440 protein-coding genes, 10 tRNA genes, 2 other RNA genes, 8 pseudogenes and 1 riboswitch (2 of these 461 only partly in view) are annotated in these 451995 nt (G+C 59.1%); of the genes and pseudogenes, 280 read left to right on the top strand and 180 right to left on the bottom strand.

Translation table 11 applies throughout. The annotated features are described in order from the left end of the window. From sucC to LB453_RS16260, 16 genes are all read left to right on the top strand, one after another. Nucleotides 1–1009, top strand: partial view of an ADP-forming succinate--CoA ligase subunit beta gene (gene sucC / locus LB453_RS16335; protein ID WP_103794952.1) — the 3' portion only. 158 nt of this gene lie to the left of the window's left edge; 1009 of the gene's 1167 nt are visible here — the last part of the coding sequence; the start codon falls outside the window, past its left edge; the stop codon is at nt 1007–1009. After that, entirely contained in the window at nt 1009–1884 is an 876-nt protein-coding gene (sucD, locus tag LB453_RS16330) for a succinate--CoA ligase subunit alpha (protein WP_013025067.1), read from the top strand. Before sucC ends, sucD begins: the two co-directional genes overlap by 1 nt. 595 nt (nt 1885–2479) lie before the next feature. Then, complete coding sequence (gene cydA / locus LB453_RS16325) at nt 2480–4051, top strand: cytochrome ubiquinol oxidase subunit I (protein WP_103794951.1); 1572 nt, start codon at nt 2480–2482, stop codon at nt 4049–4051. An 11-nt stretch (nt 4052–4062) separates the two neighbouring features. Continuing rightward, entirely contained in the window at nt 4063–5202 is a 1140-nt protein-coding gene (gene cydB, locus LB453_RS16320; protein WP_103794950.1) for a cytochrome d ubiquinol oxidase subunit II, read from the top strand. Nucleotides 5203–5217: 15 nt separating this feature from the next. Then, a complete protein-coding gene (cydX, locus tag LB453_RS16315) occupies nt 5218–5331 on the top strand; it encodes a cytochrome bd-I oxidase subunit CydX (protein ID WP_065426323.1) in 114 nt (37 codons plus the stop codon). Beyond that, nucleotides 5331–5624 carry a cyd operon protein YbgE gene (gene ybgE / locus LB453_RS16310; RefSeq protein ID WP_103794949.1) on the top strand — a complete coding sequence of 98 codons (294 nt, stop codon included), beginning with the start codon at nt 5331–5333 and terminating at the stop codon, nt 5622–5624. Before cydX ends, ybgE begins: the two co-directional genes overlap by 1 nt. Before the next feature lie 177 nt (nt 5625–5801). Further along, nucleotides 5802–6206: a tol-pal system-associated acyl-CoA thioesterase gene (gene ybgC / locus LB453_RS16305; protein ID WP_103794948.1), complete on the top strand. Its 405-nt coding sequence runs from the start codon at nt 5802–5804 to the stop codon at nt 6204–6206. Continuing rightward, the gene (gene tolQ, locus LB453_RS16300) at nt 6203–6889 is read left to right on the top strand and encodes a Tol-Pal system protein TolQ (RefSeq protein ID WP_033751685.1); all 687 of its coding nucleotides are present in this window, start codon (nt 6203–6205) and stop codon (nt 6887–6889) included. The genes ybgC and tolQ overlap by 4 nt, the downstream gene beginning before the upstream one ends. A gap of 13 nt (nt 6890–6902) precedes the next feature. Continuing rightward, nucleotides 6903–7331 carry a colicin uptake protein TolR gene (gene tolR / locus LB453_RS16295; protein ID WP_033751683.1) on the top strand — a complete coding sequence of 143 codons (429 nt, stop codon included), beginning with the start codon at nt 6903–6905 and terminating at the stop codon, nt 7329–7331. A 27-nt stretch (nt 7332–7358) separates the two neighbouring features. Beyond that, nucleotides 7359–8708: a cell envelope integrity protein TolA gene (tolA, locus tag LB453_RS16290; RefSeq protein WP_103794947.1), complete on the top strand. Its 1350-nt coding sequence runs from the start codon at nt 7359–7361 to the stop codon at nt 8706–8708. A gap of 115 nt (nt 8709–8823) precedes the next feature. Further along, nucleotides 8824–10119: a Tol-Pal system beta propeller repeat protein TolB gene (gene tolB / locus LB453_RS16285; RefSeq protein WP_103794946.1), complete on the top strand. Its 1296-nt coding sequence runs from the start codon at nt 8824–8826 to the stop codon at nt 10117–10119. Nucleotides 10120–10182: 63 nt separating this feature from the next. Continuing rightward, on the top strand, nt 10183–10713 hold the full coding sequence (gene pal, locus LB453_RS16280; RefSeq protein ID WP_033751676.1) for a peptidoglycan-associated lipoprotein Pal: 531 nt from the start codon (nt 10183–10185) through the stop codon (nt 10711–10713). A 9-nt stretch (nt 10714–10722) separates the two neighbouring features. Then, entirely contained in the window at nt 10723–11526 is an 804-nt protein-coding gene (gene cpoB / locus LB453_RS16275; RefSeq protein WP_103794945.1) for a cell division protein CpoB, read from the top strand. Nucleotides 11527–11692: 166 nt separating this feature from the next. Next, nucleotides 11693–11768 (top strand) — tRNA-Lys (locus tag LB453_RS16270). A gap of 68 nt (nt 11769–11836) precedes the next feature. Continuing rightward, nucleotides 11837–11912: transfer RNA gene (locus LB453_RS16265), tRNA-Lys, on the top strand. 42 nt (nt 11913–11954) lie between these two features. Further along, a tRNA-Lys gene (locus LB453_RS16260) sits at nt 11955–12030 on the top strand. A gap of 259 nt (nt 12031–12289) precedes the next feature. Here the strand turns inward: LB453_RS16260 and LB453_RS16255 are convergent. After that, nucleotides 12290–13762, bottom strand: coding sequence for an AlkA N-terminal domain-containing protein (locus tag LB453_RS16255; protein WP_103794944.1), 1473 nt, complete (start codon nt 13760–13762; stop codon nt 12290–12292). 157 nt (nt 13763–13919) lie between these two features. Between LB453_RS16255 and LB453_RS16250 the strand changes: the two genes are divergently transcribed. The 3 genes from LB453_RS16250 (at nt 13920) to pnuC (ending at nt 16371) form a co-directional block, all read left to right on the top strand. Continuing rightward, complete coding sequence (locus tag LB453_RS16250) at nt 13920–14450, top strand: methylated-DNA--[protein]-cysteine S-methyltransferase (protein WP_103794943.1); 531 nt, start codon at nt 13920–13922, stop codon at nt 14448–14450. 126 nt (nt 14451–14576) lie between these two features. Beyond that, nucleotides 14577–15638 (top strand): quinolinate synthase NadA, encoded by a 1062-nt coding sequence (nadA, locus tag LB453_RS16245; RefSeq protein ID WP_224481521.1) that lies wholly within the window; start codon nt 14577–14579, stop codon nt 15636–15638. 10 nt (nt 15639–15648) lie between these two features. Next, nucleotides 15649–16371, top strand: a complete 723-nt coding sequence (gene pnuC / locus LB453_RS16240; protein WP_103794941.1) for a nicotinamide riboside transporter PnuC — start codon at nt 15649–15651, stop codon at nt 16369–16371. Here pnuC and zitB read toward each other — a convergent pair. The 4 genes from zitB to LB453_RS16220 form a co-directional block, all read right to left on the bottom strand. Beyond that, nucleotides 16365–17327, bottom strand: a complete 963-nt coding sequence (gene zitB / locus LB453_RS16235; RefSeq protein WP_103794940.1) for a CDF family zinc transporter ZitB — start codon at nt 17325–17327, stop codon at nt 16365–16367. The genes pnuC and zitB overlap by 7 nt on opposite strands. Then, a complete protein-coding gene (locus tag LB453_RS16230) occupies nt 17317–20376 on the bottom strand; it encodes an ATP-binding protein (RefSeq protein WP_103794939.1) in 3060 nt (1019 codons plus the stop codon). The genes zitB and LB453_RS16230 overlap by 11 nt, the downstream gene beginning before the upstream one ends. Beyond that, nucleotides 20358–20939, bottom strand: a complete 582-nt coding sequence (locus LB453_RS16225; RefSeq protein WP_103794938.1) for a response regulator transcription factor — start codon at nt 20937–20939, stop codon at nt 20358–20360. Before LB453_RS16225 ends, LB453_RS16230 begins: the two co-directional genes overlap by 19 nt. An 88-nt stretch (nt 20940–21027) precedes the next feature. Continuing rightward, nucleotides 21028–21384: a YbgS-like family protein gene (locus LB453_RS16220; RefSeq protein WP_103794937.1), complete on the bottom strand. Its 357-nt coding sequence runs from the start codon at nt 21382–21384 to the stop codon at nt 21028–21030. Nucleotides 21385–21672: 288 nt separating this feature from the next. Here LB453_RS16220 and aroG point away from each other — a divergent pair, with 288 nt between their 5' ends. Beyond that, on the top strand, nt 21673–22725 hold the full coding sequence (gene aroG, locus LB453_RS16215) for a 3-deoxy-7-phosphoheptulonate synthase AroG (protein WP_103794936.1): 1053 nt from the start codon (nt 21673–21675) through the stop codon (nt 22723–22725). Nucleotides 22726–22956: 231 nt separating this feature from the next. On the opposite strand, the gene gpmA is transcribed toward aroG, so the two are convergent. The 6 genes from gpmA to modE all read right to left on the bottom strand — a co-directional run bounded on the left by gpmA (nt 22957) and on the right by modE (nt 29653). Next, complete coding sequence (gpmA, locus tag LB453_RS16210; protein ID WP_103794935.1) at nt 22957–23709, bottom strand: 2,3-diphosphoglycerate-dependent phosphoglycerate mutase; 753 nt, start codon at nt 23707–23709, stop codon at nt 22957–22959. 163 nt (nt 23710–23872) lie between these two features. After that, entirely contained in the window at nt 23873–24907 is a 1035-nt protein-coding gene (gene galM / locus LB453_RS16205; RefSeq protein ID WP_103794934.1) for a galactose-1-epimerase, read from the bottom strand. Beyond that, nucleotides 24901–26049: a galactokinase gene (galK, locus tag LB453_RS16200; RefSeq protein WP_103794933.1), complete on the bottom strand. Its 1149-nt coding sequence runs from the start codon at nt 26047–26049 to the stop codon at nt 24901–24903. The genes galM and galK overlap by 7 nt, the downstream gene beginning before the upstream one ends. Then, on the bottom strand, nt 26046–27089 hold the full coding sequence (gene galT / locus LB453_RS16195; protein WP_103794932.1) for a galactose-1-phosphate uridylyltransferase: 1044 nt from the start codon (nt 27087–27089) through the stop codon (nt 26046–26048). Before galT ends, galK begins: the two co-directional genes overlap by 4 nt. 232 nt (nt 27090–27321) lie before the next feature. Further along, the gene (gene modF, locus LB453_RS16190; protein WP_103794931.1) at nt 27322–28794 is read right to left on the bottom strand and encodes a molybdate ABC transporter ATP-binding protein ModF; all 1473 of its coding nucleotides are present in this window, start codon (nt 28792–28794) and stop codon (nt 27322–27324) included. 76 nt (nt 28795–28870) lie between these two features. Further along, nucleotides 28871–29653: a molybdenum-dependent transcriptional regulator gene (gene modE / locus LB453_RS16185; RefSeq protein WP_103794930.1), complete on the bottom strand. Its 783-nt coding sequence runs from the start codon at nt 29651–29653 to the stop codon at nt 28871–28873. Nucleotides 29654–29787: 134 nt separating this feature from the next. On the opposite strand from modE, the gene LB453_RS16180 reads away from it, so the two are divergent. From LB453_RS16180 to modC, 4 genes are all read left to right on the top strand, one after another. Further along, a complete protein-coding gene (locus LB453_RS16180; protein WP_103794929.1) occupies nt 29788–29940 on the top strand; it encodes an AcrZ family multidrug efflux pump-associated protein in 153 nt (50 codons plus the stop codon). A gap of 134 nt (nt 29941–30074) precedes the next feature. Beyond that, entirely contained in the window at nt 30075–30848 is a 774-nt protein-coding gene (modA, locus tag LB453_RS16175) for a molybdate ABC transporter substrate-binding protein (RefSeq protein WP_103794928.1), read from the top strand. Next, the gene (gene modB / locus LB453_RS16170; RefSeq protein ID WP_103794927.1) at nt 30845–31534 is read left to right on the top strand and encodes a molybdate ABC transporter permease subunit; all 690 of its coding nucleotides are present in this window, start codon (nt 30845–30847) and stop codon (nt 31532–31534) included. Before modA ends, modB begins: the two co-directional genes overlap by 4 nt. Beyond that, nucleotides 31534–32592 (top strand): molybdenum ABC transporter ATP-binding protein ModC, encoded by a 1059-nt coding sequence (gene modC, locus LB453_RS16165; protein ID WP_103794926.1) that lies wholly within the window; start codon nt 31534–31536, stop codon nt 32590–32592. The genes modB and modC overlap by 1 nt, the downstream gene beginning before the upstream one ends. Here the strand turns inward: modC and LB453_RS16160 are convergent, their stop codons facing one another. After that, complete coding sequence (locus LB453_RS16160; protein ID WP_103794925.1) at nt 32593–33411, bottom strand: pyridoxal phosphatase; 819 nt, start codon at nt 33409–33411, stop codon at nt 32593–32595. 157 nt (nt 33412–33568) lie between these two features. Between LB453_RS16160 and pgl the strand changes: the two genes are divergently transcribed. Together pgl and LB453_RS16150 are read left to right on the top strand one after the other, a co-directional pair. Beyond that, nucleotides 33569–34567 (top strand): 6-phosphogluconolactonase, encoded by a 999-nt coding sequence (gene pgl / locus LB453_RS16155; protein ID WP_103794924.1) that lies wholly within the window; start codon nt 33569–33571, stop codon nt 34565–34567. Between the two features lie 135 nt (nt 34568–34702). Then, complete coding sequence (locus tag LB453_RS16150; protein WP_103794923.1) at nt 34703–35623, top strand: Rpn family recombination-promoting nuclease/putative transposase; 921 nt, start codon at nt 34703–34705, stop codon at nt 35621–35623. A gap of 46 nt (nt 35624–35669) precedes the next feature. Here the strand turns inward: LB453_RS16150 and LB453_RS16145 are convergent, their stop codons facing one another. After that, nucleotides 35670–36146 carry a kinase inhibitor gene (locus tag LB453_RS16145; RefSeq protein ID WP_103794922.1) on the bottom strand — a complete coding sequence of 159 codons (477 nt, stop codon included), beginning with the start codon at nt 36144–36146 and terminating at the stop codon, nt 35670–35672. 86 nt (nt 36147–36232) lie between these two features. Next, nucleotides 36233–37525: an adenosylmethionine--8-amino-7-oxononanoate transaminase gene (bioA, locus tag LB453_RS16140; protein WP_103794921.1), complete on the bottom strand. Its 1293-nt coding sequence runs from the start codon at nt 37523–37525 to the stop codon at nt 36233–36235. 87 nt (nt 37526–37612) lie between these two features. On the opposite strand from bioA, the gene bioB reads away from it, so the two are divergent. From bioB to bioD, 4 genes are read left to right on the top strand one after another with little or no spacing between them, the layout of a single operon-like run. Then, on the top strand, nt 37613–38644 hold the full coding sequence (gene bioB, locus LB453_RS16135; RefSeq protein ID WP_103794920.1) for a biotin synthase BioB: 1032 nt from the start codon (nt 37613–37615) through the stop codon (nt 38642–38644). Continuing rightward, complete coding sequence (locus tag LB453_RS16130) at nt 38644–39786, top strand: 8-amino-7-oxononanoate synthase (RefSeq protein WP_103794919.1); 1143 nt, start codon at nt 38644–38646, stop codon at nt 39784–39786. The genes bioB and LB453_RS16130 overlap by 1 nt, the downstream gene beginning before the upstream one ends. Continuing rightward, nucleotides 39767–40522: a malonyl-ACP O-methyltransferase BioC gene (bioC, locus tag LB453_RS16125; RefSeq protein ID WP_103794918.1), complete on the top strand. Its 756-nt coding sequence runs from the start codon at nt 39767–39769 to the stop codon at nt 40520–40522. Before LB453_RS16130 ends, bioC begins: the two co-directional genes overlap by 20 nt. After that, a complete protein-coding gene (gene bioD, locus LB453_RS16120; RefSeq protein ID WP_103794917.1) occupies nt 40519–41187 on the top strand; it encodes a dethiobiotin synthase in 669 nt (222 codons plus the stop codon). Before bioC ends, bioD begins: the two co-directional genes overlap by 4 nt. A 3-nt stretch (nt 41188–41190) precedes the next feature. Here the strand turns inward: bioD and LB453_RS16115 are convergent, their stop codons facing one another. Next, the gene (locus tag LB453_RS16115) at nt 41191–41913 is read right to left on the bottom strand and encodes an ABC transporter ATP-binding protein (protein ID WP_103794916.1); all 723 of its coding nucleotides are present in this window, start codon (nt 41911–41913) and stop codon (nt 41191–41193) included. A gap of 889 nt (nt 41914–42802) precedes the next feature. Here LB453_RS16115 and uvrB point away from each other — a divergent pair. Continuing rightward, nucleotides 42803–44824 (top strand): excinuclease ABC subunit UvrB, encoded by a 2022-nt coding sequence (gene uvrB, locus LB453_RS16110; RefSeq protein ID WP_224481520.1) that lies wholly within the window; start codon nt 42803–42805, stop codon nt 44822–44824. 4 nt (nt 44825–44828) lie between these two features. Here uvrB and LB453_RS16105 read toward each other — a convergent pair whose 3' ends face one another. Then, entirely contained in the window at nt 44829–45734 is a 906-nt protein-coding gene (locus LB453_RS16105) for a uridine diphosphate-N-acetylglucosamine-binding protein YvcK (RefSeq protein WP_103794914.1), read from the bottom strand. A gap of 179 nt (nt 45735–45913) precedes the next feature. Next, nucleotides 45914–46048: riboswitch (molybdenum cofactor riboswitch) on the top strand. Between LB453_RS16105 and moaA the strand changes: the two genes are divergently transcribed. From moaA to moaE, 5 genes are all read left to right on the top strand, one after another. Beyond that, complete coding sequence (moaA, locus tag LB453_RS16100) at nt 46038–47024, top strand: GTP 3',8-cyclase MoaA (protein WP_224481519.1); 987 nt, start codon at nt 46038–46040, stop codon at nt 47022–47024. Its footprint overlaps the riboswitch before it by 11 nt. 16 nt (nt 47025–47040) lie before the next feature. Then, nucleotides 47041–47556: a molybdenum cofactor biosynthesis protein B gene (gene moaB / locus LB453_RS16095; RefSeq protein ID WP_103794912.1), complete on the top strand. Its 516-nt coding sequence runs from the start codon at nt 47041–47043 to the stop codon at nt 47554–47556. 3 nt (nt 47557–47559) lie between these two features. Further along, nucleotides 47560–48042 (top strand): cyclic pyranopterin monophosphate synthase MoaC, encoded by a 483-nt coding sequence (gene moaC, locus LB453_RS16090; protein ID WP_103794911.1) that lies wholly within the window; start codon nt 47560–47562, stop codon nt 48040–48042. Then, on the top strand, nt 48035–48280 hold the full coding sequence (gene moaD, locus LB453_RS16085) for a molybdopterin synthase sulfur carrier subunit (protein ID WP_103794910.1): 246 nt from the start codon (nt 48035–48037) through the stop codon (nt 48278–48280). Before moaC ends, moaD begins: the two co-directional genes overlap by 8 nt. Nucleotide 48281: 1 nt before the next feature. Further along, nucleotides 48282–48734, top strand: coding sequence for a molybdopterin synthase catalytic subunit MoaE (moaE, locus tag LB453_RS16080; protein WP_103794909.1), 453 nt, complete (start codon nt 48282–48284; stop codon nt 48732–48734). On the opposite strand, the gene LB453_RS16075 is transcribed toward moaE, so the two are convergent. After that, the gene (locus tag LB453_RS16075; RefSeq protein WP_103794908.1) at nt 48731–49516 is read right to left on the bottom strand and encodes an OBAP family protein; all 786 of its coding nucleotides are present in this window, start codon (nt 49514–49516) and stop codon (nt 48731–48733) included. The genes moaE and LB453_RS16075 overlap by 4 nt on opposite strands. A gap of 149 nt (nt 49517–49665) precedes the next feature. Here LB453_RS16075 and LB453_RS16070 point away from each other — a divergent pair, with 149 nt between their 5' ends. After that, entirely contained in the window at nt 49666–50760 is a 1095-nt protein-coding gene (locus LB453_RS16070; RefSeq protein WP_103794907.1) for a DUF1615 domain-containing protein, read from the top strand. Nucleotides 50761–50852: 92 nt separating this feature from the next. Then, nucleotides 50853–51560: a Bax inhibitor-1 family protein gene (locus tag LB453_RS16065; protein WP_103794906.1), complete on the top strand. Its 708-nt coding sequence runs from the start codon at nt 50853–50855 to the stop codon at nt 51558–51560. 51 nt (nt 51561–51611) lie between these two features. Here the strand turns inward: LB453_RS16065 and LB453_RS16060 are convergent, their stop codons facing one another. Genes LB453_RS16060 through LB453_RS16050 form a run of 3 tightly spaced genes read right to left on the bottom strand, consistent with a single transcriptional unit; the run spans nt 51612 to nt 54582 of the window. Next, entirely contained in the window at nt 51612–52580 is a 969-nt protein-coding gene (locus LB453_RS16060; RefSeq protein ID WP_103794905.1) for a lysylphosphatidylglycerol synthase domain-containing protein, read from the bottom strand. After that, a complete protein-coding gene (gene clsB, locus LB453_RS16055; RefSeq protein WP_103794904.1) occupies nt 52580–53824 on the bottom strand; it encodes a cardiolipin synthase ClsB in 1245 nt (414 codons plus the stop codon). The genes LB453_RS16060 and clsB overlap by 1 nt, the downstream gene beginning before the upstream one ends. Continuing rightward, a complete protein-coding gene (locus LB453_RS16050; protein WP_103794903.1) occupies nt 53821–54582 on the bottom strand; it encodes an endonuclease/exonuclease/phosphatase family protein in 762 nt (253 codons plus the stop codon). Before LB453_RS16050 ends, clsB begins: the two co-directional genes overlap by 4 nt. A gap of 179 nt (nt 54583–54761) precedes the next feature. Between LB453_RS16050 and LB453_RS16045 the strand changes: the two genes are divergently transcribed. The 4 genes from LB453_RS16045 (at nt 54762) to LB453_RS16030 (ending at nt 58927) form a co-directional block, all read left to right on the top strand. Next, nucleotides 54762–55154 (top strand): YbhQ family protein, encoded by a 393-nt coding sequence (locus LB453_RS16045; protein WP_103794902.1) that lies wholly within the window; start codon nt 54762–54764, stop codon nt 55152–55154. A gap of 208 nt (nt 55155–55362) precedes the next feature. Then, a complete protein-coding gene (gene rhlE, locus LB453_RS16040) occupies nt 55363–56712 on the top strand; it encodes an ATP-dependent RNA helicase RhlE (protein ID WP_103794901.1) in 1350 nt (449 codons plus the stop codon). Nucleotides 56713–56716: 4 nt separating this feature from the next. Next, nucleotides 56717–57667 carry a tRNA dihydrouridine(16) synthase DusC gene (dusC, locus tag LB453_RS16035; protein WP_103794900.1) on the top strand — a complete coding sequence of 317 codons (951 nt, stop codon included), beginning with the start codon at nt 56717–56719 and terminating at the stop codon, nt 57665–57667. A gap of 72 nt (nt 57668–57739) precedes the next feature. Then, nucleotides 57740–58927, top strand: a complete 1188-nt coding sequence (locus LB453_RS16030; protein WP_103794899.1) for an MFS transporter — start codon at nt 57740–57742, stop codon at nt 58925–58927. A 17-nt stretch (nt 58928–58944) separates the two neighbouring features. On the opposite strand, the gene LB453_RS16025 is transcribed toward LB453_RS16030, so the two are convergent. Next, on the bottom strand, nt 58945–60549 hold the full coding sequence (locus tag LB453_RS16025) for an inorganic phosphate transporter (RefSeq protein WP_103794898.1): 1605 nt from the start codon (nt 60547–60549) through the stop codon (nt 58945–58947). A gap of 165 nt (nt 60550–60714) precedes the next feature. On the opposite strand from LB453_RS16025, the gene LB453_RS16020 reads away from it, so the two are divergent. The 4 genes from LB453_RS16020 to arsC all read left to right on the top strand — a co-directional run bounded on the left by LB453_RS16020 (nt 60715) and on the right by arsC (nt 64077). Beyond that, nucleotides 60715–61740, top strand: a complete 1026-nt coding sequence (locus tag LB453_RS16020; protein ID WP_103794897.1) for a transporter — start codon at nt 60715–60717, stop codon at nt 61738–61740. A gap of 133 nt (nt 61741–61873) precedes the next feature. Then, nucleotides 61874–62227, top strand: coding sequence for a metalloregulator ArsR/SmtB family transcription factor (locus LB453_RS16015; RefSeq protein ID WP_103794896.1), 354 nt, complete (start codon nt 61874–61876; stop codon nt 62225–62227). Nucleotides 62228–62316: 89 nt separating this feature from the next. Continuing rightward, on the top strand, nt 62317–63600 hold the full coding sequence (locus LB453_RS16010) for an arsenic transporter (protein ID WP_103794895.1): 1284 nt from the start codon (nt 62317–62319) through the stop codon (nt 63598–63600). A 48-nt stretch (nt 63601–63648) separates the two neighbouring features. Further along, a complete protein-coding gene (gene arsC / locus LB453_RS16005; protein WP_103794894.1) occupies nt 63649–64077 on the top strand; it encodes a glutaredoxin-dependent arsenate reductase in 429 nt (142 codons plus the stop codon). A 125-nt stretch (nt 64078–64202) separates the two neighbouring features. On the opposite strand, the gene LB453_RS16000 is transcribed toward arsC, so the two are convergent. The 3 genes from LB453_RS16000 to LB453_RS15990 all read right to left on the bottom strand — a co-directional run bounded on the left by LB453_RS16000 (nt 64203) and on the right by LB453_RS15990 (nt 67841). Next, nucleotides 64203–64679, bottom strand: a complete 477-nt coding sequence (locus tag LB453_RS16000; RefSeq protein WP_103794893.1) for a glutathione peroxidase — start codon at nt 64677–64679, stop codon at nt 64203–64205. Between the two features lie 67 nt (nt 64680–64746). After that, nucleotides 64747–65841, bottom strand: a complete 1095-nt coding sequence (locus tag LB453_RS15995) for a L,D-transpeptidase family protein (RefSeq protein WP_103794892.1) — start codon at nt 65839–65841, stop codon at nt 64747–64749. 185 nt (nt 65842–66026) lie between these two features. After that, nucleotides 66027–67841 (bottom strand): glycoside hydrolase family 15 protein, encoded by a 1815-nt coding sequence (locus tag LB453_RS15990; protein WP_224481518.1) that lies wholly within the window; start codon nt 67839–67841, stop codon nt 66027–66029. A 118-nt stretch (nt 67842–67959) separates the two neighbouring features. Between LB453_RS15990 and LB453_RS15985 the strand changes: the two genes are divergently transcribed. Continuing rightward, the gene (locus LB453_RS15985; RefSeq protein ID WP_103794890.1) at nt 67960–68742 is read left to right on the top strand and encodes an SDR family oxidoreductase; all 783 of its coding nucleotides are present in this window, start codon (nt 67960–67962) and stop codon (nt 68740–68742) included. On the opposite strand, the gene LB453_RS15980 is transcribed toward LB453_RS15985, so the two are convergent. Next, a complete protein-coding gene (locus LB453_RS15980) occupies nt 68739–69314 on the bottom strand; it encodes a DedA family protein (RefSeq protein ID WP_103794889.1) in 576 nt (191 codons plus the stop codon). The two genes, LB453_RS15985 and LB453_RS15980, sit on opposite strands and share 4 nt — an antisense overlap. A 209-nt stretch (nt 69315–69523) precedes the next feature. Between LB453_RS15980 and LB453_RS15975 the strand changes: the two genes are divergently transcribed. From LB453_RS15975 to LB453_RS15965, 3 genes are all read left to right on the top strand, one after another. Then, on the top strand, nt 69524–70111 hold the full coding sequence (locus LB453_RS15975; RefSeq protein WP_033789155.1) for a Yip1 family protein: 588 nt from the start codon (nt 69524–69526) through the stop codon (nt 70109–70111). Between the two features lie 222 nt (nt 70112–70333). Continuing rightward, nucleotides 70334–71281 (top strand): D-alanyl-D-alanine endopeptidase, encoded by a 948-nt coding sequence (gene pbpG, locus LB453_RS15970; RefSeq protein WP_103794888.1) that lies wholly within the window; start codon nt 70334–70336, stop codon nt 71279–71281. A 144-nt stretch (nt 71282–71425) separates the two neighbouring features. Then, nucleotides 71426–73864 carry a DUF3772 domain-containing protein gene (locus tag LB453_RS15965; RefSeq protein WP_103794887.1) on the top strand — a complete coding sequence of 813 codons (2439 nt, stop codon included), beginning with the start codon at nt 71426–71428 and terminating at the stop codon, nt 73862–73864. Between the two features lie 101 nt (nt 73865–73965). On the opposite strand, the gene dld is transcribed toward LB453_RS15965, so the two are convergent. After that, nucleotides 73966–75678 carry a D-lactate dehydrogenase gene (gene dld, locus LB453_RS15960; RefSeq protein WP_103794886.1) on the bottom strand — a complete coding sequence of 571 codons (1713 nt, stop codon included), beginning with the start codon at nt 75676–75678 and terminating at the stop codon, nt 73966–73968. A gap of 157 nt (nt 75679–75835) precedes the next feature. On the opposite strand from dld, the gene bglX reads away from it, so the two are divergent. Both bglX and LB453_RS15950 read left to right on the top strand, forming a co-directional pair. Beyond that, nucleotides 75836–78133 carry a beta-glucosidase BglX gene (gene bglX / locus LB453_RS15955; protein WP_103794885.1) on the top strand — a complete coding sequence of 766 codons (2298 nt, stop codon included), beginning with the start codon at nt 75836–75838 and terminating at the stop codon, nt 78131–78133. Nucleotides 78134–78202: 69 nt separating this feature from the next. After that, complete coding sequence (locus LB453_RS15950; RefSeq protein WP_103794884.1) at nt 78203–79075, top strand: oxygenase MpaB family protein; 873 nt, start codon at nt 78203–78205, stop codon at nt 79073–79075. 84 nt (nt 79076–79159) lie between these two features. Here LB453_RS15950 and LB453_RS15945 read toward each other — a convergent pair whose 3' ends face one another. Next, nucleotides 79160–79453, bottom strand: a complete 294-nt coding sequence (locus LB453_RS15945; protein ID WP_146053805.1) for a hypothetical protein — start codon at nt 79451–79453, stop codon at nt 79160–79162. 262 nt (nt 79454–79715) lie between these two features. Here LB453_RS15945 and LB453_RS15940 point away from each other — a divergent pair, with 262 nt between their 5' ends. From LB453_RS15940 to idi, 3 genes are all read left to right on the top strand, one after another. Then, a complete protein-coding gene (locus LB453_RS15940) occupies nt 79716–80825 on the top strand; it encodes a suppressor of fused domain protein (protein WP_103794882.1) in 1110 nt (369 codons plus the stop codon). Between the two features lie 164 nt (nt 80826–80989). Then, nucleotides 80990–82885, top strand: coding sequence for a methyl-accepting chemotaxis protein (locus LB453_RS15935; protein WP_103794881.1), 1896 nt, complete (start codon nt 80990–80992; stop codon nt 82883–82885). A gap of 223 nt (nt 82886–83108) precedes the next feature. Beyond that, nucleotides 83109–83642 (top strand): isopentenyl-diphosphate Delta-isomerase, encoded by a 534-nt coding sequence (gene idi / locus LB453_RS15930; RefSeq protein ID WP_103794880.1) that lies wholly within the window; start codon nt 83109–83111, stop codon nt 83640–83642. A 100-nt stretch (nt 83643–83742) separates the two neighbouring features. Here idi and LB453_RS15925 read toward each other — a convergent pair whose 3' ends face one another. After that, nucleotides 83743–85218: an MFS transporter gene (locus tag LB453_RS15925; protein ID WP_103794879.1), complete on the bottom strand. Its 1476-nt coding sequence runs from the start codon at nt 85216–85218 to the stop codon at nt 83743–83745. Nucleotides 85219–85426: 208 nt separating this feature from the next. On the opposite strand from LB453_RS15925, the gene LB453_RS15920 reads away from it, so the two are divergent. From LB453_RS15920 to LB453_RS15905, 4 genes are read left to right on the top strand one after another with little or no spacing between them, the layout of a single operon-like run. Continuing rightward, nucleotides 85427–86341 (top strand): ABC transporter substrate-binding protein, encoded by a 915-nt coding sequence (locus LB453_RS15920; protein WP_103794878.1) that lies wholly within the window; start codon nt 85427–85429, stop codon nt 86339–86341. A gap of 3 nt (nt 86342–86344) precedes the next feature. Continuing rightward, nucleotides 86345–87526 (top strand): ABC transporter permease, encoded by a 1182-nt coding sequence (locus LB453_RS15915; protein ID WP_103794877.1) that lies wholly within the window; start codon nt 86345–86347, stop codon nt 87524–87526. After that, a complete protein-coding gene (locus LB453_RS15910; RefSeq protein ID WP_103794876.1) occupies nt 87513–88448 on the top strand; it encodes an ABC transporter ATP-binding protein in 936 nt (311 codons plus the stop codon). The genes LB453_RS15915 and LB453_RS15910 overlap by 14 nt, the downstream gene beginning before the upstream one ends. Beyond that, on the top strand, nt 88448–89179 hold the full coding sequence (locus LB453_RS15905) for an ABC transporter permease (protein ID WP_103794875.1): 732 nt from the start codon (nt 88448–88450) through the stop codon (nt 89177–89179). The genes LB453_RS15910 and LB453_RS15905 overlap by 1 nt, the downstream gene beginning before the upstream one ends. A gap of 165 nt (nt 89180–89344) precedes the next feature. Here the strand turns inward: LB453_RS15905 and LB453_RS15900 are convergent, their stop codons facing one another. After that, a complete protein-coding gene (locus LB453_RS15900) occupies nt 89345–90085 on the bottom strand; it encodes a MerR family transcriptional regulator (RefSeq protein WP_103794874.1) in 741 nt (246 codons plus the stop codon). A gap of 152 nt (nt 90086–90237) precedes the next feature. Between LB453_RS15900 and LB453_RS15895 the strand changes: the two genes are divergently transcribed. From LB453_RS15895 to LB453_RS15885, 3 genes are read left to right on the top strand one after another with little or no spacing between them, the layout of a single operon-like run. After that, the gene (locus LB453_RS15895; protein WP_103794873.1) at nt 90238–90801 is read left to right on the top strand and encodes a helix-turn-helix domain-containing protein; all 564 of its coding nucleotides are present in this window, start codon (nt 90238–90240) and stop codon (nt 90799–90801) included. Next, nucleotides 90798–91325: a GNAT family N-acetyltransferase gene (locus tag LB453_RS15890; RefSeq protein ID WP_103794872.1), complete on the top strand. Its 528-nt coding sequence runs from the start codon at nt 90798–90800 to the stop codon at nt 91323–91325. The genes LB453_RS15895 and LB453_RS15890 overlap by 4 nt, the downstream gene beginning before the upstream one ends. Next, a complete protein-coding gene (locus tag LB453_RS15885) occupies nt 91322–91789 on the top strand; it encodes a GNAT family N-acetyltransferase (protein WP_224481517.1) in 468 nt (155 codons plus the stop codon). The genes LB453_RS15890 and LB453_RS15885 overlap by 4 nt, the downstream gene beginning before the upstream one ends. Here the strand turns inward: LB453_RS15885 and LB453_RS15880 are convergent. Beyond that, nucleotides 91774–93033 carry a histidine-type phosphatase gene (locus tag LB453_RS15880; RefSeq protein WP_224481516.1) on the bottom strand — a complete coding sequence of 420 codons (1260 nt, stop codon included), beginning with the start codon at nt 93031–93033 and terminating at the stop codon, nt 91774–91776. The genes LB453_RS15885 and LB453_RS15880 overlap by 16 nt on opposite strands. Before the next feature lie 184 nt (nt 93034–93217). Between LB453_RS15880 and dinG the strand changes: the two genes are divergently transcribed. Further along, a complete protein-coding gene (dinG, locus tag LB453_RS15875; protein WP_103794870.1) occupies nt 93218–95395 on the top strand; it encodes an ATP-dependent DNA helicase DinG in 2178 nt (725 codons plus the stop codon). Nucleotides 95396–95449: 54 nt separating this feature from the next. After that, nucleotides 95450–96418 carry a DNA-binding protein YbiB gene (gene ybiB, locus LB453_RS15870; protein ID WP_103794869.1) on the top strand — a complete coding sequence of 323 codons (969 nt, stop codon included), beginning with the start codon at nt 95450–95452 and terminating at the stop codon, nt 96416–96418. A 1-nt stretch (nt 96419) separates the two neighbouring features. Here ybiB and LB453_RS15865 read toward each other — a convergent pair whose 3' ends face one another. The 3 genes from LB453_RS15865 to hutH form a co-directional block, all read right to left on the bottom strand. Further along, nucleotides 96420–97577 carry a M20 aminoacylase family protein gene (locus tag LB453_RS15865; RefSeq protein ID WP_103794868.1) on the bottom strand — a complete coding sequence of 386 codons (1158 nt, stop codon included), beginning with the start codon at nt 97575–97577 and terminating at the stop codon, nt 96420–96422. 1313 nt (nt 97578–98890) lie between these two features. Beyond that, the gene (hutU, locus tag LB453_RS15860; RefSeq protein ID WP_103795280.1) at nt 98891–100576 is read right to left on the bottom strand and encodes a urocanate hydratase; all 1686 of its coding nucleotides are present in this window, start codon (nt 100574–100576) and stop codon (nt 98891–98893) included. 10 nt (nt 100577–100586) lie between these two features. Then, entirely contained in the window at nt 100587–102146 is a 1560-nt protein-coding gene (gene hutH, locus LB453_RS15855; RefSeq protein WP_103795281.1) for a histidine ammonia-lyase, read from the bottom strand. 263 nt (nt 102147–102409) lie between these two features. Between hutH and hutC the strand changes: the two genes are divergently transcribed. Further along, nucleotides 102410–103165, top strand: coding sequence for a histidine utilization repressor (gene hutC, locus LB453_RS15850; RefSeq protein ID WP_103795282.1), 756 nt, complete (start codon nt 102410–102412; stop codon nt 103163–103165). Here hutC and LB453_RS15845 read toward each other — a convergent pair. Further along, complete coding sequence (locus LB453_RS15845) at nt 103149–103688, bottom strand: HutD family protein (protein ID WP_103795283.1); 540 nt, start codon at nt 103686–103688, stop codon at nt 103149–103151. The two genes, hutC and LB453_RS15845, sit on opposite strands and share 17 nt — an antisense overlap. Then, nucleotides 103685–105040: a formimidoylglutamate deiminase gene (locus LB453_RS15840; RefSeq protein WP_103795284.1), complete on the bottom strand. Its 1356-nt coding sequence runs from the start codon at nt 105038–105040 to the stop codon at nt 103685–103687. The genes LB453_RS15845 and LB453_RS15840 overlap by 4 nt, the downstream gene beginning before the upstream one ends. A gap of 84 nt (nt 105041–105124) precedes the next feature. Between LB453_RS15840 and hutI the strand changes: the two genes are divergently transcribed. Together hutI and hutG are read left to right on the top strand one after the other, a co-directional pair. Then, nucleotides 105125–106342 (top strand): imidazolonepropionase, encoded by a 1218-nt coding sequence (gene hutI / locus LB453_RS15835; RefSeq protein ID WP_103795285.1) that lies wholly within the window; start codon nt 105125–105127, stop codon nt 106340–106342. Beyond that, nucleotides 106339–107130, top strand: coding sequence for an N-formylglutamate deformylase (gene hutG, locus LB453_RS15830; protein WP_103795286.1), 792 nt, complete (start codon nt 106339–106341; stop codon nt 107128–107130). Before hutI ends, hutG begins: the two co-directional genes overlap by 4 nt. Nucleotides 107131–107147: 17 nt before the next feature. Here the strand turns inward: hutG and LB453_RS15825 are convergent, their stop codons facing one another. Then, nucleotides 107148–107780 carry a flavin reductase family protein gene (locus LB453_RS15825; protein WP_103795287.1) on the bottom strand — a complete coding sequence of 211 codons (633 nt, stop codon included), beginning with the start codon at nt 107778–107780 and terminating at the stop codon, nt 107148–107150. Between the two features lie 141 nt (nt 107781–107921). On the opposite strand from LB453_RS15825, the gene rlmF reads away from it, so the two are divergent. Beyond that, nucleotides 107922–108842 carry a 23S rRNA (adenine(1618)-N(6))-methyltransferase RlmF gene (gene rlmF, locus LB453_RS15820; protein WP_103795569.1) on the top strand — a complete coding sequence of 307 codons (921 nt, stop codon included), beginning with the start codon at nt 107922–107924 and terminating at the stop codon, nt 108840–108842. Nucleotides 108843–108844: 2 nt separating this feature from the next. Here rlmF and ybiO read toward each other — a convergent pair whose 3' ends face one another. From ybiO to rhtA, 6 genes are all read right to left on the bottom strand, one after another. Continuing rightward, nucleotides 108845–111115: a mechanosensitive channel protein gene (gene ybiO / locus LB453_RS15815; protein ID WP_103795288.1), complete on the bottom strand. Its 2271-nt coding sequence runs from the start codon at nt 111113–111115 to the stop codon at nt 108845–108847. 142 nt (nt 111116–111257) lie between these two features. Further along, nucleotides 111258–111980, bottom strand: coding sequence for a glutamine ABC transporter ATP-binding protein GlnQ (gene glnQ, locus LB453_RS15810; protein ID WP_103795289.1), 723 nt, complete (start codon nt 111978–111980; stop codon nt 111258–111260). After that, complete coding sequence (gene glnP / locus LB453_RS15805; RefSeq protein WP_033789185.1) at nt 111977–112636, bottom strand: glutamine ABC transporter permease GlnP; 660 nt, start codon at nt 112634–112636, stop codon at nt 111977–111979. The genes glnQ and glnP overlap by 4 nt, the downstream gene beginning before the upstream one ends. Nucleotides 112637–112710: 74 nt before the next feature. After that, nucleotides 112711–113457 (bottom strand): glutamine ABC transporter substrate-binding protein GlnH, encoded by a 747-nt coding sequence (gene glnH / locus LB453_RS15800; protein ID WP_103795290.1) that lies wholly within the window; start codon nt 113455–113457, stop codon nt 112711–112713. 322 nt (nt 113458–113779) lie between these two features. After that, nucleotides 113780–114283 (bottom strand): DNA starvation/stationary phase protection protein Dps, encoded by a 504-nt coding sequence (gene dps / locus LB453_RS15795; RefSeq protein ID WP_103795291.1) that lies wholly within the window; start codon nt 114281–114283, stop codon nt 113780–113782. A gap of 329 nt (nt 114284–114612) precedes the next feature. Beyond that, nucleotides 114613–115524, bottom strand: coding sequence for a threonine/homoserine exporter RhtA (gene rhtA / locus LB453_RS15790; protein ID WP_103795292.1), 912 nt, complete (start codon nt 115522–115524; stop codon nt 114613–114615). A 375-nt stretch (nt 115525–115899) separates the two neighbouring features. Between rhtA and ompX the strand changes: the two genes are divergently transcribed. Further along, the gene (ompX, locus tag LB453_RS15785; protein WP_103795293.1) at nt 115900–116412 is read left to right on the top strand and encodes an outer membrane protein OmpX; all 513 of its coding nucleotides are present in this window, start codon (nt 115900–115902) and stop codon (nt 116410–116412) included. Between the two features lie 187 nt (nt 116413–116599). Here ompX and LB453_RS15780 read toward each other — a convergent pair whose 3' ends face one another. After that, a complete protein-coding gene (locus LB453_RS15780; RefSeq protein ID WP_103795294.1) occupies nt 116600–116794 on the bottom strand; it encodes a hypothetical protein in 195 nt (64 codons plus the stop codon). Between the two features lie 266 nt (nt 116795–117060). On the opposite strand from LB453_RS15780, the gene mntR reads away from it, so the two are divergent. The 8 genes from mntR to LB453_RS15740 all read left to right on the top strand — a co-directional run bounded on the left by mntR (nt 117061) and on the right by LB453_RS15740 (nt 127384). Then, the gene (gene mntR / locus LB453_RS15775) at nt 117061–117522 is read left to right on the top strand and encodes a manganese-binding transcriptional regulator MntR (RefSeq protein ID WP_103795295.1); all 462 of its coding nucleotides are present in this window, start codon (nt 117061–117063) and stop codon (nt 117520–117522) included. 17 nt (nt 117523–117539) lie between these two features. After that, entirely contained in the window at nt 117540–118649 is a 1110-nt protein-coding gene (locus LB453_RS15770) for an SLC13 family permease (RefSeq protein ID WP_103795296.1), read from the top strand. 146 nt (nt 118650–118795) lie between these two features. Further along, the gene (locus tag LB453_RS15765; protein ID WP_103795297.1) at nt 118796–119935 is read left to right on the top strand and encodes an HlyD family secretion protein; all 1140 of its coding nucleotides are present in this window, start codon (nt 118796–118798) and stop codon (nt 119933–119935) included. Then, on the top strand, nt 119932–121500 hold the full coding sequence (locus LB453_RS15760) for a DHA2 family efflux MFS transporter permease subunit (protein ID WP_103795298.1): 1569 nt from the start codon (nt 119932–119934) through the stop codon (nt 121498–121500). The genes LB453_RS15765 and LB453_RS15760 overlap by 4 nt, the downstream gene beginning before the upstream one ends. A 1-nt stretch (nt 121501) precedes the next feature. Further along, a complete protein-coding gene (locus tag LB453_RS15755; protein WP_103795299.1) occupies nt 121502–123037 on the top strand; it encodes an efflux transporter outer membrane subunit in 1536 nt (511 codons plus the stop codon). 287 nt (nt 123038–123324) lie between these two features. Next, entirely contained in the window at nt 123325–124809 is a 1485-nt protein-coding gene (locus tag LB453_RS15750; RefSeq protein WP_103795300.1) for a sugar porter family MFS transporter, read from the top strand. A 405-nt stretch (nt 124810–125214) separates the two neighbouring features. Beyond that, nucleotides 125215–125616 (top strand): H-NS family nucleoid-associated regulatory protein, encoded by a 402-nt coding sequence (locus LB453_RS15745; RefSeq protein WP_033751426.1) that lies wholly within the window; start codon nt 125215–125217, stop codon nt 125614–125616. Nucleotides 125617–125791: 175 nt separating this feature from the next. Beyond that, nucleotides 125792–127384 carry an ABC-F family ATPase gene (locus LB453_RS15740; RefSeq protein WP_103795301.1) on the top strand — a complete coding sequence of 531 codons (1593 nt, stop codon included), beginning with the start codon at nt 125792–125794 and terminating at the stop codon, nt 127382–127384. A 121-nt stretch (nt 127385–127505) separates the two neighbouring features. Here the strand turns inward: LB453_RS15740 and moeB are convergent, their stop codons facing one another. Both moeB and moeA read right to left on the bottom strand, forming a co-directional pair. Beyond that, entirely contained in the window at nt 127506–128258 is a 753-nt protein-coding gene (gene moeB, locus LB453_RS15735; RefSeq protein WP_103795302.1) for a molybdopterin-synthase adenylyltransferase MoeB, read from the bottom strand. Then, nucleotides 128258–129493, bottom strand: coding sequence for a molybdopterin molybdotransferase MoeA (gene moeA, locus LB453_RS15730; RefSeq protein WP_103795303.1), 1236 nt, complete (start codon nt 129491–129493; stop codon nt 128258–128260). Before moeA ends, moeB begins: the two co-directional genes overlap by 1 nt. Nucleotides 129494–129718: 225 nt before the next feature. Here moeA and LB453_RS15725 point away from each other — a divergent pair, with 225 nt between their 5' ends. From LB453_RS15725 to LB453_RS15685, 9 genes and pseudogenes are all read left to right on the top strand, one after another. Continuing rightward, complete coding sequence (locus tag LB453_RS15725; protein ID WP_103795304.1) at nt 129719–130678, top strand: isoaspartyl peptidase/L-asparaginase family protein; 960 nt, start codon at nt 129719–129721, stop codon at nt 130676–130678. A 9-nt stretch (nt 130679–130687) separates the two neighbouring features. After that, a complete protein-coding gene (gsiA, locus tag LB453_RS15720; RefSeq protein ID WP_103795305.1) occupies nt 130688–132535 on the top strand; it encodes a glutathione ABC transporter ATP-binding protein GsiA in 1848 nt (615 codons plus the stop codon). A gap of 38 nt (nt 132536–132573) precedes the next feature. After that, nucleotides 132574–134107: pseudogene (gene gsiB, locus LB453_RS15715) on the top strand (glutathione ABC transporter substrate-binding protein GsiB). Between the two features lie 49 nt (nt 134108–134156). Then, nucleotides 134157–135077 (top strand): glutathione ABC transporter permease GsiC, encoded by a 921-nt coding sequence (gene gsiC / locus LB453_RS15710; protein WP_103795307.1) that lies wholly within the window; start codon nt 134157–134159, stop codon nt 135075–135077. 9 nt (nt 135078–135086) lie between these two features. After that, a complete protein-coding gene (gene gsiD / locus LB453_RS15705) occupies nt 135087–135992 on the top strand; it encodes a glutathione ABC transporter permease GsiD (protein WP_103795308.1) in 906 nt (301 codons plus the stop codon). Next, nucleotides 135989–136438 carry a DUF4385 domain-containing protein gene (locus tag LB453_RS15700; protein ID WP_103795309.1) on the top strand — a complete coding sequence of 150 codons (450 nt, stop codon included), beginning with the start codon at nt 135989–135991 and terminating at the stop codon, nt 136436–136438. Before gsiD ends, LB453_RS15700 begins: the two co-directional genes overlap by 4 nt. Nucleotides 136439–136885: 447 nt before the next feature. Beyond that, nucleotides 136886–137521 (top strand): carbonic anhydrase, encoded by a 636-nt coding sequence (locus LB453_RS15695; RefSeq protein WP_103795570.1) that lies wholly within the window; start codon nt 136886–136888, stop codon nt 137519–137521. Between the two features lie 109 nt (nt 137522–137630). Further along, on the top strand, nt 137631–138287 hold the full coding sequence (locus LB453_RS15690) for a DUF3313 domain-containing protein (RefSeq protein WP_103795310.1): 657 nt from the start codon (nt 137631–137633) through the stop codon (nt 138285–138287). A gap of 108 nt (nt 138288–138395) precedes the next feature. Then, a pseudogene (locus tag LB453_RS15685) lies at nt 138396–139380 on the top strand (PQQ-dependent sugar dehydrogenase). Here the strand turns inward: LB453_RS15685 and LB453_RS15680 are convergent. After that, entirely contained in the window at nt 139381–140037 is a 657-nt protein-coding gene (locus tag LB453_RS15680) for an HAD family hydrolase (protein WP_103795312.1), read from the bottom strand. A gap of 267 nt (nt 140038–140304) precedes the next feature. On the opposite strand from LB453_RS15680, the gene LB453_RS15675 reads away from it, so the two are divergent. Further along, the gene (locus tag LB453_RS15675) at nt 140305–141507 is read left to right on the top strand and encodes a serine hydrolase (protein ID WP_103795313.1); all 1203 of its coding nucleotides are present in this window, start codon (nt 140305–140307) and stop codon (nt 141505–141507) included. A 185-nt stretch (nt 141508–141692) separates the two neighbouring features. On the opposite strand, the gene ybjG is transcribed toward LB453_RS15675, so the two are convergent. Together ybjG and LB453_RS15665 are read right to left on the bottom strand one after the other, a co-directional pair. Further along, a complete protein-coding gene (ybjG, locus tag LB453_RS15670) occupies nt 141693–142298 on the bottom strand; it encodes an undecaprenyl-diphosphate phosphatase (RefSeq protein ID WP_103795314.1) in 606 nt (201 codons plus the stop codon). Between the two features lie 328 nt (nt 142299–142626). Further along, nucleotides 142627–144315, bottom strand: coding sequence for an aspartate:alanine antiporter (locus LB453_RS15665; RefSeq protein WP_103795315.1), 1689 nt, complete (start codon nt 144313–144315; stop codon nt 142627–142629). A 251-nt stretch (nt 144316–144566) separates the two neighbouring features. Here LB453_RS15665 and ybjM point away from each other — a divergent pair, with 251 nt between their 5' ends. Continuing rightward, complete coding sequence (gene ybjM, locus LB453_RS15660) at nt 144567–144923, top strand: inner membrane protein YbjM (protein WP_103795316.1); 357 nt, start codon at nt 144567–144569, stop codon at nt 144921–144923. A gap of 51 nt (nt 144924–144974) precedes the next feature. Here the strand turns inward: ybjM and LB453_RS15655 are convergent, their stop codons facing one another. Continuing rightward, on the bottom strand, nt 144975–145232 hold the full coding sequence (locus LB453_RS15655) for a GrxA family glutaredoxin (RefSeq protein WP_103795317.1): 258 nt from the start codon (nt 145230–145232) through the stop codon (nt 144975–144977). A 196-nt stretch (nt 145233–145428) separates the two neighbouring features. On the opposite strand from LB453_RS15655, the gene LB453_RS15650 reads away from it, so the two are divergent. The 10 genes from LB453_RS15650 (at nt 145429) to rlmC (ending at nt 154203) form a co-directional block, all read left to right on the top strand. After that, a complete protein-coding gene (locus LB453_RS15650) occupies nt 145429–145698 on the top strand; it encodes a DUF1418 family protein (RefSeq protein WP_103795318.1) in 270 nt (89 codons plus the stop codon). After that, on the top strand, nt 145698–146420 hold the full coding sequence (nfsA, locus tag LB453_RS15645) for an oxygen-insensitive NADPH nitroreductase (RefSeq protein WP_103795319.1): 723 nt from the start codon (nt 145698–145700) through the stop codon (nt 146418–146420). The genes LB453_RS15650 and nfsA overlap by 1 nt, the downstream gene beginning before the upstream one ends. Before the next feature lie 18 nt (nt 146421–146438). After that, nucleotides 146439–147341: a 30S ribosomal protein S6--L-glutamate ligase gene (gene rimK / locus LB453_RS15640; protein ID WP_103795320.1), complete on the top strand. Its 903-nt coding sequence runs from the start codon at nt 146439–146441 to the stop codon at nt 147339–147341. An 87-nt stretch (nt 147342–147428) separates the two neighbouring features. Continuing rightward, nucleotides 147429–147908, top strand: a complete 480-nt coding sequence (locus tag LB453_RS15635; RefSeq protein ID WP_033789230.1) for a YbjN domain-containing protein — start codon at nt 147429–147431, stop codon at nt 147906–147908. Between the two features lie 381 nt (nt 147909–148289). Further along, nucleotides 148290–149396 (top strand): spermidine/putrescine ABC transporter substrate-binding protein PotF, encoded by a 1107-nt coding sequence (potF, locus tag LB453_RS15630; RefSeq protein ID WP_103795321.1) that lies wholly within the window; start codon nt 148290–148292, stop codon nt 149394–149396. Nucleotides 149397–149508: 112 nt separating this feature from the next. Continuing rightward, complete coding sequence (gene potG, locus LB453_RS15625) at nt 149509–150642, top strand: putrescine ABC transporter ATP-binding subunit PotG (protein ID WP_158253390.1); 1134 nt, start codon at nt 149509–149511, stop codon at nt 150640–150642. Nucleotides 150643–150651: 9 nt separating this feature from the next. Next, nucleotides 150652–151617 (top strand): putrescine ABC transporter permease PotH, encoded by a 966-nt coding sequence (potH, locus tag LB453_RS15620; RefSeq protein WP_103795323.1) that lies wholly within the window; start codon nt 150652–150654, stop codon nt 151615–151617. After that, the gene (gene potI / locus LB453_RS15615) at nt 151614–152459 is read left to right on the top strand and encodes a putrescine ABC transporter permease PotI (protein WP_103795324.1); all 846 of its coding nucleotides are present in this window, start codon (nt 151614–151616) and stop codon (nt 152457–152459) included. Before potH ends, potI begins: the two co-directional genes overlap by 4 nt. Before the next feature lie 73 nt (nt 152460–152532). After that, nucleotides 152533–153000, top strand: a complete 468-nt coding sequence (locus LB453_RS15610; RefSeq protein WP_103795325.1) for a YbjO family protein — start codon at nt 152533–152535, stop codon at nt 152998–153000. 48 nt (nt 153001–153048) lie between these two features. Continuing rightward, nucleotides 153049–154203, top strand: a complete 1155-nt coding sequence (gene rlmC / locus LB453_RS15605) for a 23S rRNA (uracil(747)-C(5))-methyltransferase RlmC (RefSeq protein WP_103795326.1) — start codon at nt 153049–153051, stop codon at nt 154201–154203. Nucleotides 154204–154266: 63 nt separating this feature from the next. Here the strand turns inward: rlmC and LB453_RS15600 are convergent, their stop codons facing one another. The 6 genes from LB453_RS15600 to LB453_RS15575 all read right to left on the bottom strand — a co-directional run bounded on the left by LB453_RS15600 (nt 154267) and on the right by LB453_RS15575 (nt 158734). Beyond that, complete coding sequence (locus tag LB453_RS15600) at nt 154267–154998, bottom strand: arginine ABC transporter substrate-binding protein (protein ID WP_103795327.1); 732 nt, start codon at nt 154996–154998, stop codon at nt 154267–154269. A 118-nt stretch (nt 154999–155116) separates the two neighbouring features. After that, nucleotides 155117–155785, bottom strand: a complete 669-nt coding sequence (artM, locus tag LB453_RS15595) for an arginine ABC transporter permease ArtM (RefSeq protein ID WP_103795328.1) — start codon at nt 155783–155785, stop codon at nt 155117–155119. After that, the gene (artQ, locus tag LB453_RS15590; RefSeq protein WP_103795329.1) at nt 155785–156501 is read right to left on the bottom strand and encodes an arginine ABC transporter permease ArtQ; all 717 of its coding nucleotides are present in this window, start codon (nt 156499–156501) and stop codon (nt 155785–155787) included. Before artQ ends, artM begins: the two co-directional genes overlap by 1 nt. A gap of 6 nt (nt 156502–156507) precedes the next feature. After that, nucleotides 156508–157239: an arginine ABC transporter substrate-binding protein gene (artJ, locus tag LB453_RS15585; RefSeq protein WP_103795330.1), complete on the bottom strand. Its 732-nt coding sequence runs from the start codon at nt 157237–157239 to the stop codon at nt 156508–156510. A gap of 15 nt (nt 157240–157254) precedes the next feature. Continuing rightward, entirely contained in the window at nt 157255–157983 is a 729-nt protein-coding gene (gene artP / locus LB453_RS15580) for an arginine ABC transporter ATP-binding protein ArtP (RefSeq protein WP_103795331.1), read from the bottom strand. A 205-nt stretch (nt 157984–158188) separates the two neighbouring features. Further along, nucleotides 158189–158734, bottom strand: coding sequence for a lipoprotein (locus LB453_RS15575; protein ID WP_103795332.1), 546 nt, complete (start codon nt 158732–158734; stop codon nt 158189–158191). A 107-nt stretch (nt 158735–158841) separates the two neighbouring features. Between LB453_RS15575 and LB453_RS15570 the strand changes: the two genes are divergently transcribed. Together LB453_RS15570 and LB453_RS15565 are read left to right on the top strand one after the other, a co-directional pair. Next, a complete protein-coding gene (locus LB453_RS15570) occupies nt 158842–159162 on the top strand; it encodes a heavy metal-binding domain-containing protein (RefSeq protein WP_033751347.1) in 321 nt (106 codons plus the stop codon). Beyond that, a complete protein-coding gene (locus tag LB453_RS15565; RefSeq protein ID WP_103795333.1) occupies nt 159159–159974 on the top strand; it encodes an N-acetylmuramoyl-L-alanine amidase in 816 nt (271 codons plus the stop codon). The genes LB453_RS15570 and LB453_RS15565 overlap by 4 nt, the downstream gene beginning before the upstream one ends. Here LB453_RS15565 and ltaE read toward each other — a convergent pair. From ltaE to LB453_RS15550, 3 genes are all read right to left on the bottom strand, one after another. Further along, the gene (ltaE, locus tag LB453_RS15560; protein ID WP_103795334.1) at nt 159971–160972 is read right to left on the bottom strand and encodes a low-specificity L-threonine aldolase; all 1002 of its coding nucleotides are present in this window, start codon (nt 160970–160972) and stop codon (nt 159971–159973) included. The genes LB453_RS15565 and ltaE overlap by 4 nt on opposite strands. A gap of 130 nt (nt 160973–161102) precedes the next feature. Continuing rightward, nucleotides 161103–162824, bottom strand: coding sequence for a ubiquinone-dependent pyruvate dehydrogenase (gene poxB, locus LB453_RS15555; RefSeq protein WP_103795335.1), 1722 nt, complete (start codon nt 162822–162824; stop codon nt 161103–161105). Nucleotides 162825–162924: 100 nt separating this feature from the next. Further along, nucleotides 162925–163824 (bottom strand): lysine exporter LysO family protein, encoded by a 900-nt coding sequence (locus LB453_RS15550; RefSeq protein ID WP_103795336.1) that lies wholly within the window; start codon nt 163822–163824, stop codon nt 162925–162927. A gap of 103 nt (nt 163825–163927) precedes the next feature. Here LB453_RS15550 and LB453_RS15545 point away from each other — a divergent pair, with 103 nt between their 5' ends. Then, nucleotides 163928–165574, top strand: coding sequence for an ATP-dependent nuclease (locus LB453_RS15545; protein WP_103795337.1), 1647 nt, complete (start codon nt 163928–163930; stop codon nt 165572–165574). A gap of 81 nt (nt 165575–165655) precedes the next feature. On the opposite strand, the gene cspD is transcribed toward LB453_RS15545, so the two are convergent. Next, entirely contained in the window at nt 165656–165877 is a 222-nt protein-coding gene (cspD, locus tag LB453_RS15540; protein ID WP_224481515.1) for a cold shock-like protein CspD, read from the bottom strand. Between the two features lie 321 nt (nt 165878–166198). Here cspD and clpS point away from each other — a divergent pair, with 321 nt between their 5' ends. Further along, nucleotides 166199–166519 carry an ATP-dependent Clp protease adapter ClpS gene (gene clpS, locus LB453_RS15535; RefSeq protein WP_033751321.1) on the top strand — a complete coding sequence of 107 codons (321 nt, stop codon included), beginning with the start codon at nt 166199–166201 and terminating at the stop codon, nt 166517–166519. A 57-nt stretch (nt 166520–166576) separates the two neighbouring features. Then, nucleotides 166577–168853, top strand: a complete 2277-nt coding sequence (gene clpA / locus LB453_RS15530) for an ATP-dependent Clp protease ATP-binding subunit ClpA (protein ID WP_103795339.1) — start codon at nt 166577–166579, stop codon at nt 168851–168853. Nucleotides 168854–168942: 89 nt separating this feature from the next. On the opposite strand, the gene infA is transcribed toward clpA, so the two are convergent. The 5 genes from infA to trxB form a co-directional block, all read right to left on the bottom strand. Next, the gene (gene infA / locus LB453_RS15525) at nt 168943–169161 is read right to left on the bottom strand and encodes a translation initiation factor IF-1 (protein ID WP_002211347.1); all 219 of its coding nucleotides are present in this window, start codon (nt 169159–169161) and stop codon (nt 168943–168945) included. Nucleotides 169162–169508: 347 nt separating this feature from the next. After that, on the bottom strand, nt 169509–170201 hold the full coding sequence (aat, locus tag LB453_RS15520) for a leucyl/phenylalanyl-tRNA--protein transferase (protein ID WP_103795340.1): 693 nt from the start codon (nt 170199–170201) through the stop codon (nt 169509–169511). 31 nt (nt 170202–170232) lie between these two features. Next, complete coding sequence (gene cydC, locus LB453_RS15515; protein WP_103795341.1) at nt 170233–171951, bottom strand: heme ABC transporter ATP-binding protein/permease CydC; 1719 nt, start codon at nt 171949–171951, stop codon at nt 170233–170235. Continuing rightward, on the bottom strand, nt 171951–173723 hold the full coding sequence (cydD, locus tag LB453_RS15510; RefSeq protein ID WP_103795342.1) for a heme ABC transporter permease/ATP-binding protein CydD: 1773 nt from the start codon (nt 173721–173723) through the stop codon (nt 171951–171953). The genes cydC and cydD overlap by 1 nt, the downstream gene beginning before the upstream one ends. Before the next feature lie 137 nt (nt 173724–173860). Further along, nucleotides 173861–174829: a thioredoxin-disulfide reductase gene (gene trxB / locus LB453_RS15505; RefSeq protein ID WP_103795343.1), complete on the bottom strand. Its 969-nt coding sequence runs from the start codon at nt 174827–174829 to the stop codon at nt 173861–173863. 527 nt (nt 174830–175356) lie between these two features. On the opposite strand from trxB, the gene lrp reads away from it, so the two are divergent. The 6 genes from lrp (at nt 175357) to LB453_RS15475 (ending at nt 184608) form a co-directional block, all read left to right on the top strand. After that, nucleotides 175357–175851 carry a leucine-responsive transcriptional regulator Lrp gene (gene lrp / locus LB453_RS15500; RefSeq protein WP_006118610.1) on the top strand — a complete coding sequence of 165 codons (495 nt, stop codon included), beginning with the start codon at nt 175357–175359 and terminating at the stop codon, nt 175849–175851. 119 nt (nt 175852–175970) lie between these two features. Further along, nucleotides 175971–179630: a DNA translocase FtsK 4TM domain-containing protein gene (locus LB453_RS15495; protein ID WP_103795344.1), complete on the top strand. Its 3660-nt coding sequence runs from the start codon at nt 175971–175973 to the stop codon at nt 179628–179630. A 177-nt stretch (nt 179631–179807) separates the two neighbouring features. Continuing rightward, nucleotides 179808–180419, top strand: coding sequence for an outer membrane lipoprotein chaperone LolA (gene lolA / locus LB453_RS15490; protein ID WP_103795345.1), 612 nt, complete (start codon nt 179808–179810; stop codon nt 180417–180419). 7 nt (nt 180420–180426) lie between these two features. Then, a complete protein-coding gene (locus LB453_RS15485; protein WP_103795571.1) occupies nt 180427–181770 on the top strand; it encodes a replication-associated recombination protein A in 1344 nt (447 codons plus the stop codon). A gap of 90 nt (nt 181771–181860) precedes the next feature. Then, nucleotides 181861–183153: a serine--tRNA ligase gene (gene serS / locus LB453_RS15480; protein ID WP_103795346.1), complete on the top strand. Its 1293-nt coding sequence runs from the start codon at nt 181861–181863 to the stop codon at nt 183151–183153. A 303-nt stretch (nt 183154–183456) separates the two neighbouring features. Further along, nucleotides 183457–184608, top strand: a complete 1152-nt coding sequence (locus LB453_RS15475) for an MFS transporter (RefSeq protein ID WP_103795572.1) — start codon at nt 183457–183459, stop codon at nt 184606–184608. A gap of 60 nt (nt 184609–184668) precedes the next feature. Here LB453_RS15475 and pflA read toward each other — a convergent pair whose 3' ends face one another. From pflA to ycaO, 4 genes are all read right to left on the bottom strand, one after another. Continuing rightward, entirely contained in the window at nt 184669–185409 is a 741-nt protein-coding gene (pflA, locus tag LB453_RS15470; RefSeq protein ID WP_103795347.1) for a pyruvate formate lyase 1-activating protein, read from the bottom strand. A 160-nt stretch (nt 185410–185569) separates the two neighbouring features. Next, complete coding sequence (gene pflB, locus LB453_RS15465) at nt 185570–187852, bottom strand: formate C-acetyltransferase (RefSeq protein ID WP_103795348.1); 2283 nt, start codon at nt 187850–187852, stop codon at nt 185570–185572. Between the two features lie 68 nt (nt 187853–187920). Beyond that, a complete protein-coding gene (gene focA / locus LB453_RS15460) occupies nt 187921–188781 on the bottom strand; it encodes a formate transporter FocA (protein WP_103795349.1) in 861 nt (286 codons plus the stop codon). A 360-nt stretch (nt 188782–189141) separates the two neighbouring features. After that, nucleotides 189142–190902, bottom strand: coding sequence for a 30S ribosomal protein S12 methylthiotransferase accessory factor YcaO (gene ycaO, locus LB453_RS15455; RefSeq protein WP_103795350.1), 1761 nt, complete (start codon nt 190900–190902; stop codon nt 189142–189144). A gap of 311 nt (nt 190903–191213) precedes the next feature. Here ycaO and serC point away from each other — a divergent pair, with 311 nt between their 5' ends. The 12 genes from serC (at nt 191214) to LB453_RS15395 (ending at nt 205234) form a co-directional block, all read left to right on the top strand. After that, entirely contained in the window at nt 191214–192299 is a 1086-nt protein-coding gene (serC, locus tag LB453_RS15450; protein WP_103795351.1) for a 3-phosphoserine/phosphohydroxythreonine transaminase, read from the top strand. Between the two features lie 86 nt (nt 192300–192385). After that, nucleotides 192386–193672, top strand: a complete 1287-nt coding sequence (aroA, locus tag LB453_RS15445) for a 3-phosphoshikimate 1-carboxyvinyltransferase (protein ID WP_103795352.1) — start codon at nt 192386–192388, stop codon at nt 193670–193672. Nucleotides 193673–193872: 200 nt separating this feature from the next. Next, a complete protein-coding gene (cmk, locus tag LB453_RS15440) occupies nt 193873–194553 on the top strand; it encodes a (d)CMP kinase (protein WP_103795353.1) in 681 nt (226 codons plus the stop codon). 124 nt (nt 194554–194677) lie between these two features. After that, the gene (rpsA, locus tag LB453_RS15435; RefSeq protein WP_103795573.1) at nt 194678–196351 is read left to right on the top strand and encodes a 30S ribosomal protein S1; all 1674 of its coding nucleotides are present in this window, start codon (nt 194678–194680) and stop codon (nt 196349–196351) included. Nucleotides 196352–196438: 87 nt separating this feature from the next. Continuing rightward, complete coding sequence (gene ihfB / locus LB453_RS15430) at nt 196439–196723, top strand: integration host factor subunit beta (protein WP_033751281.1); 285 nt, start codon at nt 196439–196441, stop codon at nt 196721–196723. Between the two features lie 205 nt (nt 196724–196928). Next, complete coding sequence (locus LB453_RS15425; protein WP_103795354.1) at nt 196929–199172, top strand: DNA internalization-related competence protein ComEC/Rec2; 2244 nt, start codon at nt 196929–196931, stop codon at nt 199170–199172. A 43-nt stretch (nt 199173–199215) separates the two neighbouring features. Next, nucleotides 199216–200964: a lipid A ABC transporter ATP-binding protein/permease MsbA gene (msbA, locus tag LB453_RS15420; RefSeq protein ID WP_103795355.1), complete on the top strand. Its 1749-nt coding sequence runs from the start codon at nt 199216–199218 to the stop codon at nt 200962–200964. Continuing rightward, complete coding sequence (gene lpxK / locus LB453_RS15415; protein ID WP_103795356.1) at nt 200961–201962, top strand: tetraacyldisaccharide 4'-kinase; 1002 nt, start codon at nt 200961–200963, stop codon at nt 201960–201962. Before msbA ends, lpxK begins: the two co-directional genes overlap by 4 nt. Before the next feature lie 24 nt (nt 201963–201986). After that, a complete protein-coding gene (locus LB453_RS15410; RefSeq protein ID WP_103795357.1) occupies nt 201987–203204 on the top strand; it encodes a winged helix-turn-helix domain-containing protein in 1218 nt (405 codons plus the stop codon). A gap of 106 nt (nt 203205–203310) precedes the next feature. Then, on the top strand, nt 203311–203493 hold the full coding sequence (locus tag LB453_RS15405; RefSeq protein ID WP_033751266.1) for a Trm112 family protein: 183 nt from the start codon (nt 203311–203313) through the stop codon (nt 203491–203493). Continuing rightward, nucleotides 203490–204239, top strand: a complete 750-nt coding sequence (gene kdsB / locus LB453_RS15400; RefSeq protein ID WP_103795358.1) for a 3-deoxy-manno-octulosonate cytidylyltransferase — start codon at nt 203490–203492, stop codon at nt 204237–204239. Before LB453_RS15405 ends, kdsB begins: the two co-directional genes overlap by 4 nt. A gap of 101 nt (nt 204240–204340) precedes the next feature. Continuing rightward, nucleotides 204341–205234 carry a fructosamine kinase family protein gene (locus tag LB453_RS15395; RefSeq protein WP_103795359.1) on the top strand — a complete coding sequence of 298 codons (894 nt, stop codon included), beginning with the start codon at nt 204341–204343 and terminating at the stop codon, nt 205232–205234. Here the strand turns inward: LB453_RS15395 and elyC are convergent. Beyond that, the gene (gene elyC / locus LB453_RS15390; protein ID WP_103795360.1) at nt 205214–205999 is read right to left on the bottom strand and encodes an envelope biogenesis factor ElyC; all 786 of its coding nucleotides are present in this window, start codon (nt 205997–205999) and stop codon (nt 205214–205216) included. The genes LB453_RS15395 and elyC overlap by 21 nt on opposite strands. Nucleotides 206000–206124: 125 nt before the next feature. On the opposite strand from elyC, the gene cmoM reads away from it, so the two are divergent. The 7 genes from cmoM to LB453_RS15355 all read left to right on the top strand — a co-directional run bounded on the left by cmoM (nt 206125) and on the right by LB453_RS15355 (nt 216766). Then, the gene (gene cmoM, locus LB453_RS15385; protein ID WP_103795361.1) at nt 206125–206910 is read left to right on the top strand and encodes a tRNA uridine 5-oxyacetic acid(34) methyltransferase CmoM; all 786 of its coding nucleotides are present in this window, start codon (nt 206125–206127) and stop codon (nt 206908–206910) included. Continuing rightward, on the top strand, nt 206907–208229 hold the full coding sequence (mukF, locus tag LB453_RS15380; RefSeq protein WP_103795362.1) for a chromosome partition protein MukF: 1323 nt from the start codon (nt 206907–206909) through the stop codon (nt 208227–208229). Before cmoM ends, mukF begins: the two co-directional genes overlap by 4 nt. Beyond that, complete coding sequence (gene mukE / locus LB453_RS15375) at nt 208210–208926, top strand: chromosome partition protein MukE (RefSeq protein WP_033789292.1); 717 nt, start codon at nt 208210–208212, stop codon at nt 208924–208926. The genes mukF and mukE overlap by 20 nt, the downstream gene beginning before the upstream one ends. After that, on the top strand, nt 208923–213398 hold the full coding sequence (gene mukB, locus LB453_RS15370) for a chromosome partition protein MukB (protein ID WP_103795363.1): 4476 nt from the start codon (nt 208923–208925) through the stop codon (nt 213396–213398). The genes mukE and mukB overlap by 4 nt, the downstream gene beginning before the upstream one ends. Before the next feature lie 153 nt (nt 213399–213551). Further along, on the top strand, nt 213552–215360 hold the full coding sequence (gene ldtD, locus LB453_RS15365; protein WP_103795364.1) for a L,D-transpeptidase: 1809 nt from the start codon (nt 213552–213554) through the stop codon (nt 215358–215360). Nucleotides 215361–215548: 188 nt separating this feature from the next. After that, on the top strand, nt 215549–216097 hold the full coding sequence (locus tag LB453_RS15360; protein ID WP_103795365.1) for a YcbK family protein: 549 nt from the start codon (nt 215549–215551) through the stop codon (nt 216095–216097). A gap of 39 nt (nt 216098–216136) precedes the next feature. After that, the gene (locus LB453_RS15355) at nt 216137–216766 is read left to right on the top strand and encodes an MBL fold metallo-hydrolase (RefSeq protein WP_103795366.1); all 630 of its coding nucleotides are present in this window, start codon (nt 216137–216139) and stop codon (nt 216764–216766) included. A gap of 87 nt (nt 216767–216853) precedes the next feature. Here LB453_RS15355 and LB453_RS15350 read toward each other — a convergent pair whose 3' ends face one another. The 4 genes from LB453_RS15350 to pncB all read right to left on the bottom strand — a co-directional run bounded on the left by LB453_RS15350 (nt 216854) and on the right by pncB (nt 222480). Then, nucleotides 216854–218044 (bottom strand): amino acid aminotransferase, encoded by a 1191-nt coding sequence (locus LB453_RS15350; protein WP_103795367.1) that lies wholly within the window; start codon nt 218042–218044, stop codon nt 216854–216856. Nucleotides 218045–218252: 208 nt separating this feature from the next. Then, on the bottom strand, nt 218253–219413 hold the full coding sequence (gene ompF / locus LB453_RS15345; protein ID WP_103795368.1) for a porin OmpF: 1161 nt from the start codon (nt 219411–219413) through the stop codon (nt 218253–218255). Nucleotides 219414–219714: 301 nt separating this feature from the next. Further along, nucleotides 219715–221115, bottom strand: coding sequence for an asparagine--tRNA ligase (gene asnS / locus LB453_RS15340; RefSeq protein WP_103795370.1), 1401 nt, complete (start codon nt 221113–221115; stop codon nt 219715–219717). Nucleotides 221116–221274: 159 nt separating this feature from the next. Further along, nucleotides 221275–222480, bottom strand: a complete 1206-nt coding sequence (gene pncB / locus LB453_RS15335; protein ID WP_103795574.1) for a nicotinate phosphoribosyltransferase — start codon at nt 222478–222480, stop codon at nt 221275–221277. Nucleotides 222481–222721: 241 nt separating this feature from the next. Between pncB and pepN the strand changes: the two genes are divergently transcribed. Further along, nucleotides 222722–225337, top strand: coding sequence for an aminopeptidase N (pepN, locus tag LB453_RS15330; RefSeq protein ID WP_103795371.1), 2616 nt, complete (start codon nt 222722–222724; stop codon nt 225335–225337). A gap of 182 nt (nt 225338–225519) precedes the next feature. On the opposite strand, the gene ssuB is transcribed toward pepN, so the two are convergent. Genes ssuB through ssuE form a run of 5 tightly spaced genes read right to left on the bottom strand, consistent with a single transcriptional unit; the run spans nt 225520 to nt 229776 of the window. After that, on the bottom strand, nt 225520–226308 hold the full coding sequence (gene ssuB, locus LB453_RS15325; protein ID WP_103795372.1) for an aliphatic sulfonates ABC transporter ATP-binding protein: 789 nt from the start codon (nt 226306–226308) through the stop codon (nt 225520–225522). Next, nucleotides 226305–227096, bottom strand: a complete 792-nt coding sequence (gene ssuC / locus LB453_RS15320) for an aliphatic sulfonate ABC transporter permease SsuC (protein WP_103795373.1) — start codon at nt 227094–227096, stop codon at nt 226305–226307. The genes ssuB and ssuC overlap by 4 nt, the downstream gene beginning before the upstream one ends. 10 nt (nt 227097–227106) lie before the next feature. Next, the gene (gene ssuD / locus LB453_RS15315) at nt 227107–228252 is read right to left on the bottom strand and encodes an FMNH2-dependent alkanesulfonate monooxygenase (protein WP_103795374.1); all 1146 of its coding nucleotides are present in this window, start codon (nt 228250–228252) and stop codon (nt 227107–227109) included. Between the two features lie 10 nt (nt 228253–228262). Continuing rightward, a complete protein-coding gene (locus LB453_RS15310) occupies nt 228263–229210 on the bottom strand; it encodes a sulfonate ABC transporter substrate-binding protein (RefSeq protein WP_103795375.1) in 948 nt (315 codons plus the stop codon). Between the two features lie 14 nt (nt 229211–229224). Further along, nucleotides 229225–229776: an NADPH-dependent FMN reductase gene (gene ssuE / locus LB453_RS15305; protein WP_103795376.1), complete on the bottom strand. Its 552-nt coding sequence runs from the start codon at nt 229774–229776 to the stop codon at nt 229225–229227. 776 nt (nt 229777–230552) lie between these two features. Between ssuE and LB453_RS15300 the strand changes: the two genes are divergently transcribed. From LB453_RS15300 to LB453_RS15280, 5 genes are all read left to right on the top strand, one after another. After that, entirely contained in the window at nt 230553–231533 is a 981-nt protein-coding gene (locus LB453_RS15300; protein WP_224481514.1) for a glycosyltransferase family 2 protein, read from the top strand. 209 nt (nt 231534–231742) lie between these two features. Continuing rightward, nucleotides 231743–233269: a lipopolysaccharide biosynthesis protein gene (locus LB453_RS15295; RefSeq protein WP_103795378.1), complete on the top strand. Its 1527-nt coding sequence runs from the start codon at nt 231743–231745 to the stop codon at nt 233267–233269. Beyond that, a complete protein-coding gene (locus LB453_RS15290) occupies nt 233266–234273 on the top strand; it encodes a glycosyltransferase family 2 protein (protein ID WP_103795379.1) in 1008 nt (335 codons plus the stop codon). Before LB453_RS15295 ends, LB453_RS15290 begins: the two co-directional genes overlap by 4 nt. Before the next feature lie 120 nt (nt 234274–234393). Next, nucleotides 234394–235404, top strand: coding sequence for a quinone-dependent dihydroorotate dehydrogenase (gene pyrD / locus LB453_RS15285; RefSeq protein ID WP_103795380.1), 1011 nt, complete (start codon nt 234394–234396; stop codon nt 235402–235404). A gap of 153 nt (nt 235405–235557) precedes the next feature. Further along, complete coding sequence (locus LB453_RS15280; RefSeq protein ID WP_103795381.1) at nt 235558–236100, top strand: cell division protein ZapC; 543 nt, start codon at nt 235558–235560, stop codon at nt 236098–236100. A 3-nt stretch (nt 236101–236103) separates the two neighbouring features. Here the strand turns inward: LB453_RS15280 and LB453_RS15275 are convergent, their stop codons facing one another. Continuing rightward, nucleotides 236104–237213 (bottom strand): YcbX family protein, encoded by a 1110-nt coding sequence (locus LB453_RS15275; RefSeq protein WP_103795382.1) that lies wholly within the window; start codon nt 237211–237213, stop codon nt 236104–236106. A gap of 176 nt (nt 237214–237389) precedes the next feature. Between LB453_RS15275 and rlmKL the strand changes: the two genes are divergently transcribed. From rlmKL to rmf, 6 genes are all read left to right on the top strand, one after another. Further along, nucleotides 237390–239504 carry a bifunctional 23S rRNA (guanine(2069)-N(7))-methyltransferase RlmK/23S rRNA (guanine(2445)-N(2))-methyltransferase RlmL gene (gene rlmKL, locus LB453_RS15270; RefSeq protein WP_103795383.1) on the top strand — a complete coding sequence of 705 codons (2115 nt, stop codon included), beginning with the start codon at nt 237390–237392 and terminating at the stop codon, nt 239502–239504. Nucleotides 239505–239510: 6 nt separating this feature from the next. After that, nucleotides 239511–241427 (top strand): ABC transporter ATP-binding protein, encoded by a 1917-nt coding sequence (locus LB453_RS15265; RefSeq protein WP_103795384.1) that lies wholly within the window; start codon nt 239511–239513, stop codon nt 241425–241427. Nucleotides 241428–241443: 16 nt separating this feature from the next. Beyond that, nucleotides 241444–242712, top strand: a complete 1269-nt coding sequence (gene pqiA / locus LB453_RS15260; RefSeq protein ID WP_103795385.1) for a membrane integrity-associated transporter subunit PqiA — start codon at nt 241444–241446, stop codon at nt 242710–242712. Beyond that, a complete protein-coding gene (pqiB, locus tag LB453_RS15255) occupies nt 242699–244342 on the top strand; it encodes an intermembrane transport protein PqiB (RefSeq protein ID WP_103795386.1) in 1644 nt (547 codons plus the stop codon). Before pqiA ends, pqiB begins: the two co-directional genes overlap by 14 nt. Then, nucleotides 244339–244905 carry a membrane integrity-associated transporter subunit PqiC gene (gene pqiC / locus LB453_RS15250; protein ID WP_103795387.1) on the top strand — a complete coding sequence of 189 codons (567 nt, stop codon included), beginning with the start codon at nt 244339–244341 and terminating at the stop codon, nt 244903–244905. Before pqiB ends, pqiC begins: the two co-directional genes overlap by 4 nt. Nucleotides 244906–245184: 279 nt before the next feature. Then, a complete protein-coding gene (gene rmf / locus LB453_RS15245) occupies nt 245185–245352 on the top strand; it encodes a ribosome modulation factor (protein ID WP_103795388.1) in 168 nt (55 codons plus the stop codon). A gap of 57 nt (nt 245353–245409) precedes the next feature. Here rmf and fabA read toward each other — a convergent pair whose 3' ends face one another. Both fabA and LB453_RS15235 read right to left on the bottom strand, forming a co-directional pair. Continuing rightward, nucleotides 245410–245928 (bottom strand): bifunctional 3-hydroxydecanoyl-ACP dehydratase/trans-2-decenoyl-ACP isomerase, encoded by a 519-nt coding sequence (fabA, locus tag LB453_RS15240; RefSeq protein WP_033751185.1) that lies wholly within the window; start codon nt 245926–245928, stop codon nt 245410–245412. A gap of 67 nt (nt 245929–245995) precedes the next feature. Next, the gene (locus LB453_RS15235) at nt 245996–247753 is read right to left on the bottom strand and encodes a Lon protease family protein (protein WP_224481777.1); all 1758 of its coding nucleotides are present in this window, start codon (nt 247751–247753) and stop codon (nt 245996–245998) included. Between the two features lie 162 nt (nt 247754–247915). Between LB453_RS15235 and matP the strand changes: the two genes are divergently transcribed. After that, nucleotides 247916–248383, top strand: coding sequence for a macrodomain Ter protein MatP (gene matP, locus LB453_RS15230; RefSeq protein WP_146053810.1), 468 nt, complete (start codon nt 247916–247918; stop codon nt 248381–248383). 70 nt (nt 248384–248453) lie between these two features. Here the strand turns inward: matP and ompA are convergent, their stop codons facing one another. Further along, a complete protein-coding gene (ompA, locus tag LB453_RS15225; protein ID WP_103795391.1) occupies nt 248454–249521 on the bottom strand; it encodes a porin OmpA in 1068 nt (355 codons plus the stop codon). A 353-nt stretch (nt 249522–249874) separates the two neighbouring features. After that, a complete protein-coding gene (gene sulA / locus LB453_RS15220; RefSeq protein WP_103795392.1) occupies nt 249875–250366 on the bottom strand; it encodes an SOS-induced cell division inhibitor SulA in 492 nt (163 codons plus the stop codon). A 211-nt stretch (nt 250367–250577) separates the two neighbouring features. Between sulA and LB453_RS15215 the strand changes: the two genes are divergently transcribed. Further along, entirely contained in the window at nt 250578–251189 is a 612-nt protein-coding gene (locus LB453_RS15215) for a TfoX/Sxy family DNA transformation protein (protein ID WP_103795393.1), read from the top strand. On the opposite strand, the gene yccS is transcribed toward LB453_RS15215, so the two are convergent. Continuing rightward, nucleotides 251159–253324 carry a YccS family putative transporter gene (yccS, locus tag LB453_RS15210; RefSeq protein ID WP_103795394.1) on the bottom strand — a complete coding sequence of 722 codons (2166 nt, stop codon included), beginning with the start codon at nt 253322–253324 and terminating at the stop codon, nt 251159–251161. The genes LB453_RS15215 and yccS overlap by 31 nt on opposite strands. 9 nt (nt 253325–253333) lie before the next feature. After that, nucleotides 253334–253777: a YccF domain-containing protein gene (locus LB453_RS15205; protein WP_103795395.1), complete on the bottom strand. Its 444-nt coding sequence runs from the start codon at nt 253775–253777 to the stop codon at nt 253334–253336. A gap of 124 nt (nt 253778–253901) precedes the next feature. Here LB453_RS15205 and helD point away from each other — a divergent pair, with 124 nt between their 5' ends. Next, a complete protein-coding gene (gene helD / locus LB453_RS15200) occupies nt 253902–255956 on the top strand; it encodes a DNA helicase IV (RefSeq protein WP_103795575.1) in 2055 nt (684 codons plus the stop codon). On the opposite strand, the gene mgsA is transcribed toward helD, so the two are convergent. After that, a complete protein-coding gene (gene mgsA, locus LB453_RS15195) occupies nt 255957–256415 on the bottom strand; it encodes a methylglyoxal synthase (protein ID WP_103795396.1) in 459 nt (152 codons plus the stop codon). A 67-nt stretch (nt 256416–256482) separates the two neighbouring features. Continuing rightward, nucleotides 256483–257124, bottom strand: coding sequence for a DUF2057 family protein (locus LB453_RS15190; protein WP_103795397.1), 642 nt, complete (start codon nt 257122–257124; stop codon nt 256483–256485). A 173-nt stretch (nt 257125–257297) separates the two neighbouring features. Here LB453_RS15190 and LB453_RS15185 point away from each other — a divergent pair, with 173 nt between their 5' ends. Continuing rightward, nucleotides 257298–257720, top strand: coding sequence for a CoA-binding protein (locus tag LB453_RS15185; RefSeq protein ID WP_103795398.1), 423 nt, complete (start codon nt 257298–257300; stop codon nt 257718–257720). 32 nt (nt 257721–257752) lie between these two features. Here LB453_RS15185 and hspQ read toward each other — a convergent pair whose 3' ends face one another. Both hspQ and rlmI read right to left on the bottom strand, forming a co-directional pair. Beyond that, nucleotides 257753–258070 (bottom strand): heat shock protein HspQ, encoded by a 318-nt coding sequence (gene hspQ / locus LB453_RS15180; RefSeq protein ID WP_033751160.1) that lies wholly within the window; start codon nt 258068–258070, stop codon nt 257753–257755. A gap of 59 nt (nt 258071–258129) precedes the next feature. After that, nucleotides 258130–259320, bottom strand: a complete 1191-nt coding sequence (gene rlmI / locus LB453_RS15175) for a 23S rRNA (cytosine(1962)-C(5))-methyltransferase RlmI (RefSeq protein ID WP_103795399.1) — start codon at nt 259318–259320, stop codon at nt 258130–258132. Nucleotides 259321–259405: 85 nt separating this feature from the next. On the opposite strand from rlmI, the gene yccX reads away from it, so the two are divergent. Then, nucleotides 259406–259684: an acylphosphatase gene (gene yccX, locus LB453_RS15170; RefSeq protein ID WP_103795400.1), complete on the top strand. Its 279-nt coding sequence runs from the start codon at nt 259406–259408 to the stop codon at nt 259682–259684. On the opposite strand, the gene tusE is transcribed toward yccX, so the two are convergent. Both tusE and yccA read right to left on the bottom strand, forming a co-directional pair. Then, a complete protein-coding gene (gene tusE, locus LB453_RS15165; protein WP_103795401.1) occupies nt 259685–260011 on the bottom strand; it encodes a sulfurtransferase TusE in 327 nt (108 codons plus the stop codon). Between the two features lie 155 nt (nt 260012–260166). After that, entirely contained in the window at nt 260167–260823 is a 657-nt protein-coding gene (yccA, locus tag LB453_RS15160) for an FtsH protease modulator YccA (protein WP_103795402.1), read from the bottom strand. A gap of 219 nt (nt 260824–261042) precedes the next feature. On the opposite strand from yccA, the gene LB453_RS15155 reads away from it, so the two are divergent. The 3 genes from LB453_RS15155 (at nt 261043) to agp (ending at nt 263157) form a co-directional block, all read left to right on the top strand. Further along, a tRNA-Ser gene (locus LB453_RS15155) sits at nt 261043–261130 on the top strand. A gap of 67 nt (nt 261131–261197) precedes the next feature. Then, nucleotides 261198–261285 (top strand) — tRNA-Ser (locus LB453_RS15150). A 237-nt stretch (nt 261286–261522) separates the two neighbouring features. Then, nucleotides 261523–263157, top strand: coding sequence for a bifunctional glucose-1-phosphatase/inositol phosphatase (gene agp / locus LB453_RS15145; RefSeq protein ID WP_103795403.1), 1635 nt, complete (start codon nt 261523–261525; stop codon nt 263155–263157). A gap of 55 nt (nt 263158–263212) precedes the next feature. Here agp and LB453_RS15140 read toward each other — a convergent pair whose 3' ends face one another. Genes LB453_RS15140 through wrbA form a run of 3 tightly spaced genes read right to left on the bottom strand, consistent with a single transcriptional unit; the run spans nt 263213 to nt 265488 of the window. After that, nucleotides 263213–264586: an NAD-dependent succinate-semialdehyde dehydrogenase gene (locus tag LB453_RS15140; protein WP_103795404.1), complete on the bottom strand. Its 1374-nt coding sequence runs from the start codon at nt 264584–264586 to the stop codon at nt 263213–263215. 51 nt (nt 264587–264637) lie between these two features. Beyond that, nucleotides 264638–264868, bottom strand: a complete 231-nt coding sequence (locus tag LB453_RS15135) for a YccJ family protein (protein ID WP_033751138.1) — start codon at nt 264866–264868, stop codon at nt 264638–264640. Between the two features lie 20 nt (nt 264869–264888). Then, nucleotides 264889–265488, bottom strand: a complete 600-nt coding sequence (gene wrbA / locus LB453_RS15130) for an NAD(P)H:quinone oxidoreductase (RefSeq protein WP_103795405.1) — start codon at nt 265486–265488, stop codon at nt 264889–264891. Nucleotides 265489–265641: 153 nt separating this feature from the next. Between wrbA and LB453_RS15125 the strand changes: the two genes are divergently transcribed. Next, entirely contained in the window at nt 265642–266550 is a 909-nt protein-coding gene (locus LB453_RS15125) for a DMT family transporter (protein ID WP_103795406.1), read from the top strand. Here the strand turns inward: LB453_RS15125 and rutG are convergent, their stop codons facing one another. Genes rutG through rutA form a run of 6 tightly spaced genes read right to left on the bottom strand, consistent with a single transcriptional unit; the run spans nt 266551 to nt 271464 of the window. After that, entirely contained in the window at nt 266551–267876 is a 1326-nt protein-coding gene (gene rutG / locus LB453_RS15120; protein WP_103795407.1) for a pyrimidine utilization transport protein G, read from the bottom strand. Between the two features lie 42 nt (nt 267877–267918). After that, nucleotides 267919–268443 (bottom strand): NADH-dependent FMN reductase RutF, encoded by a 525-nt coding sequence (gene rutF / locus LB453_RS15115; RefSeq protein WP_103795408.1) that lies wholly within the window; start codon nt 268441–268443, stop codon nt 267919–267921. A 10-nt stretch (nt 268444–268453) separates the two neighbouring features. After that, nucleotides 268454–269257, bottom strand: coding sequence for a pyrimidine utilization protein D (gene rutD / locus LB453_RS15110; RefSeq protein WP_103795409.1), 804 nt, complete (start codon nt 269255–269257; stop codon nt 268454–268456). After that, the gene (rutC, locus tag LB453_RS15105) at nt 269257–269652 is read right to left on the bottom strand and encodes a pyrimidine utilization protein C (RefSeq protein ID WP_103795410.1); all 396 of its coding nucleotides are present in this window, start codon (nt 269650–269652) and stop codon (nt 269257–269259) included. Before rutC ends, rutD begins: the two co-directional genes overlap by 1 nt. Before the next feature lie 4 nt (nt 269653–269656). Next, nucleotides 269657–270376 (bottom strand): pyrimidine utilization protein B, encoded by a 720-nt coding sequence (gene rutB / locus LB453_RS15100; protein ID WP_103795411.1) that lies wholly within the window; start codon nt 270374–270376, stop codon nt 269657–269659. Then, a complete protein-coding gene (gene rutA / locus LB453_RS15095) occupies nt 270376–271464 on the bottom strand; it encodes a pyrimidine utilization protein A (RefSeq protein ID WP_103795576.1) in 1089 nt (362 codons plus the stop codon). Before rutA ends, rutB begins: the two co-directional genes overlap by 1 nt. Before the next feature lie 305 nt (nt 271465–271769). Between rutA and rutR the strand changes: the two genes are divergently transcribed. Beyond that, complete coding sequence (rutR, locus tag LB453_RS15090; protein WP_048782218.1) at nt 271770–272405, top strand: HTH-type transcriptional regulator RutR; 636 nt, start codon at nt 271770–271772, stop codon at nt 272403–272405. Nucleotides 272406–272447: 42 nt separating this feature from the next. After that, complete coding sequence (locus tag LB453_RS15085) at nt 272448–273422, top strand: metal-dependent hydrolase (RefSeq protein WP_103795412.1); 975 nt, start codon at nt 272448–272450, stop codon at nt 273420–273422. Between the two features lie 177 nt (nt 273423–273599). Here LB453_RS15085 and cycA read toward each other — a convergent pair whose 3' ends face one another. Continuing rightward, nucleotides 273600–274994 carry a D-serine/D-alanine/glycine transporter gene (cycA, locus tag LB453_RS15080; protein ID WP_103795413.1) on the bottom strand — a complete coding sequence of 465 codons (1395 nt, stop codon included), beginning with the start codon at nt 274992–274994 and terminating at the stop codon, nt 273600–273602. Nucleotides 274995–275276: 282 nt separating this feature from the next. On the opposite strand from cycA, the gene LB453_RS15075 reads away from it, so the two are divergent. Further along, nucleotides 275277–275975, top strand: coding sequence for an extensin family protein (locus LB453_RS15075; protein ID WP_103795414.1), 699 nt, complete (start codon nt 275277–275279; stop codon nt 275973–275975). 1 nt (nt 275976) lies between these two features. Here LB453_RS15075 and LB453_RS15070 read toward each other — a convergent pair whose 3' ends face one another. After that, nucleotides 275977–276741: a DUF4396 domain-containing protein gene (locus LB453_RS15070; RefSeq protein ID WP_224481513.1), complete on the bottom strand. Its 765-nt coding sequence runs from the start codon at nt 276739–276741 to the stop codon at nt 275977–275979. Nucleotides 276742–276944: 203 nt separating this feature from the next. Then, nucleotides 276945–277100: a hypothetical protein gene (locus LB453_RS15065; protein ID WP_224481512.1), complete on the bottom strand. Its 156-nt coding sequence runs from the start codon at nt 277098–277100 to the stop codon at nt 276945–276947. A gap of 105 nt (nt 277101–277205) precedes the next feature. Here LB453_RS15065 and sdiA point away from each other — a divergent pair, with 105 nt between their 5' ends. Both sdiA and LB453_RS15055 read left to right on the top strand, forming a co-directional pair. Continuing rightward, nucleotides 277206–277928, top strand: coding sequence for a transcriptional regulator SdiA (sdiA, locus tag LB453_RS15060; protein ID WP_103795416.1), 723 nt, complete (start codon nt 277206–277208; stop codon nt 277926–277928). Between the two features lie 121 nt (nt 277929–278049). Then, nucleotides 278050–278661, top strand: coding sequence for an acyl-homoserine-lactone synthase (locus tag LB453_RS15055; RefSeq protein WP_103795417.1), 612 nt, complete (start codon nt 278050–278052; stop codon nt 278659–278661). A gap of 34 nt (nt 278662–278695) precedes the next feature. Here LB453_RS15055 and LB453_RS15050 read toward each other — a convergent pair whose 3' ends face one another. Beyond that, a complete protein-coding gene (locus LB453_RS15050) occupies nt 278696–278920 on the bottom strand; it encodes a DUF2594 family protein (protein WP_033751095.1) in 225 nt (74 codons plus the stop codon). Between the two features lie 421 nt (nt 278921–279341). On the opposite strand from LB453_RS15050, the gene uvrY reads away from it, so the two are divergent. The 6 genes from uvrY to LB453_RS15020 all read left to right on the top strand — a co-directional run bounded on the left by uvrY (nt 279342) and on the right by LB453_RS15020 (nt 282883). Further along, on the top strand, nt 279342–280001 hold the full coding sequence (gene uvrY / locus LB453_RS15045; protein ID WP_103795418.1) for a UvrY/SirA/GacA family response regulator transcription factor: 660 nt from the start codon (nt 279342–279344) through the stop codon (nt 279999–280001). After that, nucleotides 279994–281826 (top strand): excinuclease ABC subunit UvrC, encoded by a 1833-nt coding sequence (gene uvrC / locus LB453_RS15040; RefSeq protein ID WP_103795419.1) that lies wholly within the window; start codon nt 279994–279996, stop codon nt 281824–281826. The genes uvrY and uvrC overlap by 8 nt, the downstream gene beginning before the upstream one ends. Nucleotides 281827–281894: 68 nt before the next feature. Beyond that, nucleotides 281895–282443 (top strand): CDP-diacylglycerol--glycerol-3-phosphate 3-phosphatidyltransferase, encoded by a 549-nt coding sequence (gene pgsA, locus LB453_RS15035; protein ID WP_103795420.1) that lies wholly within the window; start codon nt 281895–281897, stop codon nt 282441–282443. Nucleotides 282444–282595: 152 nt separating this feature from the next. Then, nucleotides 282596–282671: transfer RNA gene (locus tag LB453_RS15030), tRNA-Gly, on the top strand. Nucleotides 282672–282712: 41 nt separating this feature from the next. Beyond that, nucleotides 282713–282786, top strand: a tRNA-Cys gene (locus LB453_RS15025). 11 nt (nt 282787–282797) lie between these two features. Then, a tRNA-Leu gene (locus LB453_RS15020) sits at nt 282798–282883 on the top strand. A gap of 296 nt (nt 282884–283179) precedes the next feature. Here the strand turns inward: LB453_RS15020 and LB453_RS15015 are convergent. Further along, the gene (locus LB453_RS15015) at nt 283180–283350 is read right to left on the bottom strand and encodes a hypothetical protein (RefSeq protein ID WP_033751084.1); all 171 of its coding nucleotides are present in this window, start codon (nt 283348–283350) and stop codon (nt 283180–283182) included. 230 nt (nt 283351–283580) lie between these two features. Between LB453_RS15015 and LB453_RS15010 the strand changes: the two genes are divergently transcribed. Beyond that, a complete protein-coding gene (locus LB453_RS15010; protein ID WP_103795421.1) occupies nt 283581–283784 on the top strand; it encodes a DUF6404 family protein in 204 nt (67 codons plus the stop codon). 44 nt (nt 283785–283828) lie between these two features. Here the strand turns inward: LB453_RS15010 and LB453_RS15005 are convergent, their stop codons facing one another. The 4 genes from LB453_RS15005 to LB453_RS14990 all read right to left on the bottom strand — a co-directional run bounded on the left by LB453_RS15005 (nt 283829) and on the right by LB453_RS14990 (nt 287404). Continuing rightward, nucleotides 283829–285328: a SulP family inorganic anion transporter gene (locus LB453_RS15005; RefSeq protein ID WP_103795422.1), complete on the bottom strand. Its 1500-nt coding sequence runs from the start codon at nt 285326–285328 to the stop codon at nt 283829–283831. A 145-nt stretch (nt 285329–285473) separates the two neighbouring features. Further along, on the bottom strand, nt 285474–285701 hold the full coding sequence (locus LB453_RS15000; protein WP_224481511.1) for a biofilm/acid-resistance regulator YmgB/AriR: 228 nt from the start codon (nt 285699–285701) through the stop codon (nt 285474–285476). Nucleotides 285702–286109: 408 nt separating this feature from the next. Beyond that, nucleotides 286110–286517 carry a DUF2000 domain-containing protein gene (locus tag LB453_RS14995; protein WP_103795424.1) on the bottom strand — a complete coding sequence of 136 codons (408 nt, stop codon included), beginning with the start codon at nt 286515–286517 and terminating at the stop codon, nt 286110–286112. Nucleotides 286518–286558: 41 nt separating this feature from the next. Next, on the bottom strand, nt 286559–287404 hold the full coding sequence (locus tag LB453_RS14990; RefSeq protein WP_103795425.1) for an AraC family transcriptional regulator: 846 nt from the start codon (nt 287402–287404) through the stop codon (nt 286559–286561). Nucleotides 287405–287564: 160 nt separating this feature from the next. On the opposite strand from LB453_RS14990, the gene LB453_RS14985 reads away from it, so the two are divergent. From LB453_RS14985 to LB453_RS14960, 6 genes are all read left to right on the top strand, one after another. After that, nucleotides 287565–287996 carry a MarR family winged helix-turn-helix transcriptional regulator gene (locus tag LB453_RS14985; RefSeq protein ID WP_103795426.1) on the top strand — a complete coding sequence of 144 codons (432 nt, stop codon included), beginning with the start codon at nt 287565–287567 and terminating at the stop codon, nt 287994–287996. A gap of 2 nt (nt 287997–287998) precedes the next feature. Next, the gene (locus LB453_RS14980; protein ID WP_103795427.1) at nt 287999–289684 is read left to right on the top strand and encodes an MFS transporter; all 1686 of its coding nucleotides are present in this window, start codon (nt 287999–288001) and stop codon (nt 289682–289684) included. After that, complete coding sequence (locus tag LB453_RS14975) at nt 289681–290775, top strand: HlyD family secretion protein (protein ID WP_103795428.1); 1095 nt, start codon at nt 289681–289683, stop codon at nt 290773–290775. Before LB453_RS14980 ends, LB453_RS14975 begins: the two co-directional genes overlap by 4 nt. Then, nucleotides 290775–292148, top strand: coding sequence for an efflux transporter outer membrane subunit (locus LB453_RS14970; RefSeq protein ID WP_224481510.1), 1374 nt, complete (start codon nt 290775–290777; stop codon nt 292146–292148). Before LB453_RS14975 ends, LB453_RS14970 begins: the two co-directional genes overlap by 1 nt. Nucleotides 292149–292351: 203 nt before the next feature. Continuing rightward, nucleotides 292352–294583, top strand: coding sequence for a TonB-dependent receptor (locus LB453_RS14965; protein WP_103795429.1), 2232 nt, complete (start codon nt 292352–292354; stop codon nt 294581–294583). A gap of 316 nt (nt 294584–294899) precedes the next feature. After that, nucleotides 294900–295073, top strand: a complete 174-nt coding sequence (locus LB453_RS14960; RefSeq protein WP_199187308.1) for a hypothetical protein — start codon at nt 294900–294902, stop codon at nt 295071–295073. On the opposite strand, the gene LB453_RS14955 is transcribed toward LB453_RS14960, so the two are convergent. Beyond that, nucleotides 295061–296215 (bottom strand): beta-glucosidase, encoded by a 1155-nt coding sequence (locus LB453_RS14955; RefSeq protein WP_103795430.1) that lies wholly within the window; start codon nt 296213–296215, stop codon nt 295061–295063. The genes LB453_RS14960 and LB453_RS14955 overlap by 13 nt on opposite strands. A gap of 148 nt (nt 296216–296363) precedes the next feature. Here LB453_RS14955 and LB453_RS14950 point away from each other — a divergent pair, with 148 nt between their 5' ends. Further along, on the top strand, nt 296364–297824 hold the full coding sequence (locus LB453_RS14950) for a phospholipase D-like domain-containing protein (protein WP_103795431.1): 1461 nt from the start codon (nt 296364–296366) through the stop codon (nt 297822–297824). Between the two features lie 66 nt (nt 297825–297890). Here the strand turns inward: LB453_RS14950 and mdoC are convergent, their stop codons facing one another. Then, nucleotides 297891–299015: a glucans biosynthesis protein MdoC gene (mdoC, locus tag LB453_RS14945; RefSeq protein ID WP_103795432.1), complete on the bottom strand. Its 1125-nt coding sequence runs from the start codon at nt 299013–299015 to the stop codon at nt 297891–297893. A 269-nt stretch (nt 299016–299284) separates the two neighbouring features. On the opposite strand from mdoC, the gene LB453_RS14940 reads away from it, so the two are divergent. The 3 genes from LB453_RS14940 (at nt 299285) to LB453_RS14930 (ending at nt 303754) form a co-directional block, all read left to right on the top strand. After that, entirely contained in the window at nt 299285–300823 is a 1539-nt protein-coding gene (locus tag LB453_RS14940; protein WP_103795577.1) for a glucan biosynthesis protein G, read from the top strand. Continuing rightward, a complete protein-coding gene (gene mdoH, locus LB453_RS14935; protein ID WP_103795433.1) occupies nt 300816–303371 on the top strand; it encodes a glucans biosynthesis glucosyltransferase MdoH in 2556 nt (851 codons plus the stop codon). The genes LB453_RS14940 and mdoH overlap by 8 nt, the downstream gene beginning before the upstream one ends. 161 nt (nt 303372–303532) lie before the next feature. Then, entirely contained in the window at nt 303533–303754 is a 222-nt protein-coding gene (locus LB453_RS14930) for a YceK/YidQ family lipoprotein (RefSeq protein ID WP_103795578.1), read from the top strand. On the opposite strand, the gene LB453_RS14925 is transcribed toward LB453_RS14930, so the two are convergent. The 3 genes from LB453_RS14925 to LB453_RS14915 all read right to left on the bottom strand — a co-directional run bounded on the left by LB453_RS14925 (nt 303755) and on the right by LB453_RS14915 (nt 306015). Then, entirely contained in the window at nt 303755–304153 is a 399-nt protein-coding gene (locus LB453_RS14925; RefSeq protein WP_103795434.1) for a MysB family protein, read from the bottom strand. Between the two features lie 111 nt (nt 304154–304264). Next, on the bottom strand, nt 304265–304531 hold the full coding sequence (locus LB453_RS14920) for a hypothetical protein (RefSeq protein ID WP_033751035.1): 267 nt from the start codon (nt 304529–304531) through the stop codon (nt 304265–304267). A 560-nt stretch (nt 304532–305091) separates the two neighbouring features. Then, a complete protein-coding gene (locus tag LB453_RS14915; protein WP_103795435.1) occupies nt 305092–306015 on the bottom strand; it encodes a Kdo(2)-lipid IV(A) acyltransferase in 924 nt (307 codons plus the stop codon). Between the two features lie 240 nt (nt 306016–306255). Here LB453_RS14915 and LB453_RS14910 point away from each other — a divergent pair, with 240 nt between their 5' ends. Then, nucleotides 306256–307305 (top strand): rhodanese-related sulfurtransferase, encoded by a 1050-nt coding sequence (locus tag LB453_RS14910; RefSeq protein ID WP_103795436.1) that lies wholly within the window; start codon nt 306256–306258, stop codon nt 307303–307305. 42 nt (nt 307306–307347) lie between these two features. On the opposite strand, the gene solA is transcribed toward LB453_RS14910, so the two are convergent. From solA to grxB, 7 genes are all read right to left on the bottom strand, one after another. After that, complete coding sequence (gene solA / locus LB453_RS14905; protein WP_103795437.1) at nt 307348–308466, bottom strand: N-methyl-L-tryptophan oxidase; 1119 nt, start codon at nt 308464–308466, stop codon at nt 307348–307350. A gap of 97 nt (nt 308467–308563) precedes the next feature. Further along, the gene (gene bssS, locus LB453_RS14900; protein WP_033751022.1) at nt 308564–308821 is read right to left on the bottom strand and encodes a biofilm formation regulator BssS; all 258 of its coding nucleotides are present in this window, start codon (nt 308819–308821) and stop codon (nt 308564–308566) included. Between the two features lie 220 nt (nt 308822–309041). Beyond that, complete coding sequence (locus tag LB453_RS14895; protein ID WP_103795438.1) at nt 309042–309311, bottom strand: hypothetical protein; 270 nt, start codon at nt 309309–309311, stop codon at nt 309042–309044. A 145-nt stretch (nt 309312–309456) separates the two neighbouring features. Further along, nucleotides 309457–309702: a DNA damage-inducible protein I gene (gene dinI / locus LB453_RS14890; protein ID WP_033751014.1), complete on the bottom strand. Its 246-nt coding sequence runs from the start codon at nt 309700–309702 to the stop codon at nt 309457–309459. Nucleotides 309703–309771: 69 nt separating this feature from the next. Continuing rightward, nucleotides 309772–310818 (bottom strand): dihydroorotase, encoded by a 1047-nt coding sequence (gene pyrC / locus LB453_RS14885; RefSeq protein ID WP_103795439.1) that lies wholly within the window; start codon nt 310816–310818, stop codon nt 309772–309774. A 277-nt stretch (nt 310819–311095) separates the two neighbouring features. Next, on the bottom strand, nt 311096–311659 hold the full coding sequence (locus LB453_RS14880; RefSeq protein ID WP_103795579.1) for a lipoprotein: 564 nt from the start codon (nt 311657–311659) through the stop codon (nt 311096–311098). 110 nt (nt 311660–311769) lie between these two features. Next, complete coding sequence (gene grxB / locus LB453_RS14875; protein ID WP_103795440.1) at nt 311770–312417, bottom strand: glutaredoxin 2; 648 nt, start codon at nt 312415–312417, stop codon at nt 311770–311772. Between the two features lie 242 nt (nt 312418–312659). On the opposite strand from grxB, the gene rimJ reads away from it, so the two are divergent. The 4 genes from rimJ to murJ all read left to right on the top strand — a co-directional run bounded on the left by rimJ (nt 312660) and on the right by murJ (nt 316474). Beyond that, nucleotides 312660–313250 carry a ribosomal protein S5-alanine N-acetyltransferase gene (rimJ, locus tag LB453_RS14870; RefSeq protein WP_033751007.1) on the top strand — a complete coding sequence of 197 codons (591 nt, stop codon included), beginning with the start codon at nt 312660–312662 and terminating at the stop codon, nt 313248–313250. A 13-nt stretch (nt 313251–313263) separates the two neighbouring features. After that, a complete protein-coding gene (locus tag LB453_RS14865) occupies nt 313264–313893 on the top strand; it encodes a YceH family protein (protein WP_103795441.1) in 630 nt (209 codons plus the stop codon). A 1-nt stretch (nt 313894) separates the two neighbouring features. After that, entirely contained in the window at nt 313895–314815 is a 921-nt protein-coding gene (locus LB453_RS14860; RefSeq protein WP_103795442.1) for a Gfo/Idh/MocA family protein, read from the top strand. A gap of 120 nt (nt 314816–314935) precedes the next feature. Further along, nucleotides 314936–316474 carry a murein biosynthesis integral membrane protein MurJ gene (murJ, locus tag LB453_RS14855; protein WP_103795443.1) on the top strand — a complete coding sequence of 513 codons (1539 nt, stop codon included), beginning with the start codon at nt 314936–314938 and terminating at the stop codon, nt 316472–316474. A 711-nt stretch (nt 316475–317185) separates the two neighbouring features. Here the strand turns inward: murJ and flgN are convergent. From flgN to flgA, 3 genes are all read right to left on the bottom strand, one after another. Beyond that, entirely contained in the window at nt 317186–317617 is a 432-nt protein-coding gene (gene flgN / locus LB453_RS14850) for a flagellar export chaperone FlgN (protein WP_103795445.1), read from the bottom strand. Between the two features lie 5 nt (nt 317618–317622). Further along, nucleotides 317623–317925: a flagellar biosynthesis anti-sigma factor FlgM gene (gene flgM / locus LB453_RS14845; RefSeq protein ID WP_103795446.1), complete on the bottom strand. Its 303-nt coding sequence runs from the start codon at nt 317923–317925 to the stop codon at nt 317623–317625. A 103-nt stretch (nt 317926–318028) separates the two neighbouring features. After that, on the bottom strand, nt 318029–318688 hold the full coding sequence (flgA, locus tag LB453_RS14840) for a flagellar basal body P-ring formation chaperone FlgA (RefSeq protein ID WP_103795447.1): 660 nt from the start codon (nt 318686–318688) through the stop codon (nt 318029–318031). Nucleotides 318689–318842: 154 nt separating this feature from the next. Between flgA and flgB the strand changes: the two genes are divergently transcribed. The 11 genes from flgB (at nt 318843) to flgL (ending at nt 328742) form a co-directional block, all read left to right on the top strand. After that, complete coding sequence (gene flgB, locus LB453_RS14835) at nt 318843–319256, top strand: flagellar basal body rod protein FlgB (RefSeq protein ID WP_103795448.1); 414 nt, start codon at nt 318843–318845, stop codon at nt 319254–319256. 2 nt (nt 319257–319258) lie between these two features. Next, nucleotides 319259–319663 (top strand): flagellar basal body rod protein FlgC, encoded by a 405-nt coding sequence (gene flgC, locus LB453_RS14830; protein ID WP_048784492.1) that lies wholly within the window; start codon nt 319259–319261, stop codon nt 319661–319663. A 12-nt stretch (nt 319664–319675) separates the two neighbouring features. Then, nucleotides 319676–320347 carry a flagellar hook assembly protein FlgD gene (flgD, locus tag LB453_RS14825; protein WP_103795449.1) on the top strand — a complete coding sequence of 224 codons (672 nt, stop codon included), beginning with the start codon at nt 319676–319678 and terminating at the stop codon, nt 320345–320347. A gap of 26 nt (nt 320348–320373) precedes the next feature. Continuing rightward, complete coding sequence (gene flgE, locus LB453_RS14820; RefSeq protein WP_103795450.1) at nt 320374–321591, top strand: flagellar hook protein FlgE; 1218 nt, start codon at nt 320374–320376, stop codon at nt 321589–321591. A gap of 20 nt (nt 321592–321611) precedes the next feature. After that, complete coding sequence (locus tag LB453_RS14815; protein WP_103795451.1) at nt 321612–322370, top strand: flagellar basal body rod protein FlgF; 759 nt, start codon at nt 321612–321614, stop codon at nt 322368–322370. 15 nt (nt 322371–322385) lie between these two features. Next, a complete protein-coding gene (gene flgG, locus LB453_RS14810) occupies nt 322386–323168 on the top strand; it encodes a flagellar basal-body rod protein FlgG (protein WP_103795452.1) in 783 nt (260 codons plus the stop codon). A 111-nt stretch (nt 323169–323279) separates the two neighbouring features. Continuing rightward, nucleotides 323280–323942 carry a flagellar basal body L-ring protein FlgH gene (locus tag LB453_RS14805; protein ID WP_253296959.1) on the top strand — a complete coding sequence of 221 codons (663 nt, stop codon included), beginning with the start codon at nt 323280–323282 and terminating at the stop codon, nt 323940–323942. A 19-nt stretch (nt 323943–323961) separates the two neighbouring features. Next, on the top strand, nt 323962–325062 hold the full coding sequence (locus LB453_RS14800; RefSeq protein WP_374044218.1) for a flagellar basal body P-ring protein FlgI: 1101 nt from the start codon (nt 323962–323964) through the stop codon (nt 325060–325062). A gap of 2 nt (nt 325063–325064) precedes the next feature. Next, nucleotides 325065–326003, top strand: coding sequence for a flagellar assembly peptidoglycan hydrolase FlgJ (gene flgJ, locus LB453_RS14795; RefSeq protein WP_103795455.1), 939 nt, complete (start codon nt 325065–325067; stop codon nt 326001–326003). 121 nt (nt 326004–326124) lie between these two features. After that, entirely contained in the window at nt 326125–327765 is a 1641-nt protein-coding gene (flgK, locus tag LB453_RS14790; RefSeq protein ID WP_103795456.1) for a flagellar hook-associated protein FlgK, read from the top strand. Nucleotides 327766–327776: 11 nt separating this feature from the next. Beyond that, nucleotides 327777–328742, top strand: a complete 966-nt coding sequence (gene flgL, locus LB453_RS14785) for a flagellar hook-associated protein FlgL (RefSeq protein ID WP_103795457.1) — start codon at nt 327777–327779, stop codon at nt 328740–328742. Between the two features lie 139 nt (nt 328743–328881). Here the strand turns inward: flgL and rne are convergent, their stop codons facing one another. Further along, the gene (gene rne, locus LB453_RS14780; RefSeq protein ID WP_103795458.1) at nt 328882–332379 is read right to left on the bottom strand and encodes a ribonuclease E; all 3498 of its coding nucleotides are present in this window, start codon (nt 332377–332379) and stop codon (nt 328882–328884) included. Between the two features lie 570 nt (nt 332380–332949). Between rne and rluC the strand changes: the two genes are divergently transcribed. Then, nucleotides 332950–333906: a 23S rRNA pseudouridine(955/2504/2580) synthase RluC gene (rluC, locus tag LB453_RS14775; protein ID WP_103795459.1), complete on the top strand. Its 957-nt coding sequence runs from the start codon at nt 332950–332952 to the stop codon at nt 333904–333906. A gap of 13 nt (nt 333907–333919) precedes the next feature. Here the strand turns inward: rluC and LB453_RS14770 are convergent, their stop codons facing one another. After that, on the bottom strand, nt 333920–334504 hold the full coding sequence (locus LB453_RS14770; protein WP_103795460.1) for a Maf family protein: 585 nt from the start codon (nt 334502–334504) through the stop codon (nt 333920–333922). Between the two features lie 140 nt (nt 334505–334644). On the opposite strand from LB453_RS14770, the gene yceD reads away from it, so the two are divergent. The 14 genes from yceD (at nt 334645) to ptsG (ending at nt 346868) form a co-directional block, all read left to right on the top strand. Next, nucleotides 334645–335166: a 23S rRNA accumulation protein YceD gene (gene yceD, locus LB453_RS14765; protein ID WP_103795461.1), complete on the top strand. Its 522-nt coding sequence runs from the start codon at nt 334645–334647 to the stop codon at nt 335164–335166. A 14-nt stretch (nt 335167–335180) separates the two neighbouring features. Beyond that, nucleotides 335181–335351, top strand: coding sequence for a 50S ribosomal protein L32 (rpmF, locus tag LB453_RS14760; protein ID WP_017348070.1), 171 nt, complete (start codon nt 335181–335183; stop codon nt 335349–335351). Between the two features lie 25 nt (nt 335352–335376). Then, nucleotides 335377–336417 (top strand): phosphate acyltransferase PlsX, encoded by a 1041-nt coding sequence (gene plsX / locus LB453_RS14755; protein ID WP_103795462.1) that lies wholly within the window; start codon nt 335377–335379, stop codon nt 336415–336417. Continuing rightward, entirely contained in the window at nt 336418–337371 is a 954-nt protein-coding gene (locus tag LB453_RS14750; RefSeq protein ID WP_103795463.1) for a beta-ketoacyl-ACP synthase III, read from the top strand. It abuts the gene before it with no gap. Nucleotides 337372–337387: 16 nt separating this feature from the next. Beyond that, complete coding sequence (gene fabD / locus LB453_RS14745) at nt 337388–338320, top strand: ACP S-malonyltransferase (RefSeq protein WP_103795464.1); 933 nt, start codon at nt 337388–337390, stop codon at nt 338318–338320. 10 nt (nt 338321–338330) lie between these two features. After that, a complete protein-coding gene (gene fabG, locus LB453_RS14740) occupies nt 338331–339065 on the top strand; it encodes a 3-oxoacyl-ACP reductase FabG (RefSeq protein ID WP_103795465.1) in 735 nt (244 codons plus the stop codon). 153 nt (nt 339066–339218) lie between these two features. After that, nucleotides 339219–339455, top strand: coding sequence for an acyl carrier protein (gene acpP / locus LB453_RS14735; RefSeq protein ID WP_025901771.1), 237 nt, complete (start codon nt 339219–339221; stop codon nt 339453–339455). Nucleotides 339456–339539: 84 nt separating this feature from the next. After that, nucleotides 339540–340781, top strand: coding sequence for a beta-ketoacyl-ACP synthase II (gene fabF, locus LB453_RS14730; protein ID WP_103795466.1), 1242 nt, complete (start codon nt 339540–339542; stop codon nt 340779–340781). A gap of 120 nt (nt 340782–340901) precedes the next feature. Beyond that, nucleotides 340902–341714 (top strand): aminodeoxychorismate lyase, encoded by an 813-nt coding sequence (pabC, locus tag LB453_RS14725; RefSeq protein WP_103795467.1) that lies wholly within the window; start codon nt 340902–340904, stop codon nt 341712–341714. Further along, a complete protein-coding gene (gene mltG, locus LB453_RS14720; RefSeq protein ID WP_103795468.1) occupies nt 341711–342730 on the top strand; it encodes an endolytic transglycosylase MltG in 1020 nt (339 codons plus the stop codon). The genes pabC and mltG overlap by 4 nt, the downstream gene beginning before the upstream one ends. After that, a complete protein-coding gene (gene tmk / locus LB453_RS14715; protein WP_103795469.1) occupies nt 342720–343352 on the top strand; it encodes a dTMP kinase in 633 nt (210 codons plus the stop codon). Before mltG ends, tmk begins: the two co-directional genes overlap by 11 nt. Continuing rightward, the gene (gene holB, locus LB453_RS14710; protein WP_103795470.1) at nt 343349–344338 is read left to right on the top strand and encodes a DNA polymerase III subunit delta'; all 990 of its coding nucleotides are present in this window, start codon (nt 343349–343351) and stop codon (nt 344336–344338) included. Before tmk ends, holB begins: the two co-directional genes overlap by 4 nt. Before the next feature lie 19 nt (nt 344339–344357). Beyond that, nucleotides 344358–345149: a metal-dependent hydrolase gene (locus tag LB453_RS14705; protein ID WP_103795471.1), complete on the top strand. Its 792-nt coding sequence runs from the start codon at nt 344358–344360 to the stop codon at nt 345147–345149. Between the two features lie 285 nt (nt 345150–345434). Further along, nucleotides 345435–346868 carry a PTS glucose transporter subunit IIBC gene (gene ptsG / locus LB453_RS14700; RefSeq protein ID WP_103795472.1) on the top strand — a complete coding sequence of 478 codons (1434 nt, stop codon included), beginning with the start codon at nt 345435–345437 and terminating at the stop codon, nt 346866–346868. A gap of 62 nt (nt 346869–346930) precedes the next feature. Here ptsG and LB453_RS14695 read toward each other — a convergent pair whose 3' ends face one another. Next, the gene (locus tag LB453_RS14695; RefSeq protein ID WP_103795473.1) at nt 346931–348070 is read right to left on the bottom strand and encodes a glycoside hydrolase family 105 protein; all 1140 of its coding nucleotides are present in this window, start codon (nt 348068–348070) and stop codon (nt 346931–346933) included. 9 nt (nt 348071–348079) lie between these two features. After that, nucleotides 348080–349672 (bottom strand): MFS transporter, encoded by a 1593-nt coding sequence (locus tag LB453_RS14690; RefSeq protein WP_103795474.1) that lies wholly within the window; start codon nt 349670–349672, stop codon nt 348080–348082. A gap of 354 nt (nt 349673–350026) precedes the next feature. Here LB453_RS14690 and hinT point away from each other — a divergent pair, with 354 nt between their 5' ends. From hinT to LB453_RS14650, 8 genes are all read left to right on the top strand, one after another. After that, entirely contained in the window at nt 350027–350377 is a 351-nt protein-coding gene (gene hinT, locus LB453_RS14685; protein ID WP_103795475.1) for a purine nucleoside phosphoramidase, read from the top strand. Between the two features lie 21 nt (nt 350378–350398). After that, nucleotides 350399–350767 carry a YcfL family protein gene (locus LB453_RS14680; RefSeq protein WP_103795476.1) on the top strand — a complete coding sequence of 123 codons (369 nt, stop codon included), beginning with the start codon at nt 350399–350401 and terminating at the stop codon, nt 350765–350767. 10 nt (nt 350768–350777) lie between these two features. Next, nucleotides 350778–351383 carry a penicillin-binding protein activator LpoB gene (lpoB, locus tag LB453_RS14675; protein WP_103795477.1) on the top strand — a complete coding sequence of 202 codons (606 nt, stop codon included), beginning with the start codon at nt 350778–350780 and terminating at the stop codon, nt 351381–351383. Further along, entirely contained in the window at nt 351367–352182 is an 816-nt protein-coding gene (gene thiK, locus LB453_RS14670) for a thiamine kinase (RefSeq protein WP_103795478.1), read from the top strand. Before lpoB ends, thiK begins: the two co-directional genes overlap by 17 nt. A gap of 35 nt (nt 352183–352217) precedes the next feature. Further along, nucleotides 352218–353261 carry a beta-N-acetylhexosaminidase gene (nagZ, locus tag LB453_RS14665; RefSeq protein WP_103795479.1) on the top strand — a complete coding sequence of 348 codons (1044 nt, stop codon included), beginning with the start codon at nt 352218–352220 and terminating at the stop codon, nt 353259–353261. Nucleotides 353262–353297: 36 nt separating this feature from the next. Continuing rightward, complete coding sequence (gene ycfP, locus LB453_RS14660) at nt 353298–353843, top strand: alpha/beta hydrolase YcfP (protein WP_103795480.1); 546 nt, start codon at nt 353298–353300, stop codon at nt 353841–353843. A 210-nt stretch (nt 353844–354053) separates the two neighbouring features. Further along, a complete protein-coding gene (locus tag LB453_RS14655; protein WP_224481509.1) occupies nt 354054–355358 on the top strand; it encodes an NAD(P)/FAD-dependent oxidoreductase in 1305 nt (434 codons plus the stop codon). A gap of 294 nt (nt 355359–355652) precedes the next feature. After that, nucleotides 355653–356195, top strand: coding sequence for a glycine zipper 2TM domain-containing protein (locus tag LB453_RS14650; RefSeq protein ID WP_103795482.1), 543 nt, complete (start codon nt 355653–355655; stop codon nt 356193–356195). Nucleotides 356196–356448: 253 nt separating this feature from the next. Here the strand turns inward: LB453_RS14650 and putA are convergent, their stop codons facing one another. Continuing rightward, nucleotides 356449–360399, bottom strand: a complete 3951-nt coding sequence (gene putA / locus LB453_RS14645; RefSeq protein ID WP_224481508.1) for a trifunctional transcriptional regulator/proline dehydrogenase/L-glutamate gamma-semialdehyde dehydrogenase — start codon at nt 360397–360399, stop codon at nt 356449–356451. A gap of 450 nt (nt 360400–360849) precedes the next feature. Between putA and putP the strand changes: the two genes are divergently transcribed. The 5 genes from putP (at nt 360850) to phoH (ending at nt 367026) form a co-directional block, all read left to right on the top strand. Beyond that, entirely contained in the window at nt 360850–362334 is a 1485-nt protein-coding gene (gene putP, locus LB453_RS14640) for a sodium/proline symporter PutP (protein ID WP_103795484.1), read from the top strand. Between the two features lie 180 nt (nt 362335–362514). After that, nucleotides 362515–363348 carry an iron uptake transporter permease EfeU gene (gene efeU, locus LB453_RS14635; RefSeq protein WP_103795485.1) on the top strand — a complete coding sequence of 278 codons (834 nt, stop codon included), beginning with the start codon at nt 362515–362517 and terminating at the stop codon, nt 363346–363348. Nucleotides 363349–363352: 4 nt separating this feature from the next. Next, on the top strand, nt 363353–364474 hold the full coding sequence (gene efeO / locus LB453_RS14630) for an iron uptake system protein EfeO (protein ID WP_103795486.1): 1122 nt from the start codon (nt 363353–363355) through the stop codon (nt 364472–364474). 1 nt (nt 364475) lies between these two features. After that, complete coding sequence (gene efeB, locus LB453_RS14625; protein ID WP_103795487.1) at nt 364476–365750, top strand: iron uptake transporter deferrochelatase/peroxidase subunit; 1275 nt, start codon at nt 364476–364478, stop codon at nt 365748–365750. Between the two features lie 487 nt (nt 365751–366237). Beyond that, nucleotides 366238–367026 (top strand): phosphate starvation-inducible protein PhoH, encoded by a 789-nt coding sequence (gene phoH / locus LB453_RS14620; RefSeq protein ID WP_103795488.1) that lies wholly within the window; start codon nt 366238–366240, stop codon nt 367024–367026. Between the two features lie 323 nt (nt 367027–367349). Here the strand turns inward: phoH and LB453_RS14615 are convergent, their stop codons facing one another. The 22 genes from LB453_RS14615 to LB453_RS14510 all read right to left on the bottom strand — a co-directional run bounded on the left by LB453_RS14615 (nt 367350) and on the right by LB453_RS14510 (nt 380122). Then, nucleotides 367350–367838, bottom strand: a complete 489-nt coding sequence (locus tag LB453_RS14615) for a hypothetical protein (RefSeq protein ID WP_103795489.1) — start codon at nt 367836–367838, stop codon at nt 367350–367352. 469 nt (nt 367839–368307) lie between these two features. Next, nucleotides 368308–368436: non-coding RNA, RtT sRNA (locus tag LB453_RS14610), on the bottom strand. A gap of 46 nt (nt 368437–368482) precedes the next feature. After that, nucleotides 368483–368611: non-coding RNA, RtT sRNA (locus LB453_RS14605), on the bottom strand. Nucleotides 368612–368779: 168 nt separating this feature from the next. Continuing rightward, nucleotides 368780–369958, bottom strand: a complete 1179-nt coding sequence (locus LB453_RS14600; protein WP_224481507.1) for an Arm DNA-binding domain-containing protein — start codon at nt 369956–369958, stop codon at nt 368780–368782. Then, on the bottom strand, nt 369916–370122 hold the full coding sequence (locus LB453_RS14595) for an excisionase (RefSeq protein ID WP_072010431.1): 207 nt from the start codon (nt 370120–370122) through the stop codon (nt 369916–369918). The genes LB453_RS14600 and LB453_RS14595 overlap by 43 nt, the downstream gene beginning before the upstream one ends. 99 nt (nt 370123–370221) lie before the next feature. After that, nucleotides 370222–372147 (bottom strand): phage N-6-adenine-methyltransferase, encoded by a 1926-nt coding sequence (locus LB453_RS14590; protein ID WP_224481506.1) that lies wholly within the window; start codon nt 372145–372147, stop codon nt 370222–370224. After that, nucleotides 372144–372368: a hypothetical protein gene (locus tag LB453_RS14585; RefSeq protein WP_224481505.1), complete on the bottom strand. Its 225-nt coding sequence runs from the start codon at nt 372366–372368 to the stop codon at nt 372144–372146. The genes LB453_RS14590 and LB453_RS14585 overlap by 4 nt, the downstream gene beginning before the upstream one ends. Further along, nucleotides 372365–372598, bottom strand: a complete 234-nt coding sequence (locus tag LB453_RS14580; protein WP_224481504.1) for a DUF4060 family protein — start codon at nt 372596–372598, stop codon at nt 372365–372367. Before LB453_RS14580 ends, LB453_RS14585 begins: the two co-directional genes overlap by 4 nt. A 44-nt stretch (nt 372599–372642) precedes the next feature. Then, nucleotides 372643–373149 carry a hypothetical protein gene (locus LB453_RS14575; RefSeq protein WP_224481503.1) on the bottom strand — a complete coding sequence of 169 codons (507 nt, stop codon included), beginning with the start codon at nt 373147–373149 and terminating at the stop codon, nt 372643–372645. Then, nucleotides 373146–373388 (bottom strand): DNA polymerase III subunit theta, encoded by a 243-nt coding sequence (locus LB453_RS14570; protein WP_224481775.1) that lies wholly within the window; start codon nt 373386–373388, stop codon nt 373146–373148. The genes LB453_RS14575 and LB453_RS14570 overlap by 4 nt, the downstream gene beginning before the upstream one ends. Continuing rightward, nucleotides 373384–373683 (bottom strand): hypothetical protein, encoded by a 300-nt coding sequence (locus LB453_RS14565; protein ID WP_224481502.1) that lies wholly within the window; start codon nt 373681–373683, stop codon nt 373384–373386. Before LB453_RS14565 ends, LB453_RS14570 begins: the two co-directional genes overlap by 5 nt. Nucleotides 373684–373686: 3 nt before the next feature. Then, nucleotides 373687–374007, bottom strand: a complete 321-nt coding sequence (locus LB453_RS14560) for a hypothetical protein (protein WP_224481501.1) — start codon at nt 374005–374007, stop codon at nt 373687–373689. Nucleotides 374008–374327: 320 nt separating this feature from the next. Beyond that, nucleotides 374328–375227, bottom strand: a complete 900-nt coding sequence (locus LB453_RS14555; RefSeq protein ID WP_224481500.1) for a RecT family recombinase — start codon at nt 375225–375227, stop codon at nt 374328–374330. After that, complete coding sequence (locus LB453_RS14550; RefSeq protein ID WP_224481499.1) at nt 375224–376042, bottom strand: PD-(D/E)XK nuclease-like domain-containing protein; 819 nt, start codon at nt 376040–376042, stop codon at nt 375224–375226. Before LB453_RS14550 ends, LB453_RS14555 begins: the two co-directional genes overlap by 4 nt. Beyond that, nucleotides 376042–376353 (bottom strand): hypothetical protein, encoded by a 312-nt coding sequence (locus LB453_RS14545; RefSeq protein ID WP_224481498.1) that lies wholly within the window; start codon nt 376351–376353, stop codon nt 376042–376044. Before LB453_RS14545 ends, LB453_RS14550 begins: the two co-directional genes overlap by 1 nt. A 109-nt stretch (nt 376354–376462) precedes the next feature. Beyond that, complete coding sequence (locus LB453_RS14540) at nt 376463–376600, bottom strand: protease FtsH-inhibitory lysogeny factor CIII (RefSeq protein WP_224481497.1); 138 nt, start codon at nt 376598–376600, stop codon at nt 376463–376465. 159 nt (nt 376601–376759) lie between these two features. Beyond that, a complete protein-coding gene (locus tag LB453_RS14535; RefSeq protein ID WP_224481496.1) occupies nt 376760–377059 on the bottom strand; it encodes a hypothetical protein in 300 nt (99 codons plus the stop codon). Nucleotides 377060–377095: 36 nt separating this feature from the next. Then, nucleotides 377096–377266: a hypothetical protein gene (locus tag LB453_RS14530; protein ID WP_224481495.1), complete on the bottom strand. Its 171-nt coding sequence runs from the start codon at nt 377264–377266 to the stop codon at nt 377096–377098. 6 nt (nt 377267–377272) lie between these two features. Next, a complete protein-coding gene (locus LB453_RS14525) occupies nt 377273–377521 on the bottom strand; it encodes a hypothetical protein (protein WP_224481494.1) in 249 nt (82 codons plus the stop codon). A gap of 1073 nt (nt 377522–378594) precedes the next feature. After that, nucleotides 378595–379023, bottom strand: coding sequence for a hypothetical protein (locus tag LB453_RS14520; protein WP_224481493.1), 429 nt, complete (start codon nt 379021–379023; stop codon nt 378595–378597). 8 nt (nt 379024–379031) lie between these two features. Further along, the gene (locus LB453_RS14515; protein ID WP_224481492.1) at nt 379032–379460 is read right to left on the bottom strand and encodes a hypothetical protein; all 429 of its coding nucleotides are present in this window, start codon (nt 379458–379460) and stop codon (nt 379032–379034) included. 14 nt (nt 379461–379474) lie between these two features. Then, nucleotides 379475–380122, bottom strand: a complete 648-nt coding sequence (locus tag LB453_RS14510; protein WP_081138934.1) for a LexA family protein — start codon at nt 380120–380122, stop codon at nt 379475–379477. A gap of 108 nt (nt 380123–380230) precedes the next feature. On the opposite strand from LB453_RS14510, the gene LB453_RS14505 reads away from it, so the two are divergent. The 18 genes from LB453_RS14505 to LB453_RS23335 all read left to right on the top strand — a co-directional run bounded on the left by LB453_RS14505 (nt 380231) and on the right by LB453_RS23335 (nt 388760). Then, nucleotides 380231–380449 (top strand): helix-turn-helix transcriptional regulator, encoded by a 219-nt coding sequence (locus LB453_RS14505; RefSeq protein WP_081138937.1) that lies wholly within the window; start codon nt 380231–380233, stop codon nt 380447–380449. Between the two features lie 112 nt (nt 380450–380561). Next, nucleotides 380562–380861, top strand: a complete 300-nt coding sequence (locus LB453_RS14500; RefSeq protein ID WP_224481491.1) for a CII family transcriptional regulator — start codon at nt 380562–380564, stop codon at nt 380859–380861. Between the two features lie 34 nt (nt 380862–380895). Next, nucleotides 380896–381735: a ParB/RepB/Spo0J family partition protein gene (locus LB453_RS14495; RefSeq protein ID WP_224481490.1), complete on the top strand. Its 840-nt coding sequence runs from the start codon at nt 380896–380898 to the stop codon at nt 381733–381735. Next, nucleotides 381719–382639, top strand: coding sequence for a replication protein (locus tag LB453_RS14490; RefSeq protein ID WP_318011371.1), 921 nt, complete (start codon nt 381719–381721; stop codon nt 382637–382639). The genes LB453_RS14495 and LB453_RS14490 overlap by 17 nt, the downstream gene beginning before the upstream one ends. Then, on the top strand, nt 382636–383328 hold the full coding sequence (locus tag LB453_RS14485; protein ID WP_224481489.1) for a replication protein P: 693 nt from the start codon (nt 382636–382638) through the stop codon (nt 383326–383328). The genes LB453_RS14490 and LB453_RS14485 overlap by 4 nt, the downstream gene beginning before the upstream one ends. A 2-nt stretch (nt 383329–383330) precedes the next feature. Continuing rightward, the gene (locus tag LB453_RS14480; protein WP_224481488.1) at nt 383331–383486 is read left to right on the top strand and encodes a hypothetical protein; all 156 of its coding nucleotides are present in this window, start codon (nt 383331–383333) and stop codon (nt 383484–383486) included. Continuing rightward, nucleotides 383483–383725 carry a hypothetical protein gene (locus LB453_RS14475; protein ID WP_224481487.1) on the top strand — a complete coding sequence of 81 codons (243 nt, stop codon included), beginning with the start codon at nt 383483–383485 and terminating at the stop codon, nt 383723–383725. Before LB453_RS14480 ends, LB453_RS14475 begins: the two co-directional genes overlap by 4 nt. Further along, nucleotides 383691–384146 (top strand): YbcN family protein, encoded by a 456-nt coding sequence (locus LB453_RS14470; protein ID WP_224481486.1) that lies wholly within the window; start codon nt 383691–383693, stop codon nt 384144–384146. The genes LB453_RS14475 and LB453_RS14470 overlap by 35 nt, the downstream gene beginning before the upstream one ends. Beyond that, nucleotides 384139–384369: a phage NinH family protein gene (locus LB453_RS14465; RefSeq protein WP_224481485.1), complete on the top strand. Its 231-nt coding sequence runs from the start codon at nt 384139–384141 to the stop codon at nt 384367–384369. Before LB453_RS14470 ends, LB453_RS14465 begins: the two co-directional genes overlap by 8 nt. After that, nucleotides 384344–384544 carry a hypothetical protein gene (locus tag LB453_RS14460; protein WP_224481484.1) on the top strand — a complete coding sequence of 67 codons (201 nt, stop codon included), beginning with the start codon at nt 384344–384346 and terminating at the stop codon, nt 384542–384544. Before LB453_RS14465 ends, LB453_RS14460 begins: the two co-directional genes overlap by 26 nt. Next, complete coding sequence (locus tag LB453_RS23445; RefSeq protein WP_411970174.1) at nt 384532–384834, top strand: protein NinF; 303 nt, start codon at nt 384532–384534, stop codon at nt 384832–384834. The genes LB453_RS14460 and LB453_RS23445 overlap by 13 nt, the downstream gene beginning before the upstream one ends. Continuing rightward, the gene (locus LB453_RS14450) at nt 384800–385408 is read left to right on the top strand and encodes a recombination protein NinG (protein ID WP_224481482.1); all 609 of its coding nucleotides are present in this window, start codon (nt 384800–384802) and stop codon (nt 385406–385408) included. Before LB453_RS23445 ends, LB453_RS14450 begins: the two co-directional genes overlap by 35 nt. Then, entirely contained in the window at nt 385405–386172 is a 768-nt protein-coding gene (locus tag LB453_RS14445) for an antitermination protein (protein ID WP_224481481.1), read from the top strand. Before LB453_RS14450 ends, LB453_RS14445 begins: the two co-directional genes overlap by 4 nt. A 185-nt stretch (nt 386173–386357) precedes the next feature. After that, a tRNA-Asn gene (locus tag LB453_RS14440) sits at nt 386358–386432 on the top strand. Between the two features lie 374 nt (nt 386433–386806). Further along, a complete protein-coding gene (locus tag LB453_RS14435; RefSeq protein ID WP_224481480.1) occupies nt 386807–387367 on the top strand; it encodes an HNH endonuclease in 561 nt (186 codons plus the stop codon). 210 nt (nt 387368–387577) lie between these two features. Further along, a complete protein-coding gene (locus tag LB453_RS14430; RefSeq protein ID WP_033756035.1) occupies nt 387578–387820 on the top strand; it encodes a phage holin in 243 nt (80 codons plus the stop codon). 3 nt (nt 387821–387823) lie between these two features. Then, nucleotides 387824–388327 carry a lysozyme gene (locus tag LB453_RS14425; RefSeq protein ID WP_312158100.1) on the top strand — a complete coding sequence of 168 codons (504 nt, stop codon included), beginning with the start codon at nt 387824–387826 and terminating at the stop codon, nt 388325–388327. After that, entirely contained in the window at nt 388317–388760 is a 444-nt protein-coding gene (locus LB453_RS23335; protein ID WP_263489676.1) for a lysis protein, read from the top strand. Before LB453_RS14425 ends, LB453_RS23335 begins: the two co-directional genes overlap by 11 nt. A 56-nt stretch (nt 388761–388816) precedes the next feature. On the opposite strand, the gene LB453_RS14415 is transcribed toward LB453_RS23335, so the two are convergent. Further along, a complete protein-coding gene (locus tag LB453_RS14415) occupies nt 388817–389365 on the bottom strand; it encodes a hypothetical protein (RefSeq protein ID WP_224481479.1) in 549 nt (182 codons plus the stop codon). 27 nt (nt 389366–389392) lie between these two features. On the opposite strand from LB453_RS14415, the gene LB453_RS14410 reads away from it, so the two are divergent. The 27 genes and pseudogenes from LB453_RS14410 (at nt 389393) to LB453_RS14280 (ending at nt 408877) form a co-directional block, all read left to right on the top strand. Further along, nucleotides 389393–389938: a terminase small subunit gene (locus LB453_RS14410; protein WP_224481478.1), complete on the top strand. Its 546-nt coding sequence runs from the start codon at nt 389393–389395 to the stop codon at nt 389936–389938. Further along, complete coding sequence (locus LB453_RS14405) at nt 389913–391130, top strand: PBSX family phage terminase large subunit (RefSeq protein ID WP_224481477.1); 1218 nt, start codon at nt 389913–389915, stop codon at nt 391128–391130. Before LB453_RS14410 ends, LB453_RS14405 begins: the two co-directional genes overlap by 26 nt. A gap of 2 nt (nt 391131–391132) precedes the next feature. Next, complete coding sequence (locus LB453_RS14400) at nt 391133–392608, top strand: DUF1073 domain-containing protein (protein WP_224481476.1); 1476 nt, start codon at nt 391133–391135, stop codon at nt 392606–392608. A gap of 13 nt (nt 392609–392621) precedes the next feature. Further along, the gene (locus LB453_RS14395; protein ID WP_318011370.1) at nt 392622–393302 is read left to right on the top strand and encodes a phage minor head protein; all 681 of its coding nucleotides are present in this window, start codon (nt 392622–392624) and stop codon (nt 393300–393302) included. A gap of 2 nt (nt 393303–393304) precedes the next feature. After that, on the top strand, nt 393305–394543 hold the full coding sequence (locus LB453_RS14390; protein WP_224481474.1) for a DUF2213 domain-containing protein: 1239 nt from the start codon (nt 393305–393307) through the stop codon (nt 394541–394543). A gap of 10 nt (nt 394544–394553) precedes the next feature. Continuing rightward, nucleotides 394554–395048 carry a hypothetical protein gene (locus tag LB453_RS14385; RefSeq protein ID WP_103796596.1) on the top strand — a complete coding sequence of 165 codons (495 nt, stop codon included), beginning with the start codon at nt 394554–394556 and terminating at the stop codon, nt 395046–395048. Between the two features lie 14 nt (nt 395049–395062). Next, entirely contained in the window at nt 395063–396001 is a 939-nt protein-coding gene (locus tag LB453_RS14380) for a DUF2184 domain-containing protein (protein WP_224481473.1), read from the top strand. A gap of 37 nt (nt 396002–396038) precedes the next feature. Then, on the top strand, nt 396039–396419 hold the full coding sequence (locus tag LB453_RS14375) for an STY1053 family phage-associated protein (protein WP_224481472.1): 381 nt from the start codon (nt 396039–396041) through the stop codon (nt 396417–396419). Next, on the top strand, nt 396385–396789 hold the full coding sequence (locus LB453_RS14370) for a DUF4054 domain-containing protein (RefSeq protein WP_224481471.1): 405 nt from the start codon (nt 396385–396387) through the stop codon (nt 396787–396789). The genes LB453_RS14375 and LB453_RS14370 overlap by 35 nt, the downstream gene beginning before the upstream one ends. Beyond that, on the top strand, nt 396786–397280 hold the full coding sequence (locus tag LB453_RS14365) for a hypothetical protein (protein WP_081139020.1): 495 nt from the start codon (nt 396786–396788) through the stop codon (nt 397278–397280). The genes LB453_RS14370 and LB453_RS14365 overlap by 4 nt, the downstream gene beginning before the upstream one ends. Then, on the top strand, nt 397267–397650 hold the full coding sequence (locus LB453_RS14360; protein ID WP_224481470.1) for a head-tail adaptor: 384 nt from the start codon (nt 397267–397269) through the stop codon (nt 397648–397650). The genes LB453_RS14365 and LB453_RS14360 overlap by 14 nt, the downstream gene beginning before the upstream one ends. After that, nucleotides 397631–398188 carry a hypothetical protein gene (locus LB453_RS14355; RefSeq protein ID WP_224481469.1) on the top strand — a complete coding sequence of 186 codons (558 nt, stop codon included), beginning with the start codon at nt 397631–397633 and terminating at the stop codon, nt 398186–398188. The genes LB453_RS14360 and LB453_RS14355 overlap by 20 nt, the downstream gene beginning before the upstream one ends. Nucleotides 398189–398191: 3 nt before the next feature. Then, the gene (locus tag LB453_RS14350; protein ID WP_224481468.1) at nt 398192–399334 is read left to right on the top strand and encodes a DUF3383 family protein; all 1143 of its coding nucleotides are present in this window, start codon (nt 398192–398194) and stop codon (nt 399332–399334) included. A 10-nt stretch (nt 399335–399344) separates the two neighbouring features. Beyond that, nucleotides 399345–399785, top strand: a complete 441-nt coding sequence (locus tag LB453_RS14345; RefSeq protein ID WP_224481467.1) for a DUF3277 family protein — start codon at nt 399345–399347, stop codon at nt 399783–399785. A 3-nt stretch (nt 399786–399788) separates the two neighbouring features. Next, nucleotides 399789–400205, top strand: a complete 417-nt coding sequence (locus tag LB453_RS14340; RefSeq protein WP_224481466.1) for a phage tail assembly chaperone — start codon at nt 399789–399791, stop codon at nt 400203–400205. A 44-nt stretch (nt 400206–400249) separates the two neighbouring features. After that, nucleotides 400250–400444, top strand: coding sequence for a DUF6889 family protein (locus LB453_RS14335; protein WP_224481465.1), 195 nt, complete (start codon nt 400250–400252; stop codon nt 400442–400444). After that, nucleotides 400392–402440, top strand: a complete 2049-nt coding sequence (locus tag LB453_RS14330) for a transglycosylase SLT domain-containing protein (protein WP_224481464.1) — start codon at nt 400392–400394, stop codon at nt 402438–402440. The genes LB453_RS14335 and LB453_RS14330 overlap by 53 nt, the downstream gene beginning before the upstream one ends. Then, nucleotides 402440–403009, top strand: a complete 570-nt coding sequence (locus LB453_RS14325) for a phage baseplate protein (protein WP_224481463.1) — start codon at nt 402440–402442, stop codon at nt 403007–403009. Before LB453_RS14330 ends, LB453_RS14325 begins: the two co-directional genes overlap by 1 nt. Before the next feature lie 9 nt (nt 403010–403018). Beyond that, complete coding sequence (locus tag LB453_RS14320) at nt 403019–403324, top strand: phage baseplate plug protein (protein ID WP_224481462.1); 306 nt, start codon at nt 403019–403021, stop codon at nt 403322–403324. A gap of 2 nt (nt 403325–403326) precedes the next feature. Next, on the top strand, nt 403327–404391 hold the full coding sequence (locus LB453_RS14315; RefSeq protein WP_224481461.1) for a hypothetical protein: 1065 nt from the start codon (nt 403327–403329) through the stop codon (nt 404389–404391). Continuing rightward, entirely contained in the window at nt 404388–404735 is a 348-nt protein-coding gene (locus LB453_RS14310) for a hypothetical protein (protein ID WP_224481460.1), read from the top strand. The genes LB453_RS14315 and LB453_RS14310 overlap by 4 nt, the downstream gene beginning before the upstream one ends. A gap of 43 nt (nt 404736–404778) precedes the next feature. Further along, nucleotides 404779–405531 (top strand): Gp138 family membrane-puncturing spike protein, encoded by a 753-nt coding sequence (locus LB453_RS14305; RefSeq protein ID WP_224481459.1) that lies wholly within the window; start codon nt 404779–404781, stop codon nt 405529–405531. Beyond that, a complete protein-coding gene (locus tag LB453_RS14300) occupies nt 405531–405884 on the top strand; it encodes a hypothetical protein (protein ID WP_224481458.1) in 354 nt (117 codons plus the stop codon). Before LB453_RS14305 ends, LB453_RS14300 begins: the two co-directional genes overlap by 1 nt. Next, nucleotides 405884–407083 (top strand): annotated as a pseudogene (locus LB453_RS14295) (baseplate J/gp47 family protein). The gene LB453_RS14300 and the pseudogene LB453_RS14295 overlap by 1 nt, the downstream one beginning before the upstream one ends. After that, nucleotides 407080–407760, top strand: a complete 681-nt coding sequence (locus tag LB453_RS14290; RefSeq protein WP_224481457.1) for a DUF2612 domain-containing protein — start codon at nt 407080–407082, stop codon at nt 407758–407760. Before LB453_RS14295 ends, LB453_RS14290 begins: the two are co-directional and overlap by 4 nt. Beyond that, nucleotides 407760–408641, top strand: coding sequence for a hypothetical protein (locus LB453_RS14285; protein ID WP_224481456.1), 882 nt, complete (start codon nt 407760–407762; stop codon nt 408639–408641). Before LB453_RS14290 ends, LB453_RS14285 begins: the two co-directional genes overlap by 1 nt. Next, nucleotides 408641–408877, top strand: coding sequence for a hypothetical protein (locus LB453_RS14280; protein WP_224481455.1), 237 nt, complete (start codon nt 408641–408643; stop codon nt 408875–408877). The genes LB453_RS14285 and LB453_RS14280 overlap by 1 nt, the downstream gene beginning before the upstream one ends. Nucleotides 408878–408885: 8 nt before the next feature. Here the strand turns inward: LB453_RS14280 and LB453_RS14275 are convergent, their stop codons facing one another. Continuing rightward, the gene (locus tag LB453_RS14275) at nt 408886–409917 is read right to left on the bottom strand and encodes an acyltransferase family protein (protein ID WP_224481454.1); all 1032 of its coding nucleotides are present in this window, start codon (nt 409915–409917) and stop codon (nt 408886–408888) included. A 293-nt stretch (nt 409918–410210) separates the two neighbouring features. On the opposite strand from LB453_RS14275, the gene LB453_RS14270 reads away from it, so the two are divergent. Both LB453_RS14270 and LB453_RS14265 read left to right on the top strand, forming a co-directional pair. After that, a complete protein-coding gene (locus tag LB453_RS14270; RefSeq protein WP_224481453.1) occupies nt 410211–410450 on the top strand; it encodes a hypothetical protein in 240 nt (79 codons plus the stop codon). Nucleotides 410451–410485: 35 nt separating this feature from the next. Next, nucleotides 410486–410737 carry a phage repressor protein gene (locus LB453_RS14265; RefSeq protein ID WP_224481452.1) on the top strand — a complete coding sequence of 84 codons (252 nt, stop codon included), beginning with the start codon at nt 410486–410488 and terminating at the stop codon, nt 410735–410737. Nucleotides 410738–410984: 247 nt separating this feature from the next. On the opposite strand, the gene LB453_RS14260 is transcribed toward LB453_RS14265, so the two are convergent. Next, nucleotides 410985–411072 (bottom strand) — tRNA-Ser (locus tag LB453_RS14260). 244 nt (nt 411073–411316) lie between these two features. Between LB453_RS14260 and phoA the strand changes: the two genes are divergently transcribed. Next, entirely contained in the window at nt 411317–412741 is a 1425-nt protein-coding gene (gene phoA, locus LB453_RS14255) for an alkaline phosphatase (RefSeq protein WP_103795490.1), read from the top strand. Between the two features lie 42 nt (nt 412742–412783). Here phoA and mfd read toward each other — a convergent pair whose 3' ends face one another. Together mfd and LB453_RS14245 are read right to left on the bottom strand one after the other, a co-directional pair. Next, on the bottom strand, nt 412784–416227 hold the full coding sequence (gene mfd / locus LB453_RS14250; RefSeq protein WP_224481451.1) for a transcription-repair coupling factor: 3444 nt from the start codon (nt 416225–416227) through the stop codon (nt 412784–412786). Between the two features lie 101 nt (nt 416228–416328). After that, nucleotides 416329–416538 carry a hypothetical protein gene (locus tag LB453_RS14245; RefSeq protein ID WP_103795492.1) on the bottom strand — a complete coding sequence of 70 codons (210 nt, stop codon included), beginning with the start codon at nt 416536–416538 and terminating at the stop codon, nt 416329–416331. 222 nt (nt 416539–416760) lie between these two features. Here LB453_RS14245 and lolC point away from each other — a divergent pair, with 222 nt between their 5' ends. The 4 genes from lolC to cobB all read left to right on the top strand — a co-directional run bounded on the left by lolC (nt 416761) and on the right by cobB (nt 420827). Continuing rightward, nucleotides 416761–417960 (top strand): lipoprotein-releasing ABC transporter permease subunit LolC, encoded by a 1200-nt coding sequence (gene lolC, locus LB453_RS14240; protein WP_103795493.1) that lies wholly within the window; start codon nt 416761–416763, stop codon nt 417958–417960. Beyond that, the gene (gene lolD / locus LB453_RS14235) at nt 417953–418657 is read left to right on the top strand and encodes a lipoprotein-releasing ABC transporter ATP-binding protein LolD (protein ID WP_103795494.1); all 705 of its coding nucleotides are present in this window, start codon (nt 417953–417955) and stop codon (nt 418655–418657) included. Before lolC ends, lolD begins: the two co-directional genes overlap by 8 nt. Then, nucleotides 418657–419901: a lipoprotein-releasing ABC transporter permease subunit LolE gene (gene lolE, locus LB453_RS14230; RefSeq protein ID WP_103795495.1), complete on the top strand. Its 1245-nt coding sequence runs from the start codon at nt 418657–418659 to the stop codon at nt 419899–419901. The genes lolD and lolE overlap by 1 nt, the downstream gene beginning before the upstream one ends. A 92-nt stretch (nt 419902–419993) precedes the next feature. Next, nucleotides 419994–420827, top strand: a complete 834-nt coding sequence (gene cobB / locus LB453_RS14225) for a Sir2 family NAD+-dependent deacetylase (RefSeq protein ID WP_103795496.1) — start codon at nt 419994–419996, stop codon at nt 420825–420827. Between the two features lie 219 nt (nt 420828–421046). Here cobB and LB453_RS14220 read toward each other — a convergent pair. The 6 genes and pseudogenes from LB453_RS14220 to LB453_RS14195 form a co-directional block, all read right to left on the bottom strand. Then, nucleotides 421047–421293: pseudogene (locus LB453_RS14220) on the bottom strand (maturation control protein); the annotation flags it as partial. A gap of 207 nt (nt 421294–421500) precedes the next feature. Then, complete coding sequence (locus tag LB453_RS14215; protein WP_103795497.1) at nt 421501–421920, bottom strand: type II toxin-antitoxin system HigA family antitoxin; 420 nt, start codon at nt 421918–421920, stop codon at nt 421501–421503. Beyond that, nucleotides 421917–422228 (bottom strand): type II toxin-antitoxin system HigB family toxin, encoded by a 312-nt coding sequence (locus tag LB453_RS14210; RefSeq protein ID WP_103795498.1) that lies wholly within the window; start codon nt 422226–422228, stop codon nt 421917–421919. Before LB453_RS14210 ends, LB453_RS14215 begins: the two co-directional genes overlap by 4 nt. A 585-nt stretch (nt 422229–422813) precedes the next feature. Further along, complete coding sequence (gene potD / locus LB453_RS14205; RefSeq protein WP_103795500.1) at nt 422814–423857, bottom strand: spermidine/putrescine ABC transporter substrate-binding protein PotD; 1044 nt, start codon at nt 423855–423857, stop codon at nt 422814–422816. Nucleotides 423858–423867: 10 nt separating this feature from the next. Continuing rightward, nucleotides 423868–424641, bottom strand: a complete 774-nt coding sequence (gene potC / locus LB453_RS14200) for a spermidine/putrescine ABC transporter permease PotC (protein ID WP_103795501.1) — start codon at nt 424639–424641, stop codon at nt 423868–423870. Between the two features lie 188 nt (nt 424642–424829). Beyond that, nucleotides 424830–425216, bottom strand: a pseudogene (locus LB453_RS14195) (tyrosine-type recombinase/integrase); the annotation flags it as partial. Between the two features lie 49 nt (nt 425217–425265). Between LB453_RS14195 and LB453_RS14190 the strand changes: the two are divergent. Both LB453_RS14190 and LB453_RS14185 read left to right on the top strand, forming a co-directional pair. Then, nucleotides 425266–425792, top strand: a pseudogene (locus LB453_RS14190) (phage tail protein); the annotation flags it as partial. Next, nucleotides 425792–426408: pseudogene (locus LB453_RS14185) on the top strand (tail fiber assembly protein). The pseudogenes LB453_RS14190 and LB453_RS14185, both read left to right, overlap by 1 nt. Before the next feature lie 13 nt (nt 426409–426421). Here LB453_RS14185 and LB453_RS14180 read toward each other — a convergent pair. From LB453_RS14180 to potA, 5 genes and pseudogenes are all read right to left on the bottom strand, one after another. Next, nucleotides 426422–427177, bottom strand: coding sequence for a glycosyltransferase family 25 protein (locus tag LB453_RS14180; protein WP_224481450.1), 756 nt, complete (start codon nt 427175–427177; stop codon nt 426422–426424). Nucleotides 427178–427210: 33 nt separating this feature from the next. Continuing rightward, nucleotides 427211–427621 carry a type II toxin-antitoxin system HicB family antitoxin gene (locus LB453_RS14175; protein WP_103795503.1) on the bottom strand — a complete coding sequence of 137 codons (411 nt, stop codon included), beginning with the start codon at nt 427619–427621 and terminating at the stop codon, nt 427211–427213. A 23-nt stretch (nt 427622–427644) separates the two neighbouring features. Then, nucleotides 427645–427799: pseudogene (locus tag LB453_RS14170) on the bottom strand (type II toxin-antitoxin system HicA family toxin). 239 nt (nt 427800–428038) lie between these two features. Beyond that, nucleotides 428039–428905 (bottom strand): spermidine/putrescine ABC transporter permease PotB, encoded by an 867-nt coding sequence (potB, locus tag LB453_RS14165; RefSeq protein ID WP_199187309.1) that lies wholly within the window; start codon nt 428903–428905, stop codon nt 428039–428041. Then, the gene (gene potA, locus LB453_RS14160) at nt 428889–430004 is read right to left on the bottom strand and encodes a spermidine/putrescine ABC transporter ATP-binding protein PotA (protein ID WP_103795504.1); all 1116 of its coding nucleotides are present in this window, start codon (nt 430002–430004) and stop codon (nt 428889–428891) included. Before potA ends, potB begins: the two co-directional genes overlap by 17 nt. A gap of 293 nt (nt 430005–430297) precedes the next feature. On the opposite strand from potA, the gene pepT reads away from it, so the two are divergent. Then, nucleotides 430298–431527 carry a peptidase T gene (pepT, locus tag LB453_RS14155; RefSeq protein ID WP_103795505.1) on the top strand — a complete coding sequence of 410 codons (1230 nt, stop codon included), beginning with the start codon at nt 430298–430300 and terminating at the stop codon, nt 431525–431527. Nucleotides 431528–431767: 240 nt separating this feature from the next. Here the strand turns inward: pepT and LB453_RS14150 are convergent, their stop codons facing one another. The 8 genes from LB453_RS14150 to rluE all read right to left on the bottom strand — a co-directional run bounded on the left by LB453_RS14150 (nt 431768) and on the right by rluE (nt 439621). After that, nucleotides 431768–432895 carry a cupin domain-containing protein gene (locus LB453_RS14150; RefSeq protein WP_103795506.1) on the bottom strand — a complete coding sequence of 376 codons (1128 nt, stop codon included), beginning with the start codon at nt 432893–432895 and terminating at the stop codon, nt 431768–431770. A gap of 57 nt (nt 432896–432952) precedes the next feature. Further along, on the bottom strand, nt 432953–434413 hold the full coding sequence (gene phoQ, locus LB453_RS14145; protein WP_103795507.1) for a two-component system sensor histidine kinase PhoQ: 1461 nt from the start codon (nt 434411–434413) through the stop codon (nt 432953–432955). After that, nucleotides 434413–435081 carry a two-component system response regulator PhoP gene (phoP, locus tag LB453_RS14140; protein WP_103795508.1) on the bottom strand — a complete coding sequence of 223 codons (669 nt, stop codon included), beginning with the start codon at nt 435079–435081 and terminating at the stop codon, nt 434413–434415. Before phoP ends, phoQ begins: the two co-directional genes overlap by 1 nt. Before the next feature lie 103 nt (nt 435082–435184). Further along, a complete protein-coding gene (purB, locus tag LB453_RS14135) occupies nt 435185–436555 on the bottom strand; it encodes an adenylosuccinate lyase (RefSeq protein WP_103795509.1) in 1371 nt (456 codons plus the stop codon). Between the two features lie 43 nt (nt 436556–436598). Beyond that, nucleotides 436599–437240, bottom strand: coding sequence for a high frequency lysogenization protein HflD (gene hflD / locus LB453_RS14130; RefSeq protein WP_103795510.1), 642 nt, complete (start codon nt 437238–437240; stop codon nt 436599–436601). A gap of 33 nt (nt 437241–437273) precedes the next feature. Continuing rightward, nucleotides 437274–438386, bottom strand: coding sequence for a tRNA 2-thiouridine(34) synthase MnmA (gene mnmA, locus LB453_RS14125; protein WP_103795511.1), 1113 nt, complete (start codon nt 438384–438386; stop codon nt 437274–437276). 43 nt (nt 438387–438429) lie between these two features. Beyond that, the gene (locus LB453_RS14120; RefSeq protein ID WP_103795512.1) at nt 438430–438903 is read right to left on the bottom strand and encodes an NUDIX domain-containing protein; all 474 of its coding nucleotides are present in this window, start codon (nt 438901–438903) and stop codon (nt 438430–438432) included. A 49-nt stretch (nt 438904–438952) separates the two neighbouring features. After that, a complete protein-coding gene (gene rluE / locus LB453_RS14115) occupies nt 438953–439621 on the bottom strand; it encodes a 23S rRNA pseudouridine(2457) synthase RluE (protein ID WP_103795513.1) in 669 nt (222 codons plus the stop codon). 96 nt (nt 439622–439717) lie between these two features. Here rluE and icd point away from each other — a divergent pair, with 96 nt between their 5' ends. The 8 genes from icd (at nt 439718) to umuC (ending at nt 447661) form a co-directional block, all read left to right on the top strand. After that, the gene (icd, locus tag LB453_RS14110) at nt 439718–440968 is read left to right on the top strand and encodes an NADP-dependent isocitrate dehydrogenase (protein WP_096072959.1); all 1251 of its coding nucleotides are present in this window, start codon (nt 439718–439720) and stop codon (nt 440966–440968) included. 295 nt (nt 440969–441263) lie between these two features. Beyond that, a complete protein-coding gene (locus LB453_RS14105; RefSeq protein ID WP_103795514.1) occupies nt 441264–441683 on the top strand; it encodes a DUF1090 family protein in 420 nt (139 codons plus the stop codon). Nucleotides 441684–442048: 365 nt separating this feature from the next. Further along, nucleotides 442049–442402 carry a hypothetical protein gene (locus tag LB453_RS23365; protein ID WP_318011369.1) on the top strand — a complete coding sequence of 118 codons (354 nt, stop codon included), beginning with the start codon at nt 442049–442051 and terminating at the stop codon, nt 442400–442402. A gap of 71 nt (nt 442403–442473) precedes the next feature. After that, entirely contained in the window at nt 442474–443169 is a 696-nt protein-coding gene (gene aqpZ, locus LB453_RS14095) for an aquaporin Z (RefSeq protein ID WP_103795515.1), read from the top strand. A 672-nt stretch (nt 443170–443841) separates the two neighbouring features. Beyond that, nucleotides 443842–444210: a hypothetical protein gene (locus LB453_RS14090; RefSeq protein WP_146053812.1), complete on the top strand. Its 369-nt coding sequence runs from the start codon at nt 443842–443844 to the stop codon at nt 444208–444210. Between the two features lie 306 nt (nt 444211–444516). Continuing rightward, entirely contained in the window at nt 444517–444729 is a 213-nt protein-coding gene (locus LB453_RS14085; RefSeq protein ID WP_103795517.1) for a cold-shock protein, read from the top strand. Nucleotides 444730–445977: 1248 nt separating this feature from the next. Continuing rightward, nucleotides 445978–446397 carry a translesion error-prone DNA polymerase V autoproteolytic subunit gene (gene umuD, locus LB453_RS14080; protein WP_103795518.1) on the top strand — a complete coding sequence of 140 codons (420 nt, stop codon included), beginning with the start codon at nt 445978–445980 and terminating at the stop codon, nt 446395–446397. A 1-nt stretch (nt 446398) separates the two neighbouring features. Continuing rightward, nucleotides 446399–447661, top strand: coding sequence for a translesion error-prone DNA polymerase V subunit UmuC (umuC, locus tag LB453_RS14075; RefSeq protein ID WP_103795519.1), 1263 nt, complete (start codon nt 446399–446401; stop codon nt 447659–447661). A gap of 17 nt (nt 447662–447678) precedes the next feature. Here umuC and LB453_RS14070 read toward each other — a convergent pair whose 3' ends face one another. The 4 genes from LB453_RS14070 to LB453_RS14055 all read right to left on the bottom strand — a co-directional run bounded on the left by LB453_RS14070 (nt 447679) and on the right by LB453_RS14055 (nt 449498). Further along, nucleotides 447679–447945, bottom strand: coding sequence for a hypothetical protein (locus tag LB453_RS14070; RefSeq protein ID WP_224481449.1), 267 nt, complete (start codon nt 447943–447945; stop codon nt 447679–447681). Between the two features lie 170 nt (nt 447946–448115). Continuing rightward, nucleotides 448116–448358, bottom strand: coding sequence for a regulatory protein YcgZ (gene ycgZ, locus LB453_RS14065; RefSeq protein ID WP_103795521.1), 243 nt, complete (start codon nt 448356–448358; stop codon nt 448116–448118). A 175-nt stretch (nt 448359–448533) separates the two neighbouring features. After that, nucleotides 448534–448737 (bottom strand): hypothetical protein, encoded by a 204-nt coding sequence (locus tag LB453_RS14060; RefSeq protein ID WP_103795522.1) that lies wholly within the window; start codon nt 448735–448737, stop codon nt 448534–448536. A gap of 143 nt (nt 448738–448880) precedes the next feature. Further along, nucleotides 448881–449498, bottom strand: a complete 618-nt coding sequence (locus LB453_RS14055) for a TetR/AcrR family transcriptional regulator (protein WP_103795523.1) — start codon at nt 449496–449498, stop codon at nt 448881–448883. A gap of 274 nt (nt 449499–449772) precedes the next feature. Here LB453_RS14055 and uraH point away from each other — a divergent pair, with 274 nt between their 5' ends. Together uraH and LB453_RS14045 are read left to right on the top strand one after the other, a co-directional pair. Next, complete coding sequence (uraH, locus tag LB453_RS14050; protein ID WP_103795524.1) at nt 449773–450195, top strand: hydroxyisourate hydrolase; 423 nt, start codon at nt 449773–449775, stop codon at nt 450193–450195. 271 nt (nt 450196–450466) lie between these two features. Then, complete coding sequence (locus tag LB453_RS14045; protein ID WP_103795525.1) at nt 450467–451792, top strand: hypothetical protein; 1326 nt, start codon at nt 450467–450469, stop codon at nt 451790–451792. Nucleotides 451793–451907: 115 nt separating this feature from the next. Here LB453_RS14045 and LB453_RS14040 read toward each other — a convergent pair whose 3' ends face one another. Further along, nucleotides 451908–451995 carry the 3' portion of a general stress protein gene (locus LB453_RS14040; protein ID WP_103795526.1) on the bottom strand. Its footprint extends 98 nt past the window's final position, so only the last 88 of its 186 coding nucleotides appear in the window; its start codon lies beyond the right edge, outside the window — the gene reads right to left on this strand; it ends in the stop codon at nt 451908–451910.

The following is a 451995-nucleotide window of genomic DNA, read 5'->3' as shown; positions in this document are numbered from 1 at the left end:
ACGCGGTAAAGCGGGCGGCGTGAAAGTGGTTAACAGCAAGGAAGATATTCGTGCTTTCGCTGAACACTGGCTGGGCAAACGCCTGGTGACCTATCAAACTGACGCCGAAGGGCAGCCGGTAAACCAGGTCCTGGTTGAAGCGGCGACCGACATCGATCAGGAACTCTACCTGGGCGCGGTGGTTGACCGTGCTACCCGTCGCGTGGTCTTTATGGCTTCTACCGAAGGCGGCGTTGAGATTGAGAAAGTGGCGGAAGAGACCCCGCACCTGATCCACAAAATGGCGCTCGATCCGCTGGCGGGCCCGCAGCCTTATCAGGGCCGCGAGCTGGCGTTCAAACTCGGCCTGACCGGTAAGCAGGTCAGCCAGTTCACCAAAATCTTTATGGGCCTGGCGACCATGTTCCTCGAGCGCGACCTGGCGCTGGTAGAGATCAACCCGCTGGTGATCACTAAGCAGGGCGACCTGGTCTGCCTCGACGGCAAACTGGGCGTGGACGGCAATGCGCTGTTCCGCCAGCCGGAGCTGCGTGAAATGCGCGATCCGAGCCAGGAAGACCCGCGTGAAGCACACGCTACGCAGTGGGAACTGAACTACGTGGCGCTGGAAGGCAACATCGGCTGTATGGTTAACGGCGCAGGCCTGGCGATGGGCACCATGGACATCGTTAAGCACCACGGCGGCCAGCCGGCTAACTTCCTCGACGTAGGCGGCGGCGCTACCAAAGAGCGCGTTACCGAAGCCTTTAAAATCATCCTCTCCGACGACGCGGTAAAAGCGGTATTCGTCAACATCTTCGGCGGCATCGTACGCTGCGACCTGATTGCTGACGGCATCATCGGCGCGGTAGCCGAAGTGGGCGTTAACGTACCGGTTGTGGTACGTCTGGAAGGAAACAACGCTGAGCTGGGCGCACAGAAACTGGCGGACAGCGGCCTGAACATCATTGCAGCAACCAGCCTGACAGACGCGGCACAGCGCGTTGTTGCGGCTGCGGAGGGGAAATAATGTCTATTCTGATCGACAAAAACACTAAAGTGATTTGCCAGGGTTTCACTGGCGGTCAGGGTACGTTCCACTCTGAACAGGCGCTGGCCTACGGCACGCAGCTGGTTGGCGGCGTGACGCCAGGTAAAGGCGGCACCACCCATCTCGGCCTGCCAGTGTTCAACACCGTGCGCGAAGCGGTAGAAGCCACTGGCGCGACCGCAACCGTAATCTACGTTCCGGCACCGTTCTGCAAAGACGGTATCCTGGAAGCGATTGATGCCGGTATCAAACTGATCATCACCATCACCGAAGGTATCCCGACGCTGGATATGCTGACGGTGAAAATGAAGCTGGACGAAGCGGGCGTGCGTATGATCGGCCCGAACTGTCCGGGCGTGATCACCCCAGGCGAATGCAAAATCGGCATCATGCCGGGCCACATTCACCAGCCGGGCCGCGTCGGCATCGTGTCGCGTTCAGGCACCCTGACCTATGAAGCGGTGAAGCAGACCACGGACATCGGCTACGGCCAGTCGACCTGCGTCGGCATCGGCGGCGACCCGATCCCAGGCTCTAACTTCATCGACATCCTGAAAATGTTCCAGGATGACCCGCAGACCGAAGCGATCGTGATGATCGGTGAGATCGGCGGCAGCGCGGAAGAAGAGGCGGCGGCGTTCATTAAAGAGCACGTTACCAAGCCGGTTGTTGGCTATATCGCCGGCGTGACCGCGCCGAAAGGCAAGCGTATGGGCCATGCGGGCGCAATCATCGCCGGTGGTAAAGGCACGGCGGACGAGAAGTTCGCGGCGCTGGAAGCGGCGGGCGTGAAAACCGTGCGCAGCCTCGCAGATATCGGCGACGCGGTAAAAGCGGTGCTGCCGGCGAAATAAGCGCGGATGCATCAGCTATCAGGCCACCCTTCGGGGTGGCTTTTTTTTTGCCTGCGGCGAGAGCAGGGCGGTGCGATCCGTTATTCTGGCGGGGAGAAGCCAAAAAGTTTCTTTTAAGAAGGAAAGTTAAAAAGTGAGATGAAAGGTAATGCTTTTCTTAATTACGCTATTTATCAGTGACAACTAATTAACAATATTCTTATTGCTACATATCGCGATATTAAAAGCTTTAATCCAGATCAACAAACCCCGCTATTTAACAAACTTTACCGCTGGCAAAGCGTAAGCCAACCGGTTTTAATTGCGCTGCATCAATTCAGTCGCTTCCAAATACACTCAGGAGATTGCGCTAATTAGCGGTAAATCAATGCCGGCCGCTTTTCTCTCGCCAGCCTGAAATTGAACTGAATGGTGTTTTTCGGGGAAGTTTCACCACTGTTACTCGCTCACCTCGGGCCGCGAATGAGTGAGATCTATCAGTAATAAAAAACTGGAATTAATAAACAGTCGTTCCTGATCTTATTCACTGCGTTAATGCCAGCTGTTCGTCGTTGTTATTCGCAAAGTAAGGTCATGCGAGGAGCAAGGAGTCATTATGCTAGATATCGTCGAGCTGTCGCGTTTACAGTTTGCCTTAACGGCGATGTACCATTTCCTGTTTGTCCCGCTTACGCTGGGTATGGCGTTTTTGCTGGCCATTATGGAAACGGTTTACGTCCTGAGCGGCAAACAAATCTATAAAGATATGACTAAATTCTGGGGCAAGTTATTCGGCATTAACTTTGCGCTGGGGGTAGCTACCGGCCTGACCATGGAGTTTCAGTTCGGGACTAACTGGTCTTATTACTCTCACTACGTCGGCGACATCTTCGGTGCGCCGCTCGCCATTGAAGGGCTGATGGCGTTCTTCCTGGAATCCACCTTTGTCGGCCTGTTTTTCTTCGGCTGGGATCGCCTGAGCAAAACGCAGCATCTGGCGGTCACCTGGCTGGTGGCGCTCGGTTCTAACCTGTCGGCGCTCTGGATCCTGGTGGCGAACGGCTGGATGCAGAATCCCATCGCCTCGGCGTTTAACTACGAAACCATGCGTATGGAGATGCTGAGCTTCTCTGAGCTGGTGCTTAACCCGGTAGCGCAGGTGAAGTTTGTGCATACCGTGGCGGCGGGCTACACCACCGGCGCGATGTTTATCCTCGGCATCAGCGCCTGGTATCTGCTGAAGGGCCGCGACGTTGCCTTTGCGAAGCGTTCGTTCGCCATTGCGGCCAGCTTCGGCATGGCGGCCGTGCTGTCGGTTATCGTGCTGGGCGATGAGTCGGGCTACGAAATGGGCGACGTGCAGAAAACCAAGCTCGCCGCCATCGAAGCCGAATGGGAAACCCAGCCTGCGCCGGCAGCCTTTACGCTGTTTGGCCTGCCGAATCAGGAGAAACAGGAAAACGCCGCGGCGGTGCAGATCCCTGGCCTGCTTGGCCTGATCGCCACGCGATCTATCGATACGCCGGTCACCGGCCTGAAAGATCTGATGGCGCAGCATGAGGTGCGCATCCGCAACGGCATGAAAGCCTACGCGCTGCTGAACCAGCTGCGCGGCGGCAGCGAGGATCCGGCGGTGCGCGCGGCCTTCGACCAGAGCAAAGAGGATCTGGGCTATGGGCTGCTGCTGAAACGCTATACCCCGAACGTGGCGGATGCCACCGAGGCGCAAATCAAACAGGCGGTGAAAGACTCTATTCCGCGCGTGGCGCCGCTCTATTTCGCCTTCCGTATCATGGTGCTGGCGGGAGTGCTGCTGCTGGGCATTATTACCTTCTCCTTCTGGAGCGTGATCCGCAACCGCGTCGGCAAGTCTCGCTGGCTGCTGAAGGCGGCGCTCTACGGCATGCCGCTGCCGTGGATTGCGGTCGAGGCGGGCTGGTTCGTCGCCGAATATGGCCGTCAGCCGTGGGCGATTGGCGAAGTGCTGCCGACCTCGGTGGCCAACTCCTCGCTGACCGTAGGCGATCTGCTCTTTTCCATGCTGCTGATCTGCGGTCTCTACACGCTCTTCCTCGTGGCGGAGATGTACCTGATGTTTAAATTCGCGCGCCTCGGGCCGAGCAGCCTGAAAACCGGACGCTATCACCATGAGCAGGTCGCAACGGCGGCTGAGCCGGCACGCGGTTAAGGAGAGCAACCATGTTTGATTATGAAGTTCTGCGCTTTGTCTGGTGGCTGCTGATCGGCATCTTGCTGGTGGGCTTCGCCGTGGCGGACGGCTTTGATATGGGCGTCGGCATGCTGACGCGTCTGATGGGGCGCAACGACACCGAACGCCGCATTATGATCAACAGCATCGCGCCGCACTGGGACGGCAACCAGGTCTGGCTGATCACCGCCGGCGGCGCGCTGTTTGCCGCCTGGCCGATGGTCTATGCCGCCGCCTTCTCCGGCTTCTATGTGGCGATGATTCTGGTACTGGCGTCACTCTTTTTTCGTCCAGTGGGTTTCGATTATCGTTCTAAAATTGAAGATATGCGCTGGCGCGGCATGTGGGACTGGGGCGTTTTCATCGGCAGCTTTGTGCCGCCGCTGGTTATTGGCGTGGCGTTCGGCAATCTGCTGCAGGGCGTGCCGTTCCATGCGGATGAATTTTTGCGCCTCGACTACACCGGCAACTTCTTCCAGCTGCTCAATCCGTTCGGGCTGCTGGCGGGCGTGGTCAGCGTGGCGATGATCCTGACCCAGGGCGCGACCTATTTGCAGATGCGTACCGAGGGCGAGCTGCACCTGCGGTCGCGCGCGGTGGCGCAGGTGGCGGCGCTGGTGATGCTGGTCTGCTTCGCGCTGGCGGGCGTCTGGGTGAAATATGGCATCGACGGTTACGTGATTACCAGCGCCATCGATCACCACGCGGCGTCGAACCCGCTGGGTAAAACCGTGGTGCGCGAGGCGGGCGCCTGGCTGGCGAACTTTAACCATATGCCGGTGCTGTGGCTCTTCCCGCTGCTCGGCGTGCTGCTGCCGCTGCTGACGGTGATCTTCTCGCGCTGCGAGAAGGGGGGCTGGGCGTTCATCAGCTCGTCGCTGACGCTGGCGTGCGTGATTATGACCGCCGGCATCGCGCTGTTTCCCTTTATCATGCCGTCGAGCATTGAACCCGGCATGAGCCTGACAATGTGGGACTCCACCTCGAGCCAGCGCACCCTGACGGTGATGACCTTTGCCGCCATTATCTTCGTCCCGATTATTCTGGCCTACACCAGCTGGTGCTACTACAAGATGTACGGGCGTATTACTAAAGAACATATTGAGCGCAATACGCACTCTCTCTACTGATTAAGGAGACGACGCATGTGGTACTTTGCCTGGATTCTCGGCACCTTGCTGGCCTGCGCTTTCGGCATCATCACCGCGCTGGCGCTGGAGCACGTTGAAGATAGCGCCGCGCAGGACGAGCGCGCCTGATGCGCAAACTGATTCGGACGTCATACCGTCTGATGAACAAAGGGCCCTTGCGGGCCCTTTCGCTCATCCTGGCGCTGATTGTTGCGGGCTGCTTATTCTGGGATCCCTCGCGCTACGCCGCGCACACCAGCACGCTGTCGGTCTGGCAGGGCATTCTGGTTATCTGGGCGGTCTGCGCTGGCGTGATCCACGGCACAGGCTTTCATCCGCGTCGCACGCGCTGGCAGGCGCTCTTCTCGCCGCTGGTGGCCCTGATCGTTCTGCTGTTTGCGCTCTACTGGTTCTGGCGCTGACGAGCAATTTCCGCCGCTGGTCGTGGGGTATTGTCAGCGGCAGGTCAAGAAATCTACTGAAAATCCTTCTGATTGTTACCTTCCGATAATTATTTTCTCCTGGCTCTGGCATCCCATTCCCAACCCCAAATCTCTTGCGTATAGTAGCAACGTTTAAAAACGAGACCGGGATGTAGAGTGAGTACAACGCTGTTTCGCTGGCCGGTTCGGGTCTATTACGAAGACACCGATGCTGGTGGCGTGGTTTACCATGCCAGCTATATCGCTTTTTATGAACGAGCACGTACCGAAATGCTGCGTCAGCGCCATTTCAATCAGCAAAGGCTGCTGGAACAGCAGGTGGCTTTTGTGGTGCGGCGCATGACGGTGGACTATGTTGCGGCGGCGCGTCTTGACGACCTTCTGGAGATCCAGAGCGAAGTGACCGCGATGACGCGCGCAACCATGACATTTTCCCAGCGTATCGTGAATGCAGAAGGCAGAGTCCTGAATGAAGCAGAAGTCCTGATTGCCTGCATTAACCCACATCTTATGAAGCCGATTGCGCTTCCCAAGTCTATTGTCGCGGAGTTCAAGCAGTGACTGACATGAACGTTCTTGATTTGTTCCTGAAGGCGAGCCTTCTGGTCAAACTTATCATGTTGATTTTGATCGGCTTTTCCATTGCCTCATGGGCCATCATTATTCAGCGCACCCGAATTTTGAACGCGGCGGGACGCGAGGCGGAAGCCTTTGAAGATAAATTCTGGTCCGGCATCGAGCTGTCGCGTCTCTATCAGGAGAGTCAGGGGCGCCGCGAAGAGCTGAGCGGTTCAGAGCAGATCTTCTACGCCGGTTTTAAAGAGTTCGCCCGTCTGCACCGCGCCAACAGCCACGCGCCTGAAGCGGTGGTGGAGGGGGCCAGCCGCGCAATGCGCATCTCGATGAACCGCGAGCTGGAAACGCTGGAAAACCATATTCCTTTCCTCGGCACCGTCGGCTCTATCAGTCCCTATATCGGCCTGTTCGGCACCGTATGGGGCATTATGCACGCCTTTATCGCGCTGGGCGCGGTGAAACAGGCGACGTTGCAGATGGTTGCACCCGGCATCGCTGAAGCCCTGATCGCCACCGCGATCGGCCTCTTTGCGGCAATTCCGGCGGTAATGGCCTACAACCGACTGAACCAGCGCGTTAACAAGCTGGAGCAGGGCTACGACAACTTTATGGAAGAGTTTACGGCCATCCTGCACCGTCAGGCCTTCTCCAGCGACAGCGCGAAGTAAGCGGAGGTAACCCATGGCCAGAGTACGTGGTCGCGGCCGCCGCGACCTGAAATCGGAAATCAATATCGTTCCGCTGCTCGACGTCCTGCTGGTGCTGCTGCTGATCTTTATGGCGACAGCGCCGATCATTACCCAGAGCGTAGAAGTGGATCTGCCGGACGCCACCGATTCGAAAACGGTCTCCAGCGACGATAATCCGCCGGTCATCGTTGAGGTCTCGGGCGTTGGCCAGTACAGCCTGGTGGTGGATCACGATCGTATGGAGCAGCTGCCGCCGGAGCAGGTGGTAAGCGAGGCGCAGCGTCGCATCGAGGCGAATCCGAAAACCGTCTTTTTAATCGGCGGCGCGAAGGATGTGCCCTATGACGAAATTATTAAAGCGCTCAACCTGCTGCACCAGGCAGGCGTTAAATCTGTCGGTTTGATGACGCAGCCGATTTAAAGTCGAACCGTTTTTTGGGAACCGAGTGTGTCGAAGGCAACCGAGCAAAACGAGAAGTTAAAGCGCGCGATAATTATATCGGTGGCTCTGCACGTGGTGCTGATCGCCCTGCTGATCTGGAGCTCGTTCAACGAGAAGATTGAGGCGAGCGGCGGCGGCGGCGGCAGCGACATCGACGCGGTAATGGTCGATCCCGGCGCCGTGGTCGAGCAGTACAATCGTCAGCAGAACCAGAAAAGCGACAGTCAGCGCGCCGAGAAGCAGCGTGAGAAACAGGCGCAGCAGCAGGCTGAAGAGCTGCAGCAGAAGCAGGCCGCGGAACAGCAGCGTCTGAAAGCGCTGGAAAAAGAGCGCCTGCAGGCGCAGGAAGCGGCGAAAGCGCAGGCTGAGCAGCAGAAACAGGCGGAAGCCGCAGCCAAAGCAGCGCAGGAGCAGCAGAAAGCGGCTGAGGCGGCCGCGGCGCAGGCGAAAGCTGATGCGAAAGCGGAAGCGCAGGCGCAGGCCAAAGCGGCTGCCGAGGCGGCGCAGAAGGCGGAAGAGCAGGCGAAACAGGCTGCTGCCGACGCGAAGAAAAAAGCGGAAGAGCAGGCGAAAGCCGCCGCCGCATCCGCCGCCAAAGAGAAAGCGGTAGCCGAGGCAAAAGCAGCAGCCGATGCGAAGGCGAAAGCCGCAGCGGAGGCGAAAGCCAAAGCGGCGCAGGAGGCGAAGGCCAAAGCGGCCGAGGAAGCGAAAGAGAAAGCTGAAGCGGCCAAAGAGAAGGCGGCGCAGGAAGCGAAAGAGAAAGCTGAAGTGGCCAAAGAGAAGGCGGCGCAGGAAGCAAAAGAGAAAGCTGAAGCAGCCAAAGAGAAGGCGGCGCAGGAAGCAAAAGAAAAAGCGGAAGCCGCTAAAGAGAAAGCGGCGGCCGAGGCGAAAGCCAAAGCCGATGCGGCCGCGAAAGCGAAGGCTGCCGCCGACGCGAAGAAAAAAGCGGCGGCGGAAGCGGCGAAAAACAGCAGTGACGTCGACGATCTGCTTGGCGGCCTGACCTCTGGTAAGAATGCGCCGAAAAGTGGCACCGCTGGCGGCGGCGCGGCAGGGCAGGGCAATCAGAAGAAAGCCGGCGCGTCAGGCGCAGAGATCAACTCTTATCTGGGGCAGGTTGTAGGCGCGATTCAGAGCCGCTTCTACGATGCTGATACTTATAAGGGGAAAGAGTGTAACCTGCGTATCAAGCTGGCGCCCGATGGTTTGCTGATTGACGTTAAATCTGAAGGTGGCGACCCGGCATTATGCCAGGCGGCGATTGCTGCTGCGAAGCAGGCTCGTATTCCTAAGCCGCCATCGCAAGCAGTCTATGAAGTGTTTAAAAACGCGCCGATGCGTTTCAAACCGGAATAATGCAGTAACCCACGGCAGGTTGGACTAAGGTTAGCTTGCCGTACTTAATGAATACTCGTGTTTTTCAGGAACTGTGCGAATTATCGTGAACTCAGGTTCAGGTAAGGGAGAAAAGATGAAGCAGGCACTTCGTGTAACCTTAGGTTTTTTTGTTCTGCTGTGGGCGGCAATGCTCCACGCAGAAGTACGCATTGAAATTACGCAGGGCGTAAACACCGCGCGTCCAATTGGTGTGGTGCCGTTTAAATGGGCTGGCTCAGGCGCCGCGCCTGAGGATGTTGGCGGCATCGTCTCTGCTGACTTACGCAACAGCGGTAAATTCAATCCCATCGATCGTTCACGTCTGCCGCAGCAGCCGACCAGCGCGCAGGAAGTTCAGCCTGCCGCCTGGAGCGCGCTGGGTATCGATGCGGTGGTCGTTGGTCAGGTCACGCCGAATCCAGATGGCAGCTATCAGGTTGCCTATCAGCTGGTGGACACCGGCGGCGCGCCGGGAACCGTTCTGGCGCAGAACTCTTACAAAGTTACTAAACAGTGGCTGCGCTATGCTGCGCACACCGCCAGCGACGAAGTGTTCGAAAAGCTGACCGGCGTTAAGGGCGCGTTCCGTACCCGTATCGCCTACGTGGTGCAGACCAACGGCGGCCAGTTCCCGTATGAGCTGCGCGTCTCTGACTACGATGGCTTTAACCAGTTTGTGGTGCACCGCTCGCCTCAGCCGCTGATGTCTCCGGCCTGGTCGCCAGACGGCAGCAAAGTGGCCTACGTGACCTTTGAAAGCGGTAAATCGGCGCTGGTGGTGCAGACGCTGTCAAACGGTGCTATTCGCCAGGTTGCCTCATTCCCGCGTCATAACGGCGCGCCGGCCTTCTCGCCGGATGGGACGAAACTCGCTTTCGCGCTGTCAAAAACAGGCAGCCTGAACCTCTATGTGATGGACCTGGCTTCCGGCCAGACGCGTCAAATCACCGACGGTCGCTACAACAGCACAGAACCGAGCTGGTTCCCGGATAGCCAGACGCTGGCGTACACCTCGGATCAGGCTGGAGCGCCTCAAATTTATAAAATTGGTATCAACGGCGGTGCGCCACAACGTATTACCTGGGAAGGTTCACAAAACCAGGATGCGGATGTCTCTGCCGATGGTAAAACCATGGTGATGATCAGCAGCGCCGGTGGCGCTCAGCATGTCGCCAAACAGGATCTGGTAACGGGAGCCGTTCAAACGTTAACGAGCACGTTCCTGGATGAATCGCCAAGTCTGGCTCCAAACGGCACGATGGTAATCTATAGCTCTACTCAGGGGATGGGTTCCGTGTTGCAGTTGGTATCAACAGATGGGCGTTTCAAAGCGCGTCTTCCGGCAACTGATGGACAGGTAAAATCACCTGCCTGGTCGCCGTATCTGTAATGCATAGGTCCCCTGCGCAGCAGGGGGTTAAATGTATGATAAACAATATAACAGGATAAAAAAATGCAACTGAACAAAGTGCTGAAAGGGTTGATGCTGGCTCTGCCGGTTCTGGCTGTAGCCGCTTGTAGCTCACACAAAAACAACAACAATGACCAGACTGGCATGGGCGCTGACGGCGCTTACGGCAACGGTGCTGGCATGAACGGCAGCGGCAACGGCAACATGTCTTCTGACGAGCAGGCGCGTCTGCAGATGCAGCAGCTGCAGCAGAACAACATCGTCTACTTCGGTCTGGACAAGTATGACGTGCAGTCTGACTACGCTCAGATGCTGGACCAGCACGCAGCCTTCCTGCGCAGCAACCCGTCATACAAAGTGACCATCGAAGGTCACGCGGATGAGCGCGGTACGCCGGAATACAACATCGCACTGGGCGAGCGTCGTGCTAACGCCGTGAAGATGTACCTGCAGGGCAAAGGCGTGTCGGCTGACCAGATGTCTATCGTCTCTTACGGTAAAGAGAAACCGGCTGTTCTGGGTCATGACGAAGCGGCTTACTCTAAAAACCGTCGTGCCGTTCTGGTCTACTAAGAGAATCACATGATTAGTAACTTCAGACTTCACCTGTTGGGTCTGTCGTTACTGGTTGGCGTAGCGGCCCCCTGGGCCGCTAATGCCCAGGCATCAATCAGTAACGTCGGCTCTGGCTCGGTCGAAGACCGCGTCACCACTCTTGAACGCATTTCCAACGCCCAGGCTCAGCTTCTGCAGCAACTGCAGCAGCAGATGAGTGACAACCAAAGCGATATCGATTCGCTGCGCGGGCAAATCCAGCAAAACAGCTACCAGCTTAATCAGGTTATCGAGCGGCAGAAGCAGCTCTATCAGCAGATCGACAGCCTGAGCAGCAGCGGCGCAAACAGCGCGGCGCAAAGCGGCACGGATGCGCCAGCGGCGAGCGCCGATACCGGCGCAGCGGCAGACGCAGGCGGCGCGGCAGCAGCCTCATCAGGCGCGCCGGTGCAGAGCGGCGACGCCAACAGCGACTATAACGCCGCGGTGGCGCTGATTCTGGAAAAAAAACAGTATGACCAGGCGATTACCGCGCTGCAGGCGTGGGTCAAGCGCTATCCTGACTCAACCTACCAGCCGAACGCCAATTACTGGCTGGGTCAGTTGAACTACAACAAGGGTAAAAAAGACGACGCGGCGTACTATTACGCCACCGTGGTTAAAAATTACCCGAAGTCGCCGAAGGCGGCTGAAGCGTTGTTAAAGGTTGGCGTTATCATGCAGGAGAAAAAGGACACGGCGAAAGCTAAGGCCGTTTTCCAGCAGGTGATAAAACTTTACCCCAATACCGATTCGGCAAAGCAGGCGCAAAAACGTCTCGACGGGCTGTAATTTGTGCAGCCAGCACCGGAATTTGCCTGATTTCTGGTCTGGCAGCATGAAAGGTAAGCAGTTGACGCTGCTGGTGGAAAATAAGGGTTGCGCTACCTCGGTAAATCAGTAATATATGCCGCCGTTGCCGGGACAGATTGCAAATGTGTCTGGCAAGCCTGAAGATGGGTCGTTAGCTCAGTTGGTAGAGCAGTTGACTTTTAATCAATTGGTCGCAGGTTCGAATCCTGCACGACCCACCATCTTCTCAGCGAACAGGTTTTCTTCTCTGTTGCTGCGAAACTTCAGCATTGCTTCACAACCTAAAGATGGGTCGTTAGCTCAGTTGGTAGAGCAGTTGACTTTTAATCAATTGGTCGCAGGTTCGAATCCTGCACGACCCACCATCTTTACGCAGGCTTCAGGTTTGCGGGTTGTAAGCCCCGAGCGGGTCGTTAGCTCAGTTGGTAGAGCAGTTGACTTTTAATCAATTGGTCGCAGGTTCGAATCCTGCACGACCCACCAATTCAGAAAGAAGCGCCCACTGGGCGCTTTTTTCGTTTCTGTGCGCACGCAGGCTAGCGTGCAGGATGAGAAGCTGCGCAGGTTCGACTGAATCGCCGAGGCGATTCAGGCTGATGCGCAGCATCACCCGCAGGGCGAGGTCCTGGACGGGCCGAGGCAAATCCTGCACGACCCACAGGGATGTGGGATTCCTTTGCGATCGCGCTCGCTACCTCTGCGCCGCGCACTATACCTGCAGCTATGGCTATCCTGCGCCTCGTTAAGATTCTTTCTTCGCCTTTGCTGCGGTGAGATTCTCCCAGATATGCATCACCGCATAGCTGCGCCACGGACGCCACTGCTGCGAACGCGCCTCCGCCTCGGCGGGCTTCAGGCCGCCCAGATTATTACGAATAGCGATATCCTCCTTGGGAAACGCGTCCGGCCAGCGCAGGGCGCGCATCGCAATATAGTGCGCCGTCCAGGGGCCGATGCCCGGCAGTGCCACCAGCTGCTTCATCACCGCCTCCGGCGACTGCGTGGCGTTAAAGCGCAGCGATCCCCCGGCGCACGCCTGCGCAAAGGCGATAATGGCGCGTGAACGCGCGCTGACGATACCGAGCGGCGCGACGTCGTCCACCGTCAGGCTGGCGACGCGCTCCGGCAGCGCGGCGTAGCGCGTCAAATCGGCAAAGGGGGTCACGCAGGGCTCGCCAAAGGCGGCGGCAAAACGGCTGCTCACGGTGGTCGCGGCCTTCACCGTCACCTGCTGACCAATAATGGCGCGCACGCCAAGCTCAAAGGCGTCGAATGCGCCCGGCACGCGCAGGCCGGGTTGGCGCGCCAGGCCTGGTGCCAGCAGCGCATCCTGCGCCAGCCGGGCAGCAATCAGCTGCGGCTGCGCGTTAAGATCGAACAGATCGCGCAGGCGGCGCAGCAGCAGCGGCAGCACCGGCGTCAGCGAGGTAGAAAACGTCAGCTGGAGCGCGCTCTTCTGCGGCAGATGCGACACGCTGATCCAGCCGCGGCAGCGGCCCAGCGCCACGGTGCGGCGGTACGCGTCCTCCTGCACCGCCTCGACCTCTTTCATCACATGGGTCTGCAAAAAGGCCAGCATCGCCTGCCAGTCGTAGGGCGGCCGGTAGACCATCAGCAGGGTGGTGCTGTCGCCCGGCTGCGCGCGCGTCGAGGCGCTGACGCCTTTGCGCAGCGCGCTCGGCGTCAGGCGATAGCGCGCCCGAAACACATCGTTAAAGCGGCGCAGGCTGCTAAAGCCGCTGGCATAGGCAACCTCCGTCACCGGCAGCTGCGTCTCCGTCAGCAGCTGCTTCGCCAGCAGCATGCGCCGCGTCTGCTTCAGCTCCAGCGGCGACACGCCCAGCTCCTGCTGCACGATGCGGCGCAGCTGGCGCAGGCTGACGCCAAACTCGGCGGCGATCGCCTCCAGCCCTTCGCTCTCCTCCAGCATGCCCTCTTCGATGCGCTGAATCAGCCTGTCCGCCACGCGGTGAGGCTGATCGACCGGCGCATTGCCCGGCGCAAGCTCGGGGCGGCAGCGCAGGCAGGGGCGGAAATGGGCCTTCTCCGCCGCTTCGGCGCTGGCGAAAAACAGGCAGTTCTTCTGCTGCGGCGCTTTAACCGGGCAGATGGGGCGGCAGTAGATGCCGGTCGAGGTAACGCCGACGAAAAAGACGCCGTCGAAACGGGTATCGCGCGAGGTAAGCGCCTGATAAGCAATCTCAGGATCGAACATAGTGACTCCTGCAAATAAACAGAGCCTATACCCGCTTTCTGATGCAGACTCGCTGTTTTCGGACAGCAAAGCAGTTTAGTCTGGTGGCCGAAAACGGCCAGCGCAGTATGGCTAAAATGCGACAATAGCGGATGTCTTAAACAGGGAGAACAGCATTATGTATCACTACAAACTTGTCTCCACGCCGGTGGGCGAGCTGAAGCTGGTGGCGAGCGAACGCGGGCTTGCCGGCATCCTCTGGAAAAATGACGACCCGCACGGCGCGCGCTTTCTGCCGCAAACGCGCGACGAGGCGCATCCGATTCTGATGGAGGCGGAACGCCAGCTGCGGGAGTACTTTGCCGGCGAGCGCCGCGCCTTCACGCTGCCGCTCGATTTTGTCGGCACCGAGTTTCAGAAAAAAGTGTGGAGCGCGCTGGTGGCGATCCCCTTTGGCGAAACGCGCAGCTACAGCGAAATCGCCCGCCAGATCGGCCATCCGCAGGCGGTGCGCGCGGTCGGCGCGGCCAACGGCAGAAACCCGATCTCGATCGTGGCGCCTTGCCATCGCGTCATCGGCGCCAACGGCAAGCTGACCGGTTTTGCCGGCGGCCTGGAGGTAAAAGCCTTTCTGCTGGATCTGGAAATGCCGCAAAAGGCGGCGGTGCTGCCGCTGTTTGCCGAGGAGCCTTCACCGCCGCGCGTATAAAAAGAGCACGACACCGCTGCGCGTTTCCGCTATCTTGTTTAGCATATAAAACATGATGGCGGGCTGAACGCAGGTTTTCGCCATTTTCAGCGATTTTCGTTCATTTGATAAAACGAGAGCGGTGTGATGAGTGCTTTATTCGATACAGAAAACGCAGCCTGGCCCTTTCCAGCAAAACCCGCGCGCCTCAGCGGCGACGAAAAAGAATTTTACCTGAGCAAAATCAAACGCCTGCTTAAAGAGCGCGACGCGGTGATGGTGGCTCACTACTACACCGACCCGGAAATTCAGGCGCTGGCGGAAGCGACCGGCGGCTGCGTGGCGGACTCGCTGGAGATGGCGCGCTTCGGTAGCGCGCATCCGGCGTCGACGCTGCTGGTGGCGGGGGTGCGTTTTATGGGCGAAACCGCCAAAATCCTCAGCCCGGAAAAAACCGTGCTGATGCCAACGCTGCAGGCGGAGTGTTCGCTCGATCTGGGCTGTCCCATCGACGAGTTTACCGCCTTCTGCGACGCCCATCCCGACCGCACCGTGGTGGTCTACGCCAACACCTCGGCGGCGGTCAAGGCGCGCGCCGACTGGGTGGTCACCTCCAGCATCGCGGTTGAACTGATCGACCATCTCGACAGCCTGGGCGAAAAAATCATCTGGGCGCCGGATCGCCACCTCGGCCGCTACGTCACGCAGAAAACCGGCGCGGACGTGCTCTGCTGGCAGGGCGCCTGCATTGTGCATGACGAGTTCAAAACCCAGGCGCTGCTGCGTATGAAGGTGCTCTATCCCGACGCGGCGGTGCTGGTGCATCCGGAATCGCCGCAGGCGGTGGTCGATCTCGCCGACGCGGTGGGATCGACCAGCCAGCTGATTCAGGCGGCGCAGCGGCTGCCGCATCCGCAAATGATCGTGGCGACCGATCGCGGTATCTTCTACAAAATGCAGCAGGCGGTGCCGGAAAAAACCCTGCTGGAAGCGCCGACCGCGGGCGAAGGGGCGACCTGCCGCAGCTGCGCCCACTGCCCGTGGATGGCGATGAACGGCCTGAAAGCGATCGCCGACGGGCTGGAGCAGGGCGGCGCGCAGCATGAAATAGAGGTTGATGCCGCGCTGCGCGAGGCGGCATTATTGCCGCTCAACCGCATGCTCTCTTTTGCTGCGGCACTTAAACTGAAGGTAAAAGGGAACGCCTGAGGAACGCATGATGGATTTTTTCAGCACAAGCAATATCCTGGTCCATATCCCGCTTGGCGCGGGCGGCTACGATCTCTCCTGGATTGAAGCCATCGGCACGCTGGCGGGTCTGCTCTGCATCTGGCTCGCCAGCCTGGAGAAAGTGATCAACTATCCGTTCGGCCTGATTAACGTCACGCTGTTTGCCGCCATCTTCTTTCAGATCCAGCTCTACGCCAGCCTGCTGCTGCAGCTTTTCTTTTTCGTCGCCAACGTCTATGGGTGGTACGCCTGGAGCCGGCAGACCGACGATCGCCAGGCGGCGCTGAAAATCCGCTGGCTGCCGCTGCCGAAGGCGCTAGGGTGGGGCGCGGTCTGCGTTATCGCCATTGCGCTGATGACGCGCTATATCGATCCGGTTTTCGCCTTTCTGACGCAGATCGCCGTGTCGCTGATGAACGCGCTCGGCCTGCAGGTGGCGATGCCGACGCTGCAGCCCGACGCCTTCCCGTTCTGGGACGCCTGCATGATGGTGCTCTCAATCGTGGCGATGATCCTGATGACGCGCAAATATGTCGAAAACTGGCTGCTCTGGGTGGTGATCAACGTTATCAGCGTGATGATCTTTGCGCGCCAGGGGGTATACGCCATGTCGCTGGAGTACGCCATCCTGACGCTGATCGCCCTGAACGGATCGCGGATGTGGATAGCGAGCGCACGCCAGCATGGTTCGCGCGCGCTGGCGCGTCAGTGATGATGCGCCTGTTCGCCGTGATGATGATGGTGGTGCGCCGCGTCTGAGCCGTCGTCGTCAAAGCCCAGCTCGCAGTCGGGCGTGGCGCACGGCTGATACTCCATCTGCACCGTGGCGTGTCCAATCTGATACTTCTGGTGCAGATAGCGGTGGATGCGCTGCAGCAGCGCATCGTGATCGTAAGGCGGGATCACATGCACATGCAGCGTCACCACCGGCTTCTCGCCGACCTGCCAGACGTGCACATGGTGCACGTTGCGCACTTCCGGAATATTCAGCGTCAGGTCGCGCGCCAGCTTCTCAACGTTAATCACCTCTGGCGCACCTTCCAGCAGCTCATGCAGGCTCTCGCGCAGCAGCGCCCAGGCGCTGCGCAGCACCAGCAGTGACACCAGCAGCGACAGAATCGGGTCGATGGGCGTCCAGCCGGTATAGAGGATAATCAGCGCTGCGACAATTGCCCCAACCGAGCCGAGCAGGTCGCCCATAACGTGCAGCGCGGCGGCGCGCACGTTCAGGTTTTTCTCTTCGCTGCCGTGATGCAGCAGCCAGAATGAGAGCAGGTTGGCCAGCAGGCCCGCGACCGCGATGCCGAGCATCAGCCCGCCGGTCACCGGCTGAGGCTGGTAAAAGCGGCGCAGCGCCTCCCAGACGATCAGGGCGGTGATTACCAGCAGGGCGATAGCGTTGACGAAGGCGGCCAGCGTGGTGAGACGCAGCAGCCCAAAGGTATGACGCGCGTTGGGCTTGCGCTGGGCGAACTGCACCGCCAGCAGCGCCATCAGCAGCGCGGCGGCGTCGGTAAGCATATGCCCGGCGTCGGCCAGCAGCGCCAGCGAGCCGGAGATCCAGCCGCCGACTGCCTCCGCCAGCATAAAAATTGCCGTGACGGCGAAAGCGGCCGCGAGGCGTTTGCGATTGCCCGCCGGCGCGCTGTGAGTGTGGTTATGAGCCATAAGAGTCCAGTTTTATCAGTAACCTGTTGGTGAGTAATAGTAGCAAATCCCATTCATCCGGCGCGTCCTGCTGCTCTCTGGCGCGATCTGCCAGCCGCTGGCTGAGTTCAGCACCTTGCTCCAGACCGATAAGCAGCCAGCTCCCCTTCATGCGGTGCGCCGCCTCCGCCAGCTGCGGCCAGTCGCCCGCCGCGCGCGCCGCCGTGATGCGCGCTACGTCGTTGTTCAGCGCGTCGCGCAGCGTCTGGCTGAGCCGGGCCAGAAATTTTTCGCTCTGCTGCGCCAGCTGGCGCAGATTGTCATCCAGCGCCGCCAGCGGATCCTGGTCGAAATGCGCCAGCAGCGCGGCGAGATCGCTGAGCTGCACCGGCTTAATCAGTACGCGCTCGTTTGCCTGCAGCGGCAGGCTCAGCAGCTGCGCGTCGGCGGAGCAGAGCACCCGCAGCGCGGTGCGCTGGCGCTGACGATCGCGGCGGCGCAGCAGCCTCAACAGCAGCTGGCCATCCGGCCGCGGCATCATCTGATCGATAAACAGCAGATCGTAGGGGCGCTCGGCATCGGCGCGCAGCAGGGCGCGCCCGTCGGCAAAGCAGTCCGCCTCCACGGCGAAGCGCGCCAGCTGCTGCTGCAGCACCATCAGATTGGCGGGGTGATCGTCAACGATGGCGCAGCGCAGCGCGGCGTAGCGGGGCAGCGCGGCGCTCTCCTGCGGCGCGGCCTCGCAGCGCGCCAGCGGCAGCGTCACCGTGACGTCGGTACCCTGGCCTGGCTGTGAGCGCAGCGTGATATCGCCGCCCATGCGCTGCACGATCTCGCGGCAGATAAACAGGCCCAGACCGCTGCCCTGCACCGACACCTTTTTGCCCGACGGCGCCTGATACCAGGGATCGAACAGCTTCGGCTGCTCTTCCGGCGGAATGCCGCTGCCGCTGTCGCGCAGGTTAAATATCAGCTGCTCGCCGGCGGCGAGCGTCAGGCGAATTTCGCCGTGGGCGGTAAATTTCAGCGCGTTGGTCATCAGGTTATTGATCACCTGCTGCAGCCGATCCGCATCGATCAGCACGCATTCCGGCAGCGGCGTCAGCGCCTCGACGATCAGCGTCGGGCCGCCCACGCGCATCAGCGGGTGATAAAAACGCTGCTGCTGTGCCAGCCACGCCCTAAGCGCCAGCGGACGCGGCGCAAGGGTAAAGCTGTTGCTCTCAATGCGCGCGTGATCCTGCAGATCGTTCAGCAGCGTCAGCAGCGAGCGGGCGCTGCTGTAGACCAGCGAGAGGTTGGTAGAGCGCGTTTTTTCCAGCTCCAGCAAACCGAGGATCGCCTGCATCGGCGTGCGCAGCTCATGGCTGACGGTGGCGAGAAACTGGCTTTTCATCGCGTTGGCGCGCTCGGCCTGCTGGCGCTGAAGACGTTCGCGCCGCTGCTGCCAGTAACGGCGCGCCAGCAGCAGCAGCAGCACGACGATGGCCACGCCCGCCGCGGCCAGCACCAGCTGGGGTAGCGCACGCATCGTCATCGCATTGGTCGGCTGCGGCGGCGTCAGCCAGCCGTCGCGCATCTGCCGCTGCGTATCGACGGGAATTTGCTGCAGCGCGCGGTTGATCAGCGGACGCAGCAGCGGCTGGTCGGCGGCAACGCCCAGCGCCACTGGCCAGGCGATATCGCTGGCGGCAAAGGCGAGACGCAGCCGATCGCCGTAGCGCGCGGCGATGCGCCAGCGCGCTGACAGCACATTATCAGCCAGCGCGTCGATCTGCCCGTTTGCCAGCGCCTCATACAGGCTGGCGCGATCGGCAAACACCTGCGGCGTCACCTCCGGCGGCAGCAGCCGCGTCGCAACATCGTCACGCAGGATACCGACCCGCTTGCCCGCCAGATCGTGCCAGCGGCTGAAGCTGGCGTCGCGGCGGCTGTAGATGCCCCACAGGGCGCGCCAGACCGGCAGCGTGGCGTTTTGCGAGGCGTCGCCGTTGAGCGGCTGCGTCAGCCGCAGCATCACCTGACGCTGCGCCAGCAGTTCGTCAGCCTGCTGCGGACCGGCGACCCAACGCGGCGCGAAGCGCACGCCGCTGCTCTGCGCGATGGCGTTGAGCAGATCGACGCTGTAGCCGCGCGCCGCGCCGTTGCCGTCACGGTAGCTCCAGGGGGCGTTGTCGCTCTCCGCCGCGTAATAGATCACCGGATGGGCGCTGAGCCATGCGCGCTCCGCCGCGCTCAGCATCAGAGTCTGCGTATCCTGATAGCGCGGCAGCGGCGCGCCCCAGCGCGACTGCAGGGTGGTCGCCAGCTCGGCGGGCAGCTGGCGCAGGCTCTGATTCAGCCAGTCGATAAGCGCTGCATCGCGCGCAAACGCGCGCAGCGTCAGCTGGCCAACATCCAGCTGCGAAGCGATCTGATAGATTTCGCCCTGCTGCAGCTGGCTGAGCAGAAAGCTGGCGCTGATCTCATCCGCCACCACATAGTCGTTCTGCTGGTTAAGCAGCGTCGAGATCGCCTGCAGGTCATTACTGTAGGTGCGCCAGCGGTGCTTCTGCGCCACCGCCGCGGGCAGCTGCGCCAGCGTGACTTCGCTGATGGCAAGCTGCGCATTCTCGCTGTTAAACATCACGGCGCGGGCGTTGCGCTGGCTGCGATAGATGCGCAGCGGGCTGCTGAACCAGCTTTCGCTGTGCAACACGCCCGGCGGAAGCGGGTTCACCAGCGCGCCCAGCGCAAAATCGATCTGGCCGCTCTGCAGCGCCGCCATCAGCTGCGTGCGATCGGCGAACAGCCTGAGCGTAAACCGGGCGCCGGTGAGCTGATGCAGCGCGGCCAGCGCATCGGCGTCCAGGCCATAAAGCTCGTCACCGACGCGCATCGTCCAGGGGGCGTTGCTCTCCTCCAGCAGGCCGACCTGCAGGGTTTTTCCCTGCATCGCGTCGGCGCCGCTGACCGGCATCATCATCGGCAGATCCAGGCTGCTAACCGGCCGCAGCTCGGCCCAGGCCAGCGTAGTCGTCAGAGCAAGCAACAGCAGCAGCAGAAATCGTTTCACTGCTGCGCTTTCCACAGGTCGGCCAGCTCCACTACGGAGCGCGCGCCGGTTTTTTCCAGAATGTTCTTTTTATGGGTGCTGACGGTTTTATTGCTGATGTGCAGCTGCTCGGCGATCTGCAGATTTGAGAGGCCGCTTGCCAGCAGCGCCAGCACCTGCTGCTCTTTGCTGGTAAGCGGCAGGGCAGGGGCGGTTACCTCGGGGGGAAAGGCGAGCTGTCCCCCCAGCACGGCGATAATTGCGCTCAGCAGCTGCTCCATCCGCTGGCTTTTGACCACGTAGCCCGCCGCTCCCAGCGCCTGCGCGCTGCGCACATAGTGGCTGCTCTGCTGCGCCGAATAGATCAGCACCGGGATCTGCGGGAAGTGAATTTTGAGGCGACGCAGGATCTCCAGCCCGTCACCGTCCGGCAGGCCGATATCCAGCACGATAATGTCGGTGGGCTGCGTCAGCAGCTGGCGCGCCTGCTGTTCGCTGGCGGCGGAGCGTAAATGGATGGGAAAGGGTGCCCGGTCGAGCGCGGCTTCCAGCGCTACTTCGACCAGCGGGTGATCGTCTATTAACAACAGCGAGGCCATGAACATTTCCTGACAGAATTCATTGCCCCAGCATAGCGGAAGTTAACGCAGAGAAAAATAATGGAGAGCCGAAGCTCTCCAGAAGATATTACTGCGAGGTGCCGTCAGTTTTGCGGTCGACCGTGCCGCCGCCCTCTTTGGTTTGCACCTTGCTGTTAATATCCGGGCACTTGCCATCTTTACACTGGCTATTCTGATCCATTTCACTGGCGGACATGTTGCTACCGCTGGTGGTGCCGCCGTTGGCCGCTGGATTGGTATTGGTGCCGGTATTATTAATTTTGCTGTTGTCGACGTTATTCGGCGGAAGATTCTGTTTCGCGCCGCCCGCTGCTGCGCCTGCTTCAGCCGCCTGGTTAGCCGTACCGTTATTGTCGGCCATTGCCACGCCGCTGCCTAAAGTCATTGCTGCCGTCAGAAAGATAATTGCAAACTTATTCATCATTATGCTCCTGTAATCAATGATAGCTGCTGTTTTGAACCCGATGGTGCAGTTTGACGCAAAGAGATTCCGGCGAAATTTAATTTCACCCAAAGGTCGTCCGGAAGGGATAAATAATGTAAGCGAAGCATTCCTCAGTGCTTACATGTAAAAGCCTAGCTGAGAACCCTATAAATGCAAATTTCACGCGTGCATTTAAGATGCGCCCTGAATTTACACTCCGGGCGCGACGGGATAAATTGGACGGGTTGTGCCCGACGCGCGTTGGGCCAGAAATAAATGGAATGATTTATGAATTACCAGAATGATGATTTACGTATTCGCGATATTAAAGAGCTGTTGCCTCCCGTTGCGCTGCTGGAAAAGTTTCCCGCAACCGATAATGCCGCACGCACCGTTGCCCGCGCGCGCGAGTCGATCCACCAGATTTTGCAGGGCGAAGACGATCGTCTGCTGGTGGTCATTGGCCCCTGTTCCATTCACGATCCGCAGGCGGCAAAAGAGTACGCCTCGCGCCTGCTGAAGCTGCGCGACGAACTGAAGGGTGAGCTGGAAGTGGTTATGCGCGTCTATTTTGAAAAGCCGCGCACCACCGTTGGCTGGAAAGGGCTGATTAACGATCCCTATATGGACGGCAGCTTCCAGCTGAACGACGGTCTGCGCCTGGCGCGTCAGCTGCTGCTGGAGATCAATGACAGCGGCCTGCCGGCGGCGGGCGAGTTTCTCGATATGATTACCCCGCAGTATGTGGCGGATCTGATGAGCTGGGGCGCTATCGGCGCGCGCACCACCGAATCGCAGGTGCATCGCGAGCTGGCGTCAGGGCTCTCCTGTCCGGTTGGCTTTAAAAACGGCACCGACGGCACCATCAAGGTGGCGATCGACGCCATCAACGCCGCTGGTTCGCCGCACTGTTTCCTCTCAGTGACCAAATATGGCCACTCGGCGATTGTCGAAACCAGCGGCAACGCCGACTGCCATATTATTCTGCGCGGCGGCAAAGAGCCGAACTACAGCGCGCAGCACGTCAGCGCGGTGAAAACCGGGCTGGAGAAAGCGGGGCTGCCGCAGCAGGTGATGATCGACTTTAGCCACGCCAACAGCAGCAAGCAGTATCAGAAGCAGATGGAAGTGGCGGATGATGTGTCAGCGCAGATTTCGGGCGGTGAGCGCGGCATTATCGGCGTAATGATTGAGAGTCATCTGGTTGAGGGCAACCAGAGCCTGGAGAGCGGCGAGCCGCTGGTCTACGGCAAGAGCATAACCGACGCCTGCATCGGCTGGAGTGACACCGATAAGGTGCTGCGCCAGCTGGCCGCAGCAGTGAAGCAGCGCCGCGGCTGATTAAAAGCGAAGGACAGCAAGGTGCTGACGTGGCAAACATGGACCGATCGTAAAGTCGCTCAAGGCATCCATGCTCGCTCGGCCCGCGCCATCCCTGGCGCGGGACGCTTTGCTCTTCGGTCCATGCTTACCGCGTTTTGAATGCCGTGCGCCTTTATAGTTTTCAACATTCAATTCGCAGCCATAAAAAAGGCCAGACATTGTCTGGCCTTTTTACATTTCAGCTAATGCTTACTTTGCTTTACCCTGGTTAGCGACGGCAGCAGCTTTAGCTGCGATCTCGTCGGCATCGCCCAGATAGTAGTGTTTGATCGGTTTGAAATTCTCGTCGAACTCATACACCAGCGGCACGCCGGTCGGGATGTTCAGCTCAAGGATCTCATCTTCGCTCATGTTGTCGAGGTATTTCACCAGCGCGCGCAGGGAGTTGCCGTGCGCCGCGATGATCACTTTCTCACCGCTCTTGATGCGCGGCAGAATGCTCTCATTCCAGTAAGGGATAACGCGATCGATAGTCAGCGCCAGGCTCTCGGTGGTCGGCAGCTGCTCAGCGCTCAGCTTCGCATAGCGCGGGTCGTGGCCAGGGAAACGCTCATCGCTGCGATCCAGCTCCGGCGGCGTTACCGCAAAGCCGCGACGCCACTGTTTCACCTGATCGTCGCCATATTTGGCTGCGGTTTCCGCTTTATCCAGGCCCTGCAGCGCACCGTAGTGACGCTCGTTCAGACGCCAGGATTTTTCAACCGGCAGCCAGGCCTGATCCAGCTCATCGAGAACATTCCACAGGGTGTGAATGGCGCGTTTCAGCACGGAGGTGTAAGCGAAATCAAAGACGAAACCTTCTTTTTTCAGCAGCTGACCGGCTGCTTTGGCTTCGGTGCGACCTTTATCAGAAAGATCCACGTCATACCATCCGGTAAAGCGGTTTTCCTGGTTCCACTGACTTTCGCCGTGGCGGACCAGAACCAGCTTAGTTACGGCCATAGTTAACTCCTTAACTCTTTAATGTTTCTTTGATAATGGAAACTTTGCTGCAACCAACCCGGCGCGCGCGCCCGGCGGCACATGGATAGCGCCATACCATAGCGGAAAACGGCGCAGGGTGTAAGCCTGTCGGCGACGCACTGCGCGTTTTTCAGCCGGCGGCTCAGCGCGGCGTGAAGCGATAGCGCGTTACCGACTCCCAGCGCTCGCCCGGCTGCAGCCAGCATGACGGCTGGGGCCATTCAGGATGGTTCGGCGAATCGGGTAAAAATTCGCTCTCCAGCGCAATGCCCTGAAAAGCAGTATAGCTTTCCTGTTCGCGCGCGCGCGTTCCCGCCAGGTAGTTGCCGGTATAGAACTGCAGCGCGGGCGCGGCGGTGGTCACGGTCAGCTGCAGTTCGCCATCGGCGGACCAGAGATGCGCGGCAGGCTGGCTGGCGTCGCCGGCGCTGTTAAGCAGAAAGGCGTGATCGTACCCCTTCACGGCCTGCTGATCGGCATCGGCGAGAAAATCCTGCGCCACGCTCTTGCCCGCGCGAAAATCGAAGCTGGTGCCCGCCACCGCTTTCAGCGGCGCATTGGGAATACCGTCGCTGTCCACAGGCAGATACTGTTCGGCCAGCAGTTGTAAGCGATGCTGGCGCGCGTCGCCATGATGCGCATCAAGATTAAAGTAGGCGTGGTTGGTCAGGTTGACCGGGCAGGCGCGATCGACCTCTGCCTGATAGCTGATCGACAGGCAGTTGTCATCGTCCAGCGTATAGCTTACCTGCGCCAGCAGGTTGCCGGGATAGCCCTGGTCACCGTCCGGCGAGTCCAGACGGTAAACCACGCTGTTCTCGCTCTGGCTGACGATCTGCCAGCGGCGCTTGTCAAAGCCCTGCGGTCCGCCGTGCAGCTGGTGCTCGCCCTGGTTCGCCGTCAGCTGAATCCCCTGCTGCACCAGCGTCGCCTTCCTGATGCGGTTGGCGTAGCGCCCAATAGTGGCGCCGAGATAGGCATCCTGATGCAGATAGTCGGACGGCGTGGCGCAGCCGAGCAGCGCTTCGCGCACGCTGCCGTCACGCATCGGCACGCGCGCCGACAGCCAGGTGGCACCCCAGTCCATAAAGGTTGCGACCATGCCGCTGGCGTTGCGCAGCACGGTAATGCGCCACGGCTGACCGTCTGGCGCGTGTGAATTGACGTCGCTTAGCATTGGCCGGCTCCTTCTGAAGCGGTGCAGACGTAAAAAGTCTCTTTGATGCCGGTTTTCGCCTCGTACTGTTCCGCTACGGCCGCCTTCACGCTATCGACCAGATCGAACGGCATCAGCGCCACCACGCAGCCGCCGAAGCCGCCGCCGGTCATACGCACGCCGCCGCGCTCGCCAATCTCCGCCTTAACAATCTCAACCAGGGTGTCGATAGGCGGAACGGTAATTTCGAAGTCGTCGCGCATCGAGGCGTGTGATTCCGCCATCAGCTCGCCCATGCGTTTCAGATCGCCTCTGCTCAGCGCGTCGGCGGCTTCCAGCGTACGGGCGTTCTCTGTCAGCACGTGACGCACCCGCTTCGCGACCTGCGGATCCAGCTCATGCTCCACCGCTTTGAACTGATTGATATCCACGTCGCGCAGCGCCGGCTGGGCGAAGAAGCGCGCGCCGGTTTCGCACTGCTCGCGGCGCGTGTTGTACTCGCTGCCTACCAGATTGCGACGGAAGTTAGAGTTGATGATCACCACCGCGATATCTTTCGGCATTGAGACCGGACGAGTGCCGAGGGTGCGGCAGTCGAGCAGCATGGCGTGATCTTTCTTGCCCAGCGCGGAGATCAGCTGGTCCATAATGCCGCAGTTGCAGCCGACGAACTGGTTCTCCGCCTCCTGACCGTTAACGGCGATAGCCGCGCCGTCAAGCTTCAGGTGATAGAGCTGCTGGAATACGGTGCCGACCGCCACTTCCAGCGACGCCGACGAGCTGAGGCCTGCGCCCTGAGGTACGTTGCCAGCGATCACCATATCAACGCCGCCAAAGCTGGCGTCGCGCTTCTGCAGGTGTTTCACCACGCCGCGCACGTAGTTGGCCCACATCGGCTCTTTTACGCTGAGGATCGGCGCGTCGAGCGAGAAGCTGTCCTGCTGATTATCGTAATCCACCGCCACGACGCGCACCTGACGATCGTCGCGCTTCGCGCAGGCGATAACGGTCTGATAGTCGATGGCGCACGGCAGCACAAAGCCGTCGTTGTAGTCAGTATGTTCGCCAATCAGGTTTACGCGGCCCGGTGCCTGAATGGTGTGGGTCGGCGCATAGCCGAAGGTATCGGTGAAAATCTGCTGCGTGGTGGTTTTCAACATTATTGTGCCTCGCGGAAATGAATATCGCTTACGGCGCGCAGGCGTTCCGCCGCCTGTTCCGCCGTTAAATCGCGTTGGGTTTCAGCCAGCATTTCGTAGCCGACCATAAATTTGCGAACCGTCGCCGAGCGCAGCAGCGGCGGGTAGAAGTGCGCGTGCAGCTGCCAGTGATCGTTCTCTTCGCCGTTGAACGGCGCGCCGTGCCAGCCCATGGAGTAGGGGAAAGAGCACTGGAAAAGGTTGTCGTAGCGGCTGGTGAGCTGCTTGAGCGCCTTCGCCAGATCCGCGCTCTGTTCCGGCGAGAGGTCGTTGAGGCGTTTGATATGGGCTTTCGGCAGCAGCAGCGTTTCGAATGGCCAGGCCGCCCACCAGGGCACCACCGCCAGCCAGTGTTCGGTCTCAACCACGGTACGGCTGCCGTCGGCTTGTTCGCGCGCGGCGTAGTCCACCAGCATCGGCGAACGGTGCGCGGCGTAGTAGGCACGCTGATGCGTATCTTCGCGCTGCGCTTCGTTAGGCAGGAAGCTGTTGGCCCATATCTGGCCGTGCGGATGGGGGTTAGAGCAGCCCATCGCCGCGCCTTTGTTTTCAAAAACCTGTACCCAGGGATAGTGCTGGCCGAGATCGGCGGTCTGCGCCTGCCAGGTTTTTACCACCTCTTCCAGCGCGGGCAGCGACATCTCCGGCAGGGTTTTGCTGTGGTCGGGCGAGAAGCAGATAACCCGGCTGGTGCCGCGCGCGCTCTCGCAGCGCATCAGCAGGTCGCTGCTCTCCGGCGCTTCCGGCGTATCGGTCATCAGCGCGGCAAAATCGTTGGTGAAAACGTAAGTGCCTTTATAGTCAGGGTTTTTATCGCCGGTGACGCGCGTATTGCCCGCGCAGAGAAAGCAGTCGGGATCGTGCGCCGGCAGCTTCTCTTGCGAAGGAGTTTCCTGCGCGCCCTGCCAGGGACGTTTGGCACGATGGGGCGAAACGAGGATCCACTGATCGATCAGCGGATTGTAACGGCGATGCGGATGATCGACCGGGTTAAATTTTTCCATGTTGAGTCCTGGTTAACGTCAAAAAGCCAGACAGGCAGGGTTAAAAAGTAGCACATCAGCGCCCGGTAAAGCGTGATCAAGTCTGGATAAATGGAATCGTTTACACAAGCTGAAAATTCTTATTCAAAGCGTTTTGCTGGTGGATAAACAGGAGAAAAGCGCGGAGCAATGGTAGCGGTTACATCACTCGCGCGGGGGAACAGGCAAACGCCGCTAGGCGGCGTCGCGGGGGTTAAGCCAGACGCTCCTGCTGACAGGTGTAGCCTTCGGCGGCAGGCACAAAGCTGAGTCGATGGGTAATGCAGCGCGGCGCGTCTTCGGCGTGGTGCGAAACGAACAGCAGCTGGGTGCGGCCCTCGCCGATAAGAATATCGACGAAGCGGCGCACCAGCTGGCGATTAATGGGATCCAGCCCCTGCAGCGGTTCGTCGAGGATCAGCAGCGCCGGATGCTTCACCAGCGCGCGGGCGATCAGCACCAGCCGCTGCTGGCCCCAGGAGAGGCTATGGAACGGCGCGTCCGCCAGCGCGTTATTCATACCGAGCAGCGCCAGCCACTGCCGCGCCAGCGCCTTCTGCCGCTCCGACGCGGCCTGATAGAGGCCGATGGAGTCGAAGAAGCCGGAAAGGATCACGGTGCGTACGTTGACGCTGACGCGATACTCCAGGTGCAGGCTGCTGCTGACGTAGCCGATATGCTGTTTAATATCCCAGATGGTTTCGCCGCTGCCGCGTTTGATGCCGAACAGCCAGAGATCGTTGCTGTAGCCCTGCGGGTGATCGCCGGTCACCAGGCTCAGCAGCGTCGATTTTCCGGCGCCGTTCGGTCCGACAATCTGCCAGTGTTCACCGGCGTTGACCTGCCAGCTCAGCCCGTTAATGATCGCCTTATCGTTGTAGCGAACCACGCCGTTGCGCAGGATAACGCGCGGCGTATCCTCTGCCAGCGGCGGTAGCCGATCGAGATGATCCGGCTCCGGCAGGGCCATGCCCTCCAGCCGTTCGCTGTGCGCCAGCTGCGCCACCAGCGCTTCTGCGAGGATCGCCTCGCGCGCGCCGACGTGGGTCAGGGTACACTCCGCCAGCACGCCGACCTGCTGAACAAAACCGGGAATGTCGTCAAAGCGATTGAGCACCAGCACCAGCGCGACATCGGGCTGCTGCAGGTTCGCCAGCGTCTCCGTCAGGCTGGCGCGCGAGGCGACGTCCAGGCCGTCGAAGGGCTCATCGAGGATCAGCAGATCGGGCTGTTTCATCAGCGCCTGGCAGAGCAGCACCTTGCGCGTCTCGCCGGTTGAGAGATATTTAAAGCGCCGGTCGAGCAGGTAGCCAATGGCGAACCGCTCCGCCAGCGCCTGCGCGCGCGCCTCGTCCTGCACGTCATCCTGAATAATCTCCAGCGCGGTGCGGCCGGTATCGGTTTCGCCTTCGCTCAGCAGATCGGTGTTGTTGCGTTCCCATTCGTCGGCGACCAGCTTTTGCAGCTGTTCCAGCGACAGGCGCGTTGGGCGTGCGAACTGGCTGGTGAAGTCGCCTTTTTCCGGCGTCAGCTCGCCCGCCAGCGCGCGCGCCAGCGATGACTTGCCGCTGCCGTTGGCGCCGACGAAGGCCCAGCTCTGTCCGCCCGCCAGGCGGAGATCGTTCAGGTTAAGTAATCGGGTGTCGCTAAGACGAAACGTGCCTTGCGAAATTTGCAATAATGCCATGTTGTGTCCCATTTTATGCACTGTAATACCGGGTTGTACCCAGTGCCGCCAGGGAAGTCAAATCATGGCGCGCAGGTCAGAGCAGCGTAGCGATAATCGCGTGTTCGGCATTAAAACTCGCCGTGACGCGCGCGCCCGGCTGCAGATCCTGCTGCTGCACCTGTTGGTTCGTGAGCGTGGCGCAGAGCGTTTCGCCGCTCGGCAGGGTCATCAGCACTTCGCTCATCTGCTCGCCGGGTTCAATCTGGCTTACCTGCGCGCTCAGCTGATTATCCCCCTGAGAGGCTTCACGGCTGACCTGAATCCACGGCGCTTTGATCAGCACCAGCACCTCTTTGCCCGCCTCAAGCTGCAGGCGCGCCACGCTGCGCTCGGTCAGCGCCACCTTTAGCTGGGTGGCGCCGTCGGCCAGCTGCACCTGAAGATGCTGCACCACATGCTGCTGGTCATGGGCCACGACCGTGCCGAACAGCTGGTTGCGCGCGCTGGTCTGTAGAGAGAAACGTGCGATGGTCGCCAGCAGGCTGTCGAGCGGCACCGCGTCGTTTTGCAGCGCGTCAAACGCCTTTTGCTGAATCTGTTCCAGCAGCTGAAACAGCTGGATAAGCCGTTCGCCGTAGCGCGTCAGCCGCGCGCCGCCGCCGCCTTTGCCGCCGGTGGCGCGCTCCACCAGCACGTCGTCAGCCAGCTGGTTCATCTCGTTGATCGCATCCCAGGCGCTTTTGTAGCTAATGCCCGCCAGCTTTGCGCCCTGGCTGATAGAGCCGGTTTCGCGGATGCGCTTGAGTAACATCATACGGCGCGGATCGGCGAACAGCTTCTGCTGCAGCCGGATGGACAGGGATAGTTCAGCCTGCATAGTGGCGTCTCCAGAACGGGTAAATGCAACGATCATAGCGGGGAGCGGCGCAAAAAGTAAAAGCACGAAAAGGGCAGTGCGTTTTTTTCCTCAGACGTTACAATCACTTTTTTGCTTTGCTGAGTGAGACTTCCATGCTGGAACTGTTAAAAAGCCTTGCTGTGGCGGTGATTATGGTGCCGGTGGTGATGGCAATTATGCTGGGCCTGATTTATGGTCTGGGCGAGGTGTTCAACGTCATCTCGAAATTTGGCCGCCGCGAACACGCTTCACGCTCTGCCCGTTAATTCCCCGACGCCCGCCTGAGCGGGCGTTTTTTATTGTGCCTGCTCAACCTTCTTCTTTTCCTGCCGATAATTTTTTCACGCTGTTCTGGCGCGCGTTGTATCATCACTTACACAACGCATAACTGGAGAACACCATGTCATTCCGATCCTGTTGCTGGGGCCTTACCGCCGCGCTGAGCGTCACGCTGGCCGGTCAGGCGGTTGCCGCTGAAAAAATTACCGTCTTCGCCGCCGCGTCGCTGACTAACGCGCTGCAGGAGATTGCGACGCAGTATAAAAAGAAAACCGGCGTTGAGGTGGTCTCGTCGTTCGCCTCCTCTTCTACCCTGGCGCGCCAGATTGAGCAGGGCGCACCCGCCGATCTCTTTATCTCAGCGGACCAGCAGTGGATGGATGACGCCGTGGCGAAAAAGAGCATGGAGGAGACCACGCGCGTGACCCTGCTCGGCAACGAGCTGGTGCTGGTGGCGCCGCGCAGCGCTGGCGCGCAGTCGGTGACGCTGAATCAGCAGACCGACTGGCAAAGCCTGCTGAAAGGCGAGCGGCTGGCGGTCGGCGATCCAGACCATGTGCCTGCCGGCATCTACGCGCAGGAAGCGCTGCAGAAGCTGGGCGCCTGGGAGCAGCTCTCGCCGTCGCTGGCGCGCGCCAATAATGTGCGCGCCGCGCTGGCGCTGGTTGAGCGCAATGAGACGCCCTACGGCATCGTCTATGGTTCGGACGCGGTGGCCAGCGAGAAAGTTCAGGTGGTCGGCACGTTCCCGGCTGACAGCCATAAGCCGGTGGAATACCCGATGGCAATGGTAAAAGGGCATAGCAACGCCGCGGTAAAGGCGTTTTATGACTATCTGAAAGGGCCGCAGGCGGCCGCGGTATTCAAACAGTACGGATTCTCCCCAAAAGCATGATACTCAGCGATCCCGAATGGCAGGCAGTGGTGCTTAGCCTGAAAGTCTCCAGCATCGCGGTGCTGTTCAGCCTGCCGTTTGGCATCCTTACGGCCTGGATTCTGGTGCGCTGCCAGTTTCCAGGCAAATCGCTGCTCGACAGCATTATTCATCTGCCGCTGGTCTTGCCGCCGGTGGTGGTGGGCTATCTGCTGCTGATAGGCCTGGGCCGGCGCGGCGTGATTGGCCAGTATCTCTATGACTGGTTCGGCTTTAGCTTCGCCTTTAGCTGGCGCGGCGCGGCGCTCGCCTCGGCGGTGATCGCCTTTCCGCTGATGGTGCGCGCCATCCGGCTGGCGCTGGAGGCGGTGGATCTGCGGCTGGAGCAGGCGGCGCGTACCCTCGGTGCCGGGCGCTGGCGCGTGTTCTTCACCATCACGCTGCCGCTGACCCTGCCCGGCATTATCGTTGGCACCGTGCTGGCCTTTGCCCGCTCGCTGGGTGAGTTCGGCGCTACCATTACCTTTGTCTCTAATATTCCACAGGAGACGCGCACGCTGCCGCTGGCGATGTTTACCCTGATTGAGACCCCTGGCGCTGAGGGGGCGGCGGCGCGGCTCTGCGTTATCGCCATCGCGCTGGCGCTGCTGTCGCTGCTGATTTCAGAATGGCTGGCGCGCTGGGGCCGTAAAAGGATGGGTGCCTGATGCTGACGCTGAATTTTTCACAGCGGCTGGGTGATCACCAGCTCGATATTGACGCGCAGATCCCGGCGAAGGGGATTACTGCGCTATTTGGCGTCTCCGGCGCCGGCAAGACCTCATTGATTAACGCCATCAGCGGTCTGACGCAGCCGCAGCGCGGCACGATTGCGCTGAACGGCCGCGTGCTGCTCGACGTAGAAAAGGGCGTAATGCTGCCGCCGGAAAAACGCCGCGTCGGTTATGTATTTCAGGATGCACGGCTCTTTCCACACTATCGCGTGCGCGGCAATCTGCACTACGGCATGTCGCCCGCGATGAAAGGGCAGTTCGACGCGCTGGTGGCGCTGCTGGGGCTGGAAACGCTGCTGGATCGCTTTCCGCTGTCGCTGTCGGGCGGTGAAAAGCAGCGCGTCGCCATTGGCCGCGCGCTGCTGAGCGCGCCCGATATTCTGCTGATGGACGAGCCGCTCGCCTCGCTCGATCTGCCGCGCAAGCGCGAGCTGATGCCCTATCTGCAGAAGCTGGCGAAGCAGGTCGATATTCCGGTGCTCTACGTTACCCACAGTCTGGATGAAATTTTACAGCTGGCGGAGAACGTGCTGGTGCTGGATCGCGGCGGCGTTAAGGCTTTCGGCCCGCTGGAGAAGGTCTGGAGCAGCAGCGCGATGCGGCCCTGGCTGCCGGTAAGCGAGCTGACCAGCGTGCTGCGCGTGCAGGTGCTGGAGCATCATCCCGACTATCCCATGAGCGCGCTGTCGCTTGGCGACCAGCATATCTGGGTAAGCCGGGTTAACTATCCGGTAAAAACGGTGCTGCGCATCCGCATCGCCTCGGCGGACGTCTCGCTGGCGCTGCAGCAGCCGCAGCACAGTTCAATACGCAATATACTGCCGGCGCAGGTGGTGGAGCTGCTTGAGGTGGGCGATCAGGTCGAGGTTCGCTTGCGCATCGGCGTCAGCGAACTCTGGGCGCGCATTTCGCCCTGGGCGCGAGATGAGCTGGGCATTCGGCCGGATCAGTGGCTCTATGCCCAGATAAAAAGCGTGTCGGTCGCCGCCTGACTAGAGCAGCTGCTGCTCGATCACCGCGGCGATGCCCGGCTCAAGGTTGGTGCCGATCACCTGCTTCGCGCGCGCCTTGATCGCCTCGTCGGCATTGCCCATCGCCACGCCGAGCCCGACCGCTTCCAGCATGCTGAGATCGTTGTAGTTGTCGCCGAAGGCGATAACGTCCTGCATGGTCAGGCCCAGTGAGGCGACCCACTCCGCCAGCCGCTTGCCTTTGCTGTTGCCGCGCTGTGCAATATCCACCTGATCGTGCCACGACCATTCGCACGCCAGTCCCAGCTCCGCTTCCACGTGCGTCGCGAACTGCTGCAGTTCGGCGGTGTTTTCATGGGAAAGCGCGAACTTCCAGATCGCCTGTGCGTCGCGCGCCGCCTGCGCCAGGTTCGGCACCTGAACAAACAGCGGACGCTGATGCGGCGGCAGTGATTCAGCCCATTTCAGGGTGCGCGTTACGTGGCCGGTTGGCGTCTGATAGAGCATCGCATCGTCGACGTAGAGCAGGCCGTGAATCTGGTGCGCATCCAGCATCTCAATGACGCGCAGCGCCTGATCCTTATCCAGCGGATCGGCAGTCAGCACCTTTTTTGCCTGATAATCATACAAATAGGTGCCGTTGCAGCAGATTGCGGGTGTATCAAGCTCCAGCGCCTGATAAAAAGGGTGGATGGCGCAGTGGTGACGGCCGGTCACGATAGCCACTTTTACGCCAGCCTGGCGAGCGCGCTTCAGCGCCTCGATTGACTGGGGCAGGATGGTTTTTGCGGGCGTCAGCAGTGTGCCGTCAAGATCGAGGGCGATTACGCGATAGCTCATGGCTTATTCCGTCTGAAGGATTAAAGAGGCATCGAGTCTACACCCGGGCGCGGGCCTGAGACAAAAAGCAGGGCACAAATGATTCCGGCGCACCGTGGCAAAACAGGCTACAGTGAGCCACAGACATAAACTGACAGGCTGCGAACAAGGAGAATGCATGAAACAAGTCGTTTATACCGCCAGTCCCGAGAGCCAGCAGATCCACGCGTGGCGGTTAGATGAAGAGGGCGCGCTTTCGCTGTTGCAGGTAACTGACGTCTCCGGCCAGGTTCAGCCGATGGTGGTCAGCCCGAAAAAAGATTTTCTCTACGTCGGCGTGCGCCCGAACTTCCGCGTGCTGGCGTTCCGCATTGCCGCTGACGGCACCCTGAGCGAAGCGGGCGAAGCGCCGCTGCCGGGCAGCCCGACCCATATTTCCACCGATCGCACCGGCAGCTACCTGTTTTGCGGCTCCTATAACGACGCCTGCGTCAGCGTCAGCCCGATTGGCGCAGATGGCCTGCCGCAGGCGCCGACGCAGGTGATCCGCGAGCTGGACGGCTGCCACTCCGCCAATATCGACAACGTCAATCAGACGCTGTTCGTCCCGGCGCTGAAGCAGGATCGCATCTGCCTCTATTCGCTGAGCGCTGACGGCACGCTGGCGCCGCGCACGCAGGCGCAGGTCACCACGGTAGAGGGCGCGGGCCCGCGCCATATGGCGTTTCATCCCAACGGCAACTACGCCTACTGCGTCAACGAGCTCGACAGCACCGTCGACGTCTGGGCGCTGAGCAACGCGCGCGGGGAAGTTGAGCGCGTACAGTCGCTGGACATGATGCCGCCTGGCTTTAACGAAACGCGCTGGGCGGCGGATATCCATCTGACGCCCAATGGCCGCTTCCTTTACGCCTGCGATCGCACCAGCAGCACCATTACGGTGTTCAGCGTCAGCGAAGATGGCGGCTTGCTTTCTATCGAGGGCTACCAGCCGACCGAAACCCAGCCGCGCGGCTTTAATATCGATAACAGCGGGCGCTATCTGGTGGCGGCAGGCCAGAAATCGCACCATATCGAAGTGTACCGCATCAGCGAGCCACAAGGGTTGCTGACTCCGCTGGCGCGCTACGCGGTAGGCCAGGGCCCGATGTGGGTGGTGATCCACCAGCTCGACTAAGCAGATAACTCAGGTGCAGCGGGGTCGCGGCCCCGCGCGCCTTTAGCTAAATGGCAGGAGGCCGCGGCAGGATCAATATCGACCCCTTCAGGCTGTGACAGGATAGGCGGATTGTTTTTTTCGGAGTCAGGAACGATGAAGAAGAAAAACCGCACGCCCACCCCGCACGACGCTGCGTTCCGGCAGTTTCTCGCCCAGCCGGAAATCGCCCGCGATTTTATGTTAATCCACCTTCCGCCTGAACTGCGCGCCGTCTGCGATCTCAGCACGCTAAAGCTGGAGTCCGGCTCATTTATTGAGGACGATCTGCGACACTATATCAGCGACGTGCTCTATAGCCTGAAAACCACCGCCGGCGATGACAGCTATGTTTATGTGCTGATTGAGCACCAGTCCACGCCGGATAAACATATGGCATTCAGGCTGCTGCGCTATGCGGTAGCCGCTATGCAGCGCCATCTCGATGCCGGTCATAAAAAATTGCCGCTGGTGATACCGGTGCTGTTCTACGTGGGCAAGCGCCGCCCCTATCCCTGGTCAACCTGCTGGCTGGATGAGTTCAGCGATCCGGCGCTGGCGGCGGGGCTCTACGGCAGCGCTTTTCCGCTGGTAGACGTCACCGTGATACCTGATGAAGAGATTGCCGGTCATCGCACGATGGCCGCGCTGACGCTGCTGCAAAAGCATATTCATCAACGCGATTTAATCGAGATTCTGGACAAGCTGGCGTCCATCCTTCTGGCCGGTTATCTCTCTTCATCGCAGTTAATATCGCTGATACACTACATTCTTCAGGCTGGCGAAACCTCAGACGCCAAAGCTTTTGTTCGCGAGCTGGCACAGCGGATGCCGCAGCAGGAGGAGGAATTGATGACTATTGCAGAACAGCTTGAACAGAAAGGGATGGAAAAAGGCATCCAGCTTGGCCGTCAGGCGGGCCGCAACGAGGGCAAGCTTGAAGTCGCGCGACGCCTGCTGGAGATGGGCATGGCCAGCGAGTCGGTCCAGCAAGCGACCGGCCTGAGCGAGGCGGAGCTGGCGCAAATCCGTCACTAATCGCTGGCGTAGCGGCGCCGCTTATCGCGCGCCGCCTTCAAATCCGTTACGAATAGTTCACCGTAATGCTGGCGCTCGCCAGCGCATGGAAGTGCACGTTAAAGCCGACCATGGCACCGCTTGCCTCGGCGTCTACCTCAATCGTCTCTACATCCAGCGCATGCACGGTAAAAATATAGCGATGGCTTTCGCCCTGCGGCGGCGCTGCGCCGCCGTAGCCCGCTTTGCCGAAATCGGTGCGCGTCTGCAGCGCCCCCTGCGGCAGCATCGCCTGGCCGGAACCGGCGCCTTGCTCCAGCAGCTGGGTGCTGGCGGGAATATTTACCACCACCCAGTGCCACCAGCCGGAACCGGTCGGCGCATCGGGATCGAAACAGGTCACAACGAAACTTTTGGTGCCTTCCGGCGCATCGTCCCACGCCAGGTGCGGAGAGATGTTATCCCCCTGGTAGCCCATGCCGTTAAACACCTGGCGCTCCGGCATTTTGTCGCCGTCGTTAAAGTCATTGCTGAAAACGCGCATCTTCTCTCCTCGGTTGTCATGAACCTTCAGTATGAACGCTTTCCATCTTAGCGAAAAACAGAGGCGGTTCCAGCAGTTAGCGACGTTTACGCGCTGAAATGCGCCTCCTGCGTCAGCGCCTCGGCAATCGCCTGGGTGAGCTGGCGCAGCGCCTGCGGCGTGATGATATAGGGCGGCATCAGATAGATCAGGCGGCCAAAGGGACGGATCCAGACGCCGCGCTCGACGAAAAAGCGCTGCAGCGCGGCCATATTCACCGGACGACGCGTCTCAACAACGCCAGTCGCCCCCAGCACGCGCACATCCGCCACCTGCGGCGCAGCGCGCAGCGGCATCAGCTCGTCGCGCAGCTGCTGCTCAATGCGCGCCACCTGCTGCGGCCAGTGGCCTTCGTTAAGCAGCGCGAGGCTCTCTGCGGCGACGGCGCACGCCAGCGGATTGCCCATAAAGGTCGGCCCGTGCATAAAACAGCCCGCCGGGCTGTCGCTGATAGCCTCGGCGACGCGGCGCGTGGTCAGGGTCGCTGCCAGCGTCATCATGCCGCCGGTCAGCGCCTTGCCGACGCAGAGAATATCGGGCGTCACCTCTGCATGTTCGCAGGCGAAAAGTTTGCCGCTGCGGCCGAAGCCGGTGGCGATTTCGTCGGCGATCAGCAGCACATCATAGCGATCGCAGCAGGCGCGCACCCGCTGCAGATAGCGCGGATGATAGAAGCGCATTCCCCCCGCGCCCTGCACGATGGGCTCAAGGATCACCGCGGCAAGCTGCGCATGGTGCTGCTCAATCAGGCGGACAAAGTCATCCGCGTCGCGCTCGTCCCAGGGATCGTCAAAGCGGCACTGCGGCGCGGCGGCGAAGTGGTGCATCGGCAGATAGCCGCGCCACAGGCTGTGCATCGAGTTATCGGGATCGCACACCGACATCGCCGCAAAGGTGTCGCCGTGGTAGCCGCGCTGCAGCGTAAGAAACTGCTGGCGCGTTTCGCCGCGGCCCAGCCAGTACTGCATCGCCATCTTCATCGCCACTTCCACCGCGACCGAACCAGAATCGGCGAGAAATACGCACTCCAGCGCGGCGGGCGTCATCGCCACCAGCTGGCGGCAGAGTTTCACCGCCGCAGGATGCGTAATGCCGCCGAACATCACATGCGACATCTGCGCCATCTGATCCTGCATCGCCTTGTTCAGGCGCGGGTGGTTATAGCCGTGGATCGCCGCCCACCAGGAGGACATGCCGTCCACCAGCTCGCGGCCGTCAGCCAGCTGCAGTTGCGTGCCCTGCGCTGCGACCACCGGATAGCAGGGCAAGGGATCGCGCATTGAGGTATAGGGATGCCAGATGTGCTGGCGGTCAAATTCGGCGTCCTGAGAGGTGAACATGGTAGTTGTAAACAAAAATAAAAAGATTTAGTTTACAAGTATAACCACGTTAACTGTCGGGATGACACCCTTTTTTTGGAGTAGGCAATGGCACAACACTGGACTCTGGCGCAGGCGCAGGCGCTGTTTGATAAACCTTTTCTTGAGCTGATGTTTGAGGCGCAGCAGGTGCACCGCCAGCATTTCGACCCGCGCCAGGTTCAGGTCAGCACGCTGCTGTCGATTAAAACCGGCGCCTGCCCGGAAGACTGCAAATATTGTCCGCAGAGCGCCCGCTATAAAACCGGCCTTGAGTCCGAGCGGCTGATGGAGGTGCAGGAGGTGCTGGCGTCGGCGCGCAAAGCAAAAGCGGCGGGATCGAGCCGCTTCTGCATGGGCGCGGCGTGGAAAAACCCTAACGACCGCGACATGCCCTATCTGGAGCAGATGGTGCAGGGCGTAAAAGCGCTGGGAATGGAAACCTGCATGACGCTTGGCACGCTAAGCGACAGTCAGGCGCAGCGGCTGGCGGGCGCCGGGCTCGATTTTTATAACCACAATCTCGACACCTCGCCGGAATTTTACGGCAGCATCATCACCACGCGCAGCTATCAGGAGCGGCTGGATACGCTCGGCAAAGTGCGCGACGCCGGGATCAAAGTCTGCTCGGGCGGCATCGTCGGGCTGGGTGAGACCGTAAGCGACCGCGCCGGACTGCTGGTGCAGCTGGCGAACCTGCCGACGCCGCCGGAGAGCGTGCCCATTAATATGCTGGTAAAGGTCAAAGGCACGCCGCTGGCGGACAATGACGACGTCGAGCCGTTCGACTTTATTCGCACCATCGCCGTGGCGCGCATCATGATGCCGACCTCGCACGTACGCCTCTCAGCGGGCCGTGAGCAGATGAACGAGCAGACCCAGGCGATGTGCTTTATGGCGGGTGCCAACTCTATTTTCTACGGCTGCAAGCTGCTCACCACGCCGAACCCGGAAGAGGATAAAGACCTGCTGCTGTTCCGCAAGCTGGGCCTTAACCCGGAACATACCCACACCGCACACGGCGATAACGAACAGCAGCAGCAGCTGAGCGAGCAGCTGTTCCACGCCGACACAGAACAGTTCTATAACGCGGCGCTGTAATGAGCTTCTCCACGCGTATGGCGCAGGCGCTGGCGATGCGCCGCGCCGCTGATGGCTGGCGGCAGCGCCGTCTGGTAGCGCGCAACGATACCCGCACGCTGCAGATTGAGGGCAACCTGTACCGCCACTTTTCCAGCAACGACTATCTCGGCCTGAGCCAGCATCCGGCAGTGATCGCCGGCTGGCGTCAGGGGGCGCCGGGGGCTGGCGCGTCGAGCCACGTCACCGGCTACAGCGAACGCCACGGCGAACTGGAGGCGCAGCTCGCCGACTGGCTCGGCTATTCGCGCGCGCTGCTGTTTATCTCCGGCTTCGCCGCCAATCAGGCGATTGTGCATCTGCTGGCGCAGAAACAGGACCGCATTATCGCCGACAGGCTGGCGCACGCCTCGCTGCTTGATGCGGCGGGCCATACGCCTGCGACGCTGCGCCGCTTTCACCATAACGATGTCGCAAGCCTGACGCAGCGGCTGGCGTCGCCGTGCGACGGCGAAACCCTGGTGATTACCGAGGGGATCTTTAGCATGGACGGCGACAGCGCGCCGCTGGCGGAGATCGCCGCCGCTGCCCGCCGCGCCGACGGCTGGCTGCTGGTGGATGACGCCCACGGCGTCGGCGTGGTGGGCGAGCAGGGGCGCGGCAGCTGCTGGCGGCAGGGTGTTAAGCCGGAGCTGCTGGTGGTCACCTTTGGCAAGGCCTTCGGCGTCAGCGGCGCGGCGCTGTTGTGCGATGACGCCACCGCCGACTATTTTCTGCAGTTCTCCCGTCACCTTATCTACTCCACGGCGATGCCGCCCGCTCAGGCGAGCGCGCTGCTGGCGGCGCTGGGCGAGGTGCAGCGCGGCGACGCCCTGCGTCAGCGGCTCAGCGACAATATTCAGCGCTTTCGCCGCGGCGCGGCGGGCTTGCCCTGGTCGCTGATGCCGTCCGACAGCGCGATACAGCCGCTGATCGTCGGCGACAACGGTGCCGCGCTGGCGCTGTCGCAGCGGCTGGCGCAGGCGGGCTGCTGGGTCAGCGCCATTCGCCCCCCGACCGTGCCGCCCGGCACCGCGCGGCTGCGCATTACCCTGACCGCTGCCCATCGGGCAGAGGATATCGACGCACTGCTGGAGGCGCTGCATGACGCTGCGGGTGAATAAAGAGGCGGTAGCGCGCGCGTTTGGCCGCGCGGCGGGCCATTACGAACAGCACGCCGAGCTGCAGCGCCGCTGCGGCGACGCCCTGCTGGCGCTGGCACCGCCCCTGGTCGAGGGCGATCTGCTCGATGCGGGCTGCGGCACCGGCTGGTACAGCCGCCTGTGGCAACAGCGCGGGCAGCGCGTCGTGGCGCTCGATCTCTCGCCGCAGATGCTGCGGCAGGCGCGCAGCCTCGACGCGGCGAGCAGCTATCTGGCGGGCGATATCGACGCCTTGCCGCTGGCGAGCCAGAGCGTCGATTGCGTCTGGAGTAATCTGGCGGTGCAGTGGAGCAGCGATTTGCGCACCGCGCTGCAGCAGTTCGCTCGCGTGCTGCGTCCCGACGGCGTCATGCTCTTCTCAACGCTGCTGGCCGGTTCGCTGCAGGAGGTGCACGACGCCTGGCGCCCGCTGGGCGTCGGCGAGCACGCCAATCGCTTTTTAACTGAAGATCGGGTGCGCGCGGCAGGCGCCGGTCTCAATCTCTGCTTTATCCGTCAGACGCAGGTGATGCATTTTCCCAGCGCGCTGAGCGCGATGCGATCGCTGAAGGGCATCGGCGCCACGCATCTGCACCAGGGCCGGGACGGCGCGCCGCTGACGCGGCAGCGGCTGGCGCGGCTCGAAGCGCTGTGGCCGCGCGATGCGCAGGGCTACCGTCTGACCTATCAACTGATTTTTGGAGTCACGCAACGATGAAATGGTTTATTACCGGTACCGACACCGAGGTCGGCAAAACCGTTGCCAGCGGCGCGCTGCTGCAGGCGGCGAGCGCGGCGGGCTACCGCACCGCCGGCTATAAGCCGGTAGCGTCCGGCTGCGACGTCACGCCGGAGGGCGCGCGCAACAGCGACGCGCTGGCACTGCAGCGCTACAGCAGCCTGGCACTGCGCTATGAGCAGGTCAATCCGCTGGCATTTATTGAGCCGACAGCGCCCCATATCGTCAGCGCGGAAGAGGGCAGGCCTATCGCCTTTGACACGCTCTCAAGCGGGCTGCGCGCACTGGAGGCGCAGGCGGAGTGGGTGCTGGTCGAGGGGGCAGGCGGCTGGTATACGCCGCTGTCAGAGACGCAAACCTACGCCGACTGGGTTGCGCAGGAGCAGCTGCCGGTCATTCTGGTCGTCGGGGTCAAACTGGGCTGCATCAATCACGCCATGCTCACCGCCGATGCGGTGCAGGCGCGCGGCCTGCGGCTGGCGGGCTGGATCGCCAACGATATCGAACCGCCGGGCAAGCGGCATCAGGCCTATATGGCGACGCTGAAACAGCGTATTCCCGCCCCGTTTCTCGGCGAAATCCCCTGGCTGCCCGACGCGGCGGCGCAGGCGGACTGCGGCCGCTTCGTAACGCTGCCCCGCTAGCGTTCAGCTCACCGTCAGCCACTTGTTGACGGTGAGATCATCCAGCTGCGCCACGCGCCCCTGCGCGACGTTGCGGCCGCGGTGCAGCAGCAGAAAGTAGTCGGCGACGCGGCGGATCAGCGAGACGCGTTGCTCCAGCAGCAGCACGGTCAGGCCGTAATCCAGATTCAGGCGGCGGATCAGATTGCCCATCTCCTCTTCCAGCCAGGGCGACATGCCATCGGTGGGCTCGTCAAGAATCAGCAGTCTGGGACGCAGCACCAGCGCACGCGCCAGCGCCAGCTGCTGCTGCTGGTCAACCGGCAATTCGCCGCTGCGCTGCTGTCGCAGCGAATAGAGCGCCGGAAACAGGTCGAACACCATCTCGGGGATCACGTGCGGTTTTTCGCTCTGACCGCTGCCCGCCAGCAGGGCGATCAGCAGATTATCCTCCACGCTCATCTGCGAGAAGATATGGCGTCCCTGCGGCACATAGCCGATGCCCATGCGCGCGCGCTGCTCGGCCGGCTGTAGCAGCAGATCGCGCGGCGGAAAGCCATCCTCCTGCCAGGTCATCGAGCCGCTGTTAACTGGCAGGCGACCCATAATGCAGTTTACCAGCGTGGTTTTTCCCATGCCCGAACGCCCCAGCACGCCGGTGCAGGTGCCGGGCGGCAGGTCGAGATCCACATCCCACAGAATATGGTTCTGCCCATAAAACTGATTCACCGAACGTAAACTCAGCATCTGACTCTCCTCTTGCAGATTTTGCCTGAATGCTTCCGCTCTTTGACGTCTGGCAAACAAGTCTTCAACGGTGGCGCTATCGCGAATGTCGCCTTGCCTTACTTCCCTCAACTCTCCCGATAAACATTGCAATTACCGGGCCAGAATCGTCCTGAGGCAGTTAAAGCTTCAGCGGGGCACAATTAGCCGGGAAAAGATGAAAAATGCTTAACAATTGCTTCAGGTAATCAGGGTGCTGCACTTTCACGGTGCTGATGCGTTAACGTTTCTGGTGCAACAGGGCTGTGACAAGGCAGCCTGTTGAATTTAGCTGGTCTTAAAGTGGGTCGCGGCTGATTGAAAATTCAGCGCCAGGCTGAAAAAGCATAGCTAACCGCCACGTTTTCGGCGGGAATTTAAGCGGAAAAAATTTTTTTTCACGCGGGCGGCTTAACAACAAAAAATTATGCACAGCCGATGGCGAAAGGGCTGCCTTTAGTTATCCACCATTCCTGTGGATAACCTTGTGCATTAGACAGTGAAAACAGAGCGCAAGCGAGGAAATACGCGGCCTGGTTACATAATGCTGAGAAACTGGGCTTTTGGATTATTTATATATAAAACAGATAGTTAATAAAAAACAAGCCTGAGAATTCTCCGCTGCTTATTACGGCTGAAATTTAATGACGGTCTCTTGACAAATGTTATAAATCCGCTCCGGCTGGGGATAACCTTGCGCAACGGCAAAAATGTTGTCGCACTGTTACAGCGAGAGAGGCGCAGCGCGGCGCCAGCCTGCTAATGTGCCGCGTTACTGGTGATTTATCCAGTATTATTTTCTGGCAAAATCGCCACGGCAGAGTAAAATGACTCGGCTAGCCGCCGCATTCTTCAGCAGGAACCGCATCTCATGAGTAAAGTCTTTAAACTAAATTCCGCCTTTCAGCCCTCCGGCGACCAGCCAGAGGCGATTCGTCGCCTCAAAGAGGGGCTGGAGGATGGTCTTGCCCATCAGACGCTGCTCGGCGTAACCGGCTCCGGCAAGACCTTTACCGTCGCCAACGTTATTGCCGATCTCAACCGGCCGGCGATGGTGCTGGCACCCAACAAAACCCTGGCGGCGCAGCTCTATGGTGAGATGAAAGAGTTCTTCCCCGATAACGCGGTGGAGTTCTTCGTCTCCTACTACGACTACTACCAGCCTGAAGCCTATGTGCCGAGCTCCGACACCTTTATCGAAAAAGACGCCTCGGTAAACGAACATATTGAGCAGATGCGTCTGTCGGCGACTAAGGCGCTGCTGGAGCGTCGCGACGTGATCGTGGTGGCGTCAGTTTCCGCTATTTACGGCCTCGGCGATCCCGATCTCTATCTGAAAATGATGCTGCACCTGACGCGCGGCATGATTATCGATCAGCGCAGCATTCTGCGCCGTCTGGCGGAGCTGCAGTATGCGCGCAACGACCAGGCGTTTCAGCGCGGCACCTTCCGCGTGCGCGGCGAAGTGATCGATATCTTCCCGGCGGAGTCGGAAGATACCGCGCTGCGCGTCGAGCTGTTCGATGAAGAGGTCGAGCGGCTGTCGCTGTTCGATCCGCTTACCGGACAGATTCTCTCCACCGTGCCGCGCTTTACGATCTATCCCAAAACGCACTACGTTACGCCGCGCGAACGTATCCTGCAGGCGATGGAAGATATCAAAGTTGAACTGGCGGATCGCCGTCGGGTGCTGCTGGAGAACAATAAGCTGCTGGAAGAGCAGCGCCTGACGCAGCGCACCCAGTTCGATCTGGAGATGATGAACGAGCTTGGCTACTGCTCGGGCATCGAAAACTACTCGCGCTACCTCTCCGGGCGCGGGCCGGGCCAGCCGCCGCCGACCCTGTTCGACTATCTGCCCGCCGACGGGCTGCTGATCGTCGATGAATCGCACGTTACCATTCCGCAAATCGGCGGCATGTATAAAGGCGACCGCGCGCGTAAAGAGACGTTGGTGGAGTATGGCTTCCGCCTGCCTTCCGCGCTCGATAACCGCCCAATGAAGTTCGAAGAGTTTGAGGCGCTGGCGCCGCAGACTATCTACGTCTCGGCGACGCCGGGCAACTATGAGCTGGAGAAGTCGGGTGGCGAGGTGATCGATCAGGTGGTGCGTCCTACCGGCCTGCTCGATCCGCTGCTGGAGGTGCGTCCGGTGGCGACCCAGGTGGACGATCTGCTGTCGGAGATCCGCAAGCGCGTTACCCTCAACGAGCGCGTGCTGGTGACGACGCTGACCAAGCGTATGGCGGAAGATCTTACCGAATACCTTGAAGAGCACGGCGAGAAGGTGCGCTATCTGCACTCAGATATCGATACCGTCGAGCGTATGGAGATCATCCGCGATCTGCGTCTCGGCGAGTTCGACGTGCTGGTGGGGATCAACCTGCTGCGCGAAGGGCTGGATATGCCGGAAGTGTCGCTGGTGGCGATCCTCGATGCGGACAAAGAGGGCTTCCTGCGTTCAGAACGCTCGCTGATCCAGACCATCGGACGCGCCGCGCGTAACGTTAACGGCAAGGCGATCCTCTACGCCGACAAGATCACCAACTCCATGGCGCGCGCCATTGAAGAGACTGAACGCCGTCGCGAGAAGCAGCAGAAGTACAACGAGGAAAGAGGCATTGTGCCGCAGGGGCTCAACAAGAAGATCACCGATATCCTTGAGCTGGGTCAGAACGTCATCAAGACGCGCGGCAAAGCCAAAGCCAGCAGCCGCGGTGCCGCCGAGGCGGATGCCAGCTATCTGGCGCTGACGCCCCAGGCGCTGCAGAAGAAGATCCACGAGCTGGAGACGCAGATGCAGCAGCATGCGCAAAACCTGGAGTTCGAAGAGGCGGCGAACGTGCGCGACAAGCTGCATCAGCTGCGCGAACTCTTTATCGCCGCCTCGTAGCGGCTTAGCTAAATCGCTGGATGGCGTGTTCCAGCGCCACGCGCAGCAGCTGGCGGTCGTGACGATAGGGGATATCGGCGGCCTCCAGCGGCTCGCGGACGATCAGGCGATCTTCCACGCCGGCGGTATCGGCGGCCGGGCTGACCACCACCGCGTCAATGACCCGCTTGCCGATATATTTCTCCATCATTGCCAGCTTATCCGCCACCGTCAGGCTGGCGGCGGCAGGACTCAGCTCGCGCCCCAGGTTGCCGATAAACACCATGGTGGCGGGCGTACGGCGCAGCGCGCGCGCCATCTCCTCCATCAGCAGGCTCGGCATCAGGCTGGTATAAAAGCTGCCCGGTCCGATCAGAATCAGATCCGCTTCGGCGATCGCCTCCAGCGCTTCGCGCGTCGGCGTGACGTTCGGGTGCAGCATAAGCTCCTGCGGCGGCTGTTGCATGGCGTCAATGTCGGTTTCGCCGTAAACCATATTGCCTTCGCTGTCTAACGCCACCAGGTCGACCGGCTGCTCCGACATCGGGATAAGAAAGGCGTCAACCTTGAGCAGGTTGCGAATAATATTGATCGCCTCCAGCGGCCTGACGCTAAGGTGGTCCAGCGCTTTCAGCATCAGGTTGCCCAGGTTATGCCCGGACAGCTCGCCGTTGCCGGTAAAGCGATACTCAAACATCGCCGAGGCGACGCTCGGCTCGGTGATGAGCTGATTGATGCAGTTGCGCATGTCGCCCCAGGCGATACCGCCTTCTGAACGGCGAATGCGCCCGGTAGAGCCGCCGTTATCGGTGGTGGTGACAATGCCGGTCAGGCGCGAGCCCAGCGGCGACAGGGCGGACATCACGCGTCCCAGCCCGTGTCCGCCGCCCAGCGCCACCACGCGATCGAGGTCTGACAAAGTTCGGTTCATATTTCCTCTTTACACCCGCTGCCGACTAACCGTAACGGCATCTTTTTTAGCGGGCCATATTAACGCTACTGCCGCGAAAATGCGGCGAAAAAACGTTGTATATCAATATATACAGCGAAATTAGTGGATGGCAGAGCAGCCAAATTCGCGCTACCATTTGCCAACCATGTCGTCCATGTGGGCGACATACACTCAAAGCCTGTACGCCTAAGTCAAATGATAGGGGGTGCAGGCCGCAGCCGACGCGCTGCCAGGGTGCAGAAAGAAATGCCTGCATCTCCCGTATTTGGAAAAGGTGTTCTGGTGTCACAATTTACTGATGCATTTGCACGTCGGTTTTATTACCTGCGTCTCTCGGTGACGGATGTCTGTAACTTCCGCTGCACCTACTGCCTGCCCGACGGCTACAAGCCGCAGGGCGTGCGCAACAAAAGCTTTCTTTCACTCGATGAAATTCGACGCGTTACGCGCGCTTTCGCCGCGGCCGGCACCGAAAAGGTGCGTCTGACCGGCGGCGAGCCGTCGTTGCGTCGCGATTTTACCGATATTATCGCCGCCGTGCGGGAAAACCGCGCCATTCGTCAGATCGCCGTTACCACCAACGGCTATCGGCTGGCGCGTGACGTCGCCGCCTGGCGCGATGCCGGGCTGACGGCGCTGAACGTCAGCGTAGACAGTCTCGACGCGCGCCAGTTCCACGCCATTACCGGACAGGATAAGTTCCATCAGGTGATGGCGGGCATCGACGCCGCCTTCGACGCGGGTTTCCAGCAGGTCAAAGTCAACAGCGTGCTGATGCGCGACCTCAACAGCCGCAGTCTGCAAACCTTTCTCGACTGGATCCGCACGCGCCCGATTCAGCTGCGGTTTATCGAGCTGATGGAGACAGGCGAGGGCGGCGCGCTGTTCCGCCAGCAGCACGTCTCTGGCGCGGTGATCCGCGACCAGCTGGTGGCGCAGGGCTGGCAGCGCCGCGAACGCGGCCGCAGCGACGGTCCGGCTCAGGTCTTTTATCACCCTGACTACGTTGGCGAGATCGGCCTGATTATGCCCTATTCGCGTGATTTCTGCGCCAGCTGCAACCGTCTGCGCGTCTCGGCGCACGGCAATCTGCACCTTTGCCTGTTTGGCGACAGCGGCGTGCCGCTGCGCGATCTGCTGGTTTCTGACGCGCAGCAGGGGGAGCTGCAGGCGCGTATCGCGCACAGCCTGGGCGCGAAGAAGCAGACGCACTTCCTGCATCAGGGGAATACCGGCATCACGCAGAACCTTTCCTTTATCGGCGGTTAATCTCAGGAGCGAGCCAATGGGCAAATCTACGGGTGAATTTATTCCGGTCAACCTGGCGGTGCTGACCGTTTCCGATCGACGCGACGCCAGCAGCGACACCTCCGGCGATTATCTGCGCGCTGCCGCGCACGAAGCGGGTCACGTGGTGGTCGATCACGCCATCGTCGCTGAAGATCGCTACCGCATTCGCGCCATCGTGTCGCGCTGGATCGCCAGCCTGGATGTGCAGGTGGTGGTGATCAACGGCGGCACGGGATTTAACGCGAAGAACAATACGCCAGAGGCGATTGAGCCGCTGTTCGATCGCAAAATTGAGGGTTTCGGCGAGCTGTTTCGCATGTTCTCCTGGGAGGATATCGGCGGCTCGACGCTGCAGTCGCGCGCCGTCGCCGGTATGGCTAACGGCACGCTGATTTTCGCCGTGCCGGGCTCCACCAGCGCCTGCGAGAGCGCCTGGGAGCGCATTATCGCCGACCAGATCGACGCCCGCACCGGCCCCTGTAATTTCGTTTCACACCTAAAGAAGCTGTAAGCCATGCAACTGACACATATTAATGCCGCGGGCGAAGCCCATATGGTCGACGTCTCCGCCAAGGCGGAAACGGTGCGCGAGGCGCGCGCGGAGGCGCTGGTGCTGATGGCCGCCGAGACGCTGCAGATGATCGTCGACGGCAGCCACCATAAAGGCGATGTCTTCGCCACGGCGCGCATCGCCGGCATTCAGGCCGCCAAGCGCACCTGGGAGCTGATCCCGCTCTGTCATCCGCTGATGCTGAGCAAAGTTGAAGTTAACCTGGTCGCCGAGCCGGAACATCAGCGCGTGCGCATTACCTCTCTCTGCCGCCTGAGCGGCAAAACCGGCGTCGAAATGGAAGCGCTCACCGCCGCGTCGGTGGCGGCGCTGACCATTTACGACATGTGTAAAGCGGTGCAGAAAGATATCGTTATTGATCAGCTGCGCCTGCTGAGCAAAAGCGGCGGCAAGTCCGGCGATTTCCAGGCGGTGGCCCATGATTAAGGTGCTGTTTTTTGCCCAGGTGCGCGAGCTGGCAGGCACCAGCGCGCTGGAGATGCCCGCCGACTTTCCCGACGTGGCGACGCTGCGCGCTGCGCTGGCGCAAAAAGGCGATCGCTGGGCGCTGGCGCTGGAGCCGGGCAAACTGCTGGCCGCCGTAAATCAGACCCTGGTGCCGATGTCACATCCGCTGAAGGCCGGTGACGAAGTGGCGTTTTTCCCGCCGGTCACGGGAGGTTAGGATGGCAACGCAAATTCGCGTCGGCGCGGCGCCTTTCAGCATGGCTGACGAGTACGCCTGGCTTTCAACCTCCAGTGAAGATGGGGCGGTGGTGACCTTTACCGGCAAGGTGCGCAACCACAATCTGGGCGACAGCGTCGCCGCGCTTACCCTTGAGCACTATCCGGGGATGACGGAAAAAGCGCTGCACGAAATTGTCGAGGAGGCGCGCAGCCGCTGGCCGCTCCAGCGCGTCAGCGTTATCCACCGCATCGGCGAGCTGTTCCCTGGCGATGAGATTGTGTTTGTCGGCGTCACCAGCGCGCACCGCGGCAGCGCCTTCGCCGCCGCGGAATTTATTATGGACTACCTGAAAACCCGCGCCCCTTTCTGGAAGCGTGAAGCCACCGCCCAGGGCGATCGCTGGGTCGACGCCCGCGACAGCGACCATCAGGCCGCGCAGCGCTGGGATTAAGGCTTGCTGAGCTGCTCCGCCGGACCGAAATGGGTCTTGCCGTGAGCGTGTTCGCCGCCGCCGGAGACGCGTTTTAGCTGGATAACCTCGCCGCGCTGCCACGCGTTGGCGCCCGGCACTACCGGCTGGGTGACAATATCGGCGCGCGACGCCCGCAGCTTGCGGCTGTCGATAGCAAAACGTTTGTCGCGATCCGCCAGCAGGCGGTTATCGAGCTGGCCGTCGGCGGTAAAGCCCATCATCAGCGCCGGTATGCCGATCGGCAGGGTTTTATCGCGATCGGTATGCCAGGTGTGCCAGGTTTTACCGTAGGTGTTGGCGATGCGCGCCATCAGCGCGTGGTCCGCCGCCTGCGGCAGGCCCGGCGCAATCAGCGTGCCCGATTTCACCTCATATTCATGGCTGTGCCACAGCTTTTTCTCTTCCGGCGGCAGGCTCTGATAGAGCCGCGCGCTGATAATGTATTCCACCCCCATCAGCCGCGCGTCTTTGGTGTTGCCGTCGTAGATTACCGCCTGCATCACGTCGTCGTTCAGCACCGTCACGTAGTGGTGCGCCTCCATCTGGCCATTCTGGTCGCCGTTATAGAAGTGAAAGCCGTCGAGATAGGTGTTGATCGCCTCAATGGGCGGACGCGACTGCAGCAGGTCTGCGCCGGTGGCGAGCGCTTTCATTTTTGCCGAGGTGGGCGCACCGGGCGAGGCGACCTGAGCGGGCGTATTATTTGCGCCACAGCCGCTGAGCAGCAGGGCAATGGCGGCACCGAGCCAGAGTTTTTGCATAACTATTTCCTTTTACGCGAGAAAACCTCAGCCTGGCTGAGAAACGGCGATACGCAAGCGCGACGGCAGCATGGGAATTTACGCCCTGTCTGATGGTTTGTCCGCGCTTCGGTGCTAAGGTAAGGGTTTGTTTTCCTGCAAGGACAGCTATGTCAGTTTCCGCATCCCTCAAACGTTTCTCACTGCTCGCCGCGCTGGTGCTGGTGGGCTGTAGCAGCAAAAAAACGCCCGAGGCGCCGGTGCGTCAGCCGGCCGACGTCAAGGCGCAAATTCAGCGCCTGCTGCCCGCCCACGTCAGCGATAAGCCCGGCTGGGCTACAGATATCTACACCGCGTTCCGCACCCAGCAGATCGACCCCAGCGTCAGCAATCTGTGCGCCGCCATCGCCGTGTCCGATCAGGAGTCGAACTTCAGCGCCGAGGCGGCGGTGCCCGGCCTGTCGAAAATCGCCTGGGGTGAAATTGAGCGCCGCGCGGCGAAAGTGCATGTGCCGGCCTTCCTGGTGCGCACCGCGCTGCTGATCAAATCCTCTAACGGCGAGAGCTATGCGGCGCGGCTCGACAAAGTGCGCAGCGAAAAAGAGCTGAGCGCCATCTTCGACGACTTTATTGATATGGTGCCGATGGGGCAGACGCTGTTCGGTAACCTGAACCCGATCCACACCGGCGGCCCGATGCAGGTGAGTATCAGCTTTGCTGAAGCCCATGCCAAAGGCTATCCGTGGCCGGTAGACGGGTCGATTCGTCGCGAGGTCTTTACCCGCCACGGCGGCATGTACTTTGGCATTATGCATCTGCTTGGCTATCCGGCGGACTACAGCAAGCCGCTCTACCGCTTCGCCGACTTTAACGCCGGCTGGTACGCCAGCCGCAACGCGGCCTTCCAGGCGGCGGTGGCGCGCGCCACCGGAATGAAGCTGGCGCTGGATGGCGATCTGATCCTTTACGGTTCGGACAAGGCGGGCGCGACGGAGCTGGCGGTGCGCACCCTGGCGAAGCAGATTGATATGAGCGACAGCGCCATTCGCCGCGACCTGGAGAAAGGGGAGCAGGCGAGCTTCAGCGACAGCACGCTCTGGAAGCAGGTTTTCGCGCTGGCGGACAAGATGGCCGGTCGCCCGCTGCCGCGTGAGATGCTGCCGGGCATCAGGCTGGAGAGCCCGAAAATCACCCGCAATCTCACCACGGCCTGGTTCGCGCAGCGCGTCGACAGCCGTTACCAACAGTGTTTATCGCGCCGCTGAAGCGCGCGTTGTGGGTCAGTTAAGCTATGCTGTGCCACAATTAGGCATATCCGTCGGCTTGCCGGCGCCTTTTCACTTACATGAGGTGCATCATGGATCGATATCCACGCAATGATTCTCTGGTGCAGCCCGCGACCAGCGGCCTGCAAACCTATATGGCGCAGGTCTACGGCTGGATGACCTGCGGGTTACTGCTCACCGCCTTTGTCGCCTGGTATGCGGCAGGCAACGAACGCATTATGTTCTTTATCTTTTCCAGCCGTATGACCTTCTTCGGTTTGATTATCGCCCAGCTGGCGGTGGTCTTTGTGCTCTCCGGCATGGTGAATCGCCTGAGCGGCGCGGTTGCTACCGGGCTGTTTATGCTCTATTCCGCCCTGACCGGGCTGACAATGGCCAGCATCTTTATCGCCTATACCTATACCTCTATCGCCAGCACCTTCTTTATCACGGCGGGGATGTTTGGCGCGATGAGCTTTTACGGCTATACCACGAAACGCGATCTCAGCCGCTTCGGCAGCCTGCTGTTTATGGGGCTGATTGGTATTCTGCTGGCGTCGCTGGTGAACTACTGGCTGAAAAGCCCGGCGCTGATGTGGGCAATTACCTATATCGGCGTGGTGCTGTTTGTGGGACTGACCGCCTGGGATACCCAGCAGCTGCGCCAGATTGGCGAGCAGATCGACGTGCGCGACCGCGAGTCGCTGCGCCGCTATTCAATTATGGGCGCGCTGAGGCTCTATCTCGACTTTATCAACCTGTTCCTGATGCTGCTGCGTATCTTCGGCAACCGTCGTTAACCGGTAAAGTGCTCCATCCCGGCCGGGCTGGCGGGATGGAGCAGTGCCGCACTAGGCACTCTTCTGCAGTTTCTGTTCATTCTTCGCGCGCAGATGCTTCGCGCGACTCTCCAGCATCAGATAGAGCACCAGCGCCAGCAGCAGCGGCAGGATGAAATAGAGCACACGATAGGCGAGCAGCGCGGCGATAATGGTGCCGTGCGACGCATGCTGTCCGCTCAGCAGCGCCAGGAACACCGCCTCCAGTACGCCAATCCCGGCCGGAATATGAATAATCACCCCGGCGATACTGCTGATCAGCAGCACGCCGAGCACAACAGGGTAATCCACCTGACGCGCCAGCAGCAGCCAGATAATCGCGCCCATCACCAGCCAGTTAGCGGAAGAGACAGCGAACTGAAACAGCGCCATGCGCAGCGACGGCAGCTGCAGCGTCTGACGCCGGATAGTCCACTTGCGGCGCTTAGAAAAGGCGCAGGCCCAGAGAAAGATCGCCACCACCGCCAGCAGTACGACGCCGATAATGCGCAGCGTCGTCTCGCCGATAAACCAGCCGCCGGGGATCGGCACCATGCCGGCGCTGAACACCACCCCCGCCAGCAGGATATAGCCGAGCCAGTTGGTGGCGATGCTGAGCGAGAAGATGCGCGTGATGGTGGCGCTGTCCAGCCCCAGCCGCGAATAGAGCCGGTAGCGCATCGCCACGCCGCCAACCCAGGTGCTTAGCGTCAGGTTAAAGGCGTAGCAGATAAAGGAGACCAGCATCACCTGCCGCTTCGCCAGCTTGTGGCCGCAGTAGGCGCGGCCGATCAGATCATAACAGCCGTAGGTCAGGTAGCTGACGATCACCAGCGCGACAGCGCTCAGCACCGCGAGGCGGTTATAGTTGACGATGACGTTATAGACATCTTCCCAGTTCACTTTGCGCGCGTAGACCACCAGCAGCACAATCACCGCAATGAAAAAGAGCCAGGTCAGCACCTTCTTCGCCAGCTTCCACTTTGGATGTTTTTCCGCCATCAGGATTTAGCCCCTTCATTGTCTGTTTCGACACGGTCTTGCGTCTCCATCTCCGGCTGAACCGGCGGGTCGACCTGCGCAATCAGCGGCGTGTGCGCGGGAAGCCAGCCTGCGATGGCCGGGAAATGGCGTAAGAAGTGAAACACCACCACGCTTTTGGTCAGCTGCCACCAGTTGCGCGGCGGCAGCCGATCTTCCTGCACGCGCTGGCAATCTTTCGCCAGCAGCTGCTCCAGGTTATCGCGCAGCGTCTGGTTGAAGTCGCGATCGTAGACGATCAGATTGGCTTCAAGGTTAAGCGACAGGCTCAGCGGATCGAGGTTGCTGGAGCCGACGGTCGACCACTGGCGATCCTGCACCGCCACCTTGCCGTGCAGCGGGCGGCGAATATATTCATAGACTTCAACGCCCGCATCGACCAGGTAGTTATAGAGCAGCTCCGCGCCGACTTTAACAATCGGCATATCGGGTTCGCCCTGCACGATTAGCCTGACCCGCACGCCGCGCTGCGCCGCGTTGCGCATCTCGCGCAGCAGACGATAGCCGGGGAAAAAGTAGGCGTTGGCGATAATCACATCCTCTTTCGCGGTGCGCAGCATATCGAGGTAGTGCTTTTCAATATCGTCGCGGTGGTCGTCGTTGTCGCGATAGACGAACAGCACCTGGGCGTTGCCGGGGGTGGCGTTAACCGCCGGACGATGGGAGCGGCCGCCCCACCAGCGGCGCGTTACCGCTTCGCTGCCCATCGCCTCACGCACGTAGCGGGTGATATCGTCAACGATGGGGCCTTTGACCTCGACGGCGTAGTCCTGCTTCGCCTCCGGGCCGTAGCTGGTGTTGTGCTCGGCGGAGAAGTTAATGCCGCCAACAAAGGCAATAACCTCATCCACCACCACGATTTTCCGGTGCAGGCGGCGGAAGACGTTGGTGCGCATCCCCATCACCAGCGGACGCGGATCGTAATAGATAAAGCGCACGCCCTCAGCCGTCAGGCTGTTAACAAATTTGTCGGAGAGATCCGGCGAGCCGTAGCCGTCCACCATCACCTCTATCTTTACGCCGCGCTGCGCGGCAGTCAGCAGCTCGCGGTGCAGCGCGTTGCCGACCTCATCCTCAAACAGGATAAAGGTCTCCAGCATCACGCTGCGCTCGGCGCGCTGAATCGCGCCGAATACGCGCGGGAAAAATTCTTCGCCGTTTTCCAGCAGGCGCAGACTGTTGCCTTCTCGCCATTCAAAATTCATAGGTGGATCTCCACGGCGAGCGGGGCGTGATCGGACAGGTGCGACCAGGGCTTACGCGGCAGCGCCCAGGGTTGGCTGACGGTGGCGTTGCGTACGTAAATACGATCGAGCCGCAGCAGCGGAAAGCGCGCAGGGAAGGTGCGCGCCGGGCGACCGTGTTTCATGCTGAAAACCTCTTTTAATCCTGCGCCATGCTTCAGAATGTGATTGGCGCGCAGCTGCCAGTCGTTGAAATCACCCGCCACTACCAGCGGCGCGTCGTGCGGCAGCGAGGCCACCATGTCGCACATCATCTTCATCTGGGCGTGGCGGTGCGCCTCTTTCAGGCCCAGATGCACGCAAATAACGTGTAGCGTGCCGTGCGGCTCCGGCAGGCTGATTTTGCAGTGCAACATGCCGCGGTTTTCACTTCCTGCAACAGAAATATCGCGATTTTCATACTCCTGAATGGGAAACCGTGACAAAATCGCGTTCCCGTGGTGCCCTTCTGGATAGACGGCGTTGCGGCCATAGGCGAAATCGTTCCACATGGTGTCAGCCAGAAACTCGTAGTGCGGCGTCCCCGGCCAGTTCTCGTGATGCAGAGGGTGGACGGCATGGGTGCCCATCACCTCCTGCAAAAAGACGATATCTGCTGAGGTGGCGCGTACCGCTTCGCGCAGTTCCGGCAGGATGAAGCGACGGTTAAAGGTGGTAAATCCTTTGTGGGTATTGATCGTCAGGACTTTAAAGGAAAATCCTTGCTTAGTTTGTGGCATACTCTCGACGCACTCCTTTTCATCAGCAACAAAAGTAAAGTGTAGTCTTTGTCACAAACGGGTGCGGATAAGGATGGAAATTTAGGGCGTTATCCGAAAATTGCTTTACATTGAGGAAACCGTTACCGGCCTGTGCCGGTTGCACTTGGGCGATCTGTTGGGTCTGCCAGGAGAAAAGAATGAAATGGTCTAATCGTGTTCAAATCATCACCGGACAAACCTGCGTGCATATTGCTATGCATGCGCTGGTGATCGCCGCGCTGATCTGGGGCTGGAAACACAAAGCTCTGATCGAAGTGTGCAGCACGCTGGTAGCCGCCTATGCCGTGGTGTTTATCGCCATGCTGGTCCTGCAGCGTAGTGTTCGTTTGCGTAGCATCGGTGATTATCTTGAAGAAGCGACCACCACCTACTATTTTGGCGCGGCGATGATGACGCTGTTTATCGTCTCGCGCTACATACACAACGCCCTGCTGATTGGCATGCTGGGCGTGGTGATGCTGGTAGGGCCGGCGCTGGTCTCGCTGCTGGCGAAGGAGCCGGCAGGGCGCATCCAGAAGAAGCGTAGCTAACCTTCTGGGTTCGCTATCCGGGGGCTGCCGCAAGGCGGCCCCTGTTATTTTCGCCTTTCTCGCACCCCGCGACGAAAGCTGCTACACTGCCTGGCTTACGCATCGTAGTTTGTGCCCTTTTCACACGTTAGCCCTCGGCTGGCGTCACTTTCCCCCCTGAAAACTACACCGTGAATCGCGGTCAGGGCGGACCGGAGTAAAACACTTAATGTCTTTTGACTCTCTCGGCCTGAGCGCCGATATTTTGCGTGCGGTCGCTGAACAGGGCTACCGTGAACCTACGCCTATCCAGCGCCAGGCGATCCCTGTGGTGCTGTCCGGGCGCGATCTGCTGGCCAGCGCGCAGACCGGTACCGGCAAAACCGCCGGCTTTACGCTGCCGCTGCTGCAAAAACTCTCAACGACGGCTGCATCGGGCCGCGGCCGCCGTCCGGTACGCGCCCTGATCCTGACGCCGACGCGCGAGCTGGCCGCCCAGATCGGCGAAAACGTGCGCGACTACAGCAAATATCTTGAACTGCGTTCGCTGGTGGTATTCGGCGGCGTCAGCATTAACCCGCAGATGATGAAACTGCGCGGCGGCGTCGACATTCTGGTCGCCACGCCGGGCCGCCTGCTCGACCTGGAGCACCAGAACGCGGTCGATCTGTCGCAGATCGAAGTGCTGGTGCTGGACGAAGCGGATCGCATGCTGGACATGGGCTTTATCCACGATATCCGTCGCGTGCTGGCCAAACTGCCGGCGAAGCGTCAGAACCTGCTCTTCTCCGCAACCTTCTCCGACGACATCAAAACGCTGGCGGAAAAACTGCTGCATAACCCGGAGCAGGTCGAAGTGGCGCGCCGCAATACCGCCTCTGAGCAGGTATCGCAGCTGGTGCATTTCGTCGACAAAAAGCGCAAGCGGGAGCTGCTCTCGCAGCTGATCGGCGAAGGTAACTGGCAGCAGGTGCTGGTCTTTACCCGCACCAAGCACGGCGCCAACCACCTGGCAGAACAGCTGAATAAAGACGGCATCACCGCCGCGGCGATCCACGGCAATAAAAGCCAGGGCGCCCGTACCCGCGCGCTGGCCGACTTTAAAACCGGTGCCATCCGCGTGCTGGTGGCGACCGATATCGCCGCGCGCGGTCTCGATATCGAAGAGCTGCCGCACGTGGTGAACTATGAGCTGCCGAACGTGGCGGAAGATTATGTACACCGCATCGGCCGTACCGGCCGCGCCGCCGCAACCGGCGCCGCGCTCTCGTTAGTCTGCGTGGATGAGCACAAGCTGCTGCGCGATATCGAGCGACTGCTGAAGCGCGAGATCCCGCGCATGGCGGTACCGGGCTACGAGCCGGATCCGAGCATCAAGGCGGAGCCGATTCAGAACGGTCGCGGCCAGCAACAGCAGCCGCGCGGTCGCGGTCGTGGACAGGGCGGCGCGCCGTCATCTTCACGTCCGCAGGGCGACAAACGTGCGCCGCAGCCGCGCCGTCAGAGCCAGTCGGAGCAGGGCGCTAAGCCTGCGCGTCCGTCGCGTCGTCCGGCTGCGAAGAAAACCGGAACCGCGTAACGCCATGCGGGTGTTGCTTGCCCCGATGGAGGGCGTACTGGATTCGCTGGTGCGCGAGCTGCTGAGCGAGGTCAACGATTATGACCTCTGCGTCACCGAGTTTTTGCGCGTGGTGGATCAGCTGCTGCCGGTAAAATCGTTTTACCGGCTCTGTCCCGAGCTGCGCAACAGCAGCCGCACGCCTTCGGGCACGCGGGTGCGTTTGCAGCTGCTCGGTCAGCATCCTGAGTGGCTGGCGGAAAACGCGGCGCGCGCCGCCGAGCTGGGATCCTGGGGCGTCGATCTCAACTGCGGCTGCCCCTCGAAGCTGGTAAACGGCAGCGGCGGCGGCGCCACGCTGCTGAAAGATCCCGAGCTGATCTATCGCGGCGCGAAAGCGATGCGCGAGGCGGTGCCGTCGCATCTGCCGGTCACGGTAAAAGTGCGGCTCGGCTGGGATTCCGGCGAGCGGCGCTTTGAAATCGCCGACGCGGTGCAGCAGGCGGGCGCCAGCGAACTGGTGGTACATGGCCGCACCAAAGAGGATGGCTACCGCGCTGAGGCGATCAACTGGCAGGCGATTGGCGAGATCCGCCAGCGGCTGCGCATCCCGGTAGTGGCGAACGGCGAGATCTGGGACTGGCAGAGCGCGCAGGCGTGTCTGAAAGCGACCGGCTGCGATGCGGTAATGATCGGTCGCGGCGCGCTCAACGTGCCGAACCTCAGTCGTGTCGTGAAGTACAACGAGGCGCCGATGGCCTGGCCAGAGGTGGTGGCGCTGCTGCAGAAGTACACGCGGCTGGAGAAGCAGGGCGATACCGGCCTCTACCACGTCGCGCGCATTAAGCAGTGGCTCGGCTACCTGCGCAAAGCCTATCCGCAGGCCGACGGTCTGTTTACCGATATTCGCGCGCTGAAACACTCCTCCGCTATCGCCGAGGCGATCGACCAGCAGGCCGTTGCTCTGGCCCTGTGACAAAAATTCAGGCGACCCATTAGCAGGCTAAGCGTATAGTGAAAGCCATTTTTCACAACAAGCCAGCCTGCTATGTCTGATGTCGCGGTACTGACTAACGGTCAACTCAACAAACGCATTCTCTCTGTTCTGATCTTCACCTTCTTCTGCTATCTCTCTGTCGGGCTGCCGCTGGCGGTGCTGCCGGGATTCGTGCATAACCAGCTCGGCTTCAGCTCGTTTATGGCGGGGCTGATCATCAGCCTGCAATATTTCGCCACGCTGCTGAGCCGTCCGCAGTCGGGCCGGCTGGCGGATCGCCTGGGGCCAAAGCGGGTAGTTATGCTCGGCACGCTGCTCTGCGGTATGAGCGGCGTGATGACCATTATCGCCGCGCTGTGCCGCGACTGGCCGTCGATCAGCCTGCTGCTGCTGGCCGTCGGACGCCTGTTCCTCGGCGTCGGCGAAAGCTTCAGCAGCACCGGCTCCACGCTGTGGGGCATGAACATCGTTGGGCCGCTGCAGACCGCACGCGTCATCTCCTGGAACGGCGTCGCCACCTACCTGGCGATGGCGATTGGCGCGCCGCTCGGGGTGATGCTGAACCAGGGGCTGGGCATCAGCGGCTTTGCGGGTCTGGTGGCGCTGATGGGCGTCGTGGGTTACCTGCTGGCGAGCCGCAAACCGGCGGTCGAGGTGAGCCAGGGGCAGCGCATTCCGTTTCATCGCGTCTTTTCGCGCGTCTGGCTGTTTGGCCTGGCGCTCGGCTTCGGCACCATCGGCTTCGGCGTTATCTCGACCTTTATTACCCTCTATTTCGCCAGCCGCGACTGGAGCGGCGCCGCCTTCGCGCTGTCGCTGTTTAGCCTCGGCTTTGTGCTGTTTCGCCTGCTCTTCAGCCGTGCCATTACGCGTTTCGGCGGGCTGCGCGTCGCTATCGTCTCCTTGCTGCTGGAGTGCGCCGGGCTGCTGATTATCTGGCAGGCAGAGAGCAGCCTGCTGGTGGATTTCGGCGCGCTGCTGACCGGCTGCGGCTTTTCGCTGATTTTCCCCGCGCTGGGCGTGGAGGCGGTAAAGCAGGTAGAGCGGCAGGATCAGGGCTCGGCGCTCGGGGTCTACTCGGCGTTTCTCGATCTGGGACTCGGCCTGACCGGCCCGGTGGCGGGATTGCTGATTGGCTACTGGGGCATGCAGTCGGTCTATCTGGCGGCGGCGATAATGGTGCTGGGCGCCTTCGCCATTACGCTGCGCCTGATGCAGCGCTATAGCGGCGCGGCGTAACGCCGCGCCGTCAGCCATCAGAACTGCGAGAAAAGGGCGTAGAGCCCGGCAGCCAGCAGAACAGAGACCGGCAGCGTCAGGATCCACGCCATCGCCAGATTGCGCAGCGTGGCGAGCTGCAGGCCGGAGCGGTTGGCCGCCATGCTGCCCGCCACGCCGGACGAGAGCACATGGGTGGTGGAAACCGGCAGGCCAAAACTGTCCGCCGCGCCGATGGTCGCCATCGCCACCAGCTCAGCGCTGGCACCCTGCGCGTAGTTGAGATGGGTTTTGCCGATGCGCTCACCCACGGTAACCACGATGCGACGCCAGCCCACCATGGTGCCGAGGCCCAGCGCAATCGCCACCACCACCTTCACCCACATCGGAATAAAGCGCGTGGCGCTGTCCAGCTCCTGCTTAATCGCCGTCAGATTGCGCTGCGTCTCTTCCGGCATCGCGACTTTACTGGCCTGAATATGCTTGATCGACTCCGAGGTCAGGTACATCTGGTTACGGGTGTTTGACACCGCCTGCGCCGGAATATTCTCCATTGAGCCGTAGCGGCGGATCTGCTCGCTGATATCGCCCAGTGTCAGCGCCAGCGCGGGCAGCACGTTGGGGTTCATCTGACCGGTGCGCACGTAGTCGGTAAGCACGTCGCGCGAGACCGGCGGACGGGCGCTGGCGGGCTGTAGCTGCAGCAGCTGGTTTTCCGTTACCTGCGCCAGCGCCGCCACGCGCGGGATCTGATCCGGCGGCAGCGAGCGGTTCAGCGCATAGGCGATCGGCATGGTGCCCACCAGAATCAGCATAATCAGCCCCATGCCTTTCTGGCCGTCGTTGGAGCCGTGCGCGAAGGAGACGCCGGTACAGGTCAGGATCAGCAGGCCGCGGATCCAGGCTGGCGGCGGCTCGTTGCTCTGCGGCGCTTCATACAGCTCGCGGTTGCGGATAAAGGCCTTCATCGCCAGCAGCAGCAGCGCGGCGCAGATAAAGCCCACCAGCGGCGAGAGGATCAGCGAATAACCGATCTTAATCGCCTGATCCCAGTCCACGCCGCTCATGCCGCTGCGGCCGTGCAGCAGCGCATTGGCGACGCCGACGCCGATAATCGAACCGATCAGCGTATGGGAAGAGGAGGAGGGCAGGCCGAGATACCAGGTGCCCAGGTTCCAGATAATGGCGGAGAAGAGCAGCGCATAGACCATGGCGAAGCCGCCGCCGCTGCTCGCCTGTAAAATCAGCTCTACCGGCAGCAGCGAGATAATACCGAACGCCACCACGCCGCTGGAGAGCAGTACGCCGAGAAAGTTGCACAGGCCTGACCAGACCACCGCGACGCCGGGCGTCAGCGAGTGGGTATAGATCACCGTCGCCACTGCGTTAGCGGTGTCGTGGAAGCCGTTGACAAACTCAAACCCCAGCGCGATCACCAGCGCCAGGCCCAGCAAAAAGAAGGGAACGTAGCTGGTGATCGGCGTGTCGGTCTCCTGCACGTCGCTAAAGAGATTAAACCCGGCAAAGGAGAGTCCGGCGACCAGCAGAATCACAAACAGCGGTTTTGAAAAGCGGTTGCGCTTGCCAGTGAGATTAGGACGTCCGGCAACCGATGGGGATGACGACAGGCTGTTTTCGCTCATAAACACCTCGGTGGAGAGTGGCGGGTGCGCCCTGATCGCACCCATTACTGGCAGGGATACGCGCTTTATATGACAGAACAATGATGTTGCCGGGCCGCTGTCATTATTCTGTCATCATTCTGCATCAGGCTGTGGATCTGGTCCGCCCTGACATCTACTCCATCCATGGTTGCTGAGCTACTGCTTGCCCCTGATAAATCCAGTTTCGACGACGAGGTCGCCGGCTTAATTTACGGCTACCTGATCTCCCCAGACGCGCCGCCGCGCCGCCTCAACGCGCGCGAGGCGGTGCAGGCAGGCGAGCGGCCGCGCCGCGACGGCGAGTTTCTCTGGCTGCATATCAATCTCAATCACGCCCGCGCCCAGCACTGGGTTCAGAGCCATTTTCAGGTTGATGAAGATTTCTTTGAAGAGATCCACTCCGCCTCGTCGCGCACCCGGCTGGCGGAGCAGGGGGAAGCGCTGATGGCGATCCTTAATGACGTCACCTTTAGCCAGGAAGAGCACAGCGCGCAGAACGCCACGCTCTGGATCTGGTGTCGGCGCCAGCTGCTGGTCAGCGCGCGCTATCGTCAGGTGGCGATGATTGAACGTATGCATCAGCGCCTGCAGTCGTGCGCCTTTCGCAACGCCGAAGAGATGCTGCTCAGCCTGCTGGGCGAGCAGGAGCGCCAGCTGGAGCAGGTGGTGCGGCGCAGCAGCCTTGCGGTGGACGCGATTGAGGAGCGGCTGCTTAGCCCGGCCATCAAGGCGAACCGCAGCGAGCTGGGGCAGCTGCGCCGCATGCTGCTGCGCATTCAGCGTCTGCTGGCGCCGGAGCCGGCCGCGCTGTTTCGCCTGCTGAATCGTCCGCCTGCGTGGCTGAATCGCGATACGCTGCGCGAACTGCGCGCCTTTACCGAGGAGTTCAGCGTGGTGCTTAACGACCTCGCCAGCCTGATGGAGCGCATCCGGCTGCTGCAGGAGGAGATCGCCGCGCGCCTGATGGAGCAGAGCAACCGCACGCTGTTTCTGTTAACCGTCATTACCGTGCTGGCGCTGCCGATCAATATCGTGGCTGGCTTCTTCGGCATGAACGTCGGCGGCATCCCGCTGGCGGGTAATCCGCACGGCTTTTTGATTCTGGTGCTGGTGGTGCTGGCGTTTACCTTTGTCGCGGGCTGGCTGGCGCTGAGAAGGCCGGGGAAGTGAGGGGAGGCGAAGGGCAAAGCCGGCCTGGAAAAGAGAAAATCCTGGCTGGTCAAATATATGTTTTTTCGAATGTGTAGTTGATCGTCAATCCGCACGCAGCGATACTACTCCTGTTTCAGCGACAGGAGTCGTCATGCTTCAGCTTAATCCTCTTCAGCTCTTCAAAACGTTATCTGACGAAACCCGACTCAGCGTGGTGCTGCTGCTGCGCGAAAAAGGGGAGCTTTGCGTCTGTGAGCTTACCTCTATTCTCAAGGCAGCTCAGCCAAAAATTTCCCGCCACCTGGCGCTGCTCAGAGAGAGCGGTCTGCTTATCGACAGGCGCGATGGCAAATGGATCTATTACCGGCTGTCGCCGCATATGCCTGCCTGGGCGGCAGCGGTCATTGAACAGGCTTACCTGTGCCAGCGGGATCGCATTCTGCATCTCAGCCAGCAGGCTGAGCGGGAAAACGCGACCACTAACGGCAAGCCTGTCTGCATTTAAAAATTTAACTATACATATCTGTTTTTTCGTATCTATACGCGCTGAGGGCATTTAATGGTCCAGGCGGGCGGTTTATTAAAGGAGAACGTATGTTTCTGGCGGGCACGATATTCGTTTTGACGCTGGTACTGGTTATCTGGCAACCAAAGGGACTCAGTATTGGATGGAGTGCGGTTATCGGGGCCACTCTGGCGCTGCTGACCGGCGTGGTGCATATCGGGGATATTCCGGCCGTGTGGCAAATTGTCTGGAACGCCACGGCCACGTTTATTGCGGTTATCATCATCAGCCTGCTGCTTGATGAGTCCGGCTTTTTTGAGTGGGCTGCACTGCACGTCTCACGCTGGGGAGGCGGCAGAGGCAGGCTGCTTTTTACCTGGATTGTTCTGCTGGGCGCAACGGTAGCGGCACTGTTCGCCAATGATGGGGCGGCGCTTATCCTGACGCCAATCGTTATTGCTATGCTGCTGGCGCTGGGCTTTAGCCCCGGCGCCACGCTGGCGTTTGTGATGGCAGCAGGCTTTATCGCCGACACGTCAAGCCTGCCGCTTATCGTATCCAACCTGGTCAATATCGTTACGGCGGACTTTTTTAAGCTGGGGTTTGGCGCATATGCAGCCGTCATGGTGCCGGTCAATATCGCCTCCGTCACGGCTACGCTGGTTATGCTTCACCTCTTTTTCCGTAAAGAGATCCCGGTCACCTATGACCTGGCAAAGCTGAAGGCGCCACGGGATGCCATTCGTGACAAGCAAACCTTTATCGCCGGATGGCTGGTGCTGTTTCTGCTGCTGGCCGGGTTTTTTGCCCTGGAGCCGCTCGGCGTCCCGGTCAGTCTGGTAGCCGCGGTGGCAGCATCTATTCTCTGGCTGGTGGCCCGGCAAGGGGGCGCGATCGATACCCGTAAGGTGCTGAAAGGTGCGCCCTGGCAGATAGTCATCTTCTCGCTGGGCATGTACCTCGTTGTGTATGGCCTGCGCAACGCCGGCCTGACGGATTATCTCTCTGCCGCCCTGAACCGCTTTGCGGAGCACGGCGTATGGGGCGCCACGCTGGGCACCGGCTTTCTGACGGCCTTTCTCTCTTCGGTGATGAACAACATGCCCACCGTGCTGGTTGGTGCGCTCTCCATTGATGGCAGTAGCGCTCAGGGCGTGGTGAAGGAGGCGATGATTTACGCCAACATTATCGGCTGCGATCTTGGTCCGAAAATTACCCCTGTCGGCAGCCTGGCAACCCTGCTATGGCTGCACGTACTGGCACAGAAAAATATCACCGTCAGCTGGGGCTATTACTTTCGCGTGGGCATCGTAATGACCCTGCCTGTGCTTTTTGTGACGCTGGCCGCGCTGGCCCTGCGCCTGACTGTTTAACCTTAATCGGGTGCTGCGTGCGGGCAGCGCCTTAACGGAGCACCGCTTATGTCTGACATTACCATTTACCACAACCCGGCCTGCGGGACGTCGCGTAATACCCTGGCGCTTATCCGCAACAGCGGCACGGAACCCGTGGTAATTTTGTATCTGGAAACGCCGCCAGCGCGCGACGAGCTGCAAAAGCTGATTGCGGATATGGGGATCAGCGTGCGCGCGCTGCTGCGTAAGAATACGGAGCCGTATGAGCAGCTCGGACTGGCAGAGGAGAGATTCAGCGATGACGAACTGCTGGATGCCATGCTGACATATCCCATCCTCATCAACCGTCCGGTGGTTGTGACCCCTCTCGGCACAAAGCTTTGTCGGCCGTCTGAGGGGGTTCTGGATATTCTGCCAAACCCGCAGCAGGCCCCTTTTACCAAAGAGGATGGCGAACAGGTCATTGATCAAGATGGGAACCGCGTCGGTCGCTGATTTTCCAGCCTGCTGTCAGTAACAGGATTAACGTAAAAATATAAGCCGGCAGATGCCGGCTTTTTTAGATGCTGCGCTGGCCGATCCGCTCTGAGAGCTGCGCGGCACCTGCGAGCCGCCAGGCTTTAAAGCGCCGCAAGAATTGCCGCTTCCATTTTCTCTGGTGTCGTCATCGGCGCAAAACGCTTCAAGGGCTTGCCGTCGCGTCCAATCAGGAACTTGGTAAAGTTCCATTTAATGCGCCCGCCCAGCACGCCGGGCAGCGCCTCTTTCAGATAACCAAACACCGGGTGCGTTAAGGCGCCATTGACCGCCACTTTCTCAAACATCGGAAAGCTCACGCCATAGTTGACGTGGCAGGTCTGCGCGATCTCGTCGGCCCCGCCGGGCTCCTGCTTACCGAACTGGTTACAGGGAAAACCCAGCACCACCAGCCCCTGGTCGGCGTACTTCTTGTAAAGCCTTTCAAGACCTGCGTACTGCGGCGTAAAGCCACAATGGCTGGCAGTATTGACCACGAGAACCAGCTTGCCAGCGTAGTCAGCCATCGGAATAAGCTCGCCACGCAGGCTGGTGGCGGTAAGTTGATGAAAAGCGGTCATGGCGCGATCCTCAGAATAAAAAAGCCCGCAGAAGCGGGCTTTGATAACAGCGATAAACCAGCAACCCTTAAGAAGGGTTATTAACCGGAGCCGGCGCTGGCGCAGCAGGCTGTGCCTGCGGTGCAGCATTCGGATCGACAACGTTCGCGCCCTGCGGCGTAACCGGCGTCATCGGCTCTTCTTTTGGCTGTGCGTCTGGCGCTTCCGGTACTTCGGTCGGCGCGGTCGGCACGCTGTCGGCAACGCCGTTGACTTTGGTCGGGATACCGGTGCGGTTCTGAATCGCCGCGTTGACCTGATCCTGGCTGACGCTGGCGTCGGTGATCACTTTCGTGACCGCAGAGGTCAGGGTAATCGGCACCACTTCGCGCGAGTTAAACTGCTCTTCGGTCGTTGAGAGCGGGTTATGCACCTCTACGTAGCGCGAACCGTCCGGCTCCACCGTTGCTTTAACCGGCTGGTCGATAAACTGCACGCGCGTGCCGACCGGCACATTCTCAAACAGCCATTTGATATCGTCGGCGCGCAGACGCACGCAGCCGTGGCTGACGCGCAGGCCGATACCGAAGTTGGCGTTGGTGCCGTGGATGGCGTACAGGCGACCGATATAGAGCGCGTAGAGGCCCATCGGGTTGTCTGGGCCGGCCGGGAAGACTTCCGGCAGGTTCTCACCGCGCGCAGCGTACTCTGCGTGCATCGCTTTGGTCGGCGTCCAGGTCGGACCCGCTTTCTTGCGCTGTACGCTAGTCGTCCAGTTAATCGGCGTATCTTTGCCTAACTCACCAATACCGATCGGCAGAACCACAACGGTTTTGGTGCCTTTCGGATAGTAGTAAAGGCGCATCTCCGCGCTGTTGATCACGATGCCTTCGCGCGGGGCGTCAGGCAGAATCAACTGCTGCGGAATGATCATTTTTTTGCCCGCCTGCGGCAGGTAGACGTCCATGCCCGGGTTGGCTTCCAGCATATTGCTGAGGCCCATCTGGTACTGCGCCGCAAAGGCTTCCAGCGGCAGTTTGTTGTCCTGAGGGACGGTAATCTCAATATTTTGCCCAACCAGACGGCTGTTGGCGGCTGGTAAGGGGTAAACCACAGCGAAGGCGGACTGACTGAATGCAGCCAGCGCCAGAGCCATTGAAGCAAAAGCGCGAATCATTTTCATATTTTACAAGTCGTTATGGCCTGTTAGCAGGCTTGTCAGTTTATCGAACCCGTACCGGTCAGCGTGGCCGGCTGCACATTATATGGGCATTGTTTCGATGTTGTGAATCAGGATTTTAGCAGCCATCGCAGACTTTAGGTAACCGACTGTGTTATCGGGCCTCCCTGCCGCAATAACGAAGCCGCTCAGGGCTGCCATAAGGTCACTTCGCCGCTCAGCTTGCGGTTGAGAAAAAAGGCGGCGCTGATCAGGGCCAGATGGGTCAGCGCCTGCGGCATATTGCCCAGCGCACGGCCGTGATTGTCGAACTCCTCGGCGTACAGCCCCAGCGGATTGGCGTAGCTCAGCAGCTTCTCAAACTCAAAGTGCGCCTCGTGGATGCGCCCGGCGCGCGCCAGACACTCCACGTACCAGAACGAACAGGCGCCAAAAGAGCCTTCCGAGCCGCTCAGGCCGTCGGCGGGCGTCTCGTCGATGTTATAGCGGCGCACCATGCCGTCGCTCACCAGCTCGCGCTTGATGGCGTCAAGCGTCGACAGCCACTCGGGGTCGGTTGCGCCGACGAAGCGCACCAGCGGCATCAGCAGCATCGAGGCGTCAAGATGATCGCCGTGGCGGGTCGAGACGAAATGGCCGCGCTCGGTGTTCCAGAAGTTTTGCCAGATATCGGCGCGGATCTCGCTGCGCGCGCTGTCCCAGCGGGCGTAGGGCATCGGCAGCGACCGCTTCATACCGAGGCGCAGCGCGCGATCCAGCGCCACCCAGCACATCAGGCGCGAATGAAGAAAGTGCTCGGGCTCGCCGCGCATCTCCCAGATACCGGCATCGGGCTGGTTCCAGCTTTCGCATACCATATCGATCATCTGCGCCACGTGTTGCCAGCCGCGTTCGGAGATCGCCTCGCCATACTTGTTCGACAGATAGACCGCGTCCATCAGCTCGCCGTAGATATCGAGCTGCGTCTGCTGCCAGGCGTCATTACCGATGCGCACCGGGCGCGAGTTGGCGTAGCCAGAGAGATTAAGCAGCTCTATCTCATGCAGCTCAACGCCGCTGTCGAGGCGATACATCACCTGCAGGCGCATCTCGTCGTGGTGGCTGTTCTCGACGCAGCGGCCGACCCAGCGGGTAAAGTGTTTCGCTTCGTCGACGTAGCCGAGGCGCATCAGCGCATACATGCTGAATGAGGCGTCCCGTATCCAGGAGGCACGATAGTCCCAGTTGCGCTCGCCGCCCAGCTCTTCCGGCAGGCCAAAGGTGGCGGCGGCAGCGATAGAGCCGTGCTGGCTGGAGGTCAGCAGCTTCAGCGCCAGCGCCGAGCGCTGCACCATCTCCTGCCAGCGTCCGCTGTAGGTGCTTTTTCTGCTCCAGCGTCGCCAGTAGTTAATGGTCTCCTCGAAGCAGGTTTCCGTGGCGACGGCGCCGATGCGCGCGTCCTCCTGATTGCCAAATTCAAACTCGACGTGCTCCCCTGACTTCAGTTCAAAATGCGCGGTGGCGGCGTCCGCTTCGCAGGTCAGCGGCACGGTGGCGGCGAGCCGCAGCGTCGGCTGGTTCTCCGCGTAAAAATCGATGCAGTCGCCGGCGGCCTGCGCGCGGGTTTCGGCGCGCGCGTAGTCGTGACGCGGCGCGCAGCGCATCCTGAACCAGGCGCTGCCGCGCACCATTTTGATCCGGCGCACCAGGCGCGGCTGCTTTTTTTCGTCGTCGCAGATCGGCATATAGTCGGTGATCTCCGCGACCCCCTCTGCACCCAGCCAGCGCGTCTGCAGAATATTGGTATCCGGCAGGTAGAGCTGCTGGCGACGCACGTTTTCCCACTCCGGCGCCAGCGAAAAAAGCCCGGCGTCGTCGCTGTCGAGCAGGGCAGCGAACACCGAGGGGCTGTCGAGCGCCGGCCAGCAGAGATAGTCAATGGTGCCGTCGTTGGCCACCAGCGCGCAGGTGCGCAGATCGCCAATAATGCCGTGATCTTCGATCGGGCGTTTTATCGTGCTCATCCTTATCTCCATAGCGGGCAATCTGTTAACTATAGCCAAACCGGCAAAAGCGGCCGCCGCTGGACATACCGGGATTGCTTCTATACTTCAGCTTACCCGATATCCTGAGGAGGCAATCATGACCACACCACAGAACAAAGTCGCCGTCGTTACCGCATCTGATTCCGGCATCGGCCGCGCCAGCGCGCTGATGCTGGCGGAGCAGGGCTACGATCTCGGCATCACCTGGCGTTCCGATGAAGAGGGCGCGCAGGAGACGGCGCGGCTGGTGCGCGACAAAGGCCGCCGCGCGGAAATCATTCATCTCGATCTCGCCGATCCCCAGGAGGGCGGCCGCTCGCTCTCGGCGCTGATCGACAAGCTGGGCCGCATCGACGCGCTGGTCAACAACGCGGGCGCCAACGCTAAGTCGCCATTCCTCGACACGCCGTTTGAGGAGTGGCGTAAGGTCTTTAGCGTCGACGTTGATGGCGCCTTTGTCTGCGGGCAGATCGCCGCGCGCAAAATGGTGGAGCAGGGCGATGGCGGACGGATTATCAACATCACCTCGGTGCATGAGCATACGCCGCTGCCCGACGCCGTCGCCTATACGGCGGCGAAGCACGCCATGGGCGGCCTGACCAAGTCGATGGCCATCAGCCTGATCAACCATAATATTCTGGTGAACTCGGTGGCACCCGGCGCGATCGCCACGCCGATGAACAATATGGGCGACGGCGACGCGCAGAAGATTAAGACGCCGGAGATTCCCATTGGACGGCCGGGCGACGTGCGGGAGATTGCCAGCCTGGTGGCCTGGCTCTGCTCAGAGTGGGCCAGCTACACCACCGGACAATCCTTTGTCGTCGATGGCGGTTTTATGCTGGCCAATCCGCAGTTCTACGGCGGGAAAGATATCTAACCGGCGCGGCGGGTGTTCCAGCGACGGATCACCCAGCGCAGCGCGAAGGCGAAGAGCACCGCGGCGACCAGCCAGAGAATATGCTTCAGGTGCTGGTCGAGTTTGTGCAGCCAGGGGGCGATAATACCGCCGGCGAAGTACCCCAGGGCGACAAAAATTGTCGCCCAGATTGCCGCGCCGATAATATTCAGCAGCAGGAACTTCAGCGGCTTCAGGTGGCTGGCGCCGATAATAATCGGGCCGATAATGCGAAAGCCGTACATAAAGCGCACGCCGATCACAAACAGGCTGGGATGACGCTGGATTAGCCGATTAGCCTTGCCCACCTTATCCTGATGTTTCTTCAGCTTGCGCAGAATTTTCGTGCCGTAGCGACGGCCGATCCAGTAGAGCAACTCATCGCCGATCACGCCGCCGGCCATCGCCGCCAGCACCACGCCAGCAAAGTTCAGCAGTCCTTCATGGGCCGCCACGCCGCCCAGCAGCGTAAAGGTTTCTCCTTCGGCGATACAGCCGATCAGCAGCGCCAGATAGCCATATTGCGTGATTAATCCGTTGATATCGAAATGCAAAAGTAAACTCCCTGTTCAGTCAGCCATCTCTACATTCTATACCGCTTCGGCAAATCCTTCAGGCAGGCGGCTCTGCCGGTAACTATTTTTTACCGATTGCCGCCGCGCTGGCTACAAAAGCAGCAACGCCGTTTATACTTGAGGTGATGCTGCCTGAGGGATCGGCGACGTGGATTCGGGGCGGCCTGTCGCATCTGCGAGGTGATGATATGAATCATGTCTGGGGTCTTATGGCGCATCCCGATCGGGAAATGCGCGATATCAAGCAAGAGAATGAAAGCGTTTCGCACCATTACACCCACCACGTTCTGCTGATGGCGGCGATCCCGGTGATCTGCGCCTTTATCGGCACGACGCAGCTGGGGTGGAATCTGGGCGACGGTCAGTTTGTCCAGCTCAATCTGTTAACCGGCATTGCGCTCGGCGTGCTCTTTTATCTGATTATCTTAGGCGGCGTGGCGGTGATGGGCCGCGTCATTCACTGGATGGCGCGCGACTACCCGCAGCGGCCCAGCGTCCAGCGCTGTACGGTGTTCGCCGGCTATGTCGCCACGCCGCTGTTTCTGAGCGGCATTGTGGCGCTCTATCCGCTGGTCTGGCTCTGCGTGCTGGCGGGCGCGCTGGCGCTGGTCTATACCGGCTACCTGCTCTATATCGGCATTCCGCTGTTCCTGAATATCGACCGTGACGAGAGCCTGCGCTTTTCCGGCTCGACGCTGGCGATAGGCGTGCTGGTGTTCGAAGTGCTGCTGGCGCTGACCGTGGTGCTGTGGGGCTACGGGCCGCGGCTGTTCTGACCCGCTGGCCAGCCGTACCGACGGCGGATAAGGTGCGCCGCCGTGCAAAGCGTCCTGTGACAGCGATGTCCAGGACGTTTTTTTTAACGCCCGGAAACATTCTCGCCAGGAAATTTCTTACGCTTCCGCGTATTATGCTGCTGCCAGCCTCCGCGTAGTCGGCTCTGCGGCGGGCGGCCTGTGTAAAACACGGCGTACTATCCTAATCGGTCTTTTTATAAGATGCCTGTAACCATTCGCTATTCACTGCTTTCGCTGGCGCTGCTGTTCGGCGGCCAGGCGGCTATCGCGCCCGCGCAGGCGGCTACCTCACTTTCTCAGCTTGCCCCGGTCGGCGAACCGCAAATCGCCTCGGGCAGCGCGATGATCGTCGATCTCAACACCGGGAAAGTGCTCTTCTCCAGCCATCCTAATCGCGTACGTCCTATCGCCTCTATCACCAAGCTGATGACGGTGATGGTGGCGCTGGATGCGAAGCAGCCCCTTGATGAGCGAATTTCGGTGGATATCAGCCACACGCCGGAGATGCGCGGCGTCTTTTCCCGCGTCAAGCTCAACAGCGAAATCAGCCGCCGCAATATGATGCTGCTGGCGCTGATGTCATCGGAGAACCGCGCCGCGGCCAGCCTGGCGCATCACTATCCCGGCGGCTACGACGCCTTTATCCGCGCCATGAACGCCAAAGCGCGCGCGCTGGGCATGACCCATACGCGCTACGTTGAGCCGACCGGCCTGTCGACTCAAAACGTCTCCAGCGCGGAAGATCTGGTTAAACTGCTGCGCGCGACGCGCAACTATCCGCTGCTGGGCGAGCTGAGCACCACGAAAGAACAGACCGCGGTCTTCACCCATCCGAGCTACGCGCTGCCGTTTCGCAACACCAACCATCTGGTCTACAAAAACGACTGGCGCATTCAGCTCACCAAAACCGGCTATACCGACGAAGCGGGCCACTGCCTGGCGATGCGCACCATGATCAATAACCGGCCGGTGGCGCTGGTGGTGCTGGATGCCTTCGGCAAATATACCCACTTCGCTGACGCCAACCGTCTGCGCGACTGGCTGGAAACCGGCAAGGCGGCGCCGGTCCCGGCGGCGGCACTGGCCTATAAAAAGCAGAAGGCGGGGCTGGTGGTGAACAACGTTCACGGCGCGGCGGTAGTGGAATAACCCTTTACCGGCGTCCGCCCGCGCGGACGCCGCAACCTGTTCGACGAGAACGGCCAGCATTCCTATAGTTTCCCGATGCGCCTGGCCCTAAACTACGCGCCAATGCGATGGTCGTTCGCCTGAATTTGTGCTGGAACCTCTATAATGTTTACGTTACGCCTCTTTTTACCGCTTTTGATGCTGCTGACGGCGGCGCTGTTCCCCGCCTGGAGCATGGCAGACGACGATGTGGCCGATGCCGCACAGCAAACCGACGCCGCGCCCAAAGTGAACGCGGCGGTTGAACTGCCGAAAATGCAGAAGGTCCTCGACAAGATTAAAGGTCAGGTGTCGGGACAGACCAATGAAAACCAGCTGACGCAGCTTAACGAGCTGGCGCTGGAGCTGTCGGGCAATGCCGATACGCTCGCGCAGGCGCTGCAGCCGCAGCGTCAGCAGCTTGACGCCCAGCTGGCGGTGCTCGGCCCCGCGCCCAAAGCGGACAGCGGCGTCAAAGAGACGCCGGAAGTGACCCGCAAGCGCAGCTCGCTGGAGTCGCAAAAGAGCAAGCTGGACGATCAGATCAAGCAGGCGGACGGGATTAAAAACAGCGCCCTGATGCTCTCGTCGCAGATCACCAACCTGCGCCGCGATCTGATGAAAACCCAGCTGGCGCTCAACTCCGGCAGTATTCTCGGCCCGCGCTTCTGGGCGCCGCTGTTTGTGAAGCAGGATCTGGACAACGAGAAGATCGACGGCTTCCTGCAGGATTTACAGGATACCGCCGCGCTGTCGTGGGAGCCAGGCTACCGCTTCGGCACCATCGCCTGGCTGCTGGCGGCAATACTGGTAATGACGCTGGGACGTCGCTACAGCGAAGAGTTTCTCGCCTGGATCAGCATTCACAAAATGCCGGAAGGGCGGCTGCGCCGCAGCTTTCTCGCCGCGGCGATTGCCCTGACCACGCTGGCGGCGGTGGTGCTGACCTTTAACTTCACCGCGCTGGCGTTCGCGCGCCGCGATGAGGTCTCCGGCGACGTGCAGGACTTCGTTGTCAGTCTGGTGAAGCTCAGCGTCTTCTGCGGCCTGATCGCCGGCTTGGGACGCGCCTTTCTCTCTACGCGTCGGCCGAGCTGGCGTCTGCCCGCTATCTCTAACGACGTGGCGATGGCGCTGAAGCCGTTCCCGCCGATTACCGCCGCGCTGGTGTTTATTTTCCAGACGGTAGAGAACTTTAACTACACCGTTGGCACCAGCCTCAACACCACCATTTTTGCCAACGGCCTGACGGCGCTGCTGATCGGCAGCACCGCGCTGGCGATCAGCATGCGCACCAACCGCGTGCGCCGCCGCATGGTGCAAGAGGGTAATGCGCCGGAAGTGCGCTCGACGCTGGTGGGGCTGATTCAGATGGCGCTGACGCTGACGGCGGTCGCCATTCTGCTGTCGCTGATTATCGGCTACGTCACCCTGGCGCGCTTCCTGAGTTACGAGGTGGTGTGGTGCGGCATTCTGTTCGGCTCCTTCTACTTCCTTAGCCACCTGGTTAACGACGGCTGCGAAAGCCTCTTTTCCGTCAACAGCCTTACCGGCCGACGACTGCAAACCTCGCTGAATATCGACGAACGCCATCTGCAGCAGGCGGCAACGCTGCTGGCCGCGCTGGGCAAAACCCTGCTGATTGGCTTTGTCGCGCTGGCGCTGCTTAACGGCACCTTCGCGTCCTCAACGCCGATCGAGCTGCTGCAAAAGGCGATTGAGTTCTGGGGCGGCAAAGGACTGGAGTCGCTGAACATCGTGCCGGCGCACATGGTCAACGCCATTATCTGTCTGGTGGTGGGCATCTATGTGCTGCGCAGCGTGCGCCGCTGGCTCGACAGCGATTTCCTGCCGAAGACCACCATGGACGCCGGCATGCGCGTGTCGCTGATCACGCTGTTCAGCAATATTGGCTACGTGCTGGTGATCCTGCTGACGCTGTCGATTATGGGTCTGCAGTGGAACAAGCTGGCGTGGATCGTCAGCGCGCTGTCGGTCGGTATCGGTTTTGGCTTGCAGGAGATTGTGAAGAACTTTATCTCCGGCCTGATCCTGCTGACCGAGCGACCGGTTAAGGTTGGCGATCTGGTGACCATCAGCGGCATCGAGGGCGATATCCGCCGCATCAACGTGCGCGCCACCGAGATCCAGCTGGGCGACAAGTCGACGGTAATCGTGCCGAACTCGCAGTTTATCTCGCAGAACGTGCGCAACGCCACCATGGGCAACGCGCAGGGCGTCGTGACCATTACGCTGACCTTCCCGCTCAATATCGATCCGGTGCGGGTGCGCGAGCTGTTGCTGGAGGTCTATAACGAGAACGAACGTATTCTCGAGGCGCCGGAGCCGTCGGTCTCGTTTAAAGATCTGACGGCGCAGGGCATCGTGCTGAGCGTTACCGGCAACGTCGCCAGCCAGCGCCAGATTGCGGGCGCGAAAAGCGACCTGCTGTTCGATATTCTGACGCGCCTGCGCAAAGAGGGCATTGTGCTGTCGACGCCGCAGACCATGATTATCGAGCGCCGCCAGCAGATGGCGGAGCAGGCGGCCGATCCGCAGCCTTAAGCCAGCAAGGGGCACCTGCGCGGGTGACAGATTCGATGGTCACCCGCGTTTCCCACCCTGAGCCGTCAGCAAACCTCCCCCTGTCAGAGAACGCCCCGTTTTCAGGGCTGCTTCACCGCCCAGCCTTTCTGCTTGCTGGTTTTGCCAATTCCCGGATTAAAGGTGTTGGTGGGATCGAGCTGACGATAGAAATCGGCCAGCTGCGGCTTTGCCCGATAGAGGTGGCCGACATTATGCTCCGCCGGATACTCCGCGCCGCGCGCCTCCAGCAGCGCCAGCATCTGCTCCTTCAGCGCATGCGCATCCACCCCTTTTTTCACGATGTAATCCTGATGAAACACGTGGCAGAAGAAGTGACCGTAATAGAGGCGATGGCTCAGGGACTGAGTAATTTCCGGTGGCAGGGTTTCAAACCAGTCGCGATCGTTGCGGCGCAGCGCGATATCGAGCGCAAGAATATCTTCCACCTCGTCGGCGTGTACCGCGTGATAGCGCACCGCCGCGCCCGCCGCGGCATAACGATGCAGAAAGGCGTGTGCCCCCTCTTTGCCTTCGCATTCGAAAAACGCGCCGCCGCCTTCGCGGAAAAACGCGTTCAGATAGTCGCGCGCCTCCTCGATGCCCGCGCCGGACATCTTCAGTAGCAGGTGATGCGCATATTTATCGCGATACTGCTTCATACGCTTTGGCAGATGCGCCGGGAACAGGGCGCTGATGCGCTGCAGCAGGCGATCGGTAAAGTGGGGCTTCACGAAGCTCAGCTTCGCCAGCCAGGCGTCGACGCGCCCCTTCAGCGTGAAAAACAGCGGCATCTTGTCGGTGCCCAGCTTGTCGATCATCAGAAAGGTATCTTTGCCGTAGACTTCGGCAATGTCGTAAATATCGCGATGCATATATTCGCCCGCCACCGGCAGATGGGTGAAGTGGGCGAGAATATGGCGGCGAATATCGCTTAGCACCGCCGGATCGTTGGTGCCGATATAGAACACCTGCTGCTGCGGCTCGCAGGGGAAGGTATCCAGCCGCACCGCGAACACCGCCAGCTTGCCCGCACAGCCGGAGGCCTCAAACAGCCGACGCGCATCGGCGTTGAAGCGGGCCGGGGTATCGGCGTCAACGTGCCGCACGCGGTCGGCATAGTCGGGATCGGAGGCGTGGCGTCCGTCGTGCTGCACATCCGCTGGTCGCCAGCGTTCGTCGTCCAGCCGTCCCAGTATCTCTTCCGGCGTCGCGCCGAGATCGATGCCGAGATGGTTTACCAGCTTCAGCTTGCCCTGCTCATCCACCTGGGCAAACAGCGCCATTTCGCTGTAGGCCGGGCCGCGTTTAATCAGCGAGCCGCCGGAGTTATTGCAGACGCCGCCCAGCACCGAGGCGCCGATGCAGGAGGAGCCGATCACCGAATGGGGCTCGCGGTTCAGCGGCTTCAGGGTTTTCTCCAGCTGATAAAGGGTACTGCCAGGAAACGCCAGCACCTGCTTACCTTCGTCAATCAGCTGCAGCTTATCGAGCCGCCGCGTGCTGATAATCACCACCGGCCGGTCGTAGTCGCTGCCGTTGGGGGTAGAGCCCTCTGTCAGGCCGGTATTGGCCGCCTGCATCAGGATAATGGCGTCGGCGGCAACCAGCGTTTGCAGCACGCGCCACAGCTCCAGCAGGGTGCCGGGGAAGACTACCGCCAGCGCCTCGCCTTCGCCGGAGCGAAAGCCTTTGCGGTAGCGTGCGGTCTGCTCCGGGTCGGTCAGCAGGTGGGAAGCGCCAACCTGGCGGCGCAGATCGGCGAGTAAAGCGGAATGAGACGCTGGATGGTTCATGTGCAACTCCCTTGTCATGACATGGCGCACTTACTGTAGCACGTCAGCGAAAAGCGCGAGGCAGTGTGACGCTGACGGCTACCTGCTATCCTCAACTTGTGGCACACTGCCGCCTGTTTATTCGATATTGCGCAGTTACTTAAGAGAACCCGACCTGATGAAATGGATTTACTCTGTTAGTCTCGCTGTCTCACTCGCTCTGCAACCCGCGCTGGCCGAAGAGCTGACGGGGCCGCACCCCATGAACGCGCAGGCGCGCGACGCTTTTGTTAATCAACTCCTGACCAAAATGACGCTGGACGAGAAGATCGGCCAGCTCAGGCTCATCAGCGTGGGACCAGACAACCCGAAAGAGATGATCCGCGACATGATCCATAAAGGGCAGGTCGGCGCGATTTTCAATACCGTGACGCGTCAGGATATTCGCGCTATGCAGGATCAGGTGATGCAGCTCAGCCGCCTGAAAATTCCGCTCTTTTTCGCCTATGACGTGGTACATGGCCAGCGCACTATTTTCCCGATTCCGCTTGGGCTGGCCGCCAGCTGGGATCTCGACGCCGTCAGTCAGGTCGGGCGCGTCTCAGCCTATGAAGCGGCCGACGACGGTCTGAATATGACCTGGGCGCCGATGGTGGACGTCAGCCGCGAACCGCGCTGGGGCCGCATCTCCGAAGGGTTCGGCGAAGATACCTGGCTCTCCTCGCAAATGGGCAGCACCATGGTGAAGGCGATGCAGGGCAAAAGCGCCGCCGATCGCTACGCGGTTATGACCAGCGTTAAGCACTTCGCCGCCTATGGCGGCATCGAAGGCGGCCGCGACTACAACACGGTGGATATGAGCTCGCAGCGCCTGTTCCAGGACTATCTGCCGCCCTATAAAGCCTCCCTCGACGCCGGCAGCGGCGGCGTGATGGTGGCGCTTAACTCCCTTAACGGCGTGCCCGCCACCGCCGACGGCTGGCTGCTGAAAACGGTGCTGCGCGACCAGTGGAAATTCAAAGGCATCACCATCAGCGACCACGGCGCGATCAAAGAGCTGCTCAAGCACGGCGTAGCGACCGATCCCGAGGATGCGGTGCGCGTTGCCCTGAAGTCGGGCATCGACATGAGCATGAGTGACGAGTACTACAGCAAATATCTGCCGGGCCTGGTGAAAAGCGGCGCGGTGAGCATGGCGGAGATTGACGACGCGGCGCGCCACGTACTTAACGTGAAATATGATATGGGGCTGTTTAACGATCCCTACAGCCATCTCGGCCCTAAAGAGAGCGATCCGCAGGACACCAACGCCGAAAGCCGCCTGCACCGCGCCGAAGCGCGCGACGTGGCGCGGAAAAGCATGGTGCTGCTGAAAAACCGGCTCAATACGCTGCCGCTGAAGCGCGCCGGCACCATTGCGCTGATTGGGCCGCTGGCGGACAGCCAGCGCGATATTATGGGCAGCTGGTCGGCGGCGGGCGTGGCGAAGCAGTCGGTGAGTTTGCTGCAGGGGATGCGCAACGCCACCGCGGGTAAAGCGACGCTGCTCTATGCGAAAGGCGCCAACATCAGCGACAACAAGGGCGTTCAGGACTTCCTTAACCTCTACGAGCAGGCGGTGTCGGTCGACGCGCGCTCGCCGCAGGCGCTGATTGACGAAGCGGTCGAGAAGGCGAAGCAGGCGGACGTGGTGGTCGCGGCGGTCGGCGAAGCGCAGGGCATGGCGCATGAGGCCTCCAGCCGCAGCGAACTCTCTATTCCCGCCAGCCAGCAGAAGCTGCTGGCGGCGCTGAAGGCCACCGGCAAACCGCTGGTCATCGTGCTGATGAACGGCCGACCGCTGACGCTGGTCAACGAAGATCGCATGGCGGACGCGCTGCTGGAAACCTGGTTTAGCGGCACCGAAGGCGGCAATGCCATCGCTGACGTGCTGTTTGGCGACTACAACCCGTCCGGCAAGCTGCCGATCACCTTCCCGCGCTCGGTGGGGCAGATCCCGCTCTACTACAACCATCTGCCGACCGGTCGTCCCTATAACTTCGCTAAACCGAACAAATACACCTCGCACTACTATGATTCGGTGAACGGCCCGCTCTATCCGTTTGGCTACGGGCTGAGCTACACCCGCTTCAGCGTGTCGCCGGTGAAAATGTCGGCGACCACCATGCCGCGTAACGGCACCGTCGAGGCGAGCGTCACGGTAACCAACACCGGCGATCGCGACGGCGCGACGGTGGTGCAGATGTACCTGAACGACCCGGTCGCCTCGATCAGCCGTCCGGTGCGCGAGCTGCGCGGCTTTAAGCGGATTATGCTGAAAGCGGGCGAATCGCAGCAGGTCAGCTTTAAGATCGACGTCGACGCGCTGAAGTTCTGGAACCAGCAGATGCAGCAGGTGGCGGAGCCAGGCAAGTTCAACGTGATGATTGGACTCGACTCGGTGCGCACCCGGAACGCGCAGTTCGACTATCTGTAAACAGGCACCACAGGCTTCTCCCGGCTTTGCCGCCGGGAGAAGAGGGCCCACTTATCCAGCCACGCCGCTATGAACAGCATCCGCAACCGCATCCAGAATCAGGTCTTTCGCGTTAACGGCCTGGCGCTTAACGAGTTTGATATCTCGCAGCCGCCCGGCGATCCCGGCCTGTTCGGCCCCGACAGCGTAATCTGGCGCGTACACGGCGACTTTCCCGCCATGCTGTGCGGCGGCATCAGCGCCTTGCTGTTACAGATGCTGCATCCTTCCGCGCTGGCGGGCGTCTGGGATCACTCTAACTTTCGCCAGGATATGCTGGGGCGGCTGCGGCGCACCAGTCAGTTTATCGCCGTTACCACCTTCGGCAACCGCCACGACGCCAGCCTGCTGATTGAGCGGGTGAAAAATATCCACCTGCGCGTCAGCGGCGTCGATAACTACGGCCAGCCCTACGCCGCCAGCGATCCGCGCCTGCTCACCTGGGTACACGTCGCGGAAACCAGCGCCTTTCTCGCCGCGCATCTGCGCTTTAAAAATCCGCAGCTCAGCCTGGGGGATCAGGATCGCTACTATCAGGAAGCGGCGCTGATCGCCGAAGCGCTGGGCGCCGCCGACGTGCCGAAAAGCGTCGAGGCGGTGGAGCGCTACCTGCAGGCGATGCGCGGCGAGCTGCGCTACGATGAGCGCACCGCTGAGGTGACGCGGCTGCTGCGCGAGGCGCCTGCGCCAGGGTGGCAGGCGAAGCCGGCGATGAACGTGATGCTGAGATCGGGCATGGCGCTGCTGCCCGACTGGGCGCAGCAGCTCTCGGGCTATCGCTTCAGCCCGCTGTCGCGCGCGCTGCTCGACGCCGAAATGCGGCTGCTGGCGAAAACCCTGCGCTGGTCAATTACGCGCGGCGCATACCATCGCGCCATGCTGCGCATGGGGCGCCAGCCTTAACGCCTTCTTAACCTTTTCTGAGCATTATCCTGCCGGAACAGCGCTGCCGCTTAACAGCGCCGCGTCGGGAAAGGTCATCGCCGGTTAAGTATGGAATTCATCGTGCGGCCGGGTATAGCTGCGCGGCGCGCGCGTCTGGCGCTGGCGCGCAGCCCGCTGCTGCTGCAGCTGGTGCGCCAGCAGGCCCACCCCAGCGCCGATAGCGGCGAGCGAACCCAGGCTAAAGGTCAACTCGACCGGCAGCACGATAAGCGCCGCGATGCCGATCGCCATCAGCGTCACCGACAGCGTCAGCCAGGTGTAGCGATAAAGAAGCCAGAGAAAAAGCGCGAGAACCGCCAGCTCGCGCCATGCAAAATCGGTAACGGGCTGCATCATGCGCCTCCGATAACAAAGGTAGATCGACCATAGCATGCGGCCGCGCCCGAGAAACGCGAATAGCGTTTCACTCTCCGGGCCGCCAACTCTTTAGCGGCGTTGCGCCTTTATGCGCCTCGTAGCGTTCCTCGCTTTACCTTTGCTTACCCTTGCGCTGGCGTATGGCGCCGACTTTGAGAGTTTTACCCTTGTCTAACGTGGCGGCAGCCGGGATCCTGCTCTAATCTCGGGGAAATGGATCCCTAAGCTTTGTCGAGGCGCTATGACATACCAACCTCTGATTGCTGAGGTCCACAATCAGCAACATACACTGACGGCGATTGTCGAACAGGATGAGCGCACCGCTTACTTCTATATCTGGCCGACAGATCTGTTCCGCAGCCAGTATGCGGTGCGCGGCTGCTGGCTGCGCAATCTGCTGCCTGCGCCGGCGCAGGAAGATCGCGCGGCGATGGAGCAGGGCATTGCGCCGCTGCTCAGCGCGGAGTATTGCCGCACGCTGGAGGCGGAGCCGCCGCTCGATCCGGCGGGCCTGCAGGTGCTGTGGGAGCCGAGCGATGACGGCGCGGCGTTATGGTACTACGGCCAGCTGCTGGCGGTGATCCCCGGCTGGAGCCTCTACCAGGATAAGCAGGTCAGCTTCTCCGCTGGCTGCATCAAAAAAAACCGGCTCACCGCGCCGCTGGGATCGGCCTCCACCAACGATTACTACGCGCGTGCGGAACATCAGCGCCAGTTCTGGCGCGACTGGCACGACGGCAACGAGTGGGATCGGGTGCAGCAGGCGCTGATGCAGCGCTATCAGACGCAGTTCGGCGAGTCGGTGAAATATTACGCCATCGACCAGGGCAGCTGGCCGCCGATGGCCATCTCTCAGCACTGGCATCAGGGCGTATGGTATTTCCTTACGCTCGGCATGAGCATTCGTCCGATGCCGCAGGTCGACTATCTGTTTGACGAGCTGGCGCCGCAGTATCGCCGCGTTGAGCTGGCGATGGCGGTGGATGGCGAGGTGATGACCGAAGGCAACGCGGTGCAGATGGCGAGCGCGCTGGCGGAGTTCGCCCATCTGCCCTGGGCGCGCCTTACCTGGCTGGGCGAGGGCCATACGCTGGCGTCGGAAGTGGCGCCGGTCGGCTTTGAAAGTTTTCTGCTCGCCAACGCGCTGGCGGACGACAGCGCGCAGTTCTCCCTGCCCAAGCGCGACGGCGATCGGCCTAATCTGCTGTGGGCGACCCCCATTACCGAAGCGGAGCGCCAGTTCGCGCAGGCGGATGAGCTGGGCGGCCAGCAGCTGGTAGAGCGGCTAATGGCGACGGGCAATAACCATATCTTCCGCCCGCGCCAGCAGGTGGTGGACAGCGAAATCTAACGTCAGCGCGCTGTTTCCCCGGCGCGCTGTCAGGTCGTTACTGTCTAAATAATCACCTTTATCAACGAATTGTTAAATTTGTGATCTCGCGCATCTCAAGTTAGCTACTGCTGCGCCGTTAACCCTGATCAGGCAATCGCGCCGTTTCTGCCAGGGGAAAGCAGATGCTAAAAACAACTCAGTCCCGCATCACTGCGGTTCTTGTACTCTTTTTTCTCGTTCTGATGCTTATCACGGTGGTGGTGATTAAGCAGTTTATCGCGCCACAGCTGACCGCTAACCAGAGCCAGCTGGTGCGCTACCAGGTTGACGCGCTGGCGACCGGGATTGTGGAACAGATGAACCGCGTACAGGCGCAGCAGCGCGCTATCACCGAAGCCGCAGGCGTGATGGAGAGTGCCGCCATCGATCAGATGCTGCCTGCGCTGGTGAACCAGTATCAGGACAGCAACGTCTTCGGCGGCGGCATCTGGCCGCTGCCAAACCGCCGCGATCCGGCGAAAGAGAAAGACAGCAGTTTCTTTGCGCGCAACGCCAGCAACCAGCTGCAGGTCAATACCTACTGGAACTCCGACGCCGCCGACAAATACTGGGAGCAACCCTGGTACAAAGATGGCATGGCCGCGCCGAAAGGGCAGTGCGCCTGGGCGAAAGCCTACCAGGATGCCGCCAGTCCGCAGCCGCGTACCAACTGCGCCATGGCAATCTATCGTGACGGCACCGTCTGGGGCGTCGCCACCATCGACGTTACCCTCGGCTTTTTCAACCATCTGGCAAAAGAGATGGGCGACGCCATCCAGGGGCGCGTGCTGATCGTTGAGGCCGACGGCAAAGTTGTGGGCAACGCCGCGCTGGTGGACGGCACGCCGAAGCTGGAGAACCTGAGCGATCTGCAGCTGCCGATGGCGGCGGCGCTGAAAGGGCTGCTGAGCGGCGCGGGCACGCAGCCGACAGAGGCGACCTTTGACGGCGAGGATGGCGAACATACGCTGTTTCTGCAGGCTATTCCTGGCAGCCCGTGGTATCTGGCCAGCGATGTGCCGACCAGCCTGCTGACCGTGCAGACGCACAGCATGCTGACGCGTCTCGGCCTGGTGCAGATCCCGCTGGCGATCGTGCTGCTGCTGGTGCTGCTGGGCTTTATCCGCGCGATGATGCAGCGTCTTAACCTGCTGCATCGCAACATCGACGCGCTGGCGCAGGGCGGAGCCGATCTGACCCAGCGCTTGCCGACCAGCAATAGCCCGGAGTTCAACGCCGTGGCGCAGAGCTTTAACAACTTTATCAGCTATCTGCAGGGGCTGATGCGGCAGGTAGGCGACAGCGCGCTGGCGATCACCGCCGCGTCGCGTGAAATCGCCAGCGGCAACGCCAATCTCTCGTCACGCACCGAAGATCAGGCCAGCTCAATCGTCGAAACCGCCGCCTCGATGGAGCAGCTGACCGGCACCGTACGTCAGAACGCCGACAACGCCACCCACGCTAACCAGCTGGCGGGCAACGCCTCGCAGGTGGCGGCGCGCGGCACGGAAGTGGTGCGTCAGGTGGTAAGCACCATGGGCGAGATCCATCACTCGTCGCGCAAGGTGGTCGATATTATCAGCGTTATCGACAGCATCGCTTTCCAGACCAATATCCTGGCGCTTAACGCCGCGGTGGAAGCGGCGCGAGCAGGGGAGCAGGGCCGCGGCTTCGCGGTGGTTGCCTCTGAAGTACGCAACCTGGCGCAGCGTTCCGCCAACTCGGCGCGCGAAATCAAAAAGCTGATCGAAGAGTCGGTGGCCAATATCGACGCCGGCAGCCAGCTGGTGGAGCAGGCGGGCGAGACCATGGACGAGCTGATGCAGGGCGTCAGCAGCGTCACCACGCTGATGAGCGAAATCATGTCCGCCAGCCGCGAGCAGAGCATGGGCATCGAGCAGGTCAACGTGGCGATCACCCAGCTCGACGGTACCACGCAGCAGAACGCCGCGCTGGTGGAGCAGGTCTCCGCCGCCGCGCAGGCGATGGAAGAGCAGAGCGTTCAGCTGGAGCAGGTGGTGCAAAGCTTCCGCCTGTAGGCGTGATTCACCGGCTCGTCGGCAAAGGCAAAATGCGGCTGCCAGAAACCGCCCGTTTTGCCTGCCAGCGATCGCAGCCTGTGGCTCACCTCACCATCATGTCTTTTATCCACGGGTTCGCGCAGGCGAGCCCGTGCTTGTTTTGCAGCGAACCGCACGAATTCACGCGCCATGAAGCGGCAGGGATATGCCAGAATAGTAGGAGTTATCTTAAGGAATCCTCATGTCTGCTATCGAAGTTATTCTCGTCGACCATCTCGATCGTCCTACCGGTAAAATGGAAAAGCTGGAAGTGCATGAGAAGGGATTGCTGCACCGCGCGGTAACGGTTTACGTATTTAATTCGTCCGGGGAGCTGCTGCTGCAGCGCCGCGCCAGCGGCAAATATCACTGCGGCGGCCTCTGGAGTAATACCACCTGCGGCCACCCCTATCCGGCGGAGCCGACGCAGCAGGCAGCGGAGCGCCGCCTGCTGGAAGAGATGGGGCTGGAGCTGTCGCTGACGCCGGTATTTGAGCTGAGCTACAACCTGCCGTTGAGCAACGGCCTGATTGAGCATGAGTATGGCCATGTCTACTTTGCCGTCAGCGACGATCTGCCGACGCCCAATCCTCAGGAGGCGGACGACTGGTGCTACCGCTCCGTCGGCGACATTCAGCGCGCCATGCTTGATGAGCCGCAGCAGTTCACGCCCTGGTTTCTCTACACCTTTCCGCGCATACCCGCCTACTTAAATGCGTTGAGTATGCCGGCGTAAAGCGGCACCCGCTGTGGACTGCCTGCAAGCAGGAGAGAGGGGCCGGGCTGGTTTTGCATCTTTGCGATCGGCCCTCTCTTCAGCGTTAGCACGCAACCCGTTAACGCTCGACAAAATCTTCCGCGTCCACATCGTAGCCCGACGGCTCCCAGCGGATTGCCAGCAGCGCCAGCAGACCCGCCAGCGGCGCAAGGAAAATCACCCAGAAAACGCCGGTGCCCAGCGCGGCGACCAGCACCGGAAACAGAAACAGCGAAAGGGTCGAGCTGCCGCGCATCAGCGTCTGGTTAAAACCGACCCCGACACCGCGCAGCGAAGTCGGATAGCTGAGCGAAGCGAAGGTCATGGTATGCGAACCGGGCCCAAAGCCCTGGCCAAACAGAAACAGCGCCAGCATCGCAATGGCGATAGCCGCTTCCTGACCGCCTTCAGGACGCCCGACTAGCGCCAGCCCCAGCAGTGCCACGCACTGACAGGCGTAGCCCGCCACCGACATCTTCCACGCGCCCAGGCGCGGCACCAGCCGCACCGCCAGCACGCCGCCGACAAAGGCGAACAGCAGATTAAGCGCCAGCGACACCAGAATGGTGGTCAGCATCGACTGGGCGAAAAAGCTGCTGATAATGACCGGCAGGCCAAACGCCACCGCGTTATAGGCAAAGGAGGAGGCGATCGACGTGATGGTCGCCAGCAGGGTGCGCCGCAGGTAGACGCCGCGCAGCAGCGCGCCGTAGTTGCGCCAGCTGGCCCGGCGCGCAGGCTGGACGGGCGTCGCGGACGCCTCTTCCGCCACCTGCGCGTTGATATTCCAGCCGCTGCGCAAAATGGCGGCCGCGCCTTGCAGATCGCCCTGACTGGCCGCCCAGACCGGCGACTCGCTCATATAGCGGCTGCGAATCGCGATAATGATCAGCGCCGGCACCGCGCCGAAGCCGAGGATCAGGCGCCACAGCCAGCCGGTATGGCTCTCCGGCAGCACCCCATAGAGCAGCAGCACCAGCAGATAAGAGATGCTGATCGCCGCATACCAGGTAGGACACCACATCGCCACGCTGGCGGCCTTATTGCCCTTGCCGCGCAGGCGAGAAAACTCGGCAAGGAAAGCCATCGCCACCGGCAGATCGATGCCGACCCCCAGCCCCATCACAAAGCGCGCGCCGCCCAGTACATACTCATTGGGGGCGAAGGCGCAGGCGAGCGCCGCCACCACGAAAAAGAACATATCCGCCATAAAAACGCGATAGCGGCCAATCTTATCGGTGAGGTAGCCGCCGATCAGCGCGCCGACAATGGCACCGAAGGTAATGGCGGAGGCGACCATGCCGGTGCCGGTCGGCGTCAGGTTGAACTCGCGCGCCACATCCTTAATGCCAAACGCCAGCGCGCCGAGATCGTAAGCGTCGAGAAACACGCCGCCCAGCGCGATCGCCACCACGATGCGCGCGTTGCTGCGCGCCCCGTCGCCGCTGTTAATCAGGCGCGATACGTCCGCTGCGCTGCGGATCCACTGGGTTTCGCCTTCGGGTCGGTTCCCTGTTAGCGCCACGTGGGCAGAAGAAGAAGTCAGGTCGGTCATGATGTTATCTGTGGTTAAGGTGAAGTGACGGACAGCTTAGCGTCCAGACGTCTGGACGTAAATTCATTTCAGTTATAACCGCACCGATAACGATATGAAAAAGTTGAGGCGCGACGCTTCACGCTTCAGGCAATGTGTTACGCGATGCATGACGAAACGACTATTCTCTATAAGCACCTCACATATAACCAAATTAAAGGAACACCTTATGGCAAGGTCTGGTTTTCTGGCATTGACGGCAGCCGCGCTGCTGCTGGCGACAGGGGCGGCGCAGGCTGCCGATCCCGTGCGTGTGGGTTCGAAAATCGATACGGAAGGTTCGCTGCTGGGCAATGTGATCCTGCAGGTACTGGAGAAGCACGGCGTCAAAACGGTGAATAAAATCCAGCTCGGCACCACGCAGGTGGTGCGCGGCGCTATCACCGCCGGTGAACTGGACATCTATCCCGAATATACCGGCAACGGCGCGTTCTTCTTCAATGACGAAAAAGATCCCGCCTGGAAAAACGCGCGCCAGGGCTATGAGAAGGTGAAAAAGCTCGACGCCGATAAAAATCAGCTGGTGTGGCTGACGCCTGCGCCAGCGAACAATACCTGGACCATCGCGGTGCGCCAGGATGTCGCCCAGCAGAACAAACTCAGCTCGCTTGAGGATCTCAGCGGCTACCTGAAAAAAGGCGGCACCTTCAAGCTGGCGGCTTCGGCGGAATTTATCGAGCGCGGCGACGCCCTGCCGGCCTTTGAAAAAGCCTATGACTTTAAGCTGACGCAGAGCCAGCTGCTCTCGCTGGCGGGCGGCGATACGGCAGTGACCATCAAGGCGGCGGCGCAGCAGACCTCCGGCGTCAACGCGGCGATGGCCTACGGCACCGACGGCCCGGTGGCGGCGCTGGGTCTGCAAACCCTGAGCGATCCTAAAGGGGTGCAGCCAATCTATGCGCCAACGCCGGTCATCCGTGCCTCGGTGCTGAAAGCCTGGCCCGATATCGACAGCTGGCTGAAGCCGGTTTTCAGTCGGCTGGATGAGAAAACCCTGCAGCAGCTGAACGCGAAGATCGCCGTTGAGGGCCAGGACGCCAGCAGCGTGGCGCGTGAATGGCTGCAGCAGCAGAAGCTGCTGTAACCCATGGCGCTATCGCGGGATGCGATGCTGGCGGCGCGGCGCCAGCCGGTCGCGCTGCTGCTGTTGCTGCTGTTAAGCCTGGCGCTCTACTGGCTGCCGTTTCTCAGCTACGCGCCGAACCGGCTGGTCTCCGGCCAGCCGCTGATGCTGGGGCAGGTCAGCGATGCCGGATGGCTGGCGCTGCCGCTGGCGGCGCTCTGGCTGCTGCTGTGGGCGCGTCCGACGCGCGCGGCGCTGGCGCTGATGCTGCTCGCCTGCGACGCGCTGCTGACCGGTATGGTGTGGCTGAGCGGGCACGAGGCGGCGAGGCTGGCGGCGCAGGGTAGCGCGCTGGCGCGCACCAGCTTCGGCGGCGGCCTGTGGCTGGCGTGCGGCGTCACGCTGCTGCTGTGCGCGGAGCTGGCGCGCACCCTGACGCGCAACAGGTTCTGGCAGCTGCTGCTTAATCTGCAGATCTGGCTGCTGCCGCTGCTGATGCTGTTTAGCGGCGAGCTGAACGCGCTGTCGCTGCTGAAAGAGTACGCCAACCGTCACGCGGTGTTCGACGCGGCGCTGGCGCGGCACCTGACGCTGCTCAGCGGCACGCTGCTGCCTGCGCTGCTGATCGGCCTGCCGCTCGGCATTTTGCTGCACCGACGTCCGGCGTGGCAGAGCGGCGTCTTCAGCGTGCTAAACGTCATCCAGACCGTGCCCTCGGTGGCGCTGTTCGGTCTGCTGATCGCGCCGCTGGCCGGGCTGGCGACCGCCTTCCCCGGGCTGAAGAGCTGGGGCGTCAGCGGCATCGGCATGGCGCCGGCGCTGATCGCGCTAACGCTCTATGCGCTGCTGCCGCTGGTGCGCAGCGTGGTGGCCGGGCTGCAGCAGGTGCCGCGCGACGTGCGCGAAAGCGCGCGCGGCATGGGTATGGGCCAGCTGCAGCGCTTTTTCGCCGTTGACGTGCCGCTGGCGCTGCCGGTCTGGCTCGCCGGGCTGCGCGTGGTGGTGGTGCAAACGCTGGGCATGGCGGTGATCGCCGCGCTAATCGGCGCAGGCGGCTTCGGCGCCATTATTTTTCAGGGACTGCTCAGCAGCGCGCTCGATCTGGTGCTGCTCGGCGTTATCCCGGTGATTGCGCTGGCGGTGGCGATTGACGCGCTGTTCCGCCTGCTGATTTCCCTGCTGGAGAAAACCCATGATTCACTTTAACGGCGTCAGTAAGCACTTTGCCGGCAAAGCGGCGGTAAAAGATCTGACGCTGCAGATCGGCGAGGGAGAGTTCAGCGTGCTGCTCGGCACTTCGGGCTCCGGCAAATCGACCACCCTGAAAATGATTAACCGGCTGGTGGAGTTCGACGAGGGGGATATCCTGTTCGCCGGCGAGTCGATCCGCCAGCTCGACGCGCGCGACCTGCGCCGCCGCATGGGCTACGCCATTCAGTCGATCGGTCTGTTTCCTCACTGGACGGTGGAAAAAAATATCGCCACCGTGCCTGCGCTGCTCGGCTGGCCGAAAGCCCGCATCCGCGCGCGGGTAGAGGAGCTGCTGGCGCTGCTCAGCCTGGATGCGCACCTCGGGCGGCGTCTGCCGCATCAGCTCTCCGGCGGACAGCAGCAGCGCGTAGGCGTGGCGCGCGCGCTGGCGGCGGATCCGGAGGTATTGCTGATGGATGAACCCTTCGGCGCGCTCGATCCGGTTACGCGCGGCGCGCTGCAGCAGGAGATGCTGCGCATCCATCGCCTGTCGGGCCGCACCATTGTGCTGGTGACGCACGATATCGACGAGGCGCTGACGCTGGCGGATAACATCGTGCTGATGGATCAGGGGGAGATTGTGCAGCAGGGCAAGCCCGCCACGCTGCTGACGCAGCCGAAAAACGACTTTGTGCAGGACTTCTTCGGCAGAAGCGAGCTGGGGGTGCGTCTGCTGTCGCTGGGGCAGGTAGGCAACGCGGCGCGGCGCGGCGAGTGGCTGGAGGGGGAGCCGCTGGCGGCCGCGCAGTCGCTGCGCGAAGCGCTGTCGCAGTTTATCGCCCGGCGCGCCGATAAACTGCCGGTGGTGGATGAGCGGCAGCAGCCGCTGGGCGTGCTTTACTTCAGCGATCTGCTGACCCTGCGCGAGGGACAATAATGCGCTGGCTAAAAGACCCGCTGCTCTGGCTGATTGTTTTATTTATGGCGCTGCTGCTTGGCCTGCCCTACAGCGGACCGCTTTTCGCCTGGTGGTTCCCCGAGCAGGCGCGTCCGCTCTATCAGCAGGAGAGCTTTTTACAGCTGGCGCTGGCGCATCTTTTTCTGGTGGTGACCGCCAGCGCGCTGGCGCTGCTGGTGGGCGTCGGCGGCGGCGTACTGGTGACGCGACGCGCAGGACGCCGCTTCCGGCCGATGGTAGAGACTATCGTCGCGGCCGGACAGACGGTTCCGCCGGTCGCGGTGCTGGCGATCGCCGTGCCGGTAATGGGGTTTGGCGCCTGGCCGGCGGTGGTGGCGCTGCTGCTTTACGGCCTGCTGCCGATTTTACAGGGCACGCTGGCCGGACTCGATAGCGTGCCCGCCAGCAGTCGGGAGATCGCCGACGGCGTCGGCATGAGCGCATGGCAGCGTTTATGGCAGGTAGAGCTGGCGCTGGCTGCGCCGGTGATACTGGCGGGGGTGCGCACCTCGGTGATTGTCAATATCGGCACGGCGGCCATCGCCTCGACCGTCGGCGCGGAGAGTCTCGGTTCGCCGGTGATCATCGGCCTGAGCGGCTTCAACACCGCCTACGTTATTCAGGGCGCGCTGCTGGTGGCGCTGCTGGCAATTGTCAGTGACCGCCTGTTTGAGCGCCTGCAGCGCTGGCTTAGCGTGAGTGGAGAATAAGGGTGTAGCCGACCAGCATCAGCCCGCCGGTGCCGCCGACGGCCATAATGAAAAACAGCGTTGCGAAGAAGATTTTTTGCCAGTTCATGCGGAAACCTGATTAAAGCCGGAAAGGCGGGGATAATAACGCGGGCAGGGCGAGGCGAAAAGGGCCCTGCGTGCGTTTTACTGAAAGCGCGTTTCGTGAGCGCGAATGGTATATCCCTGCTCCTGCCAGTGCGTCAGCTGTTCCTGCTGGCGACGCGTAAGCTTTTTGCCGGTCCAGACAAAGATAGTCTGACCGGGAAAAAGCTCGGGTCGCGGCAGATCGAGCGGCTCTGCCAGCACGTCAAGCCGCCAGCCCTCCTGCGAGAGCCGCCAGGCCTCCAGCCAGATGCGGGTGCGGTCCTCGACCGCCCAGCCGAGGATCAGCGCGTCTTTACCTGCTTTTTTACGGCTGCCGGCCAGACAGAAGGCGACATAGTCAATCAGCGCGCCGTCCAGCAGGCTGCTCATAACGCGCGCGGTGTTCTGATCCAGACCAAGTTTCTGCCGGACCGGCATAATGACGTGATCGATAAGGGCATCCACCGGGTTTTCCCGCCCGAGCGTAGCGATTTTGGCGCGCAGCTTTGAGGGCTTGACGTGGCGCAGCACGCTCATCAACTCTTCCTGCAGATTGCCCCAGCCGTCGTGGACGTTGACGCTTTCGCCTTCGAGCAGCGCTTTGACTTTACCTACCGGCACGCCGCTTTCGATCCAGCGTTTAATTTCTTCGATGCGCTGCACATCCTCGTCATCAAACTGACGATGTCCACCCTCCGATCGCTGCGGCTTTAACAGCCCATAGCGTCGTTGCCACGCGCGCAGCGTGACTGGGTTTATTCCACAGCGTTCGGCGACGTCACCGATACTGTAAAAGGCCATAACTTCCCCAAACTTCCTGACTGCGATCCAATAACCTTAACCAACAGGATCAACTTGTACAAATGTTTTTTAAATGTACAAGTTGACCCTGGCGTCAGTTTCACGCTTAATCTCACATATGAGATTTTATTCCCAAATATGAGATAAGAATCATGCTGACTGAAGAGACTGAACAACGCCTTGCGGCTCGCCTGGCGGAACTCCGCGTTCAGCGCGGCTGGTCGCTGGATGAACTTGCCACCGCGACCGGCATCAGCCGGGCGTCATTGTCGCGTATTGAGCGCGGCGAAACCAGCCCAACGGCTGCCTTATTGAATCGCCTGTGCGTCGCCTATGGTCTTACCATGTCGCGGCTGCTAAGTGAAGTAGAAGAGCGCGTCAATCTGCTGCTGACGCCGGAACAGCAGCCGGTATGGCGCGACGACGCAAGCGGCTTCGTGCGCCGCAACGTCTCGCCGCCCGCCGCGCACTTCCGGGCTGAGCTGGTGGAAGGCCAGCTGCGGCCGGGCGCGCGTATCGATTACGATGCGCCCCCTGTTCAGGGGCTGGAGCAGCATATCTGGCTGCAGCAGGGCGGTCTGACCGTCACCATGGAGAGCCAGAGCTGGACCTTACAGAGCGGCGATTGCCTGCGTTTTCACCTGACCGGCCGCTCGGCGTTTGAGGCGCATCTCACCGACGGCGCGCGCTATCTGCTGGCGGTGTGCAAACCATGACGACTTATGAATGGATTAATGCAGAGCAGGCGCGCATTGAACAGGGTCACCTCAGCGATCTGCTGCAGGCGTGCGTGGCGGACGGTGCCAGCATCGGCTTTACCGATCCGCAGGACCGCACGGTGATGGCGCGTTTCTGGCAGCAGCGCGCAGCCAGCCTCGCCGAAGGCGAGAATGAACTTATCATCGCGCGCCAGCACCAGCGGGTGGTCGGCACGCTAACCCTGAGCGCGGCCGGGATGCCCAACGGCCGCCATCGCGCGGAGATAAGCAAGCTGCTGGTGCATCCCGCCGCCCGACGGCAGGGCATTGCGCGCCAGCTAATGCAGCTGGCCGAGCAGCGGGCGCAGGCGCTGGGGAAAACGCTGCTGGTGCTGGACACCCGCAGCGGCGATGTCGCCACGCAGCTCTATCTGTCGCTCGGCTGGCAGATCGCCGGCTCGATTCCAGACTACGCCGAATCGATCGCGGGCGAGCTGGAGGCGACAACGGTGATGTTTAAACCGCTGACGCGTCTGCCATGATTCTGGTAGCGCGTGAAGAGGTGGACCACCCCGACGCTCGCTGGCTGCTGGATCAGCTTTCTGACACCCTGACGCAGCTAACCGGCAGCAGCGGCCGCGCCCGTTTTAATGCGGCGGAGATGATGATGCCGGGACGCTGCTTCGCCGTGGCCCGCAATGGGCTGCGGCAGCCGATCGGTTGCGGCGCCTTTCGCCCGTTACAGCCCGGCGTGGCTGAGCTTAAACGCATGTTCGCGCTGCCCGGAAGCCGGGGCGCTGGCGCGGCGCTGCTGCACTTTCTTGAGCAACAGGCGCGGCGGGAGGGATATCGGCAGCTGTGGCTGGAAACGCGGCGCATCAACGCGCGCGCGCTGGCTTTTTACGCGCGCCACGGCTATCAGCCCATTGCCGCGTACGGACCTTATACCGCGATGCCGCAATCACAGTGCATGGGCAAGCGGCTGGATGATCAGGGCAGCGCATAGCTGACAGGCGTCACCGCCTGCTGGTCAATCTGCCGACTCAGGGTGCGCACGGCGCTCGCCAGCGGGCAGAGGGTTCCCTCCGCCGTCGCGCGGCACCCCGCCTGCTGCCACTCCTGGCGCAGCAGCGGATGCGCGGCGTCAATCGGCTGCAGATGGCGCAGATCATCCAGGCTTTGCGCCTGAAAATAGACGCGCAGGAAGCGCTGGTTGCTGGCGCTGTCGCGCCAGCGCTCAAAAACCAGGCTGCCGCCGGGCGGAATATTGCCGCGTGCGTAGCCGGGCAGCGTCCAGCTAAAGCCCATCAGGGTGCGCACCATAGCGATATTGGTGTCGTGAGCGACCAGCAGCAGCCAGCGCGCGTTTGGTTCTGCGTCATCCCGCGCAATATGGTTAAGCATGGTATCCAGCAGGATTGAGCCGCGCTTTCGCGCGCTGTAGAGCACGTCGTTGCTGAGATCATAGTTCGCCGTTAGCAGTGGCAGGATAGCGGTAATCTGCGCGGCGCGGGTGATATGACCCCAGGCGATCTGGCTGAGCGGCAGGTTCTCACTCCAGGCGAGGCGCAGCGTCTCCGCCATGCTCGCCATCACGCTCAGGCCGGCGATGTAGGCGTGGCCGCTTTTGCTCTGGCGGATCTGCCAGGGCTGATCGAACAGGGCGCAGCGGTCATCGGAGAGGCATACCGCCTGCTTCAGCGCCTGAATAGCGGGCTGCAGCGCCTGCTGACGCGCGGCCAGGTCGCCCGCCTTTGCCGTGACCGCCGCCAGCTGCTGCGCGGGATCGATCGCCGTCGCGGCGAAGGCGTCGGTCTGGAACAGCGGATCGGCTTCGCCCGCCACGCGATGCACCGGCACGCCGCAGCCGGGAAAGGCGCCGTCTGCCAGCGCCTCGGCGGTGGCGCGGGTGCGCTGCAGCGGGCTGGCGCGCAGGTAAATATCCTGCGGCTGCGGGCAGCCCGCGGGCAGCAGGCCGAGCTGGCGATAATGTTCGCCCTCCCAGCGCCCCTTATTCACCACCGCCGCATAGCCGTGGCCGGTCAGCTCGCCGTCGCGCGTACTCCATAGCGTCCAGGGACGCTGGGTGGCGGCCTCGATCTCTTTGCGATTGCCCGGCGTCGGCGGGCGCACGCCGTGGCGGCTCAGCTCCACCACCTTTTCCAGCTGATATGTTGGCTGCGCGGCGGCCTGCGCCGACCAGAGCAGCAGGGCGCAGACAGCCGTAACGGCGCGGCGGGAAACTCTCATCTCTTCTTCCTTATGAGAACGGTGGTGATGCGACACCATAGCGCTGAAGCCCGGCTGCTGGCTACGACAAGATTTTTCCGCTGCGTAATTCTTCGAGACGGCGCGAAAAAATGCGCCCCAAAGCTGACGCTGGCGGATTACTGTGTAAAAATACAGGCCATTTTCACCCGGCGGTAAAACGACTATGGCCCTGACAGCAGCAATTAAAAGCCAGATAGCGCAGTGGTATAAGGCGCTACAGCAGCAGGTGCCGGACTTTATTCCGCGCGCGCCGCAGCGCCAGATGATCGCCGAAGTGGCGAAGTGCCTGGCGGGCGACGACGCGCGCCATCTGGCGATTGAGGCGCCGACCGGCGTCGGCAAAACCCTCTCGTATCTGATCCCCGGCATTGCGGCAAGCCGCGCCGAAGAGAAGACGCTGATCGTCAGCACCGCCAACGTGGCGCTGCAGGATCAGATCTTTACTAAAGATCTGCCGTTGTTAAAAAAGATTATTCCCGATCTCACCTTTACCGCCGCCTTCGGGCGCGGGCGCTACGTTTGCCCTCGCAATCTGGCGGCGCTGGCCGCCAGCGACGATCAGCAGGGCGATCTGCTGCTCTATCTCGACGACGAGGCGGTGAGCGGCACTCAGGAAGAGCAGACGCAGTGCGGCAGGCTGGAGAAGTCGCTCGCCAGCTACGCCTGGGACGGACTGCGCGATCACAGCGAAGAGAACATCAGCGACAGCCTGTGGCAGCGTCTCTCTACCGACAAGGCGAGCTGTCTCGGCTCGCACTGCCGCTGGTATCGCGAATGTCCCTTCTTCGTCGCCCGCCGTGAAATCGAGCAGGCAGATGTGGTGGTGGCTAACCACGCGCTGGTAATGGCGGCGATGGAGAATGAGTCGGTGCTGCCGCCGCCGAAACACCTGATGCTGGTGCTGGATGAAGGTCACCATCTGCCGGAGGTAGCGCGCGACGCGCTGGAGATGAGCGCCGACGTCACGCCTGGCTGGAGCAGTTTGCAGCTCGATCTCTTCGTGCGGCTGGTCGAGGGTATTATGACGCAGATGCGCCCGAAATCGCCGCCGCCGCTCAGCAATCCAGAGCGCCTCAAGGCGCACTGCGAGGAACTGCGCGAGCTGCTGACCACGCTGAGCCAGGCGCTCAATCCGCTGCTGCCCGCCGACAATCAGCCGGGCGAGTTTCGCTTCGTGCTGGGCGAGCTGCCTGAAGAGCTGCTGGCGCTCTGCGCGCGCCTGTTTAAGCTAAGTGACGCGCTGCGCGGGCTGGCAGAAGGATTAATTAACGCCCTCAGCGAACAGACCGGCAGCGTCGATCTGATGCGCCTGCACCGCAATTTGCTGCAGCTTAACCGCCAGTTCGGCTGGTTCGAATCGGTCAGCAAGCTGTGGCGGCTGGCGGCAATGCCGAAAGCGTCGGGCGCGCCGGTGTCGAAGTGGATCACGCGTGAGCTGCGCGACGGGCAGCCGCATCTGCTGTTTCACTGCGCCGGTATTCGCGTCAGCGATCAGCTGGAGAAACTGCTGTGGCGCAAAATCCCCCATGTGGTGGTGACCTCCGCCACGCTGCGCTCGCTCAACAGCTTCGGCCGCCTGCAGGAGATGTCCGGCCTGAGCGAGAAAGCCGGTGACCGTTTCGTGGCGCTCGACTCGCCTTTTAACCATGTCGAGCAGGGCAAGCTGGTGATCCCGCAGATGCGCTATGAGCCGCTGCTGGCTAACGAGGCGGAACATATCGCCGAAATGGCGGCCTTTTTCCGCCAGCAGATGAAAAAAGAGACCCATAAAGGGGTGCTGGTGCTGTTCGCCAGCGGGCGCGCCATGCAGCAGTTCGTTGCGCAGCTGCCGGAGCTGCGCCTGACCATGCTGGTGCAGGGCGATCAGCCGCGCTCGCGCCTGGTGGAGCTGCACCGCAAACGGGTGGCGCAGGGCGAGACCAGCATTCTGGTCGGCCTGCAGTCGTTCGCCGAAGGGCTGGATTTAAAAGGCGAGCTGCTGAGCCAGGTACATATTCATAAAATCGCTTTTCCGCCGGTGGACAGTCCGGTAATTTTGACCGAGGGCGAATGGCTCAAGAGCCTGAATCGCTACCCCTTTGAGGTGCAAAGCCTGCCGAGCGCCTCCTTTACGCTAATACAGCAGGTAGGACGCCTGATCCGCAGTCATCAGTGCTACGGCGAAATCGTAATCTATGACCGTCGGCTGCTGAGCAAAGCCTACGGCAGCCGCCTGCTGGCCGCGCTGCCGGTGTTTCCTATTGAGCAGCCGGAGGCACCCGCCGCGCTGAAGGTGAAACGCGCGCCGGCGCTGACCGGTAATAAACGGCGTCCCACCCGGCGTCCGGCGGCGAAGCGTTAACCACTGACTAACTTTTGGCCGCCGCCTGGCGCGGCCCCTGACCGGAAGCGAAGAATGGAACTGAACAAAGTGATTAAAGAGATCGGGCGCGGCAAAAATCACGCGCGCGATCTCGACCTCGCCACCGCGCAGGCGCTTTATACGGCGATGCTGGCGGGCGAAGTGCCGGAGCTGGAGCTGGGCGGCATTTTGATCGCGCTGCGCATCAAGGGTGAAGGCGAAGAGGAGATGCGCGGTTTCTATCAGGCGATGCAGGCGCGCATGATGTCGCTGCAGGCGCCGGCGCAGCGTCCGCAGCCAGTTGTGATCCCCAGCTACAACGGCGCGCGTCGTCAGGGCAATCTGACGCCGCTGCTGGCGCTGTTGCTTAACCGTCTGGGCTTTCCGGTGCTGGTGCACGGCGTCAGCGACGATCCGACGCGCGTCACCAGCGAGGCGGTGTTCGCCGCCCTCGGCATCGCGGCGGTGACGACGCAGCAGCAGGCGCAGGCGGCGCTTGATCGGGGCGATCTCGCCTTTATCACCATTGACCATCTCTGCCCGCCAATGGCGCAGCAGCTCTCGCTGCGCTGGCGCATGGGAGTGCGCAGCAGCGCCCATACGCTGGTGAAGCTGGCGACGCCGTTCGGCGAACGCGAAGCGCTGCGTCTCTCCAGCGTATCGCATCCTGAATATGTGCCGCGCGTCGCGAAGTTCTTTAGCGATATCGACGCGCCCGCCATTCTGCTGAACGGCACGGAAGGAGAGGTCTACGCCAGCCCGCTGCGCTGTCCGGCAATCAGCTTTATTCCCGGTGCAGGAGGCGAAGCGGAAGTCTGGACAGAGCGCCAGCCGGAAGCGGCGCCGGAGCTGCCGGCGGATAAGTCGGCCGAGGCGACCGCGCGCTGGACGGAAAGGGTGCTGAAGGGAGAGTGTCCGGTGCCGCAGTCGCTGCGTCTGCAAATCGCCTGCTGCCTGCGCGCCAGCGGCGAGAGCGCGTCGCTGGAAGCGGGCCTGATGCGGCTGAGCGACGCCGGATTTTAGGTTAGCTTTGCGGCAGCGCCTGTTCGACCAGGCGCTGCCAGAACGTCACGCCCAGCGGGATCAGCGCGTCGTTAAAGTCATATTCGGCATTGTGCAGCGGCGCAGAAGGCGTTGCGCCATCGGCGCCCAGCCAGAAATAGGCGCCGGGACAGACATCCAGCATGCAGGCGAAATCTTCCGACGCCATTGAGGGATTCACCTGCCAGCGAACCTGCTCTTCGCCTAACATCTGCTGCGCCGCCCTGCGCACCTGCTCAGCCGGTTCGGCATGGTTGGCGGTCACCGGATAGCCAGGATACCAGTGAATAGCCCCGCTGACGCCGAACGGGCGCGGCAGGGTAGTGACAAACTCTTCGATCAGACCGCGTACCCTGTTGCGTACGTCGGTCTGCAAACATCGCACCGTACCGCGCAGCACCAGCGTTTCCGGAATAACGTTAATCGCTTCGCCGCCGTGGATCTGCGTGACGCTTACCACCGCCGAGGCGAGTGGCGAGAGGCGACGCGACGGAATGGTTTGCAGCGCCAGGATTAGTTCAGCGGCCACGACCATCGGATCGGCGCCGCTTTCCGGCATCGCCGCGTGGCAGCTCTTGCCGGTCAGAGTAATTTCAAACGAATCGAGCGACGCCATCATCGCGCCGGGATTGACCGCCAGCGACCCCACCGGCATGCCCGGCCAGTTATGCAGCGCATAGATCGCATCCATGGGAAAGCGTTGAAATAAACCCTCTTCCACCATTTTGCGCGCCCCCCCAAGATTCTCTTCGGCGGGCTGAAAGATAAAGTGTACCGTGCCGCGGAAGCGACGCGTGGCCGCCAGCTGTAGCGCCGCTGCCAGCAGTATCGAGGTATGGCCGTCGTGGCCGCAGGCGTGCATCACGCCCTGATTTGCTGAGCGCCATTGCGGGGCACCTTTTTCGGTAATGGGCAGGGCGTCCATATCGGCGCGCAGCCCGATAACCGGGCCATCGCCGTTGCGCAGCGTGCCGACCACGCCCGTACCTGCCAGCCCGCGATGCACCTGTAGCCCCGCCAGTTCCAGCTCCCGCGCGACCAGATCGCTGGTTTTATGCTCCTGATAACCGAGTTCCGGTTCGCGGTGCAGCTGATGACGCCAGTGTTGGGCTTTGTCGAGCAGGGCAGGGGATAAGGTCATGCGGAATCGCGCTCCTGTAGTGATGAATCTCCACTTTAGTGGCAAGGCGCAGGCGCGTCTATCTTCCCGGCTGGGAATTTGGCTATAGGTCAGAACCAAAGGGAATAAGGCGCGGCAGACCGGCTGGGGGCGGTATGGGGTGGCTTTCTTGCCTCTCTTTTGCGGGTAGCGCATGTGGGGCTGTTACGATGAGGGTGGCTGGCGCTAAGGCGGGCAGCAGGTTTTGTTTGCGTGGTAGCCTGCTGCGCAGGTGGCTTTGAGCGGGTTTCGTTTGTTGGGTGGGGTGCCTGCTGTGCAGGTGGCTCTGAGCGGGTTTCGTTTGTTGGGTGGGGTGCCTGCTGTGCAGGTGGCTCTGAGCGGGTTTCGTTTGTTGGGTGGGGTGTCTGCTGCGCAGGTGGCTCTGAGCGGGTTTCGTTTGTTGGGCGGTGTGCTTGCTGCGCAGGCGGCTCTGAGCGGGTTTCGTTTGTTGGGTGGGGTGTCTGCTGCGCAGGTGGCTCTGAGCAGGTTTCGTTCGCCCAGCAGCCGGGCAGTTTCATTTCGCCCTCTGCGGGCGACCGAGCAGGGCCGGTAGGCGCCGGCCCTGCACCCGCGCCCCGGGCCAGCTCACCCGCCCGCTGCGCGGGTCCCTTCGCTCTGTCAGGATTTCTGACGGACCGGCTGGATTCGCCATCCCTGGCTCATGCCAGCCTCTTCGCGGCATCCATGCCGCTCGTCCTGAAATCCTTCCTCCGCTCAGCGGCTGCGATGGCCCCCACACCCCCCGCTGCACGTCCTGATTTCTGAAGGCGCAACCTTATCGCTGTAAGCGTGAAGCATGTATTCAGACGACACCGCCGTTACTAAAAATCGGAACCTTGTCGCTGAAAGCGTGAACCTTGCATACAGACAACGCAGCCGTTAATAAAAAAACAAGGAAATTACAGGCGGGGCAGTATCAGAGGCATCCGACACGCTGAGGCGCGCACGGCGGCCAGGACGAGCCGACAGGACGTCGGCGAGAGGGAGGGCCAGGCCAGGACGGCCTGTCCCGACCGGTCCGTGCGGCCGACGTAAGCAACGAAGGGACCGCGCGGAGCGCGGCGTGGAGGCTGCCGGAAGCCGGGATTGTTAAGGGGCTGGCGAGCCCCTTAACACGCACGCCGGCAGCGGAGCTGCTGAAACTCCCTGCCGCCTGGCGGGCGGAACCCGCTCAGAGCCTCACCTGCCGCGCAGTCAAACCCCCAGCAGGCGGAACCCCGCTCAGCCCCGTTCGCACAGCGAACCTGAGCCCTCCCGCCTGGCGGGACAAAACCCGCCGCCCGCCCCGGCACCCCTTACTTCACCATCGGCAAATTAAGCCCATGCTCGGCCGCGCAGGCCTGCGCGCGCTCATACCCTGCGTCCGCATGGCGCATCACGCCGGTGGCGGGGTCGTTCCACAGCACGCGGCCCAGACGCCGATCGGCCTCCTCGCTGCCGTCGCAGACGATCACCACGCCCGCATGCTGCGAAAAGCCCATACCGACGCCGCCGCCGTGATGCAGGCTTACCCAGGTCGCACCGCCTGCGGTGTTCAGCAGAGCGTTAAGCAGCGGCCAGTCAGAGACCGCGTCGGAGCCATCCTTCATTGACTCGGTTTCGCGGTTCGGCGACGCGACAGAACCGCAGTCAAGATGATCGCGGCCAATCACAATCGGCGCTTTCAGCTCGCCGTTGCGCACCATCTCGTTGAACGCCAGCCCGGCCAGGTGACGCTCGCCCAGCCCCAGCCAGCAGATACGTGCCGGCAGCCCCTGGAAGGCGATACGCTCCTGCGCCATATCGAGCCAGCGATGCAGGCTTTTATGCTGCGGAAACAGCTCCTTGAGCTTCGCGTCCGTTTTGTAGATATCTTCCGGGTCGCCCGAAAGCGCCACCCAGCGGAACGGCCCTTTGCCCTCGCAGAACAGCGGGCGAATATAGGCCGGCACGAAGCCCGGGAAATCAAAGGCATTCTCAACGCCCTCATCCAGCGCCACCTGGCGAATATTATTGCCGTAGTCCACCGTCGGGATACCCATATGGCAGAAGTCGAGCATCGCCTGCACGTGCACCGCCATCGAGGCGCGCGCCGCTTTTTCTACCGTCTTCGGTGCGCTGGTACGCTCAGACTGCCAGCGCGCCACGTCCCAGCCGATCGGCAGATAGCCGTTCACCGGATCGTGCGCGGAGGTCTGATCGGTAACGATATCGGGCTTAAGGCCGCCTGTACGGGCGCGTTTTACCATCTCCGGCAGGATCTCGGCGGCGTTGCCCAGCAGGGCGACAGAGATCGCCTGTTTCGCCTGCGTCGCCTCGTCGATTAGCGTCAGCGCCTCGTCCAGCGTATAGGCTTTGTGATCGACATAGCGGGTGCGCAGACGAAAATCGATGCGCGACTCCTGACACTCGATAGCCAGCACGCAGGCGCCCGCCAGCACCCCCGCCAGCGGCTGCGCGCCGCCCATGCCGCCCAGACCGGCGGTCAGGATCCAGCGTCCGGCCAGATCGCCGTTATAGTGCTGACGACCCGCTTCAACGAAGGTTTCATAGGTGCCCTGCACAATGCCCTGCGCGCCGATATAGATCCAGGAGCCGGCGGTCATCTGGCCGTACATCATCAGCCCGGCCTTATCCAGCTCGTGAAAATGATCCCAGTTGGCCCAGTGCGGCACCAGGTTGGAGTTCGCCAGCAGCACGCGCGGCGCGTCGGCGTGGGTGCGGAAGACGCCGACGGGCTTGCCCGACTGGATCAGCAGGGTTTCATCAGGCTGCAACAGCTCCAGCGAGCGCAGGATCTGTTCAAAGCATTCCCAGTTGCGCGCCGCTTTACCAATGCCGCCGTAAACCACCAGATCTTCAGGCCGCTCGGCGACGTCGGGATCGAGGTTATTCTGGATCATGCGCCAGGCGGCTTCGATCAGCCAGTTGGCGCAGTGCAGCGTAGTGCCGTGCGGCGCACGTACTTCGCGCGCCACGGCCTGGGAGAGAGTTTCGCTCATAGCAGATTCCTTATTCACCAGAAGAGACGGTCTGCTGGCTGGGCAGCAGCGCCGTGAGAAAATCGGGCCAGTCGCAGCGGCTGGCCCACTGACGCATGGCGTCGATATCGGGTGCCAGCAGGCGGTCTTCCTCAAGGAAGGCGACCTGCTGACGAATACGACCTATCTCGCGCTCAAGCAGCGTGGAGCTTTGCAGCGGGCGGTGGAACTCAATGCCCTGTGCCGCCGCCATCGCTTCAATGCCGACCACCGCGGCGGTGTTAAAGCACATGCTGCCGAGGCGGCGCGCTGCATAGGTCGCCATCGAAACGTGATCTTCCTGATTGGCGGAGGTCGGCAGGCTGTCGACGCTGCCCGGATGCGCCAGCGACTTATTCTCTGAGGCCAGCGCGGCGGCGGTGACCTGGGCAATCATAAAGCCGGAGTTGACGCCGCCGTCGCGCACCAGAAAAGGAGGCAGACCAGAAAGGCCGGTGTCGAGCAGCAGCGCCATGCGGCGCTCGGAAATAGCACCAATCTCCGCCACCGCCAGCGCGATAATATCGGCGGCGAAGGCCACCGGCTCGGCGTGGAAATTGCCGCCGGAGATGACGTCGCCGCTGTCGCTGAACACCAGCGGGTTATCCGAGGCGGCGTTGGATTCGATCTGTAGCACGCGCGCGGCGTGGGTGAGGTTGTCGAGGCAGGCGCCCATCACCTGCGGCACGCAGCGCACCGAGTAGGGGTCCTGCACCCGGCCGCAGTTGACGTGCGAGCCGAGAATTTCACTGCCGTTAACCAGCTTCTCTACGGCGGCGGCAACCACGATTTGCCCGCGCTGGCCGCGTGCCTGGTGAATGCGCGCATCGAAGGGTTTCAGCGAGCCTTTGATCGCCTCCAGCGACAGCGCGCCCGCCACCAGCCCGGCGGCCATCAGGTTTTCCGCCTCGAACAGGCCGCGCAGCGCCAGCGCGGTCGACACCTGAGTGCCGTTAAGCAGCGCCAGACCCTCTTTCGGGCCGAGCACGAAAGGCTCCAGCCCGACGGCGGCGAGGCCTTCGCGTGCGGGGATCAGCGCGCCGTCGACGCGCACCTGGCCTTCGCCCAGCAGCATCAGCGAGAGATGGGCGAGGGGGGCCAGATCGCCGGAGGCACCGACCGAGCCTTTTTCGGGAATGCAGGGCATCACGCCTGCATTAAACAGCGCCAGCAGCGCGTCGATCAGTGCGATACGCACGCCGGAATGGCCGCGCGCCAGGCTGATAATTTTGGTCGCCATCACCAGGCGCGTCACGTTGTCGGGCAGCAGATCCCCCAGGCCGACGCTGTGCGACAGCACCAGATTACGCTGCAGCTCCGCGAGGCGGGCGGCGGGGATCTGCGTCTGGGCCAGCTTGCCGAAACCGGTATTGATGCCGTACACCACCTTGCCAGAGGCGACGATCTCATCCACGGTCTGCTGCGCGCGCAGAATAGCCTCATGGGCCTGCTCATCGAGCGCGAGCGTCACGCCGCCCTGATAAATCCTGCGCAGCGCGGCAAGATCCACTTCACCGGGAACCAGGCGAATCGCCTGAGCCGAACCTGACATAGTCTACTCCTGTCTATACAAGTAAGCGCGTTGAGCAAAAAACCAAACCGTTTTTTCTCTGCGCAGCGAATGAATTCGAGTGAAACACAAGTGTCTATTCTTGTCTATACAACTGGCAAGCTATAAGCATTTGCTATGCCAGCGCGATCACAAATTCACCTGCCCGCTAACGGGCTTAAGCAGGGCGGGCGCGGCGGAAGATGTATATACATTTACGCCGCGAGACAGTAAACTTCAGGCACTACCGTAATAAGGAAATGAATATGGTCGAGCATACGGCAATCGCACAGCTGGCAGCCGCGATGAGCGATGAGCCAGCCCCAATCTACCAGCGCGTCAAGCAGGCGATCGTCAGCCAGATCCGCGCGGGCAGCTGGAAGGCGAACCAGCGCGTGCCGTCCGAAAGCGAGCTGGTCAACGAACTGGGCGTCAGCCGCATGACCATTAACCGTGCGCTGCGCGAACTGACCAGCGAGGGTTTTCTGGTGCGGATGCAGGGCGTCGGCACCTTCGTCGCCGAGATGAAAGGCTACACCGCGATGCTTGAGGTGCATAACATCGCGGATGAGATCGCCCAGCGCGGCCATCAGCACCGCTGTCAGATTCTGGCGATCGGCCAGAATAAAGCCGATCCCGAGCAGGCGGCGGTGCTCGGCTTAAGCACCGGCCAGACCATTTTCCATTCGCTGATCGTGCACTACGAGGACGATCTGCCGGTGCAGCTGGAGGATCGCCTGGTCAACCCGCTGGTGGCTCCTGACTATCTGAGCCAGGATTACCATCGGCTTACCCCCTATACCTATCTGATGCAGGTGGCGCCGCTGACCGCGGGCGAGCATATCGTCGAGGCGGTGCTGCCGGATGCGCGCCAGCGTAAATACCTTTCGCTGGATGAGCATGAGCCCTGCCTGCTGATTCGACGCCAGACCTGGAGCGACACCAAAATCGTCACCTACGCGCGCCTGCTCTATCCGGGATCGCGCTATAAGCTGCTCGGCCGCTTTAAGGGACACGGCTAAGACGCGTCAGCAGCAGCTGCGCGTCCGGCGTAACCGGCGTCAGCTGCGTCTCCTCATCCAGCCACCAGACCCCTTGCGCGGCGCTTAACTGTTCGCCGCTCGCCAGCCGCCACTCGCCAGCGATCACCCAGGCGACGCCGTGCAGGCTGGCTTCCGCCTGCGCGGTTATGGCCACCTGCGCCGTCCAGCTGTCGCGCCGCGTCATGATATTAAAATCTTCGCTTTCACCCTGCAGCGCGGCATGAATCGCCCATTCACCGGGGAAGCGCCACGGCTGAAGTGGTTGAAGCTGGTGAGTAGCGTTGGGCGCGCTGAGCCGCACCTCGCCGCCGCGCAGCAGCGTAATCACCCGATCGATGCCGGGAAAGCGCGAAAAGTCGCCGTCACCGGCGAGGGTAGCGATACTGGCGCGCCAGGCAAAATCCGCGTCGCCCGGCGGATAGCTGACAATTTCGCGCGTCTCGCCGCCGCCGTTGCGCCAGCGGCTGACCGGAAGATCGGCGTAACAGAAGCGCGTTCTCATCGCAGCGCCGCCATCGCCTGGCGAAACGCCGCCGCGCAGCTTTCTTCTGCGGCGTGGCGTCCCGCCTCGATTACTATACGGCCCGCGACCCACACCTCGCGGATCTGTTCGCGGCGTCCGGCAAACAGCCAGCGGTTGAGCAGCGCCTGGTCGTCCACGCTGTCGAGCCATTCATCCTCCGCCAGCACCAGCCAGTCGGCGCGTTTGCCCGGCGAGAGTTCGCCGAGCGCGACACCGCACGCCTGCGCGCCGCCGCGCGCCGCGCCGTGCCACAGCAGATCGCCCACCGAAGGCTGCTCCGCCGTGGTGATGCGGTTGCGGCGGCGATCGCGCAGCCGCTGGCCATATTCGAGCCAGCGCAGCTCTTCCAGCGCGCTAAGGGAGACGTGGCTGTCGGAGCCGATGCCCCAGCGCCCGCGCTGGGCGATAAACTCCGCCGCCGGGAAGATCCCGTCGCCAAGATTGGCCTCGGTGGTGGGGCAGAGGCCGGCCACCGCGCGGCTGGCGGCGAGCTGCGTGATTTCGCGCTTGTCGAGATGCGTGGCGTGGATCAGGCACCAGCGCGCATCAACCTCAAAGCGGTTAAGCAGCCACTCTACCGGGCGCTCGCCGCTCCAGGCGAGGCAGTCGTTGACCTCTTTCTCCTGTTCGGCGATATGAATATGCACTGGCAGCCTGCTGTCGCTGGCTGCCAGCGCCTCGCGCATCTGCGCTTCGCTCACCGCGCGCAGCGAGTGAAAGCAGAGGCCGCGATTGAGCAGCGGCTTATCGCGCACGCTCGCCGCCAGCCGCTCCTGCTGCCGCAGCCAGGCGTCGGTCTGCTGAATAAAGCGTTTCTGGCCTGGCAGCGGCGGCTGCGCGCCGAAGCCGCTGTGGCTGTAGAGCACCGGCAGCAGCGTCTGGCCGATGCCGGCGGTTTCGGCGGCCAGCATCAGCTGCTGCAGCATCGCGTCCTGCGCATAGGGGGCACCGCTGGGGTCGTGATGGAGATAGTGAAACTCCGCTACCTGGGTATAGCCGCCTTTCAGCATGTCGATATAGAGGTATGCGGCGATAGCGCCAACCTGCTCCGGCGTCAGGCGCTGCACCATGCGATACATCAGGTCGCGCCAGGTCCAGAAGCTGTCCTGGGGATCGCCCGCGACCTCCGCCAGCCCGGCCATGGCGCGTTGAAAGGCGTGCGAGTGCAGGTTGGCGACAGAGGGAAGGGTCGCGCCGGGCAGGCGGATAGCGTCCTGCGCGTTACTGTCGGGCGTCACGCGCTCAATCACCCCGGCATCGTTAACGGTAATGCGCACCTGATGTCGCCAGCCGTCGGCCAGCAGCGCGCGTGGAGCAAAAAAGGTTGCCATAGTTGATCCTCACCGGCTGTAGTTGTATATACATATACATACTTTAAAAGGCGGAGTAAATCGTCCGCAATGGGAGAAAGCGCAATGGCGGAAAGCAAAGCGATCGACAGCCTGTGGCTGGGGGCCGATCTGGTCACCATGCGCGAAGGCAAATACCACATCATCGAAGATGGTGCGCTGGCGGTAGCAGGCGACAGGCTGGTGTGGGTAGGGCCGCGCGAGGAGATGCCCGATTTTACGCCGCGTCAGCAGCACCGCTTCGACGGCGGCATTCTGACGCCGGGGCTGATCGACTGCCATACCCATCTGGTGTTTGGCGGCGACCGCAGCGCGGAGTTTGAGCAGCGCCTTAACGGCGCCAGCTATGCCGAAATCGCCGCGCAGGGCGGCGGCATTCTTTCGACGGTGCGTGCCACGCGCGAAGCCAGCGAGGCGTCGCTGGTGGCATCGGCGCGCTGGCGGCTCGACCGTCTGCTGGCGGAAGGCGTCACCACGGTAGAGATTAAATCGGGCTACGGGCTGGATGAGGCGAGCGAGCTGCGCATGCTGAGCGCCATTCGCCAGCTGGGCGAAAGCGCGCCCGTTGACGTGCTGGCGACCTGCCTGGCGGCGCACGCCTTTCCGCCGGAGTTTAAACAGGATCCCGACGGCTGGGTCGATCAGATCTGCCAGCGCATCCTGCCGCAGGTAAAAGCCAACGGGCTGGCGGATGCGGTCGACGCCTTCTGCGAGCATCTCGCCTTTTCCCCGGCGCAGGTGGCGCGCGTGTTCGATAAGGCCGTCGAGCTTGGCCTGCCGGTGAAGCTGCACGCCGAGCAGCTCTCTTCGCTGGGCGGCGCGCGACTGGCGGCGGGCTACGGCGCGCTCTCCGCCGACCATCTGGAATATGCTACCGAAGAGGACGCCCGGGCGATGGGCGAGCGGGGAACGGTGGCGGTGCTGCTGCCCGGCGCCTTCTACTTGCTGCGCGAAACCCAGCGTCCGCCGGTGGCGCTGTTCCGCCAGCACGGCGTGCCCATGGCGCTGGCCAGCGACGCCAATCCCGGCACCTCGCCCGCGCTCTCGCTGCGTCTGATGCTCAATATGGGCTGTACGCTGTTCGGCATGACGCCGGAAGAGGCGTTGGCGGGGGTGACGCTCTGGGGCGCGAAGGCGCTGGGGCTGCAGCAGACGCACGGTTCGCTGGAGGCGGGCAAAGTGGCGAACTTCGTCCACTGGCCGCTGGCGCGTCCGGCGGAGCTGGTTTACTGGCTGGGCGGCGAGCTGCCCTGTACCGTTATCTATCGCGGAGAAGCGCAATGACACCTTTTGACTTTACGCCGGGCAGCCTGCCGCTGCTGGTCAGCATTCCTCACGCCGGCACGCTGCTCACGCCGGAGGTGGAAGCGGGACTGAGCGAGGCGGCGCGCGGCCTGCCCGACACCGACTGGCATATTCCGCTGCTGTTCGATTTTGTGCGCGATCTGGGGGCCAGCGTACTTATCGGCCGCTATTCACGCTTTGTCATCGACCTGAATCGCCCGCCGGATAACCAGCCGCTTTACGCCACGGCCACCACCGGTCTCTTTCCGGAAACCCTGTTTGACGGCTCGCCGACCTTTGCGCCGGGCCAGACCCCCTCTGCGGCGCAGCGCGAAGGCTATCTCCGCGATATCTGGCAGCCCTATCACCAGCAGATCCAGCAGGAGCTGGCGCGTCTGAAGGCGGAGCACGGCTACGCGCTGCTGTTTGACGCCCACTCAATCGCCAGCGTCATTCCGCGCCTGTTTGAGGGGCGTCTGCCGGATCTCAATATCGGCACCAACGACGGCAAAAGCTGCCGGCCTGCGATTGCGCAGGGTCTGGAAGCGGTCTGCGCGGCGCAGAGCGACTACAGCTGGGTGGTCAACGGACGCTTTAAGGGCGGCTATATTACGCGCGCCTATGGTCAGCCGGAAGAGCAGGTAGAGGCGGTGCAGCTGGAGCTGGCACAGCGCAACTATATGGATGAGACGCCGCCGTTCGCCTGGCGGCAGGAGCGGGCTTCAGCACTGCAAAAGGTGCTGAAGCCGCTGATGCAGCGCTTTATCGCGCGCGGCAACGTTCTGTAGCAGAGGCCGCGCCGCGCTTAGCTGCGGCGCGCGTCCGGACGCGTCAGGTCGAAGCGTTCGTTTTCGCTGATGCCGTAATAGGCGCTCGGCCCGCCGGCGCGCAGAATAGGCTGCGCGCGCGCCGTCTGGTAAATCCCCTCATCCAGCAGCGACTCGTCGATATGAATGGCGATCGCCTCGCCCAGCACCAGCCAGCTATCGAGCGGGTTGCCCTGCGCATCCTGCAGCTGGATCAGCTGCGTCAGGCGGCATTCGAAGTTCACCGGGCTTTCCGCCACCAGGCTCGCTTTCACCTGCGAGGCGGCCAGCGGCGTGACGCCCGCCAGCGCGAACTCATCCTGCTCCGGCGGCACCGACGCCGAGCTCTCGTTCATCGCTTCCGCCAGCGAGCGCGTCGCCAGGTTCCAGACGAACTCTTTGCTTTCGCTGATATTGCGCACGCTGTCTTTCCAGCCGCTGCTGGCGAAGCCGATAATGGGCGGATGGTAGTTGAAGCAGTTAAAGAAGCTGTAGGGCGCCAGGTTGCGCTGGCCCGCCGCGGAAATGGAGCTGATCCAGCCAATCGGGCGCGGCCCGATAATAGCGTTCAGCGGGTCGTGCGGCAGGCCGTGGCCAGCGCGCGGCTGGTAGGAGTAGCGTTTATGCGTCATCTTTTATCCCGTAGCGAAGTGTTAACAATATCTTAGCGCTACAGCATCGGCTGCATCGGGAAGAAATGTGTAAGCGGATTGTGCGGCTTTATTTTCCCGGCGCTGCGGCGTATTGTACGCGCCTGCAAAACGGGAGACGCCATGAACAAGCCAGCCACTCATTTATTCCACGCTCGCAACCGCCATCAGGGCGAATATGACTTTGCCGCCTTGACCGCTGCGCATCCGCCGCTGGCGGCTAAAGTGCGGCCCAACGGCTACGGCGCGCAGTCGATTGATTTTGCCGACGCGGAGGCGGTTATGCTGCTCAACCAGGCGTTGCTGAAGCTGTTTTACGGCATCGAGTGGCAGCTGGCGCCCGGCGCGCTCTGTCCGCCGGTGCCGGGCCGCGCCGATTATCTGCACTATCTGGCCGATCTGCTGGCGCTGGACAATCGCGGCGTGATCCCGCAGGCAGATATTCTCGATATCGGCTGCGGCGCGAACTGCATCTACCCGCTGATCGGCCAGGCGGAGTATGGCTGGCGCTTTACCGGCACGGATATCGACGAGGGGGCGCTCAAGGCGGCTAATGGTATCGTGGCGGCCAATCCCGGCTTACAGCGGGCGATTCGCCTGCGTCGGCAGAAAAATCCGCAGGCGGTACTGGCGGGGGTGGTGAATAAAAATGAATTTTTCCACGCCGTAATCTGCAATCCGCCGTTCCACGCCTCGGCGGCGGAAGCGGCGGCCATCTCGCAGCGTAAAGCGCGCAATCTCAGGCTGGAGAGCGCGACGCCGCTCAACTTCGGCGGGCAGCATAACGAGCTGTGGTGCGAAGGGGGCGAAAAAGCCTTTGTCGGCAAGATGATCGCCGAGAGCGTGGCTCTGGCGCGCCAGTGCATCTGGTTCACCTCTCTGGTGTCGCGCCGTGAGAACCTGCCGGCGCTGGAAAAACAGCTGCAGGCGCTCGATGCGGCGGAGGTGCGCGTGGTGAATATGGCGCAGGGTCAGAAGCAGAGCCGTTTCCTCGCCTGGAGCTTTATGCCAGCCGCGACGCGGGCGCAGCGGCTGGCAAAATAGCCTTACTCGGGCGCCGGCAGGGCGGGCAGGGCGGCCACGCTTGCCGCGCTGTTGCCGGTCTGCATCACCTCAACCGTCTGATGCGGCGCTTTTATCCCGGCCGCATCAAAATGCTTCTTCACCATGCTGTCCAGCGCAAAGCGCACCGTCCACTGCTTCAGCGGCTGCGTGGTAAAAGAGACGCGCACGGTAAAGGCCTGATTGGTTAAGCCCACCAGGCCGGCGAAGTTCGGCTCGCCAATCACCATGCCGCGAATATCTGGATTCTTCAGCAGCTCATCCACCGCCTCCTGCAGTACCTGGTTCACCCGGTCGCTCTCTTCGCCGCGCTCCACGTCATAGTTCGCCACAAAAGAGCCGATGCCGCGCACGAAGTTGGCGAAGGTGGTAATCGAAGACCAGGGAATGATGTGATAGGCGCCGGTGTCCTGGCGCACGCCCACCGAGCGAATCGACATACGTTCTACCGTGCCGGTGATGGCGCCGATGGTCACCAGATCGCCGGTATTCATGCCGTTCTCAAACTGAATGAAGATGCCGGTAATAATATCTTTCACCAGCGTTTGCGAACCGAATGAAACCGCCAGGCCGAGGGCGCCCGCGCCCGCCAGCAGAGGCGCGATATTGACGCCAATTTCCGACAATAAAATCATAATGGTGATGGTGCTAATCACCACCGCCAGCGCGTTGCGGAACAGGGTCAGCAGCGTGCGGGTACGGGCGCCTGGCATCGGGCGGCCGTGGGAATCGGAGGCGAGGCGGCTCTCAATCAGGCTCGCCAGCACCGTCCAGCCTATCGCCGACAGCAGCAGGATCATCACGATGCGGATCAGCACATCCACCATCTTCTCGCCGGGGCCGACCGTGAGCCAGTGCCAGAGATCGAACAGGTTCCAGGCGTTGAGCAGCAGCAGCAGCGTGGCGAACACCGTGACGATGCGCGCCAGCTTCAGCAGCGCCTTCACCCAGGCGTTGACGCGTTTTTGCAGCGCCGGATAGTTGCGGCGCAGGTCGGCTGAGAGGGTGATGGTTTTGCCTATCCAGCGCGTCAGGATGCCGGAGATAAAGGCGGCGATGCCGATAATCGCCAGCGTGCGCACCGTGGCCGACATCATAAATTTCAGGCTGTCGCCGGGATTGAAAATAGAAAGCAGAAACAGTGCGATAAAGTAGGCGCTCGCCAGCCAGTGCCACACCAGCGCGAAGGCGCGGATAAAGAAGGCGAAAAAGGCCATGCTGCGATCCGACAGCGCCTGCAGCGCGAAATGAATCGAGCGGCGGTTGGTAAAGATAAGAAACAGCGCCCAGCCGGTCATAATGCCCATAATCAATACGTTAACCACCGCCGCTACCTGTACGTTAACCTGGTTAGAGACAATCGGCACTATCACCAGCAGCCCATAGCCGATGAGGCCGGAGATCCAGCTCAGGCGCGTATTCCAGTAGCGGGCGCGTCCGTCGCTGAGGTGAAAGAAGCGCAGGTCGGCGAAGCCAGGGCAGAAGATCAGGCGCAGCACCGCTTTAAAAAACTCAATCAGCGCGAAGGCGTTGAGGAACAGCCCTTGCTGATAGGCGATGGTGCGGCTGTCGCCGTGATAGCTGTCGCTGAGGATCTGACCGACAAACAGCGTCAGCGCCAGCAGCATCAGGTCGATAATAAAGGCACCGGTAATCGCCGTCGGCAGCTGCAGCCAGTTATGCTGCTCGCGGTTTTTTGCGCGTCCCCAGCGCCCCATGCGGCGATAGAGCGGCGACACCGTGAGGCGCAGCAGCCTGTAAAAGGCGAATAGCGCCGCCGCCAGCACGACGAAGTGGCGCAGCGCATTGAAGAAAGTATCGGGGTTAAACGTCTTGTGTGGCGCATCGGCGATATTGTCACGCAGGCGGGCAAATTTTTGCGCCACGTCGCCGCCAAACTCGCGGGTGACGTCCGTGACGCCCTGCAGCACGGTTTTATCCTCTTCTTCGGTCGGCGGCGTCAGCGCGGGGGCCGTCTCTTTCGCCGTCGTGCTGGAGGCGCCGCGCAGCTGGTCGATTAGCGCTTTGCGCGATTGATCGTTTTCCAGAATATTCGCCAGTGCGGCGTAAGCGGCTTTTTTCTCATCGAGCGTTGGCTCGCTCTGCGCGCCGCTGGCGGCGCCGGACGACTGCTGCGCCGCTACCGCCGCCTGCGGCAGCGTTACCGCCTGCGCGGCGGGCAGCATACAACAGCAAAGTAGCAACAGCGCGATCCCTTGCCGCAACAGGCGACGACAGGTGTGGGCTGACAACATGGCTTTCTCCTTAGCAACCTCTGGCTCACAGGTGGAGAAGTATAGTCAGGCGCCGGGAGTGAAAGGTCGGAAAGGCATTAATCGTACGGTCGAGGAACGGCGGGGGAAAAGGCGACGGGCCGACGCATGTCGGCCCGGAAAATCAGGAAACGTGCTGCAGGAACTCGCGCAGGCGATCGCTCGGCGGCTGGGTGATCAGCGCATCGGGATCGCCATCTTCTGCGATGGTGCCTTTATCAATAAAGATCAGGCGCGACGCAACTTTCTGTGCGAAGCCCACCTCATGTGTGACGATCACCATCGTCATACCTTCCTCCGCCAGATCCTGCATCACCTTCAGCACCTCGTGGCGCAGTTCGGGATCCAGCGCAGAGGTCGGCTCGTCGAACAGCATCAGCTTCGGCTTCACCGCCAGCGCGCGGGCGATAGCGACGCGCTGCTGCTGGCCGCCAGAGAGTTCAGAAGGGAAGTGGTGCGCGCGCTCGGCCAGACCGACCTTCGCCAGCAGCTCGCGCGCCAGCTTATGCGCATCCTGCTTATTCGCGCCGCGCACGCGGATGGGGCCGAACGCCACGTTATCCAGCGCGCTCATCTGCGGGAACAGGTGAAACTGCTGGAACACCATGCCCGCTTCCTGACGGATCAGGCGCTCGTCAACGTTGGGATCGTTGACTTTCAGGCCGTCGACGACCAGCTCCCCGCTGGAGATCTCTTCCAGCTTGTTGATGCAGCGCAGCAGCGTCGATTTGCCCGAGCCGGACGGCCCGATAATCACCACCACTTCACCCTGGTTAATCTTCAGGTTGATATCGTGCAGCACCTGAGTTGTGCCAAAGCTCTTTGAAACGTTTTTAAATTCAATCACAGGATTTTCATCCTTTTCTCGATGCGGCGCAGCACAAAGCTCAACACCAGCGTAATCACAAGGTAGATAATCGCCACGGCGCTCCAGATCTCCAGCGCGCGGAAGTTACCGGCGATGATTTCCTGACCCTGACGCGTCAGTTCCGCCACGCCGATAACGATAAACAGCGAGGTGTCTTTAATACTGACGATCCACTGGTTGCCGAGCGGCGGCAGCATACGGCGCAGCGCCAGCGGCATAATAACGTAGCGCAGGGTTTCGCGACGCGACAGACCCAGCGCCAGGCCCGCTTCGCGAAAGCCTTTGTTTATCGACAGCACCGCGCCGCGCGTGATTTCGGCGATATAGGCGCCTGAGTTGATCATAATGGTCACCACCGCGGCGGTGAACGGATCGATGCGCAGATCGGGGAAAGCCATCGGCAGCGCAAAGTAGATAAACATCACCTGCACGACGATAGGGGTACCGCGAATGATCTCAATAAAGACCAGCGCGAGGTTGTTAGCGATCCAGCCGCCGTAGGCGCGGGCGAAGCCGGCGACCAGGCCGATAATCAGCCCGCCGACCAGGCCGAGCACCGAGATCAGCAGGGTCATTTTCGCGCCTTCAATCAGCGCCGGCATGGCGGGCCAGATGACGCTCCAGTCAAACTCCATGGTGTGACTCCAGTTGTGTTGCGGTGGAAAAAAGCAGGGCGCGCGGCCCTGCCTAAAATAAAAGCAAAAATTTATTATTTAGGTTCGCTGCCGAACCATTTTTTGTAGATCTGGTTATAGGTGCCGTTCTCTTTCAGGGTCTTCAGCGCGCCGTTTACTTTTTCACGCAGCTCGTCGCTGCCTTTCGGGAACGCGACGCCATACTGCTGCGCTTCGATAGAGTCGCCTACTGCTTTAAAGCGGCCCTTGCCTGCGGTGTTGATAAAGTAAAGGATGTTTGGCGTGTCGTGCAGCACCGCGTCGGCGCGGTTAGTGCCCAGCTCCATATAGGCGTTGTCGATATTCGGGAACTGACGCAGATCTTTGGTTTTAATATGCGCTTTCGCGTAATCCACGGAGCCGGTGCCGCTCTTCACCGCGACCACTTTGCCGTTCAGGTCGTCGATGCCTTTGATGTTGTTCTCGTTGTTGCGAACCATCACCAGCAGACCGCTTTTGTAGTAGCCGTCAGAGAATTCGATCGCTTTTTTACGCTCGTCAGTAATGGTGATACCCGCCAGCGCCAGGTCGATATTGCGCGTTTGCAGGGCAGGGATAATGCCGCTGAAGTCCATTGGCTTCAGGGTATAGTCCAGCTTCAGCTCTTTGGCGATGGCGGCCCACAGATCGACGTCAAAGCCAACATACTTGTCGCCCTGCTTGAACTCAAAAGGAACGAAAGCGGTGTCAGTGGCGACGATCAGTTTTTTTTCTGCTGCGGTGGAGGAGAGAGAGAAGGCCAGCGCCAGCGCGGCCACAGAGACTTTAAACAGTGACTTCATCATTTTTCCTTATTACTTCCCGACCCGAGAGCGGTGTTTACGGCTTACCATATGAAAAAATTATGCCAACTTTTCATTTTAATCACAATCAATGGCTTAAACCTGAAAGCTGACACGATTTTGCAAGGGCAAAAACTTTTGCACCAAAACTGAGCACCATAATGGTGCATAGGATTATTCTGGTGCAATGCACCTTTGCATGCGCCGTCAGGCGTGGGAAGGAGAGGCGTTCAGAAATGTAATGAAGGTCAAAAAATAGTGATCATGAGGTTAAGCAGGCATAAAAAAGGCGGGTTTCCCCGCCTGATAACTGCATTCACTTTTATTCGATGTTCGACTCGATAAACCACAGGAATTTATCCAGGTCGCGCGATGCCGCGGTAAAGATATCTGCGGTGTCTTCATCTTTCACTTCAGAAATCGCTTTACGGGTATCGTTGGCCACGATGGCGTAGCGGTCAGCCAGCGCTTTCAGGTGGTCCTGCACGCTGTGAATGTTCAGCGGATAGCTCTGCAGCGGGGTTCTGTCGTTTACGACCTGGGTAGTGCCCAGCGCCACGCCGCCTAACTGCACCACGCGTTCAGCAATGGTATCCTGGTGATCGGTAATAGTGGTGCGGAAACCGTCCAGCATTTCATGTACGCCGATAAAGTTAGCGCCGCGCATGTTCCAGTGCGCCTGCTTGGTGATCAGCGACAGATCGATAAATTCCACTACCAGACGATTGAGCACTTCAATGGTGGCTTTTTTTTCGTCGTCAGCCACATCGTTACGGGTGTAAAGCAGATCGGAAGCCTTCGTTTTAACCAGTTTTGCGGTACTCATCGTATGAATCCTCTCTTTGATGGGTTGTCCTAATCAAGCACGGGAATAAGTATAGCAGCGCTTTGCGTCTTTGCAGGATTGAGCTTATCGATGGCTGAAATAGCTGGCATTTACAGATAAAGAGCAAGCGGCAATAACCGCGCGTCTGTCTGCCAAAGATGACTCGCTCACAGCAAAACCATTAATTATCAAAAAGTTAATTTTTTATTTCCGCCGAGATTATACAGTATGTTTCAGAATGATAATAATAATGTTTATCATTGGTTAAAATAAAGCCGCCTGAAGCGGCTGAATATTATTTAGCCCGCGTTATACGCAGGCGGAATAACTTATTGCGTCGGCGGTGGGGTTATTTCAACTTCTTTTAGCTGGTTATTTCGGGGCTTAAGGGTCAGCGTTGCGCCGGCTGACGCCAGAATAATCGCCAGCAGGCCGAGGCTCTGCTTCAGCGACAGCGTTTCGCCCAGAAACAAAATGCCCGACAGCGCCGCTACCGCAGGCTCCAGGCTCATTAGCGTGCCGAAAATGCGTGCCGGCAGGCGCGTCAGCGCCACCATTTCCAGCGAGTAGGGGATAGCGCTTGAGAGCAGGGCAACCAGTAGCGCGACAGGGATCACGCTCCAGTGCCAGATGCCCGGCTCGGCGAACGTCAGCCCGAGCGGCACGAAGATAACGGAGGCGATAAGCGAGCCCATCGCCACGGTCGCCGGGCCGTGCTCCGCCCCGGCGCGCGGTCCCGCCAGAATATAGAGCGCCCAGCAGGCGCCCGCGCCCACCGCCAGCGCCGCGCCCAGCGGATCGATAGTTTTCATGCTGTCGCCGAACGGCAGCAGAAACCAGAGTCCGGCAACCGCCAGCACCACCCAGATGAAATCGAGCAGGCGGCGCGTGCCCAGCAGCGCCAGCGTCAGCGGGCCGGTAAACTCCAGCGCCACCGCGACGCCGAGCGGCACGGTGCGCAGCGACAGGTAAAAGAGAAAGTTCATGCAGCCCAGCGCCAGCCCGTACATCAGCAGCGGCAGGCGCTGCTCGCGCGTAAAGCGCAGCCGCCAGGGTTTGAAGATAACGCACAGCATCAGGGTGCCAAGCCCGAGACGCAGCGCGGTGATACCGGTAGCACCTACCGCAGGAAAAAGTGATTTAGCCAGAGACGCGCCGCCCTGTAGCGACAGCATCGCGATCAGTAGTACGGCGACCGACAAAGCCGGAGCAGAGGTTTTACCCGAAAGAGAAAGTGACATCCTGTGAACGCATCCTGATGGTCAGCAGAGAGGCAATAAGAGGCTCAGTTTAATCGAATGGCGGGTAAAAGCAGAGGGAACTATCAGGTAAATTCCTGGCCGATCGCGCGAATTTTAACCGCTTTCAGGGCCAGTAGCGTAAAGAAATGTCAGGTTTTTTTAGGATTTAACTTAAACGACAATTTTTCTTGCGAGAAATTCATTGCAGTTTAATGACGGAAAATATAAGGAAAATGAATAGCATAGGAAGCTTCATTAACTTTCTGTTACACCAAACATTCTGTTAGACAATAATTTGCGGGCAGAGTTTCTGGCTGAGTTTTGTTATATTTTTAGCGTTGTCAGGAGAGAAGTATTATCACATTTGAGGTGGTTATGAAAAAAATTGCATGTCTTTCAGCACTGGCTTGTGTTCTGGCAGTTTCTGCGGGTTCCGCAATGGCGCAGAGCACAGTCACCGGCGGTTACGCTCAGTCCGACTATCAGGGCGTGGCTAACAAAGCGAACGGTTTCAACCTGAAATACCGTTATGAAGACGGCTCTAACCCGCTGGGTTGGATCGGTTCTTTCACCTACACCGAAAAAGATCGCACTGAATCTGGCGTGTACAACAAAGGCCAGTACTACGGCTTCACCGCAGGTCCTGCTTACCGTCTGAACGACTGGGCGAGCATCTACGGCGTGGTTGGTATCGGCTACGGTAAATTCCAGCAGAACGACACCGTTGTTCGCGACAAAGGCGACTCCAGCGACGTAGGCTTCTCCTACGGTGCCGGTCTGCAGTTCAACCCGTACCAGCAGTTCGCTATCGACGTTGGTTACGAGCAGAGCCGCATCCGTAACGTCGACGTTGGCACCTGGATTGCTGGCGTAGGTTACAGCTTCTAAGTTTTGCTTAGACCAGTTGCAGAAAAAACGGCCCTTTGCGGCCGTTTTTTTTATCTCTTTTTTAAGCGCGTCCGCTGGAGTGAGCAAGGTTGCAGCGCAGCAGCGCGACGAGGTTAAGAAAGAGGGGAAAGGCGAATAGCGGAGCAGCCCAGGCAAAACGCTGAGGCTGCATGTAAGCGGGTGCGCGTCAGCCGCGCCAGATAAGATTCGGGCAGTGGCGAGCGTTCTGTTTTGTGCCCAGCAGTTTTTCAACCAGCATCAGGCGGAGCGAAAACGGGGAGCGGCTCAGCAGGCAAAGCCAGGATTTCAGCGCTGCGGATGAAGCCGGTTTCTCAGTCTGGAAGCATTTGCCGCAGTCAAGGCAGCATTTCAGGGTGCTCATATCGACCTCCCAATCAGTAACGTCGTAATAGCAGGCAAAGCCCGGCGATAAACAGGAGAAACAGCAGTAGTAACAGATAAGGATCCTGCACGATCGTCTCTCCATTGCCTGCGCGTTTGCCTACAATATCGACAAATATAGCACTGGCTATACCCTGTAGCCAATGCTATTTACGAAAAATTTGAGCTTCTTTGTGCCTGGTTTACAATGAGCGCAGCAAACCCGTCTCGCTGCGCGGGCGCGGAGAATAATAAAGAGGAAGCTGAATGAGTCGTCGTGCCAAAACTGGGGTCTCTGTCCCGCCTGGACCCCTGAAAGATATCGAAGAGCATGTCGAAGGATTTCGACAGGTTCGCGAAGCGCATCGTCGCGAACTGATCGATGACTACGTTGAGTTGATCTCAGATTTAATCGGTGAATTCGGCGAAGCGCGTCAGGTTGATATGGCGGCCCGTCTGGGCGTCTCCCAGCCCACCGTCGCCAAAATGTTGAAACGTCTCAGCAGCGCTGGCCTGGTGGAACAGGTTCCCTATCGTGGCGTCTTTCTCACCGGCGAGGGCGAGAAGCTGGCGGCGGAAAGCCGCGCCCGCCATCATATCGTGGAAACCTTCCTGCTCGCGCTGGGCATCAGCCCGGAAACCGCGCGTCGCGATTCCGAAGGTATCGAGCATCACGTCAGCGATGAAACCCTCGCTGTCTTCCAGAAGTTTTACGAAAGCCGTCACTAATCACCGGACTCGCTACCATGCTCACCGTGCTACGCCCTTTTTTGCATGATCGTATTCTGCATTTACTGTTAGCGCTCGGCGCGGTGTTGTTGCTGCTGGCGAATTTTCACTGGAGGGATCTGCCTGGCGCAGTCGACTGGCACACTATCGTCACGCTGACGGGGTTGCTGCTGCTAACCAAAGGGCTGGAAACCAGCGGCTATTTCGACGTGCTGGGGGCGCGGCTGATTGGCCGTTTTCGCCATGAACGCGCGCTGGCGCTGTTTATGGTGCTGGCCGCCGCGCTGCTCTCTACCTTTCTTACCAACGACGTGGCGCTGTTTATTCTGGTGCCGCTGACCCTGACGCTGCGCAAATATTCGCGCCTGCCTCTCTCCCGGCTGATTATCTTTGAAGCGCTGGCGGTCAATGCCGGATCGCTGCTGACGCCGGTAGGCAACCCGCAAAATATCCTGTTGTGGAGCCACGGCAAACTCAGCGTGGCGGGATTTATCTTACAAATGACGCCGCTGGCGGTCTTGCTGCTGGTGACGCTGCTGGCGCTGACGTGGTTCAGCTTTAAGCCGCGCGATATTCAAAAACAGGACAACGACGAGTCGCGCGCGTGGCAGAAGCCGCTGTTTGCCGTCAGCGTGCTGCTCTATCTGGTGTTCGTCGCCGCGCTCGAGTGGCAGATGACCGGCTGGGCGCTGTTGCTGATTATGGGCTGCTATCTGTTAATGGCGCGCAGGGTATTGCTCGCTATCGACTGGAGCCTGCTGGTGGTGTTTATCGCCATGTTTATCGACGTCTACCTGCTTACCCATCTGCCGGTGGTGCAGCGCCACTTCGACGCGGTGTCCCACTTCGGCGACGGCGCAATCTATCTGTTGGCCATCGGCCTGTCGCAGGTTATCAGCAACGTGCCCGCCACGATTCTGCTGCTGCAGAAGATCCCGCCTTCCGAGGTGCTCGCCTGGGCGGTAAATATCGGCGGCTTTGGCCTGCTGCCTGGCTCCCTTGCCAACCTGATCGCGCTGCGCATGGCGAAAGACCGCGCGGTCTGGTGGCAGTTTCATCTTTTTTCCATTCCGATGCTCGCCTGGTCGATGCTGAGCGGCTGGCTGCTGCTGCGCTTACTGCACTAACGTCCGCTGCGCTTACTAAAATGTTGCAGGTTGTGCCTCTTTTGTCTGGAAAGGTCAAGAAACGCTGGAAAATGTCAGTTTACCATCTACTGTTTATCTGACCTTTTATGCCCTGGAATTAGGGCGTTAGCTATGCGGAACTGACTATGAGCGAGAATGAAAAAGGCGAATCTCATCAGGATGATGCGAAGAAAAAGCAGGATCCATCCAGTGAGCAGTCTGACCAGAATAACGATGAGCCCGAACGCAAAAGACCCGGCAAAAAACCACTGATCATTCTAGGCATTGTGGTGGTGATCATGGTCATTGTCGGCTTTTGGTTCTGGTTTAGCACGCGCAACGAAGAGACCACCGACGACGCCTTTACCGAAGGCGATGCGGTTACCATCGCGCCTAAAGCGTCCGGCTACGTGGTAAAGCTGCTGGTAAAAGATAACCAGCGGGTGAAAAAAGGCGATTTGCTGGTAGAGATCGATCCGCGCGACACCCTGGCTCAGCGTGATCAGGCCAAAGCGCAGCTCGGTCTGGCGCAGGCGCAGCTGCATCAGGCGCAGGCGCAGCTGGCGCTTTCGAAGGTGCAGTATCCGGCGCAGCGCGACCAGGCGCTGGCCGATCAGGCAAAAGCGCAGGCTAACCTGCTGAACGCCGAGGCGGACTATCGCCGTCAGCGCGGCGTCGACCCGCGCGCCACCAGCCAGCGAAATATCGATACCGCCGCCGCACAGCTGCGTTCGGCCCAGGCGCAGCTGCAGAGCGCCAAAGCGCAGGTGGAAGTCGCCTCGCAGGTCGCGCTGCAGATCCGCCAGCAGGAAACCAACGTAGAGGCGCGACAGCAGCAGGTCGCGCAGGCGCAGGCGCAGTTGAATACCGCCGAGCTGAATCTCTCCTATACCCAGGTGCGCGCGCCCTATGACGGCTTCGTCACTAAGCGCAACGTACAGCTCGGCACGCTGGTCCAGGCGGGCAGCTCGCTGTTTTCGCTGGTGTCGCCCGATATCTGGATTACCGCTAACTTTAAAGAGTCGCAGCTGGCGCGCATGAATCCCGGCGATAAAGTGGCGATTAGCGTCGACGCCTGGCCCGATATGGAGCTGGAAGGGCACGTTGACAGCATTCAGATGGGTTCTGGTTCTCGCTTCTCAACCTTCCCGGCGGAGAACGCCACCGGCAACTATGTGAAGATCGTCCAGCGCGTACCGGTGAAAATCGTTATCGACAAAGGGCTGGATCCAAACCATCCGCTGCCGCTCGGTCTGTCGGTAGAGCCTAAGGTTACCGTGGAATGAGCCAGGCGCAGAGCTGGCAACCCTCCAGCAACCCCTGGCTGGTGGCGGTGACCGTCACGCTGGCGGTGTTTATGGAGATCCTGGACACCACCATCGTTAACGTGGCGCTGCCCCATATTGCCGGTTCGCTCTCCTCCAGCTATGACGAATCCACATGGGTGCTGACCTCTTATCTGGTGGCGAACGGTATCGTCCTGCCCATCTCCGCCTTTTTCAGCCGACTCTTCGGCCGTAAGCAGTTCTTCCTGATCTGCATCGTGATGTTCACCATCTGCTCGTTTCTGTGCGGCATCGCCACCGAGCTGTGGCAGATCATCCTGTTCCGCGTGCTGCAGGGATTTTTCGGCGGGGGCCTGCAGCCGGTGCAGCAGTCGGTGCTGCTCGACTACTTTAAGCCGGAAGATCGCGGCAAGGCGTTCGGCCTCTCTTCTATCGCCATTATCGTGGCGCCCGTTATCGGGCCGACGCTCGGCGGCTGGATCACCGATAACTACAGCTGGCGCTGGGTCTTCTTTATTAACATCCCGGTTGGCATCCTGACGGTGCTGGCGATCTATCAGCTGCTGGAAGATCCGCCCTGGGAGCGCAAGTGGGCGAAAGGGCGGCTGAAAATTGACTATATCGGCATCGGGCTGATCACCCTTGGGCTGGGCTGCCTGCAGGTGTTTCTCGACCGCGGCGAAGATGAAGACTGGTTCGCCTCGCACTTTATCGTGCTGTTCGCTACGCTGGCGCTGGTCGGCATCGTCGGCGCGGTTTACTGGCTGATGTATGCCCGCAAGCCGGTGGTAGATATTCTGGTGATGAAGGATCGCAACTTCTGGGTGTCGGGGCTGCTGATGGCGGGCATGGCGATGATCCTTTACGGCAGCTCCGTGGTGCTGCCGCAGCTGGCGCAGCAGGATCTCGGCTATACCGCGACCTGGTCGGGACTGGTGCTGTCGCCGGGCGCGATCCTGATCGTGCTCACCATTCCGCTGGTTATCGCTCTGATGCCGCGGGTGCAGACGCGCTATATCATCGCCTTTGGCTTCACCTGCCTGGCGCTGGCGTTTATGTACTCCTCGACCCTGACGCCGGATGTCGATTTTAAAACCCTGGTGCTGATGCGCAGCGCGCAGTCGATTGGGTTAGGGTTCCTGTTTGTGCCGCTGACCACCATCGCCTTTATTACCATTCCGCAGCGCCTCAACGCCGACGCCTCAGCGCTCTTTACCATGTTCCGCAACGTCGCGGGCTCGATCGGTATTTCGCTCTCCACCGCGGCGATCACCGAGCGCGAGCAGGTGCGATCGGCGCATATGGTGCATAACATGACGCCGCTCAACGAGCAGTTCAATATCACCGTGCAGCACTGGGCGCAGGCGATCCGCGACTTTACCTCGGCGGTAGGCGATCCCGCCACGCTGGCGGCCGGTCAGCTCTATCAGGAGATGGTGGCGCAGTCGCGCATTCTGGCCTACATCGACGTCTTTACGGGCCTGAGCATCGTCGCCCTGATCTTGATTCCATTTTGTTGGCTGCTGTCGCCGATTAAGAGCGAAGGCAGTGCAGGAGCACACTGACATGAAGGTTAACTCTACGCGCGCGCTGGCAAGACCGCTTAGCCTGCTGGCGCTGGCATTCTGGCTGGCGGGCTGCGCCGTCGGCCCCGATTATGAGGCGCCGAAGCCGCAGATGCCCGGCGGCTATCATCTGCTGGACGCGCAGCAGGCGTCGAAAACCGCGCCCGGCGCCGTTAATACGCGCTGGTGGCAAAGCTTTAACGATCCGCAGCTCAACAGCCTGATCGACCGGGCGGTCGAGGGCAACCTGACGCTGCAGCAGGCGGTGCTGCGCATCGCCGGCGCGCGACAGGAGCTGGCGCAGGCGCGCGGCGGCCTCTTTCCCAGCCTGAACGGCAGCGCGAAAGTTACGCGTCAGCAGCTGGGCCTGGAAGGGCTGCTGAAAGCCAACGGCGCCACCGACCAGCTGGATAGCGAGACTGCCAGCCAGCTCAGCAGCCTGGACCAGCCGGTAACGCTCTATCAGGGCAGCTTCGACGCCAGCTGGGAGCTGGATCTGTGGGGCAAAGTCCGCCGCCAGGTCGAGCTGGCGGATGCGCAAACCCAGGCGGCCATTGAGCAGCGCAACGACGCGCTGGTCTCGCTGGAGGCTGAAGTGGCGCGCGCCTACCTGCAGCTACGCGGCGCGCAGGCGACGGTCGCCACGCTGGAGCAGCAGATTGCGGTGGCGCAGCAGAGCTGGGAGCTGACGCAGAGCCAGCAGCGCAACGGACTGGCGCCCCTTACCGACGTGGAGAATGCGCGCGCGCAGCTCAGTTCGCTACAGGCGCAGCTGCCGCAGTATCAGTCGCAGGCGCGTCAGGCGATGAACGGGCTGGCGGTGCTGTTGGGCAAAACGCCCGGCGCGCTGGATAATGAGCTCTTTACGCCGAAAGCGATGCCTGCCTTGCCGCAGATTGTGCCGGTTGGCATTCCCGCCACGCTGGCGCGTCGCCGCCCCGATATTCGGCAGGCTGAGGCGACGCTGCATGCGCAGACGGCGAACATCGGTGTATCAGTGGCGCAGCTCTTCCCCAGCCTGTCGCTTACCGGCCAGCTCGGGGTACGCAATACCGACGTCAGCTATCTCGATAACTGGAGCAGCCACTTCTATTCCGTCGGCCCCTCGCTGTCGATCCCCCTGTTTCAGGGTGGTCGTCTGGTCTCCAGCGTGAAGCTGGCGCGCGCCCAGCAGGCGAGCGCGGCGCTCGACTATCGCCAGACGGTGCTTACCGCGCTGCAGGATGTGGAAAACGCGCTGGTGAGCTATCGCGCCGATCAGGCGCGCGTTACGGCACTGGATGAAACCACCGGTTCGCTGCAGCGCGCTTTCGATCTGGCCAGCGACAGCTATCGTCAGGGCATTTCGACCTTTATCGACGTGCTGGACGCGCAGCGACAGCTGGCGCAGGCGCAGGAGCAGGCGACCCAGGCGCGCATGCAGAGCGCGCTCGACCTGGTGGCGCTCTATAAGGCGCTGGGCGGCGGCTGGGAGACCTATCAAAAGGTCACGCTGCCGCAGTTCGACGTTTTCGGCCCGGCCGCCAGCGCCAGTTAGCTTTTTTCTCTGCTTTCGGCTGCGGCATCCGGCCGCAGCCGACCCTCACCAGGCGCGCTGCCGCGCCGCCAGCAATGAAATAAAAATTTCTTTTTAACCCTTCAGCGCTATTTATCCACGCCGCGATTCAGGCGATAAGGTAAAGCCTTACAGGGCATAAATGTGATCGGTCAGGCAAAAATAAGCGGTGCACATGATTCACCACGCAAAACCAATATTTCATATTTTCTATTTGCGATAGAAATAATCTATTTTCACTGGACACCTGCACAACATCGGGAGAAGACATGTCCAGAGAATCCTACCTTACGCTAAATAAAGCCTCAGGGCCGAACAGCAACGCCCGCACCGAACCCTTTGTCAAAGTTATCGCCGTGGTTGCTACGCTTGGCGGCCTGCTGTTTGGCTACGATACCGGCGTTATCTCGGGTGCGCTGCTGTTTATGGGCCCGGAACTCCATCTGACGCCGTTCACTACCGGTCTGGTGACCAGCAGCCTGCTATTCGGTGCGGCCTTCGGCGCGCTGCTCTCCGGCCATTTCGCGGCAGCGGCCGGACGGAAAAAAATTATTCTGGTATTAGCCGTTATCTTTGCTGTGGGCGCCCTGGGCACCTCCATGGCGCCGGATGTGGCCTGGATGATTTTCTTCCGTCTGGTGCTGGGGGTCGCCGTCGGCGGCGCGGCGGCCACCGTACCGGTTTATATTGCGGAGATCGCCCCGGCCAACCGACGTGGCCAGCTGGTGACGCTGCAGGAGCTGATGATCGTCTCCGGCCAGATGCTGGCCTATATCTCCAACGCCGGCTTCAATGCTGCCTGGGGTGGGGAAACGACCTGGCGCTGGATGCTGGCGGTGGCGACGCTGCCGGCGGTGCTGCTCTTCTTCGGTATGATGTTTATGCCGGACACGCCGCGCTGGTACGCGATGAAAGGGCGTCTGGCGGAGGCGCGCAGGGTACTGGAGCGAACCCGCGCCCGGCAGGATGTGGAATGGGAGCTGACGGAGATTGAAGAGACCCTGACGGAAGAGCAGCAGCAGCGCCCGCGCCTGAGTGAGCTGCGCAAACCCTGGCTGTTCAGGCTGTTTTTGATCGGCATGGGCATTGCGGTTATTCAGCAGCTGACGGGCGTCAATACCATTATGTATTACGCGCCGACCATGCTGAAAGCGGTCGGCATGGATGACAGCGCGGCACTCTTTGCCACCATCGCCAACGGTGCCATCTCGGTGGTCATGACCTTTGTCGGCATCTGGCTGCTGGGAAAAATGGGGCGCCGGACGCTGACGATGATCGGCCAGTTTGGCTGCACCGCCTGTCTGATTTTTATCGGCGCGGTAACGCTTTTTATGCCGGAAACCGTTAACGGCCAGCCTGATATGTGGCGCAGCTATATGGTGCTGCTGGGCATGCTGCTGTTTTTAAGCTTTCAACAGGGCGCGTTATCACCGGTCACCTGGCTGCTGCTGTCTGAAATATTCCCGACTCGCCTGCGCGGTATTTTTATGGGCGGCGCGGTATTCGCCATGTGGATCGCCAATTTCCTTATTTCGCTTATGTTTCCGGTGCTGCTGGCAAGCGTCGGTCTGGCGGGCGCTTTCTTTATCTTTGCGCTGGTAGGCATTGCAGGCGCGATATTTGTCATTAAGTGCGTACCGGAAACGCGTAATCGTAGCCTTGAGCAGATTGAACACTATCTGCATGAAACGCTCTCGCGCGATGATGAGTTTGTGCGCGAACCCCTGGGACGGCCCGCAAATAAAACATCATAATTAAAGGTTATCAATTCAGGCAGGAGCCGGCGCACGCGCCGGCTTTTTTTTTATCCATTTGTGCCAGCCTCTGGTTAAACTGGAGGTCGGCACCCTGTGACAGCTGGCCTGACACTATTTGTAAAATATTATTTTTGAAGCACCTTATATCGTTTTTTATCCCAGGCCGCGGCACTATTTAACCCATCAGCCTTGAATGAAAACGATTTCAGCCGCCTCTTTTATCCAGAGGTGTAGTGTTAATTCATCATTAATAACACTGTAAGAATTCGCTTAAGTTTCCGCTAACAAAATTCATCTTCACACTTCGGAATTTTCTGTTGTAGAAAATTAATTTATTTTTTTATTTGAATTGGGTAATCTTGTCGCTACAGTTTTATTAAACCCCTAGTCAAGGACATTGTAATGAGTGACGCATTTAAAGTTCTGAACAACATTCGCACATTACGTGCTCAGGCACGTGAACTGCCATTGAGCGATCTGGAAGAAATTCTGGAGAAATTAACCGTCGTCGTTACGGAACGTCGTGAAGAAGTGGAAGCTGAAGAAGCACAAAACCGCGAAAAAGAAGAAAAGCTGTCTAAATATCGTGAAATGCTGCTGGCTGACGGTATCGACCCGAACGAATTACTGGGTGCGCTGGAAACCGGTAAAAAACGCGCCAAGCGCGCGCCGCGTCCCGCCAAGTATTCATATACTGACGAGAACGGCGAAGTAAAATCCTGGACTGGCCAGGGCCGTACCCCAGCGGCAATTAAAAAGGCGCTGGATTCCGGCAAAAGCCTTGACGATTTCCTGATCGGCTAAATTTACCCAATCCTTGCAAGTGGGAGCCGGTGGCCTGAACAGCCACCGGCTTTTTATTTTTCCCCCACTGCCAGCGGCTTGCCTCAGGGCGCACGCCTGGCGCTGGCATGCGTAAGGCGATGTCTGGCATAATGGCCGCCGTTTTTCCCCTCACTCAGCCATAAAGGTCAATGCCGTGTTAGTAAGCAGCAATATCACCATGCAGTTTGGCAGCAAGCCACTGTTCGAAAATATCTCCGTAAAATTTGGCGGCGGTAATCGTTACGGTTTAATCGGTGCAAACGGCAGCGGTAAATCCACCTTTATGAAAATCCTCGGCGGCGACCTTGTGCCTACCGGCGGTAATGTCTCTTACGATCCCAATGAACGCATCGGTAAGTTAAGACAGGATCAGTTTGCGTTTGAGCAATATAGCGTGCTGGACACCGTCATCATGGGTCACCATGAATTGTGGGAAGTAAAGCAGGAGCGCGACCGCATTTACGCTTTGCCGGAAATGAGCGAAGAGGAAGGCTATAAAGTTGCGGACCTGGAAGCGCTTTATGGCGAGATGGATGGCTACAGCGCCGAATCGCGCGCTGGCGAGTTATTACTCGGTGTAGGCATTCCGGTCGAGCAGCATTATGGCCCAATGAGCGAAATTGCACCGGGCTGGAAATTACGCGTGCTGCTGGCGCAGGCGTTATTTTCAAATCCCGATATTTTGTTACTGGACGAACCAACCAACAACCTGGATATTGATACCATCCGCTGGCTGGAGCAGGTGCTGAACGAGCGTGAAAGCACCATGATCATCATTTCGCACGACCGTCATTTTCTGAATATGGTTTGTACTCATATGGCGGATCTCGATTACGGCGAATTACGCGTATATCCAGGCAATTATGACGAGTATATGACGGCGGCCACCCAGTCGCGCGAACGTTTATTAGCGGACAACGCCAAGAAAAAAGCGCAGATTGCCGAGCTGCAGTCTTTCGTTAGCCGCTTTAGCGCTAACGCCTCTAAATCGCGTCAGGCAACGTCGCGCGCGAAACAAATTGATAAAATCAAGCTGGATGAAGTTAAAGCGTCCAGCCGTCAGAACCCCTTTATTCGTTTTGAACAGGACAAGAAACTGTTCCGTAATGCGCTGGAAGTCGAAGCGCTTACCAAAGGTTTTGATAACGGCCCGCTGTTTAAAAATCTCAATCTGCTGCTTGAAGTTGGCGAGAAGCTGGCGGTTATCGGCGCCAACGGTATTGGTAAATCCACGCTGCTGAAAACGCTGGTGGGCGAACTTGCGCCAGACAGCGGCAGCGTTAAATGGTCGGAAAATGCGCGCATTGGCTATTATGCGCAGGATCACGCCACCGATTTCGCCGATGACCTTAGCGTCTTCGACTGGATGAGCCAGTGGAAGCAGGAAGGGGATGATGAGCAGGCGGTGCGCAGCATTCTGGGGCGTCTGCTCTTCAGCCATGACGACATCAAAAAACCGGCGAAGGTGCTGTCGGGCGGTGAAAAAGGGCGCATGCTGTTCGGCAAGCTGATGATGCAGAAACCCAATATCCTGATTATGGATGAACCGACCAACCACCTGGATATGGAGTCGATCGAATCGCTGAATATGGCGCTGGAGATGTATGAAGGCACGCTGATCTTCGTTTCGCACGACCGCGAATTCGTCAGCTCGCTGGCGACCCGCGTGCTGGAGATCAAAGAGGACCGCGTAGTGGACTTTACCGGCACCTACGAAGATTATCTGCGTAGCCAGGGTATTTACTGATTGCTGGCAGCAAGATAAGCAGGGCCGGGTCAGTTACCGCAGGCGAATAACAACGCCACTTGCGTTAGCGCAAAACAGGCAGACGGCTTTATAAAGGGGATAGCTCAGGCTATCCCCTTACTTATTTACCACACACTTCGCAGTGCGCATCCTGCGCCACCTTCATGCTGCGGAATTCCGCGCTCATCGCATCATACATCAGCAGCCGCGACGCAGCGGGGGTGCCAAAGGCGCTCAGCACTTTAATCGCCTCCATCGCCTGCATGGCACCAATCACGCCGACCAGCGGCGCCATCACGCCAGCCTCAACGCAGCTTAGCGTCTGTTCGCCGAACAGGCGGCTGATACAGCGATAGCAGGGGGTGCCTGGCTGCCAGGTAAAGACGCTAATCTGACCTTCCATACGGATGGCCGCCCCGGACACCAGCGGCACGCCGCGCGCCCGGCAAAGCCGGTTGAGCTGTTCGCGGATCTGCACGTTGTCGGTGCAGTCGAGCACCACCTGATGCCCGGCGATCAGCGCCTCAAGCGCCGCTTCCTCCAGTACGCCGTTAAGGGTATCGATATGCAGATGCGGGTTGATGGCGGCCAGACTCTCCGCCGCCGAGTCGACCTTGGCGCGGCCGATATCCGCGTCGTGATGCAGGATCTGACGCTGCAGATTCGACAGCGCGACGGTATCGAAGTCGAGCAGGGTCAGCGCGCCAACGCCCGCGGCAGCCAGATAAGGCGACGCCGCGCAGCCCAGCCCGCCGAGACCGACGATCAGCGCGCGGCTCGCCTTGAGTTTTTCCTGGCCGTCGAAGTCGAAGCCGCGCAGCACAATCTGGCGGTTATAGCGCAGCATCTCTTCATCGCTGAGTTCGGGTAGCATCACCCCTCCAGCAGCGCGTTAAAAGGTTCAACCTCAACCCATTCGCCCGGCTCGACCGCGCCGCGATCGCGCTCCAGCACGATAAAGCAGTTGGCGGCAGCAAACGAGCTAAAGACGTGCGAGCCCTGATGGCCGGTGCTGCGCACCTCCAGTTCGCCGTCCGCGCCGCGGCTCATAACGCCACGCTGGAAATCGAGACGGCCAGGGGATTTTTTCAGGCGTGAGGCGGCGCGCGCGCGCAGGCGCGGCGGCAGCGGCGATTCGCTCTGGCCGGTCAGGGCGGCGAGCAGCGGCTGCACCAGCTGATAAAAAGTTACGGCGGCCGACACCGGATTGCCCGGCAGTCCGCAGAACCAGCTGCTGGCGAGGCGGCCAAAGGCGAAAGGCTTACCCGGCTTGATGGCCAGCTTCCAGAAGGTGATAACGCCCAGCTCGTCCAGCATGGCTTTAGTGAAATCCGCTTCGCCCACCGACACGCCGCCGGTGCTGATCACCACATCCGCCTGGCGATCCGCCTCGGCAAAGGCGTGACGCAGCGCCTGCGGATCATCTTTGATGATGCCCAGGTCGATCACTTCGCAGCCGAGCTTGTGCAGCATCAGCGAGACGGTAAAGCGGTTGGTGTCGTAAATCTGGCCGGGAGCCAGCGGCTGGCCGACCGGCTGCAGCTCGTCGCCGGTGGAGAAAACCGCAACGCGCAGCTTGCGCAATACGCTGACCTCGGCAAGGCCGAGCGAGGCGAGGAGCGGCAGCTCCGCCGCGCCGAGGCGCACGCCCGCCGCCAGCACCGGCTGGTCGCGGCGGATATCTTCGCCGATCAGCCGGATATTTTGTCCCGCCCGCACCGGCGCGTTAATGACAATGCCCTCTTCAACCTCGCGCGTCTCTTCCTGCATCACCACCGCTTCGCAGCCCGGCGGCACCGGCGCGCCGGTCATAATGCGTACCACGCTTCCCGCCGGCCAGTCGCCGTTAAAAGGCGCGCCGGCAAAGGCTTTGCCAGCGATCTTCAGCGGTCGATCGGAGGCGATATCGGCCAGCCGTACGGCGTAGCCGTCCATTGCCGAGTTATCGAACGGCGGAACGTCAATCGGCGACGCCACCGGTACGGCGGTAATGCGGCCAACCGCGTCGGCCAGCGGCACGCTGACGCGATCGCGGAGAGGCTGAAGCTGCGCCAGCATTTTCGCCTGCGCCTCTTCCAGAGAAATTAATCCTGCGGTAAAGCTTTCCATCGTATTGGTAACCTGAGTAAAGACAGTTGCTGACTATTATGGTGCTAATTGCCAGCGGAGTCACATTTCCGCCGCGGCATAAGCCACAATAAAAGGTTATGGCCGACGCGCCAGTTTCCGCTTTACAAGCTCAGGCAGGCTTTCTATAGTCAAAAATCATTTAATTTGGCTGAAAACCATTTTAAATCAGTGTTTTCACGCCGGTAAAAGGACAGGGCAAGCGTTATGGTTAAAGCAGTCATCGCCATTCACGGTGGGGCAGGCGCCATTACGCGCTCGGCAATGAGCGCAGAAAAAGAGCAGGCGTACCGTCAGGCGCTGAGCGATATCCTCAGCGTGGGGCAGCAGATGCTGGCGCAGGGCGCCAGCGCGCTGGACGTCGTGACCGAGGCGGTGCGGCTGCTGGAAGAGTGCCCGCTGTTCAACGCCGGGAGGGGCGCGGTCTTTACCCATCAGGGCACGCACGAGCTGGATGCCTGCGTAATGGACGGCCGCACGCTGGCGGTGGGCGCAGTGGCGGGCGTGTCGCGCCTGCGCAACCCGGTGCTGGCGGCGCGCAAGGTGCTGGAGGCGAGCCCGCACGTACTCTTTATCGGCGCGGGCGCGGAGCAGTTTGCGCGGGAGCACGGGCTGGAGGAGGTCGACCCCACCTTTTTTTCGACGCCGGAACGCCGGGAGCAGCTGCAGCGCGCGCTGGCGAGCGACGAGATGGTGCTCGACCACGACGGCGCGGCGAAGTCTGACGACCCGCTCGATCCCGACCGTAAATTTGGCACCGTGGGCGCGGTAGCGATCGACGCGGAGGGCAATCTCGCCGCCGCCACGTCGACCGGGGGCATGACCAACAAGCAGGCGGGCCGCGTCGGCGACTCGCCGCTGCCGGGCGCGGGCTGCTACGCCAGCAACGATACGGTGGCGGTCTCCTGCACCGGCACGGGCGAGGTCTTTATCCGTACCCTGGCGGCCTATGATATCGCCGCGCAGATGCGCTACGGCGGCCACTCGCTGCAGCAGGCCTGCGTTAACGTGATCCACGACGCCATCCCCGAACTGGGCGGCAGCGGCGGGCTGATCGCTATCGACCGCTTTGGCAACGTGGCGCTGCCGTTTAACAGCGAAGGCATGTACCGCGGTGTGGCGCGCGTGGGCGAAGAGATTGAGGTCGGCATCTACCGCGAAGGCTAAGGAGCAGGCATGACGCAGCAAATGGCGCCGGAGCAGGTTCTGGCGGTACGCAATCTCAACGTGCGCTTCAGCCATGAAGGGCGCATCACGCACGCGGTGCGCGACCTTTCGCTGGAGGTGCAGCGCGGCGAAACCCTGGCGATCGTGGGCGAGTCTGGATCCGGCAAATCGGTCACCTCGCTGGCGCTGATGCGGCTGATTGAGCAGGCGGGCGGCGAGGTCAGCGGCGATATTCTGCTGCGCCGCCGCAGCGGCGAGCTGCTGGACGTGGCGCGCGCAACGCCGGGCGTGATGCGTCGCGTACGCGGCGCCGATATGGCGATGATCTTTCAGGAGCCGATGACCTCCCTTAACCCGGTTTTCACCGTTGGTGAGCAGATCGCCGAATCGATCCGTCTGCATCAGGGCAAAAGCCACCAGCAGGCGCTGGCGGAAGCGCGCCGCATGCTCGATCTGGTGCGCATTCCCGAAGCCCAGGGCGTGCTGTCGCGCTATCCGCATCAGCTCTCCGGCGGTATGCGTCAGCGCGTGGTGATCGCCATGGCGCTGTCGTGTCGTCCCGCGCTGCTGATCGCCGATGAGCCGACCACGGCGCTCGACGTGACGATTCAGGCGCAAATCCTGCAGCTGATCCGCGTGCTGCAAAAAGAGATGCAGATGGGGGTGATTTTTATCACCCACGATATGGGCGTCGTGGCGGAAATGGCGGATCGCGTGCAGGTGATGTACTGCGGCGACGTGGTGGAGCGCGCGCCGGTGCAGCAGCTGTTCGACGCGCCGCAGCAGCCCTATACCCAGGCGCTGCTCGCCGCGGTGCCAAAACTCGGCGCGATGAGCGGCCAGCCGCTGCCCGCGCGTTTTCCGCTGCTGCATCCGGGCGGACAGGCGGAGCCGGAGACGCCGCAGGATACGGCGCGGCGCGATCTCGATCCGATTTTGCAGGTGCGCGATCTGGTGACGCGCTTTGATATTCGCGGCGGCCTGTTTAACCGCGTTAAGCGCCGCGTTCACGCAGTAGAGAAGGTGAGTTTCGATCTCTACGCCGGCGAGACGCTGGCGCTGGTAGGCGAATCCGGCTGCGGCAAATCCACCACCGGGCGCTCGCTGCTGCGGCTGGTGGCGAGCCAGGGCGGCACCATCACCTTCAACGGCCAGCGCATCGACACCCTGAGCGGCCCGGCGCTGGCGCACCTGCGGCGCGATATCCAGTTTATCTTTCAGGATCCCTACGCCTCGCTCGATCCGCGTCTGACGGTGGGCTTCTCTGTTATGGAGCCGCTGCTGGTACACAAGGTGATGCCGCGCCGCGAGGCGGAACAGCGCGTCGCCTGGCTGCTGGAAAAAGTGGGGCTACTGCCAGAGCACGCGCAGCGCTATCCCCATGAGTTCTCGGGTGGCCAGCGCCAGCGCATCTGTATCGCGCGCGCGCTGGCGCTCAATCCCAAAGTGGTCATCGCCGACGAGTCGGTGTCGGCGCTTGACGTCTCAATCCAGGCGCAGATCGTCAATCTGATGCTCGACCTGCAGCGCGAGTTTGGCATCGCTTTCCTGTTTATTTCCCACGATATGGCCGTTGTCGAGCGCATCAGCCATCGCGTGGCGGTTATGTATCTGGGACAGATCGTTGAAATAGGGCCGCGCCAGGCGGTGTTTGAGCAGCCGCGCCACCCCTACACCCGCAAGCTGATGGCCGCCGTTCCGGTGGCGGATCCGGCGCATCGTCGGCGCGAACGCGCGCTGATGGTGGATGAAATACCCAGCGCCGTGCGCGCGCTGGGTGATGAGCCTGAAGTGGCGCCGCTGATGGAGGTGGCACCGGGCCATTTCGTTGCGCGCCACGCAATCAGCAGCACCTGACATCACAATCACACTAAGCAGGGATACAGGAGAACATGATGCACAACGCAATGCGTAAAGGGTTACTGGCTGCGGGCGTAATGAGCGCCATGGCGGCGCTGCCCGCCTGGGCGGCAAAAGACGCGGTTATCGCCGTCGGGTCCAACTTCACCACGCTCGATCCCTACGACGCTAACGACACGCTGTCGCAGGCGGTGGCGAAATCGTTCTATCAGGGACTGTTCGGCTTCGATAAAGAGATGAAGCTGACCAACGTGCTGGCGGAAAGCTATCAGGCCAGCCCGGACGGTCTCACCTACACCATTAAGCTGCGTCCGGGAATTAAATTCCAGGACGGCACTGACTTTAACGCCGAAGCGGTTAAGGTCAACCTGAAGCGCCAGCAATCCCGATAATCACCTTAAGCGCTACAACCTGTTTAAATATATCGCCACTACCGAGGCGGTCGATCCCACCACGGTAAAGATCACGCTGAAACAGCCTTTTTCCGCCTTTATCAACAACCTGGCGCATCCGGCCGCGGCGATGATTTCACCGACCGCGCTGAAAAAGTATGGCAAAGAGATCGGTTTTCACCCGGTCGGCACCGGCCCCTATGAGCTGGTGACCTGGAACCAGACCGACTACGTGAAGGTGAAAAAGTGGGACGGCTACTGGAAGAAGGGCTATCCAAAGCTCGACAGCATCACCTGGCGTCCGGTGGTGGACAACAACACCCGCGCGGCGATGCTGCAGACCGGCGAAGCGAACTTCGCCTTCCCGATCCCCTTTGAGCAGGCCAAACTGCTGGAGAAGAACGCGAAGCTGAAGGTAGTGACGTCGCCGTCGATCATGCAGCGCTATATCAGCCTGAACGTCACCCAGAAGCCGTTCGACAACCCGAAAGTACGCGAGGCGCTGGCGTACGCCATTAACCGCGAGGCGCTGACCAAAGTCGCCTTTGCCGGCTACGCGAAGCCAGCGACCGGCATCGTGCCGCCGTCGATCGACTTTGCGCAGACCTACCCGGCGATACAATATAACCCGGCCAAAGCGCGCGAGCTGCTGAAGGAAGCGGGCTACCCCAACGGTTTTGAAACCACGCTCTGGTCGTCGCACAACCACAGCACCGCGCAAAAAGTGCTGCAGTTTACCCAGCAGCAACTGGCGCAGGTGGGTGTGAAGGTCAAGGTAACGGCGATGGACGCGGGCCAGCGCGCCGCGGAGGTAGAGAGTAAAGGGCAGAAAGAGAGCGGCGTACGCATGTTCTATACCGGCTGGTCCGCCTCCACCGGCGAAGCCGACTGGGCGCTGACGCCGCTGTTCGCCACCACCTCCTGGCCGCCTGCCATCTTTAACACCGCTTTCTACAGCAATCCGCAGGTGGATAAAGATCTGGCCGACGCGCTGAAGACCACCGATCGCGAGCGCAAAGCCAGCCTCTATAAAGACGCGCAGGATAAAATCTGGAACGACCATCCGTGGATCCCACTGGTGGTGGAGCAGCTGGTTTCCGCCAATACGGCGTCGCTGACCGGGTTCTACGTGATGCCCGACACCTCATTTAGCTTTGACGAGGCCGACCTGAAGTAACCCGACCGGCCAGCCCGCGCGGGCTGGCCGCCGCTGCGCAGGATTTCGCATGCTTAACTATTTTATTAAACGTCTGCTCGGGCTTATCCCGACGCTGCTGATTGTCGCGGTGCTGGTGTTCCTGTTCGTTCACCTGCTGCCGGGCGATCCGGCGCGCCTTATTGCCGGTCAGGACGCCGACGCCACGGTAGTGGCGCTGGTTCGCCAGGAGCTGGGACTGGATCAGCCGCTGCCGCAGCAGTTCTGGCACTTTATTCTCAATGCGCTGCAGGGCGACTTTGGCCATTCGCTGGTCTCGAAGCGGCCGGTGGCGGAAGAGATCGCGACCCGCTTTATGCCGACGCTGTGGCTGACGCTGGCCAGCATGATCTGGGCGGTGATTTTTGGTATGGCGATCGGCATCGTCTCCGCCGTGTGGCGCAACCGCTGGCCCGATCGCCTCGGCATGACGCTGGCGGTCTCGGGCATCTCTTTTCCTGCTTTCGCGCTCGGCATGCTGCTGATGCAGATCTTCTCCGTCGAGCTGGGCTGGCTGCCGACCGTCGGTGCTGACAGCTGGCGCCACTATATTTTGCCATCCATCACGCTGGGCGCCGCGGTAGCGGCGGTGATGGCGCGCTTTACCCGCGCCTCCTTCGTGGAAGTCATGCAGGAAGACTATATGCGCACCGCGCGCGCTAAAGGGGTGCGCGAATCGCTGGTGGTGGTCAAGCACGGCCTGCGCAACGCCATGATCCCGGTGGTTACCATGATGGGCCTGCAGTTTGGCTTTCTGCTCGGCGGCTCAATCGTGGTGGAGGTGGTCTTTAACTGGCCCGGCCTTGGCCGCCTGCTGGTGGATTCAGTGGAGATGCGCGACTACCCGGTGATCCAGGCCGAAGTGCTGCTCTTCTCGCTGGAGTTCATCCTGATTAACCTGATTGTCGATCTGCTCTATGCGGCAATCAATCCCGCTATTCGCTACAGGTAAGGAGTCGCAATGAAAAACTGGCGACGCGAAGCGGTGCTGAAAAGCCTGCCGCTGACGACGGAAAATCGGGTTCGTACGCCCTGGAGCGAGTTCTGGCGGCGCTTCCGCCGCCAGCCGGTGGCGATGACCTCCGGGCTGTTCGTGCTGCTGCTGATCGTGCTGGCGTTTATCGCGCCGCTGATCGCGCCGTTCGACGCCGAAAACTATTTCGATTACGACCGGCTCAACCAGGGCCCTTCGCTGGTGCACTGGTTCGGCGTCGATTCGCTGGGCCGTGATATCTTCAGCCGCGTGCTGGTCGGCACGCGCATTTCGCTGATTGCCGGCTTCTTTTCGGTGGCGATCGGCGCGGCCATCGGCACCTTTTTCGGTCTGCTGGCGGGCTATTACGAGGGGGCCTGGGATCGTATCACCATGCGTATCTGCGACGTGCTGTTCGCTTTTCCCGGCATTCTGCTGGCGATTGCGGTGGTGGCGATTATGGGCAGCGGCATGAGCAACGTAATTATCGCAGTGGCGATTTTCAGCATTCCGGCATTCGCCCGTCTGGTGCGCGGCAATACGCTGGTGCTGAAACATCAGACCTATATTGAGTCGGCGCGCAGCATCGGCGCCTCGGACGCCACCATCCTGCTGCGCCATATTCTGCCCGGCACGGTGTCGTCTATCGTGGTCTACTTCACCATGCGCATCGGCACCTCGATCATTACCGCCGCCAGCCTGTCGTTTCTCGGGCTGGGAGCGCAGCCGCCGACGCCGGAGTGGGGGGCGATGCTCAACGAAGCGCGCGCCGACATGGTGCTGGCGCCGCACGTAGCGATTTTCCCCAGCCTCGCGATTTTTCTCACGGTTTTAGCATTTAATTTGCTTGGCGACGGGCTTCGCGACGCACTCGATCCTAAACTCAAGACATGAAAAAATTCGATTACGAGCAGGACTTTAAAACTATCGACTTCCGCAAGCACCCGGAGCGCTATCAGGTCGGGCGCGGCGAGCAGGGCGTGCTGATGGTCGAGCCGTATAAAAGCGAGATCTTGCCGCACTGGCGCTTCCGCACCGTGCCGATAGCTGAGGCCTCGGCGGCGAAGATTATGGCGCTGTTTGAGGAGTATCGCGCGCAGGATGATTTTGTCGGTATGGATATGGCGCGCAAGTTCATTCAGATGGGCTATACCCGCGCGCGCCGCTACAGCAATCATAAGGGCGGTCGCAAGTATGACGCGGAGGGCAATGAACCGCCGCGCGGCGTCGATGAAGAAAAGGCCGCTGCGGCGGCCGTTTTCAAAGCGTACTGGGATCGCCTGCGCGAAGATGAGGACTACCTGAGGCGTAAGCAGGCGCATCAACAGCTCTATGGCTAAATCCGCCTCGTCCGCTACCAGCAGAATGTCGTAACCCACCTCCACCTGACGCTGGCCCTATTCGGCACGTCGCCAGCGCTGGGCGCGCCATTTCGTCCTGTCCCATCTGAAATGCCGCGCTTTTTGTAGGGAGATTATGGCGTCTTTTCAGTAAGATACGCATCGATTTCGCCTGCTGAAAAGGTGGTCATTTACCGCTGACTTCGTAAATAAGTGCAAACGTCGCGTCCAGACCTTTAGCGGCTAACCTCTGGGAATTTCAGCTAAAATTCTTATCTGCCAGCGCCGCATCTTTTGTCAATAATCATAACAGGGTTGAGTTTAGCGCGACCTGGTGCTTAAATCCGAAATTCAAATTTACTGTGAATTCAATAATAAGCAGATAACAAGGCAGCTGCGGACACCTGTCGCCGCAGTCGACTATGTGGATAATGTGAGAGCGCAATGATGAAAGAGATCGTTAACGGATTTCTGAGTTTTCAACAGAATGTGTTTCCTGAAAGGAAGGATCTTTTCAAAAGCCTGGCGTCGAACCAAAATCCGAAAGCGCTGTTTATCTCCTGTTCTGACAGCCGTTTAGTACCGGAGCTGGTGACCCAACAGGAGCCGGGTCAGCTCTTCGTGATCCGCAACGCGGGCAATATCGTGCCGCCGTTCGGGCCGGAGCCAGGCGGCGTATCGGCTACCATCGAATATGCGGTTATGGTGCTGGGCGTAAGCGAAATTATCATCTGCGGCCACTCCAACTGCGGCGCGATGAACGCTATCGCTTCCTGTCAGTGCATGGACAACATGCCGGCAGTAGATCACTGGCTGCACTACGCCGATGCGGCGAAAACCGTGGTGGAAGAGCGCCAGTATGATACGCCGGAAGCGAAGCTGAACGAGATGGTGAAAGAGAACGTTATCGCCCAGTTGAACAACATCAAGACGCATCCGTCGGTGGCGCTGGCGCTGCGTAAAGGCAAAGTGCGTCTGCACGGCTGGGTTTACGATATCGAGTCAGGCAAAATCATCGCCCTGACCGAAGGCGGCAAGAGCTTTATTTCGCTCTCCGATAACCCGGAAACCTGTTTCGAGTAAGCCTTTCGCCCGCTGCCTGTGCAGCGGGCGTTTTCTTTCTGCTTCCCCCGGCGCGTTCTCAACGGATTATCTAAGCTATTAAGGTCCTGTTTCCATTTGAGAACTGACTATGCGCAAAATTTCCCTGTTGACCCTACTGGCGAGCGCCATGCTGCTGGCGGGATGCACCTCACACGTTACCAGTAAACAGCAATATTCCGGTTTTATCACTGATTACAGCCAGCTTAAACCCGCCACCTCAGCCAGCGATCGCCCCACGCTGCGCTGGATCTCGCCCGATTACCGCGACGGTGACTATACCTCGGTAGTCTATACGCCGGTGGTTTACTATCCGGCGGCTAAGCCGACGCCGCGCGTCAGCCAGCAGACGCTGGATCACATCCGCAGCTATGCCGACTCCCGCCTGAAAGCGGCGATAGGGGAACGTAAACAGCTGGTGACTAAGCCTGGCCCACATACGCTGATCGTTCGCAGCGCCATTACCGGCGTGACGGCGGAAAACGAGGGCGTGCAGTTCTATGAGGTGGTGCCGGTGGCGGCGGTGATCGCCAGCACTATGGCGGCGACCGGTCACCGCACCCAAAACAGCGCGCTGTTTCTGGAGATTGAGGCACGCGACGCCCAGACCGGCAAACCGCTGATTAAGGTGGTACGCAAGGCGTTCGGCAAGCCGCTTAACAACAGCAGCGCGCCCATTACCTACGGCGACGTAAAAAGCGCCATTGACGATACGGTCAGCGACGCCGTGCACTTCAGCGCGCCCTGAGTCCCGCACGTTGGGCAGGGACGCCTTCTTTAATCTTTTGTAAAGCCTGAACATTATCTGGTCGTGCTGGCTACCCTTAAGCTCATCCCCTGACGACTGGAGCACACTATGGCCCGACTCACTGCCGCGCTGCTACTCGGCGGCGCGCTGTTTAATCTTCCCGCGCTGGCGGAGGAGGTAGAGGTTCAGGTTTTACAGGACAGGCTTAATCATCCCTGGGCGGTGGCGTTTCTGCCGGATAACCAGACGCTGCTGATTACCGAACGGAGCGGAGAGCTGCGCAGCTGGCGACCCGACAGCGGCCTGTCGCCGCCCATCGACGGGGTGCCGAAAGCGGCGGTGCGCCGGCAGGCGGGGCTGCTCGACGTGGTGCTGGCGCCGGACTTTGCGCAGAGCCGTCGCGTATGGCTCAGCTATACCGAAGCGAGCGACAGCGGCGAGCTGGGGGCGGTGGTCGGCTACGGCCAGCTCAGCGCAGGATCTCGACAAGCTGACCGGCAAAATCCTGCGGCTAAACCAGGATGGCAGCGTGCCGAAGGATAACCCCTTCGTCGGCCGCAGCGGCGCGCGCCCGGAAATCTGGGCCTCGGGCCTGCGCAATCCGCAGGGGCTGGCCTTCAATCCCTGGACGCAGCAGATATGGGAAAGTGAGCACGGCCCGCGCGGCGGCGATGAGGTCAATATTCCGCAAAAAGGCAAAAACTACGGCTGGCCGCTGGCGACCTGGGGCATCGACTACAGCGGCAGCAAGGTGCCGGAGTCAAAAGGATCGCACGTTGAGGGCACCGAGCAGCCGGTGTTTTACTGGAAACAGTCGCCTGCGCTGAGCGGCATGGCGTTTTATAACAGCGCGCGCTTTCCGCAGTGGAAAAATTCATTGTTTATCGGCGCGCTCAAAGATAAGAGCCTGATACGGCTCAGCGTTAACGGCGAGAAGGTGGTGGAGACGCAGCGCCTGCTGAAGGATCGCGACGAGCGCATCCGCGACGTCCGGCAGGGGCCGGACGGCTATCTCTACGTGCTCACCGACAGCGACAACGGCAAGCTGCTGAAGGTGGGACTTGCGCAGCCGGCCGGTGCGCCTCGCGGCTAATCAGCGCGCCCAGCGGCAGACTTCCCAGCCGCGCTTCAGCGCTTCCTGATGCAGCAGCGCATCCGGGTTGATGACCAGCGCGTGATCGGCCTGCGCCAGCAGCGGCAGGTCGTTCATCGAGTCGCTGTAGGCCCAGGTGCGCGCGAACGCCTGCTCCTGCTGCAGGGCGCGCCAGTCGCTCAGCCGGGCGACCTTGCCCTCTTTATACGTCATGGTGCCGTAGGTCTGGCCGCTGTAGCGGTCATCCACCACCTCTACGCCAATCGCCAGCGCGCCGTGCGCACCCAGCCGTTCAGCGATCGGCGTCACCAGATGTTCGCCGCTGGCGGAGCAGATCACCACTTTGTCGCCGCGCTGCTGGTGCCAGCTGATGCGGTCGCGCGCTTCTGGATAGACGCGCGGCAGGATGTCGCGCTGGATCCAGCGGCGCACCCAGCCCGCGACGGTCGGCGCCGCCAGACCGGCCAGCGGCGAGAGCGTCAGCGCCATATAATCTTCCATCGCCAGCGTGCCGGCATAGTATTGCGCCATCAGCGCCTGCTCTTTCGCCAGCAGTTCTTCACGGGCAAAGCCCTGCGACACCAGCCAGCGCAGCCACAGGCCGGTACTGTCTGCGCAGATAACGGTTTCGTCGAGATCGAATACGGCTAAGTCCATGGTGGGTCTCCTCTGTAGACTCACAACAGCCTGGCAGAATTTTGTGACGGTCTTAACCCTTCTGCGAAAAATCGGAATTTCACCGGCTTTTCCGTGCGCTTCACCCGCGCGAAACTGGTAGGCGCGCCCGGCGCATGCCAGGGTTACTCTACTAAACTCTATAAAACTTTACGGTTGGGCGGTTTTTTTCATGCGCTGCAGAGGGTAGCGTTTCACTCTGTAGGTTTTTGCCTTAAAACCGCGATTTAACATGGAATTTCCTCGCACATGACAACTACTCGCTCCTCACGCCGCCTGCGGCACGCTGCTGCCGCCTCGTTACTGCTGTTTATCGCCCCCGTCGCTCTCGCCGTAGACGCGCCGGCGCCGCCTCAGGTCGAAGCCAAAGCCTGGATATTAATGGATTATGCCAGCGGTAAGGTGCTGGCAGAGGGCAACGCGGACGACAGGCTCGATCCCGCCAGCCTGACCAAGATGATGACCAGCTATGTGGTCGGCCAGGCGCTGAAGTCGGGCAAAATCAAGCGCGACGATATGGTCACTATCGGCCAGGACGCCTGGGCCACCGGCAATCCCAAACTCAAAGGCTCGTCGCTGATGTTCCTCAAGCCCGGCGATCGCATTCCTGTTTCGGAGCTGAATAAAGGCATTGTTATTCAGTCGGGCAACGACGCCTGCATTGCGCTGGCGGACTATGTTGCCGGCAGCCAGGACGCCTTTATCGGGCTGATGAATAACTATGTCAAAGCGTTCGGGCTGAAGAACACCCACTTTATGACGGTGCACGGGCTGGATGCGGAAGGGCAGTACAGCACCGCGCGCGATATGGCGCTGATTGGCCAGGCGCTGATCCGCGACGTGCCGGAAGAGTACGCGCTGAATAAAGAGAAAGAGTTTACCTTTAACCATATTCGCCAGATGAACCGCAACCGTCTGCTCTGGAGCACCAATCTCCAGGTGGACGGTATCAAAACCGGCCATACCTCGGGGGCGGGCAATAACCTGGTGGCCTCTGCCACCGAAAACGATATGCGGCTGATCTCGGTGGTGCTGGGCACCGCCAGCGACGCCGCGCGCTTTCGCGAGAGCGAGAAGCTCCTGACCTGGGGTTTCCGCTTTTTTGAGACCGTGACGCCAATTAAGGCGGATAAGCCTTTCGCCCAGCAGCGCGTCTGGTTCGGCGATCGTAAAGAGGTTAACCTCGGCGTTGAGAAAGATGCGGCGCTGACGCTGCCGAAAGGGCAGATGAAGAATCTGAAGGCGAGCTATACCCTGACCACGCCGCAGCTTGAGGCGCCATTAAAGAAAAATCAGGTGGTGGGTACGATCGATTTCCAGCTTGACGGCAAGACCATTGAGCAGCGGCCGCTGGTGGTGATGGAGGAGGTGCCAGAGGGCAATTTCTTCAGCCGCATCGTCGATTTCGTGCTGATGCAGTTCCACTCGCTGTTCGGCAAGTGGTTTAGCTAACACCGGCGCGCTGTAAGTGCTGAGCAGATGCGGAGGTCATAGGCCGATCGCAACGTTGCTCAAGGCATCTCTGCGCGCTCGGCCCGCGACATCCCTGTCGCGGGCCGCTTTGCTACTCTGCCCACGCCATCCGCTTCAGACGGTGAGGTTGCCTGTCAGGGCTATCCGCTTTCAGACCAGCTTTCTTAATCCTGAATCCAGCCCTTGCGTATCGGCAGGGCGAACAGCGCGCGGTAGAGGGCGTTAATGGCCGCCAGCATGCGCGCGCCATATCCCTGCCAGGCGAGATGCGACGCCAGACAGCCAAGTAGTCCCACCAGAAATCCGCCCAGCATATCCATCGGCCAGTGTACGCCGAGATAGACGCGCGACCAGGCGATGGCGCTGCCGAGCGCCATCAGCATCACGCCCGACCAGAGGCGGTGCCAGAAGATAAACGCCAGCGCGAAGGTGAAAATGGTCGTGCCGTGATCGCTCGGGTAGGAGTCGTCAGGCGCATGATGCAGAAACTGATAGCCCAGCCCGATAGCGAACGGACGTGGATGCGGAAAAAGCTGGCCGACGCACCAGGAGATAGAGAGCGCATAGATCAGCGCCAGGCCGGTTTTCAACACCAGCACGCGCTGCGATTTCAGCTGGTCGCGCGGGCCCCACAGCCAGAGCGCGACAATCAGCAGCGGCACGATGGCGATAAGATCTTTGGCGATAAAGGTCGCCAGCGCCAGCAGCCAGCCTGGCGAAGCGGGCGTCGCGTTAATAAATAAAAACAGAGAGTGGTTTAGCGCTTCCATAATGGTAAGAAATCCTCATCTTATAACTGCACCCGTTCGCCGCTGCGCACAAAATGCCAAAGAAAAGGCCTATTCTGGCGATGCGGCAGGGCGGGAGATATAGCGCCAGCTCCTAAATGACACGCAGGTTGCAGAACGGTTTAGGTTCGGTGACGGTGCGCGCATCCTTTGCCCGCTCTGCCTGTCGCGACGGGCTTCATCGCAGGCATAAAAAAACCCGTCAGCAAAAAGCTGGCGGGCTCCACAATTTGGGGATTTCAAAGAAAAGCAGTGGCACTTATTCAGACTCACCCTTAACAAAAAAGTTCTGGACGGAGTCAAAAAAATTTTATAAGGGCAAAATCGGCCAGATAATCACAATCAGCGTGCCGGCCAGCGTCAGCAGCACGTTGGCGATGGCGTAGGTACCGGCATAGCCCAGCGCCGGAATATTGCTGCGCGCCGTGTCGCAGATAATCTCCATCGCTGGCGCGCAGGTGCGCGCGCCCATAATCGCGCCGAACAGCAGCGCGCGGTTCATGCGCAGCACGTAGGCGCCAAACAGGTAGCAGATCACCACCGGCAGCAGGCTCACCAGCAGGCCGCACAGCAGCATCAGCGCGCCTTCGCTGCCGAGACCGTGATTAATACCGCTGCCGGCGCTCAGGCCCACGCCCGCCATAAACACCATCAGCCCGAACTCTTTCACCATAGTCAGCGCACCCTGCGGGATATAGCCGAAGGTGGGATGGTTGGCGCGCAGAAAGCCGAGCATAATGCCAGCGAACAGTAGCCCGGCGGCGTTGCCGATGCCGAAGCTAAAGTTGCTGAACTGAAAGGTGATCAGGCCGATCATCAGCCCGACGATAAAAAAGGCGCAGAACGCCAGCAGATCGGTCACCTGGCTGTGGATCGCGATAAAGCCGATGCGATCCGCCACGTTTTTCACGCGCTTCGCCTCGCCGCTGACCTGCAAAATATCGCCTTTGTGCAACATAATGCTGTCGTCGATCGGCATCTCGATCTGACTGCGAATAACGCGGTTGAGGAAGCAGCCGTGATCGGTGAGATTCAGTTTGCTGAGGCGTTTATTCACCGCATTATGGTTCTTCACCACAATCTCTTCCGTCACGATGCGCATATCGAGCAGATCGCGGTCGAACACCTCTTTGCCGTTGCGGAAGCTGGCGTCGAGGCGCGCGTGCGCGTCGGGATAGCCCACCAGCGATATTTCGTCGCCGAGCTGCAGCACCGCATCGCCGTCCGGGCTGGCCAGAATGCCGTTGCGGCGGATGCGCTCGATATAGCAGCCGGTCTGGCGATAGATCCCCAGCTCGCGCAGATTCTTGCCGTCGCTCCACGCCACCAGCTCCGGGCCGACGCGGTAGGCGCGAATAACCGGCAGAAAGACTTTGCGCTGGCTGTCGGCATCCAGGCCGCGCTCGCGTGCGATTTGCTGCGCGCAGGTAGGCAGATCCTGATGCTGCAGGCGCGGCAGATAGCGCGCGCCGAAAATCAGGCTCACCAGACCGATCAGATAGGTCAGGGCGTAGCCGAGAGAGAGGTGATCCTGCATCAGCGCCAGCTGGTCGCGGTTGCTGATGCTCTGCCGCAGCGTATCGCCCGCGCCGACCAGCACCGGCGTCGAGGTCATCGATCCCGCCAGCATCCCCGCCGTCAACCCGATATCCCAGCCAAAGAGTTTGCCGAAGCCGAGCGCCAGCAGCAGGGCGCTGAGCACCATCACGATCGCCAGCAGAAAATAGTTTTTACCGTCGCGGAAGAAAATAGAGAAAAAGTTAGGGCCTGCTTCAACGCCGACGCAAAAAATAAACAGCATAAAGCCGAGGCTCAATGCGGCGGTATTTATCGCAAAGTGTTGTTGCCCGAGTAATAAAGAAACGACTAATACGCCAATGGAATTTCCTAGCTGCACTGAGCCGAGGCGCAATTTACCCAGGCAAAGGCCGAGTGCTAAAACGACAAATAATAACAGAACGTCATTTCCGCTTAACAAATCTGCGACGTTTATGTTCACTGTTTAACTTCTTGTTTACTTGTAAGCTGTTGATGAGAGGCCTGTTTTTCGCTATCTTGTGCAGGCCGCGCAGTGAGCCTGCTGTTTGATTTAAACAGGTCACTCTTAGACGGCAGGTATTCTAATCATAAAAATCACCCTCAGCCATTAGCTTATAATTTCATACCGCTAACGGCCTGTTTCATTTTATTTCCACCAGAGAGCGCGGCAGGTTGTTGTCATTGTGATGATTTTCAATAAATGGGGGTGATATGCCACGGCGTTCCTTACGCTGGACCAGTGCGATGCCTGGCATTGTGCTCTACAGTCTGGTGTTTATTTATGCGCATCGTTACTGGCTGGTGGGCAATGTGCCGCTGGGCGGACAGCCAGAGCTGCTGCTTTTTCTGCTGCCGGGCGCGGTAATGGCGCTGCTGCATGCGGAGAGCCCGCTAAAAAGCACGCTGCTGATGGCGCTCTGGGGTACGCTGCTGGGCGTCGTGCTGCTGCATAATACGCTGCTGGCCCACACCAGCTGGCTTACCCTGCTGGTCTGGAGCCTGAGCGCGCTCTTCTGGGCAGGCAGCGGCGCGCTGCTGGTTCGCCTGGCGCGCATCGTCTGGCGCTGACGCCAGAACGAAAAAACGGGCCGAGTCGGCCCGTTGCGCTGGCAAAAAAACTTATGCGCTCAGGTTTTCTTTCGTCCAGGCCGCGAAGTCGGTGTAGCCGCCGATATGCTGCTCATCAACAAAAATCTGCGGTACGGTGCTGACCGGTTTGCCCGCGCTTTTCTCCAGATCCGCTTTGGTAATGCCTTCCGCCTGGATATCTACATACTGGTAGCTAAAGTCGTCGCGCTCGGCGCTGAGCTTGTCGGCCAGCTCTTTCGCACGTACGCAATAGGGGCAGCCAGGACGACCAAAAATCACAGTAACCATGAAAAGCTCCTTAATTCGGGCTATTTAATGTGACCCATGTCACATAAGCTCAGGATGGATGGTCATTATGATGCCCGCTCAAACCGCTTAAAGAAAGCAGGAAATGCCTGTTAGTCTGATGCGCGTCGTCTATGCAAGTTTTTGAACCTTGACCATAATTGACGGCCTAAGCCCGGTGCGACCCAGGAGAATGTTGATGACCAATGTGGCGCGTTTACCCAAAGCCTTGCTGATCATGGAAGCGCTCGGCGGCCTGCTGACGCTGTGCGCGCTGCTGCTGGCCAACCGCTGGCTGCCGCTGCCCGCGAATGCTGACGGCAAGACGCTGGCGACTGCGCTGCTGATTATCGGTATTCTGCTGATGCTGCCCGCCGCCTGGCTGATGATATGGCGCACCGCGCAAGCGATGGCGCCGCAGCTGTTTGGTCGCACCGTTAATAAAAATGAGACTCGCCGGAGACCTTAATGACACCGACTATCGATCTATTGTGCAGCCACCGTTCAATTCGCGCCTTTACCGACCAGGCGATCGGTGCAGAACAGCGTGAGGCGATTATCGCCGCGGCGCAATCGGCGTCCACCTCCAGCTTTCTGCAGTGCTCTTCGATTATTCGCATCACCGATCCTGCGCTGCGTCAGCAGCTGGTTACGCTGACTGGCGGTCAGCAGTGGGTGGCGGACGCCGCGGAGTTCTGGGTATTCTGCGCCGACTTTAACCGCCATCTGCAGATTTGTCCCGATGCGCAGCTGGGCCGCGCCGAGCAGCTGTTGCTCGGCTGCGTCGATACCGCGCTGATGGGGCAGAACGCCATGGTCGCCGCCGAATCTCTCGGCCTGGGCGGCGTCTTTATCGGCGGTATCCGCAACAATATCGCGCAGGTTACTGAGCTGCTCGGCCTGCCGAAATTCGTGCTGCCGCTGTTCGGCTTCTGCATCGGCTATCCCGCTGCCGTGCCCGACCTTAAGCCGCGCCTGCCCCACGCGATGCTGGTGCATGAAAACCGCTATCAGCCGATCGATCCGCAGGTGCTGGCCGATTACGACAGCCGCACAGAGATCTATTACGAGCAGCGCGACAGCAATCAGCGCAGCGAGACCTGGAGCGAACTGATTCAGCGTCTGATCGTAAAAGAGACGCGCCCCTTTATGCTCGACTACCTGCACCAGCAGGGCTGGGCGACGCGCTAACGCTGAAGAGGATCGATAATGAAAATCGCTATCCTGTCGCGCGACGGGCAACTTTACTCCTGCCGACGCTTGCGTGAGGTTGCCGAGCAGCGCGGGCATGAGATTCAAATTATCGATCCGCTCTCCTGCTACATGAATATCAACCCGGCGTCGCCGGCGGTGCACTACCGCGGCGAGGCGCTCGGCCATTTCGACGCGGTTATTCCGCGCATCGGCTCCGCCGCCACCTTTTACGGCACGGCGGTGCTGCGCCAGTTCGAGATGTGCGGCAGCTACCCGCTCAACGAGTCGCTGGCGATCGCCCGCGCGCGCGACAAGCTGCGCTCGCTGCAGCTGCTGGCGCGTCAGGGCATCGATATGCCAGTAACCGGCTTCGCCTCGTCGCCGGACGATACGCAGGATCTGATCGCCATGGTGGGAGGCGCGCCGCTGGTGGTGAAGCTGGTGGAAGGCACGCAGGGTATCGGCGTGGTGCTGGCGGAGACGCGGCAGGCGGCGGAGAGCGTTATCGACGCCTTCCGCGGCCTTAACGCGAATATTCTGGTGCAGGAGTTTATTCAGGAAGCGCAGGGACGGGACGTGCGCTGTCTGGTGATCGGCGACGAAGTGGTCGCGGCGATTGAACGCGAGGCGAAAGAGGGCGATTTTCGCTCTAACCTGCATCGCGGCGGCAAAGCGCATCCGGTAGAGATTACGCCGCAGGAGCGCGCCATCGCGGTTAAAGCGGCTGCGACGCTGGGACTGGACGTGGCGGGCGTCGATATTTTGCGCGCGCGGCGCGGGCCGCTGGTCATGGAGGTTAACGCCTCGCCTGGCCTGGAAGGGATCGAAACCCGTACCGGCATCGATATCGCCGGGCGGATGATCGACTGGATAGAGCGCAACGCTTTGCCCGGTTTCAGTCTTAAAACCGGCGGCTGACGCGCGCTTTTCAGCGGTTTTCGTAGCGTCATGCGCATTTTTTCCGTAAGCTTAGTCGCCTGTTTATTCACCCCTTGGGACACTACGATGGATTCTCTTGTCGTTCCGGATATCGACCTGTTGCGTCGCTGGCTGGATCAGCAAAATATCACCTGGTTCGAATGTGATGCCTGTCAGGCACTTCATCTGCCGCACATGCAAAATTTCGATGGGGTATTCGACGCCAAAATCGATCTGGTCGACAACGTTATTCTCTTCTCCGCGCTGGCGGAGGTAAAGCCAACAGCGCTGATCCCGCTGGTCGGCGATCTGTCGCAGATCAACGCCAGTTCGCTAACGGTAAAAGCCTTTGTCGACATTCAGGACGACAATCTGCCGAAGCTAATTGTCTGCCAGTCCCTTGCGACCAGCGCCGGGTTGACCTTTGGCCAGTTCGCCAGCTTTATGAAGCAGAGCGAAGAGCAGGTCTCCATGGTGATTATGGAAGCCTTCGCCAATAATCTGCTGATGATGGGCGAAGAAGAAGAGCGCGCGCCGGTGAGCTTCAGCCACTCGCTGCTGCACTAGAACAGCCCCTTTTCCGACCCGTTTTAACTGCCGCTTTATGCGGCAGTTTTCATTTCCGGCCCACCATTTTTTATTCTGCATTTTGCCCTTTACTGCCAGATATTTCTCGTGGTTTGTGCCGTTCCTGCCAGACCACATAGCACAAACATGCATAACCTGTCGCTAAAAGGCGTTTTTTACGCTGGGGTATGGTAGCGACAGGGTAGCGAGGCTATTCTTGCGGGGCTGCATAAGACGTGGATTCGCAGCGCAGGTATCAGTTTTTACTATTAAACTCTCAATGAATATTGATTCATTGTGTCTGTGAATTGACGCACAGCTCGCAGCGCTGGGTTCCGCTTTAGCCAGCCTGTAACGATCCGCTCAGGAGGAAATAAAAAGATGTTCAATCAAAAAAAATGGTTGTCAGCTGCGGTTACCGGCGTACTGATGGTCGCCTCTGCAGGATCGATGGCGGAAGATAAAACGCTGCATGTCTATAACTGGTCAGATTATATCTCGGCGGACACGGTGCCGAATTTTGAAAAGGCGTCTGGTATTAAGGTGGTCTACGACGTCTTCGACTCCAATGAAGTGCTGGAAGGCAAACTGATGGCGGGCAGCACCGGCTACGATGTGGTGGTGCCATCCTCCAGCTTCCTCGCGCGCCAGCTGCAGTCCGGCGTCTTCCAGCCGCTGGATAAGAGCAAGCTGCCGAACTACAAAAATCTCGATCCTGAGCTGATGAAAAAGGTTGCTCAGCACGATCCAGACAACAAATATGCGATTCCCTATCTGTGGGGCACCACCGGCATCGGCTATAACGTCGAGAAGGTGAAAGCTGCGCTGGGCGCCGACGCGCCGGTTAACAGCTGGGATCTGGTGCTGAAGCCGGAAAACCTTGAAAAGCTGAAGAGCTGCGGCGTTTCCTTCCTCGACGCGCCGGAAGAGATTTTTGCCACCGTGCTCAACTATCTGGGTAAAGATCCCAACAGCTCAGACGCCAAAGATTACTCTGGCGCGGCGACCGATCTGCTGCTGAAGCTGCGTCCCAGCATCCGCTACTTCCACTCCTCGCAGTACATCAACGACCTGGCGAACGGCAACACCTGCGTTGCTATTGGCTGGTCTGGCGATATTCTGCAGGCGAAAAACCGCGCTGAGCAGGCGAAAAACGGCGTGCATCTCGCCTATAGCGTGCCAAAAGAGGGCGCGCTCGCCTTCTTCGATATGATGGCGATCCCGAAAGATGCGAAAAACGTCGACGCCGCCTATCAATGGCTGAACTACATCATGGATCCGAAAGTGATTGCCGACGTTTCCAACAAGATGTCCTACGCTAACGGTAACAAGGCGTCGCTGCCGCTGATCAATGCCGATATCCGCAACAATCCGGGCATCTTCCCGACGCCGGAAGCGATGTCGAAGCTGTTCGTGCTGAAGGTGCAGGATCCGAAGCTGGATCGCGCGCGCACTCGCGCATGGACTCGAGTGAAAAGCGGAAAATAAGCGGCTCTTTATTTCGTAAGCTTACAACCTGGAACAGAGGCGCTGCGCTGGCCTCTGTTTTCCTTTTTTTGCGGCTGGCTTAGCCGTTCCGCGTAGACCGGAGTGACTGTTAGTGAACGACGCGATCCCTCGTCCCCAACCTAAAACCGCAAAGGCGTTAACGCCCTTGCTGGAGATCCGCAACCTGACCAAATCGTTCGACGGCCAGCACGCCGTGGACGATGTCAGCCTGACCATCTATAAAGGCGAAATTTTCGCGCTGCTCGGCGCCTCGGGCTGCGGCAAATCGACGCTGCTGCGCATGCTGGCGGGTTTTGAGCCGCCGACCAGCGGCCAGATCGTCCTGGACGGCCAGGATCTCTCCCACGTGCCGCCTTACCAGCGCCCGGTCAATATGATGTTTCAGTCCTACGCGCTCTTTCCCCATATGACGGTGGAGCAGAATATCGCCTTCGGCCTGAAGCAGGACAAACTGCCGAAGGGCGAAATCAACGCGCGCGTGCAGGAGATGCTGGCGCTGGTGCATATGCAGGAGTATGCGAAGCGCAAGCCGCATCAGCTTTCCGGCGGTCAGCGTCAGCGCGTGGCGCTGGCGCGCAGCCTGGCGAAACGCCCCAAGCTGCTGCTGCTCGACGAGCCGATGGGCGCGCTGGATAAAAAGCTGCGCGACCGCATGCAGCTTGAGGTGGTCGATATTCTGGAGCGCGTCGGCGCGACCTGCGTCATGGTGACGCACGATCAGGAAGAGGCGATGACCATGGCGGGCCGCATCGCCATTATGAACCGCGGCAAGTTTGTGCAGATCGGCGAGCCGGAAGAGATTTACGAGCATCCGACCACCGTTTACAGCGCCGAATTTATCGGCTCGGTGAATGTCTTTAGCGGCATGCTGCGCGAGCGTCAGGAAAATGGTCTGGTGATCGACAGCCCGGGGCTGGTGCATCCGCTGAAGGTCGATTCCGATGTGTCAGTGCCGGATAACGTGCCGGTTCACGTCGCGCTGCGCCCGGAAAAAGTGATGCTGTGCGAGGAGGTTCCGGCGGATGGCTACAACTTTGCCGTGGGGGAAGTGGTGCATATCGCCTACCTTGGCGATCTCTCTATCTACCACGTCCGGCTGAAAAGCGGACAGATGATCAGCGCCCAGCTGCAGAACGCCCACCGCTTCCGCAAAGGGCAGCCAACCTGGGGCGATGAAGTCCGCCTCTGCTGGGATGTTGACAGCTGTGTGGTTCTGACGGCCTAAGGAGACGCAATGAGTCAACTCTTTCACCCAAGCAAACCGCCGGGCGCACGGCTGGCGGGTACGCCGCTGCAGCGCTGGGCGACGCGCATGAAAATGCGCCACGGCCGCAAGCTGGCGATCGCGCTGCCTTACCTCTGGCTGGTGCTCTTTTTCCTGCTGCCGTTTTTAATCGTACTGAAAATCAGCTTTGCCGATATCGCGCGCGCCATCCCGCCCTATACCGAGCTGATCAGCTGGGCTGACGATCAGCTCAACCTGGTGCTTAATCTCGGCAACTACCTGACGCTGACCGACGATCCGCTCTACGTGGACGCCTACCTGCAGTCGCTAAAGGTGGCGGCGATCTCGACCCTGATCTGCCTGCTGGTCGGCTACCCGCTCGCCTGGGCGGTGGCGCACAGCAAGCCCTCAATGCGCACCATCCTGCTGCTGCTGGTGATCCTGCCCTCCTGGACCTCGTTTCTGGTGCGCGTCTACGCCTGGATGGGGCTGCTGAATAACAACGGCATCCTGAACCGCTTTCTGATGTGGCTGGGGGTTATCGACCATCCGCTGGTGATCCTCTATACCAACACGGCGGTCTATATCGGCATCGTTTACTGCTATCTGCCGTTTATGGTGCTGCCGATCTATACCGCGCTGACGCGCATCGACTATTCGCTGGTAGAGGCCTCGCTCGATCTCGGCGCGAAGCCGCTGAAAACCTTTTTCAGCGTTATCGTGCCGCTGACCAAAGGGGGCATTATCGCCGGCTCAATGCTGGTATTTATCCCGGCGGTGGGCGAGTACGTGATCCCGGAACTGCTCGGTGGACCGGACAGCATTATGATTGGCCGCATCCTGTGGCAGGAGTTTTTCAACAACCGCGACTGGCCGGTCGCCTCGGCGCTGGCGGTGATTATCCTGCTGATTTTGATCCTGCCGATCGTCTGGTTCCATAAGCATCAAAACCGTGAAATGGGAGAGAAGGAATGAATCAGCTGCCTGCGATTCGCTCGCCGTGGCGCACCGCCATTCTGCTTTGCGGCTTCCTGTTTCTCTATGCGCCGATGCTGCTGCTGGTGGTTTACTCCTTTAACAGCTCGCAGCTGGTAACGGTGTGGGAGAGCTTCTCATTCCACTGGTATCGCGTGCTGTTCCAGGATGAAGCGATGCTGGATGCGGTCGGGTTAAGTCTGACCATCGCCGCGCTGAGCGCTACCATGGCGGTGGTGCTCGGCACGATGGCCGCGGTGGTAGTGGTGCGCTTTGGCCGCTTCCGCGGGCACACCGGCTTCGCCTTTATGCTGACCGCGCCGCTGGTAATGCCCGACGTGATCACCGGCCTGTCGCTGCTGCTGCTGTTCGTCGCCATGGGTAACGCCTTTGGCTGGCCGAGCGATCGCGGCATGCTGACCATCTGGCTGGCGCACGTTACCTTCTGTACCGCCTATGTGGCGGTGGTGATCAACTCGCGCCTGCGCGAGCTGGATCGCTCGATTGAAGAGGCGGCGATGGATCTGGGCGCGACGCCGCTCAAGGTCTTCTTTGTGATTACCGTACCGATGATCGCTCCGGCGATCGTCACCGGCTGGCTGCTCGCCTTTACCCTGTCGCTGGACGATCTGGTGATCGCCAGCTTTGTCACCGGGCCGGGCGCGACCACCTTACCGATGGCGATCTTCGCCACCGTGCGGCGCGGCGTTAACCCGGAGATCAACGCGCTGGCGTCGCTGATCCTGTTCGTCGTCGGGCTGGTGGGCTTTATCGCCTGGCGCTGGATGGCGCATGAAGAAAAGCAGCGGATTCGCGATATTCAGAAGGCCAGACGTGGCTGAAATCACTGATCTTTGCCACTATAAAGGCGGGCGGATTTTTCCGCCCGTCTGCGTGCAGTGATGGAGCCTGGCCATGTCCGAAACCCTGAAAAAAGGCGATTTTCTCTCTCTTGCCCCCGTGCCGGTCACGGTAGCGGGCATCGCCATTATCGCCACGCGCTGTCTGAGCGTGCTGATGCTGGCGAACGAGCTGGGTGTTGAGGAGATCGTCAATTTTGTGCATCGCAGCGCGCAGGCCTGGGACTCTACCCTTATCTTTATCGCCAGCCAGCTGATCTTTTTCTATGAGCTGCGCTGCGCCTTTCTGCTGCTGCGCGGCAGCAACCGCGGCCGCTGGGGCTTCGCCATCACTCAGGCGGTAGTGCTGTTCTATATGCTGCTGGCGTCGACCGGCACTATCTATCCTGAGATCTTCAGCATCAGCGGCGCCAGCAATGCGCAGATCATTCACCATACCCTGATGCAAAAGCTGCCCGATCTGCTGGTGCTTGGGCTGCTGTTTGTGCCGACCGCCAGCCGCGCATTTTTCCGCAAGCGGTGATACAATCGCGCTCCGCCCGACCCCCTTGAATGACACAGGCCTTACCCCATGCAATGCGCGCTCTATGACGCCGACCGCTGCCGCTCATGCCAGTGGCTGGAAAAACCCTATTCACAGCAGCTCAGCGACAAGCAGTCGCGGCTGAAGGCGCTGCTGGCGCAGCAGCCGGTCGGGCAGTGGCTGCCGCCGGTCACCTCGGCGCAGCAGGCGTTTCGCAACAAGGCGAAGATGGTGGTCAGCGGCAGCGTCGAGCGGCCGGTGCTGGGCATGGTGCAGCGCGACGGCAGCGCGGTGGATCTCTGCGCCTGCCCGCTTTATCCCGCCAGCTTCGCGCCGGTTTTCGCCGCGCTAAAGCCCTTTATCGCCCGGGCGGCCCTTACCCCCTATAACGTGGCGCGCAGGCGCGGCGAGCTGAAGTTTCTGCTGCTCACCGAGAGCACGCAGGGCGGCATGATGCTGCGCTTTGTGCTGCGCTCCCGTGAAAAGCTGGAGCAGCTGCGCGCCGCGCTGCCCTGGCTGCAGCAGCAGCTGCCGCAGCTAAAGGTTATCTCGGCGAATATTCAGCCGGTGCATATGGCAATTCTGGAAGGGGATGAGGAAATAGCCCTGACGCCGTCACAGTCGCTGGCGGAGAATTTCAATCAGGTGCCGCTCTGGATCCGTCCGCAAAGCTTTTTCCAGACCAACCCGCAGGTCGCTGCTGCGCTTTACGCCACCGCGCGCGACTGGGTCAGCGAGCTGCGCATCAGCAGCATGTGGGATCTCTTTTGCGGCGTCGGCGGCTTCGGCCTGCACTGCGCCACACCGCAGATGCAGCTGACCGGCATTGAGATTAGCGCCGAGGCGATCGCCTGCGCGCAGCGTTCGGCAGAGATGCTGGGGCTGGAAAAGGTCAACTTCGCCGCGCTGGACTCGACCGCCTTCGCTACCGGGCGCGACGCGGTGCCCGACCTGGTGCTGGTTAATCCGCCGCGGCGCGGCATTGGCGCGGCGCTCTGCGACTATCTCAGCCGCATGGCGCCGGAGACCATTCTCTATTCAAGCTGTAATGCCGAGAGCATGGCGCAGGATATCGCCCGGCTGGCAGATTATCGCGTGACGCGCGTGCAGCTGTTCGACATGTTTCCACATACCGCGCACTTCGAAGTGCTGTGCCTGCTGACGCGCCGCCGCGCGGAAGAGGAGGGTGGGCCAGCGTCCTGAGCATCAGATCCAGGAACGATGCAGAACCGATCGGACGCCTGTCCGCTGGCCCATAGCTGCGGGTTACTCAGGGAACCACTTCTGATTCAGCTGCTGCAGGGTGCCGTTGCTCTTCAGCGCCGCCAGCGCGCCGTTCAGCCTGTCGCGCAGCGCGTCGTTGCCTTTGCGCACCGCGATGCCCAGGCCGGTGCCGAAGTAAGCCTTATCCGTCACGTGTTCGCCTACCGGCGCTAAATCAGCGTTGGTTTTCAGCCACTGGTTCACCACCGCCGTATCACCGAACACGCCGTCAAGACGGCCATTTTTCATATCGAGAATCGCGTTCTGATAGCTGTCATAGGCGACGGTGACGATCTCAGGATGCTTCTCCTGCAGATATTTCTGGTGCGTCGTGCCGTTCTCAACGCCGATACGCTTGCCCTTGAGCGAGGCAAAATCGCTAAACTTGCCTTTACGCGCGATAACGATAGCGGAGTTGGCGTAGTAGGGCTGGGTAAAATCGACCTGCTTGCTGCGATCCTCGGTGATATCCATACCGGAGATCACCGCGTCAAAGCGGCGGAACTTCAGCGAAGGGATCAGGCTGTCGAAGGCGTTGTTGGTAAAGGTACACTCCGTCTGCAGCTGCTGGCAGATCGCTTTGGCCAGATCGATATCGTATCCCACAATCTGATTGTCGCGATCCAGCGATTCAAACGGGGGATAGGTCGCGGAAGAGGCGAAACGGAGGGTATCCGCCGCGTGGGCGCTTAGAGTCAGCGTCGCCAGCGCGGCGGCAAGGATCCATTTTTTCACTGTATAACTCCTGAAAACCATACCAGAGGCGGAATGGTTGACACGATGCCAGTAAATGAATCTTTATGCAATATTTGTGAGTAAAAAATTAAAAAGGCGAGCATTGCTCGCCTGGATATTAACTTCTGCGCTCAAAAGCCAGCGCGCGTCGCTCTATCAGCCGCATCATCAGCGTCAGCAGGCCGTTCACCACCAGATAGACCAGTCCGGCGGCGGCGAACACCATCACGTCGTAGGTGCGGCCGTAAAGCAGCTGGCCATGACCCATCACCTCCATCAGCGTAATGGTGTAGGCGAGCGAGGTCCCTTTGAACACCAGCACCACCTCGTTGGAATAGGAGGAGAGGGCGCGCTTAAACGCATAGGGCAGCAGAATACGCAGCGTATCCTTGCGGTTCATCCCCAGCGCGGCGCAGGATTGCCACTGGCCTGACGGGATAGCGCGCATCGCGCCGTAAAAGAGCTGCGTGGTATAGGCGGCGCTGTTTAGCGACAGCGCCAGCATGGCGCACAGCCACGGCTGCGACAGCAGGTGCCAGAGCCAGGGAATGCTCTGCAGGCTGGGAAACTGGCCGGGACCGTAGTAAATCAGGAAGATCTGCACCAGCAGCGGCGTACCGGTAAACAGGGTGATATAGATTTTCACCAGCGGGTTAAGCAGCGGCGTTTTCAGCGACAGCACCACCGTAAACAGCAGCGCCAGCACCAGCGCCACCAGCAGCGACGCGACGGTCAGCGTCAGGCTGGTATGCAGCCCTTTCAGAATCTCAGGTAAGTAGCTCAGCATCAGCCGTTCCCCCGCTCAAACCGCGTCGTGCGCAGCTCAATACGGCGCAGCACCGCCTGGCTCAGCAGCGTAATCACCAGATAAATGGCTGCGGCAATCAAAAACCAGGTAAAGGGCTCCTGGGTACGGGTTGCGATACTTTTGGTCTGCAGCATCAAATCGTTAACGCTAATCAGCGACACCAGCGCGGTATCCTTTAACAGCACCAGCCACTGGTTGCCCAGTCCGGGCAGCGCGTGACGCCACATCTGCGGCATAATCAGACGCAGGAAGATGGCGGACTTTTTCATGCCCAGCGCCTGACCCGACTCCCACTGACCCTGCGGTACCGCCTTCAGCGCACCTCGCAGCGTTTGCGAGGCGTAGGCGGAGTAGAGGATCGCCAGCGCAATAACGCCGCACAGAAACGGGCTGACGTCGAAGTTCTCGATCTCAACCTGCACCGGCAGCTGAAACAGGCCGAAATTGAGGGTAAAGCCGTCGGAGAGCACCAGCAGCAGCTGCGAGGCGCCGAAATAGATAAACAGCACCACCAGAATTTCCGGCAGGCCGCGAATTAAGGTCACCAGCGCCGTGCCGATCCACGCCAGCAGCTTGATGCGCAGCGACTCCCAGCCGGCGAAAATCATCGCCAGCGCAAGGCCGGCGATCAGGGCGCAAACAGCGAGGCCGACGGTCATGCCGGCGGCGCTGGCGAGAGGATAGAACTCACTCATGGTTAATTACTGCTGGAACCATTTGCTGTAGATGGTTTTATAGGTGCCGTCGGCCTTCACCTTCTCCAGCGCGGCGTTGAACTTCGCCTGCAGATCGGTGTTGCCCTGACGCACGGCGATGCCGAGACCGGTGCCGAAGTAGGCTTTGTCGGTAACCTTATCGCCGACCGCCGCCAGGCTGGCGTTCTGCTTCAGCCATTCGTTAACCACCGCCGTGTCGCCGAACACCGCATCAATACGGCCGTTTTTCAGATCCAGCACCGCGTTCTGGTAGCTGTCGTAAGGCACGGTGGTGATATCGGCATGCTGGTCGTTCAGGTATTTCTGGTGCGTGGTGCCGTTCTGCACGCCGACGCGCTTGCCTTTCAGCGCGGCCACGTCGGCCACTTTGCCTTTCTGCGCAATAAACAGCGCGGAATTGTCATAGTAGGGCTTGCTGAACAGCACCTGTTTTTCACGCTCGGGGGTGATGTCCATACCGGCCATCACCGCGTCGAAACGGCGGAACTTCAGGCTCGGGATCAGGCTGTCAAACGCCTGGTTGGTAAAGGTGCAGGTGGCGTTCATCTCTTTGCAGAGCGCATTGGCGAGATCAACGTCGAAGCCCTGGATTTTGTTGCTGGCGTCGACGAACTCAAACGGCGGATAGGAGGCTTCGGTGGCGAAGCGAATAGTCTGGGCCGCCGACGCGCTCAGGCTCAGACCAGCAAGCAGTGCAGCAAGTACGATTTTTTTCATTGGGAGCTTCCTGACTTAATGCGAAAGATAATGTGCAAACGCCTCGGTTTGCGGCTGTGTAAATCGACTGGCATCGCCCTGTTCCACGATATGACCGTTCTCCATATAAACCACGCGGCTGGCGGTTTTACGGGCTACTTCCACTTCGTGCGTCACGATGACCTGAGTAATGTGCGTCTGGGCGAGTTCGCGAATAATGCTGACGATCTGCGCGGTGATTTCCGGATCGAGCGCGGCGGTCGGCTCGTCAAACAGCAGCACCTGCGGCTCCATCATCAGGGCGCGCGCAATGGCGACGCGCTGCTGCTGGCCGCCAGAAAGGTGCAGCGGGAAACGGTCGGCATAGGGCGTCAGGCGCAGGCGATCCAGCAGCTTATCGGCGCGCGCGCGCGCCTCTGCTTTGCTGAGGCCCAGCACGCGGCACGGCGCTTCGATCAGGTTCTGCACCACGGTGAGATGCGGCCAGAGATGATATTGCTGGAAAACCATGCCGACATTCTGACGCAGCTCGCGGATGGCAGCATCGGACGGCGTCTTGCTGAAGTCGAAATGATTACCGGCGATTTTCAGGCTGCCCGAGCGAGGCTGCTCCAGCAGGTTAAGCACGCGCAGGAGTGAGCTTTTCCCCGCGCCGCTTGGGCCGAGCAGCACCAGCGTTTCGCCTTGCGGGCAATCCAGATTGATGTCAAACAGCGCCTGATGGGCGCCGTAAAAGCAGTTAATCCCGTTTAGTTGAATACTCATGCGCAAATTTTGAATAGCCATTAGTGCCGCGAATCTTAACCGCACCAGAATAGTTATGCAAATGGAGTGGGTTAAAATTTATTAAACTGCAGCGAAGCAGGTAAAGCGTAGCACAAAATCGCGCCACTTAGCGGCAGGCTGCGTAACCGGGCGGCGCAGGCGCAAAAGAGACGCGCCGCAGGAGAGCGGCGCGCCGGGGAAGAGATTATTTTTTCGCCTGCTCCAGCGTCTGGCTCAGGGTGCCGCCACCCGGATGCGCCCAGTCGGCGACGTAGCGTACGTCATCCACCACCCAGCAGGTGCCTTCACGGATCATCAGCACCTCATCCTGCCAGCTTTTGCCGTCGCGGCTCAGCTCGACGCGCAGCGGAATATTGCGCGCGTCGCGGTTCGGGATGGTAGAGCTGTCCGCCACGCTGGCGGCGGTCGGCCCCTGCGCCAGACTGGAGAAGAGATCGCCGCTGCGCCACGGGGCAGTGGCGTTGCCGCTCTGCGCGTTCGCCTGCTGCAGCGCCTGATAGAGGCGCTCGCTCAGGTAGGGACGATATTTCGCCAGCCGATCGCTGCCCGGCAGGCCTGGCGTCGGCTGCTGAACGCGCAGATCGTAAAACTGCTGCGCGACGCTGTCGGGGCCGCCCTCAACGCAGGGCGCGGTGCGAGGGCCGTTGTCCTTAATCACCGGCTCTACCGTGCTACAGGCGGAGAGCAGCAGCGCGGCGGGAAGCAGCAGCGCAAAGGCTTTGTTTCTCATCTCGATTTCCTTATTGTTCTCTGGCAAAGCGCTATTTTTAGCATAGAGTATAGCCGTGCTTTTTAGTTGAAAGAGCCCTGGCCCCTATTTCATATCAGGAGAGAGCGATGAAATTTTCCACCACGCCCACGCTGGAAGGACACAGCATCAGTGACTACTGCGGCGTCGTCACCGGTGAAGCGATCCTCGGTGCTAACATTTTCCGCGACTTTTTCGCCGGTATTCGCGACGTGGTCGGCGGCCGCTCCGGCGCCTACGAGAAAGAGCTGCGCAAGGCGCGCGAAATCGCCTTTGAAGAGCTGGAAGCACAGGCGAAGGCGCTGGGCGCCAGCGCGGTGGTCGGCATCGATATCGATTATGAAACCGTTGGCAAAGATGGCAGCATGCTGATGGTCAGCGTCAGCGGTACGGCGGTGAAACTCCGTTGAGGCTGCTGCTGGCCGCGCTGGCGCTACTGCTGGCGGGCTGCCAGAGCGGGCTGGAATCGCGGCAGGGCTACTGGGTTGACACCCGGCATCCGGCCTACGGCGCCAGGCCGCGTATTAAAGCGATCGTTATTCACTATACCGCCGAAGATTTTCCCTCTTCGCTGGCGACCCTGACCGATCGCGATGTCAGCGCCCACTATCTTATTCCCCGTCAGCCGCCGCAGCGCGCCGGAAAGCAAGTGATCTGGCAGCTGGTGCCGGAGGCGCAGCTCGCCTGGCATGCCGGCCCCAGCTTCTGGCGCGGCGCGACGCGCCTTAACGACACCTCGATCGGTATTGAACTGGTGAACCGCGGCTACAGGCGCACCCTGACCGGGCGCGACTGGCAGCCCTTTACCGAGGCGCAGATCGCTGCCCTGACGCTGCTGCTAAAGGATATCGCGCGGCGCTACGCCATCGCGCCGCAGAATATCGTCGGCCACAGCGACGTCGCGCCGCAGCGCAAGCAGGATCCCGGCCCGCTGTTTCCGTGGCGGACGCTGGCGCAGCAGGGCATCGGCGCCTGGCCGGAGGCGTCGCGCGTGCAGCACTATTTAGCGGGCAGGGCGGCGGAGTCGCCGGTGGCGATGGAGAGGCTGCTGGCGGCGCTGTCGCGCTACGGCTATGAGGTCAGCGGTACCGCTACGCCGCATCAGCAGCAGCGGCTCATCGCGGCGTTCCAGATGCATTTTCGTCCGGCGGACTATCGCGGTTTGCCGGACGCGGAGACCCTGGCAATTGCCGAGGCGCTGCTGGAGAGATATGGCGATTAGCGCTGCAGGAACGCTTTCCACCAGGCGACCAGCTGCTCCAGCGCATGGCGGTCGACATCGAGATGGGTGACGATACGCGTTACCGGCCCGACGCTGAGCAGCACCTCGCGCTCGGCGAACCAGCTTTTCAGCGGCGCAATCTGCTCGGCGGGCACGCGCACGAATACCATATTGGTCTGCTGATCCACCACCTCGACGCCCGCCTGCTGCAGCTGCTGGCTCAGCCATGCGGCGTTATCGTGATCCTCCTGCAGGCGCGCCACGTTGTGCTGCAGCGCATAGAGGCCCGCCGCCGCCAGAATGCCGGCCTGGCGCATGCCGCCGCCCACCATTTTGCGCCAGCGGCGGGCGCGCTCGATATAGGCTTCATCGCCGCACAGCAGCGATCCCACCGGCGTGCCCAGCCCTTTTGACAGGCAGATCGTCAGCGTGTCGCAGTAGCGCGCGATCGCTTCCAGAGTCACTTTTTGTGCCACCACCGCGTTAAAGATGCGCGCGCCGTCGATATGCAGCGCCAGCTTGCGCTCGCGGCTAAACGCCCAGGCGCGGGCGAGATAGTCGAGCGGCAGCACCTTGCCATGGTGGGTGTTCTCCAGGCTGAGCAGGCGGGTGCGAGCAAAGTGGATATCGTCCGGCTTGATGGCCGCCGCCACGAGATCGAGGGGCAGCGTGCCATCTTCGGCGGCAAGGATCGGCTGCGGCTGGATGCTGCCCAGCACCGCGGCGCCGCCCGCTTCATACTTGTAGTTATGCGCCTGCTGGCCAACGATATATTCGTCGCCGCGCTCGCAGTGGCTCAGCAGCGCCACCAGATTGGCCTGGGTGCCGGTGGGGAAGAACAGCGCGGCCGCTTTGCCGCTGAGTCGGGCGGCCTCCGCCTCCAGCGCGTTGACGGTGGGATCGTCGCGATAGACGTCATCGCCGGTTTTGGCGGCCATCATCGCCTGCAACATTGCGGCGCTCGGCCGGGTTACGGTATCACTGCGTAAATCGATCACGTTGCTCTCCTGAGAAAAGAAAAGCGGGCGTAAACGCCCGTTAGGAATACCAGCAGGTGCCCATGCCACCCGTTATCCAGGCTTTGAGCACGCTGAAAGAGACATCAACGCTCAGCGTCTTCTCTCTCTTTTACCGCAGCCAGTTGGTTTTCGCCAGCTCCACCACCTCATCGCCGCGGCCGTTCAGGATCGCGCGCAGCATATAAAGGCTGAAGCCTTTCGCCTGCTCCATCTTGATCTGCGGCGGCATCGCCAGCTCCTCTTTAGCGGTGATAACGTCCACCAGCACCGGACCGGGGTGCGCGAACGCCTGCTCCAGCGCGCCGTTAAGCTCGGACGCCTTCTCTACGCGCAGCCCTTTGATGCGGCACGCCTCAGCAATGGCGGCGAAGTCGGGATTGTCCAGCTCGGTGCCGTCGGTAAGATAGCCGCCCGCCTTCATCTCCATTGCAACAAAGCCCAGCACGCTGTTATTGAAGATCACCAGCTTCACCGGCAGCTTAAGCTGCGCCAGGGTAATAAAGTCGCCCATTAGCATGCTAAAGCCGCCGTCGCCGCACAGCGCCACCACCTGACGATCGCGGTTCAGCGCCTGGGCACCGAGCGCCTGCGGCATGGCGTTCGCCATCGAACCGTGGTTGAAGGAGCCAAGCAGACGGCGACGGCCGTTCATCTTCAGATAGCGCGCGGCCCAGACGGTGGGCGTGCCGACGTCGCAGGTAAAAATCGCGTCATCGCTGGCGTAGTGGCTAATCTGCTGCGCCAGATACTGCGGATGGATCGCCTGCTTATCATTGGCGTTCGCCAGCTCGTCCAGGCCTTTGCGCGCGTCGGCGTAATGCTCCAGCGCGCTGTCGAGATGGTGGCGATCGGTTTTTTTCTCCAGCCGCGGCAGCAGCGCCTGCAGCGTCGGCTTCACCGCGCCGACGTAGGCCTGATCGAGATGGCAGTGCGCGCCAAGGCTGCCGGGGTTGATATCGAGCTGGATAATTCTGGCGTTTTCAGGATAGAAGGCGCGATAGGGGAATTTGGTGCCGAGCAGCAGCAGCGTGTCGGCGTTCATCATCGCGTGATAGCCCGATGAGAAGCCGATCAGCCCGGTCATGCCGACATCATAAGGGTTATCGTACTCAAGGTGCTCTTTGCCGCGCAGCGCATGGACGATCGGCGCCTTCAGCGTCTCCGCCAGCCGCACGACTTCGTCATGAGCGCCGGCGCAGCCGCTGCCGCACAGCAGCGTAATATTGCTGGCCTCGTTCAGCGTTTGCGCCAGCAGCGCCAGCTCGCTCTCCTGCGGCAGAACCTGCGGCAGCAGCGGCGGATACCAGGCGGGCGAGGCGCCTTCAGGCGCAGGCTTCAGCGCCACGTCACCCGGCAGCACCACCACCGATACGCCGCGGTTAAGGATCGCCTCGCGCATCGCAACGCCCAGCACCTGCGGCAGCTGCTCCGGGCTTGAGACCAGCTCGCAGTAGTGGCTGCATTCGCGGAACAGCTCCTGCGGATGCGTCTCCTGAAAATAGCCGCTGCCGATCTCGCTGGAGGGAATATGGGCGGCGATCGCCAGCACCGGCACGCGGTTGCGGTGGCAGTCGAACAGGCCGTTAATCAGATGCAGGTTGCCCGGCCCGCAGGAGCCGGCGCAGACCGCCAGCTCGCCGCTGACGTGCGCTTCCGCGCCCGCAGCGAAGGCGGCGACCTCTTCATGACGCGTCGGCATCCACTCAATGGTGCCCATGCGGTTCAGGCTGTCGCTCAGCCCGTTCAGGGAGTCTCCGGTCACCCCCCAGATACGTTTAACGCCGGCGTTTTCCAGCGTTTTTGCGATCAGCGCCGCAACGGTCTGTTTCATCGTACTCTCCTCTGGCTGCAAGCCATCTTCCCGATGGCGGACAAAAAGAGAAGACTAGACGAGGTTTCGCCAGCGCAGCCGTGAAAAAGTGCGCTGTACGTTACGCAGAGAAAAAAGCGATCAGCAGCGGTGCCAGCAGACTCATCACAAAGCCATGCACAATAGCGGCCGGCACAATTTCGTTACCGCCCGCGCGCTGCAGCACCGGCAGGGTAAAATCCATCGCCGTCGCGCCGCACAGCCCCAGCGCGCTGGAGCGGTGGCGGGCAATCAGCGCCGGGATCAGCATAATAGCGGTCAGCTCGCGCAGCAGATCGTTAAAAAAGGCGGCGCTGCCGATCACCGGCCCGAACGCCTCGGTCATCAGGATGCCGGAAAGGGAATACCAGCCGAAACCGCTGGCCAGCGCCAGGCCGGTTTTCAGCGGCAGACCCAGCAGCGCGGCGGCAATCGCGCCGCCCAGCAGCGCGCTCAGCAGCACCACAGCTGACACCAACATGCCGCGTTTATTCAGCAGAATCTGGCGCAGGGTCATGCCGCTGCCGCGCAGCTGCACCCCGACGAGGAACAGCAGCAGGATCAGCGCATATTCGCTGGCGGTCGAGGCGTGGCGCAGAAAGGCGAGCTGCGTCAGCCCGGTCAGAAAGCCCACCACCACCACGCCGCACAGCGTCAGCGAGTCGAGCGCCATACGCAGCCGCGACGGCAGCGCTTCCTGTCTATGCTTGTGCTGCCAGGGGCGCTTTTTTTCCAGCAGGCGCAGCGCCAGCAGGTTACACAGCAGGATCGCCAGCGCGCTCACCAGCGCGATATGAAAGACGCTAAGCAGATTGCGGCTGAGATTATCGAGAAAGGCGAGGCTGATGCCCATAAAAAAGAGAATGATATAAACCATCCAGCCCAGCAGACGATTCACAAGACGTAAAAATGCGGGCTGATGCAGCGGCAGCAGCCAGCCCGCCACCAGCGGCAGCAGAATAATAAGAAGCCCAGAGTACATAACGGATGCGTTTCCTTGCAGAGAGTGCGGACACGCTAGCGAAAAAGCCTGATAGAGTAAACCTTTGTATTACAGCGGCATGGCTGGACCTGAGGAGAGTTTCATGATTCTGGAACATATCGAGATTAGCGGCTTTCGCGGCATTAATCATTTATCGCTGCCGCTCACCCAGACTACCCTGCTGATTGGCGAAAATACCTGGGGGAAATCGAGTCTGCTGGACGCTCTCAGCCTGCTGCTTGCGCCCCAGGAGACGCCCTATCAGTTTTCCCGGCACGATTTTCACTTTACGCCCGGCAATCAAGAGAGCCCGGTGCGGCGGTTACAGATCCAGTTTCATTTTCGCGATGACGGCAGCGAGCAGGCGGCGGCTTTCTCGCCGTTCTGGCAGCGCGACGCCCAGGGCACGCGCTGGCTCTACTTCAGCACTCGCGCCCGGCTGCGCGAGAGAGAGGTTACCGCCTCGCGTCGCTTTCTGCGCGCCGACGGCGAGGTACTGCCGCTGACGGGCAGCGAGGAGGCGATACGCCAGCTGGCGCGGCTGCATCCGGTGCTGCGTCTGCGCGATGCGCGTTTTAGTCGGCGGTCACGCCATGACGCAGGGGATGCGCAGGCACAAAGCACCCAGGCCAGCGCACTGGCGGCGGATATCAGCAGCCTGACGCGGCAGCTTGCGTCGCAGCCCCATCAGATCAGCGATGAAACGCTGCGGCAGGGCGTCGCCACCCTGCAGCAGCTGATGGAGCACTATTTTCTGGTGCTGCAGCCCGCTGACGGCGGCGCGCGGCGCAGCGATCCGCAAACGCGCAACGGCGCACACGGCTGGCGCGCGCTCGATCGGCTTAATCAGCTGATCGGCGAAACCGATTCGCGCAGCCAGCAGATCGTGCTGCTGCGCATGTTTGTGCTGCTGGCGCAGGCGCGCGGCGCGGCGGCGATCTCGCCCGAGGCGCGTCCGCTGCTGCTGATTGAAGATCCGGAAACCCGGCTGCATCCCATTATGCTGTCGGTGGCCTGGAATCTGCTCGATCTTATCCCGCTACAGAAAATCGCCACCACCAACTCCGGCGAACTGCTGTCGCTGACGCCGGTGGAAAATGTCTGCCGGCTGGTGCGTGAGCCGACGCGCGTCGCCGCCTGGCGTATCGGCCCGCAGGGGCTGAGCGCCGAAGAGAGCCGCCGTATCGGCTTCCATATTCGCGTCAACCGGCCGTCGGCGCTCTTTGCCCGCTGCTGGCTGCTGGTGGAGGGCGAAACCGAGGTATGGATTATCAACGAGCTGGCGCGCCAGTGCGGCTTCCACTTTGCGGCGGAGGGCGTTAAGGTGATCGAGTTCGCGCAGGCGGGCCTGAAGCCGCTGCTGAAGTTCGCCGCGCGCATGGGCATCGCCTGGCACGTGCTGACCGACGGCGACGACGCCGGCAATAAATACGCCGCCACGGCGCGCAGCCAGATGAAGGCCCATGATGAGAGCGACCACCATCTTACGCAGCTGCCCGCCCTCGATATGGAGCATTTCTTGTTCAGCTCGGGCTTTAAAAATGTCTATCTGCAGATGGCGCATCTGCCGTTAAATGCGGCGCTAAGCCCAAGGCGTATTATTACCAAAGCGCTTCAGCACGCCTCCAAGCCGGAGCTGGCGATCGCCGTGGCAACGGCCGCCGCCGAGCGCGGAGAGCAGGCGATGCCGCCGCTGATGCGCCAGATGTTTTCCCGCGTGATGTGGCTGGCGCGCGGCAAGGCGGATTAACCGCACGTGCGCAATAAAATAAAATGCCAGCGACACGGCTGGCATTTTTTGGGAGAGCGTTCAGAATGGGGTGATAGCAGTTCAGGCGTGCTGTACAGCGTCCACCGGCACGATCAAACTGGTGTGATTGCCTTTCGGGCCCTGATGAACATCAAACTGAACTTGTTGGCCGGCTTTTAATGTTCTGTAGCCATCCATCTGAATCGTAGAGTAGTGCGCGAAGATATCTTCTCCGCCGCCGATCGGACAGATAAAGCCGAAGCCCTTGGCGTTGTTGAACCATTTAACAGTACCCGTCTCCATGCTTTTACTTCCCTCGCAAGACATTTTGATAACCAGGTGAGTAAATTAAAGCTGGGGTCGAGTTTGTTTAAAACTCAATCAGCTTGTGTCTGTAGAATGTAGAGAAAGGGCCCCTGGCGTCAAGCAAACCACCGGAGAGCGTAGGGACAAAATCATCAAAATTTGAGGCAGTTAACGCTATTGCGAATTTTGTGATACAGGTCGCGCGCAGGTTTTTTCGCAAAAAATCGATGCGGCAGAAGGGTGCTTGACAGGCGTGTTAAACTCTACGTATGGACAGTTAATCGTCCGTATCGATGCGCAGAATTTCAACGGAACATTATGGCAAATACTAACGACTGGCTTAACTTTGAACACCTGGCCGAAGACAAAGCGAAAGAGGGACTGCAGCCGCCCTCTATGTATAAAGTCATCCTGAATAATGACGATTATACACCTATGGAATTTGTTATTGACGTTCTGCAAAAGTTCTTTTCTTATGATGTTGAACGTGCAACGCAACTGATGCTGAAAGTTCACTACCATGGAAAGGCGATCTGCGGTGTTTTTACCGCCGAAGTGGCGGAGACCAAAGTCGCGATGGTGAACAAGTACGCACGGGAGAATCAGCATCCATTGCTGTGTACGCTGGAAAAAGCCTGAACTCGCCCTCATATAGTTAAGGTGAGGTTGTCAGAGCGATAATTGGGGGAGGTGCCTATGCTCAATCAAGAACTGGAACTCAGTTTAAACATGGCTTTCGCCAGAGCGCGTGAGCACCGTCATGAGTTTATGACCGTCGAGCATTTGTTGCTGGCTCTGCTCAGCAACCCGTCGGCCAGAGAGGCACTGGAAGCCTGTACCGTCGATATTGTCGCCCTGCGGCAAGAACTCGAAGCGTTCATCGAACAAACCACACCGGTGCTGCCCGCCAGTGAAGCGGAGCGCGATACCCAACCTACGCTCAGCTTCCAGCGCGTACTGCAGCGCGCGGTATTCCATGTCCAGTCATCAGGCCGCAGCGAAGTCGCTGGTGCCAATGTGCTGGTCGCCATCTTCAGCGAGCAGGAGTCGCAGGCGGCCTATCTGCTGCGTAAGCATGAAGTGAGCCGCCTTGACGTGGTGAACTTCATCTCTCACGGTACGCGTAAAGACGAACCTGGTCAGGCGCCGCACAGTGAGAATCCGGTTAACGAAGAGCAAGCAGGCGGGGAGGATCGTATGGAAAACTTCACCACCAATCTTAATCAGCTTGCTCGCGTCGGCGGAATCGATCCGCTGATTGGTCGCGACAAAGAGCTGGAGCGTACCATTCAGGTGCTGTGCCGCCGTCGTAAAAACAACCCGCTGCTGGTGGGTGAATCGGGCGTCGGTAAAACCGCCATCGCGGAAGGCCTGGCCTGGCGCATTGTGCAGGGCGACGTGCCGGAAGTGATGAAGGATTGCACCATCTACTCGCTCGATATCGGTTCGCTGCTGGCGGGCACAAAATATCGCGGCGACTTCGAGAAGCGCTTTAAAGCCTTGCTGAAGCAGCTGGAGCAGGACAACAGCAGCATCCTGTTTATCGATGAAATCCATACCATCATCGGTGCAGGCGCGGCGTCCGGCGGCCAGGTCGATGCGGCTAACCTGATCAAGCCGCTGCTCTCCAGCGGGAAAATCCGCGTGATGGGCTCTACCACCTATCAGGAGTTCAGCAATATCTTCGAAAAAGATCGCGCGCTGGCGCGTCGCTTCCAGAAGATCGATATCACGGAGCCGACGCTGGACGAAACCGTGCAGATCCTGAACGGTCTCAAGCCGAAGTATGAAGCGCATCACGACGTGCGTTACACCGCGAAAGCGGTACGCGCTGCGGTTGAGCTGGCGGTGAAATATATCAACGACCGTCATCTGCCGGACAAGGCGATCGACGTGATCGATGAGGCGGGCGCGCGTGCGCGTCTGATGCCGGCCAGCAAGCGTAAGAAGACCATTAACGTCTCTGATATTGAGACCGTGGTGGCGCGTATTGCGCGTATCCCTGAGAAGAGCGTTTCAGCTACCGACCGTGACACCCTGAAAAATCTCGGCGACCGCCTGAAGATGCTGGTGTTCGGCCAGGATAACGCCATTGAAGCCCTGACTGAAGCGATCAAAATGAGCCGCGCTGGACTGGGCCAGGATCGCAAACCTGTCGGCTCCTTCCTGTTTGCCGGTCCGACCGGCGTCGGGAAAACCGAGGTTACGGTTCAGCTGGCGAAGGCGCTCGGCATTGAGCTGCTGCGCTTCGATATGTCCGAGTATATGGAACGTCATACGGTGAGCCGCCTGATTGGTGCGCCTCCGGGCTATGTCGGCTTCGATCAGGGTGGTCTGCTGACCGATGCGGTGATCAAACATCCGCATGCGGTGGTGCTGCTCGACGAAATCGAGAAAGCGCATCCGGACGTCTTTAACCTGCTGCTGCAGGTGATGGATAACGGCATGCTGACGGATAACAACGGGCGTAAAGCGGACTTCCGCAACGTGGTGCTGGTGATGACCACAAACGCGGGCGTACGTGAAACCGAGCGTAAGTCGATTGGTCTGATCCATCAGGACAACAGCACCGACGCCATGGAAGAGATCAAAAAGATCTTTACGCCGGAGTTCCGCAACCGTCTCGACAACATTATCTGGTTCCGCCACCTGTCACCGGAAGTTATCCATCAGGTCGTGGACAAGTTTATTGTCGAACTGCAGGCGCAGCTGGATGCGAAGGGCGTTTCGCTGGAGGTCAGCGACGAAGCGCGAGACTGGCTGGCGGAGAAGGGCTACGACAAGGCGATGGGCGCGCGTCCGATGGCGCGTACGGTGCAGGAAAACCTTAAGAAACCGCTGGCCAACGAATTGCTGTTCGGCTCGCTGGTGGATGGCGGATCGGTCTCTGTGGCGCTCGACAAAGAGAAGAATCAGCTGACCTACCACTTCCTCAGCGCGGAAAAACGCAAAACGGAAGGCACGGTTCACTAAACGCCGTACGGTAGAAATAGAAAAGGCCAGATGCGAATCTGGCCTTTTTTTTCACCGCCGTTCAGGCGGCGAAAGCGAAACGAAGCCGCTTAGCGACTACGGAAGACAATGCGGCCTTTGCTCAGGTCGTACGGGGTCAGCTCAACAGTCACTTTGTCGCCCGTCAGGATGCGGATATAGTTTTTGCGCATTTTACCGGAGATATGAGCGGTAACCACGTGACCGTTTTCGAGTTCTACACGGAACATGGTGTTAGGTAACGTATCAAGTACGGTACCTTGCATTTCAATATTGTCTTCTTTGGCCATCGAATCCTCTGGGTGGACTAGCTTTCAGTGAACCGGCAAGATAATGCCGAATTCCACGATTTATGTAAAGAAACGTTGGCGGTAAGGCCAACGCTTCGCCGTGCTTCGCGCGAGGGCACGAGCATCTCGGTTAAATTCGGGTGTTTATGTGACGTCTGCGGGGGATTAACGGGCTAAGAATCTGCATCAGTAGGCGGTAACACGCGCTCATCTGAAACAGTTCCGGGAGTGCGTTGTGATTCCCAGCCTGGCAATTCCGGCTCGCCGTTGCGAAGCGCGGACGACATACCAAACGCGACTATTATACCACTTTTACGCCTGATTGTGTGCAAAACATCTGCGCGGGCTTAAAAAAGGGTTTGAGTACGCCAGCAACCGGCACTGACAGGCTGCCAGGCAAGGGTCTGAACATACTGCAAATAGTCGACACGCGGGATCTCGCGCGCGCCCAGCGAGGCGGTGTGTGGATTTAAAACCTGGCAATCCACCAGCCTGCCCTGATGTTTAATAAAATGCTGGCAAAATACCCAGAGAGCGGTTTTCGAGGCGTTCTCGGCGCGGCTGAACATCGATTCGCCGCAGAATATCTGCCCCAGCGCGAGGCCGTACATGCCCCCTACCAGCTGCTGATCCTGCCAGACTTCGACGGAGTGGGCATGGCCCAGCTCGTAGAGACGCTGCCAGGCACGCTTCACCTCGAAGGTGATCCAGGTGCCTTCCTGGCGGCCGGCGGCGCAGCCTTCTACCACCTCGAAAAAGGCCTGATTCATCGTTACGCGGAACGGTGAGCGGCGATGAAAGCGCGCCATGCTGCGGCTGAGGTGAAAAGATTCCGGCAGCAATACCGCGCGCGGATCGGGCGACCACCACAAAATCGGATCGCCCGGCGAAAACCAGGGGAAGATGCCGTGCTGGTAGGCGCTGAGCAGGCGGGCAGGGGAGAGATCGCCGCCCATCGCCAGCAGGCCGTTCGGCTCGCGCAGCGCCATCTCCGGCGGTGGAAAATGAAGGGATTCCCGTGACAGTTGCACCAGTCTCATCGCATCTCTACTCGTCGCTTTTTCGCTAAGACTATAGCGCAAAGCGCTGCTGGAAAAGCCAGTAGCGCCCCTCTTTTGAGATTAATTCGTTATGCGTGCCCTGTTCAACAATCAGGCCGTTTTCCATTACGCAGATGCGATCCATCGCTTCCAGCCCGGTCAGCCGGTGCGTCACCAGGATCAGGGTTTTGCCAGCGGTGACCTGCTGCAGCAGCGCCAGAATCTGATGTTCGGTAGCGGCGTCGAGTCCTTCCGTGGGCTCGTCCAGCAGCCAGAGATCGCCGTTGTGCAGCAGCGCACGGGCAATCGCCAGGCGACGCAGTTCGCCGCCTGACAGCGGACGGCCGCCTTCGCCAAGCCAGGCGTTAAGTCCCTCTTCGTTCTCCAGCAGCCGCGTCAGGCCGGTCTGGCGCAGCACGTCGCTGAGCTGCGCATCGCTGGCATCGGGACGCGCGACGCGCAGGTTCTCGCGCAGCGTCTGGTTAAACAGATGCACACGCTGGGTGACCACGCTGATGCGCTGACGAAGCGATTTTTCGTCCCAGCTGTGCAGCGCAATCCCCTGCAGCGCGATCGATCCCGCCTCTGTGTCCCAGGCGCGCGTCAGTAGCGACAGCAGGGTGGATTTGCCGCAGCCGGTGGGGCCGAGCAGCGCTACGCGTTCGCCCGCTCGCACCTGCAGCGAAAACCGATCCAGCACCGCTTCGGGGCGGTGCGGATAGCGGAAAGTAACGTTGTCGATCGCCACCGAGAGGCTGCCCGCTGCGCAGCGCGCGCTGGCCGGAAAGCGAATGGCGGGCGTCTGCTCGATAATGCCGGTGACGCGCTCTGCTGCGGCGATCACCTGTGCCAGCGGCAAAAAGGCGCCTGCGACCGGGCCCAGCGCTTCGAAGGCGGCCAGCGCGCAAAAGACCACCAGTGCGATAAGCGCGCCGGATGAGGGGCTACCCGCGCTCATCCACAGCAGCAGCGTCACGGTGGCACCGCTTATCAGCAGCAGCAGGCTTTGCGACAGCGCCTGCAGGCGCTGCTGCTGCTGCTGCGCTTTCTGCCAGCGCGCTTCGTCGCGGTCGAGCTGCTCACGCCAGCGATCGGAGAGCCCGTAAATCGCCAGTTCAGCCTGTCCGCTCAGCCAGTGCATCAGCCGCAGGCGCCACTGCGCGCGCTGCTGCGCAATGGCACGCCCGGCCGGCGCGCCCAGCTGATAAAACAGCGGCGGCAACAGCAGCAGCGTGGTCAGCATGACGCCGCCCAGCGTCAGCGCCAGCCGCACGTCCAGCAGGCTGATACCCAGCGTGACCACCACAATTACCACGAACGCGCCAGCAAGCGGCGCAATGACCCGCAGATAAAGGTGGTCGAGCGTGTCGACATCGCCAACAAAACGGTTCAGCAGATCGCCCTGGCGAAACGCCGCCAGCTGACCCGGCGCCAGCGCGATAAGCCGGCTGAAGGTAAAGACGCGCAGGTGTTGCAGCACGCGAAAAGTGGCGTCATGGCTGATCAGCCGTTCGAAATAGCGCGCGGCGGTGCGTGTGATCGCCGCGCCGCGAACGCCCGCAGCCGGCAGCATATAGTTAAAACTGTAGAGTCCGGCGAGGCCCGCCAGCGAGGAGGCGGCAAGGAACCAGCCCGACAGCGCCAGCAGGCCGATGCTGGCGAGCAGCGTTACGATAGCGAGCAGCACGCCCAGCGACAGCCGCCACGGATGACGCAAAAACAGGCGCAGGAAAGGACGCAGAGCGGACATCAGCAAATCTCCTTCTGACGATGCGAGACCATCTGGCGAAACGGGCCCGGCTCGGCGGCCAGCTCGCGCCAGCAGCCCTGCTGCACCAGCCTGCCATCCTGCATTACCCAGACCGCGTCCCACTGCTGCAGCGCATCGAGCTGGTGAGTAATCATCAGGGTCGTCTGGCGGCGCGACGCGCTGTCAAGCGCACGCATTACATGCTGCTCGCTGCGGCTGTCGAGGCTGGCGGCGGGCTCGTCCAGCAGCAGCAGACGCGCAGGCTTGTAGAGGGTGCGCGCCAGCGCGATGCGCTGCGCCTGGCCAACGGAAAGCCCCGCGCCGTCGTCGCCGACCGGCGTCTGTAAGCCTGCCGAGAGGCGCGGCAAGAATTCGCTGACGCCGCAGTCAGAGAGCAGGGCATGCAGATCGATCTCGTCTCGCCTGCTTCCCATCACAATATTCTCCTGCAGCGTCCCGGCGGGCAGCTGCGGGTTTTGCCCGAGCCAGGCGATCTGCCGCTGCCAGTAGGCGCGGCTCATCTCGCGCAGCTCGACGCCGTTGACGCGCAGCGATCCCTGATAGGGCAGGAAGCCGAGCAGCACATTCATCAGCACGGTTTTGCCTGCGCCGCTCTGGCCGACCAGCGCCACGCGCTCCCCGGCCGCAAGGGTAAAGTCGAACGGGCCGCACAGCTTTTTGCCCTCCGCGCTCAGGGGAATTAAATCCTGAGCGACAAGAGTCAGAGTCGCGTCGTCAGGCAACTCCGCTGCACCCTCGTCGGCCGCAGCAGGCTGCGGGCTCTCGCGCATAAAGCGCTCCAGGGCATCCGCACCGCCCACCGCCTGCGCTTTCGCATGATAAAACACGCCGAGATCGCGCAGCGGCTGAAAGAACTCCGGCGCGAGAATCAGGGCGACGAAACCGGCAAACAGCGTTACGCCGCTACCCCAGGTACCAAAATGAAGCTCGCCGAGATAGGAGAAGCCGAAGTAAACCGCGACCACCGCAATCGCCAGCGAGGCGAAAAACTCCAGCACGGCGGAGGAGAGGAAGGCGAGCCGCAGCACTTCCATGGTGCGCTGGCGAAAATCGCTGGTGGAGGCGGCGATGGCGGCGGTTTCCGCTTCGGCGCGATGGAACAGGCGCAGGGTTTCACGTCCGCGCAGGCGGTCGAGGAAATCGCCGCTAAGGCGCGCCAGCGCAACGAAGTTGCGGCGGTTGGCGTCAGCCGCGCCCATGCCGACCAGCGCCATAAACAGCGGGATCAGCGGTGCGGTCACCAGCAGGATCAGGCCAGCGGCCCAGTTGAGTGGGAAAACGGTCAGCAGAATGCATAAGGGAATTAGCGCCGCCAGCGTCATCTGCGGCAGATAGCGCGCGTAATACTCCTGCATCTCTTCAATCTGCTCCAGCAGCAGCGTCGCCCAGCTGCCTGCCGGTTTGCCGCGGATCCACGCTGGCCCGAGCGCGGAGAGGCGATCCAGCACCTGCTGGCGCAGCGCCTGGCGAATTGCCTGGCCGGCGCGAAAGCCTGCAGCCTCGCGCGCATAGTTAAGCAGCGCGCGCAGCGCAAAGCAGAGCAGCAAAAGCGCGAAGGGGAGCAGCAGATCGCCGCGCGGCCGCTGTTCGACAATCAGCGCCTGCAGCAAAAAGGCGAGCAGCCAGGCCTGGGCGATAATCGCCAGCGCGCTCGCCAGTCCAAACAGCGACGTCAGCCGCAGCCAGCGGCCGCCGTAAGCGCGTTGCTGGCGCAGCCAGCGGGTCAGTTCCTGTTGCCGGGTTTTGTTCATGCGAGACCGTAGCGTTGTCGATACCCAAAAAAGGATAAGAAGGTAGCTCTTCAGGCGCCTGAATCTAGCACGGAGGCATAAAAAAAGGCGACTGAAAAACAGTCGCCCCGCATAAGTTAGATCAGCTAATTAACAACTTACCGATCGTTTTTAACCAGACCGTCGAGATAACGCTCGGCGTCCAGCGCGGCCATACAGCCGGTACCGGCGGAGGTGATCGCCTGGCGATAGATATGGTCCATGACGTCGCCCGCGGCAAATACGCCGGGAATACTGGTCTGGGTAGCGTTGCCGTGCAGGCCCGACTGCACCTTGATGTAGCCGTTTTCCAGTGCCAGCTGACCTTCGAAAATGGCCGTGTTCGGGCTGTGCCCGATGGCGACGAACAGGCCCGCCACCTCAAGCGACTCGGTTTCCGCTTCGTTGAGCGTCGAGCGCAGCGTCAGGCCGGTCACGCCCATCTGGTCGCCGACTACCTCTTCCAGCGTGCGATGGGTATGCAGCACGATATTGCCGCTGTTCACTTTTTCCATCAGGCGATCGATCAAGATTTTTTCCGCGCGGAAGCTGTCGCGACGGTGGATCAGATGCACTTCCGCCGCGATGTTCGCCAGATAGAGCGCCTCTTCCACGGCGGTGTTACCGCCGCCGATTACCGCTACTTTCTGGTTGCGGTAAAAGAAGCCGTCGCAGGTGGCGCAGGCGGAAACGCCTTTGCCTTTAAACGCCTCTTCGGAAGGCAGGCCCAGATAGCGCGCCGATGCGCCGGTGGCGATAATCAGCGCGTCGGCAGTATATTCCGCGCTGTCGCCAGTAAGACGGAACGGACGGTTCTGCAGATCGACGGTGTGAATATGGTCGAAAATGATTTCGGTATTGAATTTCTCGGCATGCTCATGCATGCGCTCCATCAGCGAGGGACCAGTGAGATCGTGCGGGTCGCCGGGCCAGTTCTCTACCTCGGTCGTGGTGGTCAGCTGACCGCCTTTTTCGAGGCCGGTGATCAGCACCGGATTCAGGTTAGCGCGAGCAGCATAGACCGCTGCGGTATAACCCGCCGGGCCTGAGCCCAGAATGAGCAATTTACTGTGTTTGGCCGTACTCATATGATCCTCAGTTTCATTCGGCTGACAACATGACCTGGAATTGTAGGGAATTTACCGTGGCAAAAAAAGGGCTGGGGAATTTTGTTACCGATAGCTGCAAGCGGCGTAGACGATAACGGCGGGTTCTGCACGCCGGCTGCGCTAAAAAGGGGCAATAATCGGCTTTTACTGGTGCAAAAGTATAAAAATTCTCATTTAAAAACAGTTACCCAGCGGTCTGTCTGGCATCTTGTACTGAATTTGGTCTTTTTACTTTGACAATCGCCTGCGCTTTTGCGAAAACAATGGCAGAAGCGAAGAAGAAGGAGAGAGTCAAAACAGGATTTCGTTCCTCGTTTTGCCCTTTGTTCCCGATAAATTACAGCCTGACATGGGTAATGACGCATGATGTGGACAGACAACATGCGTCATGCGGATGGATGCGCGACAGCGCACAGGCTCTGATTCGTCGCTTCACTAATGCCTTGAACAGTGAACGTTTCCAGGGCGCGGCAGGTAAAGGGAAGGAATTAAGAGAGACAATAATAATGGTAGACAATAAGAAACGCCCCGGAAAAGATCTCGACAGAATCGACAGAAACATTCTGAATGAGCTTCAGAAAGATGGTCGTATTTCCAACGTAGAGCTTTCCAAACGCGTAGGATTATCGCCTACGCCATGTCTTGAGCGTGTGCGTCGTCTGGAACGTCAGGGTTTTATTCTTGGCTATACCGCGCAACTTAACCCGCACTATCTTGATGCATCACTGCTGGTTTTCGTTGAGATTACTCTGAATCGTGGTGCGCCGGATGTGTTTGAACAGTTTAACGCCGCTGTGCAAAAACTTGAGGAAACTCAAGAGTGTCACCTGGTTTCCGGCGACTTCGACTACCTGCTGAAAACGCGCGTGCCGGATATGTCCGCCTATCGTAAACTGCTTGGCGAAACCCTGCTGCGCCTGCCGGGGGTCAACGACACCCGCACTTACGTGGTGATGGAAGAGGTCAAACAGAGTAATCGGCTGGTGATTAAAACCCGATAACGCAGCGCAGGTGCAAAACCTGCGATATTTCGATACACTCCTGTGAATTCATACAGGACCAGCGTCGGGCTTGCCCGACGCTGTTGCCTTCATAATTTACAGGCACCTGGAGAGTTCTCTTGAGCCAGGAATACACAGAAGACAAAGAAGTTTCGTTAAAACCGCTGAGCAGCGGACGCCGTCTGCTGGAAGCGTTGCTTATTCTCGTCTCGCTTTTCGCCGTCTATCTGATGGTCTCGCTCGTCAGCTTCAATCCTTCCGATCCGAGCTGGTCGCAAACTGCCTGGCATGAGCCGATTCATAACCTCGGCGGCGGCGTGGGGGCCTGGCTGGCGGATACGCTGCTGTTTATCTTCGGCGTGATGGCCTACGCTATTCCGCCAGTGATTGTGGGTCTGTGCTGGATCGCCTTCCGCCAGCGCGATCAGCAGGATTACATCGACTATTTCGCTATCGGCCTGCGCCTGATCGGCGTTCTGGCGCTGGTGGTGACCACCTGCGGCCTGGCCGCGCTCAACGCCGACGATATCTGGTATTTCGCCTCCGGCGGCGTTATCGGCAGCCTGGTGAGCAACGCCATCGCGCCGTGGTTCACGCCGGCTACCGGTACGCTGGCGCTGCTGTGCGTCTGGGCGGCAGGCATTACGCTTTATACCGGCTGGTCATGGCTGACTATCGCCGAGCGCATCGGCGGCGTGGTGATGGGCGTGCTGACGTTCGCCAGCAACCGTTCGCGTCGCGACGAGCCGTGGCAGGACGAGGAGGATGATTTCGACGCTGACGTCGCGCCGCGCTTTGAGGCGACCGCGCAGGATGAAGAAGACGTGCTGCTCGCCGCGCCGCGCGCGCAGGCTGGCCACGCCGCCCCGCAGACGGCCGATCCGCTGCTGGCGAAAGCCGCTGCGGCGACGGACGCCGCGCTGACGTCAGCCGCCCAGGCTGCGGGCGTATCTGCTGTGGCGTCGCCCGTCTCGACTGCCGCTACAGCGACCGCCGGTGCGGCTTTGTCAGCTGAACCTGCGGCGGCGCAGGCTCCCGCTGCAACCACCATTCCCGCTGCTGCCGCAACCCCGGCTCCCGCAGCAGCCCTGACTTCCGCTGCTGCTGCAGCCCCGGCTACCGCAGCAACTCTGGCTTCTGCTACTGCCGCAACCGCGACTCCTGCGGCAGCACCGGCTTTCGGCGCTGCGATATCGACTCCAGGTAGCGTCATGCCTGCCGCCACGTCGGCCGCGGCCACATCTTCTGCGGCGGCCAGCCCGTTCACCGCACCTCAGCAGACCACCAGCGCCTTTACCCCGGCGCCGGCTCAGCCCGCCGAGCCGCCTCGCTATCAGTTCGATCTGCCTCAGGAGCCCGCTGCGCCCGCCTTTACCGGCTGGGAAGAGGATGATGGTCCGCAGATGGGCAACTGGCGCGATGCCGATATGACCGCCGCGGCAGGCACAACGGCCGCCGCCGCCGGCCAGGCCGCATCAGCGCCGCTGTTCGATGTTGTCCCTGAAGCTACTCACAATCCTCAGGTGAAGCAGGGCATTGGGCCGGCGCTGCCGCGTCCTAATCCGGTAAAACTGCCCACGCGCCGCGAGCTTGCCTCCTACGGCATCAAGCTGCCTTCTCAGCGTATGGCGGAAGAAAAAGCCAAAGCGCAGGAGCAGCAGCGCGCCGAGGCCGATCGGCCTGCAGAGGCGCATGCCGAATGGACTGAACAGCAGCAGCAGGCTGAAGAGCAGGCGCAGCTGCGTGACGCCTTTGCCAGCCAGCAGCAGCAGCGCTACGGTGAGAGCTGGCAGCAGGAAGAGGAGCCCGACGCAGAAGCGGCGATGGAGCAGGCTGCGCTGGCGCAGCAGTTCGCCGCTCAGCAGCAGCAGCGTTATGGCACTGAAGAGCAGGATGAGAAGACGCCTGCCTTTAGCCTGGATACCTCCGCCGCGTTCGACTTCTCGCCGATGAAAGATCTGGTGGATGAGGGGCCGAATGAACCGCTCTTCACTATCGCCAGCACGCCAGAGCCGGAAGCGCCTGCGGCGACCCATACGCCGTGGCAGCAGCCCGTGGAAGCGCCGGCTGCTCAGCCAGCGGTTTCCGTAGCCGCGCCGACGGTTTCCGCCGCGTTTGAACCTGCTGCCGCCTTTGAACCTGCGGCTGCTGCTTACGCGCCGGCCGCCGCAGAGCCTGTGCCTCAGACGCCTGCACCTGCCGCTGCACAGCCGTCGGCGTCGCAGCCCGGCTCGCTGGATAACAGCCTGATCCATCCTTTCCTGATGCGTCATAACCAGCCGCTGGAGAAACCCTCTACGCCGCTGCCGACGCTCGATCTGCTGACCTCGCCGCCAGCGGAAGAGGAGCCGGTCGATATGTTTGCGCTGGAGCAAACGGCGCGCCTGGTCGAAGCGCGCCTGGGCGACTATCGCGTGAAGGCTGAGGTGGTGGGTATTTCACCGGGTCCGGTGATTACCCGGTTTGAACTCGATCTGGCGCCGGGCGTTAAGGCCGCGCGCATCTCTAACCTGTCGCGCGATCTGGCGCGTTCGCTCTCGGCAGTTGCCGTGCGCGTGGTTGAGGTGATCCCAGGCAAGCCTTATGTTGGCCTGGAGCTGCCTAACAAACATCGCCAGACGGTCTATCTGCGCGAAGTACTCGACTGCGCCAAATTCCGTGATAACCCGTCGCCGCTCTCAGTAGTGCTGGGTAAAGATATTGCCGGTCAGCCGGTGGTTGCCGATCTGGCGAAAATGCCGCATCTGCTGGTCGCCGGTACCACCGGTTCCGGTAAGTCGGTGGGCGTTAACACCATGATCATCAGCATGCTCTACAAGGCGACGCCGGAAGAGGTGCGCTTTATCATGATCGACCCGAAAATGCTCGAGCTGTCGGTCTATGAAGGCATTCCGCATCTCCTGACCGAAGTTGTCACCGACATGAAAGACGCAGCTAACGCGCTGCGCTGGAGCGTCGGCGAGATGGAGCGGCGCTATAAGCTGATGTCGGCGCTCGGCGTGCGTAACCTCGCAGGTTACAACGAAAAAGTGGAACAGGCGGAAGCGATGGGCCGTCCGATTCCCGATCCGTTCTGGAAGCCGGGCGACAGCATGGATATGACGCCGCCGGTGCTGGAAAAACTGCCTTATATCGTGGTGCTGGTGGATGAGTTCGCTGACCTGATGATGGCGGTCGGTAAAAAGGTTGAAGAGCTGATCGCGCGTCTGGCGCAGAAAGCGCGTGCAGCGGGCATTCACCTGGTGCTGGCGACGCAGCGCCCGTCAGTGGACGTGATTACCGGTCTGATCAAGGCCAACATTCCGACGCGTATCGCTTTTACCGTTTCAAGCAAGATCGACTCCCGTACCATCCTCGACCAGGGCGGTGCCGAATCGCTGCTGGGCATGGGCGACATGCTCTATATGCCGCCTAACTCCTCCATGCCGGTGCGCGTGCACGGCGCATTCGTGCGCGATCAGGAAGTGCACGCCGTGGTGCAGGACTGGAAGGCGCGCGGACGTCCGCAATACATTGAAAGCATTACCGCGGGCGAAGAGAGCGAGGGCGGTGCTGGCGGCCTGGAAGGCGATGAGGAGCTGGATCCGCTGTTCGATCAGGCGGTGGCCTTTGTGGTCGACAAGCGTCGCGCCTCTATCTCTGGCGTACAGCGTCAGTTCCGTATCGGCTATAACCGCGCCGCGCGCATTATCGAACAGATGGAAGCGCAGGGCATCGTCTCGGAGCCAGGCCACAACGGCAACCGAGAGGTGCTCTCGCCGCCGCCGCACGACATGTAACGCGAAACGCTTTGCAACAAACAATCATGGGCCAGTTTTTACTGGCCCATTGTTCAGGCGACATTTACCCCTTATATCAGAGAAAGCTTTCGGGTTTTTCTCCTGGCCCAATGCCAAAACGGCGACCAGAATTAAAACGGTATTCACTGGATAGAGATAAATAAGGAATTGAAGCGGATGAAATTAAGCGTAATCGTGCCTGGCCTGTTGGCCGTTTTTGCCTCTGCCAGCGTAATGGCGGATGCTTCCAGCGATCTGCAGCAGCGTCTGAACAAAGTGAACAGCTTCCACGCCAGCTTCAGCCAAAAAGTGACCGACAGCAGCGGCGCCAGCGTGCAGGAAGGCGAGGGCGAGCTCTGGGTGAAGCGTCCCAGCCTGTTTAACTGGCACATGACCGCGCCGGACGAGAGCGTGATTATCTCTGACGGCAAAAATTTGTGGTTCTATAACCCGTTTGTTGAACAGGCCAGCGTCAGCCTGCTGAAAAATGCCACCAGCAATACGCCTTTTATGCTGATTGCGCGCAATCAGCCGAGCGACTGGCAGCAGTACAACATCAAGCAGCAGGGCGATACCTTCGAGCTGACGCCGAAAAACAGCGATGGCAATCTCAAGCAGTTTACCCTGTCGGTCACGCCGTCGGGCACCATCAATCAGTTCAGCGCCATTGAGCAGGACGGTCAGCGCAGCAGCTACCAGCTGAAAAGTCAGAAAAACGGCGCCATCAGTCCAGATAAATTTACCTTCACGCCGCCTAAAGGGGTGACGGTAGACGACCAGCGTCAGTGAGGTGAGCGTGGGTAATCTGTCTCTGGATTTTTCCTCTGAAGATTTTAAGCCGCTGGCGGCGCGTATGCGCCCCGAAACGCTTAAGCAGTATATCGGGCAGCAGCATCTGCTGGCGCCCGGCAAGCCCTTGCCCCGCGCAATCGAGGCTGGCCATCTGCACTCGATGATTCTTTGGGGGCCGCCGGGTACAGGTAAAACCACGCTGGCGGAGATTATCGCGCGCTACGGCAATGCCGACGTCGAGCGTATCTCCGCCGTGACCTCGGGCGTCAAGGAGATCCGTGAAGCGATCGAGCGGGCGCGCCACAGCCGTCAGGTTGGCCGCCGCACTATTCTGTTTGTCGATGAAGTGCATCGCTTCAACAAAAGCCAGCAGGATGCGTTTTTGCCGCATATTGAAGACGGCACCATCACCTTTATTGGCGCCACGACCGAAAATCCCTCGTTTGAGCTTAACTCCGCGCTGCTCTCGCGCGCGCGCGTTTATCTGCTGAAGTCGCTGACCACTGAGGATATAGAGCAGGTGCTCGATCAGGCGATGCAGGATAAAACCCGCGGCTATGGCGACAGCGATATTCTTCTGCCCGACAATACGCGACGTATGATCGCCGAGCTGGTGAACGGCGATGCACGCCGCGCCCTGAATACGCTGGAAATGATGGCAGATATGGCGGAAATCAACGCGCAGGGCAAACGCGAGCTGACGCCGCAGCTGCTGACCGAGGTCTCCGGCGAGCGCGCCGCGCGGTTCGACAACAAAGGCGACCGCTTTTACGACCTGATCTCCGCGCTGCATAAATCGGTGCGCGGCTCCGCGCCGGATGCGGCGCTCTACTGGTATGCGCGCATTATCACCGCCGGCGGCGATCCGCTCTATGTCGCGCGGCGGCTGCTGGCAATCGCCTCGGAAGATGTCGGCAACGCCGATCCGCGCGGAATGCAGGTGGCAATCGCCGCCTGGGACTGCTTTACCCGCGTTGGGCCTGCGGAAGGGGAACGCGCTATCGCACAGGCGATCGTCTACCTCGCCTGCGCCCCGAAAAGCAACGCCGTCTACAACGCCTTTAAGGCGGCGATGCGCGATGCGCGCGAGCACCCCGACTATGATGTGCCGGAGCATCTGCGTAATGCGCCAACCCGGCTGATGAAAGAGATGGGGCTGGGCAAAGAGTACCGCTACGCCCATGACGAAGCGCACGCCTATGCGGCTGGCGAGGTCTATTTTCCGCCGGAAATGGCACAGACGCGCTACTACCAGCCGACCCAGCGCGGGCTTGAAGGTAAAATTGGCGAAAAGCTCGCCTGGCTGGCCGAACAGGATCAAAATAGCCCGACAAAACGCTACCGCTAAAACAGACGTTACGGTAAGGTGGGCAAGGATTTCAATGCATTCCAGCGGGAGTGCGTCCCTTTATTCAACCTTTTATTACACAGGATAAGCATGCTCGATCCCAATCTGCTGCGTAATGAGCCAGACGCAGTCGCAGAAAAACTGGCACGCCGAGGATTTAAACTGGATGTGGAAACGCTGCGCTCCCTGGAAGAGCGTCGTAAAGTCTTGCAGGTCGAAACGGAAAATCTGCAGGCTGAGCGTAACTCCCGATCCAAATCCATCGGTCAGGCCAAAGCACGTGGGGAAGATATCGAGCCGCTGCGTCAGGAAGTGAACGCGCTGGGCGAACGCCTGGACGCGGCTAAAGCGGAACTGGACGCCCTGCAAAACGAAATTCGTGATTTCACGCTGGCGCTGCCAAACCTGCCGGCGGATGAAGTGCCGCTGGGCAAAGATGACAGCGAAAACCAGGAAGTCAGCCGCTGGGGCGAGCCGCGCCAGTTTGATTTCCCGGCCAAAGATCACGTCGAGCTGGGCGAGATGGCAAAAGGCCTCGACTTCGCCTCCGGGGTGAAGCTGACCGGCTCGCGCTTTGTGGTAATGCAGGGACAGATTGCCCGTCTGCATCGCGCGCTGAGCCAGTTTATGATCGATCTGCATACTGAGCAGCACGGCTATCTGGAAACCAGCGTGCCCTATCTGGTTAACCACGCGACTCTGTACGGCACCGGTCAGCTGCCGAAGTTTGGCGAAGATCTGTTCCATACCCGACCGCTGGAAGAGGAGTCAGAGAGCAGCAACTATGCGCTGATCCCGACGGCGGAAGTGCCGCTGACCAACCTGGTGCGCGACGAGATTGTGGAAGAGGAAAGCCTGCCGATCAAACTGACCGCGCATACGCCTTGCTTCCGCTCTGAGGCTGGCTCCTACGGTCGCGATACGCGCGGCTTGATCCGTATGCATCAGTTCGACAAGGTGGAGATGGTGCAGATCGTCACGCCTGAGACGTCAATGGATGCGCTGGAAGAGCTGGTCGGTCACGCAGAGAAAGTGCTGCAGCTGCTTAACCTGCCGTACCGCAAAGTGCTGCTCTGCACCGGCGATATGGGCTTTGGCTCCGCCAAGACCTACGATCTGGAGGTCTGGCTGCCGGCGCAGAATACCTATCGTGAGATCTCCTCCTGCTCCAATATGTGGGATTTCCAGGCGCGCCGCATGCAGGCACGCTGCCGCAGCAAAACCGACAAGAAACCGCGTCTGGTGCATACCCTTAACGGTTCCGGCCTTGCGGTCGGCCGTACACTGGTAGCGGTGCTGGAGAACTATCAGCAGGCTGACGGCCGTATTCAGGTGCCGGAAGTGTTACGCCCCTATATGAACGGCGTAGAGTTTATCGGCTGATACGCGCGTGATAAATAAGCCCGGACCCGTCCGGGTTTTTTTATATCCAGAGCCCGCCAGCGGCGAAAAGTTATCAGAAATAAACGTTATCGACATGTGCAGCAGCGTCGCGCTTAAAAAGCCTGTTTTTCATTGAGATAGCGTTAAATCCCGTCTGGTTTGACACTTCTATAACCTACTGAAGATTAATAAATTAAATTATCTTGCAGCAAAATGTGCTGCGCTATTTTTTTGTGCTTTTCCTTTAAATTAGCCAGTGGCAAACTGCGCGCAACTTCCTCTCTTTTCTTTGGTTTTATCCCTATGTCCACATGGTCACGTCCCGTGGTGCTGCTGCTTTGCGGCCTGCTTTTGCTGACGGTTGCAATTGCTGTGCTCAATACGCTGGTTCCGCTGTGGCTGACTCACGATGCGCTGGCGACCTGGCAGGTAGGCGTAGTGAGTTCCTCTTTCTATACCGGCAATCTGGCGGGCACGCTGGTGGCCGGCTGGCTGATCAAGCATTACGGCTTTAACCGCAGCTACTACCTGGCCACCACGCTGTTTGCCGCGGCGACCGCCGGTTTATTGATGATGGATGGCTTCTGGGCCTGGTCGCTTCTGCGTTTCGGCGCCGGCATCGGCTGCGCGCTGATTTGGGTGGTGGTCGAGAGCGCGCTGCTCTGCAGCGGCACGGTACGCAACCGGGGCCAGCTGCTGGCCGCCTATATGATTATCTACTATTTGGGCACCGTGGCAGGCCAGCTGCTGGTAAGTAAAGTTTCGACCGAGCTGTTTAGCGTGATTCCCTGGCTTACCGCGCTGATGATCTGCGCTATCCTGCCGCTGGTGTTCGTTAAAGTCACCGCCGCCGGCGAGGCGACCGAAGCCGCGCCGGGCAAGATCTGGCCGATGCTGCGTCGTCGTAGCTCACGGCTCGGGATCAACGGCTGTATTATTTCCGGCATCGTGCTGGGATCGCTCTACGGCCTGATGCCGCTCTATCTCTCGCATCAGGGCATGAGCGACGCCAACGTCGGCTACTGGATGGCGCTGCTGGTCAGCGCCGGTATCGTCGGACAGTGGCCGGTAGGCCGTCTGGCCGATCGCTTCGGCCGCCTGCTGGTGCTGCGCGTTCAGGTCTTTGTGGTGATTCTCGGCGCGATAGCGATGCTCACCAATGCCGCGATGGCACCGGCGCTCTTTGTGCTGGGGCTGGCGGGTTTTACCCTCTATCCGGTAGCAATGTCATGGGCCTGTGAAACCGTGGCGCATCATGAGCTGGTGGCGATGAACCAGGCGCTGCTGTTGAGCTACACCATCGGCAGCCTGGCGGGGCCCAGCATGACGGCGGTGCTGATGCAGAGCTATTCCGATCGTATTCTGTTTGTGATGATCGCCGGAGTGGCGCTGGTCTATTTGATGATGTTGCTGCGTAAGGCCGATCAGCAGGCAACGCCGGTGGCACACGCCTGATTTTGCCGCACAGCCGTCTGAAGCACGGCGAAGAAAAGGGAGCCCAGGGCTCCCTTTTTGTTAATACATCACATGATGGCCGTAGCTGGCGAGAATGTTTTTCACGCGCTCCATGGTCTCTTTCGTTGGCGGCTTCACGCCGTCGAGCTTGTACTCCTCGCCCATTGCAATCCATTTATGCTTGCCGAGCTCGTGGTAGGGCAGCAGCTCAATTTTCTCGACGTTATCCATATCCCGCGTGAATTCCCCAAGCCGGTGGGCCGAGTCGTCGTCGTCGGAGTAGCCTGGCACGACTACGTAGCGAATCCAGGTGCGCTTGCCTTTCTTCTGCAGGTAGCGGGCGAAATCGAGGGTGCGATGATTAGAGACGCCGACCAGAATCTGGTGAACGTCGTCGTTGATCTGTTTCAGATCGAGCATCACCAGATCGGTGACCTCCAGCAGCTCGTCTATCACCGGATCGTAGCGGCGCACAAAGCCGTTGGTGTCCAGACAGGTATGAATGCCCTCCGCTTTGCAGGCGCGGAACCAGTCGCGTACGAACTCAGCCTGTAAGATCGCCTCGCCGCCGGACGCGGTCACGCCGCCGCCGGACGCGTTCATAAAGTGGCGATAGGAAAGCACATCCTTCATCAGCTCTTCGACGGTAATCTCTTTTCCGCCGTGCGTATCCCAGGTATCGCGGTTATGGCAGTAGAGGCAGCGCATCAGGCAGCCCTGAAAGAAGGTGATAAAACGGATGCCGGGACCGTCAACCGTCCCGCAGGATTCGAATGAGTGGATACGACCTTTGCAAGACATTGCGATGTTTCTCCAGGTTAGCCTGTCAGCAGGCGCACAATCTCTGTTGTGCTTGATGATAAAGTCGGTTTTGACTGATTTCTGCCGTGAGATCGCAGACAAAACGGGCCTTGGAGAAAAGGCTCCCGAAGGAGCCTTTTTACAGCTTAACGCGTCAGGCTTACAGCGAGTTTGTGAAGGTACGGGTTATCACATCCTGCTGCTGCTCTTTTGTCAGCGAGTTGAAGCGGACGGCATAGCCGGACACGCGGATGGTCAGCTGCGGATAGTTTTCCGGGTGTTCCATCGCATCCAGCAGCATCTCGCGGTTCATCACGTTAACGTTAAGGTGCTGGCCACCTTCGATATTCGCTTCGTGATGGAAGTAACCATCCATCAGGCCGGCAAGGTTAGCTTTACGTACGTTGTCGTCTTTACCCAGCGCGTTCGGCACGATAGAGAAAGTATAGGAAATACCATCTTTCGCATAGGCGAAGGGAAGCTTAGCAACAGAGGTCAGCGAAGCGACTGCGCCTTTCTGATCGCGGCCGTGCATTGGGTTAGCACCTGGTCCGAACGGCGCGCCAGCGCGACGACCATCCGGGGTGTTACCTGTTTTCTTACCGTAAACCACGTTAGAGGTAATGGTCAGCACTGACTGCGTCGGTACGGCGTTGCGGTAGGTGGCGAGTTTCTGAATTTTCTTCATGAAACGTTCAACCAGGTCGCAGGCCAGGTCATCGACGCGCGGATCGTTATTACCAAACTGCGGATATTCGCCTTCGATTTCGAAGTCGATAGCCAGGCCATCTTCGTCGCGGACCGGTTTTACTTTGGCGTATTTAATCGCGGAAAGCGAGTCGGCAGCCACTGACAGACCGGCGATACCGCAGGCCATGGTGCGATAGACATCGCGATCGTGCAGCGCCATCAGCGAAGCTTCGTAGCTGTACTTATCATGCATGTAGTGAATGATGTTCAGCGCGGTTACATACTGTTTCGCCAGCCAGTCCATAAAGTGGTCCAGACGCGCCATAACGGTATCGAAATCGAGCACGTCGTCCATTACAGGTGCCTCTTTCGGGCCGACCTGCATTTTCATTTTTTCATCCATGCCGCCGTTGATTGCGTACAGCAGGGTTTTCGCCAGGTTGGCGCGCGCGCCGAAGAACTGCATCTGTTTACCGACAATCATCGGGCTGACGCAGCAGGCGATGGCGTAGTCGTCGTTGTTGAAGTCTGGACGCATCAGATCGTCATTCTCATACTGCAGCGATGACGTATCGATGGAGACCTTGGCGGCATATTTCTTGAAGTTCACCGGCAGTTTTTCTGACCACAGAATGGTCATGTTCGGCTCCGGCGATGGACCCATGGTGTAGAGGGTATTCAGGAAACGGAAGGTGTTTTTCGTCACCAGCGTACGGCCGTCGACGCCCATGCCCGCCAGCGATTCTGTTGCCCAGATAGGGTCGCCGGAGAAGAGTTCATCATATTCCGGCGTACGCAGGAAGCGCACCATACGCAGCTTCATTACCAGATGGTCAATCAGCTCCTGCGCCTGCTCTTCGGTAAGTTTGCCCGCCTTCATATCGCGTTCGATATAGATATCGAGGAAGGTAGAAACGCGGCCAAAGGACATAGCTGCACCGTTCTGCGATTTCACCGCGGCGAGGTAGCCGAAGTAGGTCCACTGTACCGCTTCCTGCGCGTTGGTTGCCGGACCGGAAATATCGCAGCCATATTTGGCCGCCATCTCTTTGATCTGGGCCAGCGCACGATGCTGTTCGGCGATCTCTTCACGCAGACGGATGGTCGCTTCCAGATTTACGCCGTTTTCCAGATCGTTCTGCAGTGAGTGGAACTGTGCCAGCTTGTCCTGCATCAGGAAGTCGATGCCGTAGAGGGCGACGCGGCGATAGTCACCGATGATGCGGCCGCGGCCGTAGGCGTCCGGCAGACCGGTCAGCACGCCCGATTTGCGGCAGCGCAGGATATCCTGGGTATAGACGTCGAACACGCCCTGGTTATGGGTTTTACGGTATTCGGTGAAGATTTTTTTCAGGTTAGGGTCCAGCTCGCGGCCGTAAACCTTACAGGAACCTTCCACCATTTTGATACCGCCAAACGGGATAATGGCGCGTTTCAGCGGGGCTTCAGTTTGCAGGCCGACGATTTTTTCCAGCGATTTATTAATATAGCCAGCGTCGTGCGCGGTAATGGTTGAGGCGAGATCGGTGTCGAAATCGACGGGCGCATGCGTGCGGTTCTCAATCTTAATGCCTTCCAGCACGTCGTTCCATAGCTTAGTGGTCGCTTCGGTGGCGCCAGCCAGGAAGGACTCATCGCCCTCATACGGCGTATAGTTCTTTTGAATAAAATCGCGAACGTTGACGCTGTTCTGCCATTCGCCCTGAGCGAATCCTTCCCAGGCCGCAGCCTGTTTTGTATTCAGATCGGTCATGATATACCTGCCTTATCTAAGAAGACGTTACGTTGGCGCCGCCAGCTACGCGGCGTCGGTCAGAATCATTAATGTGCGGTAGAACCGTTGCGTAAATAGATCACCCAGTAGGTCAACCCAACCAGCAGGCCGCCGCCGATGATGTTGCCGAGCGTGACCGGAATCAGGTTGTCGAGAATAAAGTTGACGGGCGTAAGCGCCTGGAACTGGTCGGCGCTGGTGCCGACGGCTTGCCAGAACGCCGGGCCGGAAAAGTCGCGAATGACGATAGCTAACGGGATAAGAAACATATTGGCGATGCTGTGTTCGAAGCCGCTGGCAACAAACATGGCGACTGGCAGAATCATCGCCAGCGTTTTATCCGTCAGGCTATGGCCGGAATAGCTCATCCAGACCGCCAGACAGACCATCAGGTTCGCCAGCGTGCCCAGGCAGACGGCTTCAATAAAGCTGTGGTGCATTTTGTGATCGGCGGTTTGCAATACATTGAGGCCCCATGCGCCGTTGGCCGTCATATGCTCGCCAGCGAACCAGATCAGCGCGACAAAAAACAGCGCGCCCACGAGGTTGCCGAAATAGACGTTAATCCAGTTGCGCGCCAGCTGTCCCCAGGTGATGCGACCGCTCGCTTTCGCGACGACAATCAGCACGGTAGAGGTAAAGAGATCGGCGCCGCACACCACCACCAGAATCAGCCCCAGCGAGAAGCAGATACCACCGATAAGCTTCGCCACGCCGTAGGGCATGCCTGCGGTGCCGGTGGTGGCAGTGATATAGAAAACAAAGGCGATGGAAATAAAAACGCCGGCGGTGATGGCAAGGAAAAACGTGGTCAGGGGATGTTTAGTGGCTTTATAAACTCCAGCATCTTCCGCCACTTTAGCCATTGCGGCCGGTAATAACAGATTAAAAGGGTTGTCAGCTTTCACACTAACGCTCTCCAAAAGATGTCTGGAAAAATACTAACAAAGGAGTATAGGACAGGATTTGATCTGGATCATATATGCCCAGAAGAGAGCGGCGCGGCGCAGGGCGGTAAGCGGAAAAAATAATGTAAGTAATTGAATGTATTATAATAAATATTTTTTAATTTTTATAAACTTATTTGAAATGTGGGCGGGCAGCCAGAGTATTGATTGTTAATAAATGTTATCAGACTAGTCTATAGTGTTAAAAAAATAAGCGGATAAGCGACCAGAAATAATAAAAGGATTTTATGACAAAAAAATGGCGCCAATAATATTGGCGCCATAACTGTTTAACTCAGCCTTGCACGGCTGAGTCCATTATTACTTTTTCCAGTAACGACGCTTTGCCGCCTGAAGTTTTTCATAGGCCTGCAGCAGCGCCTGGTGCGCCGGGAAGGCGTTGAGATCGTCGTCGACGGCCTGCAGCCCGTAGAAGGGCGCTTCGCCGCTGATGGCCGCTGATGCCGCTTCCAGCGCGTCCGCGCCATACATGCGCGTAAAGGCGTGGTGATACTGCAGCGGGTCGCGTTCATCCTCCATCGCCAGCAGCAACAGCGTCTGCAGGCAGCGGTAGTAGTTGGCGCGCTCCGGCGAAAAGATCGAACCGTTGAACTCCATCGTCCATTCGGTCCAGATCAGCGCCTGGTCGAGGTCACCGCCGGCCAGCGCCAGCATCGCCTTCAGCTCGCCGATACGCAGCGTGTACCAGCCGTTGTCCTTGCCGCTCGCCAGGCCCAGCAGTTCGCGCACGCGGGTGAAGTCGTCATGGCCTTCTTCATCCAGCTGGGCGATCAAGTCGAGATACTCTTCCGGATTCCAGTTGCTGGCGGGCAGCGCCAGCAGCGTTTCGCGCAGGCTCGCGCCCATATTGTTGTTCGCCAGCACCAGATCTTCTGCCGGATAGATATCGGACATGCCCGGCACGATAATGCGGCAGGCGTAGACGCCCAGATGATCGTAATCCGCGATATAGACTTCCTGTCCTTCCTGGCGGAAGATCGCCATCAGGGTAGCGAACTCCTCCTGCGTCGTGCCGCTGAACGACCAGTCGACGAACGGGTAATCCGCTTTCTCTTTAAACAGATCCCAGGAGATCAGGCCGCTGGAGTCGATAAAGTGCGTCTCAAGGTTGGCGTGCTCGGCGACTTCTTCATCGTCGAAGGTCGGCGGCGTAAAGACATCGAGATCTTTCAGGCTGCGGCCCTGCAGCAGCTCGGTAACGGTACGCTCAAGCGCGACGCCGAAGTCGGGATGTGCGCCAAACGAGGCGAAACAGGTGCCGTTTTGCGGGTTGAACAGCACCACGCAGATCACCGGATAGTGGCCGCCCAGCGAAGCGTCGTAGGCGAAGATCGGGAAGCCTTCCGCTTCAAGGCGCGCAATCGCCTCCACCACGCCAGGATAGCGCTGCATCACGCTCTCGGGGATGGTCGGCAGGCTGATCGCTTCGGCGATAATGCGGTTTTTGATATAGCGCTCAAACACCTCGGAAAGACCCTGCACGCGCGCTTCGTTGGCGGTATTGCCCGCCGACATGCCGTTAGAGACGTAGAGGTTACCGATGATATTCATCGGAATAAAGACGGTCTGCTGATCGGACTGGCGGGTAAAGGGCAGGGCGCAGATGCCGCGCTCGGCGTTGCCGGACTGCAGATCCACCAGCTCTGGCGCGGTCAGCGCATTGTCAGGATCGTAAAAGGCGCGCAGGCGAGCATCCAGGATGCCCTCCGGCAGCGATCCGTCAGCAGGCAGAGGGAACCATTTCTCGTCCGGGTAATGAACGAAGTCGCCGTTAGCGATCGACTTACCCAGCCAGAAATCGGCGAAGAAGTAGTTGGTCGAGAGACGCTCGAAATATTCGCCCAGCGCTGAGGCCAGCGCAGCTTTCTTACTGGCGCCTTTGCCGTTGGTGAAGCAGAGCGGACAATCGCGGTCGCGAATATGCACGGACCAGACGTGAGGAACCGGATTAAGCCAGGAGGCTTCTTCAATGTTAAAGCCAAGGTCGGCCAGCTTTTGCTGGAAGCGCGCGATGGAATCTTCCAGTGCTGCGTCTTTACCGGGAATGAACGTTTGCGTCATGGAGCCGCTCTCTCATATATAGTGGGCGTAAAGCGCGCAATGATACGGACTTTGCCGTCGTGGCGCTATGAAGACGAGATAAATTTCTGCCCGCTATTTTCCTGCAAGAGACGTCGCAGTAGCGCTCTTTTTTCTCCCCCTGACGAGTCGCCTCACAAAATTTCGCGCTGTATTACATTTGTAACATAAGCTGCGGCGCGGCAGATTCAGAAAATGTGATCCCTTCCCGATTTATCATTGCAGGCGTCATAAGGCAGTGATAAAACCGGTAAGCAATTCATAACCGTTTGGGATAACCGTGGTGAGGGGAAATGACGCAGATTTATAATTTTAGTTCCGGTCCAGCGATGCTGCCGGTTGAAGTGCTCCGTCGTGCAGAACAAGAACTGACAAACTGGCACGGTCTGGGGACCTCCGTTATGGAGATCAGCCATCGCAGCAAAGAGTTTCTCAAGGTAGCGGAAGAGGCGGAGCAGGACTTACGCGATCTTCTGAAAATCCCGGCTAACTACAAAGTTTTATTCTGCCACGGCGGCGCGCGCGCGCAGTTCGCTGCGGTGCCGGGCAATCTGCTGGGCGAGGCGACCACGGCGGATTACGTCGACGGCGGCTACTGGGCGCACAGCGCCATCAAAGAAGCGGAAAAGTATTGCACGCCGCGAACCCTGGATGTCAAAACCACCCGTGACGGCAAGCGCGCTATCCTGCCGATGAGCCAGTGGGCGCTCAGCAGCGACGCCGCATACGTACACTACTGCCCGAACGAGACCATCGACGGCATCGCGATCGACGAGCAGCCTGACTTCGGTGACAAAATCGTCGTCGCCGATCTCTCCTCCACCATTCTGTCGCGTCCGCTGGACATCAATCGTTATGGCGTGATCTATGCCGGCGCGCAAAAGAACATCGGCCCGGCCGGGTTGACCATCGTTATCGTACGCGACGATCTGCTGGGCAAAGCCCGCCAGTCGGTTCCTTCTATTCTCGACTATCAGGTACTGGCGGAGAACGACTCAATGTTCAATACCCCGCCGACCTTTGCCTGGTATCTCTCTGGCCTGGTGTTTAAATGGCTGAAAGAGAAGGGCGGCGTAGGCGAAATCGACAAGATCAATCAGGCGAAAGCCGACCTGCTTTACGGCCTGATCGACAGCAACCCGTTCTACCGCAACGACGTCGCGACGGAAAACCGTTCGCGTATGAACGTGCCTTTTCAGCTGGCGGACGCCGCGCTGGACAGCCTCTTTTTAGAGGAGTCGTTCAACGCGGGGCTTCACGCTCTGAAAGGCCACCGCGTAGTAGGCGGCATGCGCGCATCGATCTACAATGCGATGCCGCTGGAAGGCGTTAAAGCGCTGACCGATTTTATGGCGGACTTCGCGCGTCGCCACGGTTAAGCCTGAGCAGTAGCGTCGGCGCTTGCGCCGACTTCAGACCCCGCCTCGCGGCGGGGTTTTGTCCTTTTCTGGAGATTTGGTTTCACATGCAGGACTCCCTGACCTTACAACCGATTGCACGCGTTGACGGCACCGTTAACCTGCCGGGTTCAAAAAGCGTTTCTAACCGCGCGCTGCTGCTGGCGGCGCTGGCGCAAGGCACCACGCGTCTGACGAACCTGCTGGACAGCGATGACGTTAAACATATGCTGAACGCCCTGAAGGCGTTGGGCGTCGATTTTACCCTGTCCGCCGACCGCACCCGCTGCGAGGTGGTGGGGCAGGCAGGCGCGCTGCGCGCTTCTCAGCCGCTGGAGCTGTTTCTCGGCAACGCCGGCACGGCGATGCGACCGCTGGCGGCGGCGCTCTGTCTCGGCGAGCAGGATATCGTTCTGACCGGCGAGCCGCGGATGAAAGAGCGTCCAATCGGGCATCTGGTCGACGCGCTCCGTCAGGGCGGCGCGCAGATTGAGTATCTGGAGAACAGCGACTATCCGCCGCTGCGCCTGAAAGGCGGCTTCACCGGCGGCGACGTCAGCGTTGACGGCAGCGTCTCCAGCCAGTTTCTGACTGCGCTGCTGATGACCGCGCCGCTGGCGGCGCGCGATACGCAGATCGCGATCAAAGGCGAGCTGGTTTCCAAACCCTATATCGATATTACGCTGCATCTGATGCGCTGCTTCGGCGTCGAGGTCGAGAACCAACAGTACCAGCGCTTTATTATCAAGGGCCAACAGCAGTATCAGTCGCCAGGGGACTATCTGGTCGAGGGCGATGCCTCTTCCGCCTCCTATTTTCTGGCCGCCGCCGCCATTAAAGGTGGAACCGTGCGCGTTACCGGCATCGGCCGCGACAGCGTGCAGGGCGATATCCGCTTTGCTGACGTGCTGGAAAAAATGGGCGCGACCGTGGAGTGGGGCAGCGACTATATCGCCTGCACCGCCGGCGAACTGAACGGCATCGATATGGATATGAACCATATTCCCGACGCCGCGATGACCATCGCCACGACGGCTCTGTTCGCTAAAGGTCCGACGCAGCTGCGCAACATCTACAACTGGCGCGTGAAAGAGACCGATCGCCTGGCGGCGATGGCCACCGAGCTGCGTAAAGTCGGCGCGGAAGTGGAAGAGGGACATGATTTTATTCGCATTACGCCGCCGGAAAAACTGCGTCATGCGGAGATTGGTACCTATAACGACCACCGCATGGCGATGTGCTTCTCGCTGGTGGCGCTCTCCGATACGCCCGTGACCATCCTCGATCCCGGCTGTACCGCGAAAACCTTCCCCGACTATTTCGAGCAGCTGGCTAAGATCAGCCAGATCGCCTGATTTTCACCGTGCCGGAGAGCGACGCTTTCCGGCATTCTCACTGCCTCTGGCCTCATTGACCAAGATATGTTCTGAATCTGCTGCAATTTTTAGCGATGTCTCCGCTAAAAGGTAACGTCATTCCCCTTGTCCGCGTATAATGCATCCAGTTCTGAACAGCCTGAAGGCTGGACTATTTTGCGCAGCAACAGGAGAGAATAATGACGGCAACTGCCCCGGTTATAACTGTCGATGGACCTAGCGGTGCTGGCAAAGGCACGTTGTGCAAAGCGATGGCGGAAGCGATGCAGTGGCATCTGCTCGACTCTGGCGCCATCTATCGCGTTCTGGCGCTGGCTGCGCTGCATCATCAGGTAGATATTGAAGCCGAAGAGGCGCTGGTGCCGCTGGCGGCCCATCTGGACGTGCGTTTCGTCTCGCAGGAGGGCGAACTGCAGGTAATCCTTGAGGGCGAAGAGGTTACCGGTGAAATCCGCACCCAGGAAGTCAGCAACACTGCGTCGCGTATTGCCGCCTTTCCTCGCGTGCGCGAAGCGCTGCTGCGTCGTCAGCGCGCCTTTCGCGACGAGCCGGGTTTAATCGCCGACGGCCGCGATATGGGTACGGTCGTTTTCCCCGATGCGCCGGTAAAAATTTTCCTCGACGCCAGCCCGGAAGAGCGCGCCCAGCGCCGTATGCTACAGTTGCAGGAAAGCGGCTTTAGTGTTAACTTTGATCGCCTTTTAGCCGAGATAAAAGAACGTGATGACCGCGATCGCAACCGCGCCATTGCGCCTTTAGTCCCCGCCGCCGATGCGCTGGTTCTGGATTCTACGCAGTTATCCATCGAGCAAGTCATTGATCAGGCGCTGGAATATGCCCGCAAAAAGCTGGGCGTTTAATCTTTTCGGCCGAACAGAATTGCTGTAACCCTGTGCCACGGAAAGCGCGCAGGGCATGTGAAACAACCCCATCCGACAGTGACGTCAGGTGGACGTTAAATTGAAGAATCCTAAGATTATCAATATGACTGAATCTTTTGCTCAACTCTTTGAAGAGTCCCTGAAAGAAATCGAAACCCGCCCGGGTTCCATCGTTCGTGGCGTTGTTGTCTCTATCGACAAAGACGTCGTTCTGGTTGATGCGGGTCTGAAATCTGAGTCTGCCATTCCGGCAGAGCAGTTCAAGAACGCAGCCGGCGAACTGGAAATCCAGGTTGGTGACGAAGTTGACGTTGCCCTGGATGCAGTGGAAGACGGCTTCGGTGAAACCCTGCTGTCCCGTGAGAAAGCTAAACGTCATGAAGCCTGGATCACGCTGGAAAAAGCTTACGAAGACGCTGAAACTGTTACCGGTGTTATCAACGGCAAAGTTAAAGGTGGCTTCACAGTTGAGCTGAACGGTATTCGTGCGTTCCTGCCAGGTTCACTGGTTGACGTGCGTCCGGTACGCGACACCCTGCACCTGGAAGGCAAAGAGCTTGAATTCAAAGTAATCAAGCTTGATCAGAAACGTAACAACGTCGTGGTTTCACGCCGTGCAGTTATCGAATCTGAGAACAGCGCTGAGCGCGATCAGCTGCTGGAAAACCTGCAGGAAGGCATGGAAGTCAAAGGTATCGTTAAGAACCTCACTGACTACGGCGCATTCGTGGATCTGGGCGGCGTCGACGGCCTGCTGCACATCACCGATATGGCCTGGAAACGCGTTAAGCATCCGAGCGAAATCGTCAACGTGGGCGACGAAATCACTGTTAAAGTGCTGAAGTTCGACCGCGAGCGTACCCGTGTATCTCTGGGCCTGAAACAGCTGGGCGAAGATCCGTGGGTGGCTATCGCTAAGCGCTACCCGGAAGGCACCCGCCTGACCGGTCGTGTAACCAACCTGACTGATTACGGCTGCTTCGTAGAAATCGAAGAAGGCGTTGAAGGTCTGGTACACGTTTCTGAAATGGACTGGACCAACAAAAACATCCACCCGTCTAAAGTTGTTAACGTGGGCGACGTGGTTGAAGTTATGGTTCTGGACATCGACGAAGAGCGTCGTCGTATCTCCCTGGGTCTGAAGCAGTGCAAATCTAACCCATGGCAGCAGTTCGCTGAGACTCACAACAAGGGCGACCGCGTTGAAGGTAAAATCAAGTCAATCACTGACTTCGGTATCTTCATCGGCCTGGACGGCGGCATCGACGGCCTGGTTCACCTGTCTGACATCTCCTGGAACGCGACTGGCGAAGAAGCCGTTCGTGAGTACAAAAAAGGCGACGAAATCGCTGCCGTTGTACTGCAGGTTGACGCAGAGCGTGAGCGCATCTCTCTGGGCGTGAAACAGCTGGCTGAAGATCCGTTCAACAACTACATCACCCTGAACAAGAAAGGCGCCATCGTTACTGGTAAAGTAACTGCAGTTGACGCTAAAGGTGCTACAGTTGAACTGGCAGACGGCGTTGAAGGCTACCTGCGCGCTTCTGAAGCTTCACGTGACCGCGTTGAAGACGCAACCCTGGTTCTGAATGTTGGCGACGATGTTGAAGCTAAATTCACCGGCGTTGATCGTAAAAACCGCGTTGTTAGCCTGTCTGTCCGTGCGAAAGACGAAGCTGACGAGAAAGATGCCATCGCAACTGTGAACAACAAGCAGGAAGAAAGCAATTTCTCCAATGCTATGGCTGAAGCGTTCAAAGCAGCTAAAGGCGAGTAATCGACCTGAAGCAACCGGGCAGGGAAATCTGCCCGGTTACGGTAGCAAGCTGTCATACCTTTCCCACAAGGATTAACCGGAGGTTACATGACCAAGTCAGAACTGATTGAAAGACTTGCTGGCCAGCAGACTCATATTCCGGCGAAAGTCGTTGAGGATGCTGTAAAAGAGATGCTGGAGCACATGGCCACTACGCTGGCTCAGGGCGAACGCATTGAAATCCGGGGATTCGGCAGCTTTTCTTTGCATTACCGCGCACCGCGTACGGGGCGTAACCCGAAAACGGGCGACAAAGTGGAACTGGAAGGTAAATACGTTCCCCACTTTAAGCCGGGCAAAGAGCTGCGAGACCGTGCAAACATCTACGGTTAAGCCGTAACCGAACGCAGAAACGACATCCCAGGATGTCGTTTTTTTTTGCCTGCTGTTTCTGTGCGAGCCAGCGCGACATCCTCTGTATCCTCGCTGAAATTATCCTCTTTTATTGCGAAGCGGCGCTGAAGCGCGTCACACTCCGCCTGACCGCGCGCCCTGTTATCCGCATACTCTCAGCCTGTTAATCCGGGACGAGCGCATAATGACAGCGACGCTATTTGCCAGAACCGCTATTTTCGCCGCGCTGCCGCTGCTGTTTCTGCACCAGCTTCCGTCGGCAATCGTCATCGCGGCGATCGCCTGCGCGGGCAGCTTAATGCTGTGGAGGCAGGCGGCCTGGCTGCGTATCGCAGCGGTAGCGCTGCTGTTGTGCGCCTGGATGCTGTGCGCCGCGCGTTCAGCGGTTACCTCGATTGAAACTGCCAGCGCCGCCCCTGCGATCTACAGCGTGCGCATTGATGAAGTCCGGCAGGAGAGGCGTCAGGTTAAGGTACAGCTGATAGCGCGAGAAGGGCGCTACCTGTTTCCACCGCGTTTCGCCTGGCTGTCGTTCGCAGAGGGCCAGCAGAACTGGTGCCCGGGGCAGCGATGGACGATGCAGCTTAGCCTGCGACCCGTACACGCCAGGCTCAATGAAGGCGAGTTTGATGCACAGCGTTTTGCGCTGGCGAATCATATGGGGCTGCGAGGCCGTATTCAGCAGCAGCGGCCCGAATCCCTGAGCTGCAGCTGGCGCTGGCGGCTAATCCTGCGCGATCTGCCGATGATTAATGCGCTGGAGCAGCGCGCCGTTATCCTCGCGCTCGCTTTTGGCGAGCGGGCAGAAATGAGCGACGCGCTGCGACGGCTGCTGCGGGAAACGGGCACGGCGCATCTGATGGCGATTTCAGGCATGCATATCGCGCTGGCCGCCAGCAGCGGCTGGTTGCTGGCGCGTGCGGTTCAGCTGGCGCTGCCGGCGCGCCTTATCGGCTACCGGTTCCCCTTGCTGATGAACTGGCTGGCAGCGGCACTCTATACCTGGCTCTCCGGCAGCGATGCGCCCGCTCAGCGAACCCTGTTCGCCCTGACGCTGTGGGTCGCTTTCCGCATCAGGGGAGTGCAGCTCAGCGGCTGGCAGGTCTGGAGCCTGTGCGTCGGTGGACTGCTGCTGCTCGATCCTCTCAGCGTGCTCTCAGAAAGCTTCTGGCTATCGGCGCTGGCGGTCGCCATTTTACTGACCTGGTCTCACTGGTTTCCCTTACCGGCGCGCTGCCGCCGCGGCTGGCGCTGGCTGCCGGTTCAGCTGCTGCACCTGCAGCTCGGCATGATGCTGCTGATGGCGCCGCTTCAGGTCATGCTGTTCGAGGGCATCAGCCTTTCGGGGCTGGCGGCGAATATGCTGGCGATCCCGGTTATCACTTTTATCAGCGTGCCGCTTATCCTGCTGGCGATGCTGACGCCGGTCAGCGCCATCTGCGCCGCGCTCTGGCGGCTGGCCGATCTCTCTGTCGTCTGGCTAATGGCGGCGCTCAAGGCTTTACCTGATGGCTGGTGGGCGTTTCATGACGCCGCCACGCTGGCGCTGCTGCTGTGGGGCGGGCTGATTGTCTGGCGCTGCGCGCTGTTTTACGCCGCGCCGGTCAGCTGTGCGGCTGTGGTGCTGGCGCTGCTGGTCTGGCGCTGGCCGCGCGACGAACCGGGCTGGCGCATTGATATGCTGGATATCGGGCAGGGGCTAAGCGTGGTGATCCGTCAGGGGAGGGAGGCGATGCTTTATGATACCGGCCCCGCCTGGGAAAACGGCAACGCCGGTACGCGCCACGTTATTCCCTGGCTGGCGCGAAAGCGGCTGCGCCTTCAGACGATAGTGCTCAGCCATCGCCATCTCGATCACAGCGGCGGGCTCAGCGCGATAAAGCAACGCTGGCCCGCGGTGCCGGTACGCAGCGCCACGCTCGAGGCCGATCATCTGCCCTGCGTACGCGGCGTGCGCTGGCGCTGGAAGGCGTTAAATATTGAAGCGCTGTGGCCGCCAGCGCGCTCGGAAATCAGCAACAATAACGACTCCTGCGTGCTGAGCGTGGATGACGGCGTCACGCGCCTGCTGCTGATGGGCGATCTGGAGGCGTCGGCGGAGCGGCAGCTGGTGGCGCTGGAAAAAGGCCGGCTCAGGGCTGATATCATCCAGGTACCGCATCATGGCAGCCGCACCTCGTCGACGCCGCTGCTGCTGCGCACCGTCGCTGGACGTGTCGCCATCGCCTCCATGGCGCGCTACAACGCCTGGCGAATGCCGGTCAGCAGCGTGCTGGAAAACTATCGCCGCGCGGGCTTCGCCTGGTACGACACCGCCCGCTCGGGGCAGCTAACCCTTTCTATCGACGGGCGTAAAATAGCGGTTTCTGGGCTAAGAGAGCAAATTTTGCCCCGATGGTACCATCAGTGGTTTGGCGTCAAACGGTAATCCAGGTAGAATGAGCGGCTATTTCAAACAGCGTGAATAAATAATGCATCAAGATAAAGATCTCTCAACGTGGCAGACATTTCGTCGACTCTGGCCGATGATCGCGCCCCATAAAGCGGGTTTATGCGTGGCCGCTGTGGCCCTGATACTTAATGCCGCGGGCGACACGCTTATGCTCTCCCTGTTGAAGCCTTTACTGGATGATGGGTTCGGCAAAGCGGATAAATCGGTTCTGATCTGGATGCCGCTGGCCGTCATCGGCCTGATGCTGATCCGCGGCGTCACCAGCTATGTTTCCAGCTACTGCATCTCCTGGGTTTCCGGCAATGTCGTGATGAATATGCGTCGTCGCCTCTTCAGCCATATGATGGGCATGCCGGTCTCGTTCTTCGATCAGCAGTCAACAGGCACGCTGCTGTCGCGCATTACCTACGACTCTGAGCAGGTCGCCTCTTCCTCATCCAGCGCGCTGGTTACCGTCGTGCGTGAGGGCGCGTCGATTATCGGCCTGTTTATTATGATGTTCTACTACAGCTGGCAGCTGTCGCTGATCCTGATTGTTCTGGCGCCGATCGTCTCTCTGGCGATTCGCTCGGTCTCTAAGCGTTTTCGCAGCATCAGCAAAACCATGCAGAACACCATGGGGCAGGTCACTACCAGCGCCGAGCAGATGCTGAAAGGGCACAAAGAAGTGCTGATTTTCGGCGGTCAGGAAGTGGAGTCGGAGCGTTTCGCCCGCGTCAGCAACCGCATGCGTCAGCAGGGCATGAAGCTGGTATCGGCCTCATCTATCTCCGATCCGGTGATCCAGCTGATCGCCTCGCTGGCGCTGGCGTTCGTGCTCTATGCCGCCAGCTTCCCCAGCGTGATGGATACGCTGACCGCAGGCACCATCACCGTGGTCTTCTCGTCGATGATTGCGCTGATGCGCCCGCTGAAATCCCTGACCAACGTCAACGCGCAGTTCCAGCGCGGTATGGCAGCCTGTCAGACGCTCTTCTCTATTCTCGACAGCGAGCAGGAAGTTGACACCGGCACGCGCGAAATTGAGCGCGCCAAAGGCGACGTCGAATTCCGCAACGTTACCTTTAGCTATCCTGGCCGCGATATTCCGGCGCTGCGCGACATCAACCTGGCGCTGCCGGAAGGCAAAACCGTGGCGCTGGTTGGGCGCTCCGGATCCGGCAAGTCGACGCTGGCCAGCCTGCTGACGCGCTTTTACGATATCCAGCAGGGGGAGATTCTGCTGGATGGTCACGACCTGCGCGAATACACGCTGCGTTCGCTGCGTAATCAGGTCGCGCTGGTGTCGCAGAATGTTCATCTGTTCAACGACACCATCGCCAACAACATCGCCTATGCGCGCAGCGAGCAGTACAGCCGCGCCGAGATCGAGCGCGCCGCGACCATGGCGCACGCGATGGATTTCATCAACAAGATGGATAACGGGCTGGATACGGTAATCGGTGAAAACGGCGTGCTGCTCTCCGGTGGCCAGCGTCAGCGTATCGCCATTGCGCGCGCGCTGCTGCGCGACTGTCCGATTCTGATTCTGGACGAGGCGACCTCTGCGCTCGATACCGAGTCGGAGCGCGCGATCCAGTCGGCGCTGGACGAGCTGCAGAAAAACCGCACCTCGTTGGTTATCGCTCACCGCCTGTCGACCATCGAAAAAGCTGATGAGATCGTGGTGGTGGAAGATGGCCGTATCGTTGAGCGCGGCACCCATGCCGAGCTGCTTGCTCAGCGGGGCGCCTATGCTCAGCTGCATAAGATGCAGTTTGGGCAATGATCGAGCGCATCTGGAGTGGACGCTCGCCGCTGTGGCTGCTGCTGTGGCCGCTTAGCCTGATCTACGGCGCCATCTCCTCTCTGATCCGCCTCAGCTATCAGCGCGGCTGGCGTAAAAGCTGGCGTGCGCCGGTACCGGTAGTGGTGGTCGGCAATCTCACCGCCGGCGGCAATGGAAAGACCCCGGTCGCAATCTGGCTGGTGCAGGCATTACAGCGTCGCGGCCTCAGCGTAGGCGTGGTCTCGCGCGGCTACGGCGGCAAAGCGGAACGCTATCCGCTGCTGGTCGACGGCGACACGCCGACCGCCCAGGCGGGTGACGAGCCGGTGCTGATTGCCCAGCGCACCGGTGCGCCGGTTGCGGTCGCGCCGGTGCGCCGCGCCGCAGTGGAGGCGCTGCTCGCCAGTCAGCATATCGATCTCATCATTACCGACGATGGCCTGCAGCACTACGCGCTGCAGCGCGATCGCGAGATTGTCGTGGTCGACGGCGTTCGCCGCTTCGGCAACGGCTGGTGGCTGCCGGCCGGACCGATGCGCGAGCGCGCTTCGCGCCTGCGCCAGGTTGATGCCGTGATTATTAACGGCGGCCACGCCGAGGCGGACGAAATCGCGATGTCGCTGCGGCCCGGTGATGCGGTTAATCTGCATACCCACCAGCGCGCGCCGCTGTCCGCGCTGGACAATGTGGTGGCCATGGCGGGCATAGGGCATCCGCCGCGCTTTTTCACTACCCTTAAACAGCATGGCGTCACGCCGGTCGCTGAAATCGCCTTCGCCGACCACCACGCCTACAGCCAGCAGGAACTCGCCGCCCTGGTGGCCGAGGGCCAGATACTACTGATGACCGAAAAAGACGCGGTTAAGTGTCGCGGCTTCGCCCAGCCCAACTGGTGGTATCTGCCGGTGGAAGCCGAGCTAAGCGGCAGCGCCGTCGCGCCGCTGCTGGATGAGATCGAGCGCCTGGCGCGGCAGCGCGCAGGCAGGGCCGTCAGCTAACCTCACGCCGAACGCAGGAAGGGAATGAACACCACGCTTTCGCTTTCGCTTCAACAGGCAAGAAATCTTCATCTGGCGGCGCAGGGTCTGCTGCGCACGCCATTGAAACGCGCGCGCTACCCGGATCTGCTCGCCACGGTGCGGCGCATGTCGCTGCTGCAAATCGATACTATTCACGTCGTCGCCCGTAGCCCCTGGCTGGTGCTGTTCAGCCGCCTCGGCAGCTACCCGCCGCGCTGGCTGGAAGAGGCGCTGGCGCAGGGCGAACTGTTTGAGTACTGGGCGCACGAAGCCTGCTTTATCCCGCGCGAAGATTTCCGGCTGCTGCGCCACCGCATGCTCGAACCTGAGCGCCTCGGCTGGAAATATAACGCCCGGTGGATGCAGGAGCATCAGCAGGAGATCGACGAGCTGCTGCGGCATATTGCCGAGCGGGGGCCGGTTCGCGCCGCCGACTTCACCAGCGGCGCCAGTCACAAACCCGGCTGGTGGGCCTGGAAGCCGCACAAGCGTCATCTGGAAAATCTCTTCAGCGCCGGCGAGCTGATGGTCAGCGAGCGGCGCAATTTTCAGCGGGTCTACGATCTGCGTTCGCGCGTGCTGCCGGAGTGGCAGGATGCGCTGCACGCGCTCAGCGAAGCGGACGCGCAGTGGGAAATGCTGCGCAACAGCGCGCGCAGTCTCGGTATTTTCCGCGCCGCCTGGCTGCCCGATTACTACCGTCTCAAACGGGTGGCGCTGAAGCCTTACCTGGAGAGGGCGCGCCAGGGGGGCGAGATTATACCGGTCGAGGTAGCCGGACTGGGCGAAATGTGGCTGCACTGCGATCTGCTGCCGCTGCTCGACGCGCCGCTTAACGCCACGCACAGCGCCATTCTGTCGCCGTTCGATCCTGTGGTCTGGGATCGGCGGCGCGCGCGGGAGCTGTTCCAGTTCGACTACCGCATCGAATGCTATACGCCGGAGGCGAAGCGCAAGTACGGCTATTTCGTCCTGCCGGTGCTGCATCGCGGCGCGATCAAGGCCAGGCTGGACGCCCGCATGCAGCGTCAGGCGCGGCAGCTGGTGATTAAGAATTTCTGGCTGGAGCCGGAGGTGCGCGTTACCGCCGCATTCGTCAGGGATATCCGCCAGGCGATTGAGCGCTTTGCGGCCTGGCAGGAGGCGCAGAGTGTGCTGTTCGAACAGATGCCCGCCGCGCTGCGGCCGCACTGGCCTGCCGCCTGGGCGCTCGATTCCTGAGCTTTGCGGTCTGCGCCGCAGTTTCGCGGCTGCTTTCCGCGCACGCTGAGACACTGCGCTATGGTATCCTTAGCGCCTTATGCAATCGGTCCGCAATGGAGGACATATGGATCACCGTTTACTCGAAATTGTTGCCTGCCCGGTGTGCAACGGCAAGCTTTACTACAACAATGCCCAGCAGGAGCTGATCTGCAAACCTGACGCGCTGGCCTTTCCGGTACGCGACGGTATTCCAGTGCTGCTGGAAAACGAAGCGCGCACCCTCGCCGTGGAAGAGATCCACCCATGAGTTTCACGGCGATTATTCCCGCGCGCTACGCCTCAACGCGCCTGCCCGGCAAACCGCTGGTCGATATCGCCGGTAAGCCGATGATCGTTCATGTGATGGAGCGCGCGCGCGCCTCCGGCGCCAGCCGCGTGATTGTCGCCACCGACCATCCGGATGTGAAAACGGCGGTTGAAGCGGCGGGCGGTGAAGTCTGCATGACGCGCGCTGACCATCAGTCGGGCACCGAGCGGCTGGCTGAGGTGATCGAAACCTGCGGATTCGCCGACGATGAGATTATCGTCAACGTGCAGGGCGACGAGCCGCTGATCCCACCGGAAATCGTACGCCAGGTGGCGGCGAACCTGGCGGGCGCGCAGGCGGGCATGGCAACGCTGGCGGTGCCGATTCATGATGCGGAAGAGGCGTTTAACCCCAACGCAGTGAAGGTGGTGATGGACGCGCAGGGCTATGCACTCTATTTCTCACGCGCCACCATTCCCTGGGATCGCGAGCGCTACGCCGCCTCCCGCGAGGCGATCGGCGATACGCTGCTGCGCCACATCGGCATCTACGCCTATCGCGCCGGTTTTATTCGTCGCTACGTCGCCTGGGCACCTTGCCCGCTGGAGCGTATCGAACTGCTGGAGCAGCTTCGCGTGCTCTGGTATGGCGAAAAGATCCATGTTGCCGTTGCGGAAACCGTGCCGGGAACAGGCGTGGATACGCCAGAAGATCTGGCGCGCGTGCGCGCCGCGCTGCAGGGCTAACGGCGTCGGGGAGCCATCCCCGACGCTTTTATTGATCTGTTTCCATATTTTTGCCCGCTGAGGCCTCCAGGATGGTGTGATGTTTTCCTTGAGGAGGATGCATGGAAAGTCTCAAATCTGAACTGTCGCTGGTGTTAGGCGAGACGGTTGGCCGGCTCGAAACCATCAGCGAACAGCCGCCGACGCGGCTTTATGCGCTCTACGATCGCCAGGACAAACCGATGCCGCTGGTGGCGAAATATTTCCGTCATCAGGGACGCGCTGCGCTGGAGGCGAAAAAGCTGGCGCTGCTCGGCCATGAAGGGCTAATCGCCGTGCCGGCGGTCTATGGCCTGGTGCTGAGCCAGCAGCCGCCGGTGCATGAAATGCTGCTGATGGCGCGCCTCAACGGCGTCTCCGCCGAGGCGCCGACCCGCGACGCCGCTCGCTGGCAGCAGCTGTGCGAAGAGGTGGTGGAGGGGCTGCTCGCCTGGCATCGCATCAGCAGCCACGGCCTGGTGGGCACCGTTGACAGCACCCAGCAGAACAGCTGGCCTGCCTGGTTTCACCAGCGCGTGGAAGTGCTCTGGTCCACGCTCAGCTATCTGCAGCCACCCGCCTTCACTTTTGCCGACCGCCAGGTACTTTTCCGCAGCCGCGAGCAGCTGGCGCACCTCTTTCGCGACTTCGACGATCCCTGCGTCATGCTGCATGGCAATCTGCGCCTGACCAGCATCGTCAAAAATGCGCGTAGCGATCAGCTGCTGGCGATGACCCAGCCCGGCGCTATTTTATGGGGGCCGCGCGAATATGAGCTGAGGCAGCTGGGCGAAAGCCCGGCGGAACAGGCGCTGATGGCGCGCTATTTACAGTGCGCGCCGGTTTCTGAAGGCTTTCTCTGGCGGCGCTGGCTTTATCAGCTGTGGGACTGCATTGAGGGGCTGGTGCAGTATGGCGAGTTTGATCGCGCACGCTTTGATTACGCCCGGGCGCAGCTACTGCCCTGGCTGGGCTGAAGGCGCGCCGCCGCCTTTAAGCCACTGCCACGCCTGTCCCAGCGCCTCATAGACGACGCGCTCGCTGTGGCTCAGCCAGAGCGGGGAAGGCATCGCGCGCTCCCACCAGTTGAGCGGCGAGGTAATTGCCAGCTGATTAGCCGGCGCGACAAGCGGCGTTAAGCCGGCGGCGTGAAAGAAATTCAGGGCGCGTGCCATATGATTGGCGGAGGTGACCAGCAGAAAGGGCCGCTGGCTGACGACGCCGCGCACCGCGCGCGCCTCCTGTTCGGTATCTTTCGGCTGGTCCAGCACCAGAATATGATCCGGCGGCACGCCCAGGCTCAGCGCCACCGAGGCGGCGACCTGACCGTTGCTGACGGGATTCTGTCCGGCGGCGGCGCCGGTAAAGATCATCGTCGCCTGCGGGTTGCGTCGCCACTGGCGGACGCCTTCAGCGACGCGCGGCAGACTGTTGCCGATCAGGTTCGAACTCGGTGCCCAGTCGGGATTAAAGGTATAGCCGCCGCCCAGTACCACGATAAAATCGACCTTCTGGTCGCCGTTCCAGGTCGCGTAGCGCGACTCCAGCGGCAGCAGCAGGCGATCGGCGACGGGCTGCAGGCTCAGCAGTAGCAGCAGCGCCCAGCTCAGGGAGACTAAAATTTTGCCGCTTTTATGCCAGCGGCTAAACCAAAGCAGTAAAATACCCGCTGCCATCAACAGCAGCAGCATGGGTAAAGGCATCAACAGCCCACCCACCAGTTTTTTCAGTCCAAAAAACATCAAAAAAACTCCTTGTTGTCCGAAAAAACAGCAGCTGGAAAGGAAGAAGGGGATGAAAGGTTCATTCTTCATGAGCCTGTGACAAAATAGCACAAGTCTGAGCGCAGCATACCGGAGCCCACGCCATGCAGGATCGTAACTTCGACGATCTCGCGGAAAAATTTTCGCAAAATATTTACGGCACCACCAAGGGGATGGTGCGTCAGGCGATCCTCTGGGACGAGCTGGAGACGATTCTGCCGACGCTCGGCGCGGCGCCGCTGCGCGTGCTGGATGCTGGCGGCGGACTGGGGCAAATCTCCAGCGGGCTGGCGCAGCGCGGCCACCAGATCCTGCTCTGCGATCTCTCGGCGGAGATGCTGCGCCGGGCGCAGCAGCATGCCGAAGCGCAGGATGTGAGCCACAACATGCAATTCAGACAAATCGCCGTGCAGCAGGTGGGCGAGCATTTGGATACGCCGGTGGATCTGGTATTGTTTCACGCTGTGCTTGAGTGGGTCGCCGAGCCTGAAAAAGCGCTGCAGGCGCTGTTTGACGCGCTGCGTCCCGGCGGCGTGATGTCGCTGATGTTTTTTAACCGCCACAGTCTGGTGTTTCGCAATCTGACGCTGGGAAACTTCGGCTATCTGCGCGTCAATATGGCGAAGCAGAAGAAGCGTTCCCTGTCGCCCGACTACCCGCGCGATCCGGACGATGTCTACCGCTGGCTCACCGCCTGCGGCTTCGATATCGAACAGCGTACGGGGGTGCGCGTCTTCAGCGACTATATGAAAGCCCCGCCGGCGGACGGCGGAGGCGATGCGAGCATTCTTGAGATGGAGCGACGCTACTGTCGCCAGGAACCCTTTTTAAGCCTGGGACGTTATATCCACGTGACTGCGCGTAAACCAGGGCAGAAGGACGAACTATGAGTGAATTTTCCCAGACGGTACCCGAGCTGGTCAGCTGGGCGCGCAAGAACGACTTTTCCCTTGCGCTGCCGGTCGATCGTCTGGCCTTTTTGCTGGCCATCGCCACCCTGAACGGCGAGCGTATGGATGGCGAAATGAGTGAGGGAGAGCTGATCGACGCTTTCCAGCACGTCAGCAAAGCCTTTGAGCAAACCCATGAAACCGTGATGGTGCGCGCCAATAACGCCATCAACGATATGGTGCGGCAGCGCCTGATCAACCGCTTTACCAGCGAGATGACGGAAGGCCACGCCATTTATCGTCTGACGCCGCTGGCGATCGGCATCACTGACTACTATATCCGCCAGCGCGAGTTTTCGACGCTGCGCCTGTCGATGCAGTTGTCGATCGTGGCGGGCGAGCTGAAGCGCGCCGCCGATGCGGCGGAAGAGGATGGTGATGAATTCCACTGGCACCGCAACGTCTTCGCGCCGCTGAAATATTCCGTGGCGGAGATTTTCGACAGTATCGACATGACGCAGCGCCTGATGGATGAACAGCAGCAGGCGGTGAAGAACGATATCGCCGATCTGCTGAACAAAGACTGGCGCGCGGCGATCTCCAGCTGTGAAATGCTGCTGTCGGAAACCTCCGGCACGCTGCGCGAGCTGCAGGATACGCTGGAGGCGGCGGGCGACAAGCTGCAGGCCAATCTGCTGCGCATTCAGGACGCCACCCTCAGCAGCCCCGATCTCGGCTTCGTCGATAAGCTGGTATTTGACCTGCAAAACAAGCTGGATCGCATTATCAGCTGGGGCCAGCAGGCGATTGACCTGTGGATCGGCTATGACCGCCACGTCCATAAATTTATTCGAACCGCCATCGACATGGACAAGAACCGCGTATTCGCGCAGCGCTTGCGCCAGTCGGTGCAGAACTACTTCGACCAGCCGTGGGTGCTCACCTACGCCAGCGCCGATCGCCTGTTCGATATGCGCGACGAGGATCTGACGCTGCGCAACGACGAGGTAATGGGCGAACTGCCCGCCGAGCTGGAATATGAAGAGTTTAACGAAATCCGCGAACAGCTGGCGGCGATGATTGAAGAGGCGCTGCTGAGCTACAAATCTGAACAGAAACCGCTCAACCTCGCCACGGTGATGCGCGACTATCTTGCCCAGTATCCGCGCGCGCGCCACTTTGATCTGGCGCGTATCGTGGTCGATCAGGCGGTGCGTCTCGGCGTGGCGGAAGCCGATTTAGCCGGCCTGCCCGCGCAGTGGCAGGCCATTAATGATTACGGAGCCAAGGTGCAGGCACATGTCATCGACAAATATTGAACAAGTGATGCCGCTTAAGCTGGCGCAGGCACTGGCGAACCCGATTTTTCCCGCGCTCGACAGCCAGCTGCGCGCCGGTCGCCATATCGGCATTGAAGAGCTGGACCAGCACGCTTTTCTGATGGACTACCAGACCTTCCTGGAAGAGTTTTACGCCCGCTACAACGTCGAGCTTATTCGCGCGCCAGAGGGCTTTTTCTATCTGCGTCCGCGCTCTACCACCCTGATCCCGCGCTCGGTGCTCTCCGAGCTGGATATGATGGTGGGCAAGCTGCTCTGCTATCTCTACCTCAGCCCGGAGCGTCTGGCGAACGAGGGCATCTTTACCCAGCAGGAGCTCTATGACGAACTGCTGACGCTCGCCGACGAGAATAAGCTGCTCAAGCTGGTGAACCAGCGCTCGACCGGCTCCGATCTCGATCGGGCCAGGCTGCAGGAGAAAATGCGCGCCTCGCTGAGCCGACTGCGCCGACTCGGCATGGTGTGGTTTATGGGCAACGACAGCAGCAAATTCCGCATTACCGAATCGGTGTTCCGCTTTGGTGCCGACGTGCGCAGCGGCGACGATCCGCGCGAGGCGCAGCTGCGTCTGATCCGCGACGGCGAAGCCATGGCGCTCGACAGCGTGAGCGCGACCAGCGAGCAGGATGATATTGACAGCGACGCGAGTGATAGCGCGGAGGAAGAACAGGCATGATTGAACGCGGCAAATTTCGTTCGCTTACCCTGATCAACTGGAACGGCTTTTTTGCCCGCACCTTTGATCTCGACGAACTGGTCACCACCCTGTCGGGCGGTAACGGCGCAGGCAAATCCACCACCATGGCCGCCTTTGTAACGGCGCTCATCCCGGATCTGACGCTGCTGCACTTCCGTAACACCACGGAAGCGGGCGCGACCAGCGGCTCGCGCGATAAGGGCCTGCACGGCAAGCTGCGCGCTGGCGTCTGCTACGCGGTGCTCGACGTTATCAACTCGCGTCACCAGCGCGTCATCGCCGGCGTTCGTCTGCAGCAGGTAGCCGGGCGCGATAAAAAGGTCGACATCAAGCCGTTCAGCATTCACGGGCTGCCGATGGATAGTCAGCCGACCGATATGCTGACCGAGATTATGAACAGCCGTCAGGCGCGCGTGCTGCCGCTGAGCGAGGTCAAAGAGCGCGTTGAAGCGCAGGAAGAGGTGCAGTTCCGCCAGTTCAGCTCGGTCACCGACTATCACGCGATGATGTTCGAGCACGGTATCGTGCCGCGCCGCCTGCGCTCCGCCGGCGATCGCAGCAAATTCTACCGGCTAATTGAAGCCTCGCTCTACGGCGGTATCTCCAGCGCCATTACCCGCTCGCTGCGCGACTATTTGCTGCCGGAAAACAGCGGCGTGCGCAAAGCGTTTCAGGATATGGAAGCGGCGCTGCGCGAGAACCGCATGACGCTGGAGGCGATTCGCGTCACGCAGTCCGATCGCGACCTGTTTAAACATCTGATCTCCGAAGCCACCAGCTATGTTTCGGCGGACTATATGCGTCACGCCAACGAGCGGCGCATCCATCTCGATGGCGCGCTGCAGCTGCGCCGCGATCTCCTCTCCAGCCGCAAACAGCTGGCCTCGGAGCAGTATCGCCATATCGAGATGGCGCGCGAGCTGGCCGAGCACGGCGGGGCGGAGAACGATCTGGAAGCGGACTATCAGGCCGCCAGCGATCATCTGAATCTGGTGCAGACCGCTATGCGCCAGCAGGAAAAAATTGAGCGCTACGAGGCCGATCTCGACGAGCTGACTCATCGTCTTGAAGAGCAGAACGAAGTGGTGGCGGAAGCGCGTGAAGCGCAGGAAGAGAACGAGGCGCGCGTCGAAGCGGCGGAGCTGGAGGTGGACGAGCTGAAAAACCAGCTGGCCGATTTCCAGCAGGCGCTCGACGTGCAGCAGACGCGGGCGATTCAGTATCAGCAGGCGCTGCAGGCGCTGGAGCGCGCCAGGACGCTCTGCCAGCTGCCCGATCTCACCATCGACAACGCCAGCGAGTGGCAGCAGCGGTTCCAGGCGACCGAAGAGGAAGCGACCGATACCCTGCTGCGTCTGGAGCAGAAGCTGAGCGTGGCGGAAGCGGCGCACAGCCAGTTTGAACAGGCGCTGGCGCTGGTAACCAGCATCGCAGGCAACGTGCCGCGCCAGGAGGCCTGGCAAACCGGCCGCGAGCTGCTGCGCGACGCCGCCAATCAGCGTCACTACGCCGAGCAGCTCTCGTCGCTGCGCCTGCGCCTTAACGAGCTGGAGCAGCGCCTGCGCGAACAGCATGAGGCGGAGCGGCTGCTGGCGGAGTTCTGCAAGCGTCAGGGCGCGCACTATGACGCCGACGCGCTGGAAGGGCTGCATAGCGAGCTGGAAGCGCAGATCGAGCAGCTCAGCGCCAGCGTTTCCGACGCGGGCGAACGCCGCATGGTGATGCGTCAGGAGCTGGAGTCGCTGCGCGAACGTATCGCCACCCTGACCGCGCGCGCGCCACACTGGCTGGCGGCGCAGGAGATCCTGACGCAGCTCAGCGAGCAGACTGGTCAGGCGCTGGAAAACAGCCAGCAGATTACCGAATATATGCAGCAGCTGCTGGAGCGCGAGCGTGAAACCACGGTAGAGCGCGACGAAATCGCCGCGCGCAAACGCGACGTGGAGCGCCAGATCGAACGTCTGAGCCAGCCCGGCGGCGCAGAAGATGCGCGCCTGACGCAGCTGGCGGAACGCTTTGGCGGCGTGCTGCTCTCTGAAATCTACGACGACGTAACGCTGGACGACGCGCCTTACTTCTCGGCGCTCTATGGTCCGTCGCGCCACGCTATCGTGGTGCCGGATCTGTCGCTGGTGCGCGAGCAGCTCGAGGGGCTGGAGGAGTGCCCGGAAGATCTCTATCTGATCGAGGGCGATCCGCAGTCGTTTGACGACAGCGTTTTCGCCGTCGAAGAGCTGCAAAACGCCGTGGTCGTGAAAGTGGCGGAGCGCCAGTGGCGCTATTCGCGCTTCCCGAAAATCCCGCTGTTCGGCCGCGCCGCGCGTGAGAATCAGCTGGAGCTGCTGCACAACGAGCGCGATCGCCTCGCGGAGCGCTACGCCACGCTCTCGTTTGACGTGCAGAAAACGCAGCGTCTGCATCAGTCTTTCAGCCGTTTTATCGGCAGCCATCTGGCGGTCGCCTTTGAAGAAGATCCCGAAGCGCAGATTCGCCAGTACAACGCGCGCCGCAGCGAGCTGGAGCGCGCGCTGAATCAGCATGAAAGCGACAACCAGCAGCAGCGCCAGCAGTATGAGCAGGCGAAAGAGGGCGTGGCGCAGCTTAACCGCCTGCTGCCGCGCGTTAATCTGCTGCTGGACGAGACGCTGGCCGATCGCTGCGACGAGATCCGCGAGCAGGTCGAAGAGGCGCAGGAGGCGGCGCGCTTCCTGCATCAGCACGGCGCGAAGCTGGCGAAGCTTGAGTCGCTGATCGGCGTCTTGCAGAGCGATCCCGAGCAGCATGAGCAGCTGCAGGCGGACTATCAGCAGGCGCAGCAGCAGCAGCGCGTCGCGCGTCAGCAGGCGTTTGCCCTGACAGAAGTGGTGCAGCGCCGCGCCCACTTCAGCTACGGCGACTCTGCCGGCATGCTCAACGGCAACAACGATCTCAGCGATAAGCTGCGTCGCCAGCTGGAACAGGCTGAAGGCGAGCGCAGCCGCGCGCGCGAACGCCTGCGCGAGCAGCGAACCCAAATGGCGCAGTACAGCCAGGTGCTGGCCTCTCTGAAAAGCTCGCACGACACCAAACGCGACATGCTGAAAGAGCTGCTGCAGGAGATGCAGGATATCGGCGTACAGGCCGACGCCAGTGCGGAAGAGCGCGCGCGCATTCGCCGCGACGAGCTTTACGCCGCGCTGAGCCACAACCGCGCGCGTCGCAACCAGCTGGAAAAGCAGCTCACCTTCTGCGAAGCGGAGATGGAGAACCTGCAGAAACGGCTGCGCGTGCTGGAGCGCGACTATCACCGCATTCGCGAGCAGGTGGTCAGCGCCAAAGCGGGCTGGTGCAGCGTGCTGCGTCTGGTGAAAGAGAACGGCGTTGAGCGACGTCTGCACCGCCGCGAGCTGGCCTACCTGAGCGGCGATGAGCTGCGCTCAATGTCAGATAAGGCGCTGGGTGCGCTGCGCCTGGCGGTGGCGGATAACGAGCATCTGCGCGACGTGCTGCGCCTGTCGGAAGATCCGAAGCGGCCAGAGCGCAAGATCCAGTTCTTTATCGCCGTCTATCAGCATCTGCGCGAACGCATCCGTCAGGATATTATCCGCACCGACGATCCGGTCGAGGCGATCGAGCAGATGGAGATCGAACTGAACCGTCTGACCGAAGAGCTGACGGCGCGCGAGCAGACGCTGGCGATCAGCTCGCGCAGCGTGTCGAATATTATCCGCAAAACCATTCAGCGCGAGCAGAACCGCATTCGCCAGCTGAACCAGGGGCTGCAGATGGTGAGCTTCGGTCAGGTGCGCAGCGTGCGGCTTAACGTGAACGTGCGCGAGGCCCACGCCACGCTGCTCGATACCCTGTCGGAAGAGCACGAGCAGCATCAGGATCTCTTTAACAGCAGCCGCCTGACCTTCTCTGAAGCGCTGGCGAAGCTCTATCAGCGCCTTAATCCGCAGATTGATATGGGTCAGCGCACGCCGCAGACCATCGGCGAAGAGCTGCTGGACTACCGCAACTATCTGGAGATGGAAGTGGAAGTTAACCGCGGCTCCGACGGCTGGCTGCGCGCCGAGAGCGGGGCGCTGTCGACCGGCGAGGCGATCGGCACCGGCATGTCGATTCTGGTGATGGTGGTGCAGAGCTGGGAAGAGGAGTCGCGCCGCCTGCGCGGCAAGGATATCTCTCCCTGCCGCCTGCTGTTCCTCGACGAAGCGGCGCGTCTCGATGCGCGATCTATCGCCACGCTGTTTGAACTCTGCGAACGCCTGGAGATGCAGCTGGTGATTGCGGCACCGGAAAACATCAGCCCGGAAAAAGGCACCACCTATAAGCTGGTCCGTAAAGTGTTCAATAACACGGAGCATGTGCACGTGGTCGGCCTGCGCGGCTTCTCTGCCGACGCGCCAGCGACGCGCCGCGACAGCGAAGAGCAGGCGGGGCTGGAGGCTGAAAACTCGCAGGTTTAATCTGGTCAAAAATTACCGCTTTCAGTAATCTGTAAACGGCATTTGTCCTGTGAGGCAAATGCCGTTTTTTATTTGTATACTCAGCATATGAGTAGCAGCCCGATTGCAGCGGATCCAGGAAACGCTGCGTGGTAAACAAATGAGGGGGCAGGGATGTTGCTGACCAATAAAACCAACAATTATGTTTTTTCGCTTCTGGCACTAGCGCTGGCCTTTACGCCGCTGCATCTGACGCACGCGGCCGTTATTGCCGCGTTACCCGGCACTACGCACGCGTCCATTTCAGTTAGCGACAGCCAGCAGCGCCTGCGCCAGGCCTTTGCCGGCAAAGAGCCACCGTTTTATCTGGCCTCGCTGGCAACCCTCTACGCGGCGCACAATATGCAGCCGATGTGGCAAGATCGCGCGGCGGTGCAGCAGTTTCAGCAGCAGCTGGCGGAAGTGGCCATGTCAGGCGTGCAGCCGCAGTTTACGCGCTGGGTCGATCGTCTGACCGATCCCGGCATCACCGGCTTTGCGCGCGACGTGGTGCTGAGCGACGCCATGCTGGGCTATCTGCAGTTCGTCTCCAGCGTACCGACGCAGGGCGAAAGCTGGCTCTACAGCAATGTGCCTTACAAGCTGGCGCAGCCGTCGGTATCGGTAGTTAATCAGTGGCAAAATGCGGTGCTGGCCGGCGGATCCGCTGCCTTTGTCGCTTCGCTGGTGCCGCAGCATCCGCAATATGCGCCGATGCACGCCGCGCTGAAGCAGCTGCTGAGCGACTCGCGCCCCTGGCCCCAGCTGAAGAATCGTGAAACGCTGCGGCCGGGTCAGGTGAGCGATGACGTTCCGGCGCTGCGCGAAATCTTACGGCGCACCGGCATGCTCGCCGCGCAGCCGGTCGCGCCGGGCCCTGCGGACGATGCGGTGCCAACCGCGCCGGTTCCGGTGAGCCAGAGCGGTCAGCCTGTGGCGGTCAGCCCATCGGCCGCCAGCGTGGGCGATCTCGCTGCGCAGACGCCGCAGCAGGCGGGCAGCGTGCAGAACGGCACCGCTGATGCGGTCAGCGACAACGTCTATGACGCCGCGCTGGTAGAGGGCGTTAAACGCTTCCAGCAGTGGCAAGGGCTCGGCAGCGACGGCGCTATCGGGCCGCGCACCCGTGAATGGCTTAACGTGACGCCGCAGATGCGCGCCGCGCTGCTGGCGCTGAATATCCAGCGTTTGCGTCTGCTGCCGGACGATATGCACAACGGCATCATGGTCAATATCCCTAACTTCTCGCTGACCTACTACAACAACGGCAACAAGATCCTGTCGTCGCGCGTGATTGTCGGGCGTCCCGACCGTAAAACGCCGCTGATGCGCAGCGCGCTGAATAACGTGGTGCTTAACCCGCCGTGGAACGTGCCGACGACGCTGGTGCGTCAGGACATCATTCCCAGGGTGAAGCAGGATCCGAGCTATCTCTACAAGCACGGCTATACGCTGCTCTCCGGCTGGAGCGCGGACGCGGAGGTTATCGATCCCAGCATGATTGACTGGAGCATGGTCTCCGCCTCGTCGTTCCCCTATCGCCTGCGCCAGGCGCCGGGCAACACCAACTCGCTGGGCCGCTATAAGTTCAACATGCCGAGTTCGGACGCGATCTACCTGCACGACACGCCCAACCACGCCTTGTTCCAGCGCGATATCCGCGCGCTCAGCTCAGGCTGCGTGCGCGTCAATAAAGCGTCAGAGCTGGCGGGACTGCTGCTGCAGGATGCTGGCTGGAATGACTCTCGCATCTCCGATCAGCTAAAACAGGGGGATACGCGTTATGTTCCGATCCGCCATCGCATTCCGGTCAATTTGTACTATCTGACCGCCTGGGTTGCTGATGACGGCAAGCCGCAATTCCGCACAGATATTTACAATTATGATAATCCGGCGCGTTCGGGTAGCCAGGTGCTCACGCGCGCAGGGCAGCTACTGCTCTAATCCTTGATTTTTAACCGCTGTTGTTCTACCCACCTCTTTTTTGCTCTGTTTTACTCTGGCGACCCTGATGAGGGTCGCCGCACAAACCTGAGTAAGGTCGGTTGACGTGACCCGGCCAGCCGGTTATGGTTCGGCCTTGTGCGGTTTTTGCACATTTCGTTGGCTTCAATCTCAGGTAACCGTTTTTCATGTCCAGTTTTAACTTAACACGTCGCAAATTGCTTCTTGGCGGAACGGCTGTGGCCGGCATGGCGCTGCTGCCTGACGCCGCTATCGCCTCGCTTTCAACGTCGCGTCCTCGCGTGCTGACGCTGAGCAATCTTCACACCGGTGAAACCCTTAAAACTGAGTTTTTTAATGGGAAAAGTTACGATAAGAGCGAGCTGGCTCGCCTGAACCACTTTTTCCGCGATTATCGCGCCAATCTGACGAAAAGCATCGATCCCCATCTCTTTGATCAGATCTATCGACTGCAGACGCTGCTGGGAACCCGCAAGCCGATCCAGCTGGTCTCCGGCTATCGCTCGCTGGCGACCAACAATATGCTGCGCGAAAGCGGCCCGGGCGTAGCGAAGCACAGCTATCACACCAAAGGGCAGGCGATGGATTTTCATATCGAAGGCATTGCGCTGAATAACATCCGCAAAGCGGCCTTAACAATGCGCGCGGGTGGTGTAGGATATTATCCTCGCAGCAACTTCGTTCATATTGATACCGGGCCGGTACGGCACTGGTAATGACGCCGGCAACGCTGCGTGCGCCGGCCATGGAGCGTTATGAACTACCACATTATTCCCGTTACCGCCTTTGCGCAGAACTGTTCGGTTATCTGGTGTGAGGCGACGCGCGACGCCGCCCTGGTCGATCCCGGCGGCGATGCGGCGACCATTATCGCAACGCTCCAGCAGCTCGATCTTACCCCTCGCCAGATTTTACTGACGCACGGCCATCTGGATCACGTCGGCGCGGCGGCGGAGCTGGCGGCGCACTATCAGGTGCCAGTTGTTGGCCCGCACCGGCTGGATGCCTTCTGGCTGGACGCGCTGCCGACGCAGAGCCGCATGTTTGGTCTGGCTGAGTGTGCGCCCCTTACGCCAGATCGCTGGCTGGAGGAGGGCGACAGCGTGCAGGTCGGGGAGGTGGAGCTGGCGATCCTGCATACGCCGGGGCATACGCCCGGCCATATCGTCTTTTTCGACCGCGCAGGCCGTCTGCTGATTTCCGGCGATGTGATTTTCCACGGCGGCGTAGGGCGAACCGATTTCCCGCAGGGCAGCCATCAGGATTTGATCGCCTCAATTAAAGAGAAGCTGCTGCCGCTGGGTGACGATATTACCTTTGTTCCCGGCCACGGCAGCATCTCGACGCTGGGGCGTGAACGTATCAGCAATCCTTTTCTGCAATAAAAAATGGGCCGTAGCGGCCCATTCTCTCTCCTGACGCAGGCGTCTCAGCGCAAAGCATCCCGCGCGGGGGCGGGATGCGCGGCTGTTTTACAGCACTGCGACAATCGCCTCGCACAGCGCCGACATATTATCTGGCGTCATACCCGCCACGTTCACCCGGCCGGAATTGACCGCATAGACGGCAAACTCGTCACGCAGACGGATAACCTGATCTTTGGTCAGGCCGCTAAAAGAGAACATGCCGTTCTGCTGGATAATGAAGCTGAAATCGCGCGTTGCGCCTTTCTCCGCCAGGGTATTCACAAACAGCTGACGCATACGCTGGATGCGCTGACGCATATCGGTCAGCTCCTGCTCCCAGATGGTACGCAGCGCCTGATTGCTGAGTATGGTTGCCACTACCGCGGCGCCGTGCGCCGGCGGGTTGGAGTAGTTGGCGCGAATAGTGTACTTCACCTGGCTAAAGGCGGTGTCAGCGGTCGCTGCATCGGCCGCCACCAGGGTGATGGCGCCTACACGCTCATTGTATAAGCCGAAGTTTTTAGAGTAAGAGCTGGCGACAATCAGCTCCTGATGCGAGGCGGCGAAAATACGCAAGCCTTCCGCATCTTCATTCAGGCCGCGCGCAAAGCCCTGATAGGCGAAATCGAATAGCGGCAGCCAGCCTTTTGCCTGAGATAGCTGCGCCAGCTGGCTCCACTGCTCTGCCGTGGGATCGATGCCGGTCGGGTTATGGCAGCAGCCGTGGAACAGAACCACATCGCCTGCTTTGGCTTCCTGCAGCGCGGCCAGCATGCCGTCAAAGTCGAGCTGGTGGTTTTCCGCATCGTAGTAAGCGTATTCGCACACCTCCAGACCCGCTGCGTTAAACACATTTTTATGGTTCGGCCAGCTTGGATTGCTCACCCAGACGCGCTTAACCGTTGTCTGCGTGGCGAGAAAATCTGCCGCAACGCGCAGTGCGCCGGTGCCGCCGGGGGTCTGCGCGGTGCGCGCGCGGCCAGCGACAATCAGCGGGTTCTCTGCGCCAAACAGCAGCTCCTGAGTACAGCGCGCAAAATCGGCCAGGCCATCAATGCTGAGGTAATTTTTTGTGGTCTCGTTTTCCAGCAGATACTGCTCGGCTTTTTTTACGCTGGTGAGCACCGGCGTATTGCCGGTTTCATCTTTATAAACGCCGATGCCAAGGTTGATTTTGTGCGGGCGGTCATCAGCGCGAAACAGATCGGCCAGCCCAAGAATAGGATCGGCGGGTGCCGCAGAGATAGATTCAAACATGAGTCGTGTCCAGTAGCGTGAACTTTAACGAAATGAGCCTTCAGGTTAACGTCAGCGCTGCGCATTGCCAACCGTTTACGCAAAAAATCGTTGCCGGGCGTCGAAGATGACGCGGGCGCAGGAAAAACATAACAAGGGCGCCGCTAAGGGGCGAATAGCAGGCATAAAAAAAAAGAGCCGAAGCTCCGTTTTTTCTGCGACAGGTAACTTAGAACTGGTAAACCAGGCCTACTGCTACGGTGTCGTCGGTGTTCAGACCCAGGGGGTTGTTGTCATCCAGCTGGTTGATCTGATAGTCAACATAGGTCGACATGTTTTTGTTGAAGTAGTAGGTTGCGCCCACGTCGATGTATTTAACCAGGTCAGCATCGCCCACGCCTTCGATGTCTTTGCCTTTAGACTGCACGTAGGCGATAGACGGACGCAGACCGAAGTCGAACTGATACTGTGCAACCAGCTCGATGTTCTGTGCTTTGTTAGCGAAGCCAGTAGTCGTGAAGGTTGAACCGTTTGCCAGCGTGCCTGTTGCTGTAAACGGAGTTGAGTTACGGGTTTCACCGTACATCGCCGCGAGGTAGACATTATTCGCGTCATATTTGATCGCGGTAGCCCAGTTCTCAGCACGCTTGCCAGCGCCCTGGCCTGTGGTGGTGGTAACGCCATCACCGCCAACATCAGCAGGAGGAGTAACGGTAGTTTTCGCACCTGCAGCCTGGCTGTCAGTACGATCGCTGCTGCTGTATGCGCCTACGATACCCAGGCCGATCGGCGAGGTGTAAGAGGTTGACAGGCCCCAGCCGTCGCCGTTAGCACGACGATCGTTATCAGAACGCTCGTTTTTACCCTGATACTGTGCCGCGAAGTCCCAGCCATCTACCAGGCCGAAGAAGTTTTTGTTGCGGTAGGTCAGCAGGCCGGTGCTACGACCGTTCATAAAGTTGTCTGAATAGCCAGAGTGGCCGCCGAATTCTGGCAGCATATCGGTCCAGCCGATGGCGTCGTAGACAACGCCGTAGTTACGACCGTAGTCGATTGAACCAGCGTCGCCGAATTTCAGACCGGCAAAGCCCAGACGGGTGCGGTTGCCGTCCTGAGCGTCAGAACCTTCAGAGTTGTTAGCCTGAACGTTGTATTCCCACTGACCGTAACCGGTCAGCTGGTCGTTAATCTGAGTTTCACCCTTGAAGCCGAAGCGAACATAAGTTTTATCGCCATCGTTATCAGTATTATCAGAGAAATAGTGCAGACCAACAGCCTTGCCATACAGGTCCAGCTTGTTGCCGTCTTTATTATAAATTTCTGCTGCGTTTGCTGCACCTGCAGCTAACAGAGCAGGGATAACCACTGCAAGAATGTTGCGCTTCATCATTATTTATTACCCTCATTGGAGTTTATTCGGACACCTGCCACTGCCGTCAAGAAACCGTTACGGAACCCTGAAAGAAGTTTGGTGTCTTCCTGTGTCTGCACGCATCTTTCCATCCCGAAGCGGGATATGCCACACTGAAAATGCTACTAAACTCGTAATCTGGTTTCTAAAAGAAAATTTGTATTACAAAATGTAAATATCGGGGAACTTTGTGAGAGAACTCATAATTTACAAAAATAAAAAAAGGCCGGCAGTGCCGACCTCGTTATATATATGAATTTCTTATAATTAATAGATAATTTTAGAAATTTGCATTACGCGGGGTACGTGGGAAAGGGATAACGTCCCTTACATTTTGTACGCCGGTGACATAGGCGATTAAACGTTCAAAGCCTAAACCAAAGCCGGAATGGGGCACGGTACCGTAGCGACGCAGATCGCGATACCACCAGTAATCTTCTTTGTTCAGGCCCATCTCTTCCATACGCGCGTCCAGCACGTCGAGACGCTCTTCACGCTGCGAACCGCCAATAATTTCGCCGATGCCCGGCGCGAGCACGTCCATCGCCGCCACGGTTTTATTGTCTTCGTTAAGGCGCATATAGAACGCTTTGATATCTTTCGGGTAGTTTTTCACCACCACCGGCGCTTTAAAGTGCTGCTCGGCCAGATAGCGCTCATGCTCGGAAGAGAGATCGATGCCCCAGGAGACCGGGTTCTCAAAGGTCTGCCCGCAGTTTTCCAGAATGCTAATGGCGTCGGTGTAGTCCACCTGTGCGAAGTCGGTGGAGATAAAGCGCTGTAGACGCTCAACCGCCTCTTTATCCACGCGCTCGGCAAAGAACGCCATATCGTCAGCGCGCTCGTCCAGTACCGCTTTAAACACATATTTCAGCATCGCTTCGGCGAGCGCGGCGGCGTCATCCAGCGTGGCGAAGGCAATTTCCGGCTCCAGCATCCAGAACTCCGCCAGGTGGCGGCTGGTGTTGGAGTTTTCCGCGCGGAAGGTGGGGCCGAAGGTGTAGATTTTCGACAGGGCGCAGGCGTAGGTTTCACCGTTCAGCTGGCCGGAAACGGTCAGGAAGGCCTCTTTACCGAAGAAATCTTCGTTAAAGTCCACGGCGCCCTGCGGCGTGCGCGGCAGGTTTTCCAGATCCAGCGTTGAGACGCGGAACATCTCGCCAGCACCTTCGGTGTCTGAAGCGGTGATCAGCGGCGTCGACACCCAGAAGTAGCCGTTTTCGTGGAAGAAGCGATGCAGCGCCTGCGCCAGGGTATGGCGTACGCGCGCCACGGCGCCGATCAGGTTGGTGCGCGGACGCAGGTGCGCCACTTCACGCAGGTATTCGATGCTGTGACGCTTCGCCGCCATCGGATAGGTGTCGGGATCGTCCACCCAGCCGGTCACTTCCACGCGGGTCGCCTGAATCTCAAACGCCTGGCCCTGGCCCGGTGAGGCCACCACGGTGCCGGTCACGATCACGGAGCAGCCGGTGGTCAGGTGCAGAACCTCATCCTGATAATTATTCAGAGAATTATTCACAACGGCCTGAACGGGATTAAAGCAGGAACCGTCATAAACGGCGACGAAGGAAAGACCGGCTTTTGAATCTCTGCGGGTACGCACCCAACCACGTACGGTGACTTCACTGTCAACCGCGACGCGACCGTGCAGTACGTCCGCTACAGGCACTACGCTCATAAATATCTCTCTATATAGAAGAAGTGAGTTTAAACAATCTCCCCAGACCGGGGTGTTGCTATGTTACTTGCGAGTCGCAAGGAAACAAGCAAAATCCGGCGGGAGGGGAGATTTATTACAGCAGAAGCGGGGCGCGTCAACGCCCCGATAAAGCGAGGATTAGCTGGCTTTTTTCACCAGCGGCAAATCGAAGGCTTTGCGCAGGGCGCGAACGAAGGCCTGATCCTGACAGATGGTTTTGCCCGGACTGTCAGAGAGCTTCGCCACCGGCTTGCCGTTGCACTCCACCAGTTTAATCACGATATTGAGCGGCCTGACGCCGGGAATATCGCAGGTCAGGCGCGTGCCAATGCCAAACACTACGCCGGCGCGCTGGCCGAAATGGCGATAGAGCGCCAGCGCCTTATCCAGATCGAGATTGTCGGAAAAGACCAGGGTTTTGCTGTGCGGATCGATGCCCAGCTTCTCATAGTGGGCCAGCGCCTTTTCGCCCCATTCGACGGGATCGCCTGAATCGTGGCGCAGCCCCTGATAGCGGCTGGCGAAGTTCACGCCGAAGTCGCGCAGAAAAGCGTCCATCGCGATGCAGTCGGTCAGCGCGATGCCCAGCTCGCCGTCATACTCGTCAAGCCACGCCTGCAGCGCCGCGCGCTGGCTGTTGGCCAGCACCGGGCTGATTTGCTGAAAGGCCTGAAACCACTCGTGCGCCTGGGTGCCGACCGGCGTCAGCGCCAGGCGGCGCGCCAGATCGTAGTTGCTGGTGCCAATCAGCCAGGGGAACTCCTGCTTCAGGGTGGCGACGATGGCCTGCTGCACCTCCTGCGAAAAACGACGGCGGGTGCCGAAGTCCATCAGGCGAAAGCGCGACATATCGATGTCGGCAACCTCGCGCCGAAAAGCGCTCAGCTTCTGCTGCAGATGGTCAACCGCCTGCTGCGCGCCCACCAGCGGTGAACGGTGGCGATGCACTACCTCGCTGATCAGCGCCAGCAGCGGCACCTCCCAGAGAATGACCTCGCGCCAGGGTCCGGTGATGCGGATAGCGAGATGGCCGTCGCGATTGCGCACCTGCACCTGGTCGGGGTTATAACGAAAATCGCGCAGCCAGTTAAGGTAGTCGGCGTGGAAGAAGGGCAGGCTGGAGAGATACGTATATTCGTCATCGGTCAGCGCTAGCGTCTGCATGGCGTTAATGGCCTCGCGAATCTCGTTCGCATAGAGACCGAGCAGATCGTCGCCGCGGCAACGAAACTCAGCCGCCACCGTGACGTCGTGATAACGGTGGAAGACGGCTTGCTGCATATGAAGCTTGTAGGCGTCCGTATCCAGCAGGGAAGTTAGTATCGGGGAAGCATGTCCTGTCATGGTGCGTTTCAGCATCCTGTTCGGCGGCGCAGAGCCCGGTGTGTGAAAGTCATAAAGACGCAGGAGTATAAATCAGTAACTGCGACCGATCACAGCATATTTCACGCCTGTGGGTCGAGGGTAAAACGTGCCGTTGTTAATGAATTGTAGCTATTTATGCCGCGATGCGCATTGTGCATGGCAAGCTAAAGGCAACGCGCTTAGACTTTGGCGGTAAACCTATAACAATGCGAGACGGAATATGACGCAACAGCCCCAAATTAAATATCGCCACGACTATCGTGCGCCGGATTACACCATCACCGACATCGACCTGACCTTTGCGCTCGACGCCGCGACAACGCGCGTCACCGCCATCAGCCAGGTTAAACGTCTCGGCGATGCGCAGGCTGAGCTGCGTCTCGATGGCGAAGCGTTAACCCTGATCGCCATTGAAGTGGATGGCGCGCCCTGGAGCGCGTACCGTCAGGAAGAGGGCGCGCTGGTGCTGAGCCAGCTGCCGGAGCAGTTTCAGCTCAGGATCGTCAACGATATCCATCCCGATAAAAATACCGCGCTGGAAGGGCTCTATCAGTCTGGCGAAGCGCTCTGCACCCAGTGCGAAGCGGAAGGCTTCCGCCATATTACCTGGTATCTCGATCGCCCGGATGTGCTGGCGCGCTTTACCACCACGATTATCGCTGACGAAGCGCGCTATCCCTACCTGCTCTCCAACGGCAACCGCATCGACGGCGGCAAAGCGGAGCAGGGCAAACACTGGGTGAAATGGCAGGATCCCTTCCCGAAGCCCTGCTATCTCTTTGCGCTGGTCGCGGGCGATTTCGACGTGCTGCGCGACAGCTTTACAACCCGCTCCGGCCGCGACGTGGCGCTGGAGATCTTCGTCGACCGCGGCAATCTGGATCGCGCCGACTGGGCGATGACTTCGCTGAAAAACAGCATGAAGTGGGACGAGGAGCGCTTCGGCCTCGAGTATGACCTCGACATCTTTATGATTGTTGCCGTCGACTTCTTCAATATGGGGGCGATGGAGAATAAAGGGCTGAACGTCTTTAACTCTAAATATGTGCTGGCGAAGGCGGAAACCGCCACCGATAAAGACTATCTCGGTATCGAAGCGGTGATCGGCCACGAATATTTCCACAACTGGACCGGCAACCGCGTTACCTGCCGCGACTGGTTCCAGCTCAGCCTGAAAGAGGGGCTGACGGTGTTCCGCGACCAGGAGTTCAGCTCCGATCTTGGCTCGCGCGCGGTTAACCGCATCGATAACGTACGCGTAATGCGCGGCGCGCAGTTCGCCGAGGACGCCAGCCCGATGGCGCACCCGATCCGCCCGGATCAGGTGATGGAGATGAACAACTTCTATACCCTGACCGTCTACGAGAAGGGATCGGAAGTGATCCGCATGATGCACACGCTGCTTGGCGAAGAGAACTTCCAGAAAGGAATGCAGCTCTATTTTGAGCGCCACGACGGCAGCGCGGCGACCTGCGACGACTTTGTGCAGGCGATGGAAGATGCCTCCAATGTCGATCTGTCGCAGTTCCGCCGCTGGTACAGCCAGAGCGGCACGCCGGTGCTGACGGTGCGCGACGACTATAACCCCGAGCTGGAGCAGTATACGCTGCACGTCACGCAGCACACGCCGCCCACTGCCGATCAGAAAGAGAAGCTACCGCTGCATATCCCGCTCGATATCGAGCTCTATGACGGCGAAGGCAAGGTGATCCCGCTGCAGCACAATGGCCATCCGGTGCACCACGTGCTGAACGTGACCGAGGAGTTCCAGACCTTTATCTTCGATAACGTTTACTTCCAGCCGGTGCCGTCGCTGCTGCGCGAATTCTCCGCGCCGGTGAAGCTCGACTATAAGTGGAGCGACGCTCAGCTTACCTTCCTGATGCGCCACGCGCGCAACGACTTTGCGCGCTGGGATGCGGCGCAGAGCCTGCTGGCTACCTATATCCGCCTTAACGTGGCGCGCCATCAGCAGGGCCAGCCGCTCTCGCTGCCGCTGCACGTTGCCGACGCCTTCCGCGCGGTTCTGCTGGACGAGGGGCGCGATCCGGCGCTGACCGCACAGATCCTGACGCTGCCGGGAGAGAATGAGATCGCCGAGCTGTTCGAGGTGATCGATCCCCAGGCCATTGCGGTGGTACGTGAAGCGCTGGTGCGCACGCTGGCCGCCGAGCTGGCGGATGAGTTCTATGCCGTCTACAACGCTAATCAGCAGGGCGAGTACCGCATTGAGCACGACGCGATGGGGCAGCGCGCCCTGAAGAACGTCTGCCTGTACTATCTGGCGTTCGGCGAAACTGCGCTGGCGGACAGGCTGGTACAGACGCAGTATCAGCAGGCGAACAATATGACGGATGCGCTGGCGGCGCTGGCGGCGTCGGTTGCGGCGCAGCTGCCGTGCCGCGGCGCGCTGCTGGCGCACTACGACGAGCGCTGGCATCGGGATGGTCTGGTGATGGACAAGTGGCTGATGCTGCAGGCGACCAGCCCGTCGCCGGACGCCTTGCAGAAGGTGCGCGAGCTGCTGCATCATCGCTCGTTCACCATGAGCAATCCCAACCGCATCCGCGCGCTGATCGGCGCGTTCGTTTCCGGCAATCCGTCAGCGTTCCACGCTAAAGACGGCAGCGGCTATCAGTTCCTGGTGGAGATGCTGACCGATCTTAATACCCGCAATCCGCAGGTAGCGGCACGGATGATCGAGCCGCTGATCCGTCTGAAGCGCTACGATGCCGATCGTCAGGCGATGATGCGTCAGGCGCTGGTGACGCTGCAGGGGCTGGATAAGCTGTCAGGCGATCTCTATGAGAAGATCACCCGCGCGCTGAACGCTTAAGCGGCAAAGGCGGGTAAATCCCGCCTTTTGGTTAGCCAACAACGGTGCTGACGCGGATGGCAGGGTCCGATCGCAAAGTCGCTCAAGGCATCCATGCGCGCTCGACCCGCGACATCCCTGTCGCGGGACGCTTTGCTCTTCGGACCCTGCCATTCGCGTATTATGCCAGGGTGCCGTTTGCTTTAACGCTGGTGGGCGTAGCGCACCGGCTGCTCGCTTTCGCTGCGGCGCATCACGCGATCCAGCACCTCCGCCTCCAGCTCCGCCAGCCTGACCGATCCGCGACGACGCGGACGCGGCAGGTCCACCAGCAAATCAAGCCCGATCTGTCCCTCTTCGATCAGCAGCACGCGATCCGCCATCGCGACGGCTTCGCTGACGTCATGGGTCACCAGCAGCACGGTAAAATGGTGCTGCTGCCATAGCGACTCAATCAGCCCCTGCATTTCAATACGCGTCAGCGCGTCAAGGGCGCCGAGCGGCTCGTCGAGCAGCAGCAGCCCCGGACGGTGGATCAGCGCACGCGCCAGCGCCACACGCTGCTTCTGGCCGCCGGAGAGTGCGGCGGGCCACTCATTAGCGCGCTCCGCCAGCCCGACCGCCTCCAGCGCTTCCAGCGCCGCGCTGCGCCATTCGCGCCCCTTCAGGCCGAGACCGACATTATCGATCACCCGTTTCCACGGCAGCAGGCGCGCATCCTGAAACATCAGGCGGGTATCTTCACGCGCGGTGTGCAGCGGCGCGTTGCCCGCCAGCAGCTCGCCCCGCGTGGTCTGCTCCAGCCCCGCCAGCAGGCGCAGCAGCGTACTCTTGCCGCAGCCGCTGCGTCCCACCACCGCGACAAACTGGCCGGAGGGAATATGCAGATCGATATTATTCAGGATAGTGCGGCTGCCGTACTGCTTGCTGACGCCGTTGACGCCAACCGGCGTACCGGCATTTAGTCGCGCCGGAGAGAGTGAAGTGCTCATGCGTTCTCCTCCTTCAGTTGATAAGCCGGATGCCAGCGCAGCCAGATGCGCTCCAGCAGCAGGGCGGCGACATCCGCCAGCTTGCCGAGCAGGGCGTAAAGAATAATGGCGACCACCACCACGTCGGTTTGCAGGAATTCACGCGCGTTCATCGCCAGATAGCCGATGCCCGAGTTAGCGGAAATCGTCTCGGCGACAATCAGCGTCAGCCACATCAGGCCGAGCGCGAAACGTACGCCGACCATAATCGAGGGCAGGGCGCCGGGCAGGATAACCTGAAGAAACAGGCTCCAGCCCGAAAGGCCGTAGCTGCGCGCCATCTCTACCAGGCCGCGATCGATATTGCGAATGCCGTGGTAGGTATTGAGGTAGATCGGAAACAGCGTGCCGAGCGCCACCAGAAAAATCTTCGCCGCCTCGTCGATGCCGAACCAGAGGATCACCAGCGGGATCAGCGCCAGATGCGGCACGTTGCGCAGCATCTGCACTGAGGTGTCGAGCAGCCGCTCGCCCAGACGCGAGGTGCCGGTGATCAGCCCCAGCAGCAGCCCAATGGAGCCGCCGATGCTAAAGCCGATCAGCGCACGCCAGCCGCTGATGGCAAGGTGCTGCCACAGCTCGCCGCTGGCGGCCAGATGCCAGAAGGTGATAACGATATTTTCCGGCGACGGCAGAATGCGCGTCGAAAGCAGCCCGGTCTGCGAGGCAATTTGCCAGACCACCACCAGCAGCGCCGGGAACACCCAGGGCACCAGCTGGTTGGTAATGCGTTTAGTGGTTTTCGCCATGATCTCTCTCTCAGCTCTGCGACACTTTCTGCGGGCGGAAATCGTTGGCGACGGTTTCGCCAAACGCCTGCACGTTGCGCGGTTGCGGGATCTGCGGCACCTCAAGGTCGAGATGCGGGAAGAGCAGCTCGCCGACGCGATACGCCTCTTCCAGATGCGGATAGCCGGAAAGAATAAAGGTCTCGATGCCGAGGTCGGCGTACTCCTGCATGCGCGCGGCAACGGTGGGGCCATCGCCCACCAGCGCAGTGCCTGCACCGCCGCGCACCAGGCCGACGCCCGCCCACAGGTTCGGACTGATTTCCAGCTGGTCGCGGCGGCCGCTGTGCAGCGCCGCCATACGCTGCTGGCCGACGGAATCGGTGCGGGCGAAGGCGGCCTGCGCCTTCGCAATAGTGGCGTCGTCGAGATGGGCAATCAGACGATCGGCGGCGCGCCAGGCTTCATCGCTGGTTTCACGAACGATAACGTGCAGACGGATGCCGAAGCGTACCTTGCGTCCTTGCGCCGCCGCTTTGGCGCGCACCTGTTCAATCTTCTCTTTTACCAGCGCCGGCGGTTCGCCCCAGGTGAGGTAGACGTCGACCTGTTCAGCGGCGAGATCCTGCGCCGGTTCGGAGGAGCCGCCGAACCAGAGCGGCGGACGTGGCTGCTGCACCGGGTCGAACAGCAGGCGCGCGCCGCGCACCCTGACATACTTGCCGGCGTAATCGACCGTTTCGCCCTCCAGCACGCGACGCCAGACGCGGGTAAACTCCGCCGACTCGACATAGCGCTCATGGTGGTCGAGAAAGACGCCGTCGCCCGCCAGCTCTTCCGGATCGCCGCCGGTCACCAGATTGAACAGCGCGCGGCCGTTAGAGAGGCGATCCAGCGTCGCGGCCTGGCGCGCCGCCTGGGTCGGCGAAATCACACCGGGGCGCAGCGCCACCAGAAAGCGCAGGCGCTGCGTCACCGGGATCAGCGAGGCGGCCACCAGCCAGGCGTCTTCGCACGAGCGACCGGTAGGGATTAGCACGCCGCCGAAGCCCAGACGGTCAGCGGCCTGCGCGATCTGCTGCAAATAGCCATGGTCGACCGGGCGCGCCCCTTCTGAGGTGCCAAGATAGTGTCCGTCGCCGTGCGTCGGAAGAAACCAGAATACGGATAAGCTCATTATTCGCTCCTTACTGAAGAGGGGTGCTGGGATGCCAGATGCGATCGGCGATCGTCAGTTTTACCGGCACTAGGTGGCTGGAATAAAACAGGTCGGCGGTATGCTGCTGCGCAGCGGCGGTTCGCGCGCTGACCGGCGAAATATGGGTCGGCGGACGGTGATCGAGGTAGCTGGCGATAACCGGCTTCGGCAGGCCCATCGCGGCGGCAAGCAGATTGATACTCTGCTCGCGCTGGCTCTGCGTCAGCGCGTCAGCCTGGCTAAAGGTATCCAGCACCTGCTGCACGAAAGCGCCGTTCTGCTCAGTAAACTTGCGCGTCGCCAGATAGAACGATCCGGTCAGATTAAGCTGGCTGCCGTCGGCCAGCACGCGCACGTTGCCCTGCTGCAGCGCGGCGGAGTAGTAGGGATCCCAGATCGCCCAGGCGTCTACGTCGCCCTGCTGAAAGGCGGCGCGGGCATCGGCGGGCGTCAGATAAACCGGCTGAATATCCTTAAAGCTCAGCCCTTCACGCTGCAGCGCGCGCAGCAGCAGATTGTGGGAGCTGGAGCCTTTTTGAAACGCGACCTTTTTCCCTTTCAGATCGGCGACGCTGTTGAGCGGACTGTTCTTCGCCACCAGGATCACCTCCGCTTTCGGCTTAGGCGGCTCCGAGCCGACGTAAAGCAGATCGGCGCCCGCCGCCTGAGCAAACAGCGGTGGTATATCGCCGGTGCTGCCCAGGTCAATACTGTCGACGTTTAGCGCCTCCAGCATCTGCGGACCCGCGGGAAATTCGATCCACTGGATTTTGGTATCGGGGAAACGCTGCTCCAGCAGCCGGTGCGATTTCGCCAGCACCATGCTGACGGAACCTTTCTGATAGCCGATGCGAATCTGCGTGGGGGCGTCCGCCGCCTGCGCCTGCAGGCTCAGTACGGCAAGTGCGGCGAGTAGCCAGCCAGTGATGCTTTTCATATCGGTTTCTTCCTTTAAACAGCCTGAGCCAGCGGCTTATGATGGCGGGTCAACGCCAGCCAGAACGCCTCCACCGCCTCATCGAGCCGGCGCGCCAGCGCTGCCTGCAGCTCCGGCTGGCGATCGTAATGGGTAATCTGATGATCTTCGGCAAATACGCCGTGCAGGATCTCCTGCGCCTTCAGCGCGTTCAGCACCGGCTTCAGGGCGTAATCGACCGCGAGCATATGCGCCACGCTGCCGCCGCTGGCCAGCGGCAGCACGACTTTGTGCTCCAGGGCGCGTTCGGGCAGCAGATCGAGCAGGGTTTTCAGCGCGCCGGAGAAAGAGGCTTTATAAACCGGCGTGGCGACGATAACGCCGTCGGCGGCGAGCAGATCGTCGCGCAGCGCCAGCAGCGCCGGGGCATCGAAACGCGCATTAATCAGATCGTCTGGCTGAAAGTTCTGGATATTCCAGGGGATAACCTCAACGCCACGCGCTTCCAGCGCGCGCTGGCAAAGGGTAAGCAGCGAGGTTGAACGTGACGGGAAACGCGGGCTGCCAGCTAGCGTAATAACTCGCATCGTTACTCCTTATAACTGAAAGTTATTGATTAGCTATTGTTGAGAACTGATGCTCACATCCTGACAGAGCGGGGAGGAGGGCTTAAATGATTTATCCGGCAATCTAAAGGTGAAAAGTGCAAAACGCGCTGCTTTATTAATGAAAGGGTTGCCGCAGCGGACGGTGCGGGCTTTAGAAAAATCCTAAAAGACTAAAGCAGGTCCAGACGGATTCTTTACTCCGGCTAAACAAATAGCAGCAAAAGTATTTGCATACCGGGGGAACAGGGGAAGTAATCAGGTTAGCTAAACCGCGCAATATGTAACCGGCAAACTTTTTGGCGCGCTGTTAAGCGCAAAAATGTGACAAATGTCACTATGCCTGATGGGCTGGGGGGCCGCTATCGCTATTATCAGAATATCGCCATGCAGGCGGCGGCAGTTAAGGAGAGATAAATTCCGTTCAGTGATAATAAAGTAACCAGACTGAAACGCTTTGTGACCTTTTTTACGTTTAAAAATGTTGCCTGTTTCGCCAGAAAAGTTAAGCGAAGTAAAGTAACCGCTGCGCATCCCCTTTGATACTTTACCTGCCGTGATAGATTCAGCGCCGGACGCACCTCTTAATAAAAGGCTGGCCCTGTTAATAGAAAAAAGCTTCTGCTTATACTATTCCACCATGAGAAGAGATTCGCTGATTGCGTCTCGTTTAATTCTTTCTGCGCCATGCTTTAACACAAATTTAATATTTGTGTAATGCTCGTGCTTTTTCTTTTAATCGAACCAGAGAAAGATGTATGGCAAAGACGCTGCTATCAGTCATCATTCCCACTTATAACGTGGAAAAATATATTGTCGAATGTGTCGACTCCCTGTTGCGTCAGGCTGACGCGACCACGGAAATTATCATTGTTAACGACAGCTCCACTGATGGAACCCTGGCACTGGTAGAGCAGAAATATGGCCACCAGCCACAGGTTCGCATTATCACCACCCCCAACGGCGGCGCGGGTAAAGCGCGTGATACCGGCATCGACGCCGCGCAGGGGGAGTTTGTTTTCTTCTGCGATCCAGACGATATCGTACCGGAAGGCTTTGTGGCCGAACTGCAGCAGGTCACTGCCGCGCACCCTGACGTTGACCTGTTTTGCTTTAGTTCGCAGATGTTTGAGGATGGCCGTGAAAACCAGACCCGTCCGAAAGTGCGCCACGACCAGTTCGGCCTGCAGTCGCCGCAGCAGGTGCTGTCGCGTCTGCTCAATAACGGCTCCTATACCTCCGCAGCCTGGAATTACGCGGTGAAAAGAAGCCTTATCGTGCAGCACGGCCTGCGTTTTGTCGATCGCGTGCATGAGGATCATAAATTCACGCTGTCGGTCTTCGTTCAGGCGACGCGCGCCTGGGTGAGCCAGCACGTTTACTATCTTCAGCGCGTCCGCAGCGGCTCGCTGACTAACAGCCGTAAAAATGATGACTATTTTCTGCAGCGCTACAACGCCTTTATGCAGACCTACGGCATACTTAAGCAGAATTTAGATCATTCGCCGCTGAAGAAGCAGCTGGAAAAAGCCTATTTAATGCACTCGTTCCGCCTGATGATTTATCTGTCGCTCTACAACGGCACGGCGGTGCCGGAATATGTCATTAACGCGATTCGTTATATGGGCGGCAAGTTTAAGCCGGTTAACTTCAAAGAGTGGCTGCTTATTAATCGCCCGCGCCTGTTTATCCAGCTGCAAAAATATAAGGTTACAAAAGAGCTGAAAAAAGCGGCCTGACTTTTTCGCTGCTGCTGGAATGCCTGCCTGCCGGACCTTATTCAACGCGAATAAATGTTATTTCACTTTCTGGCTTATTTCGCGCCAGCTCAGATTTAATCTGGCGCGTAGCGCCAGAGATAAATTTAAGACTATGTCTGGTAGGCAGCTCCGATGATGTGTGCCACGCTTGTGACCTCCGAGAAAACTGCCCAGATACAATCATACATATGTCAATAAAACGTAACGCGATCGCCAATTATGTCGGTCAGATTTACCTGACGCTGTCAGGTATTCTGGTCGTGCCGCTTTATATTCAACATCTCGGGATGGAAGCTTACGGGCTAGTGGGTTTTTTCTCGATTCTGTTAACCTGGCTCCAGCTGCTCGACGCCGGCGTATCGACCACGCTGATGCGTGAAGCGGCGCGCTATCGCGCTAACCAGGCGGAATTTATCTGGTTCCCGGCGCTCTTCTCCGCGCTGTCGAAGTTCTTCCTTATCTCCACGCTGATTCTGGTGGTCATCGGCTGGCTGGCCACGCCCTGGATCGCCCATAACTGGCTCGATGCGCGGCATCTGCCGTCGGCTGACGTCACCATTGCCGTCGCCATTATGGTGATCACGGCGGCGATCCGCTGGCGCACCAGCCCTTACCGCAGCGTGATTGTCGGCTTTGAGCATCAGGTCTGGCTTAACGGCGTCAATCTGGTCATCGTAACGCTGCGTACCTTCGGCGCGGTGCTGGTGATTCAGCTCTTCTCCAACCCGGTGCTGAGCTTCTTTATCTGGCAGCTGGCGGTGTCGATAGCGGAAGCGGTCTGCCTGATCGCTAAATCCTATCAGCTGGTGCCTGCCGCCGCGCGTAAGCAGAAGCATGAAAATTTAAAGGCGGTGTTAAAGCCCTTTATTCGCTTTGCGCTGAGTGCAGCGTTCGCCAGCGCCATCTGGACCTTTATTTCACAAATTGACCGTCTGGTGCTCTCTAAAACGCTGCCGCTGAGCGCCTACGGCTCCTTTACCGTGGTCGCCACGGCTGCTACCGGCATTATCCTGCTCAGCAGCCCGATTATGCAGGCGATTGTGCCGCGCATGACCGGTATCAAAACGCGCAAGGAGGGGGATGCCGAATCCCTGACGCTCTACCGCTATACCACCCAGGCGGTGGCGATCTTTATGGCGCCGCTCAGCATTACTATCGCGATGTTCGCCACGCCGCTGCTCTGGGCCTGGACGCAGAACGCCCAGGTAGTGACCGATATGTCGTTTGTGCTCAGCCTCTACGCGCTGGGTAGCGGCGTGCAGGCTATTTGCGGCCTGCTTTACCATCTGCAGTATGTCAACGGCAACCTCAAGCTGCATCTGAAAGGCTTCTCCTGCTTCGCCGTCATCCTGGTTCCGCTGAACATCTGGGCAGCGATTCACTATGGCGCAGAGGGCACCGGCTGGCTGTGGCTGGGGCAGAACGTCTTCTATCTGGCCGGCTGGGCCTGGCTGGTGCACCGCCGCTTCGCGCCGGGCATTCACTTTACCTGGCTGACGCGCGACGTGCTGCTGATCTGGGCGGTGGCGGGGCTGATCGCCTGGCTTTGCACCTTCCTGCCCGTGGAGTGGAACCAGAACCGCTGGCTTAACCTGCTGTGGCTTGGGCTGATTGGCCTGGTAAACCTTTCAGTTTGCTGTCTGCTGCACAGCCTGGTGATTAAGCGTCTGCTGCCTGCCCGAGCCAAACGTTTTACTATTGAGGAGCGAGAATGAGCACACGGAACCCTGACAGCCGCGCAGCGACGATCTCTGTTATCGTGCCAAACTGGAACTGCGCGCCCTGGCTGCCGGAAGCGATCGAGTCGCTGCTGGGCCAGTCTTCTCCGCCGGAGCAGGTGATTGTTATCGACGACGGCTCCACCGACGACAGCATCGCCTTGCTGGAAGCGCTGGCCGCCCGTCATCCGCAGCTGACGCTGCTGCGCGGCGAGCGCGGCGGCGTCAGCGCGGCGCGCACTAAGGGGCTGGAGATTGCCACCGGCGACTTTATCTACTTTATGGACGCCGACGATTTTGTCTCCCGGGATCTCTTTGCCGACTTCCGCCGTACGCTGGCGCAGCATCCCGAGATGGAGATGTTCTGCTTTGGCGCGCGTATGTTTACCGACAAACCGGTCGCCGAGCGTCAGTATGAGCAGTTTCATCAGCGCCACGTCGACGGCGTCTGGCCCGGCGGCGCCGACACGCTGCGCAGCATGATCCCGCACCGCTCGGCGCACCGCGTGCTCTGGAGCAGTATTCTCTCCCGCGATCTCATTCTGCGCACCGGCATACAGTTTCTGCCGATCCAGAATCATGAGGACGCGCCCTATATGTTTGCGCTCTATATGTCGGCGCGGCAGATCGGCTTTACGCGCAAAAGCTACTACAACAAGCGCTTTATGCCGACCTCGCTGTCGCAGAGCAAGGCGACCTTCTCCTGGGTAGAGAACTACTACATTGCCCGGCGCAGCAGCGAAAGCTTTCTGCGCGAGCAAGGTTTGCCGCCGGAAGAGAAGCTGCTGGATATCTACTATCAGCCGGTGATGTACGGCTGCCTGATCGAGATCCGCAAAAACAATATTTCGGTGCCCGCCTCCTGGCATACCACTATCGATCAGCTGGTGCGCAAGGTCACGGGCGAAAGCAAACGCCTTAAACTGCTCTGGTACTATCCGACGATCTACAGCGGTCTGCAGGCTTGCCGTCGCCTGGCGCGCTATGCCAGCAGGCGCTGATCTCGATCAATAATCTTGTCCCGTCAGTAATTTACTTTTGCGCCAGAGGCCTTTACCATTCTGGCGCACCTTTTCCCGTGCACCCCGACAACTCATCGCTTCCGACCTCCAGGAGAGTGCATGCTTTATCCTATCGTCCGACCTGCGCTGTTTAAGCTCGATCCCGAGCGCGCTCACGAACTCACTTTTCAGCAACTGCGTTTCATCAGCGGCACCCCGCTGGAGGCCCTGATCCGTCAGCGTCTTCCTTCCCGTCCGGTGACCTGCATGGGCTTACGCTTTGACAATGCGCTGGGGCTGGCGGCCGGACTGGATAAAAACGCGGAGTGCATCGACGCCTTCGGCGCGATGGGGTTCGGCTTCGTCGAGGTCGGCACCGTGACGCCGCGCGCTCAGGCGGGCAACGACAAGCCGCGTATGTTCCGGCTGGTAGAGGCTGAAGGCATTATCAACCGCATGGGATTTAATAATCTCGGCGTCGATCACCTGGTGGAGAACGTCAAAAAAGCGCGCTTCAAGGGGATCCTCGGTATTAATATCGGCAAAAATAAAGACACGCCGGTGGAAAAGGGCAAAGAGGATTACCTGATCTGTATGGAGAAGGTGTATGCCCATGCGGGCTATATCGCGATAAATATCTCCTCGCCTAATACGCCAGGATTGCGCACGCTGCAATATGGCGAAGCGCTCGACGATCTGCTGGCGTCCATTAAAGCGAAACAGAAAGCGCTGGAGCAGCAGCATTTGAAATATGTGCCGGTCGCGGTAAAAATTGCGCCCGATCTTTCTGAAGAAGAATTAATACAAATTGCCGATAGCCTGGTGCGCCATAATATCGATGGCGTGATCGCCACCAATACCACGCTGGATCGCTCGCTGGTCAGCGGCCTGCGATACAGCACGGAGTCAGGCGGCCTGAGCGGTCGTCCGGTGCAGTCGCGCAGCACGGCGGTCATCAAGCGGCTGGCGCAGGAGCTGGATGGCGCGCTGCCGATTATCGGCGTCGGCGGCATTGATTCATTAACCGCGGCGCGAGAAAAAATGGCCGCAGGCGCGACGCTGGTACAGATTTACTCCGGCTTTATTTATAAGGGGCCAGGATTAATAAAAGATATCGTGACCCATCTCTAAGACAATTCTAATAAAACGACGCCGGGGGGTTTATTTCTGACTTCGGCTCGTTTATATTTTTTCCCTGTTGTACCTATTTTCAGCTTTTTCCCCATAAACAGGGCTTCGCTGAGTCTGTGCAGAGAAACGCGGCGGTTAATGACGAGGCAAATTATGAAGATGAAACCTGACGATAACTGGCGCTGGTATTTTGATGCCGACCATGACCGGATGATGCTGGACCTGGCTGACGGTATGCTGTTCCGCTCTCGCTTTCCCCGTAAAATGCTGACCCCCGACGCCTTCCGCCAGACTGGATTTAGCGTTGACGACGCCGCCCTCTACTACACCTTTGAAGAACGCTGCCGGCAGAGTTCGCTTAGCGCTAATCAGCGCGCCGAGCTGACGCTTAACGCGCTGGTGGCGAGCCGTTTCCTGAAGCCGCTGATGCCGAAAAGCTGGCATTTCACCGCCTGGACCTGCGTGCTGCAGCCTGAGGCGGGAGATATGGTAGAGGTCACGCTGGCGGAAAACGGCGAACAGGCGCGGCTGCTGGCAATAGAAAGCGGCGGCAACGCCACCCTCTGTTTACTGGCGCAGCCTGGGCTTACCCTGGCGGGCAAGCAGATGGTGCTGGGCGACGCCATTAAAATCATGAACGATCGCCTGCTGCCGCACCATGCGGAGAGCGCGCCGCGCTTCGCTTACGCGGTCTAATCCTTACGCCAGTTCAATATCACCGGCTGGAATACAGCTGCAGCTCAGAATGGTGCCGTCGTCGCGAATGGCGCTTTTCTTCAGCGCTTTTACCTCTCCTGACACCAGCGTCACTTTACAGCTGCCGCACAGGCCCGCTCGGCAGGAGTAGGGGATTTTAAAGCCCTGCTGCTCCAGCTGCTCCAGCAGCACCTGCTGGTTATCGCCCTGAAACCGTTCCCCCTGCCAGGTGACCGACACCGTCGCCGCCGATTGCTGCTGCGGCTTAAGGGTTTCTACCACCGCGCCAGGCCCGTAGGCGCGCGGCGTATGGCGCGCCAGCACCTGCACCTCGTCCCCGACGCGCACGATGCCGCTGCCGCGCGCAATCAAATTCAGACCAAAGTCGATATCGCCGCTGCCGTCCTGCGTGCTGCGGAAGCCCTGCAGGGTTTTTAACGGCTCGCCCTCTGGATGTTTGCGGCCGCTTTCGGTGCCGACGGTGGTAAAGACGCAGCGGCTGCAGGGTTTGGGCACGTCGAAGATCACGCCGCCGATCTGCATCGTTGCCCAGCTGTCTTCATCCCAGGCTGGCGCGCCGCTGACAATCAGGTTGGCGCGAAATTGTTCGGCGCGCACGCTGGCCGGGCAGCGCTGCTGTAAATCCTGCAGCGAGGCCTGGTTGATCAGTAAAAAGGGAAAGCCGTCGGCGAAGCCGAGCGGCACGTCCTCAAAGCGTTTTACCCGGCGCGACGGCTGCGGTCCAACCCAGCGCAGCTGCACCGGGCGAGGAAAAAAGGCGCTGAGCCAGGCGTTAATGGCGTCAGGCGCGATGCGTGCGGTAAACTGGTTGCCCCATACTTCCGTTGGCGCCTCCTGCGCGGCGAAATCGCTGAAGCGGATCATTGCCTGACTGCCGTCGGGCGCCTGAAGAGAGAGGCCATCAGCCAGCAGCGCCGGGGTAAAGCGCACCATCTCGGGATACTGGCGTGCGGTAATAAAGGTGCCGTCCAGCTCTGTCACCATAAAAATGCGGTCGAACGCCAGCCCGCTCTCCAGCGCCTGCGCGTGGGAAAGTTGTAAACCCCGCATTGATTTGACCGGATGAATAAACAGACGGGACAGCGTGAGCATGGCGATCTCCAGATAAGCGGGCGTGGGCGGCAAAAGAAGCTAACTTTATGATACATGGCGTCGGGACGCTATAGCCTCGTTAGCGGCCGGGCCAGAGCCGCGCGCGTAGCCTTCCAACAATGCCGCTTATTTAGGGTATAATGCGCAGCAATTTTCTCAAGAGTAATAGTGACGATATGAATTCTCTCTTTGCCAGTACGGCGCGTGGGCTCGAAGAGCTGTTAAAAAGTGAGCTGGACGCGCTGGGCGCGCAGGATCTGCAGGTGGTACAGGGAGGCGTTCACTTTGAAGCCGATGACCGTACGATGTATCAGAGTCTGCTGTGGAGCCGGCTGGCATCCCGCATTCTGCTGCCGCTCGGCGAGTTCGGCGTCTACAGCGATCTCGATCTCTACGTCGGCGTACAAAGTATCGACTGGACCGAACTGTTCGGCAGCCAGCATACCTTTGTGGTGCACTTCAGCGGCACCAACGAGTCGATTCGCAACAGCCAGTTTGGCGCATTAAAGGTCAAGGACGCCATTGTCGACTCCTTTACCCGTCAGAAGCTGCCGCGTCCCAACGTGGATCGCGAGCAGCCCGATATCCGCATTAACGTCTGGCTGAATAAAGATCGCGCCAGCATCGCGCTCGATCTGAGCGGCGACGCGCTGCATCAGCGCGGCTATCGCCAGCAGACCGGCCAGGCGCCGCTTAAGGAGAACCTGGCGGCGGCCATCGTGCTGCGCTCCGGCTGGCAGCCGACCACGCCGCTGCTCGATCCCATGTGCGGCTCCGGCACGCTTCTGATTGAGGCAGCGCTGATCGCCTGCGACCGCGCGCCAGGCCTGCTGCGCAGCCGCTGGGGCTTTACCCACTGGCGTCAGCATAACGATGCGCTGTGGCGCGAAGTGAAAAGCGAGGCGCAGCAGCGCGCGCGCGCCGGCACCGCCGCCGCGCAGGCGCGTTTCTTCGGCTACGACAGCGACGGCCGCGTGCTGGAATGGGCGCAGGCTAACGCGCGCCGCGCCGGCGTCGCCGATCTCTTTACCTTCGCGCGTCAGGATGTGCTGCAGCTGAAAAACCCGCTGCCGGGCGAGCAGCACGGCACCGTGTTAAGCAACCCGCCTTACGGCGAGCGTCTGGAGAGCGAGCCGGCGCTTATTGCCCTGCACAGCCAGCTCGGCCGCATTATGAAACAGCACTTTGGCGGCTGGACGCTGTCGCTGTTCAGCGGCTCCCCTGAGCTGTTGAGCTGCCTGCAGCTGCGCGCTGAGCGCCAGTTCAAGGCGAAAAACGGCCCGATCGAGTGCGTACAGAAAAACTATCAGCTGGCGGCAAACAGCAGCGAAGGCGGCGCGCAGATTGCGGAAGATTACGCTAACCGCCTGCGCAAAAACCTGAAGAAGCTGGAAAAATGGGCCCGTCAGGAGGGCATTGAATGCTATCGCCTCTATGACGCCGACCTGCCGGAATATAACGTAGCGGTGGATCGCTACGGCGAGTGGGTGGTGGTGCAGGAGTATGCGCCGCCGAAAACCATCGACGCCGCGAAAGCGCGCCAGCGCCTGTTCGACGTTATCGGTGCGACGCTTAGCGTGCTGGAACTGCCCGCCAACCGGCTGGTGCTGAAAACGCGCGAGCGCCAGAAAGGCAAAAATCAGTATCAGAAGCTCGGCGAGAAGGGCGATTTCTTCGAGGTGCAGGAGTATAACGCGCGCCTGCTGGTCAACCTGACGGACTATCTCGATACCGGCCTGTTCCTCGATCACCGCATCGCGCGCCATATGCTCGGTAAAATGAGCAAGGATAAAGATTTTCTCAACCTCTTCTCCTATACCGGCAGCGCCAGCGTGCACGCCGGGCTGGGCGGCGCGCGCAGCACCACCACGGTCGATATGTCGCGCACCTATCTGGAGTGGGCGGAGCGCAACCTGCGCCTGAACGGGCTGACCGGGCGTCAGCATCGCCTGATGCAGGCCGACTGCCTGAGCTGGCTGCGCGAAAGCGATGAGACCTTCGACCTGATCTTTATCGATCCGCCGACCTTCTCTAACTCCAAACGTATGGAAGAGGATTTCGACGTGCAGCGCGATCATATTATGCTGATGCGCAACCTGAAACGCCTGCTGCGCCCGGGCGGCACCGTCATGTTCTCCAACAATAAACGCGGCTTTAAAATGGATCTCGACGGGCTGGCGTCGCTGGGCCTGAAGGCGCAGGACATTACCCAGAAAACCCTGTCGCAGGATTTTGCCCGCAACCGTCAAATTCACAACTGCTGGCTGATTACTCACGCCGGTAAGGAATAAGTTCAGATGTCATTAATCAGTATTCATGGCGCTTACCTCTCTTTCAGCGACGCGCCGCTGCTCGACAACACCGAGCTGCATATCGAAGAGAACGAGCGCGTCTGTCTGGTCGGCCGCAATGGCGCGGGCAAATCGACCCTGATGAAGATCATCAACGGCGAACAGCCGCTGGATGATGGCCGCATTATTTTTGAGCAAGACCTGGTGGTGGCGCGTCTGCAGCAGGATCCGCCGCGCAATATTACCGGTTCGGTCTATGACTTTGTCGCTGAAGGGGTGGAAGAGCAGGCCGAACACCTCAAGGCCTACCACGCGATTTCCCATGCGGTGATGCTCGATCCCAGCGAGAAGAACCTCAACGAGATGGGCCGCCTGCAGAGCATCCTCGACCACCACAATCTGTGGCAGCTGGAGAGCCGCATCAACGACGTGCTGCAGCAGATCGGCCTGCAGCCCGATACCGAGCTGTCGTCGCTGTCGGGCGGCTGGCTGCGTAAAGCGGCGCTGGGCCGTGCGCTGGTGAGCAACCCGCGCGTGCTGCTGCTGGACGAGCCGACCAACCACCTCGATATCGAAACCATCGACTGGCTGGAAACCTTCCTGAAGACCTTCAGCGGCAGCATCGTCTTTATTTCCCATGACCGTTCGTTTATCCGCAATATGGCGACGCGCATCGTCGATCTCGATCGCGGCAAGCTGGTCTCCTGGCCGGGAAATTACGATCTCTACCTGGAAGGGAAAGAGGAGGCGCTGCGCGTTGAAGAGATGCAGAACGCCGAATTTGACCGCAAGCTGGCGCAGGAAGAGGTCTGGATCCGCCAGGGCATCAAGGCGCGTCGTACCCGTAATGAAGGCCGCGTGCGGGCGCTAAAAGCGCTGCGTCGCGAGCGCTCCGAGCGCCGTGAGGTGATGGGCAAAGCCAATATGCAGGTCGGCGAAGCCTCACGTTCCGGCAAGATTGTTTTCGAGCTGGAGCACGTCAACTATGGCGTGGGCGGCAAAACGCTGGTACATGACTTCTCCGCCCAGGTGCAGCGCGGCGACAAGATCGCCCTTATTGGCCCGAACGGCTGCGGCAAAACCACGCTGCTGCGCCTGATGCTGCAGCAGCTGAAGGCGGACAGCGGCCGCGTACACAGCGGAACCAAGCTGGAAGTTGCCTACTTCGACCAGCACCGCGCCGAGCTCGATCCCGATCGCACCGTGATGGATAACCTGGCGGAAGGCAAGCAAGAGGTCATGGTCAACGGCAAGCCGCGTCATGTGCTCGGCTACCTGCAGGACTTCCTGTTCCATCCGAAACGCGCCATGACGCCGGTGCGCGCGCTCTCCGGCGGCGAGCGCAACCGCCTGCTGCTGGCGCGCCTCTTTCTGCGCCCCAGCAACCTGATGATCCTCGATGAACCCACCAACGACCTCGACGTCGAAACGCTGGAGCTGCTGGAAGAGCTGATCGACGGCTATCAGGGCACCGTGCTGCTGGTGAGCCACGACCGTCAGTTCGTCGATAACACCGTGACCGAATGCTGGATCTTTGAAGGCAACGGCGAAATCGGCAGCTTTGTCGGCGGCTATCACGACGCGCAGCAGCAGCGCGCGGCCTACAAACAGCAGAAAAGTGCTCAGGCGTCGAAGCCCGTTGCCGCAGCGAAACCCGCAGCGGAGAAAAATGATGGCGCGAAACGCGGCGGCAACAAGCTAAGCTATAACCTGACGCGCGAGCTGGAACAGCTGCCGCAGAAGCTGGAGACGCTGGAGGCGCGCATCGGCGAGCTGCAGGCGAAAATGAGCCATCCTGACTTCTTCAGCCAGCCGCACGATCAGACTCAGCCGGTGCTGGATGCGCTGGCGCAGGCCGAGCAGGAGCTGGAAACAGCGTTTGCGCGCTGGGAAGAGCTGGAAGCGCTGAAAAACGGCGCCTAACCATAAGGGTATCGGGATGTGTTCAGCCGCTGAAAGCCAGCCGTGGATGCTCTGTCCACAGTGCGATTTAATGGTAAAACTGCCGGACGTGCCGCAGGGCAGCCGCGCGTCCTGCCCGCGCTGCCATACGGTGCTGACTGCTAACTGGCCGGAGCCGCGCAAACGGCCAACCGGCTACGCGCTGGCGGCGCTGTTTATGCTGCTGCTGGCCAACCTGTTCCCCTTTATCACCATGAAGGTGGCGGGGTTCAGCAGCCAGATTTCGCTGCTGCAGATCCCGCAGGTGATGGTGTCAGAGGATTACAGCAGTCTGGCCACGCTGTTCCTGGTGTTTGTTCAGGCGATCCCTGCGCTCTGCATGCTGACCATTATTCTGCTGGTGAACCGCATCCCGATGCCGCCCAGCCTGCGCCTGGGGCTGGCGCGCATTCTGTTTCAGCTGCGCAGCTGGGGGATGGCGGAGATCTTTATGGCCGGCGTACTGGTCAGCTTTGTTAAGCTGATGGCCTACGGCGATATTGGCCTCGAGACCAGCTTCTGGCCCTGGTGCCTGTTCTGCCTGCTGCAGCTGCGCGCCTTTCAGTGCGTGGACCGCCGCTGGCTGTGGAACCAGATCGCGCCGATGCCGCCGCTGCCGCATGCGGCGGAAAAAGGTGTCAGCGGGCTGGAACAGGGCATGCGCTCCTGTCCGTGCTGCACCGCGATTCTTGCTGTGGATCACCCCGACTGCCCGCGCTGTGGCGTGGTTGCAGCAGCGCGCCGCAGGCACAGCCTGCAGTGGACGCTGGCGCTGCTGTTTACCTCGCTAATGATCTATATTCCCGCCAACCTGCTGCCGATTATGGTGACCGAAACCCTGGGGACGCCTTATCCGTCTAACATTATGGCAGGCGTAATTTTGCTCTGGAGCGACGGATCCTACCCGGTGGCGCTGGTGATTTTTATCGCCAGCATCATGGTGCCGTCGCTGAAGATGCTGGCGATTGGCTGGCTCTGCTGGAACGCCAGCGGACGCGGCCAGCGCGACAGCGAAAGGATGCACCTGATTTATGAAGTCGTCGAATTTGTCGGCCGCTGGTCGATGATCGACGTGTTTGTTATCGCCGTGCTCTCTGCGCTGGTGCGCATGGGGCAACTGATGAATGTTTATCCCGCAACCGGGGCGCTGCTGTTTGCGCTGGTGGTGATCTTGACCATGATCGCCGCTATGACGTTTGACCCGCGCCTGACCTGGGATCGCGTACGGGAACACACTACAAAGGAGCCGCGCCTTGACGGAAAGTAACCACGGCCATGCCAAAGTCGACCAGATTAAACGCTGGTCGCCGGTCTGGATTGTCCCCATCGTGACGCTGTTGATCGGCGGATGGATTCTGTTTTACCACTTCAGCCACCTCGGCCCGGAAGTGACCCTGATTACGGAAAACGCGGAAGGCATCGAAGCGGGTAAAACCACCATCAAAAGCCGCAGCGTCGACGTCGGCGTAGTGGAAAAAGCGGAGCTGACCGACGATCTGCATCACGTTGAGATTACCGCGCGGCTTAACTCCGGCATGGAAAAGCTGCTGTACGGCGACAGCGTGTTCTGGGTGGTGAAGCCGCAGATTGGCCGCGAAGGGGTGACTGGCCTCAATACGCTGCTCTCCGGCGCCTATATTGAGCTGCAGCCCGGCAAAAAAGAGGAGCCGAAAGAGCGCTATCAGCTGCTCGACGCGCCGCCTCTGGCACCGCCTGATGCAAAAGGCATCCGCATTACCCTCGACAGCAAAAAAGCGGGGCAGCTTAACGCCGGCGATCCGGTATTGTTCCGCGGCTATCGCGTCGGCACCGTGGAGACCAGCACCTTCGATACCGATAAGCGCATGATGACCTATCAGCTGTTTATCGCTGCGCCCTACGATCGGCTGGTGACCACCAATGTGCGTTTCTGGAAAGACAGCGGCATCGCGGTGGATATGTCGGCGTCGGGAATGCGCGTGGAGATGGGTTCGCTGACTACGCTCTTCAGCGGCGGCGTCAGCTTCGACGTGCCGGACGGCTGGGATTTAGGCCAGGCCGCGGCGAACAACGCCGACTACCATCTGTTCGACGACCAGCGCAGCATTCAGGATTCGCTCTACACCAATCACGTCGATTTCCTGATGTTCTTCAGCGATTCGATTCGCGGCCTGCAGGTGGGCGCGCCGGTTGAGTTCCGCGGCATTCGTCTGGGAACGGTCGCACAGGCGCCCTTTATGACCGATGGAGTGAATCAGGCGCTGAATAACGACTATCGCGTGCCGGTGCTGATCCGCATTGAGCCTGACCGCTTTATCGCCAGACTGGGTCAGGACTTTAATCTGGAGCAACATCTGCAGGATGGCAAAAAACGCGGCCTGCGCGCCTCGTTGAAAACCGGCAACCTGCTCTCTGGCTCGCTCTATATCGATCTCGACTTCTACGATAACGTCCCGGCCTATAAAGGCCCGAACAAAATCGCAGGCTACGAGATTATTCCGACCACCAGCGGTGGCCTGAGCCAGATCCAGCAGAAGCTGGTGGCGGCGCTCGACAAGATCAACGCCTTGCCGCTTAACAACGTGGTGACCGAGGCGACCGGCACGCTGAAAGAGAGCCAGCGTACGCTGCGTGAAATGCAGGGCACGCTGAAAAACCTTAACCAGATCACCGCCAGCCCGGCGATGAAAACGCTGCCGGAAGATATGCAGCAAACGCTGCGTGAGTTGAATCGCAGCATGAAGGGGCTGCAGCCAGGCTCGCCGGCGTACAACAAGCTGGTGGGCGATATGCAGCGACTCGATCAGGTGCTGCGCGAACTGCAGCCGGTGTTGAAAACCCTTAATACCAAGAGCAACGCGCTGGTCTTCGAGGCCAAACCGGGTCAGGATCCACAGCCAAAGAGGGCGAAACAGTGAGAAAAGGAGCCGTTTTATGCGCCGCGCTGCTGCTGAGCGCATGCAGCAGCACCATCAATAACACCTATTACCAGCTGCCGTCGAAGCCGGCGGCGATGCAGGTACGCAGCGGCGGCGACGCGCAGCCGCCAGCGCTATGGGTTCAGCAGGTGGCGGTGCCTGATTATCTGGCGGGTAACGGGCTGGTTTACCAGACCAGCGACGTGAAATACGTTATCGCTGCCAATAATCTCTGGGCCAGCCCGCTGGATCAGCAGCTGCAGCAAACGCTGGTGGCGAACCTGAGCAAGGCGCTGCCGGGGCGGCTGGTTTCCGCCGCGCCGCTGGGCGAAAAGCATGACACGCTGAGCGTCACGGTAACCGGATTCCAGGGCCGCTATGACGGGCGCGCCGTGGTGAGTGGCGAATGGGTGCTGCAGCATAACGGACGTGTGGTGAAGCAGGGATTCGACCTGGCGCTGCCGCAGAACGAAGATGGCTATGACGCGCTGGTGCGCACTCTGGCTATCGGCTGGCAGCAAACTGCGCAGCAGATTGCCAACGCGGCGATAACCACAGAATAAAATTTGCTAAAGATGGTGTTCAGCTCCCGGTTGCCGTCAGCGAAAAGCGGCGGCGATCGGGAGCTTTTTTTATTGCCGCTTCAGGACGATAAGCGAAAGCGTGGTCCTGCGCGCAGGCGAAAACATGGCGATTTCGCGTCAAAATGATGACACTGGCGTGAAATTTGCGCATTGACCTTTCGAGGCGGGGCGGGTAGAACTTAATAGTGGCTGAGTAATTATTCGCCACTCTATTTCTTTCCACCAGATTCCACAGACCTGATATGAGGGATACGGAGTATGAAGAGACAGAAACGAGACCGCCTTGAACGCGCTCACTCACGTGGCTACCAGGCCGGTATTACAGGACGCTCAAAAGAGATGTGTCCGTATCAGATGATTGAGGCTAAGTCTCACTGGTTGGGAGGTTGGCGACAAGCCATGGAGGACAGGGCGGTTACGGCGTAATCGACCGTCAGGAAAAGGAAGAAACCTCCGCGCAGGCGGAGGTTTTCATTTGTGCCATCAGAAAGCGTTAGTGTCTTTAAACAGACCGACTTTCAGATCGCTGGCAGAGTAAATCAGGTTACCATCTACGAAGACTTCGCCATCGGCGACGCCCATCACCAGCTTACGATTAATGACGCGCTTGAAGTGAATGCGGTAGGTCACTTTTTTCGCGGTCGGCAGCACCTGGCCGGTGAATTTCACTTCGCCTACGCCCAGCGCGCGGCCTTTGCCTTCGCCGCCCAGCCAGCCCAGATAGAACCCAACCAGCTGCCACATCGCATCCAGGCCGAGACAGCCCGGCATCACCGGATCGCCAATAAAGTGGCAGGCGAAAAACCACAAGTCCGGATTGATATCCAGCTCGGCTTCAACGAAGCCTTTGTCGAACTTACCGCCATCTTCGGTCATCTTGACCACGCGGTCCATCATCAACATGTTGCCTGACGGAAGCGGCGGACCGTTCTCGCCAAACAGTTCACCGCGACCTGACGCAATCAGGTCCTCTTTGCTATAGGATTCGCGTTTATCAACCATGTTTTCAATAAGCCTTGTTTTAGTGAAGCACGAAGTTTAGCGAACAGCTGTACGCCGGGCAATTCAATCAGTTCTGGTTGAACCAGTTTAGCCAGCGAAGCGGCCAGGGGCGATGGCTCGCTTCCTGCTGATTGAGTTGGGTAATACGATCCTGGATGCGGCGCAGCAGCGCGTCGCCGTTCTCCTCTTCGCTGTGCCAGACAATACCGGTCAGCAGCGGCAGCGCCTCATCGGCGCGATCGATCGCCCAGATATGAAAACGGCCCTGCTCAACGGCGTCGACTACATCCTGGCTCAGGCAGAGGTGACGCACATTGCACGCCGGAATAATTACGCCCTGCTGGCCGGTAAGTTCACGCTCGTTGCAAATCGCGAAGAAGCCTTCAATTTTCTCATTCAGGCCGCCCACCGGCTGCACGTTGCCGAACTGATCCACCGATCCTGTTACCGCAATTTGCTGGTTAATCGGCTGATTAGCCAGCGCGCTGATAAGGGCGCACAGTTCAGCCAGCGAGGCGCTGTCGCCGTCGACCTCCGAGTAGGATTGTTCAAACACCAGCGATGCGGAGAAGGGCAGCTGCTGATCCAGCTCCAGCTCGGCGATAAGATACGCCTGCATAATCATCATGCCTTTAGCATGGATATTGCCGCCCAGCTCAGCTTTGCGTTCGACGTCGGTAAACTCGCCGTCGCCCGGATGGACGACGCAGGTAATGCGCGAGGGCTCGCCCCACGGGCGCGGATGGCCCGGGAACTCCACCACGGAGAGGCCGTTGATTTGGCCAACGACGTCGCCTTCAGTTTCAATCAGGATCTGCTTCAGCAGAATTTCGTCGCGCATGCGCTCGGCGAGGAACGCTTCGCGCCAGGTGCGCACGTCAAGGGCGCTGACCAGCGCCGCCTCGCTGAGGGCGTTCTCCTGCGCGAAGGCTTCGCGCATCTGACGCAGCAGCCAGCGCGGGCAGAGGGGCAGCACTTCCTGATCGCCGGTGTAACGCACCGCTTCGCGGATCAGCGGCGGCCAGAAGTCGACCTGCGGAGCGGGCAGGCCCGCCTGCAGCGCGACATCCTGCGCCCAGCGGCACCAGGCGAGCATATCGTCTTCGTCGACGATCTGCATGTTCTCTTCGAATTCAGTATAGATCGCCATCTCGTGCAGTTCAGGATCGCTCTCCTGAAATGCCGCCAGCGCATCGCGGTCGCCGCAGAGCACCAGCTTCAGGCTTAGCGGAAGCGCGGGAATGGAAACCGGCAGGGGATGACGCTCATCGGGCGACTGCCACTCAAGGCGACCGAGCTGGATAGCGCGCTTCAGGCGCAGCCACAGCAGCGGCTGCGCCTGCAGGGTGCGCAGCGACAGCACCAGGGTTCCGCCGTTGGCGCGGTGAATCAGGCCCGGCTCAAGCTGGAGGCGATCGCGGTGCAGGCGCACGCAGCCAAACAGCTGGTCGTTCTCAATCCACTCCGCGAAATGAACCTGACCGCTGCCGGTAAAAGGATGCGAGGCATCGCCGGGCGGCTGGAGGGTCACGTTATCCGCGATAATATGATAATGTCCGCCGAACAGTGCTGCGGGTTCGGTGGCGATACGCTCCATCTGGCGCGCGATAAGCTCCAGGTAGTCCAGGTTCTCCTGACTACATACCAGCAGAAGGGGAAAGCCCTCGGCCTGCTGATCGAGACAGGCCAGCGCATTCAGCAAACGCGGCTGTACCGTCGCCAGGCTATCGGTCTCTTCTTCGGTAATACGGGAGAAAACGGACGCGTATCCGGTAATATTCGGCTGCAGGTCTTGCCAGGAAAGTTGGGAGCTGGTCAAAATAATCGCATTTGGTTAATTAAAGAAAAGCGGGATTATACAGGAAAGCCCTTTGTTAAGCACTGCATGGTTCGGATTAACCCTGAGACCTGCCGCGCCTTTTTCCTTACTGCATCGAGCATAAAAGCTGTTATTCTTAGTTTGTTACGCGGTCACGATGAGATTCCGATGAAATACCAACAACTCGAAAATCTTGAAAGTGGATGGAAATGGAAATACCTGGTGAAAAAGCACCGGGAAGGCGAGCCGATCACACGTTATCTTGAGCTTAGCGCCGCGCAGGCAGCGGTGGATGAACTGCTCTCAATGGAAAACCGTCCGGTTGATGTGGCTGAATGGATCGCGCAACATATTCACCCGGATCTGGATAATCGGCTGAAACAGACCATTCGCGCGCGCCGCAAGCGGCACTTCAACGCAGAACATCAGCATACCCGTAAGAAGTCGATCGATCTGGAGTATCTGGTGTGGCAACGCCTGGCGGGGCTGGCGCAGCGCCGCGGCTGCACGCTGTCGGAAACCATCGTTCAGCTGATTGAAGATGCAGAACGTAAAGAGAAATATGCCACGCAGATGTCGAGCCTGAAACAGGATCTGCAGGCTATCCTCGGCAAATCAGAAACGGGCAGCGAATAGCGCAGCGCGTTAAGCTAAACAGCAGACATAAAAAAACCCCGCTTTGCGGGGTTTTTTCTTACGAGGTAACTTAAGCCTGCGGCTGAGTTACAACGTCTTTGATACCTTTCACGTCGATTTCTACGCGACGGTCCGGACCCAGGCAGTCGATCAGAGCCTGACGGCCTTTTACGCTGTCACAGGTGTTGCCGGTAACTGGGTTAGATTCGCCCATGCCACGTGCAGAGATCTTGTTAGACGGGATACCTTTAGAAACCAGGTAGTCAACCACAGACTGAGCGCGTTTCTCAGACAGTTTCTGGTTGTACTGGTCAGAGCCGATGCGGTCAGTGAAGCCCAGAACGACGACTGAACCGTCTTTCGGATCCATTGAGCTCAGCTGGCTGTACAGCTGATCCAGAGCCTGCTGGCCTTCCGGCTTCAGGGTAGACTTGTTGAAGGTGAACAGGACGTCAGACTTCAGGGTGAAACGCTTGGTTTCAACAACTGGAGCCGGAGCCGGAGCCGGAGCAACAACCGGTGCAACTTCATCCTGACCGAAGCGGTATGAAACGCCTACGCTCAGCATGCCGTTGTCAGGACGTGCGCCAACGGTCTGTGCGTCACCGATGTTGTTAACCCACTGGTAGTCCAGACGAGTTGCCCAGTTCTGAGTCAGAGCGTATTCAACACCCACTGCTGCCAGCGGAGAAACGCCGGTGTCGTGGTCGCTGATGCGGCCGTTGACAACGTTGTTCTGAGTTGCGTCAGCACGCCATACCATACCACCCAGGCGGGTGTAGACATCCAGATCGTCAGTGATCGGATAGCTCAGTTTAGCAGCCAGCTGAACGCCCTGTGCTTTGAATGCGCCGTTGTTTACGGTGCCTTTGTTCGGCATACGGCCAAGCCAGTCGTAGCCCAGCTCGAAGCCCAGGTACGGGTTAGCCTGGTAACCTACGAATGCGCCAGCGCCAAGCTGAGATTCGTGAGTCGGGCCATTGTTGTTGCCATAACCGTTACCGTAGTAACCAGTATCGTGATACTGAGACCAGCCCAGTTTAGCACCGGTGTACCAGGTGTCATCTTTCGGAGCGGCCTGCGCTACGGTAGCGAAGCCAGCCAGTGCCACTGCAATTGCGATAGCTGTCTTTTTCATTTTGCGCCTCGTTATCATCCAAATAGGCAATGAGCAAAAAGGGATGCTCTTGGTTGTAATCCTTCGCCGGGTTAATACGCTCGCTTATGACTCTACCGATTAAAAAACGGAGATTATTGAGCACCCTGGCGAGGTAAAGTCTACAACGAGATTGGAAAGTTACAAGTATGATGTGAGGGGATGCTGCAAAAAAACAGGGCTTTATACACATATTCTAACATTTGGCGCGGTCTTAATACCGTCGCGCTTAAAGGCAAAATGCAGCTAAACCATTGTCAAAGCTGGAGGGAAAAGAATCAGTGGTTTAGCTGAAACAAAAAAGGCAATTGACCCGAGATAAATCTTATTTTTACTTAATGAAACAAATCGGACTGAATTTTTCGCCCTTTAGTTGGTCGCAGCGAGGGTTCTGCCGTCCCATTGGGACGCATTATCAACCCCAGCGCTTTACCTTCCGCCGCCGCCAGTTCTAATTCGCGCCGTTCTTCCTCGTCCAGATCGTACGGTATCCACGCCAGCACGACGCTGTAATTCCCGGTACGCAACGCTTTAATCATCGCCTCAACAGAGGTGCAACGCTCAGAATCCGCAACGTGCATGCTTTTTTCCAGCGGCAGACCCGACTGTTGCAGCCAGGCGCGATTCAGCTTGTGCGCGGGCGTCAGCCAGAGCTGCCAGCGAGACTCCTTGCTGAGCTGTTGCAGTAACGGCAGCAGCAACATTTGCATCATGCCGGGCTGTTCGCTGTAGCGCAATTCCGTAATCCAGCCGCTGTGCTGCGACGGCTTAGAAGCGGAAACGTGACGGTGAGCAAAGCCTGCATTATTAAAGTGTTGGGTGCGCATAAGTTAACCACTCAGCATTGGACTGTATGGATATACAGTAATGACTTCCTGGATAAAGATCAACCTCAAATTTGGAAAACGGCTCGCAAAAAAGGCAGAAGGTCAGGCTTAAGGAAAAGAATTAATTGAACCCTTAACTGATTTTTTCTATATCTCTAACGAACTGATACCCATGGATTTTTAGTAATTTTCTGCACAAGGAGAGCGTGTTATGAAAAAAAAGCACCCCATTGTAGAACAGTCTCGTAATCGCCTGGCCGCGCTAGGCCATATCGAGGCGCGCACCCAGTTCGGCGGCTATGCGCTGGCCGTCGAAAAAGTGGTTTTCGCGCTGATTAGCGATGACGCACTCTATCTGCGCGCCAGCGAAGCGCTGCGGCAATATGCGACGCGCCAGCCTATGCAGCCGCTGCTGTTTCGCAAGCGCGGTACCGCGGTCTGCCTCGACTACTATCGCGTCGACGACGTGCTATGGAGTGACCCCGAGCAGCTGCTGTCTCTTTCCGCCGCTTCGTTGCGCACCGCACGCCAGGCGTCGCAGGCCAGACAGAGGCCGCTGCGGCTGAAGGATCTGCCCAATCTCAGCCTGCGCATGGAGCTTCTGCTGCACGAGGCGGGGGTGAGAAGCGTGCAGCATTTGATGGAGCTGGGATCGAAACGCTGCTGGCTCAGGCTCAGAGCGATAAACCAGCATATCGGCTTTAAAACGCTGCTGGCGCTGGAGGGGGCGATAAAGGGACGACATGAAGCCGCCCTGCCGCTAACGGTCAGGGCGGAGCTGAATGCATGGTATCAGGAGGCTTTAAAAGGTGGCCTCTCCTGAGGCTGCGCCAGCGTCCGGCTCAGACGGGCGATTTCCGGCAGCAGGGCTACCAGTAAGCCCAACTGCTGCAACACCAGCGGCGCGCGCGTCTCCTGATTAGCGGCCATATCGCTGATGCGCTGCGTTAGCGCGCTCTGCATCGTTTCCGCTTCAGCGTCGCTCACCACCTCGGTTTGCAGCACATCTTCGACATAGCAGACCGTATCGTCGAGCAGCGTCAGCAGCGCGCCGTCAGTCAGCTTATCGCGGTGCGCGCCGAGGGCAGAGATATAGCTCAGAAAAGAGTGGTTAAGGCAGAGCAGCTGGAAAGCGGACTCTTTATGTTTCTGCTGCGTCCGCGACTCCCCGCTCATATTGGAGACCACGGAGGCCAGCTCCGCATCGGCGTTATGGGCGTCGCGTCGCGCGATGCGATAGGCGAGACGATTATCCTTACCCTGATGATACTGCTCCATAATGGCGTCCAGATAGCGGCAGTTGGCGTTCAGGGTGCGCGCCGCCACCGCAGGCAGCTGACGAAAACGCCAGTCAGGCCAGATAAAGGCCACCGCCAGCCAGGCGAGCGCACATCCCAGCAGCGTGTCCACAATGCGCGGCAGCGCCACCTCGAAGCCTTCGCCCAGCAGGTTAAAGCAGAGCAGCACCAGCAGGGTGATAAACAGCGTCGCCTGCGCGTACTGCACCTGGCGAAAGGCGAAAAACAGCACCCCGCTGACCACAATCAGCACCAGCTGCCCTTCGGTCGAGGGCACCAGCCACAGCACTGGCAGACCGATGGCGATACCCGCCAGGGTGCCGCCGATACGCAGCGCCAGCCTGCGCCGCGTGGCGTTATAGTTAGGCTGGCAGACAAACAGGCTGGTGAGCAGGATCCAGTAGCCGCGATCGAGACCGGTAATCTGGATAAAGGCGTAGCCGATGCAGAGCACCACGGTCATGCGCACCGCGTGACGGAAGAGCGCGGAAGCGGGTGTCATATGACGGCTGAGGCGCAGGCGAATATCGCTCCAGCCGCTCAGCCCTTCGCGCGACAGCCGGTTATCGCCCGCCAGATTTTCGCTGGCTAAAGACTGCTCAGACTCTATCGATCCCAGCTGCGCGTCGATGGCGCGCAAATTGCGCAACAGCCAGAACAGCGGGCGCAGATGGGGCGCGTCCGGCTCGTTTTGCTGCAGGCGCTCCAGCGCGGTCTGCAGGCGCTCGAAGGCGCGCTCAAAGCGAGCGTCGTGCTCCCAGCGCTCACGCAGCAGGATGCACTGCGACAGCTGGCGACACGCCTGCGCCTGCATATTCAGCAGCCGCTGAAAACGGAACAGGATCTCGTTGTAGCGCCAGTCGTCGCGCAGCAGATGATACTGCAGGTGGGAAGAGCTGGCGCGCTCGTGGATATCCTGCGCCACAAAGTAGTAATGCAGACTGCGACGGGTGCTGCGCGATCCGCGATCGCCGCGCAGGCGGCTCTGCAGCGTGCTTTTGGTCAGATTCAGCTGCGCCACCAGCTGACTGTTAACCATCGCGGTGCGAATAAGCGTGACGTCATCCTGGGCGTCGCCGTCGGGATCGAACAGATTCGCTTTGGCTTCAAGATATTGCGCCAGCTGCGCATAGCTGCCCGCCAGCTGTTCCTGCACCGGCCGTACCGGGAACATCAGATGGCCGAGCAGCGTCAGCATGTTGTACCAGAGCGCGCCGACCAGCAGCAGGATAGGCTGCATATACCACTGGGAAAACAGCCCGATGCCCAGCATGGTGTAAACGGCGATCAGCAGCGCGCCAAAGGCGATAGTGGCGTAGCGCTGGCCGAGCGCGCCCAGCAGAATAAACCCCCAGGTGGAGAGGGCGAGCCCGGCCATAAACGCCAGCGGATGGGGAAACAGCAGCTCTACCGAGACCGATGCGATACAAAAGCAGAGCAGGGTAATCAGCAGATTGCGCAGCCGGCCGCTGAGGCGGTCGTCGAGATCGGCCAGCGCCGCGGCCACCACGCCGAGCGTCAGCGGGATGGTCCAGTCGATCTGATGCAGCCACCAGGGCACCGCCGCGCAGCCGGTCAGCGCCAGAAAGATGCGAAACAGATAGCGCCAGCTGCTGTTAAAGAGATAGTTGCGCCAGCCCGGCAAGGCTTTCGACATCATATCGTTGCCTCAGTAGCGCCGACGGGCGTTGGCGTCGCGCGCGGCGCGCGCTTCTTCAACCGAGACCACGCGGCGACCGACCGGCCAGAGCGCGATAGCGGCGATTTTAAAATTGGCGAGGCCCACCGGAATGCCGATGATGCTGATGCACTGTACGATGCCGGTAGAGATATGGGTCAGGCAGAGCCACCAGCCGAAGAAGATCAGCCAGAAGATATTGAGAAAGGTACCGCCGGTATTCAGCAGTGCGCTTTTGCTCTCCGGGCGCAGCACGTCCACGTGCACCGCCTCGTTGCCGTAAGGCACCAGCGAGAGTTTGGTGATCTCCCAGCAGGAGCGGGTCAGCGGCAGAGTGAAGATCAGGACGATACTCACCAGCGTGGCAAACAGCCAGCAAAGGGTGGTGATAAACCCGCCGAGGATAAAATTGAGAATGTTCAACACTGTGCGCATGGCGTTTTTTTCCTTTTGCTTTCCGCAAGATGTGCCGCCAAGTTTAGCCTGTTTTAAGGCTGGAGCGCCAAGAGTCTGACAGGTAAACTCCCGATATTCTTTTCCCAGGTTCGACGGTGTGGATATGGAACTCAAAGCGACATCGATGGGCAAACGGCTTGCCCAGCATCCCTATAACCGGGTTCGCCTGCTGGCGGCTGGGGTGGAAGTAAGCGGCGATCGGCACGAATACCTGATTCCTTTCAACGAGCTGCTCAGCATCAGCTGCAAGCGCGGCATGGTCTGGGGCGAGCTGGAGTTTTTGCTGCCTGACGATAAGGTGGTGCGGCTGCACGGCACCGAATGGCAGGAGACGCAGCGCTTCCATCACTATCTGCTGCAGGCCTGGCAGGCGTGGAGCGCCGAGATGAGCGCAATTTGCGCCGGGGTGTTAGGTGAACTTCAGCAGGAGATCGACCGCTTCGGCGAACAGGATCGCTGGATCAAACGCAGCGAGCTGCAGGCGCTGCGCGCCACCATCGAAAAACAGTTCGCCGCGCTGCCGCTGCCGCTGGCGCGCCTGGAGGAGTTTAGCGACTGTCGCGAGCCTTACCTGATCTGCCAGCGCTGGCTGGAGCAGGGCGACGCGGCGCTGCGTCAGCGCAACCGCGACTGGACGGCGCGCATGCTCAGCGCCCATCGCGACTTTTTTGCAACGGTGGAATCCTCGCCGCTCAACGCCTCGCAGAGCGAAGCGGTGGTCAACGGCGAAGAGTCGGTGCTGGTGCTCGCCGGGGCAGGCAGCGGTAAAACCTCGGTGCTGGTGGCGCGGGCGGGCTGGCTGCTGCGGCGCAGGCTGGCTGCGCCCGAGCAGATTCTGCTGCTGGCATTTGGTCGTCAGGCGGCGGAAGAGATGAACGATCGCATTCGGTCACGGCTGGGCGTCGCCGACATTCAGGCGCGTACTTTTCACGCGCTGGCGCTGCATATTATCCGCGAAGGCAGCAATAAGCAGCCGGTGATCAGCAAGCTGGAAAGCGACGTCGCGGCGCGTCATGCGCTGCTGATTGACATCTGGCGTCAGCAGTGCGAGGAGAAAAAAGCGCAGGCGAACGGCTGGCGTCAGTGGCTGCGCGACGAGCTGGAGTGGGAGCTGCCCGAAGGGCACTTCTGGCAGGACGATCGGCTGGCGAAACGGCTGGCGTCGCGCCTTGAACGCTGGCTGGGGCTGATGCGTATGCACGGCGGCGCGCAGGCGGCGATGATCGCCGAGGCGCCGGAAGAGGTGCGCGAGCTGTTCGGCAAGCGAGTGAAGCTAATGGCGCCGATGCTGAAAGCCTGGAAGAGCGCGCTGAAAGAGGAGGGCGCGGTCGATTTCTCCGGGCTGATCCAGCAGGCCGTGGCGATTCTGGAGAAAGGGCGTTTTATCAGCCCGTGGAAGCATATTCTGGTTGATGAGTTTCAGGATATCTCGCCGCAGCGCGCCGCCTTGCTTGCGGCGCTGCGCCAGCAGAACAAACGCGCCACGCTGTTCGCCGTAGGCGATGACTGGCAGGCGATCTATCGCTTTACCGGCGCGGAGATGTCCTTGACCACCGCCTTCCATCACTATTTCGGCGACGGCGATCGCTGCGTACTGGATACGACCTACCGCTTTAACGATCGCATCGGCGATATCGCCAACCGCTTTGTGCAACAGAATCCGCACCAGCTGCGCAAGCCGCTCAACAGCCTGACCAAAGGTAATAAAAAAGCAGCAGGGCTGCTGCCGCAGGAGCAGCTGGAGCCGCTGCTGAATAAGCTGAGCGGGTATGTCAGGCCTGAAGAACGGGTGCTGCTGCTGGCGCGCTACCACCATCTGCGCCCGGATGTGCTGGATAAAGCAAAAACCCGCTGGCCAAAGCTCAATCTCGACTTTATGACCATTCACGCCAGCAAAGGACAGGAGGCGGACTTCGTTATTTTGCTGGGGCTACAGGCGGGCAAAGAGGGGTTTCCCGCCGCGGCGCGTGAGTCGGTGATTGAGCAGGGACTGCTGCCGCAGCCGGAAGATTTCCCGGATGCGGAGGAGCGGCGTCTGGCCTACGTGGCGTTAACCCGCGCGCGCCAGCAGGTGTGGATGCTCTACGATCGCGAACAGCCATCGCCCTTTGTCGAGGTGTTTCGCCAGCTCGGCGTGCCGCTGCTGCGTAAAGCCTGATTAGCGCAGACGATCCTGCAGATAGCGCTGATAGTCGGGGATGGCGATCTCCACCGGCTGCGCAAACAGCGGCGACTGAATAATAAAGTTGGCCGTGGCGCGGTTGGTGGCGACCGGAATGTTCCAGACGGTGGCGAGGCGCAGCAGCGCCTTAACGTCGGGATCGTGCGGCACCGCGTTAAGCGGATCCCAGAAAAAGATCAGCACGTCGATTTTGCCTTCCGCGATCAGCGCGCCTACCTGCTGATCGCCGCCCATCGGGCCGCTCAGCATCGCGTTCACATTCAGGCCGGTATGGCGATTAATCAGATTGCCGGTCGTGCCGGTGGCGTAGAGGGTATGGGGCTCAAGAATGGGCTGGTTCTGCTTTACCCAGTCGAGCAGCGAGGCCTTGCAGTGATCGTGCGCAACGAGTGCGATATGTTTGCTGAGGCCAAGCGTGCGGGTGGTCTGTTCCATAAAGGCGTCCTGGTCGAGTCACGTGCCGAGAAGATGGCACGAGTTTACCCCGCGTTTTTCCCGCCTATCAACTTGTCCTTAACAATTTAACCAGCGACATAAATTGCTGACGGGTCGCCTGATCGAAGCGATGAAACCAGCGTTTAATCGCCGGCGACTGCGCTTCATCTATCCAGACGAACTCCGCCTCGACGGGGGGACGCGTTGCCGCGCCGTCGCGCACGGCGGCGAAATGGGGCACGGAGGCGACCTGGCCGTTGCGGTTGTAGAGTATCATCGCCTTTTCCATATCGCTCTCTGCGGAAACGGGCAGGCGATCTCGCCGGATATCGATCTCTTTGCCGTGCTCGTCCACCAGCTGGAAATTGAGCGTGCGATCGAAGTGGTGGCGCTCGCGGCGGTTGTCCAGCGCGGGCAGGCGAATAGTGATGGTTTTGACCTGGGCGTTGAAGGTAACGATCATCGGCGCCGACTGATAGCGCAGCGATGCGTCTTTGTGTGCGTCGCGCAGCTGTTCGACGCGAAAGAGAAACTGATGCTGGCCGCGCTCCAGCTCAAGACTGTCGGCGCCTTTCAGCAGCGAGCCGGAAATTTTGCGCCCGTCCAGCACCAGCAGATCGATCTGCGGGTCAAGCTTTAGCGTGATGGCCTGACAGGTTGCCGAAACGAGGAGAACAGTCAACCCCGTCACGACCAGAGAGAGTTTCATGTAGACTCCAGATAGAGGGCGCAAAGTTTTGTGTGTAGCAAATTCTTACATTATGGCAGTAAATTTACATTTGAACATAAGTTTTTGTGCGCCAGTGCAAAATTCTGCTTTCTGGAGAGCGGCGCGCTAAAAAGGCGACGCTACATTTAATGCTCTGAAATAAGGAGAGAAAGATGAACGATCAAACTATTCGCGACGTGCTGACGCGTACTCAGCGCATCGCACTGGTAGGCGCCAGCGATCGTCCAGACCGACCGAGCTACGGCGTGATGAAATATCTGCTGGATCAGGGATACGAGGTGATTCCGGTAAGTCCGAAACTGGCTGGCCAGACGCTATTAGGCCAGAAAGCCTACGCGACGCTGCAAGAGGTACCGGGCAAAATCGACATGGTTGATGTGTTTCGTCATTCAGAAGCGGCGTGGGGCGTTGCGCAGGAAGCGATTGCGGCGGGCGCCGATACTCTCTGGCTGCAGCTGGGGGTAATCAACGAGCAGGCCGCCGTGCTGGCGCAGGATGCGGGTCTGACCGTGATTATGGATCGCTGTCCTAAAATGGAAATTCCGCGGCTGGGCGTGACGCGACAGAAACAATAATGTCACAGGCGGCATGTGACTGCCGCCTGCGATCAGTGGCGCAGGCGCGGCGCCTGCAGCTGCTGACGAATCGATGCGGCCAGTTCGTCCATCTCCGGCTGTTCCGGATGCTCTGAACTGGTTTCACCAGAAAGCTGAATCTCAGCGATATAGGTATGAACCTGATCGCCTTCTTCATCTTCCATTACCACATGATACCAGGGCGCACGACGCAATGTTTCAGTTGCGCCCACCTCGTCCAGCTTCGGCGTATCCAGTGAATACTCGGGATCGACATCCACTATTACGCCCAGCACGCCCGAAAGGCGGTGCCGAACCTGCTGACCAATACCAAATTTAGTGGCAATCATAGTGACCTCCAGAAAAACTGCCTCCTGATCAATATGGCGTCAGAAGGCGCTTTTTCAAGTCACACCACACGACATGCAAAACCTTTAAGGTAAAGACCCTCAGGGTAGCTGGCAATAACCGGGTGATCGGCCGCCTGACGGAACTGCTCAATAAACTGCGCTTCGCGGCCCGCATCCAGCGCGGCGTCAGCGATAATCTTCTGGAACAGCTCGGTTGCCATCAGTCCCGAACAGGAGAAGGTCATCAGAATGCCGCCCGGATTAAGCAGCTGCATCGCCAGCATATTAATATCTTTATAACCGCGGCAGGCGCCCGCCAGCTGGTTTTTGTTCTCCACGAACTTGGGCGGATCCATGATGATCAGATCGAACTTCTCGCCGACGTCGCGGTAGCGGCGCAGCAGTTTGAACACGTCATCGCGTACGAATTGCGCGCGTGACAGATCCAGCTGGTTAAGCTCGACGTTCTGGCGCGCCACGTCGAGCGCCTCCTGTGAGGTGTCGACGCTGATCACTTCCCGGCAGCCGCCCATCAGGGCCGACACGGCAAATCCGCCGGTATAGGAGAAGCAGTTAAGCACGCGCGCATCCTGCGCGTAGCGGCGCGTTGCCAGACGGCTGTCGCGCTGGTCAAGGTAGTAGCCGGTTTTATGGCCGCCCTGGATATCGACCAGCAGCTTCATGCCGTGTTCGGTAATCGGCAGCAGCGGCGGCGGTATTTCGCCGGTTACCGGACCCTGCGTCAGCTCCAGCCCCTCTTTTTTACGCACCGCCACATCGGAACGGTCATAGATGGCGCACTGCGGAAAACAGTGCTGCAGCGCGGAGAGGATGGCAGGGCGCTGATATTCGGCACCGGCAGAGAGCAGCTGCAGCACCAGGAAGTTGCCGAAGCGATCGATGGTCACCCCCGGCAGCCCGTCAGATTCGCCAGCGATCAGGCGATAGCTGTCGAGGCCGTCTCTCTGCGCCAGCCAGTCGCGCCACTGGCGCGCCTGCTCGAAACGGCTTATGAAGAAGGCGATATCGATTGATTCCTCCTGCTGCCAGCTCCAGACGCGGGCGCGAATTTGCGACTGCGGCGACCAGGCCGCGCGTGCGAGAAATTTGCCGTTATGGTCGCAGACATCAACGGTTTCACCCAGTTGCGCTTTACCTTCAAGGCGCGCAACGGCACCGGAAAACACCCACGGATGGCGGCGGAGCAGGGATTTTTCACGTCCCTTAGCGAGAATCAATCGAACGGTCATAGTTTGCTATGCTTACCTGAAAAAATGAGGCGCCATTGTCCGGTGGATGAGGTTAAATTGCAACGCGCAGCGGCAGGAGAGAGCGATGAGATCGGCCTGTTTTAAAATATGGGTACACGGCAGGGTGCAGGGCGTTGGGTTTCGCTACAGCACTCAGGCACAGGCGTCGCAGCTTGGCGTGCTGGGTTACGCGCATAATCTGGATGACGGCAGCGTCGAGGTGCTCGCCTGGGGTGAGCCGGACAAAGTCGATGCGCTTATCGACTGGCTGAAGGCGGGCGGGCCGCGCGGCGCGCGCGTCGATCGGGTATTAATGGAGCCGCATCAACCCGCTGAGCCGCCGCGCCGCTTCACTACGGGCTGATTAGAGACACTTCGCCGGTTTAGGCAGGCCGGCGATTTTGGTCGCCTGTTTCGCCGGGCCATCTGGAAAGAGACGGAACAGGTAACGGCTGTTGCCTTTCTCTTCGCCATATTTTTGCGCCATCGCCTTTACCAGCATACGAATGGCGGGCGAGGTGTTGTACTCCAGATAGAAAGCGCGGACGAAACGCACCACTTCCCAGTGTGCGTCGCTCATGGCGATGCCTTCATGATGGGCGATCTGCTCTGCGAGCGCCTCGCTCCAGTCGTGGCGATGTTTCAGATAGCCCTCGCCGTCGACCTCGATGATTTTACCGTTAAATTCCACGTTTACTCCTGACTGCGTTATCCGGCGGCATTCTAGCAAATTGCGCCGTCAGAAAAAGCAAAACCCCGCCGAAGCGGGGTCAGGGAGGCGCAGGGGAGGTAGCCTGAAGCGATGGCAAGGTTGCTCTCTGTTACGGCTACCTGCTTCCGTGCGCGTTAGTCGTTGCGGGCAAAACCCAGCAGGCTCAGCAGGCTCAGGAAGATATTGTAGAGCGAGACGTAGAGGCTGACGGTGGCGCGAATATAGTTGGTCTCGCCGCCGTGAATGATATTGCTGGTTTCCCACAGGATGGCACCGGCGGAAAAGAGAATAAACAGCGCGCTAATCGCCAGGTGCAGCGCCGGCAGCTGCAGGAACAGGTTAGCGACGACCGCCACCAGCAGCACCACAAAGCCAGCCATCATCATGCCGCCGAGGAACGACATATCGCGACGGGTGGTCAGCACATAGGCCGAACAGCAGAAGAAGACCAGCGCCGTGCCGCCTAACGCCAGCGCGATTACGTCAGCCATGCCTGCGGCTAAAAACGAACTGAGGATCGGGCCGAGGCAGTAGCCAAGAAAGCCGGTAAAGGCGAAGGCCGCCAGGATGCCCATCGGGCTGTCCGCCAGCTTATGAGTAAGGAACATCAGGCCGTAGAAACCGACCAGCATTAAAATCAGTCCCGGGCCGGGCAGGCCGAGCAGGGTGCTGGCGGTGGCGGTCACGGCGGAGAAGGCCAGCGTCAGGCCGAGCAGGAAATAGGTGTTACGCAGCACCTTATGGGTGCTGAGCAGTGATGTCCGTGAGGACGAGGTAATAATTCTGTCCATAATGCGCTCCTTTATCAGAACACGAGGTTTGCGCTGAGAATACGCAGCGACGTTAAAACGCGAAAGGCGTTTTACCCTTCTTTACGCGATAAATCGCTGTTTCTCTGAGCGGATTGGCGATTTCGCCAACGAATAACGCCGTTTTGGCTGTTTTTCAGGCGAATGAATTCGTACAGGCTTTACATCCTTCGGGGGGATGTTTATAGTGCGCCTCATTGCGGAGGGGTGGCCGAGCGGCTTAAGGCAGCGGTCTTGAAAACCGCCGATGGGAAACCATCCGAGAGTTCGAATCTCTCCTCCTCCGCCACTTTCCTGCTCAGGCAGGAAGCGGCAATACGGCAACGCTGTTTTGCCAGAGCAACAAGCAACACCCCGGAGGGATGGCCGAGCGGCTTAAGGCAGCGGTCTTGAAAACCGCCGATGGGAAACCATCCGAGAGTTCGAATCTCTCTTCCTCCGCCACATTAGACAGGCCAGCACAGCGTGCTGGCCTGTTGCATTTCTGCTTCCCGACCCCCCGGCGCATCGCGCTTCTCCGGCCGCTTTTGCTCTACTCTGCTATAGTCCATTCACGATTTTGCAAACATTCGGGCGCATTTCGCGGCCAGCTTAGGTTACACTGTGGACCACTATGCTCTGATCAGAGCTAATCGGTTGATAGCCAGAGTGTTTCTCTACTGAATAAATGGAATAGGCACAATGATCAAGAAACTGAGTCTTTGCGCACTGTCGGTGCTGGCCGCGCTGCCGATCGGTATGGCGGCCCAGGCGGCTGAAGGCGATATGCAGCTGCAACAGGTACTGATGTTTAGCCGCCACAACCTGCGCGCGCCGCTGGCCGATAACGGCAGCGTGCTGGAACAGTCGACGAAAAAAAGCTGGCCGCAGTGGAGCGTGCCGGGCGGACAGCTCACCACTAAAGGCGGCGTGCTGGAAGTCTACATGGGCAACTACACGCGTCAGTGGCTGGCGCAGCAGGGCCTGGTGCAGAACGGCAGCTGTCCTGACAGCAGCAATGTCTTCGTCTACGCCAACAGCCTGCAGCGTACCGTCGCGACGGCTCAGTTCTTTGTCAACGGTGCTTTCCCCGGCTGTGATATCGCCGTCACGCACCAGGACGCCATGGGCAGCATGGATCCGGTATTCAACCCGGTGATCACCGACGACAGCGAAGAGTTTAATAAGAAGGCGCTGGCGGCGATGACCGCAGAAAACGAAAAGCTGGCGCTGAAGCCTGCGCTGCAGCAGCTGGATAAAATTGTCGACTACAAATCTGCGCCCGCCTGCAACAACAAAAAACAGTGCGATTTGAGCAGCGGCGACAACGTTTTCAGCGCGGAAAACGGCAAAGAGCCAAACGTAAGCGGCCCGCTAAAGGTTGGCAACTCTCTGATGGACGCCTTCACGCTGCAATACTATGAAGGCTTCCCGCTGGAGCAGGTCGCATGGGGCCAGATCAAAACTCCTGAGCAGTGGAAAGCGCTGTCGGCGATCAAGAACGGCTATCAGGATGCGCTCTTCACCAGCCCGGAGGTGGCGCGCGAAGTCGCCGCGCCGCTGGTGGACTATATCCGCAGCCAGCTGGTCGATCAGGACAAAGCCAACGCGCCGAAAATCACCCTGATGGTGGGGCACGACTCCAATATCGCTTCGCTGCTGAGCGCGCTGCAGGTTAAGCCTTATGAGCTGCCAGGCACCTGGGAAAATACCCCCATCGGCGGCCAGCTGGTGTTTGAACGCTGGCACGATGCGAAAAACAATAAAGATCTGCTGAAGCTGGAGTATGTCTATCAGACCGCCGATCAGCTGCGTGATGGCGAGGTGCTGAGCCTGAAGAATCCGCCGAAGCGCGTAACGCTGCAGCTGGAAGGCTGCCCGACCGACGGCAACGGCTACTGCAGCTGGGATCAGTTCACTCAGGCGCTGAACGTTGCGCTGCAGGGCACGCCGATGGAGCCAGCCGCGCAGCCGGCTGCGGCTAACAGCGACGCCGCCGCTAAGCCGGCGGAGAGTAAACCAGCCGCCGATAAAGCCGCCGCCGACAAAGCCGCTGCGGACAAGGCGGTAGCTGACAAAGCGGCCGCAGATAAAGCGGCTGCAGAAAAAGCTGCCGCGCAGAAAGCCGCCGAGCAGAAAGCCGCTGAAGCGAAAGCCGCAGAAGAGAAGGCGAAAGTGGCCGAGGAGAAAGCGAAGGCAGAGCGCGCCGCGGCGCAAAAAGCAGCGGCAGAGAAAGCCGCCGCCGATAAAGCGGCCGCAGAAAAAGCCAGTGCGTCGGTGCAGAAGCCGGTGGAATCTGCGCAGAAGAGCGACGCGAAGCAGACCGTTATGCAGTAACGTCTGCACAGATGAAAAACCCCGCCGCGGCGGGGTTTTTTATGGACGTAGCGGGTTAGCCCGCAATCACCACCAGCTTTTGGTTGGCAAACTCTTTGATCCCCAGATCCGACAGCTCGCGGCCATAGCCGGAGCGTTTCACGCCGCCAAACGGCAGCTCGGCTGAGGTATCGCTCTGCGAGTTGATAAATACCATACCGGTTTCAATCGCCGAGGCGAGCCGACGGCCACGCGCGCTGTCCTGCGTCCAGACCGAACCGCCCAGACCATAGTGGGAGTCATTCGCCAGCGCCACCGCGGCGTTGTCGTCGCCGACGACATAAACCTGCGCTACCGGTCCAAAAAACTCTTCGTAATAGGCCGGGTTATCTGGCCGGATATCGGTCAGGATAGTTGGCTGGAAATAGCAGCCGACGCCATCCACCGGCTTGCCACCAGTCAGCAGCGTCGCGCCGTTTCGCACCGCTTCATCGACCTGTTTCGCCAGGCGATCGCGCGCGTCTCTGGAGGAGAGCGGGCCCAGCGTGGTCTGCTCGTCCAGCGGATCGCCGAGGCGCGCCGCCTTCAGCGCCGAACTAAATTTATCGATAAAGGCGCTGGCAATCTTTTCGTGCAGAATAAAGCGCTTGGCGGCGGTACAGACCTGGCCGCAGTTGCTGAGTCGCGCCTGCGCGCCCTGACGCACCGCCTCGTCGATATCGGCATCGTCGAGCACCACAAAAACATCGTTGCCGCCCAGTTCCAGCGTCGATTTCTTCAGGTATTTGCCCGCCTGCTGCGCCACGGCGCTGCCGGCGCGCTCTGAACCGGTCAGGGCGACGCCCTGCACGCGATCGTCGGCGATCAGTTCAGCAACCTGCTCGCTGCTGATAAACAGGTTAGTCCAGGCGCCTTCCGGCGCGCCCGCTTCTCTTACCAGCTTTTCAAACACGTCGGCGCAGTGCGGCACAATATTGGCGTGTTTCGCCAGCACCGGATTGCCCAGCGCCAGGTTAGGCGCCAGCACGCGCATCAGCTGATAGTAGGGAAAGTTCCACGGCTCGACGGCCACCAGCACGCCGATGGGATGGTACTCAACCCAGGCTTCGCCCAGTTCGCTGGGATAGGGCTGCGGCTTAAGGATCTCCGCCGCATTCTCGGCGTAATAACGCGCGATCTGCGCGCAAATTTTTACTTCTCCCCGGCTCTGACCAATCAGCTTGCCCATCTCCTTGCTGGCGATGGCGGCCAGCTCGTCAACCCGGCTCTCGATCAAATCAGCCAGCCTGCTGAGCACCTGCAGACGCGGCTCAATATCGCCTTTGCTCCACGACGAGTGGAACAGGCGATCGGCGGTTTCCAGCGCCTGGCTTACCGCAGCAGCGTCGTGAGAGGGCCAGCTTTTCAGCAGCTGATTATTGGCGGGGTTAATGCTCTGATAGGAAGACATAGATTCTCCTTGGTCAGTAAAAAAGGTGAGGCGGGAAATCCCGCCTCGTAATCAGATATTTTTGCGCTCTACCGGCGTATCGTCCCACGTCAGCACGTCGGCTTCCGTTTTGTCAAAGGCGCGAAACAGCACTTCGTCGTTACCCTGCTGACGCCAGATCTCCTCCGCCAGCTTTTCGTCATAGTTGGCCACTTCGAAAATAGCCTCTGCGATTTCTGGAGAGGTGTGGCGCAGCGTGGCCCATTCGCCTACGTGGTGGGCTTTCGCCTGATCGTTCGACATACTTTTCTCCTTAATAACACTTACCCTTTGAGTTTTACCGTCAGTCCGGCAACGTGTTCGCCCTGATAGCGGGCGATGTTCAGTTCCTCTTCCGTCGGCTGACGCGAGCCGTCGCCTCCCGCCAGGGTGGTGGCGCCGTAAGGCGTGCCGCCGCGCACCTGCGAGATATCAAACAGCTCTTTAGTGCCGTAACCAATCGGCACGATCACCATGCCGTGGTGCGCTAAAGTGGTCCAGACTGAGGTGATGGTCAGCTCCTGGCCGCCGCCGGTTCCGGTCGAGGTAAAAACGCTGGCGACCTTGCCGTGCAGCGCGCCGGAGGCCCAGAGGCCGCCGGTGCGATCCCAGAAGGTGCGCATCTGACCGGACATATTGCCGAAGCGCGTCGGCGTGCCGATGAGAATGGCGTCGTACTGCGGCAATATGTCGGGCGTTGCTTCCGGCGCCGCCTGGTCAGTTTTCCCGCCTACCTCGGCGAAACGATCGGCATCCATGGTTTCCGGCACGCGACGGATGTCGACTTCCACGCCGGAGACGCGGCGCGCGCCTTCGGCGACCGCGTTCGCCATGGTTTCAATATGTCCATACATTGAGTAATAAAGCACCAGAATTCTGGCCATTGCGCTCTCCTCAGCATGTGAAAACCTAAGCAGAAGTATAGAAGAGCTTTCCGGCCCTGCGGCGAGATCGCAAAATTTGCGCTTTTTCTGATGCATTGCATTCAGGCGGCGACCTGCGCACAATGGCGCCCGTTGAATCACGGAAGGTGTGTTATGTCGGAGAGTTCCCGCACGCTGGCGCTGCGCGTATCGCGCGAAGAGCTGGTGCTGATTTTGATTACGATGATCTGGGGCGGCACCTTTCTGGTGGTGCACCGCGCTATGGCCGTTTCTGGCCCTTTCTTTTTTGTCGGCCTGCGCTTCGCCACCGCCGCGCTGATCCTTGCCTGCGTCTTTCGCCGCGTGCTGGCGGGCATCACGCGCCAGGAGATGATCGCCGGCGCCTTAATCGGGCTGTCGATCGCCGGAGGATATGGCCTGCAAACCTGGGGTATGCAGACCATCTCCAGCAGCCAGTCCGCCTTTCTCACCGCGCTGTATGTGCCGGTCGTGCCGCTGCTGCAGTGGCTGTTTCTGCGCCGGCCACCGGGGCTGATGGCGTGGTGCGGCATCCTGCTGGCGTTCCTCGGTCTGCTTTTGGTGGCGGGGCCGCAGGATGGCCGCATCAGCCTTAACCAGGGCGAAATCGCCACCTTGTTCAGCACGCTGGCGATCGCCGCCGAGATTATCCTGATTAGCCGTTTCGCCGGTCAGGTGGATGTGCGCCGCGTCACTCTGATTCAGTTAGCGGTCGCCTCGCTGTGCGCCTTTATCCTGATGGTGCCGAACGGCGAGTCGATGCCGGCGCTCAGCCCGACGCTGCTGCTGAGCGCGCTCGGTCTCGGCGCGGCCAGCGCGCTGATTCAGGTAACGATGAACTGGGCGCAGCGCAGCGTTTCGCCGACGCGCGCGACGGTTATCTACGCGGGCGAGCCGGTCTGGGCGGGCGTGGTCGGACGAATTGCCGGCGAGCGGCTGCCTGCGGCGGCTATTCTCGGCGGCGCGCTGATCGTCTGCGGCGTTATCGTCAGCGAGCTGAAGCTAAAGCGAAAAAAGGCGGCGCCGGTGGCGCCGCGCGAATAGTCACCCCTGCTGGCGCGCCGGACGCTCCGTCAGCGCCGCGCCGCGTCGGCGCAGGATGGCGTTAAGCAGGATAGCGCCGAAGGTGGCGGTGCCGATGCCCCCCAGGGTAAAGCCGCCGATCTTCAGCGAAAAATCGCCCGCGCCCAGCACCAGCGTGGTGGCGACCATAATCAGGTTGCCGTTCTGGCTGAAGTCCACATGGTTCTGAACCCAAATGCGCGCGCCCGCCACCGCGATCAGGCCGAAGACCACAATGGAGGCGCCACCGATCACCGGCGCGGGAATGGCATGGATCAGCGCGCCGAACTTCGGCGAAAAGCCGAGGATCAGCGCGATAACCGCCGCTGCCACGAAGGCGAGGGTGGAGTAGACTTTAGTCACCGCCATAACGCCGATATTCTCCGCATAGGTGGTGACGCCGCTGCCGCCTATGGTGCCGGAGATCATGGTCGCCAGCCCGTCGCCGACAAAGGCGCGTCCCATCCAGGGATCGAGATTGCGTCCGGTCATGCCCGCGACCGCCTTCAGATGGCCGAGGTTTTCCGCCACCAGAATAATCGCCACCGGCGCGATCATCACTATCGCCTGCAGATCGAAGCTGGGCGCGGTGGTCTGCGGCATGCCAAACCAGCCAGCCTGCGCCACGCCGCTGAAGTCGACCGGTTTGCCGAAGCCCAGCACGTTGGTCAGCAGCGCGTAAATCGCCCAGGCGAGGATCAGCCCCACCAGAATCAGCAGGCGCTGTACCATGCCGGAGGTAAAGACCGCCACCAGCCCGATAGCGAGCACGGTCATCACCGCCATCCAGCTGTCAAAACCCGAGGCCGCCACGCTGTGTACCGCGATGGGCGCGAGATTAAGCCCAATCGCCATGACCACCGCGCCGGTAACCACCGGTGGCATCAGCCGCTCAATCCAGCGCGTGCCGACTTTCATAACCAGCAGGCCAATCAGCATATAGAGCGCGCCGCAGGCGATAACCCCGCCGAGCGCAACGCTCAGGTGCGGGTTAAGCCCCTGGCCGTTGAAGCCGGTCACGGCGATCACCACGCCGACAAAGGCCGCGCTGGAGCCGAGATAGCTGGGCACCCGGCCGCCGGTAATCACAAAAAAGAGCAGGGTGCCGATGCCTGATACCAGAATCGCCAGATTGGGATCCAGCCCCATCAGCAGCGGCATCAGCACGGTGGCACCGAACATCGCCACCGCATGCTGCAGACCAAGGATCGCCGTTTGTCCAAACGGCAGCGTCTCATCCGGGGCGATAAGACCGCCGTCTGATACCGCCGACTTTTTACGCCATTGAGGAAACCAGGAACTCGCCATCGTTATCTCCAGAAAGAGGGGTATCAGGCCGCGCAGGGCGGATTAGCGGGCATCCTGCCGCTGCAGCGGTAAATAGCCGCGATCGAACCAGGCCAGCCCGTGCGCTTCATCGCTAAAGGTCAGCGCCAGCACTTCGCAAAACAGCACGTCATGGGTACCAACCCGGGTAATGTTGCTGATGCGGCAGTCGAAGGAGACCAGCGCGCCGGCCAGCACCGGCGAGCCTGTCGCTGCCTTGCGCCACTGCGCCGCCTGAAAGCGCTCTTCCATCGGCGTTTTGCCGCCAAACAGGGTTGAGAGAGAGGCCTGACTGGCCGCAAGCGTGTTGACGCAGAGCTGGCGGTTAGCGTCGAAAACCGACCATACCGAGGCGGCGCGATTCAGGCAGACCAGCAGGGTCGGCGGCGTATCGGTGACGCTGCATACCGCTGAGGCTGTGAAACCTGCGCGTCCCGCCGGGCCGTCGGTGGTGATGATATTCACGGCGGCGCCCAGGCGCGCCATGCCGTCACGGAATGCCTGCTTCTCAACCAGATTGTCGTCAGGCGTCAGGGTCAGGGTACTCATAGGGATCTCCTTAACTTGCCGCGCGCTGCGGCGCGGCTTCACTCTGGTTAAGCCACTGCAGCAGCAGCGAATTGAAGCCTTCGGCGTCGGTGACGCTCATCGCATGGCCACCCCAGCACATGGCTATCTGCTGCGCGTTGGGCAGCGCACCGGCCAGCTGCGCGTTACAGCTCCAGGGCACCAGCATGTCGTCCTGGCTGCAGATCGCCAGCACCGGCTGCTGAATGCGCGCAGCCAGCGGCGTGAAGTCGGCGCGCATCAGGGCGTTCAGGCGCCGCAGCAGATTGTCGCGTCCCTGGAAGTGGGCGAGATGTGCCGCCTCTTCCTCAAGAAGACGCGCCTGATGCTGTGCCATCCACTCGGCCGGATAGAGAAACAGCGGCTGCGCGCGCACAAAAGCCTCGACGCCCGCGTTGAGCAGCAGATCCTGCCGTACCTGAAAGCAGCGCCGCGTGTGGGGATGCAGCCGCAGCCAGCCGTTGATCACCGCCACGCGCTCGACGCGCTCGGGGTAGTCGAGCGCCAGCTGTAGCCCCACCAGACCGCCGAGCGCGTGGCCAATCACGCCGAAGCGCGTAATCCCGCGCTGCGCCAGCGCCTCGGCCAGCTCGGCCGCCATCATCGGCATCGAATAGTCGGCCGGCAGCGGCTGCGCGCTGCGGCCGGTGCCGCGCTGGTCATACATCACCACGCGATAGCGCGAGCTCAGTGCCGCCAGCTGCGGCTGCCAGAACCCCGCTACGCCGCCGAGGCCCGACGCCAGCACCAGCGTCGGCGCCGCAGCATCCTCTCTTCCCACTATCTCCAGATGCATTACGCCTCCCGCTGGCCGATATGCGCGACGCTGGCGATCTCCACCAGCGCATCGGGTTTCACCAGGCCACACTGAATACAAAAGCGCGCCGGTTTATCGCCGGCGAAATAGTCGGCGTACACCTGATTGATGGCGGCGTAATTCTGCCAGTCGGTGAGGAAAATCGAGTTGAACGTTACATCGTCGAGCGTGCCGCCTGCGGTTTCAATCACGGTTTTAATGGTTTCCAGCACGTGGCGCGTCTGCGCAGCGGCGTCGCCGATATGCACCACATTGTTCTCTTTGTCGAACGGCAGGGTGCCGGAGACATAGAGCACGCCGTCGGCCAGCGTACCCGGCACAAAAGGGGCGATCGGCGTGGCGGTGCCCGGCGGAATAATCACAGATTTCGGCATGGCATTACTCCTTATGGCCTTTCAGGCTTTCGCAGAAGGCATCAACGCTGGAGACCCAGCCAAAAAAGGTTTCGATATTGAAAATTGCCGCCTGCTGGGCGAAGGGCGGACCCGCCTGATAAGTGGCGTCTTCCAGCACCACGCCGAAATATTCGAGGAAAAAGCCGTCGCGCAGCGTCGACTCCACGCAGACGTTGGTGGCGATACCGGTAAAGATCAGATGACGAATGCCGCGGCTGCGCAGCATGCTGTCGAGCGGGGTGTTGAAAAAGCCGCTGTAGCGCGGTTTCGGCAGCACGATATCCTCTGGCTGCGGCTGCAGCGCATCCACCAGCGCGTAGTCCCAGCCGCCTTTGGCCAGCAGCGTGCCCGCCAGCTCAGGCCGTTTGCGCATGGTTTTCAGCGCGTTGGACTTATGGAAATTAGGCGAACCGGCGTCGCCCGCCTCGACATAGCGCGCATCCCAGCCGTTCTGGAACCAGATAATCTGCACGCCGGCCGCGCGCGCGGCGCTGACCGCCTGCGCGATCTTCTCAATTACCGGTGCGGTGGCGGAGACGTCAAAGCCCGCCAGGTCGAGATAGCCGCCGGGGGTGGCGTAGGCGTTTTGCATATCGACCACGATCAGCGCGCTTTGCGCGGGCGGGAAGGCGATCGCTTCCGGGCGCGCGGGCAGCTCAACCTGCGGCAGCGCAGCGGTATGGGCGCAGTAAACGGTACTCATCAGGCTACCTCTCTGTTGTCATTGATCTCGCTGCGGCACTGCATCAGCGGCTGGATAAACTGGCCGAACGCCTCAATCCCCTGCAGGAAGTCGTCAAAAGTGAGCAGGACGCCCTCGGCGCCTTCCACCTGCGCCACCTCGTCCAGCATGCGCGCAACGCTGGCGTAAGAGCCGACCAGCGTGCCCATATTGATATTGACGGCAGAGGTGGGGTCAGCCATCTGGCGCACGTTGGTGTCGCTGCCGGAGCGCTTGTCCTGCTGGCTCTGGGTGGTCAGCCAGGCGAGCGCCTCTTCGTCAGCGCCCGCTTTGTAGTGCTCCCATCTGGCGCGCGCCGCCTCGTCGCTTTCGGCGGCGATAATCATAAACAGCACGTAGGAGCCGACGTCGCGGCCCGCCTTATCCGCCGCCTGCTTCATACGCGCGGCGGTCGGGGCGAAGGCGGCAGGCGTATTGACCCCCTTGCCGAAGCAGAAGTTGTAGTCGGCATGCTGTGCAGAGAAGGCCATACCCGCGTCGCTCTGTCCGGCGCAGATCACCTTCATTGGCTTTTGCGGCTGCGGACTGACGCGGCAGTCGTTCATGGTGAAAAACTCCCCTTTGAAATCGGACTGGCCGCTGCCCCAGAGATCGCGCAGCACCGTCACATACTCCGTCAGGTAGTCGTAGCGGCGGCTAAAGTAATCGTCACCCGGCCAGATGCCCATCTGCTCATATTCCGGCTTCTGCCAGCCGGTCACCAGGTTAACGCCGAAGCGGCCGCCCGAGATGGAGTCGATGGTTGACGCCATGCGCGCCACGATGGCGGGCGGCAGCGTCAGCGTGGCGGCGGTGGCGTAGATCTCAATGCGCGAGGTGACGGCGGCAAGCCCGGCCATCAGGGTGAAGGATTCAAGATTGTGATCCCAGAACTCGGTTTTGCCGCCAAAGCCGCGCAGCTTGATCATCGACAGCGCAAAGTCGAAGTGATAGTGCTCCGCCTTCTGTACGATCGCCTTGTTCAGCTCGAACGTGGGTTTGTACTGCGGGGCGTGGGTGGAAATCAGCCAGCCGTTGTTACCAATCGGAATAAAAACGCCAATCTTCATGTCAAACCCTCTTTGCCAGGTGATAAACGGTTTGGTGCGCTGCGCGGCTTCCTGCTTCATCCCTGATGGCGGCGCTTGCTGACAAATTTGCAAAGGTTGTGCCACAAAATATAAATATATATTTAACAATGACTTGACGGCGGGGCGGTAAAAAAAGTAGAGCAATTGGTCCGTTCTGGACCATCTGGTCAAAAATCACTGCACGTTTAGCAGGCAGGCTGAGCAAAAAAGGTGCAGCGCCCGGGTTGGGCAGGTGAGAGCGGCTTTGCTATGATGCCTGTACGCTTAAGGAATGAGGTAACGCTGTGAAAACCGATGAAAAAAAACCGACGCGACGTTCGCGCGCCACTGCGGCGAAACGCGCCGCCATTCTGGAAGCCGCGCTGGCGCTTTTCTCTCAGTTTGGTATTCACGGCACGCGTCTGGATCAGGTTGCCGAGCGGGCAGACGTCTCAAAAACCAATCTGCTCTACTATTATCCCTCGAAAGAAACGCTCTATATCGCGGTGCTAAAAGAGATCCTTGACGTCTGGCTGGCGCCGCTGCGCGCGCTGCAGCACGATATGGATCCGCTCAGCGCCATCCGCCGCTATATCCGCCTTAAGCTTGAGGTGTCGCGCGACCATCCTCAGGCGTCGCGTCTTTTCTGTCTGGAGATGCTGCAGGGCGCGCCGCTGCTGAAAGGCGAGCTGGCGGGCGATCTCAAGCAGCTGGTGGACGATAAGGCGGCGATCGTCGAGCGCTGGATCAACGAAGGGCGGTTGGCGGGCGTTCAGCCGCAGCATCTCTTTTTTATGCTGTGGGCGGCGACGCAGCACTATGCGGATTTCGCCAGCCAGGTTGAGGCGATTACCGGTCAGACCCTGAGCGATCCGCAGTTTTTTGATGAAACGGTCGAAAACGTACAGCGCATGATCATCGAAGGGATCCGCGTGCGCTGATTTCCTGGCGGCTGACGCCGCCGCTCTGTCCCGGAGTCATCGATGGATTCTGTTTCGCAACTGCTGTTGGGGGCGTCAGTCAGCGTCGCGGCGATGGGGCGGCGCGTGCCGCTCTGGCAGGCGGCAGCGGTGGGTGCCGTGTGCGGCACCCTGCCTGACCTCGATGTTTTTATCGATCACGGCGACGCCATCCGCAATATGACGCTGCACCGCACCGAGAGCCATGCGCTGCTCTGGCTAACCCTCATCTCGCCGCTGCTCGCCTGGCTGATTGCTGGCCTGTTTCGGCGCGGGGTGAGCTGGCGGGCGTGGTGGCTGGCGATCTGGCTGGCGCTGATTACCCATCCGCTGCTCGATCTGATGACGGTGTACGGCACGCAGCTTGGCCTGCCGCTCACCGATCACCCCTTTGCCGTTGGCAGCATCTATATCGTCGATCCGCTCTATACGCTGCCGCTGCTGATCTGCCTTGTGGCGGCAGTGCGGCGCGGCGGCGCCGAAGGGCTGCGCTGGAATCGCGCCGGATTAACCCTGAGCACGCTCTATCTTGTCTGGAGCATGGCGATCCAGAGCGTTGCGGGCTGGCAGGTAAGAGAGTCGCTGGCGCGGCAGCAGGTTTCCGACCAGAAGGTGCTGGTGACGCCCACCGCGTTTAATACGCTGGTGTGGCGTGCGGTGATTATTGATGGCGACCGCTATGGCGAGGCTTACTGGTCGCTGCTGTCGCCGACGCGGGCGCTGCAGATACGCTGGCGGCCTCGCCATATGGCGCTGTTCGCGCCGCTGCGGGGCAGCTGGTATGCGGAGCGCGTCGCCTGGTTTAGTCACGGCTTCTATGCGCTGCGCGAGCAGGATGGTCAGACCGTTATTGCCGATTTACGCATGGGGGAAGAGGGGCGCTACACCTTTACCTTTGGGCTGGGCACGTCGCAGTTGCCTGCTGCGCATCCTGAGCGGCTGCCCTCGGCGCGTCCTTCGCTGGGGGAGAGTTTTAAAAAGACCGGGGAGCGCCTGTAAAAGCAGAAGGAAGTCGCCCGCGCGGTTACGCACCTCATCCCTGAGGTGCGCCTGTTGCCGGGCCAACGCTCCCGGCGTTTTTGTCCCTGGCGCGGGACGCGCTGCTTCCCGGTTCATGCCTCGCGCGCGTTAACGCTGAGCCGCCTCTGTCGTGGTTTAACCTCCGGGGAAAGGCTTTTAACGGGCGGCGCGACGGCGCAGCAGCCAGCCCAGGGTCAGCATCATAAACCAGAGCGGCGTGACCATCAGCGCCTGGCGGGTATCTTCCTGCAGCGTCAGCAGCACCAGCACGAAGGCGAAGAACGCCATCACCACCCAGCACATCACTTTACCCTGCGGCATTTTAAAGCCTGACGCCGCGTGGCGTTCTGGATACTTTTTACGGTAGGCCAGATAGCTGCACAGGATAATGGTCCAGACAAACATAAACAGGATCGCCGACACCGTGGTCACCATCGTGAACACCGTCATCACGTCGGGGATCAGGTAAATCAGCGCAACGCCTGCCAGCAGGCAGAAGCAGGAGAAGAACAGGCCGGCAGTTGGCACCGCGCGCGCGGAGAGTCGGCCAAAGGCGCGGTGCGCCACGCCCTGCTGCGACAGGCCGTAGAGCATACGGCTGGTAGAGAAGATACCGCTGTTAGCGGAGGAGGCCGCCGAGGTCAGCACCACAAAGTTAACGATGCTGGCCGCCGCAGGCAGGCCGATCAGCACAAACATCTCAACAAAGGGGCTGCGATCCGCCAGCACCTGCGTCCAGGGCGTTACCGCCATGATCACCATCAGCGCCAGCACATAGAACATAATGACGCGCAGCGGGATAGCGTTAATGGCGCGCGGCAGCACCTTATGGGGATCGTGCGTTTCCGCCGCCGCCGTGCCCACCAGCTCGATGCCGACAAAGGCGAACACCGCAATCTGGAAACCGGCGAAAAAGCCGCTCAGCCCTTTCGGAAACAGGCCGCCATGATCCCAGATATTACTCAGGGAGGCGGTGCCGCCGCCCGGCGACGGATAGTGAAGCGCCACCAGCACGACGCCGGTGACAATCAGCGCCACAATGGCGACGATTTTTATGATAGCGAACCAGAACTCCATCTCGCCGAACATCTTCACCGTGGCGACATTCAGCGCCAGAAAGACGAAAACGCACAGCAGGGCGCTCATCCACACGGAAAAGCCGGGGAACCAGAGCTGGAAATAGGCGGATATCGCCACGACGTCGGCGATACCGGTCACTACCCAGCAGAACCAGTAGGTCCAGCCGGTAAAGTAACCCGCCCAGGGGCCGAGCAGATCGGCCGCGAAATCGCTAAAGGATTTATATTGCAGGTTGGAGAGCAGCAGCTCGCCCATGGCGCGCATAACAAAAAAGAGCATAAAGCCGATGATCATATAGACGAAAATGATCGACGGGCCCGCCAGGCTAATGGTTTTGCCGGAGCCCATAAACAGGCCGGTGCCGATGGCGCCGCCGATGGCGATAAGCTGAATATGTCGGTTATGCAGATTGCGCCGCAGCTTGTCAGGATTCTCCTGCTCAGCAACGGCTTCTTTTACGTGATCAACCATAAATCGTTATTCCTGTCTGGATGTTGTGTCAGCTCTGCTGGCTGTTTGCGATCGCTTGCCCGGGGGCAAGTTGGCATAAGATAGAGGAATAAGTTAAAAGCCCACTATTTTTTTTGTACAAATGCGGTCTTTACCCCTTATTAACATGTCAGAAAATCTTTACGCGGCACAAACTTGCGTCACAACGCGGCTGTTTTAAGCGAAAAGCGCCGTTTACGGCGCTAAACCGGCGCGTAGCTTCTACACTTTTGTTCTCTAAATCAAGCTGCTGCGAGAGGGAGAATGCGCGCGATTATTCTGCTACTGGTGCTGATAGCCGCGGGATGGTGGAGTTTGCCATGGCTGAAACAGCATCTGCCGCCCCAGTTCAACCCCTTTACGCCGCTGGCGGTCACCGATCCGCCAGGCTGGATGACCCGCTATAAACTCAAGCGGCTGGCGGGCGATCCCGCCGCCTGTCTCGACGTGATGCGGCGCGCGCAGCTGGCGGGCGTGGTGACCTTTAGCGTGCGTCCCGCCGTCACGGGCGCCTGTCCGCTGCCCGATCCGCTGCGCATCCAGCGTTTCGGCAAGGTCGGGCTGAGCAGCAGCTTTCTCGCCAGCTGTCCGATGGCCGTCGCCAGCACCATGTTTGTTCTGCGCAGCCAGCAGCGCCTGGCGCAGGTGCAACCCGGCGCGTCGCTGACGCGCATCAGCCATGTCGGCAGCTACGCCTGCCGCAATATCTATCACCGCACGCAAGGGCGGCTAAGCGAGCATGCCAGCGCCGACGCCTGGGATGTCACCGGCTTTCAGCTGGCCGACGGGCAGCGGCTGGAGGTAGGGAAAAACTGGACGCAGCCGGAGAGCAAATCGGCGCTGCTGCATCAGCTGTGGCAGGAGGGGTGTAATAACTTCGGCAATGCCCTTGGACCGGATTATAACGCCGCGCACGCCGGTCATTTTCATTTCGGCATGCGCGGAACCGGATATTGTCGATAAGTTATACCGCCGGGTTCAGCCCGCGTTTAATCAGGAAATGATTGGCGGGCCAGGAAAATATAAATCCGGTCAGCGTCGCGAGCTGCAGCATAAACCAGAAGGCCGCCAGCAGCGGATTGATTTGCTGATGAAGCACAAATTTCAGGGCCAGGCTCATAAAGAGGAAAATACCCGCCTGATAAACCAGCAGCGGAAAAGTTTCAGTGCGAAAGGCGACCAGCAAAGCGCGCCACAGGGTAAATGCTTCGCGCTGTCTGATTGCCAGAAATTGTAAAAACAGGCCGCTAATCAGAGAAATAGCAAGAAAGATAATTGCCTGCAACCAGAACGGCGTAACAAAATGGTAGTGGTTTAGCAGAGTGATAATCGGAATTGTAATCAGTTCGCTAAAAATGCAGGCGGCCGCAGAGAGAGACGTCGTGATAAATATGGTTTGCCAGCCCGCGTAATGATGAATTTTTTGCGGGACTAATAACGCCAGTTTAAGCTGACGCGACGGACTTCGGCCAAGATACCACCAGGCCAGCCAGCCGAAGAACGGCATGTAGAGCCCGGTCAGCGGCCAGATAATGTTCATTATCCTGACAGGGTGAGGGTGACGGAAAATATCTTTTAAAATCATCAGAGCGGTACAGATTCCTAATACCAGGAAGGGTAAGGCCAGCTGATTCAACATAGTGTTTCCCACCTGCAAAGGTAAAAGCGCATCCGTAAAAACGGCGCAAGGCGGCAAGGCGCCTGCATGCCGGGCGTAATGGTCAGGCACGGGTTCCGCTGTTAAGCGTAGTCCCAATCGCAATACATAGAAATGATCTATGCTTAAGCGAGGCGGCAAAAACGCGCACGGGTTTTCGCCGCTAGAGGTAAGTTAACTTTAGAATAGCTTAACTCTATGTTTATAAATAAATTACCTGTATAAACTAATTTTACTTAATAGCCATGCTGAATGGCGGCCAAAGTATGAGGAAGTTATTGTCGCAATGCAGATTGAATCTCTTTAAGAAAAATCTTATTCTGTTTTTCAGCCGCTATAATGCCGCTGACAGGATCGCTTTTCGAGAAGCGCTGGTAACACGCTTTAAGTAAAACACGCACAACCGGACGTCGCGTGATTTTTACTGGCATACCGGCTTTTTTCTCAATAAAACTTTTTTCTCATATAAATTTGTTTTTTTAAATGTGCAACCTCAATAAACAGACGCATCAGCGTGAGGATAACGCCGAGGCAATATGACTAACGACAATTATTTCGTCTGGCGCCGTGAGACGGAAAAAGAATTTCAGGCTATCACTTCAACTGCAGAATTGAAGACGCTCATACAAACCCTGATCGTGTCATTAGGGTTCGATAGCTATTCCTTTTTGATTCAGCATCCTGTGCCTTTTACCCGACCACGTATTTTTTTGCATAGCACCTATCCCAAAGCCTGGATTAAACGCTATGAGGAAAAAAACTATTACGCCATCGATCCCGTTTTAATGCTATGTCAGCAGCCCGGACGGGGCCTTGAGTGGACGCATGAGCTGTTCACCGGGGCCGGCGATTTGTGGAAAGAGGCGCAGGAGCATGGGCTGAACAGCGGATTTTCCTGCTCTGCAATGGCATCAAATCGCGCCATTGGTATATTATCTATAGCATCTCACCTGGCAAGTCGGACGCACTATCACCACGTCGAGCTGGAAGTGAAACTGCACTTTCTGGCGGAGCTGAGTTTGCGTTCGCTTCAGCGCTTTTCTGATGACGCGCTAATGGTGCTGAAAAATGATTTTAGTCAGCGCGAGCTCGAAATTTTGAAATGGACCGCAGAAGGCAAAACATCGGCTGAAATTTCGCTTATTTTAGCAATCTCGCAACATACGGTGAACTTTCACCAAAAAAATATGCAAAAGCGATTTAATGTTTCCAATAAAACCCAAATTGCCTGTTATGCGGCGGCAATAGGTCTGATATAGAAAAGGCAACTACTAAATTTAGTAGTTACGTTGCCGGAAGCAGTTGTCTACCCTGCGCCGGGACTTTGCCAGGCTGGCGTAGCGTAAATCAGTGCAAACATGAGGATGTCAGGGGCGCATGATGAAGATAATTCAAACCCAGTTAAAGGATATGCCGTCCTCTCTGCTGGCCGAGTTAGGCAGCTACCGTTACAGCGTATTTGCGCGTGGAGAAGGCTGGTCGATTCCGCCGCGTCTTAGCACGCCGGGTCAGGAGTATGACCGTTACGATCGTTCGGATGTCACCTGGCTGCTGGCCTGGAGCGCGCGCGACGGCATCAGCGGCTGCGCGCGGCTGATGCCCTGGCATGAGCCGGCGCAGAGCGAAGGGCTGGTGGTGCCGTTCAGTCATGAAAAAGTGTGGGAGATGTCGCGCTTCTCGGCAAAGCTGGAAGTGGACGCGGAACTGCCGTTCAACCTGTTATGGCACGCCGTGCAGCTCGCCGAGCTTAACGGCATGGAATATTTGATCAGCTCGGCGACGCCGATGCTGGAGAAGATGTTTGAGGATCACCAGGTCGCCTATGAGCCGCTGACGCCGGGGTTGATCCAGTCGGAGGACAATCTGTTCGCTATTCGTATTCCGGTGGCGCAGCCGGCGCTGGCGGAAAAGTATCGCGGCACGCGGCGCTTTAGCCCGGAAGAGGTGCTGCCGTCGCTGGGCGTCTCCGTTAACTGGCAGTCGCACACCTGACAGCGCGCCCCCGCATCAGGCGGGGGCGAACGCATCACTGGCGATACGCGGTTTTGATCTGTTTAATGGTATTGCTGAACACTTCCGCCTGCGGCTTATCACCCAGAGTCTGCACGTAGCGTTCCATATTAATAATCACTTTACCGGCATCCGCCTGGCCCATTCCTTTCAGAATCAGCGTCACCATCATTTTCAGGCAGGCGACTTCGTCGGCCAGCTTTAGCGTGTCGTGCGAGGTAACAAATTCTTCATCGCTCATCGTGTTCTCCTTGGTGGTTTATCGATCGTGCGGCATGTTCCGCGCAGCCGTGCATCAGTATATCACAACGCGCCATTGGCCTGTTAAAGCGCAGCGCGCAGGCGGTTAACTCATCAGCAGGATTTTATTTGCGGCAGCAGATGAATAATTTTCACAGCCTGAGGGTGCTGCATTTAAGCGCAGGCTAACTATTTGATGGGTTAATAATTTAAATAATTGAAATGTAACGAATATTAAAAAGAAAAAATGATCATATTTTATGCGCGGGCATATTATTTTTACGCGCTGGAAAGCCTTGATGTAAATCATTGAATACGGTCAAACATTTGGGCTATTGATGTTCATTACGGCGAAAAGCAGGTATCATGCCTGAATTCATTATCAGAATTATTCCCCATTTTAGCTAGCGGAGTGCTCCCCGTTGATCAGTGTTCTTCTTGTGGATGACCATGAACTGGTACGCGCCGGTATTCGACGCATACTGGAGGATATGAAAGGTCTTGTGGTCGCGGGAGAGGCCTGTTGTGGCGAGGATGCGGTCAAATGGTGTCGGGCCAATCAGGTCGACGTCATCCTGATGGATATGAATATGCCCGGCATCGGCGGGCTGGAAGCGACGCGCAAAATTGTGCGCTTTAATCCTGATATCAAAATTATCATGCTGACCATCCACACCGAAAACCCGCTGCCCGCCAGGGTGATGCAGGCGGGGGCGGCAGGCTACCTCAGCAAAGGTGCCGCGCCGCAGGAAGTGGTGAACGCTATCCGCTCCGTCCACGCCGGTCAGCGCTATATCGCATCCGATATCGCGCAGCAGATGGCGCTGAGTCAGATCGAGCCGCAAAAAGCGGAATCTCCCTTCAGCTGTTTGTCGGAAAGGGAATTGCAGATTATGCTGATGATCACCAAAGGGCAAAAGGTGACGGAAATTTCCGAGCAGCTCAATCTCAGTCCTAAAACCGTTAACAGCTACCGTTATCGCATGTTCAGCAAGCTAAACATCAGCGGGGACGTAGAGTTAACGCATCTGGCCATTCGACATGGCCTGTTCAATGCGGAGCCGTTAATCAGTAGTGAGTGAAGTTTTCAACGCCAAAGCCTTTCTCAGCACGGTGACCAGTCAGCCGGGCGTGTATCGCATGTACGATGCCTCGGACACCGTGATCTATGTAGGAAAAGCCAAAGATCTTAAAAAGCGCCTCAGCAGCTACTTTCGCAGCCACGTCGGCAGCCGAAAGACTGAGGTGCTGGTCAGCAACATCCATCATATAGACGTCACCGTTACCCACACCGAAACGGAAGCGCTGCTGCTTGAGCATAACTATATCAAGCTCTATCAGCCGCGTTACAACGTGCTGATGCGCGATGATAAATCTTATCCGTTTATCTTTCTCAGCGGCGATACGCATCCGCGGCTGGCCTATCATCGCGGTGCGAAACACGCGAAAGGGGAGTATTTCGGCCCGTTCCCGAACGGCTACGCGGTGCGCGAAACCCTGGCGCTGATGCAGAAGGTGTTTCCGATTCGCCAGTGTGAAAACAGCGTCTACCGCAATCGCTCGCGGCCCTGTCTGCAATATCAGATTGGGCGCTGCCTCGGTCCCTGCGTCGCCGGTCTGGTGAGCGAAGAGGAGTATGCGCAGCAGACAGAATATGTGCGGCTGTTTCTCGCCGGTAAGGATGACCAGGTGCTGAATATGCTGGTGAAGCGCATGGAAGAGGCGAGCATCGGGCTGCGCTTCGAAGAGGCAGCGCGTCTGCGCGACCAGATCCAGGCGGTACGCCGCATTACCGAAAAACAGTTCGTCTCTAATCAGGGCGACGATCTCGACGTTATCGGCGTCGCCTACGACGCCGGGATGGCCTGCCTGCACGTCCTCTTTATCCGCCAGGGCAAAGTGCTGGGCAGCCGCAGCTACTTCCCGAAAGTCCCGGCCGATACCGAGCTGGCGGAGGTGGTACAGACTTTTGTCGGCCAGTTTTACCTGCAGGGCAGCGAAGCGCGCACGCTGCCGGGCGATATCCTGCTCGATTTCGACCTGCCGGAGCGCGAGCTGCTCTCCGCGTCGCTGAGCGAGCTGGCGGGGCGCCACGTGGCCATCCAGAGCAAACCGCGCGGCGACCGCGCGCGCTACCTTAAGCTGGCGCGCACCAACGCGGCGACGGCGCTCACCACGCGGCTGTCACAGCACTCCACTATTCAGCAGCGGCTGGCGGCGCTGGCGCAGTTCCTTGAGCTGGACAAAATTAACCGCATGGAGTGCTTCGATATCAGCCATACCATGGGGGAGCAGACCATCGCCTCCTGCGTGGTATTCGACGCTAACGGTCCGCTGCGCAGCGACTACCGTCGATACAATATCGAAGGCATCACGCCCGGCGATGATTACGCGGCGATGAATCAGGTGTTGCGCCGCCGCTACGGCAAAGCGCTGGAAGAGGATAAAATTCCCGACGTTATCCTGATCGACGGCGGCAAGGGACAGCTGTCGCAGGCGAAGCAGGTTTTTGCCGAGCTGGAGGTGGAGTGGGATAAATCGCGGCCGATTTTACTGGGCGTGGCGAAAGGCAGCGATCGTAAAGCGGGCCTGGAAACGCTCTTCTTCGAGGCGGAAGGTGAGGGCGTTTCGCTGCCGCCAGACTCCGCGGCGCTGCATGTGATTCAGCATATTCGTGATGACGCTCACAATCATGCAATTTCGGGCCATCGAAAAAAACGGGCGAAAGTAAAGAACACCAGCGCGCTGGAGAGCATCGAAGGTATCGGCCCAAAACGTCGCCAGCAGCTGCTTAAGTATATGGGCGGCCTGCAACCCTTGATGAACGCCACGGTTGAGGAGATCGCCAATGTGCCCGGTATTTCGTTCGCACTGGCGGAAAAAATATACCATTCGCTAAAACACTAGCATTGAAACAGGTGAGGCAATGTAGGAACATAGGGGAAATTCTACCCATTCCAGACAGTTACCGGCATATGCAATTTAACATTCCGACGTGTCTCACCCTGTTTCGAGTCGTCCTGATTCCTTTCTTCGTGCTGGCTTTCTATCTGCCGTTCTACTGGGCGCCGTTCGCCACCGCGCTGATCTTCGTGGTCGCCGCCGTCACCGACTGGTTTGACGGCTTTCTCGCGCGCCGCTGGAAGCAAACTACGCGCTTCGGCGCCTTTCTTGATCCCGTGGCCGACAAGGTCATGGTGGCGATTGCGCTGGTCCTGGTGGCGGAATACTTTCACGCCTGGTGGATCACCCTGCCGGCCGCAACCATGATCGCGCGCGAAATCATTATCTCCGCGCTGCGCGAGTGGATGGCGGAAATCGGCAAGCGCAGCAGCGTTGCGGTTTCCTGGATCGGCAAGGTGAAAACCACGGCGCAGATGCTGTCGCTGGTCGCGCTGCTGTGGCGTCCTGACACCACGGTTATCGCCGTAGGGGTCGTGGCGCTCTATATCGCCGCCGTGCTGACATTCTGGTCAATGTTTCAGTATTTAAGCGCTGCGCGCGGCGATCTGCTCGATAGCTGATCGAAGCGATTTAAAAAGCAGCAAACGGACGCACTGTGAAGATAATTCTGTTGACTCAGTGCGTCAGGTCAGTAGAATGCATCGCATCGAACGGCGGCAAGGCTGCCAGAAGATAAGTAAAATCAGCAAGTTCCATTAGATTGCTGAACAATGCGGGAATAGCTCAGTTGGTAGAGCACGACCTTGCCAAGGTCGGGGTCGCGAGTTCGAGTCTCGTTTCCCGCTCCAGATTTGCAGGTCAGGATTAACCTGACGGCACAGCGGATAAAGGCGCGTTGGCAGAGTGGCCATGCAGCGGATTGCAAATCCGTCCACCTCGGTTCGACTCCGGGACGCGCCTCCACTTTACACCCTGCCCGGGTGGTGAAATCGGTAGACACAAGGGATTTAAAATCCCTCGGCTTATGGTCGTGCGGGTTCAAGTCCCGCCCCGGGCACCATATCTGTCGATTGAAAGAACCTAATTAAAATAAAGCAGTAGTAAGCAATGTCGTGACCGCCTTCAGGGCGGTTTTTTTGTGCCCAAATTTCCTTGCTGGCGTGACCTTATATCCTTACAGGCTGGGGAGGGGAGAGTGGAAACGCACATGCCGGCGATGCCATTCACCTGTGTCGTTTAAGGATTGGCAGGCAGGCCGTGCAATAACAGGTGACCCACCGCGCGCTTTCTCAGCCATCCTGCATCCCTGACGGCCGGGGGAAAATAACAAACCCGGCCAGCGCCGGGTTTGTTTGATTATGACTGCGGCTGGCCAACCGGACCTGAGCCCAGCGTGCCGCCCGGCGACGACTGGCCGCTTGGCGCATGAGGACGGCCATCGGACTTAATCGCGTCGCTGCGGTGCATACAGCCCGCCAGCGCCAGTACCGCCAGCGTAATGCATATCCCTTTTTTCACGTTGTTCATCGTTGCCACCTCATTCTCCGGTATTGAAAAAGAAAGCATAAAAATGCAATGAAATTAAAGCGTAGCAGCTCAGCGCCAGCGCACCAGCGGGAAACGCTTAAATTATGCCGCGCCCTAAAATTTGACCCGCCTCTCATCTGATGCAGCCTGAAGTGCAAAACGCCGCGCTATAGGATACTTTCACGCCTCAGTAACGCGGCACGGGCTGCGGGGATAAAGAAGGATATAAGATGCAGGGCGTGGTGAAATTTATTAAAGGCTGTCTACTGTTTTCCCTGCTGTGGGGCCTGTTTATGTGGTTCTGCTTCTGGCAAAAAGAGGGAATGGAAACGGGAATGGCGGTGTTGCAAAGTCTCTATGCAGGCGTGATCTACCAGGCGATGACGACGCTGATTGGGCGCTATAAGGCCCGTCGTCAGGCCAAACCGCTTTAACGGCGATGCGGCGTACGTCGCCGCATCCTGTTATCTGTCGCGAGTTACTCAAATTTGCCGGTCAGGCGACGATGAAAGTCGCTGCTGCGCGTATCCAGGCCGACAAGGGTAACCTGCGCGCCATGGCGCTGATAGCGGTATTCAATGCCGTCAAGCGCGGCCACCGACGAGGCGTCCCAGATCTGCGCATCGGTAAGATCGATCGTGACCTGTTTCGGGTCATGGCCGTAGTCGAAATGCTCAAACAGATCGTTGCTGCTGGCGAAAAAGAGCGGGCCGCGCACGCGATAGCGCACCGACTGACCGTCCGGGCTGAGTTCGCGTTCGGCGTGGATCACGTGTGCGATACGGCGCGCAAACAGCATTACGGCGGTGATCACCCCTGCCAGTACCCCCAGCGCCAGGTTGCCGCTCCATACCGTCACGATAATCGTCAGCGCCATAACCAGCGTTTCCGACCAGGGCATGCGTCGGAGCGTCGCGGGCTGCAGGCTGTGCCAGTTTACCGTCTTCACCGCGACCACCATCATGATCCCCGCCAGCACCACCATCGGAATCTGCGCCATTACGGCGCTCAGGCCGGTCACCAGCAGCAGCAGTACCAGCCCGGCGACCAGGGTGGAGAGGCGCGTGCGCGCCTTGCCCAGCTCGACGTTGACGATAGTCTGGCCGATCATTGCGCAGCCGGCGATGCCGCCATAAAAGGCGGCGAAAATATTGGCGACGCCTAATCCCCAGGACTCGCGGCGCTTGCTGGAGAGCGTATCGGTAAGATCGTCCACCAGCTTGGCGGTAAGCAGCGACTCCATCAGGCCAACAAAGGCGATGCTGAGCGCGGTCGGCCAGACGATCTGCAGGGTCTGCAGGCTCAACGGCACCTGTAGCGCATTGAGGCCGGGTAAACCGGCGCTCATCGGGCCTTCATCGCCCACGTTGGGCACGCGCCAGCCGAGCAGCAGCGCGACGGCGGTAACGACCAGGATAGCGACCAGCGGCGAGGGCACGCTTTTCAGCACGCGCGGCAGCAGCAGCACAATTGCCAGCGTTACGGCGAACAGCAGCCAAACCAGCGCGCTTTGCCCCCAGACGTGCGGCACCTGCGCGAAGAAAATCAGCACGCCCAGCGCGTTGACAAAGCCGAGCATCACCGAGCGCGGAATATAGCGCATCATGCGCGCCAGACCGGCCACGCCAAACAGGATCTGAATGACACCCCCCAGCACCACGGCGGGCAGAATATAGGCCACGCCGTGCGCATGCACCATTGGGCCGATGACCAGCGCCACCGAACCGGCGGCGGCGGTCACCATCGCCGGGCGTCCGCCCAGCACCGAAAGCGTCAGGCAGAGCACCACGGACGCCACCAGGCTGACCTTTGGATCGACGCCGGCGATAACGGAAAAGGAGATCACTTCCGGGATTAGCGCCAGCGCGGTGATCACGCCGGCAAGAGATTCACGGGCGAGCAGGACAGGGGAACGCAACACGCGCCCCAGGCTCAGGTCGTTGTCCAGGTTTTGGGCAACGTCAGTAGATTGACTCATAAACTTGCAGGCTCTTTTTAATTATTCGCTCTCGCAACAGACGCGAGGAGCGCAGCAGAAATTCAGCTGGAGAGAGTACTGTCTGAGGGGGAAATTTGCCAGCGCTGGCGGAAGCAGTAGGATGACTCCATCCCTGGAGTCGGGACTATACCGTTAAATCGTCAGGTGTTTTATGCACGACCAGCTCGAGAAGCTGGCGATAGATCTCCAGCGTCGCCGCATCGGACTCCAGCTCCAGCCGCTGGATTAACTTAGCGATAATTGCTTTATTGGTCACAGGCTTACCCGCCTGCAGAATCTCTGCGATCGCTAAACCCAGCATCTCCATCTCGCTGGCACCTTTATCGGCCGCAGCGTTGATGTTATCACCCATCTGTTTTTCGGTTTGTGAAACAGCGCTTTGCATGTGTCAGCCCTAAAAAATTAGCCCCGGTGTTCAGGTCGGATACCGGATCAATTAACGATGAAAATCCCCTTACATGGACAGATGTAAAGGGTAACAGCTCATCAAAAAAAGGACCTCTGAAGGTGGAAATCCACTGACACCTTCAGAGGCGACGCAAACGCATCATTCGTTACGGAATCGTTATCCGATTCATGGGAGGTAAAGTTATACAATGAAGGTGTACAGACACAAGTACAATATTGGTCAATTTGTGCTATTTGTTAATTATCAACAGTATAAATGTATACATCATGAGTCAAAGCTGTACAGGTTTTTTGTACAATGGAGCAATTGTACAGCTATGCGGGAAAAGCGCGCGGCTTTTCCCGCGGCTGTTTAGCTAAAAAGCTTTAGCTTCGAGGTCAGTTTTCGCACCTGCTGTTTCTCGCCGACCAGCGCCAGCCCTGACAGACGCCACTCGCCGCCCGGAATTTCGCGCATCGCCGCGCTAAAGGCCGCGTAGTCGGTGGTGGTCTGGCCCTGTTCGGGAAACAGTACCAGATCGCACCCCAGTCCGGCGCAGCGGGCGCGCAGCGCGTCCATCTCGGCATGCGTGGCCGCCAGCACGGGAATGCCGAAGGGGATAAGACCAGGATAGCGGCAGGCGTCGGCATCCTGTAGCGCTTCGCCCACCAGGGCAGGATGGCGCTGACCGAGAGTCAGCGCAATGACCGCCGCGGCGTTAGCGGCTTTACCAGGGGCGAGGTCGTTTTGCAGGATCATAACGCAACGGGGTTCTTGCATAGCACGTCTCCAGACAGAAAAAGCGCATTGTGGCGCGCTCGTCAGCCCGCGTCTGGAAGATTTGTGCAGGCCTGCTGATAGCGCGCCGGCGTCAGATGGCAGGCGCGCTTAAACCAGCGTCCCAGGTGGCTCTGATCGGCAAAGCCCAGCGCCGCCGCGACGTCGGCAGCGGCAACGCCCGCTGCCAGCTGGCGGCGCGCCTGAGAGAGTCGCCACTGCACCAGCCAGGCGTGCGGCGGTAACCCCCACTGCGCCTGAAACAGGCGCGAGAGTCGAAAGCGATCCACCTGCAGCGCCTCAGCCATCGCCTGTAAGCCGGGATTGTGGGCATGGCAGGCGATTAGCCAGTCGCGCGCCCGCTGCGCCAGCAGGCGATCGCCGTTGACCGCACGCGGTTCGCTGCGCCATAGCGGATGCTGGCTCAGCTGGAGAAACAGGCGCTCAAGCGTGGCCTCCTTGATCAGCGCCGGATGGTCGTGCCACAGGGCGTCAAAACAGTGCCAGACGGCGTAGGCAAGCGCCTTGTCATTGCGCAGCGTGGCGGCAAAGTGGAGTTCGCCGCCGCGCTCGGCGGCAGAGAGCGGCGCCAGCTGCTGCGCCAGCTGCTGCGGCGAGAGATAGAGCATGCGATAGGTGAAGCCCTGCGCATCCACCGCATCGCCGTCGTGCAGCTCCTCCGGCTCCAGCATAAATACCGTGCCGGGTCGGCTGCGATGCTGTTTACGCCGCGAGTGAAACTGCTGCACCCCTTGCTCTGTTACGCCAATCAGGTAGCTGTCGTGCCAGTGGGGATCGTAGGCGTGTCCGGTAAAGTGCGCGCGGATCGTCTCAATGCCGTGCAAGGCGTCGCGTCGCAGATCTATCCAGTTGCTGTTGCGATCGGGCATAGTAACTCCAGATTTACCTCGTCTGGGTAGTAATATGGCTTTAAAACCCGACGACATACGCGTCATTATTTAACGCCTTGTGCTATTTTTATTAGCAATTTACTCGGCGTATAATAACGCACCCATTTAGTCAGAACTCTAATAATCAGGTCGCTACGCTTTGACTCTGCAATATAAAACCTTCACCCATTTGCTCTACCAAACCGCGCACGCCTGGCGTCTGGCCGTCGATCGCCATCTTAAACACAGCGGCCTGAGCATGAGCAGCTGGATGGCCATTGGCCTTATCGCCAGCGAAACCCGGCCGCTGACCCAGACGGAGCTGGCGCAGATGCTCGGACTGGAAGACGCCAGCATGGTGCCGCTTATTGATCGCCTGGTGAAGCAGGAGCTGCTGACGCGCGTCCAGCCGCCGGAAGATCGCCGCAAGCGCCATCTGGTGCTGACGGAAAAAGGCAACGAGGCTTTCGCCTTAGTGAAAAACGAGGCGGACGCGCTGCGCGCCGATCTGCTGAGCGATATCGATCCGCAGGCGCTGGCGACAACGGAGCAGGTGCTGCAACAGCTGTTGACGCGCATGGGAAATATGTAGCAGTGACCAGACGCAATCCCTATGCACAGCGCGAATGGTTGCCCCATGAAAAACCGATGCTGCCGGGGTCGCCTTCGACCCCGATTCATTCGCCACCGAAGCGGATTGCCTTTGGCCTGATAGGCCTGCTTATCTCTCTGACCGGCGCGCTCAGCAACGCGCTGGTTACCGCCAATCTGACCAACCTGCAGGGCACCTTCGGTGCCTACTCCAACGAAATCGCCTGGCTGCCCGCCGTTTACGTGATGGGCAATATCTCTATCAACCTGCTGCTGGTGAAGTTTCGCCAGCAGTTTGGCCTGCGCGTGTTCACCGAGGCTTTTCTGGTGTTCTACGTGCTGGTCGCCTTTTTTCATCTCTTCGCCAACGATCTCAGCTCGGCAATTATTGTGCGCACCGCGCACGGTATGGCGGGCGCTGCGCTCAGCTCGCTGGGTATCTACTATCAGGTGCAGGCGTGGCCGGCGAAGCACCGACTCAAGGCGCTGGTGATCGGCCTGACCGTTTCGCAGTTCGCCATTCCGATGGCGCGGCTTTTTTCGACCGAGCTGCTGCAGCTGGAGGAGTGGCGCGGGCTCTATCTGTTTGAGCTGGGGCTGGCGATGATCGCGCTGGGCTGCGTGCTGGTGGTGAAGCTGCCGCCGGGCGATCGCATCAAGGCGTTTGAAAAGCTCGATTTTGTCACCTTTATGCTGCTGGCGCCGGGCATGGCGCTGCTCTGCGGCGTGCTGTCGCTGGGACGCATCGAATGGTGGTTCAGCACCCCCTGGCTCGGCATCTGCCTGGCGATGGCGCTGGTGCTGATCGTCGCGGCGATCGTGATTGAGCACAACCGCAAAAACCCGCTGATCAACACCCGCTGGCTCAGCAGCGGCATGATGGTGCGTCTCGGCATCGTAATGATTATGATACGCATCGTGCTGGCGGAGCAGAACACCGGCGCGGTGGGCCTGCTGCAGCAGCTGGGGCTGCTTAACGATCAGATGCGCGGCCTGTCGCTGGCCATTATTGGCGGCATGACGCTCGGCATCGCCACCAGCGCGCTGACCATCCGACCGGCTCACCTTAACTGGCCGATCGTCACTTCGCTGGCGGTGATGATCGTCGCCTCGCTGATGGATGCGCACGCCAGCCCGGTGACCCGCGCCAACAATATGTATCTCAGCCAGTTTCTGCTCGGCTTCAGCAGCACCTTTTTTATGGCGCCGGCGATGCTGATCGGCATCGGCAGCGTAGTGACGCAGCCGAAGAATCTGGTGAGCTTTGTGGTGCTGTTCGGCATGAGCCAGAACCTCGGCGGGCTGATCGGCTCCGCGATTCTCGGCACCTTTCAGGTCTGGCGCGAAAAATATCACTCCAGCCTGCTGGGCGATCGCCTCTCGCTGCTCGATCCCAACGTTACGGAGCGCCTCAGCCAGTATGGCGCGCTGTTCAACAGCCAGCTCGGCGACCCGGTGCTGCAGAGCGCGCAAAGCACCAGCCAGCTGCAGACGGTGGCGACGCTGCAGGCGAACGTACTGGCCTATAACGATACCTATTTACTGACGGCGGCGCTGGCGCTTATTACCCTGATGTGGGCGCTGTGGCGTCTCTCCCGTCAGCGATACCTCACCTGGCGACAGGCGCGCTTTAACCTGATGGAACAGCGCCTGGCGGCAGCGTCACAAGCACCTATGGAGTCACGATGAGTCAGCAGGATGAACTTCAGGCGGCAGAGCGCGATCGCGCTAACCGTCGCCGCATACTTTCGATTGCGGCGGGAAGCGGCATCGTCATTATTGGCGTGCTGATTATTTTATACGCCTGGCAGCTCTGGCCCTTTACCAGCGCGATACAGAGCACCGAGAACGCCTATGTGCGCGGTCAGGTAACCTTTATCAGCCCGCAGGTTAATGGCTATCTCACCTCGGTGGAGGTGGTGGATCTCCAGCCGGTGCGCAAAGGGCAGCTGCTGATGACCATCGACGATCGCATCTACCGGCAGCGCGTACATCAGGCGCAGGCGCAGCTGGCGATGAAGCAGGCGGCACTGCGTAACAACCTGCAGCAGCGCCGCAGCGCGGAAGCCACTATCGTCAGCAACAAGGCCGCGCTGGAAAATGCCAGAGCGCAGGCGCTGAAAGGGGGCTTTGACCTGAAGCGCGTGGAAAATCTGGCCGCCGACGGCTCGCTCTCGGTACGCGAGCGCGACGCGGCGCGCGCCGCTAACGCGCAGGCGCAGGCGGCGGTGCGTCAGGCAGAGGCGCAGGTTGCGGTGGCGCAGCAGAATCTGCAAACCGTTATCGTCAACCGCGCCTCACTTGAGGGTGACGTCGCCAGCGCCCAGGCGGCGCTGGAGCTGGCGGAGATCGACCTTGCAAATACCCGCATCGTGGCGCCGGACGCCGGTCAGCTCGGCCAGCTTGCGGTGCGCAAAGGCGCCTATGTTACGGCGGGCACCCGCCTTACCTCGGTGGTGCCGGACCATAAATGGATTATCGCCAATATGAAAGAGACGCAGCTGGCGGATATCCGGCCTGGCCTGCCGGCGACCTTCCGGGTCGACGCGCTCAACGGCAAGCGCTTTGATGGCCACGTAGAGTTTATCTCGCCGGCGGCGGGCTCTGAATTCAGCGCGATTTCACCGGATAATGCCACCGGCAACTTCGTTAAAATCGCCCAGCGTATTCCGGTGCGTATCGCCATCGAAGCGGAGGATATGCGCGAACTGCGGCCCGGTATGTCAGTAGAGGTGAGCATCGACACCGCTGCGCCGCCGCGTGACAAGGTGGTGAAGTAATGAGGCGGCTGTTATGCAGCGCCCTGGCGGCGCTGGCGCTGAGCGGCTGCGTCACCGAGGTGGAGAAGGCGCCCGCCTCGCTGCCGATCCCGCCGCAGTGGCGCAATCAGGTCGGCCCCGCCGCCGCGCCGGAAGCGGAGTGGTGGCGCGCCTTCGGCGACGACAGCCTTAACCGGCTGGTGGCGCAGGCGCTGCGCAACAACCTCGATATTCTTACGGCGCGTTCGCGCGTCGAGCAGTACCGCGCCGAGCTGCGCGCGGCGCAGGGGGATAACTTCCCGACCCTGAGTGCGGGCGTCGGCGTAACGCATCAGCGCGCGCTCTCTTCCGTTACCGGGCAGCCCTACGAGAGCGCCGTTTATCAGGGGCTGCTGCAGGCCAGCTACGATGTCGACCTCTGGGGAGCGCGCAGCAGCAGCATTGCGGCCAGCCAGGCGTCGCTGGAGGCGCAGCGCGCGGCGGCATCGGCGGTGGAACTGACCGTGGCCAGCTCGGTGGCGTCGGGTTATATGAGCCTGGTGGCGCTCGACGAGCAGCTGCGCGTTACCGAGGCGACGCTTGCGACGCGCGGCAATTCCCTGCGGCTGGCGCAGCGCCAGTTTGAAAGCGGCTACAGCTCGCGGCTGGAGTGGATGCAGGCGGCCTCTGAGTTCCAGACGGCGAAGGCGCAGGTGCCGCAGCTCAGGCATCAGATCGCTCAGCAGGAGAACGCCCTGAGCATTCTGGTGGGGATGAACCCGCGCGAGATTGCGCGTCGCCCCCGGTTCAACCAGATTATGCCGCAGCAGATGCCGCAGGTGCTGCCGTCGCAGCTGCTTAACCGGCGGCCCGATATCGTTGAGGCGCAGCGCCTGCTGCTGGCGGCGGACGCGACGCTCGCCTCGTCAAAAGCGAAGCTGCTGCCGTCGCTCAACCTGACCGCAAGCGGTACCCTGCAAAGCAGCGAGCTGCACCAGCTGATCGACAACCCGTTCCGCCTCTGGAGCATCGGCGGCAGCGTGCTGGCGCCGCTGCTGAACCGCGAAGCGCTGACGGCGCAGGTGGATGTGTCGATGGCGGCGCGCAACCAGGCGCTGTACGGCTATGAGAAGGTGGTGCGCAACGCCTTCTCCGAAGTGAATGACGCCATGGACGCCATCCTGCAAGGGCAGGCGCAGCTGGCGGAGCTGCAGAAGCAGGAGGAGTATGTTTCAGAGGCGCTGCGCATCGCCCGCAATCGCTATCAAAACGGCTACGCCTCCTATCTGGACGAGCTGGACGCGCAGCGTACGCTTTACAATACCCAGCTCAATCTGGTCGCGGTAAAAAACGATCTGCTGCTGGCACAAATCGCCCTTTATCGCGCGCTGGGCGGCGGCTGGCAGGCGCGTTAAGCCTGTTTCACGCGGCGGTGCAGGCCGCCGCGCCCTCTGGTTTTCAGCACGCGGCTTTCCATAAAAACTTCTTCTCTATTAGATCCTTACCACTCTTTCGCCTTGCGTCTGTCAAGATTTCGCTTGCAATAACAACAAGGCTGCGCATAATCGCAAACCGTAATAATAATGATTATCAGTAACTTTAGCATTGGGGATGCTCTATGCGCCGTGCGCTTTCTTCTTTCAGATGTAAACCAACCCTGCTGGCGCTGCTGGTCAGCGCCGGTAGTTTGCCCGCAATGGCGGCTACCTCCAGCGCCTCGACGCCTGCTGCGTCGACCGGCGAGGCCGTGACTGCCGCGAGCAGCGGCGAACAGACCCTGACCGTGACCGCCGCGCCGCAAAGCGATTTCCAGCCCGGCGGCGATCGGCTGGTGCCCGCTTATCTCGACGGGCAGGTGGCGCACGGCGGCCGTCTCGGCATGCTGGGCGAGCAAAACGCCATGGATGTGCCCTTTAACGTTATCGGCTACACCTCGAAGCTGATCCAGGATCGGCAGGCGAAAACCATCGCCGATGTGGTGAAAAACGACGCGGGCGTGCAGAGCCTGCAGGGCTACGGCAACTTCGCCGAAACCTATCGCATTCGTGGCTTTACGCTGGATGGCGATGATATGACCTTCGGCGGGCTGCCGGGCGTGGTGCCGCGTCAGGTAATGGACACATCGCTGATCGATCGCGTCGAGATCTTTAAAGGCGCCAACGGCCTGCTCAACGGCGCCGCCAGCAGCGGGGTGGGCGGCATGATCAACCTTGAGCCGAAACATGCCGACGATCTGCCGCTGACGCGCGTTGGCGTCGACTACAGCTCGGCGCAGCAGATCGGCACCACCACCGACATCAGTCGCCGTTTCGGCGACGATAACCAGTTCGGCGTGCGCCTGAATGCGGTGCATCGCGAAGGGGAAACCGGCGTTGACGGCGAGCAGAAGCGCACCACCGCCGCATCCCTTGGGCTGGACTACCGTGGCGAGCGCCTGCGCACCTCGCTGGATCTCGGCTACCAGAAAAAGACCTTCCACGATGGCGACAACGGCGTCAACATCAGCGGCGTCGATGCGATACCGAAGCTGCCGTCAAATAGCCATAACTACAGCCAGGAGTGGGTCTACAGCGATATCGAATCAGAGTTCGGCATGGCGCGCGCCGAGTATGACGTCACCGACAGCTGGACGCTCTATGGCGCGGTGGGCGCTCAGCACTCCCACGAGCTGGGCGACTACGCCTCGCCGAAGCTCACCGATGCGGACGGCAATGCGCAAATCGGCCGCCTCGACACTAACCGCATCATCAACAACTTCAGCGGCATGGCCGGGCTGCGCGGCCGCTTTGATACCGGCTTTATCAGCCACAAGGTCAACGTCGGCTATGCCGCCTATACGTCGCGCAATAATACCGCGTGGCGCATGGCCTACGGCACAAATACCGAGTCGACCAATATCTACCACACCAGCAAGGTGCCGAACCCGACCAATAATCTGAGCGGCGGCAACTACAGCGATCCGCTCACCACCGGCCGCAACCGCACGCAGGGCTATCTGCTGAGCGACACGCTGGGAGTGCTGAACGACCGCGTGCAGCTGACGCTGGGCGCGCGTCATCAGAAAGTGGTGGTGCGCAACTACAGCAACGCCACCGGCGCCGAAGATACCTCAAGCCGCTACACCGACAGCCGCTGGATGCCGACCTACGGCATTCTCTATAAGCCGCTTGAGTCGGTGGCGCTCTACGCCAACCACACGGAATCGCTGCAGCCGGGTGAGGTGGCGCCAAACAACGCCAGCAACTACGGCACCACCACCGGCATTGTCCATGCAAAGCAAAACGAGGTGGGCGTGAAGGTCGATTTCCAGCGCGTGGGCGGATCGCTGGCGCTGTTTGAGATCAAAAAGCCATCGGGCATTCTCAACCGCGACGGCAGCTATGGCCTGGACGGCGAGCAGCGCAACCGCGGCGTGGAGCTGAACGTCTTCGGCGAGCTGGTGCTGGGCGTGCGTCTTAACGGCAGCGCGACCTGGATCGATCCCGAAATGACGAAAACGGAAAATGGCAGCAACAACGGCAAGGATGCGATCGGCGTGCCACGCTATAACCTGGTGCTCGGCGCCGAGTATGACATCAGGCCGGTTGAGGGCCTGACGGCGACGGCCCAACTGCAGCGCACCGGATCGCAGTGGGCGGATGCCGCCAACAGCAAAAAGATCGACAGCTATACCACGCTGGATCTGGGCATGCGCTACCGCATGAAGGTCAGGGAGAATGACCTGGTGTGGCGCGTCGGCCTCGACAACGTAACCAATGAGAAATACTGGTCCTCCGTTGACGATACCGGCACCTATCTGTTCCGCGGCGATGGCCGCACGCTGAAAGCCGGCGTCAGCTACGACTTCTGACCCGCTAACGGGACGCGCTTCGCGTCCCGCTTTTTTTTTACACAAGAAAAACGTGGCGGGCGGGCCGGTTTCCATTACACTGGTCGCCGCCGCAAGCCTGTGGCGATCCACCGATTTCTGTTGAGAATCTATGCTTCCACTGTCGCCGCACGAACCGCAAGATGAGCCTCTTCGCCAGACAATGGACGATGCGCAGTTCGCCATTGTGGTGCTTGCTGTGACCTCTGTGACGCTTATAATCGTCGTTCTGATGGTCACGCTCTGGATGAGTTAAAGAGAGAGTCGCCTGCGGCAGGGATGTTCAGAAGGAGAAAGTATGGAATCGCGAGATGACAAACTGATCGCCATTATTGGTCTGCTGGCCGCCTGTCTGATTGGCGTGGTCTTTCTCTTTACCATGACCTGGCTTACCGATGTCCGCCATCCCGCCGATCCTTCACTCGAAGTACAGAGCTGCACGCCGAAAAAGCCGCCCGTTCACACCTCCTGAAATCGGGTCTGAAACTTAATCTGCTGGCTGCGCAGCACCAGCGCTAACCCCTCGTGCAGCGTACGATTGCCGTTGGGATCCCCCAGCCCAAACAGCGCGCCCGGCGAACGGCGATCGTCAGCCCAGGCGGGATATTCCACCACCGGATAGAGCGACACCCCCTCCAGGCCGATCCCCTGATCGAGCGCCAGCATCACCTCTTCGCTGATATGCTGTAGCCAGGGGGCGCGCGCCTCGCCTTCCGCGCCGGTTTCCGCCAGCAGCAGCGGGCGCTGGTAGCGCTGCCAGCACTGCGCCAGCAGGCGATGCAGCGGCTGGCGCAGCGGATGCGTCGCCGACATCGGCTCGCCGGGAAAGAACCAGTGATTATCGGGATAGTAGTTGAGGCCGAGAATATCGAGGCAATCTTCGCTGCCGCCAAGTTCGCTGTCGATGCGGCCCGCCAGCATATCCCAGGCTTCGAACTGCGCCTGATGCTGTACGTCGGCGTAGGGTTTGCTGTCGGGGTTATGGGGATCGCTGGCGATCTGCACCAGCGGATCGGTGAGCACAAAGCGCGCTTCGGGATAGACCTCACGGATAGCGTGGATCGCCGCCAGCGAGGCACGTACCAGCTGCCGCTTCAGCTCTCGGCCGCGGTTGGCGACGTGGGGATTGAACCAGGCGACGTCGGCCCCGGCCCATGACCAGAATGAGATCTGATTAATGGGCGTAAAAAAGGGGCGCTCGATGCCTTCGTCACGCATCACCTGCGCCATGGCGCGGGCAAAGCGGGCGAAATGTTCAATAAATGACGCCTTCCAGATATTGAGGTGGTCGGGATAGCCGAAGTGCGCCAGCTCCCAGATAATCTCCATCTCATGCTCTCTGGCCGCCTGCACCATCGGCAGAAAGCTGCTCCAGTCGTAGCTATCCGGCTCTTTTTCAATCAGATACCAGCGCGCACCGTCGCGCGCCGTATAGAGACGCTGCGCCGCCAGCGCGGCGTAATCTTTCTCCAGCAGCATATCGTGGCCGCTGCTGATCACCATATCCAGCCGCTTGCCTGCGGTGCGGCAGGCGGTAGAGCAGGGGAAGCTGCCCTGAAAGAAACTTTTAAACAGCCGGGGATGATGGCGCTGAAGCAGGGGATCTGACGTCATGGTCCGCTCCTGTAACTGGCCGGTCGTGATAGTCTGGCTAAGTCTAGCTGAAAAAACGGCGCTGTCTGGCTGCTCTCAGACTGCGCGTATAGCCATATCTGGTGAAGCGTTAAATAATAAGAGCGTGTCGATTATTCAGGGAACCCCAATGACCGAAGCGTTAAATCTGCAGACTGAACTGCCTGACGTCAGCTGGCTGGAGAAGACTATCGGCCCGCGCAGCGCCCGCCATCCCGGCCTGAGCGGCATTCATCCGCTGGCGGACGGGCTCGACGCCTTTGCCGCGCGCTATCTGTTGATGGGCAAAGCGGAGCGCACGCTGGACGTGCAGTACTACATCTGGCAGAACGATATGTCGGGCCGTCTGCTGTTCAGCGCGCTGCTGGAGGCGGCCGGGCGCGGCGTTAAGGTGCGACTGCTGCTGGACGATAACAATACGCCAGGCCTGGACGATACGCTGGCGCGCCTCGATCGCCATCCCAATATCACGGTAAAGCTGTTTAATCCGTTCTCGTTCCGCACCCTTCGCGCACTGGGCTATCTCTCCGATTTCGCCCGGCTCAATCGCCGCATGCACAATAAGAGCTTTACCGTGGACGGCGTGGCGACCATCGTCGGCGGGCGTAACGTCGGCGATGAATATTTCGCCACCGGCAGCGAACCGCTGTTCGCCGATCTCGACGTGCTGGCAATTGGCCCGGTGGTGGCCGAGGTCTCGGAAGATTTCGAGCGCTACTGGCAGAGCAAGCCGGTGACGCCACTAAAAAAGGTGCTGGAGGAGAGCGAGCATGAGGATGGCGAGGTGGCGCTGCCGCCCGACTGGCGCGACAGCGAGGCGGTGCAGCGCTATCTGGCGCGGCTGGAAAGCTCGCACTTCGTCAGCCATCTGGAGCAGGGAACGCTAAGCATGACCTGGGCGCGTGCGCGTCTGCTGAGCGACGATCCGCGTAAAGGGCTGGGTCGGGCGAAGCGCCGCAGCATGCTGCCGCAGCGCATGCTGGAAGTGATCGGCGTGCCGCAGCGGCAGTTCGATATTATCTCCGCCTATTTTGTTCCCACGCGCGCCGGCGTCGCCCAGCTGCTGGCGCTGAAGCGGCGCGGCGTGAAAATCGCTATTCTGACCAACTCGCTGGCCGCCAATGACGTCTCGGTGGTGCATGCGGGCTACGCCAAATGGCGAAAGAAGCTGCTGCGGCGCGGTATCGAGCTGTATGAGCTGAAGCCGCAGTCGGGCGTGCCCGACGCGCCGCACGATCGCGGCCTGACCGGTAACTCCGGCTCCAGCCTGCATGCCAAAACCTTTACCGTCGATGAAGAGACGCTGTTTATCGGCTCATTTAACTTCGATCCCCGGTCGGCGGTGCTGAATACCGAAATGGGGCTGGTGATTGAGAGCGAGGCGCTCGCGCAGCAGACCCATCAGCGCTTTAACACGGCGATGCGCGATCGCGCATGGACGCTGCGGCTCGATAAGTGGGGGCGCGTCAACTGGGTTGAGTACGCAGGAGAGGCGCAGGAGATTGTGCATAAGCATGAGCCGCGCTGCACCTGGGTGCAGCGCCTGCTGGTGCGGCTGGTGTGGCGTCTGCCGATCGAATGGCTGCTCTAGGCGTTGGCTGAGGCGGACGCCAGGGCGCGACGCTAGCGTCACCCTGACCTCCGCGCGGGTGCCCGGCTATTTTTTCTGCGGCTTGCCGGAAAACAGAAAGCGCAGCAGCGGAATGCGCAGGTGGATCTCATAGAGCAGGAAGGCGACGCCGAACACCATCGCCAGCCCGACAAAGAAGCCCAGCGTGTTATTGCCGATCTGCGGCGTGATGAAAATGCCGTAGAGCAGCGTCAGCGGGTGGTGTACCAGGTAGATAAACAGCGAGGCGTTCACCAGGTACATAATGCGCGGCGAGTGGGCGTTGAGCATGCGGTGGCCGAAGCTAAAGCAGACGTTCAGCATACAGAGGCCCATTAGCGAGGTAATTAAGGCGTCAAGCTCATAGAGCCAGCCCTCGCCGCTGCTGTAGCGCTGATTAAGGCTGTAGGCGATAAAAACCAGAATTGCGCCGAAACAGACCGCCGGATTGAAGCGCACAAACAGCTGCTTCAGGGCAGGGTGCTTCCACGCCAGCGCGCCCAGCATAAAGAAGGGCAAAAACAGCAGCGTCTGCATCACCATAATGCTGAACAGGCCATCCATCAGCAGCGCCGGGAAAAAGGTAAAGATCGCGCGGCGGAAGATGTCCCACAGCAGCGCATAGCCTATTATCGCCAGCGTTACCTTGCCCCAGCCGATGCGGCTGTAATCGATATGGCGATGCTGGCGGCGCAGCCAGTTAAAGGTCAGCATGCCGAGCGCGGTGAGGATCACCAGCACCACCAGGAACCAGAGGTGCGAAATCAGCTCCCACATCAGGTTGTTAAATTTGCCGTAAAGCGTCAGCTCATCCCAGTTGCTCATCTTGTCCGACAGCGTGCGCAGCATAAAAAACTGCGGCAGCGTAATCAGCGGTACGGCGGTGAGCAGCGGAATACCGACGCGCTCCATACGCACTTTCAGCCAGCGCTTCGCTTCATAGCGCAGGTAGAGCATATAGGAGAAGTAGCCGGAGATAACGAAAAAGACCTGCATGCGGAAGGAGTGAATAAAATCGTTCAGCACCGTCAGCCAGAGCGACGCTTCCTGGCTGTTAACGGCCCATTTCTGTGTGGAATAGATGAGGGAAACGTGAAACGGCACCCCCAGCAACATTAAATACGCCCGAATCGAATCGAGAAAATATTCACGTTCAGGTTTTGCTGTACTCATAAAGTTCCAGTTTGTTAGCACGTTGCGGCCAGTTTCACCCTGAAACTGGTTTATGCCGGAGGGAAATTTTACCCGCTGTAAACAGCGTATACTATCAGTTGATTCTGGAACGTTTAATTGTCCTAAAAGCAGGCGTAGTCCTGACGAAACCGTGGAACATTCTTTTGGATATGCTGTCGGAAAAGCGAATAATCCTTTAAGATAAATGGGTTTGTACTTGGCACACGAAAGGGGGGGATGTGCTGATTAATGTAGAAAAAAAAGGCGGAATGATGAAGATGCGCTGGCTTGGCGCGGCAGTTCTGCTGGCGATGTACGCCAATAATAGCTGGGCGTTTAACCTTGATGATGTCGCAAAAGAAGCCAAAACGCTGGCAGGGAAAAGTTTTGAGGCGCCTAAGAGCAATTTACCCTCTCAGTTTCGTGAAATGAAATTTGCTGACTATCAGCAGATCCAGTTTAACCACGATAAAGCGTACTGGGGCAAACTGCGTACGCCGTTCAGGCTTGAGTTTTACCACCAGGGCATGTATTTCGACACGCCGGTAAAAATCAACGAAGTGGCGGCCAACGCGGTGCGCGAAATCAAATACAGCCCTGACTATTTCAACTTCGGCAACGTCAAGCACGACGCCGACTCGGTGAAAAATTTAGGGTTCGCCGGTTTCAAAGTGCTTTATCCGCTGAACTCGCGCGATAAAAAAGATGATGAAATCACCAGCTTCCTGGGAGCGAGCTATTTCCGCGTTATTGGGGCAGATCAGGTTTATGGCCTCTCCGCGCGCGGTCTGGCTATCGACACGGCGCTGCCGTCCGGGGAAGAGTTTCCGCGCTTTAAGGAGTTCTGGATCCAGCGGCCTAAGCCGCAGGACAAGCAGCTGGTGATCTATGCGCTGCTCGACTCGCCGCGTGCCACAGGCGCCTACCGCTTTACCGTGCATCCGGGCAAAGAGACCACGGTTGACGTGCAGTCGAAAGTCTATCTGCGCGACAAAGTTGGCAAGCTTGGCGTCGCGCCGCTGACCAGTATGTTCCTGTTCGGCGCCAACCAGCCTTCGCCGGTGACCAACTTCCGTCCGGAGCTGCATGACTCTGACGGTCTGTCGATTCACAACGGCAACGGCGAATGGATCTGGCGGCCGCTCAATAACCCGCGCCATCTGGCGGTGAGCACCTACACTATCGAAAGCCCGAAAGGCTTCGGCCTGCTGCAGCGCAGCCGCGACTTTAACCGCTACCAGGATCTCGACGATCGTTACGACATGCGTCCGAGCGGCTGGGTTGAACCGATGGGCGACTGGGGCAAAGGCCGCGTCGAGCTGGTGGAAATCCCGACTGCGGATGAAACCAACGACAATATCGTCGCCTTCTGGACGCCGGAGAATCTGCCGGATCCGGGCAAAGCGATGAACTTCAGCTATCGCCTGCACTTTACGCGCGACGAGAGCCAGCTTCACTCTGACGATATCGCCTGGGTGAAAAACACGCTGCGTTCGGCGGGTGACGTGAAGCAGTCCAATCTGGTGCGTCAGCCGGATGGTTCGATCGCCTTTACCATCGATTTCGTTGGTAAAGCGATGAGCGAGATGCCGGCTAACAGCCAGGTCGCGCCGCAGGTCAGCGTGGGCGATAACGGCGAAGTGGTTGAGCAGAGCGTACGCTATAACCCGGTCGCCAAAGGCTGGCGTCTGGTGCTGCGTCTGCGCGTTAAAGATAACAAACAGCCTACCGAAATGCGCGCCGCGCTGGTTAGCGGCGACAAGACATTGACGGAAACCTGGAGCTATCAGTTACCTGCCAATGAATAATCCGACATTTATTCCTGAAAACTACGTGGAAGCCCTGCCGCTGGATGCGGCAGGGAAGGCCCGGTTAAGCGCCTCGCTGCAACACGCCGAGGCGTTTCACTTCATACACGATACGCTTGGCCAGGATGTAGCCGCCAGCGATCGTCCTGACGATGCGCCGCTCAAGTCGGTCTCTGCCCGCGTCAAAATGGCGTGGCCGGACTCGCTGGCTAATGGCGAGCAGTTCGGTAAAGATTATCTCGATCGCACCACGCTGAAGGCGATGCCGAAGGTTAAGCGCTCGCTGATGTTCCCGGAAGCCTGGCGGACTAACCCGCTGGTGCGCGCCTGGCGTTCGCTGCGCGGCGAAAAGCTGACCCATCGCTACGCGACGGCGGAAGAGCAGCGCGCCGAGGAGAAGTGGCGTCACGTCGGCTCTATCCGCCGCTATGTGCTGCTGATCCTTACCCTGTTCCAGACGGTGATCGCCACCTGGTACATGAAAACCATCCTGCCTTATCAGGGCTGGACGCTGCTCGACCCGATGGAGATGCTGAACCAGAACTGGCAACAGTCGGTAATGCAGATCCTGCCCTATGTACTGCAGACCGGCATTCTGTTCCTGTTCGCCATTCTGTTCTGCTGGGTTTCGGCGGGCTTCTGGACCGCGCTGATGGGCTTCCTGCAGCTGCTGATTGGCCGCGACAAGTACAGCATCTCCTACTCGACGGTGGGCGATGAGCCGCTTAATCCGGCGCATCGCACCGCGCTGATTATGCCGATCTGTAACGAGGATGTGGAACGCGTCTTCGCGGGCCTGCGCGCCACCTGGGAATCGGTCGCGCGCACCGGTAACGCGGAGCACTTTGACGTCTACGTGCTGAGCGACAGCTACGATCCCGATATCGCCATTGCGGAGCAGAAGGCCTGGATGGAGCTGGTGCGCGACGTTGGCGGGGCCGGCAAAATCTTCTACCGCCGTCGCCGTCGCCGCGTGAAGCGTAAAAGCGGCAACATCGACGACTTCTGCCGTCGCTGGGGCAGCAACTACAGCTACATGGTGGTGCTGGACGCGGACAGCGTAATGAGCGGCGAATGTCTTACCGGCCTGGTGCGCATGATGGAAGCGAACCCCAATGCCGGTATTATCCAGTCGTCGCCGAAGGCGTCAGGCATGGACACGCTCTACGCGCGCTGTCAGCAGTTCGCCACGCGCGTTTACGGTCCGCTCTTTACCGCCGGTTTGCACTTCTGGCAGCTTGGCGAGTCGCACTACTGGGGCCATAACGCTATTATCCGCGTGAAGCCCTTTATCGAGCACTGCGCGCTGGCGCCGCTGCCGGGTGAAGGCTCCTTCGCGGGATCGATCCTGTCGCACGACTTCGTCGAGGCGGCGCTGATGCGTCGCGCCGGCTGGGGCGTCTGGATCGCCTACGATCTGCCGGGGTCCTATGAGGAGCTGCCGCCGAACCTGCTGGACGAGCTGAAGCGCGACCGCCGCTGGTGTCACGGTAACCTGATGAACTTCCGCCTGTTCCTGGTGAAAGGCATGCACCCGGTGCACCGCGCGGTGTTCCTGACCGGCGTAATGTCCTATCTCTCAGCGCCGCTCTGGTTTATGTTCCTGGCGCTCTCCACCGCACTGCAGGTGGTGCATACGCTGATGGAGCCGACCTACTTCCTGCAGCCGAGGCAGCTTTTCCCGGTCTGGCCGCAGTGGCGTCCTGAGCTGGCGATCGCGCTCTTCTCCACGACGCTGGTGCTGCTGTTCCTGCCGAAGCTGCTCAGCGTCGTGCTGATCTGGTTCAAAGGGGCGAAGCCTTACGGCGGCGCGTTCCGGCTGTTTATTTCGCTGCTGCTGGAGATGCTTTTCTCCGTGCTGCTGGCGCCGGTGCGTATGCTGTTCCATACCGTGTTTGTTGTCAGCGCCTTCCTGGGCTGGGAAGTGGTGTGGAACTCGCCGCAGCGCGACGATGACGCGACGCCGTGGAGCGAAGCCTTCCGTCGTCACGGCTCGCAGATGCTGCTCGGCATCGTCTGGGCGGTGGGCATGGGCGTGCTGGACCTTAACTTCCTGTGGTGGCTGGCACCGATCGTCTTCTCGCTGATCCTGTCGCCGTTTGTTTCGGTGATGTCGAGCCGCGCGACGGTCGGTCTGAAGAGCAAGCGCGCGAAGCTGTTCCTGATCCCGGAAGAGTACGAGCCGCCGAAAGAGCTGGTGGATACCGATCGCTACCTGCAGATCAACCGCGAGCGCGCCCTGAAGCACGGCTTTATGCACGCGCTGTTCCATCCGGCGTTTAACGCGCTGGCGACCGCGCTGGCGACATCGCGTCACAGACAGAGCCAGCTGCTCGATTACGCGCGCGACCGCCGCGTCGATCAGGCGCTGAGCGATCTCCCTGAGAAGCTGAACCGCGAACAGCGTCTGCAGCTGATCAGCGACCCGGTGGTGCTGGCGCGCGTTCACTCGCGCCTGTGGGAGAACGGCGACAAGTATCATCAGTGGGTAGAGAGCTATCAGAAGCTGGCGCTCAATCCGCTGGCGCTGCCGCCTCAGGCGGGCTAACCTGCACAAACGTAAAGCGGCAGCAATGCCGCTTTTTTTATGCGCGCTATTTAACGATACTATTACGCTTTGGTGGCGTAACACGGCGATAAAATACCCGCGCCATTATCTACAATAGCTGCTGGCTGAAATGAGTATCGCGAGTGAAAAGTTTGCTGAAAATGGTGATGGTCGCGCTGATGGCGCTGATATTAAGCGGCTGCGGCAGTATTATTAGTCGCGCCGTGCCCGGACAGGGGCACGGCAATCAATACTATCCTGGCGTGCAGTGGGATGTACGCGACGGTCCATGGCGCGTTCTGACCATTCTCGATCTGCCGCTGTCGCTGGTGGTGGACACCATGCTGCTGCCGGTTGATGCCCACCACGGACCCTATGAGTAATCAGAGCAGACGGTCGGACTCGCTGTTGTCATCTTCCCACTCTTGCGCCGCTGCTTCGCCTTCTTCGCTGTCGAGCGGCGGCTCAAGCTGAAACTCGCCCTCGTCCCATTCGTGCAGCGTATTTTCGGCTAACCACTCCTGGCGCAGCTCGACCTCGTCGAAATCGCCGTCAAATATCGCCTGCGCCGCCTCGCCGCTGCGGATCGGCAGACATTCGCCGCTCTCGCCTTCCTCTTCAAAGAACTCTGCCTGCCACATAATATCGCCATCCTGCATAACATACTTTTGCAGGCCAAACTGACTAATGCTGGCATCCTCTTCATCAATGTCGGGATGATCGGCGAGAAACTCTTCACGCGCAGCCTCGATGGCTTCTTCTAAGGTGCTGAACATGCTCATTACTCTTCTCCTTGCCTCATTAACGGGATGTCAGAGAAGGATAGACGAAAATTTTCAGGAGAAAGCGTGAAAAAGAGACGGCGGGCGAGAAAGTCGTCCCGCCGTACCCGATTAGAGCGATTTTTGCGGGAAGTGAAGCACCGGCCGCACCGTTTCGCGCATAACGGGCGCCGCATAGCGAATACAGCACTTAATACAGGGTTTAACCTTTTTAAAATTAATTCGCGCAATAGATAATGCCTGATTCAAATTATATAACGTGCCGATAAATACGATGTCTTCTTTATCCGGCATACGTTTACACTCTTTGCGGTGTAAATAATGATAATTATCCTGATCGGTACTGATTGTCACGTAGTAATAAATGCCTTTATTCATTTTATGTTCCTGCTAGAGGTTTGCTGTGTGTAATCTTTTTATATTTTTAGAAGGGCAGTTAAATTATTAACCGTCACGACCGAAATTACCGAGATGTATCAAAATGTTCAAATTCCATAAAAGTATAAAGAAGTAAAATATTTGTTGTATTGAGTATATGCCAGAGGTCTAATCAGACAATTCCTTGTAAAATAAGTTAATTTTGCTGGATACATAAGCTAAAGCAAAGAATCGTCACTGAAGAAATAAGAAAAGACCTGGATTCAATATAAATCAGATCCAGTTAAGAAAAATCGCAAACATTAATTTTCCAGCGGCTTATTAGCCATATTAAGCGCTATGGCTCACTTTTCCCCATAATTAATTTAGCGGGCATGAACAATAATTATCAGCGGTAAATTAGCACAAGCCCGACTTTAGTTCTGGGCGGACCTTACCATCAGGTATTAATAATTTTATCTTTATAAAACAGCAGGTTGAGCAAAAATTGCTGGCGCGGTAAGCGTAAGTGGCCGTTATGCTTAACGCGAGCGGGCGGCGAGGCACCCGCTCGCGGCAGGTTAGTAGCGCGAAGGCTCGCCTTCGGGACGAGTTTTGAAGCGGCGGTGCAGCCACATATATTGCTCGGGTGCCAGCAGAACGCCTTCTTCCACCACTTTGTTCATCTGCGCGGCGGTGGCGACGTCGCTGTCGAGCGGGATCTGCTCGCTGACGTCGGGCAGGATCAGCATCTGGTAGCCGCGGCCGTGCGGCAGGCGGCGCGGCACAAAGGGCACCACGTGGGGCTTGCCGCTGCGGATCAGCAGGTAGGTACCTACGGTGGTGGCCGCTTTCTCTACCGCGAAGAAAGGCACGAATACGCTGCTGCGCGGGCCGTAGTCGTGATCGGGCGCGTACCAGATAATATCGCCGTTTTTCAGCGCGCGGATCATGCCCTTCAGGTCTTTGCGATCCAGCATGCTTTTATTGGAGCGCATCCGGCCCCAGGTCTGCAGCCAGTCGATCAGCTTGTTGTCGTTGGGGCGATAGACGCCGATACCGGGATTGTAGATGCCGAAAATACGCGCCCCCAGCTCCAGCGTCAGAAAATGCATGCCAATCAGCAGCACGCCGCGCTGCTCATCTTTGGCTTTTTGTATATGCTCAAGGCCGGAAACATCGAACCACTTCTTAACGCGCCAGTCGGGCCAGAACCACGCCATGCCGGTTTCAATCAGCCCCATGCCGACCGACTCGAAGTTATGCTTTACCATCGCTTCACGTTCGCTGGCGGGCATATCGGGAAAGCAGAGCTCCAGATTGCGCTGGGCGATGGCGACGCGGCGTTTCAGAAAGCGCATCGCAATACGCCCTAATCCGCAGCCCAGCACATAGAGCAGCGGGTAGGGCAGGAGCACCAGCAGATAGAGAAACGCGATGCCCAGCCAGGTCAGCCAGTAACGGGGATGAAGGAGTTCTCGGGAAAATTGCGGCAGTTGAGTCATATGAAAAAGCTTATCCTGCGTAATGCGCCTGAGGGCGTCAATATCTCGTTGATTTTCCCCTATTGTGCCAGCTTTTCGTCTGCGCTGAAATAAATGCGGGACGATTGCCCAGGCGGCCATTTAGAAATAGCCTCGCCGGAAGGCGCAATAAAAAGCGATCCAGATCAATTTTCTTTGCATCCCGGCGCATTGCTGTATCATGTGCGGCGCAATTTTTTATCCCGAACAGGAACGAACACCATGCCAGTGTTACATAACCTTGTTAACAATAAAGAGCTGAAGGCGCGCATGCTGGCGGAGACCGAACCGCGCACGACCGTCTCGTTCTACAAATATTTCCACATCGCCGATCCTAAAGCCTTTCGCGACGCGCTCTATCTTGGCCTGACCGACCTTAAGGTCTTTGGCCGCGTCTACGTGGCGAAAGAGGGGATCAACGCGCAGGTCAGCGTGCCGGCCAGCCTCTATGAAAAGATGAAAGCCTTTCTCTATGGCTTCGATCCGGCGCTGGACAATCTGCGCATGAATATTGCGCTCGACGACGACGGCAAATCTTTCTGGGTGCTGCGCCTGAAGGTGCGTGACCGCATCGTAGCGGACGGCATTGAGGACGAGAGCTTTGACGCCAGCGACGTCGGCACCTATCTGAAAGCGGCGGAAGTCAACGCGATGCTGGACGATCCCGACGCGGTATTCGTCGATATGCGCAACCACTACGAATATGAAGTGGGCCGTTTCGACAAGGCGATGGAGATCCCGGCCGATACCTTCCGCGATCAGCTGCCGATGGCGGTGGAGATGCTGCAGGAGCAGAAAGATAAAAAAATCGTTATGTACTGCACCGGCGGCATTCGCTGCGAGAAGGCGAGCGCCTGGATGCGGCATAACGGTTTCGAGGATGTTTACCATATCGAAGGCGGCATTATCGAGTATGCGCGCCGCGCCCGCGAGCAGGGCCTGCCGGTGCGCTTTAAGGGGAAAAACTTCGTCTTTGATGAGCGGATGGGCGAGCGTATCTCCGACGATGTGCTGTCGCAGTGCCATCAGTGCGGCGCGCCGTGCGATACCCACACCAACTGCGTCAATGACGGCTGTCATCTGCTGTTTATTCAGTGCCCGAGTTGCGCCGAGAAGTTTCACAACTGCTGTAGCCCGCTCTGTATGGAAGAGTCGCAGCTGTCGCCGGAAGAGCAGCGCGCGCGCCGCGCCGGTCGCGAAAACGGCAACAAGATTTTCAATAAGTCGCGCGGCCGTCTGACAATGGCGATCCCGTCGCCGGAGAAAGAGTAACGCTCTGAGCCTGACGCAGATGCGTCAGGCTTTTTTATCGCTTCAGCGGGTAAAGCGAGCGAGCGAGAAGGGCGTGAGATCAAACGAAAAGGGTTTATCGAGCGCAAACTCCGTCGCCAGCTCCCCCAGTACGCTGGCGAACTTAAATCCATGTCCGCTCAGGCCGGTGATAATCAGCCGGTTCGGCTCACCCGGCAGGGTATCGATAATAAAGTCTTCATCCGGACTGATGTCGTAGCTGCAGGCTTCGCCGTGCAGACAGACCCCCACCCCAGGCAGAAATTTACGCAGAAACGCAAAGGCGTCGCTGCCGTCTTCGGCGAAGCTGCCGAAGGGTTTGCGATCTTCCGGCTGGCTCATCGGCTGGCCGCCGTCGTGACGTCCCACCTTCAGGGCATTGTTGTCCGCCGGAAAGCCGTAAAATTGGCTGCCGTTCTCCATCTCAACCGTAAAGCCGGGAAACTTATTGTTTTCGCTGTAGCGCCCGTCAGCCTGATACCAGGCGAACACTTTACGCGTCGGCTTAAGCGGCAGATCCGGCACCAGCTTACCGACCCATGTACCGGCGCTGATCAGCAGCTTGCGCGCGCGGAAAGTGCCGTCTGCCGTCACCACCTGCTGCAGGTCGCCGTCGCGGCCAATCTGCGATACGCCGCAGTTAAACAGCTGCGCGCAGCCCGCTTTTTCGGCGAGGGCGATCCAGCTGCGTACCGCCTGCTCGCACTTCAGATAGCCGGACTGCGGTTCAAAAACGCCGATATAGCCGTCCGGCACGCCGATCTGCGGCCAGCGCTGGCGAACCTCATCCGCCTGCAGCAGCTGCACATCCAGCTTCCAGGCCTGCGCGCTGTCGATAACGTTGCGGATGAATGCAGAGTGAATGGGCGCAAGATTGATAATGCCGCTGCGGTGCATAATGCGTTCGCCGGACAGCTCTTCCAGCTCATCCCACAGCTTCTGCGCGCGCAGCACCAGCGGCACATAGCGTTCGCCTTCGCCATAGGCGTGACGGATCAGGCGCGTTTCGCCGTGATGCGCGCCCTGGGTATGCGGCGGATGGCTGGAATCGATCATCAGCACCGACAGGCCCGCCTGGGTGGCGTAAAAGCCTGCGGCGGCACCAACGGACCCGCTGCCCACCACGATCAGATCATAAATCATTGAATGGAAACTCCTGAAAGCCGTAACACGGCCAGCAGCATACCAGAAGCAGAAATGAAAAAGGCACCCCTGAGGGTGCCCGTTCATCTGGCGGAGACTAATGTTTGGACTGATAGCGCTCCATCTGCTCGGCCGATTCGATCTTGGCAATGCCAGCTTCAAGGATAGAAATAAATTGCCTTGCCACGTCTGTTGTCAGCCAGTAGGTCGGTCCGACGTCTGCTTCTTCTTCTTTTTGATCCTGCGAGGAGAGCGAATGCAAACGGATCATCATAGCGTCGTAGCTGTCTACAGTACTGATATCCCAGCCCACCAGCGGGTGAGTCTGAATAACGTCTTTATGATTACTGTCCATTATAACCTCCTTATTACTCGTTAAACGAAGTGCATGATGAGGTTCAATGCGGCTTTTTTATCCAGTAGCGAGACAATTATAACAGAAAAAGCGGTCTATCCGACTAAAAAGTGCGGCGAACAAAAAGTGAGCGAAATATTCGCCGTTAAAAAAGCGTTTAAAACAAATAAAATGCCTGACGCATCAGGCAGTTTATTATGCGCCCACCTGTCGCCAGCAATCAGGCCAGGGGTTCAGCCGGCTGTACGCTGTGAGGCTTTTGCAGCGTCAGCGCCAGACGCGCGAAGTGCTGCTGCAGAGGTTCGTCGTGGTTCTGGTTTTGCGCCTCAAGCGTCAGGTGATGCACCAGCAGCTGAGCGGCGCGTTCGTCGAGGCAGAGGGTAAGGCTGGAAAAGGCGCTTTCCAGCACCGTCAGACGACGCTGTTGATCGGCAATTAGCGCCAGCAGTTCACCGAAGGTCATGGCCTCTTCCGGGTTGTCTGTCATCATTTCATCTCACCTCCTGTTAAGCATAACGAGCGGAAGAATAGGCGATTGATCGATCAGAGTCTAGATGCAGGGAAAAGTTCTGGCGAGGGGGAGAAGCGATAAAAAAGCCGGATGGCGACACCCGGCAAAAACTGCGCAGTGGCGGTTAATCGGTAATAAACCAGTCGTCAGCGCTTTCCCAGGTCTCCTGGAGAATATCGCTGATGCGATCGCGCGTCTCTTTACCGCCGCCCAGCACGCTGAGCTGGTTTGCGGTGGCATAGCGCACCTTGACGTGGTTCTGGCCGTCGGGAAATTCTTCATCGATACGGCGGGATAGTTCTGCCGTCAGCGCTTCCATTGCGCCGGACGGAAGCGGGGACGTTTTGGCAACGGTAATTTCAACACGCATAGCAGCCTCCGGATTAGATGCTGTATATATTTACAGTATATTTCGGCCGGAGGCAAGCGAAAGCGCCGATTAGATTTCCACGCGCCAGTTCAGGGTTTCGCCGGCAAGGAAGGGCACCAGGGCGTGCTCGCCCATGCTGATGCTCTCTTCAACTTTCCAGGGCTCGCGCACCAGCGTTACGGTTCCTTCGTTCAGCGGCAGGCCGTAAAAGCGCGGGCCGTTCTCGGAGCAGAAGGCTTCGAAATGCTGCAGGGCGTTCAGCTCTTCGAAAACGGTGGCGTAGGCGGGCAGCGACGTTGGCGCGTTGAAGACGCCCGCGCAGCCGCAGCTGGCCTCTTTCAGGTGGCGCAGGTGCGGGGCGGTGTCGGTGCCGAGGAAGAAGCGCGGATGGCCGCTGGCGACCACCTTGCGCAGCGCCTCCTGATGCACGTTGCGCTTGAGGATCGGCAGGCAGTAGAGGTGCGGACGCACGCCGCCCACCAGCATATGGTTGCGGTTAAACATCAGGTGCTGAGGGGTGATGGTGGCGCCCAGCTTGTCGTTGCCCGCCTCAACGTACTGGGCAGCTTCTCGCGTGGTAATGTGCTCAAAGACCACCTTCAGTTCCGGGTACGCTTTGCGCAGCGGCTCCATAACGCTGTCGATAAAGCGCGCCTCGCGGTCGAAGATATCGATATCGGCGTGGGTCACTTCGCCGTGGATCAGCAGCGGCATACCGATCTTCTGCATACGCTCCAGTACCCCGCTGATAGCGTCGATGCGGGTGACGCCGTGGCTGGAGTTGGTGGTGGCATGCGCCGGGTAGAGTTTGGCGGCGGTAAAGACGCCCGCGTTAAAGCCCTGCTCGATCTCACTGGGATCGAGCGAGTCGGTGAGATAGCAGGTCATCAGCGGGGTAAAGCGATGTTCTGCCGGCAGCGCGGCCAGAATACGATCGCGGTAGGCGACCGCGGCGGCGACACTGGTGACCGGCGGCACCAGGTTAGGCATCACGATGGCACGTCCGTTAACCGCGCTGGTATAGGGCAAAACCGTATTCAGCATCGCGTCGTCGCGCAGGTGAATATGCCAGTCGTCAGGGCGGCGGATAGTAAGTTGCTGAGGGTGTGCAGTCATCAGTGAAGCTCCGGCTAGTCAGGAAACGTAGAGGCGCGTTTTGGCCGGGTACAAAGCATAAGGTGTCGGGCAACCGTTTGCACTTCTTTTCTTGCAGGAAAAGCAAAACGCCACGGGCGTGGTTGAGTCTGGCATAAGGTGCCGCCCACGCCGACAAGCACCTTATCCCTGAGGCGCGCCCGCTATCGGGCCAGGGCGCAGCGCGCTCTGCGTTTTTTTTCCTGTCACCGGGGGAAATTTTCCCCCGGTCAGAGCAAGGTTCCGCCTTTCAGGCGACCTACTGCGTAAACGGGATCACCAGCTGGCCCGGCTCGACTTTTAGCCCTTTGGCAAATTTCTTCGCCAGCGCCTCGCCTTTGCTGCGATCGACGCTCAAAACGTAAGCTGGCTTCTGGTTAAAGTAGCTTTTCAGCGACTGATTCAGGTAGGGCGTCAGGCTTTTCATCACCGCCGCCATCTTTTCCGGCTGCACCTGCGCGTCGACGATCTCCAGATCGCGCAGAAAGATGGCGCCCTGCTGCGCGTCAAAGACCGGCTGCGCCTTCATCTTCAGCTGCATATCCGCTTGCTGCGGGCCAAACAGTGACGTGACGTTGATTTTTGCCTTGCCGGTCACCGTGACGCGGTCTGGCTCCTCGCGGCCAATCTGGCTGTTAAGATCGGTCAGCAGGATATGGGCGTTCACCAGCCCGGCGACGCCGATATCTTTCTCATAATTGTTGTGTTTCGCCAGCGCCTGATTCACTTCCTGCTCGCTGATGGTGTACTGGGTAAGCTGATTGCAGCCGCTAACCAGCACGGCGAAAAACAGGGCCGTCAGCCCCAGAAATGCCTTTCTCATTTTATCCTCATCCGTAGTGATGCTAATGCAGCGCATAGGGTGCCTGAATGCGGATGAGGTGTCATTAAGAAGGCGATGAGAAACGCCAGCGCGCTTCTCATCTGAACGCGTCAAAGGGCGATAGAGGAGAGCAGGTTCACCTGCGTCTGCTTGGCCATATTGTCGCGGTAGTCGGCGACGCGGCTCGGCCAGTCGATGCCAGCCACCAGCGTCAGCGAGCGCAGCAGCGGAAAGAGGTGAATGTCATCTTCCGACAGCTCGCCGTTAACCGCGTTGGGCTTCACAATCAGCTTGTCGAGCTGGCGCAGATCGTCGCTGATCTTTTTGATCAGGCCGGGCGCATGGCTCTTCAGCTCGGTGAAGTCGCCAATGGCCGCCTCTTTCTTCTGGCGGAAATAGCTGCGCGCCTCCGGCGTGGCGAATTCGGCGAAGGCGGCTTCCGCGATACGCGGCAGCAGCAGCTTATTAACGTAGCCGTTAACGCTGCGCAGCCAGTCGCCGATGGCCGGATTGATTTTGCCGTTCAGCAGCGGTTCACGGTCGATTTTATCGACAAAGCGCACAATATCGAGGCTTTCCGGCATCGCGCTGCCGTCATCTTTTTGCAGGATGGGTGCCACCTTCTGGCCCACCAGCTTTTTCGGCGTCGCTTCATCGTCGTTAAGCATGACGATCAGCTCTACCGGCAGATTTTTCAGGCCGAAAATCATGCGCGCTTTGACGCAAAAGGGGCAGTGGTCGTAGATGTAGAGTTTCATCCCGGTCTCCTTTGTCGGGTCAGGGCGACGGGCGTCACCCTGATTGAGGGCGTGCCAGAAGTATGGAAGAGATTCCAGGGGAGGGCAAACCGACGCAGCAGGCAGAGCGGCTTTTGCAACGTAAAATCAAGACCTTTTATGCCCGGCGTTAACGAATATTTTACCGCGGCAGGGGCGGCGGTTATAGTGAAAGTCATGTTGCAGGCACCGCTTTCTTAAAGCCCTCGATTTCAGGAGTGATGATGTTTGGCTATCGTTCTGCCGCCCCCAGGGTGCGATTAACCACCGACCGACTGGTGGTGCGTCTGGTTCACGAGCGCGACGCCTGGCGACTGGCGGATTACTACGCCGAAAACCGCGCCTTTTTAAAACCCTGGGAGCCGGTGCGCGACGAGAGCCACTGTTATCCTTCCGGCTGGCAGGCGCGGCTGGGCCTGATCACCGATATGCATAAAAGCGGCTCCGCCTACTATTTCATTCTGATGGATCCCGAAGAGTCTGAAGTGCGCGGGGTTGCGAACTTCAGCAACGTGCTGCGCGGCTCGTTCCACGCCTGCTACCTCGGCTATTCGCTGGGCGAAAAGTGGCAAGGGCAGGGACTGATGTTCGAGGCGCTGCAGGCTGCTATCCGCTATATGCAGCGCCAGCAAAATATCCACCGTATTATGGCGAACTATATGCCGCATAATCAGCGCAGCGGCGCGCTGCTGGCGCGTCTCGGCTTTGAAAAAGAGGGTTATGCGAAAGACTATCTGTTAATCGACGGCCGCTGGCAGGATCATGTGCTGACCGCGTTGACTCGTCAGGAGTGGACGCCGGATCGGCGCGGCTAATAAGGAGAGTGGAATGAAAATGGCGCTTTCGCCGCTGGCGTTGCGTGTTCTTGGTTGCCTGCTGGAGAAGCAGGTCACCACGCCGGAGCAGTACCCCCTGTCGCTGAATGCGGTGGTGACAGCCTGCAATCAAAAGTCGAACCGCGAGCCGGTGATGAACCTGAGCGAAAGCGAAGTGCAGGAGGAGCTGGATCGGCTGACGAAAAAGCATCTTGCCACCGCTAACAGCGGCTTCGGCCAGCGCGTGGCGAAGTATGAGCAGCGGTTCTGCAATTCGACCTTCGGCAATCTGCAGCTCAGCAGCGCTGAGGTGGCGATCCTGACGCTGCTGTTTTTGCGCGGCGCCCAGACGCCGGGCGAGCTGCGCACGCGCAGCGGCAGGCTGCACGAATTCGCCGAGGTGGCGGAGGTCGAAAGCGTGCTGGCCGGACTGGCCGAGCGCGAGATGGTGGCGCGCCTGCCGCGCGAACCGGGCAAACGCGAAAGCCGCTATATGCATCTGTTCGGTGACGAGCAGGTCGCCAGCCAGGCGGAAAAGCCGCTGGAGGATAACGGCGATCTCAGCGCGCGCGTCGCGGTGCTGGAGCAGTCGCTCGCCGCCCTGCAGACGCTGGTGCAGACGCTGCTGCATAAAGGAGGCTGAGATGAGATTGCGAATTGGTGTGGTCGGGCTGGGCTCGATTGCGCAGAAAGCCTGGCTGCCGGTGCTGGCGCAGGCGGAGAGCTGGACGCTGGTCGGCGCCTTCTCGCCAAATCAGCAGAAGGCGCAAGGGATCTGCGACAGCTACCGCATGGCCTGTTTCTCCTCGCTGAGCGCGCTGGCGGACGCCTGCGACGCGGTGTTTGTCCACACCAGCACCGCCACCCACTATGAGATTGTCAAAGCGCTGCTGCTGGCGGGAAAAGATGTGCTGGTGGATAAGCCGCTGGCCGATAATTTTAGCCAGGCCGAGGCGCTGGTGGCGCTGGCGGAGAAGCGCGGACGCCGGCTGATGGTGGGCTTTAACCGCCGCTTTGCGCCGCGCTATCAGCAGCTGCGGCTGGCGATGCCGCAGGCCGCCAGCCTGCGCGTGGAGAAACACCGCAGCGACAGCGTCGGGCCGAACGATCTGCGCTTTACGCTGCTTGATGACTATCTGCACGTGGTGGATACCGCGCTGTGGCTGGCGGGCGGTAGCGCTGCCCAGCGTCATGGCTATATCGACACCAACGAGCGTGGCGAAATGCGCTATGCCGAGCACCATTTCGTCGCTGACGGGGTGCAGATCGCCACCAGCATGCATCGTCGCGCCGGCAGCCAGCGCGAGCGCGCCAGCCTGGTAGGTGACGGCTGCTGTATCGACGTGCTGGATATGCGCGACTGGCAGGAGGAGCGCGGCGACGGCGTGCGCATCGATCCGCCGCCCGCATGGCAAAGCCATCTGGCGCAGCGCGGCTTTAGCGGCGCGGCGCACCATTTTATCCAGTGCGTGCAAAATCAGACGATGCCTGAAACCAGCGGCGAACAGGCGCTGCTGGCGCAGCGCGTGGTGGAAAAAATGTGGCGCGAGGCGGAGAAGGAATAACGCCTTGTAACACTCCGTGCTGGTCATTTCCCGCCGTGGCAGTAGACTATCGCCGGGCGCCGCTGGGCGCCCGCGCTAAGTAGCTCATTTTGCCGACTCTTTTCAGGACGCGCGCCAATTATGAATCTGTTGAAATCGCTGGCAGCGGTCAGTTCCATGACCCTGTTTTCCCGCGTATTGGGTTTTGCCCGTGACGCCATTGTGGCGCGGGTGTTCGGCGCCGGGATGGCCACGGACGCCTTTTTCGTTGCCTTTAAGCTGCCTAATCTGCTGCGGCGTATTTTCGCCGAGGGTGCCTTCTCGCAGGCCTTCGTGCCGATCCTTGCCGAGTATAAAAGCAAGCAGGGCGAAGAGGCGACGCGGCTGTTTGTCGCCTACGTCTCCGGGCTGCTGACGCTGGCGCTGGCGCTGGTGACAATCGCGGGGATGGTCGCCGCGCCCTGGGTGATTCTGGTCACCGCGCCCGGCTTTGCCGACACCGCCGATAAGTTCGCGCTTACCAGTGCGCTGCTGCGCGTCACCTTTCCCTATATTCTGCTGATTTCGCTCGCCTCGCTGGCGGGCGCCATCCTCAACACCTGGAACCGCTTCTCCGTTCCCGCCTTCGCCCCCACGCTGTTGAATATCAGCATGATCGGCTTCGCGCTCTTCGCCGCGCCGCACTTCCATCCGCCGGTGATGGCGCTGGCGTGGGCGGTCGTGGCGGGCGGCGTGCTGCAGCTTTTCTATCAGCTGCCGCACCTGAAAAAGATCGGCATGCTGGTGCTGCCGCGCATTAACCTGAAGGATGCGGGCGTCTGGCGCGTGATGCGCCAGATGGGGCCGGCGATCCTCGGCGTCTCCGTCAGCCAGATTTCGCTGATCATCAATACTATTTTCGCCTCGTTTCTCGTCTCTGGCTCGGTCTCCTGGATGTATTACGCCGATCGCCTGATGGAGTTTCCGTCGGGCGTGCTGGGCGTGGCGCTCGGCACTATCCTGCTGCCCTCGCTGGCGAAGAGCTTCTCCAGCGGCAACCACGACGAGTATTCCCGCCTGATGGACTGGGGCCTGCGCCTCTGCTTTCTGCTGGCGCTACCGAGCGCGGTGGCGCTGGGCATTCTCTCTGGTCCGCTGACCGTGGCGCTGTTTCAGTACGGCAAGTTCACTGCCTTTGATGCCCTGATGACGCAGCGCGCGCTGATTGCCTATTCAGTCGGGCTGATGGGGCTGATTGTGGTGAAGGTGCTGGCGCCGGGATTCTACTCGCGCCAGGACATCAAGACGCCGGTGAAGATTGCCATGATTACTCTGGTGATGACGCAGGTGATGAACCTGGCCTTTATCGGCCCGCTGAAGCATGCCGGTCTGTCGCTCTCTATCGGCCTGGCGGCCTGTCTTAACGCCGCGCTGCTCTACTGGCAGCTGCGTAAGAAGAACATTTTTCAGCCGCAGCCGGGCTGGGCGAGCTTTCTGCTGCGTCTGCTGATCGCGGTCGTGGTGATGGCGGCGGCGCTGCTCGCTATTCTCAGGGTGATGCCGGCCTGGGAAGAGGGCGCGATGGTGTGGCGTCTGCTGCGCCTGGCGGCGGTCTGCGCGGTGGGCGGCGGCGCCTATTTCGTCACGCTGGGGCTGCTCGGCTTCCGGCTGCGCGACTATGCGCGCCGGGCGCACGCGTAACTAACTAACCTTGTGTGCGCCAGGCGCATGCGTAACTCACTAACCCGCCTTCAGGCGGGTTTTTTACAGACAGCGCAGAAGCTGAAACGCGGGTGATATGGACCGAAGAGCAAAGCGTCCCGCGACAAGGAAGTCGCGGGCCGAGCGCGCATGGATGCCCTGAGCGACTTTGCGATCGGGCCATATCATCCGCGCAGGCACACCGCCCACAGGCAAAAAGTGCGCGGAAGTAAAAGCACAGGGAGATAGCGCGAAGAGCAAAGCGTCCCGCGCCAGAGAACCGGTGCTGCCCGGCTTCCGATTGCGCGACGATTCACCACCCGCCTTCAGGCGGGTTTTTTACAGACAGCGCAGAAGCTGAAACGCGGGTGATATGGACCGAAGAGCAAAGCGTCCCGCGACAAGGATGTCGCGGGCCGAGCGCGCATGGATGCCCTGAGCGACTTTGCGATCGGGCCATATCATCCGCGTAGGCGCACCGCCCACAGGCAAAAAAAATGCGCGGAAGCAAAAGCGCGAAGAGCAAAGCGTCCCGCCACAAGGAAGTCGCGGGCCGAGCGCGCATGGATGCCCTGAGCGCTTTGCGATCGGGCCATATCATCCGCGCAGGCACACCGCCCACAGGCAAAAAGTGCGCGGAAGTAAAAGCGCTATCCCCCACGCCAGCTCCCCTGCTACAGACAAAAAAATCCCGCCTGCAGGCGGGATTTTTTATGCTTTACGGCTGAGGGTAGCCTGACCTTTCCCCAGCCCATCCGGGCCGTAAAACGCCTGCGTCTGATGCGGCTTAAGCACGGTCAGCGCCTCTTCGGTAAAGCGGATCTGCTGATTAAGCAGCAGACCATTATGGGTATTGGCGTCGTTTAAGCGACGCGTCATCAGGCCGATACTCTGCCAGCGACGCGTCATATCGCTGTGACCAGCATAAGGGGCCTGGGTGCCGAGCTGTCGCTCGGTACTGCGACGCATCTCATCGAGATAGCTCAGCGTCGCCAGCAGCGCGCCTTTATCTTCGGTAATGCGCTGCAGCAGATTACTGTTAATCTTGCCCGCGGCCAGTTGGTGCTGCTCCTCTTCGAGAACGTTCGAAAGCGAGGAAAGCACTTCCTGCATCTTATCTAGTGTGGTCAACAGGTTGCTCATGGGGATTATTTACCCTCTAAATACGCCTTAGTGTCGGCAATCAGCGCGTCGGCGATCTTGCCGGTATCCATTTTCAGTTCGCCATTACGAATGGCGGTTTTCAGTTGTTCAACGCGCGCCACGTTGATGTCCTGGCTGCCCGGCTGGGTCAGCTGCGACTGTGCGTTGCTCAGACTCACCTGAGCGGCGGCGGGCGTGGTTGCGGTAGCGTTCGACGCCTGGCGCGTTTTACCGGCTGCGGACTCATTGCTTTCGCGGGTCTGCACGGTGGCGACGGGCTTCAGAGGTTGCGTTCTGTCGATGCTCATATTCGGGCTCCTGTACGGTCAGGGGAAACTGCCACCTGAATCAGAATAGCGTAATCGCTTAATTGATTTCTCTATCGGCAGAAAAACAGTGTTCTTTAGCGCCTTATAGCGATATCAGAATATTCCCATCCGCATCGACTTTCCCGCTTACCACCTGACCGTTGCCCATGCGCACGCGCACCGACTGCGCCAGAATCGCATTATTTAACGCTTTGCCTTCGCCGCTGGCGTTAAAGCCCTCGCCGCTGGCGATCACCATCACGCTCTGACCCGCCTTAACCCGCCAGGGCTGACGCATCATCGACAGTGTCACCGGCTGACCCGGCTGAATATCGCGCAGCACAATCGCATCCGCCACCGAACTGACGTCCAGCAGCGTGCGCGCCGGCAGCGTGTCGAGACGGCCGCTCTGCAGGCGGAAATCGGCGGCGCTGGCGGTGGTGCCGCGCGCCAGCAGACGCGTCGCCACCAGATACTGACCGGTGACCTGCACCTGAACTTGCAGAAAACGTCGCGTATCGCCGCAGGTGGCGGCCACGCTCATCGGTCCCCACAGGCGGCTGTTGCCGGGCAGGGAGAACTGCGGCGCCTCGCAGGTCGGCCACTGCGCCTGCGGCGTCTTAATCTCTACCGTCATGCCCGCAGCATGCTGCGCGTCGCGAGCCTGAAAAAAGCCCGTCAGCTGGGCGGGAAGATCGGCGGCGTTGGCGGGCAGGGCGAACAGCGCCAGCAGGCCGGCCAACAGGGCAGTAATGTTACGCATCAAATGACTCCTTGCTGCTGATGGCGACGAGTCTACTCGCATCGCGGCAAAATCAAGACCAAAAATAGCCCCGGTTTTTGGCTTTATTCAGACGATGGCTATTGCTTTTCCCAACATAAGCTGTCCGCTCGAAATTCTCATTCGCGGAGGAAGCATGCTCGACAAACTGGATGCTGCGCTGCAGTTCGGCACTGAAGCTCTCAACCTGCGTGCTCAACGCCAGGAGATCCTGGCGTCAAATATTGCCAACGCCGATACCCCTGGCTATCAGGCGCGGGATATCGACTTTGCCAGCGAGCTTAGTCGGGTAATGAAAAACGGCCGCGCCGAAGGCAGCAGCATGGCGCTGAAGGTGACCTCGCCGCGCCATATCGAAGCGCAGGTCAACTCGGCGGCGTCGGCGAACCTGCTCTATCGCATACCCGATCAGCCTGCGGCCGACGGTAACACCGTCGATATGGATCGCGAACGTACTCAGTTCGCGGACAACAGTCTGAAGTACCAGACCGACCTCACCCTCATCAGCAGCCAGATCAAAGGCATGATGAGCGTGTTACAAGGGCAATAAACATGGCACTGCTGAATATTTTTGACATTGCCGGGTCAGCGATGACCGCGCAATCCCAGCGTCTCAACGTCAGCGCCAGTAACCTGGCGAACGCCGACAGCGTCACCGGCCCCGACGGCAAGCCGTACGTGGCGAAGCAGGTGGTATTTCAGACCGATGCGGCGCCCGGCGCCGCGACCGGCGGCGTCAAAGTGGCGCAGGTGCTGGACGATCCCTCTCCGGCGAAGCTGGTGTACGACCCAGGCAACCCGCTGGCGGACGACAAGGGCTACGTGAAGATGCCGAACGTGGACGTGGTGGCGGAAACCGTCAACACCATGTCGGCGTCGCGCAGCTATCAGGCCAACGTCGAGGTGTTGAACACCGTGAAATCCATGATGATGAAAACCCTGACGATGGGTTCCTGAGGGAGATAACAGATGGGCATTGCAGTAGGCGTTAATGAAAAGCTGGACCCCACGGTCCTCAGCTCTTCCAGCACCAGCACCAGCAACAGCGCGCAGGATCTGCAGAACCAGTTCCTGACCATGCTGGTGACGCAGTTACAGAATCAGGATCCCACTAATCCGATGGACAACAGCCAGCTCACCACCCAGCTGGCGCAGATCAACACCCTGAGCGGCATTGAAAAACTCAATACCACGCTGGGATCGATCTCCGGGCAGATCAGCACCAGCCAGTCGCTGCAGAGTTCGACGCTGATTGGCCACGGCGTAATGGTCAACGGCTCGCAGGTGCTGGTTGGCAAAGGCACCACCACGCCGTTTGGCGTTGAGCTGGCCAGCGCCTCGACCGCCACCAGCGCCACGATTAAAGATGCCAGCGGCAACGTGGTGCGCACCATCGATCTGGGTGCGCTCTCTGCCGGCGTACACACCTTCTCGTGGGACGGCACGCTGGCGGACAGCTCCACCGCGCCGGACGGCAAATATACGGTTTCAATCGCCGCCAGCAATGGCAGCACACAGCTGGTCGCTCAGCCGCTTAACTACGCCTACGTCAATGGCGTATCGACGGCAGACAGCACCACCAGACTGGATCTCGGCACCATGGGCGCCGCAACCCTTGATGAAGTACGTCAGATTCTCTGATTCATCTCTAAACAGGAGAAATAAACATGTCATTTTCCCAAGCGGTGAGCGGCCTGGGCGCTGCCTCCAGCAACCTGGACGTTATCGGCAACAACATCGCCAACTCCGCGACGGCCGGCTTTAAATCCAGCACCATCGCCTTCGCCGATATGTTCGCCGGTTCCAACGTCGGCCTCGGCACCAAGGTGGCGGCGGTGATCCAGAACTTTAACGACGGCTCCACCACCACCACCAGCCGCGGCCTCGACGTCGCGCTGAGCGGCAACGGCTTCTTCCGCATGGCTGACGCCAGCGGCGCGGTCTACTACTCGCGTAACGGCCAGTTCACGCTGGATGAGAACCGCAACCTGGTCAACACCCAGGGGCTGAAAGTGACCGGCTATCCGGTAAACGGCACGCCGCCGACCGTGCAGACCGGCGCTAACCCGGTTGCGCTGAGCATTCCGACCACGCAGATGGGGGCGCGCGCCACCACTACCGCGACTCAGGTGGCGAACCTGAACTCCACCAGCGCCATCCCGACCGTGACGCCGTTCAACGCCAGCAATGTCGACAGCTATAACGCTAAAAGCACCATGACCGTCTATGACTCGCAGGGTAACGACCACACCCTCGACATGTACTACGTCAAAACCGCTGACAACAGCTGGACGGTGCACGCGATTGACTCCACCACCGGCACCAGCGCAGGGGACTTCACCACGGCGTTCGACAGCAACGGCAACCTGACGGGCATCAACGGCGGCACGGCGTCAACGGTTAACCTGACCATCAACGGCTCCAACGGCGCGGCGGCGGGTCAAACCATTTCGCTGAGCATGCTGGGCAGCCTGCAGCAGAACACCGGCACCACCACCTTTGGTAACCCGACGCAGGATGGCTACGCGCCAGGCGACCTGACCAGCTACGCGATTAACGATGACGGCACCATCACCGGTACCTACTCCAACCAGAAAACCCAGCTGCTGGGTCAGATCGTGCTGGCCAGCTTCTCTAACCCGGAAGGCCTGCAGTCACAGGGCGACAACGTCTGGGCAGCGACCAGCTCATCAGGGCAGGCGGCCATTGGTGTGGCCGGTACCGGCACCTACGGTTCACTGACCGCTGGCGCGCTGGAAGCGTCGAACGTCGATATGAGCAAAGAGCTGGTGAACATGATTGTGGCGCAGCGCAACTATCAGGCCAACGCCCAGACCATCAAAACTCAGGACCAGATCCTTAACACCCTGGTCAACTTGCGTTAATTCACTAACGGGATTGCTTTATGGATCACGCGATATATACCGCAATGGGCGCGGCCAGCCAGACGCTGGATCAGCAGGCCGTCACGGCCAGCAACCTCGCCAACGCCTCAACGCCAGGCTTTCGCGCGCAGCTCAATGCGCTGCGCGCGGTGCCGGTCAGCGGCTGGTCGCTGCCGACGCGTACGCTGGTGGCCGCCTCGACGCCCGGTGCCGATATGAGCCAGGGCGCGATGGACAATACCGGACGTACGCTGGACGTGGCGATGGGGCAGGACGGCTGGCTGGCGGTGCGTACCGCTGACGGCAGCGAAGCCTATACCCGCAACGGCAATATGCAGATCAGCCCGACCGGCATTCTGACCGTGCAGGGCAATCCCGTCATGGGCGATGGCGGCCCTATCGCGGTGCCGCAGGGCGCCGAACTGACGATCGCGGCCGACGGCACCATCACCTCGCGCAACGCGGGCGATGCGCCGAACGCCACGGTGCAGATCGGCCGTCTGAAGCTGGTGAAAGCCACCGGCAAAGAGCTGCAGCGCGGCGACGACGGCATGTTCCGTCCGACCCAGCAGACGCAGGCGACGCGCGGCGCGACGCTGGCCACCGACGCCACGGTGCAGGTGATGCCGGGCGTGCTGGAGGGCAGCAACGTCAAGCCGGTTGAGACCATGGTCGATATGATTGCCAACGCCCGACGCTTTGAGATGCAGATGAAAGTCATCACCAACGTCGACGAAAACGAACAAAAAGCCAATCAGCTGCTGAATATGAGCAGCTAAGGCAGAGGAAAAAAAATGATTCGTTCTTTATGGATCGCCAAAACCGGTCTTGACGCCCAGCAAACCAATATGGACGTGATCTCCAACAACCTGGCGAACGTCAGCACCAACGGCTTTAAACGTTCGCGCGCGGTGTTTGAAGACCTGATGTACCAGACCCTGCGTCAGCCGGGCACGCAGTCCTCGGAGCAGACTACGCTGCCGTCGGGCCTGCAGATCGGCACCGGCGTGCGCCCGGTCACCACCGAGCGCCTGCATACCCAGGGCAACCTGTCGCAGACCAGCAACTCCAAAGATGTGGCGATCAACGGTCAGGGCTACTTTGAAGTGCAGCTGCCGGACGGCACCTCTGCCTACACCCGCGACGGCTCGTTCCAGGTGGACCAGAACGGTCAGCTGGTTAACAACGCCGGCTATCCGGTGCAGCCGGGGATCACCATTCCGGCCAACGCCACCAGCATCACCATCTCGCGCGACGGCGTGGTGAGCGTGACGCAGCAGGGACAGACTAACCCGGCGCAGGTGGGACAGCTGACCCTCAGCACCTTTATTAACGACGCCGGCCTCGACAGCATGGGTGAGAACCTCTACCAGGAGACTCAGGCGTCAGGCGCGCCGACCCAGAGCACGCCAGGCCAGAACGGCGCAGGCCTGCTCTATCAGGGCTTTGTGGAAACCTCTAACGTCAACGTGGCGGAAGAGCTGGTCACGATGATCCAGACGCAGCGCGCTTATGAAATCAACAGCAAAGCGATCAGCACCTCCGATCAAATGCTGCAGAAATTAACGCAGATTTAATTGCGGTTATCAGGGCCAGCGCTGGCTGGCCTGAAGTCAACACATCTATAAGGTCGTGACTCCGTGGCGAAGCAACTGAATATAAAGCCTGGACATTGGTTGGCGGCGGCAATGCTGCTGACTCTTAACGGTTGTGCGTTAGTGCCGCGCACGCCGCTGGTGGAAGGGGCAACGACGGCGCAGCCGCTGCCTTCCGCGCCGCCGGTGGTCAACGGCTCTATTTTTCAGGGCGTCGCGCCGCTCAACTACGGCTATCAGCCGCTGTTTGAGGACCGTCGTCCGCGCAATATCGGCGATACGCTCACTATCGTATTGCAGGAGAACGTCAGCGCCAGCAAGAGCTCGTCAGCCAACGCGACGCGCGACGGCAGCGCCAGCTTCGGTCTCGACGCTATTCCGACCGGCCTGAACGGCCTGGTGGGCGCAGACGGCTCGAAAGCCAACGTCGGCGCCAACGGCAAAAACGATTTCGCTGGCAAAGGCGGCGCAACCGCCAACAACACCTTTACCGGCACCATTACTGTCACCGTGAATCAGGTTCTGTCGAACGGCAACCTGCGCGTGGTCGGTGAGAAGCAGATCGAGATCAACCAGGGCACCGAATTTATTCGCTTCTCTGGCGTAGTGAACCCGCGCACCATCAGCGCCAGCAACTCGGTGCTGTCGACGGCGGTGGCTGATGCCCGTATCGAATATGTCGGCAATGGCTATATCAATGAAGCGCAGACCATGGGCTGGTTCCAGCGTTTCTTCCTGAACATCTCGCCGATGTAATGAGGTCATGATGAAAAGTGTGAAAAGTTTACTGCTCGGCCTGAGCCTGACGCTCGGCCTCTGCCTGAACGCCCATGCGGATCGCATCCGCGATCTGGTCAGCGTGCAGGGCGTGCGCGACAACCAGCTGATCGGCTACGGCCTGGTAGTGGGCCTCGACGGCACCGGCGACCAGACCACCCAGACGCCGTTCACCACGCAAACCGTCAGCAACATGCTCTCCCAGCTCGGCATTACCGTGCCGCAGGGCACCAACATGCAGCTGAAAAACGTCGCGGCGGTCATGGTGACGGCGCAGCTGCCGGCCTTCGCCCGTCAGGGACAGACCATCGACGTGGTGGTCTCCTCGCTGGGCAACGCCAAAAGCCTGCGCGGCGGCACCCTGGTCATGACGCCAATGAAGGGCGTCGACAACCAGGTCTACGCGCTGGCGCAGGGCAATATCCTGGTCGGCGGCGCAGGCGCGTCGGCGGGCGGCAGCAGCGTGCAGGTCAACCAGCTTAACGGCGGCCGCATCACCGGCGGCGCCACCGTCGAGCGTGAACTGCAGAGCAACTTCGGCAGCCAGAACACCCTGAACCTGCAGCTGAACAATGAAGATTTCTCCATGGCGCAGCGTATCGCCGACTCCATCAACGGTCGCGGCGGCTACGGCGCGGCGACGGCGCTCGACGCCCGTACCGTACAGGTGCGCGTCTCGCCCAACAACAGCTCGCAGGTCCGCCTGCTGGCGGAGATCCTGAATATCGACGTCTCGATCCCGATTGAAGATGCCAAAGTGATCATCAACTCGCGCACCGGCTCTGTGGTAATGAACCGCGAAGTGACGCTGAACAGCTGTGCGGTGGCGCAGGGCAACCTGTCGGTCACGGTCAACCAGTCGCAGAACGTCAGCCAGCCGAATACGCCGTTTGGCGGCGGTCAGACGGTGGTGACGCCGCAGACGCAGATCGATCTGCGCCAGAGCGGCGGGGCACTGCAGCGCGTCAACGCCAGCGCCAACCTGAACAACGTGGTGCGCGCGCTCAATGCGCTGGGTGCATCGCCCATCGAGCTGATGTCGATTCTGCAATCGATGCAGAGCGCAGGCTGCCTGCGCGCCAAACTGGAAATTATCTGACGATGGATATGCAATCGCTGACGAAGGCGGCTTTTGACAGCCGCTCGCTAAACGACCTGAAGCGCGAAGCCAACACGGATCCGAAAGGCAAAGCGCTACAGGTGGCCAGGCAGGTCGAGGGAATGTTTGTGCAGATGATGATGAAGAGCATGCGCGAAGCGCTGCCGCAGGACGGTATCTTCAGCAGCGAGTCGAGCAAAATGTTTACTTCGATGTACGATCAGCAGATTGCGCAGGAGATCGGCAGGCGCGGCCTCGGCATGGCCGATCTGATTGTAAAACAGATGCAGCCGGCGCAGGCGCCCGACGAGCGCGCCGGCACCGTGCCGATGCCACTCGACGACAGCTTTATCTACAGCGCGGCGCCCTCCAGCCAGCTGGAGCAGATGGTACGCAAGGCGCTGCCGCGTCTGCCGGTATCCCCGACCAACCTGCCGGCCGACAGCAGCGAGTTTATCGCCCAGCTGGCGCAGCCGGCCCAGGCTGCCAGCGCCCAGAGCGGCATTCCGCACCACCTGATTCTGGCGCAGGCGGCGCTGGAGTCGGGCTGGGGCCAGCGCCAGATCCTGACCCGCGACGGCAAGCCGAGCTATAACGTGTTCGGCATCAAGGCGAGCGGCAACTGGAAAGGCGAGAGCACCGATATTATGACCACGGAATATGAGCAGGGCGAGGCGAAGAAGGTGCGCGCCAGCTTCCGCGTCTACCACTCCTATTTCGAGGCGCTTACCGACTACGTCAAACTGCTTTCGAACAACCCTCGCTACGCCGCCGTTACCAGCGCGCAGACCGCCGAGCAGGGCGCGCACGCGCTGCAGGCCGCCGGTTACGCCACCGATCCGAAATATGCGCAGAAGCTGGTGGGAATGATCCAGCAATTCAAAAACATGGGCGAGAAAGTAGTGAAGGCGTACAGCAAAGATTTAAACGACCTCTTCTAGCGGCTCAGCCTCAAGTTTCACTCAGGCTTGCCGATAATATCAGCAGATGCCAGACGCGTTTTCGCGCACGGGCGAGCATTGATTACTGCCAGCCCGCTTAACGGGAAAGAAAGGAACCGAGATGTCCAGCATAATAAACTCTGCGATGAGTGGGCTGAGCGCCGCACAGGCGGCGCTGAGCACCACCAGCAACAACATCACCAACTACACGGTCGCGGGCTACTCGCGTCAGACCATTCTGCTGTCGCAGGCCAACAGCACCCTGCAGGGCAGCAGCTACTACGGCAACGGCACCAGCGTTACCGGCGTGCAGCGCGAATATGATGAGTTCATTACGGCGCAGCTGCGCGGTTCCAGCGCCACCTACAGCGCGGCCAACACTCAGTATTCGCAAATCTCCAATATTGACGATCTGCTCTCTACCTCGACCACCAGCCTCTCAACGTCGATTCAGGGTTTCTTTACCAACCTGCAGAACGTGGTGAGCAACGCTAACGATCCGTCGGCGCGTCAGTCGATGCTGAGCAATGCCCAGGGGCTGGTGAATCAGTTCCAGACCACCGCGCAGTATCTGACCAATATGCAGAACAGCGTTAATACCGATATCGGCTCGAACGTCGATCAGATCAACACCTATACCAGCCAGATCGCCAACCTCAACAAGCAGATCGGCAAGCTCAGCACCGCAAGCGGCGCGCAGCCGAACGATCTGCTGGATCAGCGCGACCAGCTGGTGAACAGCCTGAATAATATCGTCGGGGTGAGCGTCTCTAAACAGGACGGCAACTATATCGTCTCGATGGGCAGCCTGACGCTGGTCAACGGCAACAAAGCCACCAGCCTGGTGACCATGCCTTCCGCCAGCGATCCAACGCGTACCGCGGTTGGCTATGTGGATAACAGCGCAGGCAACGTCGAGATCGCCGACAGGAACATTACCACCGGCTCGTTAGGGGGCCTGCTGGCTTTCCGCTCGCAGGATCTCGATGCCGCACAGAACCAGCTGGGTCAGCTGGCGGCCGCCTTTACCACCAGCTTCAACGAGGTGCACAAGCAGGGCTACGACAGCAACGGCGATCAGGGCAGCGACTTTTTCACCATCGGCAGCCCGACGGTGCTGAGCAACAGCAAAAACAGCTCCGCCACCACCGTGACGGCGGCCTGGACCGATACCAGCGCCCTGAAAGCCTCTAACTATACCGTCAGCTACGACGGCAGCAGCTGGAACGTTACGCGCGCCTCTGACAACGTAAAAATCACCGCCACGGCGGGCACCGACGCGTCCGGCAACGCCACGCTGAGCTTTGACGGGCTGCAGCTGACCGTAAACGGCACGCCGAGCGCACAGGACAGCTTCCTGGTGAAGCCGGTACAGAACGTCATCGGCGATATGTCCGTTGCCATTACCGACGAGTCGCAAATTGCTGCCGCAGGCGCAACGGGCGGCGCGAGCGACAACCGCAACGCCCAGAAGCTGCTGGCGCTGCAGGATGCGAAGCTGGTGAACGGCAATTCTACGCTGTCGCAGGCCTACGCCAGCATCGTCAGCACCGTCGGCAACAAAACCAGCACCCTGGAAACCACCAGCACCACGCAGAAAAACGTCGTGACCCAGCTGACCGATCGCCAGCAGTCGGTCTCTGGCGTTAACCTGGACGAAGAGTACGCCAACCTGACCAAATATCAGCAGTACTACATGGCGAACGCGCAGGTGCTGCAAACCGCCAGCTCGATTTTCGACGCGCTGCTTAATATCCGCTAAGGAAAAGAACCATGCGACTCAGTACAAACATGATTTTTAACCAGCAGGTGCGCGGCATCAGTGATTCGCAATCCTCCTGGCTGAAAGTGGGCGAGCAGCTCTCCAGCGGCCGCCGCGTTAACAATCCGTCAGACGATCCTATCGCCGCGTCACGCTCGGTGGTGCTGGCGCAGAGCCAGGCGCAGAGCAGCCAGTACGCGCTGGCGCGCACCTTCGCCAACCAGGGCCTGTCGATGGAAGAGAACGCCCTCGGCGGCGTGACCAGCACGATTCAGGATGCACAGACGCTGATCGTGTACGGCTCGACCGGCACGCTGAGCGACGACGACCGCGGCTCTATCGCCACCCAGCTGGAGGGCCTGCGCTCGCAGCTGATGAACCTGGCGAACAGCAAAGACGGCAACGGCCGCTATATCTTTGCCGGTTATAAAACCGACAGCGCGCCTTTTGTCGACAACGGCAGCGGTGCCGTTACCTATGCGGGCGGCAGCGACGCCATTACGCAGAAGGTTGATACCAGCCGCACCATGACCGTAGGGCACACCGGTGACGATATCTTTATGTCCATCACCGGCAACGCCACTAAGGAGCCGGACGGCAGCGCCAGCGAAACCAATATTTTTAATATGCTCGACAGCGCCATCGCCGCGCTGAAAACGCCGCAGGCGAACGCCGACGACGCCGCGAAAAAGACGTTCCAGGATGCGATGGATAAAACCAACCGCGGCCTCGGCAACTCGCTGAACAACGTGCTGACCGTACGCGCCGAGATCGGTACTCAGCTCTCTGAACTGAGCGCGCTGGATGGGCAGGGCGGCAATCGCGACGTTATCCTGAGCAGCGAAATGAGCGACCTGGTCGACACCGACTACACCTCAGCTATCTCCAGCTACACCATGCAGCAGACGGCGCTACAGGCCTCTTATAAGACCTTTACCGATATGTCGAAGATGTCGCTGTTCCAGCTCAACGCCTGATAAGACCCTATTCGAGCATGCCTGAACCGGACATGCTCATTTTTGTCCCACGACCCTGACCGGTATCGTGGGATTTTTTTTGCCCGTAGAAATAAAAAACCCCGGCAAGCCGGGGTTTTTTGTCAGTCGCGTCGGGTGATTACGCGCTTTCAGGTCGGGTCGCCGGAGCGGTGGCCTGATGGGTCGCGCTGTGACCGCCTGCGGCGCCTTTGCCTTCAAAGGCGAAAGGTGAACGCACCCAGTCGCTGTGACGCGCTGGCTCTGGCTGCCAGGCAGGAGCCGGGGCTTTAGTCATCGGCGCGGAGGCGTGATGCGTAAAGCGGACGGCTTCTTGCTGCGGCGCACTCTTCTGCGGCGCGGCGTCGCGTGCCGGAACGGGCGCATGCGGCTCGCTGATCGGCTCAGGTTTGCTCTCCGCCGCAACCGGCGCGTTCAGCACTTCCTCAACCTGCGCTTCAGCTTCCGGCGTCACGTCGTGCGCCGACTCAGCGGCGATCTCAGTGGCGGCGGCTGGCGTCGCTTCTTCAGCAACCGGCGCGGCTGGAACAGCCTGCCCGGCGATGGCGTCCGCGACGGCTTCGGCAGCGGCCGGGATAACGGCTGGTTGACGATCGACCGGCGCCTCAATCGGCGCGGTGTTATCGGTATTCACCAGCGTGACCGGCGTTTCCGCCTGCGGTTCAGCCTGTTGCACAGCGTCAGCTGGCTGTGCTTCAGCCACATTTGCCTGCTGCTGGTTTTCAGCCTGCTGTGCTTCAGCAACCTCAGCCTGTTTCACATCGCCAGCTGGCTCTGCTTCGGCTACCTCTGCCTGCTGCAGCTTTTCAGCCGGCTCTGCTTTAGCAACGTCTGCCTGCTCTGCCTGAGCCACATTCACCTGTGGCGCAGCCTCAGCGACAGACGGCGCAGCTTCAGCAGCGGCGGCCGGCAGCGCGATAGCGCCTGCGGTCTCCTGCTGGCTGTTGTGCGGCGCATCCTGCTGCGGTTCCTGCATCTCTGCTGGCTGAGCAACCGGATAGCGTACCCAGACTTTGCCGGAGGCCATCTCTGGCGACGCGGCGGCGGCGGCCAGCGGCATGGCGGACTCGCTCGGGTAACGCTCATCACGATAGCGACGACGACGCTGACCGCTGACGCGCAGGTGGCGCGGCGAACGGCGCGAGCGGCGTGGCATATTGCCGTTGTCGCGGTTTTCCGCCTCATCCTGTTCGACCAGTGCGGGCTCTTCGCTCTGCGGCGCGCTGCGTACAGCCTCTGGCTGCGTCTCAACGACTTCCGCTGCCGGCTGCTCGCTCTCACCGCCGATACGCACTTTCTGCGTCAGCTGGCGCGGCTTGCGGCGCGGCATAACCTGAACGCGCTCATCATCCTGCGCTTCCGGGGTCTCGGCGATATCAGCAACGGCTGGCTCAACGGCTTTGCTCGCTTCCTGCTGCGCGCGTTTCTCTTCCTGACGACGGCGCTGGCGCTCGGCACGCTGTTCGCGGCGCTGCTGCTGCTGCTCTTCGCGCTGCTGGCGCGCTTCGTCGCTCAGAACAGGGCTACGCTCTTCGCGCGCTTCGTTCTGTGACGCCTCCTGGCGCTTGCTGCGACGCGCATCATTGTCGCGCGGCTCGCGGTTTTCACGCGGCTCGCGGCTGGCGCGCGGCTCGCGGTTTTCACGCGGCTCACGGCTTTCACGCGGCTCACGGCTTTCGCGCGGTTCGCGATTTTCACGCGGCTCGCGGTTGTCGCCGTTGCGCGGCGTACGCTCACGACGGTTGTTGTTGTTGCGGCGGTTGTTGCGACGCTCGCCGCGCTCTTCTTTGGCGCTGCTGTCGCCTGCTTCGCTGCTGGCCTGCGGCGCTGGCGTCGCTTCTGCGGCTGGTGCCGGAGCGGGCTGGTCGTTGCCGAACAGTTTTTTCAGCAGACGGCTGAAGAAGCCGGTACCGCTGGCGGCGGCTGGCGCTGCGGCGGCCGGTTTAGCGTCAGGCTGCTTTTCGGCGGCTTTAGGCTGCTCGGCCGGGGTTTCGGTCGGCACCGGCGGCGCGTCAGGCATAACAAAGGCGGCCAGTGCAGGCTGCTCAGGACGACGGCGCTCGGCGTGCTCCTCTTCCGACGGCATCGCCATTTCGGCTTCATGCAGCTTCGGCAGGTGATAGCTGAGGGTCTGCGTCTCTTCGCCCTTACGCACGCGCAGCACGGAGTAGTGCGGCGTCTCCATGCGATCGTCCGGCACGATAATCGCGCGGACGCCGCCCTGGCGTTTCTCAATCGCATTTACCGCTTCACGTTTTTCGTTCAGCAGGTAAGAGGCGATCTGAACCGGAACGATAGCGTGAACTTCTTTGGTGTTGTCTTTCAGCGCTTCTTCTTCAATCAGGCGCAGAATCGACAGCGACAGCGATTCGTTGTCACGGATGGTGCCGGTGCCGCTACAGCGCGGACAGACGTGATGGCTTGACTCGCCCAGCGACGGGCTGAGGCGCTGACGCGACATCTCCAGCAGGCCGAAGCGCGAAATATGGCTAATCTGAATGCGCGCGCGATCCTGACGCACCGCTTCACGCAGGCGGTTCTCCACCGCGCGCTGGTGGCGCACCGGTGTCATATCGATAAAGTCGATAACGATCAGACCGCCCAGGTCGCGCAGGCGCAGCTGACGTGCGATCTCATCAGCGGCTTCCAGGTTGGTGTTGAACGCCGTCTCTTCGATATCGCCGCCGCGCGTGGCGCGCGCCGAGTTGATATCGATGGCGGTCAGTGCTTCGGTGCTGTCAATAACGATAGAGCCGCCCGACGGCAGGCGCACTTCGCGCTGGAAGGCGGACTCAATCTGCGACTCGATCTGGTAATGGCTGAACAGCGGGATCTCGCCGGTATAGAGCTTGATTTTGCTGCTGAAGTCGGGACGGCCGAGCGCGGCGATATGCTGGCGCGCCAGCTCGAGCACTTTCGGATTGTCGATCAGGATTTCGCCGATGTCCTGGCGCAGGTAGTCGCGGAAGGCGCGCACGATGACGTTGCTTTCCTGATGGATCAGGAAAGGCGCAGGGCGGTTTTCAGCGGCTTTTTTAATCGCTTCCCAGTGCTTGAGGCGGAAGCTCAGATCCCACTGCAGCGCGTCGGCGGATTTGCCTACGCCCGCGGTGCGTACGATCAGGCCCATACCGTCCGGCAGCTCCAGCGAAGAGAGCGCCTCTTTCAGCTCGGTGCGATCGTCGCCTTCGATGCGGCGGGAGATGCCGCCTGCGCGTGGATTATTCGGCATCAGCACCAGATAGCTGCCCGCCAGAGAGATAAAGGTGGTCAGCGCCGCGCCTTTGTTGCCGCGCTCTTCTTTATCGATCTGAACGATCACTTCCTGACCTTCGCGCAGCACCTCTTTAATATTGGGACGGCCTTGCGAGTTGTAGCTGGCGGGGAAGTATTCGCGGGAGATTTCTTTCAGGGGGAGAAAACCGTGGCGCTCTGCGCCGTAATCGACAAACGCAGCTTCGAGGCTGGGTTCAATGCGGGTGATCTTACCTTTGTAGATGTTGGCTTTTTTCTGTTCGTGTCCGGGGCTTTCAATATCCAGATCGTACAGGCGCTGTCCATCAACCAGGGCAACGCGCAACTCCTCCTGCTGAGTTGCATTAATTAACATTCTTTTCATCGTTTCTGACTCGTTATTCTCACATGAGTGATAAAGCTGCGGGCATAGTTACCCTGGACGAGTTCTGACCGATGGCCCCGTGACTAAGTGCCTTACGTCAACCTCCCGGTTGTCGACTGCGCGAGGGGCGCAAATAACGTCGGTGGCCTGTTTTTCATAAGGAAAAACAGCGCCGTTGCGCTGAAATGCCTGAGAGAAATTGATAACTCCTGCATTTCAATCTTCCGTCCAGGCTGCAACCCGCAGCCCGCTAAGTGCCTGAATTAACATCACGTCTTACGCCATTGCTGCGTGCCCGTTTCATTCGGCAAAATGACTAATTAGCTCTTTTTCTGGCCTGAAATGCATCAGGCGAGAAACTCAGGCATTATTCCATTGCTAACCTTCATATAGCAAGGCGACTTTTATCGCCAGATGAAGATTAGTGATGCATAACACCTTAATATGTCGGACGAATGAGCAGGCTGCTGAAAAAGCCAGCGCACGCTGCGCTTTATCGCGCGACAAGTGGAGAGTTAAGCACAGAAAAAGGGGTGGCGCTATCACAGGACACTATTTAGAATCGCCGCCATGAAAACAGAGAATCCCGGCGTACAGCTTGTCGCCATTTCGGCTGAAAATGCCGGACAACGCATCGATAACTTTTTACGCACCCAGCTCAAGGGCGTGCCGAAAAGTATGATTTACCGCATCCTGCGCAAAGGTGAAGTGCGGGTGAATAAAAAACGCATCAAGCCAGAATATAAGCTGGAAGAGGGCGACGAAGTGCGCATTCCGCCGGTGCGCGTCGCCGAGCGCGAAGAGCAGGCGGTGTCGCCGAAGCTGGAGAAGGTGGCGGCGCTGGCCGAGGCGATCATCTTTGAAGATGACCATATTCTGGTGCTGAACAAGCCTTCAGGCACGGCGGTACACGGCGGCAGCGGGCTGAGCTTCGGCGTAATCGAAGGGCTGCGCGCGCTGCGTCCCGAGGCGCGCTTCCTTGAGCTGGTGCATCGCCTTGACCGCGACACCTCCGGCCTGCTGCTGGTTGCCAAGAAGCGGTCGGCGCTGCGTTCGCTGCATGAGCAGCTGCGCGAAAAGGGCATGCAGAAAGATTATCTGGCGCTGGTGCGCGGCAGCTGGCCGTCACACCTCAAGAGCGTACAGGCGCCGCTGCTGAAGAATATCCTGCAGAGCGGCGAGCGCGTGGTGCGCGTCAGCAGCGAGGGCAAACCCTCGGAAACGCGCTTTAAAGTAGAAGAGCGCTTCGCCTTCGCCACCCTGGTCAAGGCGAGTCCGGTCACCGGGCGCACCCATCAGATCCGCGTGCATACGCTGCATGCCGGTCATCCTATCGCTTTCGACGATCGCTACGGCGAGCGCGAGTTTGACAGCCAGCTGGCCGCGACCGGACTGCGTCGTCTCTTCCTGCACGCCGCCGCGCTGACCTTTACCCATCCCGGCAGCGGCGAAACGCTGCGCTTAGAGGCGCCGCTCGATAACGAACTCAAGCGCTGCCTGCAGGCGCTGCGTCAGCAAAAAGGCTGACGCGCTGTCGGCGTTACTCCAGGGGAGTGATGCCGACCGCCCGCAACATGCCGCTGAGCGCAATCAGCGGCAGCCCAACCAGCGTATTTGGGTCACGCCCCTCCAGCCGCTCAAACAGGCAAATGCCCAGTCCCTCGCTTTTAAAACTCCCGGCGCACTGCAAAGGCTGCTCCTTCTCTATATAGGCGCGTATCTCCCGGTCGCTGAGATCGCGGAAGTGCACCACAAAGGGTTCGCAGCACTGCATCAGCGTTGCGCTGCGCGGCTGGTAAAGCGCCAGCCCGGTATAGAAGGTGATGGCGTTGCCGCTCGCCTGGCGCAGCTGGGCGAAGGCGCGCTCGGGCGTATGGGGCTTGCCGGTAATCGCGCCGTCGAGCACGCACACCTGATCCGAGCCGATAATCCAGCTGTCGGGATAGTCAGCGGCCAGCGCCTGCGCTTTGGCAACGGCAAGGCGCGACACCAGGGCATCGGCCGCTTCGCCGGCGTGGGGCGTTTCGTCAACGTCTGGCGCAGCGGTAATAAAAGGCAGGCCAAGTTTACGCAGCAGCGCCTGGCGAAAAGGCGAGGTTGAGGCTAAAAGAAGAGAGACAGGCATTTTTTCACAATAGTAATGGCGAATTGGTGACACTCATTTTAAACTGTGCGCCGCACTGGATGCGAATAACTGGTGAAAGATGCTGTGAAACGGCCTTTTTCTTTGACTCTATGACGTTACAAAGTTAATATGCGCGCCCTATGCAAAAGGTAAAATTACCCCTGACGCTGGATCCGGTCCGCGCCGCTCAAAAACGCCTGGATTATCAGGGCGTTTACACCCCTGAACAGGTGGAGCGCGTAGCCGAATCAGTTGTTAGTGTGGACAGTGACGTGGAATGTACCATGTCGTTTGCGGTTGACAGCCAGCGCCTCGCCGTACTGCAAGGTACAGCGGAGGTGCAGGTTACATTGCGCTGCCAGCGCTGCAACCAGACATTCCCTCACGCTGTCCACGTAAGCTATTGCTTCAGTCCTGTCTCAACCGATGAGCAGGCCGAGGCACTGCCGGAAGCCTACGAGCCGATCGACGTCGATGATTTTGGCGAAGTCGATCTGCTGGCGGTGATTGAGGATGAAATCATTCTCGCGCTGCCGGTCGTTCCGGTGCATGATTCTGAACACTGTGAAGTGTCCGAGGCGGACATGGTCTTTGGCAAATTGCCTGCAGAGGCGGAAAAACCAAACCCATTTGCCGTATTAGCCAGTTTAAAGCGTAAGTAATAGGAGTAAGGTCCATGGCCGTACAACAGAATAAACCCACCCGTTCTAAGCGTGGCATGCGTCGTTCGCACGATGCGCTGACCACTGCAACTCTGTCTGTAGATAAAGTTTCTGGCGAAACGCATCTGCGTCACCACATCACTGCGGATGGTTACTACCGCGGTCGCAAGGTTATCACCAAATAAGACTTGCGCTTAGCAAGGTGATACTTTGACACGTTTGACCCTGGCTATTGATGCCATGGGCGGGGATTTCGGTCCCTGCGTGACAGTGCCTGCAGCTTTGCAGGCACTGGCCTCTCATTCGCATCTCAATCTTCTTCTGGTCGGCATTCCCGACGACATCACTCCATTGCTTGCCAAAGCGGATTCCTCCTTAACAGGACGTTTGCAGGTCATTCCTGCGGAGTCAGTTATTGCAAGCGATGCACGGCCCTCTCAGGCCATCCGCGCCAGTCGCGGCAGCTCGATGCGCATTGCGCTGGAGCTGGTGAAAGAGGGGCGCGCACAGGCCTGTATCAGTGCCGGCAATACCGGCGCCCTGATGGGGCTGGCGAAATTAATGATAAAACCGCTGGACGGCATTGAGCGCCCGGCGTTGATGACCGTGCTGCCACATCAGCAGCGCGGTAAAACGGTAGTGCTCGATTTAGGCGCTAACGTGGACTCCGATAGCGATATGCTGGTGCAGTTTGCCGTAATGGGCGCGGTGATGGCGGAAGAGGTATTAGCGATCGCCAACCCGCGCGTCGCGCTGCTCAATATTGGTCAGGAAGAGACCAAAGGGCTCGAGAGCATACGCGCCGCCGCCAGCATGCTAAAGGCGTCCGGGCAGATTAACTATATTGGTTACCTGGAAGGCAACGACCTGCTTACCGGCAAGACAGATGTGCTGGTGTGTGACGGATTCGTCGGCAACGTCACGCTGAAAACTATGGAAGGCGTGGTGAGAATGTTCCTTTCCCTGCTGAAGTCTTCAGGGGAGGGGAAAAAACGGTCATGGTGGCTGAAGCTGCTGGGGCGCTGGATTCAGAAACGTCTGGCGCAGCGCTTCGGGCATCTCAACCCCGACCAGTATAATGGCGCTTGTCTGTTAGGATTGCGCGGAACAGTGATCAAAAGCCATGGTGCGGCCAATCAACGCGCCTTCACCGTGGCGATAGAACAGGCAGAGCAGGCGGTGCGACGGCAGGTTCCCGAACGAATCGCCGCGCGCCTTGATGCTGTATTAGCCAGGAGTGACAAAGCCTAGATGTTTACCAAAATTATCGGTACGGGCAGCTATTTGCCTAGCCAGGTGCGTTCAAATGCGGATCTGGAAAAAATGGTGGAGACCTCGGACGAGTGGATCGTAACCCGCACCGGCATCCGCGAGCGCCGTATTGCTGCGCCGGATGAAACCGTGGCCAGCATGGGGTTCGCCGCCGCGCAGCGCGCGCTGGAGATGGCGGGCGTAGAAGCCAGCGAAATCGGCCTGATTATCGTCGCCACCACCTCATCCAGCCATGCGTTTCCCAGCTCGGCCTGCATGATCCAGCAGATGCTGGGGATTAATGACTGTGCCGCATTCGATCTCGCTGCGGCCTGCGCCGGCTTTACCTACGCGCTGAGCGTGGCAGACCAGTACATCAAAAATGGCGCCGTCAAACATGCGCTGGTAATTGGCTCCGACGTGCTGGCGCGTACCCTCGATCCCAACGATCGCGGCACCATCATCCTGTTTGGTGATGGCGCAGGCGCAGTGGTACTGGGCGCGAGCGAAGAGCAGGGCATCATTTCTACCCATCTGCACGCCGACGGCCGCTACGGCCAGCTGCTGACGCTGCCTTACCAGAATCGCGCGCAGCAGGATGAACCCGCCTATCTCACCATGGCCGGCAACGAAGTATTCAAGGTCGCCGTAACCGAACTGGCGCACATCGTTGACGAAACCCTGCAGGCTAATAATCTCGATCGCGAAATGCTCGACTGGCTGGTGCCGCATCAGGCTAACCTGCGCATCATCAGCGCCACGGCGAAAAAACTCGGTATGGGCATGGATAAAGTGGTGGTCACGCTGGACCGTCACGGCAATACCTCGGCGGCCTCGGTGCCCAGCGCGCTCGATGAAGCGGTGCGCGACGGCCGTATCAAACCCGGACAACTGATTCTGCTGGAAGCCTTTGGTGGTGGTTTCACCTGGGGTTCTGCGCTGGTTCGCTTTTGATTCACAGGAACTGAAAATGACGCAATTTGCATTTGTTTTCCCCGGTCAGGGCTCACAGACCGTTGGTATGCTGGCTGAGCTGGCTGCAACCTATCCGCAGGTGGAAGCTACCTTCCGCGAAGCGTCTGACGCGCTGGGATACGATCTGTGGCAGCTGGTGAGTAACGGGCCGGCCGACGAGCTGAACAAAACCTGGCAGACGCAGCCTGCGCTGCTGGCCGCGTCGGTCGCTATCTATCGCGTCTGGCAGCAGCAGGGCGGCAAACAGCCGACCCTGATGGCTGGCCATAGCCTTGGCGAATACTCCGCGCTGGTTTGCGCTGGCGTGCTTGATTTCGCCGACGCCATTAAACTGGTGGAGCTGCGCGGCAAGCTGATGCAGGAAGCGGTGCCGGAAGGCACCGGCGCAATGCAGGCGATTATCGGTCTGGACGACGCCGCTATCCGCAAAGCATGTGAAGAGAGCGCGCAGGGCCAGGTGGTCTCGCCGGTCAACTTTAACTCGCCGGGCCAGGTGGTCATCGCCGGGAATAAAGAAGCGGTTGAACGCGCGGGCGCAGCCTGCAAGGCGGCGGGTGCCAAGCGCGCGCTGCCGCTGCCGGTCAGCGTGCCGTCGCACTGCGCGCTGATGAAGCCTGCCGCAGACAAGCTGGCGGTGGCGCTGGAAGAGATTGCGTTCAACGCGCCGTCCGTTCCGGTGGTGAACAACGTTGACGTAAAATGCGAAAGCGACGCGGCGGCCATCCGTCACGCGCTGGTGCGCCAGCTCTATAGCCCGGTTCGCTGGACCGAGAGCGTCGAGTTTATGGCGTCGCAGGGCGTTACCCAACTGCTGGAGATGGGGCCGGGCAAAGTGCTGACGGGTCTGACCAAACGCATTGTGGACAGCCTGACGGCGGCCGCGGTTAACGACCCGACGTCGCTTTCTGCAGCACTTGAACAGGAATAAGAGGATAAACATGAGCTTTGAAGGTAAAGTTGCGCTGGTAACAGGCGCGAGCCGCGGCATCGGCCGTGCGATCGCTGAAACGCTGGTCGCGCGCGGCGCTAAAGTTATCGGCACCGCGACAAGCGAAAGCGGTGCAGACGCCATCAGCGCTTACCTCGGCGATAACGGCAAAGGTCTGCTGCTGAATGTGACCGATCCCGCATCGATCGACAGCGTGCTGGAGAAGGTTCGCGCAGAATTTGGCGAAGTAGACATTTTGGTCAATAATGCAGGCATTACGCGTGACAATCTGTTAATGCGCATGAAAGATGACGAATGGGCGGATATTCTTGATACCAACCTGACGTCGGTCTTCCGTCTGTCGAAGGCGGTTTTGCGCGCCATGATGAAAAAACGTGTGGGTCGTATCATTACCATCGGTTCCGTTGTTGGCACCATGGGCAACGCGGGCCAGGCAAACTACGCAGCAGCCAAGGCGGGTTTGATTGGCTTTAGCAAATCACTGGCGCGCGAAGTTGCGTCACGTGGCATTACCGTAAACGTCGTGGCTCCGGGCTTTATTGAGACGGACATGACGCGTGCACTGAGCGAAGATCAACGTTCCGGCATTTTGACGCAGGTTCCTGCAGGTCGTTTAGGCGACGCGCAGGAAATCGCCAATGCTGTTGCATTCTTAGCCTCTGACGAAGCAGCCTACATCACGGGTGAGACGCTGCACGTCAATGGCGGCATGTACATGGTCTGATATTCACGAAATCATTTGCATTATTTGCGGTAAAAACCGCAAAATAGCGTAAAATCGTGGTTCGACCAGCCGGGATTTTGTTGCATCTTTTTCAACATTTTATACACTACGAAAACCATCGCGAAAGCGAGTTTTGATAGGAAATTAAATAGTATGAGCGATATCGAACAACGCGTTAAGAAAATCATTGCTGAGCAGCTGGGTGTGAAAGAGGACGAAGTAACAAACTCTGCATCTTTCGTTGAAGACCTGGGTGCTGATTCTCTTGACACCGTTGAGCTGGTAATGGCTCTGGAAGAAGAGTTTGATACTGAAATTCCAGACGAAGAAGCTGAGAAAATCACTACCGTTCAGGCAGCGATCGACTACATCAATAGCCACCAAGGCTAATGAATATCTTCAGGCGGTCACTCGACCGCCTGAGTTTTATATTATTTCCTTAGAGTTTTTATTCCCCCTCCCTGGAGGACGAACGTGTCTAAGCGTCGTGTAGTTGTGACCGGTCTTGGCATGTTGTCTCCTGTCGGCAAAACCGTAGAGTCTACCTGGAGTGCTCTCCTTGCCGGTCAGAGCGGCATTAACCTGATCGACCATTTTGATACGAGTGCCTACGCAACCCGTTTTGCTGGCATCGTAAGAGATTTCAATTGTGATGAAATCATCTCGCGCAAAGATCAGCGCAAGATGGATGACTTCATCCAATACGGCATTGTTGCCGGCGTGCAGGCTATGCAGGATTCGGGTCTGGTTGTGACCGAAGAAAACGCTGGACGCATCGGTGCGGCAATTGGTTCCGGCATCGGCGGACTGGGTCTGATCGAAGAGAACCATACCTCGCTGGTCAATGGCGGCCCGCGTAAAATCAGCCCGTTCTTTGTACCTTCCACCATCGTAAACATGATCGCCGGCCATCTGACGATTATGTACGGTATGAAAGGTCCCAGCATCTCCATCGCTACCGCCTGTACGTCTGGCGTGCACAACATCGGTCATGCGGCGCGTATCATCGCCTATAACGATGCTGACGTGATGCTGGCGGGCGGCGCTGAGAAAGCCAGCACCCCGCTGGGCGTTGGTGGTTTCGGCGCGGCGCGTGCGCTCTCTACCCGCAACGACAACCCGCAGGCGGCAAGCCGTCCGTGGGATAAAGATCGTGACGGCTTCGTACTGGGCGACGGCGCGGGCATTATCGTGCTGGAAGAGTATGAGCACGCGAAAAAACGCGGCGCGAAAATCTATGCGGAAATCGTCGGTTTCGGCATGAGCAGCGATGCTTACCACATGACGTCACCGCCGGAAAACGGCGCTGGCGCCGCGCTGGCGATGGAAAACGCGCTGCGCGACGCGCAGCTGTCGGCAGAGCAGATCGGCTACGTCAACGCGCACGGCACCTCTACGCCGGCGGGTGACAAAGCGGAAGCGCAGGCGGTGAAAACCATTTTCGGCGCTGCAGCGAAAACGGTTATGGTCAGCTCGACCAAATCGATGACCGGCCACCTGCTGGGCGCGGCGGGCGCGGTAGAATCTATCTACTCGATTCTGGCGCTGCGCGACCAGGCGATCCCGCCGACCATCAACCTGGATAATCCGGATGAGGGCTGCGATCTTGACTTCGTGCCCCACACGGCGCGTCAGGTTAGCGGTCTGGAGTACACCCTGTGTAACTCCTTCGGCTTCGGCGGTACTAACGGCTCGCTGATTTTCCGTAAAATCTGACGATTCACGTTCTGGCAAAAGGCTCGCAAATGCGGGCCTTTTTTCTATCTGGAAAGGCTCTGAAACGGATTATCACACCACAACGCGCTACCATAGCGCTTTTCTTGACGGGAGAGCCTTATGTGGATAAACGGAGCGGAGCAGCTCAGCTTGCCCGCCACGGATCGCGCAACGCAATTTGGCGACGGCTGCTTTACCACGGCGGCGGTGCATAACGGCCGCATCCAGCTGCTGGAGGCGCACCTGCGCCGTCTGCGTGAGGGATGCGAACGCCTGCTGATACCCGACGTCGACTGGGGCAGGCTGGAAGCGGAGATGCGCGCAGCCGCACAGCCGCACGCGCAGGCGGTGGTAAAAGTTATCCTTAGCGCCGGCTCTGGCGGCCGCGGCTACAGCCGCAAAGGCGGCAGCGGCGCTACGCGCATCGTCTCGGTTGCGCCCTGGCCGCATCACTATCAGACGCTGCACACGCAGGGCGTCAGGCTGCAGAGCAGCCCGGTGCGGCTGGCGCAGAGCCCGCTGCTGGCGGGCATCAAACACCTGAATCGTCTGGAGCAGGTGATGATCCGTGCGCATCTCGAGCGGAGCGACGCCGACGAGGCGCTGGTGCTTGACACTGCTGGCTACGTGGTGGAATGCTGTGCGGCCAATTTATTCTGGCGGCAGGGCGAACGCGTTTTTACCCCTGATCTGACGCACGCTGGGGTCGACGGCGTGATGCGGCGTTATCTGATGGCGCAGATGGCCGCCGCCGGCCTGCATTGCCAGGTGGTGCGCTGCGAAGCGTCTCAGCTGCTGGCGGCCGACGAAATCGTGATCTGCAATGCCCTGATGCCGGTTTTGCCGGTGCGGCAGCTGGACGACAGAGAATACAGCGAACGCACGCTCTACCGCTGGTTTCAGGAGCGCTGCAATTTAATGGAAGCAAAATGAGTCGAACAAAAAAAATCTTCGTCGTTATCGCGGCGATTCTGGCCCTTGCGGCGGCGTTTAGCTACTGGCAAATCCAGCGCTTCGCCGCGACGCCGTTAACCATTGACCAGGAAACGATCTATACCTTGCCAGCGGGCACCGGGCGGGTGGCGCTGGAGGCGCAGCTGGAGAGCCAGCACCTGATCCCACAGAGTGTCTGGTTCGGCCCGCTGCTGAAGCTGGAGCCGGATCTGGCGCGCTTTAAAGCGGGCACCTATCGGCTACAGAAGGGGATGACGGTGCGCGCGCTGCTGCAGCTGCTCGCCAGCGGCAAAGAGGCGCAGTTCCCGCTGCGGCTGGTTGAGGGGCAGCGCCTGCGCGACTGGCTCGCCGAGCTGCGCGCCGCCCCCTATATCAAACACACGCTAAAGGATGATCAGTTCGCGACGCTGGCGAAAACGCTGAACATCGATCCGCTGGCGCTGGAAGGCAGCTTCTACCCGGACACTTATCTCTATACCGCCAACACCAGCGACATCGCGCTGCTGCAGCGCGCGCACCTCCGCATGACGGCGCTGGTGGACCAAATCTGGCAAAAGCGCATGGCGGATCTGCCCTATAAAAATCCGCTGGAGATGGTGACCATGGCGTCGGTCATTGAAAAAGAGACCGCCGTCAGCACCGAGCGCGCGCGCGTCGCGTCGGTATTTATCAATCGCCTGCGCACCGGTATGAAGCTGCAAACCGATCCGACAGTGATTTACGGCATGGGCGACAGGTACACCGGCACGCTAACCCGTAAAGACCTTGAGACGCCGACCGATTACAATACCTATACCATAAACGGCTTGCCGCCGGGCCCGATCGCCGTGCCGAGCAAAGCCTCGCTGGAAGCGGCCGCGCACCCGGAAAAAACGGATTACCTCTATTTTGTCGCCGACGGCAAGGGCGGCCATACCTTTACCACCAATCTTGCCAGTCATAACCAGGCAGTACAGGCTTACCGGCAAACGCTAAAGGAAAAAGATGAAAAGTAAGTTTATCGTCATTGAAGGCCTGGAAGGCGCCGGAAAAACCACCGCGCGCGAGGCGGTCGTCGCCGCGCTGCGCGAACGGGGCGTTCAGGATATCGTCTTTACGCGCGAGCCGGGCGGCACGCCGCTGGCCGAGCAGTTGCGCGTACTGGTGAAGCAGGGGATCGAAGGCGAGCAGGTCACGGACAAAGCCGAGCTGCTGATGCTCTACGCCGCCCGCGTTCAGCTGGTGGATACCGTGATTAAGCCCGCGCTGGCGCGCGGCGCCTGGGTTATTGGCGACCGGCACGATCTCTCTTCGCAGGCCTATCAGGGCGGCGGACGGGGGCTGGACGCCGCCCTGATGCGCACCCTGCGCGATGCGGTGCTGGGGGATTTCCGTCCCGATCTTCAGCTCTATCTCGACGTCACGCCGGAAATCGGCCTGCAGCGCGCCCGCGCGCGCGGCGCGCTGGATCGCATCGAGCAGGAGTCGCTGCGCTTTTTCGAGCGCACGCGTGCGCGCTATCTGGCGCTGGCGGCTGAAGACAAGAGCATCCTGACGGTGGATGCGACGCAGCCGCTCGAGAGCGTCACCCAGGCGATCAAAGCGACCCTGACGCGCTGGCTGGATCAGCAGGCATGAACTGGTATCCCTGGCTGAATCAGCCTTACCGCTACATCATCGGCCAGCATCAGGCGGGACGCGCGCATCACGCGCTGCTGATCCAGGCGATTGACGGCATGGGCGAGGAGGCGCTGGTATGGGGCGTCAGCCGCTGGCTGATGTGTCAGCAGAAGGATGGGCTAAAAAGCTGCGGCCAGTGCCACGGCTGCCAGCTGATGCAGGCGCAGACCCATCCCGACTGGTACCGGCTGGAGGCGGAAAAGGGCAAAAGCACCCTGGGTATCGACGCGGTGCGCCAGGTGACCGAAAAGCTCTACCATTTCGCCCAGCAGGGGGGCGCAAAAGTGGTCTGGCTGCCCGATGCCGCGCAGCTCAGCGAATCGGCGGCTAACGCGCTGTTGAAAACCCTGGAAGAGCCGCCCGCCAACAGCTGGTTCTTTTTAGGCTGTCGCGAGTCGTCCCGGCTGCTGGCCACGCTGCGCAGCCGCTGTATGGCGCTCTCGCTGACGCCGCCGGACGAGGCGCAGAGCCTGCAGTGGCTGGGCAAGCAGCAGTCGCACGCGCCCGCCGCGCTGCAAACCGCGCTGCGCCTTAGCGGCGGTGCCCCGGCGGCGGCGCTAAGGCTGCTGGAGCCAGCGCGCTGGCAGGCGCGCCAGAGCCTGTGTGACGGGCTGCCTGCCGCGCTGCGGCAGGATATTTTACTGCTGCTGCCGCTGCTTAATGCCGAGGATGTCGCCGCGCGTATCAGCTGGCTGATGGCGCTGCTGGTGGATGCCATTAAGTGGCAGCAGGGCGCCGCGCGCTGGCTGAGCAACCCCGACCGTGAGGATGTGGTCGCGCTGCTGGCAGAGACCTTTTCTGCTCGCGCGCTGGATGAGAGCGCACGCGAGTGGATGCAGTGCCGGGAAGAGCTGCTGCACGTGGCCGCCGTTAACCGCGAACTGCTGTTAACCGACCGACTTCTTAGCTGGGCGGATAAACGCAAGCCCGGCGTAGTCGCTTAACGATTTAAAGAGACACCTTATGTTTATTGTTGATTCACACTGCCATCTTGATGGCCTGGACTATGAAAAGCACCATCGCGATCTCGACGATGTGCTTGCCAAAGCCGCCGCGCGCGACGTGAAATTTATGCTGGCCATCGCCACAACGCTGCCCGGTTTTCATACCCTGAAGGCGCTGGTGGGCGAGCGAGAAAATATCGCGCTCTCGGTCGGCGTACACCCGCTGAACCAGGAAGAGCCGTACGACGTCGAGGAGTTTCGTCGTCTGGCCGCCGATCCGCGCGTGGTGGCGCTGGGCGAAACCGGCCTTGACTACTATTATCAACAGGAAACCATGGCGCAGCAGCAGGCGTCGTTCCGCGAGCATATTCGCACCGGCATCGCGCTGAACAAGCCGATTATCGTCCATACCCGCGACGCGCGTGACGATACGCTGGCGATTCTGCGCGAAGAGCAGGTAGAGCGCTGCGGCGGTGTACTGCACTGCTTTACTGAAGATCAGGCGACGGCGGCGAAGCTGCTGGATATGGGCTTTTATATCTCTTTTTCCGGCATCGTCACCTTCCGCAATGCCGAACAGCTGCGCGAAGCGGCGCGCTATGTGCCGCTGGATCGCATGCTGGTGGAGACCGACTCGCCCTATCTGGCACCGGTGCCGTACCGCGGCAAAGAGAACCAGCCGGCCTATACGCGCGACGTAGCGGAGTATCTCGCGGTGCTGAAAGGGGTCGATATCGAGACGCTGGCCGCGACCACTACGCAAAACTTTTCGACGCTATTCAAGGTACCCATGAGCCGTCTCGGCGGTTAAGGTTTTATTTCAAAGCCTGTAATAATTCGGTAACACCGACGGATCGCCCTGTTTTTTACCGCAGGGCGACCTTTTTATGGGGTCAAAAGGCGCGCTGTCAGTCAGAATATACTGATATCCGGCCCGGCCGATTCAGGAAACGTGATAGTCATCAAAGTAACGCCAGCTGATTTATTTTACCCTTCGTAATAATTAAAAGGCGGTCACCGTCAAACGGGTTGCGGATCCTCCCCCACGACCCAGCGCATAGCGCAAAATCGCACTCATACTCAGGAGCTTCAGGCTATGTTCAAGAACGCATTTGCGAACCTGCAAAAGGTCGGTAAATCGCTCATGCTGCCGGTATCGGTTCTGCCGATCGCCGGCATTTTATTAGGTGTTGGTTCGGCAAACTTTAGCTGGCTACCGGCCGTCGTTTCCCACGTCATGGCGGAAGCGGGTGGGTCGGTGTTTGCTAATATGCCGCTTATCTTCGCTATCGGCGTGGCGCTCGGCTTTACCAACAACGACGGCGTCTCGGCGCTGGCGTCGGTGGTGGCCTACGGCATCATGGTGAAAACCATGGCGGTGGTCGCGCCGCTGGTGCTGCATCTCTCCGCTGAAGAGATTGCCGCGCACCATCTGGCGGATACCGGCGTGCTGGGCGGCATTATTGCCGGTGCGATAGCGGCCTATATGTTTAACCGCTTCTACCGTATCAAGCTGCCGGAATATCTGGGCTTCTTCGCCGGTAAGCGCTTTGTGCCGATTATCTCCGGCCTGGCGGCGATCGTGCTGGGCGTGCTGCTCTCCTTTATCTGGCCGCCAATTGGCTCGGCGATTCAGGAGTTTTCACAGTGGGCGGCCTACCAGAACCCGGTTGTTGCGTTCGGTATCTACGGCGTCGTTGAACGTGCGCTGGTGCCTTTCGGCCTGCACCATATCTGGAACGTACCTTTCCAGATGCAGATTGGTGAGTTCACCAATGCGGCGGGTCAGGTGTTCCACGGCGATATTCCGCGCTATATGGCGGGCGACCCGACCGCGGGCAAACTCTCTGGCGGCTTCCTGTTCAAAATGTACGGCCTGCCGGCGGCGGCAATCGCTATCTGGCATTCGGCGAAGCCTGAAAACCGCGCCAAAGTGGGCGGCATCATGATCTCCGCCGCGCTGACCGCGTTCCTGACCGGTATCACCGAGCCGATCGAATTCTCATTTATGTTCGTTGCGCCGATCCTCTATGTGATCCACGCAATCCTGGCCGGTCTGGCGTTCCCGATCTGTATCCTGCTCGGCATGCGTGACGGCACCAGCTTCTCGCACGGCCTGATCGACTTTATCGTGCTGAGCGGCAACAGCAGCAAAATCTGGCTGTTCCCGGTTGTAGGCATTATCTACGGTCTGGTTTACTACACCATTTTCCGCGTGCTGATCGTCAAGCTGAACCTGAAAACGCCTGGCCGTGAAGATGTCACCACCGAGTCCTCTTCAGCAACCGGCAGCGAGATGGCGGGCAAGCTGGTTTCCGCTTTCGGCGGCAAAGAGAACATCACGAACCTGGATGCCTGCATTACCCGTCTGCGCGTCAGCGTGGCGGACGTCAGCAAGGTTGACCAAAACGAGCTGAAAAACCTCGGCGCCCGTGGCGTAGTGGTGGCAGGCTCAGGGGTTCAGGCGATTTTCGGCACCAAGTCCGATAACCTGAAAACCGATATGGATGACTATATCCGCAGCATGTAAAGCGTAATAAAGATAAAGCCCCGCACAAGCGGGGCTTTTTTTTGGCTGTCTGCGCGCGGCGCTCAGAGATAGACGCGCAGGTACTCCGTCAGGCAGAGCAGCGCCATCGCCTGACCGTAAGGCATCGAGGTGAGCGGCACGTTGCGGTAGTAGTCGAGATCGCTGCCCATCGCGGTGCCGAACGAAACCTGCTTCAGCTCGCCCTCTTCGTCGATGTTGGCGATTACGCCGCGCAGCGCGTTCAGCCCGGTGGGCAGATAGTCCGCGCTAAGGTAGCGCTTGCGCACCGCCTTGATAATGCCGTAGGCGAAGCCCGCGGTCGCCGACGCCTCCAGATAGCTGTCGGGATCGTCCAGCAGCGTGTGCCACAGGCCGCTCGGATGCTGGCAGGCGCGCAGCGCTTTCACCTGGCTCTCCAGCACCTGCAGCAGGAAGCGCCGCGTCGCATGCTGTTCCGGCCAGTTCATCATCTCCAGGAAGTCGGGGATCGCGATAGTGAGCCAGCTGTTGCCGCGCGCCCAGCGCGCACTGGCGAAATTATGGCGCCCCTCGAAGCTCCAGCCGTGAAACCAGAGGCCGGTCTGGCGATCCATCAGATATTGCGTATGCAGCAGGAACTGATAGCTCGCCTCCTCGATAAACTCTTGACGATTGAGCAGCTGGCCGATTTTTGCCAGCGCCATAACGCTCATCATCAGCGTATCGTCCCAGAGCTGCTGGTGGTTTTCATTGTTGTAGACGATATGCTGCAGGCCACCCTGCTCGGTGCGCGGCATCTCATACATTACCCACTCCGCCCAGCGCTCCAGCACCGGCCGCCAGGCGGGGTTGCCCGTCTCTTCGTAGCGCCAGGCGAGCGTCAGGAAGGGCGCCACGGTATTTACGTTTTTGGTTGGGGTGCCTTCCGCAAGGCGCGCGGCGAACCAGTCGTCAATAATGCTTAGCGTCTGCCGATCGCCGGTTTGCTGATAATAGTGCAGCATACCGTAGAGACCGATGCCGTGGGTCCACTCCCAGCCCGCCCAGCCTTTGGTATCAATCACGCGTCCGTCGTCGAGGCGCAGCAAAAACTCTCCCGTCTCGTCGGTAATATTCACCAGGTTTTGCGTCAGCTTGTGAATCAGTTGCAGCAGCTCCCGGCGCGGCAGCAGAAATTCGGGTTGGCACAAAAGCGCACTCTGTTTCACAGGAAATACAGTCATGGTTCATTCCTATCGTTTCAAGGTGGTAGTCAGGGGAGAAGCGAGCGGACGCGCGGCGGTTAGCGGCGGCGCGGCCGGTTTATGACGGTTAAGGAAGCCGATGTTGTTGTTGCCCCACAGATTCTCATAGGGCATCCCGGCCAGGGTCTCGACGATATCGCGCGCTTCAGGCGTGATGCGCTCCGGCAGGACGCGGTCAGCCTCGCGTATCTTCAGCGTCTCTTCGCGCAGCACGGTGTGGGTCTGCAGATTGAGCTTAAAGCGCAGCGAAACCAGGAAGCCGCAGACCAGCACGCACAGGGTGCCGAGGCTGAGGATGCCGAGAATGGTATGGCTGACGCCTGGCGCCTGGGTCGCCTGACCCGAGACGAAGCCGGAGAGCTGCAGCACGATGCCGACCAGCATCACCGCGCCCGCCTGGGAGGCTTTGCGGGTCAGGGTCATAATGCCAGCAAAAATCCCCTCGCGGCGCTGGCCGGTAATCACCTCATCCACGTCAGCGATGTAGGTGTAGATATTCCAGGGTACATAGTTGATGCCGCCGCGTCCCAGACCCGCCAGCGCCGAAATCAGCAGCAGCAGTGAAAAGCTGTCGCTCATGCCCGCATACCAGAGGCCGGCGTAGGAGAGGGCGGCGATGCCGAACAGCGTGACCACCAGGCGGTAGGCGGGCGCTGGCCCCATACGGATGCAGAGCGGGATCATGCCCATCACGGCGATAAACTGCAGCAGCGCCATGGTGCCCATCAGGTTTGAGGCGACCTGCGCGCTCTGCATCAGCACGAACACCACATACCAGGTAAAGACGGCGTTAAAGACATCCTGTGCAATATAGCCGCCCAGATACATGCCAAGATGCTGACGGAAAATGCGGATGCGCAGCGTCGAGGCGAGCTCAACATAGAGACGCTTCAGGCTCTGCATCAGAGAGAGCTGCCGCTTCTCCTCTTCGGCGCGGCGCGACTCTGCGGAGAAGTCGCCGGGATCGCGCTCCCAGGTAAAGAACCAGACCAGCGTCAGCACCAGCGCGCAGATAATGGAAAACACCAGGCTGGCATAGAAAAACGAGAGCGGATTATCTTTGCCCAGCGCGCCGATCAAGATGCCCGGCAGGAAGGCGGCGAGGATCGCCGACAGCTGCGCCAGCGCGATACGCGCGCCGGAGAAGCGGGTTTTCTGTTTGAAATCGTCGGTCATTTCCGGCACCAGGGTTTCATAGGGCACCAGAATCATGGTGTAGACAATATCGAACAGCAGGTAGGTGGCGAGATACCACCAGAAGCTCATATCGCCGATCCACATCAGGCTATAGCTAAAGACACAGGGAATGCCGAGCAGAATAAAGAATTTGCGGCGGCCGAAGCGCTTGCCCAGCCAGGTCGAGCCGAAGTTATCGGTGAGAAAGCCCATCAGCGGGCTGACTACCGCGTCCAGCACGCGCGCGGCGGCGAAGATAAAGGTCGCTTCAATAGGCGTCAGACCGCAGAAGGTCGTATAAAAATAGAGCAGCCAGGCAGCGGTAAGCGCCGTGGTGCCTGCGCCGAGAAAATCCCCGGAGCCGTAAGCCAGATAGTGGCCAAAACCAATTTTACGTGAGCGCATACGGATGCTCCTGTTTAGCCATAGTCATTACATCCCTTGTTATCCGGACCACACACTCGGAATAAATAGAAAGTAGAGCCGCAGCGCGGGGCAAACCTTCGCAATTACGCCAGGCGTCGCCTCTGGCTGGCAGTAACGCAAAGAAAAGGGCGGCGCGTTTCTAATTTATGAAACACCGTTTCATTTTAACTGCGCCCACGGCGGGAATGTGCGAAGCGGCGCACAGGAAAAAGAGGCGGTGAAAAATGGCGCAAAGGCAGGCAGTTAATCGGGGAAAAGTGGTACTGAGCTTGAAAGAAAACAAATTCCTCACGCATACTGATTCACTGTCAATCAGGCTTAAGGAATTGCACCATGGCTGAAGAAACTATTTTCAGTAAAATCATCCGTCGCGAAATCCCCGCCGACGTGGTGTATCAGGATGAGCTGGTCACTGCGTTTCGCGATATCTCTCCCAAAGCGCCGACCCATATTTTGATTGTCCCTAACGTATTAATCCCGACCGCTAACGACGCGCTGCCCGCCCACGAGCAGGCGCTGGGCCGCCTGTTCACCGTCGCCGCCAAAGTCGCGCGCGCCGAAGGCATCGATCAAGACGGCTACCGCCTGATCGTTAACTGCAATCGTCATGGCGGTCAGGAGGTGTACCACATTCATATGCATTTACTCGGCGGTCGTCCGCTGGGTCCAATGCTGGCCGACTGATTTTCCATACGGAAGCGAGTTATGCGTCAATGGCTGACAGGCTTGCCGCTCCTGCTGACTCTGGCAGGCTGCAGCAGCGATAAACCGATGATCGACACGTCGCAGTCGCTGGTAATGGAGTCCTCTGTGCTCTCTGCCGGCATCATTACCGACGAGCCGGTAATCGACGAGCAGGATGGGCAGCAGCGCGCGCGCAGCGTGCTCTATAATCAGCGCGAAACGCCGGTGGTGATCCACTATCGTTATTACTGGTACGACGACAAAGGACTGGAAATTACGCCGGGCGAACCGGCGCAGCGGGTCACCGTTCCGGCACACGGCAGCATTGTCGCCGCTTCCCAAATGGGCAACCTGACGGCCAGCAAGGTTCGTCTCTACCTTTATCTCTGAGGACTGTTACGTGATTCGCCGACTCCCTCGTTCCGGAGCGCTTCTGATGGCGCTCATTCTTTCCGGCTGCGTAATTAAGCAGCAGCAGCCCGCCCCCGTTGAACCGACGCAGCCTGCCGAACCGACGCAGCCGCAGCCCGTTCCGCAGCCGGAGCCTGTGCCGGAGCCAACGCAGCCGGTGCCGCAGCCGCCGAAGCTGAAAACCATTAACTGGGACGCCAGCGTGCAGCCGCTGGTGGCGCAGATGCTGCGCTCCGCCAACGGCGTCACGCCGGGCAGCGTGCTGATGGTGGATCGCATTAAAAACAGCACCAACGGCGCGCTGCAGGGCGAAAAAGCCACCGATGCGATTCAGAACGCGCTGGCCAACAACGGCAAGTTTACGCTGGTAACCAACGATCAGCTGGCGCAGGCCAAGCAGACGCTGGGCCTGTCGCCGGACGATAGCCTGAACTCGCGCAGCAAGGCGATTGGCCTGGCCCGCACGCTCAACGCGCAGTATGTGCTCTACAGCACGGCGCAGGGCGATGTGAAGACCCCGACGCTGCAAATGCAGCTGATGCTGGTGCAGACCGGCGAAATCGTCTGGTCAGGCAAAGGTGTCGCCCAGAATTGATCCCTTGCTGCTGGCGCGTATCGAAGCACGACTGCCGGGCGTCGCGGCGGGCAGGCTGACGCCGCTGCAGGGGCTGACCGGCCACAGCAGCAAACTGGAAAGCGAGCGGGGCGCGTTTATTGCGCGCCCTGCGCCACAGCCGGCGATCCCCTTTGTCGATCGCCAGCGCGAAGCCCGCCTGCTGCGTAAACTGCATCCCAGCGGCCTGACGCCGCGCCCGCTGCCAGGCGACGCGCAGCTATTGCTGCTGCCGTGGCGCGCGGGTAAGCCGCTCTCGCCGCAGGCGTTTCAGCAGCGGCGTGACGAGGTGGTGACCCTGCTGCTGCGGCTGCATCAGCAGCCGCCTACCGGCTATCGCCTGCTGCTGCTGCCGCTGCTGTGGCGCTACTGGCAGCTGTGCCGCCAGCGGCACCCCGGCTGGCAGCGCGCCCTGCGTCGGCTGGCGCGCGTGGGCGAACCCGCCCCGCTGCGGCTGGCGCCGCTGCATATGGATGTCCACGCCGGCAACCTGATTGCAGACGGGGAAGGGCTGCACCTGATCGACTGGGAGTACGCCGCCGATGGCGACGTGGCGTTAGAGCTGGCTGCGCTGTGCGCCGCCGATCCCGCCCATGCGGATCGCTGGCTGGCCGCCTATGCCCGGGCGGCACATCTGCCGCCCGCGACGCTGGCGCGGCAGGTGACGCGCTGGCAGCCCTGGCTGCGACTGCTGATGGCGAGCTGGTATCAGCTGCGCGCCGAGCAGAGCGAGGATGCGGAACTGCGCCAGCTGGCGCGGCAGAGCTGGCAATACATTTAATACGCGCGGCGAGAACGCCGCGCCAGGAACAGATTATGACGACACAACTTCCCGGCCCGCTGATGCTGGATGTCGAAAGTTTTGAACTGGATGCCGAAGAGCGCGAGATGCTGCAGCATCCCACGGTCGGCGGCGTGATCCTCTTTGCGCGCAACTACCACGATCCGGCGCAGCTTGCCGAGCTGGTGCGCCAGATCCGCAGCGCGTCGCGCACGCGGCTGGTGGTGGCGGTCGATCAGGAGGGCGGACGCGTGCAGCGCTTCCGCGACGGCTTCACCACCTTGCCCGCGATGCAGTCTTTCGCGGCGCTGCACGATGCGGAAACCGGCGGCGAGCTGGCGCAGCAGGCGGGCTGGCAGATGGCGGCGGAGATGATCGCCATGGATATCGACATCAGCTTCGCGCCGGTGCTGGATCTGGGCCATATCAGCGCGGCGATCGGCGATCGCTCGTTCCATGAGGATCCGCAAATTGCGCTGGCGATGGCGCGCCGCTTTATCGCCGGCATGCATGAAGCCGGCATGAAAACCACCGGCAAGCACTTCCCGGGGCACGGCGCGGTCAGCGCCGACTCGCACAAAGAGACGCCGCGCGATCCGCGCGATCTGGAAACCCTGCGTCGTCACGATATGGCGATTTTCCAGGCACTGTTCGACGAAGGCGCGCTGGATGCGGTCATGCCGGCGCACGTTATCTATACTGAAGTCGATCCACTGCCCGCCAGCGGTTCGCCTTACTGGCTGAAGAAGGTACTGCGTCAAGAGCTGGGCTTTGACGGCGTCATCTTCTCTGACGATCTGTCGATGGAAGGTGCCGCGATTATGGGCAGCTATGCCGAGCGCGCGCAGCAGTCGCTGTCGGCCGGATGCGACATGATCCTGGTCTGCAACCATCGCGAAGGGGCGATCAGCGTGCTGGATAATTTGATCGCGATCGGCGCCGAGCGCGTGCCGCGGCTGTACCATCGGGGAACCTTCACCCGCCAGAACCTGCAGCAGAGCACGCGCTGGAAGCAGAACGCGCAGCAGCTGAGCAACCTGCAGGCGCGCTGGCTGGAACACAAAGCGTCAGGGAAGTAGTCTCTGCTCCCGGCGCGCACAACGCTGAGGAGTGTCATGATTATTTATCTGCACGGTTTCGATTCCAACAGTCCGGGCAACCATGAAAAGGTGCTGCAGCTGCAGTTTATCGATCCTGACGTCAGGATGATTAGCTACAGCACCCGCCATCCCAAACATGATATGCAGTTCCTGCTGAAAGAGACCGACAAGCTGCTGACGCAGGGCGGCGGCAGCGCCCAGCCGCTGATTTGCGGCGTCGGCTTGGGCGGCTACTGGGCAGAGCGCATCGGCTTTCTCTGCGGCATTCGTCAGGCTATTTTCAATCCCAACCTCTTTCCCTTTGAAAATATGGAGGGAAAAATTGACCGCCCGGAAGAGTATCTCGACATCGCCACCAAGTGCGTCAGCGACTTTCGCGACAAGAACCGCGACCGCTGCCTGGTATTTCTGTCGCGTCGCGACGAGGTGCTGGAGAGCCAGCGCAGCGCAGAGACGCTGCATCCCTTCTATGAAATCGTCTGGGATGAGCATGAAGGCCATAAGTTCAGGAATATCTCGCCGCATCTTCAGCGCATTAACGCTTTTAAAACATTAGGTTAAGCGTGCGGGCGGCGAGCGGCCGCCCATATTTTTTGCGTAATAATCTGAGATATCTGCCCACTAATTGATGTAAATCAATTTTGGTATGACCATCTTCCCTGCCCATGCTATCCTGCCTTCAGCAGCGATTTTAACTTCGCCAACCCTATGTTTCTTAAGGTTTAATTTAACCATTAATTAACTATTGGTTCACATTTTGAGGGGGTCTTGTTGACTACATCCATGAAAAAAATCGTTATTGTCGGTGGCGGCGCGGGCGGGCTGGAGATGGCTACGCAGCTCGGTCACAAGCTGGGCCGTAAGAAAAAGGCCGAGATTATTCTGGTGGATCGTAACCATAGCCACCTGTGGAAGCCGCTGCTGCACGAAGTGGCGACCGGATCGATGGACGAGGGCATCGACGCCCTGAGCTACCTGGCGCACGCGCGCAACCACGGCTTTCAGTTCCAGCTCGGCTCGCTGACCAATATCAACCGCGAGCGCAAAACCATCGAGCTGGCGGAGATGCGCGACGACAACGGCGAAGTGCTGGTGCCGCAGCGCGAGCTGGCCTACGACACCCTGGTGATGGCGCTCGGCAGCACCTCCAACGATTTCGGCACGCCGGGTGTCAAAGATCACTGCATCTTCCTCGATAACCCGCATCAGGCGCGGCGTTTCCACAATGAAATGCTCAACCAGTTCCTGAAGTTCTCCGCCAGCGAGGGCCGTCTGGAGAAGGTTAATATCGCCATCGTCGGCGGCGGGGCGACCGGCGTTGAGCTGTCGGCCGAGCTGCATAACGCGGTTAAACAGCTGCACAGCTACGGCTATAAAGGGCTGAGCAGCGAGGCGCTTAACGTCACGCTGGTGGAGGCGGGCGAGCGTATTCTGCCTGCGCTGCCGCCGCGCATCTCTGCCGCGGCCCACAGTGAACTGACCAAGCTGGGCGTGCGCGTGCTGACGCAAACTATGGTGACCAGCGCCGATAAAAACGGCCTGCACACCAAAGGCGGCGAATTTATCGAGGCGGATCTGATGGTTTGGGCGGCGGGCATTAAAGCGCCGGACTTCCTGAAAGAGATTGGCGGGCTGGAGACCAACCGCATCAACCAGCTGGTGGTGAAAGAGACGCTGCAGACCACCCTGGATGACGATATCTACGCTATCGGCGACTGCGCCTCCTGCGCGCTGCCGTCGGGCGGCTTCGTGCCGCCGCGCGCCCAGTCGGCGCACCAGATGGCGTCGCGCGCCATGGAGAATATCCTCGCCCAGCGTAGCGGCAAGCCGCTGAAAGCCTACGTCTATAAAGATCACGGTTCGCTGGTGTCGCTGTCGCGCTTCAGTACCGTCGGCAGCCTGATGGGCAACCTGATGCGCGGATCGATGATGGTAGAGGGGCGCATCGCGCGTTTCGTCTACATCTCTCTCTATCGCATGCATCAGATTGCGCTCCACGGCTACTTCAAGACCGGCCTGATGATGCTGGAGGGCAGCCTTAACCGCGTTATCCGCCCGCGCCTCAAGCTGCACTAATGATTTCCAGGCGGCGCAAGCCGCCTTTGCTTGTGGCAGAGGCTTGTTAAGCTTCTGACACATAACAGAAATTAATTAAAACCCTCGCGCTATACCCTGCTCAGAACTCTCCGAAAAGGTGGCCCTGATCCGCTTCCGGTGCGTTTTCCTCCATTAATCTGATGTTGCAATTTCGGGCCATCTGCAAAACTTCCTGCAACGATACGGCGGGTCGTGCACGCCGTTCTGTGCCATAGCGACAGGGGACATCGTCGCGGCACGCATGCACGGTAACAACTTCAGGAGGACAATCCTGTGAATAAATCAATGTTAGCGGGTATCGGTATCGGCGTTGCAGCTGCTTTGGGCGTGGCCGCCGTTGCCAGCATGGATGTATTTGATCGTGGTCCGCAGTATGCGCAGGTGCTTTCGGCAACGCCAATCAAAGAGAGCATCAGGCAGCCGCGTCAGGAATGTCGCAACGTTACGCTGACCCATCGTCGCGCGGTACAGGATGAGAACCGCATCGCCGGTTCGGTGCTGGGCGCGGTGGCGGGCGGCGTGCTGGGCCATCAGTTCGGCGGCGGACGGGGTCGCGATGTGGCAACGGTCGCAGGCGCGCTGGCGGGCGGCTATGCCGGCAACCAGGTGCAGGGCGGTTTGCAGGATCGCGATACCTATACGACATCAGAGCAGCGCTGCAAAACGGTATACGATAAACAAGAAAAGATGCTGGGTTATGACGTGACCTATAAAATAGGCAGCCAGCAGGGCAAAATCCGAATGGAAAACGACCCTGGCACCCGCATCCCGCTGGACCGTAACGGCCAGCTTATCCTGAACAACAATCAGGCTTAACGGGCAAAGACTCCCACACAGCACACGCATAGTAAAAAGGCACATCTTAAGGATGTGCCTTTTTTTTTGCCACTGTGCTGAGGCGGATAAGAGGGCCCGATAAGAAAGCGGCAAAAACGCCCTCTCTCCCCGCGTGGCGCGGGCACCCCTGAAGAGGCCAGCGCGTTGCGTCTGTTAAAAACGCGCCCGGCGTGTTTGTTGCTGACGCCGGACGCTTTGCTTCTCGCAGCGCCTTATCCGCTGGCGAGAGGTATTAACCGATGGTCATCAGGCTGGCGTTGCCGCCGGCCGCCGCGGTATTGACGCTCAGGGAACGCTCAATCAGCAAACGTTCCAGCAGCAGCTGGGTCTCGCCGCGAGCAAAGCCCTGCACCGACACAATCGCGCCGTCGCGCGCCGCAATCTGCTCGCACAGGGTGCGCAGCTGATCGGCGTCGCCGTGGTAGATCACCGCGTCGAAGTGCGTAGCGAAGAGATCCTTCTCCAGCGCGATGCGCGCCTGTACCGCCTGCGGCAGCCCCTGGCGCAGCTTGCGATGCAGCTCATCGTCCGGCCACAGCGCCTGGCTACCGACGCTGGTCACCGCCGCCAGCTGCACCAGCGCGTCCTGCTCGTTATCGGCGAGGCAGAGCACGCGTTCACGCGGCAGCAGCGAGAAGGTGTTGCGCTCGCCGGTCGGGCCGGTCAGCAGCCGCACGGTGCCCGCCTGCGCCAGCGTGGCGTAGCGCTGGCAGACGGCGGCCAGCTCGGGCTTGTCCTGCTGCGCCCAGGCGGTAAAGGCTTTATGCGGCTCCAGCAGCGCCTCGCGCAGCGTGCCGTCCGCCGGACGCTCGGCGTCCTGGCGCTCAAAGGTGGTGCTCAGCGCCGTTTCCGGACGGCTGGCCAGCAGACGATAGAGATAGAGCGGACCGCCCGCTTTCGGACCGGTGCCGGACAGCCCTTCGCCGCCGAACGGCTGCACGCCGACCACTGCGCCCACCATATTGCGGTTAACGTAGAGGTTGCCGACTTTGGCACTGGCGGTGACCTGCGCGATGGTTTCATCGATGCGGGTATGCACGCCCAGCGTCAGGCCGTAGCCGCCAGCGTTGATCTGATCGATCAGCTGCGGCAGCGCGTTGCGCGCGAAGCGCACCACGTGCAGCACCGGGCCGAAGATCTCCTTGTCGAGATCGCTGACCTGATCGATCTCGATCAGCGTCGGCTTGATAAAGGTGCCGCTTTGCCACTCTGCGCGATCCTGCGGGTGCTCCTGCGCCGCCTGGTAGACGGTATTGCCTTTATTGCGCATCGCCTGGATATGACGCTCGATGTTGGCCTTCGCCTCGGCGTCGATCACCGGACCGATATCGGTAGAGAGACGCTCCGGGTTGCCCATGCGGCATTCGGCCATCGCGCCGCGCAGCATCTTCAGGGTGTGATCCGCCACGTCCTCCTGGATGCAGAGCAGACGCAGCGCCGAGCAGCGCTGTCCGGCGCTGTCGAAGGCTGAGGCGAGAATATCGACCACCACCTGTTCGGTCAGCGCGGAAGAGTCGACGATCATCGCGTTCAGACCGCCGGTTTCGGCGATCAGCGGCGTTGGACGCCCCTGCGGATCGAGGCGGCCAGCCAGGTTGCGCTGCAGCAGGGTCGCCACGGCGGTGGAGCCGGTAAACATCACGCCGCGCACGCGCGGGTCACGCGTCAGCTGCGCGCCGACGGTCTCGCCGTCGCCCGGCAGCAGCTGCAGCACGCCCGCCGGCACGCCGGCATCCAGCAGGATGCGCACCGCCTGCGCGGCGATCAGCGGCGTCTGCTCCGCAGGCTTGGCCAGCACGCTATTGCCCGCCGCCAGCGCGGCCGCAATCTGACCGGTAAAGATCGCCAGCGGGAAGTTCCACGGGCTGATACAGACCACCGGACCAAGGGGACGGTGCGTTTCATTGTCGAAATCGTTACGCACCATGCCAGCGTAGTAGCGCAGGAAGTCGACCGCCTCGCGCACTTCGGCGATGGCGTTGTTGTAGGTTTTGCCCGCTTCGCGCACCAGAATGCCAATCAGCTGCTGCATCCCATCTTCCATATGCTGCGCGGCGCGATCGAGGATCGCCGCGCGCTCGTCCGGCGGCGTGGCGAACCAGATAGGACCGGCGTTCACTGCCGCATCCAGCGCCAGCGATACTTCCGCTTCGCTTGCTTCGCGCACCTGGCCGACGATATCGCCCGGCGCGGCCGGGTTGATCACCGCGCGGGTTTCGCCGTCGCCCAGCTCGCCGTCGATAATCGGCTGCGCCAGCCAGGGCTGCGCGGCGCTGCTCAGCAGGGCGCTGGAGAGCGAGGCCAGACGATGTTCGTTGGCCATATCAATGCCCGCCGCGTTGCTGCGTCCTGCGCCGTAGAGATCGCGCGGCAGCGGAATTTTCGGATGCGGCAGGCCAATTGCGCCTTCGCTCGCGCCCAGCTTTTCAACCGCCGCCACCGGATCGGCCACCAGCTCGTCAATCGGCAGCGACGTGTCGGCGATACGGTTAACGAAAGAGGTATTGGCGCCGTTTTCCAGCAGGCGACGCACCAGGTAGGCGAGCAGGGTTTCATGGGTGCCGACCGGCGCATAGATGCGGCACGGACGGTTCAGCTTGCCGTCCGCCACTTTACCGACCACCTGCTCATAGAGCGGTTCGCCCATGCCGTGCAGGCACTGGAACTCATACTGACCCGGATAGTAGTTATTGCCCGCCAGCTGATAGATCGCCGCCAGGGTATGGGCGTTGTGCGTGGCGAACTGCGGATAGATCAGGTTGGGCACCGCCAGCAGCTTGCGCGCGCAGGCGATATAGGAGATATCGGTGTAGACCTTGCGGGTATAGACCGGATAGCCTTCGAGACCTTCTACCTGGGCGCGTTTGATTTCGCTGTCCCAGTAGGCGCCTTTCACCAGGCGGATCATCAGGCGGCGACGGCTGCGCTGCGCCAGATCGATCAGCGAGTCGATCACGAACGGGCAGCGTTTCATATAGGCCTGGATAACGAAGCCGATGCCGTTCCAGCCCTCCAGCTCCGGCTCGAAGCAGAGCTTCTCCAGCAGGTCGAGGGACAGCTCGAGACGGTCCGCCTCTTCGGCGTCGATATTGATGCCGATGTCGTAAGAGCGCGCCAGCAGCGTCAGGGATTTCAGAATAGGGTAGAGCTCCTCCATCACGCGGTCGTACTGCGCGCGGCTGTAGCGCGGGTGCAGGGCGGAGAGCTTAATAGAGATGCCCGGCCCTTCATAAATGCCGCGTCCGTTGGAGGCTTTGCCGATAGCGTGGATCGCCTGCTGGTAGGAGACCAGGTAGGCTTTGGCGTCGCTGGCGGTCAGCGCCGCTTCGCCCAGCATATCGTAGGAGTAGCGGAAGCCTTTCTCTTCCAGCTTGCGCGCGTTCGCCAGCGCCTCGGCGATGGTTTCGCCGGTGACGAACTGTTCGCCCATCAGGCGCATCGCCATATCCACCCCTTTGCGCACCAGCGGCTCGCCGCTCTTGCCGATAATTCGGTTTAGCGAGCGCGACAGGTTGGCTTCGTTGTGGGTCGAGACCAGGCGTCCGGTAAACAGCAGACCCCAGGTGGCGGCGTTCACAAACAGCGAGGGGCTGCGGCCCAGGTGCGACTGCCAGTTGCCGTTGCTGATCTTGTCGCGGATCAGCGCGTCGCGCGTCGGCTTATCGGGAATACGCAGCAGCGCTTCCGCCAGGCACATCAGCGCCACGCCCTCCTGTGAGGAGAGGGAGAACTCCTGCAGCAGGCTTTGCACCATTCCGGCTCGTCCGGTTGCACCTTTCTGGTGCCTCAGCTTGTCCGCGAGGCTGTAGGCGAGCTGGTGCGTCTTCTCTGCCAGCGCCGCCGGCAGACGCGCCTGCTCCAGCAGCATCGGCACCGCGTCGGTCTCTGGCCGACGCCAGGCGGCGGTAATGGCGGCGCGCGTGACCGACTGCGGCAGAATATGTTCAGCGAAGTCGAGGAACGGCTGGTGCGTCTCGTCCGGCACGCTCTCATCTTGCTCCGCCTGCGCGCCTGCCGTCATGGGGATCTCTGGCAGGGCGTCGCCGCTCTCCAGCTGACCGAGATAGTTGAAAATGGCCTGCTTGATCAGCCAGTGCGGCGTGCGGTCAACCTTCTGCGCCGCCAGTTTAATCCGTTCGCGGGTGGCTTCATCCAGCTTCACCCCCATCGTTGTGGTACCCATGACCTGTCTGCTCCTCTCTTTACGCTCATACTACGTGGCCAGCACTATCTCTGATGTTGCAACTTTGTGCAACCGTGTTAAGTGTGACCTGCTTAACAGCCTTTTTAATGATTAATTTGTTAACGCTTTAAAAGGCGGCACGGAACTTGCTGCAAGAATCTCGCCAAAATTGCATGGCGCTAACTTACTGCATTAATGAAGGTTTAAAGAGGTGCAACTATGGAACTGTGAGCGAGTGCAACCTGTTAACAAAATTTAGCCATTAACAGGTGAAATCGCTGTAATGCCTGTGTTAAATCCATTGTGCGTATCGCACCTTTCCGGCAGGATACCGCGCCTTGGGAAAGGTCAGGCGCCTGAAGCTGGACAAAACCTGTGGCGTTGTCCCGTTCCGACGAGGCCACAGCGTACGGTTTCTCTCGGGAAATCAACTATAAAGTGGAGAGATGAATGAGTGTAAGCACACCGATGCTGGTGACTTTTGTAATTTATATCCTTGGGATGGTGCTGATAGGCTTCGTGGCCTATCGTTCAACCAAAAACTTCGACGATTACATTCTGGGCGGCCGCAGTCTGGGCAGCGTGGTGACCGCGCTCTCTGCGGGCGCGTCCGACATGAGCGGCTGGCTGCTGATGGGGCTGCCGGGCGCCATTTTTCTCTCCGGCATCTCGGAAAGCTGGATCGCTATCGGCCTGACCATCGGCGCCTGGCTGAACTGGAAAATCGTGGCGGGACGTCTGCGCGTGCAGACCGAACACCATGACAACGCCCTGACGCTGCCCGATTTTTTCACCAGCCGCTTTGAGGATAAAAGCAAACTGCTGCGCGTTATCTCTGCGCTGGTGATCCTGATTTTCTTCACCATCTACTGCGCTTCCGGCGTGGTAGCGGGCGCGCGCCTGTTTGAAAGCACCTTCGGCATGAGCTATGAAACCGCGCTGTGGGCCGGCGCCGCTGCGACCATTCTTTATACCCTGGTGGGCGGCTTCCTGGCGGTTAGCTGGACCGATACCGTGCAGGCGAGCCTGATGATTTTCGCACTGGTGCTGACGCCGATTATCGTGATTGTCGCGGTAGGCGGGCTGGACGACTCGCTGGCGGTGATCGAGGCGAAGAGCATTGAAAACATCAATATGCTGAAGGGGCTCAACTTTGTTGCGGTGATTTCGCTGCTGGGCTGGGGCCTCGGCTACTTCGGCCAGCCGCACATCCTGGCGCGCTTTATGGCGGCGGATTCGCATCGCTCAATCCGCACCGCACGCCGCATCGGTATGGCCTGGATGGTGCTCTGCCTGGCGGGCGCGGTGGCGGTCGGCTTCTTCGGCATCGCCTACTTCCAGAATCACCCGGAGCTGGCGGCGAACGTCAGCGGCAACGGCGAGCGCGTCTTTATCGAGCTGGCGCGCATTCTGTTTAACCCGTGGATCGCCGGCATTCTGCTTTCGGCCATTCTGGCGGCGGTGATGTCGACCCTTAGCTGCCAGCTGCTGGTCTGCTCCAGCGCGCTGACTGAGGATCTCTATAAAGGCTTCCTGCGCAAAAACGCCAGCCAGAAAGAGCTGGTCTGGTTTGGTCGCGCGATGGTGCTGCTGGTGGCGCTGGTCGCTATCGCGCTCGCCTCTAACCCGGATAACCGCGTGCTGGGGCTGGTGAGCTACGCCTGGGCCGGTTTCGGTGCCGCCTTTGGTCCGGTGGTGCTGTTCGGCGTCTGCTGGAAGCGCATGACGCGCAACGGCGCGCTGGCTGGCATGGTGATCGGTGCGGCGACGGTGCTGATCTGGAAACAGTATGGCTGGCTGGGCCTGTATGAAATTATTCCGGGCTTTGCCTTCTCCAGCATCGCCATTGTGCTCTTCAGCCTGATGGGCCGTGAGCCGTCTGCCGCCGCGCAGCAGCGCTTTGAGGCGGCCGAAGCGGAGTACCAGACGAAGTAATTCATTACAACATACAAGCCCGCGACCTGAAGAGGCGCGGGCTTTTTTTATCTCTGCAGGGCCGTAAATAATTTCGCAGCATTACTTGTTTTTTCCACCGCGATAATGATAATCGGTATCGTTCGCATTTTACCTAACTTTACCTGCGATTGACGCTGCTTAACATTCAAGAGGTCGGCGATGTTTGTTCCCTTTCTTATCATGCTGCGCGAAGGCCTGGAAGCGGCGCTGATCGTCAGCCTGATCGCCAGCTATCTTAAGCGCACCGGCCGCACCCGCTGGTTTCCCGCGCTGTGGGCGGGCGTATTTATCGCGGCGGCCCTCTGCCTGGCGCTCGGCATTATCATCAATCAGACCACCGGCGAATTCCCGCAGAAACAGCAGGAGCTGTTTGAGGGCATCGTGGCCGTGGTGGCCGTGGCGATCCTTACCTCAATGGTGTTCTGGATGCGTAAGGTGGCGCGCAATATGCGCGCGCAGCTTGAGCAGGCGGTAGATCAGGCGCTGAGTCAGAGCGGGCGCGGCGGGCTGGCGCTGGTGCTGATGGTGTTTCTCGCCGTGGCGCGCGAAGGGCTGGAGTCGGTGTTCTTTCTGCTGGCGGCCTTCACCCAGGATGTCGGCTATGCGCCGCCGGTGGGGGCGCTGCTCGGTCTGGCCACGGCGGTGGTGCTGGGCGTGCTGCTCTACTGGGGCGGCGTACGGCTGAATATGGCGCACTTTTTCCGCTGGAGCAGCCTGTTTATTCTCTTTGTCGCTGCCGGGCTGGCGGCGGGCGCAATCCGCGCATTCCATGAAGCGGGCCTGTGGAACCATTTTCAAGGCGTCGCCTTCGACCTGAGCAACGTGCTCTCCACCCATTCGCTGGCGGGCACGCTGCTTGAGGGCGTACTGGGCTATCAGGAGACGCCGAGCGTCAGCGAAGTGACGGCCTATTTTCTCTATCTTATTCCGGCGCTGCTGCTGTTTTTACTGCCGGCACGTCCGGCGCGCCAACTCTCGACTAAACAGGGATAACTCTATGATGATTCGCTTTCGCCGCAAAACCCTGCTGGCCTCGCTGCTGGCGCTGACGGGAACCGCTGCGGCTGCCGATATTCCGCAGGTCGCCGTCAGCGTGACGGATACCCAGTGCGAACCGATGCAGCTGACGGTCAAGCCAGGCAAAACCCAGTTTCTGATCAAGAACAACAGTCAGAAAGCGCTGGAGTGGGAGATTTTGAAAGGCGTGCTGGTGGTGGAAGAGCGTGAGAATATCGCGCCGGGCTTCAGCCAGAAGCTCACTGCCAACCTGGAGGCGGGCGAGTATGAGATGACCTGCGGCCTGCTGAGCAATCCGAAGGGCAAACTGATCGTGCAGGGCGAGGGGGCACCAGCCGCGAAAGGGGACAAACCTGACGTGCTGGCGCTGGCCGGTCCCATCACCGCCTATAAAGCCTACGTGACGCAGGAAGTGGCGCAGCTGGCGGCGAGCACCGAAGCCTTTACCCATGCGGTGAAGGCGGGCGATATCGAGAAAGCGCGCGCGCTCTATGCGCCGACCCGCCAGCACTACGAGCGTATCGAGCCTATCGCCGAGCTTTTCTCCGATCTCGACGGCAGCATCGACGCGCGCGAAGATGACTATGAGAAGAAAGCGGAAGATCCGAAGTTCACCGGTTTCCACCGCCTGGAGAAAGCGCTGTTCAGCGATAACAGCACTAAAGGCATGGAGGGCTATGCCACCCAGCTCAACCGCGACGTGCAGGATTTGCAGACCCGCATCAGCGAGCTGGCTTTCCCGCCGGTAAAAGTGGTCGGCGGCGCGGCTGGCCTGATTGAAGAGGTCGCCTCCAGCAAGATCTCCGGCGAAGAGGATCGCTACAGCCGCACCGACCTGTGGGATTTCCAGGCGAATATCGACGGCGCGCAAAAGATTGTCGATCTGCTGCGTCCCCAGCTGCAGCAGGCGAATCCGCAGCTGCTGGCGAAAGTCGACGGCAACTTTAAAAAAGTTGACGCTATTCTGAGCAAGTACCGCGAGGGGGCGGGCTTCGCCTCCTATGAGAAGCTCACCAGCGCGGATCGCAATGCGCTGAAAGGACCGATTACCGCGCTGGCGGAAGATCTCTCTTTACTGCGCGGTACCCTGGGTCTCGATTGATATGAGTCGTCAAAAGGATGAGGCGCAGCCCGCGCGGCGGCGCCTGTTAAAAGGGCTGGGGCTGTTTGGCGGCGCGGCCGCCCTGAGCGGCGGCTGTCCGTTTCACGCGGCGGCCGAGAGCTTCTCTCCCGGTACGGTTGCGCCCGACGCGCGACGTCAGGTGCAACCCTTTTACGGGCAGCATCAGGCGGGCATCACCACGCCGCAGCAGGCGTCGATGATGCTGGTCGCCTTCGACGTGCTGGCCAGCGATAAATCCGATCTGGTGCGGCTGTTTCAGCTGCTCACCGCGCGCATCGCCTTTTTGACCAGCGGCGGCCCGGCGCCGGCGGTGACCAATCCCAGGCTGCCGCCGATGGATTCAGGCATTCTCGGGGCGGAGATCGCGCCGGACAACCTCACCATCACGGTTTCGGTGGGCGCGTCGCTGTTTGATGAGCGTTTTGGCCTGCAGGCGCTGAAGCCCAAAAAGCTGCAAAGCATGACGCGCTTCCCCAACGATTCGCTGGATGCCGCCCAGTGCCACGGCGATCTGCTGCTGCAGATCTGCGCCAATACCCAGGACACGGTGATCCACGCGCTGCGCGATATCGTGAAATATACGCCTGACCTGCTGGGCGTACGCTGGCGGCGCGAAGGCTTTATCGCCGATCACGCCGCGCGCAGCCAGGGCAAAGAGACGCCCATCAACCTGCTGGGCTTTAAGGACGGCACGGCCAATCCCGATATGCAGGATAAGCCGCTGATGGACAAGCTGCTGTGGGTCACGGCCGATCAGGACGAGCCGGCGTGGACCCACAGCGGCTGCTATCAGGCGGCGCGGATAATCCGCTTCCGCGTTGAGATGTGGGACCGCACGCCGCTGGGCGAACAGCAGGCCATCTTCGGCCGCGACAAGCTGAGCGGTGCGCCGCTGGGCATGCAGCATGAGCACGACGTGCCGGACTATACGAAAGATCCCGACGGCGAGGTTATTGCGCTCGACGCCCATATTCGCCTCGCTAACCCGCGCACGCGCGAGACGGAGAGCAGCCTGATGCTGCGCCGTGGCTACAGCTATTCGGCGGGCACGACCGCATCAGGGCAGCTGGATATGGGGCTGCTGTTCGTCTGCTATCAGCATGACCTGGAAAAGGGCTTTATCACGGTACAGAAGCGGCTTAACGGCGAAGCGCTGGAGGAGTATGTGCGTCCCATTGGCGGCGGCTACTTCTTTGTTTTGCCCGGCGTTCCCGACGCTAAGCACTATCTGGCGCAGCCGCTGCTGGAAGCCTGATGTCACCTGCGCCGCCGCGGCGGCGGCGCAAAATATTTTTTTCCCGCCTGAAAATCTAATGCCTTGATCGCTATAACAAACTCTTTTTTTCCCCGCCCGTCGTCGGCTGTTATTTCTGAATTCCGGGCTTGCGCGTAAAATTAATGTTGCCAAATCTGTTAAAATTAGTGCAGTTTAATGGATAAGCGTGTTGTATTGCAGACTGGAGTCGCGCATGGGAAGGTCCTTTACAGGACAGACGGTTTTACTTCAGGTTCCACACTCTTCAGCGAGGGCTTGCGCGCCTTCGACAGCCACCCCTTCTTTAACAGATTACTGTTTCACCTCAAACTTTACCGGTGTGCGTTTGCGCCTCGGTGCGGCGACACATCTTTATCAACGGTACGTCATGGCTCTAAAGGAAGCCAATCAAACCTCTAAAGCGTTCAGTTAATCGTGGCGGGCAAGCGCCCAACGCGGGAAATGAAACCAACTGTAAGGTGCGACTATGGGAAGACAGAAAGCAGTGATCAAAGCGCGTCGTGAAGCCAGAAGGGTGCTTCGTGGTGACTCTCGCAGTCATCGTCAGCGCGAAGAAGAATCGGTCACTTCGCTGGTGCAGATGGGTGGGCTGGATGCTATCGGTATGGCGCGCGACGTGCGCGACCGTTCGCCGATCGCCGCCAGAAACGACGCTCAGGCGCACTATCTCCAGGCCATAGAATCGAAACAGCTGATCTTTGCAACCGGCGAAGCTGGATGCGGTAAAACCTGGATCAGCGCCGCAAAAGCGGCAGAGGCCCTGATACATAAGGATATCGACAGGATTATCGTTACGCGTCCGGTGTTACAGGCCGATGAAGATCTGGGTTTCCTGCCAGGGGATATTTCAGAAAAATTCGCCCCGTACTTCCGGCCGGTCTACGACGTTCTGGTTAAACGTCTTGGCGCTTCCTTTATGCAGTACTGTCTGCGACCCGAAATCGGCAAGGTGGAAATCGCGCCTTTCGCCTATATGCGCGGCCGTACCTTTGAAAACGCGGTGGTGATCCTCGATGAGGCGCAAAACGTAACCGCAGCCCAGATGAAGATGTTCCTGACGCGCCTTGGCGAAAACGTCACGGTGATTGTTAACGGCGATATTACCCAGTGCGACTTGCCCGCTGGGGTGCCTTCCGGTCTTGCGGACGCGCTGGCGCGATTCGAAGAGGACGAGATGGTGGGCATTGTTCGCTTCGGCAAAGATGACTGCGTGCGCTCGGCGCTGTGTCAGCGAACGCTTCACGCGTATGGTTGATTGATTTGAGTGAGTCTGTGTAGCAAGCAAAACCCGGCGCAAGCCGGGTTTTTTTATGGGCACCGACTCACGCTTTCTGGCGCAGGGTTAACTGAGCGGATCCCGTGTGCGCCAGTGGCGGCCCGTTAAGCGGCATAGCGGGGTATATAAAAGAGAAATGCCTGAACCTGCGTTCAGGCATTTTCCTGAAGGTGCAGGGCGGTGTGAGGGCTGGCGACCGATAAAGCGATCTTTTCACGGCCCACTGTGGTTATAAACCCTCAGCAAAGCGCTGCCTCTCTCGGTTAGTGATATGTGGTGAAGGACAGAGAGTCAGATGAGAATTAATTATCTTTCCATTTGGTGGAAATGGGGTTTGTTACGGTATTTTTTTCCTGGGTATAGGTGCCGTTCTGTTGGGCAATGGCTTCGCCAGTATCAACAATCGCGTTCTGAATAAACACGTTCTGCTTTTCTCCCCGAACGAAGGTTAACTGATGAAAGGCCGTTTTATTACCCCAGTCGCCTGAAGGGAGTGAAATGAAACGGACGGTGAAGGTTTCATCTTCAAACTTGCCCTGCATGGAGTAAACACCATAGTGGTCTTCACCCTGTGAAATGATTTTATAGACGCCGTTATCGTAATAGTAGATCTCGGCATCGGGGAACGGTTTTTTGTCGTACATTTTACGGTAGTGCAGCACCTGCTTAATGGTGGGCTGACCGAAGGTGACGGTCAGTTTTTTGCCATCCGCTGAGGTCGTCAGCCCTTCAGCGTGAGCGCTGCTCATAAGCATTAACAGGCTTGCGGTTGCGGTTGTGATTATTTTCACTTCACTTCTCCTGGTCTGGTTAATGGATGATGTGCGTCTTAAGCGGAGCCGTTGAGCGTTTTTTTAACACGCCATCATCGTTTCAGCCAGTGCCTGTTTCTCGTACCCAGCACGCTTCTGCCAGTGCAGATTAACCATCCCGTCGCTCTTCTTATGCGCTCTCCAGCTTCGCCTTGCGCTGCAGGTACTCATCGGTGGATCTTTCGAGCGTGACAGACTGGTTCGCCAGCCCTCTTATTAATGGACAGGTAAAAAAAATGCCTGAACGTCAGTTCAGGCATTTTCCTGGATTTGTGGCGGTGAGAGAGGGATTGACTCGCTGCGCTCGCCCTGCGGGCAGCGTCGCAGGCTCCGCTGTCCAGCGTGCTTCGCCCGCTGTCGAACCCCGGCGGGGGTTCTCATACCCCTCTCATTGAGCGATATGTAAAAAAAATGCCTGAACGTCAGTTCAGGCATTTTCTTGAATTTGTGGCGGTGAGAGGGGGATTGACTCGCTGCGCTCGCCCTGCGGGCAGCGTCGCAGGCTCCGCTGTCCAGCGTGCTTCGCCCGCTGTCGAACCCCGGCGGGGGTTCTTATACCCCTCTCATTGAGCGATATAAACGAAAAAAGCCTGAACTTTCGCTCAGGCTTTTCTCTGAAATTATGGCGGTGAGAGGGGGATTGACTCGCTGCGCTCGCCCTGCGGGCAGCGTCGCAGGCTCCGCTGTCCAGCGTGCTTCGCCCGCTGTCGAACCCCGGCGGGGGTTCTCATACCCCTCTCATCGAAGAATATGTAAAAAAAATGCCTGAACGTCAGTTCAGGCATTTTCTTGAATTTGTGGCGGTGAGAGGGGGATTCGAACCCGCGTTCATATCTTCGTAACCTTCTGATATTAAATAGCTTCATAAAAGGATCCTTTTTCACGTGCACTACACGTGCATTTTTCTTTAAATTGCCCCGTTATTCGCTTCCGGTTTTGATCCCCGGCCTCGACAGGTGCCCATCGTAATCGACCAGGTACGAGCCGTAGTTTCTGAACAGCATGTCCGGTCCTTTATGCCCCATTTGCTTGCATAGCCAGAACAGGTTGGCCCCTGAGCTGATATGCATCGTCGCGAACGTGTGACGCGTCTGATACGGGTTGCGATACCTGAGCTTTGATTCGCGCATGATGATGCGCCACGCCTTTTGGCGAATAGCATCTGAGCCAGCCCACGGCTCGCCGGTTCGCGGATCTTCGAATACAAACTCGCTCTTCAGCTGCGTGAACTGCTTCATGATGCTGAGCGCCTCGATCGCCTCCTCGTTCAAATCTATCTTCCTTGTGCCGGCGCGCGTCTTCGTTGATTTCTCCACCCCCTCAACAACGGCGTTCTGCACAAACGCCGTCTTCCTCTCAAAGTCTATATCCCGCCATCGCAGAGCACATAATTCGGAAGGGCGAACGCCGGTGTTTAGTGCAAACTGGAATGTCGCCTTCCACTGTGGGTAGAGGCAGTGCATATAGATGATGCTGATTTCTGCCGGCGTGAACGGGTCGACCTCGTACTCCTCAGTGTTTCCATACTCGATGGAGAAGTAGCGAGATGCGCTGATGTGCGCGACAGGATTATCACTGATAAGCCCATCTGTTACCGCTTCATCAATGGCGCTACGCAAAAAGGACAGGCGATTTCGAATAGTCTTCAGCTTCGTCTTTTGCGTCGATACCCAGCTTTTTAGCGCCGCCGGCGTCAGCTCCGTAACGTAGATATTGTGAAGCACCCTGAGCGATCGCAGGCATTTCCTGTAGCCATCCAGAGTGGAGGGTGACAGGTTGCGGTTCTCGCTTATGACCAGGTACTCCTCAAGGTAATCCTTTACCGTTTTTTTCTTCTTCTGATGCCCGAACAGCGCGGCCTTTTTCGAACGGGGGAAGTACTGCAGGTAGTTAAAATCCCCCGACGCGATGCGGTTCTGAATCTCTCCCAGATACCGCTCGGCATACTTTATATTTCTCGCATTCACCTCCATCCCCGACAATGGCTCTCTGCACAGAACGCCATTAAACGTAAATGTCAGCTGCAGCGTTTCGCCAGTCTTATGGCGCCGCACGGTTATTCCGCGCGGTAAAGCGGATCCTTGCTGCTTCTTGCCCATCGGTTCACCTCTTCTGTATCTATCCAGCGCTCCCGGACGCCGTCCACTTTTAATACGTGAACTCCCATCCTCCAGATCTTCCTTTGTATCCGTTTGTTAATGGCTTCCTCCGATTCTCCTGTGGTTTGGCAGTATGCTGAAATGGGCATTACATCAAGGCTCATATCTACTCCTTTGGCGGCCATAGCCAGGCCAGCACGATACAAATAAAAAGGGCCAGATTAGTGATAATCCAGCCCATGTCGGCTTCTTTCTGGTGGCTGTCATGCGGCGCGCTCGTCGGCCGGCTCCCGGTCGGACAATAATTTCCTTCCGATCGCCATCAGCGTGTCGCGCGAGACATACCCGGTTATTCCAAAATCTGAGGCGAACGGGTTCCAGATCAGCAGCATCGAGCCCTTGTTGTTGCCATTGACTGGTTTGCCGGTATCAGCGCGAATAAACGAGAGGCGGCCGTCAATAATGAAGCGCACCTCGGTGCATGAGTTTCGTGCCAGGCTGAACCAGCCGACCGAAGTGTCAGCGGGAACAAGCATCACGGTGCCGATCCCTTTGCGACACTCTTCCGCGGCTTTTTTCACCCAAGGAGAAATGTCGCTATAGGGCGGATTGCACCAGGTGATCCCCAGTGGCAGTTGTCCGGCCCAATCCTGCGCCAGCGCATCATCCTTTTCGGTGAAGTAAACCGGCAACAGGTGGTTCTCTGCGCTGGCGGCCACATCGGCCACAAAGCGAAACTCCCGCTTCAGCGCTGCGAATATCTCCGGCGGCGTCTGCCAGCTGTCGCGATGCTCGGGCGGAGTTGTGCTGCCGCCATAATCGCCAATAGTTTTCACTACCGGCAGGGCAGCGGCTATGCGTTCGCCTATCCATCGCATTACCGGAACGGCCATGCTATTACCAATCGACCGGTATCGTGGACCGTCCGGGCAGTTTTCAGTTTCTTTGCCGCGCCAAGGGATTTGCGTGTGATTATCCGGAAAGCCCTGCAGACGCTCACACTCAACCGGAGTAAGGCGCCTGACTTCCATATTCACCAGCGCGTGAGGCTTATCGCCACCGCCACTTGAGGCACGCAGACAGTTGGATAGGTCATCTCCCATCTCTGCAGTAGCACCGCCTTCCCGGCCTCTAAGCGATATGCATATTGCTGGTGGGTTTCCGGCGTTCGCATGGCTCCCACAGTGCCCGCCGGCGCGAAGCGTTGGGCAAATCTCAGGTGCCGCATCACCGCCAAAATCCTTACTGCTGAAGGCGATCGCGGTTGGGTTGCGTGACATTAGCGCTGGTGACAGGTCTCCTGTTGATGCAGCTTGCGTTCCGCTCATACGCTCCGGGAAGGCCAATGCAAACGTCTCCACTTCAAAGTCTTGCCGCTGCCCTTTGGCCGTCAGGCAGGCGGCGACATCAATGGCTCCGCTGCGGTTTCCTCCACCGAATGCTGCGAGCAGGTGTCCCGCCTGTCCTTGATTGTCGTCTGCGCCACACGTTCCAACGCCGTTTGCAGTAAGGGCGGCAACTGACGCCCCCGTTTCCCTGCTCGGCGGAGTATCCCGGCGCATGCTGTTGAGCTCAAAAAGTACTGCTGAGGGATCAACTCCGTCTCGAGCACTTGCGACAACGAACACACGGCGGCGGCGTTGGGCCACTCCGAAAAATTGAGCATCAAGGACTCGCCAGGCGATAGCCCTTTGTGGTCCAGACACACAACCAGCGTTTGTCCATTTTCCCCCTGCTGGCTGGATCTCACTGCTTTCTCCGGCAAGTCCTGCCAGAAAGCATCCGAAGGCGTTGTCTTTACTGCTGAGGACGCCTGGGACGTTTTCCCAGACGATAATGGCAGGTGGCTGTTCATTGTCGGTTCGTCGCGTGTCGATTGCATTGGCTAATTCCACGAATGAAAGAGTTAACTGGCCGCGTGCGTCTTCGAGTCCGTTTCGAAGACCGGCCACTGAAAAGGCCTGGCAAGGTGTCCCCCCAACCAGAATGTCCGGGGCTTCCACTTCGCCAGTAGCAATCCGCGCTGCGATGGCTGTCATGTCACCCAGGTTACTCACTTCAGGCCAATGGTGCGCCAGCACGGCAGAAGGGAAGGGTTCTATTTCACTGAACCATGCAGGTTTCCAGCCCAGTGACTCCCAGGCAGCACTGGCAGCCTCTATGCCACTGCAAACAGAGCCGTATTTCACTGTCTTATCTCCTTATCAACCTGCCGCACATAGAAGGACAGCCAGCGTTTTGCTGGAAATGTGCCTGGCGGGAGGCATTGAACGGTTTTGGCGTGTTTATCGAGAAGGGTGGTTATGATGCGGTCGTGCTCCGATCGCGGCTTTCCTTTGGTCGCGATCAGAATGTCGGCGCGGCATTTCCGCGCCACCGAGCGAAGTGCGTTTTCTGCTTCAGGGCTCATGCGAACTCCGGTAAACGAGAAAGGTTGCGGGTGCCGGTAATTACGGTCGCAGCCATGGTTGTGCGACGGGTAATGACCTCAACCTGATAGTGTTTGCCGCGATAGGCGATGGAATAGGTGATGTGATGGTGCTTGTTGCCCTCGCCATACCTGGCTTTATGCGCTTCCAGTGCCTTACTGGCGACGACGATGTGGGCAGGTTCGGTGTCGCCGTAGATGCGTTCTTTCATAGATTTCAGGCGTAAAAAAACCGCCTCAGTGGGCGGCTTTATCATCAAGATATTATTGATTCATGAATCGTAGACGGGTCATCTACCTGCAAAAATATTTGAGCGTCTCTGTATATATCCCTGAGGTCTTTATCATGGGGTTTCATGCCAACTTTTTTCAAAGCTTCAGCATTCTCAATCTCACCTAACACGCCAGGCCTTAAATGCCTTATGAAAAAGTCAGTTAATATTTGCCTGTCACTATCACTAACATGGGATGAAGTGATTGATTTCTCTGCATAGAAACAAGCTGCCGCCATCTCGCTTACTTTCTCGATCGTCTCAACAACATGAGAGTCTTCACCTATGCAGTTATTGCATCTTTCAGATAATCGAACCAGTTCATCCATTATTCTGGATATCTCATTTTGTCTTTCAGTTCTTTCAAGGGCCAGCTTTGAAATGTCTGTAGACTTTCTCGCCTGATAAGTGGCGTATGCCGCAAAGATAGCTGAACCAAGCCCTCCCAGAGAGGAGATTAGGCTTATGTAATCTTCGTGATGCCAACTCAATCCTTTAACTCCTTCTGATAAACCGGATCAGTGCCGCGCGGGAACTTCGTCGACTCTTCCCTATAAAACTTTAGACGCTCTTGAAAGTAAGCGCGCAACGGCTCCGGCTGCTGCATCTCTACTTCATACGCGATCACAGGCATATTTATCCGCTCTTTATAAGCAATGCCAGATGCCGCCAGTTCGACGTTTATCCGGTCGCGCTCTTCTTTGTTGGCGAAGTCTATGTGAAATTTAATTCACGTCTTCTAACTCAATGAAACCACCCCAAACCCTCATTCTTATTATCTCTTCTATTTTGTAAGCTTTTGAGATTCTGCCTCGTTCAAACTCACTTACTCTCATGAACGGCTGGTGGTTAATACCATTAATAGCAATTTCATTAGATTTATCATCTATCAGCTGATAGTTCGGCCTGATGCCTTCGCCTGTCATGCCAATTCTAACTGATTCAGCTTTGTGAAAACGGGCTGCTTCAGCCATACCTTCGACATGTCCAGAAACCCACTTACTTACTTCCATTTTATTATTCATAGTTTAACCCCATTTTTTATATCTAGCTGCGCTTAAAAATAAAGGATTCTGCTTCAACCTTACTCCTACTTGGTCAAGGGCATATCCTTGATTTTCCATAATCTGCCGAACCATCTTTCCTAGCATTTGCTTAATGCGGTCGTTTTTTACTTCTTCACCAAATGCCTCTAACAGGCTTGGTTGAAGTGGCTCAAGAGCTGGCTTAGAAAGATATGTTGCAGTTTTCATCATTAGTAGCGCTTCTGGGGATATAAGAAAATTCCATAACGCTTTTCCTAATACGGTATCGGCAATATCAGAAAAACTTCCAGCATCAAATTCCATTCCGTCCTCACATGTTGTTTTGTATATGCTATATATGACATGTAATAAATGACGCGTCAATGGTTTCGATGAAACCCTTTGACCATCCTTTTATGCAACGCCAGACTACCTGCGCCCAGAACGAAATCGAACGCCGCAACGGAACGCCTTTTTGCATACCAATTCATAAGAGCGATTAAGCTGTCGGGCTATCAGTTTGGGTGAGGTAGTTGCTGCAAGTTCTTTCAGAAGGCCTCTCTCATCGTGCGACCAGCGGCGGCCAAAAGTTAACTGATTGCCACGACGCCGGTATTCAGGTGATTGCATATTCACCTCTGTGATTAGCCAATAGCCTCTTCAATTTCCGCCTTGCGCAGCAGGTAAACATCGGTGGCTTTTTCGAGTGTCTCAGCCTCCTTCGCCAGCATTCGTGCCGCGTATTTGTAGCAGCGGTCCAGACCGGCCACGTTTTCCGCTTCAGCTGCAGCGGTGGTGAAATCGGCAAGCAGCTCGTCCGGCGTGCGCGCTGGTGCACTGGTAATCGTCGCCGGGTTAATTTCGCGCTCGGGCTGCTGCGTTTCGGGCTTGCTGTTAATCAGGTTGTTCAGATCCGCACGGCTGCGCGCCGGGGTGATGTCGCGTTCCGCGCGCTGCGCCGGCTCAAACTCATCCGGGGTGTAAACGCCGAGAATCACGTCAGGGCAGTAGAGGCGCGCCCAGTATTTGACGGCCAGATAAGCCAGCTGCTGCTTCGGCGCCGTTTTCCAGAGCGGAGAGTTGCGGGTGGTCACGAACTCCAGATACAGCGGCTCGCCCCAGGTGATTTCCGTCTCGCCGCGCAGCACGGCACCGACCCGGACAAACAGACCGCGTTCATTTGCCGCGTTAGCCGCGCCGGGCTTCAACTTCTCCCAGTCGCCACCGTACTCATATTTGAAGCGACCCTGTACGGCCGTAGAGCTGGTGATGACGGCGTTTACCAGTTGTGCCTCGTAACCCAGCGTGCCGTTAACGAGATGCGTTTTCTGCGCTACTGCATAGGGGTTCATGCCCCACTGCGCAGCCTGCAGCGCGATAGCGAGACAGTCGGCCGGCTTGCCCGCCAGATGTGCCGGAACAGTGGCTTTTCCCAGCGCCATCACTTCAGCGAACGCCTGCAGCTTCTGCAAGCCGGTAGGGCTGAAAATTGCCGCTTTGGTGTCGGCCTCGTTGACAGGCGCGTTTGTGATTTCGTTGCTCATGCGTAATCCTTCCTTTTGGCCCAGTCCGGGCGCGTGATTTCTTCAATGCCGCCCCAGTTACCGGTCAGCATGCATTCGTGATAGGTATTCAGGTCGCGGCGGAAGAGGTCGTAGCCCACGGCAACATCGTCCTCCTGCAGCTGGAAAGTGCGCACCGGATACCGGCCGCAGTCGATCGACTCGCTGACGGCGATGAAAACGAAAAGCGGGTATTCGCCGAAGTGCTTGCTGAAGCCTTCGCGGTAGTAGGCGTCCTGAACGTGATAGCGAAACTCTTCGACGTGGCGAGCGAAGCGGGACATATCAGCCACTTTCTTCACGTCGACGATGACGGGCTGACCAGAGAGAAACTTATCTGGCCGGATCCGGCAAAGCTCGCCGGTCTGCTCATCGTTCCAGTAGATGGACGCCTCTTGATGGCCTTCAGCTTCCAGCAGCCAGCGCGCGGCCGGGTGGGCGAGGGCGCTGGCACGCATAAGCTTCAGTTTGCGGCCTTCCTCGGCATCCATCACCGTCATGCCTAGACCGGCGCAGTCCTGCAGAAAGGCTTTTTCGTTCGCCTTGCCTTCATTGGTCCGGCGGTTAAATTCGGGAGCCACGATGAAGCGGTGATCAAACTCTTCAGGTTCCAGCAGCAGGCAGTGCAGGGCTGTGCCCATATCCAGTGCAGATTTCTTCTCTTCGTCCTCGGGTGCTTCTTTGCGCCACTGAAAGATGGCCGGGTTGATCGCGATGTCGTCCAGCTGCGATTTGCTGATGCCGGGGCCGCTGTGGTACGACTCGTTACTGATGTCGTAATAGATGCCGGGCTCCATCACGCCACCTCATCGAAGCTGTGTCTGCTTTTCCAGATGGCGATCGCCATGTGCCGCTTAGCAACTTTCACCAGCGCATCGCGCAGGAAATTTTCAGCGGCTTCGTACTGCTCGTCGTCTTGGTCGACCAACTCGGCAGCGGGATAATCGAAATGCTTCGGCAGAAACGCACACAGCGCCGTCATCAGCGGGTTAATTTTGTGCTGGTCCATCATCGCGTCGACTTCATCGCCGATGCGCTCTAAATCGGTTTCGGAGAGGTTTTTCATGATCTCTTCGACTTCCTGTTTTGCTCGCCATGAAAGTTTCACTGGTGCGCTCTCCGTAACAACAGCATTGCCATGGCCCACTTCGCGCTGTCGCCGAACAGATGGGCCTCTCGTGAAAGCTCCTGCGCTTTCTGGAAATAGCGAATCTTCATCAGGGTCTCCCTGGCTGTTTCATGGTGTCGGTCAGCCAGCGGCAGATAGTGCGCAGGCGTTCCGTTAAGCGGGTTAACTGGGAAGGATAAAGCTGAGCGGCATCCACGATGGTGCCGCCCGCGATCGCAAGATTCATCGTGGACATCCTTAAATGAGTTGGGGTGGTTTGGTTAAAAAAATGGCCCCTGCATTCCTGCAGGAGCCAAAGGCGAAAAACTCTCATACCGCATTGCGGCTCATTGCACGTCTGGTGCAAATGCACCGTCATGACCTGTCGTAACAGGCCATTGCGGTGTCACTTAAACCACTGGGACGCCAGATAAGCCGCGCCCGCGATTTTGTGCTCATGCTTCGGCTCGTAATCAACGAGGCAGGCCTTGATATTCAAAAGCGCCAGGTTGAGGTTTACGCCTTCCTTAGCAGTCGGGTATTCGCTCTTATCGAGTCCGTTAAAGAACCACTGACTGATGAACTTGTTCCAGCGATTCCCCATCTCTTTGAATTCGCCAGGCGTGTCGTTATAGGCCGGGAGGATTTTCATAGCTTTGCCGCCGAACACGATGTCGAGGCGGTTGATTTCAATCGGCTGCTGCATCACGTATCTCCTGAATTTGGGCGTAAAAAAAGCCGCTTATGCGGCTTGGAATCCTGTCACCTCAACCCGGCAGATGGGGTAGGTGTGCAGTTGCTTTTCAGCGATGATTTGCTGAGCTTCTTCCATGCTGGCGACGTCATCGCAGAACTTAATGTTCTCTTCGCCGTCATCCCATTTGCCAGCCAAAATCGTGTAACAGAGATTCATGGTTCCTCACTTAATGATGTGCGTTGCGTCTTTGCGAACCTTGCGATGCCCGGCGCTGTAAATCGCTACGGCGGGCAGGCACATGGCGCCATCTTCGTGCTTTTCGCGAGGGCTCGGCGCTGATACAGCGCGCGAAACGCGCTCGGCGCTGACGTCAACGCGGGCTTTACCTTCAGCCGCTTCTGCACGGCGTTTTGCGATCAGTTCGCCACGCTTGAGGTAGCGACGGCTGACGCTATTGGTAGCTGCAAACATATTTACCTCCGGTAATTGGCTTAGGTGATTGGATGGCCGGTGCTGTTAACTCATTCGGCATACTGGTTAGAGCGCCCGCACTACCAGTGACTCTGTCTTGAGGCGCCGGTTGGCTACGGCTTGCCATGGGCACTGTGTATACATCGGTCGCGCATCAGCCTGCGCATTCATCCAATCCCAAAGCCAACTGCTCTTTGGTCTCCCACAAGGGCGGGAGAAATAAACCCCATCAATGTTAAAGAGCGATCCAACATCCTGTTGGTTACTGCGTCCTGCTGATGGAAATAATATTCACATATTGTGATTTAATGGTCAATCACGATTTGTGTATAAAATGCGTTTAACACGTTATGTGTATGATTTTGGCGTGAATTTATTTTTGGCGGTGATCGGCAGGCACAAAAAAGCCCGCCACTCGAGGAGAGATGACGGACAACGTGGTAGGAATTTAGTTGTTGATGTGTTCATAGCTGGCATCCGAGCCAGTAATGGTCAGGTTAGCAGTGGTCGCTATATGTGCAAGCGTAAGCGGTTGATTAAATTAGCGTTGCGTTTATAAAAAAGCCCGCACGAGGCGGGCAGAGATGCTGTATATAGTCTTTTTTAGCCCTTGGGGCATGTCTCTTTGGACACTATGTTATCGGCATGGAAGCCGTGAGCTTTAGAGATGGGCACAAAAAGCCCGCTCAATGGCGGGCAAAGTGGTTCAGCACAGGGTTAACCTGCAAATCTCGTACAGCTAACGCGCAACATCCTGTATGCGTGTAGCCTTTACAGGTTAGGAGTGTGAGAGGTCTTGCGATGTGGGAATGGTCCTACAAGTCATGAAGTTAGGATTGTTCTGGCAAGAGGAGTTGGCTTAAAAAAGCCCGCTCTATGGCGGGCAAGAAGACACAAATTCCAATGGGGAAAGCCATCGCACACAGCAAATAATGTGCTTTCAAAGCATAGGCTACTGCCGCTACGTTGCTGTGAAACATAGCGTAGTAATTTTACTCGTCAGGATTACGTTAGTTGATGTACTGAAAAGAAAAAAGCCCGCTCAGTGGCGGGCTTAATGGAATTCTCTATGGCTAGATTTCAATATCTACAATAAAGAACTTGCTGATTGCGCCTTTCCTCACAGATGCTTTGGCGGTGATCTTGACCGCCGCGCTCTCATTGAGTCCGTGATTGAGAAATTTTGCCAGCGAAGCAAGGTAGGGGTTGTCAGAAGCAGATGCGGATGGATCGCTGATTAGGGCCGGGATACGCCTGTCCATATCATCACCTTGCAAAATGACCTTAGCTGTCATTTTGTGGGCATCGAACTCGGTGAGGTAGATTCGGTACTCACGCAGGCCGATAACTTCATCATCATCTAACTGATCGATAATGGCTTTATCTTCTTCGTTTATCACTGCCGGGTTAAATCCACCACCTGAACTGACGCTGATTTTGTTGCAGGTATTGCCAATCGGTGAAACTGCTTGCCTGACGGACGGACGCAACTCAGTAGCCATCTTGTCTATCACGGAGATGAGTCCATCGAGGTTCCTTTGTCTTTGTTTCCGAGAGCCTCAATGGCTTTCTCGAGCGCATCCTTAAGGTATTTCATTTCCTCTTTCTTTTGAGCGTTTTTAGCAAAAATATAGGGTATCAATGCACCAAGTATAGCCCCGGCAGATCCCGAGAACAATTGAGATTGAGTGATGAAATTCATAACAGTATCAAGGGTGAAGCAGTTCGCTTTTGCTTCTTTCGCATATACCTTAACTTCATGACCTGCCGAGTTCTTCGTATATCTTTGCGTAATCGCGAAGGTGCCAGCAGTTGCGAGAATTTTTGAGAAACCCTTTAAAGACTCACCAAGGCAGTTGAGTTCAATCTCATGCTTTTCAGCATCTAAGCCGTCGTATCTAAGCGAAAAGTTAACATCCCGAATACTAGTGTTTTCCATCCTTGCCTCTTTGTTTACCCGAACGTCTCTTCCGGCCACTGAGCCTTAACCACCTTGCCGATAATGCGGATGCTGTGGTCACAGTCCAGAATCCTGTAAGCAGGGTTCAGCGGCACCAGGTAACTAACGCCACCATCCAGCTCGTACTTCTTGAAGGTTGCCTCTGAATCGCCATTCGCCGAAGCAACGCAGAAGTCACCCGTTTCAACCGGTTCGGCCGGATCAACCAGAATCAGCATGCCCTCCGGGAAGCTCGGGCGGACGCCCTGTGGCGCTGTCATGGAATGACCTTTCACCTCTAGCCAGAAAGCGTTCTCACTGGCTTTCTTGGTTGTTGCCACCCATGCCTTAGCATCGCTCGCGGTATAGCTGCCTACTTCTGAGAAGGGTCCAGCCTGGACGTAGGCGAACAATGGGTATTCGTATTGTTTGAAAACAGAATCGGCCTCATCGCCAAACATGATTTTGGCTGGTGATACTCCAAGGGCTGAACCAAGGACTACCGCGTCGTCAGCACTTACCTTACGTGTGCCTAACTCATAATTCCCCAGACGAGACGGAGCTGCCCAACCGCAAAGTTTGGCTAGCTGTACTTGGCTAAGTCCTTTTGCTTCACGTAGGGATTTGATCCTTTCCCCGATTAACTCATGCATTGTTTTCATCCGATAAATTTACCACGGTTCGTGATTGCACTCCGTACACGAATTGAGGTTGACTGTTAATCACATTTTGTGTGTAATGGTTCTGCATTTAATGTTATGGAGGCTGCAATGAACAACATTGCTCAGCAGCGAAAAAAAATCGGAGTTTCGCAAGCTGTCCTGGCGTCAGCCATTGGTTGGGGTCAATCCCGTATCGCCAACTATGAGCTGAACATCCGTACTCCAAGCCTAAATGACTGCCGAGCAATCATTGAAGGCTTAAAAAAATTGGGCTGCAAATGCTCGCTGGATGAAGTTTTCCCACCGTCCAAAGACAAAGCAGCTTAAGCAACACCGCTCTTTAACACTCTGAAACCCGTCCCCGCCCGTGTGGGGAAACCTTAAGTGACTTGCTCACCGCAATGTCACGCAACTTATTCAACGAAAGAGATATTACGTCATGGAAATTGCAAGTTATCGCAAAAAAGCGCGAGAAATCGAAAGTCAGTTACTGAACAAACTGGCTGAACGCGGACAAGGAACTCTGGCGAAAGTGCTTGATATGGATGAAGCGACCATAAGCCGAATGAAGCGCAGATCGGGAATGCAGAAGCACAGCTTCTTCCAGATGATGAGCCTCGCTATGGCTTACCTCGATGTTGTGTCGCCGGAATCTGAAGTGGCGCAAAGACTGCTTCGCATTGAGCAGCTTCTTACCAAAGAAAAGGCCCCGAGCTGCGCGAACAGCTTCGAGGCCTGATGCGAAAAGACTGGATCAATTCACAGGAGTAATTATGAGTAGTTTATCACTGCATTACAAGGCCAAGGACAAAAACGGCACCGAGACAACGGTCAAAAAAACGTTTCTGGTTCCACTGGCTGAGCTGTATATCGAGCCGGGCTATAACGTCCGTGAAATAGACCAGGCGCACGTCGAAGAGTTTCGCGACGCGTTCATCGCCGGCGAGTTTGTCCCGCCTCTGGCTGTTCAGGTAACTGAGCAGGGCATCAAAGTAATCGACGGTCATCACCGCTATCACGGCGCGCTGCTGGCGACAGAAGCAGGCCATGAGATTGCGCGCCTGGAGTGCAAAGACTTTTCCGGTACCGAAGCCGATCGCATCGCGTTCATGGTTACCAGCAGTCAGGGTAAACCGCTCACCTCGCTGGAGCGCGCTGCAGCATATCAGCGCCTGGCTAATCAGGGTTGGTCGACCTCAGAAATCGCCAGCAAGGTGAAACGCTCTGTTGGCGACGTTGATCATCACCTGCAGCTGCTTGCCTGCGGTGATGAGCTGATCGCGATGGTGAAAGCGGGCGAAGTTGCTCCGACGACTGCAGTGGCTCTTTCTCGTGAACACGGGCCGAAAGCTGACAGTGTTGCCCGTGAGCAGATGGAGAAGGCCAAAGCGGCCGGGAAAAAGAAACTGTCCCGTAGCGCAGCAATTCCTCAGTTCAGCGCGGGAAAAGCGCGGCGCCTGGTAGAGTTGCTGGTTGATGCTGAGTTCGATCGCGATGGTGGCTTTGACAGTCTGATTCTTTCGCACGGCACGGCTGAAGAGATAAAGCGGATCATCGCTGAATATCGCGCTGGCATACCGGCGGGCGGGGGCGGCGATGAATCTGGCTTATGACAATGTATCACCAATCAGGCCCGAACTCCGGGCCGTGGAGCGTCGCGTGGCAGATCTGGAGGACGGATACACGCGCATCGCCAATGAACTGCTTGAGGCTGTCATGCTGGCTGGAATGACACAGCATCAGCTTCTGGTTTTCATGGCCGTTATGCGCAAAACATACGGCTTCAACAAGAAAGTTGACTGGGTGAGCAACGAACAGCTCTCCCAGCTTACAGGTATGTTGCCGCACAAATGCTCAGCAGCAAAAAGCGCGCTGGTGAAGCGAAATATCCTCACTCAGGAAGGGCGGCTGACGGGCATAAACAAGGAGCTAAATGAGTGGAAAAACGAGCCTTACCCGAAAAAGGTAAACTTACCCGAATCAGGTAAGAAATGTTTACCCGAATCAGGTAACGGGTCTTACCCGAATCGGGTAACCACAAAAGACACTATTACAAAAGACAAAAAAGACATTAAACAAACGTCCGAGAATTCTGGCGAATCCTCTGACGAGCGTCTGAAAAGTCTTCCTGTCGTCCGACCTGAAGCAGCGGTTCATTCACCGAGGGGCGATAAGTGGGGAACCGCTGATGACCTTCTGGCCGCTCAGTGGATATTCAGCCGGGTTCAGGTGATCACCCCGACAGCACAGCAACCCAACTGGCCTGCCTGGGCAAACGACATTCGTCTGATGCGCGATTCCCTGAAAGTCAGCCACCGGGAAATTTGCGAAATCTTCACCTGGGCGAACGGCAATCAGTTCTGGCAGACCAATATCCTCAGCCCTTCGAAGCTGCGAAAGCAATGGGCGACCCTTAAAGCGCAGATGAGCCAGCCGGCTCGCAACGCGCCATCCAGTTCACAGCAACAGATTCCACACTGGAACGACCGCAGAGAGTGGGAGGAAAATTTCATATGAGAAATCTCGTAGCCGCAATAAACAACCGCGACAGCAGCGCTCTGGCCCGCATGGCTGGTGACGGCCCGCAGCCGGTAGATCGTGGCGTTAACGAAACCGTTGAGCGCCTGGTCGACATGCTGTTCATGAGCCTCAAGCAGGTGTTTCCCGCATCGGTCAGCACGGCGCTGAAAGACCCGCGTGACGAAGCCTCAGCCAAGCGTCAGTGGATCGCTGCCTTCGCCGAAAACGACATCAGCACGAAGCAGCAGCTGTCGACCGGCATGAAGCACGCTCGGGCCAGTGCCTCGCCGTTCTGGCCGTCGCCTGGACAGTTTATCGAGTGGTGCAAGCAGGGCGAACTTCGATCCGCTGGTCTGCCGGACGAAGACGGCCTGTATGACATGGTGATGAAATACTCCGCCCGCCGCGGTCTGATCGACAGCCCCGAGGCGTACCCGTGGGAAAGCAACGCCGCATACTGGATGGTCACTGGCCTGTATAGCACCATGCGCGCCAACAACCTCTCCGAGTCTGAGCTGCGCGCAAAATGCCGCGCCGAGCTTCGCAAAATGGCGTCGCGCATCAAGTCTGGCGAAGAAATTCCCCCACCGCGCGCGCAGCTGGAAAAGCTCTACATGCCTACCGCCAGCGAAAAGGCCCTGGACAACGTTGCCCGGCTGAAAGCTCTCGTCAGGAAAGGGAGGTAATCATGAGCGAAAACATCAGAAGCAGTTTCGAGCGTTTTTATCACAGCGTTCACGGCGACAAGCACAGCATGACCCGATCGCACCTCGGCTATCAGGATGAGACTGTCGATCGCGCGTTTTTCTTCTGGCTGGCCGGACGGGAAGGAGCAAGGGTATGACGCAGGTTATCCAGCTCGTTATCGAGCCACCAAAACTTCGCCAGGCGCGGAACCTGACGCTGGCGATCATGAATCTCGCCCAAAAGGGCACGCTGACGCCGGAGCAGTATCAGGCGCGGATTGAGGCCGTGGGCATCCTGGCACAAGAGGCGCATGACGTAATCGTTGCTGCTGAATGTGAAACCCAACATGAGACCCGCAAGCATGGAGATACCGAAAGACGGCATACGCCTTCATAAATCGAACTTCAGCGCCATCGGGCAACAGCTTCAACCTCTGCTCGATTCCGGCGACTGCTACCGCCTCATCTTAAAGCCCTGGCGGGACAAGAGAAGCCTTTCACAAAATGCCCTTTCCCATGTTTGGTACGAACAGCTTAGCGAATACCTCATTCGCCGCGGCAAAACCATCGCTACCAAAGAGTGGGTCAAAGACGCCATGAAGCATACGTATCTCGGCTATGAGCAGCGGGAAATGGTCGATGTTATCACCGGCGAGAAAACCACAATCAGTTCGCTTCGCCACACCTCAGATCTGGATACGGGAGAGATGCACTTCTTCCTGACGCAGGTAGAGGGTTGGGCTTTAAACATCGGCTGCAAACTGACGGTGCCGGCCGACAGCGAATACATGAATCTGAAGGAAAAACAAAATGGGTAAAGCCATTGTTCAAACCATTCCCGAACTTCTCGTTGAGACGCGAGGGAACATGGCAGCAGTTGGCCGCATGACAGGCATCGCCCGTCAGACGGTGAAGTGTTACGCACGCGACGTTGATGGAAAAAAACATGCGATCGTCAACGGCGTTCTGATGGTCGCGCAGGGGAATCGTGGTCCGAGGAAAAAGGGAGAGTCTGATGCAAAAGACATGGTTCACTCATGATCCGGTAGATACCGACACCGCCAACGAACTACTTTCACGCTACGCCGCCCGCAACATCCAGACCCAAAAGACACTCGCTACCGATCCACGCCTCTGGCTGGTCAGCGCGCTGCTGCCCGAGGGAAACCGCGAACCACGGAGAGACACAACCTATGAGCACAAATGTTGGGCGTAAGCGCTGCTGTAGTTGCAACACCGTTCTCACCAGTGAGGACAAACACCGCTTCGGGCTCAACTGTGAAATCTGCGAAGAAGACACCTGGTATTACGAGCACTTCGACTATGTCCCTGTCCACACCATCTGGCGATACGTCTGCTATCAGCTGCGCTGGCTGCGGTTCAGCATTGCCGCTGGACTGGGTATATGCCTGCGCCCGCTGTTGCGCTGGCTGGATGCAAGGCGACAACCTGAGAATGCACGGAGGGAGCGATGAGGAAGATCAGGCGCCGCTGCAAAAACCCTGACTGCCGCGAATGGTTTAATCCTGCCTTTCAAAATCAGTGGTGGTGCAGCGCAGAGTGTGGAACCGTAATCGCACTTGCTAAGCGGGAGAAAGACCGGCAGAAAGCGAAACAGGAAGCAGAACGACGACGAAGAGAACAGACCCAGCAGGAAAAGCGCCACACCAAAATCCGCAAGTTAGCAGTACAGCCCCTCAGTTACTTCCATAAGCAAGCCCAGTCCGCCTTCAACGAATATATCCGCACTCGCGACGCAGAAGCGCCTTGCATCAGCTGCGGACGATTCCACGATGGAAAGTATGACGCTGGACATTACCGCACCCGCGGCGCGTCACCGGCCACCCGTTACGACGAAAGCAACTGTCATAAGCAGTGCGTTCCCTGTAACCAGCACCTCTCCGGCAACATCGAGAACTACACGCCAAACCTGATTAAGAAAATCGGGCAGGCTGCTTTCGATCGCCTGATGGGGCCGCACCCGGTGAAGAAGTGGACGCGGGAAGAGTTGCAGGAACTGGCAGCGCACTACCGGCAGAAAACCAGAGAGCTGATCAAGCAGAGGAGCGAAGCAGCATGAGCCTTGAAGCAACCGTGAAGTACCACTTCCCGAAGGGCCAAAACTTCAGCGGCACGGCGCCACAGACATCGCCTGACGCGATGACCGGGACCGACTATGTAGCTGCCATGGGCATGACGCAAAGCCGCGCGCCGCTGGGTTATGCAGCCTTTATGGGTAAGGTGGGAGTAAGCGAGAACGACGCCCGACGCGCCGTATCCCTGTTAACTGATTTTGCACTGCAGACCTGCGATCGGGTTGCCGCCCTTCGCAAGCTTGAAACTGATATTAAACCAGCTGTGATGCAAGTGCTCGCAACTTACGCCTACCTCGATTACTGCCGCAGCGCCGCCAGCGTTAAGCCGTGCGAGTGTTGCAATGCCACCGGCTTTATCGCCGCGGAAGTCGTGACGATGAAGTCGATGCTGTCGGGCGCAGGCCGACGCGAAGTGCGTGAGCAGGTCCGGGTGCGCTGCAAAACATGCGCCGGCAAAGGCGTTGTGTCTTCGGCGTGCCGTGACTGTAACGGGCGAGGGCGCGCAGTAATGCGCAAGGAGTCCGAACGGCAGGGCGTGCCGGTGATGGGAGACTGTAAGCAGTGCAGCGGAAGAGGGTTTGAACGTATTCCTTCAACTGCAGCATATCGCGCGATCAGCAGCATTACCGATTCAATAAGCCTGGCTACGTGGGAGAAGAGCGGCAAGCAGTTTTATGAAACGCTGATTGGCAAACTGGAGACAGAAGAGTCATGGGCAAATGCGGCACTGAATAAGGTGACCGCGTAGAGCCAAATAAAATAGCCTGTTATTTTATCGCAGGCTATTTACTTTTCCGGAAGTCAGGGATATAGTTCCAAACAGTGAAAGCTACGTCTTGTTGTTGAGCGGCAACAAAACAGTCTGCAGTTTCTGAGTGGACACTAAAAAGTCCTGCGGTTTAATGCCGTGGGGCTTTTTTTTGGCCTGAATTTGGGTGAGAAGCACAGCGGTAGTGCGTTCGGCTGTTAACCGATTGGTCGCAGGTTCGAATCCTGCCCTGCCCGCCATATAACCTCCCTGGCTGACCAGGCGGGCAGTTACCGAGATTTGCGTCAGGGGCCAAAAAAAAGCCCGCATACCGAAGGGGAAGCAACAGTAAGCGGGTAAAGATTCAAGTTTCACTCTGTCAACTTTCAAGGATTGACGGGTGAAAGTTAGCAGTCATGATTTTTGCCTTTGTGCAAAAAATGCTAACCCATTAAATTTAGTAAAAAATTCACAAAGGCTCGCTTCGGCGGGCCTTTTCTTTTTTCGCCCGCGGTTTGCTCCCGCATCCAATCACCCCGAGACCTTCAGAAACGAACCTGAGAACGCTGGCTTGCTGGCGAGCTTTCGGGTGCCCGCGTTCTGAGCAACAGGTTCGTCTCTAAAGGAATACGCTATGAATGCCAATAACTTGATTTGGAGTAAATATTTTGAGATCGACGAGTCCTCAAAATCCGGATTGAGATGGAAAATTGATAGGCGCGCCGGAGTTAAGGCGGGAGATATGGCTGGATATATACAGGTAGATTCCCGAACCAGCTATTACCGAGTTAGTTTTTTGGGTAAAGGTTATCGCGTACATCGAATCGTGTATGAAATGGTATCAGGCATCCCAATTCAACCGGGCATGCAAGTAGATCACATTGACGGCAATGGATTAAACAATGCCTTCTCCAATCTTAGGCTCGTAGATGGTGCGGTAAATAACCGGAATAAACGCGCATATAAAATCGATAAATCAGGCGGAGACCTCCCATCAGGGGTTAGATACTGCCGAATTAGAGATGTGTACCTGGCTGCCGTTTCTACCTTAAGCGGGGTACAAAGTGTTAAGTATTTTGGTGTCTCGAAATACGGCGATCAAGAGGCCCGGCGGCTAGCCATTAATTATCGGCGTGAAGCAATTGAAGAACTTAATAAATTAGGCGCTGGATATACTGGCCGCCACGGTAACTAATTAAAAATAACCCACACCCTTACCTGCGCTTTCGCGGGCGATTTTTATCCATAAAAAAATCCGCACTCAGGCGGATTCTTCAACGTTGGCTACGCAACGGCAGGGCGGTGCTTTTTTCTCTCGACAAGATTAAAGCTAACCGGGCTTGCTCAGTTCAGAAAGTAGACAATTCCTAATTGAGCCAGCTCCCTCAAAAACCGAGGGGGTCACATGAGTATCGATATGAGCAAACTGGCTTCGGGCGCAGCGTATGGCGCGTCAGCCGGGACGATTGCCAACGGTCTTCTGACCCGGCTTAGTCCCGATGAGTGGAGCGCTGTAGGCGTCCTGGCCGGTATTCTGGTCGCCCTGCTAACGCTCGGCATCAACTGGTATTACAAACGCAAAGCCACACTGGCGCAGATTAAGGCGCTCCAGCGCTGGCCCACCGCGCCTGGCCTCACCGAGGAATAACCCATGGCAATGTCAAACTCACTGCGGAACAAGCTGATCGCTGCTGCAGGTGGCGGAGCCATGCTTATCGCTACGGTATTCCTTGGCGGTAAGGACGGTGTAGAGGGGCGGGTGTACGAGCCCTACAAAGATGTTGCCGGAGTCTGGACGGTCTGTGATGGCCACACCGGCACCGACATCATCAAAGGCAAGAAGTACACCGACCGCGAATGCGATCGCCTTCTTTGGAATGACCTGCAGCCGGTAAAGAAGACGGTTGATAGCCTGGTCAAAGTGCCGCTGAATGAATATCAGCGTGCCGCGCTTTACAGCTTCACCTACAACGTTGGCTCCGGTGCGTTTTCTAAATCGACGCTGCTGAAGAAACTCAACGCAGGCGATCAGGATGGTGCATGCGAAGAGCTGCGTCGCTGGGTGTATGCGGGTGGCATGAAGTTCCGTGGTCTGATGAACCGGCGCGACATGGAGCGCTCAATGTGCCTTGCGGACGGTCCAAATGACATTTAGCTGGCGAACGCTGATTATCGGCCTGCTGTTGGTGGCATTGATAGCAGTTTGTCGGGTGGCTTATTTCTACCACGGTAAATACGCTGCCGCAGACAACCTGGCGACTGAACGTCAGCAGACCATTGATGACATGCAGGTGCGCCAGCGTGACGTAGCCGCGCTTGATGCGAAATACACGAAGGAGCTAGCCGATGCTCAGGCAACTATCGATCAGCTGCATGATGACGTTGCTTCTGGCAAGCGTCGGCTGCAGCTCAACGCCACCTGTACGAAGCAATCCACCTCCGGCGCCGCCGGCATGGATGATGCAGCCAGCCCCGGACTTACTGACTCCGCTGAACGGGATTATTTCACCCTCAGAAGTCGAATCGAGCTCGCTGGCAAGCAAATAGCCGGTTTGCAGCAGTACATTAATGAGCAATGCCTGAAGTGATCACCACAGGGCGCATTTGCGAGTGCGCCCGATGATGCTTAAGTTAATCAAAGTCATTAGACGCCAAAGCTAACCTTTGTGGCTCGACGGATTAAGGCGGAAATTATAATCATTAACTTAATACGGTTAGGTGTTGCTGGATCACTAAGTTTATGAACGCTACGACTTGAACCATCGGTATTAAAAAATTCCGCACCTTCTTCAGATAAATGATGACTCTCTCCACATTGAATGCTTTTCACGTGAGTGGAAAGTGATTCAAGAACGGACTCGTCAATTAGCTCATTATCGATTCTATGGGCTAGCTTATTGCGCATCGTATTAAGCCGATCCATAGCTTTATATGCTGGTAGTGGTAGGCCTAATTTCAGCGCTAGACCCAACTTTGATTGATAATTTAGCCTCAAAATCACTTTGTCAGTCGGTTCTGCTGAGAACATATCGATGTTGTTTACCGCTGCAGATATGAAAGCCTCAAGAAAGCTTTCCGTAACCAAGTGCATACGCAAAACAACGCCTATTTCGTCACTACTCTCTGAAGACGATATAAGCGCATTAGCAACAGACTGACGGCCAAACAACGTTTGGAAGATTTCAAAGTTCATCGACACCACCTAAAGGGTAAGATTTCAATGGCACTCACCGACAAACAAGAGATGTTCTGTCGCGAGTACCTCATCGATTTGAACGCCACGCAAGCGGCCATTCGGGCGGGGTACAGCGAAAAGACCGCCAACGAACAGGGCGCGCAAAACTTAGCGAAACTTAGTATCGCGCAACGCATCATTGAACTCAAAGCCGAGCGAAACGAAAGGATAGAGGTAAACGCAGATTACGTGCTGCGTCGCCTCATCGAGATTGATGAGATGGACGTTCTCGACATTCTCCTCGCTAACGGCGAACTAAAGCCGATCGCACAATGGCCCAAAGTCTGGCGCACGACCCTGTCGGGCATGGACGTCATCGAGATGGCCGGTGACGCAGCCGGGCTGCTGAAGAAAATCAAATGGCCGGATAAGGTCAAGAACCTCGAACTGCTTGGCAAGCACGTCACAGTGCAGGCATTCAAAGACAACGTTAAAAACGAACTGGTCGGCCCTAACGGGTTGCCGCTGGCTGCGCCTACGTTCGTTGTTAGCTTCGGAGCGGATGATGACGACAGCGGAGAAGAGACTTAGCTTCGCGCCCAAATTCAAACCTCTCTTTAAGCCCATTCGCTACAAGGTATTCCACGGTGGTCGCGGCGGCGCTAAATCATGGGGGATTGCCCGCGCGCTGGTCGTCATGGCCGCCTCCAAAAAGCTCCGTGTTCTCTGTACCCGCGAGGTGCAGAACTCGATCAAGGATTCAGTGCACAAGCTGCTAAAAGACCAGATTGAGATGCTCGGGCTAAACCCGTGGTTCCGCATCACCAACGAGACGATCACCAGCGCCTGCGGCAGCGAGTTCCTGTTTAAGGGGCTGCGATTCGATCCACTGGGCATCAAATCGACTGAGGGCGTGGACATCTGCTGGGTGGAAGAGGCTCAGTCTGTCTCCGCCGATTCGTGGGATATATTGGTGCCGACCATCCGTAAAGAGGGTTCGGAAATCTGGGTATCGTTTAACCCCGGCGAAGAGAAAGACCCGACCTACCAGCGATTCGTGGTTAACCCACCTGACGACAGCATCACGGTTGAGGTGAACTACTACGACAACCCGTATCTGCCCGAGACGCTTCGCAAAGAGATGGAGTACTGCAAACGGGTAGATTACGAGGCGTACGAACACGTCTGGCTGGGCAAACCTAAGTCGATATCTGAGGCGGTTATCTTCAAGCAGCGTTATCGCGTTGAAGCGTTCCCTGATGACCTCTGGCAGCAGGCCGATCGGTTGTTCTTCGGCGCTGACTTCGGTTTCGCCAACGACCCGAGCACGCTGATCCGCATGTTCATGCTGGGCACAAAGCTATACATCGAATATGAGGCCTATGGCGTCGGCGTAGAGCTCGACGAAATGGCGCAGTTTTACGATTCAGTCCCCGAGGCGCGCCGCTGGCCGATCAAAGCCGACAGCGCGCGACCGGAGACAATCAGCCACATCGGCCGGCAGGGTTTCAGCATTGACGCCGCGGCGAAGTGGAAAGGCAATGTGGAGGATGGCATCACCTACCTGAAAGGGTTTGAGGAAATCATCATTCACGAGCGTTGCAAGCACACCGCCGACGAGTTCCGGCTCTACTCCTACAAAGTCGACAAGAAGACCAACGAGATTCTCCCGGTCATTGTCGATGCACATAACCACTGCATAGACGCCATACGCTACGGGCTGGACGGTTACATCACCAGCTCAGACAGCCTTGGCACTTGGGCGCAACTTGGCAGAGGCTGAACATGTCCGAAACACAAAACGTGTCGCAGCCTGTACCGACGCGTGACAGCTATGAAAACTTTGTCGCCCGCATGGGCGTTAACGAATCGAACCAGTCCGGCGCTGGCACTTACCGCAACAACTGGACGTCACGTAACCGGCTGCTGATCGAGCAGGCTTACCGGTCGTCCTGGCTGGTGGGTGCAGGCGTCGATGCCATTCCCGATGACATGACCCGCAAGGGCGTCACCATTACCTCCAAGCTGGAAGACGGCCGCAAGAAGCAGCTCGATAACGCCTGGGATGAGATGGCGCTTTGGGAAGCGCTCAACGACACGCTGAAGTGGGCGCGCCTCTATGGCGGCGCTGTAGGCGTCATCCTGATTGACGGTCAGAACTACTCGACGCCACTTCGCATCGACGCTATCGCACCGGGCGCATTTAAAGGCGTGATGGTGATGGACCGCTGGATGCTTAACGCAACCACTGAGCGGCGCGTAACTGAGCTGGGGCCGGATTTCGGCATGCCTGAATTCTACCGTGTCGTAACTTCGGCAACCGGCATCCCGCCGTGGCGTATTCATCACTCCAGGCTGATCCGCTTCGACGGCATCCCGCTACCTTATCAACAGCGTCTGACCGAAAACGACTGGGGCATGTCGGTGATTGAGCGCTGTTTCGATCGCCTGCTGGCATTCGACAGCACCACTCAGGGCGTTGCTCAGCTCATCTACAAAGCTCACCTGCGCACCTACAGCATCAAAGGGCTTCGCTCCCTGCTGGCTATGGGCAAAGACAATCCGGCCTTCAAAGGGCTGATGTCGCACATGGATATGATCCGCCAGTACCAGAGCAACGAAGGCATGACGATTATGGACGCCGAGGACAAGTTCGAGGCGCACACCTATTCGTATGCAGGGCTAAGCGATGTGTTAGCGCAGTTCGGTCAGCAAGTGTCCGGTGCGTTTGGTATCCCGCTGGTCCGCCTGTTCGGCCAGTCTCCAGCTGGTTTCTCAACGGGTGACACTGACCTGTCGAACTACTACGACAACGTGTCGACACAGCAGGAGCGCAAACTACGGCGCCCGATCCGCAAACTGTTCGAAGTGCTCCACATGAGTCTGTTTGCTCAGCCGCTGCCGGATGACTTCACGTTCGAATTTAACGAGCTCTGGCAAACGCCGGACAGCGAGCGTGCGGATACGGCTAACAAGGTCGTCGACGCCACGGTGAAAGCCGTCGATGCTGGCCTGATGACCGAGAAAGCTGGCGCGCAGCACTTGCAGGAAACGGCCCGCGTAACCGGCCTGGGCGGCACCATCAGCGACGAGGATATTGATAATGCCAGTGACATCCCGGCGCCGACGGAGGCCGACCTCGATAACGTCGAAACCGCCGAACCTGAAGCGCGCCGAGACGCAGCTGCGAACACAGCTACGACAGATAGCGCGTACGGTGGGGGCAATCGTCGAGGGTTCGTACGATGGTTCAAACGATAGCGTCACCGACATCATGGACCGGCTGGAGCGCTATGCCGATCTGATTGAGCCATGGGCTGAGGCAGTATCGAGCCGCCTGATAGGCACGCTGGAAGTCGCAGACGATGCAATGTGGCGTGACAGGTCACAGCGTATTTCTGCCGGACTGCGTGACCTGATGAACTCCGGCACCGGCGCGGTAACGCGCAGCATCATCGACGAACAGGTTAAGCTGTTCAAATCGCTTCCCCTGCAGGCTGCCGACCGCGTTTACGACATCCACAATCAGGCGATTGAGGCCGTGGAGTCCGGTAAGCGCTCCAGCACGCTGAAGCAGGAAATCATGCGCACCGGCGAAGTGACTGAAGCGCGGGCCCGAACGATTGCCCGCACTGAGGTTGGCCGGGCATCAACTGCAATCACCCAAGCGCGCTCTGTAGCAATCGGTTCTGAGGGTTATATCTGGCGAACTGCTGAGGATGGAGATGTTCGTGATTCGCATGACAGGATGAATGGGAAATATGTTCGCTGGGATTCGCCACCAACAATCGACGGTATGACCGGTCATGCCGGGCAGTTCCCGAACTGCCGCTGTTACCCTGAAGTTGTATTCCCTCACTCGAATGTATTTGCGTCTAACTCTCGACAGACTCTTGATGGATTCAATATTGCATCTGTTAAAGGTAAATCTGTGAGGGTCAAATTTAAGGCCTAACGATGCAATATTTCTTTACTACGCGCCTCGGCAACACTCGTTTTGAGATGGCCGATGGCTCGCTGTTGTGCAAAGACGTGCCGATCGCACGCACCGGCGCGCAGGTCTACGACGAAAGCGAACTTGAAGGGCTAATCGGCGATGAGGATGGCGAGATCGTCGTCACCCGCGACGCTGACGAAGTGTTCCGGCCTGAAACGCTCGCCTCCTTCGAAGGCATGGCCTTCACGCTGGGCCACCCGAAAGACATGGTCAATCCGGGCAACTGGAAAGACTACGCCCACGGGCATATTCAAAACGTTCGCCGCGGCACCGGCGACCAGTCCGATCTGATGCTGGGCGACATTCACATCAAAACCGCCGAAGCCATCCAGCAGGTAATGAACGGCCTCGAGCAGATTTCTATGGGCTACGACGCTGACTACGAGCAGAAGGGGCCGGGTCAGGCGCGACAGCACTCAATTATCGGTAACCACTGTGCGGGCGTTCCTAACGGCCGTGCGGGTATTCGTTGTTCAATTGGAGATAGCTCATTCATGACTACCAAAAATCAGGGCTGGTTTAGCCAGCTGAAGCGGGCGATTAAAACCAAGGATGCCGATAGCCTGGCTGATCTGGTTGATAATGCGCCATCAGAACTGGTCGAGCCAAGCCTTGATTTGGCGCGGGCAGTAAACATCACTATCAACCCCGCGCAGCCGTTGCCGCCGAATAAAGAGCTTGGCGGCCTGACCACTGATGAAGATGGTGAAGGCGGCTCGCAGACTAACAGCGAGCTTGAAGCGAAAGTCGATGCACTGGCGCTTCTGGTTCAGCAGCTGATCAATCCGACCTCTACGGCAACCGTCGACAGTGACGATCCGGAGGAGAAGGAAGAGAAAACTCGCGCAACTACCGATGCTGCTTACCATCAGGGCATCGTGGCGCGCGCAGAGCTCATCCTGCCGGGCGTGAAACTGCCGGAAGGCGGCAAGCTGGCGGCGTTTAAGCGCTCCACCATGGATGCAGCATTTAAAACGCCGGAAGGTCAGGCGCTGCTAGCTCCTCTGGTTGGCGCATCACCGGACTTCAGCAAAATGCCTAAGGCAACGCTGGACGCGGTATTTGTATCCGCCAGCGAAATCGCCAAAGCGCGTAACAGCGCGCCAGCTTCTGCGTCGCGTGCTTCGTTTTACGACTCATCGAACAAAAACTCTCCGGCTGCTCTGAACAAGGCATTCGCCGCCCACTGGAATAAATAAGGGAAAACCCATGGTTGCATACCTGTACCGGATGCCAGTCGGCATCGCCGGGGCTATCTCACGCCCGCAAGACCTGACCACCGAGCCGGTGATTCTCAATGCCGCGAACACTTTTAGCCAGTACGGCCTCGCCGGTAAATACAGTGCGGATGGCAAATTCATCCCGCTGGCGGCATCGGACGAAGCTACGGTCATCACCGGCCTGTACGTGCGTCCTTACCCGACCACCTCTACGCCTGACATGGCGCGACAGGTTGGCGCAAATGCCAATTTCACTGGTGATGTGATGAAGCGCGGTTACATGACCGTGAACATCGGCAGCACCGCAGTTGGCCTGACCAAAGACGCGCCGGTTTATGTGCGCAACGCCAACCCGACCGACGCCAGCCCGCTGGGTGCAATTCTGGGCGCGGCTGTCACAGACGAAACCGTCGTGCTGCCGAACGCCGTTTTCACTGGCGCAGGCGATGCCGCTGGCAACGCTGAAATCGCATACAACATCTAAGGGAAACGCTAAATATGTACACTTTTGACCAAGCCACTCTCGACGGCACTGGCGCTTTCCTGGTTGGCGAACTTGAGCGCCTCGATCAGGAACTGAACATGCCGCTGGTCGGTTACACGTGGTCGCGCGATATCCAGCTGCGCGAAGATGTGTCGATCGCCGATGACATCAGTTCTTTCACCAACTCCACCTTTGCCGCTGCCGGCACGCCGAACCCGAACGGTAAAAACTGGATCGGCAAAGACTCCACCGCCATTGCTGGCCCGAACGTCGACATCGCAAAAACCGGCTTCCCGCTGACCCTGTGGGGCATGGAACTGGGCTGGACCGTTGTCGAGCTGGCCGCCGCTGCAAAAGTCGGTCGCCCGATCGACACGCAGAAGTACGACGCTATGCAGCTGAAATGGAACATGGACACCGACGAGCAGGTTTATCGCGGTGACAGCCAGCTGGGCGTGAAAGGTCTCCTCAACTACAGCGGAGTGGCATTCACTAACGCCCCGAAGACGTGGGCAACATCTACGCCTGACGAAATCCGGGCGTCAATCAACCTGCTGCTCTCCAATGCCTGGGCTGCATCTGGTTACACCATCGTCCCGCGTGACCTGCTGCTGCCGCCTGAGCAGTTCGCTCTGCTGTCCAGCATCATCGTATCCTCAGCCGGTAACCAGTCGCTGCTGACCTACCTGCGCGAGAACACGATCGCCTTCCATCAGAACGGCGTGCCGCTGAACATCCGCGCGGTGAAATGGCTGAAAGGTGCTGGCACCGGCGGCACTGACCGCATGATGGCTTACACCAACGACAAAAAGTTTGTGCGCTTCCCGATGGTTCCGCTGCTGAGCGTGCCGGTGCAGTATCGCGGCATTTACCAGCTGACCACCTACTACGGCAAGCTGGGCGCAGTTGAGTCTCCGTACCCGGAAACCATGGCGTATCTGGACGGCATCTAACCAATCCGACCCCGCAAGGGGCCAACAGGAGCAGCAAATGGCTAAGAAGACGATTCGCGTCCATACCCCGTTTAACTTCACCTCTGAAGATGGCACCAGCCAGCGCTTTGAGGCCGGCGAGCATACCGTTGATGACAAGGTTGCCGATCACTGGTTTGTCACCGCGCACTCTGACGTTACCGGCAAGGCGAAAGCCAGCGCTGACACGAAAGAGTTTCAGGCACAAATCAACAGCCTGACCGCGCAGCTGGAAGAGAAAACCAAAGCGCACGGCGATCTGCAGCAGTCGGTAGCGGAGAAAGACCAAATCATTGCCGACCTGACCGCGCAGCTGGCAGCCCTGCAGGTGCCCGTAACTGAACCGGTAACGGAAGGTAATGCTGATGGCAAGAAACCGAAATCTGCCGACAGTAAGTGATTTTCGCCGCGACTTCCCGCAGTTCAGTGACGACACCAAATATCCCGACGCAGTAATCGAGTTCCGACTTAACCTCGCAGACATGCTGATTGACGGCTCCGCCATGGGGAACATGTTCCCTTATCTGGCAGAGCTGTTTGTCGCGCATTACATGGTGCTGAATGCCGCAGATACGGCGGCCGGCGCGCTGGGTGGTGCTGGTGGCACAACGAGCGGTGTGGTTGCGTCCAAGTCGGTGGATAAAGTCAGCGTGAGCTACGACAACAGCGCGACGCTCAATGCTGATGCGGGCTTCTGGAACTTCTCCCGTTACGGCGCGGAGTTCTGGCAGCTGCTGATGCTCTTCGGGTATGGCGGTGTTCAGCTATGAAATCAGGCCTGACCATTCGCGCCGACACGGCGCAAAGCATTCTGGACGCCCTTAAAACCCTCGCTAACAAGGATGTTCTGGTGGGCATCCCGGAGTCGAAAGACGAGCGCGATGATGGCGACATCGGGAATGCGGCGATCGGCTACATCAACGAGAACGGGTCGCCGGCGCAGAACATTCCGCCGCGGCCCCATCTCAAGCCCGGCGTGAAGTCGGTCGAGCAGGATTTCATGCCTCACCTGAAGGCGGCCGCGCAGAAGGCGCTGGAAGGTAATGCGGAAGGGGCAGTGACGTCCCTCGACCGCGCCGGAACGGTGGCAGCCAACGGGGTGAAGCGGTACATCACCATTACTGGATTCACTCCCCTGGCTGACGCCACGATCGCCAACCGTCTGCGCCGGGGCCGCACTGGTAATAAGCCACTCATCGACACCGGCGAATACCGCCGCTCAATCACGCACGTTGTGAGGGATAAAGATGCCGACACTTGATGTAACTGACGTTCTGCTGTCGCCTGAATTTCTCGATACGACGCTCGTGGTAAAGCGCAATGAGCAGACGGTCGATGATGATGGCTTTCCCAAAAACATCACCACTGAGACCCCTTTCGGTGGCGTGGTGACGGTTGACCGTTCACTGGAAACCCGGCGCATGCAGGCCGGCCAGGTGATTAATGGCGCAATCCTGATTATCACCACCTACCGCCTGAGCAGCGGCAACACCGGCATTGATGCCGACATCGTGACTTATCGCGGCCGCGACTATCGCGTGACCTTTGTCGATCCGTACACGGCTTACGGCGCCGGTTTCGTCCAGGCGCACTGTGAGCTGCAGCCGTTTGATGGAGGCCCGCGTGAGTAACAGCAGCACATCAGCCGGATATCTGACGCCCGTCAGCGCGCCGCAGGCATATGACGAAACGCTGGAGCGTGAACTCAGCCAGTGGGTGCGGGCATTATCGGGCCTGCCGGCTGGGATGGTTCGCCCGCGCTGGACAGCGACTCAGGCGGCAATACCTGCAGCGGACGTAGACTGGTGCGGATTAGGCATTATCGGCTTCATTGCTGACGATGGTCCCGCATTTGTGCGGCAGACCGATGACAGTAATCAGCTGTGGCGTCATGAGGTGATCGAAACGCTCGCCTCGTTTTATGGCCCGCAGAGCCAGTCTATAGCGACGCTGTTCCGTGACGGGCTGACCATCGAGCAAAACAACGAAACCCTCAAACAGAATGAGCTGTCACTCGCTGATTACAGTGAACTGACTGCTTTCCCTGAGCTTATCAACAATCAGTGGGTGCGCCGGTACGACATCACTGTGCGCCTGCGCCGCAAAATCATTCGCACGTACGGGGTCCGTTCCATCATCACTCCCAACGTCACCATTACTGGAGATTAATAAATGGCGGGATTATCCGTTAGTCGCATCTCAGATGTGACGGTTACCCTTTCGGCTAAAGCAGCCCAAGGGCGAAATTTTGGTTCGATGCTTATCCTTGGCGCATCGACAGTCATCCCGATCAAGGAGCGCCTGCGCATTTATGAAAGCGCTGATGATATTGGTGACGATTTCGGCATTAACAGCGAAGAATATAAAGCGGCGCTGATCTGGTTTTCCCAGTCGCCCCAGCCTTCGGAGGTGTATGTCGGTCGCTGGGTGGAATCATTAGCAACTGGCGAAACTGGTAACACAGAAACCTTGCCTGAGGCCGTTAATACGCTGCTGGGCTATAACGCCTGGTACGGCCTGCACCTGGCGGTTGAAACTGACCCAACGCTCGCTGACGTAACCAGTATTGCAGCGGCTATCCAAGCGGCAACTGTTTCGCGTGTATTTGCTTATACCACGCAGGACGCTGCAGTAATGGATTCGTCCTCCACAACCGATATTGCAGCTGCCTTAAAAGCGGCAGGTTATGGTCGAACCTTCCTGCAATATTCCTCTACCAGTCGTTATGCAGCGTTGTCAGCGTTTGGCCGGGCTTTCACGGTCGATTATACGGGAAGTAATACGACTATCACCCTCAAGTTTAAGTCAGAGCCTGGCGTAACGTATGAAACCCTGAGCGCCCCTCAGGCGAACGCTCTGGAGGCCAAAAATTGCAACGTCTATGTCCTCTATGACAATGACACAGCCATTCTTGAGCAGGGCGTGATGTCGAATGGTGACTTTTTCGATGAGCGTCATGGTCTCGATTGGCTGCAAAATGCGGTACAGACAGCCGATTATAACACCCTCTACACCAGTGACACGAAGATCCCCCAGACCGACTCAGGGACCACTATGCGCATTTCCAACATTGAGCTTGTTCTGCAGCAAGCAGTTGGAAACGGCCTCTTTGCTCCCGGCGTATGGTCAGGTGGACCGATAGGCCAGCTGGCTAAGGGTGACACGCTGACCAAGGGCTATTACATCTACGCTCCCAGCGTTGACAGTCAGCTTCAGGCAGATCGAGAAGCGCGTAAAGGCGTACCCATTCAGGTTGCCGGAAAACTGGCCGGAGCTGTGCACTATGGCTCCGTTGCAATCACTGTAGTGCGCTAAGGGGTAATCAATGTCTACTTATTCATTCATGGATGTCAGCGCCAGTCTGGCAGGCCCGTCCGGGATCATTGACCTTGGATACGGTTCAGCCAACTCGGAAGAGGGCATCACCGTCACGATGACGGAAGCTAAAAACACCATGACAACTGGTGCCGATGGCGAAGTGATGCATAGCCTGCACGCAGGCAAGTCAGGGACGATCACCGTCAACCTGCTAAAGACCTCTCCGCAAAATAAAAAGCTCTCTCTGATGTACAACGCGCAGAGCCTGTCATCTTCCCTTTGGGGCAATAACGTCATTGTCCTGCGGAACAAGCAGTCCGGTGACACCGTTACCGCGCGCGCAGTGGCTTTCCAGCGCCAGCCTGACTGGAACAACCCAAAGGTGGCCGGAACCGTAGCGTGGGTATTTGATGCCGGTAAAATCGACGAAGTTCTAGGGGAGTATTAATTCATGGAATTTGAAATCAAGGGCGTCCAGTACCGCACCGCGAAGCTCAGCGTCTTCGACCAGCTGAAAGTTTCTCGCAAGCTGCTCCCGGTTCTTGCCGGGGTGCTGGCCGATTTTCAGGGCATCAAGGCAGCATCTCAGGGCGGCGATATGTATAAGGCGATGGAAACTGCCTTGCCGAAAATCGCCGATGCACTGGCGGGCATGTCTGAAGAAGACACGAACGCCATCATCTTCCCCTGCCTGTCAGTGGTTTCCCGCCAGAACGGAAAAACCTGGGCGCCGGTCATGTCGCAAGAGCAACTGATGTTTGATGACATCGATCTGATGAGCATGCTGCAGATGGTTGGTCGGGTGGTAGGCGACAGCCTGGGAAATTTTTTGCCCGCACTCCCCGCCAGCGAGACTGCGCCCCAGTAAGTGGCCTGACGCTGGAATCACTTCCTGATGGCGAAGATTTTCTGATGCGCCCGGTTGATGCCGGGTACATCAGCTATTCAGCCCTGAAGGATGGTTCGGTAGATCTGGCAGACATTGCCAGAATGAATGACTGGCTCGACCTGAAGGCTGACAACAATAACCGCATAGAGCGCTGGAGAAAGGCAAATGAACGCTCAGACTATCAAGGATTTTCTGGTAAGCCTCGGCTTTCAGGTTGATGAGGCCGGTGCTCGCAAATTTGATACGGTTATCGCCGGCACAACCGCGCAGGCGATGAAACTGGGTGTTGCCGTTGAAGCTGCAGCTATTTCCGTGGTTGCCTTTACTGCCAAAATCGCCAGCGGCCTTGACCAGCTCTACTGGGCGTCTCAGCGTACGGGCGCAACGGTCGCGGGCATTCAGGCGATCGGCTATGCTGCGGCTCAGGCCGGGTCGAGTGCAGAAGCTGCGCGCGGTTCGCTGGAAAGCCTTTCACGCTTCATGCGTAACAACCCGGGCGCCGAAGGATTTCTGAATCGCCTGGGTGTGCAGACGCGTGACGCCAGCGGCAACATGCGGGATATGGCGTCCATCTTCACAGGCGTCGGCCAGCAATTGAACAAAATGCCTTACTACCGCGCGAATCAGTACGCGCAGATGCTGGGCATTGATGAAAACACCCTGATGGCAATGCGCCGCGGGATGGGCCAGTTTGGCGCGCAGTATACGCAAATGGCGAAAGCTATCGGCTTTAATGCTGACCAGGCTGCCGCCAGCTCTAACCGCTTCATGACGTCTCTGCGTGCGTTCGGCCAGATGGCGGGGATGGCACGCGACAAGATCGGCTCTAACCTGGCGGAGGGGTTGTCAGGTTCTATCGATACCCTGCGCAAGCAAATCGTCGACAACTTCCCGAAGATTGAACAGACGATTATCAGCGGCGTTAAAGGCATCCTGTGGCTCGCTGAGGTCATCGGCCGCGTCGTGTACCGGCTGATACAGGCCGGCGGCGACATCATGCAGTGGTGGTCATCGCTGGATAAGTCAACGCAGCGCCTTATCGAGGTGTTCGGCGCGCTCGTTATTGCCTGGCGCATCCTGAACGGTGCGTTCGTGATGTCGCCGATAGGGATGATAACCGCCCTTGGACTTGCCATTCTGGCGCTCTACGACGATTACAAAACGTGGAAGGAAGGCGGCCAGTCACTCATCGACTGGAAAAAGTGGGAGCCTCAGATAAAGGGCGCCATCAAAGGCGTCGACGATCTGAAAGATGCCGTTATGCGACTACTAGGCATCGACCCGCAGACATGGACAGCCAAATGGGACATGAGCAACCTCATGGAAAACCTTGGCGAGCTGTCCAAAATGCTGGACGGGATAGCGCGGCTGCTCAACGCCATTAAAGACGGACGATGGAAAGATGCCTACGCGATCGGGCGCGAGCTGATAAATCAGGGGCAGGGTAACCCCGATGCATTGCCTGCCGTATCCGCCAGCGCGGACAGTGCCGCAGACTATATCAAGGATAAAACCGGATTCGACCCGCGCAGCATCGGGGCGGCCATGAAAAGATGGTTTGGTGATAGCTCTGCCCAGCCGATAGCGGCGGAAGACCCTGGACCAGAGCGAATCTATCCGGTAGATGGCCCGGTTGAACAATACGGGCAGTCTATCAGGCGGCCTCAGGCGAGTAAGGAAGGCAGTCAGTTGCTGGGGTGGCTGCAACCGATGTTCAGTAAGCTCGAGCAGCTATATCAGCTACCTGTGGGATTGCTGAAAAGCGTTGCGATCACCGAGTCTGCAGGCAACCCCAATGCGATGTCTGGCGCCGGCGCGCAGGGGCTGTTTCAGCTAATGCCCGGCACGGCTAAGGATTTGGGGCTGCGCGGTAACGAGGCATTTGACCCGGTTAAGTCCGCACAGGCTGCAGCAAAATATCTCGCCCAGCTCTTAAAGGCCAATAACGGCGACCTTCCTAAAGCGCTCGCTTCTTATAACTGGGGCATCGGTAACGTGCAGAAGCATGGCATGGCGCTAATGCCGCAAGAAACCCGGAATTATATCCCGCGCGTTCTCAGCAATATGCCGGCCAGCGGCGCACAGATCAGCCAGGAAACTAATATCCATATCCACGGAGTTAACGACCCCAGCAGGGCCGCCAGCGAAGTCGCCGACAAACAAATGGCGGTGAACTCACGCTTTTCACAAGCACTCGGAACGGGGCCGCGCTGATGGACATTCTTTCTACGTTGTTTTCACAGCAGAGCCGGAAAATCGGGCTGATAGTGCCAGACGTGGTGATTACCGAAAAACACAGCGACACACTGGAAATCACAGAGCATCCCGTAGAAAAGGATGCTCCTGTTGCTGACCATGCGTTTAAAAGGCCACCCGAACTGGTGATGGAAGTAGGCTTTTCTGGCGGAGGTTCGTTGCTGGACTTGCTCGATACGTCATCAATAGGGCTTAGCCTCGGCCTTAGCCCGAAAGAGGTGTATCAGCAGCTGATCGACCTGCAGGAAAGCCGCGTGCCGTTTGACGTGGTAACCGGCAAGCGCCTCTACACCAACATGCTGATCCGCGTGCTGGATGTAACGACTGACCGTACATCGGAAAACGTGCTTATGGCGACGCTGACGCTGCGCGGGGTGATCATCTCTTCTACGCAGACGATATCTGTAGCGGATAAGGGCGACATGTCGCAGGGCGTAAGCACTTCAGCAGTGCAAAACTCCGGCGTTAAGTCGACAAAGCCCACCGGCAGCCAGTCGATTTTATCGAAGCTGTCCGACCTGTTTTAAGGAGATACGATGCAGGCCAGTGAAATACCCCTGTCACCGGATAACCAGCAATTTTCCTTAGCGATAAATAGGGTTAATTACTCGATAAGGACGGTTTGGCGTGACGCCGCGGGCTGGGTGATAGACCTGCTAGACAGCAGCGGCGCAGGTATTGTGACCGGCATTCCTCTGGTTACGGGCGCCAACCTGCTGGCGTCATTTTCTTATCTTGAACTCGGCTTCGGGCTCGTGGTGCTTTGCGATGATCCGACGCAGGATTACCCCACAAAAACCGACCTGGGCATCAGCAGCCACCTCTGGGCCGTAACGGAGTAAACATGTCACAGAACTGGATGCGCCACTTCGAGCTGCAAATCCTGTCAGAAAGTGGTGAAGGCATTAGCCTGAGTGACTTCAAGGTGACGTTCCGCATTGAGTGGACAGATACCCGCTGGCCGCGCGTTGCAATGGTGAAGATTTATAACCTCTCCAAAGACACCTGCAGCCGCATTCTGGGAAAAGAGTTCGCGAAGATTAAAATCATCGCAGGCTATGACGGTATGCCGGCGGCTGTAGACAGTAGCCAGGTCGGCGTAGCAACGGAAATTGACCCGTCACAAGTCGGCCAGACGAATGGCACGAACTTCGGGGAAATTTTCAGCGGTGAAATACGCTTCACCGTCACCGGACGCGACAACCCTACCGATACCTGGGTTTTGATTCAGGCGATCGACGGCCATCAGGCATTCATGAACGCCAGTGTGACCACAACGCTCGCGGCTGGCTACACCGTTGCTGATGTTCACGCCGCAGCTATGGACAGCTTCAACCCTTTTGGCGTGACGAAAGGAATCACGGGCGACACGCCAGCTACGGTATTCCCGCGCGGTCGCGTGCTTTATCAGTCAACGCGCGATGTTATGGATAACGTTGCGGTGCAGTGTGACGCCACCTGGCAACTGGTTGATGGTCAGGCTCAGATGGTGCCGACCGATAAATACGTGCAGGAAGCTATCGTATTGAACAGCGATACCGGCCTGATTGGAATGCCTCAGCAGACGATGGGGGCAGGCGTTAACTTGCGCTGCCTGATAAACCCGAATATTCGGCTAAATGGTCTGGTACAGATTGATCAGGCTTCAGTGTATCGCGCCAGCCTGTCAGCCGACGAGGTGAAGGCATTGCCTGGCCGCGCCAGAGAGGAAAATGTGAATGGCAACCTGTCGGTAAACGGCACACTGCAACAACCTGCAAGTATTGCGGCAGATGGCTTATATATCGTCAAGTCCATCGATTATAATGGCGACACACGCGGGCAGCCTTGGTATATGGATATGATGTGTTTCGCTCGCGGATCAGCAGATTTGCTATCCACTTCAGCTATAAACAGAGGTGCTTCATGAGGGCGGTTCTATTGTTGTTGCTGTTCCCGTTTTATGCGCTGGCAGCAAGCGACGCGGGCAAGCCTTTTATGGACTGTGGGAAAGGAGATTACGTCCTCTTTTACCCGAAAGATGAGCGATCATTTATTCAGGTGAACGGCAATCAACCACTAAACCAAACGGTAAAGTACCTCGGAGCTCAAGGTGATTCCTCAGCCATGCTGGTGACGCTTCCTTTCTCCCGCAATTTAATGCTGCAGTGGGAGAAGCTTCCAAAGCGACAGCGGTTATACGTGTACGATTATCCTGATGGCGGACATCCTCGGATGGTCGAAAAAATAGACTGCAAATGGATGAATAAATAGCAACCAACCCGCTTCGGCGGGTTTTTTATTGCCCGGAGTAAACATGTCAGTCAATCCTCAGTCGCTGGCAGGCGGCGAACTGCAGGCGATGAAGGTGCTGTCTGACACCATCTTCTCCATGCTGCGCGTCTCTATGCCTGGAATCATCCAGTCGTTCGACCCTATAGCATGTACCTGCACTGTTCAGCCGGCCATATCAGGTCAGGTTGCAGATGAGGCAGGCGCGTTTAAATCTGCGCCCCTACCACTGCTGGTCGACGTTCCGGTGGTATTTCCACGCGGTGGTGGCTGCACCATTACTTTCCCTGTGAAAGCTGGCGACGAGTGCCTGGTGGTGTTTTCCGATCGCTGCATCGACTTCTGGTGGCAGAACGGCGGCGTGCAGGAGCCTGTCGACCCTCGGCAGCATGATTTGTCAGACGCCTTTGCGTTCATTGGCCCGCAGTCGCAGGCGGAAGTTATAGGGAATATCAGCACCTCTACGCTGCAGATGCGAACGGATGACGGTGCGGCTTATATTGAGCTCGACCCAAACAGCCATGCCGTGAATATCGTGGCGCCGGGCGGCCTGAACGTGACGACTCCTCTCGCCAAATTCAGCCAGGCGGTGACCATTACCGGATTGCTGACATGGATGGGCGGAATGGTCGGCAGCCTTGCAACTGGAACCGCGGCGAAAATTACGGGCGCCATCGAGTTTATCGGTAGCCTGAAGTCCAACGGCAAAGATATCAGCGACAGTCACACGCACAGCGGCGTGCAGACCGGCACTGGCAATTCTGGCAAGGTGAACTGATGCGATACAGACGCGAAGATGCCAATGGTGACTACACCTTCGGGCAGGGCGATGATACCTGGCTGATTAACTCACCGGAAACGGTGGCGCAGGCGGTGAAGACGCGCTTTCTGCTGTGGTATGGGCAGTGGTTCCTCGACACGACAGAGGGAACGCCGTGGATCCAGTCCGTACTGGGTAAGCAGAAGCCGGAAACCTACAACCTCGCCATTCGCCAGCGCATCCTTGAGACGCGAGGCGTTAACTCTATCAAGTCGTTCGATACGACGCTGAATACATCATCCCGACGCGTAGTGTTTACCGCGACGATCGACACTATCTACGGAACGACGACAGTCACAAGCGAGGCGTAATGGCTCTCAATTTAGATACGCTGGGGCTCTCCGCTACGGTGACCGCCTCAGGGATAAGTGCGCCTGATTACCAGACAATCCTGAGCACTATCACCGAATATTTTCAGCAGATTTACGGCACCGACGCTTATCTGGAGCCTGACAGTAAAGATGGGCAGATGGTCGCGCTTGTAGCGCTGGCGGTACATGATGCCAACAATACGGCGATTCAGGTTTACAGTTCCTTTTCGCCATCCTCCGGCATGACCGACGCCCTTACGCGAAACGTCAAGATCAACGGCATCGCTCGTAAGGCGGCCACCAATTCCACGGTTGACGTGACGCTGACCGGCACCGCAGGAACGACGATCACAAACGGCTCGGTAAAGGATGCCAATGGCATCATCTGGAACCTGCCAGCCAGCGTGACAATCGATGTGGGCGGTTCTGTAACCGTGACGGCTACTTGCGCTAATTCAGGCGCAGTAGCAGCAGTTGCTGGAAGTATCACCAAAATCAATACGCCAACACGCGGCTGGACGGCCGTATCCAACGCTAACGCAGCGACTGTAGGCTCTGCCGCGGAAACTGATGCTCAGCTTCGAGTGCGACAGTCACAGAGCGTGGCAATACCCGCGCTGACGCCGTTTGATGCTGTCGACGGCGCGATCGCCAACGTAGCAGGCGTAACCCGTCATAAGCTTTACGAGAACGATAGCGGAGCAGTGAATAGTGACGGCATTCCTGCCCACTCAATAGCGGCGATTGTGGACGGTGGGGACGTTACGGAGATCGCACAGACTATCCGTGGCAAAAAAGGCCAGGGTGTTGCCACGTTCGGCTCGACGACCGTCACTGTGCCGGATAAATACGATAATCCGCACGCAATCAGCTTCTCGCGATCAACTGATGTTCCGATATATGTCGCCATAACTCTGAAGGTCTTCACCGGTTACACCACTCAGATCGGCGAGCAGATTAAACAGGCGATTGCCGATTACATCAACAGCCTGACAATTGGCGATGACGTCCTCTAAAGCCGCATCTATTCGCCGGCAAACCTCGGTGTCGTGAGCGGCGGCAACGCGAAATACTACGACATCAACGCCCTGACCATTGGCAAGTCGGCCGGCTCTCAGGCGGCAGCAAATATCGTCATAGCCTTCAACGAATCAGCATCCTGCAGTACAGCAAATATAGCTCTCACGGTGACGTCATGAGCAAATATACCGACCTGATTACCAACTACCACAGGGGAAAGCCTCTGTTTGTCGACCATGTCGACCTGTCAACGCGTCCGCTTACTGATACTTCCACAACCCTGCAGAATTTGCTCACTGCCTTCGATATAGACAGCGCGATAGGCGTGCAGCTTGATGTTCTGGGTGAGTGGATTGGGCGAACGCGAATCGTCAGCCAGCCAATCAGCGGCGTCTACTTCTCATTTGATACCGATGGGGTTGGCTGGGATCAGGGCGTCTGGCAAGGACCGTATGACCCGGACGCAGGCTTCACTAGCCTGAGTGATGACACTTATCGCATTGTCCTGAAGGCGAAGATAGCCATCAACAGCTGGGATGGCCAAAACGACTCGCTGCCGGCGATTCTGGAAACAGCGCTTGAAGGTTCCGGTTTGCGGATGCAAATCGTCGACAACCAGGACATGACCATCTCAGTCTGGGTATTTCCGGAAGAGGATATCAGCCAGGTGTCACTCGAGCTTCTGGCTGCTATCAAACAAGGTTACCTGACAGTTAAAGCTGCCGGAGTATGGGCCGGCGATGTTCAAACGCCTTCTATTTTAACACCATCAGTTGGGTCGAAATTCTTCGGCTTCGATATGGACAATGAATATATTGCCGGCTTTGATGACGGCGCATGGGGAGTGACACTTTAATGGCTACAAATAACTTTAAGGCGTTTGCAAACACAAATAGCGCAAACGTAACCAGCCAGGCTGATTATGAGGCGCTGGCTGCATTACTCAGCGGTTTTCAAAGTGGCAAGGCGTCTTCAGCGCAAATCAATAAGGTTCTTCGCCAGTCATCGGCAATGGCCTATGTTTTGGCTCAATTCATTTCAGACTCAGCAAATGTGGACGTTCTTGATAACGGGGCGCCAGCAACAATTCTTTCGAATTTAAAGTCAGGTGTGAAAAAGTTCACTCCAGGTAGACTGTTAAATGTCGTTACTTTCCTCGCCTCTGGTAATTACACTCCAGGAGCTGGTACAAATTTTATCCGAGTCAAGGCAGTTGCTGGCGGTGGAGCTAGTGGAAGCGAGGCTGCAACTAGTGGAGGAAATGGAGGGATGTCACAAGGGGGATATTACGGTCAGTATATTGACGTTTTAATCCCGGTCTCTGCATTTAATGCACCGGTATCAATAGTCATTGGTTCTGGAGGAACCCCTGCTGCTGCGGGGCAGAATACGGGGGGGACAGGTGGAGCAACATCTTTTGGGGCTATTTTCACTCTTCCAGGCGGGCCGGGAGGAGTATCAATGCCGATTTCAACGGGGGCAGCCGCGGCAGGGGCTAGTCTCTCCAGCAGGCCAATAACATCAACTATTACGCCAATCAATTCCTCTGGTGGCATCACTAAGGCCAGCACGACTATTCAAGTTGTTCCGGGCACTAACCTTGGGCAGATGCCGTTGCCATCTCCTATTGAGGGGGGGTATTACGGCTCAGGCGGAATTGGTGTTCCTGCGACGACGTCTGCCGTACAGGGAAATTCTGGGGTTTCAGGAATTATGATCATTGAGGAGTATGCATAATGACGGTTAACTTAGCCATGATTGCAGACGGCGACATTGAAGTGCTTAATACTATTGTTGCGGAAAGTGAAGATTTCAAAATGGAAGGGTTTGTGTTTGTGCCAATTTTAAATAAACAGTGCGAAATAGGAATGTTTTATAATAAAAAGGATGGGCTCTTTTATTTTGATAAGGGGTTTAAATTGTCGACGAATCCTGTTAATGACCCATCCCAAACACCCCTTGGAGACAATTGATTTCTGTCCTAACGCTTACCTATTTTAGTAAGTGGTCTTTCTATAAATCTGAACGTCAGGGATGACACGATTACGGTAGCCAAGACAGACATCGCCGCGAATAGAATATTAAAATTAATGTCGTTACTTTTAAAGTACAGCATGAGATAAATGATCGGAGTGTGCATTAAGTAAATAGAATATGAGCTCCTTCCCAGATATATAAAAGGCTTGTTTTCTAATAGAGAAATGAACGGACCACTTGACTGGGTTAAAGTAACTAAGCCTATAGATATAAGTATTATTACTAAAGTGTAGGTCGCAATCGATGGGATCACGCCTGACATGATTAACAGCATCGTAATGACTGAGGAGCCAATAATCCATGATGAATATGTCTCAAGGATGCATTTTAATTTCTTATTCTCCAGTGCAAGCATGGCGATGACGCCAATTGATACGCATAACATACATCTTAACATCCCCCCGCTGAGGATTAAATAATGCGGTGTATGTATTTCATTTGATTTCATGCTAACTGCTATCATCATTAAAACAGAAACGATAAAGATAACAAAAGAAATGAGAGGCCGATAACAGCATGCAATGATTACTATTGATGCTACGTAAAGTTCAGATGATATAGACCATGTTGGGGGGTTAAGATATGGAGTTAACGAACCAAAATTGCTAAGCAAAAGTATATCTGTAATTATTTTCCCAAGTGAGAACTTACCTATCCAGTCAGGAAAAAATAGCCCATTGGAAATGTAGAGGCAAAGAGGTATCAAAGCAGAGGCGAAAATATGTAGGGGATAAAGTCGTAAGAATCTTGACTTGAAAAATGTAAAGACTTCTCGACCTTCAAACGTAAGACTGTCCTTATGGTTATAATATAAAACCATACCGGAAAGAATAAAAAAAACATCCACAGCAAAAGTTGAATTTCTTACAATGTTGAAACCTGTTCCCCATCCTGTAAAGTGAGAAAATGCATGGCTTGAAGCAACAATCAAAGCCAGACCCCCTCTCATACCATCCAAGCCTTTAAGACGTTCCATATAAAATCCATAATTAGTATTTATGCGACGCAAGCTAATCGAAATTCTTCCCGCAGACAATATCAAAATGCTCATACCTCATAAAAAAGCCCCGGCGACGGGGCAGAGGCGTACCGCGCCGATCTGAGCAGGCTACGGGGTAGGGTGACTAAAGCTTAACCACCCACGTCTGGCTTATCCAGACCTAACTCCGTGCCAGAGCCAGCTTTACAAAAATCCAAACCGCAGCGGCTTGCCAAAAACACACCTCAACATTACTGTGTTTATATACAGTAAATTTGCAGGGTAGTTTTATGCCACGCGATTATGAAATCACCGCGGCTTTCAAAGATGCGATCAAGCTGGACGCTAAAAATCGGCGGTTAGTGACAACGAACGACTTTCGGTTAGCGCTCGTAAAGTACAACCATCACTGGCCTCTGGAGGAGTGCAACCGCTGGATTAAGCGGTATCAGACGTTCTTTTTCGAGCTCGTCACGGACGGCGGAGAGAACAAGACGTGGGCCCTGCGCAACATGGGGTATGTTAGATGAGCGCGTCATATATAGAAGAAAGCTTCGAGCCTCCATTGTGCAGCGCGTTCCGCATCGAGACGCCTGACGGGTTTGTCATCGTCGACCGCAGCGTAAAAATGAAGCCTGGGGATGAGGTGGCGTTTCAGTACGATGGCTATCCGATGGTGGGCAAGCTGTTCGCCTCCGGGCTGATAACGCAAGACGGGGAGACGATAGACGGGGAAGGGCTGGAGGGCATCATCGTGCTGGGTAAAGTTACTGCCACGATTCTGGAAGATGACGACGAGTACCGGCCGACGATCTGAGCGTCAGTAAAAGCACATATAAAGGAGAAGCGTGTTGTGATGGGATTGCAGCACCTTGAAATATCGCGTTGCAATTAGACACAAACAGAAAAGCCTCTGGCGTTAACCAAAGGCTTTTTCTTTGCATCTGAGATGCGCGTGCATTTCACGTGCACTTTTTTGTACTGCTTTTGTAGTTCCGTTGTCTCGATGTAGTCTTTGGATTCAGTCTACACGCGGCTTTGTCCGCTCAACGTCCTACTAATTATGGCGGTGAGAGGGGGATTCGAACCCCCGATACGTTGCCGTATACACACTTTCCAGGCGTGCTCCTTCAGCCACTCGGACACCTCACCACATTTTTTCCGCTGACCTTGCTGGGTCAACGGGGCGCTACTATAGGGAGTCGGCCCAAAAGGGTCAAGCACTATTTTTCTCTTTTTTTCTATCCGCTTAAGCTCTGTTCGAATCGTTTTATCCCTGCGCATTCCGGCCAGATTGTCATCAAAAAGAAATCCCGCAGCCACAAAAATGTCACCAAAGCATCACAGACTTAACGCCTGATACTTCTGGTAAATTTTACTTATAAGGGAATACAAGATGAAACAGATGCGCATTTTTACTTTCTCACTGCTCGCTTCGCTGGTCAGCCTCTCCGCACACGCCGAAAACAGCAGCGCGCCGGCGGACGCCGCCTATCTCCGCGCCGCGACCGGTGATATTACCCTGCACGGCGGCGCGCGCCGCCTGACCGGCGATCAGACCGCGGCGCTGAAAGCGTCGCTGCGCAACAGCACGGCGAAAAATGTCATCCTGCTGATCGGCGACGGCATGGGCGACTCGGAAATCACCGCCGCGCGCAACCTGGCGGAAGGGGCAGGCGGCTTTTTTAAAGGACTGGACGCGCTGCCGCTTACCGGCCAGTACACCCACTACTCGCTCGACAAAAAGAGCCACAAGCCGGATTACGTGACTGATTCTGCCGCGTCCGCCACCGCGTGGGCTACCGGCACCAAAAGCTATAACGGCGCTATCGGCGTCGACGTCAACGGCAAAGATCAGCAAACCCTGCTGGAGATCGCCAAAGCGGCAGGCAAAGCGACCGGCAACGTCTCAACCGCGGAGCTGCAGGATGCCACGCCCGCCGCGCTGATGGCGCACGTCACCAGCCGCAAATGCTACGGCCCGGAGAAAACCAGCGAGCTGTGCGCCAGCAATGCGCTGGAGCAGGGCGGAAAAGGCTCCATCAGCGAACAGATCCTGAAAACCCGTGCCGACGTGGTACTGGGCGGCGGCGCGAAATCTTTTAACGAGGTGGCGAAAGCGGGCGACTATCAGGGCAAAACTCTGCGCGACCAGGCGCAGGCGCTGGGGTTCCAGCTGGTAAGCGACTGGCAGGGGCTGAACGCCGTAACGGCGGCCAGTAAGGACAAACCGCTGCTCGGCCTGTTTGCCGACGGCAATATGCCGGTGCGCTGGAAAGGGCCGAAGGCGAGCTATCACGGCAATATCGACCAGCCAGCGGTAACCTGCGAGGTCAATAAAGATCGTCCGGCCACTACCCCGACGCTGTCGCAGATGACCGCCAAAGCGATAGATCTGCTCAAGGCCAACCCGAACGGCTTTTTCCTGCAGGTAGAGGGCGCGTCGATTGATAAAGAGGATCACGCGGCGAATCCGTGCGGCCAGATTGGCGAAACGGTGGATCTCGACGAAGCGGTGCAGCAGGCGCTCGCGTTTGCGCGCGAAGAGGGGAATACGCTGGTGGTGGTGACGGCAGATCATGCGCACAGCAGCCAGATTATCGCCAATGAGACCAAAGCGCCCGGCCTGACGCAGGCGTTGAACACCAAAGATGGCGCGGTGATGACCATCAGCTACGGCAACTCCGATACCGATTCGCAGGGCCATACCGGCACCCAGCTGCGCGTCGCGGCCTACGGCCCCTGGGCGGCGAATGTGGTGGGTCTGACCGATCAGACCGATCTCTTCTTTACGCTGCGCGACGCGATGGCGCTGAAGTAAATTAAGTCACGTCTCCCGCTGGCGGGAGACGTGACTATGTCACTAAACGCGGTTTTCGCGCAGCTGTGCCATAAAGCTCTGCACCCACTCCATGCGCAGCTTGCGCTCGGTCAGATCGCGCGTAAAGCGCAGTCGGGTCGGGCCATCAAGCTTCCACTGCTGCGGATCCTTCTGCAGCAGGCTAATCAGCCAGCCGGGATCGACGCTGTTCTGCGGCGCAAAATCAAAGAAGCCGCCTTTATCGCTGACCTCGATCTTGCGGATGCCGAGGCTGCGCGCCACCAGCCGCAGCGCAGCGATATCCAGCAGATTGCGCGCCGCGTCCGGCAGGATGCCGAAGCGATCGATCATCTCAACCTTCAGCTCCTGCAGCTCCTCTTCGCTGTCGGCGCTGGCGATGCGCTTATAGAGCGAAAGGCGGGTATTGACGTCGGGGATAAACTCCTCCGGCAGCAGAGCGGGCATGCGCAGCTCAATCTCGGTCTGATTGCTGGTGAGATCCTCCAGCGACGGCTCGCGGCCCGCCTTCAGCGCCTCAACCGCGTTCTCCAGCAGCTCCATATAGAGCGAGAAGCCCAGCGTCTCCATCTGGCCGCTCTGCTCTTCGCCCAGCAGCTCGCCTGCGCCGCGGATCTCCAGATCGTGCGTTGCCAGCGCAAAGCCCGCGCCCAGATCCTCCAGCGAGGCGATCGCCTCCAGACGCTTCTGCGCGTCGCTGGTCATCGCTTTAGGCGGCGGCGTCAGCAGCCAGGCGTACGCCTGATGGTGCGAACGTCCGACGCGGCCGCGCAGCTGATGCAGCTGCGCCAGGCCGAAATGATCGGCGCGCTCAATAATAATGGTGTTGGCGGTCGGGATATCGATGCCGGTCTCGATAATGGTGGTGCAGACCAGCACGTTGAAGCGCTGATGATGGAAGTCATTCATCACCCGTTCAAGGTCGCGCTCGCGCATCTGGCCGTGGCCGATGGCGATACGCGCCTCCGGCACCAGCTCCGTCAGCCGCTGCGCCGCCTTCTCAATATTCTCAACGTCGTTATAGAGGTAGTAGACCTGGCCGCCGCGCAGCACTTCACGCAGGATCGCCTCACGCACCACCAGCGCGTCATACTCGCGCACAAAGGTCTTCACCGCCAGGCGGCGCGCGGGCGGCGTGGCGATAATCGACAGATCGCGCATGCCGCTCATCGCCATATTCAGGGTGCGCGGGATCGGCGTCGCGGTAAGCGTCAGAATATCGACGTCGGCGCGCATCGCCTTGATGCGCTCTTTGTGGCGCACGCCGAAGCGGTGCTCTTCATCGACGATCAGCAGCCCTAAGTCGTGCCACTTTAGATCGCTCATCAGCAGCTTATGGGTACCGATCAGAATATCGATCTTGCCCTCGCTCGCCGCCTGCAGCACCTGCGTCTGCTCTTTGGCGCTGCGGAAGCGCGACAGCATCTCAATGCGCACCGGCCAGTTGGCGAAGCGATCGCGGAAGTTATCGTAGTGCTGCTGCGCCAGCAGCGTGGTCGGCACCAGCACCGCCACCTGTTTATGGTTCTCGACCGCCAGGAAGGCGGCGCGCATCGCCACTTCGGTCTTGCCGAAGCCAACGTCGCCGCACACCAGTCGATCCATCGCCAGCGGCTGACACATATCGCTCAGCACCGCGTTGATCGCCTGCGCCTGATCCGCCGTGGTTTCAAACGGGAAGCTTTCGCAGAAGAGCTGATACTGCTCGCGGTCGTGCTTAAAGGCGTAGCCCGCTTTCGCCGCGCGCTGGGCGTAAATATCCAGCAGCTCGGCGGCAACGTCGCGCACCTTCTCCGCCGCTTTCTGCCGCGCGCGCGACCAGGCGTCGCTGCCCAGCTTGTGCAGCGGCGCGTTTTCATCCGCGCCGCCGGCGTAGCGGCTGATCAGATGCAGCGACGAGACCGGCACATAGAGTTTGGCGTCGTTGGCGTAGGAGAGCATCAGATACTCCGCCATAATGCCGCCCGCCTCCAGCGTGGTCAGGCCGATATAGCGGCCAACGCCGTGCTCCAGATGCACCACCGGCTGACCGGGCGTCAGCTCGGCCAGGTTGCGGATCAGAATATCCGGGTTGATGGTGCGGCGCGTATCCTGGCGGCGACGGCTGACGCGTTCGCCCAGCAGATCGCTTTCGCAGATCAGGGCGCGGTCGCGCAGCGTATCGATAAAGCCGCGCTCGCTGGCACCGATCATCAGGGTATAGCGTTCGCTCTGTGCCTCATCGAAGCGCCGCACCGTCTGCGGACGCAGCTTAATGCGCGCCAGCAGCTCCTGCAGGCTTTCGCGGCGGCCTTCGCTCTCCACCGAGAAGGTGACCTGGCCGCTGAAGTCGTCGAGGAACTGGCGCAGCGGATCGAGCGGCGCTTTGGCCTGCGCCTGCACGGCGATATCCGGCAGCGGCCGGTAGCCAAGATTGGTATTGCCCGCTTTCTCCGGCAGTGATTCATTGGTCATCTGCATGCGCGGCCAGCGGTTCAGCTCGCCCAGCAGCGCGTCGGGCCGCAGCCAGAGCGTGGCTGGCGTCAGCAGCGGGCGCATCGGGTCGACGCGGCGATTCTCATAGCGCGCCTCGACGTCCTGCCAGAAGCGCTCTGCGCTGCCGTTAAGATCGCCGCAGTTCACCACCAGCGTATTGTCGGGCAGATAGCTGAACAGCGTCGGCAGCGCCTGCTCGAAGAAGAGCGGCTGCCAGTATTCGATGCCGGCGGGCAGGGTGCCTTTGCTCACCTGCTGATAGATATGCTCCGGCTCGCGGCGCACGTCGAACTGCTCGCGCCAGCGGGTGCGGAACAGCTCGATCGCCGCTTTGTCGGTCGGAAACTCATGGGCCGGCAGCAGGTTAATCGCCGGCACCGCTTCCAGCGTGCGCTGGCTGTCAACGTCGAACAGCCGCAGGCTGTCGATCTCATCGTCGAAAAAGTCGATGCGGTAGGGCTGATCGCTGCCCATGGGAAAGAGATCGAGCAGCGCGCCGCGCGTGGCGTATTCGCCGTGCTCCATCACCTGATCGACGTGGCGATAGCCCGCCTGTTCCAGCTGATCGCGCAGGCGATCGCGCGACAGCTTCTGTCCCTGCTTCATCACCAGAGCGTGGCCGTGCAAAAAAGTATGGGGACAGACGCGCTGCATCAGGGTGTTTACCGGCATAATCAGCATGCCGCGCGTCATGGTTGGCAGCTGGTAAAGCGTCGACAGACGCGCCGAAATAATGTCCTGATGCGGTGAGAAGCTGTCATAGGGCAGCGTTTCCCAGTCGGCGAGATGGCTGACGGGGAGATCGGTAAACTGGCGGATTTCCTCCAGCAGGCGCAGCGCGGTTTGCATATCGGGGGTAATCATCAGCACCGGACCGGCGTGGCGCTCGGTAATGCTGGCGCACTCCACCGCGTGCGCGGCACCGATTAGCTCACCAAGCTGGCGGCGATCGCCAGATTTTACGGGCAGGGCATAGCGAATCTGTTCGGACATGGGATCTTGTGGTTCTCTCCATTTTTTCCAGGGCGTCATGATTCCACATTACGCCCTGGCGATCACCTGCTGCGGCGGTTTTTCCTTTGCGCGGTGGCCGGTTATTTAGCGGATGGTTGGGTATAGTGCATGCGCGGACGATCGATATTCGCCCAGCTCAGCTCCATTTCCAGGTGGTAGCTGTGGTTGCCGTCGTCCCACTTGACGTAATAGCCGGTGGGTGCGTCTCCCTGTTCAAAAACGTTAACAATCTCGCCTTTTATCTCTCCCGATTTGTGTTTCACAATACTGCCTTTGGGATATTTGAACATGGTGTTTACTCCAGCGCCCAGGGAGCACGTTGCTGACTTCACCTTATAGTGTAGCCTACCCGGACGGCAGGCGATTAAACGTACAGTTGAGGCCAGCAGCATATCTTTTTAGCGAAAATCGGCCACACTTTGCCGCGTACTCAGAGGGTTAGAGGTTTCATAAACCAGACGCCTCCTTTATCATCACTGGTCTACTTTCAGGCAACTGCCAAGACGGAATACATGTATCAACCTGTCGCGCTATTTATCGGCCTGCGCTATATGCGCGGGCGAGCATCGGATCGCTTTGGTCGCTTCGTTTCCTGGCTCTCCACTATCGGCATTACGCTCGGTGTGCTGGCCCTGGTCACCGTACTGTCGGTGATGAACGGCTTTGAACGCGAGCTGGAGGGCAATATTCTCGGGCTGATGCCGCAGGCGCTGGTCACCAGCGACAAAGGCAGCATCAACCCGCAGCAGCAGCCCGCCGCGAGCCTTAAGCTGGCGGGCGTCAGCCGCATGGCGCCGCTCACCACCGCTGACGTGGTACTGCAGAGCGCGCATAACGTGTCGGTTGGCGTGATGCTCGGCATTCAGCCCGACGAAAAAGATCCCCTGACGCCTTATCTGGTCAACACGCCGCAAAGCGTGCTGCAGTCGGGCCAGTACAATGTCATCCTTGGCGAACAGCTGGCGACGCAGCTTGGCGTGAAGCGCGGCGACGAGCTGCGCCTGATGGTGCCGTCGGTCAGCCAGTTTACCCCGATGGGCCGCGTGCCGAGCCAGCGTCTGTTTACCGTAGCGGGAACCTATGCGGCCAACAGCGAGGTGGACGGCTACCAGATCCTGGTCAACCAGCAGGACGCCTCGCGCCTGATGCGCTATCCGGCGGGCAACGTCACCGGCTGGCGTCTCTGGCTGGATAAGCCGCTGGCGGTGGATGCGCTAAGCCAGCAGCCGCTGCCGGCCGGTCTGGTATGGAAAGACTGGCGCGAGCGCAAAGGCGACCTGTTCCAGGCGGTGCGCATGGAGAAGAATATGATGGGGCTGCTGCTGAGCCTGATCGTCGCCGTCGCCGCCTTTAATATCATTACCTCGCTCGGCCTGCTGATTATGGAGAAGCAGGGCGAGGTGGCGATCCTGCAAACGCAGGGGCTGACGCGCCGTCAGATTGTCGCGGTGTTTATGGTGCAGGGCGCCAGCGCCGGGATTATCGGCGCGCTGCTCGGCACCCTGCTGGGCGTGCTGCTGGCCAGCCAGCTCAATAATCTGATGCCGGTTATCGGCCTGTTTTTAGATGGCGCGGCGCTGCCGGTCGACATCAATCTCTGGCAGGTGATCACTATCGCCGTAACGGCGATGGCTGTCGCGCTGCTGTCGACGCTCTATCCCTCCTGGCGCGCCGCCGCCGTTCAACCCGCTGAGGCTTTACGTTATGAGTAACACCCCTTTGTTGCAGTGCCGCGAACTGTGCAAACGCTATCAGGAAGGCAGCGTGCAGACTGACGTGCTGCGCAACGTCACCTTTAGCCTGCAGCCCGGTGAGCTGGTGGCGATTGTCGGCAGCTCCGGCTCCGGCAAAAGTACGCTGCTGCATCTGCTGGGCGGGCTGGACGCGCCCACCTCTGGCGATGTGGTATTTGACGGCCAGTCGCTGAACGCCATGTCATCCTCTGCCAAAGCCTCGCTGCGCAACCGCGAGCTGGGCTTTATCTACCAGTTCCATCATCTGCTGCCCGACTTTAACGCGCTGGAAAACGTGGCGATGCCGCTGCTGATCGGCAAAACCGGCAAGGCGGAGGCGCAGCAGCGCGCGCGCGAGATGCTGGCGGCGGTAGGCCTGGAGAAGCGGGCGCATCACCGACCGTCGGAGCTGTCGGGCGGCGAGCGCCAGCGCGTCTCTATCGCCCGCGCGCTGGTGAACCGCCCGCGTCTGGTGATGGCGGATGAGCCAACAGGCAACCTCGACGCGCGCAACGCCGACGCCATTTTTGAACTGCTGGGCGAGCTGAATGTCCGTCAGGGCACCGCCTTTCTGGTGGTGACGCACGATCTGCATCTGGCGAAGCGCCTGTCGCGCCAGATGGAGATGCGCGACGGTCAGCTAAGCGAGCAGGTGACCTTAGCAGGAGCGCTCTGATGGGTTCGTCGTTATCCCTGTTGTTAGGGCTGCGTTTTAGCCGCGGCCGCCGCGGCGGCGGCATGGTGTCGCTGATCTCGATTATCTCTACCCTCGGCATCGCGCTGGGCGTGGCGGTGCTGATCATCGGCCTGAGCGCCATGAACGGCTTCGAGCGCGAGCTGAACAACCGTATTCTGGCGGTGGTGCCGCACGGTGAGATCGAGGCGGTCAATCAGCCGTTCCGCAACTGGCAGGCGCTGATAGCCCCCGTGGAGCAGGTGCCCGGCATCGCCGCCGCCGCGCCCTACGTTAACTTTACCGGCCTGATCGAGAGCGGCGCGAAGCTGCAGGCGCTGCAGGTGAAAGGGGTCGATCCGGCGCAGGAGCCGCGCCTCAGCGCGCTGCCGCAGTTTGTGGAGGGGGACGGCTGGAAAACCTTCGCCGCGGGCAAACAGCAGATTATTTTAGGCGGCGGCATCGCCCGCACCCTGAACGTAAAGCAGGGCAGCTGGATTACTATCCTGATCCCCAACAACGACGGCGGCACGAAACTGCTGCAGCCGAAGCGTATTCGCCTGCAGGTGAGCGGCATCCTGCAGCTGAGCGGCATGCTGGACCACAGTCTGGCGCTGGTGCCGCTGGCGGATGCCCAAAGCTATCTCGATATGGGTGACAGTGTCACGGGTATCGCCCTGAAGATGCAGGACCCCTTCCAGGCGGTGAAGCTGGTGCGCGACGCGGGCGAGGCGACCCACAGTGACGTCTATATCCGCAGCTGGATCGGCACCTTCGGCTATATGTATCGCGATATTCAGATGATCCGCGCCATTATGTATCTGGCGATGGTGCTGGTGATTGGCGTAGCCTGTTTTAATATCGTCTCGACGCTGGTGATGGCGGTGAAGGACAAGAGCAGCGATATTGCGGTGCTGCGCACCCTGGGCGCTAAAGATGGGCTGATCCGCGCCATCTTTATCTGGTACGGCCTGCTGGCTGGGCTGCTCGGCAGCGTCAGCGGCGTGGTGATCGGCGTGCTGGTGGCGCTGAATCTCACCACGCTGGTGCGCGGGCTGGAATCGCTGACCGGCCATCATTTGCTGGCGGGCGATATCTACTTTATCGATTTTCTGCCCTCTGAGCTGCACTGGCTCGACGTTGGCTCGGTGCTGCTGACGGCGATTGTGCTTAGCCTGCTGGCGAGCTGGTATCCGGCGCGGCGCGCCAGCCGCATCGATCCGGCGCGGGTGCTGAGCGGTCAGTAATCCGGCGAAAACGGCGGCATTGCGCTGTCATACGCGGCCGCTACACTTGAGATTTTCTGGCGGCGACCCGACGTCGCCCACAAGGAGTTTTTATGCGCACACCGCGTCGACGCTTGCGGCTCGCCCGCTATAAGAAGACCCGCCGCAAGGTGCATCAGCGTTTTCGCCAGCGTATTTTTGAGCGCGATCGTCAGGCGGAGCTGGCGGCCCATCCGCAGCCGTTCGTGGTGGTGCTGACCGGCGCGGGTATTTCAGCTGAGTCGGGCATTCAGACCTTTCGCGCCGCCGACGGCCTCTGGGAAGAGCATCGCGTGGAGGATGTGGCGACGCCGGAAGGCTACCGCCGCGATCCTGAGCTGGTGCAGCGTTTTTACAACGCGCGCCGCCGCGCCCTGCACGCCAGCGAGATCCAGCCCAACGCCGCGCACAGGGCGCTGGCCGAGCTGGAGCAGGTGCTGGGCGATAACTTTTTGCTGGTGACGCAGAATATCGACAATCTGCACGAGCGCGCGGGCAACAGCCGCGTGCTGCATATGCACGGCGAACTGCTGAAGGTGCGCTGCACCAGCAGCGGCCAGGTGATCGCCTGGAACGGGGATCTGACCACCGACGATCGCTGCACCTGCTGTCAGTTTCCCGCGCCGCTGCGTCCGCATGTGGTGTGGTTTGGCGAGATGCCTGTCGGCATGGAGGAGATTTATCAGGCGCTGGAGCAGGCGGATCTCTTTATCGCCATCGGCACTTCCGGCCATGTCTATCCGGCGGCGGGCTTTGTGCATGAGGCGAAACTGCAGGGCGCCCATACCGTGGAGCTGAATCTGGAGCCGAGCCTGGTGGGCAACGAGTTCGCCGAGCGTCACTACGGGCTGGCGAGCGAGGAAGTGCCGCGCTTTGTGGATGGTTTCTTGCGGAGTTTGTATAAGTAACTTTTTACCTCATGCGAGGTCAGCTTCTGATCCTTCGACTGGCACATAGCCATCACTTGCTTGCGCAGCTCCGCGCGCAGGATGGGGCTGTGATGTTGCGATCGTTGTACCGCGATAGCGGATATTCTCCGATGCTATTCGTGCTGGTGGTTGATTTGGCCATACCTACTTCCTGTGTAAATATGGTCAGATTATATGGCAGGTGATTTGTCGGGAGAGTCAGAGGATGTTGCCTTTCCCGGAGAGCCTGCCGTGTGGTACGCGCTTTTCTCCAGGACGCTGCACGCCGCGTATGATATTCACCATCGGATCAAGCAATGATTTTTCCTGGTGGCGGTACAGCTTGCCGGTCATTGCCCTGATAAAGTCGCCTGTGGCGGCGTTGTTATATTCCGTGGCACAGCAGCGTCAGAACGTGTTCCGTCTCAAGCTCCTGCCAGTTGATGTTATAGAACTCCTCGCTTTTTTATCACGGTCGGCGCATGCAGGCGGCTTACTAAAGATGATGTGTTGATCAAACCGGCGCCCTGGCTTGTGCCGTCCGTAGAAAAGTGAAAAGAGTCCCATCAGCGCCGGGCTGAGAGGATTCTGCATAAAGTCGCTTCTGGCGTGTCAATGTCTTTTGCTGGTGACAATACGAAGCCCGCAATTATACGGGCTGGAAGTGGTTATATCACAGGAACCATTGAGGTTTTACCCCGAAGCGAGCGGAAAGAGCCTTGATATGTGAGATCGTCAGAGAGCGCTGACCGGACAGGATTTGGCTAACAAGCGATTTAGAGCCGATTTCCTCGCTCAGGTCGGAGTAAGACAATCTATGCTGGTCAATCAACGTGCGCAGCAGCGCAACGCCAACTGGCATTTCGTCAACCTCTTTGTTGAACTCTGCAAAGCGCTCGCTATTGTCCTCGTAGTGTGCAATTTTTGCCGCAAGAAAGTCGATCAGCGGGTTTTCATCGTCGTGGTCAATCAGGTAGTCCACTAGAGCCAGTGCGTCACGGTAGTCTTTCTCTGAGTTGCTGCCCCCCAGCAGGGGAACAGCCGCGACCAGTTGTTTGGTCGCTTCGATAGCTTTAATGGTGTCGGCGATCATTCTTTATTCTCCCGATAGTAGCGAGTCAGCTTATCGTATTCAGCGTGGGTAGCGATGTGCTTAACGTAGAAGCGCTTATTCACGAAGTTTATGTAGGCGATTACTCGCAAATTGTTGCCCCCTACATCTAAAACCCACCATTTGTCACGGTATTTAAAATGGTCCAGGCTCGGTACGGCAGCGCGCAGTTCTTCGGGCGTTTTGAAGTCTGTTTCGCGTACCAGACGATACAGCGCCTTGATGGCCCTGGCATCGTTAGGAAATAACCGCGCCGCTTGCTCAAATGGCTCTTTTGAAATGACGTGCATTAAGTGATTTCGCTCAGGCGTTCACATTATGTAAACACTGTAACGCACAATAGGCCTGGCTGCAACAGGGATTACTATGCTGGTGTGAATGGAATTACGTCCGCCGCAGCGGGCATGTTTCATAGGTTAACGAGAATACTGGATTCGTCGCGGAATCGCTTGCTGGTGAGGTCTTCAATGCCGTGTGTGGATAGCGCATCCGGATCTCAGACTCGGTGCAGCATGTAGGCCAGCAGCCCGCGAACTGCATCCCTATCGGCTTCGTGCTGCCAGGCGTAAATCAGATCTTGATTATCGCCCCAACTGCTACCCACAAGGCAGCAGATATGCCCGGCCATCAGTTTGACGTGGCCGGGCTTATTTACCCACAGCAGCCCTCACCGGTTGGGGAGATCGCTGATATTAATAAACCCTTAAGGGCATAGGTAATAACGGTAATCGCCCAAGCCGCCGCGCTGCCGATGCGGCTTATGCTTATCCCGCAGAAAGTCAGAGCGTGACACTTTCACTTCCACCAGTCAGGCCGCACAAATGCTATCCGCGTTGGCACCTGTTCAACAAAAAGGCGGCAAAGCCGCCTTTTTGTTACCGTCCCGCCTTTAGCTTCTGGAACAGCGTCTCATACTGCACGCTGGCGTCGCCGACATCATCCTGCCATTCCCCCTTGTTGATCACCTCGGCGGGGGGATAGAGCGACGGATCGCTCGCCACCGCCTTCGGCAGCAGCGCCTTCGCGGCCAGGTTCGGCGTCGGGTAGCCGATGGTTTCCGCCACTTTCGCCGCCACATCGGGACGCAGCAGGAAGTTAATCAGCTTCAGCGCCCCCGCCTTGTTTTTTGCGTTGGCCGGGATCGCCAGATTATCCATCCAGAAAATGCCGCCCTCTTTCGGCCAGACCACCTCCAGCGGCGTGCCCGCCTGGCGCGCCACGTAGGCGGAGCCGTTCCAGATCATGCCGAGATTCACTTCGCCTTCCATAAACGGATTGCCTGGGTTGTCGGAGTTAAAGGCGAGCACGTTGGGCATCAGCTTCTTTAGCTCTTCATAAGCGGCGTTAATCTCTTCTGGATCGCGGGTATTGCCGGAAAGCCCCAGCTTGCGCAGCGCCATCTGGAACACCTCGCGCGCATCGTCGGTAAGCAGCAGACTCTGCTTATACTCCGGCTTCCACAGATCGGCCCAGCTCTGCACAGACTTCGCGTCCAGCGCGTCGGTATTAACGCCGATCGCCGTTGCGCCCCAGATATAGGGGATCGAATAGTCGTTACCGGGATCGAACGGCTTATTCAGCAGATTCGGATCGAGATTTTTAAAGTTGCTCAGCTGCGCCTTGTCGATCTTCTGCAGCATGCCCTCGTTGCGCATCTTCGCCACGAAATAGGTGGAAGGCACCACCAGATCGTAGGCGCCATCTTTCCAGGTCTTCAGCCTGGCATACATGCTCTCGTTGGACTCGTAGGTGGAGTAGATCACCTTGATGCCGGTCTCTTTAGTGAACTGCTCCAGCAGCCCCGGCGGCACATATTCGGTCCAGTTATAGAAGTAGAGCGTACTGGCGTCGTCAGCCTGCGCGCTCTGCATGCCCAGCGCCAGCGCCCCAGCCGCCAGCCAGTGAGACCATCTCTTCATTATTTATCCTCTATTTGGTTTTATCACGGAGCAACAGCTGGCTGACGCCGACCAGCAGCAGCGACAGCAGCAGCAGAATTGTCGCCAGCGCGTTCACTTCCGGCGAGACGCCGACTTTCACCATTGAATAGATCTTCAGCGGCAGGATCTCAAACGTCGGCCCGGTCACAAAGGAGGAGACCACCACGTCATCCATCGACAGGGTAAAGCTCAGCAGCCAGCCCGCCGCTACCGCCGGCATCGCCAGCGGCAGAATAATTTTACGCAGGATGGTGGTTTCGCTGGCGCCCAGATCTTTCGCCGCTTCCAGCATGCGCACGTCAAAGCCCTTTAGCCGCGAATAGACGGTAATCACCACAAAGGGCAGACAGAAAGTGATATGCGAAAAGAGCAGCGACCAGAAGCCGAGCGAGATGCCGAGCAGCATAAACAGCACCAGCAGGGAGATCGCCATCACGATATCGGGCGACATCATCACCACGAACAGCATGCCGCTGACAAAGGGTTTGCCGCGAAAGCGGTAGCGGTAGAGCGCCACGGCGGTGAGCGAGCCGATTAGCGTCGCGCAGCTGGCGGAGATCACGCCCATGATCAGCGAATGCTGCGCCGCCTGGATCAGGCTGTCGTTATTCATCAGTAGGCTGTACCAGCGGGTGCTGAACCCCTGCCAGTTGATGCCGAAGCGCGAGGCGTTGAACGAGTTAACCATCAGGATGGCGACAGGGATATAGAACCAGGCGTAAATCGCGGCCATAAAGCCGCCGCGTAGCAGGCGCGCGATCATTCCAGGTCCACCTTTTTATTCAGCAGGCGTGATGTTTTCAGAGCCTTGAAAATATTCAATTTTTTCTCTTCTCCAAAATATCTCCAAAACTTTTCACCAAAACCAATGACCGATGTAGAACAGAGCAACCATCACTAAGGCCGCGCATTTTACAATAATTTTTCTTGTGATCGGGAAAAAACGGCCATTCAAATGACCAGCTTGATCCATTCCTGCCCACGAGTGTCATTATATTTATCGGGGGTTGTCTGTACCTTATGACCCAGCAGAGTTTTAGTGTCGATCCCCTGTGCCCGGTACAGACACGCTGACAAAGAGCGTTGTTCGTGGAATGTGATTGGTGTTTTCCCCTCCGGCGGCTTTATGCCTGCCAGCTCGCGCGCGTCCGCAAAATAATCACTAAGATTGTCTTAGCTCATTGGCTGCCCTTTCTTCTGCACCTCCTTGAGAGTCATCCCGACCGCTTAGCAGTAAAGCGAGAGCGGTAACGCCAGTCTCATCCCTGTTTTCCCCTGGATAAGATGTAAGTGATCATCCCACACATCAGAGAATTTCATTCTGACAATGTCTTCTCTTCAGTATTCGACAGGGGTATGGACTGTATGGACGTCTGACGATGCGTTTCCTGTTGGCGCGCCGATTGCGTGGCCGTCAGACTCGGCACCAGCCGGGTATGCCTTATGGCGGGGCAAAGCTTTGACTAAGCAGATTATCCTCTTCTGGCTGCGGCCTATCCCTCAGGTGTTATCCCAGATTTGCGCGGATGGACGTTAAAAAGGGAAACCCTCAAGCGATCGGGCGGTGCTGTCACAGGAACAGGACGGTATTAAGTCGCACACGCACGGGGCATCAGCTTCATCAACCGATCTCGGGACGAAAAATACCAGCGCATTTGATTACGTGACTAAGTCATCAAACAGCACCGGCGCACATACGCACAGCATTTCAGGAACGGCGGCAAGTGCCGGCGAGCATGGCGCAATGGTGGTGGGGGTAACGGTGTTTATATTGACCGAAACGTATTTAATACCAATGGCAATGTAGATACCTCCTTATCAGCTGTTAATGCCGGGGCGCATATCCACACCGTTACCGTTGCCGGTAACACCGTTAAAAACATCGCTTATAACTACATTGTGAGGCTAGCATAATAGCTTTTAAATTTTCAGGTAAAGACCGCACTATCCGAATTTATAACCTCTTGCAGACACCCGAGAGTTTATTGGCGCGGATGATGCTTATATACCGGCTAATACTGGACTCCCGGCTGACTGTGCCAACATCGCACCGCCAGACGTGCCAGACGTGCCAGACGTGCCAGACGTGCCAGACGTGCCAGACGTGCCAGAGGGAAAGGTCGCCATATTTAACGGGACAGTGTGGGAGCGGGCAGAGGATTACCGAAACCAAACGGTCTATAGCAAAGAAACGGGCGAACGTGTTTATATCACCAGGCCCGGTGCTTTGCCTGCTGACGTAACGACCATCGCTCCTGACGGAAACTACATGCGCTGGAATGGCGAAGGCTGGGTAAAAGACACGAAAGCAGAGCGCGCCGCCGCGGTGGCGTTCGCAGAAAGTGAGAAAAAGCGGCTGATACAGGAAGCTACGCTAACCATTCAAACGTTACAGGATGCCGTTGATATGGATATGGCAACTGATGAAGAAACAGCTTTACTTGTTGAATGGAAAAAATACCGTGTGTTATTGTCCAGAATAGTACCATTCGATGCACCCTTGATCGAATGGCCTGTGAGCATAAAATAATTAACCTGAAGCGTTAACCCTTACCCTGATTGACAATTTTATGGAATAGCGGAGTAATAGCTCGACGATATCTGTGGCGAATTTTTGCTCGTAGTGGTCGTTTCTGCATAAGTAACTCCCATATGTGTTTCTTTTTTATGTTGATTTCAGAATCACCTTTTGATTGATTTATTGTTGATGTTTCAGCCTCTTCGGAAAGGCGAACAGGGTAAGGAATTACAGAGTAAATTTTCGCCATGGATAAGTCTTCAAACAAACTCCATTTGTCTGATGTCATCCACACAGGATATAAATTATTTAGAAATGATGCTGCTGCTTTATTATTGATAATATAGGCGTGTGCGGTAGTGGCTTGCTCTGTTTTATGTATTTTATGAATTGTAGTTATGCTTCGCACAGCCTTCTTACGAAATTTATTAACTCTACTTAATAAAATAATTTCAGGGGTGCTAGTGCTTAGTTTTATTCCCTTAAGGAGTTCGGGTAAGATGTTATCAATAAGAACGTCATCTTCAAGGATCAATGCTTGAGCGATATTTTCATCGACGATTCTTTTGTATAACTTTTGATGGCTTAGCGCGCATCCGATCTCACCAGGAAGAAATGCGTAATTTACATCTGCAGTAACACGCTTCCTCTCATCATCAGACATAAATCTGCCATCTACGGCCTCGATAAACTCAGCTGAAAGCCCCAGTGCGTGCAGCTGTTCTTCCATTTTCTGCCGTCTTTCTACTGAAATTTTAAGATTTACAATAAAAATGTTCATAACAAACCTGTTATCAAAAGCCTCTTTCGAGGCTTATCGTTTTTGCAGTCCGATTACTTTATCTGCTGCGACGCGGGAGAGGAAGCCAGACCGACTGCCATACTCTGAATGCGCGGTCACAAACTGATCGATACGGCGGATCAGCAATGAGGGAAGCGTCACATTGATTTTTTCCGCTTTTCCCATCAGGCGTGTTATATCCACGCCAACCAGTGCCCATACCACACCGGCATATTCAGGATCGGAAAGCCAGTTTTCGACTGTCGTTGCTTCGGGCACGGCCTCGCCATCTTCAGCCAGCAACTCAATATGTGCTTCGATCGCTTCACGTACGCTTTCCATCGCGCCCTGATAATCATCACCACCAGGGAAGCAGCCAGGAATATCAGGTACGCGAACGCCGAAGGATGAAGCGCCTTTATCAATAGCAACAGGGTACAACATGCAAACCTCCACCAGTAGGGGGCTTAGAGCCCCGCCTGTTTTTTAATGCTTTTCAGTGTTGGTAACGGTATGTATTTCTGTGGATGCTTTACCGTACCAGCCCCTTTTTCGTTGGGTGCTTAAACTGGTGATGACTGCCTTTAACTCTCACCAGATACCACCCATCAGCTTCAATCATTGCTATTGCATTCCTGCTATCCATCCTCTGGCTTTCTGAGTTGTCTTGATGGGGTTGTAATAACCCTGAAAGAAAGGGGAGTTAAATACTTTTGGGGTTATTCATGGTGGGGCTAGAATCAACGAAAATCGTTCACCAAAACTCAAGCGTAAGTGCTTGAGTTTGGTAGTTTTTTGAGATTGTTTATTAGCAATGATTTTATGTCTAAAAACGCAACTTAACTTTTTGATTTATAATAATTAATCATCGATTTCGCTAACCTTTTTATTCAGCAGGCGCGCGGCGCGCCAGTAAAACAGCAGCATCAGGCCCATCAGCAGCGTCATTACGATGCTGGTCGCCGCGCCGAACGGCCAGTCGCGGATATTCAAAAACTGGCTCTTGATAACGTTACCGATCAGCAGGTTCTTCGCGCCGCCCATCAGGTCCGCCACGTAGAACAGCCCCATCGCCGGGATCAGCACCAGCAAACAGCCCGCGACGATGCCCGGCATGGTCAGCGGCAAAATAATGCGGAAAAAGGTCTGCGCTTTGCTGGCGCCGAGATCGCGCGCCGCCTCCAGACAGGCGCGATCCAGCTTCTCCAGGCTGGAGTAGAGCGGCAGCACCATAAAGGGCAGCAGAATATAGACCAGACCGAGGATCACCGCCTGCGGCGTATACATAATGCGAAACGGCGTCTCGATGACCCCCAGCCACAGCAGAAAGTCGTTTAGCCAGCCGCGCGGGCTGAGGAAGATTTTCAGCCCGTAGATGCGGATCAGCGAGTTGGTCCAGAAGGGTACTATCAGCAGAAACAGCATCAGCGGCCGCAGGCGCGCCGGCAGTTTCGTCAGGCACCAGGCGAAGGGATAACCCAGCAGCAGGCAGCAGAGCGTGGCGATAAGCGCCATATTGAGCGAGTGCAGCAGCACGTCGCCATAAAGCGGATCGAGCAGCCGCGTATAGTTGCTGAGGGTGAACGCCATACGCACGAAGTGCGCGTCGTCGCGCGTCAGAAAGCTGGTGACGACGATCATCAGATTGGGCAGCAGCACGAACAGCGCCAGCCAGCCGACGATCAGCGCCGTTACCCCTTTCTGAAAACGGTTACGCATCAGCTTCATAGGGCAGTACCACCTCCCAGCTCGGCACCCAGTTCACCGCCATCTTTTGATTCAGGGAGTGATCGAAGTCGGGGTCATCCTCGTTGAAGAATTCACTGACCGTCACCAGCTTGCCATTCTCCAGCTCGACGGTCGATTCCAGCGTCATGCCTTTGTAGTTACGCTCGCGCACGTAGCCGATCAGGCCTTCTACCGCCTGGTCGCTATGCACCTCGTCGACGCGCAGATCTTCCGGGCGCAGCAACACATGCAGGCGATCGCCAGCGCTGACCGGGAAGGCGCAGTGAATATCGCATTCACGGCCCTCCACGCGGGCGCGCACGCGCGGCGCGTCGCGGGCGTCGAGGACGTCGGCGTCAAAGACGTTAATTTCGCCGATAAAGCGCGCCACAAAGAGATTCTTCGGCTCTTCGTAGATTTCGCGCGGCGTGCCGTCCTGCTCGATCTTGCCGTCGCGCATCACCACGATGCGGTCGGACATGGTAAGCGCCTCTTCCTGATCGTGCGTCACGAAAACAAAGGTAATGCCGAGCTTGCGCTGCAGCGCCTTCAGCTCGTTCTGCATCTGCTTGCGCAGCTTATAGTCGAGCGCCGAGAGCGACTCATCAAGCAGCAGCACCTTCGGGCGGTTCACCACCGCGCGCGCAATGGCGACGCGCTGCTGCTGGCCGCCAGAGAGCTGATGCGGGCGGCGATCGGCGAAACGTTCCAGCTGCACCATCGCCAGCGCCTCGCTGACGCGCGCGGCGATCTCCGCATTGGGCGTTTTCTGCATGCGCAGGCCGAAGGCGACATTTTCAAACACCGACATATGCGGGAAGAGGGCGTAGCTCTGAAACACCGTATTGACGTGGCGATGCTCGGCGGGGGTATCGGTGATATCGCTGTCATCCAGCATCACCCGACCGCTGTCGACCGCTTCCAGCCCGGCGATCAGCCGCAGAATAGTGGTTTTGCCGCAGCCCGACGGACCGAGCAGGGTAATAAATTCGCCGTGATCGATGGTCAGGTTGAAGTCGCTGATAATTGACTTGCCATCAAAAGCTTTACTGATGCCAGAAAGCGTAACCAGCGCCTGCTGCGCGCGTGTTTGCGTCATTTTAGTCACTCAGTCGGTAATAGGGTCGAACAGGTTTAAGCATAGCCGTTTGCGTCGGCCAGCCAGCGAGAGGGCGCGATGATACCTCAAAAAGAGGGCAATGCCATGTTTTGCTGGAGAAAAGAGACGATCAGGCCGTTATCCGCTACCCTGAATAACGATGTTTACAGCCGGGTTAAAAGATCCTTCTGCAAACGCGCAGCGCAGGTTAACCTGTCAGATAATGATATGACGCAACATGCGTCGGACTCGGCTGTTGATAATGATAGTCGGCTTCTTTTGAAGGATGGCATATGGATCAGTTACTTGAACGTTTTTTAAGTTACGTGGCGATAGAGACGCAGGCAAAACCCCAGGCGCGTCAGGTGCCCAGCAGCGAAGGGCAGTGGACGCTGGCGCGCAAGCTGCAGGAAGAGCTGATTGCGCTCGGTTTTATCGACGTCACGCTCAGCGATCACTGCTGCGTGATGGGCACGCTGCCCGCCAACGTCGACTGGCCGACGCCGGTGATCGGTTTTATCTCGCATATGGATACCTCGCCCGATTTTACCGCCAGGAATGTGAAGCCGCAGATTATTGAGAACTACCGCGGCGGCGATATCGCGCTCGGTATGGGCGAAGAGGTGCTGTCGCCGGTGATGTTCCCGATCCTGCATAAGCTAATCGGCCATACCCTGATCACCACCGACGGCAAGACGCTGCTCGGCGCCGACGATAAGGCGGGCATCGCCGAGATCATGACCGCAATGGCGCGCCTCGCCAGCAGCGATATTCCGCACGGCGCCATTCGCGTCGCCTTTACGCCAGATGAGGAGATTGGCCGCGGCACCTCCCATTTCGACGTAGAGGGCTTCGCCGCCGACTGGGCCTACACCATCGACGGCAGCGATCTCGGCGAGTTTGAATATGAGAACTTCAACGCCGCCTCAGCGGTGGTGAAGATCGTCGGCAATAATGTGCATCCCGGCTCGGCGAAAGGGGTGATGGTGAACGCGCTGGACGTGGCGACGGCGTTTCATGCCGAAGTACCGGCAAAAGAGCGTCCGCAGTTCACCGACGGCTACGAAGGCTTTTATCATCTGCACCAGATAAAAGGCACGGTAGAGCACGCCGAGCTGCAATATATTATTCGCGATTTCGATACAGAAGCGTTTGAACAGCGCAAGCAGGTACTGACGGCGATTGCCGAGCGCATTAACGCCGGGCTGCATAAAGACTGCTCCGTCACGGTGGAGATCAGCAACAGCTATCGCAATATGCGCGAGAAGGTTGAGCCGCATCCGCATATTATCGAGCTGGCGCTGCAGGCGATGCGCGACTGCGGCATCGAGCCGAAGGTGAAGCCGATTCGCGGCGGCACCGACGGTTCCGCGCTTTCCTGGAAGGGGCTGCCGTGCCCGAATATCTTTACCGGCGGCTATAACTACCACGGCAAGCACGAGTTCGCCTCGCTCAATATTATGGCGCAGGCGGTGGATGTGATTGTCCGGCTGGCAGAGCTGGCGGCGGAGAAAAAAGGGTAAAAAACCTCTCCGTCAGGAGGCGCAGCGCTTATGGGGGTGGCGTGGTGCGATCGCAAAATCGCTAAACGCATCCCTGCTCGCTCGTCCCGCGTAGCGACGCACCTCATCCCTGAGGTGCGCCTGTTACCGGGCCAGCGCGCTGCGTTGTTTGAAACCGCCCGGCGTTTTATCCCTGGCGCGGGACGCGTTGCACTTCGCCCCACGCCACGCGCGTTTTAGCCTTTGAGTCGTCTGATGGTGTTACTCAGCGTCGCCGAAATACCAGTAGCCGGCGTTAACCAGCGCGGCAAGCTGCGCCAGCAGCGACGGATCGTCCAGCGCGTCGCCGAAATCCTCCAGGCTCAGCGTCTGACGGCGCGCCAGCGCCTTCAGCACCTCTGGCTGTGAACACTCGACGCGCTCGCCGTTGACAAACACCGCATCGCCGATGGTCAGCACGCGCAGGCCGCCCAGGCGCGACAGCGTATCGCCCTGCTGCAGGGCATCGTAGATCTCATCGGGCTGATAGGGCGGCTCCGGCGGTGCCACATCCAGTTCGTGACGCGACTGGGAGATAAACTCCCCGAACCAGCTGGCGAAATGCTCCGGCTGGTCGATGACGTCGAGCATCACCTGGCGAATACCTTCGATCTCCTGCGGCAGGATCTGTGACGGGCAGTCGCGCGTCGGCACCTCAGGATCGCTGTAGCGGTAGCTGCCCAGCTCGCGCGCCAGCACATAGTCGGCGAAGCCGCTGATCAGCTCGCGGCCGTTCGGCGCGCGGAAGCCGACAGAGTAGTTGATGGCGTTCTCCAGCGAATAGCCTTCGTGCGGGAATCCCGGCGGGATATAGAGAATATCACCCGGCTCCATCTCTTCATCGATAATGGCGTCGAACGGCTCGACCTGCAGCAGGTCGGGATGGGGGCAGTGCTGCTTCATCGGCACTTTCTCGCCGACGCGCCAGCGGCGACGGCCGGTGCCCTGAATAATAAACACGTCGTACTGATCGAAGTGCGGGCCAACGCCGCCGCCCGGCACGGCGAAAGAGATCATCAGATCGTCGATGCGCCAGTCGGGCAAAAAGCGGAACGGGCGCATCAGCGCCGCCGAGGGTTCATGCCAGTGGTTCACCGCCTGCACCAGCAGCGACCAGTTGTTTTCGCCCAGATGATCGTAGCTCTCGAAAGGACCGTGGCTCACCTGCCACTTGCCGTCGTTATGGCTGACCAGACGGCTGTCCACCTCGTTTTCCATCGCCAGTCCGGCCAGCTCGTCAGGAGAAATGGGGTCAATAAAGTTTTTAAAACCGCGCTTAAGCAGCACCGGACGTTTTTGCCAGTAGCGCTGAATAAAGTCGGGCCAGTTAAGATCGAGCTGATAGTCCATAGAGTGGTTCCATGCAGGGCTGTAAATGCAGCCAAGTATAACAGCCCGCGCACCTTTCTACTCGCGGCGATGTTCGACTTCCTGACGCCGGAAGATCACTTCCATCCGCGCGCCGCCCAGCGGGCTGGATGTAGCGATAATCTGGCCCTCATACTGCTCCAGAATATCGAGCGCGACCGCCAGCCCCAGCCCCTGGCCGGGACGCAGCGTATCGGCGCGCTGGCCGCGCACAAAGACGAGGTTGCGCTTGCTTTCGGGAATGCCGGGGCCGTCGTCGTCGATAAACAGATGCAGCGCCTGATCGGTCTGACGCGCGCTTACCTCGATAAACTCCAGGCAATATTTGCAGGCGTTGTCCAGCACGTTGCCCAGCACCTCCATAAAGTCGTTTTTGTCGCCGATAAAGATCACCTCCGGCGAAACGTCCAGCGTAATCTCGACGCCTTTGTGCTGATAAACCTTGTTAAGCGCCGAGCAGAGGCTGTCGAGCAGCGCCGATACCGGATGAAGGTCGCGCAGCAGCGGGTTGTGATCCGCCTGCATGCTGGCGCGGTGCAGGTAGTAGCCGATCTGCTGCGAGATACGGCTGATCTGCTCCAGCATCACCGGCTCGGCCTGCTCGATGGTCAGATCCTTGCCGTTGCGCAGCGAGCGCAGCGTGCTTTGCAGCACCGCCAGCGGCGTTTTCAGGCTGTGCGTCAGATCGGAGAGGGTGGTGCGGTAGCGCGTATAGCGCTGGCGCTCGTTGCTCAGCAGCAGATTGAGGTTGCGCACCAGGCTGCGCAGCTCCTGCGGTGGCGCATCGTCGAGATTTTCACGCTGGCTGGTTTCCAGTTCGCGTATCTGGGTGGCGAGATGGCCAATCGGGCGCAGGCTCCAGTGCGCTGCCAGCCAGAGCAGCGGGATCACCAGAATAAGGTTGGCGGCCAGCACGTAGCTGAACCATGACCAGACCACGTCCGAGTGCTGTAGCTCCTGCGGTATCGAGTCCACCACCACGATGGTCAGCGCGGGCAGATTGGTGGTGGCGTCATAGCGGTTGACCGCAACGGAGTGGGTGAACGTATCGTTGTTGTCGTTATCGATAGCGTGCAGCCGCTTCTGCGCCGACAGATCGTTGCCTATCGCCACGGCGCTGGTGCGATTGCTGGTGTCGATTTCGTAAAAGTCGGGCTTCAGCAGCCACTCGTGGCGGATTTTAGTGCGGATCTCCGGCACGTCGCGCTGCTGCCACAGCAGCTTGCCCTGTTCATCATAGATAAACACCAGGGTCGGGAAGTTGAGCGTCATGCGCTCCGGCTGCGCGATGGTCAGGCGATTATTTTGCCACTGCGCCAGCGTAAAGAAGAGATTGCTTTCGCCGCGCATCACGCGATAGGTGTTCTTGTCGAAGCTGACCACGTAGCCGATCACCGCCACCATGCCGTAGGAGAGCGAGAGAAACAGCACAATAGCCGAACAGGCCAGCAAAAAGCGGGCGCGCAGCGAGAGGGGACGATAACGTTGCAGCCAGCTCATCAGAGATCGAAGCGGTATCCCTGACCGCGTACGGTGGTGATCACCTCATCCGCGTGCAGCGCCTGAATTTTTTTGCGCAGGCGGCCCATCAGCACGTCGATGGTATGACTTTCGCGCAGTTCGGCGTCGGGGTAGAGCTGCAGCATCAGGGAGTCTTTGCTCACCACTCTGCCCGCGTTGCGGATCAGCGTTTCGACAATGGTGTATTCAAAGGCGGTCAGCTTGACCGGCTGGTCGTGGATGGTCAGCTCGCGGCGCGAGAGGTCAACCTGAAACGGCGCCATGGCGATAATTTGCGAGGCGTGTCCGCTGTTGCGACGCATCAGCGCCTGCAGGCGCGCGGCCACTTCTTCAATATGGAAAGGTTTGGTGACGTAGTCGTCGGCACCCGCTTCCAGCGCTTCGACTTTGGCCTGCCAGCCTTCGCGCGCGGTGAGCACCAGAATCGGCTGCCGCACCGACTGACCGCGCCAGCGGCGGATCAGCGACATGCCGTCTTCATCCGGCAGCCCCAGGTCGACCAGCGCAATATCGGGCAGATGCTCCTGTAAAAAATAGTCGGCTTCCTTTGCGTCCTCTGCGGCGTCTACCTGATGGCCCATTTCACGCAGTTGAACTGCAAGATGATGGCGCAGCAGAGCATTATCTTCCACAACTAAAACACGCATGCCTTTTCCTTACTCTCGGAGCATTTAAGTAAAGGTAAAGTATACGCAAAAACATCTAAACAACAGCACAACGCAGGCGGGACCGTCCCGCCTGCGTCCACGCTTATTTCAGATCGTCGACCATCTGAACGGCGCGGCCGAGATAGTTAGCTGGCGTCATCTGTTTCAGGCGCACTTTTTCCTCTTCCGGCAGCGCGAGGCTATCGATAAAGGCCTGCATTCCCGCCGCGTCGACGCGCTTGCCGCGCGTCAGCTCTTTCAGCTTCTCATACGGCTTCTCGATGCCGTAGCGGCGCATCACGGTCTGGATCGGCTCCGCCAGCACTTCCCAGTTATGATCCAGCTCGTCCAGCAGACGCTCGCGGTTCACTTCCAGCTTGGAAATGCCTTTCAGCGTTGCCTGATAGGCGATCAGCGCATAGCCGACGCCCACGCCGAGGTTGCGCAGCACCGTTGAGTCGGTGAGGTCACGCTGCCAGCGCGACACCGGCAGCTTGCTCGCCAGGTGCTGCATCACCGCGTTCGCCAGGCCCAGGTTACCTTCGGAGTTTTCGAAATCGATCGGGTTGACCTTGTGCGGCATGGTGGAAGAGCCGATTTCGCCCGCGATGGTTTTCTGTTTGAAGTGGTTGAGCGCCACATAGCCCCAGATATCGCGATCGAAGTCGATCAGGATAGTGTTGAAGCGCGCAATGCAGTCAAACAGCTCGGCGATATAGTCGTGCGGCTCGATCTGGGTGGTGTAGGGGTTCCAGGTAATGCCCAGCGAGGTGACGAACTGCTCGCTCAGCTGGTGCCAGTCCACTTCCGGATAGGCGGCGATATGGGCGTTGTAGTTGCCGACCGCACCGTTGATCTTGCCCAGAATCTCGATTTTGCTCAGCTGGCGCTGCTGACGCTCCATACGGTAGGCGACGTTCGCCATCTCTTTGCCCATGGTTGAAGGCGTGGCCGGCTGGCCGTGGGTGCGCGACAGCAGGGGGATATCGCGATATTCGTGCGCCAGGCCCTTAACCGCGTCGATAAGCTGCTGCCAGTAGGGCAGGATCACGTCGCGGCGTGCGCTTTCCAGCATCAGCGCGTGTGACAGGTTGTTGATATCTTCGGAGGTGCAGGCGAAGTGGATAAATTCTGACACCGCGTGCAGCGCCGGTACGCTCTCCACTTTCTCTTTGAGGAAATATTCGACCGCTTTTACGTCGTGGTTGGTGGTGCGCTCGATGGTTTTGATGCGCGCCGCATCCTCTTCGCTGAAATTAGCGACGATTGCGTCGAGGAAAGCGTTTGCGTCGGCGTCAAATGCAGGAACTTCCTTGATCTCTGCGGTAGACGCCAGTTTCTGTAACCAGCGTACTTCAACCTCAACGCGGAACTTCAGCAAACCGAATTCGCTGAAGATAGCGCGCAGCGGGCTGACTTTATCGCCGTAACGACCATCGACGGGTGAGACGGCGGTCAGAGAGGATAATTCCATCAGTGCAACTCCTGAATCGTTTAACAGAATAGACTTCGCCGGCTTAATAAGCCGGAGAGAGCCGGGATAAAATGGTTTTTGCTTCGCGCAGCAGGCGCTGGCGCGACAGCATTAGCTGAAAGCGGCCGCCGCCCACCTGCTGCCACAGCACGGCGGCGCGGATGCCCGCCAGCAGCGTGGCGCGCACGCGGCTCTGCAGCAGTGGATTCTGCAGCACCGCGGGCGAGCCGGTAACCTGAATGCGCGGCCCGAGCGGGCTGACCACGTCGACATAGATTGCCGCCATGGCGCTGGTAATGGTTTCCGAACCGAGTTCGTAGTGCGCCAGCTGGCGATCGAGCTGGCTGATGCGCTGCGCCAGCGTGTCGAGCGCGCTTTTATTGCCGCTCAGCTTGCGCTCCAGCACCATCAGGCTCAGCGTATAGCGCGTCAGCTCAGCGCCCATGCCCTGGCGGCTGCTGCTGTTAAGCACCGCCATCAGCGTTTCCAGTCCGAGGCGCAGATTGGCTTCATCATTGCCGAACACCGCCAGCGTCGAGCCGGGGTTCAGGTCAATGACGCTGCGCAGCGAGACGTTGAGCGCCTCCGGCTGGCACTGGCCCTGATGCGCCAGCTGCTGTACCAGATGCGCCGCCTGGCAGATGCCCGCCAGCGCCAGCGTGATCTCATAATAATTTTTAGCCACGGTTACTCCTGTCTACGCGTCAGCCATGCCGACTTAGTCTGCGATCAGCGGCAGGCGCTCTTCGATAATGCCGCCGCCGAGGCAGACGTCGCCGAGATAGAACACGGCGGACTGGCCCGGCGTCACCGCCGCAACCGGCGCGTCGAAGCGCACCTCAATGCGGTCTTCGCCGCGCGGCACGATTTCACACGGAATATCGGTCTGGCGATAGCGCGTTTTCACCGTACAGCGCAGCGGAGCGACGACTGGCTGGCGATCGACCCAGTGCAGCTGCTGGGCCACCAGGCCCACCGACATCAGGCGCGGATGGTCGGCACCCTGCGCCACGATCAGGCGGTTGCGCGCCACGTCTTTATCCACCACGTACCAGGGATCGTCGCTGCTCTCTTTCAGCCCGCCGATGCCCAGCCCTTTGCGCTGGCCCAGGGTGTGATACATCAGGCCCTGGTGCTCGCCGACCACCTGGCCATCCACGGTTTCAATCACGCCAGGCTGGGCCGGCAGATAGCGGCCAAGGAAGTCGCGGAATTTGCGTTCGCCGATAAAGCAGATGCCGGTGGAGTCTTTTTTCTTCGCGGTAACGAGATCGAGCTGCTCGGCGATGCGGCGCACTTCCGGCTTCTCCAGTTCGCCTACCGGGAAGAGGCTCTGGGCGATCTGCTCGTGGCTCAGCGTATAGAGGAAGTAGCTCTGATCTTTGTTGCCGTCGAGGCCGCGCAGCAGCTGGCTTTTGCCGTCGACGTCCGCGCGGCGCACGTAGTGGCCGGTGGCGATGTAGTCCGCGCCGAGATCCTCCGCCGCGAACTCCAGGAAGGCTTTAAATTTGATCTCTTTGTTGCAGAGAATATCGGGATTGGGGGTGCGGCCCGCTTTGTACTCTTCGAGGAAGTGTTCGAAGACGTTGTCCCAGTACTCTGCGGCAAAGTTGATTTTATGCAGCTTGATGCCGAGTTTATCGCACACCGCCTGCGCGTCCGCCAGATCGTCCGCGGCAGTGCAATACTCCTCGCCGTCGTCTTCCTCCCAGTTCTTCATGAACAGGCCTTCTACCTGATAGCCCTGCTGCTGCAGTAGCCAGGCGGATACGGAAGAATCGACGCCGCCGGACATACCGACGATCACTTTTTTCTGGCTGTTGTCAGACATGACGCACTCTTGATTACGATAAAAAAACAGGCGGCATAGTCTATCACGCGTCGGCGTGGCGCGCACCCTCGTGAAACGGCCACTGGAACGGCGCGATCAGATGCAGCGGATAGCGTGCGCCCTGTTGCCACAGCCGGACGCTTTCGGCGACCAGCGGCGAACGCAGGTTATCTGCGGCGATAATCTGCTCAGGCGCGCGCCACCGGCAGCAATCGATATCGCTGTCCTGCGGCGCGGTAGGGCGCTTTTCCGCCAGGTCGACGCCAAACAGAAAACGCACAAAAGGCGTATTGTCCGGCGCGATCCACTGCTGGACGCCGAGAAAATAGTCGAGCGCGCAGTCAAGGCCGGTCTCTTCATGCAGCTCGCGCCGCGCCGCCTCCAGCAGGGTTTCGTCCGCTTCCAGATGACCGGCGGGCTGGTTCCAGGTGGCGCGGCCTTTTACCCGCTCCTCCACCACTAACAGTTCGCCCTCGGCCTGCACGATACAGGCGACGGTGACATGAGGTTTAAACATCGATCCTCCGGGATTGTTAACCTGACGTTATCGAAAAACGCGGCGCTGCTTACGCCGAATCGGTTATTTCGCGCCACTCGCCTGGCGCCAAGGCGTCGAGCCGATAGTCGCCCATCGCATAGCGGATCAGACGCAGCGTTGGATAGCCGATATGCGCCGTCATGCGGCGCACCTGGCGGTTACGGCCCTCGTAGAGCGTAATTTTCAGCCAGCTGGTAGGGATCGCTTTACGTTCGCGGATCGGCGGCTGGCGCGGCCACAGCCAGGCCGGCTCGTCGACCTTTTCCACGCCTGCCGGCAGCGTAGGGCCATCTTTCAGATTAACGCCACTGCGCAGCGCCGCGAGATCCGCCTCCTGCGGTTCGCCCTCAACCTGAACATAGTAGATTTTGCCGGTGCGCTTGCCGGGCTGCGTCAGCGCCGCCTGCAGCGCGCCGTCGTTGGTGAGCACCATCAGGCCTTCGCTGTCGCGGTCCAGACGCCCTGCGGCGTAGACATCGGTAACAGGGATAAAATCCTTCAGCGTCTGGCGGCCGGCTTCGTCGCTAAACTGTGGCAGAACATCGAATGGTTTGTTAAATAATATGACGCGTCGCGGTCCGCGCGGGCGTGACGGTTTGCGCTGAGCGCCGCGCGGCGCGCGGTCAGGGCGTTTATGCTGGTGAATTTGCTGAGAACTTTTTCGCATGAGCTTTGCAGTCGGTGACAATCGGCGCATTATAACGCGAAACAGTGACGATTGGCGCGGCGTAAATATTCAAGTATCATGACCCCACATCTTACAATTTATTAACAAAACGCCCAGGAGAGGTTAATGGAAAGCAAAGTAGTTGTTCCGGCGGAAGGTCAGAAAATCACCCTGGATCAGGGCAAGCTCAACGTACCAAATAACCCGATCATTCCTTACATCGAAGGTGACGGCATCGGCGTTGACGTTTCTCCGGTGATGCTGAAGGTGGTTGATGCCGCTGTGAAGAAAGCCTACAACGGCGAGCGCAAAATCTCCTGGATGGAGATCTACACCGGCGAGAAATCGGTAGAACTCTACGGCCAGGATGTCTGGCTGCCGCAGGAAACCCTCGACCTGATCAAAGAGTACCGCGTCGCCATTAAAGGCCCGCTGACGACGCCGGTTGGCGGCGGCATCCGTTCTCTGAACGTGGCGCTGCGTCAGGAGCTCGACCTCTATGTTTGCCTGCGTCCGGTTCGTTACTACAAAGGCACCCCGAGCCCGGTAAAACGTCCTGAAGATACCGACATGGTGATCTTCCGTGAAAACTCCGAAGATATCTACGCCGGTATCGAGTGGAAAGCTGGTTCTGCCGAAGCGGACAAAGTGATCAAGTTCCTGCGCGAAGAAATGGGCGTGAAGAAAATCCGCTTCCCGCAGGATTGCGGCATCGGCGTGAAGCCGTGTTCGGAAGAGGGCACCAAACGTCTGGTGCGCGCAGCGATTGAGTATGCGATCACTAACGACCGCGACTCGCTGACGCTGGTGCACAAAGGCAACATCATGAAGTTCACCGAAGGTGCGTTCAAGGACTGGGGCTATCAGCTGGCGAAAGAAGAGTTTGGCGCTGAGCTGGTAGACGGCGGCCCGTGGATGAAGATTAAAAACCCGAACACCGGCAAAGATATCATCGTTAAAGATGTCATCGCCGATGCGTTCCTGCAGCAGATCCTGCTGCGTCCGGCAGAGTATGACGTTATCGCCTGTATGAACCTGAACGGTGACTACATCTCTGACGCTCTGGCGGCGCAGGTTGGCGGTATCGGTATCGCACCGGGCGCGAACATCGGCGACGAGTGCGCGCTGTTCGAAGCGACCCACGGCACCGCACCGAAATATGCAGGTCAGGATAAAGTGAACCCCGGTTCCGTTATCCTTTCGGCAGAAATGATGCTGCGTCACCTGCAGTGGTTCGAAGCCGCTGACCTGATTGTTAAAGGTGTTGAAGGCGCAATCGCTAACAAGACCGTGACCTATGACTTCGAGCGTCTGATGGAAGGCGCTAAACTGCTGAAATGTTCAGAGTTTGGCGACGCTATCATCGAAAATATGTAATACGCCTGTCGCTCCGATCGCCCTTGCGGCGATCGGAGTTTTTCCCCGCCGTGCTTTTTCCGCGCTTGTTTCCCTGCTGTTTAATTAAGATTTCTTTTCTTTGCCTCTGCCCGCCTGAAAAGGCGCACCCTTATTTGCGGCGTACCGCAGGAATAATCGCCGCTGTTATCGTTTAATTTTTTTTATTCTGCGCGCTTTCTCCTTATTTATAAGGGTTGTTTTTTACCCTGTGGGCCAGGTTATAGTGACGGCGGACCCGCCGCGACAGGTAATTTAACAAGGAGTTAACTTATATATGAAAAAGAAAGTGCTTATACTTTTTCTTGCTGCAGCGCCGCTCTTCTCTTTTGCTGCGACCCGCTCCTGCAGCGATAAGATTACTGCGCTGGAGAAAAAAATGGCGCAGGCCAAAAAATATAATAACCGTGCCGAACTTTCCCGGCTTAATATCGCCCGGCATAAGGTGAAAACCTATTGCACCGACGATCGACAGGCGCAGCGGGCTAATAAGGCTATCAGCGAGCAGCAGCGAAAAGTGAAAAAGGCAGAGTTCGAGCTGCAGGATGCGCGGCAGGAGCTGAAAGAGGCGCAGGCAGACGGACGGCTGGATAAGATTTCTGAAAAAATGCACAAGGTAGAGGAGAAAAAAGTAAAGGTTGCGTCGGCGAAGCGCGCGCTAATCCAGGCGCAGGCTGCTGCGTCGCACCTTAATTAATACTCTGCCTTACGCAATGTGATTAAGTCAGGCCCGCTGCGCTGAGCCTGCTTCAGGCTGCTTATTATCCCGCCGCACGTGTTATTCTGCACGCGCCTGAGCGCGGCCGCTTTTTACGCAAAGTGGGCAGGAAATAATCTCGCGGGCAAGAATAAAGTTTAACCGTGAAGAGCGCTTCGATAGAAAGAGTGGCGACGGATGAGCACAGCTGCCATAACGGCAGATAAATAATTAAGTCGCGATAGCGCCGCAAATAACTTACGCCGTTGTTACTGACAGTCGGGTGAATCTTCTTCGCTCCTTCCTGCTATCGCGTTATCGGCTCGCTGGCGACGCCGCCCTGCAGAGAAGGGCGGCGCTGGCTGGTGATAAAAACGACCGTCACGCTATTACAGGCGCAGCCAGGTGCTTTCCGTCAGGCATATTTAATTACTTATTTGCAACTCATGTTTTCACTGGAGAAGGGCGGCGAAAATCCGCGCCAGTCAGAATTGACGAAGATCATAAAAGAGAGCGGCGGAAAAGTTATAATCAGCGGCGAGTGTTGTTATGTGACCCGAATCACACAACCTCATCAAAATGTAATCTTTGTGTTTTTGGCTTTTTTAAATTTACCCTGTTTATTCAGGGTATTTTTTTGCCGATTTTCAGACCGGCAAAAAACAGGCGTGATAAGCATCGGTAGGCGTTATTTCAACGCGAGGGCCAATAAAAATTAACCGTTTTGTTCAGACTGGCGTGCGGGTAATTAACGCGCGCCATTATTGTTGTAAAAAACCAGGGGTATATGATGTTAAAAAAAACTGCGGCTGAATTTTTCGGCACGTTCTGGCTGGTATTTGGTGGTTGCGGAAGCGCGCTGCTCGCTGCCACCTTTCCGCAATCAGGCATTGGCTTCGCCGGGGTGGCGCTCGCCTTCGGCCTGACGGTCCTGACCATGGCCTGTGCGGTTGGGCATATCTCCGGCGGCCATTTCAATCCTGCCGTGACGCTGGGCCTGTGGGCGGGCGGTCGCTTTAGCGTGAAAGGCGTCGTTCCTTATATTATCGCGCAGGTTGCTGGCGGTATCGCCGCAGCGGGCGTTCTCTATCTTATCGCCAGCGGCAAAGCGGGCTTTGATGCGACCGCCAGCGGCTTCGCCTCTAACGGCTTTGGCGAGCATTCGCCGGGCGGCTACTCCTTACAGGCAGCCGTTATTATCGAGCTGGTGCTGACCATGTTCTTCCTGATCGTTATTCATGGCGCAACCGACAAAAAAGCGCCAGCAGGCCTGGCACCCGTCGCGATCGGTCTGGCGCTGACCCTGATCCACCTGATCAGCATTCCGGTAACCAATACCTCGGTCAATCCGGCGCGCAGTACGGCGGTTGCGCTTTTCCAGGGAACCTGGGCGCTGCAGCAGCTCTGGCTTTTCTGGCTGGTGCCGATTGTCGGCGGCTGTATCGGCGGCCTTATTTACCGCTTCCTGCTGCAATCTAAAGATTAATTATCACGCGCGCTGTCGGTCGTTTAAAAACCTCGCTATCTGGCGAGGTTTTTTTATCCGCATTATTTGATCAAAAAGGCCTTATTATTTCTATGGGAAAATGACGTTAAGCGTAACGGCTGAGCGCCAGCTAACAGCAAAATAAGCGCTGCGTTATAAATATATATTTGTAATAGCGTAGGTGATTCAGCATAAAAGGTGCTATTCTTTGCTTTCTGGGTACGTTGTCATGAGCGCAGGAAAACCCTTTGCGGCGTCGCTATAAGACGCTGCTCACTATTAGACATACATGAGTGTCTTTAAAACAGCGTTAGCTGAGCGAGTCACTGATGAAAGAGGGTTTCTACTGGGTGCGATCGGGCAGCGAGCCTTTGCAGGTCTGGTACTATTTATCGCAATACGGCTGGTATCGGCCACAAACGGCAATTCCCATTACTGCCGCTTATTTTCGACAAATGGCCTTTGAAATAATTGGCGACAGACTGGTGCCTCCCTCCTCTGTTGACGCAGAAAAATGTATCTTGTGATCGTTTAAAACGAAACGGTAAAAATACCGCTGCATCTGGCGCAACGCAGCGGCACAACGCTAAATATCTTTAAGAAAGATGCTTTATTCCGTTTACAGCCTGGGCTATGCATGCCCTGTGAAAGCGTAAGCGGGAAATGACTTTTTTGAACAATTATCTTTTATCTCCCTGCATTATAATGCTCAGGCCCGGCTTATACCCGGATGCGCGCATTAATTATTATCAGGTGAATAAAGTGAACTATAAGCAGTTTCAAAATAAAATAGAGTCCTGGGAGAAAATCTCTTTTACCGCCATTATATACAGCCAGTATGGCGCGGATTTTGAAGTGTATGCCATTGATGAACACAGCAATACTAAAAGCCGCATCTTTCTCTGCTACGCCGAAAATGAGGCGGAAGCGCAAAGGCTTGTCGATCAATATTCTGTATGGCTGGCGAAATTCAATAGTCTTGCACGCAAACGCCTCAGCAGCGAACAGGCGATGAAGAGCGCGCTGATGCAGCAGGAGTAGCGGCAGCACAAGCGAGACGACGCGCGAAAGAGGCGGCTGAGGCTGCCTCTCTGCGTAGCCAACAGCCCGCGGTGCGCTAATATTTTCTGGGAAGACAGATTGACGTTTAGCTTGCTTATCTGTGGCGCGCGTGCGTTAATCGTTTGTCAGTCTGATTAGCAGACAATTTCAGAGTTAGTTTATATTGTATTTCTCATCTCAGTGGGCGCCACAACAAGCCTTTCTTTTTGAGTCTACCTCAGGTTCTGATTTATTTCTGCCATTCAGCCTCTTATGCCGTAAGGCTAACTAAAAAGGTTTTATATTATGTCGAATAAAATTTTCGGAACCGTGAAGTGGTTTAACGCAGAGAAAGGTTTTGGTTTTATCTCTCCGGAAGATGGCGGTAAAGACGTTTTCGTCCACTTTTCTGCTATTCAGGGCACGGATTATCGCTCGCTTGACGAAGGTCAGCGCGTTGAGTTTTCTGTTGAGCAGGGGCCAAAGGGGCCGTCAGCCGTAAACGTTGTGGGGCTTTAAGATTAGCCTTGCAGCCAGACGCTTCCGGTGACCGGGTACAGCATCCTGTCTCTGCGTTCGAACGGTGCAATAGCAATCCTTATGGCGCGACATGCATTTTTTGCAAAAGCGCTATGATTCTTGCCGACATCTCCGAACGTTAAGGGTTTTGCCGCTCTCTTGCAGAAGAGAGAGTAAAAGCCGCGCATCCGCCTGTTAAGGCATCCTCCGGGATGCCTTTTTTATTGCCGCAGGAACAGCGGCACGCCTGATGACGTCAGCGCCTTACGCCAGCAAAAAAAAAGCCCCCAAAAGGGGGCAAGGGGTTGGAGTAACAGCCGCTCAGTAAGGTTCGTGGATTTCATTACCGAGCCGCTTAAATATAGCCAACCCCTGGGATAATTGCCTGTAAGAAGGGCGATATATATATGTAGAGGTCTAACCATTAGGTTTCTGTAGAAATGGAGTGGTTGAAATATATTGCTTTTTTAATTCTGAAAACGATTACTAAGAATGCTCCGCAAGTCGCCTCTGACAGCAAGATAACTGGAGCGTGCTGGATGGGCCACGCTTTCCTGCTGAGCAGCAGTTGCAGCAGAGGTGACGCGCGCTGTCGTGGAAAAAAGAGATAAAAAAGCATCAGAGGTGAGCAAAGAAAATAAAAAATACCCCCGCAAAGCAGGGGGGAGTCATAGCAGATATAAAACGGACTCGTCGAGCAATATCTCTGGTGGAGGCTTCGGCTCAGAATTAATTTTAAGCATAACACAGTTAATAAAGGCCGCTATTGATTTAAAAATAAATAATTGTTTTAGCCTCTAACGATCTGGCTTCTACCTTTCAAGGTGATGTTATTATATGGCTGCTATTAATATAGCGATTTTAGCCTTTTCCAGTAAAGAAAGGGGGGGTTAATACCTCTGGCGATAGCGTACCTCTCTTTTATCTGCAACAACGACCCAATCCATTTTGACCGGACGACAGAAAGAGAGGGGAGGCGATACGGCAGAGGAACAGGCAACGGCATCGCGGCGTCGCCAGCAGATAAAGCTGAGCGTGAGTTGAGCAGGCGTCGCGCATATTATCGCCATATCAGTTTGAATTAAGTCGATATTTTGTTCAGGACGGCGCCGCAGGCTCCAGGCTTACAAAAAATAATCCCTTCGGCGTCAGTGGCTTCAACATTTTTGCTGTCGCTGCGCCTTGCCTAAACCATGAGTTTGATATTACTGTATTTATATACAGTATCCAGCAGAAGGAGTCTTTCTCATGAAGTTATATCGCCCCGCGGAAGTCCGCGACCTGTTGCCTTTGCCGCTTTATATTGAGCGCGTGCCCTGTGGTTTCCCGTCGCCGGCGCAGGATTACATCGAAAAACGTATCGACCTGAATGATCTGATGGTGCAGCACCCCAGCGCAACCTACTTTCTCCGCGTCAGCGGCGATTCAATGATCGACGCGGGCATCTGCGAAGGGGATATGATTGTCGTCGACTCCTCGCTGACGGCAAAACATGGCGATATTATCGTCGCCGCCATTGACGGTGAATTTACCATCAAGCAGCTTCGCATCCACCCCTCGGTGCTGCTGATGCCCGCCAACAGCAAACACAGCCCCATCCCCATCAATACGCCCGAAGGTCTGCAGGTATTCGGCGTCGTCACCTACGTCATTAAATCGACGCACTGATATGTACGCGCTGGTGGACGTGAACAGCTTTTACGCCAGCTGTGAAACCGTCTTTCGCCCCGATTTACAGGGGGTTCCCGTCGTGGTGCTCTCCAACAACGACGGCTGCGTTATTGCCCGCAGCGCAGAGGCCAAAGCGCTCGGCATCAGCATGGGCGCCCCCTTTTTTAAGCTGAAAGAGGCGCTGCGCCAGCACAGGGTGCAGGTTTTCAGCTCTAACTATGCGCTCTATGCCGATATGAGCCTGCGGGTCATGACCACGCTGGAGGAGATGGCACCAGCGGTGGAGATGTACAGCATCGATGAGGCCTTTCTCGACCTGAGCGGCGTCAGCTTTTGCCAGCCGCTGGAGGCCTTTGGCCGGGCGGTGCAGGCGCGCGTGAAGCGGGAGCTGCATCTGCAGGTGGGCGTTGGAATTGCGCCCACCAAGACGCTGGCGAAGCTGGCCAACTACGCGGCGAAAAAATATCGCGCTACGCAAGGCGTGGTCGACCTGTCGCACGCCGAGCGGCAGCGTAAGCTGATGGCGCTGGTGCCGGTAGAAGAGGTGTGGGGCGTCGGCGCGCGCATCGGGAAAAAGCTGCAGCAGATGGGCATCGAAAACGCGCTGCAGCTGGCTGACAGCTCTACCTGGGTCATACGCAAGCACTTCAACGTGGTGCTGGAGCGCACGGTGCGCGAGCTGCGCGGGGAAGCCTGCCTGGACCTGGAGGAGATGGTGCCGACCAAACAGCAAATCGTCTGCTCACGTTCGTTTGGCACGCGCCTTACCGAGTACGGTGACGTGCGGCAGGCGGTTTGTCAGTACGCCGAGCGGGCAGCGGAAAAGCTGCGGCAGGAAAACCAGTATTGCCGGCAGATCGCGGTATTCCTGAAGACCAGCCCGCACGCGGAAAACGAAGCCTACTATGGCAATCAGGCTATGGGGCAGCTGCTGACGCCGTCAAACGACACCCGCGATATCGTCCGCATTGCAACAGAGGCGCTGGATCGCATCTGGCTGGACGGCTACCGCTATATGAAGGCGGGCGTTATGCTGGGGGATTTTTTCAGCCAGGGCGTGGCGCAGCTCCAGCTATTTGACGCTTACGGGCCGCGAGCCAACAGCGAGGCGCTGATGCAGGTGATCGACAGAATTAATCAGGCGGGCAGGGGAACGCTCTGGTTTGCCGGGCAGGGCATCGAAAAGAGCTGGGCCATGAAGCGAGAGATGCTGTCGCCAGCTTATACCACGCGCTTTTCAGATTTGCCGATCGTCAAATAAGCGAGCGGCCTGATGTCTCAGTGTTTCTTCACGCTGGAGGGGAGCGGTTCGCTATAGCCGCGCGGGGGTTCGGTGACGGCGCGCGCCGAGGGGAACTCCTGGCGTATCTCCGCCAGCGCCAGCGTCAGCGCCTGTTTCCTGTCGCTGTCGCGCTCCGTCATCGCCATCGCTTTCAGGCGATTCGCCAGCGAGGCGCCTGAAATTGAGGCATTTTGTTCAAGCAGCGCGGTGACCGCTTCGCCAATCAGGTAATCAGTGAGTTTTTCAATCTTACTTCTTTGCATAGCCGCATCTCTTATTACAGTGTTGCCCGTTAACGGGAGAGAGACGGAAGGCGCGCTGGCTGTGTGCAACTTCGCCTGTGGCCAGTGTCCGTCAACATGCTCTCCCTGACACGTTCCACTGTGAATCATGCTGCGGGCGGGGGACGAACGCAATGGCAGCCTGCAATTTATCATTCACGCTTAAATAGCAGGCCAATAAGTTTTTGATAGTGCTGCTCTTCTTCCGGAGTGGATGCCAGCTCAAGACGCGCAAGCAGCTTTGTGCAGAGCATTTTCCGATTGAGCTGTTTACCGGCGCGCAGAATCTCGACCACAATTTCACCTAAGGTTTCCTGCTGGCACGGCAGCACGGCCTGATTGAAGTAGTGAGCAATATCACTGGCTGCGGTTGACCTGTTTCCAGTCTGGCGCATAAGCAACCCTTAAATATCCGTATGGTTAAAATGTAATCAGCTAAGCGATGCTTAAAGTTATACAACTTATGCAAGCTTGTACAGAATTACCTGCACTGGCGGGCGTTTATTTTTTGTGCTTTATCGCTATAGCAATATTAACAACGGGTTAGCTGAGAGCGGGCACGGCCTGGCGTCAGTTTAATTTACTGGCCAGCAGGCGAATGGCGCGCTCGCAGGCGGCTTTGGTCTCTTCATCCTGCGCCCGCGCGCCTGCGCGGTAAAGCGCGCCAATAATTTCCTGTAGCGGAAGCGCTTCGCCAGGTTGCAGAAGTTGCGCCACCACGCGGCCTAGCAGAGCATAAACTTCCTGGTTGTCAGCAGTTTCATTGTGGTTCACTCTGTCTCCTGGAAGGCGATAGCAAATAGGTAATCTCTGGTACATTAACTTTTTTACTGCTTTATCGAAAATCGGCCGTGTGAAAAAAAGATGCGGCGCGCAATATATTTAGGAAATAATTATTTCCTAATAGGCCAAATGAATTAATCCAGAATGCCAAGCAGCATATTAATCGTTTCTGCTCCATTAGTCACATCCTGAACTTTGCCAACCACGCGCATGCCGAACGCCACGCACAGCAGCAGGCCCGCTGCCGTCTCCGCATCCAGCGCAGCAGAGACCGATCCATCCTCTTGCCCTTCGCGAATCAGGGAGATTAAAAAGTTGCGGTTGCGCAGCACCGCCTGACGCACCAGGTCGGAGAGTTCAGTATCCAGGCTCTGCAGCTCGACGGTGCTGCCGACCACCAGGCAGCCGCGGCGACCTTCGATTTCACGCGCGGAGTCGAGGTAAAACTGCAGCAGCTCGGCAATGCGCGCTCTGCCGGTGGTATGCGGCTGAAGACGCGCGCGCAGGTCGGCACCGCGCACGCTGATATAGCGCTCAAATACGCGCAGGAACAGGGTACGCTTGTCTTTAAAAGCCTTATAGATACTGCCTGCCGTCAGGTTCATCGCTTCGCTGAGATCGGCCACCGACGAGGCGTGGAAGCCTTTTTGCCGGAAGACAATCATTGCGTTATCGAGGGCGGTATCGGTATCGAAGGCTCTGGGCCTGCCGCGCTCTCTGACCGGCGCGGCGGATGTCCGGGATGTCGTCATTGCTCAGTTTGAAAAGGTATTTGCTGCCAAATTACCACAATCGCAAGCCTCAGGAAAAAAATAAAAGTCTGGCGGTGCGGTGCGTGGGTTAAAACAAATGCGTCACAGGCGACAGCGAGAGAAATAAGCAGGCTAAATAATTACTTTTATTAACCAGAACGGGCAGCGCTATGGCGGACGCGCGCGCTCAGAAATTTCAGATATGCAGCGATAATTTTTACGCTGCCGGCGCGCTGGCCTAACCTGTGGACGTCAACATAAAAAAGGATGACTTATGAAATCTCTCTCAACGTTTGGTGCCGCAGCGCTTGTGGCATTCACTTTCTCTGCCACGGCGGCTGAACCTGCCACGATGAAAAACCCCATCAGCGTTCACGTGCTGAATTTGCAAACCGGTATTCCTACCGCTGGCGTGGCGGTGGAGCTGGATCAAAACCGCAACGGCAGCTGGGTTAAGCTCGCCGAGGGGGTCACCGACGCCAACGGCCGCATCAGCGCGCTCTATCCTGCGGGCAAGCAGGCGGAACAGGGCACCTATAAGGTGGTGTTCAAAACCGGCGACTACTACGCTGGCGTGAAGCAGAAGACTTTCTTCCCGGAAATCCCGGTGATCTTTACCCTGGAGAACACCAGCCAGCACTACCATATCCCGCTGCTGCTCAGCCCTTACGGCTACTCTACCTATCGCGGCAACTAAGACCTGTCGCGGCAACTAAGCGGCATCAGATAAAAAACAGCCTGACGCGGGATAGCGCTCAGGCCTTTTTTTTACCGGGCCGGGTAACAGATCAATCGCGGACCGGCGCGCAACGCGGCGAAATTAAGCGAAAACTAATCTTTATTACGTAGGCTGCAGCAGCTGATAACGGCAGGTCAGGCGCCTGCTCAGGAGAGAGGGAACGCCTGGTGCCGTAGCGCACTTTGTCAGTCAAACCAGATGCTGATTGTTTTGACCGGAGCCTACCTTTTTGCTGCGACTGCTTTTTTTGTTAATCGGCGCGCCAGTGCTGCGCGCCAGCTGGCCAGCTCTGCTGGCGGCCGGCACGCTGTGCCTCAGTGCCAGCGCGGCCATTGTGCTGGAGAGTTTTTATCACGCCACCCTCTCCGTACCGCTCTGCCTGCTGAGCCTTTTTCTCCTCGCCGAAGGACTTATCCAGGCCTGGCGTGCGTGCGCCGGGTTTGAGCGCGGCTGGGCGGCGCAGAGCAAAGCGCTGACGCTGCTGCTGCTGGGCGCGGCGCTGCTGGCTGCGCCGCACGAGAAAGGGAGCTGTGGCGCCTGGCTGTTTGCGCTCGCCTTTTTGCTGGACGGCGGTTTTCGCATTATCGCCTGCGCGCTGATGCGCTGTCGCCGCTGGCACTGCAAGCTGGCGATCGGCGGCGGCGAATGGCTGCTCAGCCTGATGATCGTCACGGACTGGCCGCTGCCCCATCGCGTGCTGATCCCGGCTGGATTCGCCGTGGTGCTGCTGGGCTGGGCGCTCTCGCTGCTGCAGATCGCCTGGCAAATCCGCGCCTTGCCGCCGGAGACCAGCGTAGCGGCGCTGCCGCTGTTTACCCGTAAAGGGGTGCGTAATCCGCACGGGCTCGATTACCGCCACGTTCCCTGCGACGGTACGCCCGCCAGCGAGCCGCTGACCATCTATATCTGGACGCCGCTGGGATCGGGCAGCGTTGCCGGTCGTCGTCCCTGGTTTGATCGCTGGGTCGCCGCTATCGATCACCGCGGCCAGGTTTCTACCGGTCATACCTCGCTGGCGATGGGCGACAGGCTCTACGTCAGCCTCTATCCGGTGGAGGATATAACCGGCACGCTGGGCGGCGTGCTACAGATGCTGCACGCGCGTGAAGAGAACGACGTTGCCGGCTTTCACCAGCGCTCGCTTGAGCGGGAGATCAAAGAGTGGTGCCTGCCCGATAAGCGCCTTTCGCTGCCGCACTATAACCAGCAGGCGCTGATCAACTACTGGGCGAGCCAGGGCCAGGATTGTCGCTACAACCTGACGTCGCGCAACTGCTCCACCAGCGTAATGCAGGCGCTGGACGTCGCCACCGAAGGCCTGCTGGGGCTGCGCGGCGTGCGCGGCTACGCGGCGCTGCTCGATCCTGACTTCTGGCTGCTGAGCCTGATCCGCAGCCGGGCGGAGGGGATGACGTGGACGCCGGGTCTGGTCATGGATTATGTTCAGGTGCTGCGCCGGGTGCTGGCGTCTCAGCTGGGGGGTAATAAGGGTCGGGACCGGGTTGCGGAGCGCGTGCGGAAAAATAATCATGCCTGCCAGACCGAGCGCGGCTAATTATTTATTAAATGGACGGCCTGAATAAAAGAAGAGAGTAAGAAAAAATAAATAGCGGCTGAGTGCGGTCAGCCGGAAATAAAAGGCCGGGAGGATAACGCCCGGCCTTTTATTTTTAACTGGCGCTTTTATCCGCCGCAGTACGGCGGCTGAGTTTGCCGCCGACGCGTCCCGCCTCGACCGCGCGCTCGCGGTTATATTTA

The sequence above is a fragment of the Pantoea agglomerans genome (assembly GCF_020149765.1).
Classification (GTDB): Bacteria; Pseudomonadota; Gammaproteobacteria; order Enterobacterales; family Enterobacteriaceae; genus Pantoea; species Pantoea alvi.
This window is presented reverse-complemented; position numbering and strand designations above follow the sequence as displayed.

Excerpts from the sequence above, each read along its gene's own strand:
- sucD (WP_013025067.1), top strand. The coding sequence starts at position 1,009 with ATGTCTATTCTGATCGACAAAAACACTAAAGTGATTTGCCAGGGTTTC.
- cydA (WP_103794951.1), top strand. The coding sequence starts at position 2,480 with ATGCTAGATATCGTCGAGCTGTCGCGTTTACAGTTTGCCTTAACGGCG.
- cydB (WP_103794950.1), top strand. The coding sequence starts at position 4,063 with ATGTTTGATTATGAAGTTCTGCGCTTTGTCTGGTGGCTGCTGATCGGC.
- cydX (WP_065426323.1), top strand. The coding sequence starts at position 5,218 with ATGTGGTACTTTGCCTGGATTCTCGGCACCTTGCTGGCCTGCGCTTTC.
- ybgE (WP_103794949.1), top strand. The coding sequence starts at position 5,331 with ATGCGCAAACTGATTCGGACGTCATACCGTCTGATGAACAAAGGGCCC.
- tolR (WP_033751683.1), top strand. The coding sequence starts at position 6,903 with ATGGCCAGAGTACGTGGTCGCGGCCGCCGCGACCTGAAATCGGAAATC.
- tolB (WP_103794946.1), top strand. The coding sequence starts at position 8,824 with ATGAAGCAGGCACTTCGTGTAACCTTAGGTTTTTTTGTTCTGCTGTGG.
- pal (WP_033751676.1), top strand. The coding sequence starts at position 10,183 with ATGCAACTGAACAAAGTGCTGAAAGGGTTGATGCTGGCTCTGCCGGTT.
- cpoB (WP_103794945.1), top strand. The coding sequence starts at position 10,723 with ATGATTAGTAACTTCAGACTTCACCTGTTGGGTCTGTCGTTACTGGTT.
- LB453_RS16255 (WP_103794944.1), bottom strand. The coding sequence starts at position 13,762 with ATGTTCGATCCTGAGATTGCTTATCAGGCGCTTACCTCGCGCGATACC.
- LB453_RS16250 (WP_103794943.1), top strand. The coding sequence starts at position 13,920 with ATGTATCACTACAAACTTGTCTCCACGCCGGTGGGCGAGCTGAAGCTG.
- nadA (WP_224481521.1), top strand. The coding sequence starts at position 14,577 with ATGAGTGCTTTATTCGATACAGAAAACGCAGCCTGGCCCTTTCCAGCA.
- pnuC (WP_103794941.1), top strand. The coding sequence starts at position 15,649 with ATGGATTTTTTCAGCACAAGCAATATCCTGGTCCATATCCCGCTTGGC.
- zitB (WP_103794940.1), bottom strand. The coding sequence starts at position 17,327 with ATGGCTCATAACCACACTCACAGCGCGCCGGCGGGCAATCGCAAACGC.
- LB453_RS16225 (WP_103794938.1), bottom strand. The coding sequence starts at position 20,939 with ATGGCCTCGCTGTTGTTAATAGACGATCACCCGCTGGTCGAAGTAGCG.
- LB453_RS16220 (WP_103794937.1), bottom strand. The coding sequence starts at position 21,384 with ATGATGAATAAGTTTGCAATTATCTTTCTGACGGCAGCAATGACTTTA.
- aroG (WP_103794936.1), top strand. The coding sequence starts at position 21,673 with ATGAATTACCAGAATGATGATTTACGTATTCGCGATATTAAAGAGCTG.
- gpmA (WP_103794935.1), bottom strand. The coding sequence starts at position 23,709 with ATGGCCGTAACTAAGCTGGTTCTGGTCCGCCACGGCGAAAGTCAGTGG.
- galM (WP_103794934.1), bottom strand. The coding sequence starts at position 24,907 with ATGCTAAGCGACGTCAATTCACACGCGCCAGACGGTCAGCCGTGGCGC.
- galT (WP_103794932.1), bottom strand. The coding sequence starts at position 27,089 with ATGGAAAAATTTAACCCGGTCGATCATCCGCATCGCCGTTACAATCCG.
- modF (WP_103794931.1), bottom strand. The coding sequence starts at position 28,794 with ATGGCATTATTGCAAATTTCGCAAGGCACGTTTCGTCTTAGCGACACC.
- modE (WP_103794930.1), bottom strand. The coding sequence starts at position 29,653 with ATGCAGGCTGAACTATCCCTGTCCATCCGGCTGCAGCAGAAGCTGTTC.
- LB453_RS16180 (WP_103794929.1), top strand. The coding sequence starts at position 29,788 with ATGCTGGAACTGTTAAAAAGCCTTGCTGTGGCGGTGATTATGGTGCCG.
- modA (WP_103794928.1), top strand. The coding sequence starts at position 30,075 with ATGTCATTCCGATCCTGTTGCTGGGGCCTTACCGCCGCGCTGAGCGTC.
- modB (WP_103794927.1), top strand. The coding sequence starts at position 30,845 with ATGATACTCAGCGATCCCGAATGGCAGGCAGTGGTGCTTAGCCTGAAA.
- modC (WP_103794926.1), top strand. The coding sequence starts at position 31,534 with ATGCTGACGCTGAATTTTTCACAGCGGCTGGGTGATCACCAGCTCGAT.
- LB453_RS16160 (WP_103794925.1), bottom strand. The coding sequence starts at position 33,411 with ATGAGCTATCGCGTAATCGCCCTCGATCTTGACGGCACACTGCTGACG.
- pgl (WP_103794924.1), top strand. The coding sequence starts at position 33,569 with ATGAAACAAGTCGTTTATACCGCCAGTCCCGAGAGCCAGCAGATCCAC.
- LB453_RS16150 (WP_103794923.1), top strand. The coding sequence starts at position 34,703 with ATGAAGAAGAAAAACCGCACGCCCACCCCGCACGACGCTGCGTTCCGG.
- LB453_RS16145 (WP_103794922.1), bottom strand. The coding sequence starts at position 36,146 with ATGCGCGTTTTCAGCAATGACTTTAACGACGGCGACAAAATGCCGGAG.
- bioA (WP_103794921.1), bottom strand. The coding sequence starts at position 37,525 with ATGTTCACCTCTCAGGACGCCGAATTTGACCGCCAGCACATCTGGCAT.
- bioB (WP_103794920.1), top strand. The coding sequence starts at position 37,613 with ATGGCACAACACTGGACTCTGGCGCAGGCGCAGGCGCTGTTTGATAAA.
- LB453_RS16130 (WP_103794919.1), top strand. The coding sequence starts at position 38,644 with ATGAGCTTCTCCACGCGTATGGCGCAGGCGCTGGCGATGCGCCGCGCC.
- bioC (WP_103794918.1), top strand. The coding sequence starts at position 39,767 with ATGACGCTGCGGGTGAATAAAGAGGCGGTAGCGCGCGCGTTTGGCCGC.
- bioD (WP_103794917.1), top strand. The coding sequence starts at position 40,519 with ATGAAATGGTTTATTACCGGTACCGACACCGAGGTCGGCAAAACCGTT.
- LB453_RS16115 (WP_103794916.1), bottom strand. The coding sequence starts at position 41,913 with ATGCTGAGTTTACGTTCGGTGAATCAGTTTTATGGGCAGAACCATATT.
- uvrB (WP_224481520.1), top strand. The coding sequence starts at position 42,803 with ATGAGTAAAGTCTTTAAACTAAATTCCGCCTTTCAGCCCTCCGGCGAC.
- LB453_RS16105 (WP_103794914.1), bottom strand. The coding sequence starts at position 45,734 with ATGAACCGAACTTTGTCAGACCTCGATCGCGTGGTGGCGCTGGGCGGC.
- moaB (WP_103794912.1), top strand. The coding sequence starts at position 47,041 with ATGGGCAAATCTACGGGTGAATTTATTCCGGTCAACCTGGCGGTGCTG.
- moaC (WP_103794911.1), top strand. The coding sequence starts at position 47,560 with ATGCAACTGACACATATTAATGCCGCGGGCGAAGCCCATATGGTCGAC.
- moaD (WP_103794910.1), top strand. The coding sequence starts at position 48,035 with ATGATTAAGGTGCTGTTTTTTGCCCAGGTGCGCGAGCTGGCAGGCACC.
- moaE (WP_103794909.1), top strand. The coding sequence starts at position 48,282 with ATGGCAACGCAAATTCGCGTCGGCGCGGCGCCTTTCAGCATGGCTGAC.
- LB453_RS16075 (WP_103794908.1), bottom strand. The coding sequence starts at position 49,516 with ATGCAAAAACTCTGGCTCGGTGCCGCCATTGCCCTGCTGCTCAGCGGC.
- LB453_RS16070 (WP_103794907.1), top strand. The coding sequence starts at position 49,666 with ATGTCAGTTTCCGCATCCCTCAAACGTTTCTCACTGCTCGCCGCGCTG.
- LB453_RS16065 (WP_103794906.1), top strand. The coding sequence starts at position 50,853 with ATGGATCGATATCCACGCAATGATTCTCTGGTGCAGCCCGCGACCAGC.
- LB453_RS16060 (WP_103794905.1), bottom strand. The coding sequence starts at position 52,580 with ATGGCGGAAAAACATCCAAAGTGGAAGCTGGCGAAGAAGGTGCTGACC.
- clsB (WP_103794904.1), bottom strand. The coding sequence starts at position 53,824 with ATGAATTTTGAATGGCGAGAAGGCAACAGTCTGCGCCTGCTGGAAAAC.
- LB453_RS16050 (WP_103794903.1), bottom strand. The coding sequence starts at position 54,582 with ATGCCACAAACTAAGCAAGGATTTTCCTTTAAAGTCCTGACGATCAAT.
- LB453_RS16045 (WP_103794902.1), top strand. The coding sequence starts at position 54,762 with ATGAAATGGTCTAATCGTGTTCAAATCATCACCGGACAAACCTGCGTG.
- rhlE (WP_103794901.1), top strand. The coding sequence starts at position 55,363 with ATGTCTTTTGACTCTCTCGGCCTGAGCGCCGATATTTTGCGTGCGGTC.
- dusC (WP_103794900.1), top strand. The coding sequence starts at position 56,717 with ATGCGGGTGTTGCTTGCCCCGATGGAGGGCGTACTGGATTCGCTGGTG.
- LB453_RS16030 (WP_103794899.1), top strand. The coding sequence starts at position 57,740 with ATGTCTGATGTCGCGGTACTGACTAACGGTCAACTCAACAAACGCATT.
- LB453_RS16025 (WP_103794898.1), bottom strand. The coding sequence starts at position 60,549 with ATGAGCGAAAACAGCCTGTCGTCATCCCCATCGGTTGCCGGACGTCCT.
- LB453_RS16020 (WP_103794897.1), top strand. The coding sequence starts at position 60,715 with ATGGTTGCTGAGCTACTGCTTGCCCCTGATAAATCCAGTTTCGACGAC.
- LB453_RS16015 (WP_103794896.1), top strand. The coding sequence starts at position 61,874 with ATGCTTCAGCTTAATCCTCTTCAGCTCTTCAAAACGTTATCTGACGAA.
- LB453_RS16010 (WP_103794895.1), top strand. The coding sequence starts at position 62,317 with ATGTTTCTGGCGGGCACGATATTCGTTTTGACGCTGGTACTGGTTATC.
- arsC (WP_103794894.1), top strand. The coding sequence starts at position 63,649 with ATGTCTGACATTACCATTTACCACAACCCGGCCTGCGGGACGTCGCGT.
- LB453_RS16000 (WP_103794893.1), bottom strand. The coding sequence starts at position 64,679 with ATGACCGCTTTTCATCAACTTACCGCCACCAGCCTGCGTGGCGAGCTT.
- LB453_RS15995 (WP_103794892.1), bottom strand. The coding sequence starts at position 65,841 with ATGAAAATGATTCGCGCTTTTGCTTCAATGGCTCTGGCGCTGGCTGCA.
- LB453_RS15990 (WP_224481518.1), bottom strand. The coding sequence starts at position 67,841 with ATGAGCACGATAAAACGCCCGATCGAAGATCACGGCATTATTGGCGAT.
- LB453_RS15985 (WP_103794890.1), top strand. The coding sequence starts at position 67,960 with ATGACCACACCACAGAACAAAGTCGCCGTCGTTACCGCATCTGATTCC.
- LB453_RS15975 (WP_033789155.1), top strand. The coding sequence starts at position 69,524 with ATGAATCATGTCTGGGGTCTTATGGCGCATCCCGATCGGGAAATGCGC.
- pbpG (WP_103794888.1), top strand. The coding sequence starts at position 70,334 with ATGCCTGTAACCATTCGCTATTCACTGCTTTCGCTGGCGCTGCTGTTC.
- LB453_RS15965 (WP_103794887.1), top strand. The coding sequence starts at position 71,426 with ATGTTTACGTTACGCCTCTTTTTACCGCTTTTGATGCTGCTGACGGCG.
- dld (WP_103794886.1), bottom strand. The coding sequence starts at position 75,678 with ATGAACCATCCAGCGTCTCATTCCGCTTTACTCGCCGATCTGCGCCGC.
- bglX (WP_103794885.1), top strand. The coding sequence starts at position 75,836 with ATGAAATGGATTTACTCTGTTAGTCTCGCTGTCTCACTCGCTCTGCAA.
- LB453_RS15950 (WP_103794884.1), top strand. The coding sequence starts at position 78,203 with ATGAACAGCATCCGCAACCGCATCCAGAATCAGGTCTTTCGCGTTAAC.
- LB453_RS15945 (WP_146053805.1), bottom strand. The coding sequence starts at position 79,453 with ATGATGCAGCCCGTTACCGATTTTGCATGGCGCGAGCTGGCGGTTCTC.
- LB453_RS15940 (WP_103794882.1), top strand. The coding sequence starts at position 79,716 with ATGACATACCAACCTCTGATTGCTGAGGTCCACAATCAGCAACATACA.
- LB453_RS15935 (WP_103794881.1), top strand. The coding sequence starts at position 80,990 with ATGCTAAAAACAACTCAGTCCCGCATCACTGCGGTTCTTGTACTCTTT.
- idi (WP_103794880.1), top strand. The coding sequence starts at position 83,109 with ATGTCTGCTATCGAAGTTATTCTCGTCGACCATCTCGATCGTCCTACC.
- LB453_RS15925 (WP_103794879.1), bottom strand. The coding sequence starts at position 85,218 with ATGACCGACCTGACTTCTTCTTCTGCCCACGTGGCGCTAACAGGGAAC.
- LB453_RS15920 (WP_103794878.1), top strand. The coding sequence starts at position 85,427 with ATGGCAAGGTCTGGTTTTCTGGCATTGACGGCAGCCGCGCTGCTGCTG.
- LB453_RS15915 (WP_103794877.1), top strand. The coding sequence starts at position 86,345 with ATGGCGCTATCGCGGGATGCGATGCTGGCGGCGCGGCGCCAGCCGGTC.
- LB453_RS15910 (WP_103794876.1), top strand. The coding sequence starts at position 87,513 with ATGATTCACTTTAACGGCGTCAGTAAGCACTTTGCCGGCAAAGCGGCG.
- LB453_RS15905 (WP_103794875.1), top strand. The coding sequence starts at position 88,448 with ATGCGCTGGCTAAAAGACCCGCTGCTCTGGCTGATTGTTTTATTTATG.
- LB453_RS15900 (WP_103794874.1), bottom strand. The coding sequence starts at position 90,085 with ATGGCCTTTTACAGTATCGGTGACGTCGCCGAACGCTGTGGAATAAAC.
- LB453_RS15895 (WP_103794873.1), top strand. The coding sequence starts at position 90,238 with ATGCTGACTGAAGAGACTGAACAACGCCTTGCGGCTCGCCTGGCGGAA.
- LB453_RS15890 (WP_103794872.1), top strand. The coding sequence starts at position 90,798 with ATGACGACTTATGAATGGATTAATGCAGAGCAGGCGCGCATTGAACAG.
- LB453_RS15885 (WP_224481517.1), top strand. The coding sequence starts at position 91,322 with ATGATTCTGGTAGCGCGTGAAGAGGTGGACCACCCCGACGCTCGCTGG.
- LB453_RS15880 (WP_224481516.1), bottom strand. The coding sequence starts at position 93,033 with ATGAGAGTTTCCCGCCGCGCCGTTACGGCTGTCTGCGCCCTGCTGCTC.
- dinG (WP_103794870.1), top strand. The coding sequence starts at position 93,218 with ATGGCCCTGACAGCAGCAATTAAAAGCCAGATAGCGCAGTGGTATAAG.
- ybiB (WP_103794869.1), top strand. The coding sequence starts at position 95,450 with ATGGAACTGAACAAAGTGATTAAAGAGATCGGGCGCGGCAAAAATCAC.
- LB453_RS15865 (WP_103794868.1), bottom strand. The coding sequence starts at position 97,577 with ATGACCTTATCCCCTGCCCTGCTCGACAAAGCCCAACACTGGCGTCAT.
- hutU (WP_103795280.1), bottom strand. The coding sequence starts at position 100,576 with ATGAGCGAAACTCTCTCCCAGGCCGTGGCGCGCGAAGTACGTGCGCCG.
- hutH (WP_103795281.1), bottom strand. The coding sequence starts at position 102,146 with ATGTCAGGTTCGGCTCAGGCGATTCGCCTGGTTCCCGGTGAAGTGGAT.
- hutC (WP_103795282.1), top strand. The coding sequence starts at position 102,410 with ATGGTCGAGCATACGGCAATCGCACAGCTGGCAGCCGCGATGAGCGAT.
- LB453_RS15845 (WP_103795283.1), bottom strand. The coding sequence starts at position 103,688 with ATGAGAACGCGCTTCTGTTACGCCGATCTTCCGGTCAGCCGCTGGCGC.
- LB453_RS15840 (WP_103795284.1), bottom strand. The coding sequence starts at position 105,040 with ATGGCAACCTTTTTTGCTCCACGCGCGCTGCTGGCCGACGGCTGGCGA.
- hutI (WP_103795285.1), top strand. The coding sequence starts at position 105,125 with ATGGCGGAAAGCAAAGCGATCGACAGCCTGTGGCTGGGGGCCGATCTG.
- hutG (WP_103795286.1), top strand. The coding sequence starts at position 106,339 with ATGACACCTTTTGACTTTACGCCGGGCAGCCTGCCGCTGCTGGTCAGC.
- LB453_RS15825 (WP_103795287.1), bottom strand. The coding sequence starts at position 107,780 with ATGACGCATAAACGCTACTCCTACCAGCCGCGCGCTGGCCACGGCCTG.
- rlmF (WP_103795569.1), top strand. The coding sequence starts at position 107,922 with ATGAACAAGCCAGCCACTCATTTATTCCACGCTCGCAACCGCCATCAG.
- ybiO (WP_103795288.1), bottom strand. The coding sequence starts at position 111,115 with ATGTTGTCAGCCCACACCTGTCGTCGCCTGTTGCGGCAAGGGATCGCG.
- glnP (WP_033789185.1), bottom strand. The coding sequence starts at position 112,636 with ATGGAGTTTGACTGGAGCGTCATCTGGCCCGCCATGCCGGCGCTGATT.
- glnH (WP_103795290.1), bottom strand. The coding sequence starts at position 113,457 with ATGAAGTCACTGTTTAAAGTCTCTGTGGCCGCGCTGGCGCTGGCCTTC.
- dps (WP_103795291.1), bottom strand. The coding sequence starts at position 114,283 with ATGAGTACCGCAAAACTGGTTAAAACGAAGGCTTCCGATCTGCTTTAC.
- rhtA (WP_103795292.1), bottom strand. The coding sequence starts at position 115,524 with ATGTCACTTTCTCTTTCGGGTAAAACCTCTGCTCCGGCTTTGTCGGTC.
- ompX (WP_103795293.1), top strand. The coding sequence starts at position 115,900 with ATGAAAAAAATTGCATGTCTTTCAGCACTGGCTTGTGTTCTGGCAGTT.
- LB453_RS15780 (WP_103795294.1), bottom strand. The coding sequence starts at position 116,794 with ATGAGCACCCTGAAATGCTGCCTTGACTGCGGCAAATGCTTCCAGACT.
- mntR (WP_103795295.1), top strand. The coding sequence starts at position 117,061 with ATGAGTCGTCGTGCCAAAACTGGGGTCTCTGTCCCGCCTGGACCCCTG.
- LB453_RS15770 (WP_103795296.1), top strand. The coding sequence starts at position 117,540 with ATGCTCACCGTGCTACGCCCTTTTTTGCATGATCGTATTCTGCATTTA.
- LB453_RS15765 (WP_103795297.1), top strand. The coding sequence starts at position 118,796 with ATGAGCGAGAATGAAAAAGGCGAATCTCATCAGGATGATGCGAAGAAA.
- LB453_RS15760 (WP_103795298.1), top strand. The coding sequence starts at position 119,932 with ATGAGCCAGGCGCAGAGCTGGCAACCCTCCAGCAACCCCTGGCTGGTG.
- LB453_RS15755 (WP_103795299.1), top strand. The coding sequence starts at position 121,502 with ATGAAGGTTAACTCTACGCGCGCGCTGGCAAGACCGCTTAGCCTGCTG.
- LB453_RS15750 (WP_103795300.1), top strand. The coding sequence starts at position 123,325 with ATGTCCAGAGAATCCTACCTTACGCTAAATAAAGCCTCAGGGCCGAAC.
- LB453_RS15745 (WP_033751426.1), top strand. The coding sequence starts at position 125,215 with ATGAGTGACGCATTTAAAGTTCTGAACAACATTCGCACATTACGTGCT.
- moeB (WP_103795302.1), bottom strand. The coding sequence starts at position 128,258 with ATGCTACCCGAACTCAGCGATGAAGAGATGCTGCGCTATAACCGCCAG.
- moeA (WP_103795303.1), bottom strand. The coding sequence starts at position 129,493 with ATGGAAAGCTTTACCGCAGGATTAATTTCTCTGGAAGAGGCGCAGGCG.
- LB453_RS15725 (WP_103795304.1), top strand. The coding sequence starts at position 129,719 with ATGGTTAAAGCAGTCATCGCCATTCACGGTGGGGCAGGCGCCATTACG.
- gsiA (WP_103795305.1), top strand. The coding sequence starts at position 130,688 with ATGACGCAGCAAATGGCGCCGGAGCAGGTTCTGGCGGTACGCAATCTC.
- gsiC (WP_103795307.1), top strand. The coding sequence starts at position 134,157 with ATGCTTAACTATTTTATTAAACGTCTGCTCGGGCTTATCCCGACGCTG.
- gsiD (WP_103795308.1), top strand. The coding sequence starts at position 135,087 with ATGAAAAACTGGCGACGCGAAGCGGTGCTGAAAAGCCTGCCGCTGACG.
- LB453_RS15700 (WP_103795309.1), top strand. The coding sequence starts at position 135,989 with ATGAAAAAATTCGATTACGAGCAGGACTTTAAAACTATCGACTTCCGC.
- LB453_RS15695 (WP_103795570.1), top strand. The coding sequence starts at position 136,886 with ATGAAAGAGATCGTTAACGGATTTCTGAGTTTTCAACAGAATGTGTTT.
- LB453_RS15690 (WP_103795310.1), top strand. The coding sequence starts at position 137,631 with ATGCGCAAAATTTCCCTGTTGACCCTACTGGCGAGCGCCATGCTGCTG.
- LB453_RS15680 (WP_103795312.1), bottom strand. The coding sequence starts at position 140,037 with ATGGACTTAGCCGTATTCGATCTCGACGAAACCGTTATCTGCGCAGAC.
- LB453_RS15675 (WP_103795313.1), top strand. The coding sequence starts at position 140,305 with ATGACAACTACTCGCTCCTCACGCCGCCTGCGGCACGCTGCTGCCGCC.
- ybjG (WP_103795314.1), bottom strand. The coding sequence starts at position 142,298 with ATGGAAGCGCTAAACCACTCTCTGTTTTTATTTATTAACGCGACGCCC.
- ybjM (WP_103795316.1), top strand. The coding sequence starts at position 144,567 with ATGCCACGGCGTTCCTTACGCTGGACCAGTGCGATGCCTGGCATTGTG.
- LB453_RS15655 (WP_103795317.1), bottom strand. The coding sequence starts at position 145,232 with ATGGTTACTGTGATTTTTGGTCGTCCTGGCTGCCCCTATTGCGTACGT.
- LB453_RS15650 (WP_103795318.1), top strand. The coding sequence starts at position 145,429 with ATGACCAATGTGGCGCGTTTACCCAAAGCCTTGCTGATCATGGAAGCG.
- nfsA (WP_103795319.1), top strand. The coding sequence starts at position 145,698 with ATGACACCGACTATCGATCTATTGTGCAGCCACCGTTCAATTCGCGCC.
- rimK (WP_103795320.1), top strand. The coding sequence starts at position 146,439 with ATGAAAATCGCTATCCTGTCGCGCGACGGGCAACTTTACTCCTGCCGA.
- LB453_RS15635 (WP_033789230.1), top strand. The coding sequence starts at position 147,429 with ATGGATTCTCTTGTCGTTCCGGATATCGACCTGTTGCGTCGCTGGCTG.
- potF (WP_103795321.1), top strand. The coding sequence starts at position 148,290 with ATGTTCAATCAAAAAAAATGGTTGTCAGCTGCGGTTACCGGCGTACTG.
- potH (WP_103795323.1), top strand. The coding sequence starts at position 150,652 with ATGAGTCAACTCTTTCACCCAAGCAAACCGCCGGGCGCACGGCTGGCG.
- potI (WP_103795324.1), top strand. The coding sequence starts at position 151,614 with ATGAATCAGCTGCCTGCGATTCGCTCGCCGTGGCGCACCGCCATTCTG.
- LB453_RS15610 (WP_103795325.1), top strand. The coding sequence starts at position 152,533 with ATGTCCGAAACCCTGAAAAAAGGCGATTTTCTCTCTCTTGCCCCCGTG.
- rlmC (WP_103795326.1), top strand. The coding sequence starts at position 153,049 with ATGCAATGCGCGCTCTATGACGCCGACCGCTGCCGCTCATGCCAGTGG.
- artM (WP_103795328.1), bottom strand. The coding sequence starts at position 155,785 with ATGCTGAGCTACTTACCTGAGATTCTGAAAGGGCTGCATACCAGCCTG.
- artQ (WP_103795329.1), bottom strand. The coding sequence starts at position 156,501 with ATGAGTGAGTTCTATCCTCTCGCCAGCGCCGCCGGCATGACCGTCGGC.
- artJ (WP_103795330.1), bottom strand. The coding sequence starts at position 157,239 with ATGAAAAAAATCGTACTTGCTGCACTGCTTGCTGGTCTGAGCCTGAGC.
- artP (WP_103795331.1), bottom strand. The coding sequence starts at position 157,983 with ATGAGTATTCAACTAAACGGGATTAACTGCTTTTACGGCGCCCATCAG.
- LB453_RS15575 (WP_103795332.1), bottom strand. The coding sequence starts at position 158,734 with ATGAGAAACAAAGCCTTTGCGCTGCTGCTTCCCGCCGCGCTGCTGCTC.
- LB453_RS15570 (WP_033751347.1), top strand. The coding sequence starts at position 158,842 with ATGAAATTTTCCACCACGCCCACGCTGGAAGGACACAGCATCAGTGAC.
- poxB (WP_103795335.1), bottom strand. The coding sequence starts at position 162,824 with ATGAAACAGACCGTTGCGGCGCTGATCGCAAAAACGCTGGAAAACGCC.
- LB453_RS15550 (WP_103795336.1), bottom strand. The coding sequence starts at position 163,824 with ATGTACTCTGGGCTTCTTATTATTCTGCTGCCGCTGGTGGCGGGCTGG.
- LB453_RS15545 (WP_103795337.1), top strand. The coding sequence starts at position 163,928 with ATGATTCTGGAACATATCGAGATTAGCGGCTTTCGCGGCATTAATCAT.
- cspD (WP_224481515.1), bottom strand. The coding sequence starts at position 165,877 with ATGGAGACGGGTACTGTTAAATGGTTCAACAACGCCAAGGGCTTCGGC.
- clpS (WP_033751321.1), top strand. The coding sequence starts at position 166,199 with ATGGCAAATACTAACGACTGGCTTAACTTTGAACACCTGGCCGAAGAC.
- clpA (WP_103795339.1), top strand. The coding sequence starts at position 166,577 with ATGCTCAATCAAGAACTGGAACTCAGTTTAAACATGGCTTTCGCCAGA.
- infA (WP_002211347.1), bottom strand. The coding sequence starts at position 169,161 with ATGGCCAAAGAAGACAATATTGAAATGCAAGGTACCGTACTTGATACG.
- aat (WP_103795340.1), bottom strand. The coding sequence starts at position 170,201 with ATGAGACTGGTGCAACTGTCACGGGAATCCCTTCATTTTCCACCGCCG.
- cydC (WP_103795341.1), bottom strand. The coding sequence starts at position 171,951 with ATGTCCGCTCTGCGTCCTTTCCTGCGCCTGTTTTTGCGTCATCCGTGG.
- cydD (WP_103795342.1), bottom strand. The coding sequence starts at position 173,723 with ATGAACAAAACCCGGCAACAGGAACTGACCCGCTGGCTGCGCCAGCAA.
- trxB (WP_103795343.1), bottom strand. The coding sequence starts at position 174,829 with ATGAGTACGGCCAAACACAGTAAATTGCTCATTCTGGGCTCAGGCCCG.
- lrp (WP_006118610.1), top strand. The coding sequence starts at position 175,357 with ATGGTAGACAATAAGAAACGCCCCGGAAAAGATCTCGACAGAATCGAC.
- lolA (WP_103795345.1), top strand. The coding sequence starts at position 179,808 with ATGAAATTAAGCGTAATCGTGCCTGGCCTGTTGGCCGTTTTTGCCTCT.
- serS (WP_103795346.1), top strand. The coding sequence starts at position 181,861 with ATGCTCGATCCCAATCTGCTGCGTAATGAGCCAGACGCAGTCGCAGAA.
- LB453_RS15475 (WP_103795572.1), top strand. The coding sequence starts at position 183,457 with ATGTCCACATGGTCACGTCCCGTGGTGCTGCTGCTTTGCGGCCTGCTT.
- pflA (WP_103795347.1), bottom strand. The coding sequence starts at position 185,409 with ATGTCTTGCAAAGGTCGTATCCACTCATTCGAATCCTGCGGGACGGTT.
- pflB (WP_103795348.1), bottom strand. The coding sequence starts at position 187,852 with ATGACCGATCTGAATACAAAACAGGCTGCGGCCTGGGAAGGATTCGCT.
- ycaO (WP_103795350.1), bottom strand. The coding sequence starts at position 190,902 with ATGACGCAAACGTTCATTCCCGGTAAAGACGCAGCACTGGAAGATTCC.
- serC (WP_103795351.1), top strand. The coding sequence starts at position 191,214 with ATGACGCAGATTTATAATTTTAGTTCCGGTCCAGCGATGCTGCCGGTT.
- aroA (WP_103795352.1), top strand. The coding sequence starts at position 192,386 with ATGCAGGACTCCCTGACCTTACAACCGATTGCACGCGTTGACGGCACC.
- cmk (WP_103795353.1), top strand. The coding sequence starts at position 193,873 with ATGACGGCAACTGCCCCGGTTATAACTGTCGATGGACCTAGCGGTGCT.
- rpsA (WP_103795573.1), top strand. The coding sequence starts at position 194,678 with ATGACTGAATCTTTTGCTCAACTCTTTGAAGAGTCCCTGAAAGAAATC.
- ihfB (WP_033751281.1), top strand. The coding sequence starts at position 196,439 with ATGACCAAGTCAGAACTGATTGAAAGACTTGCTGGCCAGCAGACTCAT.
- LB453_RS15425 (WP_103795354.1), top strand. The coding sequence starts at position 196,929 with ATGACAGCGACGCTATTTGCCAGAACCGCTATTTTCGCCGCGCTGCCG.
- msbA (WP_103795355.1), top strand. The coding sequence starts at position 199,216 with ATGCATCAAGATAAAGATCTCTCAACGTGGCAGACATTTCGTCGACTC.
- lpxK (WP_103795356.1), top strand. The coding sequence starts at position 200,961 with ATGATCGAGCGCATCTGGAGTGGACGCTCGCCGCTGTGGCTGCTGCTG.
- LB453_RS15410 (WP_103795357.1), top strand. The coding sequence starts at position 201,987 with ATGAACACCACGCTTTCGCTTTCGCTTCAACAGGCAAGAAATCTTCAT.
- LB453_RS15405 (WP_033751266.1), top strand. The coding sequence starts at position 203,311 with ATGGATCACCGTTTACTCGAAATTGTTGCCTGCCCGGTGTGCAACGGC.
- kdsB (WP_103795358.1), top strand. The coding sequence starts at position 203,490 with ATGAGTTTCACGGCGATTATTCCCGCGCGCTACGCCTCAACGCGCCTG.
- LB453_RS15395 (WP_103795359.1), top strand. The coding sequence starts at position 204,341 with ATGGAAAGTCTCAAATCTGAACTGTCGCTGGTGTTAGGCGAGACGGTT.
- elyC (WP_103795360.1), bottom strand. The coding sequence starts at position 205,999 with ATGTTTTTTGGACTGAAAAAACTGGTGGGTGGGCTGTTGATGCCTTTA.
- cmoM (WP_103795361.1), top strand. The coding sequence starts at position 206,125 with ATGCAGGATCGTAACTTCGACGATCTCGCGGAAAAATTTTCGCAAAAT.
- mukF (WP_103795362.1), top strand. The coding sequence starts at position 206,907 with ATGAGTGAATTTTCCCAGACGGTACCCGAGCTGGTCAGCTGGGCGCGC.
- mukE (WP_033789292.1), top strand. The coding sequence starts at position 208,210 with ATGTCATCGACAAATATTGAACAAGTGATGCCGCTTAAGCTGGCGCAG.
- mukB (WP_103795363.1), top strand. The coding sequence starts at position 208,923 with ATGATTGAACGCGGCAAATTTCGTTCGCTTACCCTGATCAACTGGAAC.
- ldtD (WP_103795364.1), top strand. The coding sequence starts at position 213,552 with ATGTTGCTGACCAATAAAACCAACAATTATGTTTTTTCGCTTCTGGCA.
- LB453_RS15360 (WP_103795365.1), top strand. The coding sequence starts at position 215,549 with ATGTCCAGTTTTAACTTAACACGTCGCAAATTGCTTCTTGGCGGAACG.
- LB453_RS15355 (WP_103795366.1), top strand. The coding sequence starts at position 216,137 with ATGAACTACCACATTATTCCCGTTACCGCCTTTGCGCAGAACTGTTCG.
- LB453_RS15350 (WP_103795367.1), bottom strand. The coding sequence starts at position 218,044 with ATGTTTGAATCTATCTCTGCGGCACCCGCCGATCCTATTCTTGGGCTG.
- ompF (WP_103795368.1), bottom strand. The coding sequence starts at position 219,413 with ATGATGAAGCGCAACATTCTTGCAGTGGTTATCCCTGCTCTGTTAGCT.
- asnS (WP_103795370.1), bottom strand. The coding sequence starts at position 221,115 with ATGAGCGTAGTGCCTGTAGCGGACGTACTGCACGGTCGCGTCGCGGTT.
- pncB (WP_103795574.1), bottom strand. The coding sequence starts at position 222,480 with ATGACAGGACATGCTTCCCCGATACTAACTTCCCTGCTGGATACGGAC.
- pepN (WP_103795371.1), top strand. The coding sequence starts at position 222,722 with ATGACGCAACAGCCCCAAATTAAATATCGCCACGACTATCGTGCGCCG.
- ssuB (WP_103795372.1), bottom strand. The coding sequence starts at position 226,308 with ATGAGCACTTCACTCTCTCCGGCGCGACTAAATGCCGGTACGCCGGTT.
- ssuC (WP_103795373.1), bottom strand. The coding sequence starts at position 227,096 with ATGGCGAAAACCACTAAACGCATTACCAACCAGCTGGTGCCCTGGGTG.
- ssuD (WP_103795374.1), bottom strand. The coding sequence starts at position 228,252 with ATGAGCTTATCCGTATTCTGGTTTCTTCCGACGCACGGCGACGGACAC.
- LB453_RS15310 (WP_103795375.1), bottom strand. The coding sequence starts at position 229,210 with ATGAAAAGCATCACTGGCTGGCTACTCGCCGCACTTGCCGTACTGAGC.
- ssuE (WP_103795376.1), bottom strand. The coding sequence starts at position 229,776 with ATGCGAGTTATTACGCTAGCTGGCAGCCCGCGTTTCCCGTCACGTTCA.
- LB453_RS15300 (WP_224481514.1), top strand. The coding sequence starts at position 230,553 with ATGGCAAAGACGCTGCTATCAGTCATCATTCCCACTTATAACGTGGAA.
- LB453_RS15295 (WP_103795378.1), top strand. The coding sequence starts at position 231,743 with ATGTCAATAAAACGTAACGCGATCGCCAATTATGTCGGTCAGATTTAC.
- LB453_RS15290 (WP_103795379.1), top strand. The coding sequence starts at position 233,266 with ATGAGCACACGGAACCCTGACAGCCGCGCAGCGACGATCTCTGTTATC.
- pyrD (WP_103795380.1), top strand. The coding sequence starts at position 234,394 with ATGCTTTATCCTATCGTCCGACCTGCGCTGTTTAAGCTCGATCCCGAG.
- LB453_RS15280 (WP_103795381.1), top strand. The coding sequence starts at position 235,558 with ATGAAGATGAAACCTGACGATAACTGGCGCTGGTATTTTGATGCCGAC.
- LB453_RS15275 (WP_103795382.1), bottom strand. The coding sequence starts at position 237,213 with ATGCTCACGCTGTCCCGTCTGTTTATTCATCCGGTCAAATCAATGCGG.
- rlmKL (WP_103795383.1), top strand. The coding sequence starts at position 237,390 with ATGAATTCTCTCTTTGCCAGTACGGCGCGTGGGCTCGAAGAGCTGTTA.
- LB453_RS15265 (WP_103795384.1), top strand. The coding sequence starts at position 239,511 with ATGTCATTAATCAGTATTCATGGCGCTTACCTCTCTTTCAGCGACGCG.
- pqiA (WP_103795385.1), top strand. The coding sequence starts at position 241,444 with ATGTGTTCAGCCGCTGAAAGCCAGCCGTGGATGCTCTGTCCACAGTGC.
- rmf (WP_103795388.1), top strand. The coding sequence starts at position 245,185 with ATGAAGAGACAGAAACGAGACCGCCTTGAACGCGCTCACTCACGTGGC.
- fabA (WP_033751185.1), bottom strand. The coding sequence starts at position 245,928 with ATGGTTGATAAACGCGAATCCTATAGCAAAGAGGACCTGATTGCGTCA.
- matP (WP_146053810.1), top strand. The coding sequence starts at position 247,916 with ATGAAATACCAACAACTCGAAAATCTTGAAAGTGGATGGAAATGGAAA.
- ompA (WP_103795391.1), bottom strand. The coding sequence starts at position 249,521 with ATGAAAAAGACAGCTATCGCAATTGCAGTGGCACTGGCTGGCTTCGCT.
- sulA (WP_103795392.1), bottom strand. The coding sequence starts at position 250,366 with ATGCGCACCCAACACTTTAATAATGCAGGCTTTGCTCACCGTCACGTT.
- LB453_RS15215 (WP_103795393.1), top strand. The coding sequence starts at position 250,578 with ATGAAAAAAAAGCACCCCATTGTAGAACAGTCTCGTAATCGCCTGGCC.
- yccS (WP_103795394.1), bottom strand. The coding sequence starts at position 253,324 with ATGATGTCGAAAGCCTTGCCGGGCTGGCGCAACTATCTCTTTAACAGC.
- LB453_RS15205 (WP_103795395.1), bottom strand. The coding sequence starts at position 253,777 with ATGCGCACAGTGTTGAACATTCTCAATTTTATCCTCGGCGGGTTTATC.
- helD (WP_103795575.1), top strand. The coding sequence starts at position 253,902 with ATGGAACTCAAAGCGACATCGATGGGCAAACGGCTTGCCCAGCATCCC.
- mgsA (WP_103795396.1), bottom strand. The coding sequence starts at position 256,415 with ATGGAACAGACCACCCGCACGCTTGGCCTCAGCAAACATATCGCACTC.
- LB453_RS15190 (WP_103795397.1), bottom strand. The coding sequence starts at position 257,124 with ATGAAACTCTCTCTGGTCGTGACGGGGTTGACTGTTCTCCTCGTTTCG.
- LB453_RS15185 (WP_103795398.1), top strand. The coding sequence starts at position 257,298 with ATGAACGATCAAACTATTCGCGACGTGCTGACGCGTACTCAGCGCATC.
- hspQ (WP_033751160.1), bottom strand. The coding sequence starts at position 258,070 with ATGATTGCCACTAAATTTGGTATTGGTCAGCAGGTTCGGCACCGCCTT.
- rlmI (WP_103795399.1), bottom strand. The coding sequence starts at position 259,320 with ATGACCGTTCGATTGATTCTCGCTAAGGGACGTGAAAAATCCCTGCTC.
- yccX (WP_103795400.1), top strand. The coding sequence starts at position 259,406 with ATGAGATCGGCCTGTTTTAAAATATGGGTACACGGCAGGGTGCAGGGC.
- yccA (WP_103795402.1), bottom strand. The coding sequence starts at position 260,823 with ATGGACAGAATTATTACCTCGTCCTCACGGACATCACTGCTCAGCACC.
- agp (WP_103795403.1), top strand. The coding sequence starts at position 261,523 with ATGATCAAGAAACTGAGTCTTTGCGCACTGTCGGTGCTGGCCGCGCTG.
- LB453_RS15140 (WP_103795404.1), bottom strand. The coding sequence starts at position 264,586 with ATGTCTTCCTATCAGAGCATTAACCCCGCCAATAATCAGCTGCTGAAA.
- LB453_RS15135 (WP_033751138.1), bottom strand. The coding sequence starts at position 264,868 with ATGTCGAACGATCAGGCGAAAGCCCACCACGTAGGCGAATGGGCCACG.
- wrbA (WP_103795405.1), bottom strand. The coding sequence starts at position 265,488 with ATGGCCAGAATTCTGGTGCTTTATTACTCAATGTATGGACATATTGAA.
- LB453_RS15125 (WP_103795406.1), top strand. The coding sequence starts at position 265,642 with ATGTCGGAGAGTTCCCGCACGCTGGCGCTGCGCGTATCGCGCGAAGAG.
- rutG (WP_103795407.1), bottom strand. The coding sequence starts at position 267,876 with ATGGCGAGTTCCTGGTTTCCTCAATGGCGTAAAAAGTCGGCGGTATCA.
- rutF (WP_103795408.1), bottom strand. The coding sequence starts at position 268,443 with ATGAGTACCCTGACCCTGACGCCTGACGACAATCTGGTTGAGAAGCAG.
- rutD (WP_103795409.1), bottom strand. The coding sequence starts at position 269,257 with ATGCATCTGGAGATAGTGGGAAGAGAGGATGCTGCGGCGCCGACGCTG.
- rutC (WP_103795410.1), bottom strand. The coding sequence starts at position 269,652 with ATGCCGAAATCTGTGATTATTCCGCCGGGCACCGCCACGCCGATCGCC.
- rutB (WP_103795411.1), bottom strand. The coding sequence starts at position 270,376 with ATGAGTACCGTTTACTGCGCCCATACCGCTGCGCTGCCGCAGGTTGAG.
- rutA (WP_103795576.1), bottom strand. The coding sequence starts at position 271,464 with ATGAAGATTGGCGTTTTTATTCCGATTGGTAACAACGGCTGGCTGATT.
- LB453_RS15085 (WP_103795412.1), top strand. The coding sequence starts at position 272,448 with ATGGATTCTGTTTCGCAACTGCTGTTGGGGGCGTCAGTCAGCGTCGCG.
- cycA (WP_103795413.1), bottom strand. The coding sequence starts at position 274,994 with ATGGTTGATCACGTAAAAGAAGCCGTTGCTGAGCAGGAGAATCCTGAC.
- LB453_RS15075 (WP_103795414.1), top strand. The coding sequence starts at position 275,277 with ATGCGCGCGATTATTCTGCTACTGGTGCTGATAGCCGCGGGATGGTGG.
- LB453_RS15065 (WP_224481512.1), bottom strand. The coding sequence starts at position 277,100 with ATGCCAGTAAAAATCACGCGACGTCCGGTTGTGCGTGTTTTACTTAAA.
- sdiA (WP_103795416.1), top strand. The coding sequence starts at position 277,206 with ATGACTAACGACAATTATTTCGTCTGGCGCCGTGAGACGGAAAAAGAA.
- LB453_RS15055 (WP_103795417.1), top strand. The coding sequence starts at position 278,050 with ATGAAGATAATTCAAACCCAGTTAAAGGATATGCCGTCCTCTCTGCTG.
- LB453_RS15050 (WP_033751095.1), bottom strand. The coding sequence starts at position 278,920 with ATGAGCGATGAAGAATTTGTTACCTCGCACGACACGCTAAAGCTGGCC.
- pgsA (WP_103795420.1), top strand. The coding sequence starts at position 281,895 with ATGCAATTTAACATTCCGACGTGTCTCACCCTGTTTCGAGTCGTCCTG.
- LB453_RS15015 (WP_033751084.1), bottom strand. The coding sequence starts at position 283,350 with ATGAACAACGTGAAAAAAGGGATATGCATTACGCTGGCGGTACTGGCG.
- LB453_RS15010 (WP_103795421.1), top strand. The coding sequence starts at position 283,581 with ATGCAGGGCGTGGTGAAATTTATTAAAGGCTGTCTACTGTTTTCCCTG.
- LB453_RS15005 (WP_103795422.1), bottom strand. The coding sequence starts at position 285,328 with ATGAGTCAATCTACTGACGTTGCCCAAAACCTGGACAACGACCTGAGC.
- LB453_RS15000 (WP_224481511.1), bottom strand. The coding sequence starts at position 285,701 with ATGGGTGATAACATCAACGCTGCGGCCGATAAAGGTGCCAGCGAGATG.
- LB453_RS14995 (WP_103795424.1), bottom strand. The coding sequence starts at position 286,517 with ATGCAAGAACCCCGTTGCGTTATGATCCTGCAAAACGACCTCGCCCCT.
- LB453_RS14990 (WP_103795425.1), bottom strand. The coding sequence starts at position 287,404 with ATGCCCGATCGCAACAGCAACTGGATAGATCTGCGACGCGACGCCTTG.
- LB453_RS14975 (WP_103795428.1), top strand. The coding sequence starts at position 289,681 with ATGAGTCAGCAGGATGAACTTCAGGCGGCAGAGCGCGATCGCGCTAAC.
- LB453_RS14970 (WP_224481510.1), top strand. The coding sequence starts at position 290,775 with ATGAGGCGGCTGTTATGCAGCGCCCTGGCGGCGCTGGCGCTGAGCGGC.
- LB453_RS14965 (WP_103795429.1), top strand. The coding sequence starts at position 292,352 with ATGCGCCGTGCGCTTTCTTCTTTCAGATGTAAACCAACCCTGCTGGCG.
- LB453_RS14960 (WP_199187308.1), top strand. The coding sequence starts at position 294,900 with ATGGAATCGCGAGATGACAAACTGATCGCCATTATTGGTCTGCTGGCC.
- LB453_RS14955 (WP_103795430.1), bottom strand. The coding sequence starts at position 296,215 with ATGACGTCAGATCCCCTGCTTCAGCGCCATCATCCCCGGCTGTTTAAA.
- LB453_RS14950 (WP_103795431.1), top strand. The coding sequence starts at position 296,364 with ATGACCGAAGCGTTAAATCTGCAGACTGAACTGCCTGACGTCAGCTGG.
- mdoC (WP_103795432.1), bottom strand. The coding sequence starts at position 299,015 with ATGAGTACAGCAAAACCTGAACGTGAATATTTTCTCGATTCGATTCGG.
- LB453_RS14940 (WP_103795577.1), top strand. The coding sequence starts at position 299,285 with ATGATGAAGATGCGCTGGCTTGGCGCGGCAGTTCTGCTGGCGATGTAC.
- mdoH (WP_103795433.1), top strand. The coding sequence starts at position 300,816 with ATGAATAATCCGACATTTATTCCTGAAAACTACGTGGAAGCCCTGCCG.
- LB453_RS14930 (WP_103795578.1), top strand. The coding sequence starts at position 303,533 with ATGGTGATGGTCGCGCTGATGGCGCTGATATTAAGCGGCTGCGGCAGT.
- LB453_RS14925 (WP_103795434.1), bottom strand. The coding sequence starts at position 304,153 with ATGAGCATGTTCAGCACCTTAGAAGAAGCCATCGAGGCTGCGCGTGAA.
- LB453_RS14920 (WP_033751035.1), bottom strand. The coding sequence starts at position 304,531 with ATGAATAAAGGCATTTATTACTACGTGACAATCAGTACCGATCAGGAT.
- LB453_RS14915 (WP_103795435.1), bottom strand. The coding sequence starts at position 306,015 with ATGACTCAACTGCCGCAATTTTCCCGAGAACTCCTTCATCCCCGTTAC.
- LB453_RS14910 (WP_103795436.1), top strand. The coding sequence starts at position 306,256 with ATGCCAGTGTTACATAACCTTGTTAACAATAAAGAGCTGAAGGCGCGC.
- solA (WP_103795437.1), bottom strand. The coding sequence starts at position 308,466 with ATGATTTATGATCTGATCGTGGTGGGCAGCGGGTCCGTTGGTGCCGCC.
- bssS (WP_033751022.1), bottom strand. The coding sequence starts at position 308,821 with ATGGACAGTAATCATAAAGACGTTATTCAGACTCACCCGCTGGTGGGC.
- LB453_RS14895 (WP_103795438.1), bottom strand. The coding sequence starts at position 309,311 with ATGATGACAGACAACCCGGAAGAGGCCATGACCTTCGGTGAACTGCTG.
- dinI (WP_033751014.1), bottom strand. The coding sequence starts at position 309,702 with ATGCGTGTTGAAATTACCGTTGCCAAAACGTCCCCGCTTCCGTCCGGC.
- pyrC (WP_103795439.1), bottom strand. The coding sequence starts at position 310,818 with ATGACTGCACACCCTCAGCAACTTACTATCCGCCGCCCTGACGACTGG.
- LB453_RS14880 (WP_103795579.1), bottom strand. The coding sequence starts at position 311,659 with ATGAGAAAGGCATTTCTGGGGCTGACGGCCCTGTTTTTCGCCGTGCTG.
- grxB (WP_103795440.1), bottom strand. The coding sequence starts at position 312,417 with ATGAAACTCTACATCTACGACCACTGCCCCTTTTGCGTCAAAGCGCGC.
- rimJ (WP_033751007.1), top strand. The coding sequence starts at position 312,660 with ATGTTTGGCTATCGTTCTGCCGCCCCCAGGGTGCGATTAACCACCGAC.
- LB453_RS14865 (WP_103795441.1), top strand. The coding sequence starts at position 313,264 with ATGAAAATGGCGCTTTCGCCGCTGGCGTTGCGTGTTCTTGGTTGCCTG.
- LB453_RS14860 (WP_103795442.1), top strand. The coding sequence starts at position 313,895 with ATGAGATTGCGAATTGGTGTGGTCGGGCTGGGCTCGATTGCGCAGAAA.
- murJ (WP_103795443.1), top strand. The coding sequence starts at position 314,936 with ATGAATCTGTTGAAATCGCTGGCAGCGGTCAGTTCCATGACCCTGTTT.
- flgN (WP_103795445.1), bottom strand. The coding sequence starts at position 317,617 with ATGAGCAACCTGTTGACCACACTAGATAAGATGCAGGAAGTGCTTTCC.
- flgM (WP_103795446.1), bottom strand. The coding sequence starts at position 317,925 with ATGAGCATCGACAGAACGCAACCTCTGAAGCCCGTCGCCACCGTGCAG.
- flgA (WP_103795447.1), bottom strand. The coding sequence starts at position 318,688 with ATGCGTAACATTACTGCCCTGTTGGCCGGCCTGCTGGCGCTGTTCGCC.
- flgB (WP_103795448.1), top strand. The coding sequence starts at position 318,843 with ATGCTCGACAAACTGGATGCTGCGCTGCAGTTCGGCACTGAAGCTCTC.
- flgC (WP_048784492.1), top strand. The coding sequence starts at position 319,259 with ATGGCACTGCTGAATATTTTTGACATTGCCGGGTCAGCGATGACCGCG.
- flgD (WP_103795449.1), top strand. The coding sequence starts at position 319,676 with ATGGGCATTGCAGTAGGCGTTAATGAAAAGCTGGACCCCACGGTCCTC.
- flgE (WP_103795450.1), top strand. The coding sequence starts at position 320,374 with ATGTCATTTTCCCAAGCGGTGAGCGGCCTGGGCGCTGCCTCCAGCAAC.
- LB453_RS14815 (WP_103795451.1), top strand. The coding sequence starts at position 321,612 with ATGGATCACGCGATATATACCGCAATGGGCGCGGCCAGCCAGACGCTG.
- flgG (WP_103795452.1), top strand. The coding sequence starts at position 322,386 with ATGATTCGTTCTTTATGGATCGCCAAAACCGGTCTTGACGCCCAGCAA.
- LB453_RS14805 (WP_253296959.1), top strand. The coding sequence starts at position 323,280 with ATGCTGCTGACTCTTAACGGTTGTGCGTTAGTGCCGCGCACGCCGCTG.
- flgJ (WP_103795455.1), top strand. The coding sequence starts at position 325,065 with ATGGATATGCAATCGCTGACGAAGGCGGCTTTTGACAGCCGCTCGCTA.
- flgK (WP_103795456.1), top strand. The coding sequence starts at position 326,125 with ATGTCCAGCATAATAAACTCTGCGATGAGTGGGCTGAGCGCCGCACAG.
- flgL (WP_103795457.1), top strand. The coding sequence starts at position 327,777 with ATGCGACTCAGTACAAACATGATTTTTAACCAGCAGGTGCGCGGCATC.
- rne (WP_103795458.1), bottom strand. The coding sequence starts at position 332,379 with ATGAAAAGAATGTTAATTAATGCAACTCAGCAGGAGGAGTTGCGCGTT.
- rluC (WP_103795459.1), top strand. The coding sequence starts at position 332,950 with ATGAAAACAGAGAATCCCGGCGTACAGCTTGTCGCCATTTCGGCTGAA.
- LB453_RS14770 (WP_103795460.1), bottom strand. The coding sequence starts at position 334,504 with ATGCCTGTCTCTCTTCTTTTAGCCTCAACCTCGCCTTTTCGCCAGGCG.
- yceD (WP_103795461.1), top strand. The coding sequence starts at position 334,645 with ATGCAAAAGGTAAAATTACCCCTGACGCTGGATCCGGTCCGCGCCGCT.
- rpmF (WP_017348070.1), top strand. The coding sequence starts at position 335,181 with ATGGCCGTACAACAGAATAAACCCACCCGTTCTAAGCGTGGCATGCGT.
- LB453_RS14750 (WP_103795463.1), top strand. The coding sequence starts at position 336,418 with ATGTTTACCAAAATTATCGGTACGGGCAGCTATTTGCCTAGCCAGGTG.
- fabD (WP_103795464.1), top strand. The coding sequence starts at position 337,388 with ATGACGCAATTTGCATTTGTTTTCCCCGGTCAGGGCTCACAGACCGTT.
- fabG (WP_103795465.1), top strand. The coding sequence starts at position 338,331 with ATGAGCTTTGAAGGTAAAGTTGCGCTGGTAACAGGCGCGAGCCGCGGC.
- acpP (WP_025901771.1), top strand. The coding sequence starts at position 339,219 with ATGAGCGATATCGAACAACGCGTTAAGAAAATCATTGCTGAGCAGCTG.
- pabC (WP_103795467.1), top strand. The coding sequence starts at position 340,902 with ATGTGGATAAACGGAGCGGAGCAGCTCAGCTTGCCCGCCACGGATCGC.
- mltG (WP_103795468.1), top strand. The coding sequence starts at position 341,711 with ATGAGTCGAACAAAAAAAATCTTCGTCGTTATCGCGGCGATTCTGGCC.
- tmk (WP_103795469.1), top strand. The coding sequence starts at position 342,720 with ATGAAAAGTAAGTTTATCGTCATTGAAGGCCTGGAAGGCGCCGGAAAA.
- holB (WP_103795470.1), top strand. The coding sequence starts at position 343,349 with ATGAACTGGTATCCCTGGCTGAATCAGCCTTACCGCTACATCATCGGC.
- LB453_RS14705 (WP_103795471.1), top strand. The coding sequence starts at position 344,358 with ATGTTTATTGTTGATTCACACTGCCATCTTGATGGCCTGGACTATGAA.
- ptsG (WP_103795472.1), top strand. The coding sequence starts at position 345,435 with ATGTTCAAGAACGCATTTGCGAACCTGCAAAAGGTCGGTAAATCGCTC.
- LB453_RS14695 (WP_103795473.1), bottom strand. The coding sequence starts at position 348,070 with ATGACTGTATTTCCTGTGAAACAGAGTGCGCTTTTGTGCCAACCCGAA.
- LB453_RS14690 (WP_103795474.1), bottom strand. The coding sequence starts at position 349,672 with ATGCGCTCACGTAAAATTGGTTTTGGCCACTATCTGGCTTACGGCTCC.
- hinT (WP_103795475.1), top strand. The coding sequence starts at position 350,027 with ATGGCTGAAGAAACTATTTTCAGTAAAATCATCCGTCGCGAAATCCCC.
- LB453_RS14680 (WP_103795476.1), top strand. The coding sequence starts at position 350,399 with ATGCGTCAATGGCTGACAGGCTTGCCGCTCCTGCTGACTCTGGCAGGC.
- nagZ (WP_103795479.1), top strand. The coding sequence starts at position 352,218 with ATGACGACACAACTTCCCGGCCCGCTGATGCTGGATGTCGAAAGTTTT.
- ycfP (WP_103795480.1), top strand. The coding sequence starts at position 353,298 with ATGATTATTTATCTGCACGGTTTCGATTCCAACAGTCCGGGCAACCAT.
- putA (WP_224481508.1), bottom strand. The coding sequence starts at position 360,399 with ATGGGTACCACAACGATGGGGGTGAAGCTGGATGAAGCCACCCGCGAA.
- putP (WP_103795484.1), top strand. The coding sequence starts at position 360,850 with ATGAGTGTAAGCACACCGATGCTGGTGACTTTTGTAATTTATATCCTT.
- efeU (WP_103795485.1), top strand. The coding sequence starts at position 362,515 with ATGTTTGTTCCCTTTCTTATCATGCTGCGCGAAGGCCTGGAAGCGGCG.
- efeO (WP_103795486.1), top strand. The coding sequence starts at position 363,353 with ATGATGATTCGCTTTCGCCGCAAAACCCTGCTGGCCTCGCTGCTGGCG.
- efeB (WP_103795487.1), top strand. The coding sequence starts at position 364,476 with ATGAGTCGTCAAAAGGATGAGGCGCAGCCCGCGCGGCGGCGCCTGTTA.
- phoH (WP_103795488.1), top strand. The coding sequence starts at position 366,238 with ATGGGAAGACAGAAAGCAGTGATCAAAGCGCGTCGTGAAGCCAGAAGG.
- LB453_RS14600 (WP_224481507.1), bottom strand. The coding sequence starts at position 369,958 with ATGGGCAAGAAGCAGCAAGGATCCGCTTTACCGCGCGGAATAACCGTG.
- LB453_RS14595 (WP_072010431.1), bottom strand. The coding sequence starts at position 370,122 with ATGAGCCTTGATGTAATGCCCATTTCAGCATACTGCCAAACCACAGGA.
- LB453_RS14585 (WP_224481505.1), bottom strand. The coding sequence starts at position 372,368 with ATGAGCCCTGAAGCAGAAAACGCACTTCGCTCGGTGGCGCGGAAATGC.
- LB453_RS14580 (WP_224481504.1), bottom strand. The coding sequence starts at position 372,598 with ATGAAAGAACGCATCTACGGCGACACCGAACCTGCCCACATCGTCGTC.
- LB453_RS14565 (WP_224481502.1), bottom strand. The coding sequence starts at position 373,683 with ATGAATAATAAAATGGAAGTAAGTAAGTGGGTTTCTGGACATGTCGAA.
- LB453_RS14560 (WP_224481501.1), bottom strand. The coding sequence starts at position 374,007 with ATGGAATTTGATGCTGGAAGTTTTTCTGATATTGCCGATACCGTATTA.
- LB453_RS14555 (WP_224481500.1), bottom strand. The coding sequence starts at position 375,227 with ATGAGCAACGAAATCACAAACGCGCCTGTCAACGAGGCCGACACCAAA.
- LB453_RS14550 (WP_224481499.1), bottom strand. The coding sequence starts at position 376,042 with ATGGAGCCCGGCATCTATTACGACATCAGTAACGAGTCGTACCACAGC.
- LB453_RS14540 (WP_224481497.1), bottom strand. The coding sequence starts at position 376,600 with ATGAATCTTGCGATCGCGGGCGGCACCATCGTGGATGCCGCTCAGCTT.
- LB453_RS14535 (WP_224481496.1), bottom strand. The coding sequence starts at position 377,059 with ATGCAGCAGCCGATTGAAATCAACCGCCTCGACATCGTGTTCGGCGGC.
- LB453_RS14530 (WP_224481495.1), bottom strand. The coding sequence starts at position 377,266 with ATGAATCTCTGTTACACGATTTTGGCTGGCAAATGGGATGACGGCGAA.
- LB453_RS14525 (WP_224481494.1), bottom strand. The coding sequence starts at position 377,521 with ATGTTTGCAGCTACCAATAGCGTCAGCCGTCGCTACCTCAAGCGTGGC.
- LB453_RS14520 (WP_224481493.1), bottom strand. The coding sequence starts at position 379,023 with ATGGCTACTGAGTTGCGTCCGTCCGTCAGGCAAGCAGTTTCACCGATT.
- LB453_RS14515 (WP_224481492.1), bottom strand. The coding sequence starts at position 379,460 with ATGGAAAACACTAGTATTCGGGATGTTAACTTTTCGCTTAGATACGAC.
- LB453_RS14510 (WP_081138934.1), bottom strand. The coding sequence starts at position 380,122 with ATGAAAACAATGCATGAGTTAATCGGGGAAAGGATCAAATCCCTACGT.
- LB453_RS14505 (WP_081138937.1), top strand. The coding sequence starts at position 380,231 with ATGAACAACATTGCTCAGCAGCGAAAAAAAATCGGAGTTTCGCAAGCT.
- LB453_RS14500 (WP_224481491.1), top strand. The coding sequence starts at position 380,562 with ATGGAAATTGCAAGTTATCGCAAAAAAGCGCGAGAAATCGAAAGTCAG.
- LB453_RS14495 (WP_224481490.1), top strand. The coding sequence starts at position 380,896 with ATGAGTAGTTTATCACTGCATTACAAGGCCAAGGACAAAAACGGCACC.
- LB453_RS14490 (WP_318011371.1), top strand. The coding sequence starts at position 381,719 with ATGAATCTGGCTTATGACAATGTATCACCAATCAGGCCCGAACTCCGG.
- LB453_RS14485 (WP_224481489.1), top strand. The coding sequence starts at position 382,636 with ATGAGAAATCTCGTAGCCGCAATAAACAACCGCGACAGCAGCGCTCTG.
- LB453_RS14480 (WP_224481488.1), top strand. The coding sequence starts at position 383,331 with ATGAGCGAAAACATCAGAAGCAGTTTCGAGCGTTTTTATCACAGCGTT.
- LB453_RS14475 (WP_224481487.1), top strand. The coding sequence starts at position 383,483 with ATGACGCAGGTTATCCAGCTCGTTATCGAGCCACCAAAACTTCGCCAG.
- LB453_RS14470 (WP_224481486.1), top strand. The coding sequence starts at position 383,691 with ATGGAGATACCGAAAGACGGCATACGCCTTCATAAATCGAACTTCAGC.
- LB453_RS14465 (WP_224481485.1), top strand. The coding sequence starts at position 384,139 with ATGGGTAAAGCCATTGTTCAAACCATTCCCGAACTTCTCGTTGAGACG.
- LB453_RS14460 (WP_224481484.1), top strand. The coding sequence starts at position 384,344 with ATGCAAAAGACATGGTTCACTCATGATCCGGTAGATACCGACACCGCC.
- LB453_RS23445 (WP_411970174.1), top strand. The coding sequence starts at position 384,532 with ATGTTGGGCGTAAGCGCTGCTGTAGTTGCAACACCGTTCTCACCAGTG.
- LB453_RS14450 (WP_224481482.1), top strand. The coding sequence starts at position 384,800 with ATGAGGAAGATCAGGCGCCGCTGCAAAAACCCTGACTGCCGCGAATGG.
- LB453_RS14445 (WP_224481481.1), top strand. The coding sequence starts at position 385,405 with ATGAGCCTTGAAGCAACCGTGAAGTACCACTTCCCGAAGGGCCAAAAC.
- LB453_RS14435 (WP_224481480.1), top strand. The coding sequence starts at position 386,807 with ATGAATGCCAATAACTTGATTTGGAGTAAATATTTTGAGATCGACGAG.
- LB453_RS14430 (WP_033756035.1), top strand. The coding sequence starts at position 387,578 with ATGAGTATCGATATGAGCAAACTGGCTTCGGGCGCAGCGTATGGCGCG.
- LB453_RS14425 (WP_312158100.1), top strand. The coding sequence starts at position 387,824 with ATGGCAATGTCAAACTCACTGCGGAACAAGCTGATCGCTGCTGCAGGT.
- LB453_RS23335 (WP_263489676.1), top strand. The coding sequence starts at position 388,317 with ATGACATTTAGCTGGCGAACGCTGATTATCGGCCTGCTGTTGGTGGCA.
- LB453_RS14415 (WP_224481479.1), bottom strand. The coding sequence starts at position 389,365 with ATGAACTTTGAAATCTTCCAAACGTTGTTTGGCCGTCAGTCTGTTGCT.
- LB453_RS14410 (WP_224481478.1), top strand. The coding sequence starts at position 389,393 with ATGGCACTCACCGACAAACAAGAGATGTTCTGTCGCGAGTACCTCATC.
- LB453_RS14405 (WP_224481477.1), top strand. The coding sequence starts at position 389,913 with ATGACGACAGCGGAGAAGAGACTTAGCTTCGCGCCCAAATTCAAACCT.
- LB453_RS14400 (WP_224481476.1), top strand. The coding sequence starts at position 391,133 with ATGTCCGAAACACAAAACGTGTCGCAGCCTGTACCGACGCGTGACAGC.
- LB453_RS14395 (WP_318011370.1), top strand. The coding sequence starts at position 392,622 with ATGGACCGGCTGGAGCGCTATGCCGATCTGATTGAGCCATGGGCTGAG.
- LB453_RS14390 (WP_224481474.1), top strand. The coding sequence starts at position 393,305 with ATGCAATATTTCTTTACTACGCGCCTCGGCAACACTCGTTTTGAGATG.
- LB453_RS14385 (WP_103796596.1), top strand. The coding sequence starts at position 394,554 with ATGGTTGCATACCTGTACCGGATGCCAGTCGGCATCGCCGGGGCTATC.
- LB453_RS14380 (WP_224481473.1), top strand. The coding sequence starts at position 395,063 with ATGTACACTTTTGACCAAGCCACTCTCGACGGCACTGGCGCTTTCCTG.
- LB453_RS14375 (WP_224481472.1), top strand. The coding sequence starts at position 396,039 with ATGGCTAAGAAGACGATTCGCGTCCATACCCCGTTTAACTTCACCTCT.
- LB453_RS14370 (WP_224481471.1), top strand. The coding sequence starts at position 396,385 with ATGGCAAGAAACCGAAATCTGCCGACAGTAAGTGATTTTCGCCGCGAC.
- LB453_RS14365 (WP_081139020.1), top strand. The coding sequence starts at position 396,786 with ATGAAATCAGGCCTGACCATTCGCGCCGACACGGCGCAAAGCATTCTG.
- LB453_RS14360 (WP_224481470.1), top strand. The coding sequence starts at position 397,267 with ATGCCGACACTTGATGTAACTGACGTTCTGCTGTCGCCTGAATTTCTC.
- LB453_RS14355 (WP_224481469.1), top strand. The coding sequence starts at position 397,631 with ATGGAGGCCCGCGTGAGTAACAGCAGCACATCAGCCGGATATCTGACG.
- LB453_RS14350 (WP_224481468.1), top strand. The coding sequence starts at position 398,192 with ATGGCGGGATTATCCGTTAGTCGCATCTCAGATGTGACGGTTACCCTT.
- LB453_RS14345 (WP_224481467.1), top strand. The coding sequence starts at position 399,345 with ATGTCTACTTATTCATTCATGGATGTCAGCGCCAGTCTGGCAGGCCCG.
- LB453_RS14340 (WP_224481466.1), top strand. The coding sequence starts at position 399,789 with ATGGAATTTGAAATCAAGGGCGTCCAGTACCGCACCGCGAAGCTCAGC.
- LB453_RS14335 (WP_224481465.1), top strand. The coding sequence starts at position 400,250 with ATGCGCCCGGTTGATGCCGGGTACATCAGCTATTCAGCCCTGAAGGAT.
- LB453_RS14330 (WP_224481464.1), top strand. The coding sequence starts at position 400,392 with ATGAACGCTCAGACTATCAAGGATTTTCTGGTAAGCCTCGGCTTTCAG.
- LB453_RS14325 (WP_224481463.1), top strand. The coding sequence starts at position 402,440 with ATGGACATTCTTTCTACGTTGTTTTCACAGCAGAGCCGGAAAATCGGG.
- LB453_RS14320 (WP_224481462.1), top strand. The coding sequence starts at position 403,019 with ATGCAGGCCAGTGAAATACCCCTGTCACCGGATAACCAGCAATTTTCC.
- LB453_RS14315 (WP_224481461.1), top strand. The coding sequence starts at position 403,327 with ATGTCACAGAACTGGATGCGCCACTTCGAGCTGCAAATCCTGTCAGAA.
- LB453_RS14310 (WP_224481460.1), top strand. The coding sequence starts at position 404,388 with ATGAGGGCGGTTCTATTGTTGTTGCTGTTCCCGTTTTATGCGCTGGCA.
- LB453_RS14305 (WP_224481459.1), top strand. The coding sequence starts at position 404,779 with ATGTCAGTCAATCCTCAGTCGCTGGCAGGCGGCGAACTGCAGGCGATG.
- LB453_RS14300 (WP_224481458.1), top strand. The coding sequence starts at position 405,531 with ATGCGATACAGACGCGAAGATGCCAATGGTGACTACACCTTCGGGCAG.
- LB453_RS14290 (WP_224481457.1), top strand. The coding sequence starts at position 407,080 with ATGAGCAAATATACCGACCTGATTACCAACTACCACAGGGGAAAGCCT.
- LB453_RS14285 (WP_224481456.1), top strand. The coding sequence starts at position 407,760 with ATGGCTACAAATAACTTTAAGGCGTTTGCAAACACAAATAGCGCAAAC.
- LB453_RS14280 (WP_224481455.1), top strand. The coding sequence starts at position 408,641 with ATGACGGTTAACTTAGCCATGATTGCAGACGGCGACATTGAAGTGCTT.
- LB453_RS14275 (WP_224481454.1), bottom strand. The coding sequence starts at position 409,917 with ATGGAACGTCTTAAAGGCTTGGATGGTATGAGAGGGGGTCTGGCTTTG.
- LB453_RS14270 (WP_224481453.1), top strand. The coding sequence starts at position 410,211 with ATGCCACGCGATTATGAAATCACCGCGGCTTTCAAAGATGCGATCAAG.
- phoA (WP_103795490.1), top strand. The coding sequence starts at position 411,317 with ATGAAACAGATGCGCATTTTTACTTTCTCACTGCTCGCTTCGCTGGTC.
- mfd (WP_224481451.1), bottom strand. The coding sequence starts at position 416,227 with ATGTCCGAACAGATTCGCTATGCCCTGCCCGTAAAATCTGGCGATCGC.
- LB453_RS14245 (WP_103795492.1), bottom strand. The coding sequence starts at position 416,538 with ATGTTCAAATATCCCAAAGGCAGTATTGTGAAACACAAATCGGGAGAG.
- lolC (WP_103795493.1), top strand. The coding sequence starts at position 416,761 with ATGTATCAACCTGTCGCGCTATTTATCGGCCTGCGCTATATGCGCGGG.
- lolD (WP_103795494.1), top strand. The coding sequence starts at position 417,953 with ATGAGTAACACCCCTTTGTTGCAGTGCCGCGAACTGTGCAAACGCTAT.
- lolE (WP_103795495.1), top strand. The coding sequence starts at position 418,657 with ATGGGTTCGTCGTTATCCCTGTTGTTAGGGCTGCGTTTTAGCCGCGGC.
- cobB (WP_103795496.1), top strand. The coding sequence starts at position 419,994 with ATGCGCACACCGCGTCGACGCTTGCGGCTCGCCCGCTATAAGAAGACC.
- LB453_RS14215 (WP_103795497.1), bottom strand. The coding sequence starts at position 421,920 with ATGATCGCCGACACCATTAAAGCTATCGAAGCGACCAAACAACTGGTC.
- LB453_RS14210 (WP_103795498.1), bottom strand. The coding sequence starts at position 422,228 with ATGCACGTCATTTCAAAAGAGCCATTTGAGCAAGCGGCGCGGTTATTT.
- potD (WP_103795500.1), bottom strand. The coding sequence starts at position 423,857 with ATGAAGAGATGGTCTCACTGGCTGGCGGCTGGGGCGCTGGCGCTGGGC.
- potC (WP_103795501.1), bottom strand. The coding sequence starts at position 424,641 with ATGATCGCGCGCCTGCTACGCGGCGGCTTTATGGCCGCGATTTACGCC.
- LB453_RS14180 (WP_224481450.1), bottom strand. The coding sequence starts at position 427,177 with ATGAACATTTTTATTGTAAATCTTAAAATTTCAGTAGAAAGACGGCAG.
- LB453_RS14175 (WP_103795503.1), bottom strand. The coding sequence starts at position 427,621 with ATGTTGTACCCTGTTGCTATTGATAAAGGCGCTTCATCCTTCGGCGTT.
- potB (WP_199187309.1), bottom strand. The coding sequence starts at position 428,905 with ATGAAGCTGATGCGTAACCGTTTTCAGAAAGGGGTAACGGCGCTGATC.
- potA (WP_103795504.1), bottom strand. The coding sequence starts at position 430,004 with ATGACGCAAACACGCGCGCAGCAGGCGCTGGTTACGCTTTCTGGCATC.
- pepT (WP_103795505.1), top strand. The coding sequence starts at position 430,298 with ATGGATCAGTTACTTGAACGTTTTTTAAGTTACGTGGCGATAGAGACG.
- LB453_RS14150 (WP_103795506.1), bottom strand. The coding sequence starts at position 432,895 with ATGGACTATCAGCTCGATCTTAACTGGCCCGACTTTATTCAGCGCTAC.
- phoQ (WP_103795507.1), bottom strand. The coding sequence starts at position 434,413 with ATGAGCTGGCTGCAACGTTATCGTCCCCTCTCGCTGCGCGCCCGCTTT.
- phoP (WP_103795508.1), bottom strand. The coding sequence starts at position 435,081 with ATGCGTGTTTTAGTTGTGGAAGATAATGCTCTGCTGCGCCATCATCTT.
- purB (WP_103795509.1), bottom strand. The coding sequence starts at position 436,555 with ATGGAATTATCCTCTCTGACCGCCGTCTCACCCGTCGATGGTCGTTAC.
- mnmA (WP_103795511.1), bottom strand. The coding sequence starts at position 438,386 with ATGTCTGACAACAGCCAGAAAAAAGTGATCGTCGGTATGTCCGGCGGC.
- LB453_RS14120 (WP_103795512.1), bottom strand. The coding sequence starts at position 438,903 with ATGTTTAAACCTCATGTCACCGTCGCCTGTATCGTGCAGGCCGAGGGC.
- rluE (WP_103795513.1), bottom strand. The coding sequence starts at position 439,621 with ATGCGCCGATTGTCACCGACTGCAAAGCTCATGCGAAAAAGTTCTCAG.
- icd (WP_096072959.1), top strand. The coding sequence starts at position 439,718 with ATGGAAAGCAAAGTAGTTGTTCCGGCGGAAGGTCAGAAAATCACCCTG.
- LB453_RS14105 (WP_103795514.1), top strand. The coding sequence starts at position 441,264 with ATGAAAAAGAAAGTGCTTATACTTTTTCTTGCTGCAGCGCCGCTCTTC.
- aqpZ (WP_103795515.1), top strand. The coding sequence starts at position 442,474 with ATGTTAAAAAAAACTGCGGCTGAATTTTTCGGCACGTTCTGGCTGGTA.
- LB453_RS14085 (WP_103795517.1), top strand. The coding sequence starts at position 444,517 with ATGTCGAATAAAATTTTCGGAACCGTGAAGTGGTTTAACGCAGAGAAA.
- umuD (WP_103795518.1), top strand. The coding sequence starts at position 445,978 with ATGAAGTTATATCGCCCCGCGGAAGTCCGCGACCTGTTGCCTTTGCCG.
- umuC (WP_103795519.1), top strand. The coding sequence starts at position 446,399 with ATGTACGCGCTGGTGGACGTGAACAGCTTTTACGCCAGCTGTGAAACC.
- LB453_RS14070 (WP_224481449.1), bottom strand. The coding sequence starts at position 447,945 with ATGCAAAGAAGTAAGATTGAAAAACTCACTGATTACCTGATTGGCGAA.
- ycgZ (WP_103795521.1), bottom strand. The coding sequence starts at position 448,358 with ATGCGCCAGACTGGAAACAGGTCAACCGCAGCCAGTGATATTGCTCAC.
- LB453_RS14055 (WP_103795523.1), bottom strand. The coding sequence starts at position 449,498 with ATGACGACATCCCGGACATCCGCCGCGCCGGTCAGAGAGCGCGGCAGG.
- uraH (WP_103795524.1), top strand. The coding sequence starts at position 449,773 with ATGAAATCTCTCTCAACGTTTGGTGCCGCAGCGCTTGTGGCATTCACT.